A 461373-nucleotide genomic window follows, 5' to 3' on the forward strand; every position below is an offset into this window, starting at 1 on the left:
AACTCAAGAACCACCTCGTCGAGTGGCTCAAGGCCCAGGGCCACGAGGCCGTCGACTGTGGTCCCCACATCTACGATGCCCAGGACGACTATCCGCCGTTCTGCCTGCGGGCCGCCGAGAAGACGGCCGCGGACCCGGACAGCCTCGGCATCGTCATCGGTGGCTCCGGCAACGGCGAGCAGATGGCCGCGAACAAGGTCAAGGGCGTCCGCGCCGCACTCGCCTGGAGCGAGCAGACCGCCGCGCTGGGCCGCGAGCACAACGACGCCAACGTGATCTCCATCGGCGGCCGGATGCACACGGCGGACGAGTGCACCAAGTTCGTCGAGATCTTCCTCACCACCCCCTACTCGGGCGAGGAGCGGCACACCCGCCGCATCGACATGCTCACCGCGTACGAGAACACCGGCGAGCTCCCCCCGATCCCGGCCCACCACCCGCAGCAGGGCTGACCGCCCCCGCACCCCGCCTGTGCCGCCGGCGCGCCCGGCGGCACAGCCATGTCCGCACCCGCATCCCACCCAGGAGAGCCGCAGCCGTGCCCGAGGGACACACGATCCACCGCCTCGCGGAGGACCACCTGGACCGGTTCGCCGGGTGGCCGGTGCGGGTGAGCAGCCCGCAGGGGAAGTTCTCCGACAGTGCCGCGCTGCTCGACGGCCGGGTGCTGAACGGGGTCGACGCCCACGGCAAGCACCTCTTCCTCGACTTCGAGGGCACCGGCTGGATCCACATCCACCTCGGCCTGTTCGGCAAGCTCGGATTCGGTACGGTCCCGGCCCCGCCGCCCACCGACACCGTGCGGCTGCGCCTGCTGAACGACGAGCACCACGCGGATCTGCGCGGCCCCACCACCTGCGCGCTGATCACCGGCGCCGAGAAGCGCGCGATACACGAGCGGCTCGGCCCCGATCCGCTGCGCTCCGACGACGACGGCGAGCGCGCCTGGCAGCGGATCTCCCGCAGCCGGATCACGGTGGCCGCCCTGCTGATGGACCAGAAGGTCGTCGCGGGCGTGGGCAACGTGTACCGGGCGGAGGTGCTGTTCCGGCACGGCATCGACCCGTACCGGCCCGGCAAGGACCTCACCCGCCGCGAGTGGGACGCGATCTGGGCGGACCTGGGCGCGCTGATGCGCGAGGGCGTCCGGAACAACCGCATCGACACGGTGCGCCCCGCGCACCTGCCCGAGGCGATGGGCCGCCCCCCGCGGGTGGACGACCACGGTGGCGAGGTGTACGTCTACCGGCGCGCGCGCCAGGCCTGCCACATCTGCGGCACGGAGATCCGCACCGCGGACCTGGCCGCCCGCAACCTGTTCTGGTGCCCGGGCTGCCAGTCCGCGTAGCGACGGGCGGGCAATCCGGCCCGTCCGGCGCCTGCGGACGGAGGGCCCGAAGGGGCGCTGTGCGACAGCCGCGGCGCCCGGCACGTTCAAGCCTGTCCGGCGCCTGAGGCCAGAGCCGGCCGCCCCCGCTGCCTAGAACCCCCGGGGCAGCCACGGCGCCACGTCGGACAGGAACGCCGACGACACCTCCGCGACCGCCCCCGCCCGCAGCTCCCGCACCCGCCCGGCCAGGGCCAGCGCCCCCAGCGACTCACCGCCCAGATACACGGTCCCCAGCTCCCGCACCGAAAGCGCCAGATCCGCCGGGTCCTCGGTGCGCTTGCACGACGCACCGCCCAACGCGTCGGCCGTCAGCCGCCAACGCCCCGCGTTCCAGGGGCAGAACGCGTCCTCGACCTCGAACACCACGTCCACCGGCGCCCGGTAGGTGCGCGCCTCCAGGGCCGCGCCCACGTCCACCAGCCGCACATGGAGCGAATCCCGGACCCGGACCTCGCACCGCCGCACGTCCGACACCAGATGCAGCACCGCGTCGTCAACCGGCCGGTTCCGCGCCTCCACCGTCGACGTCAGGTCGATCCCGAAGAGGAAGCGCCACAACGCCGCGTACGCCGCCGGATCCAGGGCCGCCAGATCACTCACCGCGACCCGCCCCTTGGGACCGGACGGGTCCCAGGCCGGCTTGATGTGGTAGGTCGTGTAGCCCACGACCTCGCCGTCCCGCTCGGCCAGCACGCACTGCAGCGCCGAACCGCCCTGCCGCGAACTCTCCGGACCCGTCAGCGACTTGCGCTCCCAGCCCGGCCCGTGGGCCGGAGTGCCGGGCCGGCCCGGCACCAGGCGCGCGTACACGCTCTCGCACGCGGCGACCGCCTCGTCCTTCCTCGCGTGCCGCAGCCGGATCGCGGCCGTACCCTCCGGGACGCCCAGCCGCACCCGGTCAGTGTCGATCGTCAGGGACATCTGGCGGGTCGCCGACCCGTACCCGTAACGACCGTAGATCGCGGGCTCCGACGCCGTCAGCACGGCGAGCGGCTCACCCAGTGCCCGTACGTCGTCGAGCTGGCGGCGCATCATCGAGGTCAGCAGGCCACGCCGGCGGTGCGTGGCCGCGACGCTCACCATCGTCACACCCGCGGCCGGCACCAGCGCTCCGCCCGGCACGGCCAGCCGGAAGCTGAACGCCCCTGCCGTGGCGACGACTTCGGTGCCGTCCCAGATTCCCAGCGAGCGCTCGTGCTCGGTCAGTTCCTGATCCAGCTCGCGCTGCTCGGGCGGCTCTGCGACTCCGCCGAAGGCGAGCTCCAGGCACTCGAACCATTCGTTCCATTCGGAGGGCCGCAATACGCGGAGCTCTGTAGTCATATGCCATGCCTACCAGGGGTAGGCCGGACGGGCGACCCGATTTCGAACGCATTGTCACAGGGGTCCCCCTGCACCGGAGGCCGTCGGGTGGATAAGGTCCCCGCAATGGCCCGACGCGCAGGAGCAGAGACATACCCGGCCCGATTGCGGAAATCGGCGCACCGGGTACGCAGCACGCTGCGCAGATCCGGCGTGGACTACTTCCGCGGTGACGGCTCCGACTGGATCGCGCTTGCCGGCCTGCTGCTCACCGTTCCGGCCATCACCAGCGGCACCCTGCTGAACCCGGTGTGGTGCTCCCCGACCGCGCTCGTCCTGCCGATCGTGGCCGGCGGTCTGCTGCTGCGGCCCGCCAGCCTGCTCGGCCTGTACTCGGCGGCCGCCGCGGCCCTGATCGTGGAGTCCGTGTGGCTCGGACCGTATGTGGACGGGACGGTCGGCGTCACCCCCGGCACCGTGCTGACCGTCGCGGCCTGCGGCTTCTTCGGGCTGGTGCTCGCCCAGTTCCGGGCCAGGGTCGGTGTGCCGTGGCGGCGCGGCGGCACCATGCTCTTCGACCTGCGTGAACGCCTCCGCGTGCAGAGCGCCCTGCCCCGGCTGCCGCAGGGCTGGCACCGGGAGATGTCGCTGCGTCCGGCCGGCGGCCAGTCCTTCTCCGGCGACTTCGTCGTCGCGGCCCGCACCAACGGCGGCCGCACCCTGGAGGTCGTGCTCACCGACGTCTCCGGCAAGGGCATGGACGCGGGCTCCCGCGCCCTGCTGCTGTCCGGCGCCTTCGGCGGGCTCCTCGGCTCGCTGCCGCCGCACGGCTTCCTGCCGGCGGCCAACGGCTATCTGCTGCGCCAGGACTGGGACGAGGGCTTCGCCACCTCGATCCATCTGGTCCTGGACCTGGACTCGGGCGACTACGAACTGCTCTCGGCCGGCCATCCGCCCGCCCTCCAACTCCACGCGGGCAGCGGCCAGTGGGAGGAGAAGGCGGCGGAGGGCCCCCTGCTCGGGGTGTACGACGGGGCGCAGTTCGACGCGGTGAAGGGCTCGCTGTCCCCGGGGGACGTCCTGATGTTGTTCACCGACGGTCTGGTGGAGGCGTCGGACCGGGACATGACGGAGGGCATCGACCGGCTGACCGGTGAGGCCGACCGCTATGTCTCGACCGGCTTCGAGGGCGCGGCCTGGCACCTCATCGAGGCGTGTGCCAGGGACGTCAACGACGACCGGGCACTGCTGCTGCTGTCACGGCGTTCCTGAACCGTACGCAACCTGTCCGAACCGGGCGCCCGTCAACGATGACCGGCCCGTCACCGGGACGTGGCGGGTGTCGTGGCCCGCCCGCCCGGCAGGAACCGGGCCAGCCAGTGCGACCGGCCGGCCGCCAGCGGCGCGAGGACCGCGAGGACGAGCACGTATCCCGCGATGAACGGCGCCAGTCGCTCGTCCAGTCCCGCACCCGCCGCCATCGTGGCGAGGATCAGCGCGAACTCGCCCCGCGCCACCAGGGTGGTGGCGATGTTCGCCGTGGCCTGCGCGCCGAACGCGTACACCTTGGCGGCCGCGAGCCCGGCGAGGACGTTCATGGCGAGGGTCACCAGCACGGCGGCCAGCACCGGCCACAGCACGGTGGGCAGGTCGCCGGGGTCGATGGAGAGGCCGAAGGCGAAGAAGAAGATCGCGCCGAACGCGTCGCGCAGCGGGTGGACCAGCTTGAGGATGCGTGGCCCCGAGGTCGTGCTGCCGAGCATCAGGCCCACCATGAAGGCACCGATGGCGTCCGCGACCCCGAACCACTCCGAGACACCGGCCACCAGGACCGCGGCGCCGAGGAAGGAGATGACGAGGAGCTCGTCGTCCCGGGTGTTGATCAGCCTGCCGATGACCTTGGTGCCGAAGCGGGCGGCGAGGGCGAGTACCAGCAGGAAGCCGAACGCCTTGCCGCCGTCGACGGCCGCCGCGGCGAGGCTGTCGGCGCCCGAGAGGATGGGCTGGAGGGCGGCCAGGTACAGCGCGAGGAAGACGTCCTCGACGACGATGATGCCGAGGATCGGCTTGGTCTCGGGATTGCCGATCCGGCCCAGGTCGACCAGCACCTTGCTGACGATGGCCGAGGACGAGATGCCGAGCACTCCCGCCAGGACCAGTGCCTCCGACGTGCCCCAGCCCAGCGCGAAGCCGAATCCGAGCCCGGCGCCGACGTTCAGGGCGAGGTAGGTGCCGCCGGCGAGCGCCATCTTGCGGCCGCCTGCCTTGAGGTCGTCGAGATGGAACTCCAGGCCCAGGTAGAAGAGCAGCAGCACCAGGCCGAGCGCGGAGAGCATCTCCAGGTCGTGCGGGTCGGAGACCAGGACGACACCGGGGGTGTGCGGGCCGAGCAGGATGCCGGCCAGGATGAACAGGGGGATGGTCGGCAGTCCGATGCGGCTGCCGACGCGGGCGAGAACGGCGGCGGCCAGGAAGGCGCCGCCCATGGCGATGAGCGTGTCTGCGTGTCCGATGAGCCCGGTCCTTCGTTTGGTCAAGAGAACGTCAAGGAATCGTCAGTAATTAGTTTACCGAACGATTGACGTCGCAACTGTGCCCACCCGGCGGGGAGCGTACGAAGGAATCGGCGCGGCCGTCCCGGCAGCCGGCCGGCGGCCTGTCCGTAGAGTCGGACCCATGACCGCAGCACGCGCACAACTGACCCTGGCCGAAGTCGAGGACATCGCCCGCGAGGCGCATGCCGGTCAGCGGGACAAGGCGGGCCGACCGTACGCCGAGCATCTCGCCGCCGTCGCCGACGGCGTACGCGCCAGGGGTGGCAGCGACGACCAGATCGCCGCCGCCTGGCTGCACGACGCGGTCGAGGACGACGCGCTGTCAGCGCGCTGGCTGGCCGGGGCCGCACTGCCGCAGCAGGTCAAGGACATGGTCCTCGCCGTCACCAAGCGGCCCGGCGAGGAGCTTGCGGAGTACACCCGGCGGATCCTGGCCACGCCGGGCGCACTGCTGATCAAGGAGTCCGACCTCGCGCACAACGCCGACCCGGACCGCCTCGCGGTGCTGGAACCGGCGACCCGTACCCGGCTGACCGAGAAATATGCGCTGGTACGGAGCCTGCTCGGGCTCACCGCACCGAAATCGCCCGCCGAACGGCAGGATTGAGCCAACACGGCGAAGCCCGGCCTGTCGGGCCGGGCTTCGGTGGATCTCAGACCTTGGCGGCGTCCCGCCGGAAGGCCCAGTTCATGTCCGGCTCGGTCACGCATCGCATGAGACGCCGTACCGGCGGCGTGCACAGCAGCGTCACTCCGGCAGCCGCGACCACGCTCACGACCACCAGGCCCACCGGGGAGGCCAGCCACTCGTTCCGGTCGAAGACCCCGAAGTAGTCGGCGCCCTTCACCAGGAAACCGTGCAGCAGATAGCCGCAGATCGTCCCGGCTCCCAGCACCGTGAACCACATGTGACGGCGCGGCACCCACGACAGGAACCCGATGGTGAGCAGGGTCGCGCAGCCGAACAGCGCGAGGGTCATCACCGCGCCGGACCACCACGGGGCGTGCATGTCCTGGGCGCTGGAGTCGCGCAGGAACCAGCCCAACTGCATCCGGGGCGCGGCCCAGTAGGCGAAGACCGCCGCACCGGCGAACAGCGGCAGGGCGAGCAGTCGCACCTCACGTCGGCGGACCAGCTGGAAGTGCTCGGGCTTCAGCTGGAGCCCGAGCACGAAGAACGGCAGCAACTGCAGGACGCGCGGCAGGTCGAAATCGTCACCCACGCTGGGTGCGAACGAGGCGAGGGCGGCCACGCCGAGGGAGATCGCGAGCGGGTGACGCAGGTTCCGCCAGATCGGTGTGGTCAGTCGCCAGATGAACAGGGCGGCCAGGAACCAGGTGAGGTACCAGGGTTCGAGCAGGCTGATCGCCACATCGGGTGAGTCGTTCGCGTACCGCCGGAACAGCGAGTACGCCACCTCGAACACGATGTACGGCACGGCGACACCGGTGATCAGGCGCTTCACCTTGGCCGGGCTCAGGTCGAACGAACGTGAGAAATAACCCGAGATGATGATGAAGGCCGGCATGTGGAACGTGTACGTCACCATCCACACCGCGCGGGCCGCCCGGCTCCCGTCCATGACCGGCGCCCATGAGTGCGCCACCGCGACCAGCACGATGGCCAGGTACTTGGCGTTGTCGAAGTAGGCGTCACGCTTCTTCGCGGGTGCGGCCGGGGCCGTCTTCGCGGGTGCGGCCGAGGCCGGCCGGTCCGCCACCGCTACCGCAGCCGGGGCCTCCGGGGTCCTCGCAGGCGCCGGGCGTCTGGGCTCCGACTCCCGGGTCCCTGGGGGGAGTGTGGCCCTCTGAAATGCGTTCGGAGCGTGGAACATCTCAAGCACCTTAGACGTCTCGATTGCAATTCGTAAAACCACCCCCGAATATCGCGTGTTCCCGGCCGATCGAAACCCAAACCCATGAATCCTGCCCGATATGGCCGTGTTAATCCTCCTTAAATGGTGCATATCGTCAGGCAGTTGGAGGCGGTGAATTACGTCGCATTCGACCCGGGAAATTGCATGTGAATAAAGTGTGTGGGTACAGAAACGATCACCGTTGCAGATCATTCCGGCCCATTGGGCGGGCGCCGCGGGCGAGTGCCACCCCCGCCGGGCGGCCGCCGGGCCGACGGGCACGACGCGCCGTCGCGCACCGGCGCAAGATGGCGCGATCCCGACCAGTGCTTTCGTCACCTGGCAGCGACCACAGGGGAGTTGGTGGCACGATGGGGGTAACGGAGGAGTGCGCTGCCGCACGCCTCCGGGCCGGCAAGGCGGACCGACCGAGGGTGTGATCAGTCGTGGCCATTTCACTGTCTGTGGTGCTTCTTTTGGCGATCATCCTGGTGGTCCTGATCCGAGGTGGCTCCATCAAGGCCGGACCCGCGGTCGTCGCGGTGCTCTTCGGCTTCTTCCTGGCGTCGACCGGCATGGCGCCGTCGATCCAGAGGTTCATGGACTCGATAGCGGCGAGCATCAACCAGATCAGTTTCTGATCCGGGGGCGCCGCCGCGCCACGGAACGCAAAGGGCCCGGTCCGGGGTCATCCGAAAGGATGTCCACCGGGGCGGGCCCGAGGCATGGAGCGGGCGACGGCGCCGCCAGGGAGCTGCCCGACACCGGCTCGAAGTCCTGTGCGCGCAGCGTCCTCGGTGGCCCTGTTACGGGGCGAACCGCTCGGGGCGGAAGTCCGCAAGCAGCTCGTCCCGCTCTCCGCCGAGAATCTCCGAAGCGAGCAGGCGGCCGATTACCGGCCCGAGTGTGATGCCGCTGTGGGAGACGGCTTCGTAGTAGCCCGGAACGGACGGTACGGCCCCCACCGAGGGGAATCCGTCGGCCGGGATCGGGCGGTTGACCACGCGTGTCTGCGTGATGCGACCGCTGCCGAGGGCCGGAACGACCTGCCGCGCCGCTTCGTGGAGTAGTTCGCCGATCCGCGTGACGATGCCGGGCTCCCGGCGCATCGGCAGTGGACGCGAGACGAGCCCGGCCACGTCGGCAGCATCGGGGCCCGCCGCGTTCACGACGACGCTGACATCGAGACGGCTCCCGTCGGCACCGGTGCGAACGGGAAGATCGGAAACACGTCAGGGCCAGGTGGGAGGATGAACCTCCGGCCTGGCCCTGAGCGATCGGAGCGGGCGACGGGAATCGAACCCGCGTAGCTAGTTTGGAAGACTAGGGCTCTACCATTGAGCTACGCCCGCATGCAGCGCACCGCAGGTCACGGGGACTGCGGCACGAGAAGCATCGTAGCGGGTCGTGAGCGCTGCCCGCACACCTGATTGGCTACCGGGTGTCGCGATGAGCGGCGCCGTACGAAAAGCGGCCGATGCGGTGCCGGTCTGCATGTACCCTACGTGTCGCACCGACGGGGTGTGGCGCAGCTTGGTAGCGCGTCCGCTTTGGGAGCGGAAGGTCGTCGGTTCGAATCCGGCCACCCCGACCACCGGCAAGATCGCATTGTGGGAGTTCTCCCCCTTGCCGTTACTATGCAAAATGCGTGCCCGTGTGTCTGATGTACCGGGCTCGGTCCGCGAAGCCGCCTCCTGTGCGGTGGAGCAGAACCCCAAGAAGTCAGCCACCAAGGAGACCGAACCGTGAAGAGCGCCGTGGAGACCCTGAACCCGACCCGGGTTCGGCTCAGCATTGAGGTGCCCTTCGAGGAGCTCAAGGACAGCCTCGACGCGGCGTACAAGAAGATCAACCAGCAGGTCACGGTGAAGGGGTTCCGCAAGGGCAAGATCCCCAACCGGGTCATCGACCAGCGGTTCGGCCGTGGTGCTGTGCTGGAGGAGGCCGTCAACGACGCCCTCCCGAAGTTCTACACCGAGGCCGTCAACGAGGGAGAGCTCAACGTCCTCGGCCAGCCGGAGGTCGACATCACCGAGCTGAAGGACGGCGAGCTGCTGTCCTTCACCGCGGAGGTTGACGTACGCCCCGAGATCGAGATTCCGGACTACTCCGGCATCGAGGTCACCGTCGACGCCCTTGAGGTCAGCGACGAGGACGTCGAGAAGGCCGTGGAGCAGCTCCGGGAGCGCTTCGCCTCGACCAACCCGGTCGAGCGCGCCGCCGCCGACGGCGACGTCGTGACGATCGACCTGCAGGCCAAGGTCGAGGGCGAGGTCCTGGAGGACGGCGTGGCCGAGGGTGTCTCGTACACCATCGGTTCCGGTGAACTCCTCGAAGGCATCGACGACGCCGTCACCGGCCTGGAGGCGGGTGGCGAGGCCACCTTCACCTCCGCGCTGAAGGGCGGCTCCGCCGAGGGCAAGGACGCCGAGGTCACCGTCAAGGTCACCGCCGTCGCCGCCCGTGAGCTTCCCGAGCTCGACGACGACTTCGCCCAGATGGCGAGCGAGTTCGACACGCTCGACGAGCTGAAGGCGGACAGCCGTAAGCGCCTCGAGAACACCAAGCAGTTCGACCAGGCCACCCAGGCCCAGGAGCGCGTCCTCGAGGAGCTGCTGAAGCTCGCCGAGGTCCCGATCCCCGAGAAGCTGCTCGCGGACGAGGTCCAGACCCGCAAGCACAACCTGGAGCACCACCAGCTCGGCCAGATGGGTCTCGACCTCGAGAAGTACCTGGAGATCCAGGGCAAGACCCTTGAGGAGTTCGAGGCAGAGACCTCCGAGCAGGCCATCAAGGGCATCAAGACCCAGTTCATCCTTGACGAGCTCGTCAACAAGGAGAAGCTGAACGTCAACCAGGAGGAGCTCACCGAGCACCTCATGCGGCGCGCGCAGTCCTCCGGCATGAGCCCGGACCAGTTCGCCCAGGCCGTCGTCGAGGGTGGCCAGGTGCCGATGCTCGTCGGCGAGGTCGCCCGCGGCAAGGCGCTCGCCGTCGTCGTCGAGGCCGCCAAGGTCGTCGACACCAACGGTGAGGTCGTCGAGCTCGAGGACGACGAGGACGTGGCGGAGGAGACCACCGAGGACGCCGAGGTCACCACCGACGCGGCCGAGGAGAAGACCGAGGCCTGAGCCTCGCGCTGAACCCGTACGACGGGCTCCGGACGCAGTAGCGTCCGGAGCCCGTCGTCGTATCGGCAGAGGTGCCCCACAACCCTTGTGCGGACTGCGGACCTTGCGCTCCCAGCGAACAGTTGCGGAAGCGGGATGGCGTTGTCCCACCTGCGCGTTAGGGTCCATGAATAGGAAGGGTCGGGGAGTCCCGGCCCACCCGGTACGAAGACGCTGAGACGGCCGGAGCCGTCAGAGACGAGCAGGTGGATACGTGACGAATCTGATGCCCTACGCCGCCGGAGAGCCGTCCCTCGGTGGAGGCCTCGGTGACCAGGTCTACAGCCGACTGCTCGGCGAGCGCATCATCTTCCTCGGACAGCAGGTCGACGATGACATCGCCAACAAGATCACCGCGCAGCTGCTTCTCCTTGCCGCCGAGCCGGACAAGGACATCTACCTCTACATCAACAGCCCCGGTGGTTCGGTGACAGCCGGCATGGCGGTCTACGACACCATGCAGTACATCCCGAACGACGTCGTCACCATCGGTATGGGCATGGCGGCCTCGATGGGCCAGTTCCTGCTCACCGGCGGCGCCGCCGGCAAGCGCTTCGCGCTCCCGAACACCGACATCCTCATGCACCAGGGCTCGGCCGGTATCGGCGGTACGGCCTCGGACATCAAGATCCAGGCCCAGTACCTGCTGCGCACCAAGCAGCGGATGGCGGAGATCACCGCCCGCCACTCCGGCCAGACCGTGGAGACGATCATCCGCGACGGCGACCGCGACCGCTGGTACACCGCGGACGAGGCCAAGGACTACGGCCTCATCGACGAGATCATCACGGTCGCATCGGGCGTTCCGGGCGGCGGCGGCACCGGCGCCTGATCCGGCTGGCGCCGGATCGCGCCCCACCCGCACCGCTTTTCTCTCGTACACCGAGACATCCAGCCACAGAACGCCACCAGGATGGTGAACACCCACATGAACAACTTCCCCGGCGCCTCTGCGAGCGGCCTCTACACCGGCCCGCAGGTGGACAACCGCTACATCGTCCCGCGCTTCGTGGAGCGCACCTCGCAGGGCGTGCGCGAGTACGACCCGTACGCGAAGCTCTTCGAGGAGCGCGTGATCTTCCTCGGTGTGCAGATCGACGACGCCTCCGCCAACGACGTCATGGCGCAGCTCCTGTGCCTGGAGTCGATGGACCCGGACCGGGACATCTCGATCTACATCAACAGCCCCGGCGGCTCGTTCACCGCGCTCACCGCGATCTACGACACGATGCAGTTCGTGAAGCCGGACATCCAGACGGTCTGCATGGGCCAGGCGGCCTCCGCCGCCGCCGTACTGCTCGCCGCGGGCACGCCGGGCAAGCGGATGGCGCTGCCGAACGCGCGCGTCCTGATCCACCAGCCGTCCTCGCAGACCGGCCGTGAGCAGCTCTCCGACCTGGAGATCGCGGCCAACGAGATCCTGCGGATGCGGAGCCAGCTGGAGGAGATGCTGGCCAAGCACTCGACCACGCCGATCGACAAGATCCGTGACGACATCGAGCGCGACAAGATCCTGACCGCCGAGGACGCCCTGGCGTACGGTCTGGTCGACCAGATCGTCTCGACCCGTAAGAGCGCGGCCGGAGCGGCCGCCTGACGTCGGCCTTTACCCCTTGGTGCGGCAGGGTCACCCGGTCTCGGCCGTGTGAACCGTGCCAAGGGGGCCCGAACGGGGGGCCAGGCAAGGTACCGTCGGACAGAGGCACGAGGAGGCGCTGAACCAGGCGCCTCCCAGGCGAAGGGGAAGCACCTCGTGGCACGCATCGGTGATGGCGGCGACCTGCTCAAGTGCTCGTTCTGCGGAAAGAGCCAGAAGCAGGTGAAGAAGCTCATCGCAGGACCCGGTGTGTACATCTGCGACGAGTGCATTGATCTCTGCAACGAGATCATCGAGGAGGAGCTCGCGGAGACCTCCGAGGTCCGGTGGGAGGAACTCCCCAAGCCCCGCGAGATCTACGAGTTCCTCGAGGGGTACGTCGTCGGGCAGGAGCCCGCGAAGAAGGCCCTCTCGGTCGCTGTGTACAACCACTACAAGCGGGTCCAGGCCGGGGAGAACGGCGGCGGGGCGAATCGTGACGACGCGATCGAGCTCGCCAAGTCGAACATCCTGCTGCTGGGCCCCACGGGTTCGGGCAAGACCCTCCTCGCGCAGACACTGGCCCGCATGCTCAACGTCCCGTTCGCCATCGCGGACGCGACGGCGCTGACGGAGGCCGGCTATGTCGGCGAGGACGTCGAGAACATCCTGCTGAAGCTGATCCAGGCCGCGGACTACGACGTCAAGAAGGCCGAGACCGGGATCATCTACATCGACGAGATCGACAAGGTCGCCCGCAAGAGCGAGAACCCGTCGATCACCCGCGATGTCTCCGGCGAGGGCGTCCAGCAGGCCCTGCTGAAGATCCTGGAAGGGACCACCGCTTCCGTACCGCCGCAGGGCGGACGCAAGCACCCGCACCAGGAGTTCATCCAGATCGACACGACGAACGTGCTGTTCATCGTGGGCGGCGCGTTCTCCGGACTCGAGAAGATCATCGAGTCCCGGGCCGGCGCCAAGGGCATCGGCTTCGGCGCCACGATCCGTTCCAAGCTGGAGATCCAGGCGAGCGACCAGTTCCAGGAGGTCATGCCGGAGGACCTGGTGAAGTTCGGGATGATCCCCGAGTTCATCGGCCGCCTCCCGGTCCTGACCTCGGTCCACAACCTGGACCGCGAGGCCCTGCTCCAGATCCTCATCGAGCCGCGCAACGCCCTGGTCAAGCAGTACCAGCGGCTGTTCGAACTCGACGGTGTGGAGCTGGAGTTCGAGCGCGAGGCACTGGAGGCCATCGCCGACCAGGCGATCCTGCGCCAGACCGGCGCGCGTGGTCTGCGCGCCATCATGGAGGAGGTCCTCCAGTCGGTGATGTACGAGGTGCCGTCCCGCAAGGACGTCGCCCGGGTGGTCATCACGTCTGACGTGGTCCGCAACAACGTCAACCCGACCCTGGTCCCGCGCGAGCCGCGGACGATCGGGAAGAACGACGACGGCGGGCGGCACGAGAAGTCGGCGTAGCCGCGGTTGAGTACGTACGCGAAGGGGCGCCCGGCCAGGTGAACTGGCCGGGCGCCCCTTCGCGTTGCGTGCGGGCTACTTGACCTCGACGCGGACGTCGTTGCGGAGCTTGGCCGCAGTGTTGGCCGCCTCCTCCAGCGAAGCGCCGCCCTTACCGGTCATGAGCGAGCCCATGTCCATGTTGAGAACGAGACTGAGGGTGCTGTGGTCGCCCCAGATGCAGACAGGCATGGTGAATGACTTGGCGCTGCTGCCGGTTCCCTCTTCCGACTTGACCTCCTGGCACTTCAGGACGCCGTTCTCGAATCCGGCGGGGGTGAAGGCCTGCGGGCTGCCGACGAACTCGCTACCGCCCTCCTTGTCCTTGCCCGCCTCCGTCTTGGCGTTGGCGAACATGGCGTCGACGACCTTCTCCGGGTCTTCGATGTCACCGTAGACGCCCTGGAACTGCAGGAGCTTCTGCGAGATCGCCTCGCCGGCCTGGTAGCTGCCGTTGACACTCGTGGGGTTCTTGACTCCCCACTCCTCGGCATCCTTGATGTCGCTCTCCGACATCTCGGTGTCGTCGTTCTTCGCGGCAGACTTCTTGTACGTCCCGTCGATCACAGTCGCCGGCGCCGTCAGCTTGTACGTCTTGCCGTCGTCTGCGACAGAGCCGCTGCCACCGCCCGAGGTCAGGGCGTACACCCCGCCGCCGATGACCAGCAGCGCCACAACGGCGCCCCCGATGATCAGCCCGGTCTTCTTCTTCGGCTGACCCGCCGGGGGGAACGGGGGCTGCTGGCCGTAGACCGGCTGGCCGCCGTACGGGGGAGTGGGGGGCTGCTGGCCGTACGGTCCGGGCTGCTGGGCCTGCGGGTAGCCGTAGCCCGGCTGCGGGGGCTGCTGCTGCGGCGGGACGCCCTGGGGGGCCTGCTGCGGGTACCCGTAGCCGGGCTGCCCCTGCGGCTGGCCCTGCGGCGGCTGGCCGCCGTAGGGGCCCGGCTGCTGGCCGTACGGTCCGGGCTGGCCCTGCGGCTGCTGCCCGCCGTACGGGCCCGGCTGGTTGTAGCTCATCTGCGGTGTCCCCTGTTCGTCATGCTTACGCGTTCCGAACATCCTGACGGAAGGCACACGGACGCGGAGCACCGGGAGTCACACCGTTACTGAACAAACCGGTTTCAGTGCATGACTGTGACGGCCCTAAACTGTGGTGCGTGACCGAGAACGCAGCGCAGCAGCCAGCCAGCAACCCCGAACTTCCGACCCAGTACACGCCGGCGGAGGTAGAGGGGAAGCTGTACGAGCGCTGGGTGGAGCGCGGTTACTTCGAGGCCGACGAGCACAGCGAAAAGCCGCCGTACTCCATCGTCATTCCGCCGCCCAACGTCACCGGCTCCCTGCACCTGGGGCACGCCTTCGAGCACACGCTGATCGACGCCCTCGTCCGCCGCAAGCGGATGCAGGGGTTCGAGGCGCTCTACCAGCCCGGCATGGACCACGCCGGCATCGCCACCCAGAACGTCGTCGAGCGCGAGCTCGGCAAGGAGGGCAAGTCCCGCCACGACCTGGGCCGTGAGGCCTTCGTCGAGCGCGTCTGGCAGTGGAAGAACGAGTCGGGTGGCCAGATCTCCGGCCAGATGCGCCGCCTCGGCGAGGGCGTCGCCTGGTCCCGTGAGCGCTTCACCATGGACGAGGGCCTGTCCAAGGCCGTCCAGACCGTCTTCAAGCGGATGTACGACGACGGGCTGATCTACCGCGCCGAGCGCATCATCAACTGGTGCCCGCGCTGTCTCACCGCGATCTCCGACATCGAGGTCGAGTACCAGGAGGACGACGGCGAGCTCGTCTCCATGCTGTACGGCGAGGGCGACGAGACCATCGTCGTCGCCACCACCCGCGCCGAGACGATGCTGGGTGACACCGCCGTCGCCGTCCACCCCGACGACGAGCGCTACAAGCACCTCGTCGGCAGGCAGATCAAGCTGCCGCTGACCGACCGCACGATTCCGGTCGTCGCCGACCACCACGTCGACCCCGAGTTCGGCACCGGCGCGGTCAAGGTGACCCCGGCGCACGACCCGAACGACTTCGAGATCGGCAAGCGCCACGACCTGCCGTTCCTGACTGTCCTGGACGAGCGCGCCGTCATCACCGTCCCCGGCCCCTTCCAGGGCCTGGACCGGCTGGAGGCCCGCTCCGCCATCGTCGCGGCCCTGCGCGCCGACGGCCGGATCGTCGCCGAGAAGCGTCCCTACGTCCACTCCGTCGGGCACTGCTCGCGCTGCAAGACGACCATCGAGCCGCGCCTCTCCCTCCAGTGGTGGGTCAAGGTCGAACCGCTCGCCAAGGCGGCCGGTGACGCCGTCCGCGAAGGCAAGGTCAAGATCCATCCGCAGGAGATGGAGAAGCGCTACTTCGACTGGGTCGACAACCTCCACGACTGGACGATCTCGCGCCAGCTCTGGTGGGGCCACCGCATCCCCGTCTGGTACGGCCCGAACGGCGAGGTCGTCTGCGTCGGACCGGACGACGAAGCCCGACGGGCGAGGGCTGGACGCAGGACAGCGATGTCCTGGACACCTGGTTCTCCTCGGGCCTGTGGCCGTTCTCCACGCTCGGCTGGCCCGAACAGACCGACAGCCTCGCGAAGTTCTACCCGAACTCCGTCCTGGTCACCGGCTACGACATCCTCTTCTTCTGGGTCGCCCGGATGATGATGTTCGGCCTCTACGTGAATGACGGCGTCCCGCCGTTCGGGACGATCGTCCTGCACGGCATGGTCCGCGACGAGCACGGCAAGAAGATGTCGAAGTCCTTCGGCAACGTGGTCAATCCGCTGGACTGGATGGACAAGTACGGCTCCGACGCGCTCCGTTTCACCCTGGCGCGCGGTGCCAACCCCGGTGTCGACGTCCCGATCGGCGAAGAGTGGGTCCAGGGTTCCGCCAAGTTCTCCAACAAGATCTGGAACGCCACCCGCTTCGCCCTGATGAACGGCGCCACGATCGAGGGCGAGCTGCCGGCCGCCGACGAGATGTCGGTGACCGACCGCTGGATCCTGTCCCGGCTCAACAAGACCGTCGCCGAAGTCGACGCTTACTACGACGACTTCCAGTTCTCCAAGCTCAGCGAGGCGCTCCGGCACTTCGCCTGGGACGAGGTCTTCGACTGGTACCTCGAACTGTCCAAGACCACGTTCTTCGGCGGCGGCCGCGGGGCCGAGGTCTCGGGCCGGGTCCTGGGCGAGGTCCTCGACGTGATGCTGCGCCTGCTGCACCCGGTTGTCCCCTTCGTCACCGAGACCCTGTGGACCGCACTCACCGGCCGCGAGTCCGTCGTCATCGCCGACTGGCCGGCGGACAGCGGCTTCCGTGACGACGCCGCCGAGCGGGAGATCGAGCTCGTCCAGCAGGTCGTCACCGAGGTCCGCCGCTTCCGGTCCGACCAGGGCCTGCAGCCGGGCCAGAAGGTTCCGGCCGAGCTCGCCCTGACCGGTACGCCGCTCGCGCCGCACGAGGCGGCCATCCGCCAGCTGCTGCGCCTGCAGCCCGCCGGCGACGGCTTCCACGCCACCGCGTCGCTGCCGGTCGCGGGCGCCACGGTCGCGCTCGACCTGTCCGGCACCATCGACGTCGAGGCCGAGCGTAAGCGCCTGACGAAGGACCTGGGCGCCGCCGAGAAGGAGAAGGCGCAGGCCAACGGCAAGCTGACAAACGAGGCGTTCCTCGGCAAGGCCCCGGACAACGTGGTCGACAAGATCCGTGGCCGGCTCGCCAAGGCCGAGAGCGACATCGAGCGGATCACTGCCCAGCTGGCGGCACTGCCGAAGGGCTGAGGCGCCGCGGAGCCCCTGTACCCCTCGCGCGAATGGGGGGACAGGGGCTCCGTCGTACCCGCGTCAGCGGGCGCTGCGCGCGATGTCCGTGCCCATCCGTAGACTGGCCCTGTGAGTGAGCCCCGCCCTTCCGACCGGCACGACGCGTCCGACTCCGACGAGACCTTCGCGGAGATCGTCGACGAAGCGACCCAGCGCGACCCCGACCTGGCGGTGATCGAGGCCGGGAGCCGTACGCTGCGCGCGGCCTCCGGGCCGCCCCAGAGCGACGAGGTGCCCGCCCGCCCCGCCGATCCGGAGGTGGACAGGGCGCTGCGCGAGGTGGAGCAGGAGCTCGCCGGGCGCTGGGGCGAGACCAAGCTGGAGCCGTCCGTGGCGCGCATCGCCGCGCTGATGGACGTGCTCGGCGAGCCGCAGCGCGCGTACCCCTCCATCCACATCACCGGTACCAACGGCAAGACGAGTACGGCCCGCATGATCGAGGCCCTGCTGGGCGCCTTCGATCTGCGCACCGGCCGCTACACCTCGCCGCACGTCCAGTCGATCACCGAGCGGATCAGCCTGGACGGCTCCCCGATGGACGCCGAGCGGTTCATCGAGACCTACCAGGACCTCAAGCCGTACGTCGAGATGGTCGACGCGCAGCAGCCCTACCGGCTCTCCTTCTTCGAGGTGCTCACCGGCATGGCGTACGCGGCGTTCGCCGACGCGCCGGTCGATGTCGCCGTCGTCGAGGTCGGCATGGGCGGCAGCTGGGACGCGACCAACGTGATCGACTCCACGGTCGCCGTGGTCACCCCGATTTCCCTGGACCACACCGACCGGCTGGGCTCCACGCCCGGCGAGATCGCGGGGGAGAAGGCCGGGATCATCAAGCAGGGCGCGACCGTCATCCTGGCCCAGCAGCCGGTCGACGCCGCCCAGGTCATGCTGAAGAAGGCCGTCGCGGCGGACGCCACGGTGGCCCGTGAGGGCATGGAGTTCGGCGTCGTCTCCAGGGAGATCGCCGTCGGCGGTCAGCTGCTGACGCTGCGTGGTCTCGGCGGTGAGTACGACAACATCTTCCTGCCGCTCTACGGCGCCCACCAGGCGCACAACGCCGTCGTGGCGCTCTGTGCGGTCGAGGCGTTCTTCGGGATCGGCGCCGAGCAGAGCGGCTCGCTCGACGTGGACATCATCCGCAAGGCCTTCGCCTCGGTGGTGTCGCCCGGCCGCCTCGAAGTCGTCCGCTCCAGCCCGACCGTCGTCCTGGACGCCGCCCACAACCCGGCCGGCGCCCGCGCCACCGCCGACGGCCTGTCCGAGGCATTCGGGTTCTCCCGGCTGATCGGCGTGGTCGGTGCCAGCGGCGACAAGGACGTCCGGGGTCTCCTGGAGGCGTTCGAGCCGATCTTCGCCGAGGTAGTCGTCACCCAGAACTCCAGCGGCCGTGCGATGGACGCCGACGCCCTGGCCACGGTCGCCGTCGAGGTCTTCGGCAACGACCGGGTCCAGGTCGAGCCCCGTCTCGACGACGCGCTGGAGGCGGCGATCACCCTCGCCGAGGAGGAGGACGAGTACGCGGGCGCCGGAGTGCTGGTGACCGGATCTGTGATCACGGTCGGCGAGGCCCGGCTGCTTCTGGGAAGGAGCTGACCCACGTGCGTACGCTCTGTGCTTCGACGCTGATCGGCGAGTTCTTCGTGATCGGGTTCGCCGGGCTCGTCGCGATGAAGTCCGACGACCTGTCGTCCGCCACGGTGTGGACGGTCTGCGGCATCGGCATGCTGCTCTGCGTGCTACTCTGCGGGGTGCTCACCCGCCCGGGCGGCATACAGCTCGGCTGGGCGCTCCAGATCGCGCTGGTCGCCAGCGGTTTCGTGGTGCCGATGATGTTCATTCTCGGCCTGGTCTTCGGCGGTCTGTGGTGGGCCTCGGTGCACTACGGCCGCAAGATCGACGAGGCGAAGGCCCGCTGGGCCGCGCAGGAGGCGGCCGAGGCGCCCGCCGGCGGCTGACCGACGAGCGGCCGTCGCCCGCCCCGGCCCGCGGCGGCCAAACCCGGCCGTCGGCCCCTCACAGCCCCCCTGTAATCTCGCCTGACCGCACCCGTATGCCTGCAAGGAGCCGCACATGACCCAGCGCACCCTCGTTCTTCTCAAGCCCGACGCCGTCCGTCGCGGTCTGGTCGGCGAGATCGTCGGCCGCATCGAGCGCAAGGCCGGCTGGAAGATCACCGCGCTGGAACTGCGTACCCTGGACCGCGCCACGCTGGAGCAGCACTACGCGGAGCACGTCGGCCGGCCGTTCTACGAGCCGCTCGTCGAGTTCATGCAGTCCGGCCCCGTCGTCGCGCTGGTCGCCGAGGGCGAGCGGGTCATCGAGGGCGTCCGTACCCTGACCGGCCCGACCGACCCGATCGCCGCCGCGCCCGGATCCATCCGTGGCGACTTCGGCACGATCACCCGGGAGAACCTCATCCACGCCTCGGACTCCGAGGAGTCCGCAGAGCGAGAACTGAAGCTGTTCTTTCCGGGCCGCTCCTGACCTCTGATCAGCCAAACAGCGCTGATGACCTGGGGCGACCGAAGTAATTCGGTCGCCCTTCGGTATAGGGCCCCCGATCGCGGGAACGCATCCCTCCGACGTAACGTCACCATGAGTGGAACGGCCACCCGTTCCGCTCAGCAAGGCGAAGGACCCTCGCGCTGTGTCGGTGTATCCGGCACTACGATGGAAGCTTCCACGCCCGCAGCGCTCATTTCGCCTACCAAAACAAGCCATCACCGCTTTCACTTGGGAAGGCCCGACGCATCCTCATGGGGAACAAGGGGAACTCAATGTCGTTCATCGGCCGTGACATGGCTATCGACCTCGGGACTGCCAACACGCTGGTGTACGTCAGGGGGCGCGGCATCGTTCTGAACGAGCCGTCCGTCGTGGCCATCAACACCAACACCGGCGGCATCCTGGCGGTCGGCGCCGAGGCCAAGAAGATGATCGGCCGTACACCGGGCAACATCGTTGCCGTACGGCCCCTGAAGGACGGCGTGATCGCCGACTTCGAGATCACGGAGCGGATGCTCCGCTACTTCATCCTGAAGATCCACAAGCGCCGCTACCTGGCCCGCCCGCGGGTCGTCGTCTGTGTGCCCTCCGGCATCACAGGGGTCGAGCGACGCGCCGTCATCGAGGCATCGACGCAGGCCGGCGCGCGTCAGGTGCACATCATCGAGGAGCCCATGGCGGCGGCCATCGGCTCCGGTCTGCCGGTCCACGAGGCCACCGGCAACATGGTCGTCGACATCGGTGGCGGCACCACCGAGGTCGCGGTCATCTCGCTCGGCGGAATCGTCACCGCCCAGTCGATCCGGGTCGCCGGTGACGAACTGGACAACGCGATCATCCAGCACATCAAGAAGGAGTACTCCCTCCTCCTCGGTGAGCGCACCGCCGAACAGATCAAGATCACCATCGGGTCGGCGTTCGAGCTGGAGAAGGACGAACACACCGAGATCCGCGGCCGTGACCTCGTCTCGGGCCTGCCCAAGACCGTGGTCATCTCCGCGACCGAGGTCCGCAAGGCGATCGAGGAGCCGGTCAACGCGATCGTCGACGCGGTCAAGACGACGCTCGACAAGTGCCCGCCGGAGCTCTCCGGCGACGTCATGGACCGGGGCATCGTCCTCACCGGCGGCGGCGCGCTGCTGCGCGGACTGGACGAGCGGCTGCGCCACGAGACGGGCATGCCGATCCACATCGCGGAGGACCCGCTGGACTCCGTCGCGCTCGGATCCGGCAAGTGCGTCGAGGAGTTCGAGGCGCTCCAGCAGGTGCTGGACGCCCAGCCCCGACGCTAGAAATTCCACGGCCCTCCGCGCGGACGCTGCCGCTCCGCGCGGAGGATCGTTGATATACAGGCACGAACATTCCTACGAGGAAGGCACGGCCGCCGCACGTGAGGGACACACGAGAGAGCCGGCTGCTCCTGGTGCTGCTGATCGCCATCGCTTTCGCACTGATCACGGTGGACATCCGCGGCGGCGAGGAGTCACCGGTGGACGGCGCCCGGCAGGCCGCCTCCACGGTCTTCGGACCTGTGGAGAACGGCGTCGCGTCGGCGGTGGACCCGGTGGGCAACGCCATAGGGGCGGTACGCGCCTCCGGCGCCCGCCACGACAAGATCGCCGCGCTGGAGCAGCAGAACGCCGCGCTGAAGGCGAAGCTCGGCAGTGACGACCAGAACCGCAGCCGGGTCCGCGAGCTCGACAAGATGCTCAAGAAGTCGGCCGCCGGCCAGTACGGCATCAAGGCCGCCGAGGTCATCGCCATAGGAGCGGCCCAGGGCTTCTCCTGGACGGTCACCATCGACGCGGGCTCCAAGGACGGTCTCAAGCGGGACATGACCGTTCTCAACGGCGACGGACTCGTGGGCAGGGTGACCACCGTGGGACCGGACACCGCCACGGTGCTCCTCGCCAACGACCCCGACTTCACCGTCGGCACCCGGATGGAGTCCACCGACGAACTCGGCTTCGCCACCGGCCAGGGCTCGCGTCCGCTCGCCGTCCAGTTCCTGAACGGCAAGGCCAAGGTGAAGAAGGGCGACCGCCTGGTCACGTTCGGCTCAAGCAAGGACAAGCCGTTCGTGCCCGGCGTACCGGTCGGCGAGGTGGTCCGCGTCGACCCGTCCGGCGGCGCCCTGACCCGAACGGTCTACGTCCGTCCGTATGTCGGCTTCACCAAGCTCGACATCGTCGGCATCGTCGTCCAGGCCCCGCGCGAGGACCCCCGCGACACGGTCCTGCCGAAGAAGCCGGCCAAGGCCGCCAAGCCGAAGCCCACCCCGACGGTCACCGTCACCATCTCGCCCAACGGCGACCTCGTGGACACCAACGGCAACGTCGTGGGGAACATCCACGAGAGCGCGAACCCCAGCGGCAGCCCGAGCCCGAGCGGGAACGCCACACCGAACGCCGACAACGCGGTAAACGAACAGAGGTAGAGCTGATCCCCATGCGCGTCAACCGGACTCTGCTCTCCATCGCCCTGGTCGTGATCGCCCTCGTCGTCCAGGTCTCCGTACTCGCCCGGCTCCAGCTCCCCGGCGCCGTGCCCGATCTGCTCCTCATGGTCGTGCTCGGGCTGGCCTTCGTCTACGGGCACGTCAGCGGCGCCCTGATCGGCTTCGGGGCGGGGCTCCTCGCCGACCTGGCACCGCCCGCCGACCACGCGGCCGGCCGGTACGCCCTGGTCCTCTGCGTCATCGGCTACCTCGCCGGACTGGCCAGGCCGGAGAACGGCCAGCTCAAGTCGGCCTTCGTGCCGATGGCCGCGGTCGTCGCCGCGGCGATCGGTTCGACCCTGCTGTACGCGGGAGTCGGCGCCCTCGTCGGCGACACGGCCGCCCGCCACGTGGGTCTGGGCAGTCTGCTGTTCACCGCGGCCGTCTACGACCTGCTCCTCGCCCCGTTCACCGTGCCCCTGATCATGGCAATGGCCAGACGCACCGTGAACGACCCGCTCACCGAGTCCTCCTCCGGCGGCAGCGACGCCGCGGCGGGCTGGCTCGCGGCGGGCACCGGGCTGCGGATCGGCAGCCAGCGCGGCGGTCTGCGCATGAAGGCCGCCCGGAACCGGGCAGCACGCGCCGGACGGATCAAGGGAGTCAAGCGACTGTGAGGCTGCATTTCCCGGGAGCCGCCCACCGGGCTCCCAGCCGGGCCAACCCCCGTAACACCTGCCGGACCACCACCGGGGGCGCCCCGTGACCAACATTCCCGAGACCGGCCGGACCCAGCGGGTCCAGATCCGCCTCATCGTCATCCAGGTCCTCGTCTTCTCGCTGCTGCTCACCCTCGGCGGGCGCCTGTGGTACCTCCAGATCCGCAACGGCCAGGAGTACTCCGACGAGGCGAAGAACAACCACGTCCAGCAGGTCGTCCAGCCCGCCGCCCGCGGCTCCATCCTCGACGCGCGCGGCGTGCCCCTCGCCGACAACGAGACCCGCCTCGTCGTCTCCGCCAGCCGCACCGAACTGCTGAAGATGGACGACGACGGCAAGGGCGTCCTGACCCGGCTCGCCGACGTGCTCGACATGAAGCCCAAGGACGTCATCGACAAGGTCCGGCTCTGCGACGCGAAGACCCCGCAGCCCTGCTGGAACGGTTCGCCCTACCAGCCGATCCCGGTCACCGACGAGGCCACCACCCAGCAGGCCCTCCAGATCCGCGAACGCGCCGAGGACTTCCCCGGCATCACGGCCGAGCCCACCGCCGTGCGCCGCTACGCCGCACCCGGCAAGGCCAACACCGCGCAGGTCCTCGGCTACCTCTCGCCCGTCACCGACAGTGAGATCACCAAGGCCCAGGACACCGACTCGCCGTACCTGCGCTCCGACCAGGTCGGCCGCTCGGGCCTGGAGCGCACGTACGACAAGGAGCTGCGCGGCAAGGCCGGCGTCACCCGCTACGAGGTCGACAACCTCGGCCGGGTCATCGGCGAGGCGAAGAACGACGAGGCGGAGCCCGGCGCCAGCGTCGTCACCTCCATCGACGCCCGGGTCCAGGCCGTCGCCGAGTACGAGCTCAACCAGGCCATGAAGACGGCCCGTACCGAGTTCGACACCAACACCGGCGAGAACTACAAGGCGGACTCCGGCGCCGTCGTCGTCATGGAGGCCAAGACCGGCCGGGTCGTCTCGATGGCCTCGCTGCCCAACTACGACCCCAACTCCTGGGTCGGCGGCATCTCCGGCAAGGACTACACCAAGCTCACCGGGAAGAAGTCCAACTTCCCGCTGCTGAACCGGGCCATCCAGGGCCAGGCCGCCCCCGGCTCCATCTTCAAGGTCATCTCCTCGACCGCCGCGGTCAACGCCGGATACCCCTTCGACGGCAGCTACCCCTGCCCGAGCTCGTACTCCATCGGCGGCCAGACCTTCAAGAACTTCGAGTCCCAGGGCTACGGCTCCATCTCCATCGGCCGCGCCCTCGAAGTCTCCTGCGACACCGTGTACTACGGCATCGCGCACAAGGAGTGGCAGAAGGACGGCGGCAACAACCCCAAGAAGAAGCCCAACGACTGGTTCTACAAGACCGCCCACCAGTTCGGCCTCGGCAAGGAGACCGGCATCGACCTCCCCAACGAGGTCACCGGCCGCGTCCCCGACCGGGAGTGGAAGAAGAGCTTCGCCAAGGCCAACCACGACGCCTGGTGCAAGCAGGGCAAGAAGAACGGCACGTACGTCGAGAAGATCTCCTACGAGAACTGCCTCGAAGGCGACAAGATGCGCGCCGGTGACTCCGTCAACTACTCGATCGGCCAGGGTGACACCCTCGTCACCCCGATCCAGATGGCGACCATCTACGCGGCCATCTCCAACGGCGGCACCCTCTACGACCCCACCGTCGGCAAGGCGATCGTCAGCGGTGACGGCAAGTCCGTCGAGGAGATCGACCCCAAGTCGCACGGCAAGCTGCCCTTCACCCGCAAGACCCGCAACGAAATAGACCAAGCCCTCGCGGGTGTCGCGACCCGCGGCTCCGCCGCCTGGCGATTCGGCGGCTGGCCGCAGGACAAGATCCCGATGCACGCCAAGACGGGCACGGCCGAGGTCTACGGCAAGCAGACGACCTCGTGGTTCGCCACGTACACCAAGGACTACTCGATCGTCATGACGATCTCCCAGGGCGGTACGGGCTCCGGCGCGTCCGGGCCCGCCGTGCGCAACATCTACAACGCGCTCTACGGTCTCGACGCCGCGGGCAAGCAGGACCTCAAGAAGGCCCTGCTGCCGACGCCGCAGAAGTCCCTGCCGAAGATCCAGCCGGACGGTTCCATCGACACCCCGGACATCAAGCCGTACGACCCGAACTCGCAGAAGCCGCCGGCCGCGCAGGCGCTCGCCGCGATCGTGGGGAGGCGCGACTGATGGCCGGCTTCTCCGTCCAGCGCTACGCCCCCGAACGGTCCGCCTGGGGCCGGCTCACCGCACGCGACTCCGTGGTCCGCCGGCTCGACTGGCCGCTGCTCGGCTCGGCGATCGCGCTCTCCTTCATCGGCTCGCTGCTGGTCTACTCGGCGACCCGGGGACGCGACTCGCTGACCCACGGCGACCCGTACTACTTCCTCTTCCGGCACGCCCTCAACACCGGCATCGGCTTCGCCCTGATGGTCGGCACGATCTGGCTCGGGCACCGCACCCTGCGCGGAGCGGTGCCGATCCTGTACGGCCTGTCCGTGCTCCTGGTGATGGCGGTCCTCACCCCGCTCGGCACCACCGTCAACGGCGCCCACGCCTGGATCCTCTTCCCCGGCGGCTTCTCCCTTCAGCCCTCCGAGTTCACCAAGATCACGATCATCCTCGGCATGGCGATGCTGCTCGCCGCCCGCGTCGACGCGGGCGACCAGCTGCACCCCGACCACCGGACCGTCGCCAAGGCCCTCGGCCTGGCGGCGCTCCCGATGGCGGTCGTGATGGGGATGCCGGACCTCGGCTCCGTGATGGTCATGGCCGTCATCGTGCTCGGCGTACTGCTGGCCTCCGGCTCCTCGAACCGCTGGGTCTTCGGACTCCTCGGCGCGGGCACCGCCGGCGCCGTGGCCATCTGGCAGCTCGGGCTGCTCGACGACTACCAGATCGCCCGGTTCGCCGCCTTCGCCAACCCGGCCCTCGACCCGGCAGGCGTCGGCTACAACACCAACCAGGCCCGCATCGCGATCGGCTCGGGCGGTCTCTCCGGCACCGGCCTCTTCCAGGGCACCCAGACCACCGGCCAGTTCGTCCCCGAGCAGCAGACCGACTTCGTCTTCACCGTCGCGGGCGAGGAACTCGGCTTCCTCGGCGCCGGACTGATCCTCGTCCTGCTCGGCATCGTCCTGTGGCGCGCCTGCCGCATCGCCCGCGAGACCACCGAGCTGTACGGCACGATCGTCGCCGCCGGAATCATCGCCTGGTTCGCCTTCCAGGCCTTCGAGAACATCGGCATGACGCTCGGGATCATGCCGGTCGCCGGGCTGCCACTGCCGTTCGTCTCGTACGGAGGGTCCTCGATGTTCGCCGTCTGGGTGGCCGTCGGACTGCTCCAGTCGATCAGGGTGCAACGGCCGATAACTGCCTGAGCCGTTGCGGGCACCCTGCCCATCTGCGTACATCCCGTCTAAATTCGATCCATGGCGGACACGAAGCGCGAGATCGAGCGGAAGTACGAAGCCACCGGAACCACCCGGCTGCCCGACCTGAGCCGGGTGGCCGGGGTGTCCGGCGTGGACCACCGCGGCGTCAGCGAACTCGACGCCGTCTACTACGACACCGAGGGCCTCCGGCTCGCCGCCGACTCCCTCACCCTGCGCCGCCGCACCGGCGGGGACGACGCCGGCTGGCATCTCAAGTTCCCGGTCGCCTCCGGCATCCGCGACGAGATCCGGGCCCCGCTCTCCGACACCCTGCCGGCCGAGCTGGCCGAACTGATCCGCTCCCGGGTCAAGGACACGGCCGTCGTCCCCGTGGTCCGGCTCCGCTCCGTCCGCGACGTCCACCACCTGAGCGGCCCCGACGGCGCGCTGCTCGCCGAAGTCAGCGTGGACGCGGTCCGGGCCGAGCGGCTGCCGGGCGGCGGGAGCGCCGCCTGGACCGAGATCGAGGTCGAACTCGCCGACGACGGCGACCCCGCGTTCCTCGACGCCGTCGAGGCGCGGCTGCGCAAGGCCGGCGTGCGGCCCTCCGCGTCGCCCTCCAAGCTGGCCCGCGCCCTGGCCGAGACGGCCCCTAAGGAGAAGCAGGGGACGCGCCCGGGGAAGAAGGGGCGCAGCCACCGGCAGGGCGAGCAGGCCGCCCCGGACACCGCGGGCGACCACGTCCTCGCCTACGTGCGCTGCCAGGCCGAGGCGATCGTCGCCCTCGACCCTGCCGTGCGCCGCGGCCTCCCCGACTCGGTGCACCAGATGCGGGTGGCCACCCGCAGACTGCGCAGCGCCTTCAGGACGTACCGCAGGGTTCTCGACCGGACCGTCACCGAGCCGGTGGCCGAGGAGCTGAAGTGGCTCGCGGCCGAGCTCGGCGTCGACCGTGACCAGGAGGTCCTCGACAAACGCCTGCACAGCCGGCTCGACGGGCTCTCCCGCACCCTGGTCCTCGGCCCGGTCCACGCCAGGCTGCGGATCTGGTCCGTCGCCCGCCGTAGCGGCTCCCGCGACCGCATCGTCGCCGTGCTCGACTCCGGCCGCTACCTGACGCTGCTGCGGACCCTGGACGCACTCCTGGCCGGCCCGCCGCTGCTGCCCGCCGCCGCCCGGCCGCCCCGCAAGGCACTGCCGCGCGCCGTGCACAAGGACCACAAGCGGCTGACGCGCCGCATCGCGCACGCCCTGGAACTGCCACCGGGGCCGGAACGCGATCTCGCCCTGCACGACGCCCGCAAGGCGGCGAAACGCGCACGGTACGCGGCGGAGGCCGCCCGGCCCGCGCTCGGGAAGCCCGCCCGGAAGTCCGCCAAGCGGCTGAAGGCGCTGCAGAGCGTCCTGGGCGACCACCAGGACAGCGTGGTGGCCCGTGACGCCCTGCGCTCCCTCGCCGTACAGGCGCACACCGCGGGCGAGGCGTCGTTCACGTGGGGGCTGCTGTACGGGCACGAGACGGCTGCCGCGGCGGTACGGGAGCGGGAGCTGCCCGCAGTGTGGGCGCGGGCGTCCCGGGCGGATTTCAAGGCGGCGCGGGGACACTGAGCATCGCGGTACGCTGGGTGGTCATCCCTGCCGGCTCTCGAAAGTTCGCGATGTCTGTCGATTCGGTCTTCCCACAGCTCGAAGCTCTGCTCCCGCATGTGCAGAAGCCCATCCAGTACGTCGGCGGTGAGCTGAACTCCACCGTCAAACCGTGGGACGAGTGCGACGTCCGCTGGGCTCTCATGTACCCGGACGCCTACGAGGTCGGGCTCCCGAACCAGGGCGTCATGATCCTCTACGAGGTGCTCAACGAGCGTCAGGGCGTCCTGGCCGAGCGCACCTACAGCGTCTGGCCGGACCTCGAGGAGCTGATGCGCGAGCACAAGGTGCCGCAGTTCACCGTGGACGGCCACCGCCCGGTCAAGGCGTTCGACGTCTTCGGGCTGAGCTTCTCCACCGAGCTCGGCTACACCAACATGCTCACCGCCCTCGACCTGGCCGGCATCCCGCTCGCCGCCAAGGACCGCGGCCTCGACGACCCGATCGTGCTCGCGGGCGGCCACGCCGCCTTCAACCCCGAGCCGATCGCGGAGTTCATCGACTGCGCGGTCATCGGCGACGGCGAGCAGGCCGTCCTGGAGATCACCGAGATCGTCCGAGCCTGGAAGGCCGAGGGCCGCCCCGGCGGCCGCGAGGAGGTGCTCTTCCGGCTCGCCAGGACCGGCGGCGTCTACGTCCCCGGTTTCTACGACGTCGAGTACCTCCCGGACGGCCGCATCGGGCGCGTCGTGCCCAACAGGTCCGGCGTGCCGTGGCGGGTGTCCAAGCACACCGTGATGGACCTCGACGAGTGGCCCTACCCGAAGCAGCCCCTGGTGCCGCTCGCGGAGACCGTCCATGAGCGGATGTCCGTGGAGATCTTCCGCGGCTGCACCCGCGGCTGCCGCTTCTGCCAGGCCGGCATGATCACGCGCCCCGTGCGGGAGCGAAGCATCACCGGCATCGGCGAGATGGTGGAGAAGGGCCTCAAGGCGACCGGCTTCGAGGAGGTCGGTCTGCTCTCGCTGTCCTCGGCGGACCACTCCGAGATCGGCGACATCGCCAAGGGCCTCGCCGACCGCTACACCGAGGACAAGATCGGGCTCTCGCTGCCCTCCACCCGCGTCGACGCGTTCAACGTGGACCTGGCCAACGAGCTGACCCGCAACGGCCGTCGCTCCGGTCTCACCTTCGCCCCCGAGGGCGGCTCCGAGCGCATGCGCAAGGTCATCAACAAGATGGTCTCGGAGGAGGACCTGATCCGGACCGTCTCCACCGCGTACGGCAACGGCTGGCGTCAGGTGAAGCTGTACTTCATGTGCGGCCTGCCCACCGAGACCGACGAGGACGTCCTGCAGATCGGCGACATGGCGGTCAACGTCATCGCCAAGGGCCGTGAGGTCTCCGGGCAGAACGACATCCGCTGCACCGTCTCCATCGGCGGGTTCGTGCCCAAGCCGCACACCCCCTTCCAGTGGGCCCCGCAGCTCGGCGTCGAGGAGACCGACGCCCGGCTGACCAAGCTCCGCGACAAGATCCGCGGCGACAAGAAGTACGGCCGCTCGATCGGCTTCCGCTACCACGACGGCAAGCCCGGCATCGTCGAGGGCCTGCTCTCCCGCGGCGACCGCCGGGTCGGCTCCGTGATCCGCGCTGTCTACGAGGCCGGCGGCCGGTTCGACGGCTGGCGCGAGCACTTCAGCTACGACCTGTGGATGAAGAGCGCCGGACAGACGCTCCCCGGCTTCGGCGTGGACGTCGACTGGTACACCACCCGGGAGCGGACGTACGAGGAGGTCCTGCCCTGGGACCACCTGGACTCCGGCCTCGACAAGGACTGGCTCTGGGAGGACTGGCAGGACTCGCTCGACGAGACCGAGGTCGAGGACTGCCGGTGGACCCCGTGCTTCGACTGCGGGGTGTGCCCCAGCTCGACCTCGACATCCAGATCGGCCCGACGGGCAAGAAGCTCCTCCCGCTGACGGTCGTGAAGTGACGTCGTGAAATGACACCGCCCGGCTCCGGCCGGGTGACAGCTCGGTGACGAAGGCCCGGTCCGGGGAAACCCCGGGCCGGGCCTTCGCGTCCTTGACTGCATGGACTACGGCAAGCACCAGGCGCCCGCGCGGTACGAGAGCGGTGACGGCTGTCTGACCACCCTCGTCAGGATCCCGGTACGGATCGTGGTGCTCGTCGTCGTCCTGCCGGTCCGGATGGTCTGGGACGCCCTCGTCGCGCTTGCCCGCGCCGCCGACCGGATGCTGCTCCGGCCGCTCGGACGCGCGCTCTCCTGGCTGTTCCGGGTCCTCGTGGCGGTCCCGGCCGGCTGGCTGTGGGAGCAGGTGCTGATCCCGTTGGGACGCGGGCTGCGGTGGCTGGCCGCCGCGGTGTTCGTGTGGCCGTGGGTCGGGCTGTGGCGGTACGTGGTGGTGCCCGTGGTGCGGTACGGGATGGTGGCGCCGCTCGCCTGGCTGTACGCGGCGGTCCTCACCCCGTTCGGACACGGGCTGCGGTGGGTGTACCGGGAGCTGCTCGGCCCCGCCGGACGCGGCATCCGCACGGGTATCGGATGGCTGCTCACGGTCGTCCTCGTGCTGCCGCTGGTGGGCGTCTGGCGGTACGTCCTGGTCCCGCTGGGGCTGGCCGCCGCCTGGGCGGTGCGGTACCTGGTCGTGCTCCCGCTGACGTGGGCGGTGCGGTACCTGCTCGTGCTGCCCCTGACGTGGGCGGTGCGGTACCTGGTCATGCTGCCCCTGACCTGGACGTACCGGGAAGTGCTCACCCGCTGGGCCACGGCATCGCCTGGCTGCTCGGCCTGCTGGCCCGCGCGGTAGCCGCCGCGGCCCGGGGACTGTGCGCGGGCTTCGGCCTGTTCGTTGCCGTGCTTCTCGTCACCCCGGTGGTCTGGTTGTACCGGCGGGTCCTGACCCCGGTGGGCCGGGAGATCGCCGCCGCGTTCGTGGTCGGCTGGCGCGTCGCCGGGTTCGTCTCGCGGGCCGTCGGCCGGGCGCTGGCCTGGCTGGCGTGGCATCTGATCGGGGCGCCGGTGGCCTGGGCCTACCGCGCCGTGTGCACCCCCGTCGGGCACTTCGTGCGCGATGCCGTGCTGGCCCCCGCCGGGCGGGCCGCCGTCGCGGCGGGCCGGGCCGCCCGGGAGGCGATGCGCACGGCCCGCGAAACCGTCCGGCAGGCCCGCCGCGACGCATGGCGGGCGCTGGTCGGCGGACCCCCTGTGAACGAGCCCCGGGAACCGGCGGGCCCCCTTGCGCGTACTCTGGGTGATACGCAACAAGCGACGACTGTGCCCAGCGCGGCGCCCGCACCAGAGATCTCCCTGCACGGCGAGAATTCCGTCCAGCAGGGGTGAGCCGGAGCGGACACCCCGGGGCCACCCGTATTTCAGGGCGGCGTGCCACCGCGTCCGCCTCGCACCTAGGAGAAGAACCACTGGGCAAGCGACAGCCCGAAGGCCCGCCGCCCGCACCGGCAGTGCAGCGCATTCGACTGCGCTACACCAAGCGCGGCCGCCTCCGGTTCACCAGTCACCGCGACTTCCAGCGTGCCTTCGAGCGGGCGTTGCGCCGCTCCGAGGTGCCCATGGCCTACTCGGCGGGCTTCACCCCCACCCCAAGGTGTCGTACGCCAATGCCGCCCCCACCGGCACGGGCAGCGAGGCCGAGTTCCTGGAGATCGCCCTCACCGAGACACGCGACCCCGACACCCTGCGCGAGCTGCTCAACGACTCGCTGCCGGACGGCCTCGACATCACCGACGCGGTCGAGGCCCGCACCTCGGGTCTCGCCGACCGGCTGACCGCCTCCATCTGGGAGATGCGGCTGGACGGCGTCACCATTGAGGACGCCGAAAAGGCCGTGACCGCCTTCAACGAGGCCGAGACCGTCGAGGTCCAGCGCCGCACGAAGAACGGCGTGCGCAGCTTCGACGCCCGGTCCGCCGTGGTGGACCTGCAGGCCCTTGATCAACAGCCTGATAGGCCCGGGGTCAAGGCCTGTGCGATACTGCGGCTGGTTGTTCGGCACGTGACACCTGCTGTTCGACCTGACGACGTCCTGTCCGGTCTCCGCGTTGTGGCCGACCTGGCGCCGCCGGTCCCCGCAGCGGTGACCAGGCTGGCGCAGGGGCTCTTCGACGAGGAGTCCGGCACGGTGACCGACCCGCTCGCGCCTGACCGCGAGGCAGCCCCGGCCGCACTACCCACGGCCGCCGGGACCGCCGTCGCGACGGCGCCGGAAGGTGCAGGTTCCGCGTAAGGCGGTCGTTGTAGCGCAGCCCTGGGGCTCGGGAGCCACCTGGGCCGGGCCGCGCGCTGACCCATAAGACTTTCGCCAGGCCCTGCGCACCACGCGTAGGGAACCGGCGAGCCAGACATTCAGCTCCCGTGCGGCGCCCGCGCCCCGGACGGCGGAACCGCGTACAGCACGCGGACCGTGCCGGACCGGAATCAGGCGCGGCGCCCGGGAGCGCGACGGGAGAACCGCCCGCATGCTTGAGCCGACCGAACCCGGCACGACCGGGAACGCAGAAGACAACAACACCCCCGGAGACAAGCTGCCGCCGCGCCGCAGGCGCCGCGCGGCGTCCCGCCCCGCCGGCCCGCCGTCGGGTGAGCAGGGTGCCACCGGCGCCCCGGCCGCACCGGCTGCTGACGCCGCAGAGGCTGACCCCACCCCCGCGGACACCCCGGCCGAGGCCGCGCCGCCCGCTCGTGCGCGTCGTCGCGCGGTCCGTAAGGCGACCGCTCCGGCGGGTGCCCCGCAGGCTGCCGAGGCCGCCGAGATCGTGGAGCCCGTGGTGGCTTCCGTCACCGCGGAGCCGGTGCAGGACGAGCCCGTAGCGGCGGAGCCGCCCGTCGAGGCGCCGCGTGCGCGTCGTCGCGCCTCCCGCAAGGCAACGGCGCCCGCGGGTGCCCCGCAGGCTGCCGAGGTCGCCGAGATCGTGGAGCCCGTGGTGGCTTCCGTCACCGCGGAGCCGGTGCAGGACGAGCCCGTAGCGGCGGAGCCGCCCGTCGAGGCGCCGCGTGCGCGTCGTCGCGCCTCCCGCAAGGCAACGGCGCCCGCGGGCGCCCCGCAGGCCGCCGAGCCCGTCGAGATCGTCGAGGAGACCGCAGCCCCCGCGGAGAGCCCCGAGCCCGCCGCAGCCGCGCCCGTCGCCGCCGAGGCGCCGCGCGGCCGTGCCCGGCGCAGGGCCTCCGCCCCGGCCGGTGCCCCGCAGGCCACCCGGACCGAGCCCGCAGCCGCCGCCGAGCCGGTCGTGGCCGCGGAGCCCGCAGAGACCACTGAACCGGCCGAGCCCGCCGAGGCCCCGCGCGGCCGCCGTCGTGCCTCCCGCAAGGCGACCGCTCCGGCGGGTGCCCCGCAGGTCACCGAAGCCGCCGAGGAGCGCGCCGAGGTCCGGACGGGCGAGAGCCTGCCCGAGGAAGCCGTCGAGGAGCTGGCCGCCGAGCCCGCCGAGGTCGAGGAGGCCGCCCCGCGCGGCCGCCAGCGCCGCCGGGCCACCGCTGCCGCGGGCCGGCCCGAGTTCACCGGAAAGGTCGAGGAGCCCGCGCGCAGGAGCCGTCGCGCCGAGCGCCCTGCCGTGGCCGTGTTCCAGGCGCCGGTCTTCGCCGAGCCGATGTTCCAGACCCCGGAGACGGCAGCCGCGGCCGCCGCGGCCGAGCCCCCGCCTCGCACGAGGAGGAGCCCGAGGACGAGATCGTGGCGGCCGAGGAGCAGACCCCCGCCACCGAGACTCCCGCGCCCGCCGAGGCAGCGCCGCAGGGCGGCTCCCGCCGCCGTCGCCGCCGCCGTGGTGAGGCCGCCGAGGCCGAGCCCGCCGCCGCACCCGCCCCGGCCGCAGCCCCGGCCCAGGAGCAGGCCGAGGAGGAGCACGAGCCTTCGAGCGAGAGCGACACCGAGCACGACGCCGAGGACAACGACGAGTACGGCGACCGGCCCTCGCGCCGCCGCCGTCGCGGTGGCCGTCGCCGCCGCCGTGGCGAGTCCGCCGAGGACGATGCCGCCGAGCAGCACACGGACGACGACGACTCCGGTCACTCCGACGACGAGCACGAGCGCGCCCACGAGTCCGAGGACGAGGGCGACGACGAGCAGGACGACAACGACTCCGGTGCCTCCGGGTCGAGCAGCAGCCGTCGTCGCAGGCGCCGTCGTCGTCGCAGCGGTGACTCCTCGTCCGACGCCGAGAACGGCACGGACGACCCGGAGCGCACGGTCGTCAAGGTCCGTGAGCCCCGTAAGAAGGAAGCCGAGCGCGAGCCCGGCACCGGCTTCGACGAGGTCCAGTCCATCAAGGGCTCGACCCGTATGGAGGCGAAGAAGCAGCGCCGCCGCGAGGGCCGTGAGCAGGGCCGCCGCCGGGTTCCGATCATCACCGAGGCGGAGTTCCTGGCCCGCCGTGAGGCCGTCGAGCGCGTCATGGTCGTCCGCCAGAACGGCGAGCGCACCCAGATCGGCGTTCTTGAGGACAACGTGCTCGTCGAGCACTACGTCAACAAGGAGCAGGCCACCAGCTACGTCGGCAACGTCTACCTGGGCAAGGTCCAGAACGTCCTGCCGTCCATGGAGGCCGCGTTCGTCGACATCGGCAAGGGCCGCAACGCCGTCCTGTACGCCGGTGAGGTCAACTTCGAGGCGCTCGGCATGGCCCACGGGCCGCGCCGCATCGAGACCGCGCTCAAGTCCGGCCAGTCCGTCCTCGTCCAGGTGACGAAGGACCCGATCGGCCACAAGGGCGCCCGCCTCACCAGCCAGGTCTCGCTGCCCGGCCGTTACCTGGTCTACGTGCCCGAGGGCTCGATGACCGGGATCAGCCGCAAGCTGCCCGACACCGAGCGTGCCCGGCTGAAGACGATCCTCAAGAAGATCGTCCCCGAGGACGCGGGCGTCATCGTCCGTACCGCGGCGGAGGGCGCGAGCGAGGACGAGCTGCGCCGCGACGTCGAGCGGCTGCAGGGCCAGTGGGAGGACATCCAGAAGAAGTCGAAGAGCAGCGGCAGCTCCAACGCGCCGACGCTGCTCTACGGCGAGCCGGACATGACCGTCCGGGTCGTCCGCGACATCTTCAACGAGGACTTCTCCAAGGTCATCGTCAGCGGCAACGAGGCGTGGGACACCATCCACGGCTACGTCTCGCACGTGGCGCCCGACCTGACGGACCGGCTGTCGCGGTGGACCTCCGAGGTCGACATCTTCGCGACCTACCGGATCGACGAGCAGCTCATGAAGGCGCTGGACCGCAAGGTCTACCTGCCGAGCGGCGGCTCGCTGGTGATCGACAAGACCGAGGCGATGGTCGTCGTCGACGTCAACACCGGCAAGTTCACCGGCCAGGGCGGCAACCTCGAGGAGACCGTCACCAAGAACAACCTGGAGGCGGCCGAGGAGATCGTGCGCCAGCTGCGGCTGCGCGACCTCGGCGGCATCGTCGTCGTCGACTTCATCGACATGGTGCTGGAGTCCAACCGGGACCTGGTGCTGCGGCGTCTGCTGGAGTGCCTGGGCCGCGACCGTACGAAGCACCAGGTCGCCGAGGTCACCTCGCTCGGCCTGGTCCAGATGACCCGTAAGCGGGTCGGCCAGGGCCTGCTGGAGTCCTTCTCCGAGACCTGCGTCCACTGCAACGGGCGCGGCGTGATCGTGCACATGGAGCAGCCCACCTCGGTGGGTGGCGGCGGCGGCAACGGCAAGCGCGCCAAGAAGCGCCGCGGCGGCTCCGGCCAGGACCACGACCACGACCACGGCCACGAGAACGAGCAGGACCACGAGAGCGACGTCGAGGCCGAGACCGAGGCCGAGGTCGCGGCGGAGGTCGCCGCCCCACTGGCGCTGCCCGAGCCGGAGTTCGTCGCGGACGAGGAGCTGTACAGCAGCGCGGCCGAGGCCGAGGCGGCCGCCACGCGTGGCCGTGGCCGTCGCCGCGCGACCCGTAAGGCATCGGCCCCGGCCGGTGCCCCGAAGTCCACGCCCGCCGCGGCCCCCGTGGCCGAGCCGGTCGTGGAGCCGGAGCCCGTCGTGGAGCCGGAGCCGGTCGTCGAGGCTCCGGTGGCCGAGGTGCCGGCTGCCGAGGCGCCGCAGGGCCGTACGCGCCGTCGGGCGACCCGCAAGGCGACCGCTCCTGCGGGTTCGCCGGCCCCGGCCGAGCCGGTGCAGGCCCCGAGGAGCCGGTGTCCGACGCCGACCCCGTCGCCGCCGAGGACCCGGTGGTCGAGGCGCCGCACGTGGAGGCCCCGGCCGAGGAGCCGGCCGCACCGCCGCGTGCCCGGCGCCGGGCGACCCGCAAGGCCACCGCGCCCGCGGGTTCCCCGACCGGTGCCGACGAGGCCGAGGTCGTCGTGGTGACGGCCGCCGCCGAGCCGGTGTCCGAGACCGAGCCCGACGCCGAACCGGCACCGGCCAAGAAGGCGGCCCGCAAGACCGCCAAGAAGGCCACTGCCAAGAAGGCGGCCACCACGAAGACGACGACGGCCAAGAAGACCGCCGCGAAGAAGACGACGGCCAAGAAGGCGGCAACGAAGAAGACGGTGGCTGCCGAACAGCAGGCGCCGTCCTCCGTGAACGCTTCGGCCGACGAGGTCTGACCTCCTCGCACGGTGCGCCACTACGCAGCCGGACCGGTTCCGTCACAGGAACCGGGTCGGCTGCGTACTGCCGCCCCCGTCTGACCCGCACTCTTCTCAGTGGACACGGAAGTCTCAAGCACATGCGCAAGATCCAGAAGGCAGTCATACCGGCGGCCGGGCTCGGTACGCGGTTCCTCCCGGCGACGAAGGCAACTCCCAAGGAGATGCTGCCGGTGGTCGACAAGCCCGCCATCCAGTACGTCGTGGAGGAGGCCGCCGCCGCGGGGCTGAGCGACGTACTGATGATCACCGGGCGCAACAAGCGCGCTCTGGAGGACCACTTCGACCGGAACTACGAGCTCGAGTCGGCGCTGACCCGCAAGGGCGACGACGAGCGACTGGTGAGGGTCCAGGAGTCCAGTGACCTGGCGACCATGCACTACGTCCGCCAGGGCGACCCGCGGGGCCTCGGCCACGCCGTCCTGTGCGCGGAGCCCCATGTGGGCGACGAGCCGTTCGCGGTCCTCCTCGGCGACGACCTGATCGACCCCCGCGACCCGCTGCTGGCGCGCATGACCGAGATCCAGGAGCGCGAGGGCGGCAGCGTCGTGGCGCTGATGGAGGTCGCGCCCGAGCAGATCCACCTGTACGGATGCGCCGCGGTCGAAGCCACCGCGGAGAGCGACGTCGTCCGGGTCACCGGACTGGTCGAGAAGCCTGAGTCCGGCGACGCACCCAGCAATCTGGCCGTCATCGGCCGCTACGTCCTGGACCCTGCGGTCTTCGGCGTGCTGCGTGAGACGCAGCCGGGCCGGGGCGGCGAGATCCAGCTGACGGACGCGCTGCAGCAGCTGGCCGCCGACGAGAAGCTCGGCGGTCCGGTGCACGGCGTCGTCTTCCGCGGCCGCCGCTACGACACCGGCGACCGCGGCGACTACCTGCGGGCCATCGTCAGACTCGCCTGCGAACGCGAGGACCTGGGCCCGGACTTCCGTGCCTGGCTGCGTGGTTTCGTAGCCTCCGAGCTCTGAACCACCGCGCCCGTACGGCGCACGCACTCCACCCGAGAACACGCACCAAGGACCAAGGAGAACCCTCATGATCGGCATGATTCTGGCGGCCGGCGCCGGCCGCCGTCTGCGCCCCTACACCGACACGCTTCCCAAGGCCCTGGTGCCGGTCGGCCCCGAGGGCGACGAGGAGAGCCTGACCGTCGTCGACCTGACGCTGGGCAACTTCGCCGAGGTCGGCCTGACCGAGGTCGCGATCATCGTGGGCTACCGCAAGGAGGCCCTGTACGAGCGCAAGGCCGCCCTCGAGGCGAAGTACGGCGTCAGCCTCACGCTGATCGACAACGACAAGGCCGAGGAGTGGAACAACGCCTACTCCCTGTGGTGCGGCCGTGACGCCCTCAAGGACGGCGTGATCCTCGCCAACGGCGACACCGTGCACCCCGTCTCCGTCGAGAAGACGCTGCTCGCCGCCCGCGGCGACGGCAAGAAGATCATCCTGGCCCTCGACACGGTGAAGCAGCTCGCCGACGAGGAGATGAAGGTCGTCGCCGATCCTGCCAAGGGCGTTCAGCGGATCACCAAGCTGATGGACCCGGCCGAGGCCACCGGCGAGTACATCGGTGTCACCCTCATCGAGGGCGAGGCCGCCGAGGAGCTCGCGGACGCGCTGAAGACGACGTTCGAGCGCGACCCGGACCTCTACTACGAGGACGGCTACCAGGAGCTCGTCAACCGCGGCTTCAAGGTCGACGTGGAGCCGATCGGCGACGTCAAGTGGGTCGAGATCGACAACCACGAGGACCTGGCCAAGGGGAGGACCATCGCGTGCCAGTACTGACCCGGCTGATACCGGCGCCGGTCGTCGTCGACATCCGCGCGGGCGCTCTGGCCGATCTCGCGGGTGTCCTCGCCGATCAGCGGATCTCCGGGTCGGGCAAGCTGGCGGTCGCGATCAGCGGCGGTTCCGGCCGGGCGCTGCGCGAGCGGCTCTCGGACAGCCTGCCGGGTGCTTCCTGGTTCGAGGTGGGCGGCGGCACGCTGGATGACGCCGTCAAGCTCGCCGAGGCCATGAAGTCCGGCCGGTACGACGCCGTGGTCGGCCTCGGCGGCGGCAAGATCATCGACTGTGCGAAGTTCGCCGCAGCCCGCATCGGGCTGCCGCTGGTCGCCGTGGCGACGAACCTGTCCCACGACGGTCTGTGCTCGCCGGTGGCCACCTTGGACAACGACGCGGGCCGCGGCTCGTACGGTGTTCCGAACCCGATCGCCGTCGTCATCGACCTCGACATCATCCGTGAGGCCCCGGTCCGCTTCGTGCGGTCCGGGATCGGGGACGCGCTCTCCAACATCTCCGCGGTGGCGGACTGGGAGCTCGCCCACCGGGTCAACGGCGAGGACATCGACGGACTGGCCGCCGCGATGGCCCGGCAGGCCGGCGAGGCCGTGCTGCGCCACCCGGGGGCCGTCGGCGACGACAGCTTCCTCCAGGTGCTGGCGGAGGGCCTCGTGCTCACCGGCATCTCGATGTCGGTGGCCGGCGACAGCCGCCCCGCCTCCGGCGCCTGCCACGAGATCAACCACGCCTTCGACCTGCTCTTCCCCAAGCGGGCGGCCAGCCACGGGGAGCAGTGCGGTCTGGGTGCGGCGTTCGCGATGCACCTGCGCGGGGCCCATCAGGAGTCCGTGCGGATGACCGAGACGCTGCGGCGCCACGGTCTGCCCGTCACCGCGCAGGAGATCGGCTTCAGCGCGGACGAATTCGCCTCGGTGGTCGCCTTCGCGCCCCGGACCAGGCCGGGCCGGTTCACCATCCTGGAACATCTGAACCTGTCCGAGGACGGGATCAGGGACGCCTACGCCGACTACGTCAGGGCCGCCGGGGCCTGAGTCGGGGGGCCCGGTTTGACCGGGCTGTCCGAGGCCCCGTAATCTTGACCGTCGGCGTTTGTTTCGCCACACCTCTGAGCAATCACCTCCCGCTCGTACGGGAGAGGCCGCTCGTCCAATCCGGATCATCACGGGTCCCCGGACCCGTGTGAGCGGCTGGCTTCAGAGGTTTCCGCTTCGAGTGAGAGTGAGATCCGCGTGTACGCCATCGTGCGCAGCGGTGGTCGCCAGCACAAGGTTGCTGTCGGCGACATCGTTGAGGTTGACAAGATTTCCACCGCCAAGGTTGGCGACACGGTAGAGCTCTCTACCCTGCTCGTTGTCGACGGCGACGCCGTGACCAGCGACCCGTGGGTGCTTGACGGCATCAAGGTCCAGGCCGAGATCGTGGACCACCACAAGGGCGCGAAGATCGACATCCTTCGCTACAAGAACAAGACCGGCTACCGCCGTCGCCAGGGTCACCGCCAGCAGTACACGGCGATCAAGGTCACCGGTATCCCCGCGGCTGCGAAGTAAGGGACTGAGGAGACATGGCACATAAGAAGGGCGCATCGTCCACTCGGAACGGGCGCGACTCCAATGCTCAGCGGCTCGGCGTGAAGCGCTTCGGCGGTCAGGCCGTCAACGCCGGTGAGATCCTGGTCCGCCAGCGCGGCACCCACTTCCACCCGGGCACGGGCGTCGGCCGTGGCGGCGACGACACGCTGTTCGCCCTCGCCGCCGGTGCGGTCGAGTTCGGCACGCACCGTGGCCGCAAGGTCGTGAACATCGTTCCGATCGCCGGCTGATTTTCGGCGCTCGTCGAGCGGTTTGACGTGGAGGCGGACCTCACTTCCTGTAACGGGAAGTGGGTCCGCCTTTCGCGTGTTGCTCCTACAGGGGCACGAGCGAGACTTTTCTGCACGTATGTAACTGGAGGTTCCAACCATGACCACCTTCGTGGACCGCGTCGAGCTGCATGCCGCCGCGGGTAACGGGGGCCACGGCTGCGCCTCCGTTCACCGTGAGAAGTTCAAGCCGCTCGGCGGCCCGGACGGCGGCAACGGCGGCCGTGGCGGTGATGTGACCCTGATCGTCGACCAGGCCGTCACCACCCTCCTCGACTATCACCACCACCCCACCGCAAGGCCACCAACGGCCAGCCCGGTGCCGGTGACAACCGCACCGGCAAGGAGGGCCAGGACCTGATCCTGCCCGTGCCGGACGGCACCGTCGTGCTCGACACCGACGGCAACGTGCTCGCCGACCTGGTCGGCCAGGGCACCATGTTCGTCGCCGGCCAGGGCGGCCGCGGCGGCCTGGGCAACGGCGCGCTGGCCTCCGCCCGGCGCAAGGCGCCCGGTTTCGCGCTGCTCGGCGAGCCCGGTGAGAGCCGGGACATCGTCCTGGAGCTGAAGACCGTCGCCGACGTAGCCCTGGTGGGCTACCCGAGCGCCGGTAAGTCCTCGCTGATCTCGGTCCTGTCGGCCGCCAAGCCGAAGATCGCCGACTACCCGTTCACGACCCTCGTCCCGAACCTGGGCGTGGTCACCGCGGGCAGCACCGTCTACACCATCGCCGACGTCCCGGGCCTGATCCCGGGCGCCAGCCAGGGCAAGGGCCTCGGCCTGGAGTTCCTGCGCCACGTCGAGCGCTGCTCGGTGCTCGTGCACGTACTGGACACGGCGACGCTCGAGTCCGACCGTGACCCGGTCTCCGACCTCGACATGATCGAGGAGGAGCTGAAGCTGTACGGCGGTCTGGACGACCGGCCCCGCATCGTCGTCCTCAACAAGATCGACATCCCGGACGGCCAGGACCTGGCGGAGATGATCCGTCCGGACCTGGAGGCCCGCGGATACCGCGTCTTCGAGGTCTCCGCCGTGGCCCGTACCGGTCTCAAGGAGCTCTCCTTCGCGCTGGCCGGAGTCATCGCCGAGGCGCGTGCCGCCAAGCCGGTGGAGGAGGCGACCCGTATCGTCATCCGGCCCAAGGCCGTGGACGACGCCGGGTTCACCGTGGTGCTGGAGGACGACGGCATCTACCGGGTGCGCGGCGAGAAGCCCGAACGCTGGGTGCGCCAGACCGACTTCAACAACGACGAGGCCGTCGGATACCTCGCGGACCGGCTGAACCGGCTCGGTGTCGAGGACGCGCTGCGCAAGGCCGGAGCCCGCGCGGGCGACGGAGTGGCCATCGGGGCCGAGGACAACGCCGTCGTCTTCGACTGGGAGCCGACGGTGACGGCCGGTGCGGAGATGCTCGGCCGCCGTGGCGAGGACCACCGGCTCGAGGAGCCGCGTCCGGCCGCTCAGCGCCGTCGTGACCGCGAGGACGAGCGCGACGACGTCAGCAAGGAGTACCAGGAGTTCGACCCGTTCGCGTAACCGCGCGGGAGGACCGCCGACGGTCCCGGTTCCCTTCGGGGAGCCGGGACCGTTCGGTTTTCCGGACGTCCGGTTGTTCCCGGACGTGCGTGGTCAGGAGTGGTCGGCCCGCTCGCGCGCCTCGGCGGGGGAGGGGGCCGGGGTGCGCTCGTCGAGCGGAATCACCGGCAGCAGCGTCTGCTCGCCCAGGAAGACCCTGCGCACGACGCGTTCCGCGGCGCGGCCGTCGTCGTAGTCGCAGTAGCGCTCCCGGAACGCCCTGCGCAGCCCGGCCGACTTCTCGCTCCGCCACTCCTGGGAGCCCAGCACCGAGGTGAGCTGCTCCTGGCTGGTCGCGACGGCACCCGGGGGCTCGGCCATGAGGTCGAAGTAGGTGCCGCGCACGACCCGGTAGGTGTCCCAGTCGTCGGCGTAGATCACGATCGGCCGGTCCAGGTTGGCGTAGTCGAACATCGCCGACGAGTAGTCCGTGACGAGCGCGTCCGCCGCGAGGTAGAGCTGCTCGACGTCGGCGTGCGCGGACACGTCGATGATCCGGCCGCTGGCCTGGAGATCGGCGAGCCGGCCGGTCGGCTTGTAGAAGTAGTGGCCGCGCACCAGCAGGGTGACGTCGGGTCCCAGTTCCTCGGCCAGCTTCGGCAGATCGAGCCGGGGGGCGAAGGACTTCTGGTACTCGCGGTGCGTCGGCGCGTACAGGAACGCCGTCGTGCCGTCCGCCAGGCCGAGCTCGCGCCGGGCCCGCGAGACGTCCGCCGCGGTGGAGTTGAGCAGCACGTCGTTGCGCGGGTAGCCGGTCTCCAGCGAGGTGTACCGGCAGGGGTACACCCGCTCCCACACGGTGGTGGAGAACCGGTTGGCGGACAGGCTGTAGTCCCAGCGGTCGCACCGGCTGAGCAGCTTCTCCATGTCCATGCTGGTGGACGCGGGGAACTGGGCCTGGTCGAGCCCCATCGTCTTCAGCGGGGTGCCGTGGTGGGTCTGCAGATGGATCTGGCCCTCGCGCTTGATCACGGTGTCGCCGAAGTTCACGTTGTTCGTCAGGTACTTGGCGCGGGCCATCACCGCCCAGTACTCGCGGGACCCGACGACCACGCTCTCCACGCCCTTGGGCACCCGGTCGCGGTGCTCGGACCTGACCGCCCAGACGCGGCGCATGCCCGGGGCCAGCCGCCCCAGCTCCGCCTCGATCGCCGCGGGGTTGCAGGAGTAGCCGCGGCCCCAGTACGCGGAGAACACCGCGAGGTTGTCGTCCAGCGGCATCCGCAGCTGGGACTTGTAGAACATGCCGAGGGCGGCGCGCTTGGCCCGGCCGACCCGGGCACGGCTGCCCAGCCGGGCCCGGTTGCGCACGTTGTTGACCCGGGTCACGCCGACCAGCGCCGAATAGGAGTCGACGCCCAGCAGCGCGTACTTGTAGCCTTTGCCGCCCGGCGGCCGCTCGAAGCCCTCCGGGATGCGGCTGCGGTAGTCCTTGGCCGCGCGGTGGAAGAACTCGGCCCGGGCGCTGTGCGGCAGCCGGCCGGGCTTCTCCAGCACGGTCAGGTAGTGGTCGACCATCTTCCTGAACAGGGCCGGCCGCCAGGAGTCGAGGTCCGGCCGCTCGTCCAGGTAGCCGAAGACGCGGTCGTACTGGTCGAAGACGTCGAAGTGCTTGCGGCTGACGGTCCGCAGGATGTTCCCGCCCTCACGCCGCTGCCGGTACAGCACGCAGGAGCGGTCGAGGACGGCGATGCTCTCCGCCGAGATCAGCGAGGTGTACGTCCACGGCGCGTCCTCGTAGTACCCGGGCGGGAAGCGGAACCCGTGGCGGGCGACGAAGTCGCGGCGGTAGGCCTTGTTCCACACGATCTGCAGCAGGTCCAGCAACTGCGGCCGGTCCGCCAGCGTGAAGACGTCCGGACCGCTCTCCTCCAGCAGCTCCGCACGCTTGTTGCGCAGCAGCCGCCCGTCCCAGTAGCTGCGGGTGTAGTCGTAGACCAGGATGTCGGGGTCGTCCGTCACGGCGAGGCGGGCCGCGATGGCCGACAGCGAGCCGGGGGCGAGCGTGTCGTCGCTGTCGAGGAAGAGCACGTAGTCGCCGGTCGCCAGGTCGAGGCCGGCGTTGCGCGCGCGGCCGAGACCCACGTTCTCGGTGAGATGCAGCACACGGACACGGGAGTCACGCTGCGCGTACGTGTCGAGGATCGCGCCGGAACCGTCCGGCGAGCAGTCGTCGACGCCGATGATCTCGAAGTCGGTGAAGTCCTGCTGGAGCACGGAGTCGAGACACTCCCCGATGTACCCCTGCACGTTGTACGCAGGCACGATGAGTGTCAGTCGAGGCATCGTCCACCAGTCCAGAGAGCTGTCCGAAGATTTGTGCGAGGGGCGCGGCGCGCACCGTTGGTCAGCGGGGCGGCGTCCAGCACCCGGACAGCCTAATTGATTGCTGTCAGCCCGCTTTGAGCGGTGAGGCCCGGTCCGTCGATCCGACTTTATGTGCACGTAGAGTGAACCGGACGGCAGGACCTCGGACAGGGAGACGCACGAATGACCTGGATGGTTACGGGCGGGGCGGGATACATCGGCGCACACGTGGTGCGCGCGATGCTCGCGGGCGGTCAGCAGGTCGTCGTGTACGACGACCTGTCGACCGGGAACGCCGAGAAGGTGCCCGCCGGGGTGCCCCTGGTCACCGGCAGCGTCCTCGACCGGCAGGCTCTCGACGCCGCGATCCGCGACCACGGTGTGACCGGTGTGGTGCACATCGCGGGCAAGAAGCAGGTGGGCGAGTCCGTCGAGCGGCCCCTCTACTACTACCGCGAGAACGTGACCGGCCTCGAGGTGCTGCTGGAGAGCATGGTCGACGCGGGCGTCGACCGGCTGGTGTTCTCCTCGTCGGCCGCCGTGTACGGCATGCCCGACGTCGCCCTCGTCACCGAGGACACCCCCTGCGCACCGATGAGTCCGTACGGGGAGACCAAGCTCGTCGGCGAATGGCTGATCCACGCCGCCGCCCGGGCCCACGGCCTGCGCGCCGCCTCGCTCCGCTACTTCAACGTCGCCGGTGCCGCCTCGCCCGAGCTCGCCGACGCGGGGGTGTTCAACCTCATCCCGATGGTCTTCGAGCGCCTTGAGGCAGGTGAGGGCCCGCGGATCTTCGGCGACGACTACGCGACGCCGGACGGCACCTGCATCCGCGACTACATCCACGTCGAGGACATCGCCTCCGCCCACCTCGCGGCCGCGCTCCGGCTCGACGAGGCCGAGCGCGGCACGGATCTCACGCTGAACATCGGCCGCGGTGAGGGCAGCTCCGTACGGGAGATGGTCGAACGGATCCTCAAGGTGACGGACAACGGGGATGTCGCCCCCGAGGTGACCGCCCGCCGCGCCGGTGACCCGGCGCGTGTGGTCGCCGGGGCCGACCGGATCCGCGCGGAGCTGGGCTGGTCGGCCCGGTACGGCGTGGACGAGATGATCGACTCCGCGTGGCAGGGCTGGCGCCACCGCCACCCGTAGCCCGCGCGCCGGTGGACGGCAGAGGCCTGGCACCACCCCTCGGGGCGGTGCCAGGCCTCTGCCGTCGGTCCGGTTACGCCTCGGGCGCCGCCTCCAGCCGGTCGGTGAGGGCTTCCTCCGCCTCCTCCAGCGCTGCCCGCTGTGCCGGGATCGCGGGGAGCAGCCGGTTCGACATCCGTACCCGGTGCTCGTCCGCCCTCTCGCAGAGGCCGAGTACCGCAGCGCCGAAGCGGGCATGCGACGGCGGGTCCGAGGGGCCGAGGAGATGGCGCTTCAGACCGGCGCGGGCCGCGGCCAGCGCGTCCTTGCCGGGGTTGCGCACCGATTCGAGGAGGGCGGGGACGTTCTCCGCGTCCGGCGTCAGGATCGTTGCTGCGCGGACCGTCGGGAACGCGTCGCGGAAGAGTTCCTCGGGCATGTCGCTGGTGTTCGCCACGGCGTACGGCTTCTCGCTCGCCAGGTAGTCCGTGACCACGCTCGACACGTCGCTGATCAGCAGGTCCGCCTCGTTGAAGCAGGCGTACAGCGCGGGCCGCGGGGTCGTGATGATCAGGTGCTCGCCCGGGGGAGGGAGGCCCAGTGGGCCGCTTCCCAGGCCGCCGTCGCCGCGGCGACGGCCTCGGCCCGCCCGGCCTCCGGAGTGCTCTGTACCCGCATGCGCTCCGCGTCGTCCGCGTCGGCGCGGAACGAGGAGGCGGTGAGCCGGTCCAGCTCCGCGGTCCGCCGGGCCAGCTCGGCGGCGGCCTGCGGTCCGGGGCGGGGGCCGGTGCGGCCGCGGTTGGCCTCGTGGATCAGCGCCTGGATGCGCGCGTTGGCGGCGCCGGCCAGCGGGTCGACCGAGCCCGTCATCGGGTGCGGCTTGTAGAGCAGCCGGACCCCGGGGTCGGCGAGCAGCGCCCGGACGATGTTCTCCCCGGCCAGGACGACCGAGGTGTTGCCCGGATTGCCGTCCCAGCCCTCCCACGTGGGGGCGTAGAGCACGGTCGTGTACGCGCCGGTGGGCGGGCCCGCGTACGGGGTGATCGGGGCCAGCTGGGGGCGGCCGACCTCCACCACGTCGTGGTCCTCGATGCCGACGTCGGCCAGCGCGTAGCGCTCGCGCGCCGCCGGCCCGGCGACCCACACCTGGTCGTACGCCTTCGCGTACGGATTGCAGCTGGAGAGCTTGTCGCTCTCGCCGTGATTGACGAAGGCGTGCTTGATCGACGGTATCCGCAGGATCTGCGAGGTCTTGCCGGAGTTCGCGGGGTGGATCAGCAGCTTGAGGGCCGACTGCTCCAGGCGGAGCAGCACGGAGACCTTCGGGATGCAGATGACGGGGATGTCCGTCGCACCGATGCGCTGCATCATGAAGCGCTCGCGCAGCACGATCACCGGACGGCCGCCGAGCCCGGCCAGCGAGTCCAGCCACATGTTGGCCTGGTACGCGGACGAGGTGCCGCCGGAGAAGTACATGCCGACGGTCGGCCGGTAGTCGGCGAGCCAGCCGTCGAACCAGTCCAGCACCTCATCGGACGACGCGGGCCGGCGGCGTACCAGGCACCACACCAGCCCGGCCAGCGAGCCGGCGGCGAGAGCGACCGACAGCGCGATGCCTGCCGCGGCGAACTGGGGCCGGTCACTCGCCGCGGTCACCAGGAGCCCCGCGGTCGCGGGCAGCCCGAACAGCAGCAGGCGCGGCCCGTGGCGGCGCATCAGCAGCGCCGGGGGCGCCGGGGTGATCCGCAGGGCGGAGGCGTCGACGTTGCGGGTGAGCAGCGGCAGTGTCCGCGTGCCGCGCACCCGGATCGCCGCCGCGTGCCCGGCGAAGTGGAGCCCGTAGAAGAGGAGCAGGCCGAGGACGAGCGGGAGATAGACCCATTCCTGGCGGTGGCCGGTCAGCCGGAGCAGGCCCACGATCAGCAGGAAGTCACAGGTCAGCCGGCGGACCATGACATCGGCCCGGACCTTGGCGAGCAGCGAGACATGGCCGGGCCGCCAGCGGTGCAGGGCGGCTTCGGCGAAGAGGCCGGCGGTGGTCGCCGTGACGAGCAGCACGAGGTGGGGGACGACGGCCGCGGCGGCCTGAGCGACGAAGGACACGGCCAGTACGGCGACGGGGAGGAACTTCGCGGCGTACCGCAGGACTGGGGGGAGTGGTTGCACAGGGGGACTCCAAAGAGCGCGAGCTCTCGCGTGCGCGGTGGGGCCGTGCCGACACGACCGACCGGTCGGTCGATCCCTGACCGGGCCACCCGATGGGCATGGGGGTTCAGGGAGCCCACCATATGGAAGTCACTTGGTCCGCTCATGAGACGAACGTGAAGGAAGTGTGAGAATCAAGCACACAGGCGCAACCAAATCCCGGTTCCTGAATTCGCAGGAATTGTCACCGAAAGTGCGGATCATGCGGCGCGGAGGCCACGGGTGTCGGTGCCACGCCCGGCGAGGATCCGCGCGTCCCGCGATTCAGTTCGATGTGCCGCATGTCTGTTTCCCGGCGGCCGCCGGAGCGTGAAAAGCCGCCCCGGCGGTTACGGGCGGGGTCCGCTTTTCGTCCGGATGTGTCGGTAACGGGTTGAGAGGGCTGTTTCATCACAGATGGGACAGCGATTCTCAGTAAGGTCGCCCGATAGGTCGCAGCCGCGACAGACCGCCATCTCATCGTGGGGGCAGAAACAGTGAAGGCTCTCGTACTTTCCGGTGGGGCAGGCACCCGGCTCAGGCCCATCACCCACACCTCGGCCAAACAGCTGGTCCCGGTGGCGAACAAGCCGGTGCTGTTCTACGGCCTGGAGGCCATCGCGGAAGCGGGCATCACCGAGGTCGGCATCATCGTGGGCGACACCGAGGAGGAGATCCGCGCGGCGGTCGGCGACGGCTCCCGGTTCGGCATCGACGTCACCTACATCCCGCAGTCCGAGCCGCTCGGCCTCGCGCACGCGGTCCTGATCGCCCAGCGCTTCCTGGGCGACGAGGACTTCGTCATGTATCTCGGGGACAACTTCATCATCGGCGGGATCGCCGGCCTGGTCGAGGGGTTCCGTGCCGACCGGCCCGACGCCCAGATCCTGCTGACCCAGGTGCCCGACCCGACCTCGTTCGGCGTCGCGGAGCTCGACGGGGACGGCAGGGTGGTGGCCCTGGAGGAGAAGCCCAGGGAGCCCAAGAGCGATCTGGCACTCGTCGGCGTCTACCTCTTCACCCGGGTCATCCACGAGGCCGTCCGAGCCATCCGCCCGTCCTGGCGCGGCGAACTGGAGATCACCCACGCCATCCAGTGGCTGATCGACCAGGAGCGCGACGTCCGGTCCACGATGATCCGCGGGTACTGGAAGGACACCGGCAACGTCACCGACATGCTGGAGGTCAACCGGACCGTCCTGGAGACCATCGAGCCCTGCACCGAGGGCGCGCACGTCGACGACGAGAGCGAGATCATCGGCCGGGTACGGATCGAGCCGGGCGCCCGGGTCACCCGCAGCAGGATCGTCGGCCCCGCCATCATCGGCGCCCGCTCGGTGATCAGCGACGCCTACGTCGGGCCGTTCACCTCGGTCGCCCAGGAGTGCCGGATCGAGGACAGCGAGATCGAGTACTCCATCGTCCTGCGGGGCGCCTCCATCGACGGCGTCCGCCGCGTCGAGGCCTCTCTCATCGGCCACGAGGTCGAGGTGACCCCGCGCCCCGCAGCCCCTCCGCCCACCGTCTCGTCCTCGGCGACCACAGCAAGGTGCAGATCTCCTCATGACGACCCACATCCTGGTGACCGGCGGGGCCGGCTTCATCGGCTCGCACTACGTCCGTACGCTCCTCGGCCCCGACGGGCCGGGCGATGTCGCCGTCACCGTGCTCGACAAGCTCACCTACGCGGGAAATCCGGCCAACCTCGACGAGGTCCGTGACCACCCGGGCTTCTCGTTCGTGCAGGGTGACATCTGCGACGCGGAGCTGGTCGGCGGGCTCATGGCCGGGCACGACCAGGTGGTGCACTTCGCGGCCGAGTCCCACGTGGACCGCTCCATCGACTCAGGTGCCGCCTTCGTCCGCACCAACGTCGTGGGAACCCACACCCTCGTCCACGCCGCGCACCTGGCGGGCGTCAGGACCTTTGTGCACGTCTCCACCGACGAGGTCTACGGATCGATCGACGAGGGCTCCTGGACCGAGAGCGAACCGCTCGCGCCCAACTCGCCGTACTCCGCCTCCAAGGCCTCCAGCGACCTGATCGCGCTCTCCTACCACCGCACCCACGGCCTCAACGTGCGGGTGACCCGCTGCTCCAACAACTACGGCCACCACCACTTCCCCGAGAAGGTCATCCCGCTCTTCGTCACCCACCTGCTGGACGGCCGTCCGGTCCCGTTGTACGGCGACGGTGCCCACGTCCGCGACTGGCTGCACATCGACGACCACGTCCAGGGCATCGAACTCGTCCGCACCAAGGGCGGCGCGGGCGAGGTCTACAACATCGGCGGCGGCACCGAGCTCTCCAACAAGGAACTCACCGGGCTGCTCCTGGAGGCGTGCGGCGCCGACTGGGACACCGGCGTCACCCACGTCGAGGACCGCAAGGGGCACGACCGGCGCTACTCCGTGGACTGCACGAGGATCCGCGAGGAGCTCGGCTACGAGCCCCGCAAGGACTTCCGTACCGGCCTCGCGGAGACCGTGCAGTGGTACCGCGACCACCGCGCCTGGTGGGAGCCGCTCAAGCAGCGGGCCGCGCTGTGAGCCGGGTCTGGCTGGTCACCGGCGCCGCCGGCATGCTCGGACAGGACCTCATGGCCGCGCTCGCCCGCGAGGACGTCACCGTCCTCGCGGCGAACCGCACGGTCCTGGACATCGCCGACCCCGCCCGCGTCCGGGAGATGTTCACCGGCCACCGCCCCGCGGTCGTGGTCAACTGCGCCGCCTGGACCGCCGTCGACGACGCCGAGAGCCAGGAGGAAGCCGCGCTGCGGGTCAACGGCACCGGACCCGCGGTCCTCGCCGAGGCCTGCCGCGAACACGGCGCCGTCCTGCTCCACGTCTCCACCGACTACGTCTTCGCCGGGGACGGCGGGCAGCCGTACGGCGAGGACGCCCCCACCGGCCCGCGCAGCGCCTACGGACGCACCAAACTGGCCGGCGAACGCGCCGTCCTGGAGACCCTCCCCGACACCGGCTACGTCGTGCGCACCGCCTGGCTCTACGGGGCGGGCGGCGGCAACTTCGTCCGGACGATGATCAGGCTGGAGGGCGTCAAGGAGACCCTCGACGTGGTGGACGACCAGCGCGGGCAGCCCACCTGGACCGTCGACCTGGCCGGCCGGCTGGTCCGGCTCGGACAGGCCGCGCTCGACGGCACCGCGCCGGCGGGCGTCTACCACGCCACCAGTGGCGGCGAGACGACCTGGTTCGGCTTCACCCGGGAGATCTTCCGGCTGCTCGGCGCCGACCCGGCCCGGGTCCGCCCGACCACCAGCGGCGCCTTCGTCCGGCCGGCCCCCCGCCCGGCGTTCAGCGTGCTCGCGCAGAGCCGTTTCGCGGCCGCCGGGATCGAACCCATCCAGGACTGGCGCACGGCACTGGGCCAGGCGTTCCCGGCGCTGCTCGCCGCGGAACGCCCCTGATCACCTGCCGGCCGGACTGAGGGGCCGGCCGCCCGTCAGCACCCCCGGGGCCGGCGGACCGGCCGCCCGCAGCCGCGCGTAGTACGCCTCGCACTGGGCGTACGAGGGAAGCAGCCCCTGCTCCTCGGCCTCGGCCAGCGAAGGGGCGGCGGAGTCCTTCCCGGACAGCAGCGGGGCGATGTCGCGCGGCCACTCGATGGCCAGCTCGGCGTCGAGCGGGTCGATGCCGTGCTCACGTCCCGGGTTGTAACCCTCGGAGCAGAGATAGAGGACGGACGCGTCGTCCGTCAGCGCCATGAAGGCGTGGCCGAGCCCCTCCGCGAGATAGACCGCCCGGTGATCCGTGTCGTCGAGGCGGACGCTCTCCCACCGCTTGTACGTGGGTGAGCCGGCCCGGATGTCCACGATCACGTCGAGCACCGCGCCGCGCACACACTTCACGTACTTCGCCTGGCCCGGCGGCACGTCGGCGAAGTGGATCCCGCGCAGCGTGCCCCGGCGGGAGCTGGAGAAATTGGCCTGGGCCAGCCCGAGCGAATGCCCGGCCGCCGCACCGAGATCCGAGGCCCTGAACCACTCGTGGAAGCTGCCGCGGCCGTCCGGGATGACCTCGGGCTCCTGCACCCAGGCCCCTGGGATGGAGAGCTGGCGCATGCGATCACGTCCTGTTCCTGAAGTTCCGCCGAGTCCTGTCGCCGTGGTGCCGACGACTCCGTCAACGAGTCGCGGGGCGGAACGGATACGGAACGGTACGGATCAGGACGAAACGGGGTCCACGGTACGGAACGCGAAGGCGCCGTTTTCCGCGCTCGCGTAGATTGCGGAGTCCAGCGAGGCGAACCACGGGGGATACGCGTGTCAGGGGCAAGGCAGGGCGTCACGGAGGCCCGCAGGATCGTGGTCAAGGTCGGTTCCTCCTCCCTCACCACCGCATCCGGCGGCCTCGACGCGGACCGTGTCGACGCGCTCGTCGACGTGCTCGCCAAGGTGCGCGGCGGCGGTGAGCGCGAGGTCGTACTCGTCTCCAGCGGCGCCATCGCGGCCGGGCTCGCCCCGCTCGGACTGCACCGCAGACCCAAGGACCTGGCCAGGCAGCAGGCCGCTGCCAGCGTCGGCCAGGGACTGCTCGTCGCCCGCTACACCGCCTCCTTCGCCCGCTACGGCGTACGCGTCGGCCAGGTCCTGCTCACCAGCAACGACACCAGCCGCCGCGCCCACTACCGCAACGCCTACCGCACCCTGGACCAGCTCCTGGACATGGGTGCGCTGCCGATCGTCAACGAGAACGACACCGTCGCCACCGACGAGATCCGGTTCGGCGACAACGACCGGCTCGCCGCGCTCGTCGCCCACCTGGTCCGCGCCGATCTGCTGATCCTGCTCTCGGACGTGGACGGCCTCTACGACGGCGACCCGAGCATCCCGGGCACCACCCGCATCGCCGAGATCACCGGCCCCGCGGACCTGGCCGGGGTCAGCATCGGCAGCGCGGGCAAGGCGGGTGTCGGGACCGGTGGCATGGTCACCAAGGTCGAGGCCGCCCGGATCGCCACGGCCGCCGGCGTCCCGGTCGTCCTGACCTCCGCCAGCCACGCGGCGGACGCACTGGCCGGCCGTGACACCGGCACGTACTTCCACCGCACCGGACGCCGCTCCGCCGACCGGCTGCTGTGGCTCGCCCACGCCTCCACCCCGCAGGGCTCACTGACTCTGGACGACGGAGCCGTAGCTGCGGTCGTCGAGCGCCACAGCTCGCTGCTGCCGGCCGGGATCGCCGCGGTCGAGGGCGAGTTCGCCGCGGGTGACCCGGTGGAACTGCGTGATCTGCGGGGCCGGCCGGTGGCCCGAGGGCTCGTCAACTTCGACGCAAAGGAGATCCCGCAGCTCCTCGGCCGCTCCACCCGCGACCTGGCACGCGAACTGGGCCCCGCCTACGAGCGCGAGGTCGTACACAGGGACGATCTCGTCGTCCTGCACACCTGACAGACTTCCGAAACGGCTGAAAGTCCGGCCTTCGGGCAGAGACCTTCATGAAAACCGCCCCAAGCCGGGCCGCGGACTGGTCCACTTTGTAGCAGGGACACTGCGGGGTACACAGCACAGCAACACATTCACAGGAGGCCGCCGGTGAGACGAGCGCGCCCGGGGGCGCCGCCCCGAGGATCGGGTGGCCGCGCCCTGACCAGCGTCGGAGCAGGTGCCGATTTCGGCGGGAGCGGCTCCGCGGACCGGAGGGACGAGCGGACCGCCGGGCCGGAAACGACCGTGGTGAGCCAGGAGCGCACCCAGTCGAAGCTGTGGCACATCACGCTCTGTGTCTCAGGTGCCGAGATTCCGCTGAAGGAGGTCAGACGCGGTCTCGAACAGCTCGCGCACGACCACCCCTTCCTGCTGACCAGCCGGTACGCCAACGACCACGCGGAGATCCGCTACTGGGAAGAGGCCCGCGACCTGCACGACGCGGCAGCGGTCGCCCTGCGCCTGTGGGGCGAGCACCGGTCCAGCGCGGGCCTGCCGCCGTGGGAGATCGTCGGCCTGGAGGTCATCGACCGCGAGACGTACCACCAGCGCATCGCCGAGGGGTACGGACCGCCCCCGGCGGCCCCGGTCGGCGTGCACCCGTACTGACCCGGCTGCCGCCGCGGCGGCTGTCTCGCATCACGGGATACGTGACGGATGCCCGCAGTGTGCGCACTACTCTGCGGGCATGACCACGCTTTCGCCGTACGACAACATGTCCCCGGTCGCCCAGGCCGCCTACCGGGCACGCGCCGCAGCCGCCGACATCGCGCCACTTCCGCGCGCGGCGAAGGACGACGCGCTGCTGGCGATCGCGGACGCGCTCGAAGTACGGACGAGCGACATCATCGCGGCCAACGCCGAGGACGTGGTGCGCGCCCGGGAGGCCGGCACCAGTGAGTCGGTCGTCGACCGGCTCACCCTCACCCCCGAGCGCATCCGGGCCATCGCGGCCGACGTGCGGGACGTGGCGGCGCTGCCCGACCCGGTGGGCGAGGTGGTGCGCGGCTCGACGCTCCCCAACGGCATCGACCTGCGCCAGGTCCGGGTGCCGCTCGGCGTGGTCGGGATCATCTACGAGGCCCGGCCCAACGTGACGGTGGACGCCGCCGCCCTGTGCCTGAAGTCGGGCAACGCCGTCCTGCTGCGTGGTTCGTCCTCCGCGCACGCGTCGAACCGGGCACTGGTGCGGGTACTGCGCGACGCCGTCGGCGGCTCCGGGCTGCCGGCCGACGCGGTGCAGCTGGTGCCGGGCGAGAACCGTGACTCCGTGCGCGAACTCATGCGGGCCCGCGGCCTGGTCGACGTGCTCATCCCGCGCGGCGGCGCCTCGCTGATCCGTACCGTCGTCGAGGAATCCACCGTCCCGGTGATCGAGACCGGCACCGGCAACTGCCATGTGTACGTGGATGCGCAGACCGACCTCGACATGGCCGTCGCGATCCTGGTCAACTCCAAGGCGCAGCGCCCGAGCGTCTGCAACGCCGCCGAGACGCTGCTGGTCCACAAGGACATCGCCGACGCCTTCCTGCCGCGGGCGCTGGACGCGCTCGCCGAGGCCGGCGTGACCGTCCACGGGGACGAACGGGTCCTGGAGTACGCCGAGGGGTCCAAGGCCACCGTGGTGGCGGCGACGCCGGAGGACTGGGAGACCGAATACCTCTCGTACGACATCGCGGCCGCCGTCGTGGAGTCGCTGGACGCGGCCGTGGCGCACATCCGGCTCTGGTCGTCCGGCCACACCGAGGCGATCGTGACCACTTCACAGGCCGCGGCCCGCCGTTTCACCCAGTTGGTGGATTCGACGACGGTGACTGTGAACGCCTCGACGAGGTTCACCGACGGCGGTCAGTTCGGGTTCGGCGCCGAGATCGGTATCTCCACGCAGAAGCTGCACGCCAGGGGCCCGATGGGGCTGCCGGAGCTGACCTCCACGAAGTACATCGTGACCGGCGACGGCCACGTGAGGTGAGCTCGGGATGCGTCGAATGTGCGGTCTCCCTGCCCAAGACGACCCTCCGGGGCTAGGCTGAAGCTGTGCCGGACGACGTGGGGGGCAAGCCGTTTCCGAACGGATGGGAGCCCGACGACGACCGCGGGGGCGCGGATGAGGACTTCGCCTCCGTGGTGTTCGACGAGGACTTCGTGCGGGCAGCGGCGTTCCATGAACCGAGCGCTGTCGAGCGCCTGTTGGCGGCCGCCGAGGCGGAGGCCTTCCGTTCCCGGTCCGGCGGCGGCCCGCTGGACGACGAGCTCTACGACGACGGCTACGGCCCGGGCGGCGCATACGGCCGCGGGAGCGGCTACGACGACCGGCTGGGCCCGGACGACGACGACTACTACGAGAGCGGCCCCTACGGGCGCCACGGCGGTTCCCTGCGCCCCTACCGGGGAGCGGCCCGCTGGCACCGGCCGGTGGCCTGGCTGCTTGCCCTGGTGATGGGCGTGGGCATGGTCGCGCTGGCCTTCAGCGCCGTCTACCGCAATGCCCCGGGCGACCGGCAGGACCAGGTCCCGCCGCCGGCCACGAGCGGCGTGGACAGCGCACCCGTGCCCTCCGCCGTCCCGTCCGCCTCGGCCGGCTACTTCCGCCCGGTGGCCTCCACGGCCCCCGTACGCCCTGACGGCCCGGGAGGCGTGGACAGCGCACCCGTGCCCTCCGCCGTCCCGTCCGCCTCGGCCGGCTACTTCCGCCCGGGTGGCCTCCACGGCCCCCGTACGCCCTGACGGCCCGGGAGGGCCTTGGAGCCGGTGCCGACCGCCCGGGAGCCGGTGCCGACGGCGTGGCGGCCGGTGCCGACCCGCCCGGGAGCCGGTTGCGACGGCTTGGCGGCCGGTGCCTACGGCCCAGAAGCCGGTGTCGGCGGCTTGGCGGCCGGTGCCGACGGCTAGGGAGCCGGTTGGCGGGGCTGCGGGGTCAGGTGCTGGGAGCCGGCGGTGTGGGGCAGCTGCTGGGCCGTTCCGGCTCTGGGCTGCTCTGGGGCTGGTCCGGCGGACCGGCCCCGCCGCTCGCTCGCCTGGCCGAACCCGTTCCTGTCTTGCGCGCCCGCCCCTGCCCTGCCGGTTCGCCCACCGGCCCCCGCCGTGGCGGTTCGCCCGCAGGCCCCCGCCGTGGCGCACGTTTGCCGGTTGCCCCGCCACCGGGCGTGCCTGCCGGACCACCGGCCACCCCGCCCTGCCGCCCGCCTGCCGGAGCACCCGCAGGCCCGCCCCTGTCCCGGCGCCCGCCCTGACGGACCAGCCCCCGGGCTGCTTCTGTTCCGGCGTCGGCCCGGCCGTCCGGGGCGCTCCTGTCCCGTGTGGGCCGGGACCACTACGGCCCAGGCCCCGCGCGGGACGGCGGAACTCCGGGGCACTTCCCGTCCGCCACCGCGTTTACCTTCGTCGTAATCGACCTACTCTGAAGATATGACCCCTCGCCCGCTCGAAGAGGGGGCTTCTCACTTGCCCGCGCATGCCCCCGCATGACGGGCAGACCCTGTCCCGGCCTTCCGGCGGGAGCGGGGCGCACCGCATCGGCCTCCGGCCGGTGATGTGGAGTCGGGAGAAGTCATGGCAGACCACGGAGATCCACCCGAAGGACCGCCGGAGAACGGTGCCGCCGGTGGCGAGGACGAGTACCGCTCGCTCGTTTTCGACGAGTCCTTCGTCCGGGCTGCGCGGCTTCAGGAATTCTCCGCCCAGGAACGCATGGGGGAGCACGCCCGTGCCGTCCGAAGCCTGCCGGGCCGGACCCTCCACAACGGCTCCCGAGCCGCCCTCGTTCTGGTCATCCTGATCGCCCTGGCCTTCGGAACGGCCGTCTTCATGGGCTTCCGCCACCCCTACCAGAGCCCCGTCGCGAGACGGCCCGAGCCGCTGCGGATGACCGTCGTCCCCTTGGCGCCACGCGGCGTCGTACCCGCGGGCACGACGGCCGGCCTCTTCGCGAGCAGCCCCGCCGCGCCGTATCCGAAGGGGGCCGCGGGCATCAACCCTCCGGTGAGCCGGCGGACGGAGAATTTCTCGGACAGCCAGGTGGGTGCCGCCCTGACCACGGTCAAGGACTACCTGGTGGCCTCCTCGCTCGACCCCGACGTGCTCGGCGGCAACACGGTCCGGCCGGTGGAGTCGCTGCTCGACCCGGACCAGATGGCCCAGTTCGACCGGAGCATGGACGAGCCGGACGCCGACGGGCAGCATGCCGCCACCGGCTGGCTCGTGCGCTTCGACCCGGCCGAGGCCGTCGCCGATCCGGAGGTCCGCGTGCGCGGCACCCTGCGGTATGCCGAGGTGGGGACCGACGCCCTGGAGGTGGTGTCGGACCACACCTTCACCTACGCCCTCCGGCCGGCCGTCTCCGGTCCCCAACAGGACCAAGGGGCGTCGCTGTTCACGGTCCGACGGGAGCTGCGGTTCCGGTTCGACCGGGAGGACCTGCGGCTGCACCGGCTGGAGTTGCAGACCAGCTACGTCCAGGCCGGACCGCAGTCCTGCGCGGCCGACACCACCGGTGCGCTGCGGCCACTTCTGGCCGGCCGGCGAGCGGCCTCCCGCGGCCCCGCGGGCACCGACCCGTACGCGACGGGCCGGCCCACCGCGGCGCTGTGCGGAACGCTGGAAGTCAGCTCCCTGCCGTCCCGGGCTCCTGCGCCGGCCCCTCAGGGTCCTCGGGCCTCCGGGACCCCGGCGAGTCGTCCGTAGCATCCCCCTGGCCGGTCCCGGCTCCGGAGCCGTTGGCACCGCTGCCGCCCGCGCCGGTGAACCGGTCCCGGAGCTTGCCGCCCAGATCGCCGGCTCCGCCCGCTATGTCGCCGACCAGCTTCATCAGCGGATCCTTGCTGCTGCGCACCGAACCGGCGTAGTGCGAGGCGGATTCCCTGAAGGCGTCCGTGACCGAGGTGTCCTTGTCCTCGTCGCGACGCGGGTAGTGCCCGTCCATGATCCGCTGGTAGTCGCGGGTCTCGGACCACTTCTTCAGCTCGGCCGCGCGCACCGTGGTGAAGGGGTGCGAGCGGGGCAGCACATTGAGGATCTTGAGGACGGAATCCCGCAGATCGCCGCCCTTCTCGTACTCGTCGGCCTGGGCGAGGAACGCGTCCACGTTCATCTCGTGCAGGTGGTTGCCGCCGGCGATCTTCATCAGTCCGCGCATCGAGGCCTGCAGATCCTGGCCGACCAGCAGCCCGGCCCGGTCGGCCGACAGTTCCGACTTGCGGAACCACTCGCGCAGCGCCGTCACGATCGCCATGATCGCGACGTTGCCGAGCGGGATCCAGGCGACCTTCAGGGCGAGATTGGTGAGGAAGAGCAGGATCGTGCGGTAGACGGCGTGGCCGGAGAGGGCGTGTCCCACCTCGTGGCCGACGACCGCGCGCATCTCCTCCTCGTCGAGCAGCTCCACCAGACCCGTCGTCACGACGATGATCGGCTCGTCGAGACCGATACACATGGCGTTGGGCTGCGGGTCCTGGTTCACGTACATCGGCGGGACCTTCTCCAGGTCCAGGATGTAACAGGCGTCCCGCAGCATGCTGTTCAGATGGCCGAACTGGGCGTCGCTCACCCGGACGGAGTCCGACAGGAAGAGCAGCCGCAGACTGCGCTCGGGCAACAGCCCACTCAGCGCCTTGAACACCGTGTCGAAACCGCTCAGCTTCCGCAGGGCCACCAGGGCCGAACGGTCAGCCGGGTGCTCGTAGGCCCGGGACGAGATTCCCGGGAAACGCCTGCGCTGCCTGCTCGGCACGTTCTCGTGACGCTCGTGGCTGCTTTCGGTCATGAATGGGCCCCCTGTTCATGCGAGACGTCGCTCGCCCCCTGACAAATCCCAGCGTAGGTGCTGGGGCTACGGTGTGCGGGGGGCTGTGGATAACTGAGGAGACGCCCGACATGCCGCACACCGTTGCTCTGTTCGCCGCCGCATCCGAAGAGCAGGGACCGGGCAACACGCTCCGCATCGTGCTGCTCGTCTCGCTCGTCGGAGCCGCGCTGATGGCCTGGTTCCTGCTGCGCGGATACCGCAACGACGACAACAACGACTGAGTCGGCGTGAGCGTGCCCGGAGCGCCCGCATACGATGTCCGCGACGTCTTCCCTCCGCCTCCCGATCGATAGGTCCTGCCGAAGATGAGCCTCACGAGCACCGCACACCAGCTGGTCACCGTCGCCGCCGAGGGCGGCGAGCACGGCGGCAATCACGAAAGCCTCAGCCCGTACCTCACCGGTGGCGGTGCGTTTGTCGCGCTTCTCCTCCTTCTGTGGATCACCACGCGCTTCAACCGCGACCGCTGAGACCGAGGCGTACAGCTGTGCCAGTAGGCTCTGCACGCATGGGAGAGCAGAAAGTGCCTACCGGCCGCGGAAAGCGCCGACTCGGCGTGATGGGCGGGACATTTGACCCGATTCATCATGGACACCTGGTGGCGGCCAGTGAAGTGGCCGCCCAGTTCCACCTCGACGAGGTGGTCTTCGTCCCGACCGGGCAGCCGTGGCAGAAGAGCCACAAGCAGGTCTCCCCGGCCGAGGACCGGTATCTGATGACGGTCATCGCCACGGCGTCCAACCCGCAGTTCTCGGTCAGCCGGAGCGATATCGACCGCAACGGCCCCACGTACACGATCGACACCCTGCGCGACCTGCGCGCGGTCCACGGGGACGCGGACCTCTTCTTCATCACCGGTGCCGACGCGCTCTCCCAGATCCTCACCTGGCGGGACGCCGACGAGCTGTTCTCGCTGTCCCACTTCATCGGTGTGACGCGGCCGGGACATGTGCTCACGGACGCCGGGCTGCCGGAGGGCGGCGTTTCCCTCGTGGAGGTTCCCGCACTGGCGATCTCCTCCACAGACTGCCGTGGGAGGGTCGCCGAGGGAGATCCCGTCTGGTACCTCGTGCCGGACGGCGTGGTCCGCTACATCGACAAGCGCCAGCTGTACCGCGGCGAATGAGCCACGGAGAGGGGCACCGGTGAACGACCGACAGAATCCGTACGACCCGTACTACCAGCAGCCGCAGATCGTCGGCTACGACGAGTACGGGCAGCCGGTGTACCAGCAGCAGCCCGGGCAGCAGCAGTACGACCCGTATGCGCAGCAGCAACAGCAACAGCAACAGGCTCAGCAGCAACAGCAGGCCCAGCAGCAGGCACCCCACGCCGGTGATCAGGGGTACGGCTACGACCCGTACGCCCAGCAGCAGCAACAGCAGCAACAGCAGCAACAGCAGCAACAGCAGCAACAGCAGCAGCAACAGCAGCAGCCGGGCCAGGCCCCGCAGCAGTACGACCCGTACGCCGCCCAGCAGCACCAGCCTCCGCAGCAGGGTTACGGCTACGACGGCTATGGCTACGACACCGGGCAGCAGCCCGCCGTGGTCGACACCACCCAGCAGTGGAACATCCCGCAGCAGGCCCCGCCGCCGGCTCCCACCCCTGCTCCGTCGCCGAGCCCCGGTCCTGAACCGGACGCCGAGCCGGAGGCAGCCGTCCCCGGGCAGCGTCGCGGCGACCGCGACTACCGCACCGAGCAGTTCTCCTTCATCGAGGAGCCCGACGAGGACTCCGAAGACGTCATCGACTGGCTCAAGTTCACCGAGAGCCGCAGCGAGCGACGGGAGGAAGCACGGCGCCGCGGTCACAACCGGATGGTCGCGCTGATCGTCGTGGTGGCCCTGGTCGTGGTCGGCGGTGTCGGCTACCTCTGGTCCGCGGGCAAGATCCCGGCCTGTCGTCCTCGGACAAGGAGGACACCGCGACGACCGGCCCGCAGCGGCGGGACGTCATCGTGGTCCACCTCCACAACACCAAGGGCGGCGGTACGTCCACGGCGCTGCTCGTCGACAACGTCACCACCAAGCAGGGGACCACCGTCCTGCTCCCCAACTCCCTCGCGGTCTCCGACGAGGACGGCACCACGAGCACACTGGGCAAATCGGTCGACGACGACGGCACCAGCGGCACCCGCGAGTCCATCGACACGCTGCTCGGCACCGACATCAGCGGCACCTGGCGGCTCGACACCCCGTACCTGGAGAACCTCGTCGACCTCGTCGGCAACATCGAGGTCGACACCGACACCGCCGTGCCCGACACCAAGAAGGGGTCCCCGCCCCTGGTGAAGAAGGGCAAGGCGCAGACACTCAGCGGCCCGATGGCCGTCGCGTACGCCACCTACCGCGGCCCCGACGAGGCCGAGGCCAAGCAGCTGATGCGGTTCGGGCAGGTCATGCGCGGAGTGCTGCGCAAGATCTCGGACGACCCGAAGGCGGCCACCGTCACGGTGCAGACGCTGGCCCAGATCCTGGACCCGTCGCTGCCCGAGAAGGACCTCGGCGCCTCCCTGGCCAAGCTGGCGGAGCACGCCAAGGTCGGTGACTACAAGACGGCGCTGCTGCCGGTCCAGGACGACGGCACCCTCACCGACGCGGCCACGGAGAGCGTCGTCAAGGACATCCTGGGCGGCACGGTCAAGGCCCCGGCCGCGGACGCGGCGGTACGGGTCGGCATCAAGAACGCCACCGGTGACGACCGTGGCACGGAGTCCGCCCGGATCAAGCTGGTCAACGGGGGGTACGCCTTCGTCAACGGCGGGAAGACCGATGCCGTGGCCTCCTCCCAGGTCGTCTACAAGGCGGCCGCGGACAAGGAGAAGGCCACTCAGGTGGCCAAGACCCTCGATCTGCCGACGAGCGCGGTGAAGCAGGGCAAGCCGGCCGGGAACGCGGACGTGTCCGTCGTCATCGGGCAGAACTACAAGATCGAATAGACCCGCTGGGGGAGCGGCTCCGGGACGGTTCCGGAGCCGTCCCGCAGCGGCCCCCGGGCCGCCGTGCGGCGGTCCGGGCGACCCCTGAACGGTCTTCGGGCAATGGCTGCGTCGGGTGTCGGCGGTCCGTGAGACCCTAGAGGTCGATCTGCCCGCCGACGAAAGCCTGCTTGTGACCGCCACGGACCGCTCCATCGAGCTCATCAACGCTGCCGCTCAGGCGGCCGCCGACCGGCTCGCGCACGACATCATTGCGTACGACGTCAGCGACGTGCTGTCGATCACGGACGCCTTCCTGCTGGCCTCGGCCCCCAACGACCGCCAGGTCAAGTCGATCGTCGACGAGATCGAGGAGCAGCTCCAGAAGGAGCTCGGCGTCAAGCCGGTCCGCCGCGAAGGCGACCGCGACGCCCGCTGGATCCTCCTCGACTACGTCGACATCGTCATCCACGTCCAGCACAGCGAGGAGCGCGTCTTCTACGCGCTGGAGCGGCTCTGGAAGGACTGCCCCGAGATCGCCCTGCCCGAGGACGCCGTCAAGACCCGCGGCAAGGCCGAGGAGCACGCACAGCTCACCGGCGGCACGGAAGGTGACCAGAGCTGAACGGCAGCGGAAGCGGCAGGGGCCGCAGGATCGTCCTCTGGCGACACGGCCAGACGGCCTGGAACCTGGAGCGCCGGTTCCAGGGCTCCACGGACATCGAGCTCACCGAAGCCGGCGTCGGGCAGGCCCGCAGGGCCGCCCGGCTGCTCGCCTCGCTGAAGCCGGACGCGATCGTGGCCTCCGACCTGCAGAGGGCCGCCACCACGGCGGCCGAGCTCGTCGCGGTCACCGGCCTCGGCGTCACACACGACCCCGGCCTGCGCGAAACCTACGCGGGTGCCTGGCAGGGCCTTACCCACGAGGAGATCCTGGGCCGGTTCGGCGAGCAGTACGCGGCCTGGAAGCGCGGCGAGGCGGTGCGACGCGGCGGCGGTGAGCTGGAGACCGAGGTCGCCGACCGTGCGGCTCCCGTCGTGCTCGCACACGCCGACAAGCTGCCCGACGAGGGCACGCTCGTCGTCGTCAGTCACGGCGGCACCATCCGGACCACCATCGGCCGGCTGCTGGGCCTGGAGTCGCATCACTGGGAAGGGCTCGGCGGGCTCTCGAACTGCTGCTGGTCGGTGCTGGGCGAGGGCGCGCGCGGCTGGCGCCTGCTGGAGCACAACGCGGGCACACTGCCCGAACCGGTGCTCGGCGACGACGCCTGACCTGCCGCCTGAACAGCACCTGGAAGGCGCCTTCGGGCGGCAACGGGCGGATTTCACTTTCTGGCTGGTCACAGGCTAAAGTTCTTCTTGTTCGCAGCGCGGAAACGCAGGGAAACACAGCGGACAGCGGGGCTATAGCTCAGTTGGTAGAGCGCCTGCATGGCATGCAGGAGGTCAGGAGTTCAATTCTCCTTAGCTCCACAATCAAGATCCCGCCCCCGTCAGGGGGCGGGATCTTTTGCGACGCGGATCTTTTGCGACGCGGATCTCTTGCGACGCGGAGGGCACGGCAAGGTCGGGCCGACGGCGGCGGGAGGTTCCGCGGTCACACGTCCCGGCGGTCGCGCAGCACCACCATCTGCTGCTCACTCTCCAGGTCGGCCGGCGTGTACGCGACGATCCGGCACTCCGGCAGCCCGTTGACGGACAGCGACACCGACGTCATCCGTATCTCGCCGGACGCCGCCCAGTGCCGGAAGGTCTTCACCCGCGGCCCCGGCGGGGCCACATCTCCGCTGCGCCACAACTGGGCGAAGTACGGGCTGGCGGCGCAGAGCGTCTCGATGAACGCCTCCCAGGCGGGCTCGCCCGTATGGCGCCCGTAGCCGCCCCGCAGGGTCGCCACCATGAGCGGCAGCTCCTGGGTGCGGTGGACGACGGGGCAGTCCTTCTCGGGCACCGTGAACAACGCCCACAGCACATTGCGGACCCCGGTGTCCGCCATCTCCGGTACGCCGAAGAGGTCGCGGTAGGCGGGGTTGGTGGCCAGCACGTCGTACCGGGAGTTGTAGACGACCGCCGGGTGCGGGTCCAGCGCGTCGATGATGCGCTGGATCTCCTGGCCGACCTCGATCGTGTCGGTCTGTCTGCCCGGTATGTATGCCACCTCGGCCAGGTGGTAGAGGTGCTCGCGCTCCGACGCGTCCAGCCGCAGTGTGCGCGCCACCGCGTCCAGGACCTGCGGGGAGGCGTTGATCGGGCGGCCCTGCTCCAGCCAGGTGTACCAGGTGACCCCGACACCGGAGAGCTGGGCGACCTCCTCGCGGCGCAGGCCCGGGGTGCGGCGCCGGAACCCCGGTGCCATGCCCACGTCGGCGGGTGTCACCCGCGCCCGGCGGTTGCGCAGGAACTCGGCGAGCTCGGGCCGCCGGCCCTGCTGCTGTCCGCGCGTGGTCCGTCGCGTCGGGACCTGTCGTGCCGGCTCCTGTCGTGCCGGCTCCAGGTGTGCCGGTTGGCCGTGTCGTTCCTGTGGTGCCCGATGCTGTGCTGTCACCGTCGTCACACCCCCCATCGTCGGTGCTCCTCACCGGTGTTGCCAGGTGCTGCCAGTACCAGCATCAGCGGGCTCTCGTTACCCGTATGAGGCCAGGGCCAGCCTTGAGGCCATGACCACGACCTCCGAGGCAACTCCACGTTCCGTATCCAGTAAAGACCCCACCACCGACAAACACCCCGGGCGGCTGCTCGCTCTCGTGCTGGCGGCCCAGTTCATGGCGCTGCTCGACATCTTCATCGTCAATGTCGCCGCCCCGACGATCCGCACGGAACTCGGCGCGTCCGGGGCCGGGTTGCAGCTCGTGGTGGCCGGATACACCATTTCGTACGCCGTGTTGCTCATCACCGGCACCCGGCTCGGCAGCGTGTTCGGGCACGGCCGCGCCCACCTGGTGGGCCTGGCTGTCTTCACCGTCGCCTCGCTCGCCTGCGGACTGGCGGTGAACACCGGGCAGTTGATCACCTTCAGGGTGATCCAGGGCGTGGGCGCGGCGGTGATGATCCCGCAGGTGCTCAGCCTGATCCAGCAGCACTTCACCGGTGAGGCCAGGGTCCGGGCGCTGGGCGCCTACGCCGCCGTGCTGGCCACCGGGGCCGCGGCCGGGCAGGTGGTCGGCGGGGTGCTGGTCAGCGCCGACCTGTTCGGAACGGGCTGGCGGCCGGTCTTCCTGGTCAATGTGCCGATCGGGCTGGTTCTGCTGGTGCTCGGTGTCCGTGTCCTGCCGGGCGAACTTCGCAGCGCGCGTGCCAGGCAGGAGGCGCGGGCCCGCAGACTGGACCTGGCGGGACTGGTGATGCTCGCCGCGGGGGTCACTCTGTTCACCGTTCCGCTGGTGCTCGGGCAGGAGTTGGGCTGGCCGGCCTGGACGTGGATCTGTCTGCTCGCCTCCATGGTGATCATCGCCGGGTTCGCGGTGTACGAGTCCCGGCTGGCCGCGCGTGGTGGCATACCCCTGATCGCGGTCGGTGTGCTCCGTGTCCCCGGCATCGCACGTGCGGCGCTGCGCATCCTTCTGGTGATGGCCGTCAACGCCGGCTTCCTGTTCGTGATGACGCTGCACATCCAGGGCGGTCTGGGTTACTCGGCGCTGCGCAGCGGGCTGATGTTCGCGCCCACCGCGGTGGTTTTCGGGGCGGTCGGACTCACCTGGCGCCGCTGGCCGGCCCGGCTGCAGGCAATCCTGGTCCCGGTCGGCTTCACCCTCGTGGCTGTCGGTTCGGCTGTCCTCGGTCTGGTGATGCGGGACGGGGGCGACGGCGGCGCGGGACTGTACGTGGCCTTCGTGATCATCGGAGCCGGCCTGGCGCTGGGCTTCAGTCCCACCCTCACGGGTGCCTTGGCGAACGTACGGCCGGAGGACGCCGCGGATGCGAGCGGCCTGCTCGTGACCGTCACCCAGCTCGGCCAGTTGATCGGCGTCGCCGTGTTCGGCACGCTCTACCTCAACCGCCTTGATACACCTGGGGCGCAGGGTTCGGGAGAGGCGCTGTGGGCATGCGCTCTCGCCCTGTCGGGAGCCGCCGTCGTGGGTGTGCTCGCCGGTCTTGTGCGGCGTCGGCGGCCGGTGGGATCTCAGCAGGGCTGACCCCCTTGCGGGGTCATGGCAGAATCGGACCGGCCGGAGGGCGACGGACCGAACGGGAGGGAGTGCGCGATGCCTGCGAGTCGCCACAAGGTCCCGGACCTGCCCCCTGTCCCCAAGGCCCGCGTACGCGTCGGCCGCCCCGCCGGCAGCTCGCCCCCGTGGTCCACCCGCCCGGCGGGACCGGCGGAGTCCTCCCCCTGTGTACGGCCCGCGGCCGCAGCCGGAGCTGATCCATGGGTGCACACAGGAGGAAGTGCGACTGGTGCGGCAGCGGTACGCCCATCGTCAGGGACATGGACCCGGTGAATGCGGACTATCAGTACTGGTGTGAGGAATGTGCGCGGGCGCTGGTCATAAAGGGCGACCCCATCGAGACCTACCGGGAGCTGGAGGGGGAGCCGATCTACGGCCGGCTCCTGGAGGAGCACTGCACGCTGAAGCGCTTCTACTCCTTCGCCACCGCCTGACCGCTCCCCGTCGATCAGGCGGAACCGGGCAGACCGGAAACGATTTGGTGGACGGCCGGGAGGACCGGTAATGTTCTCGATGTCGCCGCGGGAGACCGGGTGGCGCAGCACGGGGCTATAGCTCAGTTGGTAGAGCGCCTGCATGGCATGCAGGAGGTCAGGAGTTCAATTCTCCTTAGCTCCACAGTGAAGATCGAGCAGCGGGCCATCCGATTCGGATGGCCCGCTGCTCGTCTGTGTCCTGTCAACTACGGCCGCTGCCCAGGGCCTTCCGGCCGACCGTCGGCGGCAGCGCGGGCCGTTCGGGAGCCTGCTGTTCGATCCGGAGCGCCAGCGCCGGACACCGCCGCACCGCACGTTGCGCGCGGCCCCGCAGATGCATCGGGACCGTGGCGTCCGCGAGGGCCGGGTAGCCGTCGGGGCCCATTCTGATCAGCTCCGGGACGATGTCCGCACAGAGCCCGTGACCCTGGCAGAGCGTCCAGTCCACGGCAAGCTGCCCGCCGCTCGGAATGGACTCCTCCACGTCCTGGTAGCCGGGCGAGGGGAGGGGGAGGACACCGAGCGTCTCGCGGCCGCAGCCGCCGTCCAGCACATGTGCGGCCAGGTCGTCCGTGAACGTGGACAGCGTGGAGGTCAGGAAGCGCGCGGAGCCGTCCGGGTGTTTGCACGCGCCCCGGCCCTTCACCGCGAGGGTCACCTCGCGCAGGGCCTCCAGGGCGGCGGGCCCGCCGCCGTTCAGCACGTCGGAAAGCCCGCCCGCAGCGGCCGGGAGCCCGAGCTTGCACGGACCGCACTGTCCGGCGGTCTCCGCGGCCAGCCAGTTCGCCACCCGCAGGGACTCGCCGAGCGGACAGGTCTCCGGCCCGATCGGCAGGATCGCGCCCGCCCCCAGCGCACCGCCCGCCGCCGCCAGCGACTCGCGGGAGACGACGGCGTCATGGGTGGCGTTCACGCCGATCCAGTTGCCGTGATACCCGCCGGTCAGCACGCCTTGCGGCAGCGGCGGCGCGCCCGCCAGCTGGAGCACGTACCGCAGCGGCACGCCCGTGGGCACCTCGATGACCATCGGCCGGGCGACCGCCCCTGACAGGGTGAGGAGCACCGTGCCGGGCTCGTCGGGCAGGCCGGTGTGTCCGTAGCGGCGGGCGCCGATCCGGGCGGCGACGGCGAGCTGTGCGTACGTCTCCGCGTTCGACAGCAGGGTCGGGGCGCCGCCGACACCCGACTCGGCGGCGCGTTCACGCCGTCCGGGCGGCAGGGCGGGGCCGCCGGACGCCGCCCGGATGACCGCCGAGGCCTCGCCGGAGACCATCCGCTCCGGCGTGCGCACCACCCGGGCGCGCAGCTGCTGTCCGCGCCGGTCGGACAGGCCCCGTTCGGCCAGGGCGGCGCGCACCGAGATCTCCGTGGAGTTACGGGTGACGGCGACCACCAGAGTGCGGGCGCCGAGCGCCTCGGCGGCCAGCAGCGCGCCGTCCAGGATGAGGTGGGGCGCGCGGTTGAGCAGCACGGTGTCCTTGCGGCAGGCGGGCTCGCCCTCGCTGCCGTTGATCACGACGACGGGGCGCACCCCGCGTCGGATGGATGCCTTTGCGACGGCCCGCAACTTCCTCCCGAACGGGAATCCGGCGCCGCCGCGGCCACGTAGCGAAATGGTCTCCGCCAGCTCGGCCAGGCGCTCGCCGGTCATCGGCTCCAGCGGGCCGTGAACCTTGAGGTGCATGCCGAGGTCGAGCCGCTCCACCAGGTCGAAGCCGCTGGTCAGCTGGGGAGGCCGACGACGCGTACTTCGGGGACGTCGGGGAGGGGGATGTTCACGGTCGTTCTCCTGCGGGTGCGTGCCAGGGTTCTCCGGCAGGGGGTGGGTAGAGCGGCCCCGGCAACGGAGCGGTGTCGCCGACGGCGGACGGGGGAGGTGTCGCCGCTCCCGGGGCGTACGGCGCGCGCGGGGTTTCCTGAGCGGGGGTGTACGCGGCGCCGGTGGCCTGAGCGGGGGTGTATGCCGGGGAGCCGGATGTCTGCGCCGGTATGAAAGGGGTACGGCCGGGCTCGGCGGGTTCGTGCGGCGAGGGCCGCGCCTCCCCCGTCTCGTACGGGGTGTGTGCCGGTTCCGCGGCCTCGGGCGGCCGGCGCAGTGCCTGGGTGGGCGGGGCGGGGGACGGGGCCGGCCAGCGTCCGGCCGGCTGCCGGCCGCCGGCGCGCTCGGCGGCCGGCGAGACAGCGCGGTAGCCGGCGGCGATCCCGGGCCCGGGGCCCGTACGGCCGGCGAACGGCCCCGCGGCCGGGCCGGTCGAGAGGCGGTCGGAGCTGCGCGGCGGGGCCTCGTACAGCGGGGCCTCGTACAAGGGGGCCTCGTACAGCGGCGGGGCCGGTGGCGAGAGGGTGGTGCGCGGGCGCTCGAAGGACGACGGGAGCGGCGTCCCCCGCAACGGGCCCGCCGGCCCCTCCCGGCCGGAGCCGCCCGTTCCGTATGCTCCCCGCCCGTCCCGCGCTTCCCACGGCAGCGCGGTGTCCGCACCGGGCAGCGGGGCCTCGCGGGTCACCGGGTCGGGTTCGGCGGGCAGCGCGCCCGGCTTGACGAGCGCGGTGACCAGGGCGGTGATCCGGCGCTTCGTCGGTGGCGGCAGCATGCGCAGGCACAGGGCGGCCGCCACCGCGACGAGGCACAGGCTGTACATCACGACGACCCAGGTCGCGGGCGCCCGGCCCGCGTACAGACCGTGCACCAGCGCCGCGCACCAGGCCGGGTAGGACAGCGCGTGCAGCGCCCGCCAGCGCCCCGCGACCTTGCCGGGGGAGGCGAAGGCGCTGCGCAGCGCTCCGGTCGCGGCAGCCGTCACCATCAGCAGACCGGCCAGCGCACCGAAGCCGATCAGCCCGGCCGTACCGCTGAATCCGAGGCCGAAGGGTATGAGGGCGCCGAGCAGCGCCACATGTCCCAGCGAGACCTTCACCGTGACGTGGAGCAGCAGGAAACCGAGTGAGGCGGCCGCGGCGGCCCGGTGGATGCCCTGGCCGATCAGCCGCTGTCGGGAGGAGAGGAACAGCCGGTCGGTGGCGAGCAGGCCCCAGCCCACCGCGGCGGTGAGCGACACCAGCGAGAGGACGCCCGTCGTGAAGTCGAGCGTGGCGCGCAGGCCGTCGCTGCCCGCGACGACGAGCAGGGGGATGAGTACCAGTGCGGCGACGGTCAGTCCGCCCTGCACCTGTCGGCTCGGCCCCCGACTGGGGCCGGCCGTTGAGCGGATCTTGCGATGAGGGTTCATGGGGGCAACTCCGAATGGCTCGGCAAAGCGGTCCCGTTGCCGCATGCTAGGTCGCGTCATACCGACCAGTACGAGGTTTGAGTTGTTGCCCCGATAGAGGGCGGTACGCGGAGTAACCGCCGCTTCCCGGACGTTCCGCCGTACGTTTCGCATCCCGCCGCGGGGGCGCGTTCGGCGGCGGCACGGGCCTCCGTGTCCACGGATCGGCGGCGCCCGGATGGCTCCCCGGCCCGTGCGGTACCCTGACGCCATGCGTGCCGTACGCCTTCTGCTTAGCGAGCCGCGCTGATCACTCCCGACCGGTGAGAATGCCTGGTCGGCATCGGCGCGGCGTCCCCTCCTGTGCGAGGGGATTTTTCGTTTCCGTAGACGCGTGTCCGTAGACGTGGGCGCCGGCAGATGACGATCGATGGAGCTTTGAGGATCATGAGCGAGACGAATTCCGCAGCCGACGTTGCTGCGCCGCACCGCTACACGGCAGCGATGGCCGCCGACATCGAGGCACGCTGGCAGGACTTCTGGGACGCCGAGGGCACATACGAGGCACCGAACCCCACCGGCGACCTGGCGGACAATCCGGAGCTGGCCGCCAAGCCGAAGAAATTCATCATGGACATGTTCCCGTACCCCTCGGGTGCGGGCCTGCACGTCGGCCACCCGCTGGGCTACATCGCCACCGATGTCTTCGCCCGCCACCAGCGGATGACCGGCCACAACGTCCTGCACACCCTGGGCTTCGACGCCTTCGGCCTGCCCGCGGAGCAGTACGCCGTACAGACCGGCACGCACCCGCGCATCTCCACCGAGTCCAACATCGAGAACATGACGGCGCAGCTGCGCCGGCTGGGCCTGGGCCACGACAAGCGCCGCTCGTTCGCGACCATCGAGTCGGAGTACTACAAGTGGACCCAGTGGATCTTCCTGCAGATCTTCAACTCCTGGTACGACGCCGACGCGGACCGCGCCCGGCCGATCGCCGAACTGGTCGCCCAGTTCGAGAGCGGTGAGCGCCCCACCCCGGACGGCCGCGACTGGAGCGCGCTGAACGCGGCCGAGCGCGCCGACATCCTGGGCGACCACCGGCTGGCCTACGCCTCCGACGCGCCCGTCAACTGGTCGCCGGGGCTGGGCACCGTCCTGGCCAACGAGGAGGTCACGGCCGACGGCCGCTCCGAGCGCGGCAACTTCCCCGTCTTCAAGGCCAAGCTGCGCCAGTGGAACATGCGCATCACCGCCTACGCCGACCGGCTGCTGAACGACCTGGACGGGCTGGACTGGCCCGAGGCCATCAAGCTGCAGCAGCGCAACTGGATCGGCCGCTCCGAGGGCGCACGGGTCGCCTTCCCGGTCGACGGAGCCGGTGACATCACCGTCTTCACCACCCGCCAGGACACCCTGTTCGGCGCCACCTACATGGTGCTGGCGCCGGAGCACGAGCTGGTGGAGCGGATCATTCCGGCCGCCTGGCCCGAGAGCACCCACCCGGTCTGGACCGGCGGGCACACCTCCCCGGCCGAGGCCGTCACCGCGTACCGCAAGCAGGCCGCCGCCAAGTCCGACGTGGAGCGGCAGGCCGAGGCCAAGGACAAGACCGGGGTCTTCACCGGCGCCTACGCGACCAACCCGGTCAGCGGCGAGCAGGTCCCCGTCTTCATCGCCGACTACGTCCTGATGGGGTACGGCACCGGCGCGATCATGGCCGTGCCGGCGCACGACGCGCGCGACTTCGCCTTCGCGCGCGCCTTCGAGCTGCCGATGCGCTGTGTCGTCCAGCCGTCGGACGACCGCGGTACCGACGCCTCGACGTGGGAGGACGCGTTCGCCTCCTACGAGGCGAAGCTGGTCAACTCCGCCAACGACGAGATCTCGCTGGACGGCCTGGGCGTCGTCGAGGCCAAGGCGAAGATCACCGACTGGCTGAAGGAACACGGCGTCGGCGAGGGCACCGTCAACTTCCGGCTGCGCGACTGGCTGTTCAGCCGCCAGCGCTACTGGGGCGAGCCCTTCCCGATCGTGTACGACGAGGAGGGCATCGCCCACCCGCTGCCCGAGTCGATGCTGCCCCTGGAACTGCCGGAGGTCGACGACTACTCGCCGCGCACCTTCGACCCGGACGACGCCGACACCCAGCCCGAGACCCCGCTGTCCCGCAACGCCGACTGGGTCAACGTCACCCTGGACCTGGGCGACGGGGCCGGTCCGCGGAACTACCGCCGCGAGACCAACACCATGCCCAACTGGGCGGGCTCCTGCTGGTACGAGCTGCGCTACCTGGACCCGAACAACGCCGACAAGCTGGTCGACCCGGCGATCGAGCAGTACTGGATGGGCCCGCGCGAGGGACAGCCGACCGGTGGTGTCGACCTGTACGTGGGCGGCGCCGAGCACGCCGTACTGCACCTGCTGTACGCACGCTTCTGGTCCAAGGTGCTGCACGACCTGGGGCACGTCTCCTCCGCCGAGCCGTTCCACAAGCTGTACAACCAGGGCATGATCCAGGCGTTCGTCTACCGGGACAGCCGCGGCATCGCGGTCCCGGCAGCCGAGGTCGAGGAGCGCGACGGGGCGTACTACCACCAGGGCGAGAAGGTCTCCCGCGTCCTGGGCAAGATGGGCAAGTCCCTGAAGAACGCCGTGACGCCCGACGAGATCTGCGGCGAGTACGGCGCGGACACGCTGCGCCTGTACGAGATGGCGATGGGCCCGCTGGACGTGTCGCGCCCCTGGGACACGCGCGCGGTCGTCGGTCAGTACCGGCTGCTGCAGCGGCTGTGGCGCAACATCGTCGACGAGGAGAGCGGTGAGGTCACCGTCGTCGACGCGGAGCCCGGCGAGGAGACGCTGCGGGCGCTGCACAAGGCGATCGACGGCGTCGGCGGGGACATGGCCGGGATGCGCCTCAACACCGCCATCGCCAAGGTCACCGAGCTGAACAACCACCTGACCAAGGCGGGCGGCCCGCTGCCGCGCTCCGTCGCCGAGTCGCTGGTGCTGCTGGTGGCGCCGCTGGCACCGCACATCGCCGAGGAACTGTGGCGCCGGCTGGGCCACACCGACTCCGTCGTGCACCAGGACTTCCCGGTCGCCGACCCGGCGTACGTCATCGACGAGACCGTGACCTGCGTGGTGCAGATCAAGGGCAAGGTCAGGGCGCGCCTGGAGATCTCCCCGTCGATCACGGACGCGGAGCTGGAGACCCTGGCACTGGCCGACCCGGCCGTCGTCGCCGCGCTGGAGGGGGCGGGCATCCGCAAGGTGATCGTCCGGGCGCCGAAGCTGGTGAACATCGTCCCGGCGTAGCCGCCGGCCGTCGCTGTGACGGGGTGAGGGCTTTCCCCTACGGGCAGGTTGGGGGTTCCGATGGAACCCTCGGCCTGCCCGTTCCGTTTACGGTGGAGGGGCCGGTGAACACGTGTCGGCAGCCGTCACACCATCCGAGGGGCGCTCATGGAAGCCGTGATCCTGATCCTGGTGCTGCTTGTCGTCGCGTGCATGGCGCTGGGCGTCTATGTGAGCGTCAAGGTCATCGGGGCGGCCAAGCGCGGAGTGGACCGTACGATCACGCAGGCGCGCCGCACCGTCGAGGACACCACGCTGCGGGCCAAGAGCTACGGGCAGCTGGGTGTCAGCGGGGAGCTGGCGCAGCTGCGGCTCTCGCTGCGCACCTCGATGCGGGCCACGCAGGAGGCGTTGCAGACGGGCGTCGCCGAGGACGCCTCGCTGTCCGAGTCGGTGGGCCTGTTCCAGCGGCTCAGTGCGCACGGCCGTGAGCTGGACGAGGAGCTGAAGAGGCTGGAGCGCGAGCCCGACAAGACGACCGTGGCCTCCCTGGTGCCCGCCCTGAAGAAGCGCACCGAGCAGATCACCCGCTCTGCGGAATCGCTTCGGTGGGCTGCGCGTGACCGGGCGCGGCAGTTCGCCGACGACGACCTGGCGGCGCTGAACGTGCAGATCGATGTGGAGGCCGGTGCGCTGCGGCACTGGACGACGGAGGAGCCGGTGCCGGCGCAGCAGCCCGAGAGGCCGGCGGAGTACGGTCACGGACCGGCCGACCGGGGCCAGGCGCCGGGCGACCGTGGCCAGGGGACAGGCGACCTGGGCCGGGGGACAGGCGATGACGGGACCGCGCAGGCGCAGGCCATCACGGCCGCGGACCCGCGGCTGCAGACCGGATACCCGTGGCAGAGGTCGGCGCGGCCCGAGACCACGGGGCCCGAGACCACGAACTGAGGCGGCGTCGTAGACCGCGACCGCGAAGCGGGCGGGGCGGGGTACCTGGGCTCGCGATGCGGGCGGGGCGGGGTACCTGGGCTCGCGATGCGGGCCGCGCTGCCGGTGGGCGGGTGCACGGGGTGGGTGTGGTGATGGACGGGTGGACGGGTCCGGTCGATCCGGTGGTGTGGGTGAGGCCGGCGCGGTGGCCAGGCATTGGTCACGCTGATGCGGGCAGGTGCTTCGAGGAGTGAGCGACCGTGGCAGGAAACGGCTCGAAGTGACCGGAACTGATCATTCAGTCGGGGTCGGCCTGCCGCGTCACCGCCCCGGCAGGTAACCTCCCGCTCATGTCCCGCCATGTCGCGATCGTCACCGATTCAACGGCCTACCTGCCGCCTCAGGCGATGGAACGGCATGGCATCACCGCAGTGCCGCTGACCGTCGTCCTCGGCGATCAGGCGCTGGAGGAGGGCACCGAAATCTCGGCCCGCTCCCTCGCGCTGGCGCTCCAGAAGCGCCGTCCCGTGACGACGTCACGGCCCAGCCCCGCGGTGTTCGCCGCCGCCTACCGTGCGGCTGCAGATGCCGGGGCGAGCGGCATCGTCTCGCTGCACCTGTCCGCGGAGTTCTCCGGAACGTACGACGCCGCCCTGCTCGCGGCGAAGGACGCCCCGGTACCGGTACGGGTGGTGGACACCGGGATGGTCGCCATGGCCCTCGGCTTCTGCGCCCTGGCAGCTGCGGAGGCCGCGGAGGCGGGCGGCAGCCTGGACGACGCGGTGGCCGCCGCCGAAAAGCGGGCGGCGGGCACCTCCGCGTACTTCTACGTCGACACCCTTGACTACCTGCGCCGCGGCGGGCGCATCGGTGCCGCGCAGGCGCTGCTCGGCTCGGCGCTCGCCGTGAAGCCGCTGCTCCAGCTGGACGGCGGCCGGATCGAGCTGCTGGAGAAGGTGCGGACCGCCTCGAAGGCCATCGCCCGGCTGGAGGAGATCGTCGCCGAGCGGGCGGGCAGCGGGCGGGTGGACATCGCGGTGCATCACCTGGCAACCCCGGATCGGGCCGAACGCCTGGCCGAGCGGCTGCGTGAGCGGGTTCCCGGGCTCGTGGACCTGCATGTCAGCGAAGTGGGTGCGGTGATCGGCGCGCACACCGGTCCAGGACTGCTCGCAGCAGTGGTTTCGCCGCGCTGACGTCGCTGCCCGGAGTGGTGGAGTTTTCCACAACTGACGGGTTTTCCACCGAAATCGAGGGCGCTCGACGAGATTCGGCGCAAGTGCCTAGCGTCGTGAGGCATGGCTTCCCGATCACATCGTGCAACCAGCGGACCCGGCGGCGGAATCGGCCGTGCCGGCCCCTTCGGCAGGATCGCCGGCGGACCCGGCAGCGGGCCCGGCCGCGGTCCGGCATCGGACGGGCGCGGCCGGAGCAGGACGGGCGTGGGCCCCGGCCGAGGGCGGCATACGCGGGAGCGGGACGCAGCGGCTGCGGCTTCACGCAACCGCGCTGACGCGCTCATGGCGGGCGGGTACGGAGGGCGGGTAGCCCGGCGGGTGGTGGGGATGGCCCCGGGCCTGCCGGAAGCCGCGAGCCTGACCTCGCCCGCGCCTGCGGTCCCGGTGGCTTGGCCGTCCTCGTCCGGGCCTGCGGTCCCGGTGGCTTCGCCGTCCGCGCCTGCGGCCCCGGTGGCTTGGCCGTCCTCCTCCGCGCCGTTGGCATCGGCCTTGTTGGCGCCTCCGGTTGTGTCCGGGGCACGGCTCGCGCCGTCTCCGACACCCGCACCGGCTCCGCGGCCCGCACCGACACCGGCTCCGACGCCCGCGCCGACACCAGCTCCGCGGTCCGCACCGGCTCCACAGCCCGCACCGACACCGGCTCCACAGCCCGCACCGACACCGGCTCCACAGCCCGCACCGACACCAGCTCCACAGCCCGCACCGACACCAGCTCCGCGGCCCGCGCCGGCTCCGCCGACGGCACCGCCTTCGCAACCCGCCTCGTCTCCGCCGACCGACCCGGTCCCTGCGGGGCGGTGGGCGCGGGTTGTTCCCGCGCTGGGGGAGCGGTTGCCGATGTGGCTGCAGCTCAGATGCGGCCTGGAGCCGAAGACCCTGGCCGCACTCGCCGTTGTGCTGGTGGCGGCGGCTGTCTTCGCCGCGATGCACTTCTGGTCCGCCCGTCCCGAAGCCGTATCTGCCCCGGGCAACTCAGCGAGGCCGGTCACACCCCAGGGCCGCAGGACGGTGTGGACCCGGTGGCCGGCGGGGACGAGGCCGGTGTGCCCGAACCGTCCGCCGGGGCGCCACCCGCGGCCGGCCCGGGCGGGCGGATCGTGGTGGACGTGAGCGGGAAGGTGCGGCGGCCCGGGATCCACCGGCTGCCGTCCGGCGCCCGGGTCGCCGACGCGCTGCGCGCGGCGGGTGGAGTCCGGTCCGGCGTGGATCTGGACGGCCTGAACCGGGCCCGGGTGCTCATGGACGGGGAGCAGATCGTGGTGGGCATGCGACCCGCCCCGCCCGCCGCAGGCGGCACGGGAGCAGGCGGCGCGGGGGGAGGCGGCACGGGGGCAGGCGGCGCAGGAGGTTCACCGGCCGCGGGCGGCTCCGCCACCGGGCCGGTGAACCTCAACAGCGCGACCACCGAACAGCTCGACACCTTGCCCGGAGTGGGCCCCGTCCTCGCTCAGCACATCGTCGACTACCGCACCCAGCACGGTGGTTTCCGTTCCGTGGACGAGCTCCGCGAGGTCAACGGCATCGGCGACCGCAGGTTCGCCGATCTTCAGCCACTGGTGCGGCCGTGAGCGCCGGCGACGTCCACACGGCGTCGGGCCGGCGGCTGGGGGCCGCCGACCCGCGGCAGGAGGGGCCGGCCGATCTGCGGCTGGTTCCCCCGGCCCTCGCGGCCTGGGCCGGTGCCGCGCCGGCCGTGGGCGCGCCGGGGCGGTGGACGGCGCTGGGGGTGCTGCTCTGCCTCGGAGCGGCGATGGTCCTGCTGGCCGTCCCGGGTTTCCCCGGTTTACCGGCCGTCCGCGCCGCGCGCGCCGCGACACCTGTCGGCGGCGGGGACAACGCCGGCGCCGGACGACGGCGACTGCACACCACGGCCGCCGCGGCGGCGCTGCTCTGTGCGGCGGCCGGGGCCGCGTCGGCGGGGCTGCACAGCGCGGACGTGCGGCAGGGGCCGGTGCCGGGACTGGCCGGACAGTTCGCGAGTGTCGACGCGGAGATCACCCTCACCTCCGATGCCCGCCAGACCTTCCCCCGGGTGCGCGGGGACCGCAGCACACCCGTCTCTCTTCTCCTGGACGCCGAGATCACGCGGCTGACGAGGCCCGACGGCTCGGTCACCCGGCTGCGTACGCCGGTGCTGGTCATCGTCACCCCCGGCCCCGCCACGGCACAGTGGCAGCGGCTGCTCCCCTCCACCCGGCTGCACATCGGCGGCCGGCTGGCGCCTCCGCTGCACGGCGGGGAGCGTGCCGCCGCAGTTCTGCGCCCCGACGGCAAGGGCCCGCCCCGCATCACGGGCCCGCCCACGCTCCTCCAGCGCACCGCGGGCGGGCTGCGCGCCGGACTGCGCACAGCGACCGAGGGGCTCGGCCCGGATGCGCGGGCCCTCCTGCCCGGACTGGTGGTCGGCGACACCACCCGGGTCACACCGGAACTGCACGACGCGTTCAAGGCGACCGACCTCACCCATCTGATGGCGGTCTCGGGCGCCAACCTGGCGATCCTGCTCGTCCTGCTGATCGGACCGCCAGGCAGCGCGCTGCGCGTCGAACGCCGCGGACTGGCACCCGCGCTGGGGATCTCGCTGCGGGCGACCGCCCTGCTCGGCGGCGGGCTCACGCTCGCTTTCGTCCTCGTCTGCAGGCCCGAACCGAGTGTGCTGCGGGCCGCGGCCTGCGGACTCATCACGCTGCTCGCCATCGGTACCGGACGACGCAGAACGCTGATCCCCGCGCTGGCGGCCGCCGTTCTGCTACTGGTGCTCCACGACCCCTGGCTGGCGCGCAGCTACGGGTTCGTCCTGTCGGTACTGGCCACCGGCGCCCTGCTGACCCTCGCCCCACGATGGAGCGACGCGCTGCAACGGCGCCGGGTGCCGCCCCGGCTCGCCGAGGCGCTGGCTGCCGCGGCCGCGGCGCAGGCGGTGTGCTCGCCCGTCGTGGTGCTGCTCGCCTCCCGGGTCAGTCTGGTGGCGGTTCCGTGCAATCTGCTGGCCGAGTTCGCGGTGGCGCCCGCCACGGTTCTCGGGTTCGCCGCGCTGGCCCTGGCACCCGTGGCCATGCCGGTGGCCGAACTGCTGGCCCGGCTGGCGGGGTGGCCGGCGGGGTGGATCGTCTCCGTGGCCCGGACCGGGGCGGCGCTGCCCGGGGCGGAGATCGACTGGCCGGACGGCCGGCCGGGTGCGCTGCTGCTGGCCGCGCTGACCGGGCTGGTGGTGTTGTTCGCCCGACGGATCGGACGCCACCCCTGGGTGTGTTCGGCCGCGGCGTTGCTGCTGGTGCTCGCGGTGCTCCGCCCGGTGCCGCTGACCCGGGTGCTGACCGGATGGCCGCCGCCCGGCTGGGCGTTCGCCATGTGCGACGTGGGCCAGGGCGATGCTCTGGTGCTCGCGGCGGGGCGCGGCTCGGGGGTGGTGGTCGACACCGGGCCGGATCCGCGGCTCGCCGACCGGTGCCTGCGCGACCTGGGCATCACCCGGGTGCCGTTGCTGCTGCTCACGCACTTCCACGCCGACCATGTGCGGGGCCTGCCAGGTGTGCTGCGGGGCAGGTCCGTCGGTGCGATCCAGACGACGGACCTGGAGGAACCGCCCGAACAGGCCGCGTTCGTCACGAGAACGGCCGCGGCGGCCCGTGTCCCTGTGGTGCGGGCCGTCCCCGGTGAGCGACGACGCATCGGTGCGCTCCGGTGGCAGGTGCTGTGGCCGCCCGGCGGGGCGCCGCCCGGCCGGGCGGCCGGTCCCCTGCCGCAGGAGCCGAACGATGCCAGCGTCACCCTGTTCGTACGGTCCGGCGGGCTCACCCTGTTACTGCCCGGCGACCTCGAACCACCGGCGCAGCAGGCCTTGTTGCGCAGCTACCCGGCCCTCCCGCACGTGGATGTGCTCAAGGTCGCCCACCACGGCTCCGCACATCAGGACGCCGCCCTGCTGCGCAGCGTACGTCCGAGGTTCGCGCTGGTGAGCGTGGGCCGGGACAACCCGTACGGACATCCGGCCGCGCCCACCGTCGACGCGCTCAGGGCCGGCGGCGCGGTGGTGCTCCGCACCGACAGGGACGGTGCGATCGCGGTGACGGGTGCCGGGCGGGAGCTGCGGGCGGTGGGCCGGTCATGAGCGTGCACTCAGTCCAGCCACCGGCCGTCGGCCATCAGCTCACGGCCGGCCAGCTCGTTCTCCTCCCGCCACGCCCTGACCGCGTACGGGGTGAAGCGCAGGTACACCCAGGCGGAGCGGCCCCGCAGGTCCCAGTCGAGCTTCGTGGCGAAGGCGTCGCCCGAATCCTCGGGGAGGTCCGTGCCCTCGATCACCTCGGCCGTCGCCTCGATCAGGACCACATCGCGGGTGTGGCCCACGGCGATCCGGGCCTGCCCGGACGGTGTCACATTGACCGCGGTGGGATTGGTGCGGCGGGTGGCCATCAGCAGCGTTCCGTGGTCCCAGACGAACGACAGCGGCACCAGAGTCGGCACCCCGTCGGCCGATGCGGTCGACACCCAGGCGTCCTCGTCCTTCTCCAGATGATCGAGCACATCCTGCTTGCGCTGTTCCCGGCTGCGCGCCGGCTCGTGAGTCGTCATGCCCCGCAGATTAGTGAGTGCGCGCCGCAACGCACCTCCGCCGCCGGTCCTAGGACCACCGGCTCATGGCGGGCCGCCGTGCTCCGGGACAGACTGCCGGTATGGACCCGCAACTGCCGCAGACCGTCGACTCGTACCTGGCACGCATCGGTGCCGCCAGGCCCGCCCGCCCCGATGCTGCCGCACTGCGTGAGCTGCAGCTGCGCCACCTCACCTCCGTGCCCTTCGAGAACCTCTCGATCCATCTCGGCGAAGACATCGTGCTGGAGGAGGGCGCGCTCCTCGAAAAGATCGTGGCGCGCCGCCGGGGCGGGTTCTGCTACGAACTCAACGGCGCCTTCGCCGTGTTGCTGCGTGAGCTGGGCTTCCACGTCACGCTGCTCCAGGCCAGGGTCCATGGTGGCGACGGACAACTCGGCATTCCCTACGACCATCTGGCGCTCAGGGTGGCGACGGACGACGGCACCGGCCCCTGGCTCGCCGACGTCGGCTTCGGCGACCACGCCCAGCAGCCGCTCGCACTCGACGACCGTACGGACCAGCAGGATCCGCGCGGCACCTTCCGCATCGAGCAGGCCCCAGCGGGCGGCGAGGACTACGGGGAACTCGACGTGCTGCGGGACGGTGCGCCCCAGCTCCGGGTGGATCCGCGGCCCCGGGTGCTCGCGGACTTCCGGGCCGGCTCCTGGTACCACCGGACCTCACCCGACTCCAGCTTCACCCGGGCCCCGGTCTGTTCCCTCTTCACCGCCGCAGGCCGGATCACGCTCAGCGGCCGCAAGCTCGTCACGACGGTCGGCGCCGAGCGCCACGAGACTCCGCTGGAGAGCGACGAGGAGGTGCTCACGGCCTACCGCGAGCACTTCGGCGTGCGCCTCGACCGGCTTCCCGCTCCGCGCGGCGCCGGCGTTTCCGCACCGAATGGGTGACATACGCAAATGGAACGGGCAATTCGGACCTTCGGTAACACCTCCGCCCAAGCTCTGCCGAGGTGCCGTGTTTGCCTCGAACGCCACAAGGGTGATCGAATGCATGATCGTCGGCGGGCCGCGCTGCTCCGACAACGAAGTCCAGTCATCCGGCCCCGAGGTGAACGCGCCCCCTGGAGTACGTGAAGATGTTCGGCCGTTGGCTCGGAGACCGCAGGCCCGGAAACAAGGGAGCGACGGGTGCAGCGCGCGGCAGCGCCTTCGCCGGACTCTCGGTACCGGACTCCGCGGGTGTGCTCAGCTGCCGGGTGCTCGACCCGGTCGGCGAGGCCGTGCGGCAGGCGGAGTTCGTGGTGACGGACAGCGCGGGGCGCAAGGTCGTCGGCGGCGAGACGGACCCGTACGGCAATGTCCTCGCCACGGTGCCGGCGGGGAGTACCGGCTGGCTGTCACGGCCGAGGGCTACACCCCGTTCCACGGATCGGCCTCGGTCACCGGGGGCGACCACGCGGGCCTGGGCGATGTGCCCTCCAGGTCTCCGCGCCCCCGCAGCTGCCCGACCCGGGCGAGTGGGAGATCGAGCCGATGCACTCACAGATCGGCTTCACGGCCCGGCACATCGGGATGGCCCGCATCCACGGCCGGTTCAACACCTTCGCGGGTGCGGTAAGGAGCGCCGACCGCATGGAGAACTCCGTCATGCACGTGATCGTCGACGCCTCGTCGATCGACACGAACGTCCCCATGCGCGACGACCACCTGCGCTCGGCGGACTTCCTCGACGTCGGGCGCTATCCGACCCTGGAGTTCTACAGCGAGCGCTTCATCCACCGGGGCGGCACCCGCTGGGGGGTGAGCGGTGCCCTGACCCTGCACGGCGTGAGCCGGACCGTCACGCTGGACACCCAGTACCTCGGCCTCGGCAACGGCCTGGAGGGCGAGACCCGGGCGGCGTGCCGGGCCACCACCGAGCTGCACCGGGAGGACTTCACCCTCACCTGGCAGACCATGCTGGCCCGTGGGATCGCCGCTGTCGGCTCCAGCATCTCCATCGACATGGACATCCAGATCATCCCGAAGAGCTGAGCCCGGACGGCCTACGGCGCCTCCAGCCACCCCTCGTACTCCGCGGCGAACGCGTCGAGCGCCGCGGAGTCCAGCCGCCGGTCCGGGTCCTCCACGACCACCAGCCACTGCGCGTCCTCGGCATCGTCCTCACCGGCCAGCGCGTCGCGTACGAGCTGAGGCTCCTCGGCGACCCCGAACCGGTCGGCCAGCTCCCCTGCCACTTCCTGCGCCGTGTCGCGGTCCGGCAGCACCAGCACATGTCTCACATCGCTCACCCGGCCATTCTCCGGTACGGGCCACAATGCCAGGACAGCGGCCGGCCGGGCTGTCGGTGGCGCGTGGGATGCTGGACGGCGATGGCCACCAGAAGGAATTCCACCGACGACCCGCTCGCCCCGCTCACGCTCGCCGTGGGCCAGGAGGACCTGCTCCTGGACCGCGCCGTGCAGCAGGTGGTGGCGGCGGCCCGCGCTTCCGACGCCGACACGGACGTCCGTGACCTCACGTCCGACCAGCTCCAGCCGGGCACACTCGCCGAGCTGACGAGTCCGTCGCTCTTCGCCGAGCGCAAGGTGGTGATCGTGCGCAACGCGCAGGATCTCTCCGCCGACACGATCAAGGACGTCAAGAAGTATCTCGACGACCCGGTCGAGGAGATCACCCTTGTGCTGCTGCACGCGGGCGCCGCCAAGGGCAAGGGGCTGCTGGACGCGGCACGCAAGGCGGGGGCCCGGGAGGTGGCCTGCCCGAAGACCACCAAGCCGGCTGAGCGGCTGTCGTTCGTACGGGGCGAGTTCCGGGCCCTGGGCCGCTCGGCGACCCCCGAGGCGTGCCAGTCGCTGGTCGACTCCATCGGCAGCGATCTGCGGGAGCTGGCGAGTGCGGTGTCGCAGCTCGTCGCGGATGTCGAGGGCACGATCGACGAGGCGGTCGTCGGGCGCTACTACACGGGGCGCGCGGAGGCGTCGAGCTTCACGGTCGCCGACCGGGCGGTCGAGGGGCGGGCGGCGGAGGCGCTGGAAGCGCTGCGCTGGTCGCTGTCGACCGGGGTGGCGGCCGTCCTGATCACCAGCGCGCTCGCGCAGGGCGTGCGGGCGATCGGCAAGCTGTCGTCGGCGCGCGGGGGCCGCCCGGCGGACCTCGCCCGCGAGCTCGGCATGCCGCCGTGGAAGATCGACCGGGTACGGCAGCAGATGCGCGGCTGGACGCCGGACGGGGTCGCCACCGCGCTGCGGGCGGTCGCCGAGGCCGACGCCGGGGTCAAGGGCGGCGGGGACGACCCCGAGTACGCGCTGGAGAAGGCGGTCGTCGCCGTCGCCCGCGCGGCGCGCTCGGGGCGCTGACCGCCTCCGCCGCCCCACGGTCGAGGCACCCCTGCCCGCGCGGCCGGCCCCGGCCGGCCCCGTCAGGCCGCCCGCTGCCAGCTCACCGGCTGGCGGTAGGGCTGCCGGCGCCAGGCCGCGAGGGATTCCACCGGTGCGGGCACCGGCGCCGCCGCCGGGAGCGCGGTGTTCAGGGCGAGCAGAACGACGGTCAGGGCCGCCAGCTCCGCATCGGTCGGCACGCCTCGGACCAGACGGAACAGCGGTTCCTTCTTTACGGGTGGTTGCTGCGCCTCGTCCGACCGCGTCGGCAGGTACGCCATGGTTCCTCCTTGCTACGGGGATGTGTGAGCAGTTGCCGGGGGACCTACGCAGGCGGGTCGGCGGCGCTTCGGCGAGGCGCCGCGAACAGCACAGGCCGCCCGCCGTGCCCCGACCCCACTCCGCCGTCTCCCGTTCGCGCTCCCACCCCCTCACGCGTCACTGCGGCGGGTTCCCGTGCTTGCGGGACGGCAGTTCGGCGTGCTTGCCGGCGAGCATCGCGAAGGCGGCGCAGAGCACCGCCCGCGTCTCGGCCGGGTCGATGACGTCGTCCACCAGGCCCCGCTCCGCGGCGTAGTACGGGTGCATCAGCTCCGACCTGTACGCCTCGATCTTCTCCGCCCGGACGGTCTCCGGGCTGTCCGAGGCCGCGATCTCGCGGCGGAAGATGACGTTCGCCGCCCCCTCCGCGCCCATGACCGCGATCTCGTTCGTGGGCCAGGCGTAGGTGAGGTCCGCGCCGATGGACTGGGAGTCCATGACGATGTAGGCGCCGCCGTACGCCTTTCTGAGGATCAGCGAGATGCGCGGCACCGTCGCGTTGCAGTACGCGTACAGCAGCTTCGCGCCGTGCCGGATGATGCCGCCGTGCTCCTGGGACACGCCCGGCAGGAAGCCCGGCACGTCGACCAGCGTGAGCAGTGCGATGTTGAACGCGTCGCAGAGCTGGACGAACCGCGCGGCCTTCTCCGACGCCTCGATGTCCAGCACTCCCGCGAGGAACTGCGGCTGGTTGGCGAGGATCCCCACCACCCGCCCGTCGATCCGGGCCAGGGCGCAGATGATGTTGCGGGCCCAGTGCTCGTGGATCTCCAGCAGGTCGCCGTGGTCGACGATCTCCTCCAGCACCGCGCGCATGTCGTACGGGCGGTTGCCGTCCGACGGGACCAGGTCGAGCAGGACGTCGTTGCGGCGGTCGGCCGGGTCGTCGGGGTGGACGGCCGGGGGCGCCTCCCGGTTGTTCGACGGCAGCATGGAGATCAGGTACCGGACCTCGGCCAGGCAGGTCTCCTCGTCGTCGTGGACGAAGTGGGCCACCCCGGAGACGCCGGCGTGGACGTCCGCGCCGCCGAGGCCGTTCTGGGTGATCTCCTCACCGGTCACCGCCTGGACGACGTCGGGTCCCGTGATGAACATCTGGGAGGTGTCGCGGACCATGAAGACGAAGTCCGTCAGCGCGGGCGAGTACGCGGCCCCGCCCGCGCAGGGGCCCAGCATGACGCTGATCTGCGGGATGACTCCCGAGGCGCGGGTGTTGCGCTGGAAGATCCCGCCGTAGCCGGCGAGCGCGGACACGCCCTCCTGGATACGGGCTCCGGCACCGTCGTTCAGCGAGACGATCGGCGCGCCCGCTGCCGCTGCCATGTCCATGATCTTGTGGATCTTGGTGGCGTGGGCCTCGCCCAGGGCGCCGCCGAAGATCCGGAAGTCGTGCGCGTAGACGAAGACCGTGCGGCCCTCGACCGTGCCCCAGCCGGTGATGACACCGTCGGTGTACGGCCTCTTCGCCTCCAGGCCGAAACCGGTCGCGCGGTGCCGGCGCAGCTGTTCCACCTCCTGGAAGCTGCCGGGGTCCAGGAGCAGACCGATGCGTTCACGCGCGGTGAGCTTGCCCTTGGCGTGCTGGGCCTCGGTCGCCTTCGTGCTGGGGCCGAGCCGGGCCTGCTCGCGCAGGACGTGCAGTTCGGCGACCCGCACGGCCGCGGTCTGCGGCGGCTGGTCAGTCACGGTCATGGTCGGTCCCCTCTTGCCGCGGAAGGTGCGGCCCTGTGGTCGTTGTCGCCCTGGCCCGGATGGCGTCGAGCAGGGCCGCCTGCTCCAGGCACTCCGCGGCGTCCGGTGACTCCGCGGCACCGGAGCGCACCGCGTGTGTGAACGCCCGCACAGTGGCGGCCACTTGGTCGTGCGGCGCCAGGGCCAGTTCACGCGGGCCGTGCGCGTCGGTGATCCACACGGCCGGTTTGTGGTCGGCGGACGGGGTGAACGCGGGCTCCACACGGATGCGGCCCTCGCCGCCCCAGAGCTCGTACGCCGAGCGGTAGGCGTGTTCCATGCCGAACGCCAGCCGGCCGAGCACGCCCGACCGTGAGCGGACGAGTACCGCGCCCGAGGTCTCCACCTCCGAGCCGAAACCTTTCTCCAGAGCCGCGCCGACGATCTCCAGCCCCGGGCCGAGGAAGTACAGCGCGGCCCGCACCGGGTAGTAGCCCACGTCGAGCAGCGCCCCGCCGCCGAGCTCCGGGCGGTGCCTGATGTTGCCGGCCGGCAGTGCGGGGATGGCGAACGAGGCGCTGAACGCCCGGAGCGGGCCGATGCTGCCGCTCGTCACCAGTTCCCGCACGACCGCGTGCTGCGGATGGTGGACGAACATGACGTTCTCCATCAGCACCAGGCTCGACTCGCGGGCCAGGGTCAGGAGCGCCTCGGTGGTGCGCCGGTCGGCGGTGAGCGGCTTCTCCGCGAGCACGTGCTTGCCCGCGCGCAGCGCCCGGCCCACCCACTCGGCGTGCAGGGAGATGGGCAGCGGGACGTAGACGGCGTCCACGTCGTCCCGGTCCAGCACCGCGTCGTAGGACTCGACCGCGGCGCAGCCGAACAGCTCCGCCACCTCCCGCGCACGGCCGCCGTCCCGGCTCGCCACCGCGGCCAGCTCGACGGCCGGGTCGGCCGCCATGGCGGGCAGCACCCGCCGCCGGGCGATGTCGGCGGTGCCCAGGACGGCGATCCGCAGGGGTCTTTCAGTCATCCGTCAGGTGTCCCATGGCGTTGAGGCAGGCGAGGAGAGTCCGGGCCTGCACGTTGACATAGTGTCCGTGCTTGATCAGCGCCGTGAGCTGGCCAACTGTCACCCACTGGTAGCCGGCGGGGGGTTCCACCGGCGCGTCCGCCTCGTCCGCCTCGACGACCAGGTAGCGGTTCTCGGCGTACAGGAACCGGCCGCCCTCCTCCGAGTGGACGGTGTCGTACCGGATGCGCTCGGCCGGAGCGTTCAGTACGAGGTCCAGGAACGGCGGTCGTACGTCGAGCCCCTCGAAGTTGACCGGGGAGCACTGCACGGTGGGGGCGAGTTCGACCGTGTCGAGGAAGCCGCCCTCGATCTTGGCGTTCGCGAGGACGTGCAGCACCCCGTCGAACGAGCGGGCGACGAAGGCGGCGACGCCCTGGCTGCGCGGTTCGATCAGGGGCTGGGTCCAGCTGGTCACCTCGCGGTTGCCTGCCTGCACCTCGACCGCCACCACGTCGAACCAACGGCCGTCCTCCTTGCCGATGCGGGTCTCGTCGCGGGACCAGCCCCGGACGTCGCGGAGCGGGATCCGCTCGGCCCGCACGTCGTAGCGCGAACGTTCCGCGGTGAACCAGGACAGCAGATCGACGTCGCTGAGCAGCGCGCCGGCCTGCGGGCAGCGCGAGCGGGCGAGCGACCGGAAGAACCCCTCGCCCCCGGGCCCCTCGTCCCCGAGCCCTTCGTCCCAGGGCCCCGGGTCCACCCCGTAGGCGGGCAGACAGCCCAGCACCGTGCGGGAGTCCATGTTGACCACGTTGTCCAGGTGCAGCAGCTCGGAGATCTGCCCCAGCGTCAGCCAGCAGAAGTCCTCGTCGAGAGGCACCTCGCCGTCCGCCTCGACGATCATGTTGCGGTTGCTCTTGTGGTAGAACCACGAGCCGTGTTCGGACTGCAGCACGTCGGACAGCACCCGGCCGCGCCGGGCGCCGGTGAAGTACTCGATGTACTTGACGTCCGTGCCCTTGTGGACCTTGGTGTAGTTGCTGCGGGTCGCCTGCACGGTCGGGGAGAGCTGGAGCACGTTGCGGTTGCCCGGCTCCATCTTGGCCTGCATCAGGAAGTGGAGTACGCCGTCGAACTCCTTGACCAGGATGCCGAGGATGCCGACCTCGGGCTGCTTGATGATGGGCTGGTACCACTCCTTGTGCGGGCCGTCGTCGGTGGTGACGTGCAGGCCCTCCACGCTGAAGAACCGTCCGCTGGAGTGCACCAGGTTGCCGGTGTCCGGCTCGAAGGACCAGTTGCGCAGCCGCGAGAACGGGACCCGCTCGACGTTGAACCGGCCCGCCTTCCGCCGCTCGTTGAACCAGTCGTGGAACTCCCATGTACTGAGGAGCCCTTCGGTGGCGCTCGCGGAGGCCGCGATCCGCTCGGCGGCCGACACCGGTTCACGGGGCCGGACGGCCGGCGGGGACGCGGTCAGCTCCGCAGTGGGGGACGACATGGACGCTCACTCCTCTTCGGGAAGCTGTGCGGGAGGGTTGCCGGGGGAGTCACCGGCGGGGGACGGGAGAGCGGGCTGCCGGGTCGGTCACCCAGCAGGGCCGCGAGGGGCGCCGGGGTGGTCACCAGCGGGAGACGAACTCCCGGATCGAGGACGTCATGTAGTCGGTGTGCTCGTCGGTGAGCCCCGGGTAGACGCCGATCCAGAAGGTCTGCTCGGTGATGATGTCGGAGTTGGTGAGGTCGCCGACGATCCGGTGCGGAGCGTCCACGTACGCGGGCTGACGCGTGAGGTTGCCCGCGAAGAGGTTGCGGGTGCCGATCTTCCGCTCCTCCAGGAAGTTCACCAGCGCCTTGCGGGTGAACGGCGCGTCCGGCTCGACGGTGATCACGAAGCCGAACCAGCTGGGCTCGCTGCCGAGGGTGGCCTCGGGCAGGATCAGGTGCGGCACGCCCTCCAGGCCCTCCCGAAGCCGCTTCCAGTTGTGCCGGCGGGCGGTGGTGAAGTCGTCGACCTTGTCGAGCTGGGTCAGTCCGAGCGAGGCCTGCAGGTCGGTGGCCTTGAGGTTGTAACCGACGTGCGAGTAGATGTACTTGTGGTCGTATCCGGCCGGCAGGGTGCCCAGCTGGTACTGGAAGCGCTTGAAGCAGCGGTCGCTCTCGCCCGGCTCGCACCAGCAGTCCCGGCCCCAGTCGCGCAGCGACTCGACGATCCGGGCCAGGGCCAGGTTCGAGGTGAGGACGCAGCCGCCCTCGCCCATCGTCAGGTGGTGCGCCGGGTAGAAGCTGACCGTCGTCAGGTCGCCGAAGGTGCCGGTCAGCTGACCGTTGTAGAGCGAGCCGACCGCGTCGCAGTTGTCCTCGATGAGGAAGAGGTCGTTCTCCTCGGCGATCTGCGCGACCTCCGCCACCTGGAAGGGGTTGCCGAGCGCGTGCGCGACCATGATGGCGCGCGTCTTGGGGCCGACGGCCGCCTTGATGCGCTCGGCCGTGGTGTTGTACGTCTTCAGCTCGACGTCCACGAAGACGGGGACGAGCCCGTTCTGCAGGATCGGGTTCACGGTGGTGGGGAAGCCCGCGGCAACGGTGATGACCTCGTCACCCGGCCTCAGCCGCCGGTCCTCCAGGTGCGGCGAGGTGAGCGCCGCCATGGCCAGCAGGTTCGCGGACGAACCCGAGTTCACCAGGTGCGCCTTGCGCCGCTTCAGGTAACGGGCGAACCGGGACTCGAACTTGCGGGAGCTGGTGCCGGCGGCTATCCGCATGTCCAACGCCGCCTCGACGAGCGCCATCCGGTCCTCCGGCTCCAGCACCGCGCCGGACGGCCAGATCTCACTGGTACCGGGGACGAACTCGCGGGACGGCTCCTTCTCCAGGTGGTACTCCCGCACCTGCTCGAGAATTCGTGCCTTCGTCTCATTCATTCCTGCTGCCTCCATGGTCAGTTCGGCACGAAGCCCTCAGCGGTGACCCGACACGGCCATCGTGGCCGGGGGTACTCGAAAAGCCCTGGACAACGACTCGCGGTCGGCTCCGCCACGGGTGTGGGCGAGCAGGTCACGCAGCGAGTCGTCCAGGGTGCGGCGGGGGCGCCAGCCCAGCAGTGTGTCGGCGAGCGTGATGTCCATGCGCTGCCACTCGGCCTCGGGCGGCCGGCCGCCGGCGCTCGGCACCTCGACGATCTCGGCGGCGGTTCCCGCGAGTTCCGTCAGCCGCGTGACCAGGCTGCTCACCGACACCGCGCGGCCGCCGCCGATGTTCACGACCCGCCCCGACGCCGCGCTGCCGGCCGCGGCGAGCGCCGCGTCGGCGACGTCGCGTACGTCGACGAAGTCGCGGTGGGCGAGCAGCGGGGCGAGCCGCAGCGGTTCGGGTGCGGAGGTGGTGAGGTGGTGCGCCACCTTGCCGAGCAGGCTGGCCCGGTGGGTGCCGGGGCCGGACACGTTCGAGATGCGCAGCACAAGCCCTGCCGCCTCGCCCGCGGCGGCGGCGTCGAGCAGGGCCCTTGCACCGGCCAGCTTGGAGCGGCCGTACGGGGTGATCGGTGCGGTGGGGATGTCCTCGGTGATCCCGGCCCGTGGCACCGGCCCGTACTCGTGCACCGAGCCGAGCTGGATCAGCCGGGGCCGCCGGTCCGCCGACGCCGCCGCCGTGACCAGCCTGCGCACCAGGTCGGCGTTGGCGCGCATCATCTCGTCCTCGGTCACCTTCCACACCGCGCCCGCCGCGTTCACCACCACCTCGGCGCCGCGCTCGTCCAGCACCCGGGCGAGGCGTCCGGGCCCGGCGTGCACCGCGTCGAGCGGGACGATCTCGTACGGGGCCGCCGCCACCGGGGCGGTGCGGGCGATGCCGGTCACCGCCCAGCCCGCGGCGGCGAAGACCTCGCAGGTGTGCCGGCCCACGAACCCCGTGGCGCCGAGCACCACCACCGACCCGGCCGCGCCCCCACCCTTGCCGCCTGTCCTTCGGTTGGTCACCGGCACCGTCCGTACCTCCTGTTTCCGCGGTTTGAACGGAACTGTGAGGTGTCCCGCTCGGGGACCGCTGGACAGGTGGTCACGCGGCGCTACCGGGACTTGAGTAGGGGCGCCTACGGTCCGGGGCATGAGGATCGAAGAGACCGCCGTACCGGACGCGTACCGCATCATGCCGAAGCTGCTGACGGACCCCCGCGGCAGTTTCCACGAGTCGTACAGATACGACCAGCTGGCCGCCGAGACCGGGCACCACTTCGTGCCGCGCCAGGTCAACTACTCCTCCTCGGCCCGCAACACGGTCCGGGGACTGCACGGTGTCGCCATCCCGCCGGGCCAGGCCAAGCTGGTCAGCTGCGTGCGCGGGGTCCTGCTGGACGTCGTCGTCGACGTGCGGGTGGGCTCGCCCACCTTCGGCCGGTACGAGACCACGGTCCTGGACGCCCGCAACGGCCTCGCGGTGTACGTGGCGGAGGGGCTCGCGCACGGGTTCGTCGCGCTCGCCGACGACACCTGCATCAGCTACCTCTGCTCGACCGAGTACCAGCCCGGCACCCAGCTGGACCTGCGGGCCTTCGACCCGGAGCTGGCGCTGCCGTGGGCCAGCTGGCTCACCGGCGACCCGCTGCTGTCCGAGAAGGACGCGGCGGCGCCCACGGTGGCCGAGGCCGCCGCGCGCGGGCTGCTGCCGGCCTACGAGAGGTGCCGCGAGCTGTACGGACGAGTGCCCGAGCGCATCGCCTGAGTACCGGAGCCGACGCCCCACCGCCCCCACGCCCCGCACGTCCCTCCGCTCCTCAGCTTGTTCCACCGCACGTCGAAGGACCCGCCCCGGGATTTCCGGGGCGGGTCCTTCGACGTGAAAGCCCTTATTCAGAAGTTCAGTTGACGGGCTGGACCGCTCGTGACGGGTGAATGCCCAGCGCGGTCAGCGCGTGCGAGGGGGAATCGGATCCGGTGCCCCGGGCGGCGAGATAGCCGTCGGGACGGATCAGCAGCCAGGTGCCGGCCGGGGCGCCCAGCCCTTCGGACAGCAGCCCTGCCGGGTCGGCGAGCGCGCCGGGGCCCTGCGTGTTCACCGTACGGATCCGCACCGACGGCCCGAAGGCGTCCTCGCGGGTCTCTGCGGGAGCTTCCCCGAACGAGAGCAACAGCCACTCCGGGCGCTGGAGTTCGCCCACCAGCTCCTGCCAGGCGGGGCCGGCGGCCAGGCCGGCCGCGGTGACCCGGGCCACCCGCTCGCCGGGGCGCACCCCGGCGGACGGCGGGCTGTCGTGGGCGAGCGGGCCCGCCGCGTAACCCAGTCCGAGCGCCGACATCCCGCCCATGATCTTGCGCTGGATGCGGCCCTTCAGCGGGGGCAGCGAGCGCAGCACGGTGAACGCGGCACGCAGTCCCGCCGCCGCCCTGCGGCTGCGCAGCTGGACCAGCATGGTCGCCATCCGGGTGGTGCGCAGCAACTCCGCTCCCACCGGCACGCGTTCCGCCCCGTAGGTGTCGAGGAGGGAGTCGGCGGCCTCGCCGCGCAGCACCGTCGCGAGCTTCCAGGAGAGGTTGACCGCGTCCTGCACACCGGTGTTCATGCCCTGCCCGGAGGCCGGGCTGTGCACGTGCGCCGCGTCCCCGGCCAGCACGACCCGGCCCACCCGCATCCGGTCGATCATGCGCTGCTGGATCGTGAACACCGAGACCCAGGACGGTGTCCGCACCACGGCGGGCCGGCCCGTCCCGGTGCTGATCTTCGCCGAGAAGCGCCGCGCCACCATGGCGTCGTCGCCCCCGTAGGACGTCTCGGCGGTGTCCAGCAGCCGCCACTTCCCGGGCTCGGGGAACGGCACCATCATCACGGTCCCGGTGGGGGTGCGCATCCAGTGGATGCTGTCCTTCGGCAGGTCGCAGTCGACGGTGGCGTCGGCGATCAGCCAGGTCTCGCTGGACTCGCCCTCCAGCTTCAGTCCGAGCTGCTTGCGGATGACGCTGTGACCGCCGTCCGCCCCGACCAGCCAGTCGGACCGCACGGTCTCGGTACGGCCGTCGGCGTGCACCAGCCGGGACAGCACGCCCTCGCCGCCGAGGTCCTCGAACTCCTCGATGCGCACGCCCCATTCGATCTCGACGCCGTGGCGGGCCGCCGCGTCGCGCAGCACCTCCTCGGTGATGACCTGGTCGACCATGAGCGTGAACGGGAACCGGGTGGGCAGCCGGCTGTAGTCCGTGTCGAAGCGGATCAGCCGGCGGCCGTTCTGGTGCAGCGTGAAGTGCTCCACCCGCTGGCCGCGCGCCAGGAGGTCGTCGAGGACTCCCATCTGGTCGTACGTCTCCAGCGTGCGGGCATGGGTGGCCAGCGCTCGGCTGGTGGTGGCGGGGCCGGCGGCGCCGTCCACGAGCCGGACCCGTACACCGTGCCGGGCCAGCTCATGGGCGGCGCTCAGACCGACCGGGCCGGCGCCCACGACCAGGACCTGCGCCGGGTGCGCCGCTGTGTCGGACGGACTCACTTCTCGTTCTCCTTCGCCGCGTGCTTGACCGCTTTCCACCAGCCGGGGTTGTCGCGGTACCAGGCCGCCGTCTCGGCGAGCCCCTCCTCGAAGGAGATGCGCGGCGCGTAGCCGAGCTCCCGCGCGATCTTCGCCTCGCTGAGCGAGTAGCGCAGGTCGTGGCCCTTGCGGTCGGCGACCCGGACGACCTTGGACCAGTCGTTGCCGGTCAGTTCGAGGAGCCGCTCGGTGATCTGGCGGTTGGTCTGCTCGTTGCCGCCGCCCACGTTGTAGACCTCACCGGCCCGGCCCGAGGTGAGGACCAGCTGGATGGCCCGGCAGTGGTCGTCCACGTGCAGCCACTCGCGGATGTTGGCGCCCTCGCCGTACAGCGGGACGCTCTCGCCCTCCAGCAGGTTGGTGACGAAGCGCGGGATCAGCTTCTCCGGGTGCTGGTAGGGGCCGTAGTTGTTGGAGCAGCGGGTGGTGGAGACGTTCAGTCCGTGGGTGCGCCAGTAGGCGCGGGTGATCAGGTCCGAGCCGGCCTTGGACGCCGCGTAGGGCGAGTTGGGCAGCAGCGGCCACTCCTCGGTCCAGGAGCCCTCGTCGATCGAGCCGTACACCTCGTCGGTGGAGACGTGCACGACCCGTCCGACGCCGGACCGCAGTGCCGCCTCCATGACGTTCTGGGTGCCGCCGACGTTGGTGGTGATGAACTCGGCCGCCGATTCCAGGGACCGGTCCACGTGGGACTCGGCCGCGAAGTGCACCACCGCGTCATGGCCGGGGAAGAGCTCGAGGAGCAGCGGCAGATCGCATATGTCGCCCTGGACGAAGGTCAGCCGGGGGTGCGAGGCGGGCAGGTTCTCCCGGTTGCCCGCATAGGTCAGCTTGTCCAGGACGGTGACCTCCGCGTCCTCGTAACCCTCGTATCCGCCGTCCAGCAAGGTGCGTACGTAGTGGGAGCCGATGAAGCCGGCGCCGCCGGTGACCAGGATTCTGCTCATGCCGCGACCTCCACGCGGGTGTGGTCGCCGACCACCAGGCGGTGGTGGCGGTTGCCGAGTTCGATGCCGGTGACGGCCGCCGACCGCCCGAGCAGGGAGCCGTGCAGGCCCCGCACCGCGGAGATCGTCGAGCCGTCCAGTGCGATCGAGTAGTCCAGGTGGGTGCCGGACAGGACGCAGTCACGGCCGATCGAGGTGTGCGGGCCGATGTGGCTGTCCTCCAGGACCGTGCCGGCGCCGATCACGACGGGGCCCTGCACGAACGAACGGCTGATCCGGGCGCCCGCCTCGACGACGACGGCGCCCAGCAGCACGCTGCGGTCGTCGACCTCGCCGTCGATGCGGCGCTCGATCCCGTCGAGGAGCATCCGGTTGCACTCCAGTACGTCCTCGACCCTGCCGGTGTCCTTCCAGTACCCGGAGTACTCCTGGGCGCGGACGGTGGCGCCGCTGGTCACCAGCCACTGGATGGCGTCGGTGATCTCCAGCTCGCCGCGGGCGCTGGGCACGATCGAGTCGACGGCCCGGTGGATCGCGGGCGTGAAGAAGTAGACGCCGATCAGGGCCAGGTTGGAGCGCGGCACCGGCGGCTTCTCCACGAGGCGCTCCACCACACCGGTCGCGTCGACCTCGGCCACCCGAAGGCGCGCGGGTCCTCGACCTGGGCCACCAGCACCTGGGCGGCGGGCCGCAGCGCGTGGAACTCGGCCGCCGCCTCGACGATGCCCTGCGGGAGCATGTTGTCGCCGAGATACATCACGAAGTCGTCGTCGCCGAGGAAATCCCGGGCGAGCGAGACACACTGGGCGAGCCCCTTGGGGCTCTCCTGCGGGATGTAGGTGAGCGCGACGCCGAGCCGCGACCCGTCGCCGAGCACCTCGGCTATCTCCGCCGCGTGGTTCCCGACGATGATGCCGATCTCGGTGACACCGAGGTCGCGGATGTTCTCCAGCACCCGTTCCAGGACGGGCTTGTTGGCGATCGGGATGAGCTGCTTGGGCATGGAGTAGCTGAACGGGCGCAGACGGCTGCCCGTCCCGCCGCTCAGAACCAGAGCCTTCATGGGGTCCTCTTCAGTCGTGGTCGGCACATCAACAGGCACATCAACAGGCGGATGAACACGCCGGCTTCCTCAGGCGTCGTCCTCAGGCGGCGGAGACGAGCCGGCGGGGCGGGAGGGTGTGGGCGGCGTCGCGCTCCGAGAGGCTCTCCAGCAGCCCGGCGAACCGGTCGGTGGCCTCGTCGAGCAGGCTCGACACGGTCGGCTCCAGGAAGGCGGCACCTCCGGCGCCCTTCCGGATGCCGCCGGCGTGCACGAAGAAGCTCTCCGCCACCGCCCGCGGCTTCATCGACATCAGTACGGGGCGCAGCCCGTAGTCGAGGGCGAGCACATGGGCGAGCGAGCCCCCGGTCGCCAGCGGCAGCACGACCTTCCCCTCCAGCGCGAACTGCGGGAGCACGTCGAGGAAGGACTTGAGCAGCCCCGAGCAGCCCGCCTTGTACACGGGTGTCGCCACCACGACGGCGTCCGCCTCGGCGAACCGGTCGAGGGCGGCGGCGATCTCCGGGTGGGCGGTGTCGGCCGCGAGCAGCGGCGCCGGGGGCAGGGAGCGAACCGCGAGCGTGTCCACCCGGTGCCCGCGCGCGGCGAGCCGCTCGGCTGCGAGGGTGAGCACGTGATGGGTGCTGGAGACCGGCGACGGACTGCCGGAGACGGCGAGGATCGTCGGCATGGGCGACCTCCTTGGTGAAGGAAGGATGGAAGGGAGGGCCGGCGGCACGCACCGGAAGGGGTACGCGGGGGACCGGCGGTGGGAGCGGTGGTGGGGCAGGCGCGGGGTCAGCCGACGGCTGTCGGGACAGGCGCCGGGGCGGCCGGCTTCGCGGCCTCGGCGCGTACGGTCGCCAGGCGTTCCAGCGAGGCGAGCACCAGCTGCGGGTCGGCGACGAAGTCGACCAGGCAGGCGATCTCGTCGACACCGGCGGCACGCACCCGGCGGGCCGTCTGCGCGCACTCCTGGACCGAGCCGATCAGGGAGTTGCCGTCGAGGTAGCGGTTGACGCCGAGCTCGGCGAGCTTGCGCTGGGCACGGACCGCGGAGAGCACGTCACGGCCCTCCTTGTTCCCGCTCATCCGGCCGCCGGCCTCGACCGCGTGGGCCTCCAGGTCGATGGCGGAGAGCAGATAGTCCCTGAGGCTGCCGCCACCCACCCGGCGGGCCTCATCGGCGTCGTCAGTGACGTAGGAGTGCATCATCACGGTGACGGTGCCCGGACCGTCCCAGCCGGCGTCGGCGCGGGCCTCGCGGTAGAGGGCGATCTTGCCGGAGAGCGACGAGACGTCCTGGTTCTCCAGGTGGGTGAGGATGTTGCAGCCGAGCCGGCCCGCCTCGCGGAAGGTGCCCTCGCTGCGGGACGCGGTGACCCACACGGACAGCTCGTCCTGCACCGGGCGCGGGTAGACGGGCAGCGTGACCTCGGCGCCGAGCGGGTTGTGGCCCGTCCAGCGGCCGGTACGCCACGCGGTCCTGATGTCCGTCACGTCCTTGATCATCTGTTCGCGCCGGGTCTCGTACTTCTCGGGCGCGAGCAGGAAGTCGTTGACGTTCCAGCCGGAGCCGACCGAGATGGCGACCCGGCCCCCGGAGATCCCGTCCACCGTCGCGAAGTCCTCCACGATGCGGGCGGCGGGGTGCAGCGGGGTGACGACGCTGCCGGCCCGGATGCCGATCCGGTGGGTCACCGCGGCGACGGCCGCCGAGGTGACGGCCGGGTTGGGGAAGGCGCCCCCGAACCTGTGGAAGTGCCGCTCTGGCGTCGACACGAAGCCGAAGCCCAGCTGGTCGGCGCGGCGGGCCGCGTCCAGCATCAGCGTGTACGTCTCCTGCGCCCGGTCGCCGACCGCGGCGAAGAAGAAGACGCCGAAGTCCAGCGGCTGTTCACCCGAGGGGCCGTGTGCTTCCCGGCCGGTCTGCCGTGCATCCGCGTTCATGTAGCGCTGCCTCCTTCCCCGTCGGACGTCGTCGCGGCGGGGTCGTCACCATGGGGGCTTGCTGCCCGGCGTCACCATGGGGCGGCTCCCTCGCAGCGGACTGGAGTCCTGGGCAGGCGGGACGCGGCCGAGCGGCACCCGAGCGCGGCTCGAGCGCGGCGCGAGTACGCGGGTGTGTGATCGGTCCACCGGAACTCCAGAGGGCATCGAGCACGTCGGCGGACGCTCGTCAGGACCGAATCCCGTTCCTATGACCACGAGGTTGCTGGATGACGACTCAGACGCTGGCTGCCGCGGACACCGGCACCGACACCGTCCACGGACTGCTCTCCGCGGCCGTGGCCGCCCGGCCCGACGCCCCCGCGGTGCGCGACGCCGCAGGCGCGTGGACGTACGCGGAACTGGATGCCTGGTCACGCGCGTACGCCGACTGGCTCACCGCCCAAGGCGTGCGGCACGGGGACCGGGTCCTCGTCCGGACCGGAAACACGAGGGAGTTCACCGCCCTGCTGTTCGGCGCCCTGCGCCGCGGCATCGTCTTCGTGCCGGTCAACCCGGCGATGAAGCGTTTCCACCTGAACACCGTGGTGCCGGACTGCGACCCCGCCCTGGTCATCGCCCAGGACGCCCAGGACGCCGCACTCCTGCGCGAACTGACGGACAGTCCGGTGCGCACGACCGAGGACGTGGCGCACGGCGCCGGCGTGCTCTACGAAGCCGGCACCGGCGCCCCCGAGGAGGGCCCCGTCGCACCGGGCGACACGGGGCTGCTCATCTACACCTCGGGCTCCACTTCGGCGCCCAAGGCCGTGATCAGCACGCACGCCCCCGTCGTCTTCGCCGCCCGCGCCATCCAGGCCCGGCTGCGGTACCGCGAGGACGACGTCGTCCTCGTCGCCGTGCCGGTCTCCTTCGACTACGGCCTCTACCAGATCCTGCTGTCAGTGATCGCGGGCGCCGAGACGGTGCTGACCTCGCCGGACCGGCATGTGGGGCTGCTGGGTGCGATGCGCGAGCACGGCGTGACCGTCGTCCCGCTGGTGCCCTCGCTCGCCGAGATGCTGCTCACGCTGTCCCGCCGCGACCGGCACGAGGCGGCGCCCGTAAGGCTGTTCACCAACACCGGCGCCGCACTCACCGCCCCCGTCATCGCCCGGCTGCGGGAAGCCTTCCCCCGCGCCCAGGTGTCGCCGATGTTCGGCACCACCGAGTGCAAGCGGCTCACGGTCCTCGAACCGGACGGCGACCTCGCGAGGCCGGGATCCGTAGGCCGGGCGCTCGACGGCACCGAGGTGCTGATCCTCGACGACGACGGCCGGCCGCTGCCGCCCGGCACCGTCGGGGAGATCGCCGCTCGCGGCCCGCACGTGATGACCGGCTACTGGCGGGCCCCCGAGCAGACCGCGCTGCGGTTCCGCCCGGACCCGGTCACCGGTGAGGTCACCCTGCACACCGGCGACTACGGGCACCTGGACGAGGACGGCCACCTGTACTTCGAGGGGCGCAGGGACGACCTGTTCAAGCGCAAGGGCGTCCGCATGGGAACCCTGGAGATCGAGACGGCCGCCCTGGACATCCCCGGTGTCACGGCCGCCGCCGCACTCGCCCCCGCCGAGGGCCAGGACCTCACGCTCTACGCCGTCACCGCACTGAGCGCCGAAGAGGTGCTCTCGCAGCTCTCCGACCGGCTGGAGGCCGCCAAGATCCCGGCCGGCTGCCGGCTGCTGCCCGAGCTCCCGCTCACCCCGAACGGCAAGACCGACAAGCAGCGGCTGCGCCGCGAACAGAGCTGACACCGCGTCCCTTTCAGGACCGTGCCCACCGCACCCCCTTCGTGAGGAGATCCGTCATGACCACCGCTGAAGCCCCTGACGCCACTGCCGTCCGGTGGGACGCCGGCTTCGAGGAGCTGCTGACCTCGGTCCTGCCGCGCCTCGTCGGCTCCGGCCCGCTCGACCCCGCGCTCGACCTCAAGCAGGCGGGCCTCGACTCGATGGCCACCATCGAGCTGCTGGTCCGCCTGGAGGACTCCTACGAGGTGGAGTTCCCCGAGCACACCCTCACGGGCGCGACCTTCGCCACGCCGGCAGCGCTGTGGACGGTGCTGCACGCCCAGCGCACGGCGACCGCGGCCTGACCTCCGTACGACCAGGCCCGGCGCCTGACCGCTCCTCTTCGAGCAGCCCCGTCGCCCGGCATCCGTACGAGCACCCCGTCGCCTGACCCCTCGCACCACGGTCCCGGATCCCTCGGGCCGTTCCACCCCCACCCGCACCACAGTCCTCAGGAGGACCCCACCATGAGCCACCTCATCATCGGCGTCTCTGTCACCATCGTCATCTGCCTCATCGCCAAGTTCGGAGGTGACGCGCTGAAGAAGCGCCGCAACTGACCGGCACCGCTGCCTGCGCAGAAGCCCGGCGACCACTTCGGTCGCCGGGCTCCTTCGTGTCCGTGCGAGGACACGGGTGTGGCCCCCGGCATCCGTATCCGCCGGGGGCCACACCCGCTCCTGTCCTTCGCGGACCGGACTACCCGGCCAGCCGCTCCAGGTCCTCCACGACCCGGGCCGGGCTGGGCATCCCCGCCATGTCCGCCCCAGCTCCTGCGCGCACTTCAGGTAGCGCGGGTCGTCGAGCACGTCCCGCACGGCCTCCCGCACCTGGCCCGGATCGTTCTGAGGGGCCGCCTCGCCGAGCACCCTGGCCGCGCCGGCCGAGGCCAGCAGCTCCGCGGACGCGAACTGGTCGACGATCTGCGGAAGCACCACCTGCGGCAGCCCGAACACACATGACGTCATCGTCGTGTTGGCGCCCCCGTGGTGGATCACCGCGTCGCAGTCGCGGAGGAACAGGTTGAGCGGCACGGGCTCGACCACCCGTACGTTCTCCGGCAGTTGCCCGAAGCCCTCGTGGAACGCCGGGTCGGCGGTCACCACCGCCTCGACGTCGGTGAGCCCGTCAAAAGCGGCGATGATCGAGCGGAAGAGCGGGGTGCCGTTCAGGACCAGCGTCTGGCGGCCCAGGCACACCACGACCCGGCGGATCCCCTCCGCCGCCGGCTTCTGCAGCCACTCGGGCACGGTGCCCGCGCCGTTGAACGGCACGTAGCCGATCGGCGCGCCCGGCGCCGCGCTCGGGTGGCGGAGTGCCGGAGGGCACGGGTCGAGCACGAGGTCCGGGTCGGGGAGACCGGCCAGCCCCAGCCGCTCGGCCGTCCCGTACAGGAAGTTGCGGGCCGAGGCGCGGGACGGGCCGCTGAGCGGGTCGACGCCCCAGCGGTGCTGCACCGACGGGATGCCGAGCACGGCGGCCACGATCTGTCCGGTCAGCTCCATCTGCTCCGAGACGATCAGGTCGGGGCGCCAGTCCTGGGCGAACTCCAGGTAGGAGCTGAGCAGATAGCGGGCGTGGGTCTCCCACAGCTTGGTCGTGCCGGCCATCTTCTCCGGCGGTGTCGGGCCCATCAGCTCCAGCGGGCGCACCCCTTCGGGCAGATGCCTCTGCAGGACGTCCAGGCCGTGGAAGCGGTCACCGATCTCGGTGGCGGAGACACCCGCGGCACGCGCCGCGTCCGTCACGTCAGGCTGGGCGGCCACCTTCACCTCGTGCCCCGCCCCCATCAGCGCCCAGGCCAGCGGCACCATCGGTGTGAAGTGTGTGGGAAACGGGGTGCTCAGCATCAGGACGCGCATCTTCTTCGTCATCTTCCTACTCCTGGGACTTCGCCACGTCCGCCGGGGCGGTCACGTCGGCGGCTTCTGCGGGTGAGGGAACGGCGGGCTCCGAGCCGGGGGCTTCCGGGGCCTCTTCCGCGCCCGGGACCAGGTTCACGTCCACGTCCTGCATCAGGAGCGCGGTCAGCAGGGCGAGCAGCAACAGCCCGGCGGCCGTCAGGAACAGCGTGGACGAGGCGTGGGCGAACGCGCTCGTCACCAGGTGGCGGCGGGCGGGGTCGAGTCCGGCGAGGCGGGCCGCCGCCGCATCCGGGTCGCCCACGCCGGACGCCCCGGCGGCCGAGGCGAAGCGGCTGCTCAGCACCGCGCCGAGCACGGTGCCGCCGATGGTGGTGCCCATCATCGTGGCGAACCGGGAGGTGGTGGTGACCACGCCCAACTGGTCCGCGGCGGCGGCCGACTGGGTCATGAACAGCGCGATCTGGGTCACGCCCCCCAGGCCCACCCCGAGCAGCAGCAGGAGCACGTCGAACTGCCAGTCCGGGGCGTCCGTCGCCGCACCGATACCCAGCCCGGCGACCGCCGCGGCGGCGGTGGCCGTCGTGGTGACCAGGACCGCCTTGCACCTGCCGGTACGGGAGATGACCTTGCCCCAGCCGACGAAGACCAGGATCACCCCGGCGGCCAGCGGGATCAGGTGCAGACCGACCGAGTCCAGGTCCACGCCCCGCACGATGTTGAGGTAGTTGATCAGGAACACGGGCAGCGACAGCAGCGCGAACCCGCCGACGAACTGCAGCACCGCGGCGGACCGGAACACCTTGTCCCGGAACAGGCCGAGCGGCATCAGCGGGTCGGCCGCCTTCAGCTGGCGGGCCACGAACGCGCCCGCCATCAGCAGCCCCCCGTACACGTACGGCAGGACGGGGCCCGCGAACGAGTTGTGCTCGCCGTACGCCTTGACGCCGAACAGCAGCGCGCAGGTGGCGCCGGCGACGAGGACGGAACCGAGGACGTCGACCTTCTGCCGGGTGCCCCGCACCGGGAGCCGCAGCGCCCAGGCGATGCCCACGAGCGCGAGCCCGGCCAGCGGCACGTTGATCAGGAAGATCCAGCGCCAGGACAGCTCCTGGCTGAGCGGGCCGCCGATCATCGGGCCGGCGATGATGCCCGCCGCGATGAGTCCGCCGCCCGCGTTGGAGCGCCCGGCACGGGACTTGGGCGGGTAGAGGGTGGCGATGATGATCAGCGTCATGCTCATCAGACCGCCGCCGCCGAGTCCCTGCACCGCGCGGTAGACGATGAGCTGGGTGAGGGTGTGCGCGGTCGCGCACAGGGCCGAGCCCAGCAGGAACGTGGCGATCGCCATCAGGTAGATCCGGCGCGGGCCGTAGCTGTCGCTGAGCCTGCCGTACAGCGGCTGCGCCGCCGTGGCGGCCAGGAGGTAGGCGGTGATCAGCCAGGGGAACCGGTCGATGCCGTGGGCCGGGTCGAGGTCGCGCACGATCGGCAGGACGGCCGACGAGACGATCGAGCCGTCGAGCAGGGCCAGCGTCATGGTGGCCATCGCGGCCACGATGAAGACGAGCACCTGGATGTCGCTCATGCCGAAGGGGTTGGGCTTCTTCTCCGCGGGCTTCTTCTCCGCGGGGCCTTCGTCGCGTTGGCCTGCTCAGCCGGGGCGCCGCCTTTCGGCGCCTTCCGCCCGGCGGCCGCTTCCGCTGACACGTCCGTGCTCATGCCGTCACCTCCTGTGCTGTCGTCAGTCCCGCCAGCAGGGGCACCAGGACCTCCGCACCGGGCATGGCCTCGATCTGTGCACGCACCCGCCCCGCCGCCTTGCGGTACGCGTCGCCGGTCAGCAACGCCGTCACCGCCCGGCCGAGTTCACGGTCGCTGTTCTGGGCGGCGGCCGAGTCGAGCGTGATGCCGGCACCGGCCGCGGCCACCCGGTCGCCGGCGACGAAGGCGTCCCCGAGCTGGGGGAGCACCAGCTGGGGGACACCGAGCGCGGCGGCCCCCAGGGTGGAGCCGGGACCCCCGTGGTGGACCACCAGATCGGCACCCGGGAAGAGCAGCCCGGGCGCGGTCCGCCCGGTGTACGTCAGGCCCGCCGGCAGCGCACCGATCGCGGCCCGGTACGTCTCGGGTGCGCTGACCACCGCCTCCACCCCGCCCGCCGCGCCGAGCGCGTCCGCGATCCGGCGGACCAGCGCGGCGCCGCCCAGCTCCAGGGCGTATCCGCCGAGCGCCACCACCACGCGTCGCCCGGACGGCCCGCTCCAGCGCCACGGCGATCCCTCGCCGGTGTGCGGGACAGGGCGGACGGGCAGGGCGTCGGGCGCGTCCGTGCCCGCCAGCGCGGGGGGCGCCGGATCGAGGACCAGGTCGGGCGCCGGTACGGAGTCCAGGCCCAGCCGTTCGCACAGCGGACCGAGCCACATCCTGGTCTGGCCGAGCATGAACTCACTGGTCGGGGCCGTACCCCAGCGGTGCCAGACGCTCGGTACGCCCAGCACCTTCCCGATCACGGGTCCGGCGTACTCCATGTGCTCGGACAGGATCAGGTCGGCACGCCACTCGCGGGCGAGCTCCAGGTAGTCGTACAGGAAGTACGGGGCGTGGTTGCGCCACATCTGGGCCGCGCCGTCGATCTGCTGGGCCGGCGGCCGGCCGAGCACCTCGATGGGCCGCACGCCCTCGGGCAGCCGGCCGCGCCGCAGGTCGACGGCGTGGAAGGCGTCCCCGAAGGTGGCGGTCTCCAGGCCGGCGTCGCGGGCGGGGCCGGTCACGTCGGGCTGTCCGGCCACGAGGACCTCGTGGCCCGCGGCACCGAGTGCCCGGATCAGCGGCAGCATGGGCAGGAAGTGGGTGGCGACGGGGGTGCTGGTGATCAGTACGCGCATCGGAGGTTCTCCAGGTCACGGACGACGTCGGCGGGGCTGGGCATGGCGGCCATGGAGGTGGCGAGGGACCGGGCGCCCTTCGTGAACCGCTCGTCGGCGAGCAGCGTGCGGACGGCGCCGGCCACCTGGGCGGGGTCGTTCTGCGCGTCGGCGTCCCTCAGCGAGAGCCCGGCGTCGGCCGCGGTCAGCAGGTCGCCGCCCTCGAACTGGTCGACCAGCTGCGGCAGGATCAGCTGCGGGACACCGAAACTCGCCACGGTGAGCAGGGTGTTGGCGCCGCCGTGCGTCACCACCGCGTCCGTGGTGTCGATGAACCCGTTGAGCGGGGTCGGCGGGATGATCGAGACGTTCGACGGCAGGGTGCCCAGCTGGTCCAGGAACTCCTCCTGCACGGTCATCACCGCCTCGGTCTCCGGAAGGTCCCCGAAGGCCCGGATGATGCCGCGGAACATCGGCAGCCCGCCGAGCGCGATGGTCTGGCGCCCCATCGACACGCAGACCCTCGGCCGGTCACCGCGTTCGCGCAGCCGGGCCGGCACCGCGCCGGTCCCGTTGAACGGGATGTGCCGGATGGGCGCCCCGGCCGGGGCGCCGTGGACCAGCAGCTCCGGCGGCGCCGGGTCGAGCAGCAGGTCCGGCTGGGGCAGTCCGCCCTCGATGCCGAGCCGTTCGCACATTCCCCTCAGCAGGTCCTCCGCCGTCGCCCGCATGAGATGGCTCATCGGGTCGACGCCCCAGCGGTGCGAGACCACGGGGATGCCCAGCGCGCCGCCGACGACGCAGCCGCTCCAGTCGAAGATCTCCGAGACCACCAGATCGGGCTTGAACCGCTCGGCGACCTCCAGGTAGCGCGGCGCCATGTAGCGGGAGTGCAGCACCCAGACCCGGGAGCCGATCATGGTCATCTTCGGGGTGAGCGGTCCGACGATCTCGACCGGCCGCTTGTCCGGCGGCAGCGGCGGGGTGAGCAGGTCCTTGCCGAAGAACTGGCGTCCCACGGAGACGGTGTTGAGGCCGGCGGAGCGGGCCATCGGGACGATGTCCGGCTGTCCGGCCACCAGGACCTCGTGCCCGGCGCCCCGCAGGGCCCAGGCCAGCGGCACCATGCAGGTGAAGTGGGTGGACTCGGGACTGCTCAGCATCAGTACGCGCATGGGGTGTCCTCGGGGGTGATGGGGTCGGCTGGGCGTGCGGCCGGTCCGGCCGGTCCGCGGCGCAGTGCGTCGGCGTAGGAGTCCGCCACCTGGTCCGCGACCGTCGGCGGGATCCGGTCGGTGCGCACCGTCGCGGTGATCAGGGCGCCGGCGGTGGTGGTGCGGACGTCGAGCTCCAGCTCGGTGAACATGGTGGGTGAGCCGATCCGGTACAGCTCGGCCGTGCAGCCGGGGAGACGGAGCCGGGGGTCGGGGTCGTCCTGGGTGAGGAAGCTCGGCATCGGCCGCAGCGCGGCGCCCCCGCCGGTCAGGACCACGGTGCGGGCCAGTTGCGCGCCGCCGGTCTCCTGCGCGGCCAGGGCGTCGTCGGTACTGGCCACGGCCCGCTCCAGCAGTCCGCCGTCGCTCTCCTGGTGCGGCGGCCAGAACCGCAGGTAGAGCAGGTTGACCCGGCAGCTGACGGCGGTCGCCAGCACCGCGCTGCCCCGGCGGGCGGCCGGCACCTTGACCGTGATGTCGTCCTGGCCGGTGAGCGCGCGCAGGACGAGGCCGAACTGCGCGGCGAGCACCGCGAACCTCGTGGTGCCCAGGGCGCGTGCCCGCTCGTCCCAGCGGGCGAGCTCGGCGCCGGTCAGGGTCCGGGCGGCCGAGTATCCGGGCCCGGCGTTGCGGTCGTTGTCGTCGCGGCCCGGCAGTTCGAGGGGCTCCAGCAGCTCCAACTGGTCCTCCCAGTAGGCCTCCTGAGCTGCCAGGTCCACCCGGGACAGCACCCTGCGGTGGTCGGCCGACACCTCGGCGACGGTGGCCGCCGGTGCGGCGAACCGCGGGGCGTGGCCTGCGAGCCGGGCGGCGTACGCGAAGGACAGGTCGGCGGCGAGGATCGTCTCGGACGCGCCGTCGAAGGCCACGTGGTGGGCGACCAGCCCGAACAGCACGCGTCCGGTGTCCCGGGCACGCACGGCAGCGCACCGCCACACCTTGCCGTCCCGCACGGACAGCGGGGTGAACGCGGCGGCGAGCCAGGCGGCGGTCGCCGACTCCTCGTCGGGGGCGTCCGGCAGCCGGATCAGCTCGGCGGCGCCCGGGTCGTCGGGCACCACGGCGTAACCGATCGCGTTGTCGCGGATCAGGTACCGCGCGTAGAGGGCCTGGTGGCGTGCGTGGACATCGCCGGCGGCGGCCTCCAGCGCGTCGAGGTCGACCCGGCCGCGCAGCCACCACGTCAGCCGGCACATCCCACCGAGCCCGTCCTTGTCATGGGCGGCCGCGAACAGGAAACCGGCCTGCTCCGGGGGCAGCAGGATCTCGCCCGGGTTCAGGCCAGGCACGGCGTCCGTGGCGGTCGCGTCGGTCCGGGCCGTGGCGTCCAGCCACTCGGCGAGGCGGCGCACGGTCGGGGTGCGGAAGATCTGCGAGGGCTGGACGGCCGCGCCGAGCCGCTCGTCCAGCTGCTGGCACAGCCGGGCCGCGTCCAGCGAACTGCCGCCGAGCTCGAAGAACGAGACGCCGTCCGGCACCCGGGTCACTTCGAGCACCGTCCGGAAGGCGTCGGCGACCTCGGCAGCCGTCCCGGCGAGGACCTCCTCGGGTCCGTGACCGGGGTCCTCGGCGCGGACCGTCGCAGCCAGGGCGCGCCGGTCGATCTTGCCGTTGGCCAGCTGCGGGAACGCACCGGCCTGCTGCACCCGGCGGGGCACCAGATATTCGGGCAGCAGCCCGGCGAGGTGCTCCCGCAGCTCGTCCGGGCCGATGCCGCCGGCGGCGGCGTGGGTGTAGAAGAGCGCGAGGCCGTGGTACGACCCGTCGGCCTTCGGTATCGGCACGACCACGGCGCCGGTCACCGTCGCGACCCGCTCCACGGTGCGCTCCACCTCGCCGGGCTCGATCCGGTGTCCCCGGATCTTGATCTGGCGGTCGGCGCGGCCGGTGTAGTGGAAGACGCCCTCGGCCGACCGGTTGCCCAGGTCGCCCGTGCGGTAGAGGCGCTGCCGCTTCCCCCGGCCTCGGTCATGACGAACGCCGCGTCGGTCTGCGCGGCGCCGCCGAGGTAGCCGCGGGCCAGACCCGGGCCGCCCAGGCACAGTTCGCCGGTCTCGCCCGGGGCGCACGTCCGGGTCCCGTCCAGGACGTACACCTCGGTGTGCGGCAGCACCGTGCCGAGCGGGATGCCCGCAGGGTCGTCGCAGTCCTCCAGGGACATGGTGCGGGTGGTGACCATCGCCCCGCACTCCACCGGCCCGTACACGTTGATCAGGCGGATCCCGGGGTGTGCGGTGAGGAAGCTCCGTACCCGGGTCGGGGCGGCCCGTTCGCCGCCCATGGAAAGCCACTTCAGGCCGGCGAAGGCGCCGACATCGGTGGTGACCAGCATGTTGAACAGCTGCGTCGTCATGAACGCGGCGTTCACACCCTCCTCGGCGATCAGTGCCCGCAGGGTGCGCGGTACGAGGACCGTCTCGTCCAGGAGCACGGTCGTGCCGCCGGTCAGCAGCATGCTCCAGCAGTCGAGGGTGAAGCCGTCCCAGGCCGGGGGAGCGGTCTGCGGCATCACGGTGCCGGGGCCCAGCTCGGCGTAGAAGTCCGTGTCGAAGAGGCGCACCGCGTTCTCGTGGGTGGAGACGACGCCTTTGGGGGTGCCGGTGGAGCCGGAGGTGAAGAAGACCGAGCAGGCGTCGGAGCCGGTCGTCCCGACCGGTGCGGGACGCAGCCCACGGGCGGCGGTGACGGTGAGGTCCTCGGCCGGCGGCGCCCAGGCGGGCACCGGCCAGTCGCCCGGCACCGCCGTCACCAGCAGCGGCGGCGCGAGCTGGCGGATCTGTCCCGTCAGCCGGTCGACGGGCCAGCGGGTGTCGAGGTACGAGTAGCCGGCCCCGCACTTGAACAGGGCGAGCAGCATCGCGATCAGCGGGGCGCCGCGCTCCATGAGCACGGGCACCAGGTCGCCGCGGCGCACGCCCCGCGCCTGGAGCAGCGCCGCGTAACCGTCCGAAGCGGCGTCCAGTTCACGGTAGGTGACGTGAACCCCGCGATGGGCAAGTGCGGTTGCCGACGGGAAGCGGCGGGCCGCGTCCTGGAACAGGCCGTGCATCGTGTCACCCCGGACGAACGGGGATGCGTCCGTGGTGGGTTCGAGCAGTACAGTCATCGTCTTCCCGCCTCCTGATGCGTGGGAACGTCCGTGTGACCGGCTCTCGCGCACTCCTCCAGGAAGCCCACGAGCTGGTCGGGGATGGGCATCGCGTCGATCTCGTCGCGCAGCGACCGCGCCCGCTCCCGGTAGGAGGACCGGGCCAGCAGGTCCCGCACGGCCGCGGCGGCCTCGCCCTCGCCCGCGTCGGCGGGCAGCGCGATGCCGGCTCCGGAGGCGCGGACCAGGTCGGACCAGTGCTCCTGGAAGGCGTTCTGCGGAAGGAGCAGCTGCGGCAGTCCGTGGGTGACGGCGATCAGGCCGCTGCCGACACCGCCGTGGTGCACCAGCGCGTCGCAGTGCGCGAGCAGGACGTCCAGCGGGAAGGACTCCGCCAGCCGCACGCCGTCGGGCAACGGGCCGGTCAACGCGGCCTGTTCGGGAGTGACGGCGAGGACGACCTCGGCGTCCAGGCCGCGCAGTGCCGCGACCACCTGGTCGCGCACCTCGTCCAGCGCACTCGTGGTGACCCCGCCGGTGACGCAGACGAGCGGCCGGCCGGACGCACGGTCCGTGCGCAGCCACTTGGGCAGCGCCGCCGGACCGGCGAACGGGATGAACCGCATGTCGGCCCGGCGCACCCCGTGCGGCGGGCGGAGCCCCGGCGGGCAGGGGTCGATCCACACGGCGGGGCCGACGACCGGATCGAGCCCGAACCGCTCGAACAGCCCGGCGTAGGAGGGGCGCAGCTGCGACTCGTCCTCGCACGTCACCCCGAGGGACACCCCCCAGGTGTGGCCCACCGCGGGGACCTTGACGGCGGCGGCCGCCACGAGCCCCGCCGCGGCTGCGGTGTCGTGCACCACGATGTCCGGGCGCCAGAAGCGGGCGAAGTCCACGAGGTCGTCGGTCAGGGTGTCGGCGACGGCGATCATCTTCTCGACGAGCATCTCGCTCAGGTCGGGGTCGAGGACCGCGGCGGCCTGTGCCGGGGCCCGCAGCCTGCCCGGGCCCAGGCCGAGTTGCCGGGCGGCGGCGGCGCCCGCACGGGCCTCGTCACCGATGGGCACCGCCACCAGACCGGCCCGGACGACCGGCGCCACGCACTGGGGCCGCACCGCCACCCGGACCTCGTGTCCGGCCAGGCGGCACGCCCAGGCGAGGGGGATGATCCAGGGGACATGGGCCGGGCCGTGGCCCACGAACAACACGCGCATTCAGGTGCCTCGCTCCATCGCGTACGGTCAGTGGCAGGGCAAGGATGGGCGTGCCCGCTCGAACGCGGCTCGCGTTCCGTACGAACGCCGAAGTGCCCGCGGGGACCGGTCCCCGCGGGCACGTGCGTGTGGTGGTGCGGCCTTTCGAGCCCTGCTCAGGCCTGCCGGCCGCCTCTGCGGTAGGCGAACGCCGCGAAGGCGGCGAACAGCGCCGTCCACAGGGCGAGCACCCCGAGCGCGGTGCCGCTCGGCGCGGTGTGGGCCGCCGCGTCCCAGGACAGCTGCGCGTAGCGGTAGACCGGCGTCTCGGTGGACAGCGGACGCAGCCACTCGGGCAGCGTGTCCGTCGGCATCATCAGCCCGCCGAGCAGCGTCAGCGTGAGGTAGGAGACGGTGCCGGCGATCTGCGCGAGCTGCGCCTTGAAGAGGTAGCCGATGCCGATGCCGAGCATCGCGAGCGGGGCGATGCCCACCCACAGCAGCAGGAAGATCTCCAGCCAGGTGCCCACGCCGAGTTCGACACCGCGGTAGAACGCGCCGATCAGACCGATCACCAGGATCGGCAGGATGCCGAGGCAGGTGGCGACGGCGCCGCGGGCGACCACCACCTGCACCGGTGAGAGCGGGGTGAGCCGCAGCTGGCGCAGCCAGCCGAGCGAGCGGTCCTCGGCGATCCCGGTGCCGTTGGTGATGACGACACCGAGCGCGCCGAACGCGGCCGCGCCGACCATCGAGCGCACCAGGGACTCCTGGTCGGGGCCGCCGCCCGCGAGGGTGACGTAGAGGCCGACCGGCATGACGAGGCTCATCATGAGGTAGCCGCCGTTGCGGACGAGCCGCAGGATTTCGAGACGGATGTATCCGAGCATCAGCGGGTCTGCCCTTCCGGAGCGGGCGCGTGGCGCGACTGGTGGGTCAGTGCGATGAAGGCCTCCTCCAGGCCGACGCCCGAGACCTCCAGGTCGGTGAAGGCGTCGGCGCGCGACAGGGCGTGCACCGTCGAGTCGGAGTCGTTGGTCCGCAGGTGGACCCGGCCGCCGTGGAACTCCACGGAGCTGACCCCCGGCAGGAGGTCGAGCCCGTCACGGGAGCCCTCGCGCGGGACGAAGCTGACCGTGCGGCCCTCGATCATGGACTTGATCTGCGAGGTGGTGCCGTCGGCGACCACCCGCCCGGCGGCGATCACGACGACCCGGTCGGCGCTGTCGTCGGCCTCCTCCAGGTAGTGGGTCGAGAACAGCACCGTGTTGCCGCGCTCGGCGTAGCGCTGCATGGCGGCCCACAGGTCGCGCCGCGACTCCACGTCCAGCGCGGCCGTCGGCTCGTCCAGCACCACCAGGTCCGGGTCCCCGGCCAGCGCGAGTGCGAACCGGACCCGCTGGGCCTGCCCGCCGGAGAGCCGGTCCACCTTGCGGTCGGCGATCTTCGTGAGCTCGGCAAGCTCCAGGATCTCGGCCAGCGGCAGCGGGTCGCGGTAGGTCTGGCGCACGAAGTTGACGAGCTCGCGCACCGAGACCCGGGGAATCATCTTCCCCTCCTGCAGCATGGCGCCCAGGTGCCCGGCACGCATGGCGAGTTCGGGCTTCTTGCCGAAGACCTCGATGGTGCCGGAGTCCGGCGGGAAGAGACCGAGGAGCATCCCGATCGCGGTGGACTTGCCGGCTCCGTTGGGGCCGAGGAGGGCGACCGTCTCGCCGCGGGCGATCGTCAGATCGATCCCGTCGACGGCACGGACGCTCCCGTAGCTCTTGACGACATCCTTGAAGACGACCGCGGACGGGCCGTGCTGTGCTGCGCGGGGGGTGGCACCTGAGCCCTTTCCTGTGTGAGTGAACGCATGTCAGATCAGCCCTTCCAAAATGGGTACCAGTTCCGTGGGGCCTGGCAGGTCCTCGATCTCCGTGCGGATCTCCCGCGCGGCCTGCGCATGGCGGTCGTCGCCGAGCAGGGCGGCCAGGGCATCCCCGACGGCCCGAGGGTCGTGCTGCTCGGCCTCGTCGGCCAGGCAGAGTCCGGACTTCGACTCCTGCACGAGCCGGCCGGTGGTCCGCAGGAACGGCTTGTCCCCCGGCAGTACCAGCTGCGGCACCGCGGAGGCGAAGGCGGTCATGCTCGTGCCGCTGCCACCGTGGTGGACGACGGCGGACGTGTGGCGCATCAGCGGACCGATCGGGAAACGGTCGACGACCTGGACCGAGGACGGGATCCCGTCGAGTGCCGCGTGGTACTTGGCGTCGATCGGGAAGAGCACGTCGAGGCCCTGCGCGGTGCAGGCGTCCAGGACGTGCCGGAAGCCCAGCGGCAGCTCACCGGTGTCGGCGAGCACCCGGCCGTGCCACATGCCCAGACACATCAGGGCTCTCGGGCGTGCGGGCCGTGTCACCGCCCAGTCCGGCAGCTCGGTGGTGCCGCAGTAGGGCACGTAACGCGACAGCAGGCCGGGGGCGTTGTCGCCGCCGGGCAGCAGGGAGGCGGGGCTCGGGTCGATGAGGAGAGCCGGGTCGGGGAAGCCCTCGGCGCCGTAGCCGGTGCACAGCTCGTGGAGCTGCTCCTTCGCCCGGCTCAGCAGCGGGCTGGTGAAGTCGTCCGGTCCCCAGCGGTGCACGATCCCGGGCACGCCGAGCACACCCGCGACGGCCAGACCGCCGAACTCCACCGGGTCGGTGATGACGAGATCGGGTTCCCAGTCCCGGCCGAGCCGTACCAGGTCGTCGAGGTAGCCGCCGAGCCGGGTGCGCCAGCGCTCGCCGACGGCGTCCCACTCGGAGTCGGCCCGCCGCTCCATCCCTGCCCGGTCGGGCATCGCCACGGCGCCCGGCCGGGTCAGCCGCTGCCGGGTCTCCCCGCCGCCGACCAGCCGGGTGTCCAGACCCGCGGCTGCGGCGAAGCCCACGAGTTCGGCGTCACCGGCGACCAGCACCTGATGGCCGGCCGCCCGCAGTGCCCAGGTCAGCGGCACCATCGGGACCAGGTGGCTGGAGACCAAGGCCGTTACGAGGACGCGCATGTCTCCTCCTTGGCCGCGGTGGCGGCGACGAGTGCTTCGAGATCGGTGACGAGCTGTTCGACGGGCGGGCAGGCGAGGATCTCCCGGCGTACGGCGGCGGCCCGGCGCCGGAACGCCGGCTCGGTGAGCAGCCTGCGCAGCGCCTCGCCGACACTCGCGCCGGTCGCCTCGTCCGCGGGCAGGCCGATGCCGCTGCCCACGGCGGCGCACAGCCCGGCGGAGTGCGGCTGGTCGTCGTACATCGGTGTGACGAGCATCGGGGTGCCGCTGCGCAGTCCCTCGCGGACGCCGCTGTGGCCGCCGTGCGTGAGGAACACGTCGGCGCTCTCCAGCAGCACGTCCTGCGGCACCCACTCGGTGAGCAGCCGCACATGGCCGGGCACCGGGCCGAAGTCCGCGGCGTCGCGGCCCACGCCGACCGAGACCAGGGCCGTGCAGTCGATCCCGGACACCGCCTCGATCACCGCGCGCAGCAGCTCCTCGGACTGCCAGGGCATCGAGGGTGCGATCGTCCCGATGGACGCGTACACCACCGGCCTGTCCTCCGGCAGTTCCGCGAGCCAGGGCAGGGTGCCGTCGTCGCTGCGGTAGGGGGTGGTCTGCCGGTAGTGGCGCAGCGTGCCCGGAGCCAGTTCGCCCCCGGTGCAGCGGGCCGGCAGCCAGCTCACCAGCAGGTGCTTGTACGCGGTGTCGGCGGCCGGGTCGGCGGGCAGCCCGAACGCGGCACGCAGCGCGTTCAGCCGTTCGTGCGTCACCGCGGGCGTCAGCAGGTGGGTGGAGCCTCCGGCCACGGCGACGTGCGGGATGCCGAGCGCCTCGGCGGCCAGGTAGCCGCCCAGTTCCTCGCCCTCGCGGACGACGAGGTCGGGGCGCCAGTGACGGGCGAGGTCGAGGATGTCCCGGGCGGCGGTGAGCGCGGGCGGCCCGAGGCAGCAGTCGACGAGGCCCCTCTCGTAGGCCTCCTGGTCGCCGTCCAGCAGCGGGCCCGCCATCGCCTCGACGCAGAAGGGGTCCGTGGCCCAGTCGACGCCGGCGGGGAAGAACTCCAGCCCGTAGCTGAGGGTCTCCTCCCGCATGGACGCGTCGTCGGCGACGGCGACGGTGTGCCCGGCCCGGACCGCGGCCTGGGCCAGGGGCATCAGCAGACGCAGATGCGACTTGCCGGCATGGGCGGTGAACAGAATGCGCACGTCGGTCTCCGGGTCGGGGCGGGGGCAGCCGGCAGGCAGCCCGGTCGGTCATGGCCCAGAGCGTGACCTCCGCCGCTCGAATCGCGCTGGAGCCGCGGTGGTGCGCGGGTTCCCCGCCCGTACTCAAGTCCGATTCGAGAGCCGGTGGCGACCTTTGGGCGCATGCCGAGTGCCCTGAGAGGGACCGGCCCTTCGAGGAACCGGAACCGCCGAGCAGGGGAGCAGCTGGATGCGTTGGAACGAGATCTATGTCGCCGGTCTGGGCAGCTGGCTGCCCGACCCGGTGCCGGTGGCGGAGGCCGTCGCGGCCGGTGAGTGCGGCCAGGAGTGGATCGACGACTTCGGCTACGAGTCCGTGCGCATCGCCCGGGAGAGCCCCGAGGAGGGCTGGACCGCGCCGCCGGACATGGCCGTCGCCGCCGGTCGCACGGCCCACGAGCGCGCCGGTCTGTCCAAGTCCGCGTACTCCCTGCTGCTGCACGGCAGCACCTGGTTCCAGGGCCTCGACATCTGGCCCGCCGCGTCCTACATCGCCAAGCGGACCGTGGGCGCGACCGTGCCCGGGCTCGACGTGCAGCAGCGCTGCAACATCGGGATCAGCGGCCTCGACCTGGCCGCGGCCCACCTGACGGTCGGCTACGGCAAGGGCAGCGCGGTCATGCTCACCACCGCGGACCGCTTCGGCGGCCCCGGCGCGAACCGCTGGCAGCTGCGGCACGGCAACGCCTACGCCGACGGCGCCACGGCCACCGTCCTGTCCACCGAGGGCGGCTTCGCCCGGCTCGTCGCCACCGCGACCGTCGCGGACAACTCCCTGGAGCCGATGGCCCGCGGCGAGGAGCCCTTCGGCCCGGTCTCCCGGGCGGCAGGCGAGCAGATCGACCTCACCGCCCGCGGCGACGCACAGAAGGCCGTCAGCGACGAGACCCTCACCAACATCCGCTTCGGCAAGGTGATGCAGGAGGCCAAGCAGGCGGTCCTGGACGACGCCGGCCTGGAGATCGACGACATCGCCTACGTCGTCATCCCGTCGACCGGCCGGATCAAGGGCCCCTTCCAGATCCACCACCTGCTCGGCGTCGACGAGTCCGAGACCACCTGGGACTTCGCCCGCCGCAGCGGCCACATAGGCGCCGGCGACTGGGCCGCCGGGCTGGAGAACCTGCTGCTCACCGGCGCGCTGAAGGCCGGCGACCACGTGATGCTCTACGGCGGCGGAGCGGGTTACACCCTCACCGCGGCAATCCTGGAGATCCTCTCCATCCCCGCCTGGGCGGACCGGCCGGCCACCGCCGGCGCTTCCTGAAACGAGCTCACGAGGGTCTTTCGTTCGGATTAGGCCGGATCAGGGACCGGAGCCCGCGAGCCCGGCATGATCCGAACGAGAGGCCCCAGCCCCACAAGAGGAGTTGACCCACCCCATGGAGATTGTCGGCAGGGGCTTTCTGGCCGGACACCTGGCAGGCATCGCCGGCCACCACCCCGATGTGGTGGCGCTGGCTGCCGGAGTCTCGGCCGCCGGTGACATCCCGCCGGAGCAGTACACCCGGGAGTCCGCCCGCCTGTACGAGGTGCTGAGGTACTGCGAGAAACACGGCAAACGCCTGGTGTTCTTCTCGACGGCGTCCGCCGGAATGTACTCGGTGCCCGGCGCCTCACCCGGGCGCGAGGACGGCCCGGTCTATCCTGCGACCCTCTACGGCCGCCACAAGCTCTCCCTCGAAGCGGTCGTGAAGTCCTCCGACGTCGAGTACCTGATCCTGCGCCTGTCGCACGTCGTCGGATTCCACCAGCCCGCACACCAGCTGCTGCCCTCTCTCGTGCGGCAGTTGGTCGAAGGCCGGCTCCAGGTGCACCGCGGGGCGCAGCGCGACCTGATCGACGTCGAGGACGTCATCAAGATCGTGCACACCCTGCTCGTCGACGGCCGCACCCGCGACGTCGTCAACGTCGCGTCGGGCCACGCGCCGCGCATCGAGGACGTCGTCACGCACCTGGAGGGCCTGCTCGGCACCGTCGCCGAGAAGTCCTACGTCCAGGCCTCCGGCGCCCAGCCCGTCTCCATCGACAAGCTGTGCCGCCTCGTGCCGCCGGTCTACGGGCTCGGCTTCGGCCCCGACTACTACCGCGCGGTCCTCGACAAGTACGTGCACGCCTACGCGGACCGGCCGCGTCCGGTGGGCGTGTGACCCCTGTGTCCGAAGCACCTCCGTCCCTGAGCACCACGCACCCGCCCCGCCCAGAACCCCACGCATCCGAAGAAGCGGAAGGACCACCCCATGAACGAGCCGAACACCCCCGTCGTCGCCGTCGCACACTTCGTCCTCAAGGAGAAGCACAAGGCGAAGGGCGCGGAGTTCGAGAAGGCGTACACCAAGTACAAGGAGGCCGTCTCCACCAAGGACGGACTGTTGCGCACCGCGCTGCTGCGGGGCATCAAGGAGCCCGACACCTTCGTCATCCTCACCTGGTGGCGCGACGCCGACGCCCACCGCACGGTGGTCGGCGACTGGCAGTTCTTCACCGCCGTCAGCAGCCGCTTCGTCTACCTCGCCGCGATCACCAGCGTGCACGGCCCGGTGCTGGCCGGCGAGAGCGCGGCGGACGGGCTCGGCGCGCTCGCCGTGCCGGCCGAGGACGCGGCCGTGGCGCTGACCACCTTCACCCTGCGCGAGGGCGCCGACCAGCAGGCCTTCGAGGCCTCCTTCCTCGGCCACCTCTCCTTCGTGAAGTCCCACGAGGGCTTCCTCGGCCACCAGCTGGTGCACTCCGACCGGGAGACCAGCGCCTACGTCAACATCGGCTGGTGGAGCGGCCCCCAGGCATACCTGCCGGTGCTGCGGAGCCCGGAGATGGCCGCGGACTCCAAGACCATGGCGGTGCACGCCGAGGTGAAGGGCGGCCTCTACCGGGCCGTCGTCGACTCGGCCCGCACCGAGACCGCGCACGTCTGACCCACACACGAGGGAGGGGGCCAGGTCCACCGGACCTGGCCCCCTCCCTTTGCGTAAGCGGCCGTGCTCAGGCGGCGAAGAGCTCCTCCGCCACCGTCACCGACGGGTTGCCGAAGGCGATCGTGCGCAGGACCTTGCCGTACAGCGGGGTGTGCCTGACGACACCCGCGAGCTTCGGGCGCACCCGCGTCGCGAAGGTGCCCGTCGACAGCATCGCCTTGCTCTGGAGGCCCTGGATCCGCATCATCGTCGCGATGTCCGGCGACCGCCGCTCCTCGAACCGGGAGAGGAACGCCGCGCTCGCGTCGCCCCGCCCGACCGCCTCGACCAGCAGCGGATGCAGCACGACCGCGTCCTGCACCGCCAGGTTGATGCCCTGCGCACCGATCGGGCTGTGGGTGTGCGCCGCGTCGCCGATCAGCACCAGGCCGTCGTCGGCCCAGCGCTCGGCCCGCCCCGAGAACACGTCGAGCAGGCTCAGGTCGCGCAGCGAGGTGATCTGCTCGTCGATCAGCTCCGCATACGCCGGCACCGCCTTCGCCAGCTGCTCCTTCACATGCCCGAGCCCCTGCGCGACGACGGCCTTGTAGCCCTGGTGCGGCAGCGTCCAGCCGACCTGCACACTGTCGGGCCAGGATCCGTACGAGAGCACCGGGCTGGTGCCCCCGCTCCTGAACACCCGCACGTCGTGGCCGGTGTCCGGGGTGGTCCTGCGCAGCTTGAACCAGAGCACGTCCTGGTCGAACGCCTCCGTGCGGCCCGCTTCGATCCCGGCGAGCCGGCGCACCTTGGAGAACCGGCCGTCGGCCGCCACCACCACCTCGGTGCGGAAGGTGTGCCCGTCGGCGCTCACACCGGTGATCCGGCCCTGCCCGTCCCGCAGCAGCCCGTTCACCCGACAACCCTCCACGTAACGGAAGTGCGGGAACTCTTCGCACTTCAGGAGCAGTTCGGTGAGCAGATGGGCCTGCGGCAGGGACAGGAGATGGTCGTACGGGGCGGGCAGCGCGCGGTAGTCGATGTCGAGCAGCACCCGTTCGCCCTCCACGAGCCGGAAGCGGGAATGCTCGTGGCAGCCGCGTGCCCGGGCGCCTTCGAGGACCCCCAGCCGGTCGAGGATCCTCATGGCCCCGGGCTGGATGATCTCCCCGCGGAACGCCCTCTGCTGGGAGCGGGACCGTTCGACGACGGTGACTCGCACCCCGGACCTCAGCAGCAGCAGGGCCAGCGTCAGCCCGGCCGGGCCGGCCCCCACGACGCACACCTGGGAGCGGTCCTCCCGCACGTCGTTCGGTGCCGGCAGCTCCGCGGCCTCGGCGGTCATCGCTGCCCGGCCGAGGCGAGCGCCGCCCGCACGTCCGCGACGGCCCGTTCGCGCACCAGGCCGTGGCCCTCGGTGGCCACTGCCAGCACGTCCACCGTCACCCGGACCCCGTCCGGTGCCCCGGTGAGCCGCCATCGCCGCCGGTACTGCGTGGCCGGGCCGGGCGGGGTGAGCAGCTTCTGCACCAGCGTGTGACCCCCGTGCTCGATCTGCACGGCCGGGACTCCGTCGGCGGTGCCGAACCAGGCGCTCTCCTCGCCCACGCGGGGCGGCAGCGCGCCCAGCAGCCGGGCGTGCACCTGCGCGACCGTGCCCTCGGCCACCGTGCTGTCCTGCACCCGGACGACGTCCGAGGTCAGCGCCGTCGGGTGCTCGGTCTGCGCCTTGAGGGTGCGCATCTGGAGGCCGCCGTGCCGGTCGAGCTCGCCCGCGGTGTCCGCCGGGTCCGCCTCGGTGGTGAACCAGTGCCCCGACTCCACCCGGCAGCCGCCGCCGGGCAGCGGCACGAAGTCCCAGGTGCCGCCCAGCTCGCTGATCGGGCCCACCGAGCCCTGCTGGGTGAACTCCATGCGCAGGGCGGCCGGGTCGACGGTGCGGGTGGAGGTCCAGATCCGCAGCCCGCCCTCCGGCCCCGGACGCACCGCCCAGAACTTCACGGTGTCGTCCAGGCCCTCCTGGGCGACGACTTCGGTGTGCGCGATCCAGGGATACAGCACCGGCCAGCCGGCCACGTCGGTCAGCGCCCGGTGGACGGACTCGGCCGGGGCGTCGACGTCGATCGCGGCACGGGTGCGGTGGATCTCCCGTTCGGTCGTGGAAGTGCTCACAGAGCTGCCTCTCGGAGTGGGGCGGGGGAGGGGGTGGGAACGGGGCCGGCGGCCCGGGCGCGGAGCATCCGGCTCAGGGTCAGCGCGGGGTCCTGGACCACCACGGGGCCGAGCGCGGCGTCGATCCGGCGCAGCAGCTCGGCGTCGAGGGTCCGTGTGACGGCGGCGGTGTTGCGGGCGATCTGCTCGGGTGCGGACGCGCCGATCACCGCCGTGGCGACCTGTGCGTGGCTCAGCACCCAGGCCAACGCCAGCTGGGGAAGCGGCAGTCCGGCCTCGTCGGCCAGCGCGGCGACCCGGCCGACGGCGGTCAGCACCTCGTCCGACAGGAAGTCGTAGCGCTTGATGGAGGTCTCGCCGCCCTGGGCGGCGACCGCGCGGGACCCGGCCGGCGGCCGGACGCCCGGCCGGTACTTTCCGGTCAGTACCCCGCCGGCCAGCGGGGACCAGACCATCTGGCCGATGCCGAGCCGCTCGCAGGCCGGGACCACCTCGGCCTCGATGACCCGCCACAGCATCGAGTACTGCGGCTGGTTGGAGACCAGCGGGACACCGAGTTCGCGCGCGAGCACGGCCGCGCGGCCGATCTCGTCCGCGGCCCACTCGGAGACCCCCACATGGCGGACCTTGCCCGCCGCGACGGCGTCGGCGAAGGCCCGCATGGTCTCTTCGAGCGGGGTGGCGTCGTCGTACAGATGGGCCTGGTAGAGGTCGATGTGCCCGGTACCGAGGCGCCGCAGCGACCCGTCCAGGCTCTCGGCGATGCGGGCGGCCGACAGCGCACCCGGACCCGGCTTCCCGCCGCCCCGGCCCACTTTGGTGCAGATCACGACGGAGTCGCGGTCCTCCCCGGCCAGGGCCTGGCCGAGGAGTTCCTCGGCCCGGCCCCCGGAGTAGGCGTCCGCGGTGTCGAACGTGGTGATGCCCGCGTCGAGCGCGGCCCGTACACAGGCGGTGGCGGTCCGGTCGTCCAGCTGGTTGCCCGCGGTCAGCGAGTTCCCGAAGGCGACGCGGCTCACCACCGGTCCCGATGAGCCGAGACGGCGGTACTCCATGGTGAATCCCTTCTCTCCCTCACGGCGGAGGGTCGGTGCCGCGCCGCGCAGGCGCCGCTCAGGCGCCGGCCGGTGCGAACGGGGCCCGGTCGCCCGCGAGGTGGGCGGCGGGCACGGTGCGCACCTCGGCGAGTTCCGCGACCGCCGCGTACGCGGGCAGCAGCCGTGCCGCGTCAGCAGCCCCGGCCGAGCGCCAGCGGGTGAGCGCGGTGAACCCGCCGGGGCGGGCGAACAGCGAGGCGGCGAGGTCGGCGGCGACGAAACCCTCCAGCTCCGCGGCGGCCGTCGCGTACGCACGCCAGGCGGCCACGAAGGCGTCGCGGTCGCCGCCCACGGTGAGGAAGTCCACGGACAACGCGTCCCCGCGCCCGCCCGCCGCGCCGTCGAGGCGCATCAGACCCATCGACGGGTCGGCGTCGACGTCGACGATCCGGTGGAACTCCTCGGCGTGCTCCTTGAACGTGTCGCTCGCGAGCACCGCCTGGAAGTCCTCGGGCCGTTCCCACCAGCCGAGGTTGACGTACACCTCGGGACGGTCCGCCGCGCGCACCGCCTGGTGCGCGAGGAACCCGGGCCGGGAGCGCATCCACTCCACGTGGGTGAGGAAGCGGGCCTCGAACGCCTCGGCGTCCGCGGGGTCCTTGAGGGTGAACGTGTTGATGACGGTGAAGGACATACGGAGTACCTCTCCTCGGTCAGCCGGCGACGGACTGGCGGCCGGTCAGTTCGTGGGCAAGCGTGCGGCGCTGGATCTTGCCGTTGCCGGAGCGCGGGATGCGCTCGCGCGTGACGGCCTCGCGGACGTGCTGGTAGTACGGCAGCGCGTCGTTGGCGGTGGCCACCACGTCCGCCAGCGCGTCCTCGGGGGTGGTGTCCGCGAGGACCACCAGCGCGCCGGCGACCGAGCCGTGCGCGGGATCGGGCACCTCGACGATGACGACGTCCGCGACCCGGGGATCACGCCGCAGCACCCGTTCCACGTCGGAGGGAGCGACCAGGAAGTTGTCGCACTTGAAGACGTCACCGAGCCTGTCCACCAGGAACAGCCGGCCGGCCTCGTCGGTCCGGCCGACGTCACCGGTGCTCAGCCAGCCGTCCGCTTCGAGCCCCGTGCCGTCCGGCCCGCCGGCGTATCCCTGCATCACCTGCGGCCCGAAGAGCTGCACCTCGCCGGCCGATCCGGCAGGCAGCACCTGCCGGGTGTCCAGGTCCACGACCCGGCACCGTGTCCCGGCGACCGGGGTGCCCACCGAGCCGTGCACCGGGTGGTCCGGGTCGTCGCTGTGGGTCAGCGGGGAGGTCTCGGCCAGTCCGTAGCCCTGGAACACCGGGATGCCGAACCGCTCGGTCAGCCGGCGGGCGGCCGGGACCGGCAGCCCCGAACCGCCGGACGCGATCCGCCGCACGGTGTTCAGCGTGACGGAGCCGAGGTCCGGGTCGGCCGCGAGCCGGGCGAGCCGCACCGGCAGGCTGTAGAGGACGGTGGCCCGGTGCCGGTTGGCGGCCATGAGCGCGGCGTACGGCTCCGGGGAGGCGCACAGCACCTGGGTGGCACCCGCCGCGATCGCCGAGTTGAGGTGCATCGGGTGGTACGTCGGCAGGTGGTTGAGGGTGACCGTGTCGCCGTCGAGCTTGTGGGCCAGGGCGATCTGCGCCGCGTTGACCGTCACGTTGCGGTGGCTGAGCCGGACCGCCTTCGGCCGGCCCGTCGTACCGCTGGTGAACTGCAGCGCGGCGGTGTCCTGCGGGCCCCGGCCCGACGGGGCCGGCGGGGCGTCGGCGGTGAGCCCGGCGAGCCCGTCGGTGCCGGCGCCGATCAGCACGACGTCGTGCAGCCCCGGCAGTCCGCTCCGCACCTTGTCCAGGCGGGAGTTCAGGATCGGGTCGACGAGCGCGATCTTGGCCCGGCTCAGCGCGAGCACGTGGAGCAGGTCCTCCTCGCGCAACAGCGGGTTGACCACGGCGACCGTGTGTCCGGCCCGCACGGCCGCGTAGTAGGCGACGGCGAAGTCGGGGTGCAGCACCGAACCCACCGCGACGACGGACGGCTCGGGCGCCAACGACTGGAGAGCCGCCGCCACGGTGTCCACCCGGGCGTCGAGCGTCGCGTAGTCCAACTCGGACTCGTCGGTCACCACGGCCCGGCGGGCGGGGTGGGCCGCCGCGGCCCGCGACAGCAGCTGGTCGAGTCGGCCGGGCACGTCGGGCAGGGCGTCAGCCACGGAGCGCCTCCGCGTGCGCGCGGGCCAGCTTTAGGGTGTTGGTGCTGTTGGTGGACAGCGCGCGGTGCACGTACGCGCGGGCGTCGGCGACGGTCCTGCCCTCGCCGAGGATCTTCTCCACGGCGGACGGCTTCAGCGTGACGGTGTGGCGCGAGGTCACGTCGACGCCGTCACCGGACGGGGCGACGGTCCAGCGGCCGGTGTGCGCCGTCATCAGCCCGGGGACGGTGGTCTGCTTGTAGACGATGCGGTCCGGGGCGAAGACCACCCGGACCGACTCGGTGGTGTGCACCGAACCGTCCGCGGTGCTGGTGTCCATGGCCATCACCTGGACACCCGGCTCGTCCTCGGTCAGGTCCAGGCGGGCCACGTGCGGCAGCCGCTGGGGCCACAGGTCCGCGCGGTCGAGGAAGTCGAAGACGTCGCGGCCGTCCGCCTTCATGTGCACGGTGTCGTCGAAGGTGAAGACCAGCTCGTCCAGCCGCTCGTGCTGCTCGGCCAGTTCCTTGATGTTGCTCAGCTCGGTGGCGCTGTTGCGGTCCACCGCAGCCTTGATCCACTCGACGTGCTCAGGGTCGTCGTCGACGGCGGAGAAGTCGTGGTGGAGTTCGAGCAGCGACGTGCCGTCGCCCACGGGGGACACCACCCAGGCGCCGCCCATGGACGCCACCGGCGGCGCCGAGACCTCCTGGCGGAAGTCGACGCGCAGGCCCTCGGCGTCGAAGGTGCGGCGCGACACCCAGTTCTTGACCGCGCCGTTGGCGGTCGCCCAGATCCGGATGCGCTCGGCGGACGCGTCCTGCTCCAGGTGCTCGACATGCACGTTGGGGCCGAAGTACTGCGGCCACTTGGCGACATCGGCGACGATGCCGTACACGACCGCGGCCGGGGCGGCGACGGCGACGGAGTGCAGGGTGTGGTGCTTCGTTCCGGTCACGGACACGGGAGATTCCTTCTCTGCTGGGTGGGGTATGCGGGGGCCGTCGTGCTCAGAAGTTGCCGAGACCGCCGCAGACGTTGAGCGCCTGCGCGGTGATCGAGGCGGCGGTGTCCGTGGCGAGGTAGCCGACGAGACCGGCGACCTCCTCGGGGGTGGAGTAGCGGCCGAGCGGGATCTTCGAGGTGAACTTCGCGAGGATCGCGTCCTCCGAGGTGTCGTACGCCTCGGCGTAGCCCTGCCGCACGCGCTGCGCCATCGGCGTCTCGACGTACCCGGGGCAGACCGCGTTCACGGTGATCCCGGTCGGCGCCAGCTCGTTGCCGAGCGCCTTGGTGAAGCCGACGACACCGTGCTTGGACGCCGAGTAGGGGGCGCCGAGCACCACGCCCTGCTTGCCGGCCGTGGAGGCGATGTTGATGACCCGGCCCCAGCCGCGCTCGCGTATACCGCCCTGGTTGAGCACCTCACGCGTGGTGAGGAAGACACTGTTGAGGTTGGTGGCGATCACGTCCTCCCACAGCTCGTCGGAGACGTCGGCGGTGACGCCGCCACCGCTGCGGCCGGCGTTGTTGACCAGCACGTCGACGCGCCCGTACGTCTCGACGGCGGCGGCCACCAGTGCCTTCACCGACTCCGGGCTGCGCACGTCCGCGGTCGTGCCGGCGGCCTCCAGGCCCTCCTCGCGGAGCTGCTTGACGGTCAGCTCCACGGACTCGGTGCTGCGGGCACAGATGAACACCGCGAGCCCGGCCCCGGCCAGGGCCCGCGCGGACGCCAGGCCGATACCGCTGGTCGCCCCGGTGATGAGCGCGACGCGGCGCTCGCTCGCGTCCTTGGGCTGAGTCATGGAAGTCTCCTCAATGTGTGGGTGTCCGCGCCCCAAAATGCCGAGCCCCACTCGAACGCGTGTCGAGGCGGGCTGGAAGCCGCGTCGCAGCCGCCCGAGCCGCCCACCAGCGGGGATCGAGCGGCGGCGGCCAGCCTTGGGGAGCAGAAGGACCCAGGAGGAGAGGACCCCATGAGCGTCACCGAGCTGCCGCAAGCCGCCCCGACCGCCGCCCTGTACACGGAGATCCAGCAGTTCTACGCGCAGCAGATGCATCTGCTCGACGACGGCCGGGTCCAGGAATGGGCCGGCACCTTCACCCAGCAAGGTGTCTTCGCCGCCAACGCCCAGCCCGTGCCGGCCGTCGGCCGCGAGGCGATCACCAAGGCCGCGCAGGCCGCCACCGACGCGTACGCGAAGGCCGGAGTCCAGCGCCGCCACTGGCTGGGCATGGTCTCCGTGGAGGGCGTCACCGACGGCGCCGTCAGCGCCCGTTGCTACGCGCTGGTCATCGAGACCCCGCGCGGGGGCCGCCCCGAGATCAAGGCCAGCACCCTGTGCCAGGACCGCATCGTGCGGGTGGACGGCGACTGGCAGATCGAGGACCGGCAGATCACCCGGGACGACCTGATCTGACCGTCCCGCCCAGGAACCCGGTGCCCGCACACAATCCCCCGGTGTGCGGGCACCGTTCTGTGCGCCGAGCGGTGACGAGGTCATCGACCGAGGGGAGATCCACCACCCACCACGTACGACGGCCGCCCTCCCCCGACCGGGGAAGGGCGGCCGTCGCGCCGGCGTGGACTACGCGGCCTTCGCCGTCGACGACAGGCAGTCGTTGATGAACTCCAGCAGAATGCGCGGCGTGGAGGCCTCCGCGACAGTGTCGTCCGACAGCTGTATGTGGTAATCGCGCTCGATGACCCCGGTCACCTGGAGGATCGCGAGCGAGTCGTAGCCCAGGTCGTCGAAGGGCACGTCCAGTACGTCGCCGTCGAGGTCGACGCCCTCGCCGACACCGGCGCAGTCGCGCAGCAGGGTGGTCAGTTCCTTGAGATCCATGTGTAGTACGCCTCTCGAAGCCAGTCGGTAAAGGTGTGTCGGGCAACAACTCGGTCCACCACAGGTGGAGTTCAGTGGGCGGCGGTCACCACGGCCGCCGCGTTGAAGCCGCCGGTCCCGCGCGCCAGCACCAGGGCGGTGGCGACGGGGGTGCGGCGGGCCTCGGTGACCAGGTCGAGCGTGTCGGCTGCGACCGGGTCGGTGACGTTCACGGTCGGCGGGATCACCGCGTCCCGGATCGAGAGCAGAGCCGCCGCCAGGTCGAGCGAGGCGCCACCCGCGGAGAGCCGGCCCGTCATGGTCTTCGGAGCGGTGACCGGTACGCCGCGGGGGCCGAACAGTGCGGTCAGCGCCGCCTCCTCCTGACGGTCGAGCTGCGGCACACCGGAGGCGTCCGCGAACACGACATCCACGTCGGTCGCGCTCAACCCGGCTTCTGAGAGTGCGAGTTCGGCCGCCCTGCGCAGTCCGGGCTCGCCGCCCCGGCCGGGCGCCGGGTCGAACGTCGCCGCGTAGCCCGAGAGCTTCCCGTAGATCCGGGCGCCCCGCTCGCGGGCGGCGTCGGCGTCCTCCAGGACGAGGATCGCGCCGCCCTCCCCGGCGACGTAACCGCCGGCCGCCGAGTCGAACGGCAGGAAGGCGCGCTCCGGGTCGGCGGACCCGCTCATCCGGCCGCCGGCGAGCTGCGCGGTCCAGCCCCAGGGGCAGACCGCGCCGTCCACGCCGCCGGTGACGATGAGCTTGCTGCCCTTGCGCAGCTGGCGGCGGGCCTGGGCGACCGCGTCGAGGCCGCCGGCCTGCTCGGTGACGAGCACCCCGCTGGGGCCGCGCAGCCCGTGCCGGATGGAGATCTGGCCGGTGTTGACGGCGTAGAACCACGCGTAGGACTGGTACGCCGAGACGTGGCTGCCGCCCTTGCTCCACAGGGCCTGGAGTTCGCGCTGGCCGAACTCGAAGCCGCCCGCCGACGCGGCGGTCACCGCGCCCGCGGAGTACGGCGGCATCTCGGCCGGGTCGGCGCCGGAGTCCTCCAGGGCCTCCTTCGCGGCGGTCAGGGCGAGGCGGGTCATGTGGTCGGTCTGCGGGAGCAGCCGGCTGGGAATGTGCTCCTGCGGGTCGAACCCGGGAACCTCCCCGGCGAGCGTCGCCGGGTAGCCGGAGGCGTCGAAGCGGGAGACCGGGCGGATGCCGCTCTCACCGGCGACGGTCGCCCGCCACCAGGCCTGCGTACCGAGGCCGTTGGGGGCGGCGACACCGATACCGGTGAACACCGCCTCGCCCGTCCGCTGTGCGGGCCGCTCCAGGAGTTCGCTCGTCATGCCGTCTTCCTCCGCTCGGGCTTGGTGAGCACGATCGCGCTCTGGAATCCGCCGAAGCCACTGCCCACGCTCAGCACCGTGCCGATGTCGCGCGGGCGGGCGTGGACGGGTGTGTAGTCGAGGTCGCACTTGGGGTCGGCCTCGTGCAGGTTCGCCGTGGGCGGCACCATGCCGTGCTCGATGGCGAGTGCGGACGCGGCGATCTCCAGCGAGCCGATGGCGCCCAGCGAGTGCCCGATCATCGACTTGATGGAGGACACCGGTGTCGCGTACGCGTGGTCGCCCAGGCTGCGCTTGAACGCGGCGGTCTCGTGGCGGTCGTTCTGCAGCGTGCCGGAGCCGTGCGCGTTGATGTAGTCGATGTCGGTTCCGGGGATTCCGGCCTCGGCGAGGGCGGCGCCGATCGCCTCGGCCATCTCCGCACCGTCGGCGCGCAGCCCCGTCATGTTGTACGCGTTGGAGCGCGAGGCGAAGCCGGCGATCTCGGCGTAGATGTGCGCGCCCCTGGCCACCGCCTGCTCGTACTCCTCCAGGACGAACACGGCCGAACCCTCGCCGAGGACGAAGCCGTTGCGGGATTTGTCGAAGGGCCGGGAGGCCGTCTCCGGCTCGTCGTTGCGGTTCGACGTGGCCTTGATGGCGTCGAAACAGGCGACCGAGATCGGTGAGATCGGCGCCTCGGTGGCTCCGGCGATCATGACGTCGGCGCTGCCCTCGCGGATCAGCTCGACGGCGTGGCCGACCGAGTCGAGCCCGGAGGTGCAGCCCGTGGAGACCACCGCGGTCGGGCCCTGCGCGCCGAACTCCCAGGCCACCTCGGCCGCGAAGGAGCTGGGCACGAAGTAGTCGTAGAGGTGCGGGACGGCACGCTCGTGGTCGACGAGCCACTCGGCGCCGTTGTTGCTGACCGCCGCGTACTCGTAGTCCAGTCCGGTGGTGGCCCCGACCGCGCTGCCGATCGTCACGCCGGTGCGGAAGGGGTCGATGCCCGTCATGTCCAGGCCACTGTCCGTGACCGCCTCACGGGCGCCCACCAGGGCGAACTGGGCGGCCCGGTCGAGCCGTCCGGCCTGCTCCTCGGTCAGCCCGGAGGCGACCGGGTCGAAGTCGACCTCGGCGGCGATCCGCGAACGGAACGCCGAGGCGTCGAAGAGCGTGACGGCCCTGGTCGCGGTGCGTCCCTCGGTGAGCAGGGACCAGTACTCCTTGACGCCCACACCACCGGGGGCGACCACACCGATTCCGGTCATGACTACGCGTCGGGTCACTGTGCCTCCTCGATGCGAAGGCCGTGGGGGTTCGCCCCGGGAGAATGCAGCACGGCTGCGTCACCTCTCTGATAGATCCGGTGTCGGCAGGAGTCTCGTCCCGCCCTCTTGACGCGCGCTCGACTCGGCCCGGTACTCCTGCTGGACCGTCTCCCGCAGCTCCAGCGCCACCTCGCGCAGCAGCTCGGGCACGACACGTTCACGTACGAAGTAGTGGCCGCCGGCCAGCGTCTGGAGGCGGAAGCGGGACACCGAGTAGTCGGCCCACTCGGCCATCTCGGTCAGCGGCGCGAGCCGGTCCTCCCGACCGGCGAGCGCCAGCAGCGGAGTGCCCACCGCCGCGTCCGCGTTGACCTGGCAGAGCGCCTCGCCCAGGCGCAGGTCGTCCCGGAGCGCCGGGATCACATGGCGCCGCCACAGCGAGCTGTCCCGGCCGGCCGCCTCGGGCGGCGCCGCCTCGAACTCGACCAGCAGGTCGAGCAGTTCGGCGTCGGGAAGGCCGGCTCCCCGCAGCAGGGGGTTGCGCAGGTGCGGCGGCGGGACGGCACCGATCACCAGGCGTACCGGCGGCAGCAGCCCGTCGTCCTCCAGGGTCCGGGTCAGCGCGTGGGCGACCAGGCCGCCGAGGCTGTGCCCGTACAGGAGGTAGGGGCGGTCCAGGAGGGGGGTGATCAGCTCCCGCAGCTCGTTCATCAGCACCGGGACGTCGGTGATCCGGTTCTCCTTGGCGCGCGGCCCGCGGCCGGGGAGCAGCACCGGCACCACCTCGGCCGCGTCGCCGAGCACCTGCTGCCAGCGGGCGAAGGCGGAGATGCCGGCCCCCGCGTGGTGGAAGCAGAACAGCCAGGGTGTCACGGGGCCGGTGCCCGCCCCGCCGGTGCGTCTCATTCGTCGATCAGGGCGACCGCCCGGGTCCAGCCCGCCCCCGCGCCGGCGATCTTCACGGGGAAGCAGGAGACCCGGAAGCCGTGCGTGGGCAGGGTGTCCAGCTGGGTGAGCCGCTCCACCTGGCAGTACTCGCGGCGCCGGCCCGCGAAGTGCGAGGGCCACAGCACCGCACGGTCGCCGGTCTCCTGGAAGGTGCGGATCATGTGCCCGAAGGGGGCGTCCAGGCTCCAGGCGTCGGTGCCGATCACGCGCACCCCCAGGTCCAGGAGGTGGTCGGTGGCCGGGCCGTCGAGCCCCGCGAAGTCGGTGAAGTAGCGCGGGGTGCCCGCGTGCCGGGACGCGCCGGTGTGCAGCATCACGATGTCGAGTGGCTGCGGCACGTAACCGATCGCCGCGATCTGCTTCTCGATCCGCTCCACCCCGATGGTGCCGGTGCCGACGTCGCTCACGTCCAGGACGCAGGCCGGGCGCAGGAACCAGTCGAGCGGCATCTCGTCGATGTGCCGGGGCCGCCCGTACTCGCCCACGGAGCCGTAGTGCGACGGCGCGTCCACATGGGTGCCGGTGTGGCTGGTGAGCGTGAGGGTGTCCAGGGACAGCAGCTCACCGCCCGGCAGGTCGGCCGGGTCGAAGTCCAGGCCGAAGTGCTCCTTCATCTCGGCCGCCATGTGCCGGGCACCCTCGGCCGGCGTCATGATCTCGTGGACGATCGGATCCGGCTCCCAGCCCGACGCGTCAACGGGCGACGAAAGATCGATGACTCGCAAGGTAACCCCCAGGGTCGTTGGCGAAGATCGCAGGACACTGTGCGGTTCTCACCTGGAGGCCGGATGGAGCCCCGCACGCGCCGGACCCCGCCCTGTGGGGAAGGGCGGGGTCCGTACGGGCGGGTGCGCTCGGCTGCTCTGCCTGCGCTCAGGCGGCGAAGAGGTCGAGCACCGGGCGGCGGCCGGCCTGGTGGGAGTCGAGTGCCGGGTCGGCGGCCAGGACCGCGTGGTGCAGGTGCTGCAGCCGCGCGGAGGGGTCGAGCCCGAGCCCGTCGGCGAGCTCGCGCCGCAGGTTCTGGTAGACGTCCAGCGCCTGCCACTGCCGTCCCGACCGGTACAGCGCCACCATGCACTGCGCGTGCAGCCCCTCGTGCATGGGGTGACGGGCCGTCAGGGAGGTGAGTTCGGCCAGTAGCTGCATGTGGCGCCCGAGCCGCAGATCGGAGTCGATCCGCTGCTCCAGCACCCCCAGCCTGCTCTCCTCCAGCCGCACCAGCTCGATCTCCAGCAGCGGGCCGAGCCGCACGTCGACCAGCGCCGGACCGCGCCACATGCCGAGGGCCTCGCGGTACAGCGCGGCCGCCGTCTCGTCGTCGCCGCTCTCGCCGGCGCTGCGGCCGGTGGCGGCCAGGCGGTCGTACTCGTGCACGTCCACCGCGCCGGGAATGACCTCCAGCAGATAGCCGCCGTGCCGCGTGGCCAGCACCTCACGCGCGGTGTACGGGCTGTCCGGCCCGAGCGCATGCGTGATCAGCCGGCGCAGCTGCAGGATGTACGTCTGCAGCGTGGTGAGCGCGCTGCGGGGCATGTCCGCCCCCCAGATCTCCTCCATCAGCGTGGGCACGGGCATGACCTGGTTGGCATAGACGGACAGCAGAGCCAGAATCTGCCGGGGCTTGCCGGCACTCGGGACCACCGACGTGCCGCCCGACTCGGCCACGAGCGGGCCGAGAACCTTGATCTCCATGGGGATTCCTCCGTTGGATACGCCGGACGACCCGATGCTTCGGACCCGGCTTCCATCACCCTCAGAACCTCTCAGCCGCCCCGGAATCACGGCAGTGCCGGGCTACCGAACCCGGCATGGGGCTTTCCCGGTCACAGGTGTGAAAGTTTCATGTGCATCCCGTGACGGCGGCACTGGGGCGGAAACCGCGGACCGGGCAGAGTTCTGGTCATCGGCCCCGACCGGGAGCCGAGCGCCGAAGGTCAACGGCCCATCAGTTCGAAAATCGGGGATGACGATGAACACGAACAGCAGCCTTGCCGCGTCCGGCCACGACGACCTCGTGATCGAGGAGTTCGGCCGCTACCTGGCCACGGCCCAGGCGCCGCAGGTGTGCCTCGGCTCGCACATCGCCCCCGGCCCCTCGCCGCCGCCGACCTCGCCTGATGGGGGACGTCCGTACCGCCCCTCTCCTGGGGTTCAAGCCGCACCTGCGGGTCGAGCAGGTGCCCGGTGAAGCGGTGTACCTGATCTCGGACCAGCGGGTCACCGCCCTGCACGGCGAGCAGATAGCCCACCTCGCCCCCCTCCTCGACGGAACCCGCCACCTGGAGCGCATCGCCCAGGACGCGGCGGCCGTACTCCCCGCCAAGCAGGCCGGCCGGCTCGTGTCCCGGCTGGCCGGGGCCGGGCTGCTGTCCGGCCGGGAGCTGCGGACGACGCCGCAGGAGTCCGCCGCGCAGGCGTACTGGGAAGCGGCCGGTATGGACGGCACCGAAGCGCTCGACTCCGCGGCGCGGCAGACCGTTTCGGCCCTCGTGGTCGGCCGCGGCGACATCGCCGAACTGGCCGGGTGCCTGACCGCCGCCGGGCTCGCCGTGCCCCCGGCCGGTGCGGCGGAGCCGGCGGCGCTCACGGTGGTCCTCTGCGACGACTACCTCGACCCGGCTCTGGCCGGCCTCGACGCCGGATTCCGGGCGGCCGGCCGCCGCTGGCTCCCGGTGAAGACCGAGGGCACCGAGCTGTGGACCGGCCCGTTCCTCGGCGACAGGGACGGACCCTGCTGGTCCTGCCTGACCGAGCGGCTCTGGCGGACCCGGCCGGTGGAGGCACACGTCCAGCGGATGCTCGGCCGCTCCGGCCCGGTGCCGCGGCCCTCCTGCACACTTCCCGCCGCCCGCCTCGCCGGACTCCAGCTGGTGGCTCTGGAAGCAGCCAAGTGGCTCTCCGGATACCGCCACCCGAGCCAGCTGGCGCTGCGCACGGTGGACAGCCTCACCCTGGACGGCGGGCTCCATCCGGTACGCCGCCGCCCCCAGTGCCCCACCTGCGGCGAACCCGGCATGACCGCGGCCCAGGTCGAGGCGCCGGTGGTGCTGCGCTCCAGGATGAAGCGTGACACCGCAGGCAACGGCCACCGGAGCCTCACGCCGGAGCAGCTGCTCGACCGGTACGGCCACCTCGTGGACCCGGTCACCGGCCTGGTCCGCTCGGTCACCCGCTACCCGTGCGGCCCCGAGTTCTTCAACTCCTTCTCCGCAGGCTTCAACCCGGCCGTCGGGGCGCAGGGCATCCGAGAGATACGCGGCGGACTGCGGGCCTCCTGCGGCGGCAAGGGCGCCACCGAGATCCAGGCCAGGGTCAGCGCGCTCGCCGAGGCGCTGGAGCGGCACTCCGGTCACTTCGCGGGCGGCGAGGCCACCGTGCGCGGCAGTTACCGGACGCTGGCCGGCCGGGCGGTCCACCCCGACACCGTGCAGCTCTACGACCCGCGGCAGTTCGCCGGCCGGGACGGATGGAACACCTCGCACGGCCCGTTCCAGCACGTCTGCGACCCCTTCGACGAGGGCGCGGACACCGACTGGACCCCCGTGTGGTCGCTGACCGAGCAGCGCCAGAAGCTGCTGCCCACCGCCCTGATGTACTACGGCGTCGACCAGCCGGCCGGCCGCTGCTCCTGCCTCGCCAGCTCCAACGGCACCGCCGCCGGAGGCACACTGGAGGACGCGGTGCTGCAGGGCTTCCTCGAACTCGTCGAACGCGACGCGCTCGCACTGTGGTGGTACAACCGCACGCGGCACCCCGCGGTGGACCTCGACGCGTTCGACGACCCGTGGATCACCGAACTGCGCCGGGTGCACGCGTCGTTGAACCGTGAGGTCTGGGTGCTCGACCTCACCTCGGACCTCGGCATCCCGGTGATGGCCGCGCTGTCCCGGCGCACCGACGGCGACGCGCAGGACATCATGCTCGGCTTCGGTGCGCACCACGACCCGGCGATCGCACTGCGCCGCGCCCTGACCGAGCTCAACCAGATGATGCCGCACGTGGTGGCGCCGGACGGCGGCGTCAGCCGCGCGGTCGCCGAGGACCCCGACGTACGCGAGTGGCTGCGTACGGCGACGGTCGCCGGGCACCCGTATCTGTTGCCGGCCGACTGCGAGTCGACCGGGCCCGGTACGCATCCCTACACTCCGCACGACGACCTGTACGAGGACATCGATGCGGCCGTGGAGCTCCTGCGGGCCAAGGGGATGGAACTGCTCGTCCTTGACCAGACCCGGCCGGACGTGGGGCTGCCGGTGGTGAAGGTGGTGGTGCCCGGACTCAGACCGCACTGGGCCCGCTACGCCCCCGGACGGCTCTTCGACGTCCCGGTGGAGCTGGGCAGACTGGCCGCGCCGACCCGCTACGAGGACCTCAATCCCGTGCCCCTGTTCCTCTGAACGACAAGGTGGCACGCACACCGAGCCCGGCTCGCGGAAGGACCCATTCATGCGCATCGACCGCCTCGCGGCTCTGGAACTCGGCGAGTTCTGGTCCCTGAGTGAGAACGTCACCGTCCGGGCGGGCAGGACCGTCGTGCTGAGCGCCCCCTGGGGGAACTGGCCCTGGAACAGCCGGGCACGCTCCTTCGGGAAGCGCTGCAGCGGATGCAGCTCGGCGCGGTCTCGCTGGGCAATGTGGTGCCCGGATTCCCCGGCTACGACGTGCCCGAGAGCGAATGGAACGAGGCCTCGCGCGAGCTGATCGGCGCACTCGACGGCTTCCAGCACCTGATCGCACGGCACTTGGCGATCGGCGCCTCGCCGGTGCTGAGCGTGGTGCCCCAGTCGCCGCGCGCCAGGTTCCACCCGCCCGCGGTGCCGCCCGGCGAGGAACTCTGGCTACCGGACCGGGTGATCCGGCACGAGCCGGACGCCGATCCTGTCATCGGCTACGAGGGTTCGCTCCACCGCGTCGAACTGCACGGCCCCGACGCGGCGCGCCTGCTCGCGCACCTGCGGTCCCGGCCCGGAGCCCCCGCGCCGTCGCACGCGGAGCCGTTGCCGGAGCCGGTCGTCAGGGCCGCCCGCGCGTACACGGCCGCCGCCGGAATGTTCACCGCGCCCGATCCGCGGCCGGCGGACGGAAGATAGTCCGCGCAGGAACTACAGATTCGAAAGCGGAGTTACCTATGATCTGCACCGGGGCATGCTCCGACCGGGCATGGTGATCCATGGGGGAATGTTGAAAGGCGAAATAGCCGGCCGTCCGGAAAGTGTTTCCGCGGATGTCGGCAGCCAAGTGCTGCCGCCGAGAAAGGCGATAGCCGTCACGGCGGCCGCGCTGCTCGGGTTCTTCGTCATCGACGGCGCCTTCGTCTGGGCCGAGCAGCCGCCGATGTGGGAACGGGCCGCCGCACTCTTCGTCTTTCTCGCGATCATGGCCCTGCAACTCAGCCACTCCTTCCCGAGGTTCCTTCCCCGTCTGCACCGATACCGCTACGCGACCTGGGCGTTGCAGGCGCTGCTGACCTACGTCCCCATGCTGCTGGTCGGGGACGCCTGGGGCGGGATGCAGTCCTTCCTCGGGGCGTCCGCCGTGCTGGTGTTCCCGGCGGTCCTGGGCTGGCCGCTGTTCGGCGCCGTGATGCTCACCTCGCTGGCGGTGCTCGTGTCCGTGGGGGACGACGCCGTCACGGTGCTCTACAACACCCTCGACGGGGTCCTGATCGCGCTGATCATCGTCGGGCTCTCCCGGATGTCCGACATGATCGTCAAGCTGCACCGCTCGCGCGAGGAACTGTCCCGGCTGGCCGTCGCCGGTGAACGGCTGCGCTTCGCCCGGGACCTGCACGATGTGATCGGGTTCAGCCTTTCCGAGGTCTCCCTCAAGTGCGAACTCGCCTACCGGCTGCTGATGGACAGTCCCGCCAAGGCACACGACGAACTCACCGAAGTGCTGAAGACGTCCCGCAGGGCCCTCGCCGACGTACGGTCGGTCAGCCGCGGATACCGGGAGATGTCACTGTCCGGCGAGGCGAACGCGGCGGTCTCGATGCTCTCCGCCGCGGGCGTGCGCACCCAGCTCGAACTCGGCGACGGCGAACTGCCCTGCGTGGTCGACACCGTCCTGGCCACCGTGCTGCGCGAGGGCCTGACGAACATGCTGCGGCACAGCAAGGCCGAGCAGTGCGAGATCCGGGCCTGGCGCCGGGACGGCCACTGCGTCCTGACCCTCGCCAACGACGGGGTGGGACGCCCGCGGCCGCCCAAGGCCGCCGAGGGCGGCTGCCTCGCCGCGCTCGTCGAACGCGTCGACGAGCTCGGCGGCACCCTCACCCATGGCCCCGACGGGCAGGGCTGGTTCCGCCTCGAAGCCGTCCTCCCGCTGCCCGACCGGGGCGAGCGGGAGGAGGCGACGAGCCCCTCGTCCGCGCCCGGCGCTGAGGACGCCGAGGGGGCGGTGGCACCTCCCGGCGGGCTCGGGCACCGGGACCTGGTGCCCCGGGTGGCCACCGCCATCACGTTCGCGGTGCTGGTGGGCTACTTCCTGGCGTACTCCGTCATCGCCATGTCCTACCCGCTGCCCTCGGCAAGGCGGTGGTGATCGAACTCTGCATGACCGCCACCCTGGTGCTTCAGCTTGTCGTGTCCTTCTCATGGCGGTTCGCCTGGTCGGCCCGCCGTCCGTGGCTGCCGCGCTTCGCCGCACCGGCGGCGATGCTGCTCCTGCAATGCGCCCCCTGGCCCTTCCTGGGCTCGTCCTACCTGGGCCTGCCCGGGTTCGTGGCCGGCACGGCGCTCCTCGTGCTGCCGACAGCCGCGGCCTGGCCGGTGATCGCGGCGGTCACCGTCGCCGGTGACGTGGCCTTCCACGCCGCCGACGGCTCCGGGGTGGACCTCATCTACGAGACGGCGTACACGCTCATCTGCGGTCTGGTGGTCTTCGGCCTCTCCCGCATGGCCAGGCTCGCCTCCGAACTCCACTGGTCCCGCGCCGAGATCGCCCGCCTCGCGGTGATCACCGAACGCCTCCGCTTCGCCCGCGACCTGCACGACCTGCTCGGTTTCAGCCTCTCCGCGATCACCCTCAAGTGCGAGCTGGTGCGCCGTCTCGCGCAGACCAGGCCGGTGCAGGCGCAGGAGGAGCTGACCGAGGTGCTCCAGATCTGCCGCCGGGCACTGGCCGATGTCCGCACGGTGGCGGACGGGCGGCAGCGGATGAGCCTCACCGCGGAGGCGGAGCATGCCACGGCGATGCTCGTCGGGGTCGGCATCCAGGCCAGTATCCGGCTGGACTGCGGTGACCTGCCGGACGACGTCGACACGGTGCTCGCCACCATGCTCAGGGAGGGCCTGACGAACATGCTCAGGCACAGCAGGGCGGAGCACTGCCGGATCACCGCCGACCGGGCGGGCGACGGGGTGCGGCTGTCGCTCGTGAACGACGGGGCCGACGGCATCGACAACCCCGCGCTCGGGATCCAGTTCGGCGGCGGCAGCGGTATCGGGAACCTGGCCACGCGGATCGAGGCGGTGAACGGCCGGCTGTCGGCGGGCCCGCGGGCCGACGGCTGGTTCGAGCTCAAGGCCGAGGTGGAACTGCTCGCCGTCTGAGGCGTGCGGCCGCTGCCTCGCGGAGCCGCCCGTGCGGCGGCGAGGGCGGTGCTCAGACCGAGTGCAGCCACCCCGCGTCACGAGCGATCCGGATGGCATCGACCCGGTTGCGCGCATGGAGCTTGGTGACCGCCGAGGTCAGGTAGTTGCGCACGGTGCCCGACGAGAGGTGCAGCCGGGAGGCGATCTGCCCGGCCTCCATCCCTTCCGAGGCCAGTTGCAGCACCTCCTGCTCACGGTCGGTGAGGGGGGAGGGGCCGGAGTCGAGCGTGGCCAGAGCCAGTTGCGGGTCGATCACCCGCTGGCCCGCGGCGACCTGGCGGATCGCCGTGCAGAGACTGTCCGGATCCGAATCCTTCGGCAGGAATCCCGAGACATGGGCGGCGAGCGCCCGTCTGAGGTTCCCGGGTCTCCCGAGGCTGGTGAGAATCAGGGTGCGGCACTCGGGCACCAGGGTGTGCAATCCGGCCGCTGCGGTGATGCCGTCGGTTCCGGGCAGGTCGATATCGAGGACAGCGACATCCGGCCGCATGGCTATCGCGGTCGGCACGATATCCGTCCCTGACGACAGCTCCGCCACCACCTCCAGGTCCGGCTCCAACTCAATGAGCGATACCAGCGCTTTGCGCAGCATATGCATGTCTTCAGCAATCAGAACTCGTACCATGGTGCCCCCCGTTGTGCCGGATCATGGGTCGTTCGCCTAGCGATTATGCAACAGGCCGTGCCCGTTTCGCTGGCTGAGACCCATCGGGATCAGTCTGGTTCAGGGCTGGTACAACCATTTCCCATTCCATGGGTTTCAGCCAGAAGTCGAGCGGGACTTGAGTGGTCGCTCCCATCATCCCTCCACCCAGGCGCCGACCGGCGGCAGGAGCGAAGGGAAGGTGACGTGACCATGAACGGACACCGCAGCTCGGAAGGTGTTCTCTGACATGGCCGGCCGGGAGGAACCGGGCCGGCGGGAAGCGCGTCGCCCGGGTGACCGCATCCCCGCGCGCACCGGCGGGAGCGCCGCGAAGGACAAGTTGCGCCGCATTCTGGGCCGTTGCCTGCGGCCGGTGGGCCTGGCCCTCATGGTGCACGGCGGCGTCGACATGTATCTGACCGCGGCCGACGGGGGGCGGGCGCGGCTGCACTCGGTCGACAACGGGTTCCGCCTGATGCTGCGCACCGACGCGGACGGCCCGCCGCCGGGCCACCCCGAACGGCTGCGTCCCGATGTCCCGCTCAGCGGTCAGGAGCGGCTGCTTCTGCAGGACCTGCTGAACGGGGAGTCCGGGCGCAGAAGATGAGCGGCCCCGACGCCGCAGCACAGTTGATCTTCAAGTCCCCGTCCAGTGCCGGCGCGGAGAGTAGGAGGACCCCACATCCGTCCGAGTACCAGGAGCAGAGGATGACTTCAGCGAGGAGCTTCACGCATGCGCTGGCGGCCCGGTTCGCCGCCGGCGCCGCGGACACCGCCCTGCTCTGCCCGGACGGCGAAGGAGGCGCCGCGGCCCGTACGTACGCCGAACTCGACACACGGGCCGGGGCCGTCGCGGCCGAACTGCGGCGCCGCGGCAGGGCGGGCGAGCCCGTACTGGTCTCGATGGACGGTGGCCCGCACACCGTCGCCGCACTGCTCGGCTGTCTGTACGCCGGCGCGGTCGCCGTGCCCGTGCCGCCGCCCGACCTCTCCCGTGCGGCGGCCGAACGTACGGCGGCCATCGCCGCCGAGACCGATGCCACCGTGGCGCTCACCGAGTCGGCCCACGCCCCCGAGCTGTCGCGGCGCCTCGCCGCCGCCGGGCACTCGTCGGTGGTCTGCCTGGCCGTCGACCGGCTGCCCGGACGCGGCGGCGGCTGGCAGCCGCCGGAACGCTCGGGCGCCGACACCGCGCTCATCCAGTACACGTCGGGGACCACCGCCGGACCGCGCGGTGTCCTGGTCACCCACACCAACCTCATGGCCACCATGGAGAGTCTGCGCAGCGCACTCGGCACCGACCGGACCTCACGGATCGGCGGCTGGCTGCCCCTCCATCACGACCTCGGCCTGATCGGGCAGTTGCTGCATCCGCTCTGGCTCGGCGCCACTGCCGTACTGATGCCCCAGCGGCTGTTCTCGACCGCCCCGCTGAGCTGGCTGCGCGAAGTGTCCAGGCACGGTGTCACCGTCACCGCCGCCCCGACTCCGCCTACGCCCGCTGCCTCGCCGATGTCACCCCCGACGCTCTCGCGGATCTCGACCTCAGCGCGCTGGACGTCGCCGTCAACGCCTCCGAACCGGTGTCCGCCGTGACCCTGGACGCCTTCGCGCGCCGCTTCGCCCCCGCCGGGCTGCGCCCCGGCACGCTCACCACGGGCTACGGCCTGGCCGAGGCGACCCTCCTGGTCAGCCTGGGCACCGCGGGGCCCCGGCCCCGGTGACGGTGGCCGCCGACCGGCTGGACCGTGGGGAGCTCGGCCCGCCCGTGCCGGGGCTCGCGGTCCGCACCTTGGTGGGCTGCGGTCCCGCGAGCGGCGTCACCGTCCGGATCGTCGACCCGGCCACCTCGGCCGTGCTGCCCGACGGCTCCGTCGGGGAGATCTGGGTGCGCGGCGACGCCGTGGCCGCCGGGTACTGGCGCCGTCCGCTGGAGACCTCGGCCGCCTTCGGGTGCGCCACGAGCGGCGGCGAACACGGCTTCCTGCGCACCGGGGACCTCGGCGCGCTGAGGAACGGCGAGCTGTACCTCACCGGCCGGATCAAGGACGCCCTGCTCGTCGACGGCCGCACCCTGCACCCGCAGGAGGCCGAGCGCCAACTCGTCAGATCAGGATCACCGTTCGGCTCGGCGGTCGTCCTCTCGGCCTCCTCGGCGCAGGAGGAGATCGTCGCGATACAGGAGATCCGGGGTGCCGGCTGGAGCCCGGTCCAGCTCGCCGGCCTCGCCGAGCGGGTCCGCGGCTGCCTGCACCAGGAGTTCGGCGCGGACCTCGCCGGTGTGGTCCTGGTCCGCCCCGGCACGGTACGGCGCACCACCAGCGGCAAGGTCCGCCGCTCCCTGATGCGCGAGCTCTACCTGCGCGGCGAACTCCGCCCGTTGTACGCATCGGCGCCGCCGTACGCCGCAGAAGGAGGCTGATGTGATGCCCGCCACCGTCGTCCGGGCCGCCGAGCCGGACGTGTCCCGGCGCGCCGAGCGGCTCGAGTTCCGCTTCGGCGACCCCTGTGATCCGGCGAACCCGCTCGGCTTCCGCGCCCTGCTCGCCGCGGACGGGGAGCGTGAACTCCTGCCGGCCGCGGAGGACCTCCTCGACCAGGAGGGTTTCGGGGCGGAGCTGGTGCCGGCCGGGCTCGGCGGGCGGCTCGGCGACGCGGGCGGGCTCATGCGGATGCTGCGGCCGGTCTTCCGCCGCGACGTGGCCCTCGCCTTCGGCTACGGCATCACCTCACTGTTCGCGGCGGCCCCGGTGTTCGCCGCCGGATCGCCGCGGCAGCGCGAGACCGTCGCCGGCCTGCTCGCCTCGGGCGGCCGGGCGGCCATCGTGCACCGCTCGCTCGCGCACGGCACCGCGATGCTGCGCGGCGAGCTCACCGCCATGGAGTACCCCGGCGGCAGGCTGCTCGACGGCCGCAAGGACGTCGTGATCAACGCCGAGCGTGCTGGTGCGGTCGTCGCCTACGTACGTACCGACCCGGCACCCGGGTCCCAGTCCCACTCCGTGTTCCTCGTCGAACCGGACCGGATCGCACCGGGCGGCATGCGGGTGCTGCCCCGCAGGTCCACCACCGGAATGCGCGGCTGCCGCTTCGCCGGGTACGAGTTCGACGCCTGCGAACTGCCGGCCGACGTGCTCGTCGGTGAGTCCGGGGCCGGAGTGCGGCTCTCGCTGCGCACCTTCCAGCTCAACCGCACCCTCATCACCGGCGCCATGATCGCCTCGGCCGACACCGTGCTGCGCGCCGCCGTCCGGGCCGCACTCGCGGGAGGAAACCTCGGCAGACGTCAACGAGGCGTGGTCGCCGGGGTGTTCGCCGACCTGCTGGCCTGCGACAGCATGGCCACCACGGTGCTGCGCGCGCTCTCCCTGCTGCCGGGCGCCGCCCATCTGGCCGCCGCCGACCTCAAGTACCTGGTACCCGAGCTGCTCAGGGACGACCTGGAGGAACTCGCCACCGTGCTCGGCGCCGGCGGTTACAGCCGGGAGACCGATCAGGGCATGCTCACCAAGCTGCTCCGCGATCTGCCGGCCGCCGGCCTCGGCCACGCGGGCACCGCGGCCTGCCAGGCCGTGGTCATCCCGCAGCTCCCCCTGCTGGCACGGAGCTCCTGGGGCCGGGAGGAGGAGCCGTCCGCCGCGCTGTTCGGCGCCGGCTCCCCCCTGCCGCACCTGGACATCGGCAGTCTCCAGGTCGCGGGCGGCGGAGACCCGCTGGCCGCCGCCCTCACCGCGTCCGCCGCCCGGCTGGCCGGTTCGGCCGGCCGGGGGCCCTATGACGACGCGCTCCGTACGATGGCCGCCGCCTTCCTCGCCGACCTGTACGAGGTGCGGGACAGCTGCCGGCTCATCGAGCCGGGGGACCGGGCAGCGCTGGTGAGCCCGGCCGCCGCGGCGCTCGCGGACCGCCACGCGGTGCTGTCCGCCGTGGGCGCGGCCCTCGGCATGTGGGAGAGCCACCGGCACGCGGACACCTTCCTCGCCGACCCGGCCTGGCTGGTGCTCGCTCTGCACCGGCACGGACGCCGCCTCGGCCTCCGCTTTCCCGCGCTGCCACCGGACTGCGTCGACCGGGTCGCCGCGGAACTGCTCGCGCGGTTCCGGGCCGGCCGCAGTTTCGATCTTCACGACGTCGCTCTGGCGGAAGCAGGTACGACATGAGGGCGCCCAGCAGGCCGGTCATCGCGGAGCCCCTGCTGATGCCGGGACCGGAGAGCCACTGGAGCCGGGTGCGGCAGTCCATGGCATGGCACGGCCATGTCGTGGTGTACGCGAACCGGTGCGACTGGCTGCCCGCGACCCTCGCGGACCCCCAGCTGCGCCCGCTGCTCGGGGCCACCGACTGGCAGCGGCTCAACACCCTCCAGGACGCCGAGGCCCGCGGCCGGTTCGCGGCCTCCCGGCTGCTGGTCAAATACACCGCGGGCGCGGCCCTGCAGACGCCGCCGGAGACGGTGGAGCTGGCGTCCAAGGCCGGCGGCCGGCCCTTCCTGCGCGGCTGCGACCAGATCGAGGTCAGCCTCAGTCACACGCGTGACCTGCTGGTGGTCGGCCTCAACCGGCGCGGGCGGGTCGGCGTGGACACCGAGCTCGCGGACCGCCGGATCGAGTACTCGGCGGTTCAGCGCCATCTGTGCACCCCGGCCGAGCGCCGCTGGCTCGCCGCCCTCGACCCGCAGGAGCAGCAGCGCGGGCTGGTGCGCACCTGGACGCTGAAGGAGGCGTACACCAAGGCGCTCGGCCAGGGCATGCGGATGGGCTTCAACCAGTTCGGCTTCGATCCGCAGGCCACCGCCCTGCTCACCCCGCAGGGCGAGCCCGCCTCGCACGGCGAGTGGGCGTTCTCCACCTTCGAGCTGGACGGCGGCTACCTGGTCGGTGTCGCCTGTCAGGACAACGGGCTCACGGAGGAGGGCGACACGGCGGTCTCCACCATGCTCGACGAGGGCTTCCTGGGCGATGTCGTCGACCTGGTGGGCCGCGGCCGGCGCTGAGCGCAGGTCCGGCGGCGCGCAGCACGAAGGCCCCGTCACCGTCCTGGGGAGGACGGCGACGGGGCCTTCGCGTGACTTCTGGTTGCGCCGCACCCGCGTGGCGAACGCAGGTTCGGTGTGCGGCGCGGGGTGCCGGTCAGGAGCGGGAGAGAGGGCCCGCTGTGTCCGTTCCGGCGATCACATCGGGAGTGCTCAGCCCTGGAGGGTGGCAACCTTGGTGGCCAGCGCCGACTTCTTGTTGGCGGCGGCGTTCTTGTGGATGACACCCTTCGAGACAGCCTTGTCGAGCGCACGGGAGGCGTCGCGAACGGCCACGTTGGCCTTCTCGGCGTCACCCGCAACGACGGCCTCGCGGGCCTTGCGGATTGCGGTCTTGAGCGACGACTTGACGGCCTTGTTGCGCAGGCGCGCCTTCTCGTTCGTCTTGTTCCGCTTGATCTGGGACTTGATGTTCGCCACGAAAGAGCCTTTTCAGGTTCGTTGGATCTTCGATGTGCGCCTCACGGCCCGAGGGCAAGGAGGCACAGCTGTCCACGGTACCAGCCGCGCTCCGACCGGCCCAAACCGGTCCCCGCTCCGCAGGCGTGGGACGATGGGAGCTACGTACAGATCCGACCGACCCGACATCGACCCGAGACACGGCGTTCGGCGTCTCAAGAATCAGGACCCTGCGTGCCCGCGACTCCTCTCCACGTGCCCGAGCCGAGCCGTACCGACCCGGCGCTGATCCGCAACTTCTGCATCATCGCGCACATCGACCACGGCAAGTCGACCCTTGCCGACCGGATGCTCCAGCTGACCGGTGTGGTCGACCAGCGGCAGATGCGCGCTCAGTACCTCGACCGGATGGACATCGAGCGCGAGCGTGGCATCACCATCAAGTCCCAGGCGGTACGGCTGCCCTGGGCGCCCACCGCCGGTGAGGGCCAGGGCAGCACCCACGTCCTCAACATGATCGACACTCCGGGACACGTCGACTTCACCTACGAGGTGTCCCGGTCGCTCGCCGCCTGCGAGGGCACGGTCCTGCTGGTCGACGCCGCGCAGGGCATCGAGGCCCAGACCCTGGCCAACCTCTACCTGGCGATGGAGAACGACCTCACCATCGTCCCGGTGCTCAACAAGATCGACCTGCCGGCCGCCCAGCCCGAGAAGTTCTCCGAGGAGCTGGCCAACCTCATCGGCTGCCAGCCCGAGGACGTCCTCAAGGTCTCCGCGAAGACCGGTGTCGGCGTGGACGCACTGCTGAACCGGGTGGTCAGGGACGTCCCGGCGCCCGTCGGCAAGGCCGACGCACCGGCCCGCGCGATGATCTTCGACTCGGTCTACGACTCCTACCGCGGCGTCGTGACGTACGTCCGGGTCGTCGACGGGTCGCTGAACAAGCGCGAGCGCATCCGGATGATGTCCACCGGCGCCACCCACGAGCTGCTGGAGATCGGTGTCTCCTCGCCGGAGATGACCCCTCCGACGGCATCGGTGTGGGTGAGGTCGGCTACATCATCACCGGGGTGAAGGACGTCCGGCAGTCCAAGGTCGGTGACACGATCACCTCCCTGAACAAGGGGGCGACCGAGGCGCTGGGCGGCTACAAGGACCCCAAGCCGATGGTGTTCTCGGGTCTGTACCCGCTGGACGGGTCGGACTACCCGGACCTGCGCGAGGCCCTCGACAAGCTCCAGCTCAACGACGCCGCCCTGGTGTACGAGCCGGAGACCTCCGCCGCGCTCGGCTTCGGCTTCCGCGTCGGCTTCCTCGGCCTGCTCCACCTCGACGTGGTCCGTGAGCGGCTGGAGCGTGAGTTCGGTCTCGACCTCATCGCCACCGCGCCGAACGTGGTCTACCGGGTGGAGATGGAGGACGGTACCGAGCACACCGTCACCAACCCGAGTGAATTTCCCGAGGGCAAGATCGACAAGGTGCACGAGCCGGTCGTCCGGGCCACGGTCCTGGCGCCGAGCGAGTTCATCGGGGCGATCATGGAGCTCTGCCAGCAGCGCCGCGGCACCCTCCTCGGGATGGACTACCTCTCCGAGGACCGGGTCGAGATCCGCTACACCCTGCCGCTCGCCGAGATCGTCTTCGACTTCTTCGACCAGCTGAAGTCCAAGACCCGCGGCTACGCGTCCCTCGACTACGAGCCCACCGGCGAGCAGTCCGCCGAGCTCGTCAAGGTCGACATCCTGCTGCACGGCGACAAGGTCGACGCGTTCTCCGCGGTCACGCACAAGGACAAGGCGTACGCGTACGGCGTCCGGCTGGTCGCCAAGCTGCAGAAGCTCATCCCGCGGCAGAACTTCGAGGTGCCGATCCAGGCCGCCATCGGCTCCCGGGTCATCGCCCGTGAGACCGTCCGCGCCATCCGCAAGGACGTCCTCGCCAAGTGCTACGGCGGTGACATCTCCCGTAAGCGGAAGCTGCTGGAGAAGCAGAAGGAAGGCAAGAAGCGGATGAAGATGGTCGGCAACGTGGAGGTGCCGCAGGACGCGTTCATCTCCGTACTGTCGACCGACGAGTCCGCCGGGGAGAGCAAGGCCAAGAAGTAGTCCGTTCCCCGCCTGCCGACCCTACTGATCGGTAGAACGACGGGCCCCCGCATCGCAGAACGCTGCGGCGCGGGGGCCCGTTCGTTATGAAGCGGGGTCCGGTTGCCCCTTACGCGGCGGACGCGGGCGCTCTACCCTGATCACGACTTCGTAGTTACTCGTGAGTTAAACAAGCAGGATCAAGCACCAGACTTACGCGGAGAGCAAGCCGCAACCAGCAGCCGGTCGTGAAGCACTGCCGCAGGCCCGGAGGATGTCGTGAGCGACGCACAGACCATGATCGAGAACCGTCCGCCCTCCGTGGCGACCCTCTTCATCGACCGGGTGGCAGCCACCCCGGACGGGGAGGCATACCGGTACCCCGTCCCGGCGGCGGGCGGCCAGGGCCCCGACGAATGGAAGTCGCTCAGCTGGGCGCAGGCCGCCGAGCGGGTGTACGCCATCGGAGCCGGTCTCATCGCCCTGGGGTGCAGCCGGAGGAGCGCGTCGCGCTCGCCGCCAGTACCCGGGTCGAGTGGATCCTCGTCGACCTCGGCGTCATGTGCGCCGGAGCCGCGACCACCACGATCTACCCCTCGACCAACGTGGAGGAGTCGGCGTTCATCCTCTCCGACTCCGAGAGCCGGGTACTGATCGCCGAGGACGCCGGACAGCTGGCCAAGGCCCGCGAGCGGCGCGCCGAGCTGCCCGCCCTGGCCCATGTCGTCGTCATCGACGCCGAGGGCGCCGGACCCGCCGAGGGTGACCCCGAGGGCTGGGTGCTCACGCTGGCGGACCTGGAGGCGCTGGGCACCGAACACCTGGCGAAGAACCCGGCCGCGATCGGCGAGCGGGTCGACGCGATCACCCCCGAGCAGCTCGCCACCCTCATCTACACCTCGGGCACCACCGGCCGCCCCAAGGGCGTGCGGCTGCCGCACGACAACTGGTCGTACATGGCCAAGGCCACCGTCTCCACCGGGCTGATCACCAAGGACGACGTCCAGTACCTCTGGCTGCCGCTCGCGCACGTCTTCGGCAAGGTCCTCACCTCCGGCCAGATCGAGGTGGGCCACGTCACCGCAGTCGACGGCCGGGTCGACAAGATCATCGAGAACCTGCCGATCGTCCAGCCGACGTACATGGCCGCCGTCCCCCGGATCTTCGAGAAGGTCTACAACGGCGTCGCGGCCAAGGCGCGCGCCGGCGGCGGGGCCAAGTACAAGATCTTCCAGTGGGCGGCCGGGGTCGCCCGCGAGTACGCGAAGGTCTCCCAGGACAACTTCCGGCGCACCGGCACCGCCTCCGTCCCCTTCGCCCTCGGGGCCAAGCACAAGGTCGCCGACACCCTCGTCTTCGCCAAGATCCGCGAGGCCTTCGGCGGGCGGCTGCGTGCCTGTGTCTCGGGCTCCGCGGCGCTCGCACCCGACATCGGCTTCTTCTTCGCGGGCGCCGGGATCCACATCCTGGAGGGCTACGGCCTCACCGAGACCAGCGCCGCCTCCTTCGTCAACCCGGGCGAGGCCTACCGCACCGGCACGGTCGGCAAGCCGCTCCCCGGCACCGAGGTGCGGATCGCGGACGACGGCGAGATCCTGCTGCGCGGCCCCGGCCTGATGCAGGGCTACCAGGGGCTGCCGGAGAAGACCGCCGAGGTGCTGGAGGCCGACGGCTGGTTCCACACCGGCGACATCGGCGAGCTGTCGGTGGACGGCTACCTGCGGATCACCGACCGCAAGAAGGACCTGATCAAGACGTCGGGCGGCAAGTACATCGCGCCGGCCGAGGTCGAGGGCCAGTTCAAGGCCGTGTGCCCGTTCGTCTCCAACATCCTGGTGCACGGAGCGGACCGTAACTTCTGCACCGCGCTGATCGCCCTCGACGAGCCGACCATCCTCGGCTGGGCCGCCGAGAACGGCATGGCGGGCAAGTCGTACGCGGACGTCGTGGCGTCCCCGCGGACCGTCGAGCTCGTCGACGGCTACGTGAAGCGCCTCAACGAGGGGCTGCAGCGCTGGCAGACCATCAAGAAGTTCCGGTTGCTCCCGCGCGACCTCGACATCGAGCACGGCGAGGTGACGCCCAGCCTCAAGCTGAAGCGGCCGGTCGTCGAGCGCGCCTACAAGGACCTGATCGAGGACATGTACGCGGGCTCCCGCGAGGCGTGACGGCGGCCCGCAGGCCGCTGTGACCACCCGGCCCCCGCGCTCCGGCGCGGGGGCCGCGGCGTTCTCCGGGTGCCCGGTTCTCCACTCACTTCGGTAACTAGACGCGTATGGGCTGGGCCGATCTGTCACTCTGTCCGTGTCGTCAGCGGCGCATTGCGAGAACAGGCAGAGCGAGAACAGGTCAGGAGCCGCCCTGTGGGGTCCATTCCCTTGCAGCGGGACATCGTGCAGCGTCCCGGAACCACTGCCGCATCCACGGGCCACGAGCCGGTCGCCCGGACGAGCCTGCCCGGAAACCTGCTCGCGCCCTCCGCGGCCCGGCGGTTCGTCGCGGCCGCGCTCGCCGAGTGGAGCGGGCTGGGGCTGCCCGCGGCCGTGGGATTCAGTGACCGGCTGTCCGACGACGCCGCGGTCGTCGTCAGCGAGCTCGTCACCAACGCCGTCATCCATGCCGGGACCAACGTCGAACTGCTCTTCCGGCTGGAGGAGGCGACCGAGGACGAGGCGTCCGCACTGGTGCTGGAGGTCTCCGACCACCATCCCGCCCGTGCCGTGCGCAGCGAGCGCACCGAAGGCGACGCCGGGCCCGAGAGCCCGGCCGGCCCGGAGCCCGCCGAGTACGGCCGAGGACTGGCGCTCGTCGCCACCCTCGCCGAACGCTGGGGCATCACCTACCGCACCGGCCTCAAGACCGTCTGGGCCCGGCTCCCCGTCGACGACTGGAACCCCTTCGCCGACGCCCGCCCGGAGCCCGGCTTCCAGCAGGGGCTGCGCGCCGCCGAACTCCTGGCCCCCACCGCCAGGCGCGCGCTGCGCGACGACGCGGACTGGGCCGGACGCGGCGCGCTGTCCTTCCTCGCCGAGGCCTCCGACCTGCTGGCCGGCCAGCTCGACGAGGACATCGTGGCCGCGCTCGCCGGACAGTTACTCGTGCCCCGGCTCGCCGACTGGTGCGCGATCTGGCTGGAGCCCGAGAGCGGCGGCCGCGCGGCCGTCCCGCGGCTCGCCAAGGTCTGGCACATCGACGAGACCCGCACCGACCCGCTGCGCACGCTGCTGGAGGGGGACCCGCTCCGGCTGCCCGAGCGGGTCGGCACCGGACCCGTCTCCATCCCGTGGCCCGGGAGCGCGGAGGACGGCGCGGTCCCGGACGGCAGCGATGGCGTCGCGCTCGCGTACCGGATCACCTCCGGCGGCCGCACGCTCGGCGCCGTACTCGTCGGCCGTGAGGGCATCGCCCGCGTCCCCGACGAGGTGACCGCCCTGATCGAGGACTTCGTCCGCCGGGTCGGCCTCGCCGTCGGCGCCGCCCGCGCCTACACCCGGCAGGCCACCATCAGCCGCATCCTGCAGCGCGGGCTGCTGCCCAGCAAGGTCGCCGAGATACCTGGGGTCGCCAGCTCGCTGGTGTACGAACCCAGCGACGACGGCGTGGTCGGCGGTGACTTCTACGACATCTTCCCGTGCCCCGGCGACCGCTGGTGCTTCGTCCTGGGAGACGTCCAGGGCAGCGGCCCCGAGGCCGCCGTCGTGACGGGGCTGGCCCGCCCCTGGCTCCGGCTGCTGGCCCGCGAGGGCTTCCAGGTCGGCGAGGTCCTGGTCCGGCTCAACCGGCTGCTCCTGGACGACGCGATGGAGGCCGCCGAGGCCGCGGCCCTCATGGTCGCCGCCGCGGGCGGGCAGCAGTCGGCGGACAGCGGACCCCGGTTCCTGTCCCTGCTGTACGGGGAGCTCGTCCCGCTGCCCGGCGGCGGCGCGCGCTGCACCCTGGCGAGCGCGGGCCATCCGCTGCCGCTGCTGCTGCGCCCGGACGGCACGGTCCGGGCCGCCGCCGAGCCGCAGCTGCTGCTCGGCGTCGTCGACGACGCCGTGTACGAGAGCCAGAGCTTCGACCTGGCACCCGGCGACAGCCTGCTGTGCGTCACCGACGGGGTGACGGAGCGGCGCTCGGGCCCGGTGATGTTCGACGACGGCGACGGCCTGGCACAGGCGCTGGCAGGCTGCACCGGGCTGAGTGCCGAAGGGATCGCGGAGCGCATCAACCAGGCCGTGCACTCCTTCGCCGAGCGCCCGCCGGACGACGACCTGGCGCTGCTGGTGCTGCAGGCCCAGTAGCGGCCCGTCCCGGGAACAGGGCCGGGCAGGGGGTGGCGTCCGGGTGCCGGGCGGCGCGCGACAATGGACGGTATGCCTTCCGTACTGCCCGATGGTGAGCCCGTGCCCGACGACGGGGCACTGCCCCGCCATGCCCTGGAAGGCGCCGCCGACCGCCCGCTCGGCTTCTACCTGCACGTGCCCTACTGTGCGACCCGCTGCGGCTACTGCGACTTCAACACCTACACCGCGACCGAGCTGCGCGGCTCCGGCGGCGCGCTGGCCTCCCGGGACAACTACGCCTCCCACCTGACCGGCGAGGTGCGCCAGGCCCGCAAGGTGCTCGGCGACGACCCCCGGCAGGTCCGCACGGTCTTCGTCGGCGGCGGTACCCCGACCCTGCTGGCCGCTGCCGATCTCGTCAGCATGCTGGCCGCGATCCGGGAGGAGTTCGGGCTCGCGGACGACGCCGAGATCACCACCGAGGCCAACCCGGAGTCCGTCTCCCCGGCGTACCTGGCCGAGCTGCGCGAGGGCGGCTTCAACCGGATCTCCTTCGGGATGCAGAGCGCCCGGCAGCACGTACTGAAGATCCTGGACCGCACCCATACCCCCGGCCGGCCCGAGGCCTGTGTCGCCGAGGCGCGGGCGGCCGGCTTCGAGCACGTCAACCTCGACCTGATCTACGGCACCCCGGGGGAGTCCGACGACGACTGGCGGGCCTCCCTGGACGCGGCGATCGGCGCCGGGCCCGACCACGTCTCGGCCTACGCCCTGATCGTCGAGGAGGGCACCCAGCTGGCCCGCCGGATCAAGCGCGGCGAGATCCCGATGACGGACGACGACGCGCACGCCGACCGCTACCTGATCGCGGACGAGGCGATGGCCGCCGCGGGCTTCTCCTGGTACGAGGTGTCGAACTGGTCCAGGACCCCCGAAGGCCGCTGCCTGCACAACGAGCTGTACTGGCGCGGGGCCGACTGGTGGGGCGCAGGACCGGGCGCGCACAGCCATGTCGGCGGTGTGCGGTGGTGGAACGTGAAGCACCCGGGGGCGTACGCGCAGGCGCTGGCCGAGGGGCGCTCGCCGGGGGCGGGGCGCGAGATCCTCTCCGCCGAGGACCGCCGGGTCGAACGCATCCTGCTGGAGCTGCGCCTCTCCGACGGCTGCCCGCTGTCCCTCCTCGCCCCGGCCGGGCTCACGGCGGCCCGGCGGGCGGTGGACGACGGCCTGCTGGAGTCCGGGCCCTTCGGGGACGGGATGGCCGTGCTGACACTGTGGGGACGGCTGCTGGCCGACGCGGTGGTACGCGACCTCGTGGACTGAGCGGGGGTCCACGCACGCGTGGGCCCGGTATGCGGGGCCCGAGGACGCGGGGCCCGAGGACGCGGGGCCCGAGGACGCGGGGCCCGCTGATCACCCCACCGGGCACGCGCGCGGTGTGAGCGCGTGGGCACCGGCCGCCCGGCCGCAGATGATCCTGCTGTGGATCCGGCCGTCGGGATAGGTGATCTCGACGACGTCGAGACCGTGCCCGGCCTGGGCCTCGTACGGGATGAAGCCGCGGAAGGTGATCGTGCCGGTGGGCATGGTCTGCAGGTTCACCGCGTACAGGTTCGCCCAGGTCTCGGCGGAGCTGTTGACCGCGTCCCCGTGGCTGGCGGCGTCGTACAGGGCGGCCGTCGCGCTGTAGGAGATGACCGACTGGCCGCTGGCGAACAGGTCGTCCTCGTAGGGCCTGGCGTCCGGCAGCCGCGGCAGGGACCTGCCCGCGGGCAGCAGTTCCTCCAGCGCCCGCCGCGCCTCCGCGTAGAAGCCGTCGGCCCGTCCGCGGCCCATCGGGGCGAGCGCCGTGTGGTAGAGCGTGACGTCCTCGGTGAGGTCCGTGCTGTCGTCGAAACGCGCCTTGGTCAGGTCGTCGCCGGTGAAGACCGTGATGGGCTTCCCCGAGCAGCCCTGCGCCAGCCGGCCCATCAGGTTGTTCACGTCCTCGACCCGGCCGGCGAAGTACAGGGCGTCCGGTGCCGGGTCCGCCTCACAGATCCGCTGCACCGGCTTGTCCAGGTCGGCGCTGCTGCGGCGGCCGAGGCCGTACTCCGCCAGCGGGGCCAGCGCGAACCCGGCCTTCTTCAGCATCGCGCGGCCCACCTTGCGCTGCTCCAGCGTGTACCGGTCCTTGTCGTTGTTCCCGAGCCTGCGGGACAGCACGAGGGCCCGCGGGTGCGGGGACTTCCGGGCCACCTGCCCGGCCACCAGGCCCAGTGCGTCCGCCTGCTCCTCGTCGGTCGCCGCGATGCCGAAGTAGTTCGAGTAGCCCTGCGCCAGATAGCCACCGGAGTTGGTGGTGTCCACCACCGGGAGGCCGGCCTGCTGGAGCAGCTCGGTCGCCCTGGGACTGTCCGTCGTGTCGCGCCCGAGCCCCACCACGCCGACGACCGAGCGGTCCCTTCCGGCCACCTCGATGATCTTCCGCACCGCCGGGATCTGCTGGAGCATGTCCTGCCCGCCGTTGGCGGTCAGCACCCTGAGCTTCACGGAGAAGTCCAGCTTGTTGGTGTGGTGCTGGTACAGATAGACGCCGGTCAGCTCCTCCAGCGCCTTGCGGGTGCGCTCCTTCGACGAGGAAGTGAACGGGCCCGCGTAGATGACGGTGACGTACTTGTCCCCGGGCTCGATGGCGGCGTTCTCCTGTGCCACCGCCCGCTCGATCCGGTCGAAGGTGACTCCCTCGCCGGCGCCGTCCAGCATCAGGTCGTTGCCCGCCGCGAAACGCACCTGCGTGGTCGTCGACACGCCTATGCACTCCTTCGCCCCGCCGTCCGGGCCGGCGAGCTCCACCGAGTCCGTGTTCACGTCGGTGAGCGGACCGTGGCAGTACCGGTTCTCCAGGTGGTTGCTCAGCAGGAAGGTGCCCAGCAGCGCCCCGACGAGGAGGCACGCGAGCGTCGTACGGGACATCACCCACCAGATCCACGTCCGGCGCACCCGCACCGTGACGAGCTGGGCATGGCCGTGCTCGTGGGTCAGCTGCTCGGTCGACAGCGGCAGGCGCAGCACCCAGGCGAGCGTGGCGGCGGCCGAGGGGACTGGCCGACGCTGAGGTGGCTGATCCAGTTCTCGTAACGGGCCCGTGCCGCACCGCTGTGCGTGGGCAGCGGCTCGGCGGGCAGCGGCGGGGTGTGCCGCAGTATCTCGGCCGCGGGCAGCGAGGCCAGCAACAGCAGCGGATCCACCTCGCTGCGCCGGGAACGCACGTTGTTGATGGCGTTGATCAGCTGGATGCCGCCGTTGCTCTGCCCGGCGGTGGGCAGGAAGACCACCGGTGGAACGGTGCGCTTCCCGCGCCGCCAGTCCAGGGTGTGCGGGCGGTAGTTGTTCCGCAGGTCCTCCAGCAGCGCCTGGACCCGTAGCTCCAGATGGAACTGACGGGACCGCTCGTCGCCCGCCGACGCGTCGGCCACCCGCCCCGCGACGACCGCGGCCCGGGCCCGGATCACCCGCCACGACCCGCTGGGCGAGAACCGGGACCAGCCGTCGGACGGGTATCCGGTGCTGGCCGCCGCCAGCGACGAGGTGGTGGCGAACCACCTGCTGGCCCGCCGCAGCCACAGCAGCGGCGGCGCCGACGTCGTCACCAGCCGTACGACGGCGAGCCCGAGCACCGCGCCCACGGCCACCAGGGCGGTGGGCACCCAGCCGATCTCGCCGAGCAGGACGCCGAGCACCGCGATGACGACGGCCCCGAGGAACGTCTCCGGCCGCACCGACTCCCGGAACGCGGTCCACCAGTTCTGCCGGCCGCGCCGGCTGGCCCGCCAGCGCAGCGTGCTCAGCTGCTCCAGGATGCGGTCGTCCCGGTCGTCGGGGGAGCCGCCCTGATCCGGCTGCCGGACCACGGCGGCGGTGGCCTGCTCGATGGCGCCGAGCAGCCGCGAGCGGGGAAAGGTGAAGGGCTTGTACTGCGAGCCGCCCCGGGTCTCCCAGGGCTTCTCGGTCAGCGTGCGGACCATGTCGAGGGCCGCTTCGTACGGTGTCCCGCCGCGGCCGTCGAGCAGCTTCAGCGGGACGCGGCGCAGCTGGTTGGCCCGGTGGATCTGGCGCACGATCTGCCCGACCCTGGCGTCCACGGCCGACGGCACGTCGGCGTCGGCGGCCTGGAGGACGACCAGCGGCATCACCGGCCGGTTGTCCCGGTAGCGGTCGATGAGCTGCTGCACGAAGTGGAAGACGGCGGAGGCCGCCTCGTTCTCCGCACTGTCCCGCCAGACTTCGCGCGCCATCGCCCCCGTGCCTTCCCTCGCGCCCTCGTGAAAAGAGCCAGGCACACTCAATAACCGATGATGCGTGCGAGGCGCAGGCATTCGTCGGGATCAGGCCAGGATTGGCGGGAAGATCCGCCGGACATCAGTCGGGAAGCGTGACGAAATCGATCAATTCCTCTACGCGTCCCAGCAGTTCGGGCTCCAGGTCCCGGTAGGAGCGGACCGTGGAGAGGATCCGCTGCCAGGCCGCGCCGGTGTTCTCCGGCCACCCCAGCGAACGGCACACGCCCGTCTTCCAGTCCTGACCGCGCGGCACCACCGGCCAGCCGGCGATCCCCACGGACGAGGGCTTCACCGCCTCCCACACGTCGATGTACGGATGGCCGACCACCAGCACGTTCCCGTCCGAGATCTGCGCCGCGATGCGGGACTCCTTGGACCCCGGCACCAAATGGTCGACCAGCACACCGAGGCGCGCGTCCGGGCCGGGGGAGAACTCGCGCACGATCGCCGGGAGGTCGTCGATGCCCTCCAGGTACTCCACGACCACACCCTCGATCCGTAGGTCGTCGCCCCAGACCCGCTCGACCAGCTCCGCGTCGTGCCGGCCCTCCACGTAGATCCGCCCCGCCCGCGCCACCCGAGCCCGGGCCCCGGGCACCGCCACCGAGCCGGAAGCCGTACGGGCGGGCCGGACGGGGCCACCGGACGAGGGCCGCACGAGCGTCACCACCCGGCCCTCCAGCAGGAAGCCGCGCGGCTCCATCGGGAAGACCCGGTGCTTGCCGAACCGGTCCTCCAGGGTCACCGTCGGACCGGCGGCCGTCTTCTCGCAGCGGATCACCGCACCGCAGAAGCCGGTGGTGACCTCCTCCACGACCAGATCCGGATCGGCGGGCACCTCGGGGGCGGGGGCGGACTTCTTCCACGGCGGGGTCAGGTCCGGCTGATAGCTGCGCATCGGACGACGATAGGACGGGACGGGCTCACGACACGCCGAACCGGGCCGCCAATGCGTCGCGCTGTGCCCGGACGAAGGCGGCGTCCACCACCGCACCGTGCCCCGGCACGTACAGCGCGTCCTCGCCGCCCAGGGCCAGCAGCCGGTCCAGCGCCGCCGGCCAGCGCGAGGTGACCGCGTCCGATCCGGCCTGCGGCTCGCCCGACTCCTCGACCAGGTCGCCGCACAGGACGACCGCGGGCGATCCGGGCACCAGCACGGCGAGGTCCTGGCCGCTGTGCCCGGGACCCACGTCGGCCAGCAGCACCTCACGGCCGCCGCCCAGGTCGAGCGTCCACTGCCCGCAGACCTGGTGGTGCGGGGCCACCAGCACGTCCACGGCCTCGGCCGCGTCCGGCTCGGACACGCCGTGCCGCACCGCGGAACGGTGCAGGTCCTCCGTTCCGGTCCGCAGCAGGTCCGTCAGGCCGGCCGCCCCGTACACCTGGGCCCCGGCGAAGGCGGCGGTGCCCAGCACGTGGTCGAAGTGCGGATGACTCAGTGCGATATGTGTCACCCTCCGGCCGAGCAGCCCCTGGATCTGGCCGCGCAGTTCGACGCCTTCCCGCAGGGTCGAACCCGTGTCGCAGAGAAGGACCCCGTCCGTTCCGACCACCAGTGCGACCGTCGCGTCCCAACGGGGCAGCCGCCGCCGGCCCACTCCGTCACCCAACCGCTCCCAGCCGAACTCTTCCCAAGTGGCGTCCATACCGCGACGCTATCGGCAACGACCTGCGCAGTCGCGGGGTAGCGTGGCCGGTCGCCCTTGCTAGGGGGCCACCTCGTCGCCGTACACTGACCGGGGGATTACTGGCACTCGTACACACAGAGTGCCAGGAGGAGTCCCGGGAACGGCCCGAGATCGACCGAGGTAGACAGCTGGAGGTGTGCGCGATGCTCAGCGAACGCAGACTCGAAGTGCTGCGCGCCATCGTCCAGGACTATGTCGGCACCGAGGAGCCCGTCGGCTCCAAGGCGCTCACGGAGCGGCACAATCTGGGGGTCTCCCCGGCCACCGTCCGCAACGACATGGCGGTGCTGGAGGACGAGGGCTTCATCGCCCAGCCCCACACCAGCGCGGGGCGCATCCCGACGGACAAGGGCTACCGGCTCTTCGTCGACCGGCTCGCGGGCGTCAAGCCCCTGTCGTCGCCGGAGCGCCGTGCCATTCAGAATTTCCTCGACGGCGCGGTCGACCTCGACGATGTCGTGGGTCGCACCGTACGGCTGCTCGCGCAGCTGACCCGGCAGGTCGCCGTCGTGCAGTACCCCTCGCTGACCCGCTCGACGGTGCGGCACGTGGAGTTGTTGTCACTGGCGCCCGCCCGGCTGATGCTCGTGCTGATCACGGACACCGGCCGGGTCGAACAAAGGCTCGTCGACTGCCAGACGCCGTTCGGCGAGACCTCTCTCGCCGATCTGCGGGCCCGGCTCAACAGCCGGGTCGTGGGACGCCGCTTCGCGGACGTCCCGCAACTGGTGCAGGACCTGCCGGAATCCTTCGAGAGCGAGGACCGGGCGACCGTGTCCACCGTGCTCTCGACCCTGCTCGAAACCCTCGTCGAGGAGACGGAGGAGCGGCTGATCATCGGCGGCACCTCCAACCTCACGCGCTTCGGGCACGACTTCCCTGTGATGATCCGGCCGGTGCTGGAGGCATTGGAGGAGCAGGTCGTGCTGCTGAAGCTGCTCGGCGAGGCCAAGGACTCGGGCATGACCGTACGAATCGGGCACGAGAACGCCCACGAGGGACTCAACTCCACGTCCGTCGTCGCGGTCGGCTACGGTTCGGGCGACGAAGCAGTCGCCAAACTCGGCGTGGTCGGACCGACCCGCATGGACTACCCCGGAACGATGGGAGCGGTACGCGCAGTGGCACGTTACGTCGGACAGATCCTGGCGGAGTCGTAAGTGGCCACGGACTACTACGCCGTACTAGGCGTGCGCCGCGACGCATCTCAGGACGAGATCAAGAAGGCCTTCCGGCGGCTCGCTCGCGAGCTGCACCCGGATGTGAACCCCGATCCGAAGACCCAGGAGCGGTTCAAGGAGATCAACGCCGCTTACGAGGTGTTGTCGGACGCTCAGAAGAAGCAGGTCTACGACCTCGGCGGTGACCCGCTGTCCGCCTCGGGCGGAGGTGGCGCGGGCGGATTCGGACAGGGTGGCTTCGGCAACTTCTCCGACATCATGGACGCGTTCTTCGGCACGGCGTCGCAGCGCGGACCCCGTTCGCGCACCCGGCGCGGCCAGGACGCCATGATCCGTCTGGAGATCGACCTCTCCGAGTCGGCCTTCGGGACGACCAAGGACATCCAGGTCGACACGGCAGTCGTCTGTACGACCTGCAACGGCGAGGGCGCCGCACCCGGCACCTCCGCCCAGACCTGTGACATGTGCCGCGGCCGCGGCGAGGTCTCCCAGGTCACCCGGTCGTTCCTCGGCCAGGTCATGACCTCACGGCCCTGCCCGCAGTGCCAGGGCTTCGGCACGGTCGTGCCGACCCCGTGCCCGGAGTGCGCCGGTGACGGCCGCATCCGCTCACGGCGCACGCTCACCGTGAAGATCCCCGCCGGTGTCGACAACGGCACCCGGATCCAGCTCGCGGGCGAGGGCGAGGTCGGCCCCGGCGGCGGCCCCGCCGGCGACCTCTACGTCGAGATCCACGAGCTGCCGCACGCGGTGTTCCAGCGGCGCGGAGACGACCTGCACTGCACGGTCACCATCCCGATGACCGCGGCGGCCATCGGCACCAAGGTGCCGCTGGAGACGCTCGACGGCCTGGAGGAGGTGGACATCAGGCCGGGCACCCAGTCCGGCCAGTCCGTCCCGCTCCACGGGCGCGGCATCACCCACCTGCGGGGCGGCGGGCGCGGCGACCTGATCGTGCACGTCGAGGTGATGACCCCGACGAAGATGGACCCGGAACAGGAACGCCTCCTGCGGGAGCTGGCGAAGCTGCGCGGCGAGGAGCGGCCCACCGGGCAGTTCCAGCCCGGCCAGCAGGGCCTGTTCTCGCGTCTGAAGGACGCGTTCAACGGCCGGTAGGACCGCGTGACGATGCCGTACGGGCCCGGTTTCCGGGCCCGTACGGCATTGCGGACATAACGCGGCCACGGGGTGCGAAGCACGGGGCAGGAAGGACATGACACGATGCGGTCATGCCCTCCGCGTTGACCGATCTCAGCCGGTATCCGATCGTGCAGGCCCCGATGGCGGGCGGAGTCTCCTGCCCGCAGCTCGTCGCGGCCGTGGCCGAGGCCGGCGGTCTCGGCTTCCTGGCTGCCGGGTACAAGACCGCGGACGGCATGTACGACGAGATCAAGCAGCTGCGCGCACTGACCGGGCAGCCCTTCGGCGTCAACCTCTTCATGCCGCAGCCGACCGTCGCCGACCCGAGCGCCGTCGCCGTCTACCGGCACCAGCTCGCCGGTGAGTCCGCCTGGTACGAGACCCCGCTCGGCGAGAGCGATTCCTGCGGCGACGACGGCTACGAGGCCAAGCTCGCCATCCTGCTGGAGGACCCGGTCCCGGTCGTCTCCTTCACCTTCGGCTGCCCCACCCGCGACACCCTCGACGCGTTCGCCGCGGTGGGCACGTACACCGTCGTGACGGTCACCACGCCCGAGGAGGCCCAGGCCGCGCAGTGGGCGGGCGCCGACGCCGTCTGTGCCCAGGGCGTCGAGGCGGGCGGCCACCAGTCCACCCACCGCGACGACCCGGAGGCCGACGGTCTCGGTACGGGACTGCTCTGCCTGGTGGCCCAGGTGTGCGAGACCGTCCAGATCCCGGTCATCGCCACCGGCGGGCTGATGCGCGGCTCCCAGATCGCCGCGGTGCTCGCCGCGGGTGCCGAGGCGGCGCAGCTCGGCACCGCCTTCGTGATCTGCCCGGAGTCGGGCGCCCCTCTGCTGCACAAGCAGGCCCTGACCAACCCGCTCTTCGTCCGCACGACCCTGACCAGGGCGTTCTCCGGGCGCCCGGCCCGCGGTCTGGTCAACCGCTTCGTACGCGAGCACGGACCGTACGCCCCCGCCGCCTACCCGCAGGTCCACCAGCTGACCGCCGCGCTGCGCGCGGCGGCGGCCAAGGCCGGCGACGCGCAGGGCATGGCGTTGTGGGCGGGCCAGGGGCACCGGATGGCGCGCGAGCTGCCGGCCGGCCGGCTGGTCGGACTGCTCGCCGAGGAACTGGACGCCGCACGGGCGGCAGTGAGCACAAGGAGCACGCAGTGACGGCACCCGTCTTCGTCGTCGATCGGATGCCCCAGGGCCCCGGGTTCGTCCTGGAGGGGCCGGAGGGGCGGCACGCCGTCTCGGTGAAGCGCCTGCGCGCCGGTGAGGACGTCGTCCTGACGGACGGCCTGGGCCACTGGGCGCAGGGCGTCGTGACGGCGGCCGAGGGCAAGGACCGGCTGGTCCTCACCGGCCTGGAGCCCGTGCACGAGGAACCCCGGCCCGACGTCCGCATCACCGTCGTACAGGCCCTGCCCAAGGGCGACCGCGGCGAGGTCGCCGTCGAGACGATGACGGAGACCGGTGTCGACGCGATCGTGCCGTGGCAGGCCGGGCGCTGCATCACCCAGTGGAAGGGCGACCGCGGAATCAAGGCCCTGGCGAAGTGGCGCAGCACGGCCCGCGAGGCCGGCAAGCAGTCGCGCCGGGTGCGGTTCCCCGAGGTGGCGGACGCGATGACGACCAAGCAGGTTGCCGCACTTGTGGCCACGGCCGGCTTCGCGGCCGTGCTGCACGAGGACCGCGGGCATGACAGCGAGCCGCTGGCCACCGTCGCACTGCCCGATGAGGGCGAGATCGTGCTGGTCGTCGGCCCCGAGGGGGGCGTCTCGCCCGACGAACTGGCCGCGTTCGCCGCCGCCGGCGCCCGGACCTGCCGGCTCGGGCGCAGCGTCCTGCGCACCTCGACGGCGGGCACGGCGGCCGCGGCCCTGCTGCTCGGCCGCACCGGCCGCTGGTCCTGATTCCCGCCGTTTCCCGAAGCGGTGGCCAGTTCTGGCTGCAAGCGGTCTACCGCCACGTCAGGAGCGGTGGGAAGCTGCCCGTATGGGGACATCGAGGGCATGGCGCAGCAGAAGGACCCGTCGCTTTCCGGCCGTGATCTGTCTGGCGGGCGCGGTCGTCGCCGGCCTGGCGGCCTGCGACCCCGTCGACGGGCTGAACACCGCGTCCATCGCCGTGACCACGGACCGCACCGGCACCCGCGCCCTGGAGCACGAGGGGGTCGACGTCCAGTGGCTGAGCTGCACGGCCCGCACCGGCGGAGGAGGGGGCGGGGCGTCCGCGTCCCGGTCCGGTTCACCCACCGCCACCCGCCGGGTCGCCGACGTCGACTGCCACGGACGCACCAAGGAGGGCAAGGACATCAGCCTCTCCGGCAAGGTCGACCGGGAGGTCGAAGGCCGTTGCGTACGCGGCGACATGACCGCCCAGGCGGACGGGAGGACCGTCTTCCGCGCCACGATGCTCGGCAACTGCGACGCGGCGCCGTCGACCCCCGCGGCGGGCAACGGCGGGGGAGGTTCCCGGCCGACCGCGACCGTGACCGTCACGGTGACGGCGTACCCGGGCAAGTGAGCGTGCCGGGCAACCGGTACGGGGCGGACTCCGGCCAACTCCGTTCCACGCGACACAGCCGCGCCCTAGGGTGATCGATGTGACGCAGCCTTCCTACCTCCGCTATCCCCATGTCCAGGGCGACTTGGTCGCCTTCACCGCCGAGGACGATGTCTGGCTGGCGCCGCTCGACGGCGGCCGAGCCTGGCGTGTCAGCGCCGACAACAGCCCCGTCACCGAGCCCCGGATCTCTCCCGACGGGGAACTCGTCGCCTGGACCTCCACCCGCGACGGGGCACCCGAGGTGCATCTGGCCCCGGCCGACGGCGGCCCCGCCAGGCGGCTGACCTACTGGGGCGACGCGCGGACAGCCGTACGCGGCTGGACCCCCGAAGGCGAAGTGCTGGTCACCAGTACCCAGGGCCAGGTCTCACTGCGCCGCAGCTGGGCCAGGGCCGTCCCGGTGGACGGCGGCCCGGCACGGACCCTGCCGTACGGGCCGGTCGGATCACTCGCGTACGGGCCCGGCGGACGGGTCCTGCTGCTGTCCATGACCATGGGGCGCGAGGCAGCCAAGTGGAAGCGCTACCGGGGCGGTACGGCCGGCAAGCTCTGGATCGCCGCCGGTGGCGGCGGGACCCCGGGCGACGGGACGCCGGAGGAATTCGTCCGGGTCCACGAGGACCTCGACGGCAACATCGAGTGCCCGATGTGGGTGGGGGAGCACATCGCCTTCCTCTCCGACCACGAAGGCGTCGGAGCGCTCTACTCCTCCCTCCCGACGGCACCGGCCTGCGCCGGCACACCGGCACCGAGGGCTTCTACGCCCGGCACGCCACCACCGACGGCACCCGGGTCGTCTACGCGTCCGCCGGCGAACTGTGGCTCCTGGACAGCCTGGACAGCGACGGACCCCGCCGCCTCGACATCCGGCTCGGCGGCCAGCGCGCAGACCTGCAGCCGCATCCCGTGCACGCCGGCAGCCACCTGCACACCGCGTCCCCGGACCGCACCGGCCGCGGCAGCGCGGTCGGCTCCCGCGGAGCCGTCCACTGGGTCACCCACCGCGAGGGGCCGGCCCGCGCACTCGCCGTGGAACCCGGGGTACGGGCCAGGCTGCCCCACACCTTCCAGGCCGACGGCGAGCAGCACGTCGTCTGGGTGACCGACGCCGAGGGCGACGACGCGCTGGAATGCGCACCCGCCACCGGGACCGCCCCCGACGCCGTACCGCGCCGCCTCGCGGCCGGCCGGATCGGCCGGGTCCTCGACCTGGCACCCGCCCCGACGGCAGCCGGTTCGCCGTCGCGGCCCACGACGGACGGGTACTGATCGTCGAACGGGACAGCGGCGAGGTCCACGAGGTGGACCGCAGCGAGCACGGCGACGCGTCCGGGCTCGTCTTCTCCCCCGACTCCTCCTGGCTCGCCTGGTCCCACCCCGGCCCCGAGCCGCTGAGCCAGCTCCGGCTCGCCCACCTCGCGGACATGACGGTCGCCGAGGCCACACCGCTGCGGTTCCGGGACTTCGCACCCGCCTTCACCGGTGACGGGAAGCACCTGGCCTTCCTCTCCGAGCGGGCCTTCGACCCGGTCTACGACGCGCACGTCTTCGACCTGGCCTTCATCGGCGCGTGCCGCCCGCACCTGCTGACGCTCGCCGCGACCACCCCCTCCCCGTTCGGCCCGCAGCTCCACGGCCGCCCGACCGAGAAGGAGAAGAGCGGCGAGGGCGAGGACAACCCCACCGCGCTCCCGGTGACCCGCATCGACCTGGACGGACTCGCCGACCGCATCGAGCCGCTGCCCGTCGAGGCCGGCGGGTACTCCTCGCTGCGCGCCGCGAAGGACGGCCTGCTCTGGCTGCGCCACCCGGTGACCGGTGTCCTCGGCACGAGCGCCGCCACGCCGGCCGCCCGCCGCCCCGAGACCGTCCTGGAGCGGTACGACCTGGAGAAGCTGCGCTGCGAGGAACTCGCCTCCGACATCAGCCGGTTCGCGGTCAGCGGCGACGGCAAGCGGCTGGTGCTGCACAGCCACGGGAAACTCCGCGTCGTCCCCTCCGACAGCCGCGCCCCGGGAGGCTTCGACGACGACCACGACGGCGAAGGCGCCATCGCCGTCGACCTGTCCCGGATCCGCCGCACCATCGATCCGGCCGCCGAATGGCGGCAGATGTACGCCGAGGCCGGCCGCATCATGCGGGACAACTTCTGGCACCCCGACATGGGCGGCATCGACTGGGACGGCGTCCTGGACCGCTACCGGCCGGTGCTGGAACGCGTCGCCACCCACGACGACCTGATCGACCTGCTGTGGGAGGTGCAGGGCGAACTCGGCACCTCCCACGCCTATGTGACCCCGTCCGGCGGCTGGCGCGACGACTCGGCCCGCCAGGGGCTGCTCGGTGCCGACATCTCCCGTGCGGACGACGGCAGGTGGCGCATCGACCGGATCCTGCCGTCCGAGACCTCCGACCCCGCGGCCCGGGCGCCGCTCGCCGCGCCGGGCGTCGCCGTCCGCGCCGGGGACGCGATCCTGGCCGCCGACGGCCACCCCGTCGACCGCGTCACCGGCCCCGGCCCGCTGCTCACCGGCTCGGCCGGCCACCCGGTCGAGCTGACCGTCCTGCCGGCCGACGGCGGCGACCCGCGCCATGTCGTGGTCGTACCGATCGCCGACGAGGAGGCGCTGCGCTACCACGCGTGGGTCGCCGACCGGCGCGCATACGTCCACGAGCACTCCGGCGCACGCCTCGGCTACATCCACGTCCCCGACATGGCCGGCCCGGGCTGGGCGCAGATCCACCGCGACCTGCGCACCGAGGTCGTCCGCGAGGGGCTGGTGGTGGACATACGGGAGAACCGCGGCGGACACACCTCGCAGCTGGTCGTGGAGAAGCTGGCCCGCCGCATCGTCGGCTGGGACGTGCCCCGCGGCAAGCAGCCGTCCAGCTACCCGGGCGACGCGCCGCGCGGTCCGGTCGTGGCCGTCGCGAACGAGTTCTCCGGCTCGGACGGCGACATCGTGAACGCGGCGATCAAGGCGCTGGGCATCGGCCCGGTGGTCGGCGTGCGCACCTGGGGCGGCGTGGTGGGCATCGACAGCCGGTACCGGCTGGTCGACGGCACGCTGGTCACGCAGCCGAAGTACGCGTTCTGGATGGAGGGGTACGGATGGGGCGTCGAGAACCACGGCGTCGATCCGGACGTCGAGGTCGTCATGGCGCCGCAGGACCATGCGGCGGGGCGTGACCCGCAGCTGGACGAGGCGATCCGGATCGCGCTGGAGTCCCTGGCCCGGACCCCGGCGAGGACGGCCCCGGCGCTGCCGGAGTGATGCCGGAGGGCGGCGGGAGCCCAGCGGCAGGGACAGGCCCCTTCGGCGGCTGGGCAACGGGGTTTCGGGGGCAGCACCCCCGAAACCCCCCGGCCCCGCCCGCTAGGCTGCCCCCGTAACGGATCACCGAGACCAAGGAGCCCCCCATGGCAGGAGAACCGCAGCCCGACTGCCTGTTCTGCAAGATCGTCTCGGGTGACATCCCGGCCACCATCGTCCGGGAGACCGACACCACGGTCGCCTTCCGCGACATCAACCCGCAGGCCCCGACCCACGTGCTGGTCATCCCCCGCGTCCACCACCCGGACGCCGCCTCCCTCGCGGCCGCCGAGCCGCAGGTCCTCGCCGACGTCCTGCGCGAGACCGGGCACGTCGCCGCCGACGAGAAGATCGCCGACAGCGGCTACCGGGTCGTGTTCAACACCGGCGTCGGGGCCGGGCAGACCGTCTTCCACGCGCACGCGCACGTCCTGGGCGGCCGCGGCCTCCAGTGGCCCCCCGGCTAGAGCGGACCGCCGCACACCGTGTCGTCCCGTGAACTCGTCGTCCTCGGCACCGCGAGCCAGGTCCCGACCCGGCACCGCAACCACAACGGCTACCTGCTGCGCTGGGACGGCGAGGGCATCCTCTTCGACCCCGGCGAAGGCACCCAGCGCCAGATGCTGCGGGCCGGCGTCGCCGCGCACGACATCAACCGGATCTGCGTCACGCACTTCCACGGCGACCACTCGCTCGGCCTGGCCGGGGTGATCCAGCGGATCAACCTCGACCAGGTGCCGCACCCCGTCACCGCGCACTACCCGGCGAGCGGACAGCACTTCTTCGACCGGCTGCGGTACGCGACCGCCTACCGCGAGTCGGTCGAGCTGACCGAGGCCCCGGTGGCCGCCGACGGGCCGCTGGCCACCACCGACGCGTACACGCTCAGCAGCCACAAGCTCTCGCACCCCGTCGAGTCGTACGGCTACCGGCTCGTCGAACCCGACGGGCGCCGCATGCTGCCCGCCAGGCTCGCCGAGCACGCCATCGCCGGACCGGACGTCGGCCGGATCCAGCGCGAGGGCGCCGTCCGCGGTGTCACGCTCGAAGACGTCTCCGAGCACAGGCGCGGACAGCGGTTCGCGTTCATCATGGACACGAGGCTCTGCGACGGTGTGTACGCGCTCGCCGAGGGATGCGACATGCTGGTCATCGAGTCGACCTTTCTCGACGAGGACGAACGCCTCGCCACCGACCACGGCCACCTGACCGCCGGCCAGGCGGCCCGGGTGGCGCGGGAAGCAGGAGTACGGCATCTCGTGCTCACCCACTTCTCGCAGCGCTACCCGGACCCGGAAGAATTCGAGACCCAGGCCCGGGCCGCCGGGTTCGAGGGCGAACTGACCGTGGCCCAGGACCTGATCCGGGTCCCGGTCCCCACCCGACACCTCCCACAGCACCACCTGCGTTAGCGAGAAACTGTGCACCTCCCCAAAGCGGAACTCCACCTCCACATCGAAGGAACCCTCGAACCCGAGCTGGCCTTCGCCCTCGCCGCCCGCAACGGCGTGCAGCTCCCGTACGCGGACACCGAAGCGCTGCGCACCGCCTACCTCTTCGACGACCTGCAGACGTTCCTCGACCTGTACTACGCGCTGATGGCCGTGCTGCGGACCGAGAGCGACTTCGCCGATCTCGCCGACGCCTACCTCACCCGCGCCGCCGCCCAGGGCGTGCGCCACGCCGAGATCTTCTTCGACCCGCAGGCCCACACCGCCCGCGGCGTCCCGATCGGCACGGTCATCGAGGGACTCGGCCGGGCGCTGGAGCACAGCGAGGAGAAGCACGGCATCTCCACCCAGCTGATCATGTGCTTCCTGCGCGACCGGTCCGCCGAGTCGGCGCTGGAGACCCTGGAGGCCGCGAAGCCGTACCTGCACCGGATCAGCGCGGTCGGCCTGGACTCGGCCGAGGTCGGCCACCCGCCCGCCAAGTTCCGCGAGGTGTACGCGGCAGCAGGCGCGCTCGGCCTGCGCAAGGTCGCCCACGCGGGCGAGGAGGGCCCGCCCGAGTACATCCGGGAGGCGCTCGACGTACTCGGTGTGGAGCGCATCGACCACGGGCTGCGCTGCCTGGAGGACCCGGACCTGGTGAAGCGGCTGGTCGCCGACCGGGTACCGCTCACCCTCTGCCCGCTGTCCAACGTGCGGCTGCGGGCCGTCGACATCCTGGAGGAGCACCCGCTGCGGGCCATGATGGACGCCGGACTGCTCTGCACGGTGAACTCCGACGACCCCGCCTACTTCGGCGGGTACGTCGGAGACACCTTCCACGCCGTCCACGAGGCACTCGGCCTGGAGCGTGAACAACTGCGCACCCTGGCCCGCAACTCATTCGAGGCGGCCTTCCTCGACCACGACGAGGAGCGCCGGGCGCGCTACCTGGCCGAGGTCGAGGCGTACGCGTTCGACTGACCGGCACCGCCGGCCGGGCCGGCCGTCCGGAACGCACTCCTGACCAGGCGCCTGCGGCGCAGCGCGGGCAGGCTGATCTCCGTGACGGCCTGCTCGGGCGCGCCGAGCCTGGGCACGGCGCCGGGCACCGCACCGGTGGTGACCGCGAGCAGGGCGGCAGGCGCGCCACCCCTGCGGCGCACCGATCCGGGCACCAGCGGACGGCCGCCGATGTGCAGGGCGACGGCCGTCACCGGTGCCGCGACCAGCAGGGTCACGGCGCCCAGGAGCAGCCCCATGACCGGATAGCCGGACTCCTCGGACAGCACGCTGCCCAGCAGCGGCCCGCAGGCCACACCGACGGACGAGGCCGAGCCCGCGAGGACCGCCCAGCGGCCGCGTACGTCCAGGGACGCGGCCAGCCCGATCAGATACGACAGGACCACCGGGTAGAAGGTGTTCCACGCGATCTCGCCGGTCGCGAACGAACCGAGGTCGACCGCCGACGAGCTGAGCACGATGCTCCCCGCGATGATCACGGTGCCGAGACCGATCGGCACGGCACGCCCCAGCCGGGCGCCGAGCACCCCGGCGCCCATCACGCCGAGGAGACCGGCGCCGAGCGCGGCGGCGAAGACCGCGCCGACGGTCACCTCGGAGAGCCCCGCCTGGACCACGCCGATGCGGCTGCTGACCCCCACAGCGCGTTCTGCGCCATCGACCACACGAGCATGCCGCCCGCCAGCAGCAGGCCGGAACGCCGGTGCGGCAGCCGTCCGGAAGCGGGCACGGCGGGCCCGGCGGGTGCCGCCCCGCCCAGACGTGAGGTGGCGGGCCAGACGAGGAGCGCGACCAGGGCGATCGAGGCGAACGGAAGCCGGTGCCCGCCGCCCAGGTGAGGGATCGTCAGGTAGAGGACGCCTGCGGTCGCGGAGACGCTGAGCAGCCCCAGGGACGAGGTCCGGTGCGGATCGCGCTGGGCGGCGATGCCCGCCGCGGCCACCGCGGTCGCGGTGCCGGAGCCGAAGCCGCCGACCACCACGCCCATGACCACCAGCGGCACGGAACCGGCCAGCGCCGCACAGCCGTAGCCCAGAGCGGCCAGGACCAGCCCGATCCGCGCCGGTCTCTGCGGTCCGTACGCCTCGGTGCGGCCGGCCAGGCAGAACCCGGCGGACGCGGAACTCAGCAGCAGGGCGCTGCCGACCAGACCGGCCTGGGCGGCACTGAGACCCAGATAGGTGGAGAGCCGGCCCACGATGGTGGGGAGGAGATATGCGGCGAGGTAACCGGCGGTGAACACGGCAACCAGAGGCCACGCGGCGCGAGGGCGCGAGGACATGGGCGTTCCTGAAAGACATGCCAGAGGAGGCAGAGAAGACAGAGAGGGGGTAAGGCAGAAATACGAGAAAAGAGGGAAACGTGCAGAAGTCGACGCACTCGTAGGTAACTGCCCCCAACGGTGCTCGCGGGCCAATTTGTATCAACTGGCCCCGGCCGACCGAAAGCCGCCCCGCTGTGATCTGGGTCACTTATGCGTTTGCCGTGTTTCTATGCGGGTAGCAGCGCATGTTTATGCAGGTCAGCCTCTGTGTGCGCGGACCCGGCGCGGATCCTCCGGACGGCGGAGTGAATCGGGCACACTGGCTGGGATCTGCCACGACCGGGGAGCTCAAGGTGAACGCTGACATTCCAGGCATCGACCCACTGGACGGGCTGCGCGCGCCGCAGGACCCGGACTGCGACGTCTTCCTCACCGGCACGGTCTTCCTCGACATCATCTTCACCGGCCTGGACAGCGCCCCGGTGCGCGGCACCGAGTCCTGGGCGCGCGGCATGGGCTCCAGCCCGGGCGGGGTCGCCAACATGGCCACCGCACTGGCCCGGCTCGGCCTCCACACCTCACTGGCCGCGGCGTTCGGCGACGACCACTACGGCGAGTACTGCTGGGACGCCCTCGAACAGGGCGAGGGCATCGACCTGTCCATGTCGCACACCGTGCGCGGCTGGCACTCGCCGGTCACCGTCTCGATGGCCTACGAGGGCGAACGGACCATGGTCTCGCACGGCCACGAGGCCCCGGTCCCCACAGCCCCGCCGCCGGCCGGCGCCCCGCAGCGGCCCACCGCCTTCCCGCAGTGCCCGCCGAGAGCCCGCGCCGCCGTCGCCTCGCTCGTCCCCGGCCGCAGCGAGCCCTGGGTGGCCGAGGCGGCCCGCCGCGGCGCCATGGTCTTCGCCGACGTCGGCTGGGACGAGACCGGCCGCTGGGACCTGGCCGGACTGACCGACCTCGCGCACTGCCAGGCCTTCCTCCCCAACGCCGAGGAGGCCATGCGCTACACCCGCACCGACTGCCCCCGCGCCGCCGCACACGCCCTCGCCGAGCACGTGCCGCTCGCCGTCGTCACCCTCGGGGCGGAGGGCGCGTACGCGGTCGACGCGGCCACCGGAACGGCCGCCGAGGTCCCCGCGATCGAGGTCGAGGCACTCGACCCGACCGGCGCCGGAGACGTCTTCGTCGCCGGCTTCGTCACCGGCACCCTGGCCAACTGGCCGCTCGCCGACCGGCTGGCCTTCGCCGGACTCACCGCCGCCCTGTCGGTCCAGGAGTTCGGCGGCTCGCTGTCGGCCCCCGGCTGGGCGGAGATCGCCGCCTGGTGGCAGCAGGTCCGCACCTGCGCCGACCAGGACCCGGCGGCGCTCCAGCGGTACGCCTTCCTCCAGGACCTGCTCCCCGCCGCCGCCCGCTCCTGGCCGCTGCGCCGGGCCGTCCCGACGATCGGCTTCCGCCCCTGAGGGGCTCTTGTTCGGATCATGCCGGATCCAAACGCAAGACCCCAGGCCTCTCCGGCCCCGCGGAGCCCCGCCGGCCGGTGCCGCTGACGAAAACCTCTCGGTGTTGTCAGTACGGAGTCGTAGGCTTGGTACTCCAGAGGCTGTCGAGCAGCGACGGCCGTGCAACGGGAGGTATGTGCAGGCCCGAGGGCCGGCCCATGACTCAGACACCCACACAGCCGCAGGCGCGCGCCCACATCAGCATCCCGGCCGCACACCCCATGGTGATGCTCCTGGGAACGGGCGACTCGTTGCTGCGCGTGATCGAAGCGGCGTTCCCGGCAGCCGACATCCACGTCCGGGGCAATGACATCAGCGCAACGGGGAACGCGGCGGAAATCGCCCTCATCCAGCGCCTGTTCGACGAGATGGTGCTGGTGCTCCGCACCGGTCAGCCGATGACGGAGGACGCTGTGGAACGTTCGATCGCGATGCTCAAGGCCAGTGAGAGCGGCCAGGCGGACGGGACCGAGACCCCGGCCGACGTGCTCACCCAGAACATCCTCTCCAGCCGCGGCCGCACGATCCGCCCCAAGACGCTCAACCAGAAGCGCTACGTCGACGCGATCGACAAGCACACGATCGTCTTCGGCATCGGCCCGGCCGGCACCGGCAAGACCTACCTGGCCATGGCCAAGGCGGTCCAGGCCCTGCAGTCCAAGCAGGTCAGCCGGATCATCCTGACCCGCCCCGCGGTCGAGGCGGGCGAGCGGCTCGGCTTCCTGCCCGGCACGCTCTTCGACAAGATCGACCCGTACCTGCGCCCGCTGTACGACGCCCTGCACGACATGCTCGACCCGGACTCGATCCCGCGGCTGATGGCGGCGGGCACGATCGAGGTGGCACCGCTGGCATACATGCGTGGCCGGACCCTTAATGATGCTTTCATCATCCTGGACGAGGCGCAGAACACCAGCGCCGAGCAGATGAAGATGTTCCTGACCCGGCTCGGCTTCGAATCGAAGATCGTCGTCACCGGTGACGTCACCCAGGTCGACCTGCCGAACGGGACCAAGAGCGGTCTGCGTCAGGTGCAGGACATCCTGGAGGGCCTCGACGACGTGCACTTCTCCCGGCTCACCTCACAGGATGTCGTCCGGCACAAGCTGGTCGGCCGTATCGTCGACGCGTACGAGAAGTACGACAGCCAAGGCGAACAGGACGGCCGGGCCGGCAAGGGCCAGGGCCGCCACAACGGGAAGCAGTAGCAGCGCACCATGTCGATCGACGTCAACAACGAGTCCGGAACCGAGGTCGACGAGCAGGCGATCCTCGACATCGCCCGCTACGCACTCGCCCGGATGCGGATCCACCCGCTCTCCGAGCTCTCGGTGATCGTGGTGGACACCGACGCCATGGAACAGCTCCACATCCAGTGGATGGACCTGACGGGTCCGACGGATGTCATGTCCTTCCCGATGGACGAGCTCCGTCCGCCGGCCAAGGACGACGAGGAGCCCCCGCAGGGGCTCCTCGGTGACATCGTGCTCTGCCCGGAGGTCGCCAAGAAGCAGGGCGAGGATGCCGAGACGGAGCACTCCATGGACGAGGAGCTCCAGCTCCTCACTGTCCACGGGGTGCTGCACCTGCTCGGCTACGACCACGAGGAGCCGGACGAGAAGGCCGAGATGTTCGGGCTGCAGGCGGCGATCGTGGACGGCTGGCGCGGCGAGCGCGGGATGACCGGTCCGTCGCCCGCCCCCACCGTCTCGTGAGCCTGCCTCTCGTCTTCGGTGTCGTCCTGCTGGTCGTCGTCGGCTGGCTCGCGGCCTGCGCGGAGGCCGGCATCGCGCGCACGTCGAGCTTCCGGGCCGCCGAGGCGGTCCGCTCGGGGCGGCGCGGCAGCGACAAGCTGGAACAGGTCGCGGCCGACCCGACGCGCTATCTCAACGTCGCGCTGCTGGTGCGGGTCGCCTGCGAGATGTCGGCCGGGGTGCTGGTCACCTACGCCTGCCTCAAGGAGCTCCCGGAGACCTGGGAGGCGCTGGCCGTCGCGATGGGTGTGATGGTCCTCGTCTCCTACGTCGCCATCGGGGTGTCACCGCGCACCATCGGCCGTCAGCACCCCCTGAACACGGCCACGGCGGCGGCGTACGTCCTGCTGCCGCTGGCCAGGATCATGGGGCCGATCCCGCAGCTGCTGATCCTCATCGGCAACGCGCTGACGCCGGGCAAGGGGTTCCGCAAGGGCCCGTTCGCCAGTGAGGCCGAACTGCGGGCCATGGTCGACCTCGCCGAGCAGGAGTCGCTGATCGAGGACGAGGAGCGCCGCATGGTGCACTCCGTCTTCGAGCTCGGCGACACGCTCGTGCGCGAGGTGATGGTGCCGCGCACCGACCTGGTCTGCATCGAGCGCTACAAGACGATCCGGCAGGCGCTCACACTGGCGCTGCGCTCGGGCTTCTCGCGGATCCCGGTCACCGGGGAGAACGAGGACGACATCGTCGGGATCGTCTACCTCAAGGACCTGGTCCGCAAGACGCACATCAACCGGGAGTCGGAGGCCGACCTGGTCTCCACGGCGATGCGTCCCGCGGCGTTCGTGCCCGACACGAAGAACGCCGGCGACCTGCTGCGCGAGATGCAGCAGGACCGCAGCCATGTCGCGGTCGTCATCGACGAGTACGGCGGTACGGCGGGCATCGTCACCATCGAGGACATCCTGGAGGAGATCGTCGGTGAGATCACCGACGAGTACGACCGCGAACTCCCGCCGGTCCAGGAGCTGGAGGACGGCTGCTTCCGGGTGACCGCCCGGCTGGACATCGGGGACCTCGGCGAGCTGTTCGGCCTCGACGAGTACGACGACGAGGACGTGGAGACGGTCGGCGGGCTGCTCGCGAAGGCGCTGGGCCGGGTCCCGATCGCCGGCGCGTCGTCGGAGGTCGAACTGCCCGACGGGCGAAAGCTGCGGCTGACCGCGGAATCCCCGGCGGGCCGGCGGAACAAGATCGTCACGGTGCTGGTGGAGCCGCTGGCTCCGCAGGAGGAGGCGTCGGAATGAAACCCACGGAGCTGCGGGCGTTCTGCCTGGGGTTCAACGCGAGCGTCGAGGAGTTCCCGTTCGGGCCGGAGGCCTCGGTCTTCAAGGTCCTCGGCAAGATGTTCGCGCTGAGCGCGCTGGAGGCGCGGCCGCTGACGGTGAACCTCAAGTGCGACCCCGACGACGCGGTGCGGCTCCGGGAGGAGTACGAGGCCGTGGCGCCGGGGTGGCACATGAACAAGCGGCACTGGAACACCGTGACGGTGTCCGGGCTGCCGGACGCGCGGCTGCGTGAGCTGATCGAGGACAGTTACGACCTGGTGGTGGCGGGGCTGCCGCGGGCGGAGCGGCTGCGGCTCGACCGGGGGTAGGGCCTGTCCCCCCCGGGGGCTCCGCACCTGCACCCGCACCTCGGTCGCCGGAGGCCCGGTCGCGCCGGGCGCCCGCGTGCCGGGCCGGTGCGCACGCTTCGTATGCTCGGCACATGACTGAGAGCACCGACCTCGGCCCCGAGGACCGCAAGATCGTCACGCTGGCGCGCAGCGCCCGCGCCCGCAACGGTGTGCCGGAGGGCGCGGCCGTGCGGGACGAGACCGGACGTACGTATGTGGCGGGCACCGTGCAGCTGGAGTCGCTGCGGCTCAGCGCGCTGCAGACGGCCGTCGCCATGGCCGTCGCCAGCGGCGCCACTTCGCTGGAAGCGGCCGCGGTCGTCTCCGAGGCGCAGACCCCGTCCGACGAGGACCGGGCCGCGGTCCGGGACCTGGGCGGGGCGGACACGCCCGTGCTGCTCGCCGGGCCGGACGGCGTGCTGCGGCTGAGTGTGACGGCCGGCTGACCTCCGCAGGACCGGCACATCCTGTGTGAACGCCCCGCATCCCACCGGTGCGGGGCGTTCGCACAGGGTGTGGAAAAAGCGTGGATCTTGTCACCATCTGATGGCCCATCAGTCAGCGCATTTCGATCCCATTGACTTCTTTTCGGCCCGAGTCGTCAATGGCCCCTGCCGGCGCGGATGAGCCGCCGTGCCGCATTCCGCAGGAGGGGGCTCCATGAGTCCAGCCATTCGAAGATCCGACAGCCCGGGAATCCGGCGCCGAAGCCGCCAGGACCGAAGCCGCCGCTGGGCCGCCGCGCTGGGCGTGGGCGCGCTCGTCGTCGCCGGGGGAGGGCTGCTCGCCGGGCCCGCCCGGGCCATGGCGACGGCCTCCGTGGCGGTGGACTTCCCGACCCACTGCATCCCGCCGGCCATCGCCGGAATTCCGCCGATCGACGGGACGACGTCGGCCGAGATCACCGTCGACAACGCCGCCCCGAAGGTCGGCGACACGGTCACCGTGACGTACACCGTCGTCAAGCCCGCCGCGAGCAACCCGGTCGACCTGGCGCTGCCCGCCGACATCATGACGCCGACCGGCAAGGTCACCGTCGCCGGTGCGCAGTCCGCCGCCGTCACGGTGGCGGGCCCGAAGAAGAACGCCCCGGTGCCCGGCAAGGGTGCGTTCCCGTCGTTCTCCATGACCGGCACCTTCACGGTCACCGCGCCCGGGGAGATCACGCTCTCGCCCGGCGACTACAACATCCACACCAGCTACATCATGGAGCTGGACACGCCCTGCACGGTCACCGATCCGCCCGCGCCCGTCTCCCAGACGATCATCGCGACGGACGGCGGCGGACAGGTCAACGAGCGCGCCATCCAGCTCTCCGCGGCCTCCGGCGCGGCCGGTGACCAGGTCGCCGTGACCGGGTCGAAGTTCACCGCCGGGGCGGCGGTCACACTCGCCGGACGGGCCGGGGACGCCATGACCGGCGACACCGCGACGGTCATGGCGGACGGGTCCGGCGCCTTCACCGGGCAGCTCACCGTCAGCGACCCCGCGACCACCGGCATCGTCGCCTACGAGGGCGCCGGCTGGGACGCCGCCAAGGGTGCGGGCCCCCAGGCCTACACCGTCACCGGTGGCGGCGGCGAGATCCCCGACGGCAGCCAGAAGCTGACCTCGTCCGTCAAGGCGGGCACGCTCTCCATGACCCAGGCCGGGGACTCCGTCGAACTGTCGGCGGTCGACTTCGGGCAGGGCGGCGCATCCACCGGTGCCCTGCGGACGGTGACGGTCAAGGACTTCCGCGGCGGCCCCGCGGGCTGGTCCCTGACCGGCAGGGTCACTGACTTCAAGGGTCCGGCCGGAGCGAAGATCGGCGCGGCCGCGCTCGGCTGGAGCCCGGCCTGCGCGGCGAAGGCCGGCAGCCCGAGCACCTGCGCGGCCGGTTCCCAGGGATCGGTCGGCAGCGCGGGAGCGACCCTGGCGTCCACCCCGGACGGCGCGTTCACCGGCGGTGAGTTCACCGTCGACGCCCGGCTTTCGCTGGACGTACCGGCGTACTCCGCCCCGGCGCGTACTCCGGAGTGCTCACGCTCACCCTGACGTGAGCGCGTACCACTGATCAGCCGGTGGGCCGGGCGCGCACCCGGCCGGCCCACCCCGCCCGAGCGTGCACCCTGGGGGCCCCGCACCGTGCGAAAGCTGTCCGTACTCCTCCTGACCGGCGCCCTGCTCCTGCTCGGTGCCCCGGCGGCGGGCGCTGCCGACAACGGCAGCTGGTCGGTGTTCCCGGCCACCGCCGACACCGCCACGCGGCCGTACTTCTACCTCTCGGCCGCTCCCGGAGCCACCCTCACCGACAAGGTCACCGTCACCAACAGGACCGGCCGGCCGCTGACCTTCCGGCTGTACGCGGCCGACGCGTACAACACCCCGCGCGACGGCGGGTTCGCCGTCCGCGCGCCGGACGAGAAGCAGCGCTCGGTGGGCGCCTGGGCGAAGGCCGGCCGTGACCGGGTCACGGTGAAGCCGCACGGCTCGGTCACCGTGCCCGTCACGGTGAAGGTCCCCGAGGACGCCGAACCGGGCGATCACCCCGGCGCGCTGGTCGCCCTCGACGAGCGCATCGACCCCGCCGGCGCGGGCGCCGTCGCCGTGGGCGTGCAGAAGGCGGTCGGTGCCCGGATCTACCTGCGGGTCAACGGCCCGACCATGCCCGCGCTCTCCGTGGAGGACGTCCACGTCGAGCACACCCAGCCACTGGTCCCGGGCACCGGGCGGTCCCGGGCCGTCATCTCGTACACGCTCCGCAACCGCGGCAATGTCACCCTCAGCCCGAAGGTCGCCCTCAGGGCCGAGGGGCTGTTCGGCCGCACCCTGCTCGCCCGCGACCTGAAGCGGATCCCGTCCGAGCTGCTGCCCCGCCAGGAGGTCAGGCTGACCGAGGAGTGGGCGGGCGCGCCGCAGCTGGAGTGGGGCGAGATCACGCTGAGCGCCACCGCCCGCGACACCCGGGAGTCCGCCGCAGTCACGTACTTCGCGCTGCCCTGGCTGGTCGCCGTGGTGCTGCTGGTGATTCTTGCCGGGGGCGGGGCGCTGTGGATACGGGCACGTCGGAGCCGTCACCGCACGGCCTGAGACGACGCCCCCGGCGCCTGTGCAGACGGCCGTGGTGCGGCAGTGCTGCCGGGATCGGGGACAATGGGCGCCATGAGCGCTCGACCTAACCCTGAAGCTGCTGCGCAGCAGGCTGAGAACAACGCCCCCCACCGGGCCGGTTTCGCCTGCTTCGTGGGCCGCCCCAACGCGGGCAAGTCCACCCTTACGAACGCTCTGGTCGGCCAGAAGGTGGCGATCACGTCCAACCGGCCACAGACCACCCGGCACACGGTGCGCGGCATCGTGCACCGGTCGGACGCGCAGCTGATCCTGGTCGACACCCCCGGCCTCCACAAGCCGCGCACCCTGCTGGGCGAGCGTCTCAACGACGTCGTACGCACCACCTGGGCCGAGGTCGACGTCATCGGGTTCTGTCTGCCCGCGGACCAGAAGCTCGGCCCCGGCGACAAGTACATCGTCAAGGAACTCGCGGGCATCAAGAAGACGCCCAAGATCGCGATCATCACCAAGTCCGACCTGGTCGAGTCCAAGCAGCTCGCCGAACAGCTGCTGGCCGTCTCCCGCCTCGGCGAGGAGCTCGGCTTCGAGTGGGCGGAGATCATCCCGGTCTCGGCCGTCAAGGACGACCAGGTCGGGCTGCTGGCCGACCTGATCGCCCCGCTGCTCCCGGAGAGCCCGCCGCTCTACCCGGAGGGCGACCTCACCGACGAGCCCGAGATGGTCATGGTCGCGGAGCTGATCCGGGAGGCCGCACTCGAAGGCGTACGGGACGAGCTGCCGCACTCCATCGCGGTCGTCGTCGAGGAGATGCTGCCGCGCGAGGACCGTCCGGCGGACAAGCCGCTGCTCGACATCCACGCCAACGTCTACATCGAGCGGCCCAGCCAGAAGGGCATCATCATCGGCCCCAAGGGCAAGCGGCTCAAGGACGTCGGCACGAAGTCCCGCAAGCACATCGAGGCACTGCTCGGCACGCCGGTCTTCCTGGACCTGCATGTGAAGGTCGCCAAGGACTGGCAGCGGGACCCCAAGCAGCTGCGCAAGCTGGGGTTCTGAGCGAGGCGGAGGGGACGGGTCCCGAAGAGCTTCGCGCATCGGTGTTCCGAGCGAGGCGGACGGGACGGGTCCTGAAGCGGCTGCCGCAGGCCCGCGTTCCGAGAGGTCTCAGCGGTGCGCCGGCCGGCTGCTGCCCGCCGGTCTCACGCGCCCTCCTTCAGGACGCGTGAGACCAGGGCGCGCTGGGCGTCGGTCAGCCGGGGGTCCGCGCAGTGCACGGTCCGGTCGCCGACCGTGATCCGGTAGCCGAAGCCGTCCGGAACGCCCGCCGGTGCAGTGTCCCGGCCACCGGCCAGCGCCGATTCGGCCAGGCTCTCCCATTCGTGGGCGTCGGCCCGTCCAGCGGTGTCGATCTCGCGGTCGCGTGCGATGCCGGCGAAGCCGCCGGTCCTGCTCACCTGGATGCGCATGCGTGTCCTTGTCTCGACGTCGGCGGACGGGCCCTGCGTCACGCGGTCGGTACGCCCACTTCCGACCAGGCCTTCCGCACCGCTTCCAGCTCGTCGCCGTCGCCGAAGCGGCTGCGTGCCGCCGCCACGGTCTGGCGGGCGAAGGCCGCGAAGTCCGCGTCCACCGCCAGTTCACCACCTGTGAGCACATCGAACCAGAGCTGGCCGGCCTTCTCCCACGAGCTGCCGCCGAGCGCGGTCGCCAGCAGGTAGAACGCGCGGTTGGGGATGCCGGAGTTGAGGTGCACACCGCCGTTGTCGTCGCCGGTGTGGATGTAGTCGTCCATGGACGCGGGCTGCGGGTCCTTGCCGAGCACATCGTCGTCGTACGCGGTGCCGGGCGCCTTCATCGAGCGCAGGGCCACCCCCTGGACCCGGGGGCCAGCAGTCCCGCGCCGATCAGCCAGTCGGCCTGCTCGGCGGTCTGGCCCAGCGAGTACTGCTTGACCAGTGAGCCGAACACGTCCGAGACCGACTCGTTGAGCGCGCCGGACTGGCCGTAGTAGCTCAGGTTGGCCGTGTACTGGGTCAGGCCGTGCGCCAGCTCGTGGGCGATGACGTCGATGGCGACGGTGAAGTCCAGGAAGATCTCCCCGTCCCCGTCGCCGAAGACCATCTGCTCGCCGTCGAAGAAGGCGTTGTTGTACTTCTCGTCGTAGTGCACGGAACCGATCAGCGGCAGCCCGTTGCCGTCGATCGAACGCCGCCCGTACGCGCTGAGCAGCAGTTCGAAGGTGGCTCCGAGGCCGGCGTACGCGCGGTTGACGCTGGCGTCACCCGTGGGGCCCTCGCCCTCGGCGCGGACCTTCGTGCCGGGCAGCTCGGTGCCGTGGCGGCAGTCGTAGAGGGTGCGGTCGGGCTTGCCGGTCCTGGCGCCCTCCGGCGCCGGGGTGACGGCGGGCGGGACCAGGGTCGTCACCTGGCGGCGGGTGCGCCGTGCGGCGTCGGCCTCCAGGGTGCGGCGGGCCGGTTCCGCCAGGGCGGGATCGTCGGACTGTGACAGCTTGTCGAGGACGTGGGGCGGCACGATGGTGCAGAAGACGGGGTGGAACCCGTGCTGAGATCGAGGCTGCATGCATTCGACTGTGGCAGCGTGTGATCGCGTTGTCACTGGTTGCCACCAGGATTGACGAAATAGAGTGATCGGTCACTGTTCACCCGTTACCGGTGCCCGGTCCCGCATACTGATACGGCGCCGACATCCCGGGTGTCACTCGGCTAGTCTCTTCGCATCATGCGTTTCGGGCTGCTTCTTCTTAGCTGCCGCGGCGAGGGTCTGTAGTCGTAGGCCGACCCCCTCCCCGCGGAGTCTTGTGTTGCAGCGACACGGTCGGCCGTCCCTTTGCCGGACCCCGAGGAGCCCTACGCCATGACCGCAGTGAATCCCGCCCAGACCCCCGCCGAGAACGCCGTGGGCCGCCCCACGCCGGTCACCAACGCCACGGGGCTGCAGAAGCCGTCCGGGATGCCGATCGGCAAGTACGGCCGCTACGAGGCCGTGGAGATCCCCGACCGCACGTGGCCGGACAAGCGGGTCACCGTCGCACCCCGCTGGCTCTCCACCGACCTGCGTGACGGCAACCAGGCCCTGATCGACCCGATGTCGCCGGCCCGCAAGCGCGAGATGTTCGATCTGCTGGTGCGCATGGGCTACAAGGAGATCGAGGTCGGCTTCCCGTCCTCCGGCGAGACCGACTTCGCGTTCGTCCGCTCCATCATCGAAGAGGGCGCGATCCCCGAGGACGTGACGATCTCCGTCCTGACGCAGGCCCGCGAGGAACTGATCGAGCGGACCGTCGAATCGCTGGTCGGCGCCCGCCGCGCCACCGTGCACCTGTACAACGCGACCGCCCCACCTTCCGCCGCGTGGTCTTCCGCGGCTCGAAGGAGGAGGTCAAGCAGATCGCCGTGGACGGCACCCGGCTGGTCATGGAGTACGCCGAGAAGATCCTGGGTGAGGAGACGATCTTCGGCTACCAGTACAGCCCGGAGATCTTCACCGACACCGAGCTGGACTTCGCCCTGGAGGTCTGCGAGGCCGTCTGTGACGTCTGGCAGCCCGAGGAGGGCCGCGAGATCATCCTCAACCTGCCCGCCACCGTGGAGCGTTCGACGCCGTCCACGCACGCGGACCGGTTCGAGTGGATGTCGCGCAACCTGTCGCGCCGCGAGTTCGTCTGCCTGTCCGTCCACCCGCACAACGACCGCGGTACCGCTGTCGCCGCCGCCGAGCTGGCGCTGATGGCCGGGGCGGACCGGATCGAGGGCTGCCTGTTCGGCCAGGGCGAGCGCACGGGCAACGTCGACCTGGTGACGCTGGGCATGAACCTCTTCTCCCAGGGCGTCGACCCGCAGATCGACTTCTCGCAGATCGACGAGATCCGCCGCACCAGCGAGTACTGCAACCAGATGGAGGTCCACCCGCGCCACCCCTACGCGGGCGACCTGGTCTACACCGCCTTCTCCGGCTCCCACCAGGACGCCATCAAGAAGGGCTTCGACGCCATGGAGGCCGACGCGGCCGCCCAGGGCAAGACGGTCGACGACATCGAGTGGGCGGTGCCGTACCTGCCGATCGACCCGAAGGACGTCGGCCGCAGTTACGAAGCCGTCATCCGGGTCAACTCGCAGTCCGGCAAGGGCGGAATCGCGTACGTCCTGAAGAACGACCACAAGCTGGACCTGCCGCGCCGGATGCAGATCGAGTACTCCCGGATCATTCAGGCCAAGACCGATGCCGAGGGTGGCGAGGTCACGCCGACGCAGATCTGGTCCACGTTCCAGGACGAGTACCTGCCCAACGCCGAGGACGCCGCGGCCCAGTGGGGCCGCGTCCAGCTCCGCTCCGGCCAGACCACGACCGGCACCGACGGACAGGACACGATCACCGTCGAGGCGACCGTGGACGGCGTGGACGCCGTGCTCACCGGCACCGGCAACGGCCCGATCTCGGCGTTCTTCGAAGCGCTGCAGGCCATCGGCATCGATGCCCGGCTGCTGGACTACACCGAGCACACGATGAGCGAGGGTGCGAGCGCGCAGGCCGCCTCCTACATCGAGTGCGCCATCGACGGAAAGGTCCTGTGGGGCATCGGCATCGACGCCAACACCACGAGGGCCTCGCTGAAGGCGGTCGTCTCGGCCGTCAACCGCGCCACCCGCTGACCCGGCGCCCGAAAGGGCATGAAGTCGCACGGTCCGTGACCCCGCCCGCCCGTACCCCGGGGGCGGGGTTCGGCCATCTCCGGGCGGTTGTGACGACCGAGGTGCTGACGCCACCTCATGGATGTGGTTAACATCACGTCAACACGGCAACGTTGCCGAGGGGGCACCTCCCGTGCCCTTCGGGCTACGGGGGAGTAACGGAGGTGTGCGACGTGCGGTCAGCCCTGGGACAACGCGCCATAAAGCTGCGTATCGGCGGCATTCGCACTATGTGGGACATCGCCGGTGACGGCGAGTTCTTCTGCCCCGGCTGCGGGGGCGATCGCAACTACCGCCGCCTCACCGGGCGTCGGCGCCTCACCTTCCTCGGCGTACCGCTGCTGCGCCGCGGCACCGTGGGGCCGGTCGTCGAATGCGCCGCCTGCCACCACCACTTCGACACCGACACGCTCGACCACCCCACCACCACCCGGTTCTCGGCGATGCTCAGGGACGCCGTGCACACCGTGGCGCTCGGTGTCCTGGCGGCCGGCGGCAGCACGTCCCGCACGGTCCTGGCGACCGCGGTAGCCACCGTGCGCGGCGCCGGCTTCGACGACTGCACACAGGAGCAGCTCGCCACCGTCGTCGAGGTCCTCTCCGCCGACATCGGGCACGGCTCCGCGTTCGACCCCGCCGCCGAGGCCTGCGGCGCGGCCCTCGCCATCGAGCTCCACGAGGCGCTGGAGCCGCTGGCCCCGCACCTGGCCCCCGCCGGACGCGAATCGATCCTGCTGCAGGGCGCCAGGATCGCGCTCGCCGACGGCCCCTACAGCCAGGCCGAGCGCGAGGTGCTGACCACGGTGGGCGGGGCGCTGCAGCTCCGGGCCGAGGACACGGCCCGCCTGCTCGCCGCAGCGGCGCGCACGCCCTCCTAGCAGCCCACCGCGGCATCCCCAGGTGCGCACGGCCCTCCCAGGAGGTGCTGAAGCCCTCCTGGGGCCTTCTCGCTGCACCGCACCGGTACTCCCGCGGGAGTACCGGGGGCGCCGTACCCACCCAGGCAGTAGCCGGGAAGTCCGCCCACGGTGCGAGGAAAGAGGCCCGGTCCGACGGGAGTCTGGAGATGACCAGACATCCGGACGGAAGGGGGGCCTGCCATGCGGGCCGCAACGCAGGACAGGGTCAAGGGGCGGCGGCCACGCGGCCGGTGGCGCGTGCTGCCCTGGGCGGTCGTGGCGCTGTGGGTCGCCGCGATCGCGATCGCCGGGCCGCTGGCGGGCAAGCTCGCGGACGTACAGGCCAACCGGGCCGTCGACTACCTGCCGGCGAGCGCCGACTCCACCCAGGTGGCGAAGATCCAGGACGCGCTGCCCGGCGGTGAGTCCACCGACCTGGTCCTCGTCTACCACCGCGACGGCGGACTCACCCCGGCCGACCGGACCGCGGCTGCCCGGCAGACCGCGGCGGTGGCGAGCGGCCACGACCTCACCGCACCCCCGCGAGCCGTCCCCTCCAAGGACGGGACGACCCTGATGTACCCGGTGTCCTCCACCGGGCCGGGCCACGACGACGAGGCCAGGACGGCGTTCGTCGACGAGGTGCGCGGGACGGTGCGGGGCGGCCACGGACTGGACGCCGAGGTCGGCGGCCCCGGTGCGCTGGCCACCGACGCGCAGAAGGTCTACGGCTCGCTCGGCGGCCCGCTGCTCTACACGACGGTCGCCGTCGTCGCGATCCTGCTGATCGTCATCTACCGCAGCCCGCTGCTGTGGCTGGTGCCGCTCGTCGTCGCGGGCGTCGCCGACGCACTGTCGATGGCCGTCGTATACGGGCTCAACCGGGGCTTCGACGTCACCGTCACCGGCCAGAGCTCCGCGGTGATGACCATTCTCGTCTTCGGCGCGGGCACCGACTACGCACTCCTGCTCGTCTCCCGCTACCGCGAGGAACTGACCCGCTTCGCCCGGCCGCACGACGCGATGGCGGCTGCCCTGCGGGGCTGCGGACCCGCTGTCGTCGCCTCCTCCGCGACCGTCGCGGCGGGCCTCCTGTGCCTGCTGGCCGCCGATCTCACCAGCAGCCGGGGCATGGGACCCATCGCGGCCGTCGGCGTGCTGTGCGCCCTCCTGGCGATGACGACACTGCTGCCGGCGCTGCTGGTCCTCCTCGGCCGCCGGGTGTTCTGGCCGCTCGTCCCCACGTACGGCAGCGAACCCGGGCGGCGGCGCTCGCTCTTCGCCGTCATGGGCGGCTCGGCCGGACGCCGGCCCGTAGCCGTGCTCGTCAGCGGCGGAGTGCTGCTGGGCGCACTGTCGCTCGGGGTGTTCAACCTGCCGGGCGACCTCAAGCAGGAGGACTCCTTCACCAGCAAGCCGGACTCGGTCGTGGCCATGGAGACACTCGCCGACGCCTACCCCGGCCGCTCCGCCCAGCCGATCACCGTGCTCGCCCCCACCCGCCGGGCCGCCGCCGCGCTGGCGAAGGCCCGCGCCACCGAGGGCGTCGCCGCCGTCGAACGGGGCCGAAGCGGGGGCGGCTGGACCGAACTGTCCGTCGTTGCCGAGGCCGAGCCCGAGTCAGCGGGGGAGCGCGACACCGTCCGGGCCCTGCGGGACGGTCTGGACGGCAGCCACGTCGGCGGCCCCGGCGCCCAGCAGATGGACCTGGAGGCGGCCAGCTCCCGGGACCTGCGGATCGTCGTCCCGCTCGTCCTGCTCTCCGTCCTGCTGATCCTGATCGCACTGCTGCGCAGCCTCGTCGCCCCGCTGCTGCTCGTCGTCGCCGTCGTCGCCGTCTGGGGTGCCGCGCTCGGCATCGGCGGACTGCTCTTCGAACCGCTCCTCGGGCTCAAGGGCACCGACCCCGGACTGCCCCTGCTGTCCTTCGTCTTCCTGGTGGCGCTCGGCGTCGACTACGGGATCTTCCTGATGCACCGGGTCCGCGAGGAATCCCGGGCCGGCGCCGAACCCACCGCCGCCGCCCTCACCGCACTGCGCACCACCGGCGGGGTGATCGCCTCGGCGGGCCTGGTGCTCGCCGCCACGTTCGCCGTCCTGACGAACATGCCGCTGACCTCCCTGGTCGAAATGGGGTTCGTCATCGCCGTCGGCGTCCTGCTCGACACCTTCCTCGTCCGCACCTATCTGGTGACCTCGGCGAGCGTGGCCCTCCAGCGGAGGATCTGGTGGCCGGGCGCGCTCAGCCGGACCCCGGCCGCACCCGTGCCGCGCGCACCCGAACCGGAACTCCTCAGGGCACCCTGACAGTGCCCGGCCCCGTACCGGAGGATGGCACCGTGCCCCGAACCACGCACCGCCGCGAGCGCATCCTGGCCGTCGTCAACCGAGACCCCATGCACGCGCCGCACCGGACGCGCACCGACGCCCTCATCGCGGTGGGCGCCGGTGCGCTCTCCGCGGCCCTCGCCCTGTTCAGCGACGGCGCCCACGCCCCCGACGCACTCGGCTGGCTGCTGCTGTCGGCCAGCGTCGTCCCGCTCGTCTGGCGACGGCGCGCACCGGTACTCGCACTGGCCGCCATGGTCCCGGCGCTGGCGCTCTACCACGGCCTCGACAACGCCCACACGGCCCCGATGCCGCAGACCTGGATCGCGCTCTACACCGTCGCCGTGACCGGCCGCCCGCTGCGCACCCTGCTCGCCGGCATCGGCGTGATGTCCGTGATGCTGACCGTGGTGCTCGGCATCAGCGCACACGACGGGTTCGAACTGCTGCGGATCTCCGGCTGGATCGTCGCGGTGCTGTTCTGCGGGGTGGACGTCCGCATCTACCGCCAGTACGTCGCCTCGGTGCTGGAGCGTGCCGAACGCGCCGAACGGACCCGCGAGGAGGAGGCCCGGCGGCGGGTCGCCGAGGAACGGCTGCGGATCGCCCGCGACCTGCACGACCTGCTGGCCCACAGCATCACGCTCATCGGCGTGCAGGCCTCGGTGGCCTCGCACATCCTGACCGTCGACCCGGAACGGCTCGACCGGCAGGCGATCGCCGCGTCGCTGGACGACATCGCCGGCACCTGCCGGGAGGCCAGGGCCGAACTGCGCACGACACTGCAGGTCCTGCGCGACCCCGGGCACGAGGGCCGGCCCGACGCGGACGGCCCGCTGCCCGACCTGGCCGCGCTGCCCGGCCTCGTACGGGCCGCGGAGGCGGCCGGGGCGCAGGTCGACCTGCGGGTGCGCGCCCCCGGCGGCCGCCTGGCCCCGGCGACCGGAGCGGCCGCGTACCGGATCGTCCAGGAGTCACTGACCAACGCGGTACGGCACGCCGGGGCCGGCGTCCGCGTCAGCGTCACCGTGGAGCCGACCGGAGCCGGCGCGCTGCGGGTCACGGTCACCGACGACGGCACCGGCCCGGTGGAAGACGGCTCCGCGCCCGGTTTCGGCATCGTCGGGATGCGGGAACGGGCCCGCAGCACCGGTGGCACGCTGGACGCCGGGCCCCGCCCGGGCGGCGGCTTCGAGGTCTCGGCGCTGCTGCCGTTCCAGGAACAGGACCAGGTGCAGGACCAGGTGCAGGGGCAGGGTCAAGGCCACGGACACAGCCACGGCCACGGCCAGGACCAGGCACAGAAACCGGAGACCGTCTCATGATCCGAGTGCTGCTCGCCGACGACCAGACGCTCGTCCGGGCGGCGTTCGCGATGCTCATCGGCTCCGACCCGGACATGGAGGTCGTCGGCGAGGCCGCCACCGGCCTCGAAGCGGTCGCGCTCGCCCGTTCCGCGCGCGCCGACCTCGTGGTGATGGACATCCGGATGCCGGAGCTCGACGGCATCGAGGCGACCCGCCGCATCGCCGCCGACGAGGACCTCGCCGGCGTGAAGGTGCTGGTCCTGACCACGTACGACACCGATGACCACGTGGTGGAGGCGCTGCGCGCCGGCGCATCCGGCTTCCTGGTCAAGGACACCCGGCCCGCCGACCTGCTCGCCGCCATCAAGACGGTGGCCGCGGGCGAGGCCCTGCTCTCACCCGGCCCGACCGCGCGCCTGATCGCCAGGGTCCTCAGCGCCCCCAGTGCTCCGCCAGCCGCCGGGCCCGGCGGCCCCGAGTCGCTCTCCGACCGCGAACGCCAGGTCCTCGGCCTGGTGGCGCGCGGCCTCAACAACACCGAGATCGCCGAGACCCTCGGCCTCAGCCCGCTCACCGCCAAGACCCACGTGAGCCGGATCATGGGCAAGGCCGGCGCCCGTGACCGCGCCCAGCTGGTGATCATCGCGTACGAATCCGGGCTGGTGGTGGCCGCCGGCGGCGGCCCGGCCGGAAACTGAGCGGACCTGGTTGCGGGGGCGGCCCCGGCGGCCGCCCGCGTACCGGACAATGGACCCATGAGCTTGTTCCGGGACGACGGCGTGGTGCTCCGCACACAGAAGCTGGGCGAGGCCGACCGGATCATCACGATCCTGACCCGGGGCCACGGCCGGGTACGGGCCGTCGCGCGCGGGGTGCGGCGCACGAAGTCGAAGTTCGGGGCCCGGCTGGAGCCGTTCTCCCACGTGGACGTGCAGTTCTTCGCACGCGGCAGCGAACTGGTGGGACGCGGCCTGCCGCTCTGCACCCAGAGCGAGACGATCGCCCCGTACGGCGGCGGCATCGTGACCGACTACGGGCGCTACACCGCGGGCACCGCGATGCTGGAGACCGCCGAGCGCTTCACCGACCACGAGGGCGAGCCCGCGGTCCAGCAGTACCTGCTGCTGGTGGGCGGGCTGCGCACACTGGCCCGGGGGAGCACGAGCCGAACCTCATCCTCGACGCCTTCCTGCTGCGCTCCCTCGCCGTCAACGGCTACGCGCCCAGCTTCGACGACTGCGCCCGGTGCGGAATGCCCGGACCGAACCGTTTCTTCTCCGTCGCGGCGGGCGGCGTCATATGCGGCGACTGCCGGGTACCCGGCAGCGTCGTACCCTCGGCTGAGGCCGTCACCCTGCTGAGCGCACTGCTCACCGGTGACTGGGAGACGGCGGACGCGTGCGAGGCGCGTCATGTCAGGGAGGGGAGCGGGCTGGTGTCCGCCTATCTGCACTGGCATCTGGAGCGCGGACTGCGCTCACTGCGGTACGTAGAGAAGTGACACGGGCAGATCAGCCAGAAGGAGCGGGACAGTTCATGGCAGTACGCGGGATTCTCGGCGGCCGTAACCGGCGCGACTACAAGACCCCGGAGCCGCACCCGTCCGGTGCCACGCCGCCGAAGATCCCCGGTGAGCTGGTGCCCAAGCACGTCGCCGTGGTGATGGACGGCAACGGCCGCTGGGCCAAGGAGCGCGGTCTGCCGCGCACCGAGGGCCACAAGGTCGGCGAGGGCGTCGTCATGGACGTGCTCAAGGGCTGCATCGAGATGGGCGTCAAGAACCTCTCGCTGTACGCCTTCTCCACCGAGAACTGGAAGCGGTCCCCGGAGGAGGTGAAGTTCCTGATGAACTTCAACCGGGACGTCATCCGCCGCCGCCGTGACGAGATGGACGCGCTCGGCATCCGGATCCGCTGGGTCGGCCGCATGCCGAAGCTGTGGAAGTCCGTCGTCCAGGAGCTCCAGATCGCTCAGGAGCAGACCAAGGACAACGACAAGATGACGCTGTACTTCTGCGTCAACTACGGCGGCCGGGCCGAGATCGCCGACGCCGCGCAGCGGATCGCGCAGGACGTCGCGGCCGGGAAGCTCGACCCGTCGAAGGTCAACGAGAAGACCTTCGCGAAGTACATCTACTACCCGGACATGCCGGACGTCGACCTCTTCGTCCGCCCCAGCGGCGAGCAGCGCACGTCCAACTACCTGATCTGGCAGAGCGCGTACGCCGAGATGGTCTTCCAGGACGTGCTGTGGCCGGACTTCGACCGCCGCGACCTGTGGCGGGCCTGTCTGGAATTCGCCCAGCGCGACCGGCGGTTCGGCGGCGCGATCGAGGCGGCGGGCGCCAAGGCCGACCCCTCCGCGGGCTGAGGAGCGGGGAGCCGGCCGGCGGGGGCTCCGGAAGCGGAGCCCCCGCGGGTCACTTCTCCGCGCTCGCGCACTCCATGCAGGTGCCGAAGACCTCCACCGTGTGCGCCACGTTCACGAAGCCGTGCTGCGTGGCGATGGTCTCCGCCCACTGCTCCACCGCCGGGCCCTCGACCTCGACCGCCTTGCCGCACATCCGGCACACCAGATGGTGGTGGTGGTCACCGGTCGAGCAGCGCCGGTAGACGGACTCGCCCTCGGTGGTGCGCAGCACGTCGACCTCGCCCGCGTCCGCGAGGGACTGCAGGGTGCGGTAGACCGTGGTCAGCCCGACCGAGTCGCCGCGGTGCTTGAGCACGTCGTGCAGCTCCTGCGCGCTGCGGAACTCGTCCACCTCGTCGAGCGCCGCCGCCACCGCTGTCCGCTGCCGGGTCGACCGGCCGCGTACCGGGGCAGCGTTCGTTCCACTGATCGGCGCCGTCGCCACAGGTGCCTCCTCGTGTCGCCCGTACGTCTGTCGGGCCATTGTGCCAGTCCGGCCCGCCCGCACGGCCGGACCTGGAACATCAGACGTGGACGTCGTCCGCGGGCCGTCGGGTGGCCGGTACCTCCAGGGTGCACCGGTCCGTGGCCGTTTCGCTCCTGCGCGCACGGCTTCTCGCGACAGGGGCGGCGAGCAGCGTCAGCACCACGAAGACGCCGATGGCCAGCAGCACGATCGTCGCGCCGGGCGGTACGTCCTGGTAGTACGAGGTCACGGTGCCGGTCAGTGTCACCGCGACGCCGATGACGACCGAGAGCACGAACGTCACCTTGAAGGACCGGGTGATCTGCTGCGCGGCGGCGACCGGGACCACCATCAGGGCGCTGACCAGCAGCAGCCCGACGACCCGCATCGCCACCGTGACGCTCACCGCGGCGGTGACCGCGACCAGCAGGTTCAGCACGCGCACCGGCAGCCCGGTGACCCGGGCGAACTCCTCGTCCTGGCTGACGGCGAACAGCTGCCGCCGCAGTCCCACCGTCACCAGCAGCACGAACGCCGCCAGCAGGCCGATCGCGGTGATGTCCTCGGAGGAGACGGTGGAGAGCGAGCCGAAGAGGTACGAGGTGAGGTTGGCGTTGGAGCCGGTGTCGGAGAGGTTGATCAGCAGGACACCGCCCGCCATGCCGCCGTAGAACAGCATCGCCAGCGCGATGTCGCCGCGGGTCCGCCCGTACCAGCGGATCAGCTCCATGACGACCGCGCCCACGACGGCGACGGCGGTGGCCATCCAGACCGGGCTGGTGGAGAGCAGGAAGCCGAGGCCGACGCCGGTCATCGCGATGTGGCCGATGCCGTCGCCCATCAGGGCCTGCCGGCGCTGCACCAGGTAGATGCCGACGGCGGGGGCGATGACGCCGACCAGCACGGCGGCGATCAGCGCCCGCTGCATGAAGGGAGGGGTGAGGAATTCCATGATCAGCTCAGCAGTCCCGTCCGGACGGGCTCGGAAGCCGCGTGGGGGTGTGCATGGCAACGGCCGGGGGTGGGGTCTCCCCTGGTCGAACGTAGTTGAGAGCTTGGGGAAGCGTGCTGGCCCAGCGCCTTCGGGGGCGGCCCGTCGTGCATCACGCAGCCGTCGCGCAGCACGACCGCCCTGTCGATCAGCGGCTCGAGCGGGCCCAGCTCGTGCAGGACGAGCAGCACGGTGGTGCCGGCCACGACCTGCTCGCGCAGGGTCGCGGCGAGGATCTCCTGGCTGGCGAGGTCGACGCCTGCCATCGGCTCGTCCATGATCAGCAGCTCGGGTTCGGCGGCGAGCGCGCGGGCGATCAGGACGCGCTGGTGCTGGCCGCCGGAGAGGGCGTTCACCGAGTCCTTGGCGCGGTCGGCGAGGCCGACGAGCTCGATGGCCCGGTCGACAGCGGCGCGGTCGGCCCTGCGGGGCAGGCCCAGCTTCGTCCGGGACAGCCGCCCGGAGGAGACGACCTCGCGGATCGTGGCCGGCACGCCGCCGGCCGCCGTGGTGCGCTGCGGGACGTATCCGACCCGCGCCCAGCTGCGGAAGCGGCGCAGGGGCGTCCCGAAGAGCTCGACGCTGCCGCGGGTGAGCGGGACCTGGCCGATGACGGAGCGTACGGCGGTGGACTTGCCGGAACCGTTGGCACCGAGCAGGGCGACGACCTCGCCGCGGCGCACGGTCAGGTCGACACCGCGCAGCACGGGGCGTGCTCCTAGGGTGGCCGTGGCGTCGCGCAGGACGATCACGGGTTCGGGGTTGCTGCTCTCGGGCTCGGACATGAGCGCCTCCGGTGCTGCTGCGCGGTTCGGGTGGGTCGGCTCGGGCTGGGCGGTCGCGTCGCTCACTTCGCGCCGAGTGCCTTCTGCAGGGCGGCGAGGTTGGACCGCATGACCTCGATGTAGTCATCGCCCTTGGACTTGCCGGTGATTCCCTCCAGCGGGTCCAGGACGTCGGTCCGCAGGCCGGTGTCCCGGGCGACGGTCTTCGCCGTCTTGTCGCTGGCGAGGGTCTCGAAGAAGACGGTGGTGACCTTCTTCTTCTCCGCGACGGAGTGCAGTGCGCTGATCCGGGCGGGGCTGGGCTCGGCCTCGGGATCGATGCCGGCGATGCCCTCCTGGGTGAGGCCGTAGCGCTCGGCCAGGTATCCGAAGGCGGAGTGGGTGGTGATGAACGTGGTGGTGGCGGTGTCCGTCAGGCCCTTTTTGTACGCACTGTCGAGCGCGCCGAGCTCGGTGACCAGGGCGTCGGTGTTCTTGCGGTAGTCCGCGGCGTGGTCCGGGTCGGTCTTCTCCAGGGACTTCCCGACCCCCTTGGCGACCTCGGCGTACTTCACCGGGTCCAGCCAGACGTGCGGGTCGGCGCCGGGCTCGTCGCCCTCGTGCTCGTGGGCGTGCTCCTCGCCCCCGGCCTCGGTGCCGTGGTCCTCCAGCGTGGTGAGCCCCGCCGCGTCCACGGTGTGCTTCGACTCGGACAGCTCCACCGCGTCGTCGACGGCGGGCTGGATGCCCTTCAGGTACACGATCAGGCCGGCGTCGCTGAGTCCGCCGATCTGCCGCGGGCTGAGCTCCAGGTCGTGCGGCTCCTGCCCGGGCTTGGTGAGCGTGGAGACCGAGACGTGGCTGCCGCCGATCCGCTCGGCCAGGAACTGCATCGGATAGAACGACGCCACCACGTCCAGCCTGTCACCGCTCTTGTGGCCGGCGGCGTCGGATGCCGAGCAGGCGGACAGCGCGGTGAGCCCGAGGACGACTGCTCCGGTGACGACGGCGGTGGGTATGAGGCGACGTTCGTTCATGACAGTCATTTTCAACAAAAGTGGAAACGATTGTCAACAAGGCCGATGAGATGCCCTCGGCGGCGGCTGTTCGGCGACTGTGCGGATACCGATTTGATCGAAGGGGCGTGCCCGCCGGTAATCTGGGGCATTCGCCGTTCGTCGCCGTCGTAATGAAGAGAGCACCGTGGCCGCCGACAAGATCGACTCCATCGTCAGCCTGAGCAAGCGCCGTGGCTTCGTTTTCCCCTGTAGCGAGATCTACGGTGGTCAGCGTGCCGCCTGGGACTACGGACCGCTGGGCGTTGAGCTCAAGGAGAACCTCAAGCGTCAGTGGTGGCGCTACATGGTCACTTCGCGCGAGGACGTGGTCGGGCTCGACTCGTCGGTCATCCTGGCCCCCGAGGTGTGGGTGGCCTCTGGCCACGTCGCCACGTTCTCCGACCCGCTGACCGAGTGCACCTCCTGCCACAAGCGCTACCGCGCGGACCACCTGGAGGAGGCGTACGAGGAGAAGCACGGCAAGCCGCCCGTCAACGGCCTGGCCGACCTCAACTGCCCCAACTGCGGCAACAAGGGCACCTTCACCGAGCCCAAGCAGTTCTCCGGCCTGCTCTCCACCCACCTCGGCCCGACCCAGGACTCCGGCTCCGTCGCCTACTTGCGTCCCGAGACCGCGCAGGGCATCTTCACCAACTTCGGCCAGGTGCAGCAGACCTCGCGCAAGAAGCCGCCGTTCGGCATCGCGCAGATGGGCAAGTCCTTCCGGAACGAGATCACTCCGGGCAACTTCATCTTCCGCACCCGCGAGTTCGAGCAGATGGAGATGGAGTTCTTCGTCAAGCCGGGCGAGGACGAGCAGTGGCAGGAATACTGGATGGAGCAGCGCTGGAACTGGTACACCGGCCTCGGCATGCGCGAGGAGAACATGCGGTGGTTCGAGCACCCGGCGGAGAAGCTCTCCCACTACTCCAAGCGCACCGCTGACATCGAGTACCGCTTCCGCTTCGGCGGCAGCGAGTGGGGCGAGCTGGAAGGCGTCGCCAACCGCACGGACTACGACCTGAAGGCCCACTCCAAGGCCTCGGGCACGGACCTGTCCTTCTTCGACCAGGAGGCCGGCGAGCGCTGGACCCCCTACGTCATCGAGCCGGCAGCCGGCGTGGGCCGCTCGGTCCTGGCCTTCCTGCTGGACGCCTACATCGAGGACGAGGCGCCCAACGCCAAGGGCGTCATGGAGAAGCGCACCGTGATGCGCCTCGACCCGCGCCTGGCGCCGGTCAAGGTCGCGGTCCTGCCGCTGTCCCGCAACCCGCAGCTCTCCCCGAAGGCCAAGGGCCTCGCGGCCGACCTGCGGCAGAACTGGAACATCGAGTTCGACGACGCGGGCGCCATCGGCCGCCGTTACCGTCGCCAGGACGAGATCGGTACGCCGTTCTGCGTCACCGTCGACTTCGACACCCTCGACGACAACGCGGTGACGGTGCGCGAGCGCGACACCATGAAGCAGGAGCGCGTCTCGCTGGACCAGATCCAGGCGTACCTCGGCTCCCGACTGCTGGGCTGCTGACCCTTCGCGTCTGCTGAACGAAGCCCCCGGTTCCCCGAACGGAGCCGGGGGCTTCGTGCACACTGGGCACAATCGTCCACAGGAGGCTCGGATGCCGTCCATGACCACGAGCAAGGTCAGCAGATGGGACCAGCACGGCCGTGAACACATAGTCCACGTAAGGAAGTCGGGGATGCAGCGGCAGTTGAGCTGCGACACCTGTGACTGGCGCAAAGGCGTGCAGTTCCTGCCCTGGCTCAAGGCCGAGGAACATCTCGCCGAGGCACACCAGGCGACGGTCGACCCCACCGCGACGTAGCGCGCGTCCCGTCCCGCGGTGGCCTGCCCCACCGGCGGTGGTCCTGCCGGTCGTGGTCGCTCCGGCCGTGTCCCGGCGTCTGTGGGCAGGTCGTGAAGGTGCAGCGTCCTTCAGGCGCGCAGGCCTCGCAGCAGCAGGTCCGAGACGGCGGTGAACTCGGCGACGATGGCGGGCTTCTGCCACTCGGCCGCGTACGCGGGGTCGTGGAAGCGTGCCGTCGCGTCGAACACGGCCTGGGCCGCCGCAGCAGGGTCCTCCACCGCGAACTGCCCCTCTGTCACCCCCTCCTCGATCACCTCGCGCAACTGGCCGACCAGTTCGCGGATGTGCTCCTCGACCACGGTGCTCTCGCCCATCAGCACCTCATAGGTGGCGAACAGCTCGGGGTCGTCACCCGCCTTGTGCCGCTTGGCCTCGAACAGCGTCTCCAGCCACTGCCGCAGCTTCGCCGGGGCAGGCTGGGCCGAGGCCCGCAGGATCTCGGTGAGCGCCAGTTCCGTGCGGGTCAGCCAGCGGCCGGTCACGGCCTCGCGCAGGGCGGCCTTCGTGCGGAAGTGGCGGTAGACGCTGCCGTGGCTGACGCCGAGCGCACGGGCCACGTCGACCACGGTCGCCTTGGCCGGGCCGTAGCGGCGCAGCACGTCCTCGGTGGCTTCGAGGATGCGCTCGGGGGTCAGCGGGTCGGGCGGGGGCGTCATGGTGGGTGTGCTGCCTTTCGGGGGCGTCGTGCGGTTTCCGTCCGGACGCTTCACCGGCGGGCTGTCCGGCAGGTTGCCCGGGTGCCGGGGGCCCGTTTCGCGCCTCGGGTGCGGCACGGGCGCGGTACCGGGAAGGACCCGGGTGCGAGTGCCCGGTGCGGCCGGACCCTGCTGTGACCGTACCCGGAGGTCAGCGCTCGCTGTCCAGGTGGGCCATCTGGCTCTCCGGGTAGCGGGCGCCCGCGGCCGAGCCTGCCGGGACGGCCTCCTCGATCGCGGCGAGATCGGCGGCGTCCAGCCGGACGTCCAGCGCGCCGATGGCCTCGGTCAGCCGGTCGCGGCGGCGCGCGCCGACCAGCGGTACGACGTCCGTGCCCCGGGCCAGGACCCAGGCGATGGCGATCTGAGCGACCGTGACGCCCTTCATCTCGGCGATCTTGCGCAGCGCGTCGACCAGGTCGAGGTTGTGCTGGAGGTTCTTGTCCTGGAAGCGGGGGCTCATGGACCGGAAGTCGCCGGCGGCCAGCTCGCGGTCGCGGGTGAAATGGCCGCTGATGAGGCCGCGGGAGAGCACCCCGTACGCCGTGATGCCGATGCCCAGCTCGCGGCAGACGGGCAGGATCTCCGCCTCGATGGACCGGGAGATCAGTGAGTACTCGATCTGCAGATCGGAGATCGGGGCCACGCCCGCCGCCCGCCGGATCGTGTCCGCGCCGACTTCGGACAGTCCGATGTGGCGGACGTGCCCGGCCTCGACCAGTTCGGCGATGGCGCCGACGGTCTCCTCGATCGGGACGTCCGGGTCGACCCGGGCGATCCGGTAGACGTCGATGTGGTCGGTGCCCAGTCGCTGCAACGAGTAGGCCGCGAAATTCTTGACCGCTGCCGGGCGGCCGTCATAGCCGGTGAAGGCCCCCTCGACGGTCCGCAGCGCGCCGAACTTCACGCTGGTCAGGGCCTGTTCGCGGGCAGCGGTCGGGGCGGTGCGCAGGGCCTCGTTGATCAGCAGCTCGTTGTGACCCATGCCGTAGAAGTCGCCGGTGTCCAGCAGGGTGATGCCGGATTCGAGCGCGGCGTGAATGGTGGCGATCGACTCGGCCCGGTCGGTCTCGCCGTACAGCGCGGACATGCCCATGCAGCCGAGGCCGAGCGCGGAGACCTGCGGGCCGGTGGAGCCGAGAGCGCGGGTGTGGAGGGCGGTCATGAGAACTCCCGGGTGGCGGAGGGGGTGTGGTGAGGGAAAGGGGTGCGGTGGACGACGGGAGGGCGCGGATGGGTGCCGCGCATACCGTCCAGTCGAGCATGGCACTTGTGATGACAGATTTCAATATCTGTCATTCCATGTTCGCCCGGAAGGGCTACGGAGACCGTTCGGCGGGCTGCCCAGACCAGCCCGACGAGCTGTCAGGCGGGGTTGCCCGGCAGAGCCGGCCCACGGGCTCGCTGAAAGGCCGTCGCCCGGGCCGTCCGTCGAAGGCCCGTCCCAGGCCACCCGGCGAGGTGACACGGCGCCCGGAAATCTGGGTGCTGGGGCCACCCGGGCCGGGGTACCGTTTCCGCATGTCTTCGTTCTTCCAGATCTACGAGTGAGAGCGCGGCGGGTCCGACCACCCGCCGCCCGCCGGATCGATCCAGGGTCGCTTCAGACCTCACTTTCACCACGAATGGGAGAACCCCGTGGCCAAGAGCCGTAACAACCTTCTCGGTGTCGGCGGACAGCGCAAGAAGGTGTCCCGCGCCGAGCAGCAGGGTGCCGGTTCCGAGCGCAACGCCGACCGGAAGACGGCCGCCGAGCAGAAGCAGGAGCTGCTGCGCAAGATGCGGGAGCGTTCCGGACACGCCCCGCAGTCCGACGACGCCGCCGAGCAGGACGCCCCGGAGCAGGACGCCCCGGCGCAGAGCTGACCCCCTCTCGGCGAAGAGCACCCCGTAGGACCGTGGGCCCGGAACATCTCAGGCGTTCCGGGCCCACTCCCGTACCGCCGCACTCCCGTACCGCCGCACCACCTCTCCGCCCCGCGAACGCGCCCCGCGAACGCCCCCCCCGCTCACGCGACCGTGCGCGGCAGCCGCAGACTCAGCAGCGTCGTGAGCACCACCGCGGCCAGCTGCACCAGCAGCGTCACGACCAGCGCGTCCCGCATCCCCGACCCCGGTGCCAGCGCCAGGAACAGCGAGCCGAGCGTTGCCACGCCCAGTGCCAGCGCCGCCTGCTGAGTCGTCGTCATGACCCCGCCGCCCACCCCTGCCCGGTCCGGCGGTACGTCGGAGAGCACGATGCGGAACAGAACGGGCAGCTGGAGCCCCTGGCCGAGCCCGGCGACGGCCATCCCCGGCAGCAGCCCCAGCAGTCCCAGGCCGGACCAGTCGCGCCAGACGGTGACCGCCAGCACCACCACCCCGGCCCCCTGGATGATCCCGCCGGCCGTCACGACCCGGCTGCCGTACCGCCGCACCAGCCGCGGACCCGCCAGCGAGGCCGCGAAGAAGGCCGCCGCCATCGGAGCCATCGACAGGCCGGACGCCGCCGGGCCCAGCTTCAGGCCCTGCTGGAGCGCCACCGCGATGACGAACATGAAGCCGCCGAAGCCGACCGAGAACGGCAGCACCAGCGACAGCCCGCGCCGCAGCGAGTCGAGCCGCAGCAGGCTCGGCGGGACCAGCGGGATGCGGCCGCTCCGGTCGGCCCGCCGCTCCACCCGGTAGAAGGCACCGGCGGCGAACGGGAACAGCGCCAGCGAGACCCAGGTCCACAGCGGCCATCCCGCCGCCCGCCCCTCGGTCAGCGGGGCGAGCAGCGCCACCAGTGAGGCGGCCAGCAGCAGCGTGCCCGGTACGTCGACAGGTGCGGGCCGCTCCGAGCGCGTCTCGGGCATCGTGCGGGCCGCCAGCACCAGACCCACCGCCGCCACCGGCACGTTGACCAGGAACACCGACCGCCAGCCCGCGCTCTCGCCGAGCACCGAGGACAGCGGCGCGGCGGCGACCAGCACCCCGCCCAGGATCTGGCCCGCGACCATGGAGAGCCCGGCAGTCGCCCCGTACAGGCTCATCGCCCTGGCCCGCCGGTGCCCCGAGGTGGCCGCCTGGATCGTGGCGAGCACCTGCGGCAGCATCAGCGCCGCCGAAGCGCCCTGGGCCACCCGCGCCCCGACCAGCATCCAGGCGTTCGGTGCCAGGCCGCAGGCCAGTGAGGTGAGCCCGAACGCGGCGATGCCCAGCAGGAAGAGCCGGCGGCGGCCGGCCATGTCGCCGAGCCGGCCGCCGAGCACGAGCAGGACGGCGTAGGCGAGGCCGTAGCCCGCGACCACCAGTTCCAGCAGCGCGGGGCCCGCGGCGAGGTCGTGGTCGATGGTGGGAAGGGCGACGTTGACGATGAAGAAGTCGATCAGTGGCAGGGCCGCGCCCAGCAGCACGGTGAACAGTCCCAGCGCGCCGAGCACCGGCGTGGGGTGGTCGTGCCGCACGACGGGGCGGCGGTGGCGGATGTCTTCGGCCGTACAGAGGATTCACTCACGGCATCGACGATGGCTGTTCACACAGCCTGGTACCAGAGTGTCTTTATCCTGGTACAAGTAGCACCTGGCACCGCGCCGGGCCGTCCAGCAGGCTGGAGGAATGACGACGATGGTGACCGCAGCCCGGACGGGCCCCGCAGCCCCGGCGTATTCCGGCCCCTCGGAGGCCCCGGACGTCCCCGAGACCGAGATCCGGCGGCACGAGCTCGCGGACTTCCTGCGCAGTCGCCGGGAGCGGATCACCCCCGAGCAGGTGGGCCTGGTCCGGGGCCGCCGCAGGCGCACGCCCGGGCTGCGGCGGGAGGAGGTGGCCCAGCTCTCCGCCGTGGGCGTCACCTGGTACACCTGGCTCGAACAGGCCCGTGACATCCAGGTCTCGCCCCAGGTCCTCGACGCACTCGCCCGCGCGCTGCTGCTGGACCGCAGCGAGCGCAGCCACCTCTTCTCCCTCGCCGGGGCCGTCGATCCGGCGCCCGGCACGGAATGCCCGAGCCTCACCCCGGCGCTGCGCGCGATGCTGCGGCAGCTGGAGCCGATCCCCGCGTGCGTCCAGAACAGCCGGTACGACATCCTCGCCCACAACCGGACCTACGCCCGGCTGCTCTGCGACCTGGACGCCGTCGCGATCGAGGACCGCAACATCATGCTGCTGGCCTACACGAACGAGGAGTGGCGGTCCTCCGTCATGGACATCGCCGAGGTGACCCGCCTCATGACCGCGAAATTCCGCGCGTCCATGGCCGAACACCTCGCCGAGCCCTCCTGGAAGGCGCTGCTCAAGCGGCTGGAGGCGGCCTCACCGGAATTCCGGGAGACCTGGGCGCGGCACGAGATCGTCGGACCCGGCGGCCGTTCCAAGGTCTTCCGCAACGCCTACGTGGGGCTGCTGCGGCTGGAGACCACCGACCTCTGGCTGGGCCCGTCCGCCGGGCCGCGCCTGGTCACCTACGCACCGCGCGACAAGGAGACCCGCGAGCGGCTCCAGCGCCTTCAGGACCTCGTGCCCGACGCCGAGGACTGACCGGCGGCGGGCGAGGCCGCACCGGCGGCCGTCTCCTTGGACGCCACCGGGGCCTCCTCCAGCCGTTCGGCGGTCCGGCGGGCCGTACCCCGCGCCCAGCGTCCGCTGCTCAGGGCCCCGACCAGCAGGACACACACCCCGCAGCCGGTGATGATCCACCAGACGGGCCTGCTCGCCGCCACGAAGTCGCCGGCCGGCCCGCTGCCGTACGAGGAACCGGCACCGGACATCCCCGCCGCCAGTACCGCCCCGATCACGGCGACGCCCAGCGTCTGCCCGATCTGGCGGCTGGTCGAGGCGACCGCCGCGGCCACACCCGCCTGGGAACGCGGCATGCCGGAGACGGCGGTGTTGGTGATGGGCGCGTTCACCGAGCCGAAGCCGAGGCCGAACAGCACGTACCCGGTGAACATCAGCACGTTGTCGGTCTCCGCGTCGAACACCGCGAACATCAGCCCGCTGGCCGCCATCGCGATTCCGGCGGCCAGCAGCGGGATGCGCGGTCCGCGGCTGGCGACGAGCCGCCCCGACAACGGCGGCAGGACACAGACCACCGCCGCCATGGGCAGCATGTACAGGCCGGCGTCCAGCGCGCTCAGCCCCCGCACGTCCTGAAGGTAGAGCGTGTTGACGAAGAGGAAGCCGCCGAGAGCGGCGAAGGCGCTGACCGCGATGACGGTGGCTCCGCTGAACGGGGCGCTGCGGAAGAACCGCAGATCGATCAGCGGATCGCTGCGCCGGGGCTCGTACACCAGCAGGCCGGTCAGCGCGGCCGCCGCGAGCGCGGCGAAGAGCAGGATCTCCGCGGAGGTCCACCCCTTCTGCGGCGCCTCGATGATCGCGTACGTCAGCGAGCCGAGCAGCGTGATCACCAGCAGCTGGCCCACCGGGTCGGGGCGGCGGGCCTTCGCGGCACGCGACTCCGGGATGAACCGCCAGGTCAGCAGCAGTGCGGCGATGCCGACCGGCAGGTTGATCCAGAAGATGGACCGCCAGCCCACGGAATCGACCAGCGCGCCGCCGACCAGGGGGCCCGCGGCCATCGAGATGCCCACGACACCGCCCCAGGCGCCGATCGCCCGCGCGCGTTCGCGGGGGTCGGTGAAGGTGTTGGTGATGATCGACATCGCGACCGGGTTGAGCATCGAGCCGCCGACGGCCTGCACCATGCGGAACACGATCAGGGTCTCCAGGCTGGGCGCGATCGAGCAGAGCGCCGAGCCCAGCGTGAAGAGGACGAGGCCGGCCATGAAGACCTTGCGTCTGCCGATCCGGTCGGCGGTGGATCCCGCGAGCATCAGCAGGGAGGCGAGGACGAGCGTGTACGCGTCGATCGTCCATTGCATCCCCGCGACGCTCGCGTCCAGGTCCTTGCGCATGGCGGGGAGGGCGACATTCAGGACGGTGCTGTCGAGGCTGACGATCAGCAGGCTCATGCAGCAGATCGCCAGTACCAGCATCCGTCCCCGGTGGCTGAGCTCGGGCATACATGGATAGTACGGCTAACTAACGACTGCTCGCCGCCAGTACCGGCAGGGCCCCCGCATCCGGCCGCCCGAGCAGTTCCCCGCGTACGCGACAATGGGGGAATGACCACGCTCGCCCCCGCGCCCCAGCTGCTCCGCATCGGCCCGCACACCGTGCAGCCGCCGGTGGTCCTCGCCCCCATGGCCGGCATCACCAACGCGCCCTTCCGCACGCTGTGCCGGGAGTTCTCGGGCGGCAAGGGGCTGTTCGTCAGTGAGATGATCACCACGCGGGCGCTGGTCGAGCGCAACGAGAAGACCATGCAGCTCATCCACTTCGACGCGAGCGAGACCCCGCGCTCCATCCAGCTGTACGGAGTGGACCCGGTCACGGTCGGCAAGGCCGTCCGCATGATCGTCGACGAGAACCTCGCCGACCACATCGACCTGAACTTCGGCTGCCCGGTCCCCAAGGTCACCCGCAAGGGCGGCGGCTCGGCGCTCCCGTACAAGCGGCCGCTGCTGCGCGCGATCCTGAACCAGGCGGTCTCGAACGCCGGTGATCTGCCGGTCACCATCAAGATGCGCAAGGGCATCGACGACGACCACCTGACCTACCTCGACGCCGGCCGGATCGCCGTGGAGGAAGGCGTCACGGCCATGGCCCTGCACGGCAGGACCGCTGCCCAGCACTACGGCGGCACCGCCGACTGGGAGGCGATCGCCCGCCTCAAGGAGCACGTCCCGGAGATCCCCGTGCTCGGCAACGGCGACATCTGGTGCGCGGACGACGCCCTGCGGATGATGCGCGAGACCGGCTGTGACGGCGTCGTCGTGGGCCGCGGCTGCCTGGGCCGCCCCTGGCTCTTCGGTGATCTGGTGAGCGCCTTCGAGGGTGCGCCGACGCGGCAGACGCCCTCCTTGCGCACCGTCGCGGACGTCATGCTGCGCCACGCGACGCTGCTCGGGGAGTGGATCGGCGACGAGACCCGTGGCGTGATCGACTTCCGTAAGCACGTGGCCTGGTACCTCAAGGGCTTCGCGGTCGGTTCCGAGATGCGCAGGAACCTCGCGGTCACCTCCTCGCTGGAGGAGCTGGGCTCCCAGCTGCACGAGCTGCAGCTGGACCAGCCGTGGCCGGACGGTGCGGACGGGCCCCGCGGACGCACCTCGGGCAACAACCGGGTGGTGCTCCCGGACGGCTGGCTGAAGGACCCGTACGACTGCGCGGGCATCGGCGCGGACGCGGAACTGGACACGTCCGGGGGCTGAGAAGCGCCGGGGGTGGAGGGGCACGCGGTGCCTCTCCACCCCCTTTGCTCGTTTGAGCGCGAAATCCGGCCGGAATCGATGAGATGCGGCTCGATTCCGCGCGGGCCGACACTTCTGGCGAACCGAGAGCACTGGATTCCACCCCGGAGTGGCAATCGGTGATCAGAATATCACCCACAGCTTCCCTGGAGGCGTCCGGATGGTGACATCTGAGCGGTGCCCTCGGCGTGATCCTCGCCACCCTTGAGTCTCACTTTGCTCAGATGAGCGCATTTAGCGGGTCTGCACTACTCAAATGATGGCACTGGGTGCCAGGGTGCTGCACTTTGATCGATCGACGCTTCCGCTACGCACCGTCGCTACTTACGGATGTGACGGTTGCGATGCGTGAGGATTCGTTCAAGAGATGAACGCACGCGCTCCGCGGTCTGCTCGGCGGCTCACTTTCGATCTGCTGGCGGACGGGTGGTTACGGCCGCACGACGCGCAAGTGGACGTACCCAGACACCTTCGATCTGGGTATGTTCCTCGCCGTCAGGGCAGCCACCGCGTCCTCGAGGAGTCGAGACCCGTGTCGGAAAACAAAGATCCCCATGTATCCACCCCGGAATCCCGGGAGCCTGCGGGTCAGAAGTTCGTTTATGACTTCACCGAGGGCAACAAGGATCTGAAGGACCTGCTCGGCGGGAAGGGTGCCAACCTCGCCGAGATGACCAACCTCGGGCTCCCCGTCCCTCCGGGCTTCACCATCACCACCCAGGCGTGCAAGGTCTACCTGGACAGCGGTGACGAGCCGGCCGCGCTGCGCGACGAGGTGAGTGCACACCTCGACGCGCTGGAGAAGCGGATGGCCAAGAAGCTCGGCCAGGCCGACGACCCGCTGCTGGTCTCCGTCCGCTCCGGCGCCAAGTTCTCGATGCCCGGCATGATGGACACGGTCCTCAACATCGGGCTCTCCGACGCCTCCGTCGTCGGTCTCGCCGCCCAGGCCGGTGACGAGCGGTTCGCGTGGGACTCCTACCGCCGCCTCATCCAGATGTTCGGCAAGACCGTCCTCGGGGTCGACGGCGACCTCTTCGAGGAGGCGCTGGAGGCCGCGAAGGAGGCCAAGGGCGTCACCGTCGACGTGGACCTCGACGCGGCCGACCTGAAGAAGCTGGTCAAGCAGTTCAAGAAGATCGTCGCGCGGGACGCCGGACGTGACTTCCCGCAGGACCCGCGCGAGCAGATGGACCTGGCCATAAAGGCCGTCTTCGAGTCGTGGAACACCGACCGGGCCAAGCTCTACCGCCGCCAGGAGCGCATCCCCGGCGACCTCGGCACCGCGGTCAACGTCTGCTCCATGGTCTTCGGCAACCTCGGTCCGGACTCGGGTACGGGCGTCGCGTTCACCCGTGACCCGGCCAGCGGCCACGCCGGCGTGTACGGCGACTACCTGCAGAACGCGCAGGGCGAGGACGTCGTCGCCGGTATCCGCAACACCGTGCCGCTCGCCGAGCTGGAGTCCATCGACAAGAAGTCGTACGACCAGCTGATCGCGATCATGGAGACGCTGGAGACCCACTACAAGGATCTCTGCGACATCGAGTTCACCATCGAGCGCGGCCAGCTGTGGATGCTGCAGACCCGGGTCGGCAAGCGCACCGCGGGCGCCGCCTTCCGGATCGCCACCCAGCTCGTCGACCAGGGCCTCATCGACGAGGCCGAGGCACTGCAGCGGGTGAACGGCGCGCAGCTGGCGCAGCTGATGTTCCCGCGCTTCGACGACACGGGAGCGCGGGCCGGCGAGGGGCCGAAGCTGCTCGGCCGCGGCATCGCCGCCTCCCCGGGCGCGGCGGTCGGCAAGGCCGTCTTCGACTCGTACACCGCCGTCAAGTGGTCCCGATCCGGCGAGAAGGTCATCCTGATCCGCCGCGAGACCAACCCGGACGACCTCGACGGCATGATCGCCGCCGAGGGCATCCTGACCTCGCGCGGCGGCAAGACCTCGCACGCCGCCGTCGTCGCCCGTGGCATGGGCAAGACCTGTGTCTGCGGCGCCGAGGAGATCGAGGTCGACACCAAGCGGCGCCGGCTCACGGTCGGCGAGACCGTCGTCGAGGAGGGGACCTCGTCTCCGTCGACGGCTCGACCGGCAAGGTGTACCTCGGCGAGGTCCCCGTGGTGCCGTCGCCGGTCGTCGAGTACTTCGAGGGCCGGATGCACGCGGGCGCCGACGACGCCGACGAGCTGGTCGCCGCCGTGCACCGGATCATGGCGTACGCGGACCGGGTGCGCCGGCTGCGGGTGCGGGCCAACGCGGACAACGCCGAGGACGCCCTGCGGGCCCGTCGCTTCGGTGCCCAGGGCATCGGCCTGTGCCGCACCGAGCACATGTTCCTCGGTGAGCGCCGCGAGATGGTCGAGAAGCTGATCCTCGCCGACACCGACCAGGAGCGCGAGACGGCGCTGGACGCGCTGCTGCCGCTCCAGAAGGCCGACTTCATCGAGCTGTTCGAGGCGATGGACGGACTGCCCGTCACGGTGCGGCTGCTCGACCCGCCGCTGCACGAGTTCCTGCCCGACATCACCGAGCTGTCGGTCCGGGTGGCGCTGGCCGAGTCCCGCAAGGACGCCAACGAGAACGACCTGCGCCTGCTGCAGGCCGTGCACAAGCTGCACGAGCAGAACCCGATGCTCGGGCTGCGCGGGGTCCGGCTCGGCCTCGTCATCCCCGGTCTGTTTGCCATGCAGGTACGGGCGATCGCCGAGGCCGCCGCCGAGCGCAAGAACGCCAAGGGCGACCCGCGTGCCGAGATCATGATCCCGCTCGTCGGCACGGTCCAGGAGCTGGAGATCGTCCGCGAGGAGGCGGACCGGGTCATCGCGGAGGTCCAGGCCGCCACCGGCACGAACCTCAAGCTGAAGATCGGCACCATGATCGAGCTGCCGCGGGCCGCGCTGACCGCCGGTCAGATCGCCGAGGCCGCGGAGTTCTTCTCCTTCGGCACCAACGACCTGACCCAGACGGTGTGGGGCTTCTCCCGCGACGACGTGGAGGCCTCGTTCTTCACCGCGTACCTGGAGAAGGGCATCTTCGGGGTGTCGCCGTTCGAGACGATCGACAAGGACGGCGTCGGCGCCCTGGTGCGCAGCGCCGTCGAGGCCGGCCGGGCCACCCGTCCCGACCTGAAGCTCGGCGTCTGCGGCGAGCACGGTGGCGACCCGGAGTCGGTGCACTTCTTCCACGAGGTGGGCCTGGACTACGTCTCCTGCTCACCGTTCCGCATCCCCGTCGCCCGTCTGGAAGCGGGCCGGGCGGCCGCTGAGTCGCGCGGCAGCGACAGCCGCTGACGCGGCGGCACCACTGATTCCGGAGCTGTCGTCGGCTCACCAGACCCTCACCGACCCGACGGCGGCTGCGGAATTCCCGGAGGCGGCGGCACCCTGTGCGGGGGTGCCGCCGCCTCTTCATGTCCGCGGGACCCGTGGTGATCGGGGCGGGCGAGGGGCCCGGAAGGCCGCAAGCGAGCGCTTTCCATGACCCCGGTTCTCCATTGCTTCGTTTAATGCGCAAAGAGATGGGCCGGGAACGGACCGGGGTGCGGCCCATGGATCCCCACCCATGGGCCGCACCCGGCTTACCCCCGCCGGGCACGGAGCCGCACCATTGCCAACCGCCGCCGAGCGAGCAAAACCCCCCACGGCCTTCACTCGCTCTTCCGGTGGCTCTGGAATCGCACCCGACGTCGTACAGCCTTTCGGGTGACGGTGGGTCGGGGCGAGACGTTTCACCTCTGGCCGAAACCCCGTGGTGACGTGGTGTTACTACTCGCATACACTTACGAAGGGGCAATTGCAGGTGCAAGCTGGTGGGGGTTTCGGTGCTGCGTATCCATGTCTCCGGATGGGATCTCTCCAAGGTGCGGATGGCCACCGGGCCGGACGCATTGTGGGAGACCATTCTCAGTTTTCACCGGCTGAGGGACCGGCGTGCTTCCACGGTGTTCGGGAAATGGCGCTCGGAAACCCGGCCGCGGTTGAATGGTGAAGTACGTCTGCTCTCCGCGGTGGTTCCCCCGCGCGGCTATTTCCCGGATTTCCTGACGCCTCCTCAGGAGGACGCCGAGCCACTGGACTTCACCGCCGGAATGGAGGCTCTGCGCGACACCCCGCCCGAACGGCTGCAGGCCGAACTGGCGCTGCTGGGTGCCGGGGGAGCGGCCGGTGGCCGGGCCGCCGCGGTCCGGCGGGCCGTCCGGCCGGTACGGCTGGACGCGCTCGGGGAAGGGCGCGCCGAGCCCCTGGGCCGCCTCATCGGCGCCCTGCGCGGCTACCACCGCGCCGCGGTCGAACCGTACTGGCCACACATCCAGGCCAGCGTCGAGGCCGACCGTGCCGTCCGCGGCCGCGCGCTGCTGGATGGGGGTGCGGACGAGCTGCTCGCCTCGCTGCCGCCGGTGATCCGCTGGCGCGCGCCGGTGCTGGAGGCGGACTACCCGGTCGACCGCGAACTGCACCTGGACGGGCGTGGACTGCTCCTGCAGCCGTCGTTCTTCTGCCGCGGCGCGCCGGTCGTCTACCGCGACCCGCTGCTGCCGCCGGTGCTCGTCTACCCGGCCACCCATTCCAGTGCCCCGGTCTTCGCCGAACCCGGCCCCTGGCTCGGCCGGCTGCTGGGCCACACCCGGTCGACGGTCCTGCAGACCATCGGCGACGGCTGCACGACCAGCGAGCTCGCCCGCCGGGCCGGGGTGTCCCTCGCGTCGGCGAGCCAGCACGCCTGCGTGCTGCGCGAGGCGGGTCTGGTGCGCACCCTGCGCCACGGCAGCTCGGTCCTGCACACGCTGACCCCGCTGGGCGGCTCGCTGCTGCGTGGCGGGGCGCCCCTCGCCGTGTCCTGACCCGCGTGGAGCCTGCGGGCGGAATTTCTTCGGCCGGCACCGATGAGTTCCCGGCGGCCCGGTCGTCTACCTGTCGTCACGCGTTCGAAGAACACACCGAGAGAGTGAGACGGCAATGCCTCAGATGATCTTCGTGAACCTGCCGGTCAAGGACCTGGAGACGACCAAGGGCTTCTTCGGCAAGCTGGGATTCTCCTTCAACCCGCAGTTCAGCGACGAGCACACCGCCTGTCTCGTCATCAGCGACACGATCTTCGCCATGCTCCTGGAGGAGCCGCGCTTCAAGGACTTCACCAAGAAGGAGATCGCGGACGCCTCGAGATCCACCGAGGTGATCCTTGCGCTGAGCGCCGAGAGCCGCGAGAAGGTGGACGAGCTGGCCGACGCGGCGCTCGCCTCCGGCGGATCGCCCGCCAACGAGCCCCAGGACCTCGGCTTCATGTACGGCCGGTCCTTCCAGGACCCGGACCACCACATCTGGGAGGTCGTGTGGATGGACCCGTCCGCCGTCGAGGGCCAGAGCTGAGCCGGCCGGGCACCCCCTTCAGGCCCCGAGTCCCGCGAAGGTGACCCCGGTCAGCTGCTCGGACGCCACCCACAGCCGCTCGCCCGCGACATCGTCCAGCGTCCAGCGTGCCCGCCAGGACGGGGCCGGAGCACCGCGCCAGCCGAGGAACCGCGGGCCGGTGAAGGAGTCGGGCAGCACGCCGGGCGCGGTGGCCGCGTACAGGGTGGGCAGGGCCCCCGCCGAAGCGGGCTGGGCGATGATCCGGTTTCCGAGCTGGACGACGCGCTCAGCCACCCGGCGGTTCTCCATCCGGACGCCGGCCGTCTGCAGATTGGTCGACGCGTAGCCGGGGTGTGCGGCGGCGGCCACCAGCCCGCTGCCGGCCACGGCGGCGCGCCGGGCCAGTTCGTGGATGAACAGCAGGTTGGCCGTCTTCGAGCGGCCGTAGGCGATCCAGCGGCGGTAGTTGCGCTCACTGTTGAGATCGCCCATGTCGATGTCGGACAGTGCGTGCAGTCCGCTGGAGACGCTCACCACCCTGGCGCCCGGGGTGTCCAGCAGCTTCGGCAGCAGCAGCCCGGTGAGGGCGAAGTGGCCGAGGTGGTTGACGCCGAACTGGGTCTCGAAGCCGTCGGCGGTCCTCCCGTACGGAAGGGCCATCACACCGGCGTTGTTGATCAGCAGATCGAGCCGGTCCGGGGTGTACGCCGCGGCGAACTCCCGTACGGACGAGAGATCGGCCAGATCCAGCGCGGCGAACTCCACGTCCGCGCCCCGCACCGCGCCGCGGATGCGGGACACCGCCGCCTTGCCGCGCTTCTCGTCGCGGCAGGCGAGCAGCACCCGGGCGCCGCGTCGTGCCAGCTCCCGGGCGGTGATCAGCCCGATACCGCTGTTGGCTCCCGTCACCACGGCTGTACGGCCGCTCTGGTCGGGAATGTCGTTCGTGTACCGGCCCTGGGTCATGGATCAAGCCTACGGCCGGACGGCCCGATGGCCGGAAGGGCACCCACGCCAGGGCCCTCCGGCCGTCGGGCCACGGCCAACGGTGGTCAGTCCGCGCGGACTTCGAAGACCGGGACGGAGACCTCGTCGTCGTCCAGGCAGGCGCCCGTCGCCAGGTCGAAGCGCTGCTTGAGCAGCGGGGAGGCGACGAACGGCTGCCCCCGGTCGGATCCGACCAGACCGCGCGAGAGGACGTACGCCCCGGTGAACGGGTCGCGGTTGTCGATCGCGTACGCGCGCCCCGCCCGGTCCACGAAGAGCGCGACCTGCCTGCCGTCCGGGAGCAGTGCCGCGACCCCGCGGCCCGGCGTCAGCAGCGAACGGTCGCAGACCGTGAGCCAGTCGTCCCCGGCGGCGAGCCGGATGACCCGGGTGTCCTGCGCGGTCTCCATCGCCTGGGTCGTCATCAGGAGGCGGTCCCTTCAAGAGTGCGGATGGCGAGAACCGGGCCGGCGAGGATGTCCAGGTCGGGCTTGACCTGGTCGCGTTCCGGGACGAACTTCACCGACGGGTCGGGCGCGTCGGGTGCGTTGACGAAGGTGACGAAGCGACGCAGCCGCTCCGGGTCGTTGATGGTCTCGGCCCACTCGTCGCGGTAGCCGCGGACGTGGTCGGCCATCAGCCGCTCCAGCTCGTCGCAGAGCCCGAGCGAGTCGTGCACGACGACGTCCCGCACGTGCTCCAGGCCGCCCTCGATGCGGTCCAGCCAGGTCGAGGTGCGCTCCAGCCGGTCCGCGGTGCGGATGTAGAACATCAGGAACCGGTCGATCAGCCGCACCAGTTCGGCGTCCGACAGGTCCTGAGCGAGCAGGTCCGCGTGGCGCGGGGTGGCGCCGCCGTTGCCGCCCACGTACAGGTTCCAGCCGCCGGCCGTGGCGATGATCCCGAAGTCCTTGCCGCGGGCCTCCGCGCACTCCCGGGCGCAGCCCGAGACCGCCGACTTCAGCTTGTGCGGGGAGCGCAGGCCCCGGTAGCGCAGCTCCAGGTCGATCGCCATCTTCACCGAGTCCTGCACCCCGTAGCGGCACCAGGTCTGCCCGACGCAGGACTTGACCGTCCGCAGCGACTTCCCGTACGCGTGCCCCGACTCGAAGCCCGCATCGACCAGCCGGGTCCAGATCAGCGGCAGCTGGTCGACGCGGGCGCCGAACAGGTCGATCCGCTGGCCACCGGTGATCTTGGTGTAGAGGCCGAAGTCCCGGGCCACCTCGCCGATCACGATCAGTTTCTCCGGGGTGATCTCGCCGCCGGGGATGCGCGGCACGATCGAGTACGAGCCGTTGCGCTGGAGGTTGGCCAGGAAGTGGTCGTTGGTGTCCTGCAGGGCCGCCTGCTCGCCGTCGAGCACATAGCCGCTCGCGCCGACCGTCGGCGCCAGCGAGGCGATGATCGAGCCGACCGTCGGCTTGCAGACCTCGCAGCCCTCGCCGCCGCGTGCCGGCTCGCGGCCGTGCGAGTCGAGCAGCTCGGCGTACGAGGTGATCTCCAGGGTGCGGACGATCTCGTACAGCTCACTGCGGGTGTACGGGAAGCAGCCGCACAGGCCCTTGTCCTGGCTCTGCGGGAGCAGCTGGCCGATGACCTTGACGCAACTGCCGCAGCCGGTACCGGCCTTGGTGCACTTCTTCACCTCGGGCAGGGTGGTGTGCTCGCAGATCGCGCCCTTGGTGACGTTGTGGCAGGAGCAGATCACCGCTTCGTCGGGCAGTGCGGACGGGCCGAGGGTCACCGGGCCGCCCGCACCGGCCGGCAGCACCAGCTGCTCGGGGGCGACCGGCAGGACCGTTCCCGTCATCGGGCGCAGGGTGCCGTACTGGTCGGCGTCCCCGATGAGCACCCCGCCGAGCAGCGTGCCGTCCTGCCCGATCACCAGCTTCTTGTAGACGCCGGAGCGGGAGTCCGCGTACACGACGTCGAGACAGCCCTCGGAGGTGCCGTGCGCGTCACCGAAGGACGCCACGTCCACCCCGAGGAGCTTCAGCTTCGTCGACATGTCGGCGCCGGTGAACGACGCCTCCTGGCCCGCGATCACCCCGGCGGCCGTCTGCGCCATCTCGTAACCGGGCGCCACCAGGCCGTACACCCGGCCGTCCGAGGCCAGCGCGCACTCGCCGATCGCGAAGACCGCCGGGTCCGAGGTGCGGCACTCCTCGTCGACGATGACGCCGCCGCGCTGGCCGACCGCCAGACCGCAGTCCCGGGCCAGCTGGTCGCGGGGGCGCACACCGGCCGAGAAGACGACCAGGTCCGTGGCGAGCGAGGAACCGTCGGAGAGCGACATCCCGTTCACCGAGCCGTCCTCGCCCGCGGTCACCTCCTGGGTGCCGACGCCGGTGTGGACGGTCAGGCCCATGTTCTCGATGGTGCGCAGCAGCGCCGCGCCGCCGCCCTCGTCGACCTGCACCGGCATCAGCCGGGGGGCGAACTCCACCACGTGGGTGTCGAGTCCGAGGCCCTTCAGGGCGCCCGCCGCCTCCAGACCGAGGAGCCCGCCGCCGACGACCGCGCCGGTCGTCGCCGTCTTCGCGTACTCCTCGATCGCCAGCAGGTCCTCGATGGTGCGGTAGACGAAGCAGCCCTCGGTGTCCTTGCCGGGGACCGGCGGGACGAACGGGTAGGAGCCGGTGGCCAGCACCAGCGTGTCGTAGGTGAAGGTCTCACCGGAGCGTGCGGTGACCGTGCGGGCCTCACGGTCCAGGGACTCGGCCGGGTCACCGAGGCGCAGCTCGAAGCCGTGCCGCTCCATGAAGCCGGGCTCGACCAGCGACAGGTCCTGCGGGGTCTTCCCCGCGAAGTACGAGGTCAGCTGGACCCGGTCGTAGGCGGCGCGGGGCTCCTCGCAGAGCACGACGACCCTGGCGGTGCCGGCCGCGGCGGTCAGCCCGCGGTCGGCGAGGGCCTCCAGGAACCGCTGGCCGACCATCCCGTGCCCGACGACCACGACGGTCGGCAGGGATGCGGCGCTGGAGGTGTGGGCGGTCGGGGAAGTGGACACCGGCATCTCAGAAGCCTCCGTCGTTGGTGAGCAGGTGGAGCAGGGACGTTTCGGCGGGGAGCGGTTCGTCGTCCTGCCAGGTCCGGGCCAGGGTGCCGACCGCGGCGAGATCGCCGAGCAGGACACCGCCCGCCAGCCGGTCGCCGCGCACGACGACCGTGCGGTAGGCGCCGCGGGTCGCGTCGGCCAGCCGGACTACGTCGTCACCGGGCAGCGGCCTGGAGTCGCCGAAGGCGGCGAGATCGAGCGATCCGGCAGCGGGCGCCGGCGCCAGGCCGGCCGTCGTGGCCGCCGGGCCGTTCAGCGTGAGCCGGGTCAGGGCGCGGGTGCCGTCGTACCGGGCGGGCCGGCCGGCCAGCACATCGGCGAGCACATCGGCCTGTTCGAGGGCCGGGCCCGCGAGCCCGTACACGGTGGAGCGGTGCTCGGCGCAGTCGCCGACGGCGTGGATGTACGGATCGGATGTGCGCAGCTCGTCGTCGACGACGACGCCCTTGCGGACCTCCAGGCCCGCTGCCCGGGCCAGCCCGGTCCGGGGGCGCACCCCGCAGGCCAGCACGGTGATCTCGGCCGCCAGCTCATAGCCGTCGGCCAGCTCCACGGCCCGTACCGCGCCGTCGGCGCAGCGCAGCCCGCGGACCCGGCACTCGGTGTGGACCTCGACGCCGAGGGACTCCAGGTGGCGCCGCAGCAGCCCGGCGGACTCCGCGTCCAGCTGCCGCTCCATGAGGTGCTCGCCCTGCTGGGCCAGCACGACCTGGGCGCCGCACTCCGCCAGCGCCCGGGCCGCCGAGACGCCCAGGAGGCCGCCGCCGATGACGACCGCGTTCACTCCCGGCCGCACCGAGGACCGCAGCGCCAGGCAGTCGTTGAGGGTGCGGAAGGCGTGCACCCCGTCCGGCATGGTGTCGCCGAGCCCGCGCAGCGGTGGCAGCACCGGGTTGGAGCCGGTCGCCAGGACCAGCCTCCCGTAGTGCACGACGCTTCCGTCGTCGCAGTGCACCAGGCGGTCGGCCCGGTCGATCCGTACCACCCGCACCCCGCGCCTGACCTCGGCCGGGGGCAGTGCGATGACGTCCGCCGGGTACCGCCCGGCCAGCACCTCGGCCAGCAGTACCCGGTTGTAGGGGGCGTGCGCCTCCTCGCCGATGACGGTGACCTCGGGCACCCGGGCGGCGAGCCGTGCGCCCGCCATCCCGGCACCGATCACCACCACCCGCGCCGTGTTCTCCGCCTGTGTCCTCATGACGGGAAGCGTGTCCGGTGGGTGTTACCCGACCGGATCCCCCCTGTTTCCCGGGAGGAACCTTGCGCTCAGCGCCGGTGGGGAGGGCCTGTGAGGGCCGTGGAGCCTCGGCAGGCTCGGCCAGGGCTCAGATCTTCGGCCTCACGCGAGGAGGCACACGCGAGACGGTTGGACGCGACACGTGCCGTTTCCATAAAGTCGCGATCATGCCTGACATAACCCTGACCACCCTCGTCGTGCTGTGCCTCGCCGCGGGCGCGGCCGGCTGGATCGACGCGGTGGTCGGCGGCGGCGGACTGCTCCTGCTGCCCGCGCTGCTGCTGGGCCTGCCGCACGTCCCGGCCGCGCACGTCCTCGGCACCAACAAGGCGGTCGCCATCGTCGGCACGTCCGGCGCCGCCGTCGCCTACGCGCGCAAGGCGCCGGTGAAGGTCGCCGCGGCACTGCGGATCGGACTGGCGGCCCTGGCCGGGTCCATGACCGGTGCCTTCTTCGCCGCCGGGATCAGCAGCGAGGTGCTGCGGCCGGTGATCATGGTGGTGCTGCTGGCGGTCGCGGCGTTCGTGATGCTGCGGCCCCGGTTCGGCAGGGCGCCCGAGGACGGCACCGCGCCCCGCGTCACCCGGGCCCGTACCGTCACCGCGATCGTCCTGGTGGGCGGCGGCATCGGCCTGTACGACGGGCTGTTCGGGCCCGGCACCGGCACCTTCCTGGTGCTGGCGCTGACCGCGGTGCTCCACCTCGACCTGGTGACGGCCTCCGCCACCGCCAAGATCGTCAACGTCTGCACCAACGGTGGCGCCCTGGCGATGTTCGCCTACCAGGGCAACGTGCTGTGGCAGTTGGCCGCGCTGATGGCCGTGTTCAACCTGGCGGGCGGTCTCATCGGGGCGCGGATGGCGCTGAGCAGGGGCAGCGAGTTCGTCCGCGGGGTGCTGCTGGTCGTGGTGTTCTCGCTGGTCGCCAAGCTCGGCTTCGACCAGTGGAACGCGTGAGCGCCACGCGGTAACCGGTGCGCTGCCGGAGCGCGGATGCGGGGCGCCCGTGCACGGTGAGGTCTCAGCGCACGGAGGTCAGGTGTGCGTAGGCCACCACGTTGCCCTCGTATCCCGTCGACTCGGAGAAGCCGCCGCCGCAGGTGATCAGCCGCAGCGAGGCGTGCTCCGAGGAGCCGTACACCCGCTTGTCGGGGAAGTCCCGGCTGTCGTACACCTCGATCGCGTCGAGGGAGAAGACGGCGGTGCGGCCGTCCTGCCGGTCGACCTCGACGGTGCTGCCCTTCTTCAGGGAGCCCAGGTCGTAGAAGACGGAAGGGCCCTGGGCGTTGTCGACGTGACCGGCGACGATCGCGGTGCCCTTGGCGCCCGGCGGGGTGCCGTCCTTGTACCAGCCGACGATGTCGGTGTTCCCGGCCGGCGGCACATCGAGGCTGCCGTCCGGTCCGAGGCCGAGCCGCATCATCGGCGCGTCGACCCGGATGGCGGGGATGCGGATGCGGACGGGGGCCGAGGGGCGCAGCGGCTCGGCCACCGGCGATCCCGGCAGCAGTCCGGGCCCGGCGGCGAACGCCTCGGCGGAGGCCGGGCCAGGAGGGGTCAGCCGGGTGTCCGCGCCGTTGCGGATCAGCCAGACACCGGCCAGCGCCGCGACGACGAGCAGCCAGCCCTTGGCCTTCTGGGACACGGTCGTCCTCCGGGTGACGAAGGTGGATACGGCCCCCGTCCCGGTGGCGCTGGGCCACCGGGACGGAAACCAGGCGGTACGGAGAGGTGGAAGCCTCCGTCAGCTGTCTTCCTGCGTGCCGCTCGCCCGGCGACGCAGGAGCCAGGCTCCGCCGACGGCGGTCGCGGCGAGAACGCCCGCGCCCGCCGCGATCTGGGTGGTGTCCGGGCCGACGCTGCCGCCGACGCCGGTCCTGACGTGCCCCGTGGGGGCGGTGGGTGCGGCCGAGGTGCGGTGGCCGGAGGGGGTCTCGTGTTCCGAGGCGCTGTCGTACCCGGAGGAGTTCTCGCGCTCCTCGGTGCCCGGACGCTCGGTGGGGGTGCCGCGGCCGGGCACCTCGGGGGAGTCCGGCACGAGGGCGGAACCGGCGGCCTCGGCCTCGTCGAGGCCGGTGGAGTCGAGGTCCGCGGAGCCGTAGAGGTCCGCGGAGGGATCCGTGCCGGCGGGGGAGTCCGCTTCGGAGGCGTCCGCGGCACTGTCCGCCGGGGCGGTGGCGGTGCTGTCCTTGCCCGCGGTGCCGGCGGCCTTCACCTCGATCTCGCCGGTGGCCTCCTTGCCGTTCGCGCAGGACACGTCGATGCTGTACGGCCCCGGCTCGACGTTGCCCGGCACCCGGAACGAACCGGCCAGCACCTCCTTGAGGGTGGCCGGTGCCAGCGTGAAGCGGGAGGCGTCCAGGGAGCTCGCGTCGCCGGTCGCGCCGGTGTCGCTCCCGCAGGCCTTGGTGTTCACGGTGACCGTGGTGCCCGGGGCCGCGCTCGCCGGGGTGATCTCCAGCGGTCCCAGTTCGTCCCCGTACGCGGACGGGGCGGCGGCACAGAGGCCGAGCGCGGCGGCGGCGAGTGCCGCGGCAGCGGTGCCGGTCACGAGGCGAGCAGGACTGCGCATGGGGGGTTCCTCCGAAGCAGGGGGCGCTGGCGGGTGTGTCCTGAGTCCGAGCTAACGGCCGAGCGGCCACCCATGCCTGCTGACACCAAGTCAGCTTTCACCTGATCGGACCGGCGCCGCCTCCTTGCCACCCCACATCCGTGCAGGTCACGTGGGTGATGAAGGGCGGAGTGCGCAGCCCTTCGACGCCCGGTGCCGATCGGGTGACGCCCCCCGAAAGTGATGTGGCGCACGTCACACGCATGACCTCGCGGTTGCCGGGCACACGCACCACACCCCCCACGGGACGGCGTCCCCCCGCCGACCCCGGCCGCCGCCCTCATCCGACCCACCCCCCCTGGGCCCGATGAGGGCGGCTTCCTGGCCGGACGGCTGCGCGCTCACGCCGCGGCGGCGGACCACTCGATGACCGGCGGCCGGACCCGGGCGCAGAGCGGCTGTCCCTTGGCGTCGGAGAGCGGCAGCCGTGCGGTGAGGTGCCCGGAGCGCGCGGCCGCTTCGAGGACGTCCGCCCCGATGTCGGCGAACATCAGCTTGGCCCGCCGGAACATGGAGAAGAGGCCGTTCTCGTCGACCGTGCCCCACGACAGGTAGACGAAGCGTCCGCCGAGCCTGTTCTGCACGTACGGGCCGCCGATCTCCACGCCCTCCGCGGTCGCGACGGCGGTGCAGTCCAGGGTCCAGGAGGCCGAAGGGGCGTCGCCGGGCAGCAGCCCGAACAGTTCGTCCGGCCGGTCCTTGCGCTGCACGCCCACGTGGATGTTCTCGTAGCCGGCGAAGTCGCCGCCGGGCCCGCAGGTGCGGCCGGGGAGGTGTGAGCCCTCGATGTGGATCTGCATGCGCGACTGCGGCCCTGCGGCGGGAATCTCCATGTGCCCCATGGTCCCCTCTCGCAGACCCTGCCCCGACCCGGCCGCCCCGGGGCCGCGGCGTCAGACGGTTTCGCGGGGCGCGTTCCCGTACGCGGTGTCCAGCCGCTTCATCAGGTCCTCGTCGACCGTGAACGGGGTGTCGTCGATCTGCCGGACCGGCGCGATGCCCTGTGAGTTGGTGACGAAAGCCGACCGGAAGGCCCCCAGCCCGTCCAGCGTCACCGGGCGGCGCCGGGACGGCACCCCCGCCCCGGGCAGCTCCTGCTCCAAGAGCGCCATGGTGATGCCGAGCAGGGCCGGAGCCTGTGGCCAGACGACCGAAGTGCCGTCCCAGAAACCGATGTTGGTGATGGAACCCTCGGTCACCGAGCCGTCCGGCAGGGTCAGTACGGCGTCGTCGAAGCCCGCGCGGGCGGCGAGCATCCCGTAGTACGTCTGGCCGAACTCGCCGGGGCGCTTGAGATGCGGCACGGTGCGGGCGTACGGGACGGACATCATGCTCTTCGGTTCGGTGGGCATCCGCGCCGGCCCGCGCACCGTGACCATGACGGTCGTGGCGGTGCCGCCCGGCGGCAGGAACCCGTACACCCGCACCGAGGCGTCCACCACCCCCGCGCTCCGCAGCGCGTGCCGGATCAGCTCGCGCACCCGCCCACCCTCCAGGGGGAGTTCGAACAGCTCCCGGTTCGCGGCGTCCAGCCGGCCGAGATGCAGCTCCAGGCCGCGTACCCCGCCCTCCCTGACCTGCATGGCGGTGAAATGGCCGTAGTTGAAGAAGGCCGCCGTCCGCAGATCGTCCTCGGTGGCCGGATGCCCGTCGAACTCGGCGTACGGGGTGGCTGCGGCTGCTGGAGTGGTCATGCCTTCCACCGTATGCCGACACGCGCGGCGGGCGGGCCGGGGATGCGGCGCTTGACCTCAACCATGGTTGACGTACGAGGCTCTTCCCATGGACCTCACCACAGCTGGAACCACAGCCACCCTCGCGCCCGCCACCGCCCCGCTGAAGGTCGCGGTCATTCTCGCCAGCAACCGCGAGGGCCGCTTCGCCCCCGTCGTCGCGGACTGGTTCCTCTCCCGCACCGACGGCGACCCCGCGGTCGTGACCGACCTGATCGACATCGCCGGTCTCGACCTGCCGACCGCCCTCTCCTACCGCCCCGGACCCGAGGAACAGGCCCGACTGGCCGAGGTGTCGGGCCGGCTGGCGGACGCCGACGCCTTCGTCGTCATCACTCCCGAGTACAACCACTCCTACCCGGCCCCGCTCAAGAACCTCATCGACTGGCACCGCGCCGAATGGCAGGCCAAACCCGTCGGCTTCGTCTCCTACGGCGGGGTCTCCGGCGGGCTGCGGGCGGTAGAGCACCTGCGGCAGGTCTTCGCCGAGCTGCACGTCGTAGGGGTCCGCGACACCGTCTCCTTCCACAACGCCGGTGCGCTGTTCGACGACGAGGGCAGGCACCTGGACCCGGCAGGCCCCGACGCCGCCGCGAAGACGATGCTCGACCAGCTGGTCTGGTGGGGCCGGGCGCTGCGGGACGCGAAGGACGTCCGGCCGTACGGCGGCTGACAGGGCGGCAGCGGGCCGGACGCCCGACAATGGGGGGCAGGACCGCTGCCGACTCCGAGGAGACCGAAGGTGACTTCGCCCGCATGGCTGACCGTGCTGACCACGACGGACAGCGAGGAGAAGGCCAAGCTGCTGGCCCAGGGGGCGGTGGAGGCGCGGCTCGCCGCCTGCGTCCAGATCTCCGCGCCCGTCACCTCGGTCTACCGGTGGCAGAACGCCATCGAGACCACCGAGGAGTGGCAGCTGCTGTTCAAGACGACGGCCGAGCGGTACCCCGAGCTGGAGGAACACCTCCAGGAGGCGCACGACTACGACACCCCGGAGATCATCGCGCTGCCGGTGGTACGGGGCAGCGCCCGCTACCTCGGCTGGGTCTCCGCGGAGACCGCCCCGGTCACGTCGCCCTGAGGCCCCGCGCCCTCCACCCGCACCGCGCACACCTTGAACTCCGGCATCCGCGACACCGGGTCCAGGGCCGGGTTGGTCAGGGTGTTGGCCCGGCCCTCACCCGCCCAGTGGAACGGCATGAACACCGTGTCCTGACGGATCGCCACGGTGATCCGGGCAGGCGCCACCGCCCTCCCGCGCCGTGAGATGACGGCGACCGGATCACCCTCGGCCACCCCGATCCGCTCGGCGAGCCGCGGATGCAGCTCCAGGTACGGACCCGGGGCGGCGGCGTTCAGCTCCGCCACCCGGCGGGTCTGCGCCCCCGACTGGTACTGGGAGACGACCCGCCCGGTGGTCAGCACCACCGGATACTCCGCGTCCGTCTCCTCGGCGGCCGGGCGGTGCGTCACGGGGACGAACCGGGCCCGCCCGTCGTCCGTGGCGAACCGGTCCAGGAACAGCCGCGGCGTACCGGCGTGCGCCGTGTCCGGGCACGGCCAGAACACCCCGTCCTCGGCCACGATCCGCTCGTACGTGATGCCCGCGTAGTCCGCCGGACCGCCCGCCGAGGCCCGCCGCAGCTCGTCGAAGACCTCCTCGGGGTCGGCCGGGAAACCCTTCCCGTGCCCGAGGAGTGCGGCCAGCCCGTGCAGCACCTCAAGATCGCTCCGCACCCCCGGCGGCGCACCGACCGCCCGCTGCCGCAACAGCACCCGCCCCTCCAGGCTGGTGGTGGTGCCGGTCTCCTCCGCCCACTGCGTCACCGGCAGCACGACATCTGCCAGCGCGGCCGTCTCCGACAGCACCACGTCGGCGACCGCGAGGAAGTCCAGCGACCGCAGCCGCTCCTCCACATGCCCGGCGTGCGGCGCGGACACCACCGGGTTGGAACCCATCACCAGCAGCGCCCGCACCTCGGTGCCGAGCGCGTCCAGCAGCTCGTACGCGCTGCGCCCCGGGCCCGGCAGCGCGGCCGGGTCGACGCCCCACACCCCCGCGACATGGCGGCGGGCCGCCGGATCGGTGAGCTTGCGGTAGCCGGGCAACTGGTCGGCCTTCTGGCCGTGTTCACGACCGCCCTGGCCGTTGCCCTGGCCGGTCAGGCAGCCGTAGCCGGACAGCGGCCGGCCCGCCCGCCCGGTGGCCAGCGCGAAGTTGATCCAGGCGCCGACCGTGTCCGTGCCCTTCGACTGCTGCTCGGGTCCGCGCGCCGTCAGCACCATCCCGCTCTCCGCGGCGCAGAACATCTCCACGGCCGCACGCAGCTGCGGCACCGGAACACCGGTCAGCCGCTCCACCAGCTCCGGCCAGTGGGCCATCACCCCGGCCCTGGCCCCGGCCCAGCCGCTGGTGCGCTCCCGTACGAACTCCTCGTCCACCCGCCCCTGCGACACCACCAGATGCAGCATCCCGAGCGCCAGCGCCAGATCGGTGCCGGGCCTGGGGGCCAGATGGAGGTCGGCCTGCTCGGCGGTCCTGGTGCGGCGCGGGTCGATGACGATCAGCCGGCCGCCGTTCTCGCGCAGCTCGGTCAGATAGCGCAGCGCGGGCGGCATCGTCTCCGCGAGGTTCGATCCGACCAGGATCACGCAGCCGGTGCGGGGGATGTCCTCCAGCGGGAACGGCAGCCCGCGGTCGAGGCCGAAGGCCCGCTGGTGTGCGGCGGCCGCCGACGACATGCAGAACCGCCCGTTGTAGTCGATCTGCGAGGTCGCGAGCACCACCCGGGCGAACTTCCCCAGCGCGTACGCCTTCTCGTTGGTCAGCCCACCGCCCCCGAACACCCCCACGGCATCGGCCCCGTACGCCGCCCGCGTCCCCCGCAGCCCCGCCGCGATCCGCCCCAGCGCCTCGTCCCATCCGGCCGGCTCCAGCTCCCCGCTCGCCGCGCTGCGGACCAGCGGCCCGGTCAGCCGCACCGCCGAGGAGAGCACGGCGGGCGCGGTCCGGCCCTTGCCGCAGAGCGCGCCCCGGTTCACCGGGAAGTCGGTGCGTTCCTCCACCTCGACCACCGCGCCACCGGCCACCGGGCGCAGGTTCATCCCGCACTGCAGCGCGCAGTACGGGCAGTGGGTCGCGGTGGCGGCAGTCTCGGTGCTGGTCATCCCCTCAGCCTGCGAGCCGGGTGTTACACGGGCGCCCGCTCCGGGTTACGCCCCCGGTACACGCACCTCAGCCCGCCCGGCGGCCGGCGGTGAGGTGCACCGGATCTCACCGGGCATCCGCCGCCAGGGCCCTCTCGACCCCGGGCTCCCGGGGCCCCAGGAAGTGCGGGTCCGGCTCGAACAGGGCGTCCAGCGCCGCCTTCCCCGCCGCGAACACCTCCCGCGTCCCGCCGTAGTACCAGGTCACATCGTGTACGGCTTCGACCCCGACGCCGTACGCGTCGATCCCCGCCGCCCGGCACAGCGCGATGGCCCGCCGGACATGGAACCCCTGGGTCACCAGCACCGCACGGTCCACCCCGAAGATCTTCTTGGCCCGCACGCACGAGTCCCAGGTGTCGAAGCCCGCGTAGTCGCTGACGATCCTGCTGTCCGGCACCCCGTGCGCGACCAGGAACCTGCGCATCGCGTCCGGCTCGTCGTACTCCACCCGGCTGTTGTCGCCGGTCACCAGCACGACCTTCACCTTCTTGTCCCGGTACAGCCCGGCGGCGGTCCGCAGCCGGTTCGCGAGATACGGCGACGGCTTCCCGTCCCACAGGCCCGCCCCGAACACCACGGCGACCTGCTGCGCGGGCGCGTCCGCCGCCGTCCTGACCCGGGCGTCGGCGACCGAGTGCATCCAGGTGGCTGGTGCCAGGCCCAGCACACAGGCGGCCATCACCCCCTGCACGGCCCGGCGCCGCCCCCGCCGGGTCCGCGGCAGCCTGGGCCGCAGCCGGGCGGCCGCCCTCCTCAGCCGGGCCCCGCCCGCCCCCGCTCCCCATCGCCCCACCCGCATAGAAGCCCCCGTTCCCTTCCGTCCCGTGCCGGCCGTCCCGTATGACTTGACGTCCGGACGGCGAGAAGGGTTCTCCCGGACGGCCGTCGGTAGCATCGGCCGATGCTGCTCCCACGGCTGATCGCCTCAGATCTCGACGGCACCCTGCTGCGCAACGACGGCACACTCTCGCCCCGCACCCTGCGCGCGCTGCGCACGGCCGAGGGCGCCGGAGCGGAGATCGTCATCGTCACGGCCCGCCCGCCCCGGTTCGTCGACCGGCTCGCGGAGGCCACCGGCCTGGTGGGCACGGCGGTGTGCAGCAACGGCGCGCTCGTGTACGACATCGCCACGCGCACCGTCGTCTCCTCCCGCGTCCTGCCCCTGACCACCGCCCAGCGGGTGGCCACGGCACTCGGCGCCGCCGTCCCCGAGGTGGGCTTCGCCCTGGAGACCGGCAACCAGGTGCTGTACGAGCCGGCCTACCGGCTGCGCCTGTCCGAGGACGTCGGCGCCGAACTGCCCGTACCCACCCTCGCCGACCTCTGGCTGACCGAGGCCCCCGTCACCAAGCTGCTCGTCTGGTCGGACCGGCTCGACGCGGACACCCTGCTGGCCGCGGCCAGGCAGGGCGCGGGCGACGAGGTGCAGCTCACGCACTCGGGCGGGCGCGGGCTGCTGGAGATCAGCGCGCCCGGCGTCACCAAGGCCGGCACCCTGTCGATGCTGTGCGCGGGCCGGGGCATCGACGCCGCCGAGGTCATCGCCTTCGGGGACATGCCCAACGACCTGTCCGTACTCGGCTGGGCCGGCACCGGCTACGCCATGGCCAACGCCCACCCGGCCGTGCTGGCCGCCGTGCCGACGCACACCCTCAGCAACGAGGAGGACGGGGTCGCCGAGGTCATCGAGCGGCTGTTCGCCGGCGCGGAACGGACCGGGTCCGCGGTCGCCTGACAGTGCGCCCCGACGCCCGGTGAGGCCGCGGTAAACACCCGTGACCGGGACGCAACGACGCGGCAACCTGCGCCCGGCACCATCGGTCCATGACGGAGCCGGCACCGGAACACACCCAGGAGTCCCTGCCCCTCGACAGCACGGCGCAACTGCTGACCAGCATCACCGCACAGCTCGGCAACCAGCTCAGCCTCGTCTCCCTGAACGGAACCCGACGGCCCATGCACCGCACCCGGCACCAGCCCGCACAGGGCAACGTGAGCCCCCTGACACCCGCCGCCCCCGCCCTGGTCGCCGTCGCGCACGGCAGCCGGGACCCGCGGGCGCTGCGCACGGTCACGGAACTCCTGGGCCGGGTGCGGGAGCTGCGGCCGGGCCTCGACGTCCGGCTCGGACACATCGAGCTGAACGAACCCCTCCTCCCCGACACCCTGGACGCGCTGGGCGACGGCGAGGCGGTCCTGGTGCCGCTGCTGCTGGGCCGCGGCTACCACGTCAAACAGGACATCCCGCAGGCCGTCGCCGGCGCCCCCGCCCTGCGCACCCGGACCGCCGCCCCGCTCGGCCCGCACCCGTTGCTGGTCGAGGCGCTGCACGGGCGGCTCGCCGAGGCGGGCTGGCAGCCCGCGGACGACGGCAACCGCAACAGCGCCGTGGTCCTCGCCGCCGCCGGTTCGCGCGACCCCGAGTCCGCCGCCGACACCCGCCGCACCGCGCAGCTGCTCAGCGAACGGCTCGGCGGGGTGCCCGTCGTGCCCGCGTACGCCTCCGCGGCGACGCCCACCGTGCCGGCCGCCCTGCGCGCCCTGGCCGCACGGGGCCGCCGACGGGTCGCCGTCGCCTCGTACTTCACCGCCCCCGGACGCTTCGCCTCGGCCGCGGCCGAGGCCGCGCCGTGGATCGCCGCCGCCCCGCTCGGCGCCCACCCGGCGATGGCACGGCTGCTGCTGCACCGCTACGACCAGGCACGGGCGACCGGTCCGGCCGTACACGAAACTCTGATGAACACACATTTCCTGGCGTCCGCCTGAGCCCGCATGTCAGCCCGGCCGTTTAATGTCGACCCATGGACGGCACGCACGACACGCACGGCCCGCAGGAATCAGACATGGCACCCTACGGCGCCGCCGACGCCGAGCGCTGGGACACCGAGTCGGACAAACGACCGGGCCGCACCGCTTTCCAGCGGGACCGCGCCCGGGTGCTGCACTCCGCCGCGCTGCGCCGGCTCGCCGGGAAGACCCAGGTGGTCACCCCCGGCACCCGCAGCTACGCCTGGGACGCCAGCCCGCGGACCCGGCTCACCCACTCGCTGGAATGCGCCCAGGTCGGCCGCGAGCTCGGCGCCGCGCTCGGCTGCGACCCGGACCTGGTCGAGACGGCCTGCCTCTCGCACGACATGGGCCACCCGCCCTTCGGCCACAACGGCGAGCAGGCACTCAACGACTTCGCCTCCGACTGCGGCGGGTTCGAGGGCAACGCCCAGTCGCTGCGCCTGCTGACCCGGCTCGAACCGAAGCGGTTCGTGCCCGACACCCGTACCGGTGAACTGGTCAGCGTCGGACTCAACCTGACCCGTGCCGCCCTCGACGCCGCCACCAAGTACCCCTGGCCCCGGGGCGGGCACCCCACCGACCCCGGCTCACCGAAATTCGGGGTGTACGAGGACGACGTGCCGGTCTTCGACTGGTTCCGCAAGGGTGCCCCGCAGGACCGCAAGTGCTTCGAGGCCCAGGTGATGGACTGGTCCGACGACGTGGCGTACTCCGTCCACGACTTCGAGGACGGGCTGCACGCCGGGCACATCGACCCCAACTGCCTGGACGCCGAGCCGGAGCGGCAGGAGATCTGGGCGGTCGCGATCGGACGGTACGTCCCGGCGGACACCGACCCGCAGGAGCTGTCCGAGGCTCTGGACCGGCTCATCGGCCAGGACTGGTGGCCGCACGGCTACGACGGTTCGGCCGTCGCCCAGGCCCGGCTGAAGGACGCCACCAGCCAGCTGATCGGCCGGTTCTGCCTCGCCGCCGAGAGCAGCACCCGCCACGCGTACGGCACCGGCCGCCTCGGCAGGTACGGGGCCGAGCTCGTCGTACCCCGCGAGGCGCACCACGAGTGCGCGGTGCTCAAGGCGGTCGCCGACCGCTACGTCATGCAGCGCGCCGAGCAGGAGGCGATCCGCGCCGACCAGCGGATCATCATCGCCGAACTGGCCGCCGCGCTGACCGCCCGCGCGCCGGAAGGACTGGAGCCGCAGTTGCGGGCGCTGTACGAGGCGGCCCCCGACGACCGCTCCCGCAAGCGCGTCCTGGTCGACCAGATCGCGGCGCTGACCGACGCGTCGGCCCGCACCCTGCACCACTCGCTCACCGCGTCCGGCCGATGAACCCCTCCCGGACCCCTCCCGCGCGGCCCGGCGGGCGAAGACGGTCCCGGCCGGCACCGGTCCCGGCCCCCTCACCGCCCCACTCGTGGGCCGTCCTGCCGGCACCGGCCGGCGGACCGGCCCACGACCACTGGGTGTGACCTGATCGGGTCACACCCCCTTTCGCCATCACGCTGCGTGCGGGACGCTCGCAGTTGGCGCCGCGCAGCAAGCACCGAGGAGGCATCAAGTGGTCGACGCACATCGGACGTTCGTCATTGTCGGCGGAGGACTGGCCGGAGCGAAGGCAGCGGAGACGCTCCGGTCGGAGGGGTTCAGCGGCCGGGTCATCCTGATCGGCGATGAGCGGGACCACCCGTACGAACGCCCGCCGCTCTCCAAGGGCTACCTGGCCGGGAAGGAGGACCGCGACAGCGTCTTCGTCCACGAGACGGCCTGGTACGCGGGGGCCGACGTCGAGCTCCACCTCGGCCAGCCCGTCACCGTGCTGAACCGCGACGCCCGCTCCGTGGAGCTCGGCGACGGCACGGTCATCCACTACGACAAGCTGCTCCTGGCCACCGGCGCCGAGCCGCGCCGCCTCGACATTCCCGGTACCGACCTGGCCGGCGTCCACCACCTGCGCCGCCTCGCCCACGCCGACCGGCTGCGCAACGTGCTGGCCGCGCTCGGCCGTGACAACGGCCACCTGGTGATCGCCGGAGCGGGCTGGATCGGTCTGGAGGTCGCGGCGGCGGCCCGCGGATACGGCGCGGAGGTCACCGTCGTCGAACCCGAGCCGACCCCGCTGCACCGTGTCATCGGCCCCGAGCTCGGCCAGATCTTCACCGATCTGCACAGCGACCACGGCGTCCGCTTCCACTTCGGCGGCCGGCTCACCGAGATCGTCGGCCAGGACGGCATGGTGCTCGCGGTCCGCACCGACGACGGCGAGGAGCACCCCGCCCACGACGTCCTCGCCGCGATCGGGGCCGCCCCGCGAGCCGCCCTCGCCGAAGCCGCCGGCCTGGAGATCGCGCCCCGCGCCCAGGGCGGCGGCATCGCCGTCGACGCCTCGCTGCGCACCAGCGACCCGCACATCTACGCGGCCGGTGACGTCGCCGCCGTGGCCCATCCGCTGCTCGGCACCCGGCTGCGGGTGGAGCACTGGGCCAACGCGCTGAACGGCGGCCCGGCGGCGGCCCGCGCCATGCTCGGGCAGGACGTGCGCTACGACCGGGTGCCGTACTTCTTCTCCGACCAGTACGACCTCGGTCTCGAGTACTCGGGCTGGGCCCCGCCGGGCAGCTACGACCAGGTCGTGATCCGCGGCGACGCGGGCAAGCGCGAGTTCATCGCCTTCTGGCTGAAGGACGGCCGGGTGCTCGCCGGGATGAACGTGAACGTCTGGGACGTCACCGAGACCGTGCAGGAACTGATCAAGGCCGGCCAGCCGGTCGACCCGGACGCGCTGGCCGACCCCTCGGTTCCGCTGGCGTCACTGATCTGAGCAGTCCGGGCCGCCCCCCTGTGCCGGAGCCCCGCAGGCTCCGGCACGGGCGGACCGGGCGGCCGGGCGGCCCGGATCACACCCGCCCGCACCATGACTGTCCTTGCCCACCCGTAGACTTCACTCGTGGCAGGCAGGATCAATGACGACGACGTGAAGGCGGTCCGGGACGCGGTCCCGATCGACGCCGTCGTATCCGAGTACCTCCAGCTGCGCAACGCGGGCGGTGGAAACCTCAAGGGCCTGTGCCCCTTCCACGACGAGAAGTCCCCCTCCTTCCAGGTCAGTCCGAGCAAGGGTCTCTTCCACTGCTTCGGGTGCCAGGAGGGCGGCGACACGATCGCCTTCGTGATGAAGATCGACCACCTGCAGTTCTCCGAGGTGGTCGAGCGGCTCGCCGCCAAGGCGGGCATCACCCTGCGGTACGAGGAGGGCGGGTACAACCCCTCCCACCAGCGTGGTGAGCGGATCCGGCTGGTCGAGGCGCACAAGGCGGCCGCCCAGTTCTACGTCGAGCAGCTGGACGGCCCCGAGGCCGAGATCGGCCGCAAGTTCCTGGCCGAGCGCGGCTTCGACCAGGCCGCGGCCGCCCACTTCGGCGTCGGCTACAGCCCGGCCGGCTGGGACCACCTCACGCGCTACCTGCGCGGCAAGGGCTTCAGCGACAAGGAGCTGATCGCCTCCGGCATCTCCCAGGACGGCAGGCGCGGCCCCATCGACCGCTTCCGCGGCCGGCTGATGTGGCCGATCAGCGACACCTCCGGCGACATCGTCGGCTTCGGCGCCCGCAAGCTGCGCGACGACGACAACGGCCCCAAGTACCTCAACACCCCCGAGACCGCGATCTACAAGAAGTCCCAGGTGCTGTACGGCATCGACCTGGCCAAGAAGGACATCGCGAAGGCCAGCCGGGCCGTCGTCGTCGAGGGCTACACCGACGTGATGGCCTGCCACCTCGCCGGGGTCACCACCGCCATCGCCACGTGCGGCACGGCGTTCGGCGGCGACCACATCAAGATCCTGCGCCGCCTCCTGATGGACAACGGCAGCGCCCGGGTGATCTTCACCTTCGACGGCGACGCGGCGGGCCAGAAGGCCGCCCTGCGCGCCTTCGAGGACGACCAGAAGTTCGCCGCCGAGACCTACATCGCGATCGCCCCGGACAACATGGACCCGTGCGACCTGCGACTGGCCAAGGGCGACGAGTCCGTCCGCGACCTGGTCGAACCCCGCACCCCGCTCTTCGAGTTCGCGCTCCGCCAGATCGTCGGCCGCTACGACCTGGAGACGCCGGCCGGCCGCGCCGCCGCGCTGGACGAGGCCGCCCCCGTCGTCGCCAAGATCAAGACGGGCAGCGTGCAGCGCGAGGTCGCCGTCCAGCTGGCCGGCTTCGTCGGCATCCTGGACCAGGAGTACGTCGTCCACCGGGTCAACCAGCTCGCCCAGTGGGCCCGTGGCCGGGGCGACCAGCGAGGGCCCGCGCGGGCCTCCTCCCGGGCCGGCGCGCAGCACCAGCAGGTCCAGGCCCCCACCGTCCCCGCCGGCCCCGCGCTCAACCTCCGCAGCCCGGCCCACCGCACCGAGCGGGAGCTGCTCAAGCTCGCCCTGCAGAAGCCCGTCCTGGTCTCTCCGGCCTTCGACGCCTACGGGGTGGACGAGTTCACCGCCCCGCCGTACGCGGCGGTCCGCCAGTGCATCGCGGAGGTGGGCGGCGCCGAGCTGGGCGTCGCCGACACTCGCGAATACCTCGTCCAGGTGCTCGACGCGACCCCCAACGACACGGTGCGCAAGCTGGTCACCGAGCTCGCGGTCGAGGTCTTCCACGGCAAGTCCATCGACGAGGCCTACGCGGGCGAGCACCTGGTCAAGGTCCGTCTGCGCGCCGTCGACCGCAGGATCAACGACGTCCAGGGCAGCCTCGCCCGGCTCGGCAGCAATGTCGCCCCGGACCACCTGGCCGCCGCGCAGAACGAGGTCTGGGTCCTCCAGCAGTACGCCCAGTCCCTGCGCAACAGCGGCGCCGACGCGCTCTGACGGCCCCCGGCCGCACCCTGCGGTAACCGACCGGTCACGGAACGGACTCAGAAAGTCCTCGCACGCCCCTCGTGGCGGCTGTGTGTCGTACCCCACACTGGGTGGCGGTGCCTGAGTCATCGGAGCGCGGCCGGCCCACCGAACGGTGGTCCTCCATCCCCGCGGTCCGGCAGCGATCACCTGGAGGTCGCCCCCGTGCAGACCCGGACCGTGACCGAAACCGAGCGCGTCTCGGCAGTCCCCGCGCAGCACCGGGCCGTGCGTCACCCGGAGGCCGCGGCGGATCCGCCGGCCCCCGTGCCCGCACGGCGGAACGAACCCGGAGCGCCACCGGACCCGCACGACCCGCCCGACCCACCCGAGGCAGTCATGGAGGAGCCGGCGGAGCTGCCCGAACCCCCGGCCTCCCGCGGCCGCCCGGACACCGGCGGACCGTCGTCCGATCTGTTCCGGCAGTACCTGCGGGAGATCGGCCGCATCCCGCTGCTCACCGCGGCCGACGAGGTGGAGCTCGCCCGCTGCGTGGAAGCCGGCCTGTTCGCCGAGGAGCGCCTGGCCCGCACCCCGGACCCCGACACCCGGCTGGCCGTCGACCTGGACCGGCTGGTGGTCATGGGCCGGATGGCCAAACGCCGCCTCATCGAGGCCAATCTGCGCCTGGTCGTCTCCGTGGCCAAACGCTACGTCGGCCGCGGACTGACCATGCTCGACCTGGTCCAGGAGGGAAACCTCGGACTGATCCGCGCGGTCGAGAAGTTCGACTACGCCCGCGGCTACAAGTTCTCGACGTACGCGACCTGGTGGATCCGGCAGGCCATGTCCCGCGCCCTCGCCGACCAGGCGCGGACCATACGGGTCCCGGTCCATGTCGTCGAGCTGATCAACCGCGTCGTACGGGTCCAGCGCCGGATGCTCCAGGAGCGCGGCTACGAGCCGACGCCCGAGGAGGTCGCCGCCCAGCTCGACCTGACTCCGGAGCGCGTCGGCGAGGTGCTGCGCCTGGCCCAGGAACCCGTGTCCCTGCACGCCCCGGTCGGCGAGGAGGACGACGTCTCGCTCGGCGACCTGATCGAGGACGGGGACGCCGCGTCCCCCGTCGAGTCCGCCGCCTTCCTGCTGCTGCGCGAACACCTGGACGTGGTGCTCTCCACGCTCAACGAGCGCGAGCGGAAGGTCGTCCAGCTGCGGTACGGACTGGCGGACGGGCGGCCCCGCACGCTTGAGGAGATAGGCCGGATCTTCGGCGTGACCCGCGAACGCATCCGCCAGATCGAGTCCAAGACCCTCAACAAGCTGCGCGACCACGCCTTCGCCGACCAGCTCCGCGGCTACCTCGACTGACGCACGCGCACGCCGTCGGGGCGGCCGGGAGAACCGCTCGTCCGGGTCGGGCCGGGCTCCCTGCCCCGGCCCGACCCGAACGAAGGTGCTAGCGCCTCTCGTTTGGATCATGCCGGGCTCGCGGGGCCTGGTGCCGCACCCTGATCCGGCCTGATCCAAACGAAAGACCCTAGTCGACCTCGGCGACCGCCTGAGCGAACTGCGCGGCGTACAGCCGGGCGTACGCGCCGTGCGCCTCCAGCAGCTCGTCGTGCGTGCCCTGTTCGACAATCGAGCCGTCCTCCATCACCAGGATGACGTCGGCGTCCCGGATGGTGGAGAGCCGGTGCGCGATCACGAAGCTCGTACGGCCGTGCGCCAGCCGCGCCATCGCCTTCTGGATCAGCACCTCGGTACGGGTGTCGACCGAGCTGGTCGCCTCGTCGAGCACCAGTATCACCGGGTCGGACAGGAACGCCCGGGCGATGGTGATCAGCTGCTTCTCGCCCGCGCTGACGCCGGAGCCCTCGTCGTCGATCATCGTGTCGTAGCCGTCCGGCAGCGTGCGGATGAAACGGTCGGCGTGGGCCGCCCGTGCCGCCTCCTCGATCTGCTCCCGGGTGACCTCGCCCGACGCGCCGTACGCGATGTTCTCCGCGATGGTCCCGCCGAACAGCCAGGTGTCCTGGAGGACCATGCCGATCCCCGACCGCAGGTCGTCGCGCGACATCGTCGCGACGTCGACCCCGTCCAGGGCGATCCGGCCGCCCGTCACCTCGTAGAACCGCATCAGCAGATTGACCAGCGTCGTCTTGCCGGCCCCGGTCGGTCCGACGATCGCGACCGTGTGACCGGGTTCGACGCTCAGCGACAGGTCCTCGATGAGCGGCTTGTCGGGGTCGTAGCGGAAGGACACGTGCTCCAGCGAGACGCTGCCGCGCAGCTCCTCCGGGTGCGCGCCCTTGCCGGGAGCGGGATCGGAGTCCTCCTCCTCGGCGTCCAGCAGCTCGAAGATCCGCTCTGCCGACGCGACGCCGGACTGCACCAGGTTCGCCATCGAGGCGACCTGTGTCAGCGGCATGGAGAACTGCCGCGAGTACTGGATGAACGCCTGCACGTCACCGATCGACAGCGCACCGGAGGCGACCCGCAAGCCGCCGACCACGGCGATCAGCACGTAGTTCAGGTTCGACACGAACATCATCAGCGGCTGCATGATCCCGCTGTTGAACTGCGCCTTGAACCCCGCCTCGTACAGCGCGTCGTTCTGCTCGGCGAAGTCCCGCGCGGACTCGTCCTGCCGGCCGAAGACCTTCACCAGGGTGTGGCCGGTGTACATCTCCTCGATGTGGGCGTTGAGCTTGCCCGTCACCTTCCACTGCTGGACGAACTGCGGCTGCGAGCGCTTGCCCACCTTCGTTGCCACCACCACCGACAGCGGCACCGTCACCAGCGCGACGAGCGCCAGCAGCGGGGAGATCCAGAACATCATGATCAGCACGCCGACGATGGTCAGCAGCGAGTTGATGAGCTGGCCCATCGTCTGCTGCATCGTCTGCGAGATGTTGTCGATGTCGTTCGTCGCCCGGCTGAGCACCTCACCGCGCTTCTGCCGGTCGAAGTAGGACAGCGGCAGCCGGGACAGCTTCGTCTGGATGTCCTCGCGCATCTGGAACACGACCCGGTTGATCACCCGGATCGACAGCCGCGTCGACACCAGCATCAGCAGCCCGGCACCGACGTACACGGCCAGCGCGGCCAGCAGCACATGGCCGATGGCGTCGAAGTCCATGCCCTGCCCCGGGGTGAAGTCCACCTTGGAGAGCATGTCGGCCAGGCCGCTGTTGGTCTTGTGCAGGCCCTCGATGGCCTGCTCCTTGCTCGTCCCCTCCGGCATCTGCCGGCCGACCACCCCGGCGAACACCAGGTCGGTGGCCTTGCCGAGGATCTTCGGGCCGACCACCGAGAGCGCCACGCTCAGCGCACCCGCCAGCAGCATCACGTACAGCGTGGTCTTCTCCACGGCGAAGCGCTTCAGCAGCCGCTTCGAGGAGCCCTTGAAGTCCATGGACCGCTCGGTCGGCGCCCCGCCCGCCATCATGCGTCCGCCAGGCCCGGCCATTACGCGGCCTCCGCTTCCGTCAGCTGGGAGAGCACGATCTCCCGGTATGTTTCATTGCCGTCCATCAGCTCGTGATGACTGCCGGAGCCGACGACCCGGCCCTCGTCCAGCACCAGGATGCGGTCGGCGTCGCGGATGGTGGACACCCGCTGCGCGACTATCACCACGGTCGCGGCCGCGGTCTCCCGCAGCAGGGCCGCACGCAGTGCGGCGTCCGTGGCGTAGTCGAGCGCCGAGAACGAGTCGTCGAAGAGGTAGATCTCCGGCTGCTGGACCAGCGTCCGGGCGATCGACAGCCGCTGCCGCTGCCCGCCGGAGACATTGGTGCCGCCCTGCGCGATCGGTGCGTCGAGTCCGTGCTCAAGACCCTCGACGAACTCCTTGGCCTGCGCGACCTCCAGCGCGTGCCACAGCTCCTCGTCGGTCGCGTCCGGATTCCCGTACCGCAGATTCGTCGCGACCGTCCCGGAGAACAGATACGGCTTCTGCGGGACCAGGCTCACGGTCTTCGCGAGCAGTACCGGATCCAGCGTCCGTACGTCCGTGCCGTCGACCAGCACCTGGCCGTCCGTCACGTCGAACAGCCGGGGCACGAGACCGAGCAGCGTCGACTTGCCGCTGCCCGTCGACCCGATGATCGCGGTCGTCTCGCCGGGTCGCGCCACCAGGTCCACCGACCTCAGCACCGACGCCTCGGCACCGGGGTAGCGGAAGTTGGCGCCCCGGACCTCCAGATGCCCGTGGGCACGCAGTTCGCGTACGGGATCGACCGGCGGCACCACGCTGGAGTCGGTCTCCAGCACCTCCTGGATGCGCTCGGCGCACACCTCGGCGCGCGGCACCATCATGAACATGAAGGTGGCCATCATCACCGACATGACGATCTGCATCAGGTAGGAGAGGAAGGCGGTCAGCGCGCCGATCTGCATCCCGCCGCTGTCGATGCGGTGCGCACCGAACCAGACGACGGCGATGGACGACACGTTCACGACCGTCATCACGGTCGGGAACATCAGTGCCATCAGCCGGCCGGTGGACAGTGCCACGTCCGTCAGCTCGGTGTTGGCGCCGCGGAACCGCTTCTCCTCGTAGTCGTCGCGGACGAAGGCGCGGATGACCCGGTTGCCGGTGATCTGCTCGCGCAGCACCCGGTTCACCGTGTCGAGCCGCACCTGCATCGTGCGGAACAGCGGACGCATCCGCTTCACGATGAGGCTCACCGCGATCCCGAGGACCGGCACCACCGCGAGCAGCACCGCGGACAGCGGGACGTCCTGGCCGAGCGCCATGATGATGCCGCCGACACACATGATCGGTGCCGACACCATGAGCGTGAACGTCATCAGGGTCAGCATCTGGACCTGCTGGACGTCATTGGTCGTACGGGTGATCAGCGACGGAGCGCCGAACCGGCCGACCTCACGCGAGGAGAACGACTGGACCCGGTCGAAGATCGACGCCCGGACGTCGCGGCCGAGCGCGGACGCGGTGCGGGCCCCGATGTAGACGGCCCCGATGTTGCAGATCACCTGGGCGACGCTGACGACGACCATGACGCCGCCGTACTGAAGGATGTAGCTCGTGTCCCCCTGTACGACACCGTTGTCAATGATGTCGGCGTTGAGGGTGGGCAGATAGAGGGTGGCGCAGGTCTGCAGCAGCTGGAAGACGACCAGCAGCGCGATCGGCTTCTTGTACGGACGGAGATAGGCCCGCAGGAGTTTTATGAGCACGCGTGTCTCTCGGAGTCGGCATAGGGCGGGAGTCGACCCAGTTTCCGGCACTACTCGCCGGGACCGCGAACGTTTTTATTCAAGTCCAGGTCAAAAAACGGACCGGGTCCATAATTTCGCCGCTCATGCCTCTCCCGGGGCCGCCGCGCGTCACCGAAGGTAGGCGGCTCAGCGCGCGGGGTCGAACGCCCCGGGGTGGATCTGGTCCCGCGTCGCCACGTACTGCTGACGCACCGCCTGGCCGACCGCCAGCTCGTCGCCGGGCTCCAGCACCTGCGCGGCGGCGCCCTCCCAGGCCGGGGGAGTGCGCGGATCGAGCGTCCCCTGCGAGACCCCCAGCGCCCAGGCCGCCTGCCGGGCCGCACCCAGCGCCGCGTACTGGGCCGGCTCCGGCACCACCACCTGCGTCCCCAGCAACGCGGGCGCGAGCGCCTGCACGGCCGGCAGTTCGGCAGCGGCACCCAGCAGGAACACCCGCCGCACCTCGACCCCGCGGTCCCGCAGCACGCCCAGCGCGTCGGCAAGCGAGCAGAGCATCCCCTCGAACGCGGCCCGCGCCAGGTGCTCCGGCTTCATCGACTCGCGCCGCAGCCCGCTCAGCGTCCCGGCGGTGTGCGGCAGGTGCGGGGTGCGCTCACCCTCCAGATACGGCAGGAGCACGAGGCCCGAGGCGCCCGGCGTCGACTTCAGCGCCAGCGCCGACAGCTCCTCCAGGCCCGCCAGGTCCAGCATCTCGGCGGTGCCGCGCAGCGCGCGTACCGCGTTCGACGTGTGGACCACCGGCAGATGCATTCCGGTGGCGTCCGCGAACGAGGTGATCATCCCGGTCGGGTCGGCCAAGGCCTCGTGGTGCACCGCCATCACCGAGCCCGAGGCCCCCAGCGACACCACCGCGTCACCGACCCCGACCCCGAGTCCGAACGCCGCCGCCATCGTCTCGCCGGTGCCCGCCGAGATCAGCAGCCCCTCGGGTGTCGTCCCCGCCGCTTCGGCCGGGCCGAGCACCTCGGGCAGCCCCGCCTGGTGCCCCAGTGCGAGCTCCACCAGATCCGGCCGGTAGGACTCGCTGCCCGCCGACCAGTAACCGGTCCCGGACGCGGCACCCCGGTCGGTGGTCCGCCGGGCCGGGCGGCCCAGCAGCTGCCACACGAGCCAGTCGTGCGGCTGCAGCACGGCGGCGACCCGCTGCGCCATGTCCGGCTCGGTCCGCGCCAGCCAGCGCAGCTTCGACACCGGCTGCGCGGCCTGCGGCACCGCTCCGACCGCCTCGGCCCAGGCCTGCCGGCCACCGAGCCCGTCGATCAGGTCGGCCGCGGCGACCTGCGCCCTCTTGTCGTTGCCGAGCAGCGCCGGACGCACGAGGTTGCCCTGGCGGTCCAGCGGTACGAGCCCGTGCTGCTGCGCGGACACGCCGATGGCCTGCACGCCCTCGAGCAGCCCGCCGGTGGCGGCCTCACCGAGTGAGAGCAGCCATGCCTGCGGGTCGACCTCGGTGGCCTTCGCCTCGACGGGATGTGCGGCGTATCCCTGGCGCAGTACGGCACCCGTGTCCGTATCGCAGACCACGATGTGAGTGAAGGCGGAAGAACTGTCCAAGCCGGCGACTATGCCCATACACAGATTCTGCCGCACCGCCGGAGCTTTCCTGCACCGGCGGTGCGGCAGACGTGGGGACGAGGCGTCAGGTGTTGGTCGTCCCCCAGTCGTCCTCGCCGTTCGGACCGCGCCCGCGCATCGAGCGCACCCGGTCCGTCACCGAGGCAGGCACCTTGTCGCCGACCTTCTCACCGACTACGTGGTACGCCTTGCCGGCGAACTGGCGGCCGCTCTGGGCGGCGGACTCACAGGTGTTGCGCACGGCCGGGTTCTGGGCGAACTGGCGTGCGGACTTCTTCAGCTGCTCGTAGCGCTCCCGGCCTGCCCGCGTGCCGAGCACGTATCCGAGGGCCACTCCGGCGATGAACGTGAGCCGGTACCGCATGGCTGCCACCCTTCCTTCGGTCCGTCTTCGCTCCGTGCGACGTGTGTGTTCGCCTACCCGCAGGCACCGGAGATCACCCCGGGCGATACCGATTGGCAAAGCACCCCCTGCTTGCGCTAATGTATGTGTCGCAGCGAACGTGCGCCGCCCGGCAGCCGCCAGGCAGGTGCGTTCGAGGCAACGCAGCAATCCCCTGTAGCTCAATTGGCAGAGCAGCCGGCTGTTAACCGGCAGGTTACTGGTTCGAGTCCAGTCGGGGGAGCGCGATCCCCTGTAGCTCAATTGGCAGAGCATTCGGCTGTTAACCGGAGGGTTACTGGTTCGAGTCCAGTCGGGGGAGCGGAACGGAAGAGGACCCTGCGGGGTCCTTTTTCGTGTGCCCGGAACCGGTCCGTCGGAGGTCCGCCTCCGTGGTGCGCGTGGGGCTCCCGTGACTCTTTCGCGTCAACTTCGCACGGCCCGGAACCGGGCAGCGAGCAGCGCAGTCTTCATGGTCACGAGTACCCGGGCATCCGAAGCGAGAGATCGTATGACCGGCTATGCTGCGGCAGACGGCGCGCACACATGTACGCGCCACGCCGAAACGGGGCGGTAGCTCAGCCGGTTAGAGCAGCGGACTCATAATCCGTCGGCCGTGGGTTCGAGTCCCACCCGCCCCACCAGTTTCACCCTGCGGAAACGTTCTGACCTGCGGAAACGTGCGCGCCCGCATAACGAAAGATCTCCAGGTGGATGCGCTCCTCCGTTGCCGCTCGACGGAGTGCGGCAACGTACTCGGGCGGTGCGAAACCGTCCGGTCGCGGGGGCATCGAGACGGCGGGCGACCCTAAGTAGTACGTGTGGTGAGGTCCTCGTCCGTGATGGGGCGGACCACACGGCAAGGCGTTCCGAGCGCGACGCTCATCGGGGGAATGCTGCGGCTGACGACGCTGCCGGCGCCGATGACTGACCCGTAGCCGATCCGGACGCCGGGCAGGACCACCACGTTGCTGCCGATCCACACCTTGTCCTCGATCACGATCGGCTCGGAGAACCGTCCGAAGTCGGCTCGGCGCGCGGGATGCACCGGGTGCCCCGTCGTGGTCAGCGTCACGCTGGGCGCGATCATGACTCCGTCGCCTATACGGATGTCCACGTCATCGACGAACGTCAGGTTCACGTTCCCGAAGAAGTCGTCGCCGATGTAGACATTGCTGCCGAACCCGGCGTGGAACGGTGGCAACAGCACCGTGCGTTCGCCGACGGAGCCGAAGATCGCGACGAGCAGCGACCGACGCCTCCCACTTTCGCTCGGGGGCGTTCGGTTGTACTCGAATATCTGGTCCACGCGGCGGCGGGGCGCCTGGAAGGCCGCTTCGGACTCCGTGTAGACGAGCCCCTTGGCGATCCGGTCGAGGGCTTCTTCGTGGTGAGTGTCGGCCACAGCGGGACGTTCCCTTCATCTGATTCTTCGGATCGGCTCTGAAGTTGGCTACTGATTGCGGCTGTTGATCTCGTTACGCTGTCTCGCGAGACCCGAGTGTCTCCGTCAGGTCCCGCACCGACACGCCCTTCCCGGTTGACGAACCCGCTCGCGTGTCTGTCTCCACCCCTGGCCCCAACTCGGCCAGACGCTTGGTGAATTCCTGGACGATCGCGTCGTTCGGGGCGGCGCTCTTCGCCGCCCGGTACGCCTCCGCCGCCTCGCGGGTCCGACCGAGGCGGCCCAGCGCATCCGCGCGGACGGCGGGCAGGGCGTGGTGGCCGGTCAGTTCCTTGGGCGTTCCCAGGGCGTCGACGGCGTCCAGCTGCGCCTGTGGACCGTCGCGCATCCCAAGGGCGACCGCGCGGTTGAGAGCCACGACCGGGTTCACGCGCAGGGTGAGGAGGCGGTCGTACAACGCCACGATGGCCGCCCAGTCGGTCGCGTCGGCGGCCGGGGCGAGGGCGTGCTGCGCGGCGATCGCCGCCTGGAGCGCGTAGGAGCCACCCGACGCGACCGTCTCGCGGGCGAGGCCCACGCCCTCGGATATGAGCGAGCGGTCCCAACAACCGCGGTTCTGGCGCTCCAGCGTGATCAGCCTGCCGTCCGCGTCGAGCCGGGCGGCGCGCCTCGAGTGCTGGAGCAGCAGCAGCGCGAGTAACCCCCGTGCCTCCGGCTCGTCCGGTGCCTCGGTGGCGACGAGCCGGGCGAGCCGGATGGCCTCCTCGGCGAGCGGGTCGCGGACTGTGCTCCCGTCGCTGGGCGCGTAGCCCTCGGTGAACACGAGATAGATGACGGCGAGAACTCCGTCCAGCCGTTCGGCGCGTGCTCCGGGCGGCGGAACCCGGTAAGGGATTCCGGCGGCCGCGATCTTGCGCTTGGCGCGCAGGATCCGCTGCGAAACGGTGTCCTCACTGATCAGGAAGGCGCGGGCGATCTCGCGCGTGGTGAGGCCGCCGACCGCCCGGAGGGTCAGTGCCACCCGGGATTCGAGGGGGAGCGCCGGGTGGCAGCAGGTGAACACCAGTCGCAGCCTCTCGTCTCCGGGCGGTGGCGGTTCGCGGACCGCCTCGACAGCGGCGACCTCGACAAGCTTGCCGCGCTCGGTCGTCCGGCGGCGCAGCACGTCCAGGGCGCGGTGCCGGGCGGCGGTCACCAGCCACGCTCCGGGTCTGCGCGGTACCCCGTCACGCTCCCAGGCCGGCAGGGCGCGGGTGAACGCCTCCTGCGCGCAGTCCTCGGCCAATTCCCAGTCGCCGGTGAGGCGCACGATCGTGCCGAAGACAACGCCCCATTCGCTGCGGCACGCCTCGGCGAGCGCCGCCCGCACCTCCGCCGGCCCGGTTCTCACGAGAAGTCCGTCCAGAACTCGCGCAGCTCGGCGATCCCGGACCGCGCCATGGGACAGCGGGAGAGGTAGTCGAGCGCTTCCTCCCACTCACCGTCGATGAACACGATTCCGGTCACCCACTCCGGCACGTCGGCGTACCCGCCGTCGGTGATCAGCAGTTCCCCTCCGCGGCGCCGCACGAGGGTGGCGTCCTGGAGGGGACGCAGGTGCTCGCCGCCTAGGTATCGGCCGGAGGCGAGGCCCTCGCGGACCCACTCGGCCACCGAGGCGGGATCAGGAGTGAAGGGCGGAGCACTCGGGTCCGCCCGGAGGACCCCGAGAAAGCGTGAGGCGGGCGCGTCGCCCTCGTGTGGGACGTTTTCGGTGCCCGGTCCGAGATCGAGGGGTTCAACCGGCCGGATCTCGATGCGTCCGCCTGTCGCCATCGGGTGCGAGCCGGCGACCTCGATCGCCTCGTCGAGGTCGACGGCCTCGACGAGGTCGTACCCGGCGATCCACTCGGTCGTCTCGGCGAACGGGCCGTCGGTGACCAGCGCCCGCTCTCCGCGGACGCGGACTGTTCTGGTTTCGGTGACCGGCTTGAGCGGCATCCCCTCCACACGGACGCCGCGCTCGCTCCACTTCTCGACCCAGGCCCCCGGGTCCTCGTCGGTCGACTCTCCGGCGGGGTCGGTGGCGACGAACAACACGTACTTCATGACCGTTCTCCTTCCGAACGTTTCATGAGGACGACGAAGGGCCTTTGCCGAATCCGACAGAGCGGCGAGGATTCCGTCGACGATAGCTCTCTGTCGGCTCAGGCGGAGGAACGGGCCTTCAGAGCAGGCCTTGAACGGCTGTGACCCGGGTTTGTGTGGTTCCGCGTCCGGGGGAGGCCATGGAACCTCCCACAGCCCCTGTGCTGGCCGGCGAGACGCTACTGGTCGCCGCGGCGGGCACGCGGTCGTCCCGGACCGCGCGGTCACCCCCGGGACGAGGCTCCACGAGGCGGTGCTCACTCCCCGAGAGCAGCATGGCCGTGCCGATTTCAGCCGGCCGGCCCGCCGGTCGGGCGTCGGCCGCGGCGGCCCGTACGGGCGGCGTCGTCGATGACGGTCAGCACCGCAGTGACGTCGATCTTGGCCTTGGCGTTGTCGAGTCCCGGCCTGTCGTGCAGAGCAAGTGCGCCCAGAGCGCGAGGTAGTCACGCTGGGCCCGGCGGGCAGCCCTTGCGCCCCTTCTCGGACAGCCGGCTGAGCTCCCCGATCAGCAGACCCGACAACTGGCTCTGGTTCAGGGCGAACTCGATGCACGATCGGAGCAGGCGGTCCACGCTCTCGCCTGCCGGCCTGGGCGAGAGACCTTGCCGTGCCGACTCTGCGCCTCTCCCCGCCCCAGACTGCGGCGGCTACGGGCAGATCGGTCTTGGTGGGGAAATGCTTGTAGATGCTGGGACTTGAGGCTCCGGCAGCCTCGCCCGCCGATGTCGTCGGTCCTCACCGACTGGAAGCCCCGTTCGTCGAAAAGCAACCCGGCAACTCCCCGCGTCATGTTCCACTCCGCCTTCGCCTGCATGAACGCAGACCTCGCCTCCGACATCTACTGCGACAAGCTGCGCGAAATTCACACCCAGGCACCCTCCGCCTCGCACGCCCACACGTCGCCGTCCTATTCGCCATTCCTCGAGACAGCACCTTCTACAAGTCCCGCCCGCCCACCATTATTCTCGCCGCATAAACAGGACGAAAAATCTCAAACCGGCAGCACAGACCTGATGGAGAACATAGATGCACCCCGATTGCCAGGACGGTGTGTGGTGGACGATCGCGCACCACGATGATGCCCTCTGGCAGATCGGGTTCAGCCGTCGGAAGCTCAGTGAGGCCATCGCTTCCTTCGTGGGTCCTGCCCTCGTTCCTCGGGAACCGCGGACGCGCTTCTGTCGTATCATTTCCGGATTCGCCACAGGTTGCGCAGCAAGGTAGGAAGCGGGCATCTTCTATGGATTGTAGGGACGTGACCCCAATTGACATCAAGCGTGAACAGGTAATGCTTTCCTGCTGTTCCGTTACCTCGAAGTGATCGCTCCAGGCGGCATTCTGGATCCGGGTGAGGAATCAGCCGACAGCGTGGTGAGGGAAGTGCGGGATGAGGTAGGCGCAGTACCTTGAGTCGGCGTTCCGTTGCCGAGTGAGTAGTAAGGGCCAGCGCCCGCATCATCGACGTAGAGTCGCCGGAAGTGGGCTGGTTCGATTCCGGGAACGGCTTCCCTGTATGGGCGCTGCCTGATTCAGCCCCACCGAGATGGCCTGACAGAAAAGCCTCATCGCAGCACCCTCCGATCCGTCCGGCAGAGAGGCCGCGGACACGGATGACAAGGACAGGACACGTGGCGGGCGGGTGCCTGGTCAGTGACCGCCGAAACGGAAGCCCACCCCACGTACTGTGACGATCCAGCCGTTGTTGCCGAGCTTGCCGCGGACGGCGTTGACGTGCGTGTCGATGGTGCGGCTGCCCTGGCGCCCCGAGAGGTCTGAGGGGCTGGTGCGCTCCCAGACCTCGGCCATCAGCCGTTCACGGGAGAGCACCGTCCCGGGCTGGGAGGCCAGGACGCGCAGGAGATCGAATTCCTTGCGCGTCATGCTGACGAGTTCGCCGCTGAGCCGCACCTCACGCGTTTCTGTGTCAATGCTCAAGGGGCCCCGCGAGATGCGCTGAACGCTGGCCGGCCGGCTGTGGACGCGCCGCATCACGGCCTCGATACGGGCCAGCAGCTCACGGAATCCATAGGGCTTGGCGAGGCAGTCGTCACAGCCTTCCAGCAGGCACAGCACCCGGACCAGCTCCGTACTCCGTTCGGTGAGGGCGATGATCGGCATCTCGCTCGCCCTGCGTACCGCCCGGCAGACCTCCACGCCGTCGATGTCTGAGAGATCGAGATCGAGGAGCAGCAGGTCGTATTGCATAAACATTTCGAGAATGTCTGCCCCTGTTTCGACTGTGTCAACGTCATATCCATGACGTTTCATTTTTTGTCGTAACAAGCTGGCCGTGGCTGTATCAGACTCCGCCAAAAGAACACGCATGGAATCCCCCTGATCCTGTATATGCCTTCGGCGCAGCCGCACTCTCCGCCTATAGCCAGGCAAGGTGGCGGGTGGGGCCGCACCGAAAGAACGCTAACTAGTCAGATCTGGCATAGTCAATCTATTTTCCTTAGCAAATAACTCTCCAGTCGGCTCGACTTGGCTGGATTATGCCGTTGCCGCGCCGCCGTCTTCCGGCGGCTGGGCGGGTTGTTCCGCAGCCCAGCCGTCTCGCGGCACGGCCGGGACTGCGCGGTGTGACGTTCGACACATCTTTCCGCAAATTGACATTCATTTTGCACCCCACTGTGGAATTGACATTCCCTTGACGATCCCTTGCTTGGGGCCCAGTAATCGCCCTTGACTTCATTTGGTCGCTGAAAGAATCTCTCTCCTGGGTCGACCGAACGGCGGTGAGCCCATATCTGCCGATGACCCTGCGGGATACGCTTAAACAGCCAGGAGAGGTTCATGGATACATCGGTAATTGTGGTCGGTGCGGGCCCGGCCGGATTGATGCTGGCCGGGGAGCTAAGGATCGCCGGTGCCGAAGTCATCGTCCTGGAGCGCCTGCCGGAGCGCACCGGTGAATCCCGGGGCCTGGGATTGACCACGCGCACAATGGAGGTTTTCGACCAGCGCGGCCTGCTTTCCCGGCTTGGTGAGGTCGAGACCAGCAATCAAGGCCATTTCGGTGGTCTGGCCGTAGATTTCGGTGTGCTGGAAGGCGCCCACGCCGCCGCGAGGACAGTGCCCCAGTCCCGTACGGAGGAAGCCCTGGAGGAGTGGGCCACGGAGCTCGGCGCCGACATCCGGCGGGGCAGTGAGCTGCTCTCCTTCGAAGAAGGGCAGGACCGCGTCGAGGTGAGCGTCCGCGGACCCGAAGGCATGACGACGTTGAGCGCGGCCTACCTGGTGGGCTGCGACGGCGGGCGCAGTGTGGTGCGCAAGGCCGCGCGCTTCGACTTCCCCGGCACTGCGGCCACCCGGGAATTGTTCCTCGCCGATGTGCGGGGTCTGGACCTGGAGCCGCACATGATCGGCCGGAACGTGCCCGGCGGGATGGTCATTGTCGGCCCCCTCGGTGACGGTATCGACCGCATCATCGTGGGCGAATCCGGTGCTCCACCCCGCAGGCGCACCGGACCTCCGCCCTTCGATGAAGTGGCGGCGGCCTGGCAGCGTCTGATGGGTACGGACATCTCCCACGGCCGGCCGGTGTGGGTGAGTTCCTTCTCCGACGCCGCCCGGCAAGTCACCGAGTACCGACGGGGCCGGGTGTTCCTGGCCGGGGACGCCGCACATGTGCACCTGCCGGCGGGTGGACAAGGCATGAACACCAGCATCCAGGACTCGGTGAACCTGGGCTGGAAGCTCGCCTCGGTGGTACGGGGCACCACCTCCGCGACCCTGCTGGACACGTACCACTCCGAGCGCCATCCTGTCGGCCGGCGGCTGATCACGAACACCCTCGCCCAGGGGCTGCTCATCCTCAACGGCGACGAGGTACAGCCGCTACGCGACGTACTGTCCGAACTCATCGGCTTCGACGAGGTCAGCCGCCATCTCGCGGGCATGGTCAGCGGGCTGGAGATCCGGTACGACGTCGGCCCCGGCCCGCACCCCCTGCTGGGGCAGCGGATGCCCCACCTGGAACTTGTCGGCCCCTCGGGCAAGACGAGCTCCACCCAACTCCTTCGTACCGGCCACGGCATTCTGCTGGACCTCGCCGACGACGCGGCCCTGCGAGGAACCGCAGCCGCCTGGTCGGGCCACGTGGACACGGTCAACGCCCGTCCGCACGCCCTCTCCGCCACCAGCCCGCTGCGGGGCACCGCCGCGGTCCTGGTACGGCCCGACGGACATATCGCGTGGACTCCGGAGAGCGAAGAGAGCCTGCCCACGACCCTGAGCCGCTGGTTCGGCCCCTCCCGCTGACGGGAGCGCGTACGCGCCCGGGCCGGCCGGCGAATCCTCGCCCACCGGAATCACCACAGGACCGATACAGGAGTGGACATGCCCGATCACACCCCCGGGTGGCTCTCGTCACCGGAGCGACCAGCGGGATCGGACTCGCGGTCGCCCGCGCCCTGGGAGCCCAGGGACACCAGGTATTCATCTGCGCGCGTGACGCCGACAACGTGGCCGCCACGGCCAAAGAGCTCCGGGCAGAGGGGCTCGATGTCGACGGAGCCGGCTGCGACGTCCGTTCGGCAGCGGACATCAAGTCGGTCGTCCGGGCCGCCGTCACCCGCTTCGGCTCGATCGACGTACTGGTCAACAACGCCGGGCGCAGCGGAGGCGGGGTCACGGCGAACATCGACGACGAGCTCTGGTTCGACGTCATCAACACCAACCTCAACAGTGTGTTCCTGCTGACGCGCGAGGTGCTGACCCAGGGGGGCATGAACGCCAAGAAACGGGGCCGCATCATCAACATCGCTTCCACGGCGGGCAAGCAGGGCGTCATCCTGGGCGCTCCGTACTCGGCGTCCAAGCACGGTGTCGTCGGCTTCACCAAGGCCCTGGGCAACGAGCTCGCCCCGACCGGCATCACCGTCAACGCAGTCTGCCCCGGATACGTCGAAACGCCCATGGCCCAGCGCGTCAGGCAGGGTTACGCCGCCGCGTACGAGACATCGGAGGAGGCGGTGCTCGACACCTTCCGGGCCAAGATCCCGCTGGGCCGCTACTCCACCCCGGAGGAGGTCGCGGGCCTGGTCGGCTACCTCGCCACCGACACAGCAGCCTCCATCACCGCGCAGGCGCTCAACGTCTGCGGCGGACTCGGGAACTTCTGAGCCACCGGCGGCCCGTACCGGCCGCCGCACCCACGCACGCGGACCCAGAGCAAGGAGAACCATGCCGCACCGGACCGTACGAGAGGTCGAGCACGAGATCACCGTGCTGGCACCCGCCACCGCCATCTATCGTCTGATCGCCGAGGTGGAGAACTGGCCCCAGATCTTTCCTCCCACCGTGCACGTCGAGATCGTGGAGCAGACTGAGGCCGCGGAGCGGATCAGGATATGGGCAACAGCCAACGGTGAGGCGAAAAGCTGGACTTCGCACCGCCGGCTCGACCCGGGCGGGCTCCGGATTGACTTCCGGCAGGAGATACCCACACCGCCTGTCGCCGCTATGGGCGGTGCCTGGGTGATCGAGCCGCTGTCCGGCGAAGAGTCCCGGGTACGGCTGCTGCACCACTACGAAGCCGTCGGCGACGACGCCTCGAACCTGGAGTGGATCGACTCCGCGGTGGACCGCAACAGCACCTCGGAACTGGCCGCGCTCAAGTCCAACGTCGAGTCGGCCCACCGGTCGACGGACGGACCGAACGGACTCCTTCTGTCCTTCGAGGACACCGTGCAGATCGACGGCGAGGCACAGGACGTCTACGACTTCCTCAACGAGGCCCGGCTCTGGCCGGACCGCCTGCCGCACGTCGCCGGGAGCACGCTGACCGAGGAGACTCCGGGGCTGCAGTTCCTGCGCATGGACACACGGACCAAGGACGGGCACACTCACACCACCGAATCTGTCCGGGTGTGCTTCCCGCACGAGCGGATCGTCTACAAGCAGACGACGCTGCCGGCATTGATGCGACTGCACACCGGCAACTGGACTCTCCGGAAGAACGCCGGCGGCGTGAGCGCCACTTCCCAGCACACCGTCATCGTCAACACCGAGACCATCGCCGGGATTCTCGGCGAGGGTTCCGGTGTCGCGCAGGCCAGAAAGCACATCCAGGACGCACTGAGCCACAACAGCCGCACGACCCTGCGCCACGCCAAGCAATTTGCCGAGAAGCACCGCTGAGCGTGGACACCGACGGCATGGACGCTCAGGTCATCGTGGTGGGGCGGGCCCCGTCGGCCTGCTTCTCGCCGGTGAGCTGCGACTGGGCGGCGCACACGTGGTCGTGCTGGAACAGCGGACAGCACCGATCACCGAGTCGAGGGCCTCGACCCTGCACGCCAGGACCATGGAGATCCTCGACCAGCGGGGCCTGCTCGGCCCTCTGGGTATCCCGGCCAGCGAAACGAAGGGCCACTTCGGCGGCATCCCACTCGACTTCGGCTGTCTCGACAGCCGCTATCCGGGCCTGTGGAAGGTTCTTCAGGCTCGCACCGAGGCGCTGCTGTGGCGGTGGGCGGCGGACCTCGGGGCCGATCTCAGACGCGGATACGAGCTGAGCGCCCTGACCGAACACCCCGGCCATGTCGAGGTGGAGGTCCTGGGCCCGGACGGATCCGTGAGCCTGCGGGCGCCGTACATCGTCGGATGCGACGGCGAGGACAGCACGGTAGGGCGGCTGGCCGGGTTCGACTTCCCCGGTGCCGACGCCTCCAGGGAACTGCTGCGTGCGGATGTGGCGGGCATCGACATCCCGAACAGGCGCTTCCAGCGTTTCGCCGCCGGACTGGCCGTCGCGGCCCGGCGGGACGACGGCGTCACGCGGGTCATGGTCCACGAGTTCGCCGGCCGCCCCGCGCTCCGGACCGGCGCCCCGGCGTTCGCGGAGATCGCCGGGGCCTGGGCGCGCGTCACCGGGGAGGACATCAGCGTCGGCACGCCCCTCTGGTCCAATGCCTTCGGCAACACCTGTCGGCAGGCCGACCGGTACCGCGGGAACCGGGTGCTGCTGGCCGGGGACGCCGCGCACCGCCAGATGCCGGTAGGTGGTCAGGCACTCAACCTGGGTCTGCAGGACGCGATGAACCTCGGCTGGAAACTCGCGGCGCACGTGTCGGGGCGGGCGCCCGCCGAACTCCTCGACACGTACCACCACGAGCGGCATCCGGTGGGTGCGCGCACCCTGGCCAACATCGCCGCGCAGGCGGCCATCCTGCTGGGCGGCCCCGAAGTGGACGCCCTGAGAGCCGTCTTCGAGGAACTGATCGCCGTGGACGAGGTGGCCGGCCACCTCACCGGAATGATCAGCGGCCTCGACACCCACTACTCCCACGGCCCGGGCAGCGACCCGTTGCTCGGCGCCCGGCTGCCGCTGTACGACCTGAAGACCGAGCGGGGGCTGCTCAACGCAGCCGTACCGCTGCGCACGGGCAGTGGACTGTTGCTGCATCTCACCGAGGGCGGCCCGCCGGAACCGTGGCCGTCCGCGACGGCAGCCCCCTGGGCCGACCGTGTCCGCACGGTCACGGCGGCACCCGTGCCGGACGGGGTGCTGTCCGGCACGGAGAGCGTCCTGGTCCGGCCGGACGGACACATCGCGTGGGCCGGCGGTGACGCCGACGGTCTGCGGGCCGCGCTGGGACGCTGGTTCGGCGCACCGGCCGGCAGCTGATCACCCTTCACCCCTCAAGAGGAGAGATTCATGGGCAAGCTCATCGGCAGGACCGCGCTGGTCACCGGGTCGAGCCGAGGCATCGGGCGGGCAGTCGCCGAGCGGCTGGCATCCGAGGGCGCCCTCGTCGCCGTGCACTATGCGACCGGCTCGGACGCGGCGCAAGAAGTCATTGCCGGTATCGAGAAGAATGGCGGCCGCGCCTTCGCCGTGCAGGCCGAACTGGGCGTGCCGGGTGACATCGACACGCTCTTCGAAGGCCTGGAGAAGGGGCTCAAGGAGCACACCGGTGACACCACGCTGGACGTCCTGGTGAACAACGCGGGCGTCATGTCCATCCTCCAGCCCGCGGAGGTCACATCCGAACTGTTCGACCGGATGATCGCGGTGAACGCCAAGGCACCGCTGTTCATCGTGCAGCGCGCCCTCTCGCTCATTCCCGACGGCGGACGCATCATCAATATCACCTCCGGTCTCACCCGCGTCGCCAGCCCCGAGCAGGTGACGTACGGAATGACCAAGGCCGCCCTGGAGCAGATCGCCCTGCACTTCTCACGGCACCTCGGCAGTCGGCGTATCACCGTCAACAGCGTGGCGCCGGGCAGCACCGACAACGGCAGCGCCATCTTTCAGGTCCCGGAGATCCGTGCGGCCATGTCGAGCCTGAGCACCTTCGGCGAGGTCGCAGAGCCGGCAGCCATCGCCGATGTCGTGGCCTTCCTCGCCTCGGACGACGCCCGCTGGGTCACGGGGGCATTCATCGACGCCAGCGGCGGCACCCTGCTCGGCTGAGAAGGAGACGCACCATGTTCGGAACACTGTCCGCGACCCTGATCAAGTGTCAGGACTTCGAGGCGATGCGGGCCTTCTACCAGGACCGGCTGAGGCTGGCGACGGTGAAGTCGGGGGACGGCTGGATCGTGCTGGACACCGGGTCGGGCCGGGAACTCGTCCTGGGAGGTGATACCGGGGGCGACACCATCGCGATCGCCTTCACCGGAGCGGAGCTCGAGCCCGCCCGTGAGGCCCTGCGGGACGCCGGCCCGACCGAGATCGAACAGCATTCGACGATGCACAGGTTCTTCGTCAAAGACCCCGACGGCAACACGGTCCTGATCATCGACTGACGTCACATGGAGCCACGTTGAGAATCCTCTTCATCGCGAGTGGCAGCCCGGCGACGGTATTCGCCCTCGCTCCGCTCGCCACCGCCGCGCGCAACGCCGGCCATGAGGTGTTCATGGCCTCGATCGAGGACATGGTCCCCTACATCGCGGGCGCGGGGATCCCCGCGCTCTCCATCGCACCGTCCTCGGTAAGGAGGTTCAGCAGGACGGACCGCGCGGGCAATCCCATCGCGCTGCCGGAGACCCCGGAGCAGGAGCTGGACTTCGCGGGCCGCTGGTTCGGGCGCATGGCTGCCGCCTGCATGGACGCGCTGCTGGAACTGACCGAGGTCTGGCGGCCGGATCTGGTGGTGGGCGGTTCGATGTCCTACGCCGCACCGCTGCTCGCCACCCGCCTCGGCGTCCCCTACGTGCGCCAGGCATGGGACACCGGTGACGCCTGGCGCACCGACCCCTCGGCGAGCGACGAGCTCCAGCCGGAGCTCAAGGAGCTGGGACTGGACCGGCTCCCCGATCCGGACCTCTTCGTCGACATCTGCCCGCCGAGCCTCCGGCCCCACGATGCCCCTCCCGCCCAGATGATGCGCTGGGTCCCGGCCAACGGGCAACGGAAGCTGGAGCCGTGGATGTACACCAGGGGCGCGCGTCCCCGGGTGCTCATCACCTCCGGCAGCCGCCTGGTGTTCGCGAAGGAGACCGGGTTCCTGCGCCGCTTGGTGGCCGACATGGCAGCGCTGAACGCGGAGCCTGTCATCGCGACGCTCGACGAAGTGGCGACAGGACTGCGTGACGAACTGCCCGGTGTACGGGCCGGCTGGGTACCGCTCGACGTCGTGGTGCCCACCTGCGACCTCGTGGTCCACCACGCCGGCGGAGTCACCGCCCTGACGGCGATGAACGCCGGAGTCCCCCAGCTGATCGTGCCGCAGGGCGGCAACTTCATCGAGGCCGGGCAGCGCATCTCCGACTTCGGCGCCGCGATCACCCTGATGCCCGACGACAACACTCCCGAAGCTGTGGAGCAGGCGGGCCGGGCCCTGCTGACCGACCCGTCCTACCGGGAGCGGGCCCGCCTGCTCTCCCGGGAGATCGCCGCCCTTCCGCCGCCGGCGGAGGTCGTGGGCGCGCTCGAACGGTTGGCGGCGACCCGGACCGCCGGCGATGTCCAGCACTGACGATCCCAATGACTTTGGAGGCAAGTGATGAGTGAGGCGACCGCGATCCGTGTGGTGATGGCCAAGCCCGGGCCCGACGGCGGTGGCAGCCCTCCCGTACCGATCGTCGAGGCGTTCGGCAAGGCCGGGTTCGAGACCGTCATCGTCGAACCGGTGCAGAACGCCGAGGGAATCGTCGAAACCGCTCTGCGGGTACGGGCCGACGCGATCTGCGTCTCCAGCCTGCTGGGTGAGCACACTGAACTGTTCGCCGGTGTGACGGAGCTGCTGCGGGAGCGTGGCGGCGAGCACATCACCGTCATCGGCGGCGGCATCATCCCCAGCGCCGACATACCCGCGCTCAAGCAGCAGGGCGTGGCGGAGATCTTCTCCGCGGGGACGCCGACCTGGGCTGTGGTCGAGTGGATACGGGAGCACGTCCGCCAGCACACCGGCGCGTAGCCCGCGCCTCATGCACCGCCCCTGCACCGGGCCGGGCCGGGAGGTCCGCTCCGGCCCGGCCCGGGTTCACCGCCCTCACCGCTCACCGCTCCCACCGCAGCAGGAGACGACTCATGCGCGTCCTGATGATGACCACCCCCGTGTCCACCCACCTCACCCCGCTCGTGCCACTGGCCTGGGCCTTGCGGGCGGCCGGCCACGAGGTGCTGGTGGCCGGCCGCTCGGATGTGCAGGAGGCCGCCCGGTCGGCGGGCCTCAACTCCGTGGAGATCGGCGGCCCGCTCAACATCGACGCCATGCTCCGGCAGCGGATCGGCGGGGTGCGCCCGCTGGAGGCCTGGGGCCGTCCTCCCTTCGACCAGCTGTCGAACTTCGGCCGGCTGTGGATGTCCCAGACCGTCGAGGTACTGCCGGACTACCTCGCTTTCGCCCGCTCGTTCCACCCGGATCTGATCGTCTCCGAGCCGTTGGAGTACATCTCCCTGATCGTGGGGGCCGACCTGGGCGTGCCGGTGGTGCAGCAGCGGTGGGGCGTCGACCCTCTGTCGGGTCCGGCGCTGGAGAACGGCCGGACCTGGTTCAAGGACGCGTACGAGAGGCTCGGCCTGTCCGATCTGCCCCGACCTGCCGTGATACTCGATCCCTGCCCGCCCAGCCTGCAGCTTCCCGGGATCGAACCGGGCACCCCTATGAGATACGTCCCGTTCAACGGCAACGGGCAGCTCCCGCAGTGGCTGCGGGAGGAATGGAGGGCACGGGAGGAGCAGGCCCGCGGGACGACCAGGCGGGTCGCCGTGTCCCTCGGCGGACGCACCCTCGCCTACAACGGTGTTCCGCTCATGCGGCACATTCTGAGTGCCTTCGAAGGGCTGCCCGGCACCGAGGCGGTGGTGACGGTCGAGGAGGAGTTCCGGGAGGCGGTGGGCCCGGTCCCCGCCGGCGTGCGGCTGATAGATCCCGTACCGCTGCATCTGCTGCTCGACTCCTGCGCGGCCGTCGTCCACCACGGCGGCTCGGGCACCGCGATGACCGCGACGTCCTTCGGCCTGCCCCAGCTCGTACTGCCGCAGCTGGCGGACCAGTTCTGGCACGGTGACCGGCTGGCCGAGGCCGGGGCGGCGATCTGCCTGGACGACGCGGCGCGGCAGAACGACCCCGCCGAGCTGACGGCTGCGCTGGAGACGCTGCTCGCCGGCCCCGGATACGCCAAGGCGGCCGGGGAACTGCGGCAGGAGATGGGCGCCATGCCGACCCCCGCCGCCGTGGTCACCGACCTGGAAAACCTCGTCTGATGCGATCCCGAGAAGCCTGACCGAGATTCAAGGAGGACTGACTGTGCTGTCGGACACCGCCGCGCCCATCGCGCTGCTTGATCGAGAAGACCCCGCCGTGGCAGACCGGATCGCCCGGTCCGCGGCCACGACCGAAGGAGCGCGGCTACGGACCGAGGACTTCGGTCCGTGGCTGGCGGAGCGCGGCCGCGCCCATACATTCGAGGTGGAGCGCATCCCGTTCGATCAGCTGGAGGGCTGGTCGTTCGAGGAGGAGACCGGGAATCTGGGCCACCACAGCGGGCGCTTCTTCACCGTCGAGGGACTCAGCGTCACCGGTGGCTCAGAACCCTTCCGCGAGTGGCAGCAGCCGATCATCAAACAGCCGGAAGTCGGCATCCTGGGCATCCTGGTCAAGGAGTTCGACGGCGTTCTGCACTTTCTGATGCAGGCCAAGATGGAACCGGGCAACCGCAAACTGCTTCAGCTCTCGCCGACCGTTCAGGCCACCCGTAGTAACTACACCAAGGTCCATCAGGGCGCCGACGTCAACTACATCGAACACTTCGCACAGCCCGACCGGCACCGTGTGCTGGCGGATGTCCTGCAGTCGGAGCACGGCTCCTGGTTCTTCCGGAAGTCCAACCGCAACATGATCGTCGAGGCGGCCGGCGAGGTCGAACTCCTTCCTGACTTCTGTTGGCTGACGTTAGGTCAGCTGCATGGGCTGATGCATCAGGACAACGTGGTGAACATGGATTCACGCACCGTGCTGTCCTGCGTCCCCTTCGCCGACCCGCACCAGGGCGCCCTGCACTCGGACACCGGGCTGCTGTCCTGGTTCACCGCCGAGCGTTCCCGGCACGAGGTGCGAGCCGAGCGGATACCGCTGAAGAGCGTGCCCGGGTGGCGGCTGGGCGAGTCCGTCATCGAGCGGGAGGACGGCAGGTACTTCAAGGTGGTGGCCGTCTCCGTACGGGCGGGCAGCCGTGAGGTGTCCCGGTGGACCCAGCCTTTGTTCGAACCCCTGGGGCTGGGTGTGACGGCGTTCGTGACCCGGCGCTTCGGCGGGGTGCTGCATGTCCTGGCGCACGCAAGGGTGGAGGGCGGCTTCCTCGACACCGTCGAGCTGGGCCCGACCGTGCAGCACACGCCGGACAACTACGCGCACCTGGAGTCCGACGAGCGCCCGCCTTTCCTCGACCTGGTGCTGGAGGCCGACCCGTCCCGGATCCGCTACGAGGCCCTGCACTCCGAGGAGGGCGGCCGTTTCCTGAACGCCGAAAGCCGCTATCTCCTCGTCGAGGCGGACGAGGAGGAGGCGCCCCGGCAGCCGCCCGCCGGCTACGCATGGGTGACGCCCGGACAGCTGACCGCGCTGGTACGACACGGCCACTACGTCAACGTCCAGGCCCGCACGCTGCTCGCCTGCCTCAACGCCACCAGGGAGTACGCCTGATGGCTCTCCGTGTCGGTGTTCTGGGCTGCGCGGAGATCGCCCGCCGCCGCATGCTTCCCGCGATGGCGGCGGATCCCGGTACCACGGTGACGGCGATCGCCGGCCGCGACGGGGCGAAGGCGGAGCGGATGGCCGCGCCGTACGGCGCGGCCGCCGTCCACGGTTATGCCGGCCTGCTGGAGCGCGACGACGTCGATGCCGTGTACGTACCGCTGCCCGCGGCACTGCACGCCGAATGGGTGGAGAGGGCGCTGGAGGCGGGCAAGCACGTGCTGGCCGAGAAGCCTCTCACCACCGACGCGGTCCGCACCGGGCAGCTGCTGGAACTCGCCCGGGAGCGGGGGCTGGTACTCAGGGAGAACGTCATGTTCGTGCACCACTCCCAGCACGCCGCCGTGGCCGGCCTGGTGCGCCGGGGCGTGATCGGCGGCCTGCGGGCCTGCCAGGCCACGTTCACCATTCCCCGGCTGCCCGGCACCGACATCCGTCACCGGCCCGAACTGGGCGGCGGCGCCCTGTTCGACGTCGGCGTCTATCCGCTGCGGGCCGCCCTGACTCACCTCGGGCAGGATCTGCGGGTACTGGGCGCGCAGCTCACCGGCGGCGCCGGGGACGAGGTGGACACGGGGGGTGCCGCTCTGCTGAGCACGTCCGACGGTGTCATCGCGCAGATCGCCTTCGGCATGGACCACGGATACCGCAGCGGTTACGAACTCCAGGGCAGCCTCGGGCGCATCTCGCTCGACGCCGCCTACACACCGCGCGCCGACCACCGTCCGCGCCTGGTCGTCGAGACCCGGGCGGGCGTCGAGGAGTCACTGCTGGAGGCCGACGACCAGGTGGCGAACACGGTGGCCGCGTTCGCCGAGGCAGTACGGACGGGCAGTCCTCCCCAGGAGATCTGCCGGGTCCAGGCGGACTTGCTGGCATCGGTACGGCAGGCCGCGGGAGGCATCCGCCGTCCCGGGGATCACAGACCCGCCGTGGCTGCCGATTCCAGGGTCTCCAGCGCGGATTCCAGCAGCGCCTGACGCTTCTCCTCGGGGTCGCCCTGTACGGCGTGCAGCGAAACGGCGCCGAAGTGGACGCTCAGCAGGGCATCGGAGATGCGTACCTGGGCCCGGAGCGGGGCGTCGGGCTCGTACATCAGGGCGGACAGCGCGGCCACTCTGTCGTTGAGCGTCCGGCCGATACTCAGTGCCCTGAGCGCCGCCTGGTTCTCCTGCATGATCTGGAAGAGGGGGTGGCCCCCTTGAGCACCTCGCTGTAGCGGCGGAGCAGTTCACGCTTGGTCTCCATCGTGCGGGGCTGCTCGCTACCCCAGGCGATGAGTTCGTCGACCGGGCCCCCCAGCCCGGAGGAGATCGTGATGAGGATGTCCTCCTTCGTCTTGAAGTGGTAGTACAGCGCGGCCTTGGTGATGTGCAGTTCCTCGGCGATCTCGCGCATGGAGGTGTGTTCGTAGCCCCGGTCGACGAAGAGTTTCAGGGCGACGTCCTGGATGTCCTGTCGGGTGTTGCGCTTGTGCAGCTGAGGTCTGGCGGTCATGGATCGCTCCTGTCGTGTCCGACCGGGCGGTTCTTACTTGACGGTCGGTAAGTGGCGTCCTATCTTTATCACCACATCTACTTACCGGGCGGTTAGTCAGTTTCTGGACGTCTCGCCGATCAGGTCGAAGGAGAGCGGAATCATGACTCAGGATCTCACCACGAGCGGAGCGCCGGCAGAAGCTCCGCCGTCTCGTGCCAGGTACGCCGTGATGGCCGCTGTCGTGGTCGCGATGCTGCTCGCCGCGCTCGACAGCCTGATCCTCGGCACCGCCATGCCCACCATCGTCGGCGAACTGGGCGGCCTCGAGCATCTGTCCTGGGTGGCCTCCGCCTACATGCTTGCCACCGCCGTCTCGACGCCGGTATGGGGAAGCTCGGCGACATGTACGGCCGCAAGGGCGTCTTCATCGCCTCGATCGGCATCTTCCTGATCGGCTCGGTGGTGGCCGGCCTGGCCCAGTCCATGGGCCAGCTCATCGGCTTCCGGGTGCTCCAGGGGCTCGGTGGCGGCGGGTTGATGGTGGGCGCCCTGTCGATCATCGGCGAGTTGGTCACCCCGCGCGAACGGGGCAAGTTCCAGGCCATGGCCTCCGCGGTGATGGGTGCGGCCATGGTGGGCGGCCCGCTGGCCGGCGGTTTCCTCACGGACCACTTCAGCTGGCGCGCATGCTTCTACCTGAACGTCCCGCTCGGACTCGCGGCACTCGTGACGACCGTGGTGGCGCTGCACGTACCGAAGAGGCACTCCGAGGCCCGCATCGACTTCCTGGGCGCCGCACTGCTGGCGGCGGTCATCACGTCGCTGGTGCTCATCACCACATGGGGCGGCACCCAGTACGACTGGACCTCCCCCCTCATCATCGGTCTTGCCGTCGTGGCGGTGGCCGGATCCGCCGCGCTGATCCGGGTGGAGCGCAGGGTCGCCGCGCCGATGCTGCCGCTGGGGGTCTTCCGCAACGCGAACTTCTCCTGGGCCAACGCACTGGCCTTTCTCTTCGGCTTCGTGATGGTCGCCTCGATGACCTTCCTGCCGATCTACCAGCAGACCGTGCAGGGCGCTTCGGCGACCAGCGCCGGCGTACTCATGCTGCCGCTGCTGCTCTCGATGGTGGGTGTCAACACGTTCACCGGCCAGCTCATCTCCAAGCAGGGCAACTTCAGGCTCTACGCGGTCATCGGCGGCGTCCTGCTGCTGACCGGCGTCCTGCTGCTTTCTTTCATGGACACCGGAACCAGCCGCCTGACCACCGGGGTGTACATGGCGGTGTTCGGAGCGGGGATCGGCTTCCTGATGCAGGTCACGCTCTCCGTCGCGATGGAGAGCGTCGAGATGAAGGACCTGGGGTGGCGTCGTCCACGATCACCCTCACCCGGACGATCGGCGGTTCCTTCGGAGTCTCCCTGGCCGGCATCCTCTTCTCCCGCGGCGTGACCGAGGGCATGAGCGGCGGCGGCGGGGCCCCGGGCGGAAACACCGGCGGACATGCCCAGCTCAGTGCCAGCGGTCTGACGAAGCTGCCCGAGCCGGTCCGCCGCATGTACGAGCAGGCCGTCAGCGACGGCGTTCACCAGGTGTTCCTGTACACCCTGGGGATCGCCGCCGCCGCCTTCCTGAGCGCCTGGTTCATCAAGCCCAGGCCGCAGCCGGCCGCCGTCGCCGCGTCGGCGGCGGACGACCAGAAGATCGCCGCCGGCTGACCGCGATCCGCCCGAGGCGGACAGACCGAGAGAAGGAGGTGGCGAAGGTGCGGGTTACCGAGACGAAGGTGCCAGGGGCCTATGTCATCGAACCGGACCAGCTCCACGACGACCGGGGCCTGTTCTTCGAGTCCATGCGTACGGACGTGATGGAGAACGTTCTGGGCCACACTTTCGAAGTCCACCAGATCAATTACTCGACCTCCCGTCGCAATACTCTGCGGGGAATTCACAGTGTCACCAATCCGCCGGGACAGGCAAAATACGTCTCGTGCGTGCGGGGTGCGCTGCGGGACTTCGTAGTCGATCTGCGTGTGGGCTCGCCGACCTTCGGCTGCTACGACAGCAACCTGCTGGACGCCGAGTCGGGCCGAGCCGTCTACGTACCCGAAGGCGTGGGGCACGGGTTTCTCACCCTTGCCGAGGACAGCTGCATTTGTTACGTCCTTTCCAGCACGTACGTCCCGGGGACACAAATTGACATCAACCCGCTGGACCCTGAACTCGCACTGCCCTGGGGGTTCACCGAACCCCCGCTGATCTCGGTCAAGGACCGGGCGGCGCCCAGCCTGTCGGACTGCCTGTCCGACGGCGTCCTGGAGCACTGGCCGCAACTCGCCTGAGGCTGCCGAGCCCTGCTCAGCCCCGTCCCGCCTGGCCGTCAAGGCCTCGGTGGGGCGGGGCTTCGCGCTTTCCGGGCACGGGGTGGTTCGCGTTCCGGGCGCGGACGCATGCGGCGCGGACGGGCGTGACCTGCACCACACTTTTCGTTTTCCTTACCCGATTCTTTCATGGCTATTTCAAATTAACGGCGACCTGGCAGGCCTCTTACCGTCCACGAATAGGGCTGCTTGACCGGCCCAGCCGCCGCGAACAAAATGAATTAAGCCTCACCCGCCGGAACTCTTCCTTACCGAAGGAAACCGATGCGCGTTCTCTTTGTCGTCACTCCGATACCTGGTCATCTCTCTCCCCTGACTCCGCTGGCCTGGGCGCTTCGCGGTGCGGGCCACGAGGTTCTGGTGGCCGGCCAGCCGGATGTGATGGCCACCGCCGCCGAGGCGGGGCTTACCGCGGTGAGCGTCGGCGATTCCTTCGGGATGGAGGCGCTGCTGCACGATCTTCTTCCCATCGGCCTACGGCCCATCCAGTGCTGGGTGGACCCCTCGGACGAGGAGCAGTCGGCCGACTTCGCCCGCGCCTGGGCGGCCCACAACGAACTGGTGCTGCCGGGCTATCTTGACGTCGCCCGCGCCTTCGATCCGCACCTGATCGTCTCCGACGTCCTGGAGTACAGCTCGCTGATCACGGGCCTCACGCTGGATGTCCCCGTGGTGCAGCACCGCTGGGGCGTCGACCCGCTTTCCGGGCCCACCAGGGTTCAGGCCCGGCTGCACCACCGTGAGCTCACCGAACGGCTGGGGCTGCCCGGGCTGCCGGATCCGGTCATGCTGCTGGACCCGTGTCCGCCGTCCCTGCAAGTCGCGCGGGCCGAACCGGGAGCGCCGATCCGACACGCGCACGCCCACGGCAACGCTCCCGTGCCGGCCTGGGTACAGGCCGACCGGGCGGCCCGCGCCACCCGCACGGCCGAGGAGCGCCGGCGGGTGGTCGTCTCACTGGGGCGCAGCACTCTGGCACTCAACGGCGGCTATCTGCTGCGCGGAATCATCAGGGCGTTCGAAGAGCTGCCCGAGGCCGAAGCGCTCGTGACAGTCGGCAGCGCGTTCCGGGAGGAGATCGGCTCCGTCCCGGACAACGTCCGGCTGATCGATCCCACCCCCTGCACATGCTGCTCGGCGCCAGTGACGCGGTCCTCCACCACGGCGGCGCGGGTACGACCATGTCCGCCACCTGGTGCGGACTGCCTCAACTCGTCCTTCCCCAGCTGGCCGACCAGTTCGCGCACGCCACTCAGGTGGCCGCCACCGGCGCCGGCCTCGCGCTTCACACGGCGCCGGAGCAGGACGACCCCGAACGAATCACCCTGGCTCTCGCCGAACTGCTGGCGGATCCCGGTTACGCCAAAGCGGCCGGAGAGCTGCGGCGCGAGATGGAAATGATGCCCGCACCCTCACAGGTCGTCAGTGACCTGGAGCGCCTGGTGTGAGGTCACCGGTGCCCACCGGCTCACCGATACGGCTCCGTGCCCGGACGCAATCCACCCACGCGATGAGAGGTTCCTCGATGAAGGCTCTGGTGCTATCAGGCGGGTCCGGCACCCGACTGCGCCCGTTCACCCACTCCATGCCCAAACAGCTGATCCCGATAGCCAACAGGCCCATCCTCCAGCATGTGCTGGAGAACATCGCCGACCTCGGCGTCACCGAGGTGGGCATCATCGTCGGTGACTGGGAACAGCAGATCACCGAGACGCTCGGCGACGGTTCGGCGCTCGGAGTTCACCTCACCTATATCCCGCAGGACTCCCCGCGGGGTCTCGCCCACGCGGTGGTGATCGCTCGGGACTTCCTCGGCGACGACGACTTCGTGATGTATCTCGGCGACAACGTGCTCCCCGGCGGAGTGGCCCAGATCGCCGAAGAGTTCGGCAAAGCCCGTCCCGCCGCCCAGGTCGTCGTGCACAAGGTGACCGACCCGCGCTCCTTCGGTGTCGTCGAACTCGGCCCGGCCGGCCAGGTGGTGCGGCTGGTGGAGAAGCCCGCAGAACCGCGCAGCGACCTGGCCCTGATCGGGGTGTACTTCTTCACCTCCGCCATTCACGAGGCCGTGAACGCCATCGAGCCCAGCGCCCGGGGCGAGTTGGAGATCACCGACGCCATCCAGTGGCTCGTGACCCACGGCGACGAGGTCCGGGCCGGCGAGTACGACGGCTACTGGAAGGACGCCGGGTGCGTCGAGGACGTTCTCGACTGCAATCGCCAACTGCTCGACGGCATGAGGGGATCGATCGCCGGTGAGGTGGACGGGACGAGCGTGCTCAGCGGCCAGGTCGTCGTCGAACCGGGGGCGCGCGTCGTCAGGTCCTGGATCGAGGGTCCGGTGGTCATCGCCGCGGGCACCGTGGTGGAGGACGCCCATCTCGGTCCGTACACCTCGATCGGCCGGGACTGCCTGCTCCGCGACACACACATCGATGACTCCATCGTCTTCAACGGCGCGACGGTCTCCTCCATCGGCCGCCTGAAGGGCTCGATGATCGGCCGGGCCGCACTCGTCGTCAGTACCGGCGACCACAGCCGTGCGGCGGCGAAGGTATGAGACTCCTGGTCACCGGCGCCGCCGGGTTCATCGGCTCCCACTACGTCCGCACCATGCTGGACGGCGGGTTCCCCGGGTACGAGAACGCCCGGATCACGGTCCTGGACAAGCTCACCTACGCGGGGAACCGCAACAACCTGCCGGCCGGTCATCCGCGTCTGACCTTCGTCCAGGGGGACATCCGCGATCTGCCCCTGCTCATGGACGTGCTGCCCGGTCACGACGCCGTCGTCCACTTCGCCGCCGAGTCACACGTGGACCGGTCCATCGAGGCCGCGGCCGACTTCGTCTCCACCAACGTCGGCGGTACCCAGAACCTCCTGGAGGCCTGCCTGCGCACCGGCATCGGCCGGATCGTGCACGTCTCGACCGACGAGGTGTACGGGTCCATCGCTGAGGGCCACTGGACCGAGGACTGGCCGCTGGCGCCCAACACCCCCTACGCCGCTTCGAAGGCCGGTTCGGACCTGGTGGCCCGGTCGTACTGGAAGACCCACGGCCTGAATCTGTCGATCACCCGGTGCTCCAACAACTACGGCCCCTATCAACACCCCGAGAAACTCATCCCGCTCTTCATCACCAACCTCCTGGAGGGGGAGCAGGTCCCGCTCTACGGCGAGGGCCTCAATATCCGGGAGTGGCTGCACGTCGACGACCACTGTCACGGAATCCAGCTCGTCCTGGAGAAAGGGCGGGCCGGAGAGGTCTACAACATCGGTGGCGGCAACGAACGCACCAATGTCGAGATCACCCGGACCCTGCTGGACCTGCTGGGCGGCGACGAGTCGATGATCCGGCACGTCGCCGACCGCAAGGGCCACGACCTGCGCTACTCCATCGACGAGTCGAAGATCCGTACCGAGCTCGGGTACGCGCCGCGGACGACATTCGAGGCAGGGCTCACCGCGACGGTCGCCTGGTACCGGGACAACCCGGGTTGGTGGAAAGCCGTCAAGCACGACGACCGGCAGGCATGAGGGCGGCTGACCGTGACACAGTCAGAACATCGCGCGGCACCTGAGCCGCCCCCCGTCACACCGCCGTGCATCGTCGTTCTCGGCGGCACCGGCTTCCTGGGCCGGCACGTGCGTACGGCATTCCGCTCCGCCGGTGCCGAGGTGGTCAGCGTGTCCCGGCCCGGCCTCGCGGGGCCGGGCCGGGACGACCTGACCGGCGACCGGCAGGTCGCCCTGGACCTGCTGGCCGTCCGGCCCGATGAACTGGCCGAGACCCTCGCCGCCCTCGATCCGGACACGGTCGTCAACGCGTCGGGGCGGTCTGGAACGTCCCCGAGCGGGACATGCGACTGGCCAACACCGAGTTGGTCGCCACCTTGGTGGACGCCGTGCGGAAGCTGCCGCGCCGCCCCAGGCTGATCCAGCTGGGCACCATCCACGAGTACGGGGCGGGAGCCGCCGGGGCCATCGACGAGGAGATGACCCCGGTGCCCGTGAACTTCTACGGCGAGTCGAAGCTGCGCGCCACGCGGCTCGTGCTCGACGCGGCCCGGGCGTCCGAACTGGACGGCGTGGTCCTGCGGGTGGCCAACGTCATCGGCCCCGGTGCACCGGCGGGCAGTCTGCTGGGCGGCATCGCGGCGCGGCTGCGCGAGACGCCTCCCGGCCCGGACACCCCCGAAACGGAACTGGCCGTCGCTCCCCTGGAGGCACTGCGCGACTTCGTGGATCTGAGCGACCTGGCCGATGCCGTGCTCGCCGCGGCGGGCACGGCGCCGGCCGACGTCACGGGCCACGTCATCAACGTCGGCAGCGGACGAGTCGTCCATGTCAGGCAGGTCGTCAGGCGGCTGATCGAACTCAGCGGCCTCCCGGTCCGGCTCGTCGAGGAAGGTGCGGGCGCCGCCTCCCGCACGAAAGTGAATTCCCTGGAGCTCGACATCACCAAGGCCCGGCGACTGCTGCGCTGGGCGCCACGCCGTGACCTCGACGAGTCGCTCTCGGGCTTGCTGGCAGCCGCAGGACCACTCAGAGGAAGAAGGTGAACGTGGAGATGGGCGACCTCAAGGCGTTTGTGCTGGACCAAGTACGCACCTATCACCAGGAGACCGAGGCTCACCGCCCGTTCGAGCCGGGTGTCACGGAGATCTGGCCGTCGGGCGCCGTCCTGGAGGCCGAGGACCGGGTCGCCCTGGTGGAAGCCGCCCTGGACATGCGCATCGCCGCCGGGCGGTCCTCGCGGAAGTTCGAGAGCGCGTTCGCGCGGAAGATGAAGCGGCGTAAGGCTCATCTGACGAACTCGGGTTCCTCGGCGAACCTCCTGGCCGTATCGGCGCTCACGTCGCACCTTCTCGAGGGCCGGCGGCTGCGGCCCGGGGACGAAGTCATCACCGTGGCGGCCGGCTTCCCGACGACGGTCAACCCGATCCTGCAGAACGGGCTGATCCCGGTCTTCGTCGACGTCGACCTGCGTACCTACAACACGACGGCGGACCGGGTGGCGGCAGCCATCGGCCCGAAGACCCGGGCCATCATCATCGCGCACGCGCTCGGCAACCCCTTCGAGGTCACCGAGATCGCCCAACTCGCCGAAGAGAACGATCTGTTCTTCATCGAGGACAACTGTGACGCCGTCGGTTCCACCTACGACGGCAAACTCACCGGCACCTTCGGTGATCTGGCCACGGTCAGCTTCTATCCCGCCCATCACCTCACCATGGGTGAGGGGGGCTGCGTCCTGACGGCCAACCTCGCGCTTGCGCGGATCGTGGAATCCCTGCGTGACTGGGGACGCGACTGCTGGTGCGAGCCGGGCGAGAACGACAAGTGCCTCAAGCGCTTCACGTACCAGATGGGCACCCTGCCCATGGGCTACGACCACAAGTACATTTTCTCGCACGTCGGTTACAACCTGAAGGCGACCGACATCCAGGCCGCTCTCGGCCTGACCCAGCTCGACAAGCTGGACACCTTCGTCGAGGCCAGGCGGCGCAACTGGCGGCGTCTGCGCGAAGGGCTCGACGGCGTCCCAGGGCTGCTGCTGCCGGAGGCGACGCCTCGCTCGGACCCGAGCTGGTTCGGCTTCGCGATCACTGTGGCCCCCGAAGCCCCCTTCAGCCGGGCCGCGTTCGTCGAGTTCCTGGAGAGCCGGAAGATCGGCACCCGTCGTCTCTTCGCCGGCAACCTCACCCGGCATCCGGCCTACACCGACCAGCCGCACCGAATCGTCGGCGACCTCACCAACAGCGACATCATCACCGACCAGACGTTCTGGATCGGCGTCTACCCGGCGCTGACCGACGAAATGCTCGATTACGTCGTCTCCTCGGTCAAGGAGTTCGTCACCGCCGCCTCCTTCTGAGTCGCTCGGCCCTCTTGGATTGGGTATTTCGCATGGAAATCATCGGAAATGGATTTATCGCACGGAGCCTTCGGCCCATCGCTGAAAAACACCCTGACACGGTGGTCCTGGCCGCCGGAGTGTCCTGGGCGAGCGGCGTCGCGGCTGCGGACTTCGAGCGGGAGGCCGAGCTGTTGGACAAGGTGGCCAAGGAATGCGTGGCCACCGGTCGCCGGCTGCTGTTCTTCTCCACGGCCGCCACCGGGATGTACGGCGCGGTCGACGGCCCGGGACGGGAGGACACGCCCATCACGCCCTGCACCCCCTACGGTGCGCACAAGTTCGCCCTGGAAGAGCAACTACACGACTCCGGAGCCGAGTTCGTGGTGCTGAGGCTGGGGCACCTGGTCGGCCCCGAGCAGCCGCCGCACCAGCTCCTGCCGGCCCTGGTCCGACAGATCCGTGAGGGCGCGGTACGGCTGCACCGCGGCGCGGCAAGGGATCTGATAGCGGTCGCGGACGTCGTCACGATCACCGACCGGCTGCTGGAACTCGATCTGCGCAGCGAGACCGTCAATGTGGCCTCGGGCGAGGCGGTGCCCGTGGAGCAGATCGTCGACCGGCTCGAACTCCGTCTGGGGGTCACGGCGCTCCGCGAATACCGGGATTCCGGCACCCACCACGTCATTTCGATCGAGAAGCTGCGGTCCCTGGTCCCCGAAGTGGCGCGGCTGGGGTTCTCCCCGGAATACCACCGAGGAGTCATCGACGCCTTTGTCGGATCGTCCGTCGCCGCTTGAGAACGTAGGAATTCACACCATGCGCGTACTCTTCTCGGTCTTTCCCGCCATCGCACACGTGCACCCGATCGTTCCGCTCGCCTGGGCGCTGCAGAACGCCGGGCACGAGGTCCGTGTGGCCATCCATCCCGACGCGGTGGACCTGGTCACCGAAGCCGGTCTCGCGGCGATACCGGTGGGCGCACGGCACCACCTGGCCGGCGTGGTCGAGTTCAACTCGAACTTCGACAAGCTGGACACACTGGACGACGCCCTGGCTCTGGACCGGTACCACAACCCCCGCTGGGAAACCCAGTGGCAGATGCTGCTGAGCACGCTGTCGATCTCCACTCCGATCCTCCCCGACCTGGTAGACCTCACCCGCCGCTGGAAGCCCGATCTCGTGCTGTGGGACCCCTTCTGCGTCCCGGCCGCCGTCGCCGCTCGTGTCAGTGGTGCGGCTCAGGCCCGCATTCTGTGGGGGCAGGACAACATCGGCTGGCTGCGCGCCGAGTCCAGGCAGCATCTGGAGGCGCGGGGCGCGGCGCCGCACGAGGACCCGGTGCTGGATCTCATGCGGCCGATGCTCGCGCCGTACGACCTGGAGTACGAGGAGGAACTGCTTCTCGGCCAGTGGACCGTCGACCCCATGCCGCTCGGTCTGCGGCTGCCGCTCGACCTGCCGTACACCGCGTTGCGCCGGGTCCCGTACAACGGGACCGCCCCCGTGCCCGACTGGATGATCGACCGGCCCGAGAAGCCGCGGGTGTGTCTCACTCTCGGCGTCGGCGGCCGGGGCCGTCAGCTCTTCCGGGAAAGCGGCGTCTCGTTCGCCTCGGTGCTGGAGGCGGTGGCCGAGCTGGATGTCGAGCTGGTGGCCACCGTGGACGCCGGCCGGCTGGCCGAGGCGGGCACGGTACCGGACAACGTCCGGCTGCTGGAGTACGTCCCGCTCAACCATCTGCTGCCGACCTGCTCGGCGATCATCCATCACGGCGGAGGCGGCACCTTCGCCGCGTCGGTGGCTCACCAGGTGCCACAGCTCATCACGCCGATGCCGTTCTGGGGCGAGTCCGTCACCGCCCAGTACGTGGCCGACCAGGGCGCCGGGCTGCTCATCAGGAACGACCAGCTCACCGCCGCCACCCTGCAGAAGCAGCTCGCCCGGATCCTGGAGGACCCCTCGTTCCTGGAGGGTGCCGCGCTGCTGCACCGAGAGATGTCCGATGCCCCGGCGCCCGGCGATGTGGTGCCGGTGCTGGAAGAGCTGACTGCCCGCCATCGCCGCTGAATCCCGGAAAGGACCCAGGACTGTCATGTCTCGTTCCCCCCGTATTGCGTTCGTCGTCGGAAGCACGCGCACGGGCCGCTTCGGCCAGGTGGTGGCCAACTGGTTCACCGCGCAGGCGCGGGAGCTCGGCCACCCGCACATCGATGTGATCGATCTGGCAGAGGCGGGCCTGCCGGTGGTGATGCCGGGCAGCCCGGACGCCGAACGCCCCGCGGCCGTTCAGGCGGTCGCCCGCCGGCTCGCCGACGCCGAGGCGTTCGTGGTGCTGACGCCGGAGTACAACCACAGCTTCCCCGCGTCACTCAAGAACGCGATCGACTGGTACCAGCAGGAGTGGCAGGCCAAGCCGGTCGCCTTCGTCTCCTACGGCGGGGTCTCCGGGGGACTGCGCGCCGTCGAGCAGCTGCGCCAGGTCTTCGCCGAGCTGCACACCGTGACCGTCCGCGACTCGGTCAGCTTCCACCGCGCCTGGGAGCTGTTCGACGAGAACGGCCTGCCGAAGGACCCGACGGGCTGCAACGGAGCCGCCAAGACCATGCTCGACCAACTCGCCTGGTGGGCCCAAGCGCTCACCGAGGCACGCGTCGCACGCCCGTACACCTCATGAGCCCCGGTCTGGCAGTCGCGGCTGTCGCAGTCGCCCGCGTCGCGGCCGCCGGCGCCACCGGTGCGGACGAGACACGGCGGCTGGATCCCGATGTGGTCAAGTCCCTGGTGGGGGCCGGCTTCGCCCGGCACTTCGTCCCCGCCGGGTACGGCGGCACGGCCGGTTCCTTCGGCGAACTGACGCGCGCGCTGGCCACCGTGGGTGAGGAATGTGCAGCGGCGTCCTGGAGCGCGTCGATCGCCGCGAGCCTGGGCCGGATGGCCGGCTTCCTGCCGGCCGAGGGATGCGCAGAGGTCTGGCAGGAGGGACCCGACGCGCTGATCGTCGGTTCGCTCGCCCCGCTCGGCAAGGCCGTCGCGGCGCCGGGGGGCTGGCTGCTCTCCGGGTCGTGGCCCTCCATCAGCGTGGTCGACTTCTCCGACTGGGCGCTGGTGCGCGCCCCCGTCCCGGGCGGCGACGGCCGTCCCGCGCTCAGGGTCTTCGTGATTCCCCGGTCCTCCTATCGGGTGGAGGACACCTGGTTCAACGTCGGCATGCGGGGGACGGGCAGCAACACGCTCGTGGCCGAGGACGTCTTCGTCCCGCAGGAGCGGACCTTCGCCGACACGGACCTGTTCGCCGGCCGGTCACTCCCGTCGACCGCGCCGTGCCACGCCGTACCGCTCCCGGCGGTCAACGGTCTGTCCTTCGCGGCTCCGGCGCTGGGCGCGGCACGGGGCGCGCTCACCCACTGGTCCGCGTACGCCACCGAGAAGATCCGGACCGCCCCGGCGGCGACGGGAGGTCCGGGGCTGAGCCGTACCCATTACGCCGGCGCACTGGCCCGTTCCGCCGGGGAGATCGACGCCGCTTCCCTGCTCCTGGAGCGGGCCGCCGAGGTGGCGGACCGGGGCGGGGAGGTCACCTCGCTGGAGGCGGCGCGCAACACGCGTGACGCCAGTCTGGCCATGGAACTGCTGGTGACCGCGGTGAACCGGATCTTCGGCGCGGCGGGCACCGGCGGCCAGTCGGTGACCGGACCGCTCCAGCGCTTCTGGCGTGACGTCAACGCCGCTTCGTCCCACGTGGGACTCCAGTTCGAGCCCGCAGCCAGTGCCTACGCGGCACAACTCGCGGAACACCCCGCATGAGCGGTCCGCCGCCGAGGGACGCCCGCCAAGAGAGATCGAGGACACGCATGCACAGCACACTGATCGTGGCCCGGATGAATCCGGAGTCACGTGCCGAGGTGACCAGGCTCTTCGGTGAGTTCGACGCCACCGAGATGCCCGCCCTGATGGGCACCAGGCGCCGCCAGCTCTTCACCTACCAGGGCCTCTACTTCCACCTCCAGGACTTCGACCACGCGCACGGTTCACAGGCCGTCGAAGAGGCCAAGACCGATCCGCGTTTCAAGCAGATCAGCGCCGATCTGCGGCCCTTCATCGACCCTTACGACCCTGCATGGCAGACCCCCTCCGACGCGATGGCCGAGCGCTTCTACACATGGAGTCCGCAGGGGGCTGATTCCCGGTGACCCGACGCGTCGTCATCACCGGCATCGGCGTCCTGGCGCCGGGCGGCACCGGCGCCAAGGACTTCTGGGCGCTGCTGACATCGGGAAGGACCGCCACCAGGACACTGTCGTCCTTCCCCGCCTCCGGGTACCGCTCCCGGGTCGCCGCCGAGATCGACTTCTCCCCGCGGAGCACGGTCTGCTGCCGCAGGAGATCCGCCGTATGGACCGCGCCGCGCAGTTCGCCGTGGTCACGACCCGTGAGGCGCTGCAGGACAGCGGCCTTGAGCTGGACGGCACGGACCCGGCGCGGACCGCCGTGGTCATCGGCAACGCGGTCGGCGCCACGACCAGCCTGGAGGAGGAGTACCGGATCGTCAGCAACGACGGCCGGCTCAACCTCGTGGACCACACCTACGCTCCGCGTCACTTGTACAACCAGCTGGTCCCGAGCTCGTTCGCCACCGAAGTCGCCTGGGCGGCAGGCGCCGAAGGGCCCAGCACGGTCGTCTCCACAGGCTGCACCTCGGGGATCGACGCGGTCGGATACGCGGCGGACCTGATCCGTGAAGGGACCGCCGACGTCGTGATCACCGGGGCGACCGAGGCCCCGATCTCCCCGATCACCGTGGCCTGCTTCGACGCCATCAAGGCGACCTCGACGTACAACGACGATCCCGAGCACGCTTCGCGGCCGTACGACAGGACCCGTAACGGGTTCGTACTCGGCGAGGGTTCGGCGGGATTCGTCCTGGAGGAGCTGGAGAGCGCCCGCCGTCGTGGCGCTCACATCTACGCCGAGATCTGCGGCTATGCCACCCGCAGCAACGCGTACCACATGACTGGTCTGCGCGCCGACGGGGCCGAGATGGCCGAGGCAATCAGGGCGGCGCTGGACGAGGCCCGCCTCGACCCGTCCGCCGTCGACTACGTCAACGCCCACGGATCAGGCACCAAGCAGAACGACCTCCACGAGACGGCGGCCTTCAAGAACAGCCTCGGGGAGCACGCCCACCGGGTCCCGGTCAGCTCCATCAAGTCGATGATCGGCCACTCCCTGGGCGCCATCGGAGCGGTCGAGATCGCCGCTTCGGCCCTGGCGATGGAGCACGCAGTGGTGCCGCCCACGGCGAATCTCCACCGACCTGACCCCGAACTCGACCTGGACTACGTGCCGTTGACGGCGCGGGACTGGCAGACCGACACCGTGCTCACCGTCGGCAGCGGCTTCGGCGGTTTCCAGAGCGCCATGGTGCTCTCCCGGCCGGACAGGAGGGCGGCATGACCGTATCCGTAGTCACCGGACTTGGTGTCACCGCTCCCAACGGACTCGGCACCGCCGCCTACTGGCGGGCCACCCTGGAGGGAACCAGCGGGATCGGACCGGTCAGCCGCTTCGACGCGACCGGGTACCCGGCGCGGCTGGCCGGCGAGGTGCCCGACTTCGTACCGTCTGACCATCTGCCGAGCCGGCTGATCCCGGGGACCGACCACATGACCCGGCTCGCCCTGACCGCCGCCGACTGGGCGCTGGCCGACGCGGGGATCAAATCGGGCGATCTGCCCGACTTCGCCGCCGGGGTGATCACGGCAGCGTCCTCCGGCGGCTTCGAGTTCGGCCAGCGCGAGCTGGAGAACCTGTGGAGCAAGGGCAACAAGTACGTCAGCGCGTACCAGTCGTACGCGTGGTTCTATGCCGTCAACTCCGGTCAGATCTCCATTCGCAACGGCATGCGGGGGCCCAGCGGCGTGGTCGTGAGCGACCAGGCCGGCGGTCTGGACGCCATCGCCCAAGCCAGGCGGCAAATCCGCAAGGGCACCACGCTCGTTGTCTCCGGCGGTGTCGACGGCTCCCTCTGCCCCTGGGGCTGGGTGGCCCAGATGGCCTCCGACCGGATGAGCACCAGTGACGACCCCGCGCGGGCGTATCTGCCCTTCGATCGCGACGCCCGGGGGCATGTGCCGGGCGAGGGCGGGTCCCTGGTGGTTCTGGAGAACGCCGAGCACGCCCGGGAAAGGGGCGCGCACATCTACGGCGAGATAGCCGGTTACGCGGCCACGACCGACCCCCGGCCCGGCAGCGGCCGGCCCGCGGGGCTGAACAGAGCCATCCGGCTGGCGATCGCCGACGCCGGCCTGGAGCCGGAAGACATCGACGTGCTGTTCGCCGACGCCGCGGGTGTGCGCGAGCTGGACGAGGCGGAGGCCGAAGCGATCAACGACGTGTTCGGCGAAGGCGGCGTCCCGGTCTCGGCTCCCAAGACGATGACCGGCCGGCTGTACTCCGGCGCCGCCTCGCTGGATGTGACAGCGGCCCTGCTGTCCATCCGTGACGGTCTGATCCCGCCCACGGTCAACGTCACCGCCGACCCCGCTCACCGGCTCGACCTCGTGACCGGTGCGGCCCGGCCCGCGCGGCTGCGGACCGCGCTCGTCGTCGCGCGCGGATACGGCGGGTTCAACTCGGCGATGGTCGTCCGCGACCCCGGCTGAGACACCGACAACCACCGTCCCTCCATCCCGGAGATCGGCCCGTGCCAACGGACCCGTACGAGAGGAATCCCTATGACAGCCAACCGATTCACCATGGACGACCTGCGGCGCATTCTGCGTGAGGGGGCCGGCGAGGAGGCCGGCCTCGACGGCGACATCGACAGTGTCACCTTCCAGGAGCTCGGTTACGACTCGCTTGCCCTGCTGGAGACCGGCGTGCGCATCGGGCGCGAGTTCGGACTCGAGCTCGAGGACGACCACCTCATCGACGCCGAGACGCCCCGCCAGCTCGTGGACGCGGTCAACGAACTGCTCGTGGCGGTCCGCGCCGCTTGATCGCCGGAGGCCGGTCCACCCGAAGCACAAGGACTCACCAGGCGTCGACGGAGCAGCAGTCGGCACATCGGGCCGCTGCTCCGTCGGCCCCCACAGCGGTACGCGCCGCAGATCCTCGCTCCGCTCACCTCGCTCCGATCGAAAGAGAAGTTCGGCATGGGCAGAACCGCCTTCGTCTTCCCCGGCCAGGGCTCGCAAAGGGTCGGTATGGGGCTCGACCTCGTCAAGAAGTGGCCGTATCTGATCGACGAGTACTACGCGCCCGCCGACGACATACTCGGCATTCCCCTGTCCGCCCTGATCTGGAACGGCCCGGCCGAAGACCTGAGCGACATGCGGATCACACAGCCCGCCATGCTGCTCACGAGCGTGGCCGCCCTGGACGTGCTGCGGGCTCATGGCGCCCATCCGGACGCTGTGGCCGGACACAGTCTGGGCGAGTTCGCCGCGCTGGTCTGCGCGGGTGTCCTGACCTGGACGGATGCCCTGCGGGTCGTGCGGACGCGTGGAGAGCTCATGGCCTCGGTGACCGACAAGGAGCCGGGCAGGATGGCCGCCGTGGTGGGCCTCCGGCTGACAGCTGTGGAAGAACTGTGCCTACAGGCGTCAAGCGAGACCGGCGAGATCGTGGAGATCGCCAACCACAACGACTTCACCCAGGTGGTCGTCTCCGGCCGGCTCGCGGCCGTGGACCGGCTGCTGAAACTCGTCGTCGAGGCGGGGGCCGGCCGGACCGTCATTCTGCGCATCACGGGGCCCGCCCACTGCAGCCTCATGGGAGGTGTCGACGCGGAATATGCCGCAGCCCTGGAGAGCGTCGAATTCCGCGACCCGGTGCTGCCGATCTACTCGGGCAGCGGCGGCGCACGCGTCACGACCGGCGCCGGGGCCAAGGGCTTCCTGCGGGCCCAGCTCACCGGCCGGGTGCTGTGGACGGACGTGGTGGAGCGCATGGCGGCCGACGGGGTCAACCGGTTCGTCGAGGTCGGGCCCGGCAAGACCCTGAGCGGTCTGTGCGGCCGGATCCTGCCGGACGCGATCGTCCACCGCAGCGGTGACACGCAGCAGCTGGAGCAGACCGTGGACGCGGTCGCCCGGGCCCCGAGGGATCCGGTCTGAGGTGCGCGCCCGAGCGGGCCGCCCGCGCCACCACCACCGTCCTCGTCCCGACCGGAGACAGCCATGACCCGTCGCCCCGTCACCCTGCTGCTCCCGGGACAGGGAGCCCAATATGCCCGTATGGCGGCCCCGCTGTACGCACACGAACCGGACTTCAGGGCAGTCGTCGACGAGACACTGGAACTGATGGGAGCGGAGGGGCGGCTGGTCCGCGAGGACTGGCTGAGCAGTAATCCCTCGCTCCCCGTCGACGACGGCCGGCGCGCCCAGCCCCTGCTGTTCACCCTCGGCTACGCCGTCGGCCGGTTGCTGGAACAGCGCGGGATCCGGTTCGGGGCGCTGCTCGGTCACAGCGTGGGCGAGCTGGCCGCGGCTACCCTGGCCGGTGTCTTCGACCTGGCCGGCGCGGCCCGCATCATGGTGGCCCGCTCCCGGGCGCTCGACACGGCGCCGGCCGGCGGGATGCTCGCTGTGGCCGCCGCGCCGGAGAAGGTCGAGCCCTGGATCGAACAGGAGTGGGCGGACCAGGGTGTCGTCGTCGGCGCGGTCAATGGACCGGCCCAGACCGTGCTGTCCGGCCCGGAGACTCCTCTGCTCCGCACCGAGCGGGCTCTGCGCGACGCGGGCCTGGTGACGCGGCGGGTGCGAGCCCGTGAGCCGTTCCACTCCCCGGCACTCGACGAGTCGGCACGCGCCTTCGGGAAAGCGGTCGCCGCCGAGCCGCTGCACCTGCCCGAGGTGCCGATCTGGTCGGCCAGGACGGGCCGCCCCCTCCAGCCGCACGAGGCGCTGGATCCCGTCTTCTGGGCCCGTCAGATGGCCGAACCGGTGCTGTACTGGCCGGCGCTGAAGGCGCTGCTCGACGACAGCGGCCGTGTTCTGGTCGAGGCCGGCCCGGGGAACTCCCTGTCGGCCCCGGCCCGCAAGCACCCTGCCGTAAGGTCCGGCCGCAGCACCGTGGTCTGCCTGCTCCCGACGGAGAGAGGCGACTGCCGGTCCGCCTGGGCGGCGGGCCTGCTGCGCCTGGACGAACTCGGTGCCACGCGGCCCGTTGACGCGCGATGAGTCCCGGAGTTCGATGTCGTACACGCCGGCCGGCCCGAGAGGGAACGGCCGGCTCCCGGGCACCCCAGCGCCTCGACGGTGCGGGCCCGCGGCCCGCGACGAATTGCGGGAGCGGGCTGCGGATGATGCCGGTTCGTCCGCGTCCGGCCCCGACCCCGACCCCGAGCGGTTCGGGGTGCGGCGCATTCGGGGGCCGGGGGAGAGGCCGCCCCTTCTGAAGCCTGGCGAGCTCGCGAGTGCCGTCCGCCATCCGAAGGCCGCGGGCGGACGGCCGCCGGGCACTGCTCCGTACCGCCACGCAGGCCCCCCGACCCACGGCCCCTGCCGCTACGATGGCTGCTCTTTGTCCGCAAGGAGTTGATGATGCCGAGCCGTCGCCCGGAGGGGGCCGCCTCCGACACGTCGTGGAACCAGACGTTCAGCCACTCGATGTGGCGGGCGAACAACTCCGTGCACCGCGCCCTGAACGAACGGCTGCGATCCCTGGACGTCACGATGACGCAGCTGGGGATCATGATGACGCTCGACCAGTACGGGCCACTGTCCGGGGCGGACCTGGCCCGGGGGCAGAACATCACGCCGCAGAGCGTGACGACGGCGCTCGCGCACCTGGAGCGGATCGGGTGGATCGAGCGGCATCCGCACCCCGTGCACGGACGGGTCGTGCTGATCGAGCCGACCGAGGCCGGACTGCGCGGGATGGCCGAGGGGCGGCGGCTCGTCGAAGCGGTCGTCCAGCGGCTCTCCGAGGTGGTCGGCGGCCCCGAGGAGCTGAACCGTCTGACGCTCGGCATGCGTCGCATCGCCATCGCTCTCGACGGGCCCGACTCCCCGGTGGCCCGCATGTGGCCCGACCCGCCCGACACCGCCTGAGGTCTCTCGGCCACGAGGCCACCCGACCGGAAGTGTGACGGCCGCCCAGCGTCCGTGGATGGCGAACCGCGACGAACGACCGCTGCCGCTCTCCGCCGACCGGGCCGGACCCGCGCCCCCGGCTGTCGCCCGCCGGGCAGGCCCCCCCCCGCATTCCCGCCCCCCCCGCATTCCCGACCCCACCGGGCGGTCGCCCGCGCCCCGACGGAGGGGCTCTCCCCGCCGGCCCCGCTGATCTCAGTCATTTGGGACTATGACAGGCAACTGATAACTTGGCCGCCGCGTTCGATCAGGAGGTCCGTCTCACCATGTCCGCGATAACAACCCCCCACCGCCCCGTCGCCCGCCCCGCGCTGACCACCGTGCTGGCGTGTCTCGGGATGTTCGCCGCCTACGTGCCCATCGGCAGCGTCTCGGTGTCCTTGTCGCGCATCCAGCAGGGCCTCGGCGCCTCCACGTCCGACCTGCAATGGGTCTCCGACGCGTTCATCCTGCCGATGGCCGCGCTGATCCTCACCTTCGGCCTGATCGGCGACCTGTACGGCCGCAAGAAGGCCTACCTCGCGGGCATGCTCCTGTTCGCCGCCGGTTCCGTGACCTCCCTGACCGCGCACGGCGTCGAACAGGTCTGGGTGGGCCAGGCCGTCGCAGGCGCCGGTGCCGCGGCCCTCGCCTCCTCCACGCTCGCCCTGATCAGCCACGCCTACCCGGACTTCCGGGCCCGCGCCAAGGCCATCGCCGCCTGGGCCGCGTCCCTGAGCATCGGCATGGCCCTCGGCCCGCTGATCAGCGGCGTCATCCTGGAGCACGCCACCTGGCGCTGGATCTTCCTGCCGGCCGCCGTCATCACCGCCGTCACCGGCCTGGTGGCCGTGCGGATGCTGGAGGACTCGCGTTCCGCGCACGGCCGCGCCATCGACGTCCCCGGCCAGATCGCCGCGATCGTCTTCATCATCGGCCTGATCTACGGCGTGATCGAGGGCGGCGGAGCCGACGGCTGGGCCCAGACCAAGGTCGTCGCCGCGTTCGTCGCCGCCGCGCTCGGCCTGATCGCCTTCGTCGTCGCCGAGCTGCGCTCCGCCTCGCCGATGCTCTCCCTGAAGCTGTTCGCGGTACGCCCCTTCACCGGCGCCGGGGTCGTCAACGCGGTCGTCATGTTCGGGATGATCGGGTCCGTCTTTACCCTCAGCCTCTTCTTCGGCAGCGTCCAGCAGCTCTCCGTCCTCGACATCGCCTGGCGGATGCTGGTCTTCAACGGCGTCTCCGTGCTCACCGGGCCGCTCGTCGGCCGTCTGATGGGCAAGATCGCGCCCGGCCTCCTGCTCTGCGTCGGCCTGCTCGGGGTCGGCGGCGCCATGCTGTGGCTGACCGGACTGGAGACCGACTCCGGGTTCGGCGCGATGGCCGGTCCGCTCGCCCTGTTCGGCCTCGGTATGGGCTTCGTGATGACGCCGATCAGCGCGGTCGCCGTCGGCAGCGTCCCGCACCACCTGGCGGGCATGGCGGGCGCGGGGAACAACACCCTGCGCCAGCTCGGCGGCGCGCTCGGTCCCGCCGTCCTCGGCGCCGTGCTCAGCAGCCGGCTCACCTCCGCGCTGCCTGGCCACCTCGCGGACTCCGGACTGCCCGTCACCGACCAGCAGAAGGTGGGCGAAGCCCTCGCGAAGGGCGGCGTGGGCGCCGCGAGCCACCTCGGTCTCTCCCCCGAGGCGACCGGTCCCGCGCTGGGCGCGATCGGTGCGAGTTTCACCGACGCCGTCCACGTCTGCATGACCGTCGGCGCGGTCGGGATGCTGGTGGCCCTGATCGCCACGGCCACCCTGATCGGCTTCCGCCGCCCGCAGCCGGCCACCCCGGCCCCCGCCCCGTCCCCGGCCCCGCCCCGGACGCAGCCCACGACACGCAGGCGGACCAGGCCGGTCAGGCACCGCTCCCGACCGGCCCCGCCCTGCACGGCCACATCCGCAGCTCCGCCGGCACCGCCCGTCCCACGGTCACCCTGGTCTCCCTGACGGGACGCCAGCTGGCCAGGACCGTGGCCCGTCCGGACGGCCGCTACGAGCTCACCGCACCCGGCGCGGGCACCTACGTGATGGTCGCCGCCGCCGACGGGCACCAGCCGCAGGCCGCCACCGTCGCCGTCGGTGACGAGCCGCTCGCCCACGACCTCGTGCTCCTCGGCGCGCCGGGCCTGAGCGGGGTCGTCAGCGGCGCCGACGGGCTGCCGGTCGCCGCCGCCGTGGTGATCGTGACCGATGCGCGCGGCGAGGTGCTCGGCAGCGGACGGACCGGCACGGACGGGGAGTTCACCTTCGGCGAGCTGCCCGCCGGTGAGCTGACCGTCGCCGTGAACGCGGCAGGGCACCGGCCGGCTGCCGTGCCCGTCACGGTCGGCGAGGGCGGCTCCGGCCGGGTGGAGATCGCACTCACCGCGGGCGCCCGGCTCCAGGGTGCGGTGCGCTCCGGTACCGACCTGCGACCGCTGGCGGACGCCCGCGTCACGCTCGTCGACGCGGCGGGCAACGTCGCCGCGACGGCCACCACCAGCGCGGACGGGGCGTACGCCTTCGCCGACCTGGACGCCGGTGAGTACTCGGTCGTCGCCAGCGGCTACCCGCCCGTCGCCACCCCGCTGAGCGTGACGGGCTCCGGCACCGACGCCCTCGACATCGAGCTGTCCCACCCGGCGTCCTGAGCCCTTCCCGGCCCGCCCCGGCGACGCGTGCGCAGCCGGGGCGGGCGCTCAGGCCGAGGTCGTGAGCGCCGCGCGGGTGACGGGGTGGGCGAACTCCCGGCCGAAGTCGTGGTGGGTGAAGGCGGCGGACTGGATGAACGTCTGGGGCGTCCAGCTGCTGCCGATCGAGCTGATTTGAATAATCCAAGGTCGTGCAGCTGTGTGGCCATGGTTGTTTAGCTCGACTGCCTCATGGGGTCATCGAATCTTTTGTTCTGGAAGTGCATTATTTCCATCATTCGATGAATGGCGCTGCCGAACGAAGCGAGGCGACACGGGCGGGAGCGTCACCGGGGCGAGGCCTGCGTTGCTGTCCGGCACGCGGCGATCCCGCACGCCCGGCCCGCCCGAGGTGCCCCCGGCCCCGAGCGGGCGCATGCTGGCCGGAGAGGTGTGCCCCGGACGCAGTCCCCCTCCCGCCATGGAGACGATCGAAGTGACATCTCCCGGCCGCGACAACCAGGAAACGGGCGCCGGACTGGACGGCGCCGCGACAGCCCTTCTGGACGGCCGGGCCCGCATCTGCTGGTGGTCACGCGCCGCCTCGGAACTCCTCGGCTGGACCGGCGAGCAGGTGACCGGGAAACCCGCACGGCGACTGCTCGCGTCCGGACCGGCCGCCGCGCCGGACGGGGGGACGCGGCGGGTCAGGCTGCGGCACAGTTCCGGACGGCTGATCGAAGCCGACGTCCGGCTCATGGAGCCGCAGGCCCCGGGCGCGACGCTGGTGGTGGCGGTGCCGGTGAGCGCCCCCGGGGGATGGGAGCAGGACTCCGCCCTCGCTCGTTCCGTGCTGGCGCAGGACGACATCGCCGTCGTCGAGTGCGACATGCACCTGCGAGTCGTCCGCAGCAACGCCGCCTCCGATCTGCTGCGTCCCGAAGGTGCCCGCGAGGACTGGCTGGTGGAACTGCCCGGCACCGGAATCCACGGGACGGTCCGGGACTTCATGAGCCGGGTGGCCGACACGGGCGCACCGGTGCTCGCGGCCGAGTATCCGTTCGGTGAGCCCGGATCGGACCGGATGCTGTCCCTCACCTGCATTCGGATCGACGGCCCGACGGGAGTTCCGCTCGGCGTCGCCATGGCCGCGATCGAAGTCACCGAGCGGCACCGGGCCCAGCAGCGGCTGTCGTCGGCGTACCGGAGGGCGTTCGAGATCGGGGGCTCGCTCGACGTGGTCCACAGCGCCCGTGATCTGGCCGCCGTACTGGTCCCCGCCCTCGGCGACCTCGCCTTCGTCGACTTTCCCGACGCTGTACTCCAGGGGCAGGACCCGGAGCTGGGGTACCCGGGTCAGGAGGCTTCCGCCGCGCGCCGTGTCGCCGCCCAGTCCGCCGACGGCATCTGGCCGGCCTCGCTCGTGCAGCTGGGGGAACCCGTTCCGCCGATTCCCGCCCGGCCCGAGACCGCGGTCGTGGCCGTGGGGGACGTGCTCGTCGCGGACGCCGACCTGTCCCGCGAGATCCTCGGCCAGGACCCCGAGCTGATCAGGCGTTTCATGCCGGAGGGCATGCACGGATCGCTCGGCTGCCCGCTCTACCACCGAGGCCGCCTCTTCGGGTACGCCTCGGTCTACCGCACCGACAATCCGTTGCCCTTCGTCGACGCGGACATCAAACTGATGCAGGACCTGTGCGGGCGCACGGCCCAGGCCATCGACCACGCCTTCCGGTTCACCCGCGAACACCGGACCGCCGTCGTCCTCCAGGAGAGCCTGCTGCCGCCGGCGGCCACCGAGAGCGCCGCCGCCGAGACCGCCGGTGCCTATCTGCCGGCGAGCGGCAGCGTCAGTGTCGGCGGTGACTGGTTCGACGCGTTCCCCCTGTCCTCGCTGCGGATCGCGCTGGTCGTCGGCGACGTCATCGGCCACGGACTGCAGGCCACCGCGACCATGGCCAGGCTCCGCACCGCGGTGCAGACCCTCGCCGACCTCGACCTCCCGCCCGACGAGCTCCTCGCCCGCCTCGACGACCTGGTCCAGCGGATGGAGAGTGAGGCCCAGGAGCCCGGCATGGTCGGTGCCTCCTGCCTGTTCGCCGTGTACGACCCCGTCACCGGGCTGTGCCAGATGGCCAGCGCAGGGCACCCGCCCCTGCCCTCGTCCGGCCCGGGGGAGGTGTCGACTACCTCCCCGTGGTCCCCGGGCCGATGCTGGGTGTCGGCGAGAACCCCTTCGAGGTCCTGAGCGTGACGCTGCCGGTCGGCAGCGTCCTCGCCCTCTACACCGACGGTCTCGTCCGCCGGGGCGACGGCGACGGCGACGGCGAGGCCGCGCTGCTCGGCGCACTGGGCCGGCTGGCCGGGGCGGACCGGCCCCTGGACGAGATGGGCGTCGAACTGATGGGCAGCCACCCGGTGCAGGAGTACCGGGACGACGACGTCACGCTGCTGCTCGCCCGCACCCGGACCGTGGCGGAGCAGGACACGGCGACGTGGGAGTACCCCGCAGACCCGGCCGCCGTGCACGAGGCGCGCGCCGACGTCAGCGCCCAACTGGCCGCGTGGGGCCTGGAGGAGCTGATGTTCGCCACCGAACTGATCGTCAGTGAGCTCGTCACCAACGCCATCCGCTACGCGGGCGGACCCGTCGCCCTGCGGCTGATCCGTGACCGGGTCCTGGTGTGCGAGGTCGCCGACCCCAGCAACACCCAGCCCCGTCTGCGCAGGGCGCTCAGTACCGACGAGGGCGGTCGCGGTCTGTTCCTGATCGCCCAGCTCGCCACCCGCTGGGGCTGCCGCTACGGGGCCCGGGGCAAGACCCTGTGGACCGAACAGGCCCTCGTACCCAGCCTCTGACGGAAGGGCGGCGGACGATGCCCGCCCGTCGGAGGTCGGGCCCGCGGCCCTCGGGTGACCGGCCCGTCGCCGCGGCCGGGTGGTCGGCCGGGCCCCGCCCAGCGGTCCGGGTCAGGCCAGTTCGATCCGTACCCGGTGCCGCCCCGTGAGGTCCGCCGGCACGGTGGCGCTGCGGTGTCCGTCGACGGTGGACGACACGACGCGGTGGCCGGCGCCGGTGAGGGTGATGTCGAGCGTCGCCTCGCGGTAGGGCAGGTCGCGCAACGTCACCGGGCCCCAGCCCGGTGGCAGACGCGGGGTGAACCGCAGCCGGTCCCGCTCGTGACCGATGCCGAAAACTCCCCGGTGGATCAGCCGCAGGTAGCCGGTGGCGGACCAGGTCTGGTCCGGCTCCGAACCCCACTGCTGCCCGGTCTGCCAGCCCCCGTCCACCGCGCCGGTGCGGGCGTTGTGGATCTCCCAGAAATGGCCGTCGCGATGCTCCAGGCCGGCGATGTCGGTGACTGCCTGCGCCAGCAGGTCGCTGCGGCCGCCGACCGCGGCCGCATGCCCCCACATGCCGACCGTCATCGGCCACACGATCACGTTGTGCCGGCCCGGATGCGCGTCGTCGAAGCGGGAGAAGTGCGGCCAGACGTTCACGACGCCGTGCGGCTCGTGGTGGGTGCTGTCGAGCACCGCGCGCACCTGCTGTCGCGACGCCACCCCGCACAGCACGGCGAACGCGAGGCCGTTCGCCTCCTGGTACGTCTCCAGCCGGCCGGCGCGCTCACCCGTACCGTGGATGAAGTAGCCGTAGCTGCCGGCGCCGGGCCGCCAGAGGTGGGTGTTGATCGCGGCGCGCAGCCGGGCGGCAGCCACCCGGAAGCCGGCTGCCGCGCGACGGTCACCGGTCTCGTCCGCCATCTCGGCACACGCCAGATACCCGGCGTGGAAGAGGCAGTTGGTGGACAGGCACATCATCCTGTCCGCACCGGGATGGTCGAGCACGAACGACGAGGTGTTGCCGGGGTCGTAGGGAGGGCTGGGATAGCCCGCGATGCCGTCCTGCAGGAACGCCGGCCCCTCGAACAGCCCGTACTTCTCGTTGAAGTGCTGGGACCGGTCGGCGCGTACGGTGTTGGCGGCGGCCTGACAGGCATCCGTGAGGAAATCCCGGTCCCCGGTGGTCAGGTAGTGCTGCCAGGCGGCGACCGCCCACACGATCTGGTCCCACCACTGGTTGTCCTGCTGCACGATCAGCGTGCCGTCGTCCCTCCGCCGGCACACCGCCCACAGCGTGTTGCGGGCGACGTCCGGCGACAGCAGGCTCGCGGCGTTCCACGAGTTGACCGACGCGTCCCGGGTCCACGGCTGCTCGTACCCCCGCCGGCCCGGATGAACGTACCGGGGGAGTCCGTCATCAGGCCGGTCTGGTTGTACTGCGCCGGATCGTAGGGCACGGTGTTGATGTCCAGCAGGTTCTCTAGCGCCGACCGGTACGCACCGCCCAGCAGTGCGTCCTGGCCGCCGCCGAACTCGATGGCGGGCCGCCCGCCCGCTGCGTGCCGCGGGGCCGCGTGGCCGGGTGATCCGGCGGCCGCTCCCGCCGCTGCCAGCCCCGCCACGGTGCCTGCCCGCAACAGCTGCCGTCGCGACAATCCACTGTGCTGCTCGTGCGAACCCATGAAGCCTCCGACGTCGGACAACGTTGTCAACCGTCTTCAAGAGGTGGATGGTTCCCTGCACGGGATGGTGCTGTCAATGACTTGCGTGAACCCTGTTACTCCCGTGAACTCAGCTCTCCGCAGGGCCGCGTGGTGGCGGGGGCCAGGGCGCCCGAACCGGCGGGCCGGCCCGCTGGCTACCATCCGCTGTGACCGAAACGACCGAACCCGATGTATCCCGCACCCGAATATTCGCCGACCTGACCCCGCTGCGGACCTCCCCCGACTACCGGCGGCTCTGGTTCGGCAACACGGTCTCGTGGGTGGGGCAGGGCATGACGGCGCTGGCCGTCTCGCTCCAGGTCTACGACCTCACCGGCTCCGCCTTCTCCGTCGGACTCATCGGGCTCTGCTCGCTCGTGCCCCTGGTCGCCTTCGGGCTGTACGGCGGGGCCGTCGCCGACACCGTCGACCGGCGGAAGCTCGGACTCGCCAGCGCGTTCGGATCGTTCCTGCTCTCCGTCGGCCTGGTGGCGGTCACCGTCGCCGGGGTGGAACAGGTGGGGCTGCTGTACGGGGTCGTCGCACTCCAGGCCGTCTGCTTCGCCCTCAACTCGCCGGCCCGCAGCTCGATGATCGCCAGGCTGCTCCCGGCCGGGCAGCTGCCCGCCGCCAACGCGCTGAACTCCATGACCAGCACCACCGGCGCGCTCGTCGGACCGATGCTCGGCGGGCTCATCGTCGGCTGGTGGGGGTACCGGGCCGCGTACGGCGTCGACGCGGTCACCTTCACGGCCTCGCTCTACGCGATGTGGCGGCTGCCCTCGATGCTGCCCGACCGCGGACCGGGGAACGCTGAGGCCGGCAAGCGGGCGTCGGTCATGGACGGGCTGCGGTTCCTGGGGACCCGGCCCAATCTGCGGATGACGTTCTTCACCGACATGTGCGCCATGGTGCTCGCCCATCCCCGCGCACTGTTCCCCGTCGTCGCCGTCCTCTGGTACGGAGGCGACGCGAAGACCACCGGACTGCTCGTCGCCGCCCCGGCGCTGGGGGCTCTCCTCGGCGGGGTGTTCTCCGGCTGGCTGGGGCGGATCCGGCGGCACGGGCTCGCCGTGCTCCTCGCGGTCGCGAGCTGGGGCGCGGCCGTCGCCGTCTTCGGGCTGACCAGGCAGCTCTGGCTCGGGCTGATCTTCCTGGCGCTCGCCGGGGCCGCCGACACCACGTCCATGGTCTTCCGCAACACCATGCTCCAGGCCGCCGTGCCGGACGAGATGCGGGGGCGGCTGCAGGGCGTGTTCATCGTGGTGGTGGCGGGCGGCCCACGGCTCGGCGACTTCCTGGCCGGGTCCGTCGCCGACCTCGCCTCCCCGGGCCTCGCGGTGACCGGGGGAGGGATCGCGTGCGTCGTCGCGGTGGGACTGCTGGCGCTGCGCTGGCCCGGGTTCGCGCGCTACGACGCACGCGAACCCCAGGCCTGAAGCCGCTCGTCCGGACCGGGCCGGTTCAGGCCGGTTCAGGCCGGACCGGGCCGGATCAGGCCGGGCAGCCGGTCAGGAGACGTCCGAGACATTCGGCATGTCGCCGCCGGTCGTCGTGTTGTCGATCACCGAGAACGGTGCCCCCTGCGGGTCGGTGAGGGAAGCGAACCGGCCGAACGGGATGGTCAGCGGCCCGAACCGGAGCTCCGCCCCGAGCGCCTTCGCCTTCTCCACCGCCGCGTCGCAGTCCGCGACCGTGAAGTACACGTTCAGATACGGCGGCACCTCGGGCGGGAAGTCCTCCGTCATCTTCATCCGGCCGAGCACCGGATCCGCGCCCAGGTCGTAGAGCGTGAAGTCGATCGCGTCGTCCTCCACCCGCTTCACCCCGTACCCGAAGACGGCCGGGAAGAAGCTGTCCGCCTTCTCCGGCTCCCGGGTGAAGACCTCGGCCCAGTTGTAGGCACCGGGCACCGTGCGGGCCTGGAACCCCTCGTGGCTGCCGGCCTGCCACACCCCGAACGCCGTTCCGCCCGGGTCGCGGGCGATCACCATCGTCCCGAACCCGCCCACCTGCATGGGCTCCACCAGTACCTCGCCCCGTGCTCGCGGATCTTCGCGGCGGTGGCGGAGGCATCCGGCGACGCGAGATACAGACACCAGGCGGCGGGCGTCTCCTGTCCGGGCACGGGCGGCATCAGGGCGGCGACCGCCTTGCCGTCCACGTAGGCCTGGGTGTAGTTGCCGAACTCGGGCAGCGACTCGCCGTAGGTCCAGCCCAGCAGCTCACCGTAGAAGCTCTTCGCCCCCTCGATGTCGCCGAAGGTCGCATCGGCCCAGCACGGAGTGCCCTCTGATTCTGCGGCCATGACCCGTTCACTCCTCACTCGATACTCATCACGCGGTGGGTGGTCCTTTTTGTCACGCTAACCACCCCTCGCGCCCCCGGCGCGCCGAACCCTCGTCAGGGCTCCACCGGGTCCGGCCCGACGACGGAGCGGGCGACGCCTAGGTCCACCAGGTCCTGGGGGCGCAGCCGCAGCTGGTCGGCCGTGGCGTGCGCCTGGTCCGGCGGGCGCTTCAGGATCGCCGCGGCGAGCTCCGGGGCGATGACCGAGAAGTAGCTGTCGGCGGTGACGTGGGTGTTGTCCGGTGCGGCCAGCGCCAGTGCGCCGCCCGAGCCGCCCTCGCCGATCACCAGGGTCGTGACGGGGACCCGGGCGGCCGCGATCGCGGCGAAGGCGTCGGCGATGGCCGCACCCGCGCCGGCCCTTTCCGCCTCGGCGTCGTTGGCCGCGCCCGGGGTGTCGACCAGGGTGAGGACCGGGATGCCGAGCCGGTCGGCCAGCCTGATCACCCGGGCCGCGGCGCGGTAACCGGCCGGGCGGGTCGCGGTGCCGCACTGGGCGACGTACGCAACCTGCCGCCCCTCGTGCAGCCCGAACCCGCAGAGCAGCCCGGGGTCCGTGCCCCCGCAGCGGTCCCCGTGCACCGGGAGCCGCAGGGTGAAGTAGGCGTCCAGATACGCCTCGGCGTGCGGCCGGGACGCGGACCTGGCCCGGAGCACCGCGTCCCAGCCGGTCCGGGGCAGTCCGGTGGCGGCGAGGGCGGCCGGGACCGGGGCCGGGCCGGGCACCGCGTCGTGGTGGGCGAGCGCGCGCAGCCACTGGGCCACCGTGGCGGCCAGTTCCTGCGGGGGGACCACCGCGTCGATCTGACCGGCCGCGAGCTGGCCCTCGGCGGTGTACGCGTGCGGGTCCGCGCCGGGCGGCCGTACCCGGGACCCGGCGAACCCGACCTGTGCCCCCGGCAGGGCCAGGATCACATCGGCTCCCGCGCCCAGGGTCGCCCAGCCGCCGCCGGTCGTCGGATCGCGCAGGACCGCGAGCTGCGCCGGCCCGGCCGCCCGCAGCCGGGCCGACGCGCGGGCCACCCGGTGCAGCTGGGTGAGCGCGATCATGCCCTCCTGCATCCGGCTGCCGCCCGTCGCGATCAGCGAGACGAGCGGCAGCCGCCGGGCCACCGCCTCCTCGTACGCCGCCTCCAGCCGGTCCCCGGTGCGCTGCCCGAGCGAGCCGCCGAGGAACCCGAACTCGAACGAGACCAGGACGCACCGCAGGCCGCCGACGGTGGCCAGGCCGTGGACGACGGACTCCTGCTCGCCGGTGCGGGCGGCGGCCCGCGCCCGGGAGTCCGCGTAGCCCGTCCAGCCGAGCGGTCCGTCGGCCGCGGTGTCCTCGCGGGGCGCGGTGGATTCGGTGAAGTCGGCGGTGACGGCGGCGATCGCCGCCCGCGCCGACAGCCGCTCAGCCATGCAGCGACCTCTTCATGATCTTGCCCAGGTCGTTGCGCGGCAGCGCGTCCAGGTAGCGGACGGTGCGCGGCCGCTTGTGCGGGGAGAGCTGGGCCGCGACATGACCGGCGAGCTCGTCCGCCGAGGGCGGGGCGGCGGGGTCGGCCGGCACCACCCAGGCGACGATCCGCTCGCCCAGGTCCGGGTCGGGTTCGCCGGTGACGGCGGCCTCGCGGACGCCGGGGTGGTCCAGGAGCGCGTTCTCGATCTCACCGGCCCCGATCTTGTAACCGCCGCTCTTGATCAGGTCGGTGGCCTTGCGGCCGACGATCCGTACGTACCCGTCGGGGTCCAGGGTGGCCATGTCGCCGGTACGGAACCAGCCGTCGGCGGTCAGCGCGTCGGCGGTGGCGTCGGGCCGGTTGAGGTAGCCCGTGAACAGGTTCGGGCCGCGCACCTGGATCTCGCCGATGGACGCGGGGTCGGCGAGAGGGGTGCCGTCCTCCTCCACCAGGCGCAGTTCGACGTCGCGCAGCGGGGCGCCGACGGTACCGGGGCGCGGTTCGCCGTCGGCGCGCACGCCCGTGTTCATCAGGGTCTCCGTCATGCCGTACCGCTCGATGACCCGGCGGCCGGTCGCCGCGGCGATCCGCTCGTGGTCGTGTACCGGCAGCGCGGCCGATCCGGAGACCAGCAGCCGGGCACCCGCCAGCGCGGCCGCGAGCCCGCCGGACGCCGAGGGGTCGGCAAGCGCTTCCGCGATCCGGTGGTACATCGTCGGTACGCCGAACAGCATCGTGCCGCCCGACTCCAGCTCCCGGGCCACGCCCTCGGTGGAGAAGCGGCCGAGATGGCGCACCGAACCGCCCCGGCGCAGCGGCCCCAGGACGCCGAGGATCAGGCCGTGCACATGGAACAGCGGCAGCGCGTGGACGAGGACGTCGTCGCCGGTCCACTGCCAGGCGTCCTCCAGCGCGTCGAGGGACGCGGCGATCGCCCGGCGCGGCAGGACCGCCCCCTTGGGCGGGCCGGTGGTGCCGGAGGTGTACACGATCAGGGCGGGGGACTCGGGGGAGGGTTCGGCGAAGGGGGAGCCGGCCGGCCCCGCCGCCGCCGTGTCCACGTCCACCCGCTCCAGCGCGGCGAGCGCAGGTGGCAGTACGTCACCGGCCGCGGCCAGCACCGTCGACGGGGCGCTGTCGGCGACGATGTGCGCCAGTTCCCGCTCACCCGTCTTCGGGTTCAGCGGTATGGCCGGCACCCCCGCCCGCAGCGCGGCGACCACCGCGACCACGGTCTCGGGGGTGGCAGTGGCCCAGACCGCGACCCGGCCCCCGCCGGCGATCCGGGCCGCGAGCGGATCGGCTGCCGCGGCCAACTGTGCGTAGGTCAGGGAAAGTCCGCCGAACCTTACGGCTTCGCGAGCGGCCGTCGGACCGGCCGTGTCCTGGAGTGCAGGCAAGAGTGGCATCACCCTGCGAACCCTAGGGCGTCCGGATCAGGCGGGGCTGGATCCGAGTGGAGGACCCGGGGCCGGTGAAGCGCTTCCGGGGCTCGAACGCCTCCCGGCCCGGGCGCGCGGATGGCTGTAAGGGGCATCCGGCGGGGATTTGGATACGACCTTGACAAATTAATTTTGCGTTGCCAGCATGCAAAAAGTTCACTCCGGACGAGCATCTCGACACAGCCAGGAAGAAAAAAACCGGCCGTGTTCTCCTGTCCGCCGGCCGCACACGCACGTCGCAAAGCGCGACAGCGCCTTGCCTGACAACCCCACGCACCGTCAGGAAGGAAAGCGTTCATGCCTCTGTCCCCACCCCTGTGGTCCAGGGTCCTCACGGCCCTCACCCTGGTGGCCTCCGGCGGTCTCGCCGCCGGCACCGCGGCGGCCGCGCCCGCCACCCCCACGGAGATCCACGCGCAGGCCGACATCCCGGCCGCCGACTACCAGCAGGTCCAACTGGCCCTGGGCCCGGACGAACTGGGCGAGGCCATGTCCCTCGCCGTACTGCCGGACAGGTCCGTGCTCCACACCGCACGGGACGGCACGGTCCGGCTGACGGACGCGTCCGGGGCGACGAAGACCGCGGCCGAGCTCGACGTCTACACGCACGACGAGGAAGGGCTGCAAGGGGTCGCGGCCGACCCGGACTTCGCGGACAACCGCTTCGTGTACCTCTATTACTCGCCCGCCCTGAACACCCCCGCCGGAGACGCCCCGGTGACCGGTTCCGCCGCCGACTTCGAGCCGTGGAAGGGTCACCTCAACCTCTCCCGGTTCACGATGAAGGCCGACGGCACCCTCGACACCGCGAGCGAGAAGGTCGTCCTCGAAGTGGCCAACGACCGCGGCCAGTGCTGCCACGTCGGCGGCGACATCGACTTCGACGCGGCAGGCAACCTCTATCTGACCACCGGCGACGACACCAACCCGTTCGAGTCGAGCGGTTACGCGCCGCTCGACGAACGTACCGAACGCAACCCGCAGTTCGACGCCCAGCGCTCGTCCGGGAACACCGACGACCTGCGCGGCAAGCTCCTGCGGATCAAGCCGACGGCGGACGGCGGCTACACCGTCCCGGCGGGCAACCTCTTCGCCCCCGGCACCGACCGGACCCGTCCGGAGATCTACGCGATGGGCTTCCGCAACCCGTTCCGGATGTCCGTCGACAAGCCGACCGGCACCGTGTACATCGGCGACTACGGACCCGACGCCGGCACCACCGACGCGAACCGCGGCCCCGGCGGCCAGGTGGAGTTCGACCGTGTCACCGGCCCCGGCAACTTCGGCTGGCCGTACTGCACGGGCACCAACACCGCCTCGGAGGCGTACAACGAGTACACCTTCCCCAGCGGTCCGTCCGGTGCGAAGTACGACTGCGCGGGCGGCCCGGACAACAACTCCTTCCGCAACTCCGGCCGGCCGAAGCTGCCCGCCGTGCAGCCCGCCTGGATCAGGTACGGGGGTGACGCGGGCACCCCGCCCGAGTTCGGCGGCGGCTCCGAGTCGCCGATGGGGGGTCCGGTCTACCACTACGACGCGGGCCTCGACTCGGCCGTGAAGTTCCCCCAGTCGCTCGACGGCCGCTTCTTCGCCGCCGAGTACGGCCGCAAGTGGATCAAGCCGATCGAGGTGAAGGCTGACGGTTCCCCCGGGACGATCGACGCCTTCCCCTGGACCGGGACCCAGGTCATGGACTCCGCGTTCGGCCCGGACGGCGCGCTCTACGTCCTGGACTACGGCACCGGCTCCGGCAATCAGGCGCTGTACCGCGTCGAGTACCTCGCGGGCAGCAACCGCTCGCCCGTCGCCAAGGCCGCCGCGGACCGCACCTCAGGACCCACCCCGCTCGCCGTCGCCTTCTCGGCGGCCGGCAGCACGGACCCCGAGGGCGGGGCGCTCGGCTACGCCTGGGACTTCGGTGACGGCGCCACCTCCACCGAGGCGGACCCGCACCACACCTACACCACCGCCGGGACCTTCAACCCGACCCTCACGGTCACCGACCCCGACGGGCTCAAGGGCACCGCCAGCCTCGTCGTCACGGCCGGCAACACCGCCCCCACCCTCACCCTGACCACACCCGCCGACGGCGCACTCTTCTCCTTCGGCGACTCCGTGCCCTTCACGGTCACCGTCTCCGACCCCGAGGACGGCACGGTCGACTGCGCGAAGGTGAAGGTCACCTATCTGCTCGGCCACGACAGCCACCGCCACCAGATCACCTCGAAGAACGGCTGCTCCGGCACCATCGACGTACCCGTCGACGGTGAGCACGACAGCGCCGCCAACATCTACGGGGTCTTCGACGCCGAGTACACCGACGCCGGCGGACTGACCGGCCACAGCGACAGCGTCCTCCAGCCCCGCCACCGCCAGGCCGAGCACTTCGCGGCCCAGTCCGGCATCGAGCCCGCCCAGCACGGCGCGGCCGAGGGCGGCGCCACCGTCGGCTTCACCGACGACGGCGACTGGATCTCCTTCGCGCCGTACGCCCTGGCCAACGCCACCGGCATCTCGGCCCGGGTCTCGTCCGCGGGACCCGGCGGCACGATCGAGGTGCGCGCGGGCTCCGCCACCGGCACCCTGCTCTCCACCCTCACCGTCCCGCCCACCGGCGACTGGGAGACCTTCACCGACGTCTCGGCGGACGTGCGCGGCGCACCGGCGGGATCCACCGGACTCTTCCTCGTCTTCAAGGGCCCCACGGGCCAGGGGAATCTGTTCGACATCGACTCCTTCACCTTCGAGACGGAAGGGTGACCGACGGATGAGACGCTCATTCGCCTGGCACGCACGCCATATCGCGTGCGCCGCCGCACTGGCCCTCGGGGCAGCGGTCCTGGCCCCCGCCCCGGCGGGCGCCGCCGCGGCCGCGGACCCGTACGACGTGCTGGTCTTCTCCAAGACCGCCGGCTTCCGGCACGACTCGATCCCCGCCGGCATCACCGCGATCCAGGAGCTCGGCGGGACGGACGGCTTCACCGTCACCGCCACCGAGGACGCCGGCGCGTTCACCACCCAGAACCTCGCCGGGTACGAGGCGGTGGTCTTCCTCAGCACCACCGGCGACGTCCTGGACAGCGCGCAGCAGGACGCGCTCTCGGCGTACGTCGACGGCGGCGGCGGCTTCGTCGGCGTCCACGCGGCCGCCGACACGGAGTACGACTGGCCGGCGTACGAACACCTCGTCGGTGCCTGGTTCAAGAGCCACCCCGCGATCCAGCAGGCGAAGGTCGTCACCGAGGACCACGCCCACCCGGCGACCGCACACCTCGACGACGTCTGGACCCGGACCGACGAGTGGTACAACTACCGCACCGATCCCCGCGACGACGTCCACGTGCTGCAGAGCCTCGACGAGAGCAGCTACACCGGCGGCGAGATGGCCGGCGACCACCCCATCACCTGGTGCCACCCGCAGCAGCAGGGGCGGTCCTTCTACACCGGCCTCGGCCACACCGCCGAGTCCTACAGCGACCCGGACTTCCGGCAGCTGCTGCTCGGCGGCATCCAGTACGCGGCCGGTGCGGTGAGCGCCGACTGCGGCGCCGGGGCCCCCGACCCCGGTGAGGGCACCGTCGAGGCGGAGTCGTACACCTCCTCCTCCGGCGTGCAGAGCGCCGCACACACCGGCGCCGGCGGCGGGGCCACCCTCGGCTACATCGACGACGGCGACTGGGCGGGGTACTCCTCCGTCGACACGGCCGGGGCCACCTCCTTCCGGGCCAGGGTCTCCTCGGCGGGGGCGGGCGGCACCGTCGAGGTCCGGTCCGGGTCGGCCACCGGGCCGCTGCTCGGGTCGGTGGCCGTCGCCCCGACCGGCGGCTGGGAGACGTTCACCGAGGTGACCGGCGCCCTGACCGGCGCCGGTTCCGGCCCGCTGTTCCTCGCGTTCACCGGGGGAGCGGGCTCGCTCTTCGACATCGACAGCTTCACCCTGTCCAAGGAGGCACCGGCCGCGGCGGCGGGCTCCTCGGACGTCCACCTCTTCTACTACCCCTGGTACGGCACCCCCGGCACGTCCGGCAGCTGGCGCCACTGGCAGCAGGGCGGCCACACCCCGCCGGACGACATCGGCGCCGACCTCTACCCGAAGCTCGGCCCGTACGACTCCGGCGACATCGACGGGGCCGTCGAGCAGCACATGAAGTGGATCGAGCAGTCGGGCGCAGGCGTCATCGTCTACAGCTGGTGGGGGCAGGGCGGTTACGAGGACTCCATCGCCGGCCAGGTCCTGGACGCCGCCGCCCGCCACGGGATCAAGGTCGCCTGGCACATCGAGCCGTACGGCGGCAGGACCGCGGCCTCCGTGGTCGACGACATCGGCTACCTCGAAGGCAGGTTCGGCAGCCACCCCGCCTACTACCGGGACGCGGAGCACGGCGACCGCGCCGCGTTCTACATCTTCGAGAGCCTGAGGATCCAGGACTGGTCGGCCCTGGACGCCGTGCGGGACCGCGCGATCGTGCTCGCCCAGACCACCGACACCACCAAGGTCGCGCACTTCGGCGGGATCTACACCTACGACGGGATCGCCGGGGCCACCGCACCCGGCTGGAAGCAGGCAGGGGAGTACGCCAGGGCGAACGGTCTGGTCTGGGCGCCCTCGGTGGCCCCCGGGTACATCGACGACCGCGCCGTGCCCGGCAACACCACACCCACCCTGGGACGCGACGACGGCGCCTCCTACGACCTGGAATGGAGCAACGCGCTCGACCCGGCCATCGGCGGATCACCCTCCTGGGTCTCCGTCACCTCCTTCAACGAATGGCACGAGGGCAGCCCGATCGAACCCGCGTCGAGCACCCCGCCCGCCGGCCACGGCTACCAGACCTACTCCGGGGCGTACGGGAAGACCGGGGCCGCCGCGGAGACGGCCTACCTCGACCGGACGGCCTACTGGGCCGAGCGGTTCGAGCAGCAGCGCGAGGCGGCCCCCGCCCCGCACTGACCCATGAGAGACGGCAGCGTCCCGGCGGGGACGCTGGCGTTCTCGCGGCGGGCCCTCTCAGGCGTCCCGCTGGATGGTCCGCATCCGGCCGTACGCGTACACACAGCCCGCCAGGGCCAGGTCGGACAGCAGCATGAAGCCGATCGAGTAGGAACCCTTCGAGCTGTAGATCGCACCCATCACCAGCGGTGGCACGAAGCCGCCGAGCCCGCCCATCGCGCCGACGATCCCGGTGACGCTGCCCACCTTGGCCTGCGGTGTGACCTGCGAGACCAGGGCGAACACGCTGCCGCTCGCGGTGCCGAGGCCGGCCGCCATGACGAGCAGCGCGATCGTGCCGCCGGGCACCAGCTTCGGGTCGAAGGCCTGGACGATCGCCATCAGGGCGGCCACGCCCAGCGCCGCCGAGGAGACCAGCGCCGGGTGCATCCGGTCCGAGAGCCAGCCGCCGATCGGCCGGAAGACCACCGTGACCATGGCGAACCCGGCCGCCTTCGTACCGGCGTCGGTCGGTGAGAGGTCGTACCAGGTCTTCAGATACGTCGGCAGATAGACGCCGAACGCCACGATGCCGCCGAAGCCGATCGCATACAGCGCCGACAGCTCCCAGGTGACCCGCAGCCGCCCCGCCGCGGCCAGCCGGTGCGCCAGCGTGTCGGTCGGCACCTGCCGGCCGGGCCGGTCGCTGACCAGGAACGCCGCCAGCGCCGCGTACACCACGAGCGCCCCGGCGACCACCAGGAACGGCAGGTTGTCGCCGTGCTCGGCGATCCGCGGGGTGAAGTACCCGGACAGCGCCACACCGCCCATGCCCATGCCGAAAACGCCCAGGGCCAGGCCCCGTTCGGCCGGCGGGAACCACGAGTTGACCAGCGGGATGCCGATCGCGAACGTGGTGCCGCCCAGCCCCAGCAGGAAGCCCACCGCCAGCATCGCGCCGTAGGAGTCCTTCGCCGGGATCAGCAGCAGCACCGGCACGATCGTCAGCGCCGAGACCAGCGGGAACATCAGGCGCGCACCGAACTTGTCGGTGAGGGCGCCCACCGGGATCCGGCCCAGCGAACCGACCAGCACCGGCACGGCGACCAGCAGCGACTGCTGGAACGAGCTCAGACCGAGCCGCTCCTTGTAGGAGTCGGACATGGGTGCGATCAGATTCCAGGCCCAGAAGGTGAGCGCGAAGCCGATCGTGGCCACCACGAGGTTGCGGTAGGCAGCGCCCGAAGGCTTCGCGCCGGCCGGGGCGGGGGAAGGCTTGGCGGCTGTATCCACAGTGCCAGTCAAGGGCGGCAGCCCGCCATGAGCCCGTCGGCCTGCTCCATACGGGGCGTGCGCGGCAGCTACCGGCGCATGCCGCCCGAAGTCGCAATTGTCCGAAAGCTGCGACAATCGCGGTATGGACCGTCTGGACAGGGAAATCCTCGGAGTCCTCCAGGAGGACGCGCGGATCTCGTACCGCGATCTGGGCGCACGGGTCGGGCTCAGCGCCAACGCTGCGGCCGACCGGGTGCGGCGGCTGCGCCGGGACGGCGTCATCCGCGGCTTCACCGTGATCATCGATCCGGCCGCCGACACCCGGACCGGCCTGGTCGTCTTCATCGACGTGACCCTGCGGATGGACACCACCAACGAGGTGTTCGAGCGCGCGGTGCTGACCCTGCCGGGCATCACCGAGGTGGTGCACGTGACGGGCGGCCACGACTACCTCGTACGCGCCACCGCCGCCGACACCACCGCACTGGACGGCCTGCTGCGCAGGCTCAGGCGTGAGGCGGGCGTCGCCCACTCCAACACCAGGGTCGCGCTCAGAGCGGCGCCTGCCAGATGACACCCGGCAGGCGCGAACCGTCCTGTTCCCGTCCGTCGTCGGCGACCGCCAGCCGGACCGCGGCCCGGCCGTCGGGCAGCGCGGCCGTCACATCGACCTCCACCTCGATGGACGACACCCCGGTCCGCCGGTGCGCGGCAGCCAGGGCCCCGCGCAGCGCGGCGAGCAGCCGCCCGCCCACCGGCTCCCGCACGAGCGCGTCCACCGCCCCGGTGAAGTGCACCGACGGCTGGAAACCGAGCACCGCCGCCGCACCCCGGGTCTCCCGCAGCACCTGACCGCGGAAGGTGGTGGGGGCCTCGGCGGGCGGCTGCTGAAGGGCGAAGATGGCCGTCCGCACCTCCTGGATCGTGGAGTCCAGCTCGTCGACGGCCCGGCCGAGCAGCTCGTCCGTCTCCCCGGGGCCGGCCCGGCGGCGGGTCGACTCCAGCATCATCTCGGTGGCGAACAGCCGCTGGACGACGAGATCGTGCAGATCGCGGGCGATCCGGTCCCGGTCCTCGTACACCGCGAGCTGTTCGCGGTCGTGCTGGGCGTCCGCCAGGACCAGTGCGAGCGCGGCCTGCGAGGCGAACTGCGAGGCCAGCAGCCGGTCCGCGGCCGTGTACGGGAGCGCGCCGCGGCGCCGGGGCAGCGCGAGGGTGCCGATGAGCCGCCCGCCGCTCTGCAACGGCAGCATCATGCTGGGGCCGAACCGGGAGCGTACGTGGGTGGTCATCCGCGGATCGGTCGCCGAGTCCTCGATGAACACCGCCTCGCCGCCCAGCAGCTGGACCAGGACGGGGGAGCCGGGTGCGATGGCCGTGCCCACCAGGCCGGCCGGATCGTCGGGCGTGGACGCGGCGACGATCTCCATGCCGCCCTCCGCGTCCGGCTGGAGGATCACCCCGGCCGAGGCGTTGCTGAGGAGCCTGGCCCGCTCGGCCACGGTCGTCAGGGCGTCGGCGGCGCTCTTCCCGGTCAGCAGGGTGTTGGTGACCGCCGCCGCCCCCTCGATCCAGCGCTCCCGCCGGCGGGCCGTCTCGTACAGCCGGGCGTTGCCGATCGCGATGCCGGCCTGCGAGGCGAGGGCCCGGAGCAACGCCATGTCGGTGTCGCTGAAGTGGCCGGTGCGGTTCTCGGTGAGGTAGATGTTCCCGAAGACCTTGCCGTCCACCCGGATCGGGGCGCCGAGGAACGAGTGCATCTCGGGGTGGTGGGGCGGCACCCCGCCGGAGTGCGGGTCGCGGGTCAGGTCGTCGGAGCGCAGCGGCTGCGCCTCCTCGATGAGCGCACCGAGCATGCCCGTGTGCCCGTCCGGGAGGTCGCCGATGGCTTCCCGTCCGGCGCGGCTCAGCCCGGAGACGAACAGCTCACGGATGGTGCCGCGCTCGGGGTCCAGGACCCCGAGAGCCCCGTAGCGCGCGTCGGTCAGCGCGCTCGCGGTGTCGATGATCTGCTGCAGGGTGGCCCGCAGTTCGAGATCGGTGCCGACGCTCAGCACCGCCTCCAGGAGCATCGGCAGCCGGGGCGTCCGGGGATCGACGCCGAACTCCGCGTCGTCCGGTTCTTCTGTCATCCGCCGCAGGACCCGGGGTGCTCAGCAGGCGAGCGGGTTGAGGACCATCGGGCGGATCTTGCCGTCCAGCATGGCGCCCAGCCCCAGCACGGCGCAGACGTCGGGCCGCTCGGCGATGTGCACCGGCATCCCCGTCGCGTTCCGCAGCATCTGGTCCAGGCCGGGCAGCAGCGCACTGCCGCCGACCATCATGATCCCGCAGTCGGCGAGGTCGGCCACCAGGTCGGGCGGGCAGTCCCGCAGCACCTTGCCGAGGCCGTCCAGTACGGCGGTCAGCGGGCGGTGGATCGCCTGCCGCACCGAGGCGGTGTCGACGTGCACCGAACGGGCCAGCCCGGTCGCCACGTCCCGGCCGTGGATCTCGGTCACGGCGGGCCCGTGCGGGGTCAGGCCGTTGCCGCTGAGCGCCAGCTGCAGGGGGCGCACGGACTGGCTCGGCAGCATCAGCTCGTGGTACTGGCGCAGATGCTGGATCACCGCGTGGTCGATGGCGTCGCCGCCGATCGGGAGGCGCACCGCCGTCACGATCGCGCCGAGCGAGAGCACCGCGATCTGGGTGGTCGCTGCCCCGCACACCATGATCATGGTGGCGGTCGGCTGCTCGACCGGCAGTCCGCAGCCGACGGCCGCCGCGATCAGGGTGTCGACCAGCTCGACCCGGCGTGCGCCGAGGCCGACCAGGGTCTCGACGGTGGCGCGCTGGGCCAGCGGATCGCTGTCGTGCGGGGTGCAGGCGGCCGCGCGCAGCCGCGGCTTGCGGCGCAGCTGCCGGCGGAGCTTCTCACCGAGCAGATGGCGCAGCATGCGCTGTGCCATCTCGATGTCGACGACGGTCCCGCCGGAGACCGGGCGGACCACCCGGATGTAGTCGGGGGTGCGGCCCGTCATCTGCTCGGCGAGCGCACCGACGGCGATGAGCGACCCGGTACGGGTGTTCACGGCAGCGACGCTCGGCTCGTCGACGACGAGCCCGAGCCCCTTGACGTACACCCGGGTCCGGGCGGCCCCGAGGTCGACGGCGACATGGCAACGGCGCAACTGCTCAAGGCTGACGGTCACGGCAGGTTCTCCCGAGAGCGCTGAGGGGGACCGACGGGCAGCCGGTTCTCCTTGCATCGTGCGCCGTTCGGGGCGTTGTGCGCGCTGGGATGCGCCGTAGGGGGTACCGAGCTGACGCCTCGTCGGCCGGGGCCGCCGGGCCGGTCAGCGGGGGAGCAGCCGCTGGAGCAGTCCCCAGGTGAACTCGGCGACGTACGGTTCGCCGGTGACCGGCGCGGTGATCGCGAGCGCCCAGCGGGTCGGCGCGCTGCCCTCCATGGGGCGGGCCGGTGCGAAGGCCCGTGCCACCTCGTTCACGGTGCACGACCACGGGCGCAGGTCCTGGACCGTGTGCAGGGCGGGGGCGGCCGCGCCGGGGGCCCGCACCAGCCATTCGTTCCACACCGCCCCGCCAGGTCCGGTCATCACCTCGAACCGCAGGTCCGGCCAGAGGGGCACCGGCCAGAACAGGGCGTTGCACTCCAGGTCCCCGACCTTGCGGCGCAGCGAGGACTCCGGCTCGCCGAGCACCGAGCGGTAGCGGCGCAGCGAGCCCCGCCCCTCGGCGCGCGCACCATGGCCTGCCAGCGGCGGTTGGCCTCGCGCATCTCGGCGAGGGTGGCGCTCAGTTCGTGCCGGGCGTCCTCGACGAGGCCGGGCTGGTGGTCGGCCATCCGGCGCAACAGGACAAGTTGGAACTCACGGGGGCCGAAGGGCGTGGCAGCGGTCATGGAATCAACGCTTCCACACAGGATCCTCACCTGAGCCGCTTTCTCTGGTGTCCGGCGGGCATCTAGTCTGCGGGCGCCATGGATTACTGCCACCCCTGTCAGCGGCATCTCAACGGCGCCCTGGCCTGTGCCGGATGCGGAACCCCCGCGGAGGCGCTGAGCCACTACGCCGTGCCCGCGGCCGTCCGCCACGAACCGGACGGGCCGGACGAGAAGGCCACGTCGTCCCGGTCCGGAGGCCGGCGTCGCCGGGAGCGCGATGCTGCCCGGACGGGCCGTGACGGCGCCCGGGCGGGGCGCGGTGCGCACGGCTCGCGCAGGCAGGACCGGCGGGAGGAGCGCGACTCCCGGCCGCGCCGGGGCCGGCGGGGCCGCAGCCGCCGCGGCCGTACGGCGCTGCTGGCGCTGCTCGGCGTGGTCCTCGCGGCGGGGGCGCTCAGTCTGGCCGAGCTGGCGACCGAGCCGGGCGGCGACGACGGCGCGTCCGACTACGTACGCGAGTCGACCTCCGTCACGACCGGGCCCGCGCCCGAGCCGACGTCGAGCAAGGCGGTCGAACCGCCGGGTCCGGTGGACAGCCCCACGGGCAGCCCGTCCGTCGTCCCGGCGACCGACGCCCACCCCTCGTCCGCCACCCGCACCGCCCGGGAGGCGGACGGGACACGCCCTGCGGAGGCCGGTCCGGCCACCACCGCGCCGGTGTCCGTACCGCCGTCGGCGGCCCCCTCGGTCACCAGCGGCGGACCGTCGGAGCCGGGCGGTGCGCCCGACGGCCCGTCGCAGTCGGCGACCCCGGCGCAGCCCCCTCCCACGCCCACACCCACCCCGACGCCGACCCCGTCGGACACCTGCTGGTTCCCGTGGTTCTGCTGACCCGCTGAGCTCTCCCGCCGCGGCTTCCTACAGGCCTCCGGGCTCCATGCCGAGCATCCGGCGCAGCAGGTCCCGCAGCACCCCGCGCTCCTCGTCGGAAAGGCCGGCCAGCGGCTCACGGGCGAAGTCGAGCGAGTCGCGCAGCTGCCGTGCCGTCCGGGCGCCCTTCTCGGTGGGGGCGGCGAGCTTCACCCGCCGGTCGGCCGGGTCGGGGCGGCGCTCCACCAGACCGCGCGCCTCCAGCCGGTCCACTATCCCGGTCACGTTCGACGGCTCGCACTTCAGCTTCTTGGCGATCCTGCGCATGGGCATCGGCTCAAGGGAGAGGAGCCCGAGTACCCGGGCCTGTGCACCGGTGAGGCTGTGGGCGGCCGCGGCCTGCTCGTACTCCTCGTAGTAGCGCGCCACGACGGTGCCGATGAGCTCGACGACTTCGAGGGTCAGAGGGTCTGCGCGAGGGGTGGCCATGGGACACAGGATAGCCGGTTACTTGACAACATGAAATATCCAGGCGCATGGTTGTTTCACGTCATGAAGCTTTTCCGCTCCGGCTGAACGGCTTCCCGCACCCCAAGACATCGAGGAGACACCGAGCCCATGTCTGCAGCACTTCCCACGTCCAGCCGTGAATGGCACCTCGTAGCCCGTCCGCACGGCTGGCCGAAGGCCGAGGATTTCGCGCTGCGTGAGGCACCGGTCAGCGCTCCCGCCGAGGGCCGCGTCCTCGTCCGCAACCTGCACTTCTCGGTCGACCCGTACATGCGCGGCCGGATGAACGACGTGAAGTCGTACACCCCGCCCTTCAAGCTCGACCACCCCATGGAGGGTGGCGCGGTCGGCGAGGTCGTCGCCTCCAACGCCGAGGGCTTCGCGGTCGGCGACCACGTCCTGCACGGCCTCGGCTGGCGCGAGTACGCCGACGTCCCGGCCAAGCACGCCGTGAAGGTCGACGCCTCCCTCGCCCCGCTCTCCGCCTACCTCGGCGTGCTCGGCATGCCGGGCCTCACCGCCTACGCGGGCCTCTTCGACGTGGCCTCCTTCAAGGAGGGCGACGCGGTCTTCGTCTCCGGCGCGGCCGGCGCGGTCGGCAGCCAGGTCGGCCAGCTGGCCAAGCTCAAGGGCGCCTCGCGGGTCATCGGCTCCGCCGGCTCCGACGAGAAGGTCAAGCTGCTGGTCGAGGAGTACGGCTTCGACGCCGCGTTCAACTACAAGAACGGCCCGGTCGGCGAGCAGCTGCGCGAGGCCGCCCCCGACGGCATCGACGTCTACTTCGACAACGTCGGCGGCGAGCACCTCGAAGCCGCGATCTCCTCGCTCAACGTGCACGGCCGCGCGACCATCTGCGGCATGATCGCGCAGTACAACGCGACCGAGCCGGCCCCCGCCCCGCGCAACCTCGCCCTCGTCATCGGCAAGCGGCTGCGCCTGCAGGGCATGCTCGTCGGCGATCACGCCGACCTGCAGGGGCAGTTCGTCCAGGAGGTGGCCGGCTGGCTGGCCTCGGGCGAGCTGAAGTACCGCGAGACCGCCGTCGAGGGCATCGAGAACGGCTTCGACGCCTTCCTCGGTCTGCTCCGCGGCGAGAACACCGGCAAGATGATCGTTTCCCTCGCCTGACAGGCTTCTCCGCACACCCGTTAGGCTCATCCCAGGCCGTCGCGATCGTGGGCGCGAGTCGCGGCGCATATGCAGGAGGATCCACAAGACATGACCATTCAGGACATCGCAGTTGCGTACACCGCTGTCGCCACCGCCGAGAACGGCCGTGACGGCCGGGTCTCCTCGGACGACGGCAAGCTCGACGTGGTCGTCAACCCGCCGAAGGAGATGGGCGGCAGCGGCGCGGGCACCAACCCGGAGCAGCTCTTCGCGGCCGGCTACAGCGCCTGCTTCCAGGGCGCGCTGGGTGTCGTGGCCCGCCAGGAGAAGGCCGACATCTCCGGTTCCACGGTGACCGCCTCGGTCGGCATCGGCAAGACCGAGGCCGGTGGCTTCGGCCTGGAGGTCGCGATCACCGCGACCATCCCGAACGTCGACAAGGCGACCGCGCAGTCGCTCATCGAGAAGGCCCACCAGGTGTGCCCGTACTCGAACGCGACGCGCGGCAACATCAAGGTCGAGCTGTCGGTCGCCTGACCGCACAGCCCGCTCGCACATAGGCCGAGGGCCGCACCCCACCGGGGTGCGGCCCTCGGCTTTGTTCGGCATCCCGGACATTGTCCGGATTCCTGCGCGACCCATTGACGCGCAAGCGCTTCGATTTTACGGTCCGTTCGAAGTTACGGGCAGTATTCGAAATCTCGAACAGTGAGGGCGGGGCATGGGACGACCTGGCCTGAATCGCAGGCAACTGATCACCGGGCTCGGCGGGGCGGCCGTCGCCGGCAGCTTCGGCTTCGCGGCGCTGGGCAGCGGTGCGGACGCCCTCGCGTCGAGCGCCGCCACCCGGGTCCGCTACTGGAACCTCTTCAGCGGCGGCGACGGCTACAACATGATCGCGATGCTGGACGCCTTCCGGAAGGCCAACCCCGGCATCGAGGTGAAGGACTCGACCCTCCAGTGGGGCAGTCCGTACTACACCAAGCTCGCCATGGCGGCCTCCGGCAGCCGCGCGCCCGACCTCAGCGTCATGCACCTGGGGCGGGTCCCGGGCTTCGCGCCGGGGCGGCTCCTCGACCCCTGGGACATGGAGCTGCTCGCCAAGTACGGCATCCGGCAAGAGGACTTCGACCCGGCGCTGTGGAAACGCGCCGTCGTCGACGGCAGGCTCTACGCGCTGCCCCTGGACATCCACGCCCAACTGTCCTTCTACCGCAAGGACGTCCTCAAGAAGGCCGGCCTGCTCGGTGACGACGGCCGCATCGTCCCGATCACCTCCACCGAGGAGTGGTTCGACGCGCTGAAGGCCGCCAGGAAGGCCACCAGGAAGGGCCTGCAGACCGTCGGCATCCACGCCAACGACCAGAACTTCGCCTGGTGGTTCTTCGTCGCCTTCTACGCCCAGCTCGGCGGCAGCTACTTCAACACACCGATGACGGACGTCGTCTTCGACGAGGACCGGGCCACCGAGGTCCTGGAGTTCCTGCGCAAGCACGTCACCGACGGCTACGCCACCGCCGGCGCGGCCGACGGCGAACAGTTCATGAACGGCTCGCCCTTCGTCTGGGAGGGCAACTGGTCCGTGCCCGTCTACTCCGGCGCGAAGATCGAGTACGGCGCGACCCCGCTGCCCCCCGTCTTCGGCAGGCAGGCCACCCACGCCGAGTCGCACTCCTTCGTCCTGCCGCACCAGGCGGACCGGGGCGGCGCCACGAACGAGGCCGCGCACCGGCTTGCCGCGTACGTCGTCAAGAACGCCCTCGCCTGGGCGGCGGGCGGCCACATACCCGCCTACACGCCGACCCTCGGGTCCGCCGCGTACCGCAAGCTCACCCCGCAGAACGAGTACGTCTCGGCCATGACCCACCAGGCGACCGAGCCGAAGGCCTGGTTCGCGGGCTCCACCGGCACGCTCGCCGCCCGCATCGGGCCCGTCGTCGCCGCCTCCAGCCTCGGCTCCGCGAAGCCGGCCGCGGCCGCCCACCGCATGAAGAACGTGCTGGAACAGCTGCTGGCCATGAAGAACCCGATGGACGGCCGCACCGCCGCGCAGGGAGGTGCCGCATGACGGCGACCGGTACCGCGGCCGCACCCACCCGCGCTCCGCTGCCGATACGTGTCACGGGCGTCGCGGACACGGACGGCGTCCGGGCCCGCGCGGGCCGCAGGCTCCAGCACGGCGGCTGGTTCGTCGCGCCCTTCCTCGTCCTGTTCACCCTGTTCGTCATCTGGCCGGTCCTGCGCGGCGTGTACCTGAGCTTCACCGACGCCAACGTCTCCGGCGTCGGCGCGAGCTTCGTCGGCTGGGACAACTACCGGGAGGCGTTCCACGACCCGCTGGTGTGGGACTCGCTGGGCCACAGCGCGTACTTCACCCTCCTGGTCGTGCCCTGCATCACCGTCATGGCCTTCCTGATGGCGATGCTCGCCCACCACATCGAGCGGGCCAAGTGGCTGTGGCGGCTGTGCTTCTTCGCCCCGTTCCTGCTGCCGTCCACGGTCGCGGGCAACCTGTGGCAGTGGCTGTTCAACCCCGGTACCGGCATGGTCAATCACGTCCTGGGCATCGACACTCCCTGGCTCACCGACAAGTCCACGGCCATGCTCGCCGTCGTCATCACCACCCTGTGGTGGACCGTCGGATTCAGCTTCCTGCTCTACCTCGCGGCGCTCCAGGGCATCCCGGACCACCTGTACGAGGCCGCCGAGCTGGACGGCGCCAACGCCTGGCACCGCATGATCCATCTCACCCTGCCGATGCTCCGCAACATCACCGGGCTGATCATCGCCCTCCAGATCCTCGCCTCGCTCCAGGTCTTCGACCAGGCCGTCGTGATCACCGACTTCGGCCCGGGGCCCGAGGAGTCGACCCGCACCTTCGTCCAGTACACCCTCGAAGAGGGCTTCACCAGCTACCGCGTGGGTTACGCCTCCGCGATCTCCATCATCTTCTTCGTGATCATCGCCGCCGTCGCCCTCGGGCGCATGTGGCTGCTGCGCAAGCGTGAGGAGGGCGTGCGATGACCGCCGCACAAGTACCGGCCGGGCCCGACCGGATGAAGGCAGGCCGGACCCGGAAGCCCTGGACCGTGAGCCAGGCGGTCCTCACCGTGACCGGCGTCGCCGTCAGCGCGGTGTGGACGGCCCCGCTGGCCTGGGCGCTGTTCACCTCCCTCAAGTCGGAGACCGAGACCGTGGAGGTGCCGCCGCACTGGCTCCCGAGGGTGTGGACCGCCCAGGCGTGGAAGGCCGTATTCGAGAACGGCAACATCACCAACTGGTTCGTCAACTCGCTCGTCGTCTCGGTCTGCGTCACGGCAGTCGTGCTGCTGGTCGGCGCACTCGCCGGGTACGGCTTCGCGCGCACCGAGTTCCGCGGCAAGAACGCCCTGCTGGGCCTGGTCATGGCCGGGCTGATGGTCTCGCCCGCGGTGCTGGGCGTACCGCTGTTCAGCACCGTCCAGTCGATGGGCATGGTCGACACCTACTGGGGCATGATCCTGCCGCAGTGCGCGCCGGCCGCGATGGTCTACATCCTCTACAAGTTCTTCCAGGGCATTCCCAGGGAGCTGGAGGAGGCCGCGTTCATCGACGGCGCGGGCCGCTGGCGGGTGTTCTTCACCATCATCGTGCCGCTGTCGCGGCCCTCGCTCTCCGCGGTGGGCATCTTCACCTTCATCGCGTCCTGGAACAACTTCCTGTGGCCGTACATGGTGACCAACAACCCCGACCTGATGACCATGCCGAACGGCATCGCGACCGTCATGAACTCCTACGGCATCCAGTGGGCCCAGCTCATGGCCGGCGGCCTGATGGCCGGGCTGCCGCTGATCATCGTCTTCGTCTTCTTCCAGCGGCAGATCATCAGCGGCGTCGCCCACACCGGCCTGGCCGGGCAGTGAGCGTCCCGGCCGCCCCACAGACCTGCCCGAGCCCCGCCGGTCCCTGACCGGAACACCGATACACAGCGAGGAAGTCATGACCCGCACCGCGCGCTTCACCCTCGACCCGGCGTTCACCGTCGGTGACGTCGACCCCCGCCTCTTCGGCTCGTTCGTGGAACACCTCGGCCGCTGCGTCTACGACGGCATCCACGAGCCCGGCCACCCCTCGGCGGACGAGGCCGGTCTCCGTACCGACGTGCTGGAACTGATCCGCGAACTCGGCGTCACCGCCATCCGCTACCCCGGCGGCAACTTCGTCTCCGGCTACCGCTGGGAGGACAGCGTCGGCCCCGCCGACGAGCGGCCGCGCCGCCTCGATCTCGCCTGGCGCTCCACCGAGACGAACCGCTTCGGGCTCTCCGAGTACATCGCCTTCTGCAAGAAGATCGGCCCGCAGGCCGAGCCCATGATGGCCGTCAACCTCGGCACCCGCGGCGTCCAGGAGGCCATCGAACTCCAGGAGTACGCCAACCACCCTTCCGGCACCGAACTCTCCGACCGCCGGATCGCGCACGGCGACAAGGACCCCTTCGGCATCAGGCTCTGGTGCCTGGGCAACGAGATGGACGGCCCCTGGCAGACCGGCCACAAGACCGCCGAGGAGTACGGCCGCCTCGCGGCCGAGACGGCCCGGGCGATGCGGCAGATCGACCCGACCGTCGAACTCGTCGCCTGCGGCTCCTCGGGCCGCTCGATGCCCACCTTCGCCGCGTGGGAGGCCACGGTCCTCGCCGAGACCTACGACCTCGTCGACTACGTCTCACTGCACGCCTACTACGAGGAACTCGACGGTGACCGCGACTCGTTCCTGGCGTCGGCCGTGGACATGGAGTCCTTCATCGAGAGCGTCGTCGCCACCTGCGACCACGTCGGTGCCCGGCTGAAGTCCACGAAGAGGATCAACCTCTCGTTCGACGAGTGGAACGTCTGGTACATGGCGCGCAGCCAGAAGGACGCCGAGGAGAACCCGCTCGACTGGCCCGAGGCGCCGCGGCTGCTGGAGGACAGCTACTCCGTCACCGACGCCGTCGTCCTCGGCACCCTGCTCATCGCCCTGCTGCGGCACGCCGACCGGGTGACCGTGGCCTGCCTGGCCCAGCTGGTCAACGTGATCGCGCCGATCATGACCGAGCCCGGCGGACCGGCCTGGCGGCAGACCACCTTCTTCCCGTTCGCCCAGGCCGCCCGGTACGGCAGGGGCCAGGTGCTGGACGTACGCGTGGACTCACCCACCTACACGACGGCCAGGCACGGCGAGACTGACCTCCTGCACGCCACGGCGGTGCGCGACCCGGAGACCGGCGCGGTCACCGTCTTCGCGGTCAACCGGAGCCGGTCCGCGGCCCTCCCGCTCGAAGTCGCCCTGCACGGCTTCGAGCTGACGGAGATCGCCGAGCACCAGGTCCTCGCCGACGCGGACCCGGACGCCCGCAACACCCTCGCCGAGCCCGAGCGGGTGGCCCCGCACCCGGCCGAGGGCAGCACGCTCGACACGGGGGTGCTGCGGGCGACGCTGGAGCCGATGTCCTGGAACGTGATCCGGCTCCGCTGACCGCGGCCGCCCGTGGAACGGGAGCGGGCCCGTCCGGCGACCGGGGACAAACCGCCCCGCCGGACGGGCCCGGCCCACTCCCCGGTCAACGCCGCGGACCCGCGCCAGTACGCTGACGCCATGCGTGATGCGGGAGCTGGGCTCGGATACTTGGTCAACGGGCAGCGCTGGGTCGCCCGGCACGGACGGTGGTTCGGCTTCGGCCTGATCCCCGGCCTCATCACCCTGGTGGTGTACGCGGGCGCCCTCGTCGGTCTCGGGTACGGGGCCGACGACCTGGCGTCCTGGGCGACACCCTTCGCCGACGGCTGGTCCTCGCCCTGGCTCGGCCTGCTCCGCACCACCCTGACCGTGCTGATCTTCGCCCTCGGCCTCTTCCTGGCGGTGATCACGTTCACCGCCGTCACGCTGCTGGTCGGGCAGCCCTTCTACGAGTCGCTCTCCGAGGAGGTGGACCGCGCCGAGGGCGGCGAGGTCCCCGAGTCGGGGCTGCCGCTGTGGCGGGAGCTCTGGATCTCCGCCCGCGACAGCGTGCGCATCCTGGTGCGGGTCGCCCTGTACGCCGTACTGCTCTTCGCGCTCGGCTTCATCCCGGTGGCCGGCCAGACCGTCGTCCCGGTGCTCGGCTTCTGTGTCACCGGCTACTTCCTCGCCGAGGAGCTCACCGCGGTCGCGCTCCAGCGCCGCGGCATGGTGCTCAAGGAGCGGCTCGTCCTGCTGCGCAGCCGCCGCCTGCTGATCCTCGGCTTCGGCGTACCGCTGGGCCTGGCCTTCCTGGTCCCCTTCGTCGCCGTGTTCCTGATGCCGGGCGCCGTCGCCGGCGCGACCCTGCTGGCCCGCGACCTGGTCGGGCCGGCCGCCGCCGCCGACGACGACGACGCCGACGACGGGCAGGGCGAGGGTACGGCGCCGTCCCCGTCGCCGTACCGCGTCAACGACTGAGCCCGGCGAGCCCGCCGGCACGGGTCAGCTCGTGTGCACTTCCAGCGCCGTGCGGACTGCCGACTCCAACGCCCCTTCGATCCAGGCGGGCTTGACCGAGGTGTGGCAGCCGGCGAAGTGCAACGGCCCTTCGACGGAGCGCACATCGGCGAGCAGTTCGGTGTGCTGGCCGGGCAGCAGCACGGATGCCTCGCCGTAGGCGTACGGGTCGCGCATCCAGGACTGGGTGGCACCGGCCCCGGTGTAGAAGACCTCGACGCGCTGGCCGTACACGTCCTGCACCCCGCCCAGGGCGTGCGGGTAGCGCTCGTCGTCGTCCAGGGAGTCCCACTTCAGGGCGTCGTCGGCCCAGCTGTAGGAGGCGAGGAGGACACCGCCCCTGCTCCCCTCGACCGGGTGGGAGGGCTGGTACATGAAGCGGTTGGCGTTGTCGGTGACGGACCCGCCTCCGATGACGTGGGCGGCCTCGGGCTGGTTGCGGGCGGTCGCGCGGTACGCCGCGTAGTGCACGCGCTGGTTGGGCGGGATGTGCCCGGACGGTACGGAGGGGTGCGCGCCCAGCAGCGAACCGTCGGCCGGCGCCTTGCCGAGCCGGTACTCGTCGTACAGTCCGGGCCGGACCTTCTCCAGCTCCTCCTTCCAGTCCTTCTCCTCGAACTCCCACCAGCGGCGGCTGAATTCGAGCAGCACCTTGGTGGCCACGTCGTAGTGGACCTCGGTGATCGCACGCCGCTTGCCGTACGAGAGCGCGGGCGTGACCGGGATGTGGCGCAGCCCGGAGAACGGCACGGTGACGATCGCGCGGTCGCCGGTGAACGTCTCCCGCACGACCCTGCCGTCCCGGCCCTCCGACACCGTCTCGACCCGGACGCCGGCCTCCCCGTGGCTGATCCTGGCAGCCCGGCGGTCCAGCCGCACCAGGTCCTTGACCCGCGCGTACATCGCGTCGGCCAGCGTCGCCGTACCGTCGGGCAGCTCGTAGAACGCGGTGTCCGGGCTGATCAGCGACGCCCCGATGAAGCTGTGCACAAAGGCCAGGGGGAGCCGCGAGGTGAGGTTCTCGACCGTGCCGATGAGATCGATGGTGCGCTCGTCGAGCCCGGCCGCCTCGGTCAGGAAGCGGAACATCGACCAGTGTCCGTACCGCTCGATGACCCGGGCCCAGCCCTTGACGAGCTCCGGGCCCTCCTTGCCCTCGAACTCCTTGCGCACGGGGGCGAAGGCCTCGCGCACGATGGTCGAGGCGGTCTTGTCCTCGAACGCCGCCGGAACCCCGAAGGAGCGGTTGACCGCCTGCGGCTTCTTCGCGTAGTCCGCCTTGCGGACCCGGATGCCGTTGACGTGGATCCAGGTGTGGTTGGCGGGGTGTCCCGCGCCGTCGACGTCGACGAGGTGGAAGCGGCGGCGCTTCAGGTCGAAGCTGTCCATGAGCCCGGTGACGAGCGGGTGGCTGTCGGGGATCCGCATCGCCCCGGCCTCGGCGTACTGCTTCGGATCGGCGAACGGCGACTTCGCCTGTTCATGGCCGCCGGTGCGGAAGGTCTTGATCCGGCCGCCGACCCGGTTGCCGTTGGCCTCGATCACGGTGACGGTGTGCCCGGCCTCGCGGAGCAGATGCGCGGCGGTGAGCCCGGCCGGACCCGCGCCGATGATCAGCACCTTCTTGGGGCCCTTGGCGCTGCGCGGCAGGCCCTTGGAGAGCAGGATCTCGCGGTAGTGCGGCACCAGCGGCTCGTCCTGTGCGTCGCGTACGAGGATGGCGCGGGCGACTGACAGGCAGGCGTTCCAGTCGGAGCCGGGGGCGGCTGCGGGGGTGGCGGGCGCTGCGGGGGAGTCGGGTAAGGCGGCGTTCGCCGAGGTCACGGTGGTCGTGGCGAGGGCGGCGACGCCGGCGGCGGCACCGGTGATCATGGTGCGCCTGGAGGGCAGGCCGGAGGCCGTTTCGGCTGGCTGGGAAGTCATGCGGCCAACCCTGGGGGGCGTGGAGCGGGGCGCATTCGCCCGGACGCGCGTAGACCCCTCGGAATCACTCGCAGGTGCCGCTTAACGATCTTGTCGTATCGGCGTTGCCGCAGGTCATCTCACTCGTGGGTGGGGCTGCCGGGTCCGTCGGGCTCATCGGGGGCCGCGGGCCGCAGCAGCCGCAGGAAGTCCTGGAACGCGGCCGGCATGTCCACCGAATCCGGGTCCAGCAGCCACTGGTACTGCAGCCCGTCCAGTACCGCCACGAGCAGCGGCGCCGCACGCTCCGGGGTGAGCCCGCCCGGCAGCCGCTCGCCGAACTCGGCGCGCAGCATCGCCGCCATGCTCGCCCGGACCTGGGTGTAGCGGTGGGTGAAGAACTCCCGCGCCGGGTGCTCCTCCGTCACGCTCTCGCCGAGCAGTGCGGAGAAGGTCTGGACGACGCCGGGGCGCATGGCGTTGTACTCGACGAGTGAGCCGAGCAGTTCGGTCCGCCAGCCGCCGTCGCTGCGGGGCCCGCCGCCGGTGTCCCACTGGTCGCGCTCCTCCAGGACGGAGACGAGCAGCGCCTCCTTGGTGGGGAAGTAGTGCAGCAGGCCCTGCTGACTGAGTCCCACCCGCTCGGCGACCGCGCCCAGTGTGGCGCCGCGATAGCCGCGTTCGGCGATCACTTCGAGCGTGGCGCGGAGAATCTCCGCCCGCCGCTCCGCGCTCCTGGCCCGCGCCATTTCCCGGCCCCCTTCGGTCTGTCGGTCCCTCGTCAGGACCGTACGCCATGACGCCGAAGATTACGTATCCATAACGAACCCTACCGCTTTACAGGTTACGGGTCACTATGGAGACCTCACGCAGAGAATCTCGACGAGAGGTACGGCCGTGGCGGACGCGTCCACATCCATTCACCCCGAGGCGGCCCGCGAAGCCGCCGCCGAAGCGGCACTGGCCGCACTCGGACTCGACGACAAGGCCCGGCTGCTGGCCGGACAGGACATGTGGTCGCTGCCCGCGCTCCCCGCCGTCGGACTGGGCTCGCTGGTCATGTCGGACGGACCCGTCGGGGTGCGCGGCGTCAGCTGGAGCGCCGACGACCCGTCCGTCGCACTGCCCTCGCCCACCGCCCTCGCCGCGACCTGGGACCCGGACCTCGCCCGCCGCGCCGGACACCTGCTGGCACAGGAGGCCCGCCGCAAGGGCGTGCACGTGCTGCTCGCGCCGACCGTGAACCTGCACCGCTCCCCGCTGGGCGGACGGCACTTCGAGGCGTACAGCGAGGACCCGTACCTCACCGGCGAGATCGGCACCGGCTACGTGCGCGGTGTCCAGGACGGCGGGGTCGGCACGACCGTCAAGCACTTCGTCGCCAACGACGCCGAGACCGAACGCTTCACCGTCGACAACATCGTCTCCCCGCGCGCCCTGCGCGAGCTCTACCTCGCCCCCTTCGAGCGGATCGTCGCCAACGCCCACCCCTGGGGCATCATGGCCGCCTACAACCGGGTCAACGGCTCCACCATGACCGAGCACCGCTACCTCCAGAACGAGGTGCTGCGCGGCGAATGGGGCTTCGACGGCTTCGTCGTCTCCGACTGGCTGGCCGCCCGCTCCACCGTCGCGGCCGTCACCGGCGGCCTCGACGTCGCGATGCCCGGCCCGAGGACCGTGTACGGGGCGGCACTCGCCGCCGCGGTGCGGGCCGGTGAGGTCGAGGAGTCCGTCCTCGACACGGCGGTACGCAACGTGCTGCGGCTCGCCGCCCGCGTCGGCGTCCTGGACGGCGCCCCGCCCGCCGTCGCCGAGGCCGACCGCCCGGCCGACGTCGACGGTGACGCGCTGGCCCGCGAGATCGCCCGCCGCTCCTTCGTGCTGCTGCGCAACGAACGCGCGGCGCTGCCCATCGACCCGTCAGCCGTCCGGCGGGTCGCGCTCAGCGGCGCCCTCGCCCGCGACGCCCGGGTCCTCGGCGGCGGCTCCGCGCAGGTCTTCCCGCACCACATCGTCTCCCCGCTCGACGGCCTGCTCGAAGCGCTCCCCGAGGACGTGCTCGACTACCGGCTCGGTGCCGACCCCAACGACGAACTCGTCGCCGCGGACCAGGGGTTCACCCTCAAGGCGGTCTGCTACGACGCCGCCGGCACGGTCATCGGATCGACGCCGCTGCACACCGGCGCCGTGCAGTGGATCGGCGCCGATCTGCCCGCGGGCGTCACCCACGAGGCGCTGCACAGCATCGAGATCACCGGCACCTTCGTGCCGCGCGACAGCGGCGAGCACCTGTTCGGCACCCGCGGGACCGGAGCGCTGACGCTCACCCTCGCGGGCGCGACGCTCTACGACGACGTGCACGGGGCCAGCGGCTCGACCGACCCGGGAGAGCTGTTCTTCGGTGCCCCCCAGGAGCGCGGCCGGGTCCGTCTCACGGCGGGCGAACCCGTCGAGGTCTCGCTCCGGCTGGTCCCCGGGACCGGCGGCGCCGACTCGCCGATCCCCCTCGTCGCGTTCACCCTCTGCCACCTCGGCCCGCGCCGCGACCCGGGCGAACTGATCGCCGAGGCCGTCGAGGCGGCCCGCGCAGCGGACACCGCGATCGTCGTCGTCGGCACCACCGAACGCGTCGAGTCCGAGGGCTTCGACCGCACCGGACTGCGGCTCCCCGGCCACCAGGACGAGCTGGTCCGGGCCGTCGCCGCCGTCAACCCGAACACCGTCGTGGTCGTCAACTCCGGTTCCCCGGTGGAGCTCCCGTGGCGGGACGAGGTCGCCGCCGTGCTGCTCAGCTGGTTCCCGGGACAGGAGGGCGGCGCGGCGCTGGCCGACGTCCTGCTCGGCGCCGCCGAACCGGGCGGAAGGCTGCCCACCACCTGGCCCGTCGTGCTCGCCGACGCGCCCGTCGCCGCCACCACACCCACCGACGGCGAACTCCACTACGACGAGGGCGTCTTCATCGGCTACCGCGCCTGGGAGCGGACCGGCACCGCACCGGCGTACCCCTTCGGCCACGGGCTCGGCTACACCACCTGGACGTACGAGACCCTGACCGCCACCGAGGACACCGCCACCGTCCGCGTGACCAACACCGGCGCCCGGCCGGGGGCCGAGACCGTGCAGCTCTACCTCGCCCCGCAGGCCGACACCGTCGAACGCCCGGTCCGCGTACTGGCCGGATTCGGCCGCGTCGAGGCGGGCCCCGGGCAGAGCGTCGAGGTGACGGTTCCGCTGGAGCGTCGTGGGTACGAGGTGTGGGACGAGGCGGCGTACGGCTGGGCCGTGGTCCCCGGTACCTACGAGGTACAGGCGGCCCACTCCCTCGGCGACGTACGGCTGACCGCGACCGTGGAGATCAAGGAGCAGTAGCCGCCCCCACGTACGGAAGAGCCCCGGAGCGGTCCCTGACCCCGCTGCGGGGCTCTTCTCCTGTGCGGCCTCAGCGCACCGAGAAGCCGTACACCGTCGTCGACACGTACTCCTGGCCCGGCCGCAGCACCGTGCTCGGGAACTCCGGCCGGTTCGGGGAGTCCGGGAAGTGCTGGGTCTCCAGCGCGATGCCGGCGCACGGCCCGAACGGCCGCCCGTCGAAGTGGTCCGCCGTGTAGAGCTGCAGACCCGGCTCCGTGGTCGTGACGGTCAGCACGCGGCCCGACGCCTCGTCGTACAGCTCGGCCGCAGGACCCGCCACACCCTCGTCCAGCACGAAGTTGTGGTCGTAGCCCTTGGCGACCGGCTGCGGCTCCCGGAAGTCGAACCGGGTCCCGTCCACCGGCAGGAACTCACCCGTCGGCAGCGATTCCGCGTCGGCGGGGGTGATCCGCCCGGCCGCGATCCGCAGCCGCTGCCCCAGCGCGCTGCCGCTGTCGGCGCCCGCCAGATTCCAGTACGTGTGGTTCGTCAGGTTCAGCACGGTCGGCGCGTCCGTCGTCGCCCGGTACGCGATCCGCAGCGCCCCGCCCTCGTCGAGCGCGTAGGACACCGAGAGTTCCAGCCGCCCCGGGAACCCCTCCTCCCCGTCGGCCGAGACCAGGGACAGCTCCACCCCGTCCGCGGTCTGCCGGGCGTCCCACACCCGCTTGTCGAAGCCGCGGGCCCCGCCGTGCACGTGGTTGCGCCCCTCGTTGCGCGTGACGCGATGGGTCCGGCCGTCGAGCTCGAAGGCCGCTCCGCCGATGCGATTCGCGTACCGCCCGACCAGCGCGCCGAAGTAGGGCCCGGTGTACATCCGGTAGGAGGCCAGATCCGGCAGCCCGAGCGCCACACCGCTCCGCGCGCCCTGCCGGTCCGGCACCTCGACCGACTGCACGATGGCGCCGTACGTCAGCACGCGCACCCGCGTACCGTCCCGTTCCAGCGTCCAGCGGTGAACGGCGGTGCCGTCCCCGAGGGTGCCGAAGTCTTCCCTGCGCGTCGCCGTGTCCGAACCCGTATCCATGATCACGGACTCTAGACCGGCGGGTCCTCACGCGGGGGGCCGGGCCGCCGTGACGTTGCGGTACGCGATCGCGGCCAGCCGCGCCTGCCCGTTGCGCCCCGGATGGAACCAGTCCCACTGGCTGAGCTGCCTGCCGGTGAACCGGTAGTCGAAGACCGCCCCGCCGTCGTAACGGCAGCGCACGTCCTTGGCGCACACCTCGCGCAGCACCTCGTTGTACGCCACGACGCGCTCCCGCACCGCGGCGCGCCGGGCCACCGCCGACGCGCCCATGTCGTCCGCGTTGCCCAGCATCGACTTGCAGATCCCCAGCTTCCAGATCTCCTTGCCCAGTTGGTTGCCGCGCCCCGTCGACCACAGCCGCATCAGATCGGGCACGCTCGACACGTACACCTGCGCCTTCGGTGCCGCGCCGCGCAGCTGACGCATCGACGCCTCGAACGAGGCGCGGAAGTCGGCCACCGGTGTCATGAGCCGCACCGAGTCGCGGCAGGCGTCGTTGGCGCCGATCATCACCGTCACCAGATCCGGGTCCTCCTTCGCCGCCAGGGCCATCTGCTCCGGCAACTGGGCGATCCGCGCCCCCGTCCGGGCGTGGTTCCAACTGCGCGCTGCCGCACCCGAGGCGCCGAGCAGCCGCACCGCGAGGCTGCGCACCGTTCTGTCCGTGCCGGTCGACCAGGAGACCTCGGGGCAGTCGGCCAGCACCGAGCAGGCATCGAAGCCGCGGGTGATGGAGTCCCCGACCGCCGCGACCGACCCCGGGCTGCGGTCCCAGAGCGGTGCGGCCGGGGAGGGGCGCTGCCCGGCCGCCGCGCCCTTCGTCGTCCGGTCGGGCCCGGAGTCACAACCGGTCAGTGCGGCCGTGCCGAGCAGCGATCCCGCGGCCAGCACGGCCAGTGCGGTGCGCGAGCGGTGCCGTACGGAGCGATCCGGCATTCCCTGGTCCCCTCCTGTCCATGCCCCCGGCAAACCCTCGTGGCACCGGTCGGCGGGCCCGCGCGCCCTGCCGGGTGAATGCTGAGCGAATCATGGGCCCAGGACCGACGGTACGTCACACCTCGGACGCCGCCGCACGATAGCTTTTCCCCGTCGAACCAGTGGCTCTTTCGCTCGCCCGGCTCCACTCGGGTGGCTTCCGAACTTCACATCACGTCACATACTGTCCCTTTTCCGGAGATTAACCCCCGATGCTGTTTACTGATGACAACCTCGGGAGCCGGCCGGGAAAAGGCGGTACGGGCGCGAGGCCGCTGGGGAAGGCGAACCTCGTCCCACACTGGAGGTCCCGGTGACGACACGTGGAGTCCTGTACGTTCACTCCGCACCGCGCGCGCTCTGCCCACATGTCGAATGGGCAGTGGGGGGTGTCCTCGGTGTGCGGGTCCAACTCGACTGGATCAGACAGCCGGCCGCGCCCGGCACCTGGCGGTCCGAGTTCTCCTGGCAGGCCAGACCCGGCACGGCGTCGAAGCTCGCCTCCGCGCTGCGCGGCTGGGACCTGCTGCGCTTCGAGGTGACGGCGGAGCCGTCACCGACCGCGGAGGGCGAACGCTACAGCTCCACGCCCGAGCTGGGCATCTTCCACGCCGTCACCGGCATGCACGGCGACATCCTGGTCCCCGAGGACCGGCTGCGGGCCGCGCTGGCAAGGTCGGTGCGCGGGGAGACGGACCTGGCGGCGGAGATCGCCAAGCTCCTGGGCAAGCCGTGGGACGACGAACTCGAATCCTTCCGCCACGCGGGCGAGGGCGCGCCGGTGCGCTGGCTCCACCAGGTGGTGTGACTCCTCCGGGGCTCAAACGCCGGCGAAATCAAGCCCCTCCGGCGATTGAGGAGCGGGGGTCCGGGGCGGTGCCCCGAGAAAGCCTGAAGCCCGCCTCCCCCAGGGGGAAGCGGGCTTCACGCGTACGGCGGGAAAAGGCTCACACGCTGCGGAACGCCAGCACCACGTTGTGGCCGCCGAACCCGAACGAGTTGTTGATCGCGGCGATCGGACCCTCGGGCAACGGGCGCGGCTCGGCGCGCACGATGTCCGCCTCGACCGCGTCGTCGAGGTTGTCGATGTTGATGGTCGGCGGAGCCATCCGGTGGTGCAGCGCCAGGACCGTCGCCACGGTCTCGATGCCACCCGCGCCACCGAGCAGGTGCCCCGTCATCGACTTCGTCGCGGAGATCGCGACATGGTCGAGGTCGTCGCCGAGGATCTTGCGCAGAGCCTTCAGCTCCGCGACGTCGCCCTGCGGCGTGGACGTCGCGTGCGCGTTGAGGTGCACGACCTCGGACGGCTTGAGGTCCGTCTGGTCCAGCAGGTTCTGCATCGCGGCGGCGATACCGCGACCCGTCGGCTCGGGCTGGGCGATGTGGTGGGCGTCGGCGGACAGCCCCTGGCCCAGCACCTCGCAGTAGACCCGGGCGCCGCGCGCGGCGGCGTGCTCCGCGGACTCCAGGACGACGACGCCGGCGCCCTCGCCGAGGACGAAGCCGTCACGGGCGGTGTCGTAGGGGCGCGAGGCCTTCTGGGGCTCGTCGTTGCTCTTGGACATCGCCATCATGTTGGCGAACGCGGCGATGGGCAGCGGATGGATGGCCGCCTCGGTGCCACCGGCGAGGACCACGTCGGCGCGGCCGGTGCGGATCATCTCGACGGCGTACCCGATCGCCTCGGCACCCGACGCGCAGGCGGAGACCGGGGTGTGGACGCCTGCCTGGGCGTTCACCTCGATACCCACGTTGGCGGCCGGGCCGTTGGGCATGAGCATGGGCACGGTGTGCGGGGAGACGCGGCGTACGCCCTTCTCCTTCAGCACGTCGTACTGGTCGAGCAGGGTGATGACGCCGCCGATGCCGGAGGCGATGACCGACCCCAGCCGCTCGGGCTGGATCTTCTCGTCCTCACCGGCCTTGCCGGTGAAGCCCGCGTCCGCCCACGCCTCCCGGGCCGCGATCAGCGCGAACTGCGCCGAGCGGTCCAGCTTGCGGGCGAGCGGGCGGGGCAGGACGTCGCCGGGGTCGACGGCCGCGAGGGCCGCGATCCGGACAGGCAGTTCGGCGAAACGTTCGCCCTCAAGAGGCTTGACGCCGGAACGGCCGGCCATCAGACCTTCCCAGGTCGATGCGGAATCGCCACCCAGCGGAGTGGTTGCGCCGATACCGGTGACGACCACGGTGCGATTGGTCGAGTTCACTGGAAAATCTTCTCCACGTGTAGAGGGTCGTGAATCAGCGGCGCCACCGCCGGGTGGCGACACACGAACCGGCTGGATCAGGCCTGGTGCTTGAGGATGTAGGAGGCGGCGTCGCCGACCGTCTTGAGGTTCTTGACGTCCTCGTCGGGGATCTTGACGTCGAAGCGCTCCTCGGCGGCGACGACGACCTCGACCATGGACAGCGAGTCGACGTCCAGGTCGTCCGTGAAGGACTTGTCCAGCTGGACGTCCTCGACCGGGATACCGGCGATCTCGTTGACGATCTCGGCGAGACCCTCGATGATCTCTTCCTGCGTGGCGGCCATCTTGGCGCTCCTTCGGTGTATATCTGCTGGGTTCGGGCGTCCGGGCGAAAAGACCCGGTGTGCCTAGGGGAGGGTAACGACCGTCGCGGCGTAGACGAGACCCGCCCCGAAGCCGATGACGAGCGCGGTGTCGCCGCTTTTCGCCTGACCGGTCGCCAGGAGCCGCTCCATTGCGAGCGGGATCGAGGCGGCGGAGGTGTTGCCGGTGGTCTCCACATCACGGGCGACCGTGACGTGCGCCGGCAGCTTCAGGGTCTTCACCATCGAGTCGATGATCCGCATGTTGGCCTGGTGCGGAATGAAGACGTCCAGGTCTTCCGGGGCGATCCCGGCCGCGTCCAGCGCCTGCTGGGCGACCTTCGCCATCTCGAAGACGGCCCAGCGGAAGACCGCCTGGCCCTCCTGCGTGATGGCGGGGAACTTCTCCGGCCGGTCGGCGTGGAAGGTGTCCCACGCCACGGTCTGCTTGATCGTGTCGGACTTGTCGCCCTCGGAGCCCCAGACCGTCGGGCCTATGGCGGGCACCTTGGACGGGCCCACGATGACGGCACCGGCGCCGTCGCCGAACAGGAACGCCGTCGCGCGGTCGCTCAGGTCGGTGAGGTCGCTCAGCCGCTCCACGCCGATGACGAGCACGTACTCGGCGGAGCCCTCGACGATCATGCCCTTGGCGAGGGTCAGGCCGTAGCCGAAGCCCGCGCAGCCGGCCGAGATGTCGAAGGCGGCGGGCTTGCCCGCGCCGACCCGGTGGGCGATCTCGGTGGCGATGGCCGGGGTCTGCTTGAAGTGCGAGACGGTGGAGACGACGACCGCGCCGATCTGCTCCGGGGTGATCCCGGCGTCGGCGATGGCCTTTCCGGACGCCTCGACCGACATCGCGGCCACGGTCTCCTCGTCGGAGGCCCAGTGGCGGGTGGCGATGCCGGACCGGGAGCGGATCCACTCGTCGGAGGAGTCGATCGTCTCGAGGATCACCTCGTTGGGCACGACACGGGTGGGGCGGTAGCCGCCGACACCCATGATCCGTGCGTACGGGGCGCCCTGGCTGGGCTTGATCTTCGACATGCTCTCGGGCTCCTTAGGCGCCTGCGTGCTCAGCGATGAGCGCGCGGGCCGCGTCGAGGTCGTCGGGGGTCTTGAGCGCGAGGGTCTTCACACCGGGCAGCGCACGCTTGGCGAGACCGGTGAGCGTGCCGCCGGGGCAGGCCTCGATCAGTGCCGTGACGCCCAGTTCCTTGAAGGTCTCCATGCACAGGTCCCAGCGGACCGGGTTCGCGACCTGGCCGACCAGCCGGGAGATGATCTCCGCGCCCGTGGCGACGGCCTTCCCGTCGGCGTTCGAGACATATGTCACGGCCGGGTCGGAGACGTCCAGGGCGGTCGCGGCCTGGCGGAGCTGCTCGACCGCGGGAGCCATGTGGTGCGTGTGGAAGGCGCCGGCGACCTTGAGGGCACCACGCGGCGCACACCCTCGGGCATGTCCTCGGTGAGCGCGGTGATCTGCGCGGCGGTGCCGGCGGCGACGATCTGGCCCGCCCCGTTGACGTTCGCCGGGGTCAGACCCAGCTTCTCCAGGTGCGCGACGGTGACCTCGGGGTCGCCGCCGAGCAGCGCCGCCATGCCGGTCTCGGTGACCGCTGCGGCCTCGGCCATGCCGAGCCCGCGGGTACGCACGAAACGGAGGGCGGCCTCCTCGCGGATGACTCCGGCGAGAGCGGCTGCGGTGATTTCGCCAACGCTGTGACCTGCGACGACACCCGGAGAGGCGTCGAGCGCGGCAGCGGACAGCAGACCTGCGGCGACCAGGAGGGGCTGGGCCACCGAGGTGTCGCGGATCTCCTCCGCGTCGGCCTTGGTGCCGTAGTGGGCAAGGTCGAGCCCGATGGCGTCGGACCAGGCCGCGATGCGGTCGGTGGCACCGGGGAGGTCGAGCCAGGGAGTCAGGAAGCCGGGCGTCTGAGCGCCTTGGCCGGGAGCGACGAGTACGAGCACCCTCACACTCTCTCTTGTGAACGGTCCGGAACGCCCGTGGGGACAGGGACGAAGAACCGTATGGGGAATTGTTGATGTCCGACAAAAGTCTAGGACTGGGGATCCCTGTCGGCCAGACGCCCCAGGATCAGGGCGATCCGCAGCGTGAACGCCGACCGCACATCGGAGGGGGACCACCCGGTGACGTCAGTCACACGTCGGAGCCGGTAGCGCACGGTGTTGGGGTGGACGAACAGCATCCGGGCGGCGCCTTCGAGACTGCTCGCCTGTTCGAGATACACACTCAGCGTCTCCAGGAGGGCAGAACCCGCTTCTTCGAGCGGTCTGTAGATCTCCTCCACCAACTGATCCCGCGCGGCCGGGTCACCCGCCATCGCGCGCTCCGGCAGCAGATCGTCCGCGAGTACCGGCCGCGGGGCGTCCTGCCAGGCACTGCCCGCCCTCAGTCCCGCGGCGGCCGCCTGTGCGGACCGGGTCGCCGCCAGCAGGTCGGGCACCACGGGACCGGCGACGACCGGCCCCGCCGCGTACGGGCCGATCAGCGCCTTCGCGACCTGCAGCGGGTTGTCGCTGCCGCCCGCGATGACGACCAGCCGGTTGCCGAGCACGCCGGTCAGGACCTGGAGCTTGGCGTGCCGGGCGGCCCGCCTGATCGCTTCCACGGTCAGTTCGCTGTCGCCGTCGGGGGCCGTGCCGAGCAGCACGCAGACGTGCTCGGGGGAGTTCCAGCCGAGCGCGGCGGCCCGGGACACGGCGCCTTCGTCCGCCTCCCCGGAGAGCACCGCGTTCACCACGAGCGATTCGAGCCTGGCGTCCCAGGCGCCACGCGCCTCGGCGGCCTGGGCGTACACCTGTGCGGTCGCGAAGGCGATCTCGCGCGCGTAGACGAGCAGCGCCTCGCGCAGCACCGACTCGTCGCCGGGCGCGGCGACTTCGTCGATCGCGGCCTCCATGACCTCGATCGTCGTACGGACCATCTCGACGGTCTGCCGCAGCGTGATCGCCCGGGTCAGCTCGCGCGGAGCCGTACCGAAGACATCGGTTGAGATGGCCTGCGGGGTCTCCGGATGCCGGAACCACTCGGTGAAGGCGGCGATGCCGGCCTGGGCGACCAGGCCGATCCAGGACCGGTTCTCCGGTGGCATGGCCCGGTACCAGGGCAGCGACTCGTCCATGCGGGCGATCGCGTTCGCGGCCAGCCGGCCGGAGGACTGCTCCAGCCGCTTCAGGGTCGCGGCATGCAGATGGGCGTCGTTCGCGGCGGGCTGCTCAGGATCGGGTCGGGGCACGGAGACAAGACTGCCCTATCCGGACGGCTGCCCGGAGGGGCGGGGCGGCCCGCGGGTCGTACTGCCGGGTAGCGGTCCGGAGCCGGGGCGCCGGCAGGCCGGTGCGGGCTACCGTGGGCGGGTGATCTCCGTACGTCGCTCGGGCGACCGCTTCAGGGGCGGGGACGAGGCGGCCGGCATCGACTCCCGCCACTCCTTCTCGTTCGGCACCTTCTACGACCCCGACAACCTCCGCTTCGGCCCGGTCCTGGCCTGCAACGAGGAGCGGCTGGCACCAGGCGCGGGCTTCGACGAGCACCCGCACAGCCACACCGAGATCGTCACCTGGGTGGTCGAGGGCGAGCTGACGCACGACGATTCGGCCGGTCACACCACGCGCGTACGGCCCGGGGACGTCCAGCACCTCAGCGCGGCGTCGGGCGTCCGGCACGTCGAACGCAACGACGGGGAGGAGCCGCTGACGTTCCTTCAGATGTGGCTCGCACCGCTGGAGCCGGGCGGCGAGCCCACGTACACGACCGTCCCCGGCATCGCCGACTCCACCCCCTACGCCCTGCCGGAAGCGGGCGCGATGCTCCATGTGCGCCGACTGGCCGCCGGGGAGCGGACGGCGGTGCCCGACGCGCCGAAGGTGTACGTCCACGTGGTGGCCGGACAGGCGCGGATCGGCGACGCGGAACTCGCGCCGGGCGACTCGGCACGGATCACCGCGGAAGTGGGTCTTGAGCTGGTCGGAGGCGCGGGCCCGTCACAGACGCTGATCTGGGAACTGCCGGACTGAGGCGCCGGCCCGAGCCGGTCACCGTCATCGCCGACCGATCGGGCCGGCCGCGGCGACCGGATACCTCGCGCACGGGGAACCGATCCCCGGGGCAGGCGGCCGGTCACCAGTCGAAGCCCTCCAAGTCCTCTTCCGCCGCCTTGCGGTAGCCGACGATCACGTCACCGTCGAACTCCACGAGGTAGAGGTCCTCGTTCTCCAGCCCGCACGGCTTGCACCATTCCGGATAGCCGGGGATCTCGAAGCGGCCCTGTCGCGGGGCCCCCTTGGACCTGTCCGACCACGCGATCGAGTCGCCGACGCGGAACCTGTTCAGCCACACGTCCCCGAAATGGAACTGGATCACCATGTCCGCCTGCGATCCGCACCCGGGGCACGGCGACGGTGCGGCGACGAAGAGCCGGTCGTACACACCCATGTCTCAGGGCCTCCCGTTGGTGACCGGCCCCTGACCGGGTTCCGGTTCCCGCCGCCACATCGACCACATCGGCGGCCCGGCCCGAAACGTCATCTCCTCGTGCACGGCGAAACCGTGCCGTTCGTAGAACGTCAGGTTGCGACGGTTGCTCGACTCCAGGAACACCGGACGCCCGTCCGCGTCCGCCTGCTCCAGCAGCCCGCCCAGCACCTGCGACCCGCGCCCCGTCCCGCGCGCGTCGGCGTGGGTGCCGATGTACTCCACGTACCAGTGCGCGGGACCGGCCGGGTGCCGGTGCTCCAGTGCGAGCAACCGCCCGCCCATCCTGGGCAGCTGACCCCGCCCGGCTCGTAGCAGGGTGCCCGCGTTCCGCAGCAGGTGGCCCGCCGGCAGATTCCACTGTCCGGGCTCGGCCCACACCGCCGCCACCGTGCGGTCCGGGTCGGTCCACACCCGGCCCGCCGGGACCTGCTGGGCGAGGTGTGCGGTGAACAGGAGCCGCAGTCGCCGGTCCCGGTCGCGTGGCATCAGCCAGGACCAGACGGGGTCCTCGGCGTAGGCGCTGGCGAGCACGGCGGCGAGCGCCGGGACGTCGGAGGCGGCGGCACGCGCTATGTCGGTCATGGCCGGGGAGAGTATCGGCCAATCGTGATCTCCGACTACCGGATCGGCCCGCCCTGTTGGCATGTTTGCGTCAGCGAGACCCCCCACCCGGCAGCACGGCGAGAGATCATCTGCCGGTGTCTCAGGAGTACGGCCACGGTTCGCCCGCCGTTCGCCCCGGCGGCCTAGTTTTCGCAGGCACGCGCCGACGTGCGCCCCGGAACCACTCTCCCCCAGAGGTCCCCCTGATGACAGTCACAACCAACGCCGAAACCGCCGCGACCCCCGGCAGCGAACCCCGCATCTCCCGGCGCCTGATGCTCCAGGCAGCCGCCGTCACCCTGGGCGCGATGGCCGCAGGCCCGGTCGCCGAAGCGGTCGCCGGGGCACAGGCCGTCGCGGCCGAATACCACCTGCCCGACGGCTTCAACGGCGACATCTCCGACCTCAAGCACGTGGTGATCCTGATGCAGGAGAACCGGTCCTTCGACCACTACCTCGGTCAGCTGCCAGGTGTGCGCGGACACCACGACAAGCAGGTCCTGAGGTTCCAGGACGGCACCGACGTCTTCCAGCAGCGCGACGCCGCCGGCACCATCGTGACGCCCGCCGTATCGACCGCCACCTGGAGCGACAACCACGCCTTCTACGGTGCCAACGGCGGGCGTTGGGACACCTGGGTAAAGGACAAGGGCGACCACTGCATGTGGTACTACACGCCCGACTACATGCCCTGGATGTACTCGCTCGCCTCCCAGTACACCGTCTGCGACATGAACTTCTGCTCGCTGCACGGGCCGACCATCCCGAACCGCTACTACCTCATGACCGGTTCAGGGGGCGGCGAGGTCACCAACGCCAACCAGAACGACTACAGCCGCGGCTGGACCACGGTCCCCGAGCAGCTCCAGCAGGCCGGCATCGACTGGCGGGTCTACTCCGACAACAGCGGCAACGGTGTCCGCGGCAGCCTCCAGAACGGCTACGTCGGCGAGTACGGCTGCAACGTCACCAACAGCTTCAAGGCCTTCGACCCCCGCACGGCCGCGCCGGGTGACCTCGAACCGGGCACCGGCAAGATCTGGAAGGCCAACTCCTTCGTCTACGCGGGTGCCACCACGCCGAACGACGACTCCGAGGCGAACCTCGACGCGGTCCTCCGCGACCTGATCGCGGCCTGCGAGCCCGGGGCGGAGCACCCGCTGCCCGAGGTCTCCTGGGTGGTGATGCCCGCCGCGTGGAGCGAACACCCGGGCTTCGACACCGTCCACGGTGAGCGCTACATGAACAAGGTGCTGAAGACGCTCCAGAGCAACGAGGACATCTGGAACCACACCCTGGTGATCATCACCTACGACGAGAACGACGGGAAGTTCGACCACGTCCTGCCCCCGCGCCCGGAGCCGGGCACCGCGGGTGAGTTCTCCGGCACCACCCCGTACGGCTTCGGCCCCCGGGTGCCGATGCTGCTCGTCTCGCCGTGGACACGCGGCGGCTACGTCGCCTCGGAGGTGTTCGACCACACCTCGACGGTGAAGTTCCTGGAGACCTGGGCCGCCACCCTGGGCAAACCGTTCACCTGCCCGAACATCACCGAGTGGCGCCGCTCCGTCGCCGGCGACCTGACCAGCGCGATCGACTTCGCGCACCCGCGCCCGGGTCCGGTCGTCATCGCCGACCCGGTCACCGGCACCCCGCCGAGACCGCCGCGGGACCGGATGGAGCCGCGCGGCCTCTCCTTCCACCCGCACGCCACTTTGACCGAGGACCGCGCCGCCGGCACGGTGACCGCGTCCATGACGCTGGCCGGCGGTCCTGCGGGCAAGGCGGTGAGCCTCCAGGTCTTCCCCGACCGGTACCTCGCCTTCGACAACACCCCGTACACGGTGAGCGCGGCGACACCGCGGGCGTACACCTGGGATGCGACGAAGACCGACGGCAAGTACGCCTTCTCCGTCTACGGACCCGACGGTTTCCTGCGCTCCTTCGCCGGACAGCTGACCCCCGAGAGGGAGAGCGAGGGCGGAGGCAGGAAGCGCGTCGGCATCCCGCGCGTCGACGCGGAGCTGATCAGGGGCAGGCATGCCGTGGTCGGGCTGCGGCTGCACAACGACGGGCGCCACCCCGTCCGTTACACCCTGACGGCCAACGACTACGACGGCGGCACCCGCCGGTACACCGTGCACGGCGGCTCCTCCACCGTCGTGCACTGGCCCACCGAGCACGGCTACTACGACGTGGTGCTCACCGCGGACACCGGGACCGGCTGGACGCAGCGGTACGCGGGCCGCGTGGCGACCGTCTGAGGCGACAGAAGGGGGCCGGGACGACGTGGCCGTCCCGGCCCCCTTCCCCGTACGAGCCTCAGAGCCCGGCTACGAAGCCCCGCCAGGCATCGGCCCCGATGACGACGACGGGCCCGGAGGGGTTCTTGCTGTCACGGACGGGGACGGAGGCGGCGCAGCCGGTTGCCACCTCGACGCACTCGCCGCCGTTCGTTCCGCTGTACGACGACTTCCGCCAGCGTGTTTCTGCTGGCTCATGACTGGTTTCCATACTGTTCCTCCATCACACGAGCAATCAGCATCGCCGAGTCCTCGGGGGAGAGGGCTGTAGCTTGAAGTCGAGCGTAGCCGACCGAACGCTCTTTGATCACGGACGGGTTGGCGGTCATATGGCCTTGGTCGTAGCTCTCCACGTAGAAGAGATCCGGGTCGTCCTCGAACCGCAGCAGAGTGAACGACCCCATCATTCCCGTGTGCTGGCCGACTTCGAACGGCAGCACCTGGAGCTGCACCCAGGGGTCGTTCCGGTAGTCCAACAGCCGGCCGAGTTGTTCGCGCATGACATCCCGCCCGCCAACTTCCTGGAGCAAGGCGGCCTCGCTCAGGACGATCCACAGTGCGGGCGGGTTCTCTCGCTCCAGAATCCGCTGCCGGTCCAGCCGCGCGGCCGACATTTCGTCGATCTTGTCCGGGTGGTCGACACCGAGGAGGGCCCGCGCATAGCTCTCCGTCTGTAACAGCCCGTAGACCAACTGCGCCTGGTACGTCGAGATGTACGCGGCCTTCGCCTCCATGTCCGCGTACGGCTGGAACCAGGTCGGCAGTTGGCTGCGCAGGACCAGGCCCATCAGGCGGGAGAACACCCCGTCCGTGCCGAGGGCCGCGTCCACCCGTTCCGAGAAGTCGCGGGTCGGGACCTTCTTCGTCGTCTCGATCTGACCGACCAGCGACCCCGTACAGAAGATGATCTCGCCCAACTGGCCCTGTTTCAGGCCGTGGGCCTCGCGCTGGCGGCGCAGCTCCCAGCCGTAGTAGTCCAGTGGGGAGGCGCTGGGGTCGAGTGACTGGACGTTGGCCACGGCAGGGACCTCCGGTGTGCAACGCCTCGCGGCGTTCGGTTCCGTACGTAGCCGAGCGTAGTCATCCGCTCGCACGATGGTGGCATGAATCACCTCACCGCTCCCGGGCCGAGTCCGAAGAGCCCGTCTACCGCGCCGACTTCGCCATGGGCGAGCACTCGGCCCGGCATCTGCGGCGCATCCTGCGCCTCTACCTCACGGGGTGGCGTCTGGAGGGCGTGGCCGACGCGGCGGAGCTCGCGCTCACCGAGCTGGTCGCCAACGTCGTGCGGCATGTCCCCGGCCGCCGCTGCCAGACGTTCATCTTCCGGCTGCCGGGCGGCGAGGGGGTGCGCGTGGAGGTGGCGGACGGCTGTCCGGCGCTGCCCGTCGTGGGTGAGGGGGGCCTGCTCGACGAGGGCGGCAGGGGGTTGCTGCTGGTGGACGCCGTCACGGACAAGTGGGGCGTGGAGGAGCGGCGGGACGGCGGCGGCAAGACGGTGTGGTTCGAGTGCCTGGCCGCCGCACCGGTCACTGCGCCAGCTCGGCCAGCACCGCGTCCGTGAACGGGGTCCAGGCCTCGGCCGCCCACGGCCCGAAGGCCCGGTCGGTGAGGGCCACGCAGGCGGCTCCCGCCACTGGGTCGATCCACAGGAACGTGCCCGACTGCCCGAAGTGGCCGAAGGTCGCGGGGGAGGAGTTGGCGCCCGTCCAGTGCGGCGACTTGGAGTCGCGGATCTCGAAGCCGAGGCCCCAGTCGTTGGGGTTCTGGTGGCCGTAGCCGGGCAGGACGCCCTTCAGGCCCGGGTGCACGACGGTCTGTGCCGCGAGCACCGTGCGGGGGTCGAGCAGGCGCGGGGCCTGGACCTCGGCCGCGAACCGCACCAGGTCCTCGACGGTCGAGACGCCGTCGCGGGCGGGCGAGCCGTCCAGCGTGGTCGAGGCCATGCCAAGGGGCTCCAGGACCGCCTGGCGCACGTACTCCGGGAACGGGATGTCGGTGGCCTTGGCGATGAGGTCGCCGAGCACCTCGAAGCCCGCGTTGGAGTACAGCCGCCGGGTGCCGGGCGGGGCCGTCACCCGGTGCTCATCGAAGGCGAGGCCGCTGGTGTGGGCGAGCAGGTGCCGGACCGTCGAGCCTTCGGGCCCGGCCGGGTCGTCCAGCTCGACCGCGCCCTCCTCGTACGCCACCAGCGCCGCGTAGGCGGCGATCGGCTTGGTGACGGAGGCGAGCGGGAAGCGGTGCTCGGTCGGACCGTGCCTGCCGAGGACGGTGCCGTCCGCTCGTACGACGGCTGCTGCCGCGGTGGGCACGGGCCAGTTCTCGATGATCGCCAGGCTCTGCATGCGTACGAGACTAGGTTCTGCGAGGCCGGCGCCGAAACCCGCACCCGGTTTCACTTGCCTGGAGTGCACTCGAAGGTTTTAGCGTAGAGGTATGACGGTGATGGAGACCACTTCGACACGGACCGACATCTGCGTATCGGCACCCAAGGCGCACCCGCGCCCCGAGGGGCGGGACCAGTACACGATCAGCGAGGTGGTCGCCTTCACCGGGCTCACCGCCCACACCCTGCGCTGGTACGAGCGGATCGGCCTGATGCCGCACGTGGACCGGTCGCACACCGGTCAGCGGCGCTTCACCAACCGTGACCTGGACTGGCTCGCCTTCGTCGGCAAGCTGCGGCTGACCGGCATGCCGGTCGCCCACATGGTCCGTTACGCGGAACTGCTGCGCGAGGGCGACCACACCTTCGAGGAGCGGCAGGAACTGCTGGAGGCGACCCGCCGCGACGTGAGGACGCGGATAGCGGAGCTCCAGGACACCCTGGCCGTCCTCGACCACAAGATCGATTTTTATGCGGGCGCCCGACGGGCGCCGGAGAGGCCCAGTACCTGATGACTGACAACAAGATCGCCACCGTGGAGCTCGGCAGGGGCGGCCCGCAGGTCGGCGTCCAGGGGCTCGGCTGCATGGGCATGAGCGAGTTCTACGGCGACACCGACGAGGCGGCCGCGCGCGAGACGCTGGAAACGGCACTGGCGGCGGGCGTCACGCTCTTCGACACGGCGGACATCTACGGCAGCGGCGCCAACGAGACGTTCATCGCCCCGTTCGTCGGCGCGCACCGGGACGAGATCACCCTCGCCACGAAGTTCGCCATCGAGCGGCGGGAGGACGACCCGCACTACCGTGCCGTGCGCAACGACCCCGCCTACATCCGCCAGGCCGTCGAGGACAGCCTGCGCCGGCTGAACACCGATGTCATCGACCTGTACTACATGCACCGCCGCGACCCGTCCGTGCCGCTCGCCGAGTCCGTCGGCGCGATGGCCGAGCTGGTACGGCAGGGCAAGGTCAAGCAGCTCGGGCTGAGCGAGGTGACCGGTGCGGAGCTGCGTGAGGCGCACGCCGTGCACCCGATCGCCGCCCTGCAGTCCGAGTGGTCGCTCTTCAGCCGGGACGTCGAGCGCAGCGCGGTGCCCGCAGCCGTGGAGCTCGGGGTGACCTTCGTGCCGTACTCGCCGCTCGGCCGGGGCTTTCTGACCGGGGCGTTCGCGGACGCGGGCAAGGACCTGGCGAAGAACGACTTCCGGCAGTTCCAGCCGCGCTTCACCGGTGACAACGCGAAGACGAACGCCGCGCTGCTGGAGCCGGTGCACAAGATCGCCGCTGCGCACGGGGCCACCGCCGCCCAGGTGGCGCTCGCCTGGGTGCAGCAGCGCGCCCAGGTGCACGGTCTGGCCGTGGTGCCGATCCCGGGCACCCGCAAGAGCAGCCGGCTGCTGGAGAACGTCGGCGCCACCCGGCTCACGCTGACGGCCGAGGAGCTGGCGCTGCTGGAGCCGATCGCCGCCAAGGTCGCGGGGGACCGTTACCCGGACATGAGCTCCACTTCCGCGGCCCGCGAGTAGGGGCTGCTCCGGTCCGGTCCCGAGCCGGACGGGCTGTCCTCACTCGCCGGCCGGGCGCGGGCGTCCTCCCGGGGCGCCCGCGCCGTCGGCGATCGCGGCGAAGGCGGCCAGCGATTCGGTGCCGGGCGCGAAGTAGCCGGTGTGCCCGTGCGCGTCGTCGGCGGGCACCCGGCGGGCGCCGAACTCCGGGGAGGCCGGGTCGGCGCCGTGGCCCAGCCCCGCGAACTCGACGTTCGGCACCCGGTCGATCCAGTCGCTGGGGTCCTTCGCGGCCCACACCCGGGCGCCGGTGTGCAGCGCGCGGACGTTGTCGGCGCGCATCCCGGGCGAGCCGAGGACGACCAGGTCGGTGGCGCGCAGCCGGGGCGCGGCGAGGCCGCAGACCACGGAGCCGTAGCTGTGGCAGAAGACGGCGGGCGCGGGCACGCCGTCGGCGGCCAGCCCGTCGGTGAACCGGGTCAGCCGGTCCGCCCCGGCCTCGGCGAGCGAGCCGGTCGCGGCGTCGATGCCGACGCCGACGGGGGTGGTGTACCCGGCCCAGGCGACCACGGCGCTGCCCCGGCCGGTCCGCGAGTAGAGGGACTTGGCCATGCCGGCCGGGGTGCCGTAGACGTCGTTGCTCCGGTCGAAGGTCCCGGCGTCGATGTCCGAACCCGGCACCACGACGGACACCCGACGCGCTGTGTTCAGGTCCCCGAAGACCTCGGCCACCTGGCCCCGCCCGCGCGGGTCGAACGCGAGGATCTGGCGTTGGCCGTCCGCGGCGAGGTGGGCGTACCGGGGATCGTGACTGCCCTTCAGCGAAAGGGCGTTGGCGCGGTACCGCAGCTCGACCGGTGCGCCGTCGAGGTTGCCGACGACGAGCGGGTGCCGGGCGGCCAGCGTCAGCCGGTCCTGCTCACTCAACCCCCGGAAGAAGCGCCCCACTTGGGCGGGCGTGGCGCGGGCCGGATCGGGCAGTGTCCGCCCGAGCACGTGGTCCGCCCGCCAGGCGGAGGTGCCGGGCGGCGGTCCGGTCAGGGCCTGTTGGGCGTTCCCCGAGGCCCAGCCGGCCGTTCCGGTCACGACGGTGGTCGCCAGAGCGACCGCGACCAGGGTCCTCGCATAGCGGCGCATGCGACCCTCCCTCTCCGGATGACCCGGCTCCCGCACGCCGTTCGGCGCGACGGGAGGAAGGTAGGAAGAGGGTGGGTGCGGGGGCGTCACACCGGGGGGCCAACCGCGGGGTGATACCTGGGTAGGGGGTGTACGGGGCGGCTGATGCCGGGGCTCCGCCCCGGACCCCGGTCCTCAATCGCCGGACGGGCTCGAAAGTTGCCCTCAATCGCCGGGCGGGCTGGGTTAGTGGGCGGGCTCGGAGGGTGACCTTGATCGGCGACGGGGGGCGGGCAGCCCATCCAGCCCGTCCGGCGATTGAGGACGAAGCGGCCGCCGGACGACCCCGGCGATACCGCGCCCTCGCCCCGCGACCCCCGCCACTCACCCCTCGCCCGGTACCACCAGCCCCGCCTCGTACGCGAAGATCACGGCTTGCGCCCGGTCCCGCAGGTCCAGCTTCGACAGCACCCGCCCGATATGCGTCTTCACCGTCTGCTCCGCGAGCACCAGCCGCCCCGCGATCTCCTGGTTCGACAGCCCCCGCGCGATCAGCTCCAGCACCTCCGTCTCGCGCGGAGTCAGCCCGTTCAGCCGCAGCGCGGCCCCGCTGCGTGCCGCGCCGGACGGCCGCTGCCGGGCGAAGTCCGCGATCAGACGCCGCGTCACGGACGGGGCGAGCAAGGCGTCGCCCGACGCCACCACCCGTACCGCCGAGATCAGATCCGCCGGTGGCGCGTCCTTCAGCAGGAAGCCGGAGGCGCCGGCGCGCAGCGCCTCGTACACGTAGTCGTCCACGTCGAACGTGGTGAGCATCAGCACCTTCGGCACGTGTTCCACACCCACCGGCGGGTTCAGCAGTTCGCGCGCCGCCGCCAGGCCGTCCATCTCGGGCATCCGGACGTCCATCAGCACCACATCCGGATGGGCCTGGCGGCTGACGTCGATGCCGCGGCGCCCGTCCGGCGCCTCACCGACCACGTCGATGTCGGCCTGCGCCGCGAGCAGCGCCGCGAACCCCGCCCGCACCATGGCCTGGTCGTCGACGATGATCACACGGATGGTCAAGAGTCCTCCGGATGCGGGGCGGGGCAGCGGCGGCCGAGGCGGGCGGCGCGGCCGGGGGCAGCGGCAGCCGCGCAGCCACCCGGAAGCCGCCGTCCGGCAGCGGTCCGGTGTCCAGCGTGCCGCCGGTCAACCGTACGCGCTCGCGCATTCCGACCAGACCGTGTCCCGTCCCGGTCGTCTCCAGCGGCACGTGCGACGAACCCGTGTGTCGCGGAGGGTCGTTGACGACCAGCACCGTCAGATACGAACCGTCGGAACCGATCGAGACCCGGGTGCGCGCACCCGGTGCGTGCCGGACGACGTTCGCCAGGGACTCCTGCACGATCCGGTACGCGGACAGGTCCACCAGCTGCGGCAGGCCCGTCAGCCCGGTGGGCAGCGACAGTTCGGCCGGGAGCCCGGCCCGTACGGTCGCCTCGACCAGCTGCTGCAGCCGGTCGAGCCCCGGCTGCGGTGTCCGCTCGGCCTCCGTTCCCTCGCTGCGCAGCACGGTGAGCAGCCGTCGCATCTCCGCGAGGGACTCCCGCGCGCTCGCGGCGATCGACCCGAACTCCGCGCGGGCCTCGTCCGGCAGCCCGTCCAGCCGGTAGGGCGCGGAGTCCGCCTGGACCGTGATCACCGACATGTGGTGCGCGACGACGTCGTGCAGTTCGCGGGCGATCCTGGTGCGTTCCTCCAGCAGCGTCCGCTGGGCCCGCTCGGCCTCGCTGATGGTCTCCTGCTCGGCCAACTGCCGCTGAGCGACGCCCCGTTCCCGTACCGCCGCGCCTATCACCAGCACCACCGCACCGAGGATGGCCAGCAACAGCGCGCTGCTGTTGCTGCGTTCGGGGGAGAGCGCGTACATGGCGAGGGACGCCGTGCCGGTCGCCAGCCAGACGGCGACCAGGGTGCGCCGGGTCTCGCGCAGGGCCAGCGCGAGCAGCAGGAAGAGGTAGCCGATCAGGGCGGGCGGTGTCCACGGCCAGTTGTCGTACTTCTGGGCCGGCTGCCCGAGCAGCACGACCGCGCCGAGGATGTCGGCGGGGAAGATGATCCACCAGGCCTGCAGCGGCCGGTGCGCCAGCATCAGCAGGGGCGCGGTCTGCGCGACGGCCAGGAGCCCCGCCACCCCGCCACCCAGCCCGTACTGGTCGCGCAGGACCGTGATCGTGACCGGGACGAAGATCGCGGCGAGAGCGAGGACGGCGGTGTACGGCAGCAGCCGCTGCCACCGTTTCGGGGCGTCGGCCAGCAGCGGCGTCGGGGCGTGGGACGGGTGGGACAGTCCGTGGGCCAGCTCGCGCAGATTGCGGCGGGCGGCGCTCAGCAGACCGTCCGCCGGCGGCGGCGGGGGCGGGGAGGAAGTGGGCATGTCCTGATCAGGTTAGGCAGCGAAGCCGCCCGCCGGCGTCATACCGGGGTTCCGGTTCCGTGGCCGTCCCTGTCGTACGGGAGTATGACCCACCCGTACGACAGGGACGGCCACGAAGCCCTACAGCTCGGCGAGCAGCTGGGCCTTCTTCGCGCTGAACTCGTCGTCCGTCACCAGACCCGCCTGGTGCAGCTCACCGAGGTGGCGGATGCGCTCCGCGATGTCCGCCGGGTCGCGTCGTCCCGCGCCTGCCAGGGCCGCTGCGGCGGCGACGGGCGTGGACTGCTTCCTGCGGACCGATTCCAGGACGGCCGCGGCGAAGGGCAGCGACTCGTGCACCGGGCCGTAGCCGAGGCCGAAGATCACCGCGGCGGGGTCCTCGTCGGCCCGGGTGGGCCGTGCGGCCACCGGCTGCACGCTCTGCGGGGCGCCCGTGCACAGCCCCGCCCCCGGACCGCTGTCCAGGCGGGCTCCCTCGACCGCGGGCGGACCCGCGGCCTCCAGCCCTCGCGGCACCAGCCGCAGATAGCCCTCGAAGGCCTCCGGCGAGCGCCATTCGACCCCGCTCAGTTCGGTGACCGGGAACGTCTGGTCGCCCGCTTTCCACTTCTCCGAGGAGGCGCCCGTCCAGAACCACCGGAAGGAGATCCGGTCCCCGTCGAAGCTGGCCCTGCCGTCGTACGCCTTGAAGCGCATCGGCGCCTCGGGGGCCGCGACCAGGAACCGGTCCGCGGGCTCGGCGGCGTCGGGACCCAGCCGCGCGCGCAGCTCGTCCGCGTAGTACTCGGCGAGCGTCTCGCGCTCGGCGGGGAGCACCAGGCGGTACGGATCGCAGCCGTCGTTCAGCTGCCCGGCCGCGGCCTCCAGCAGCGGATCGGCCCCGGGTCTGGGCACCGCTCGCAGCACCACCGTGCCCCGCTTGCCCGGGGTCAGCGTCACCGACGACAGCGCCGTATGCGGGACGCGGCGCTCACGGAGGCTCTGGAAGAGTCTCGGCGTGCGGATACCCCGTTCGAAGCGGATGAGCACGGAGTCGGTGTCGAACTCCCAGGTGGCTTGAATTCCGGCCAGCACATCACCCATGTGCCTCATCGTATGCGGCACTTGCCCGCACGTCCCCCCTCGGCGTACACCGCAATTCGTGACAGGCCGCGGCTCTCTACGCGCGTCAGACGGTCCCGTCGGCGGAAATTCGGTCGTGGCAGGCGCTGTCGGCCTGCGCACAGGTCACCGAGTCGTAGGTGCCCACACCGATCGCGGCGAAGTTGCCCAGGCTCTCGGTACCCGGCTCGAAATAGCCGCTGTGGCCGACCGCGTCGCCCGCGGAGGCGATCCGCGCCCCGAACCCCGGATCCACCGGATCGGCCCCGTGGCCGAGTCCGCCGACCTCCAGGTTCGGTACGTCCTCGATCCAGTCGTCGCGGTCCCGCATCGCCCACACATTGGCCCGCGTGTGCAGCTGGCCGGCGTTGTCGACGCGCATGCCCGGACTGCCCGCCACCGCGATGTCCGTCACCCGGTCGGACAGTTGGTCCGCGGCGACGCCGCACAGCACGGAGCCGTAGCTGTGGCAGAACAGCGAGACGGGCGCGCTGCCCGGCAGTGCACCGACGAGGGCGTCGAGCCGGACCGCCCCGCGCTCGGCGAGGTTGCCCAGGGCCGCGTCCATGCCGATGCCGGCGGGCGCGGTGTAGTCGGCCCAGGCGATCACGGCGGTCCGCACGCCGGGGCGCGCGGTGTGCTCGGCCGCGTACAGGGACTTGGCCATGCCGACGGGGGCGGCGTTGGTCTTGGCCCCGGTCCGCTCCAGCGTGAGCAGATTGGTGTCGACGCCGGGGACGACCACCGAGACCCGCTCGGCCCGGTCGAGGTCGCCGAACACCTCCGCGGCATGGCCGCGGCCGGACGGGTCGAACGCGAGGAAGTGCCGGCCGTCGGCGAGCATCGACCCGAAGCGGTCCACCCGGCGCAGCGCCTCGGCCCGGCCGTCCGGCGAGAGCCTGCTGTCGTGCACACGCTGCTGCTCGGCCGTGCGCGCCTGAACGAGCGCGTGCCGGTTGGCCCGGTAGCGCAGCGTGACCGGCGCTCCGTTCAGATTCCCCACCACAAGCGGGTACTTGTCGGCCAGCCGGGTGCCCTGCGAGCCCGTGAGCGTGGCGAAGAAGTGCGCCAGCTTGTACGGCGGCGCGTCGGCCGAGGGGAGCGCGTGTCCCGCTATCGAACCCTTGGCCCAGGAGGCGAGTGCGACAGTGCGTGGCTCGTCGGAGCTTTGATGACGCACGGCTGTCCAGCCGGTGGTCGCCAGCATCACGAACACAACCGCGAGGGCGAGCAGGGTGCGCCATGCGGTGAGCGTCGGGGAGGAGTCGAAGGAAGTCACTCCCGCCCACCCTAGGAGACGCGCGCCGGACGTCGTTGAGGGGGTGACGCACATCACCCGACTGTGGGGAAGGGAACGCCGTTTCCCTCACCCTGCGTACGGACTGCCCGTACGCTCCGCCGAGCTTCGCGCCCTCCGCGCGTCGCATCCGGGCGCCGTGGCCCGCTCGTTGTGAGGTCGCTCATACGGCAGGTCTGAGGCGTGCGGCACACCGCGTCAGACGGGTGTGTGCCAGTCCTCGGCCAGGGCCGGTCCCAACTGGTCCAGATACGCCTCGGTCAGTGCCCGCAGCGAGTCCATGCTGCCGTCATGCCCCTGCCCCCACAGCTGACCGGTCACCCGCATCACGCCGGAGAACGCGGCGACGGCGACCCGCGGCCGGGGGTCGCGCCCCATGTCCAGGCCCTCGCGCTCGGCGATCAGCAGGGCGATCTGGTTCTCCAGGTCGATGCTGCGCCGCAGGTGGGCGGCGAGCAGCGAGGGTGTCGACTCGATCATTCGGTACGTGCGCATGTGGAGTTCGACCGGGACGATGGCCTCGATGGCTTCCCCCATACTGTTCCAGGCGCAGAGGACCGCGCGGCGCATGGCCTCGAAAGGGGCTTCCGAGGCGGGGCGTTGACGGAGCTCGGCGACGAAGCGGGACTCCACCATCTCCTGGACGGCGAAGGCGGCTGCCTCCTTGCCGGCGAAGTAGCGGAAGAAGGTGCGCTGCGAGACCTCCACGGCGTCGACGATCTCGTCGACGGTGGTCTCCTCGTACCCCTGGGTGGTGAAGAGGTCGAGGGCGGCATGGAGCAGGGCGTCCCGGGTGCGGCGCTTCTTGCGTTCGCGCAGCCCGGTCGGATACTCGGCGGCTCGTTGCCCCTGGGTCACTGAGCTGGTCCTCTTTTCCCTGCTTTGTCCGGCTCAGCGTACCTGTGAGCTACGTGACAGTTACCGACTTGTGAAATGGTTTGTCAACTGTCAGCGACTGACACTATTCTCCGCGTATGACTAGTCAGACCACCGTCGACAAGGCGTCGCGGGAGCCCCGGGACCCCTTCTCTCCCGCACCGGTCAAGGGGCTGCGCGGCCACCCCTGGCTGACGCTCTTCTCCGTGGCCATCGGCGTGATGATGGTTGCGCTCGACGGCACGATCGTCGCGATCGCCAACCCCGCGATCCAGCAGGACCTGGGCGCCTCGCTCGCGGACGTCCAGTGGATCACCAACGGATACATGCTCGCCCTCGCGGTCTCCCTGATCACCGCGGGCAAGCTCGGTGACCGGTTCGGGCACCGCCAGACCTTCCTCATAGGCGTCGTGGGCTTCGCCGCGGCATCGGGGGCCATCGGCCTCTCCCACAGCGTCGTCCTGGTGATCACGTTCCGGGTGCTGCAGGGCCTCTTCGGCGCCCTGCTGATGCCGGCCGCGCTGGGCCTGCTGCGCGCCACCTTCCCGGCCGAGAAGCTGAACATGGCGATCGGCATCTGGGGCATGGTGATCGGCGCCTCGACCGCGGGCGGCCCGATCCTGGGCGGCGTGCTCGTCGAGCACGTCAGCTGGCAGTCCGTCTTCTTCATCAACGTGCCCGTCGGTGTGCTCGCGCTCGTGCTGGGCGTGCTGATCCTCAAGGACCACCGCGCCGAGAACGCGCCGCGCTCCTTCGACATCGCCGGCATCGTGCTCCTGTCCACCGCGATGTTCTGCCTGATCTGGGCGCTCATCAAGGGCTCGGAGTGGGGCTGGGGCGACCTCAGGACGGTCGGCTTCCTGGTCGCCGCCGTCGTCCTGTTCGTCGCGTTCGCCCTCGTCGAGCAGCGGGTCAGGGAACCCCTGATCCCGCTCGCGATGTTCCGCTCGGTGCCGCTCTCCGCCGGCACGGTCCTCATGGTGCTGATGGCCTTCGCCTTCATGGGCGGGCTGTTCTTCGTCACCTTCTACCTGCAGAACGTGCACGGCATGAAGGCCGTCGACGCGGGCCTGCACCTGCTGCCGCTGACCGCGATGATGATCGTCGCCTCGCCGCTGGCGGGCTTCCTGATCACCAAGTTCGGCCCGCGGGTGCCGCTCGTCGGCGGCATGGTGTGCACCGCCGTCGCCTGCTTCGGCATGTCCCAGCTGACCGTCGGCACCGGCACCTTCACCATGTCGATCTGGTTCGCCCTGCTCGGCCTCGGCCTCGCACCGGTGATGGTCGGCGCCACCGAGGTCATCGTGGGCAACGCGCCGATGGAGCTCTCCGGCGTCGCGGGCGGTCTGCAGCAGGCCGCCATGCAGGTCGGCGGCAGCCTCGGTACGGCGGTGCTGGGCGCGATCATGGCCTCCCGGGTCGACGCCGAGCTCGACGGCAACTGGAAGGAAGCGCAGCTTCCGCCGCTGTCGCCCGAGCAGCTGGACCAGGCGTCCTCGGCCGTCAAGGTCGGCATGCCGCCGATCGCCCCCGGCACCCCGCCGGAGGTCGCCGGCAAGATCGCGGGCGTCGCCCATGACACGTTCGTGTCGGGCATGAGCACGGCATTCATGGTCGCGGGCATCGTCGCGGTGATCGCGGCCCTGGTCGCGACCCTGACCAAGCGCGGCGACAACGCCGAGGCGGGCGCGGGCGTCGGCCACATCTGACCGTCTCCGTCCCGGCCCGGGGCGTCAACACAGCGCGTACAACAGCCCCGCCGGAACGTTCCGGCGGGGCTGTCGCCTATCAGGGTGGTACGGCCGCCGGCCTCTTCCCGTGGAGCCGGCCCGCGGCTCAGGGTGGGTGTGGAAGATCCACATCACCACGGGGGTTGATTCGTATGCGTACGACCGTTGTAGCTGCCGCGCTGGCCGCCACCGCACTGATCCCGCAGGCGGTGGCCCAGGCGGCGCCCGTCCGGCTCGGCACCTGCGGGAGCGGCCAGCTCTGCCTCTGGGCGAAACCGGAGTTCGGCGGGGCGCGCCAGGTCCACGAGCTGTCCACCATCGACATCGAGAGCTGCGTACCGCTGCCGGCGGGCCGCACCGTCCAGGCACTCGCCAACCGCACCGGCCGCCCCGTCACCACCTACCAGTCGGCGGAGTGCAACGAGACCGGCGAGTTCGAGACCTACCCGGGCGGCGGCACCTGGGTGCCGCAGTCGCCGTACCAGGTGCGGGCCTTCAAGGTCTGGGAGAACTGACCCGGAGACGTCCGGGAGGACCGGCCGGCAGAACGCCGCGGGGCGGCGGGACCACTACGGTCCCGCCGCCCCGCCCACGCCACTGCGCCGTCCGCGCCTACGCGTCGCCGCCCGCGGGACCCGGATCGGCCGCGGCCACATCCAGCAGGTCGTAGCGGTCGACCGCCGTCTTCAGCACCGATCGGTCGATCTTGCCGTCCTTCGCGAGCTCGGTGAGCACCGCCAGCACGATCGACTGGGCATCGATGTGGAAGAACCGGCGCGCCGCCCCACGGGTGTCCGCGAAGCCGAAGCCGTCCGCTCCGAGCGACTGGTACGCCCCGGGCACCCAGCGCGCGATCTGGTCCGGCACGGCCCGCATCCAGTCCGAGACCGCCACGAAAGGCCCCTGGGCGCCGGAGAGCTTGCTCGTCACGTACGGGACGCGCTGCTCCTCCTCCGGGTGCAGCAGGTTGTACCGCTCCACGTCCACGGCCTCGCGCCGCAGCTCGTTCCAGGAGGTCGCCGACCAGACGTCCGCCTTCACGTTCCACTCGTCGGCGAGGATCTGCTGCGCCTCGACCGCCCAGGGGACCGCCACACCGGACGCCATGATCTGGGCGGGGATCTCGCCCTTCGTGCCGCTGCTGTAGCGGTACACGCCCTTCAGGATGCCCTCGACGTCCACGTCGGCGGGCTCGGCCGGGTGCTGGATCGGCTCGTTGTACACGGTGAGGTAGTAGAAGACGTCCTCACTGTCCTCGCCGTACATCCTGCGCAGGCCGTCCTTGACGATGTGCCCGATCTCGTACCCGAACGCCGGGTCGTACGCGACGCACCCCGGGTTCGTCGAGGCGAGCAGCTGGGAGTGGCCGTCCGCGTGCTGGAGCCCCTCGCCGGTCAGCGTCGTACGGCCGGCGGTCGCACCCAGCACGAAGCCGCGGGCGAGCTGGTCGGCCATCTGCCAGAACTGGTCACCGGTGCGCTGGAAACCGAACATCGAGTAGAAGACGTACACCGGGATCAGCGGCTCGCCGTGCGTGGCGTACGCCGAGCCGGCCGCGATCAGCGACGCCGTACAGCCCGCCTCGGAGATGCCGTCGTGCAGCATCTGCCCGGTCGGCGACTCCTTGTACGCGAGCAGCAGATCGCGGTCCACCGACTCGTACTGCTGCCCGAGCGGGTTGTAGATCTTCGCGCTCGGGAAGAACGCGTCCATGCCGAAGGTGCGGTACTCATCGGGCGCGATCAGCACGAAACGCTTGCCGATCTCCTTGTCCCGCATGAGGTCCTTCAGGACGCGGACGAACGCCATCGTGGTGGCGATCGACTGCTGGCCCGAGCCCTTCTTCGCGGTCGCGTACGCCTTCTCGTCGGGCAGGGCCAGCGGCTTCGCCCGCACCACACGCGTCGGGACGTACCCGCCCAGACCCTGGCGGCGGTCGTGCATGTACTGGATCTCTTCCGAGTCGCGGCCCGGGTGGTAGTACGGCGGGTTGCCGTCCTCCAGCTGCTTGTCCGCGATCGGGATGTGCAGCCGGTCCCGGAAACGCTTGAGGTCCTCGGCGGTGAGCTTCTTCATCTGGTGGGTCGCGTTGCGGCCCTCGAAGTTCGGCCCCAGCGTCCAGCCCTTGACCGTCTGCGCCAGGATCACCGTCGGCTGGCCCTTGTGGGCCTTGGCCGCCGCGTACGCCGCGTAGACCTTCTTGTGGTCGTGCCCGCCGCGGCCCAGGTGCAGGATCTGCTGGTCGGACATGTCCTTGACCATGTCCCGCAGCCGCGGGTCGTCACCGAAGAAGTGGTCACGGATGTACGCACCCGTTTCGGTGGCGTACGTCTGGAACTGGCCGTCCGGCGTGGTGTTCAGCTTGTTGACCAGGATGCCCGTGCGGTCCTGCGCGAGCAGCGGGTCCCAGGAACGGTCCCAGACCAGCTTGATGACGTTCCACCCGGCGCCGCGGAACTGCGACTCCAGCTCCTGGATGATCTTGCCGTTGCCGCGCACCGGCCCGTCGAGGCGCTGCAGGTTGCAGTTGACGACGAAGGTCAGGTTGTCCAGACCCTCACGGGCGGCGATGGAGAGCTGCCCGAGCGACTCCGGCTCGTCCATCTCGCCGTCGCCGAGATAAGCCCAGACGTGCGACTTCGAGGTGTCGGCGATGCCGCGCGCATCCATGTAGCGGTTCATCCGCGCCTGGTAGATCGCGCCGAGCGGGCCGAGACCCATCGAGACGGTCGGGAACTCCCAGAAGTCCGGCATCAGCCGCGGGTGCGGGTAGCTGGACAGCCCGTTCGGCGCCTTCGACTTCTCCTGGCGGAAGCCGTCGAGCTGCGCCTCGCTCAGCCGGTCCAGCAGGAAGGCGCGGGCGTAGATCCCGGGGGAGGCGTGCCCCTGGAAGAAGATCTGGTCGCCGCCGAGACCGTCGTCCTTGCCGCGGAAGAAGTGGTTGAAACCCACGTCGTACAGCGAGGCGGAGGAGGCGAACGTGGCGATGTGACCGCCGACGCCGATCCCCGGACGCTGTGCCCGCGACACCATCACGGCCGCGTTCCAGCGGGTCGCGTTGAGAACCTTGCGCTCGATCTCCTCGTCGCCGGGGAAGAACGGCTCGTCCTTCGTGGCGATCGTGTTCACGTAGTCCGTGCTGCGCATCTCCGGCACGGCGACGCGCTTCTCGCGCGCACGCTCGATGAGCCGGAGCATGAGGTAGCGGGCCCGCTCACGGCCTCGCTCGTCGACGGCGGCGTCGAGGGAGTCGAGCCATTCCTTGGTCTCTTCGGGATCAAAATCCGGGACCTGACTCGGAAGGCCGCCAATGATGATCGGGTTGCGATCGGATCCGGAAGCCACGCTGTTCCTTCGCTGTTCGGTGCTGCTCTACGGGGCCTGGTTGAGGGAGTCATGCCCCCGGGACGTCTGCACGTACGCCATCCCATCGTGTACCGCGCGGGCGCAAACGTCATCTCTACCGAAAGGTAACCGGCAACTTCCGGGACACCGTGTCCCGAGGGCGGGATGGGCCGCGGCAGAGCGGGTATCGGGGAGGCAGGAGGCGTCGGGCAGGATGGGTCGGGCGAAACCGCAACCATACGCCCAAGGCGTCCAAGCGTTCCCAAACGCTGCTCGACACCGATTGCCGGACCGAAACGGCATAAGCTGTTCAAGGACGTAAAGGGTGTGGACGGCAGCGCCGGTCCCCGCGGGGAGCCCGCCGACAGTGCGGCGACGTGGCACGAAACGTCACCGTTTAGGCGGTCTCGTGCGCTGGGTACTTGCGCGATCCGCCGCTCCCGTGTGGACTACGGCCAGCGCCCCGCGTACGCGCGTGGCTGAAGCATTTTCCGAAACATGATCAGGAGGCAAACCGTGAGCGCGACCGCGGACCACGCGGAGGAGCGGACCAACCCGGCAGCACGCCTGGGGTTCGAGCCCGGACATGTGGTCCAGGAGATCGGCTACGACGACGACGTCGAGCTGGAGCTCCGTGAGGGCATTGAGGCCACTACCGGCCAGGAAATCGTCGATGAGGACTACGACGACGTCGCTGACGTCGTCCTGCTCTGGTTCCGCGACGAGGACGGCGACCTTACGGACGCGCTGGTGGATGCCATTGGTCTGCTCGAGGACGGCGGTACGGTCTGGCTGATGACGCCCAAGACCGGCCGTGACGGATACGTCGAGCCGAGCGACATCAACGAGGCTGCCCAGACAGCCGGTCTCGCCCAGACCAAGAGCATCAGTGCGGGCAAGGACTGGACGGGAAGCCGTCTGGCCACACCGAAGGCGGCCAAGGCCAAGCGCTGAACCGCACTCGCCACTGAAGGCCCCCGACGGCATCACGCCGCCCGGGGGCCTTCGTACATCCGTGGCCCCGTCCACTCCCGCAGGAGGAGCTTGCGCGGGTGCCGCACGGTCGCCAGGGGCCTCTGCGTAGGGTGGGACTCACCCGGACAGCCCAGCCCGGCGAAGGTAGCGAAGGGACGCGTTTTCATGGCGATCGAGGTCGGCACCAAGGCCCCGGATTTCGAGCTGAAGGACAACCACGGCCGGACCGTGAAGCTCTCCGACTTCCACGGGCGCAAGAACGTGGTCGTGCTCTTCTACCCGTTCGCCTTCACCGGTGTCTGCACGGGTGAGCTCTGCGCCCTGCGTGACGAGCTGCCCACGTTCGAGAACGACGACACGCAGCTGCTCGCCGTCTCCAACGACTCCATCCACACCCTGCGCGTCTTCGCCGAGCAGGAGGGCCTGGAGTACCCGCTGCTCTCGGACTTCTGGCCGCACGGCGAGACCTCGCGGGCCTACGGCGTCTTCGACGAGGAGAAGGGCTGCGCGGTGCGCGGCACCTTCATCATCGACAAGGAGGGCGTGGTGCGCTGGACCGTCGTCAACGGCCTGCCCGACGCGCGCGACCTCAACGACTACGTCAAGGCGCTCGGCACGCTCTGACCCGGCCCGCTCCGATCCGCGATCCGGACGATCTCCCGGCGACCCCCGGCCAAAAGCCTGTTTTGGCCGGGAACCGGTCACTAGGATCCACTCGTTGATCCGATGCCAACGCAACGTGGAGGCGCCGGCACCGGCCGGCCCCCAATGAAACCAATGGGAGGACTCGTGGGAGTCAGCCTCAGCAAGGGCGGCAACGTCTCGCTGACCAAGGCCGCGCCCAACCTGACCGCGGTCATCGTGGGTCTGGGCTGGGACGCTCGTACCACCACCGGCGGGGATTTCGACCTCGACGCCAGCGCGCTGCTGACGAACGCCGAGGGCAAGGTCGGCAACGACGGCAATTTCGTGTTCTTCAACAACCTCAAGAGCCCCGACGGCTCGGTCGAGCACACCGGTGACAACCTCACCGGTGAGGGCGAGGGCGACGACGAGGTCATCAAGGTCAACCTCGCCGGTGTCCCGGCCGACGTGGACAAGATCGTCTTCCCGGTCTCGATCTACGAGGCCGAGTCCCGCCAGCAGAGCTTCGGCCAGGTGCGCAACGCGTACATCCGCGTGGTCAACCAGGCCGACAACACCGAGCTCGCGCGCTACGACCTGAGCGAGGACGCCTCGACGGAGACCGCCATGGTCTTCGGCGAGCTGTACCGCAACGGCGCGGAGTGGAAGTTCCGCGCCATCGGTCAGGGCTACGCCTCGGGTCTGCGCGGCATCGCGCAGGACTTCGGCGTCAACGTCTAGACAGTCCATCGGGGCCGTGCCTGCGAAGGCACGGCCCCGGCAGGCAGCAGCACATCCCGTCCGGCGCCGCACTCCGTGCGGCGCCGGACGCGCTCAGCAGACGGATCCATCGGTTCAACAGACGGTTCATCGACTCGGGGAGGACACACACCATGGGCGTCACACTCGCCAAGGGAGGCAATGTCTCCCTCTCCAAGGCCGCACCCAATCTCACCCAGGTGCTGGTCGGGCTCGGCTGGGACGCACGATCCACCACGGGGGCGGACTTCGACCTCGACGCCAGCGCGCTGCTGTGCGAGTCGGGCCGGGTGCTCGGCGACGAATGGTTCGTGTTCTACAACAACCTCACGAGCCCCGACGGCTCCGTGGAGCACACCGGGGACAACCTCACGGGTGAGGGCGAGGGCGACGACGAGTCGGTCATCGTGAACCTCACGCAGGTTCCGGCCCATTGCGACAAGATCGTATTTCCGGTCTCGATCCATGAGGCCGACAATCGCGGGCAGACCTTCGGGCAGGTCAGCAATGCTTTCATCCGGGTGGTGAACCAGGCCGACGGCCAGGAACTCGCGCGGTACGACCTCAGCGAGGACGCCTCGACGGAGACCGCGATGATCTTCGGTGAGCTCTACCGTTACAACGGCGAGTGGAAGTTCCGTGCAGTGGGGCAGGGGTACGCGTCGGGTCTGCGCGGCATCGCTCTAGACTTCGGGGTCAACGTTTCGTAAAGCCGTGCACGGCGCGGGGGAGCCTCGTACACACCGGGGGAGACCCGTTACATAAATGATGGGGTAGCCAGTGCTTCTGAAAACCTTCGGCTGGTCGCTCGCGATTACCGCGATCGGCCTGGTCGCAGCGTGGTTCTACGGGGGTGGGAGGCCTTCGGGGTAGTTGCGATTCTCTCCGTCCTGGAGATCTCGCTGTCCTTCGACAACGCGGTGGTCAACGCCGGAATCCTGAAGAAGATGAGTGCCTTCTGGCAGAAGATCTTCCTCACCGTCGGTGTGCTCATCGCCGTCTTCGGTATGCGGCTGGTGTTCCCCGTCGTGATCGTGGCCATCACCGCCAAGCTGGGACCGATCGAGGCCATCGATCTTTCCTTCAACGACCCGGACCGCTACAAGGAACTGGTCACGGACGCCCACCCGGCCATTGCGGCCTTCGGTGGCATGTTCCTGCTGATGATCTTCCTCGACTTCATTTTCGAGGACCGTGACATCCAGTGGCTGCGCTGGATCGAGCGCCCGCTCGCCAAGCTCGGCAAGGTCGACATGCTGTCGGTCTGCATCGCCCTGATCGTCCTGATGATCACCGCCCTGACGTTCGCGTCCCAGGCGCACCAGCACGGCGGCGGACACGCCGACAAGGCGGAGACGGTCCTGCTCTCGGGCATCGCGGGTCTCATCACGTACCTCGTCGTCAACGGTCTCTCCGGCCACTTCGAGAGCAAGCTCGAAGAGGAGGAGGAACGCGAGCACGAGGCGGAGGAAGAGGCCAAGCGGTCCGGCAAGAAGCTCTCCGCGGCCGTACTCTCCGGCAAGGCCGCGTTCTTCATGTTCCTCTACCTGGAAGTGCTCGACGCCTCCTTCTCGTTCGACGGCGTCATCGGCGCCTTCGCCATCACCAACGAGATCGTGCTGATGGCCCTGGGTCTCGGCATCGGCGCCATGTACGTCCGTTCGCTCACGGTCTACCTGGTCCGCCAGGGCACCCTGGACGACTACGTCTACCTGGAGCACGGCGCGCACTACGCGATCGGCGCGCTGGCCGTCCTCCTGCTCATCACGATCCAGTACGAGATCAACGAGATCATCACCGGTCTCGTCGGCGTCATCCTGATCGCCTGGTCCTTCTGGTCCTCGGTCCGGCGCAACAAGGCGCTGGAGGCCGGCGGCGGCGACAGCGGCGACGGCGGATCTCCATCGGAAGTCTCCGCCGGGGTGTGACCCGGTAGGGAATGAGGAACGCTCTCTGCGGGGCGGCTCGTACGGCGTCGGACCCGGGGTGACACCCCGATCCGGCCAGGAGCCGCCCCGCAGCGGTGCGTGCGTCGCATGTGCCGCGTGCGACGGGTGCGGGGCCGATACGTGTGGGGGTTGGGGATGGCGTTCTGGGACAGCCTGTGGCCGGGGCGGGAAGCACAGTTCGAGTCGGGTAACGCGGCCACCAACTCCATCGTGCTGTCCAAACGGCACGCCACGGTCTCGCTGACCAAGCAAGGGGCGCTGACCGGCAACCTCCGGGTCAACCTCTCCTGGCGGATGCGCACCTCCGACATCGAGGGCCGGTCGCGGCAGAGCGGCCGGCTGCTGCGGCCGTTCAAGCTCTTCCAGCCCGATGTGGTCCAGGCGCACACCCAGGGCGTCGTCAACGTCGACCTGGACCTGGGCTGCATGTACGAGCTGGCGGACGGCACCAAGGGCGTGGTGCAGCCGCTGGGCAACCTGATCGGCGACCTGAACGGGCCGCCGTACATCAGGCTCAGCGGGGACGACCGGTTCGGGGCGCCGTCGGGGGAGACCGTCTACGTCAACCTCGACCAGCGCGACCAGATCAAGCGGCTGCTGTTCTTCGTCTACATCTACGACCAGACGCCGGCCTTCGACCGCACGCACGCGAAGGTGACGCTCTACCCGGGCAACGGGCCGCGCATCGAGATCGAACTGGACGAGCGGGCCCCGCAGGCCCGCTCGTGCGCCGTGTTCACGGTGGAGAACGTCAAGGGTGAACTGATCGTGCGGCGCGAGGTGAAGTTCGTGTACGGCTTCCAGTCGGAGCTGGACCGGCTGTACGGCTACGGCATGCAGTGGGGGCGCGGCTACAAGTCCCGCGCTTAGGGTCCTTCGTTTCCCTCAGGGCGTCCGGTGCGTGGTGTCAGGGCCGTATGAACTGCGGGCCCTGTGGCGGGAGGGCGAAATTCGGGTCCGGGGCGTGTGCTGCCGCCGCCGCGGGCTGCGGATAGCCGTAGGCGGGCTGTGCGGAGGCCGGCTGGGGGTAGCCGTAGGCGGGCTGCGGCGCGGGTGCGGGCGGGGCCGCAGCGGGCTGCGGATAGCCGTACGAGGGCTGCTGGTGCTGCACCGTGGCCTGGGCGTCCGGCCCGGGGGCCGGTGCGGGCGGGAACGCGGGAGCGGGCGGCGTCGGGTCGGGCTCGGCCGCGGCCTCCGCCTCGTCGACCGAGATGCCGAACGCGGTCGCGAGACCCACGAGACCGGTCGGGTAGCCCTGCCCCACGGCCCGGAATTTCCAGCCATCGCCGCGCCGGTAGAGCTCGCCGCAGATGATCGCGGTTTCCTTGCCGGTCTCCGGGCGTACGTCGAAGACCGCGAGGGGCTCACCGCCCGCCGCCGCCGCGTCGAAGAGCATGATGCACAGATCGTGCACCCGTTCGAAGGCGGCGCCGTCGGAGGACGCGGCGATGACCACCTGGTCGACCGAGGGGTCGAGCGCGTTCAGGTCGGCCTCGATGGTGTCCGTCAGCCCCTCGGCGAGGCTCCGCTTCGGCAGCCGTCGTACCAGGCCGGAGGGGTGGCGGGGCTGGTTGTAGAAGACGAAGTCCTCGTCCGAGCGCACGCGGCCGGCGGAACCGAGCAACAGGGCCGAGGCGTCCACGTCGGGGACCCCGGAGCCAGGGGTCCAGCGCAGCACGGCCCGTACGGCCATGGCGTCGATTGGGACGTTCGAACCCTTCACCATCGCGTGCGTCATGGCGGTCATCCTGCCTGCTGGCTGCCCCTGCGGACAACGTGGGGGTCGCAAGCCGTGTCTCGGCGGAATGTCGGAACCACGGCGTCCGCCCTCTTCGGAACCGTCGCGAAATGGACGAGTTACCCGGAATTCATGCGTACAGGGAACTGCCGACACCCGTCCGTACGTACTATTACCGGCCACACGTTGTCCGATCGGTCAGGCAGTACGGGGGGAATCACATGCGTCATTTCGGGCATATCGCGGCCACGGTCAGGGACGACCTGTTCTTCCAGCAGCCGTGCACCTTCGACGCCGACGCCCCGGCCCGTGTCCTCGCGGCCGCCCTGGGCGCCACCCTCTACAGCCCGGCCACCCGGCCGAGACTCGCCGACGACGTCATCAAGCAGGCAGGCCGCGGCGTCGTCTCGATGGTGCTGTGCCTGGAGGACTCGATCGACGACTCCGAGGTGGCGGGCGCCGAGGAGAACCTGGTCGCGCAGTTCGCCGACCTCGACACGCGCGGCGCCGAACTGCCTCTGCTCTTCATCCGGGTGCGTGAACCGCACCAGATCACGGACCTGGTGCGCCGGCTCGGCGATTCCGCCCGATTGTTGTCCGGTTTTGTACTTCCCAAGTTCACGCAAGAGCGTGGCGTGCCCTTCATGGAAGCGCTCACCAAGGCCGAGAGCGCCGGCGGCCGGCGACTCTTCGCCATGCCCGTGCTCGAATCGCCCGAGCTGCTCCATCTGGAGACCCGCCAGGAGGCACTCCGGAAGATCGCCGACACCGTCGACTCGTACCGGGACCGGGTTCTCGCGCTGCGGCTCGGCGTCACCGACTTCTGTTCGGCCTACGGACTGCGCAGGGCGCCCGACATGACGGCGTACGACGTCCGGATCGTCGGCGGCGTCATCGCGGACGTGGTCAACGTGCTGGGCCGGGCCGACGGCACGGGCTTCACGATCACCGGGCCGGTGTGGGAGTACTTCCGGCTCCAGGAACGCATGTTCAAGCCACAGCTGCGCCGCAGCCCCTTCCTGGAGGGCCGGGCCGAGGAACTGCGTACGGCCCTGATCGAGCACGACCTGGACGGGCTGCTGCGCGAGATCGAACTCGACCGGGCCAACGGCCTGCTCGGAAAGACCTGCATCCACCCGTCGCACGTCGCGCCCGTACACGCACTGTCCGTGGTCAGCCACGAGGAATTCAGCGACGCGCAGGACATCCTGCGTCCGGAGCGCGAGGGCGGCGGCGTGCTGCGTTCCGCGTACACGAACAAGATGAACGAAGTGAAGCCGCACCGGGCCTGGGCCGAGCGCACCCTGCAGCGGGCCGAGGTGTTCGGCGTCGCGAAGGAAGACGTCGGCTTCGTGGAGCTGCTGGCCGCGGGCCTCGCGGAATGAGGCCTTCCGTCGAAGGCGTTCGATTGAGTGTGTCCCGATGAGTGCGACCCGATGAGCGGGCGCGCAGCGAAGAAGGAGACGGCGCGTGGTGTGGTCGGGTAGCTGGGTCGCGGAGCGGCTGGGCGTCGGGCTGGTGGGCGACGGGGAGCTCCGGGAACTGCTGGGCCTCGCCCTGCGGCGCAACCCCAAGCGGGCGCATCTGCTCGTCTCCCACGTGCTCGGCAAGCATGTGCCGCAGCGCCCCTCGGTGGTGTACGGCGCCGGATTCGAGCTGGGCCGCCGGGTGCGCGAGCTGCTCGGGGAGGCCGGGACGCGGCGGGCGGTCGTACTCGGCTACGCGGAGACGGCCACCGGCCTCGGCCACGCGGTCGCCGACGGGCTCGGCACCGCGGCCTACCTCCACTCGACGCGCCGCCCCGTCGCGGGCGTGCCGCGGGCGGGCGGCTTCGAGGAGTCGCACTCGCACGCCACCTCCCACCTGCTGCTGCCGGAGGACCCGGACCTGCTGGCGGGCGAGGCGGCGAAGGGCGGTGCAGCAGGCGACGGCACCGGCGGCGGCACGGGCGGCGACACGGGGCAGGCGCGCCCGTCCGACGCGGCTCTGGTCCTGGTGGACGACGAGTTCTCCACCGGTAACACCGTCCTCAACACCATCCGCGCGCTGCACGAGCGCTACCCCCGCAACCACTACGTCATCGTGGCCCTGGTCGACATGCGCTCGGCCGACGACCGCGGCCGGCTGGCCGAGTTCGCCACCGAGATCGGCGCCCGCGTCGACCTGGTGGCGAGGAACACCGGCACGGTCCACCTCCCGGAGGGCGTACTGGAGAAGGGCCAGGCCCTGGTCGCGGCGCAAGAGGCGGCTCAGAACGCGGTGAGTGCGCATGAGGCGGAGAGGGCGTCGGGCAGCGCGGCTCAGGAGACGGCTCCCTCCGGCGACCAGCCACGACGCCCCACTGTCCAGCCCCGCCCCTGCGCCCGGGTGGACCTGCGGTGGCCCGCAGGGGTGCCCGACGGCGGCCGGCACGGCTTCACCCCCGCGCACCGCGCCGTCCTGGAGCCGGCCCTCCCGGCCATGGCGGACCGCATCGCCGCGGCGCTGGACGACGGCGCCCGCCGCGTACTCGTCCTCGGCTTCGAGGAGCTGATGTACGCCCCCCTGCGCCTGGGCACCGCTCTGGAAGGCCGCACCCGCGCCGAGGTCCGGTACTCCACCACGACCCGCTCCCCGGTCCTCGCCGTGGACGACCCGGGCTACGCGATACGCACCCGGCTGGTCTTCCCGGCCCACGACGACCCGGCCGACGGCCCGGGCGACCGCTTCGCGTACAACGTCGCGGGTGCCGGCTTCGACGCCGTCGTGGTCGTCGTCGACTCCACCGCCGACACACCCGAACTGCACGCCCCCGACGGACTGCTGGCGCAGCTCGCCCCGCACACCGCACAGGTGCTGCTCGCGGTCGTCCCCTCGTACGTCCCGTCCACGGCCACGCCTCCCGTGGCCGCACCGCCCGTGGTCTCCGTACAGTCGTACGCCCCCGAACGGCAGGAAGAACCCCGCATGCTGCCCGAGCCCCTCCGCGGCCCCGCCTTCTCCTCCTACGCGCCGGACGAGGTCGGCTGGCTGCTCCAGGACCTCTCGGACACCGAGCTGGAGGCACCCACCGAGGAACGCGAAGAGGCGATACAGAGCGGCGGCGCGCACTACGCCGAGTCGCTGCCCGTCGAATACCAGCCGTCCGACCAGTACCAGGACCTGTTCAAGGCCGCGCTCGACCTGTCGGCCGCCCGCATCGCCCGTGCCGTGGGGACCGTCACCGAGACCGTCCTCGCCGAGCGCGGTCCGCGTGCCGTGCTCGTCTCGCTGGCCCGGGCCGGCACCCCCGTCGGCGTACTGATGCGCCGCTGGGCCCAGCACCGGCACGGCACCGGCCTGCCGCACTACGCCGTCTCGATCGTGCGCGGCCGCGGTATCGACGCCAACGCCCTGCGCTGGCTCGCCGCCCACCACGACCCGGCCGACGTCGTCTTCGTCGACGGCTGGACCGGGAAGGGCGCCATCACCCGCGAACTGGCCTCTGCCATCACCGAGTTCGAGGAGTCGGACGGAACCATCGGCTTCAACCCCGAGATCGCGGTCCTGGCCGATCCCGGCGGCTGCGTCCGCACGTACGGCACCCGCGAGGACTTCCTGATCCCCTCCGCCTGCCTCAACTCCACAGTGTCCGGCCTGATTTCACGTACCGTCCTCCGTTCCGACCTGGTCGGGCCCGATGACTTCCACGGCGCGAAGTTCTACCGGGAACTCGCCGGTTCCGACGTCTCCGGCCACTTCCTCGACACCGTCGCCGACCGGTTCGACGAGGTCACCGACGCCGTCGACGCCGACGTCAAGGAGCTGCTCACCGCCGACCGGGCCCCCACCTGGGAGGGCTGGGCCGCGGTGGAACGCATCAGCGAGGAGTACGGCATCCACGACGTGAACCTGGTCAAGCCGGGCGTCGGTGAGACCACCCGGGTCCTGCTGCGCCGCGTCCCGTGGAAGATCCTCGCCAAGCGTGGCGCCGGCGCCGACCTGGAACACATCAGGCTGCTGGCCCAGCAGCGTGGCGTGCCCGTCGAAGAGGTCGACGAACTGCCCTACACCTGCGTCGGGTTGATCCACCCCAAGTACACGCGTGGGGCGACCGGTGCGGACGGCAAGGCGGTGGAGTCCAAGTGACCTCCCCCGTGACGCTGGTCGCCAGCGACCTCGACCGCACCCTCATCTACTCGGCCGCAGCCCTCCAGCTCGGGATGCCGGACGCGGAGGCACCCCGGCTGCTCTGCGTCGAGGTGTACGACCGCAAGCCGCTCTCGTACGTCACGGAGGCGGCCGCCGCACTGCTCGTCGAGCTGGCCCGCTCCACGGTCTTCGTACCGACCACCACCCGCACCCGTGAGCAGTACCACCGCATACATCTGCCGGGCCCGCGGCCGACTTCGCGATCTGCGCCAACGGCGGACACATCCTCGTGGACGGCGAGTCCGACCCGGACTGGCAGCGGCAGGTGGCCCGCAGGCTGGCCGACGAGTGCGCCTCGCTCGCCGAGGTCCGCGCCCACCTGGTATCCGCCGCCGATCCCGCCTGGCTCCTCAAGGAGCGGGTCGCCGAGGACCTCTTCGCCTACCTCGTCGTCGACCGCGCACTGCTGCCCTCGGACTGGACGAAGGAGCTGGCCGACTGGGCGGAGCCGCGCGGCTGGACCGTCTCCCTGCAGGGCCGCAAGATCTACGCCGTACCGCGGCCGCTCACCAAGAGCGCGGCGATGCACGAGGTCGCCCGCCGCACCGGCGCCACGCTCACCCTCGCCGCCGGCGACTCCCTCCTGGACGCCGACCTGCTGCTCGCTGCCGACCGCGGCTGGCGCCCCGGCCACGGCGAACTCGCCGACGCCCACTGGAGCGCCCCGAACGTGGAGACGACCGCCGAGCGGGGGGTGGCCGCGGGCGAGGAGATCCTGCGGCGGCTCCTGCAGACGTCCGGCCTGCGCCAGGCCGCCTGATGCGTCAGGCGCAACACCCCGCCGCGCATCAGGCGCAACACCCCCGCCGCGCCGCCGAATTCACTCGAACCGGCGGCGTCCGGCGACTACAGTCACCAGGTTCCCGCCCGCCGGGGGAGCGCTCGGCCGATCAGGGAGTTGCGCGATGACCAAGGGAAACGAAACCAAGATCACGGACGAGCTGTACGCGTACATGCTGGCGCACAACCCGCCGCTCGACGCGGTGCAGCGCGAGCTCGTGGAGACCACATACGCTCGGCTGCCGGACCACGCGGGCATGCAGTCGGCCGAGGAACAGGGACCGTTGCTGGCCTTCCTCGTCCGGCTGACCGGGGCCCGGCACATCGTGGAGGTCGGGACCTTCACCGGCTTCTCGGCCCTGTCCATGGCCCAGGCCCTGCCCGCGGACGGGCGGCTGATCGCCTGCGACGTCTCGGAGGAGTGGACCGCCTACGGCCGTGAGGCATGGGCGAAAGCAGGTGTGGCCGACAAGATCGACCTGCGGATCGCCCCCGCCCTCGACACCCTGCGGGCCATGCCCGCGGAGCCGCACATCGACTTCGCCTACCTCGACGCGGACAAGGGCAACTACATCCCGTACTGGGAGGAACTGGTGCCGCGGATGCGCCAGGGCGGCGTCATCACCACGGACAACGTGCTCTTCCACGGCGGCGTGACCGACCCCCGGGCGACCGGCGGAGCGGCGGCCATCAAGGAGTTCAACGACCACGTGTCCGCCGACCGGCGGATGGACAGCGTGCTGCTCACGGTGTCGGACGGCCTGACCCTGTCACGGAAGCGGTAGCCGAGGGCGCGGGAGGCCCGCCCGTATGCGGGCGGGGGTGCCGGATACGGGAAGGGATGCACGGGTGGGCGGAGGCGCGTAGGTGCTACGTCCTGCGGGATACGCGCCCCGGGCCCCCGGCAGGGTCAGCCGCAGCAGCCCCACCGCAGCAACCGCCACCGCCGCCACCACCGGACGGCGCGGGCGCGGAACCTGCGGCGCCACCCACGGCGACGGCGGAGAGCAGCTTGACGGTGTCCTCGTGCCCGGCGGGGCAGGAGGCGGGGGCCGAGGACTCGGCCATCGGGCGGCTGACTTCGAACGTGTCTCCGCAGGAGCGGCAGCGATAATCGTAACGAGGCATGCCCCCAGGCTATCCGCCGCGATCGGGTACCAGGCAGAGGCAGCGGGCAACGGCAGTCCTCGGGCTTACGGGGCCGACTCGGGGCCGGCTCTACTTCCGCTCGACGGACGGCGGCGGGGCAACGGGCATCTCGTCGATCAGCCTTCGCCGCGCGAGGCGTTCCTCATGCGCGGCTTCCTCGGGATGGCGTGCCTGCCAGTACGGGTTGTCGTGGGGGAGCCCACCGCTGACGCGTCCGTACATGCCGAACATCATCAGCAGCAGTCCGACCACGAAGCTGAACAGCACGTTCTGGATCTGGAAGGCGAGGAAGTTGAGCCCGGTGTCCAGCAGCGCGAGATTGACGAAGCCGCTGAGGATGAAGGCGATACCCAGAATCATGTTGAGCATCGAGGCGAGGTTGCCGCCGATCACCATTCCGATGAACAGCAGCAGCCCGACGCAGATGGACAGCACGCTGAGCGCGCCGTTGGTGCTGAGGCCCGCGACGGTGTCTCCGCCGGTGTCGAACAGGCCGATCTTGTCGATCAGCCCGAGAATGCCGAAGGCGAGCAGCACCAATCCCATCAGCCCGGCGCCGATCTGGTAGACGCGGCTGAGCCGATGGTCGACCGGCAGGTGGTCGTCGAACCGGGCGGCCGTGCGACGAGCAGCCGACCGCCGTGCGGGACGCAGTACGTGAGTGGCCATAGAGGTCTCCTTCGCGTACTACCAGGATCGCCCTGCGGGGGACGAGGCGCACTTCAGCGCACGTCAGACCGGCGGGTGCACGTGATCAGCCTGGTCGGTGCACGTCATTCCGGCTGGCGCCCGTGATCAGCCTGGCTGGTGCACGCTCCGCAGGCGGGGGCTCACTCCTCGGGCGCCGGACCCGTGCTCCTCATGCGCCGGCCCGTGAACCTCAGGCGCCGGCGCCGGCGCCGCGCTCCTCGCGGATCTCGGAGACGACCCGCGAGGCGGTCTGCCGCACGCCTTCCGTCACCGTCAGGAAGTGCCAGTAGTCGGGATGGCGTCCCTCGAGCCCGGTGACGGCCTGGTCGAGCCTGGCCACCGCATCGTCCAGCGGGCGGGCGTGGCGCGGCTCGGGCGTGTTGCGCCCGGCCATGGCGAGCCGCTGGGCGTCCCGGATCGCGAACCGGGTCCGCTGGATCTCCTGCTGCGGGTCCTTGGCCACGTCGTCCAGCCGGTGCAGCCGGTCACCGGCCGCGGACACCGCCTCGTCGGTGGCGTTGAGCAGGGCTCGTACCGTACTCAGCCTGGAGGTCGCGTCGGCCCAACGCTGCTCGTCGCGGGCCTTCGAGGCCTCCTTCAGCTTCTCCTCGGCCTGGCGCACATTGACCGCTGCCTGCTCGGGTACCGGCTGGAGGTCTTGCCAGCAGGCGGCCGAGAACCGTCGCCGCAGCTCACTGAGCACGGGCTCGACGGAAGCCGACCGGGTCGTCAGCGCCTGCGCACGCGTACGAAGCGTCACCAGCCGGCGATCGATCTCGGCGGCCCGCTCGGGGAGCTGCGCCGCTTCGGCCCGTACGGCCTCGGCGTCGCGCAGCACCTGATCGGCACGCTGCAGGGTCTCCGCCACGCCGTGCCGGCCGGCGCCCTGGTTGAGCTTGGTCAGCTCCGGGGCGAGGGCGGCCAGCCGCGTGGCGAGATCATCCGCCCGCAGTCCGGACGCCCGCACCGTGTCGAGAGCATTGCTCGCGGACAGGAGCGCTTGTCGCGCTCTTTCCACCGCGGGCGCGAGGCGTGCGAGCTGGGTCTCGGCGCTGCCGAGCAGCGACCCGAGCCCGGCCGTGAACCGGTCCAGCTCGCCCTTGACCCGCACGAGCTCGTCCTTGGCGGCCGTGAGCTGGGTCCTGGCCTGCGCGGCGATCGACGGCTCAAGATCGTCCCGGTCGAGGTCGTGCGCGTCGACGGCCGTGATGTAGGCGCTGCTGGCCTCGTCGATGCGCCGGCCCAGTGCGGCGAAGTCGTCGACGGCCTTGCGCGCGGCCGGAGAGCTGTCCACGGCCGTGATCGTCTCGATCGAGATCTTCAGGTCGCGCTGGGCCGTGTCCAGCTCGTAGAACGCCTCGGCGGCAGCGTCCCTCGCAGCCTGTGCCTCGGCCCGCTGACCCTCCCCGCGCCCGCCGAACCAACGCCTCGTACCGCCACCGGCGAAAGCGGCCGGCAGCGCGCGGACAAGCAGGGGCACCGGCAGCAGCATCAACACGAGCACATCGCGGACGTCTCTGACGGCGGAACTCGCACCCGCTCTCGCCTGCGGCTTCGCCTGTGTCGCCGTCACATCCCTCTCCCGTGCCGATTCGCCCTGCCCGGTTCATTCTCCCACCAGGTAAGGACGAACACACGGGCCGGTTAGTTCGCGCTTCGCACCGTGACTTCGCCGTTGTTGCTCCGTGCCTTCACCACGTGGGCGCTGTCCTCGCTCCGCGGCACCTCCACGGAGGTGTTCCCGTTGTCGGCCTCGGTGCTCACCGCGTACGAGGTGCTGCCGTCCGGCAGCTCAATGGTGACCGCGCCGTTGTCACTGACGGTGTCCACCAGCTCGGGCACAGCGGCGAACCGCAGCCGTACCGAGCCGTTGTTCGACTCGGCCTTCACCGACGAGCCGGAGATCCCTTCGGCGACGATGCCGCCGTTGTTGCTCTCCAGCACCAGCGGCCCACTGGTGTCACGCACGGTCACCTTGCCGTTGCCGGCATGCAGGGAGAGCGCCGTATCGAACCCTGACGCCACCACCTTGCCGTTGTCCCCCCGCACGGTGACCGCCACGCCACGCGGCACCTTCACCTGATGCTCGGAGGCACAGTCACTGATCAGCGCGTCGCACTCCACCTTCAGCGTCAGGGTGCCGTCCTGCATCTTCCACTGCGGCTCGGGCCCGCTCCCGAACACCACCCACCCGTCGACGCGACGGGTCACCTCGACCTCCTTCACGTCGGCGGGCACGAGCTCCAGCGTCGTGTGGCCGGCGTCGATGGTCAGCGTCTTGCCGCTGAGCGGGAACGACTTGTGCTCGGCCGGCGCGTCGTCGGTGTCGGTACTGCCGCAGCCGGTGAGAGCAAGAGCGACGAGTACAGCCCCGCCGGACGCGATGAGTGTGCGGGTGCGGAGTGCCACGGTGATCGTTCCCCCAGGTCGTGCGCCGGCCGGCCCGCTTCTCCGCGTTCCGGTCCTACGTTCCGGCTCACGCTATGTGCACGACGGTTCCCGGGGAATCGGGACGGCTACCGTATGCGGGGTGGGGATATCCCCCGCCTCACCGCCGCAGGGGCCTCGCCTCACACCCGGAGGGGCCCCGCCTCACACCCGGAGGGGCCTGCACCCCATAGCCGCAGGGGCCCCGCCTCACACCCGCAGGGGGCCCGCGTTCAACCGAGGCGGCGCAGCCCCGCCCCGCCCCACTCACAGCTGCCGCTTGCTGCCTCCTGCTGCCTCTGGCCGTCTCCGGCAACCGTTTGTGACCAGGGGGCGTAGTCCATGTACGCTGTTGCCTCATCCACGGGTGCGTAGCTCAGGGGTAGAGCGCTGCTCTTACAAAGCAGATGTCGGCGGTTCGAAACCGTCCGCGCCCACCAGTGCAAAGGCCCCAACCGATCATGGTTGGGGCCTTTGAGGTGAAGGCTCTGACATCACCGACATAGGGTGTGTCGCCTGTCTGGTGATGTGCGGAGCCAGGACGTCCAAGATGGGCTGACGTAACGCGTCGCTCTTGACCTCAAGGTGCCCCGACTTTCGATCGAACCATGCCACCGCTGTGTCATCGGCCGCGTTCACGTATAGCCGGTCCAGTCCGTGACGCTTCCACGTCGACACTCGTAACTCGGTCACGCTGCCCCGCATCCTGTACCCCCGCAGCTCCATGGGATCAGGAGCAGCCTCGGCCCACAAGGGTGCCCAATAGCCAGCGGCCGGTGAGGTGTTACAGGATTCTCTACCTCATCAAGGCACCCGGCTGCGCTCCGCTCCGCCGGGCCCGCTTCCCGGATCTGGCCGCTCCCGCGCTCCTGCCTCCGGCCCGCTCGTCGCTGCCGCCGCCGACGCGCGCCCGCAGTGGCTAGGCCCGAGGGCATGAGTCGAGACCAAAGCCCGCGGCTTCAAGACGATGCCTCCGGCGGGGGCGCAAAGACTCCGGGATGGCGGGGGCGCCGTTCGCGGGTGCCGGCGGATTCGTGGTGAGTGTGGTGGGGTCCCGTCCAGACCACCCCCGACCCAGGCAGAGCCGAGCAGTCACGGCCCAGGGCGTCAAGGTGGAGCGCGCCACTGTACGAACGACCTTGACGCCCTGGGCCGCGACCGCTCCACGGTGTGTGGGTCGGAGGCGGAACGGGATGGGAGCTGGGGCAGGTAGTGGGGGTGTGGGTCCGACGCCGGGGGTACGCGAGTATGTCAGCAGAGCCAAGCTGACAGAGGGGACCCGTGCAGATAGCGGGAGTGGACTTGTACGTCAATCATCCGGTCATGGCCTTGGGGTCTCCCGACTGGATCAGCACTGACCTGGAGCTGGGCGGCGCTCCCGCTGCGTCCACCGACACTCACGTCATCGTCCGCGTACAGCCACAGACGGCTCTGATCAAGGTGCGATTGTTCCAGGACTACGGTGAGGACATCGCCGCTGACCCATCATTCACCACAGTGTTTGATGGGTCCCTCTACTTGGCAGACAGGCGCTTCGTGATCGGTGACGTGATGGGAGAGAGCCGGTTCGTCAAGTACATCGGGGGACCGCAACGCTGGCGAGTGCGGGTCGCGGTGGATAGCCCGAAGGGGTACGCGCGAGCTGCCGACGTGGTTCTTAGCGCCGAGGAGTAGAGCCGCGTGCGCAGTCAAGCCTGCGTGTTGTGGCTGACATCAGCGACTGACACCAACCAACGCGAACAGCAGCGATCGACGTCGATCCTCAGTGGACCGTTGGCCGAGGCGCAGAGCTGGTTGGCCGACGTCGACTGCCCGTCGTGACCGACCTGATAAGGATGAGGCCACAGCCTACAGCCGTCGATAGGCTGCTCCGTGATGAGGTCGTCCGCACGGTAAAGGGCGCGACCCGGGGTGCGGAATGGGTCGCCTACCTCATCCCTCACGCTCGTGCCGTTGCATGCCCGACACGACGGGGAACCACGGGAAAGGGGAGGTCAACAGCCAACTCGAAGGTGACGCCAGATAGCGCATATTCGCAGCTCAAAGGGCATGTTCCACGGTGCTTAACCCGTGATTCCCAAGCTCACGGCTCCGATGGCTGGCAGCTCGTGTCTATCCGCTCGCGATCGACGGCGCTGCCAGGCAGGATGCCGTGATGAACACTCCGTTCCTCAACATCCAAGGGAAGGCCGAGGACGGCCCGCACCCTTGTCCCTGCTGTGGCTCCCTGACGCTCGGCGAGCGCAGCAACTTCGAGATCTGTCCGGTGTGCTTCTGGGAGGACGACGGGCAGGACGACCACGATACGGACCGGGTTCGAGGCGGCCCCAACGGCCGGTTGAGCCTCACGGAAGCGCGGGAGAACTTCCACGCGATGGGTGCTTGCGACGAGAGATGTACCCAGTTCGTACGCGCCCCACTGCCGACTGAACAGCCCACGGTCTGACATCACCAGCTGACATCAACGTCGCCAGACGACAACGGATCACAGCGACTGGAGCTGGACCGCGGACCGCCCAGCGATACGAGTTCAAGCCAGCCGCCCGGATGAGGGATCGGACTTACAAAGCAGATGTCGGTGGTTCGAAACCGTCGGCGCCCACCAGTAGGAAGCACAACAAAGGCCCAGGTCACCGGTACTGAACCGGGTGCCTGGGCCCCCGCCCGCGCCCACCAGTGCAAAGGTCCCCAATCGATCATGGTTGGGGACCTTCGGCGTCTACGTCTGGCATCAGCGGGTGTGGTCATCCACGGGCCGGCCGCTGCCGCTTCAACCTGCGGTCCAGGTGAATCACGGGCTCGCGTTGGGTGACTTCGATGACGTGGGTTGTCAGCCAGATGCCTTGGTGATGATGCGCTCCATCCCCTCTGGGTCGAAGGCCCGCAGGGTCGTGGAACGGACGTTGCCCACCTCGCCGAGTTGCAGGAGGGCTGCCGTGGCAGTTTCGTCGTCGGGTGCCTCGATGATGGCCACGAGGTCGTACGGGCCGACGGTCCAGTAGATGCTCAGCAGCTTCGCCCCGAGCTTCTGTAGCGCTGATCCGAAAGCCTCGGAGCGCCTTGCGGTGTCCTTGTAGTTTCGGACCCCTTGATCGGTCCAGTTCAGCAAGGTGACGTACGTCGGCATGTTCTTTCACCCTCACGAGGAGACACATCGTGAGGCCAAGCCTGGGCATCGGGGATAGAACCTGCACGAGATGCGCACCCGAACGAGCAATACGCGCGACCACAGGCATCGCGGGGCAGGCTGACAGGAACGACAGCGGACGCTGACGGCCGCCGTGGTTCCTCGCGGAGTCGATGCGGCCATACAGCCGTAGCAGCCAGGGACGCTGCTATCGCGGAGCGGACTCAAGACGTCTGAGCCCGCCAGTCAGAACGCCCCCCGTAGCGCGCTGCTGCGGAGGGGGCATTGACGGTAGTAGGTGACGGCAGCCGCTGAGGCGCATCCCGTATCCACCGTGTGTGGGTCGATGGCGGGCGGGATGGCAGCGAGCACGGCCGGCTCGGCCCGCAACCACCCGATGTCGGCGAGGCAGTCGTTGCCCAGCAATCGACCGTGAGAGGGCGCTGCTCGCGTCGCTCGGGTTGCCCGTGGGCCCCGTCCGGGCATCTGTGCGACCCGCCGTCCGGGAGGTGGCCGGCGGGTCGCTGGTGGCCTACGAGCGGGTGGTGGCCGTCTGGTCAGCGTTCGGCGAAGAGCGGTGTCCAGCGACCGGCCGCGCCGTCGTTTCCCTTGCGGAAACCGCTCAGCGGTACGACCTTGTCGCTGCCGATCGTGACGAGCACGAGGCGGTTGTGGAACTCGTTCGAGCCCGGCGTGATGTCCCAGGCGATGAGCCGCTTGTCGTCGACCCAGGAGAGCAGTTGCTGCCCATTCACCTTGGTGACCCGCTTGCCGGTGTAGGGGTCGAGGAGCTCGGATGCGGACTTCTTGTCGGTGCCTGCGTAGCCGCCCGCGACGAGCTTGCCGTCCGGGGACAGCCCCGCGCCGTCGAACCGGTGCACGTACTTCTCGTTCGCGGGTTGGGCGACCTCGTTGCCCGCGAAGTCGTAGTACTGCATGTGGGATTCCGTCGTGATTCCGGAGCAGATCAGCTTGCTGTCGTGGCTGAACGCGAAGTCCTCGCGGGGGTTGAGCGCGTCGCTGGGTTTCGTGACCTCGTTCCAGGAGCCCTTGCCGGAGGTCACGTCGACGACGTAGAAGCCGGTCCGGTTCGACTGACCGAACTGCGGCATCCAGTCGTTGTTCTTTCCGTCGCCGTCGCTGTCGTAGTCCGCTCGGTACCGCAGGTCGGGGTTCTTGCTGTACGTCGTCGCGACCAGCTTGCTGCCGTCGGGCGAGAACTCGACGCCCCCGACGCCGTGGGAAACCGGGATCCAGCGTTCGACCTCGCCGGTGAGGAGGTCGAGCAGGCCGATTCGCTTGGCGGGCAGGTTCTTTTCCAGGACGGCGGCGGTCCGCATGCCGGGAGCGATGTCGATGAAGGACCACCGAGTCGTCTTCACGTACGTGCCGGTCTTCTGGTCGAGGAGCCGGTACGTGCGGTCGCCGACAGCACGGTCGTCCGTCTGCTTGACGTTGCTCGAGGTGTAGTACGCGGCCAGCGCGACGTCCCCCGCCGCGATCAGGTCGCGCGGCGGTGTCTGGCCGGGGTGGGCGATGATGCCGCTCGGGTTCAGCTCGCTCGCGAGGCGCACGTCGTGCTTGCCGGAGTCCAGGAGCGGGACCGCCACCGCGACGGCGACCACGGCGACGGTTGCCGCGGCGGCGGACGCGAGCGCACGGGTCCGACGGCGCCGGCGGACCGTCAGCACCCGCTCGGCGAAGCCCGGCCCCAATGCCGGTTGAGCGGCGGCCTGTTCGCGCAGGGAGTCGCGCACCAGCTCGTCGGCGTTCACGGACGCACCTCCACGGGCGAGAAGTCACGGGACGGCTGCTGCTCGGCGTCCGCGGGGCCGAGTGCGGCCAGTTCGGGGGCGAGGCTCCGCAGCCGGGCGAGGGAGCGGTGCGTGGTGGACCGCACCGTGCCGACTGAACAGCCGAGGAGACGGGCGACGTCGGCCTCGGGCAGGTCCTCGAAGTAGCGCAGGACGAGGACGCTGCGCTGACGGGCGGTGAGCCGGGCCAGTGCGGCCCGCATGACGATGCGCAGGTCGGCCGCACCAGGCCCGTCGTCGGCGCTGTGGTGTGCGGGGCTCTCCGGTGTCTCGGGGACGCTCAGTTCGCGGCGCGGCCACTTCAGCCGCCAGCGGTTCACCTGCTGCCGGTAGAGGATCTGCCGTACGTACGCCTCGGGTTCGTCGATGCGGTGCCAGCGTCCTGCGGCCTTGATCAGTGCGTTCTGCAGCAGGTCCTCGGCCGCGTGCCGGTCGCCGCCGTTGAGCAGGACGGCGGTCCTCAGCAGCGCCGTCGACCTGTTCTCCACGAACTCCCTGAAGTTTTCATGGCCCTCGGCATCCATCGCCACCTTCTCTTGCTTGTTCCGGGATTTCCCTAGGCGGGCTTGCTGCCCTTGATGACGTCTGCGGCGGTCCCTCACTATGCCTGCGTGCACGCAGCGAAAAATGGGCGGTGGGCAAGGCCGGAGCTCTCGACCGGGCAGCAGGCGTCAGCGTTCCTTCCCGACCGTGAATCGCATCGATGGGCAGTCCGGTGGCGGTCGGCCGTCGTGTGCGTTCCTGGGTGGGGGCGCCGTGCGCGCCGACCGGTGTGTGAGTCGCAGGAGGCCGGGGTGGGAACTGGGGTGAGTGGTGAGTTGAAGTTGTCGGTCCTGGCACGTGGCCTCATGCGTCCGTGCTGCCGCTGCGGCCGGCTTCGCGAGGATCGCCGAGCGGGCGAGTCAGCTCGCCGTCGCTCCGTGGTTGCCGCTCGCAGATGAGGTGATCGAGCTCCAGTCGTTCGTAGCACTCGTCGCACCGGTAGGTACCGTCGTCCAAGCCGGATACGTCCTCGCTCGGATACCAACGTTCGCACTCTGCGCATAAGCGTTCCAGAGGTGACGTCATGTGCTCGACTGTCGACCTGCGGTCAAATATTCAAAAAGGTCGCCAATGGGGTCGCACTGGTGCGTTGCGGCAGCGCATCTGCTGACGAGAAGCAGAGGTCTTGCCCGGCCTCCCGCGATCCACGCCCGGCGCGGCAGGGGCGCTTACGGTAGTGCGGTAGTGCTCTGTTCGGCCCTGAAGCCATGATCGCCAGCGCCATTGCCGCTTGGGAAGCCTGCTCGGAGAACGGCAATCAGTCCGATCTTTCAGAAGCGGACCACCTGGACGGGGCCACCTAGAAGGGCCGCCAGTTCACGCGCGGCGAGCGCCGTTCTACGCGTACTCGGCGAGGAACTGGGGCCTGTACTGCTGCTGATACTGGTCCAGCGTCTCTCGGAGCATGGTGGCCCCGCGCGGCACACGGTCGCTGAGGTGGTCCCAGCCTACGAAGCGTAGATGGTCGGGGATCCGGACCAGGCCGGTGATCGCATCCCAGAAGGCGTCCCAGTTCATCCCGTAGAAGTCAGGGAAGTGCAGTGCTTGCCCAAGTACCGCATGCAGGCCTCGTTCGTCGGTCACGGCGCTGACGTCAATGGTGAGCATGCTTGCGATCCTTCCAGGTCTCAGTGAATACGGGCGTGCCGGATCAGTGCGGGTGCGAGAGCTGTCTGAGCCGGTCGAACGAGGGTGGGCAAGGGCTCGACTCCGGCATGCGTCGACCGGCTGAGCCTTCGGAGCGCAGCCTGGACTTGTGCGGGATCCGGCTGTTGATGTCACCAACCGCCGTGGCCGCCGTCCCCGTGGCCGCTGCCGTGGTGGCCGGTGCTGCCTGTGCCTCCCTCGGACCAACTTCCCGCGTCCAGGTTGTGGCTGAGGCCGTGGCCACCCGTGGTGAAGTCGGCGTAGAGGTCGCTCAGTTCGGAGACGAGCCTGCCGGTGAGAGCGTCCGCACCGGCCGTCAGTGCCGCAGCCAGTTCCTCGTCGCTGACCGGGGCCGCTCCGGCGGTTGCGGGGGCGAGGCGGTCGGCCGCGGCGAAGGCGGCCATGCGGCGGCGGTCGAGGGTGCCCCGCAGGCCCGGGTAGGCGGCAGGGGCGAGGCCCGCAGCACGGGCGAGAACGGCGAGGGTCATGTCCCGGTCGGCAGCGGAGGATGTTGCTGAGCCGGCACGGACCACGCGGTCGAGGCGGGCCAGCACTGCCCGGCGGCGGGGTAGATCGACGGAGAGGATGTCGTGGCGGGTACGGCCGCCGGCGTCGCGCCACCGGCGGACCCGGACGGCCTTCTGGTCCTCAAGCCGGGAGAGGTACTCGATGGTCAGGGAGCGCGGTGTACGACGCAGCCAGTCGTTGAGGCCGGGTGGGGGCGCGGTAGTGCCGAGGCGGTGCAGGACGTTGCTCAGGTGGCGGTTCTCCACCCGGCGGGAGTCCGTCACCTCGATCCGCCGGGTGCCGAAGACGATGCGTCCCGCCATGGCCAGATCTGCCAGCTCCGATGCTCGCAGGGCGAATCGGAGTCGTGCCTCGACCTGCTTCTTTATCCGTATCGTTCGCCTGCCCGGAACTATCGCGAGCAGGAGTAGGTCTTCCCCCGTGGTCATGCGCGGCAGAGTACGCGCGGGACCTTGCGCAGGGCAGTCCGTCCGCAGAATCCCGTTCGCAGAATCCCGTTCGCCCAAGACCGTCCGTGGGAGACCGTCCACAGTTCGTTCGTGGACCTTCCTCGTCAGCTTGTCCGGCGTTACCGCCCGGCATACGGCCGCCTACGCCTCGAAGATCGTGCGCGATCCTGACCGGCCGCTGACGGGCAAGGCTCGCAGAATCGTCTGAGAAGCGGGACGTGGCAGGTCACGTCCGTCGCGCAGGCTGTGTCGGCGTTAATTCGAGGCCGGTCACGGGACTCCGAACGGCCTTGGGCCCCCGCCGGGGCGGATGCCCGACGCTTGGGTGCGGACGTTCCGCAGTGGCGTCATGCGCGCTGGGAGCGTCGGGGCAGCCAATGAGGAGCACACTGGGGGTATGGCCCTACCCAAAACGCACAATTGCTCGACCTGCGCGGACGGTGCCGCGCCGGACTCAGTCCTCCACGAAGACCTCGTCGTCGGAGCACCGCTATCCATGGAAGATCTCACCGACGCGCAGCGCCTCGACCGGTTCGCCCACAAGTACGCGCACGACGGATGCCAGGTCAGAGAAGTCCGGCGGGTCCCGCACGACAGTCTGAGCGGCTACGCCTGGTCCGTCCGCTTCATCGAAAGTCCGTGACACCTCGACGGCCGGGCAGGTCGGGCGAACCGCCCCGGAGGAGGACTCCAGGGCGGCGAAGTCGCTTCGCGCCAACCCAGTGCGGGTGTGGCGCCACGCGGCCGAATGACTGACATGTACTGCTGACTCGCGAGGCAGATACCGGTGGTTCGAAGCCACCTGGCCCATCAGCGCGAAGTGCGACGGAGACCCAGGTTGTCGGCGGTCAGCCGGAGCCTGGGTCTTTTGCGTGGTACCGGGGATCGAGGCGAGGCGAGGCGCAGGCAGTCCGGCGCGGTGCCCGGCTCACCTCCGCCGCCGGTACTCAGCTGGTCGTGAACGATGCGATGACGCGGGCCGGAGATCGGAATCCCTCGGGGTCGAAGGCGGAGCGCTCGATCAGAATGCCGGCGCTCGGCTCCGACGTCTGGTACATCACGGCCGGCCCCTTCAGAGCCGGGCCGCACAACCCCTCGGGAAGCTCACTCTCCTGGTCACCGAGCGCGTATTTGCCGCCGTGGTTCTCGTCGATGACGGGCTCCCCCTTCGGGACCAGCCCCACGCGGTACAGGTAGTCCGGCATCTCGTCGCTCAGGAAGGAGACCTGCGCCCTGCCACTTCTGGTGAAGTAGTGGATGTCGGAGGCGTCGGCCGGAATCGACACGCCTGCGACCGAGATCGTCCCTGGCAGCTCGGTGTCGCTGCCCTCGCATGCCCGGGAGTCCCCGAACGGATGGAACAACGCGTCCTGAAACAGCCAGACGAACCCGCCTGCCACCAGGACGAGGAGGGCAGTCACCACGGCCAGACATGACAGCCGTCGCCGGACTCCGGAGCCGCTGTGATCCGCGTCGCCCACACTCTCCGGATACCGCGCCGTCTCGGCCGGCTCGTACACCCCCTCCGGTACGGGACTGCCGCCAGCAGCTCCTGTTTCGTGCATGAACGCCCCCTCGGAATAGCTCAATTGGCCACCCGAAGGGTAGGCGGGCGCGGCTGACCCGGTTCCGTCGGCCTGGGCTGTTTCGTTCAGATCATTGGGCCGTCGGTCTGGTCGTGCCGTGGACGGACGCGCATAGGGGGCGCGGATTGAGCCGGCTGTTGTCGTCGGAGTCGGTTCCGGCCGGTCCCCAGCCGTGCGGCTGCAGCGGGACGGGCGCGTCTCACCGGTGCGGTGGCCTGTGGCCCCGGGGCAGGGGTCAGCCGGCCTGCTGTGGCACGGGTCACTGGAACTCGTCACCCCGGCCGGAGAGGTAGGTGGTGTGAGATGTGATGAACAGGAAGATCGGGAGCGCATGCGCGCACGAATCAGGGCGGGCGACCGCGAGGCGTTCGCCGTGCTCTACGAGGAGTACGCGCGGCGGTCTACAACCACGCCTACCGGCTTACGGGCGATTGGTCGACGGCCGAGGAGGTGCTGTCCGAGACCTTCCTGGCCGCCTGGCGTACCCGTCACGCCGTCGAGCCGGAGGGCGACTCGCTGCGGCCGTGGCTGCTCGGGATCGCCACGAACAAGGCGCGCAACGCCAACCGTGGCATCGGGCGGCGCCTCGCCTTCCTGGCCCGCCGCCCCGCCCCGGAACCGGTCGCGGACATCGCGGATGCCACCGTCGGACGCGTCGACGACACACGACGGCTCGCCGCGGTCCGGCAGGCGCTGGGCGGACTCCGCCGCCAGGAACGCGAGGTGCTGGCCCTCTGCGTCTGGTCCGGGCTGGACTATGCCGAGGCAGCCGAGGCCCTGGGCATCCCGGTGGGCACCGTGAGGTCGCGGCTGTCCCGCGCCCGTAACCGGCTGCGACGGCTCACCGACGAGCAGCTCCGACGGACAGGCGACGGGTCCGCGCGGGAAGCGCGATCAGGAGAAGCGTTCCGATCAGGAGGAGCGGCACGGCCCGGAGAACCGGCACGGCCCGGAGAAGCGGAACGATCCGCAGAAGCGGCCCGATCCGGAGAAGCGGTCCGACCCGGAAGGGAACCCCGCGCCCGCCGCGGAGAGGTAGAGAGCAGGGTCGCGTTCGTGGCCCTGCCCATCCAGGAGGAAGCCCGATGAACGACCGCACCTCCGGCCCGAGCGGGCCGAACACGAGGAACTGGCCCGGCTGCTGCCGGTCCCGGCCGAACGGGACCTGCCCCCGGGCCGTCATCTTCACCACAAGGACACTCTGATGCGTCTGATCGACCAGGACGGCGACCGCGCCACCGCACGCCCCCGACCCCGCCTCCTGCGCCCCGCCGTCCTGCTGCCCGCCGCCGGACTGGCCCTGGGCGGGGTGCTGCTGACCACGCTCGCCGTGACCGGCCAGGACCGTCCTCCGGCGCCGTCCGCCGCGGGCACGGGTTCCCAGGCCACGGCCCCGCATGGTGCGGCCGTGCTGCTCGAACGGGTCGCCTCGGTTGCCGCGAGCAAGGGCGAACAGAAGGTCACCGACGGCCAGTTCGTGTACGTCAGGACGCTGCAGGCCGGGAACGAGGGCGAATTCGGCGGCCCGGTGAAGCTGACCAAGCCTCGCGAGCGTGAGGTCTGGATGGCACAGAAGGCGGGGCCGGTGACCGATGTCGGCCTGATCCACGAGGACGGCTCGTACTTCCCGATCACGGTCGGGGTCCCGGACGGCGAGCCCGCCGTCGGCTACCCGGCGGGCCTCAACCGGCCGACGTACACGTGGCTGGCCTCGCTGCCCACCGACCCGGACGCCCTGCGTCGGCGGCTCACCGCCGAGATCACCCGGGACCAGGACTCGCGCGACACCCCGGCCAAGGAGCGGGACCAGGCCCAGGACACCTTCGACGCCATCGGTGAGCTGCTGCGGGAGACGGTCATGCCACCGAAGACCGCGGCCGCCCTCTACAAGGTCGCGGCGAAGATCCCCGGCGTGACCGTGGACTCCGACGCGGTGGACGCGGCCGGTCGGCACGGCATCGGCGTGGCCCGCGACAACACTCGGGCCGGTTGGCGCACCGCCTGGATCTTCGACTCGACCACCCTGGAGTACCTGGGCGAACGGAGCTACCTCATCAGGGACACCTCCATGGGCAAGAAGGGCACCCTGATCAACAAGTCGGCGGTCCTGGAGCGCGGGGTCGTCGACGCCCTCCGCGAGAAGCCGTCGCCTGAACAGCTTTCGACCGCGAAGTCGTCGAGCGAAAAGCCTTCGACCGAAAAGCCGTCGACGACGACCTGATTCCGGCCGGGCGCTCCCGGGGCGTGGCTGCGCGCCCCGGTCCGTCGCATCGCGGTCTGCGTCCGCCTGGTCCGCCGGGACCGGGACGACCGCCCGGACGCCACGCTTGCGCAGCTGCTCTCGGATCGCGCGGGAGGACGGGCGGAACGGGAGACGGGAGGACGGGCGGAACGGGAGGAGTGTGTGGGGCCGGCCGGCCGGGCTGGGCTCGGGTCAGCGGGGAGGCGTGAGGAAGCCGTCGATCACGCGCCGGGCCTTGCCCGTGGCGTCGTTGTCGCCGAGGCGCAGGGCGATGTTCGCGGCGCTGAGCACCGCGTCGATCTGGAAGGACGCGAGCTCGGCATCCAGCCGGGGAGCCTCCCCGGCGCCGACGGCCTCCCGCAGCTCGCCGGTGAGGGTGTCGAGCCAGTCCCGGTGGTGGCCGAACAGCACGTCACGGACCTTGCCGGGCCGGCTGTCGAAGTCGGCGAGGTTCGCCACCCAGAAACAGCCGCCCGGGAACAGCGGCGTTTCGGCGTAGGTGATCCACTGCTCGGTCAGTGCGCGCAGCCGCGCGGCCCCCCGGGAAGTCTGCAGCGTGGGGCGGACGACCGCGTCGAGAAAGGCCTCGCGCGCAGACTCGGCGGCGGCGACCTGGAGGGCTTCCTTCGTCCCGAACAAGGTCTGTACCCCACTCTTGCTGAGTCCGAGGTCGGTTGCGAGGCGGCCGATGCTGAGTCCGTTGAGCCCTTCCGACGAGGCCACGTCTGCAGCGTGGCGGGCGATGGTCTGCCTGGCCCGTGCGCCACGGATGAGGCGCCGGTCGGATGTCTCCGGGCCCAGACCTGAACCCGAACCCTCGGCCGCGTCGGCCACCGTCTCCGGGTCCGGGCCTGCTCCTGCTCCCGACCCCGCGTGGACCGTCGTCTCCTGGGTCGAGCCCGACCGGGCCATGGGGTCGCTCACGTTGTCCTCCAGCGCACTCACCCGGCCATCCTGTCATGCCCTTGCATTCAACGTACGACCGGTCGTACGTTTAGTTTATGACTGCTGTGGCGATCTCCTTCAGTGAAGAGTCCGATCCCTTCTGCCTCTCCCCGGTGAGTGCCGCGAGGCTCCTCGTGGACGCGCCCTGGCGCCGGTTCGCGGTGATCGGCGACAGCCTCTCGGCAGGGACCGGTGATCCGGCACCGGGGTATGCCGCTCTCGGCTGGGCCGATCGCGTCGCCGATGTCCTTCGCCGCGTACGCCCTGATCTGGCTTACCTGAACATCGGTGAAGTCGGGGCGACGACCGCGCGGACGCTGGCGACGCAGGTGGAGCGGGTGACCGAGTACGGCCCTGACCTGCTCCATGTCCCCTGTGGCGCAAACGACTTGTTCCGACCGGAGCCCGACTTCGCGAAGATCGAGCAGGCGTTGCGGCGCTTGTACGAAGCTGCTGCGGGCACCGGCGCTCAGCTGACGTCCTTCACGCTGGGCAGCGCCTTCGTGGTGCCGAGGTTCGCCGACTGGACGGACCGGGTGCTCAGGCTCAATGCCCTCACGCGTCGACTGGCCGCGGAGCACGGTGCTGTGCTCGTCGACATGTGGGATCACCCGGTGAATTCCCGGCCGGACCTGCTGAGCGCCGATCGCATCCACTTCGCCACCTCCGGGCAGGCCGTCATGGCCACCGAGATGGTCAAGGCGCTCGCAGCCACTCTCGACGGCGACCGAGGCGTCCGGAGCGAGACGAGCAGATGAATCCGGCAGAGCTGCGTCCTCCCGTGTGAACGCGCGGCGTTGGTGTCTCCGGCCGTGCGGCGTTCGTGTCTCCGGCCAGGTTCGGGGACCATGGTCTGCGGCGGGAGAAGCGCATGCTCTGCCGGATCGGGGGCCTCGGTGAACGGCGTGGTGTTGGTGCACGGCCTCTATCACGACCCACGGCACTTCGATCTGGTGGTGGGGGAGTTGACTGCTGCCGGGGTCGAGGTCGCCGTTCCGGAACTGCACCGTGGTTCCCTCCTGGCCGACACCGAGGCCGTACAAGCGGTCGTTGACGCCATGGCGGATGAGCCGCTGGTCATGGGCCACTCCTACGGCGGGTCAGTCATCACCGGCCTTACGGGTGTCGGCCACTTGGTGTACGTGGCGGCCTTTGTGCCCGCCGAGGGGAGAGTGCGGCCCGTCTCGGTGGCACGACGGAGCTCCTCACCTCCTCCGTCGTGCACGACGCGGACGGCGTCACCCACGTGGACCCGACGGCGGCCTTGGACGTGTTCTACGGCGACGCCCCGATCGAGCGGGCGACCTGGGCGGCTTCGTTGCTGCGACGGCAGAAGCCGGGATGCGGCCGAGGCGTACCGGAGCGCCGAGCGTGGCAGAACACGCCTTCCACCTACGTCATCTGCGCTCGGGATCGCGCGATCGACCCCGGTCTGCAGCGGGCGATGAGCAGGCGCTGTTCCAGCACCCTGACCTGGCAGACGGGCCACTCACCCTTCATCAGCGCGCCGGGGGAAGTCGCCTCCGTACTGCGGGACTTGCTTCGGCCCGGAGACGAAAGCCCTCAGTGACCGGACACCGCTACGGGGTTCGGTGACCGGGTTCGGAGACCGGGTTCGGAACCGCTCCGGCTTGTCCACGAGCCACCGGGAAGGACCTGGTGCTGAGGCGCCCGAAAACCGGTGGAGCCGAGCCGCCGGCGCTATTACCGTGCTGCCGAACCGAGTTGTCGAGGCAAGGACGCACCGTTGTACACCCTGTGAGACCCCCCAAGCGATGAATCGTCGCGCGTCGCGCATCCGCGCCGCGCTCCTTTTTGCTGCGGTCTTCTCACTGGAACCGGTGTATCTCTGTGCTCAACAACTGGGTGGTCGCTCCCACCTGCCTGCCGCTCGTTCTCCGCCGTTGCCACGCGTGCGCGTCCGAGCGCTTCCGGGCAAACGGCAAATTTCGCGTCAACGCCAACCACAAGCTCATCGACGTCTGGCTCCTCGCGCTCTGTGCCGGCTGCGGGGAGACCACGAAGCTGACGGTCCTGGAGCGGGTGAACGTGCGCTCCGTACGACCCGAGCTGCTGGGCCGGCTGCATGACAACGACCCTGGCCTGGCAGCTGAGCTGCTCCAGGATCCGGTCGTGCGGCGCCGCAATCGCATCGCGCTCGACTGGGACAACGCCTGGCGCCTCGACACCGGGGGTCGGATCATCTGGACCGCGAGGTGATGGACATACGGGTCCGCTTCACGGCACGGATACCCGTCCGGCCGGTGCGGCTCATCGCCGAAGGCTGCGGTCTTTCGCGGGCCGCGGTCGAGAGGCTGGTCGCGGAGGGGAAGCTGGTCTCGGCAGTCCGGCTGAGCGGCAAGCTCTCCGGCGACTTCACCTTCACGCTCAAGCGCTGAGCTCATTTCGGCCCGGGGGCCTGTCCGGCGAGATCCGCCGGGCAGGCCCCTGGGCCGAGCCGGTCCTTTCGGATCATGCCCCCGCGGCCGTCTCGTACCCGCACCGGCCTCGTGTCCGTGCCCGCACCGCCCTGGTGGTGTGCCCCGTTCGCCCTGCCGCTGCCGCTGCCGCTGCCGCTGCCGCTGCCGCTGCCGCTGCCGCTGCTGCTGCTGCTGCTGCTGCTGCTGCTGCTGCTGCTGCTGCCGCTGCTGCTGCTGCTGCTGCTGCTGCTGCCGCTGCCCGTGCCCCGCGCGTCCCTGCTGCCGCCCCGAGGCGGGATATCTCGTATCGCGGCGGTGGTGGTGCATCTAGCCTGTGGGGCATGCACCACTACCGGAGGCGAGACCGGCGCCCCGTTCCGCGGGCGGGATCGGTGCGAAACCCATCGGTGCGAAACCCATCGGTGCGAAACCCATCGGCGCGGAACCCGTACGAGGGGCCGGCCCTGGTGGTCGCCGGGGCGGATGTCGTGGTCGTCGGATACTTCTCCGCCAGGCAGAAGGACTTCGCCTCGCTCATGGATGTGGCGGTCGCCGACGTGACCGCGCTCGGGGCCCGGGTGGTGGGGCGGATCGTGCAGCGGCGGGGCGTTTCGGGCGGTGGGGTCAGGAAGATGGGGCTGCCCTATTCATCGAGGACGCTCATGAGTTACGGGAAGGTCCGCGAAACGGCTGAGGTCTGTGCGCGGGCCCGCGCCGACGTGGCGGTCTTCCTGACGGTGCCGTCGGTCCTTACCGAGCGGCAGCGCAAGGTGCTGACGGAACTCCTCGGCTGCCCTGTCGTGAGCCTGGGGGAGGTGCTGGCCGGCCGTTGAGCAGCCAGCCGCCGGGCCCGGCCTGCCCGGCGGTGGTGACGCCTCCGGTGGCGCCCGGCCGTCCCAAGAGTGATCGGTGCGCCCCCCCAGGAGGACCATGACCACCACCACCGCCCGGCACGAGCAGGAGTACGGGCCACGTGGCGCGTCCCCTCTTCGGGTACCTGTCTTCCGCCGATTCCTGCTGGCTCACCTGATCTCCGCCACCGGTTCGGCGATGGCGCCCGTAGCGCTGGCCTTCGCTGTGATCGGTAACGGCGGGGGCGCGCAGTCGCTCGGGATCGTGCTCGCGGCGAACACCGTGCCGACCGTGGTCTTCCTTCTCCTGGGCGGCGTACTGGCGGACCGGATGTCCCGAAGCCGGATCCTCTTCCTCGGCAATCTCGGTGCCGGGGCGGCGCAGGCGGCCGTTGCCGTGCTCGTGGCGACGGGTACGGCGTCCACGCTCACCATCAGCGTCTGCGCCTGCTTCTCGGGGGTGTCGGCCGCGTTCATCGCGCCTGCCGCCCAGGGCATCGCGGTCCGGCTGGTACCGAAGGAACAACTGCAGCAGGCCAACGCGCTGGTCCGGGTTCCCGGCAACGCGGTCAAGATCATCGCTCCGGTCGTGGGCGGATTCGGCGTGGCGTTGGCGGGGCCCGCCTGGGTGCTCGCATGGGATGCGGCCACCTTCGTGGTTGCGGCCCTGCTTCTGCTCGGCCTCCGGCTCGGGGGGTCCGTTTCCCCCCGGGGCGGTGTGGTGGGCGATCTCCGGGCCGGCTGGGCCGGGTTTCGCTCGCGGAGCTGGCTGTGGAGCTACACCGTCGCCGGAACGGCGGTCGTGGCCGCCTGGCTGGCCGGCTACCAGTTGCTGGGGCCCCTCGTCGCGGAAGCCAGTTACTCGGGTGCCCGCTCCTGGGGACTCGTACAGGGTGCCTTCGCCGCCGGGCTGTTGGCCGGTACGTTCGTCTGCCTGGTCTGGAAGCCGCGACGGCTGATGCTGGTCTGTGTGCTGGCCGGTTCGGGCATCATGCTGCCGTTGGCCGCTCTGGGGCTTGAGCTGTCCCTCACGTGCGTCCTGGTCGCTGCCGTCATCGCCGGCATCGGACTCGACGTCGCGATCGTCTCCTGGTCGACGGTCATGCAACAGCAAGTGCCTGATGCGGAGTTGGGGCGCCTTGGTGCGTTCAACGCGGTGGGTGAACGCATCGCCATCCCCGTGGCGTATCTGCTGGTCGCGCTGGCCTCGAAGCACTGGACGAGCCAGCACATCCTGTTGTGGTGTGCGGGGATCATCCTCGCCGCCACCCTGGCAAACGCGGCCGTGCGCGACGTGTACCGGATCGAACGGGCTTGAAAGCGCGGCCCGTTCGACTCGATTCCGGCTGTACGGTGACCGGCCGATGCTCGTCCGGGAGTGCCCTGCCCAGCCGCGCCAGCGGGGAGAGGGCCATGAACAGCGGGGACAACGCGAGGGCGACGGCGGTGATCAGCAGGCTGGTGCGCAGGCCCCACACGCTCGCGAGGTAGCCGCCGAGCAGTGAGCCGAGCGGGGTCAGGCCCATGCCGACGAAGTTGATCGTCGCCACGACCCGGCCCTGTATCCCGACGGGGGTGACAGCCTGCCGTACGGCCATCGCCGTGACGTTGACCAGTTGACTGAAGGTACCGAAAACGAAGTTGATCCCCATGAGCAGGGGGAGCGTGACCGCGTGGGATCCGTGCAGCGCCGGTACGAAGAGCATCACGCCGTCCGCCAGCACCGCCGATGACACCAGCACCGTCCCGTAACCGAGCCTCCCCGGCAGTCTCGCCGCCAGCAGCGAACCCACCACCGCACCCGGCCCCATCGCCGCGAGCGCCAGGCCGACGGCCGTACCCGACAGGTGAAGCCCGCGGGGGAGATAGAGCAGGTAGGCGGTCATCAGGGCGGCGAAGGAGAACTGGTAGAGCGCGGAGGCGAGCCCCACCGCCCGCAAGGAGGTGTTGCCGATGACGAAGCGCAGTCCTTCGTGGATCCGCCGCCAGATGCGAGCCGGGCCATCGGGGCGTGCGGGGAGCGGCTCGTGCTTGCGGATCCGGTAGATCGACACGGACGACAGCGCGAAGAAGAACGCGCCGGTGATGATGGCGATCGGCGCCGAGAACAACGTCACGAGCGTGCCGCCGAGCGCGGGGCCGCCGATCTGCGCCGCCGATCTGCTGCCCTCCAGCGCACTGTTGCCCTGCATCAACTGGTCCCGTGCCACCAGCCGTACGAGCGACGCCTGGTAGGCCACGTCGAAGAACACGCTCAGTACGCCGACGAGCAGAGCGGCCACGAGCAGTGCGGGAAGCCCGAGGATGCCGAGCACGTACGCGGTGGGGATCGCTGCCAGGGCCAGTGTCCGGCCGCAGTCCGCCAGCACCATCACCGTGCGGGAGCGTCTGCGGTCCACCCATGCACCGGCGAAGAGCGAGAGCAGCAGGATCGGGGCCTGTTCCACCGCGCGCAGGGCGCCGAGCTGACCTGGACCGGCGTTCAGGGAGACCACGGCGATGAGCGGCAGGACCACCTGACTGGCCTGGGCGCCGAACTGGGACGCGGTCTGGCCGACCCAGAGCCTGCGGAAGTCGGCGTCCCGCCACAGGCCGGGCCGGCTCCGGGGACCGTCGGGAGCGTGGTGGGTGGTATCGGAGGTGCTGTCGGAAGACACGGACGTCACGGGGACCCCTTGAGCTGCTGCGGACAACGCTCGCCGGCCGGTGCACGGAGAAGTGCGCCGGTGGACCGGGCGAGAAAGGCTCGCTGTGCCGCAGATCAGAGGCAGCACGCGATGACGGGTCGATCACGACCTGCTACGTCAGCGCGCGCTCGGGCGACCGGGCATCTCAACTCCTCGGGATTCAGGTGGTGGTGGCAGGCTAGCCGCCGTTCTCCTCCGCAGGCAGCGAATTACGGCCGGAGCCCGGACCCGTACCCCCACCCGCACCGAAGCGGGCGGGGCTCGCGGCTGGACCGGGTGCCGCTCTCACCCGTTCGGCTGCGCCCAAGTAGCCGCCCCGGCACGTGCCGACCAGGGTCGGTCTGACGTGCAGTCCCACCGGCCAAGGAGTTCTCATGGCACAGACCGCGCCCACGCCGGGCAGCTCTTCCCCGCGTCCGTCCGACCCCGGGGGCGTCAACCCCTGGGCGGCCGGCGGGACCATGTTCGCCGGAGTTCTGCTGGTGGTGGACGGCATTCTCGGAGTGATCAAGGGCATCGCCGGGATCGCGACGGACGACGTCTACGCCCGGATCAACAACTACGTCTTCGAGTTCAATGTGACGACCTGGGGATGGATCCACCTCATCCTCGGCATCGTCATCGCGGTCGTCGGCCTGGGCATCCTCCGGGGTGCCGCCTGGGCCCGCTGGGTCGGTGTGGGGCTGGCAGCACTCAACATGATCGCCAACTTCATGTGGCTGCCCTACCAGCCGATCTGGGCCGTCGTCTCCCTCGCCATCGACACCTTCGTGATCTGGGCCCTGTGCACCGATCGCTCGAAGTCGGTCGTTTGACGGGCAACGGCAACGGTGCGGCGGCGGATGCCTGGATCTGGGGGTATCCGCTGCTGTCCTGCCGTTCCAGCCTGCTGTACGCGACCACAAAGGGGAGGCCCTCCGTGTCCGAGGAGAACACCCACCGGCTCGTCGAACTGGCCGCCGAAGCGTACGTCTACGGGTATCCGCTGGTGTTCGACCTGACGATGGTCGAGACGTGTCTGCACAAGGGCTTCGGCTCGATGGCGCCCGCCCCCTTCAACCACTTCACGCACTCCGACCGGCTGGCCGACGCGGGCGCGCACTTCGTCTCCGTCAACAACGACACGGTCTACTCGATCGCCCAGCTGGACCTCTCCGGCGGACCGGTGCGGCTGCACGTCCCGGACACCGTCGGCGCGTACTACGTCATGCAGTTCGTCGACGCCTGGTCCAACAACTTCGCCTACGTCGGCCGCCGGGCCACCGGTACGGAGGCGGGCGACTGGCTCGTCGTGCCGCCCGGCTGGGCGGGCACCGTGCCCGGCGACGTGCGGGGGGTGATCGACGCGCCCACCTCGGTGGTCACGATCGTCGGCCGCAACGCCTGCGACGGCCCGGACGACCTGGCGCAACGGGTCCGCCCGCTTCAGGAGCAGCTCACCCTCACCCACCTGGAACCGGGTGAGCACCGCACCGGTCTGCCCGCACCCGACGCGGGTGTACCCGAGGCGCTCCGCTTCTTCGAGCAGCTCAGGGTGTGGATGGCCGACTTCCCGCCGTCCGCGGCCGACCGGGCCTACCAGGACCGGTTCCAGCCGCTGGGGCTGCTGGAGGAGGGGCCGTCACCCTACGTCCCGGCCGGCGCCGCGCTCGTACGCGCGCTGACCGAGGGGCTGGCGCTGGGCAAGGAGCGCGTGGAGGCGGCGAGCCGGCCCGGGGCGGGGGACGGCACGCCGGGCGGAAGCGGCGGGGGGTGGTCGATGAATCCTCATCTCTTCGACTACAACCTCGACTGGTTCGGGGTGGGGACCCTCGACTCGTCGGAGTGGAAGATCGCGGACCGGGAGGCCTCGTACCTGGCGAGGGCCGTGGCGGCACGCGTCGGGCTGTGGGGGAACCACGGTTACGAGGCGGTGTACGCGCAGACCTTCCAGGATGCCGACGGTGCGCAGCTCAACGGCGCACACCGCTACGAGCTGCGCTTCGAGGAGCCGCCGCCGGTCGAGGCGTTCTGGTCGGTGACCATGTACGACACCCCGGACTACTACCTGGTCGCGAATCCGGCCGGGCGGTACTCGGTCGGGGACCGTACGCCCGGGATCGTGTACGGCGACGACGGGTCGCTGACCGTCCACATCAGCAGGGAGCGGCCCGCGGACCCGGTCGCGGCGGCGAACTGGCTGCCGGCGCCCGAGGGGGACTTCCGGCCCATGCTCAGGCTCTACATGCCGGAGCGGTCCGTGCTCGACGGCCGTTACGGGATTCCCGCCGTCCGCCGGGTCGACGGGTCCGCTCATGGGTGACGCGATCGGGCAGATGCTGGCGTCCGCGGTCGGCATCGCCATCAGCCCGGTGCCGCTGATCGCCGTCATCCTCATGCTCGCCACCCCGCGCGGCCGGTCCAACGGAATCGCGTTCGCCCTCGGCTGGACGGTGTCGCTCGCCGTGCTGGTGACGGTGGTCGTGCTCGCAGGATCGGGCGCCGATGCCTCCGGGGGAGATGAGGGCCCTGCCACCTGGACGCTGTGGCTGAAGCTCGGGCTCGGGGCGCTGTTCGTCCTGTTGGCGGCCAAGCAGTGGAAGGACCGGCCGCGGGCCGGACAGGACGCCGGGCAGCCGGGGTGGATGCGGGCGATCGACGGGTTCACCCCCGGCAAGTCCGTGGGGCTGGCGGCCGCGCTGGCCGTCGCCAACCCGAAGAACCTGGTGCTGGCGGTCGGCGGTGCGGTCTCGATCGCCTCCAGCACGGCGGGCGGCGGCGGCAAGACCGTCGCCGCCGTCCTGATGGTCGTTCTCGCCTCGCTCTGCACCACGCTGCCGCTGGCCGTCTACCTCTTCGGCGGCGCGCGGTCCTCCCAGGTGCTGGGCGAGTGGAAGGAGTGGATGGGGCGGCACAATGCCGCGATCATGGCGACGGTGCTCGTCGTCCTCGGCGCCAAGTACCTCGGGGACGCGATCAGCGGCCTGGCGAATTGAGGAACCGGCTGCTCCGGACCGGCACCGGCGCGAGTGTTCAGGGGTCGCGGGGCCCGGGTGTTCCGCGCCAGGTGCTGCCAGGCGGTGCCGGGAGGTGCCGGCTGCATCCGGTGACCGTCGGCGTCCCGCCGTCACGACGTGGCCAGTGGCGCCGTCCGCATGGAGGTCAGGACGTTGTCAGTGGCGCGGTCCACACTGGAGACATGTGCCGCAGTATCAAGACCCTTCGCCCGCCAGTTCTCCCCGAAGAGGCCACCGAGGAGGACATCCGCGCCGCCGCCCTGCAGTTCGTACGCAAGGTCTCCGGCTTCCGCGCGCCTGCCGCGCACAACAGGGAAGTCTTCGACCGTGCGGTCGACGAGATCGCCGCGTCGACCGCCAGGCTGCTGGACGGTCTGGAAGTGCGGGGAGGTGTCAGGACGTCGTAGGGACCGGGACCGGAGCGGCGGTCGCTGCTGCCGCGGCGGCAGCTGCTGACGCGGGGCGCCGGATCAGCAGTGCGGCGAACGCGCCGGCGACGAACAGGGCGAGGACCGAGATGGCCGTGCCCAGCCAGCTGGCGCCGAGCCACTGTGCGCCGAAGTAGCCGAGGCCCACGCTGTAACCGGCCCAGGCCACGCCCGCCACCGCGGACCACGGCAGGAATTCCGTCGCCTTGCGGTGCGAGGCGCCCGCGCCCAGTGAGACGACCGAGCGGCCGGCCGGGGCGAAGCGCGCGATGACGACGAGGACGCCGCCCCCGCGGCTGAGCGCCGCGCCGAGACGTTCCTGCGCCGAGGTGAGGCGGCGGGAACGGGCGATGGCGCGGTCCAGACGTGCGCCGCCGCGCCAGGCGAGCCGGTACGCCACGAGGTCGCCGAGCACCGAGGCGCTGGCCGCGCAGAGGGTCAGGACCAGGAGCGAGGGGACCTCGGTGACCTGGCGCGCCGCGCCTGCCGCGTCGGCGGCCACGGACGTGGTGCCGGCGGCAGCGGCCGTGGCGGCCGTGATCACCAGGACCCCGCTGGGCAGCACGGGCAGGAAGACGTCCAGAAGCACCGAGAGGGCCACCGCAGCGTAGATCCATGGGCTGCCGGTCAGCGCACCCACACTCTCAAGCACCTTCTACTCCCCGATTCGTGTACAACGCCGCGACGTCGCAGGGGAGCGGCAGGGGCGGCAGGGCCAGCTGTACAGCGTACGCCTGCCGTTCACCTGTAGATCCACATATATGCGTGATGTTGGGCACCCCACGTGTATGTCACGTGCGCCCTGCGTGCTGCTCGAGTGTGCCTCGCGCCCGCCGGGGAGCGGTGTTCCCGGCGGGCGCGAGGCGGTGCGGCGGGCCCGGTCGGTTGCGGGCCCGCCTTGTTGGTGCAGGTCAGACGGCGACCGGGGAGGCCGGTTCGGGTGTGCGGTCCTCGTCGCGCCGAGCGGTGGCGCGGGAGGTGAACAGCCGGTCCAGGGCCAGTGCGCCGGGGCCGGTGAAGACGAGCAGCAGGAACACCCAGCAGTAGACGGCCGAGGGCTCGCCGCCGTTCTGCAGCGGGAAGAGCGCCCCGGGCTGGTGGACCTTGAAGTACGCGTACGCCATGGAGCCGGACGAGACGAGGGCGGCGATGCGGGTGCCGAGGCCCAGCACCACGAGGCTGCCGCCGACGAGCTGGATGACCGCCGCGTACCAGCCGGGCCAGGTGCCGGCGGGTATGGAGCCGCCGCCCATGGCGCCGCCGAGGACGCCGAAGAGCGAGGCGGCGCCGTGGCAGGCGAAGAGCAGGCCTACGACGATGCGGAAGAGCGCCAGGGCATAGGGCTGTGCCCGATTCAGGCGTGTGTACATGGGGGAGGGCTCCTTCGGTCTGGTGGGGACGTGAACCGACTGAGCGCCACAGGTTAGGCAAACCTCACCAATACTTGCAAGTTCAACGTTTGGTTGACTGGCTGAAAGTCGACGCCCCGTCGTCGGTCAGTGAGTGCTCGAAAACCGTCTCCAGCTGGGCCCCTGTCTTCCTCGACTTGGCCTGAACCAATGACAGCGCAGCTTTCCGGCCATGCATGGTGAGGGTCATCAGCTGATTGCCGAACCACGGCCCGTCCGTCTTGCGCCACTGGACCGGCGACGTGTCGACCCGTCCGTGCCGCGCCAGCAGCCCTCCGAGCCGCCGCCCGGCCCGGCTCCAGCCGAAACGGAAGCCGGCCTTGAGCGGTTTGGGGATCGAGTTGTGCACGGGAGAGCAGGTCAGTTGCAGGACGCGGGCGCTCGGGCCGCCGCCGGGAGCCGTCGCGGGCCAGGCCGGCTCCGCGATGTACGCATGGTGCACATCGCCCGACAGCACGCATACCGTCGCGGGCGCGTCCGGACCGCTGCCCACCTCCCGGATCAGCTCCGTCAGGAGCTTGAACGAGTCCGGGAACGCGGCCCAATGCTCCAGGTCGGCGCGCTGGCGCAGATACTCGCCGATGCGCGCCCAGCGGCCCTGCGGCCCGCCCCGCTCGCCCCGGCACAGCGCGGCGCTCCACTGCTCCGCGTCATGTACCAGTGGCGGCAGCAGCCACGGCAGCGAGGTGCCGATCAGCAGGTGGTCGTAGGAACCGGGCGCGGCCAGCGCCTCCTCGCGCAGCCAGCGGGCCTCCTGCGGATGGAGCATCGCCCGCTGCTGCTCGTCGAGCGCCCGGGCCGCGCGGCTGTCCACCATGAGCAGCCGTACTCGGCCGAAAATGCGTCGGTAGCTCCAACGGGTACTGGTCGGGTCCGCATCGGCCTCGGCCGCGAAACGGCGGACCGCCTGGGTCCCGTCCGGGGTGGCGTTCACCGCCGCGTAGAGCGGGTCCGCGGCCAGTTCCTCGGGGGAGAGATTGCCGAGGTGCTGGTAGACCCAGTACGACATCAGCCCGCTGACGATCCGCTCGTGCCACCAGGAGGTGGCGCGGATGTCGGCCTGCCAGACGGCGCTGGTGTTCCAGTCGTCGATGACGTCGTGATCGTCGAAGATCATGCAGCTGGGGACCGTCGAGAGCAGCCAGCGCACCTCGGGGTCGCCCCATGACTCGTCGTACAGGCAGGTGTACTCGTCGTAGTCCGCGACCTCCGCCCCCGGCGGCTCGTCCAGATCGCGCCGCTTGGCGAGCCTGCGCCGGGTCTCCTCCGAGGTCTCGTCCGCGTACACCTGGTCGCCCAGGAGCAGCAGGACATCGGGGCGTGCGGCGTCGGGGTCGGCGGCCAGCCGGGCGGCCAGGGTGTCCAGGGCGTCCGGGCCGACGGGATCTGCCCGCACCGGTGTGTGGCCGCCGCCCGGGGGAGCCGCCCAGCGGCAGGAGCCGAACGCGACCCGGAGCGGCCCGGCGGTCTCGGCGTCCTCGGTCTCGCCGGGTATCGCCGGGGTGGTGATCGTGCTCGCGGGGAAGCGGTGGTCCTCGGGGGGCCACACCCTGCTGTCGTCGAGCAGTACCTCGTACGCCGTGGTGGAGCCGGGTGTCAGGCCGCTCACCACCACCAGGGCGTAGTGGTGGCCGCCCACCGCGAAGGTCCGGGACGAGCCCGAGGCCCCGTCCGCGCACCGGACCTCGGCCGTGCACGGCCGGTCCGACTCGACCCAGACGGTCGCGGTGGAGGCGGTCTCCCAGTCGACGTACCGCAGTAGTGGTCCCAGGCGCAGCCCGGCCATGTGGTGCTCCTCGCATCGTTCCGTACGGACGCTGCGTACGGTACGGGCCGTCCGTTCCGTACGGAACGACGGAGGAGTGTCGGACTGTCCCCGGGGCTGCCGGTCAGCCGGCCGGGTGGTGTCCGGTGATCGGTCAGCAGCCGTTGAGCACGGACTGCAGTGCGCTCTTCTCCGCCGAGTCGACGGTCAGGTCGTAGTAGTGCTTCACGTGCACCCAGGCGCGCGCGTACGTGCACAGGTAGGCGGTGCGCGAGGGGAGCCACTCCGCCGGGTCCTTGTCGCCCTTCGACTGGTTGACGTTGTCGGTGACCGCGATGAGCTGCGGGCGTGTCAGGTCGTTCGCGTACGCCTGGCGCTGGGCGGTGGTCCAGGCGGCGGCGCCGGAGCGCCAGGCCTCGGCCAGCGGGACCATGTGGTCGATGTCGAGATCGCCTGCGGCGGTCCAGCTCACTCCGTCGTACTCGGAGTACCAACTGCCGCTGACGGCGGCGCAGCTGGAGTCCTGTGAGACGTTCGTGCCGTCCCGCTTCAGGACGACCTCGCGGGTGTCGCAGGCGCCCGACTGGGCGATCCAGTGCGGGAACTTGTCCCGGCTGTATCCGCTGGAGGAACCTTCCGCCTGGACGGTCAGTTCGCCCAGATAGGTGCGGGCGGTGGAGGCGGCGACCGGGGTGGGCATGGCCGCCTGGGCGCTGGGGGCGGTGAGAAGTCCGGTGGTTGCGGCGAGGGCGGCGGATGCGGCGAGGACGGCTATGCGACGCGCGTAGACACCTGACATGCGAACTCCCTTGATGTGGGGGGACCTTGGACGGGCCATCCGGAACGGCCCGGCCATCGTGGCGGCGCCAGGTTTCCGTGGGGTGGGCGCCAGGTAACAGAGTGGCGACATGGGCACGTCACATCAAGAGGTCTGACGAAGGGGTTCGGTGTGCGGGGGCGTGACGGAAGTGTGTGCGCGGGCGTACGGAACTGATGAGCAAGCAGTTCCGCGCTGGGGAAGGCGGGTTGGGCGGCGGGTCGGGCGCCCGGTTCGGCAGGGTCGGGGGCCCGGTTCTGCGGCCCGGCGCAGGCGCGGGCGGTCTTAGGGTGGCCGCGTGCTGCTTCCGGTCAACATCACGCTCGGAGTCGTCCTCGCCGTGCTGCTCGCGGCGGCCGCCGGTGTCGCCGCGTTCGCCTCGCTCGGCCGGTCCCGCGAGATCGTCGTCGCCGGACTGCGGGCGGCGGTCCAGCTCGCCGCGGTCTCCTCGCTCATCGGATGGGTGGTGCACGCGCTTGCGCCGACGTTCGCGTTCATCGCGCTGATGTTCGGCGTGGCGGTGTGGACCGCGGGGCGCCGCGTCACCGGCAACCGCACGTGGTGGTGGGTGGCCGTGCCGATCGGGGTGGGGGTCGTGCCGGTGGTCGCGGTGCTCCTGCTCACCGGGCTCGTGCCGGTCCGGGGCATCGTGTTGATCCCGGTGACGGGAATCCTGATAGGGGGCGCGCTGACCGCGACCGTGCAGGGCGGGCGGCGGGCGCTGGACGAACTGGCGACCCGGTACGGGGAGGTGGAAGCGGCGATGGCGCTCGGCTTCCTGGACCGCGACGCACGGCTGGAGATCGCCCGGCCCGCGGCGTCGGACGCGCTGCTGCCGGGGCTCGACCAGACGCGGACGGTGGGGCTCGTCACCCTGCCCGGTGCCTTCGTCGGCATGCTGCTGGGGGGCGCCTCACCGGTGCAGGCGGGGGCCGTGCAGTTGTTCGTCCTGGTGGCGCTGATGGCCGTTCAGGCGGCGGCCGTCGCGACCGTGCTGGAACTGGTGGCACGCGGACGGCTGCACCGCGCCGCGGAGGGTGCGTCCGCCGGCGGGCGCTGATGTACGGCCGCTGACGTGCGGGAGCCGCGCCGGGCCGTGGCCGTCCGTCGGGCCGGCGCTGACGTGCGGGAGCCGGGCCGTGGACGTCGGTCGGTGCTGGTGTGCGGAGTGGCGCCGGGCGCTGGTGTGCCGGAGCCGCGCCGGGCGGTGGGCTAGCGGGCGCTGATGTGCAGCAGGACCGAGCCGTCCGCCGCCGCTTCCACCCGGATCTGCGTCAGGTCCTCGACGTGCGCGTCGGGGGAGAGCGCCGCCGCGCGCGGGCCGACGCCCACGACGCGCATGCCGGCCGCCCGGCCCGCCGCGATGCCCGCCTCGGAGTCCTCGAAGACGATGCAGTCCGCCGGGTCGAAGCCCAGCCCGGCCGCACCCTTGAGGAAGCCCTCCGGGTCCGGCTTGCTGGCACCGACGCTCTCGGCGGTGACGCGGAGATCGGGCATCCGCAGTCCGGCGGCGGTCATCCGGGCCTGGGACAGGGCCCGGTCGGCCGAGGTGACCAGGGCGTGCGGGAGCGCGGCGATCGCGTCCATGAAGGCGGCGGCGCCGCCGATCGGGACGACGCCGTCGGTGTCGGCGGTCTCCTCGGCGAGCATCACCCGGTTGTCCGCGTAGTTCTGCTCCACCGGACGGTCCGGGAGGAGCACCGCCATGGTGGCGTACCCCTGCCGGCCGTGGACCACCTTGAGCGCGGCCTCCGGGTCCAGACCCTGCCGCAGTGCCCAGCGCCGCCAGCAGCGCTCCACGACGGCGTCGGAATTCACCAGGGTGCCGTCCATGTCGAGCAGCAGGGCGCGGGCGGTGAGGACGGTGGCCGGCATGGGCGGGCTCCAGAGCGGGGAAGCGAACTGCGGGAAAGGCGGGCGTCGCGGACGTGCGGGCGACGCGGGAAAGAGAACAAGTGGCCCCCGCCCGCCGGTCAGGGAGTGCGCGCGAAGGCCACTTTGTTCCATCACGATACAAAAACCCGTCCAGGAAAGCGAATCTCGCCGGAACCGGTCCTCCGGCGCGGGTCAGTGGCGCCCCTGACCTGTGGTGACCGCCTCCAGCACCCGCCGGGTGTTCGGTCCGTAGACCCCTGCCGGGTCGCCCTGGATGTACATCGACGACTGGAAGTCGCGCACGGCCTTCTCGACCCGGTCCGTGAAATCGGCGTCGGCGGGATCGCGGAACAGCCAGACCTCCTGCAGCCGCCGCTGCAGCTCGGCCACCTCCGGGCCGTGGTCGCCACGCCGCAGCGTCGTGTCGCTCGGCGACTCGACGGGCGGCGCCACCTGTGCGGGCTTGCTGCTCTCCGCCGTGGCCGCCGGGGACGACGGGCCGGCCGGCCCCGACGCGGAGGCCGACGGTGAGCGGGACGCCGACGCGCTCGCCGACGGTGACGCCGACCCGGAAGCGGACGGCGACGCCGTGGCCGGGCGGGACGGCGACGCGGAGGCGGACGCCGTCCTGGAGGCCGACGGCGCGGCGCTCTCCTCGGGGAGGCTGGTCACGGTGGAGGGCAGGGCCCGGTCCAGGTCGGCGTCCCCGTTGTCGTCGCCGTTGAACAGCCCGCCGATGAAGGCCGCCGTGCCCACCACCGCGAGGACGGCCGCCCCCGCGGCCAGCGCCGCGAAGGGCTTGCGGCGGCGTGGCTGCACGGGGTCGGGGCCGGGCGCGAGGGTGATGCCCGGTTGCCCGGCCGGATCTGCCGGGTCTGCCGGACCCGTGGCACCCGGCAGCGGGCCAGGGCCGGCCGGGCCCGGACCCGCCGGACCCGTGGCGTCCGGCAGATCGGGGCCCGGACCCGCCGGATCCAGGAACAGCGGCATCGTGGTGGCGGCGTCCCCCGTGCGGCCGTCCGGCGGGTGTTCCCTCGACTCCTCGTGGACGGCTGCCGCCTCCTCGCCCCCCAGCGTCACGTACGGCCGGATGCGCAGCGGATCGAAGTCCTCCGCCGCCGCGAAATCGGCCGACCGTCCGGCGTGGTGCTCCTCGACGATCCGGTGCTGCTCGGCGGCCCGCTGCCGCTCGTCGGCGTGCTGCTGCTCCGTGGCCGGCGGCTGTCCGGCACCGCGGTGCGCCGCGCGTTCCGCGCAGGCGCAGCCCGGGCCGGTGCCCGGTCTGCAGTCCGCTCCGCACTCCGGGCATATATGTCCGGTCATTGTGGGTCCCCTCCCCTTGAACTGCCTGCGATTATGCAGCGCGCCGCCAGGAAGCCCAATCATGCGGCCCCTCGGCAGGCCATAACGCTGTGGAACAGCCAGGATGGGGATGAAGCGGACCCGAGGAGATATTTCATGGCCCAGCAGTTGAGCCCTCCGGCCCCGGCCCCCGGCGAAGACCGCTCCACGCGGTCGGTCCTGGTGGCGATCGGCGCGCTGCTCCTCGGCATGCTGCTCGCCGCACTCGACCAGACCATCGTGTCCACCGCACTGCCCACCATCGTCAGCGACCTCGGTGGTCTGGAACACCTGTCGTGGGTGGTCACGGCCTATCTGCTGGCATCGACCGCGGCGACCCCGCTCTGGGGCAAGCTCGGCGACCAGTACGGGCGCAAGCGGCTCTTCCAGATCGCCATCGTCATCTTCCTGATCGGCTCGGCGCTCTGCGGCATCGCCCAGAACATGCCGCAGCTGATCGGGTTCCGCGCACTGCAGGGACTCGGCGGCGGCGGCCTGATCGTGCTGTCGATGGCGATCGTCGGGGACATCGTCGCGCCGCGCGAACGAGGCAAGTACCAGGGCCTGTTCGGTGCGGTGTTCGGCGCCACGAGCGTGCTCGGTCCGCTCCTCGGCGGCTTCTTCACCGAGCACCTCAGCTGGCGCTGGGTCTTCTACATCAACCTCCCCATCGGTGTCGTCGCCCTCGGCGTGATCGCGGCCGTACTGCACATCCCGGTCCGCCGGACGAAGCACACCATCGACTACCTCGGCACCTTCCTCATCGCCTCGGTCGCCACCTGCCTGGTCCTGATCGCGTCGCTCGGCGGCACCACCTGGGCCTGGGGATCGGCGCAGATCATCGGACTCGCCGTGGTCAGCGCGCTGCTGCTGATCGCCTTCGTGTACGTGGAGCGGCGCGCCGCCGAGCCCGTACTGCCGCTGAAGCTGTTCCGGATCAGGACCTTCAGCCTCGTCGCGGTGATCAGTTTCGTCGTCGGCTTCGCGATGTTCGGCGCGATGACCTATCTGCCGACCTTCCTCCAGGTGGTGCACGACATCACGCCGACGATGTCCGGCGTGCACATGCTCCCGATGGTGTTCGGCCTGCTCATCACCTCGACCGCGTCCGGACAGATCGTCAGCCGTACGGGCCGCTGGAAGGTCTTCCCGATCGCCGGCACCGGTATCACCGCGATCGGTCTGCTGCTCCTGCACCGGCTCACCGAGACCAGCAGCACGCTGGAGATGAGCATCTACTTCTTCGTCTTCGGTGCGGGACTCGGCCTGGTGATGCAGGTCCTCGTGCTGGTCGTGCAGAACGCCGTGTCGTACCAGGACCTGGGCGTCGCCACGTCGGGGGCGACCTTCTTCCGCTCCATCGGCGCCTCGTTCGGTGTCGCCATCTTCGGCACCATCTTCACCAACCGGCTGACCGACAAGCTCGGTTCGGCGCTCGCCGACCGGCCGCTGCCGCCCGGCGTCAGCGCCGAGGGCCTGGCCGCCGACCCGCGTGCGATCGGCCAGCTGCCGCCCGCGCTCCAGCAGCCCGTGCTCAACGCGTACTCGACGTCGATCACCGACGTGTTCCTGTACGCGGCGCCCGTCGTCCTGGTCGCCTTCGTCTTCGCCTGGCTGCTCAAGGAGGACAAGCTGCGCGGCTCGGTGACCGCCCCCGAGCCGAGCGAGACCCTGGCGTCGAACCCGGTGGAGCGGTCCTCGTACGACGAGTGCGCCCGCGCGCTCTCGGTGCTCGCCACCAGGGAGGGGCGCCGCGAGGTCTACGTGAAGATCACCGAGCGGGCCGGTTTCGACCTGCTGCCGGCCGCGAGCTGGATGCTGCTGCGCATCAAGCGGCACGGCACCGTGGAACCGGCCCGGCTCGCCGAAGTCGCCCCGGTGCCGCTACGGGTGGTCAGCGAGGCGGCCCGTCAGCTGGAGGAGCGCGGCCTGGCCCGCCGGGTGGGCGTGCAGCTGGTGCTCACCGAACCCGGTGCGGAGGCCGTGATGAAGCTTTCGCACGCCCGTGAGGAGTCGCTGGCGGAGCTGCTGGGCGACTGGTGGGGTCCGGACCGGCCGACCGACCTGGTCGCGCTGGTGTCGGAGCTGACGGCCGAGACGACCGGGTCGAGCAGGGAACGGCCGCACAGCCCGGAGCCGAAGCGCGACCACCACGCCCCCTGAGGGCGGGGCCGGTCAGACGGAGGCCGGGAGTTCCTTGGCGAACCAGTGCTCCGCGTACTGGTTGCGCCGGTGGAACGCCGGGACCTCCCGGTAGCCGTGCTTGGCGTACAGGCCGCGCGCCTCGACCAGGTCGTTACGGGTGTCGAGCCGGACCAGCCGCACGCCGAGTGCGCTGGCCCGGCTCTCGACGGCCGCGAGCAGCAGCCCGCCGCCGCCCGTGCCGCGCGCCTCGGGGCGCACGTACACCCGGGTCAGCTCCGCGGTGTCCGGGGCCGTGAGGACCAGACCGGCGCAGGCCGCCGCCCTGCCGTCGAACCGGCCGACGACGAACTCACCGGTCGGCGGGACCAGTAGCTCGACGCCGTCGTCGGTGAGCCCCTCGTCGATCTCCGCCACGGTCGCGGGCCGCCCCCAGTAGCGGCTGGCGACCTCGTCGTAGTAGTCCCGGCGCAGCAGGGCGGCGTCGGGGGAGTCGAAGCGTTCGGGCGTCACGGTCCACGTCATTGGTTCATTCTGTCTTCCGCACAGCTGTACGGAAAAGCGAATTGGCTGCAGGGGGCATCGGTGACGCGGGCGACAGGATCGACGACAAGGGCCGAGGTGGTTCAACGGCTCGGCGAGAGGTGGCTGCGGGAGCTGGCCGGGCCGGCCGGCGGGAGTTTCGTGTGCTCGCCCGCCGGGCTCTGGCTGGCGCTGGCCGTGGTCGCGGCGGGGGCGCGCGGGGAGACCGCCGAGGAACTGCGGGCGGTGCTCGGGGTGGCGGAGCGGCAGGCCGCCGACGCGGTGACGGCCGGGGTGCGCGAGCTCGCGGCCACCGACGCCCTGGGGGTGGCGACCCGGGTGTGGAGCCGGGTGCCGGTCCACCGGGAGTACCGGGAGGCGCTGGCGGACATCGGGTTCGGTCCGATGGACGCCGCCGGGGTCGACGCGTGGGTGCGGGAGGCCACCGGCGGTCTCATCGAGCGGCTGCCGCTGCAGATCAGTGACGAGATGCTGCTGGTGCTCGTCAACGTGCTGGCGCTGAAGGCGCGCTGGGAGGTGCCGTTCGAGCGCGCGGACACCCGGGACCTGCCGTTCACCGACGCGGCGGGGGTGAGCCGCCCGGTGCCGACGATGCACGGCAGACCCGCGCCCTGGGACGCCTGGACGGTACGCGGCACCCACGTCGTCGAGCTGCGCTGCCGCGCGGAGCGCCCCGGTGCCGCCCCGGCCCGGGTCCGGCTGGTGCTGGGGGAACCGGGTGCGGGGGCGGCGGACGTACTGCCCGCCGCCTGGGCTCCGGCGGAGGCACGCGCCTCGCTGGAGGCGGACGCGCTGAGTATCGCCGTCCCGCGATTCACCCTACGTACGAATGTTCAGGTCACCAGGCACTTGCCGGCGCTCGGGGTGCGGATCGCGACCGGCGCCGACGCCGACTTCTCGGGGCTCTCACCCGAACGGCTCAGGATCTCCCAGGTGGTGCAGGAGGCCGTGGTGAAAGTCGCCGAGGAGGGTGTGCAGGCGGCGGCCGTGACCGTCCTCGCCGCGCCGGGGAGCGCGGCGCCCGCGCCGCCGCGGCGCTTCCTGCACCTCGCCTTCGACCGTCCGTTCGGGATCGTGGTCCTGGACGGCAGCGGCGAGGTCCCGCTCTTCACGGGCTGGCAGGAGGACGCGCCGGTGGCGGGCTGAGCACCTCGGCGCGGCCGCCCGCGCTCACCTCAGCGGCGGCGGCACGGTGACCGGCGGCGGCGGTGCCACCGGCCGCCGCCGCCTCGCCCGAAGGCCCAGCAGCAACGCGGCGGCCACCACCCCCGCTCCAACGAGCAGCGACAGCAGCCAGGCGGGAAAGGGGCCCACGGTCAGCAGTTCGTCCCGGTAGTACGTGGTCCGGTACGGGGTGTCGGCCGCCGTCGCCCGCAACTCGTGGTCGCCGTCGATCAGTTCCGGCCGCGGGAACGACTGGTCGATCGCCGTGACGAACACCGGCTTCCCTCCCGTCAGCGCCCCCAGGGCCGGGTACGCGCCCGTCTCCTGCCCCGCGCCGATGCGCCCCGCGTACGTCACCTCGGGCGGCCGGCCGCCGATCGGCCCGCGCGGCTCCATCCGGTGCGCCGCCAGCACGTAGAGGCCCAGTGACTGCGGCGTCGTGGCGAGCCGGGACAGCCGCATCGGGTAGACCAGCTCGTCGCTGGCGAAGCGCAGCCGCAGCGGGTCGAGCCGGCCGAGCAGCGGACCGCCCTTCTCCTGGGGGGCGAGACGGATCGCGACGTACTCCCACTTCTGCTCGACGTAGGGCCGCAGCGCCGTCGACAGCCGGTCCGGGAGCTCGAAGCCGTTGTCCGTCAGCCAGCCCTCCAGGGCCGCGGGGTCGGTCGCGGTCAGTCGCGCCACGTCGAAGGGGCCGAGCCGCTCGCGGCCGACCACCCCGACCGGTGCGGCATCGCCAGGGGCCGGCGCACCGGCCCCTGACGTGTCGTCCGAACCGCCGAAGGGCCAGTCCTTCGCACGCGGCCAGAAGTAGTGCCGCGTCTCGCGGACCGGTGCGGTGAGCGTCCCGAGCTCGGAGAAGAGGGCGGCGTCACCGAGCCGGACCGTGGCACGGTGCGGCACGGGCATGATCCAGGCCGCCTCCGGCGCGTTCCCGCGGACGGTCAGCTGCATCACGATCTGCTCGGTGCTGCCGTCCCAGCCGACCACGGACGTCTCCCGGTCGACCGTGACCTGGCTGTTCCGGTTGACGACCATCGCCCCGCAGCCGCAGGCGTACGCCGGTGCGATCAGCGAGCCCAGCTGTAGTGACACCAGCATCATGACCAGCGAGAGCGCGCGCACCGCCCACGCACGCGATCCGGCGCGCACCTCATGTCCCGTCCCCGTGCCCCGCATGCCGGTCCCCCCCCTCAAGGGCTGTCCCGCGACCCCTGGCGGGCGGGACAGCTCTCAGCCGTCGATCACGGGCTCAGACGTGGGGGTGGCGCTGCCGGTTCCGGCCGCCCGGCCATGTCCCGAATGCGCGCCCGGACATTCTTTCGGAAAAAGGCGGGATGACAGTCAGGCGAAGAGAGGGTTGATTGGGTCTATCTCATAGCGCAATGCGATGGTTTCACAGCATGCCCGGATCGAGGGCCGGCACTAGACGGTGGGAGGGTCGGCGCAGCGTGGCGAATGCGGAGCACAGTGCGCGCGGAGACGTGACGACAGGAGCGAGGACCGGGGCGGCACGGGCTGTTCTCTGGCTGGTTGTGGCCGCGTTGGCCATCCGTCAGATGGCCGTGGTGCTGCGGCAGCCACCCGGCGAACGGCTGACCGATCTGGAGACCTGGATCGGTGCGAACGGTGTGCTTCATGTGAAGGGCTCGCTGTACGACACCGACGCGTTCACCGGCACCCCCTTCGCCGGGCTGGTGCTGAAGCCGCTGACCCGCACGGCCGAACAGAGCCTCGGCGTCGCCTGGACCTTCGGCTCGCTCCTGCTCGTCGCCGCGCTCGGCGTCATCGCGGCGCGCGCCCTGCCAGGCCCGGTCAGCCGCCGTACGACCCTGCTCGCCGCACCCGTCGCGATCAGCCTGCTGATGCTCTCGCTGCCGGTCCGCAACGCCCTGCACCTGGGCCAGACCAGCATCCTGCCGGTCCTCCTCGTCCTCGTCGGCTGCTTCGTGGTCCGCGGGGAACGGGCCTCCGGCGTCCTGATCGGGATCGCTGCCGCGCTCCAGCCGACCGTGCTGCTGTTCGCCGCGCTGCTCTGGCTGACCGGGAGACGCCGGGCGGCGGTGACCGGCGGCGCCGCGTTCGCCGCCTGCACGGCACTGGCCTGGGCCGCGATGCCGCACGACTCGTGGAGGTACTGGGTGCACCACGTCGCCGGGGCGGGCCTCGGCGACCAGGCGGACAGCCTCGCCAACCAGTCCCTGCACGGTGCGCTGCTCCGCTTCGGCCTGGCGGGGCCGCTGGAGATCGCGCTCTTCCTGGTGCTCGCCGGAGCCGTCTGCTACGTCGGTCTGCGCCGGGCCGCGCGGTACGCCCGCGACGGGCAGCTGCTGCTCGCCGTGGCCGTGACCGGCTGCGTCGCCGTGGCCGTGTCGCCGACCGCCTGGCAGCACCAACTGCTGTGGGTGCTGCTCGCCGTGGTCGGCCGGGTGGGCAGGCGGGCCCGTGACCGGATGGTGTGGCCGGCCGTGGTGGTCCTCGTGATCACGCTGCCCGGCAAGATGCTGCTGCCCAACATCGTGGCGCTCTTCCCGGTGCGTGACAACGTGATGCTGCTCGCCGCGCTCGGGGCCGCGTGCATCGCCCCGTTCCTGCCGCGCACCTCGCCGTACTGGCAGCAGCCGGTCGCCACCGACCACGCGACGCCGGTCCCGGCCCGCTGGAGCAGGGTGCCGCTGCTGCCGTTCTGGCGGCGGGTGCTCAGCCGGCCCAACCTGCTGCTGGAACTCCTGCTGATCAGGGTCGTCTACTCCGCGTACGCGTACGTCAGGCTGGCCGCGAGGGCCGGCCGTGCCACCGCCGAGCAGCACGGCGAGCAGATCCACTCGGCCGAACAGTGGCTGCACATCGACATCGAGCACTGGGCCAATCACGCAGTCGTGCAGGTCACCTGGCTGCGGGACTTCTTCGACTACTACTACTCGACGTTCCACTTCATCGTGCCGCTGACGATCCTCGGTGTGCTCTACGTACGCCGCCCCGCGGACTACCGCTGGGTCCGCAGCTCCATCGGCTTCGCCACGCTCCTGGCCCTGGTCGGCTTCTGGCTCTACCCGCTGGCCCCGCCGCGGCTGATGCCGGATCTCGGCTTCATCGACACGGTGCACGGCGTCCAGGACTTCGCGGAGCCCGACTACGGCACGCTGACCGGGGTGACCAACCAGTACGCGGCGATGCCCTCGCTGCACTTCGGCTGGTCGCTGTGGTGCGGGGTGGTGATCGTGATGCTCGCCCCGAAGGTCTGGATGAAGGCGCTGGGGCTGCTGCATCCGCTGTTCACGGTCTCGACGATCGTGGCGACGGGCAACCACTGGGTGCTCGACGCGGTGGGCGGGGCGACGGTGGTGGCGCTCGGATTCGGTCTTACCTACCTGCTGTCCGGACCGCGTGAGCTGCAGGAGAGCGACGCGAAGGCCACGAAGCCCCCGGCGGCGCGGGGTTCGGACGGGATGGCGGCCCCGGAACGGGTGCCCAAGGTGGGCGGCGAAGCGGTGGCCGGCAAGTCGTGACCGCGCACGGTCCTCGCTGTACGCAGGCCGAAGGGGTGCGTGGACAGGGCAGCGTCCGCGCACCCCTTCGGCGGGTGGATCGTCGCGTACCCAGCATCCGTCCGCCGGGCGGAGCCCGCCACCCGAACGGCTCAGCGGTTCGGCCCCAGCGCCCAGGTGGCGAAGGACAGCGTCACCATCGACACCACCGTGGAAGCCACCACGCCATTGCGGGCGAGACCGGTGTCCAGGCCGTACTCACGGGCGTAGATGAAGGCGTTCTGGGCCGTCGGCAGGGCTGAGCAGAGCACCACGGCCAGCACCTGGTGGTCCGGCAGATGCAGGAGCGGCCCGGCGACGGCATAGGCGATCAGCGGCTGCGCGAGCGTCTTGAGCGCGACCGCGGCGCCGACCTCCGCCCGCCCGGCGACGCGCCCGGTCGCTGCGGCAGGACCGCCGTGCAGGGACATGCCCAGGGTGACCAGGGCCGTCGGCACGGCCGCCGCGCCCAGCAGGTCGCAGGAGTGGGTGAGGGCGGCCGGCAGCCGCAGCCCGGTCACGGAGACGGCCAGGCCCAGCAGCGAGGCCATGATGATGGGGTTGCGGACCGGCATGGTGAGCATCCGCCGCAGCCCGCCGCCGGGACGTTCACCGGCCGCCCCGCCGCCCGGCCGCGTCCCCGAGTCGAGCAGGGTCAGGATCACGGGCGAGACCAGCAGCACCTGGAACAGGATGACCTGCGCGACGAACGAGGCGTCGCCGAGCACCTGCACCGCCACCGGGATGCCCAGGTTGGCCGAATTGACGTAGCCGGACGCCATGCTGCTGATCGCCGCGTCGGCCCTCCCACGGCCGAAGAACCGCCGCGCCACCACGAAGCCCAGGGCGGACACCAGCGCCGTGGCCGCCGCGAACGCCACCATCGACGGATGGGCGAACGCGGACGGATGCGACCCCGACACCATGGTGAACAGGGCTGCGGGCATGGCCACATGGAAGACGAACCGGCCGAGCACCGCTTCCGCCTGCGCCCCGAGCAGGCCGCTGCGGGCGACCGCGTAACCGATGCCGGTCAGGATCCAGATCGGGGCGAAGGCGGAGAGCAGGGCGTGCATGCCCGCCATGATCCCGGTACGCCCGTCCGGCACCCGTACGGGGGTGCGGACGGGCGGCCGCCGCACAGGCGACGAGCCAGGGTCAGGGCGGTCCTCAGCCGCGCGTGGTGCTCACCTGGAGCTGCTTGATGCCGTTGAGCCAGGCCGACCGCAGCCGCCGCGGATCGCCCACCAGCCGCAGGTCCGGCAGCACGTCCGCGATCGCGTTGAAGATCAGGTCGATCTCCATCACGGCAAGGGACTTGCCCAGGCAGAAGTGCGGACCGCCGCCGCCGAAGCCGAGGTGCGGGTTGGGGTCGCGGGAGATGTCGAACCTCTCCGGGCTCTCGAAGACCTCGGGGTCGTTGTTGGCTGAGGAGTAGAACATCCCGACCCGGTCGCCCTTCTTGATCTGCTGCCCGCCCAGTTCGAGGTCCTGGGTGGCGGTCCGCTGGAAGGAGACCACGGGCGTCGCCCAGCGGACGATCTCCTCCGCGGCGGTCTGCGGCCGCTCGCGCTTGTACAGCTCCCACTGCTCGGGGTGGGTCAGGAAGGCGTGCATGCCGTGACTGATGGCGTTGCGGGTGGTCTCGTTCCCGGCCACGGCGAGCAGGATGACGAAGAAGCCGAACTCGTCGGACAGAAGGTTGCCCTCGCCCTCGGCGGCGACCAGCTGCGAGACGATGTCCTTGGCCGGGCACTCCTTGCGCGCCGCCGCCAGGTTCATCGCGTACGAGACGAGCTCCATGGCCGCCTCGGCACCGATCTCCTCGGTGATCGCGTACTCCGGATCGTCGTACGAGGCCATCTTGTTGGACCAGTCGAAGATCCGGGTCCGGTCCTCCTGCGGTACGCCGATGAGCTCGGCGATGGCCTGGAGCGGCAGTTCGACGGCGATGTTGTTGACGAAGTCGAACGAGCCGTCGCCGTCCGCGCCGGCCAGAGCCGTCTCGACGATCGAGCGCGCCCGGTCGCGCAGCGCCTCCTCCAGGGAGCGGATGGCGCGTGGCGTGAATCCGCGCTGGACGATCTGGCGGACGCGGGTGTGTTCGGGCGGGTCCATGTTCAGCATGATGAGTTTCTGGACGTCGATCTGGTCCCGGCTGATCGACTCGTTGAAGCGGATCACCGCGGTGTTGGTGTGGGACGAGAACAGCTCGGGGCGGGTCGAGACGTACTTGACGTCCGCATGCCGGGTGACGACCCAGTAGCCCTCGTCGTCGAAGCCGGAGATGCCGGCGGGCTGGGTGCACCACCAGACCGGCGCGGTCTCCCGCATCCGGGCGAACTCCGGGTGCGGGATGCGGGCTTGGAGCAGATCGGGGTCGGTGAAGTCGAACCCTTCGGGCAGATGGGGGCAGGGCATCGGCAACTCCAGGTCGGTCCGAGAGCCGCCCGATCGATGTCTGACGACCCATCAGAAGTTGCCCGAAAGGTAGTAACGAGTTCTACAACTGACAAGAGGCATGGCCTGATCTGTTGCGTGAAGCATCGGTGAACCTGTCCGGTTCGCGGAGGGTGCTGGCCGTGAAGCATGGGCAAGGTGCATGCAAGACCCTTGCGTACCGGGGGTAAGCCTCATAAGACTGCAGGCAGAACTAGAACGCGTACTAGTTCCTTCCGTGGGCGCCGGGACGCCTCTGCGGAAGTGCGAGGAGAGGACGAGCTCATGGCCGCGGAACCCGTCATCGTCGAAGCCGTACGCACCCCCATCGGCAAGCGCGGAGGCGCGCTCGCCAATCTGCACCCCGCCTATCTGCTGGGTGAGACCTACCGTGAACTTCTCGGCCGGACCGGCATCCATGCCGACTGCGTCGAACAGATCGTCGGCGGCACCGTCACCCATGCCGGCGAACAGTCCATGAACCCCGCGCGCAACGCCTGGCTCACCGTGGGCCTTCCGTACGAGACCGCCGCGACCACCGTGGACTGCCAGTGCGGCTCCTCGCAGCAGGCCTCCCACATGGTCGCGAACATGGTCGCGGCCGGGGTGATCGACGTCGGCATCAGCTGCGGGGTCGAGGCGATGTCACGGGTGCCGCTGGGCAGCGGGTCCAAGCACGGGCCGGGCAAGCCGTGGCCGGACGAGTGGAACGTCGACCTGCCCAACCAGTTCGAGGCCGCCGAGCGCATCGCCCGCAAGCGCGGCCTCACCCGGGAGAACGTCGACTCGCTCGGCCTCATCTCGCAGGAGCGGGCGGCCGTCGCCTGGGCCGAGGAACGCTTCAAACGGGAGACGTACGCGGTCCAGGTGCCCACCACCGAGGCGGAACAGGCCGCGGGCCAGGGCATGTGGCGGCTCGTCGACCGTGACGAGGGGCTGCGCGACACCACGATGGAGGGGCTCGCCGGGCTCAAGCCGGTGATGCCCACCGCCGTCCACACCGCCGGCAACTCCTCGCAGATATCGGACGGCGCCTGCGCGATCATGTGGGCGTCCAAGCGGATGGCGCGGGCGCTCAAGCTCAAACCGCGGGCCCGCATCGTGGCCCAGGCGCTGGTCGGCTCCGACCCGCACTTCCACCTCGACGGGCCCGTCGACGCCACCCGCGCGGTGCTCGGCAAGGCCGGGATGTCCCTCAAGGACATCGACATCGTCGAGATCAACGAGGCATTCGCGTCAGTGGTGTTGAGCTGGGCGCAGGTCTTCGGACAGGACCTGGAGAAGGTCAACGTCAACGGCGGCGCGATCGCCCTCGGCCACCCGGTCGGTGCCACCGGCGCCCGGCTGATCACCACGGCCCTGCACGAACTGGAGCGCAGGGACAAGGAGTTCGCGCTGATCACCATGTGCGCGGGCGGCGCCCTGGCCACCGGCACGATCATCCAGCGGCTCTAGGGCCTCTCGGTCGGACCATGCCCGGCCCGACGGCCCGGACGAGAGGCTCCGGACGGCCCCTGCGGAAGGTATCCCCTGAAGTCCGGTCCGCAGATCGTGCGCTGGTTCGACACGATCGCGGCGCGGCACTGACCGGACGCGCTCACGCCGATGGCCCCGACCGCGGTGCGGTCGGGGTCATCGGTCACTGCCGGGAGAAGTCCGGGCCGGCTCAGTAGTAGTTGTTGGCCTGCCAGAACGACCAGGCGCCGCACGGGCTGCCGTAGCGCTCGTTCATGTAGTCCATGCCCCACTTGATCTGGGTCTTCGGGTTGCTCTGCCAGTCGGAGCCGGCGGAGGCCATCTTCGAACCGGGCAGCGCCTGGACCAGGCCGTAGGCGCCCGAGGAGGCGTTGGTCGCGCTCGGGTTCCAGCCGCTCTCGTGGCTGACGATGTTGCTGAAGCACTGGAACTGCGCGTCGTCACCGATCATCTGCTTCGCCGCGTCCTGCGCACTCGCGCCGGCGGACGTCGGCGCGGCGGACGGAGCCGCCATGGCCGGGGAGACGCCCACGGCCAGGCCGGTGGCGCCCAGCAGCACGGCGGCGCCGGTCATGACGGTCTTGCGGCGGGCGGTGCGGGGCTGGGCGAGAAGGGTGCGGGCGAACGACACATGGAACCTAACGTCGGGAACGGTGGAGTCGCCCGCCGGTCCGCATCCTGCCTGGCCCGGTGCTCGTAGACCGCTGTCCGTTCCGGTGGACGCTGCGGTGCTCGGCGACGTCTCAAGTGTGAGCGGCGGCGTTCGGCCACCGCAACGACCCCCGTTACGAACCCGCTTCGCACCCGGGGCCGAAGGTCCCGAACCACCACAAAGTGCGTCACAGCAGGTCGGAATGGCGGAAACGGGCGTCGGCTGCCGGCCGGAACGGCTCCTATCGCGCCTCGTACAGGACCAAGGTCCTGTGGGTACCCTCACTCCCGCGGGACCTCGAATGTGACCTGGGCCTCGAAGGCGGCGCGGCGGGTGGCCCGGCGCAGCGCCTTCAGCAGCGTGGCCCCGACGGTCAGCGTGAGGACGACGGTGAGCACGGCCCGGCCCAGGTCCCAGCCGAGCGAGGTGGCCGTGCAGTACGCGAGGAAGCGCACCAGGTTGTCGGCCGGCGCGTCACCGGGATGGAAGGAGATGCCCGAGCCGAGGCCCGGCACGATCGTCCACCCGTACAGATTCATGACCGTCCCGTACACGAACGCCGCCACCGCCCCGTACGCCGCGAGCATCAGCAGCTCGGCGCGCCCGCGCAGCCGCTCCGGGGCCGGCAGCAGGCCCGCGCCCATCGTGAACCAGCCCATCGACAGCATCTGGAACGGCATCCACGGGCCGACCCCGCCGGTCAGCAGCGCGGACGCGAACATCGTCACCGAGCCGAGCACGAAGCCGAACCCCGGCCCGAGCACCCGCCCGCTCAGCACCATCAGGAAGAACATCGGTTCGAGCCCCGCGGTGCCCGCCCCCAGCGGCCGCAGCGCGGCGCCGACCGCGGCCAGCACCCCCAGCATCGCCACCGCCTTCGCGTCGAGCCCGGCGTCCGCGATCATCGCGACCACCACCCCGACCAGCAGCGGCAGCAGCGCGGCGAACAGCCACGGCGCATCCGCCGAGTGCGCGAGCCCGGAGTCCGGGCCGGCCAGCAGCGGCCAGCCGAAGGCGGCCACACCGATCGCGCTGATCAGCACCAGCGCGGCGACGGCACGCGGCCCGAGCCGCACCGGACGGGCCCCGCGGCGTGGGGCGGCGGCCGTCCCGCGTTCGCCGGTCATCCGGTGCTCCCCAGCGCGTCGCGCACCTGCGTCACGGTCAGCCACTCCTGCGGGGCCAGAATCTTGGCGATCTGCGGGGCGAACGCCGGCGAGGACACCACCACCTCCGGCGTCGGCCCGTCCGCCACCACCTCCCCGTCGGCGAGGATCACCACCCGGTGCGCCAGCTCGGCGGCCAGCTCCACGTCGTGCGTGGCCAGCACGATCGCGTGCCCCTGGGCAGCCAGCCCGCGCAGCACCCCGACGAGCCGGGCCTTGGCCGCGTAGTCCAGCCCGCGGGTCGGCTCGTCCAGGAGCAGCAGCGGCGGCCGGGCGGTGAGCACGAGCGCCAGCGCCAGGGCGAGCCGCTGCCCCTCGGAGAGATCGCGGGGGTGGGTGTCGTCCGGCACGCCCGGCAGCAGCTCGGACACCAGGGCCCGGCAGCTGCCCGGCGCGGCGCCCGCGTCCGCGTCGGCCGCCGCGCACTCGGCGGCGACCGTGTCCGCGTACAGCAGGTCGCGCGGCTCCTGCGGTACGAGACCGGCCCGGCGCACCATCTCGCGCGGCGGCGTGCGGTGCGGGGTCCGGCCGCCGACCAGGACGGTGCCGGAGGTCGGCTCGACCAGGCCGACGAGGGCGGCCAGCAGGGTGGACTTGCCCGCGCCGTTGCGTCCCATCAGGGCGAGGGTCTCGCCGGGCGCGACGGTGAGGGTGACCTGGCGAAGCGCCTCGACCCGGCCCCGCCGCACACCGAGGCGCTCCACCCGGGTGGTGGTGTCGGTGACGGGTTCGGGGGCGGCGGTCTCCTGCGGTTCCCGGCCGAACAGTCTGGCCAGGGGCCCTCGCCGTGCGGCGGGGCGGGGAGCGGCGGTCACCTCGGCCACCGGGCGTGCAACGGCCCTGCCCGCGACCGGCCCGGGCCGGGTGTCCGCCAGCGCGTCGCGCATCCCCGAGGCCCGCCGCCTGGCGTCCCGTACCGAGAGCGGCAGCGGGTCCCAGCCCGCCAGCCGCCCCAGCGCCACCACCGGCGGATGCACCGGCGAGAGGGCCATGACGTCGGCGGGCGCGCCCATCACCGGGGCGGCGCCGGGCGAGGGCAGCAGGACGACCTGGTCGGCGTACTGCACCACGCGCTCCAGCCGGTGCTCCGCCATCAGGACGGTGGTCCCCAGGTCGTGCACGAGCCGCTGGAGCACCGCGAGAACCTCCTCGGCGGCCGCGGGGTCCAGGGCGGACGTCGGCTCGTCCAGCACCAGGACCCGGGGGTGCGGGGTGAGCACCGACCCGATCGCGACCCGTTGCTGCTGTCCGCCGGAGAGCGTGGCGATCGGCCGGTCGCGCAGCGCGGCGAGGCCCAGCAGGTCGAGGGTCTCCTCGACGCGCCGGCGCATCACGTCCGGGGCCAGGCCGAGCGACTCCATGCCGTACGCCAGCTCGTCCTCGACGGTGTCGGTCACGAAGTGGGAGAGCGGGTCCTGGCCCACCGTGCCGACCAGATCGGCGAGCTCACGGGGCTTGTGGGTGCGGGTGTCGCGCCCGCCGACGGTGACCCGGCCGGTCAGCCGGCCGCCGGTGAAATGCGGCACGAGCCCCGAGACGGCACCCAGCAATGTCGACTTGCCGACCCCCGACGGCCCGATGAGCAGCACCAGCTCACCCTCCGGTACGCACAGGTCCACTCCCGACAGGGTGGGGTGTCCGGCCCCCTCGTACTGCACCGAAACGTCGTCGAACCGGATCACACCTGCTCCTCGATGCCTGTGGGGGAGGGCGGGACGGGCGCGACCAGCGCGGGCAGCAGGCCGATCAGCACCGCGGCGGCGGGCCACAGCGGCAGCACCGGCGCGGTCAGCGGTACGACTCCGGGGTGCAGCGCCGCCGGATCCGCACTGCCCGCCCAGATCATCGCCACCGCGACCGCCGCACCCGAGCCGGCGACCAGCCAGGCCCGCACCCCCACCGGTCGGGCCGGTAGCGGGTGCGCACCGAACGGGCCCCGCCGAGCCGCAGCCCGGCCGTCGCGGCGAGGAGCCCCGCGATCAGCAGCGGCAGCCCGTACACCGCACCCTGCGCGGCCAGCAGCCCGTACGTACCGGCGCAGACACCGAGCAGCCCGCCGAGGGTGAGGGCGTTGGTGGTGTGCCGGACGGCGGCCGGCACCTGGGCACTGCGCCCGTATCCGCGCGCGTCCATCGAGGCCGCCACGGCCACCGACCGCTCCAGCGCTCCCTCCAGGACCGGCAGCCCGATCTGCAGCACGGCCCCGACCCCACCGGTCGGGCGGCCGCGCAGCCGCCGGGCGGTGCGCAGCCGCACCACGTCCGCGACCATGTTCGGCGCGAACGTCATCGCGACGACGACGGCGACCCCGGCCTCGTACAGCGCACCGGGCAGTGACTTCAGCAGCCGGGCCGGGTTGGCGAGGGAGTTGGCCGCGCCGACGCAGATCAGCAGGGTGGCCAGCTTGGCCCCGTCGTACAGCGCGAAGAGCAGCTGCTCGGCGGTGACACGGCCCCCGATCCGGACGCCCTTCGCCCACTCAGGCAGCGGCACCTCGGGGAGGGTGAACACGACGTGCGTGCCCGGGATCGGCGATCCGAGGAACACCGAGAAGAGCAGCCGCACACCGATGACGAACAGTCCGATCTTGATGAACGCCCCGTAGGACCTGGCCCACGGCGCATCCGTGCGGCGCGCGGCCACCACGTAGCCCGCCACGCCCACCAGCAGTCCGAGCAGCAGCGGGTTGGTGGTCCGGGAGGCCGCGGTGGCCAGCCCGAGCGCCCACAGCCACCAGGCCCCGGCGGGCAGCGCGTTGCTCCGGGTGGCGGCGGGCGCGCGCCAGGCGCGCTGAGCCGCCACCGGGCGGGCCTCTGAGCGGGTGGCCTCGCGGTCCGTCGGGCCGCTCATCCGCGGCGGCGGCGGGCCTGCGCGACTGCGGCGATGCCGAGCAGAAGGACGGCGCCGAACCCGACGAGGACACCGGCGGACGGTCCGCCGCCCGAACCACCGTCCCCGTCGCCGGCGGACGCGGAGGTGGTTGCCGTGGCCGTACCGCTCACGTCCCCGTCGCCGTTTCCGGAAACCTGCTCACCGCACCCCGAGGCCGGGTAGTCGGAGATCGCGCAGAGCAGCGCGTCGGAGCCGTAACGCAGCGGCTTGGCCACCGACGCGAGCGCATCCGCACTGCTCGCGTCCTGCGGGACCTGTGCGCACGCGGTACGCGGCGCGGGCGGCGTCTCCCCGTCCGGGGCGTCGGCCGCCGTGCCGGGGTCGATGACGAGCCCGACCCGCTTCGTGCCGCCCTTGGCGGGCGTGCCGGCGCAGATCTTCTTGAAGTCGGGGGAGCGGCGCGGCTTCGCCGCGTCCTGGGAGTCGGCGCTCACCGAGAACCGGAAGCCCTGCACCGCACCGTCGTCCGGCCGGACCAGGGACGGCCCCTGCGTGGCGTACGCCCAGCCGCTTCCGGAGCCTTCCCAGAACGACCAGTAGCGGTAGCCGGCGGCCTGGGCCGTGCCCTGGCCGAGCACGGCCAGGACGGCGCCCAGGACCACCAGCAGCGCGGTGGTCCTTCCGGCGCGCCTCACAGCTGCTGGTTCTTCCGGCGGCCGCTGATCAGGAAGCCGACGCCCGCACCGACGACGAGGCCGATCCCGACGAACCACCAGACACCGCCGATGCCGTCCCCGTCGCCGCTGTCCTTCTTCTCCTCTTCCTCGGTCGCGCTCGCCGTCGGCTTCTTCACGGAGGCGGGCGCGGGCCCGGTCGCGTTCAGCTGGGTGACGAGGTCGGCGCCGCCGAAGTCGTGGACGTCCGCGCCGGTCGCGTGCGCGGCCATGACCAGCTGGGCGTAGGCGGCGGGGCCGTTCTGCTTTGCCCAGCCGGCCGAGTTCTTCGCCAGCCAGTCGACGGACCCGGCGGCCTTGTCCTTGTGCCCGGAGGCGGACAGGGCGACGACCGCGTCGGCGGTGTTGCCGAAGTCCGGCTGCGGGGTGTCGTCGTCGGCACCGGGCATCGGCGGCTGGTCGAGGTGACCGGTCTTCGCGAGGGCGCCCGCGAGGTAGTAGGCGCCGTTCTGGGCCGCCTGCTCGGGCTTGAGGGGGGTGGCCTTGTGGCAGCTGGGGTCCTTGACCGCGGCGTTGTTCCCGACGAGGAGCCCCTTGCCGAGCGAGCCGAGCACCCCCGCCGCGGTGGCGTCCCCGTTGGCGACGAGCTTGCCTGCCTTGTCGGGCTGGTAGGCGAACGCGCCACCGGCCTTGCCGCCGCAGGGGATGGCGAAGGTGAGCAGCGCGTCGTACGGGGTCTTGCCGCCGTCCGTCGTCACGTCGCCGAGCTTCTGTCCGGCGCGGGCGAGGGCGCCGATCACGACCGAGGTGGAGTTCGCGTCACTGGCCCCGCCCGCGGTGTAGCCCCAGCCGCCGTCCTTGTTCTGTACGGACTTCAGCCAGTCGATGCCGGTGGCGACGAGCTCCTTGTGCCCGCCGACCTCGTGCAGCGCCTGCACGGCGGCCGCCGTCGCATTGGTGTCGATCATGGTCTTGTCGTTGCAGGCCACGGTGGAGTCGGGGCGGTAGGCGGGGAAGGCCCCGCTGTCGCACTGCTGGCCGATCAGCCAGTCCACCGACTTCTGGGCGGGCATGACGCCCACGGCCCGCTGCGCGACGAAGGCCAGCGACTGCCGCCACACCCCGTCGTACGTCGGGTCCGTCGTGCCGTAGAGCCCCGACGGCAGCGCCACGGACGGCGAGGGGGAGGGGGACGGCGCGGCGACTGCGGCCGGGGCTGCGGCCGCACAGAGCACGGTGGCGGTGGCGGCGAGCGCAGCTGCGCTGCGGCGTACGGTCATGGCGGGCGGGGCCTCTCCTGCGGGAGACCGGGCACAGGCACACACAGGCACCAGGCTCCGGCTCCGTATACCTCGACGGTGAGCCGGCCACCGGGGTCCCGATGGCACGAGCCGGTCACGACACGGACAGGGCATTCCGACTCCCGCCGACGATGGCGGATCACGGCTGCGTGGTCAGTGCCGGATTCGCACCGGCTTCCCCCTGAACGGGCATGATGACGACTCGCACACTCTACCGGGCGGTCACCACGGGACCCCTGCCCAGGGCGCCGCCGCCGGGGCGGACCGCGCAGGAGGGTGGCCGGCGGGGGAACGGGAACGACGACGGGCCGCGCACCAGGAGCACCGGCATCCCGGAACCGGCGGATACCCGCCTGCCCCGCCCCCGGTGCGCGAGGCCCGTCCCGCCCCGGCGGTCAGGCCCGGCGGCGGAGGTCCAGCATCTGGAAGACCTTGTCGTACCGGGCCTCCCCGACGGCGACGAAGTCCGGCAGCCGGCCGTACTCCGTGAAACCCAGCGACCGGTACAAGGCCAGGGCAGGGGTGTTGTCGCCCCGGGCGTCCAGGGTGAGCACCTCGATGTGCCGCTCCCGGGCGTCGGCGATCAAGGCGGCGGTCAGCGTCCGGCCGACACCACGGCCGTGTGCGGCACCGTCCACCGCGAGCTTCTCCAGGTCGGCGTGCGGCCGGTGGGTAGGCCGGGCGTAGCGGCGCCAGTACCCGAAGCCGGCGAGCTCGCGGCCGAGGAAGAGAGCCCGCAGAGCGGCGTCCCCCGTCCGTGCCGCGCAGACGATGTCGTCCAGGAGTTCCGCCACCTCGCCCCGCGAGGGCGGCTCGACCCAGCCCAGCGCGGCGCCCTTGGCGACGAGGTCCGCCAGGATGCGGTGGGCCGACTCCTCGAACCGGGCCGCCAGTTGCGGGTCGGCGGTCAGCTCCGTGGCGTCCAGGACGACGGGCTCGGCGGTCGCACCGCTGGTCAGGGCCGGATTCATGACGGCAGCCTAAGGGCTGTCCCGTAGTCGCAGCGCCGGCTGGATCACCTGGGGTCCTTCGTTTGGATCAGGCCTGCCAGGGGCGGCGCCCCGGTCCGGTCGGGTGGGTGCCCGTGACGGCCATGACCACCGAGTAGAGGCTGGTCTCCGCGGCGATGAAGAGTCGGTTGCGCTTTGCGCCGCCCCAGGAGATGTTGGCGACGGCCTCGGGCACGACGAGCCGGCCGATCAGCGTGCCGTCGGGGTCGTAGCAGTGCACTCCGTCGTTCATCGCGGCAGCCCAGAGCCGTCCGCCGTCGTCGAAGCGGAGGTTGTCGAAGCGGGCGTTCTCGCGGGCCCCCGCCTCGGCGAAGATCTTCCCCTCCGACAGCGTGCCGTCGTCGTGCACGTCGAAGGCCCGGATGCAGCCGGCCCCGGTGTCGGAGACGAGGAGCTGCTTCTCGTCCGCGGAGAACACCAGTCCGTTCGGTGCTGCGAAGCAGTCCGCCACCAGGCGCACTTCGCCGGTGGCGGGGTCGACGCGGTAGACGTTGTCGGAGCCGATCTCGCTCTCGGCCCGGTAGCCCTCGTAGTCGCTGGTGATGCCGAAGGACGGGTCGGAGAACCAGACGGAGCCGTCGGACTTGACCGCCGCGTCATTCGGGCTGTTCAGCCGCCTGCCCTGCCAGCGGTCGGCCAGCACGGTGACGGTGCCGTCGTGCTCGGTGCGGGACACCCGGCGGTTGCCCTGCTCGCAGGTGATCAGCCGGCCCTCGCGGTCGAGCGTGTTGCCGTTGGTGTGCCCGGCGTCGCGGCGGAACACGTGGACCGCCCCGGTCTCCTCGTCCCACCGCAGCATCCGGTCGTTGGGGATGTCGCTCCAGATCACCTGCCGCCAGGCCGGCAGGTAGACGGGTCCTTCGGCCCATCGGCAGCCGGTGTGCAGGACCTCCAGGGCGGCATCGCCGTTCATGCACCGGCCGGTGCGGAAACGGTCGTCGAACATCTCGTACAGGTCACTGGCCATGACGCTCCCCTGACATAGAACGTGCCGAACTTGATTCGGCACATGACGAAGATTGCAGGATTACGTATGGTGAAGGCAAGACATCAACGAATGGAGAGCTGTGGATCACGTTGATCGCGTCCTGCTGGAGCGGCTTCAGCAGGACGCCACCCAGTCCTACGCCGCGCTGGGCCAGGCGGTCGGCCTCTCGGCGGGCGCGGCTCATGAGCGCGTACGGAAGCTGCGGGCGCGCGGCGTCATCCGCCGCACCACCGTCGAGGTGGATCCGGCGGCGGTGGGCAGCGGCGTACTGGCTTACGTGCTGGTCGACTCGACCGCGTGGATGGGCGACTCGGCGGAGAGCTTCGCCGCGATCCCCGAGATCCTCGAAGCGCACATCACCGCCGGCAGCGCCTCGGTGCTGGTGAAGGTCAGGACCGCGACCACCGAGCAACTGCAGGACGTGCTCCGCCGGATCTACATGATCGGCGGCGTCAGTGGCACACAGGCCACCGTCGTCCTGGAGACCTTCTTCGAACGCCCGGTCTCCCCTACCGTCACCGGCCAGGACTGAGCGCCGAGGCGGCCTGCCGCCGGCTAAAGCGTCCGCACCTCGCCCGATCCAGCAGCAGCTGGCGGCTGAGGGCGGCCCGGTCGAGTTCGCCTGCGGTGATCGTCACGACCCGGATTCTGCCCCCGTCCCGCACCGGCGGCGCCCCGTGTTCCGATGGGCCGCCCGGCAGGGTTCCCCTTCGCTGCCTCACACCGCCACGAAGGTCACCGGCCCGCTCCCGGCAACCGCCTCCGCGCGTCCCAGCTTCACCAGTCGCCGCAGGTGCGACTCGGCTTCCGAGACGGCGATGTTCCTTGAGCCGTACGGGATTTGCTCCCAGGGCCGGTTCCACTCCATCCGTTCGGCCAGCTGCCACGGCGTGAGCGGCTCGGCGAGCAGGGACAGCAGGCCCGTCAGGCGCTCCTCGTGGTGGTCGAGCAGTTCCTGGACGCGGCCCGCCGCGTCCGCGAACGCGTACTGGTGGGCCGGGAGCACCTCGGCCACCCCCAGTGCGCCGATCCGTTCCAGCGAGGCCAGGTAGTCCCCGAGCGGATCGGTGGCGGCGGTGGCGTCGTCCGGGTCCTCGTAGAGGCCGACGTGCGGGCTGATGCCGGGGAGCAGGTGGTCGCCGGAGAAGAGGCGGCCGCGGCCGGGCAGGTTGGCCGGGTGGTCCTCCTCCAGGTGCAGGCAGACATGACCCGGGGTGTGGCCCGGCGTCCAGATCGCGCGGAGCTCGCGGCCCGCCAGGTCGAGGAGTTCGCCCGGCACGATCTCGCGGTCCGGCAGCGCCGCCCGCAGCCCGGGCAGGGTGCGCATGCGGCCGCCCTTCTCGCGGGCCGCCAGCAGGGGCGCTATGTGGTCCTCGGGTGCGCCCACCGTCGCCAGCTTCCGTGCGAGGTAGGACAGCCACGTGCCCGGTTCCGACTCGCGCGTGCGGCGGACGATCGCCGTGTCGGCCGCGTGCATCGCGATCCAGGCGCCCGACACCTCGCGGACCTGTCCGGAGAGGCCGTGGTGGTCGGGGTGGTGGTGGGTGATGACCACGCCGTGGACATCGGCGATGTCCACGCCGACGCTGGTGAGTCCGGCCGTCAGGGTGTCCCAGGCCTCCGGGTCGTCCCAGCCGGTGTCGATCAGGACCGGGCCCCGGCCGGTGTCCAGGAGATGGACCAGCGTGTGGCCCAGCGGGTTGTCCGGGATGGGGACCTTGATGCTGTGGACGCCGCCACCGTGGTTGATCACCTGCGTCATGGACTCCCCATCTCTGCGCGGCCTCGGCGGCGTGCGGGGTACGGCCACGACGCGCCGCGTCCACTGTAACGAGAACTTGTTTCAGTGGTAGCCCCGGTCGACCATCCGGTGAGGCGGTCCGGTCCGGCCGCACGAGACCGCACTCCGCGCCGCGGGCATTGTCCGGTCCTGGCCGTGGACTCCTGGAACTGGAACTGGTATCAGTTCTGACACCAAGTCAGATGCGGTCCGGCTGCGGAAGCCGGACGCAGAGGCCGGATGCAGGACCAGTCAACGAGTCGGATCACGTGCCGCGTCGCGGGAGGCAGCAGCCATGAGCGAGCTTGTCGAACACGGAAAACTGTTCATCGGCGGGGAGTTGGTCGATCCGCTCGGGCGGGATGTCATCGAGGTCATCTCCCCGCACACCGAGCAGGTCATCGGCCGGGTGCCGCATGCCGCCGAAGGGGACGTGGACCGGGCCGTCGCCGCCGCCCGGCGGGCGTTCGACGAAGGGCCCTGGCCGCGGATGACCCTGGACGAGCGGATCGCCGTCGTCACGCGGATCAAGGACGCGTTCGCGGTCCGGTACGAGGAGATCGCCCGGGTCATCAGCTCGGAGAACGGCACCCCGTACAGCTCCAGCGTCATGGTGCAGGCCCTCGCCGCGATGATGGTGTGGGACGCGGCGATCACCGTCGCCCGCACCTTCCCCTACGAGGAACGGCGGGACGGGGCGCTCGGGCCGCTGCTCGTGCGGCGGGAGCCGGTCGGGGTGGTCGCGGCGGTCGTGCCGTGGAACGTGCCGCAGTTCACCGCCGCCGCCAAGCTCGCGCCCGCACTGCTCGCCGGGTGCTCGGCCGTCCTCAAGGTGTCGCCCGAATCGCCTCTGGACGCCTACATCCTGGCCGAGATCGTCGCCGGGGCCGGGCTGCCCGAGGGGGTGCTGTCGATCCTGCCGGCCGACCGCGAGGTGAGTGAGTACCTGGTCGGGCACCCCGGCGTCGACAAGGTCTCCTTCACCGGGTCCGTGGCCGCCGGCCGGCGGGTCATGGAGGTCGCCTCCCGCAACCTCACCCGCGTCACCCTTGAGCTGGGCGGGAAGTCCGCCGCCGTGATCCTCCCCGACGCCGATGCGGCCGCCGCCGTCGCCGGCATCGTGCCCTTCGCCTGGATGATCAACGGACAGGCGTGCGTGGCCCAGACCCGGATCCTCGTGCCGCGCTCCCGGTACGAGGAGATGGCCGAGGCGTTCGCCGCCGCCGCCGGCGCCCTGAAGGTCGGCGATCCGCTGGACCCGGCCACCGAACTCGGACCGCTCGTCGCGCGGCGCCAGCAGCAGCGCTCCCTCGACTACATCCGGATCGGTCAGGAGGAGGGGGCGAAGGTACTGACCGGGGGCGGCCGGCCGGCCTCCCAGGAGCGCGGCTGGTACGTCGAGCCGACACTCTTCGGCGACGTCGACAACTCCATGCGCATCGCCCGCGAGGAGATCTTCGGGCCGGTCATCTGCCTGCTGCCGTACGGCGACGAGGACGAGGCCGTGAAGATCGCCAACGACTCCGAGTACGGGCTCAGCGGGAGCGTCTGGACCGCCGACACCGAGCGCGGCATCGACATCGCCCGCCGGGTCAGGACCGGTACGTACAGCGTGAACACCTTCAGCCTCGACATGCTCGGCCCGTTCGGCGGCTACAAGAACTCCGGCCTGGGACGGGAGTTCGGGCCCGAGGGCTACGGGGAGTACTTCGAGCACAAGATGATCCATCTGCCCGCCGGTTACGGGGGAGGGGCCTGATGGGGGACCGGTGGAGCGTCGAGGTCGACCGGGGGGTCTGCATCGGGTCGGGGATGTGCGTGAACCACGCGCCGGGCGGGTTCCGGCTGGACGCCGCCCGGCAGTCCCACCCCCTCGGCCCGGAGACCGACGCCAACGAGCAGGTCCTCGCCGCGGCCGAGGGGTGCCCGGTCGAGGCGATCACCCTGGCCCTGAGCGACTCGGGTGAGGTGGTGTTCCCTCCGGAGGACTGACGACCTCGTGCCGCCGGGGGCTCGGGTCAGCGTTTCGGGTCGCCGGACAGGAGGTGCAGTCGCAGGGCAAGTTGGAGTTCCAGGGACCGGTCCGGCTCGTTCCAGTCCCGCCCCAGCAGCACCTGGATCCGGTCCAGCCGCTGCACCACCGTGTTGACGTGGACGTGCAGCTCGTCCTTGGCCCGGATCAGGCTGCCACCCGCGCGGAAGTACGCGCCGAGCGTGCGCACCAGGTGGGTGCCGCGCTGGGTGTCGTACTCCAGCAACGGCCCCAGTGTCGCCGACACGAAGCCGTCGACGTCCTGCCCGTTGCCCAGCACCACGCCCAGGAAGCCGAGTTCGTCCACGCACGCGCCCTCGCCCGTACGCCCCAGCACCCGCATCGCCCGCAGGCAGCGCGCCGCCTCGCCGTAGGCGGCGGCCAGCTCCCGGGGGCCCCGTGCGGGGCCGGCCGCGGCCACGGTGACAGGGGCCTGCGCGAGCTGGCCGAGCTGGGCCGCGGCCGAGCGGGCCGCGGGCCCCGCGGCTGTGCCCGCTCCCTCGATCAACAGCACCACCGCGCCCGCGTGTTCGGCGCTCACGCCGTGGATGTCGCCGCCGAACAGATAGCGCATCGCGGCCGGGGCCAGCCGCTCCCGCGCGCCCGACCCGGCCACCAGCAGCAGGTGCGGTCGGTCCAGGTCGATGCCCAGCCGGCGGCCGCGCTCGGCCAGGCCCGCCGGGTCACGGCCGGAGTCCGTCAGCAGATCGGCGATCAGCTCGCCGCGGATGCGGTTCTCCGTCTCGGCCACCGTGCGCCGCAGCAGCAGAAGCAGCCCGGTGACCACCGCCGACCGCTCGAAGAGCCGCCGGTCGGAGTCGTCCAGCTGCCGGTTCCGGTGCAGCACCAGGCCGGCCAGGAGCTCCTGGCCGGCGAGCACCGCGCAGACCACCCGGCCGTCGCGGTGCACGGCGCGGGCGCCGGTCCTGGACTCCTCGGCCGCCTCCGCCAGCCATCCGGCGTCCATGCTGTCGGCGGCGAAGCCCGTGCCGTCCGGGCGGACGGCGGCCAGCGGGCGGCCGGCCGGGTCGTGAATGGTCAAAGGGGAGTCGAGGAGCCCGGCGACGGCGGCAGCCACGTCCTTGACGTCCCGGCCGCGCAGCACCAGGTCCGTCAGCCGGTCGTGCGACTCCTCCGCCCGCTGCATCGCCGCCGAATGCGCCCGCACGGCGGCGTTCGCCTCGGCCAGCTCGGCGTTGGCCGCGGCCAGTTCGGCGAGTGCGGACGTGGTGTCGGCCAGTGCGCGGGCGGTGTCGATGGCGATCGCCGCATGCGCGGCGAGCGAGCACAGCAGCGCCACCTCGTCGGGGCTGAAGACCCGGGGCGCGCGGTCGGCCGCGAAGAGGACCCCGATCACCTTCCCCGTGCCGCCGCGGCTGGAGCCGAGCAGCAGCGGCACGCCCAGAATGGCGACCAGGCCCTCGTCCAGGACCCCGGCGTTGATGTTGCGGGTGTGGCGGAAGCGGTCGTCGGTGCGGTAGTCGGGCGTCGCGTACGGGCTCGCGGTCTGCGCCACGAGACCGCCGAGCCCTTCGCCGAGCTCCAGCCGCAGCCGCTGGAAGAGCACGGAGACCGACCCGTCGGTCACCCGCATGTAGGTGTCCCCCGCCTCCTCGTCGGGGAGCGTGAGGTAGGCCGTGTCCGTCCCCAGCAGCATCCTGGCCCGCCGCACGATCGCCTTCAGCACGTCGTCCAGGTCGCGGGAGGCGGCCAGGTCGCCCGCCGTGTCGAAGAGCGCGGTGAGCTGGAGCTCGCGGCGCCGGTGCTGGCGCAGGGCGCCCCTGATCCGCAGCGCGGTCGCCGTGGCCCGTTCCACCTCGGCCAGCTCCCCGGCGGGCACCCCGTCGGCCCGCGCCGACGAGGAGACCGCGCCCAGCGCCTCCGCGGGGGCGTCCTCGGCCAGCAGGTCGAGCAGGCGTCTGAGGTGGGGCGCGGCGGAGGGGGACGGTTCAGACATGGCGGCCAGCATTCGTAGACGGAGAGGGGGACGGAGACGGACAGGGAGTGTGCGGAAGGGGAGCGGGGAGCGGTCGGTCAGTTCGCGGTCCAGCCGCCGTCCATGGAGAGCGAGGTGCCCGTGATGTGCCCGGTGCGCGGCCCGCACAGCCACAGGACCGCCTCGGCGACGTCCGCCGGTTCGATCAGGCGCTTGATCGCGCTGCGTTCCAGCATCACCCGCCCCACCACGTCCTCCTCCGAGATGCCGTGCGTACGTGCCTGGTCGGCGATCTGGTTCTCGACCAGGGGTGTGCGGACGTATCCGGGGCTGACGCAGTTGCTCGTCACCCCGTGCTCCGCCGCTTCGAGCGCGACCACCTTGCTCAGCCCCTCCAGTGCGTGCTTGGCCGTCACATAGGCCGATTTGTAGGGGCTCGCGCGCAGTCCGTGCACCGACGAGATGTTGACCACGCGCCCCCAGCCGCGTTCGTACATGCCCGGCAGGGTCCGGCGCAAGATGCGGAACGGGGTCTCCACCATGACGCGCTGGATCAGCGCGAAGCGGTCCGGCGGGAATTCGTGGACGGGGGCGACGTGCTGGAGGCCCGCGTTGTTGACCACGACGTCCGCGTCGGACGGCAGCGTGTCGACCACCCCGGGCTCGGACAGGTCCACCACCCAGGCCGTCCCGCCGATCTCCCCGGCCAGTCCCTCGGCGGCCTCACCGGCCATGTCCACGACGTGCACATGGGCGCCGGCCGCGGCGAGCGCCTGCGCGCAGGCCCGCCCGATCCCGCTGGCCGCACCGGTCACCAGCGCGGTGCGCCCGGCCAGGAAGGGTGCTGCGGGCGCCTGCGGGGACGGGGCTGCGGGCTCGTGATCCGGTCTGCGGGAAGTCTCCATGGGCGTCACCGTAGGTACCCGACGGCCCGTGTCACACGGCGCCGGTGCACACACCCTCCTGCCCCCGCATGGTGCGGGCGCACATGGTGCGGTGCGCCGCCGGGCAGCCCTGCCGCCTGGCCCCGGACCCGCACAAGGGACCCGCCGTACACACCGCGCACCCGTAGGTGTCCGCCTGCCACATGGGCGTACGGGGCCGCTGCTCATAGGTTCCGGCAGCAGCCCGTACCCCGCACGTACCGACCAGGGAGGCACCCGTGCGCCCACCGATCCTGAGACGCCTGTTCCGCCGCGTCGCGTCCACGGCCGTCCTCGGCCTGCTCGCGGCGACGCTGAGCACCACCGCCGCCGGCGCACAGCCGGCCGCCGCCGCTGCCGGCCTTCAGCAGGTCACCGGCTTCGGCTCCAACCCCGGAAATCTGCAGATGTACGAGTACGCCCCGGCCGGCCTCCCCGCGAACGCGCCGCTCGTCGTCGCGCTGCACGGCTGCACCCAGACCGCCGACGCGTACTACGCCAACTCCGGCTGGCCGAAGCTCGCCGATCAGTGGGGCTTCGACGTCGTCTTCCCGCAGACCACCTCCGCGAACAACTCGCTCTCCTGCTTCGGCTGGTTCGACCCGGCCGAGGACACCCGGGGCAAGGGTGAGGCCGCGTCGATCGTGCAGATGGTGGAGCACGCGAAGCAGAGTCACGGCTCGGACGCCCGCCGGGTGTACGTCACCGGCCTCTCGGCGGGCGGCGGCATGACCGCGGACCTGCTGGCCGCCTACCCGGACGTGTTCGCGGGCGGCTCGGTGGCCTCGGGCCTGCCCGCGCAGTGCGCGACGAGCCAGGCGGCCGCTTCGGGCTGTCAGACGGGCCCGCAGAAGCTCAGCCCCGCGCAGTGGGGCGACAAGGTCCGCGGCGCCTACCCCGGGTACAGCGGCCCGTGGCCCCGGGTCGCGATCTGGCAGGGCACCTCCGACTACACCGTCTACCCGGCCAACGCCACGGCGCTGCGCGACCAGTGGACGGACGTCTGGGGCATCGGCCAGACCCCGTCGTCCACCGACACCCTCCCCGGGAACACGACGCGCAGCGTCTACAACGACGCCTCCGGGAAGCCGGCCGTGGAGACGTACTCCGTCGCCGGCATGGGCCACGGCCTTCCCGTGAGCCCGGGTACGGGCGCGGAGCAGTGCGGGGCGACGGCCGCCTACTTCCTGAACGCGATCTGCTCGTCGTACTACACGGGCGTCTTCTGGGGCCTGGACGGCGGCAGCCCCGGCGGTGGCGGCGACCAGCTCCCCGCACCCGCGGGCGTGACCGTCACCGGCACCACCGCCGGCACGGTCTCGCTGTCCTGGAGCGCGGTGCAGGGCGCGGCCTCGTACACGGTCCAGCGCAACGGTACGAAGATCGCGTCGCCCGCCACCACGACGTTCACGGACACCGGCCTCACCGCCGGCACCGCCTACCGGTACACGGTGGCGGCGGTCGACGGGTCGGGCAAGGCCGGCCCGGCCTCCGCCCAGGTGACGGCGACCACGACGGGCGGCACCCCCGCCAGGTGCTTCACCGCCACCAACTACGCGCACGTGAGCGCCGGCCGGGCCCACACCTCGGGGGGATACGTCTACGCCAACGGCTCGAACGCGAACATGGGCCTGTACAACGTCTTCGTCACCCACACCCTCAAGGAGTCACCGGCGGGGTACTTCGTGATCGCGGACAGCGGCTGCGCGAGCTGATCCATACAGCCGGGCCGGGCCCGGGGTACGGCGCCGCCGTACCCCGGGCCCGGCCCGGCGCTGTCAGCTCCCCTGGCGCGCGTACGCCACCAGCCGGTCGGCTATCTCCCGGCTGCCCCGCTCGCCGGTGAGCACCGTGTAGTGGTTCACGTCCTTCACCGCCACCGGCTCCACCCGGGTCCCGCCCAGGTCCGCGGCCGCCAGCCGCCGCTCGTCGTACAACCCCTGCTCCTCGTCCATCAGGCCGCGCGCCGCCCACAGCAAGGTCGCCCCGGCGGGCAGCTTGCGTACCGCCGTGAGCACCTCCTCGTCGAAGAGCCCGATGCCGTCGGTGCGTACCGCCTCGATCCGGCACGTCGAGTGCATGGCGGGTTCGTCGCCCGTCAGGTCGCGCTGGATGTACGCGTCCACCTCGTCGGACCAGGCGGCGCCCGCGAACGCCGGGTGCGCCTGCCAGAAGGCGCGGTAGGCGGACCGGTCCGCGAAGGTCATCGACAGGCGGTCCATCGCCGGGCCGATCACCGCCGTCATCAGCTCGTCCGGGGACAGGTGGGTGGGCGCCGGAAAGCCGATGCCGCCGTCCACGAGCAGCAGCGGGCCGAAGCCGGCCGGATGGCGCACCGCGGCCAGCGCGGCCACGAAGGCGCCCATCGAATGGCCCGCCAGCACCACCCGGTCCAGGCCCAGCGCCGCCTGCAGGGCGGCGACGTCGTCCGCGTGCGTGGCGATGCCGTACGGGCCGGGCAGCGCCGAACTCCCCGCCCTGCCGCGCAGATCGGGGGCGACGAGCGTCACCCGGCCGGCCAGCTGCCGGGCCACCGCGCCCCAGGAGAGCGCGTTGGCCGTGATGCCGTGCAGGGCGATCACGGCCGGCGCGTCCGGATCGTCGGCCGGCCAGCGTACGGCCGTCAAGTCGCCCCCACGCACGGGGACTTCGATCTCTTCGTACGGAATCACGGGTTTCCGTTCTCCTTCCGGGGCGGGACCTGTCCGGTGCGTCTGCGGCGCCACGCGGCCGGCCTGGAGGGAAGCCGGGCCAGGCCGCCGGGAAGCAGATGTACCACGGCCACGAACAGCACGCCCAGCAGGAACAGCGGCTGGGAGAGCGGGACGCGGAGCACCGCCGGGAGGCCGGCGACCGCGCCGGAACCGGCCAGGTCGCCGAGCCGGTGGTCCGCCCACGTGTACAGGATGCCGCCGATCATCGGCCCCCAGCGGGTCCCCGATCCGCCGAGCACCACCATCACCAGCAGCGAGAGCGTGAAGTCGGACGTGGTCGTCTGGGGGGTGGAACCGCCGGTCAGGAGCAGGTGCACGATGCCGCCGAGGGCGGCGAGCGCGCCCGCGACGACGAAGGCCGTCAGCTTGAATCCGTACGGCTTCAGGCCCAGCACCTCCACCCGGCGTTCGTTCTCCTTGATGCCCTCCCAGACACGGCCGGTGGGGAGTGGACGGCCCGGTGCACGACGCCCAGGGTGAGGACGAGGTAGGCGAGGGCGATCCAGTAGAGGTTCGCGGTGTTGTCGATGCCGACGAGCCAGGACGGCAGCAGGTCCGCCGGTGCCGCCCGGCCCTCCTCGCCGCCGGTGAAGCCGCCGGGGTTGCGGGAGACCAGGATCGAGCCCGCCTGGGCGAAGGCCAGCGTCACCATGGAGAAGCCGATGCCGGTGACGCGCAGGCTCACCGACCCCAGGACCAGGGCCAGTGCGATCCCGGAGCAGAGGCCGAGGAGTGCGGCGAGCGGGAAGGGCAGGCCCGCCTCCAGCAGGAACATGTTGGTGGCGTAGCTGCCTGCCGCGAAGTACAGGGCGTGCCCGAAGGAGAGCAGGCCGGTGCGGCCGAGCAGCAGGTCGTAGCCCGTGGCCAGGGCGCCGAACAGCAGGCAGGTGGCGAGGAGTTGCAGACTTCCCGCACTGCCGAGGGGGCCGTCGAGCAAGCCCGGAACCGGCATGGCGCTGTAGGGCGCCACGGCCAGGACCAGCAGGACGGCGGCCGGCCACAGGCGCAGCAGCCGGCGGGAGGGGCCGGTGGGTGTTGGCGCGGCCGGAGCTCTGTCGTCGGTGCGCCCGGGTGTCCCGGTGGCGGTGGTCATGCGAGCCTCCCCGTCAGTCCGCGCGGCCGGACGAGCAGCAGCGCGGCGAGCAGGACGACGACCGCCAGGTCGCCGAGGCCCGCTGCGGTGTAGTAGTTGGCGAACTGCTGGACCAGGCCGATGACCACGGACGCCACGGCCGCGCCGGTCACCGAGCCCATGCCGCCGGTGACCACCACGACGAACGCGAAGATCAGCAGCGAGGTGCCCTGGCGGGGGTCGACCGAGCCGAAGTACAGCCCGCCGAGCGCCCCGCCGAGTGCGGCGGCGCAGCCCCCGATCGCGAAGACGAGGGTGAACGCCCGGCGCACGTCGATGCCGAGCGCGGTGACCATCGCCCGGTCCTCGACCCCCGCCCGCACGACGAGGCCGTGCCGGGTCCGGCCGAGGAAGAGCCGCAGCGCCACCAGGACCACGACCGCGGCCGCGACCAGCACCAGCCGGTTGACCGGGACCTGGGCGCCCAGCAGCCCGAAGGTGCCGGACAGTGCCTTCGGGCCCGGGAAGGTCCGGGCGTCCGCGCCCCAGATGCCCGACAGCAGTGCCGGGACGGCGAGCCCCACCCCGACCGTGGCCAGCACCTGCTCGCGCGGCCGGGTGTAGAGCGGGCGGACGACGGCGAGTTCGAGGAGCACGGCGGCCGCGGTGCCCACCGCCGTGCCGAACAGGATCGCGAGGACGAAGCCGGCCCCGCCGGGGCCCGCGCCGGGCAGGTTCCCGGACGCCGCCCACCAGGTGCCGTACGCGCCGACCGAGAGCAGCGCCCCGTGCGCGAAGTTGAGTACGTCCATCAGGCCGAAGATCAGCGAGAGTCCGGACGCGATGAGGAAGTAGAGGGCTCCCAGACCGAGTCCGGTCATGGTGAGCAGCACGATGGTGGACATCAGGAATCCGCCTTCACAGGAGGTTCTTCGGTGACCGGCCCGTGGCCCACGCCGAGCAGCCGGCGGACCGCCGCCGCGTCGCCGAGCAGTTCGTCCGCCGGGCCCCGGTGGGCGGTCCGGCCGTCGGCGAGCACCACGCAGTGCTCGGCCAGGCGGCGTACGACGGCGAGGTTCTGTTCCACGAGGAGCACCGGCACCGCCTCGGCGGCCCGCTCCAGCACCTGGGCCACCTCGGTGACCACCTTCGGTGCCAGGCCCTTGGTGGGTTCGTCCGCGATGATCAGCCGGTTGGTGTTCAGCAGGGTGCGGCCGATGGCGACCATCTGCTGCTGGCCGCCGGACAGCGTCCCGGCCAACTGCCGCGCTCGCTGCTTGAGTTCGGGGAAGAGCTCATGGACCAGGGGGTAGGCGGGCTCGCCCGCACCGCTTCGTTCGGCCAGCCGGAGGTTCTCCGCCACGGTCAGTCCGGCGAAGATGCCGCGGTCCTCGGGGGCGTAACCCACCCCCCGCCGGACCACGGCGTGGGTGGGCAGCGTCACGGTCTCCTCGCCGTCCAGCCGCACACTGCCGCTGCGCGGGACCAGGCCGAGCACGCCCCGGACCGTCGTGGTCTTGCCGGCGCCGTTGCGGCCGAGCAGCGCGGTCACGCCGTGGGCGGCGACGTCCAGGTCGACGCCGTGCAGGATGTGGCGGCCGCCGATCAGGACCCGCAGGTCCCGTACGGCGAGCAGGGTCCGGGCGCTCACAGTCCCTCCCCGAGATAGGCCTGTTGCACGGTCGGATCGGCGGTGACCGCCTCCGGGGTGTCCAGCGCCAGCAGCCGGCCGTGGTGCATCACCGCGAGCCGGTCGGCCAGGCCGAGGAGCACGTCCATGTGGTGCTCGACCATGAGGACCGTGCGCCCCTCGTCCCGGTGCAGGGTGCGGATGAGTTCGGTCAGCGCCGGGACCTCCTCCGCGCTCACCCCGGCCATCGGCTCGTCGAGCAGCATCAGCCGGGGCTCGCCCACCAGCAGCACGGCCAGCTCCAGCTTCCGCTTCTCGCCGTGCGAGAGCTCGGCCGCCGTCGCCCCGGCCCGGTGGCCGAGGCCGGTGCGCTCCAGCACGCCGGCCACCTCGGCGGGGTACGGGTCGGCGCGCCGCCACAGCCGGTACGAGCCGCCCCGGGCGGCCTGCGCGGCCAGCCGGACGTGGTCGGCCACGGTCATCGCGGGCCAGAGGCTGGACGTCTGGAACGTCCGGCCGATCCCGCGCCGGGCCCGCACGTGCGCGGGCCGGCCGGTCACGTCGGCGCCGTCCAGCTCGATCGTGCCCGCGGTCGGCATCGTGAGTCCGCTGATGAGGTTGAACAGGGAGGTCTTTCCGGCACCGTTGGGGCCGATGAAGGCGAGGAACTCGCCCTCACGGACGCCCAGGGTGACGTCCTGGACGATGCTCGCGCCGCCGATGCTCCAGCCGAGCGCGTCCAGCCGGAGCACGGGTGGTGCGCAATCCGCCCGGCCGTCCCGATGTGCGAGGGGGTGCGGTGCGGTCACGGTTCAGCCCGCCGAGGGCTTCACGGGCGGCGCCACGGTGTCCATCGGTTCGGTGTCCAGCAATTCGGGCTCGGCGGCGGCGCCCTTGCCGGTCAGCCGGGCCACGAACATCGGCTGCACCAGTGCGTGGTCCTCGGCCCGGACCTGCTCCTTGCCCTTCACCCCGTCGAAGCTCCAGCCCTCCAGGGCCTTCACCATCGCGGCCGGGTCGGTGGCGCTGCCCCCGGCCACCGCGCGCACGACCATCTGGGCCGCGGTGAAACCGTCCGGGGTGAACAGGTCGGGGGTGCCGCCGGCCTTCGTCACCGAGTCGAGCATGGCCTTCTCCACGGCGTTGCCGCCGCCCGCGCCGGGGAAGTAGTGGGCCAGGAACGACACCTTGGCCCCGGCCGCGCCGAAGACCGGGTACGAGGCCGTGCCGGCCAGCCCGGTGACGACCTTGCCCGCGCCCAGCACCCCCTGCTGGTCGAGCGCGGTCCACAGCGCCGGTGCGGTGGAACCGGCCCAGGCCACGAAGACCAGGTCGGGCCCGCCCGACTTCACCTGCCGGGCGAACGGCGTCAGGTCCGTCGCGCTGGGCGGCGCCAGCACGGAACCCACCTTCGCGCCCTTCGCGCCGAGCACCGCCTTCACCGCGGCGACGTTCGCCTGGCCGAACGTGGAGTCCTGGGCCAGCACCGTGATCTTCTTGCCCTCGGCGTCGCCGAGCATCGCCCCCGCCGTGAGGATGTCCTGGTAGGACTGGCGGCCCGAGCGGAAGGTGTAGTCGTTGATCCCGGTCACCGCGTCGGTGGCCGCCGGGCCGCTGACGTAGAGCACCTTGTTCTGGGCGGCGAGCGGCGCCATCTGCAGGGCGACGCCGGAGTCGGTGGTGCCGGCCAGCACCTTGTAGCCCTTGCCGATCAGGTTCTTCGCCGCGGAGACGGCCTTGCCCGGGTCGCCCGCGTCGTCCTGCTCGGTGACCTCGATGCGGTGGCCGGCGACCTTGCCGGTGCCCTTGGTCGCGTAGTCCAGGCCCGCCATGAAGCCGTCGCGGTACTGCTTGCCGTAGTCCGCGAGCAGCCCGGTCCTGGAGTAGACCAGGCCCACCTTCACGGCCGCGCCGCTGCCCGACTTCCCGCTCTTCGCCTCCTCGCTGCCCGCCTTGCCGGCGGCGGTGCACCCGGTCAGCAGCAGACCGGCGGTGGCCAGTACGGCGAGGGCGGGCAGGGATCTGTGCTGGACGGTGCGGGTTGCTCTGCTGGCTCTGCGACGCATGGTGACCGGCTCCTCGGCGTGTTCCTGTGATGTCGCCGAACCGTATGAACACCGCGCCGTCGTCGATATGGTGCAGGGCACCTCACCTGGCCGGGGGGCCGTGTGGGTGCCGCACATGGGCAGCGGCCCGCGAACTCAGCGGGCCGGGTCCTCGGCCGTCAGGTCGATCAGCCGGCACACCGTCTCGATGTCTATCTTCACCTGCGCGATCGACGCCCGGCCGGACAGCCAGGTGATCAGCGCCGAGTGCCAGGTGTGCTCGATGACCCGAACGGCCGAGAGCTGCTCGGGCGTCGGGTGCTCCAGCCCCATCGAGTCCAGGATGATCGCCGTCGTGAGCCGCGAGACGGTGTCCACCTCGGGGCTCACACTGCGGTCCGCGAAGGTCAGGGCGCGCACCATCGCGTCCGCCAGGTGCGGTTCGCGCTGGAGCGCGCGGAACGCCCGCATCAGGGTGTCGGCCACCCGGTCCGCCGCGTCGTCCCCGGCCGGCGGACGTTTGCGCAGCGTCGCGTGCATGTGCTGGAGCTGGTCCTGCATGGTGGCGACCAGCAGATGGATCTTGGACGGGAAATAGCGGTACAGGGTGCCCAGGGCGACCCCGGCAGCCTCCGCCACCTCACGCATCTGGACGGCCTCGAAACCGCCCCTGCTGGCGAGCTGGGCGCTGGCGTGCAGGATGCGCCGGCGCCGGGCCTCCTGGCGTTCCGTCAGGGGCGGCGATGCCGGTCTGGCTTCCGCTGTCATGTGTCCCATCCCCGTGGCTTCAGTCCGCGACCGCGAGGACGCGGCGGGCGGTCCGGCGGCGCACAGCATGCCAGGGTGTGTGTCGTGGCGCGAATCACCTGATCCGGCCGTTGCACCGACGCTACCTGCCGGTAGATTCGTAGCTCATTGCACGATCCAGTCTGTAACTTGTTCTAGATTAGCGTGAGCGGTTACGCTCCGGCGAACACGCAGTGAGAAGGGGGCCGAGTGTGACCGCTGAGGCCATAGAGTCGGGCCCCCGCACGGGCGTCGGTACGTCGGACACGGAAGCAGACCCGGCCGGTGACCGGCCGTTGCGCATCGCGCTCCTCACCTACAAGGGCAACCCCTTCTGCGGCGGCCAGGGCGTCTACGTGCGCCATCTCGCCCGGGAGCTCGCCCGGCTGGGCCACAGCGTCGAGGTGATCGGCGCCCAGCCCTACCCCGTGCTCGACGAGGGCGTCCCGCTCACCGAGCTGCCGAGCCTGGACCTCTACCGGCACCCCGACCCGTTCCGCACCCCGAAGCCGGGCGAGTACCGGGACTGGATCGACGCCACCGAGGTCGCCACCATGTGGACCGGCGGATTCCCCGAGCCGCTCACCTTCAGCCTGCGCGTCCGGCGCCATCTCGCCGCCAGGCGGGGCGAGTTCGACGTCATCCACGACAACCAGACGCTGGGCTACGGGCTCCTCGCGGACCTCGGTGCCCCGCTGGTCACCACCATCCACCACCCCATCACCGTCGACCGGCAGCTCGACCTGGACGCCGCGCCGACCCGTCGCCGCCGCCTCTCCGTCCGCCGCTGGTACGCCTTCACCCGCATGCAGAAGCGGGTCGCCCGCAGGCTGCCGTCCGTGCTCACCGTCTCCGGCTCCTCCAAGCAGGAGATCGTCGACCACCTCGGTGTGCACCCCGGCCGGGTCCACGTCGTGCACATCGGCGCCGACACCGACCTGTGGTCGCCCGACCCCTCGGTCGCCGAGGTCCCCGGGCGCATCGTCACCACCTCCAGCGCCGACGTCCCGCTCAAGGGCCTCGTCCATCTCGTCGAGGCGCTCGCCAAGCTCCGCGCCGGGAATCCGGCCGCGCACCTGGTGGTCGTCGGCCGACGGGCCGAGGACGGACCGGTCGCGCAGGCCATCGAGCGGCACGGGCTCGGGGACGCCGTCGAATTCGTCAAGGGCATCAGCGACACCGAGCTCGTCGACCTGGTGCGCAGCGCGCAGATCGCCTGTGTCCCCTCCCTGTACGAGGGCTTCTCGCTGCCCGCCGCCGAGGCCATGGCCACCGGCACCCCGCTCGTCGCCACCACCGGCGGTGCGATCCCCGAGGTCGCCGGCCCGGACGGCGAGACCTGCCTGGCCGTCCCGCCCGCCGACGCCGGCGCGCTGGCCGACGCGCTCGGCCGGCTGCTCGGCGACGCCCCGCTGCGCGCCCGGCTCGGTGCCGCGGGCCGGGCACGCGTGCTCGCCCGCTTCACCTGGAAGCAGGCGGCGATCGGTACCGCCGCGCTCTACCGCGAGGCCATCGCCGCCCGAACCGCCACCGGACCCGGCGGCGCTCGGTGACACCGCCCCGCCCGAGCCCCTGACACCGCTCCACCCCCGCCCTCGCTCCCCGAATCTCCCCGAACCCTCGACCGCGAAAGCAGGCATTCGTGCTGACCGTGGACTTCACCCGCTTCCCGCTCGCCGCAGGCGACCGAGTGCTCGACCTGGGCTGCGGCGCCGGACGCCACGCCTTCGAGTGCTACCGGCGCGGCGCCCAGGTGGTGGCTCTCGACCAGAACGGCGAGGAGATCCGCGAGGTCGCGAAGTGGTTCGCCGCGATGAAGGAGGCCGGGGAGGCCCCCGAAGGAGCCACCGCCACCGCGATGGAGGGCGACGCGCTCAACCTGCCGTTCCCCGACGAGTCCTTCGACGTCGTGATCATCTCCGAGGTGATGGAGCACATCCCCGACGACAAGGGCGTGCTCGCCGAGATGGTCCGGGTCCTGAAGCCGGGCGGCCGGATCGCGGTCACCGTGCCGCGCTACGGCCCCGAGAAGGTCTGCTGGACGCTCTCCGACGCCTACCACGAGGTCGAGGGCGGCCACATCCGCATCTACAAGGCCGACGAGCTGCTCGGCCGGATGCGCGGCGCGGGCCTCAAGCCGTACGGCACCCACCACGCGCACGCGCTGCACTCGCCGTACTGGTGGCTGAAGTGCGCCTTCGGCGTCGACAACGACAAGGCGCTGCCGGTGCGGGCGTACCACAAACTGCTGGTCTGGGACATCATGAAGAAGCCGATGGCCACCCGGCTCGCCGAGCAGCTGCTCAACCCGGTCGTCGGCAAGAGCTTCGTGGCCTACGCGACCAAGCCGCACCTGCCCGTCGCCGTGGCCACCGAGGCCCCGCGAAGGCCGACGACTCCGCCAAGGCCGAGGCGTGACCCTTCCCGAGCGGACCGAACACCTTGTGCTGCCCGGAGTCCTCACCGCCGGACAGGCCACGGAAACCGTCAACGCGCTGCTCGCCGTGCAGTGCGAGGACGGCGCGCTGCCCTGGTTCCGGGGCCACCACCTGGACCCGTGGGACCACACCGAGGCCGCCATGGCCCTGGACGCGGCCGGCGAGCACGCCGCCGCGGAACGCGCGTACGAGTGGCTGGCCCGGAACCAGAACGCGGACGGCTCCTGGTACGCCGCCTACCACGACGGTGATCCGCAGCGGCCGACCGACCGCGGGCTGGAGAGCAACTTCTGCGCGTACGTGGCTGTCGGCGTCTGGCACCACTACCTGGCCACCGGCGACGACGCGTTCGTCGACCGGATGTGGCCGACGGTCTTCGCCGCCGTCGAATTCGTCCTGCGGCTCCAGCAGCCCGGCGGGCAGATCGGCTGGAAGCAGGAGGAGGACGGCACCCACGTCCGGGACGCGCTGCTGACCGGCTCGTCGTCCATCCACCAGGCGCTGCGCTGCGCGCTCGCGATCGCGGAACGCCGCGAGGAGCCGCAGCCCGACTGGGAGCTGGCCACCGGCGCACTCGCCCACGCGATCCGCAGCCACCCGGAGCGCTTCCTGGACAAGAGCCACTACTCGATGGACTGGTACTACCCGGTCCTCGGCGGCGCGCTCGACGGCGCGGCGGCCACGGCGCGGATCGAGGAGGGCTGGGAGCGGTTCGTCGTCCCGGACCTCGGAGTGCGCTGCGTGCTGCCCAACCCGTGGGTGACCGGCGGCGAGAGCTGCGAACTCGCCCTGGCGCTCTGGGTCATGGGTGAGTCCGACCGGGCCCTGGAGGTCCTGCAGTCCATCCAGCATCTGCGTGCGGAGGACGGGATGTACTGGACGGGTTACGTCTTCGAGGGCAACCGGGCTTTCTGGCCGGAGGAACGCACGGCGTGGACCGCGGGTTCGCTGCTTCTGGCGGTGGCCGCACTCGGTGGGGACGAGGCGACCACCGCCGTCTTCAGCGGGGAACGGCTGCCGAAGGGGCTGGAGCCGGACTGCTGCGGCTGAGCCGCCCCGGTCCGGCTGCCGGCCTCACCGTTCAGTGGCGGATGCGGCCGGCCACGGCGTGCCCGATGAACAGGTACACGACGGCGGCGAGGCCGTATCCGGCGACGACGTTGGCCCATGCCCTGTCGAACGTGAACAGGTCGTACGACCAGCCGGCGAGCCAGCGTGCCGTGTGCCGTACGAATTCGACCAGGTCGTTGCCCCGGTGGGCGTCGAGCAGATACATCAGGATCCACAGGCCGATGATGAAGGCCATGATGTCGGCTACGACGGCTATGACACGCGCTGCGGTGCTGCTTCCGTTGCCTCTTCTGTACGCCATGGACACCGGATTGCCGCTTTCCGCGGGGTGAAACCCGGACGGCGCTCCCGGGTGGCGGTGAGTCCGCGCGGGCGCGAGCCTTGCGGGGGAGTGCTGCCCCGGCACCCCGTCGTGATGTGCCCGGTCAGGGAGGCCAGTCGTGCCCGCTTCCGTACCGCTCCGCCGGCTGCTCGTGGCGCTGCTGCTGTCCTGCAGCGTGCTGGTGAGCGCCACCGCGTGCAGCAGTGACGACGACAGCAGCGCGAGCAGTTCGGCCTCGCCCACCGGCACGCAGTCCGCCCAGGCGCAGAAGCTCGCCAAGACGCGGTTCGTGGCCAACGCGGGGCTGGCCGCGGGCGCGACGTACCAGTGGGTGGTCAAGCCCTACCGTGCCGGCAAGTTCAAGAAGGGCGCCGACGGGCGGACCTTCGCGCTCGTCAAGGCCGGCCTCGCCGGCACCTTCGCCTACAACCGCCTCAAGGCCGCGTCGAACAACGCCAAGGGCGACCCGCTGCTGTCGAAGGCGGTGGCGCCGCTGGCCGCGAGCATCGCCTCGCTCAAGGGCCTCGCCACGAAGGTCCGCAAGGGCCAGGCGGGCGACGGCGACATCGGTGTCTTCGAGAGCGTCATCAGCAACTTCAAGGCCGCCGGCAAGAGCGCGGGCGCCGAGGTGAAGGACCAGGTGCCGGCCACCTCGCAACTCGGCGGATAGCGGGGAGAGGGCCAGCCCTTAGAGTGCCCGGATGAACCTTCTCCCGCATGAGCGCTACTGCGACGAAATCGTCCTGAGGACAGAGGCGTTGAGGGCCGCGGTCCGCGGTTTCGACCTCGACGCGGTCGTACCGACCTGCCCGGAGTGGACCCTGCGGGATCTCGCGGTCCATGTCGGCGGCGCCCACCGCTGGGTCGGCGAGATCGTGCGCACCAGGGCCGTCGACGAGGTCCCGGACGAGCGGGTGCCGCAGTTCACGCCCGAGGGCGAGGACCCCGCCGTGCTGGACGCCTGGCTGGCCGAGGGAGCGGCGAGCACCGCCGAGGCGCTGCGCGAAGCGGGCCCGGGGGCGAGGGTCTGGTCGTGGTCCTGGGACCGGAGCGCGGGCTTCTGGGCGCGGCGCATGGCGATCGAGACCGTCGTCCACCAGGCGGACGCGGCGCTGACCGCGAAGGTGCCCTACGCGATGGCGCCCGACCTGGCCGCCGACACGATCGACGAGTGGCTGGAGATCGTCGCCTTCGCCCAGGCCGCCGGAGACGACCCCGGAGCAGCGGAACTGCGCGGGGCCGGGCGCTCCCTCCATCTGCACGCCACCGACGCGCCGGGGGCGGAGTGGCTGATCGAGTTCGGCGCGGACGGCTTCACCTGGCGCCGGGCGCACGAGAGGGCGACCGTGGCGCTGCGGGGGCCGCTGACCGATCTGATGCTCGTCTTCAACCGCCGGCTGGCCGCGGACAGCGACCGGGTCGAGGTGCTGGGTGACGCGGCACTGCTGGACTTCTGGCTGGAGCGGTCGTCCTTCGGCTGAGGGGGAAGCGGCCGGGCGGTGACACGGCCGGTGTGCGGGCCGGGCGGCGCTGGGCCAAGCTGGAACGGCAGCCCGTCCCGTCCGGCGAGGAGGTGCCGATGGACCCGGTCCAGGCCCTGGAGCGGATCGCCTTCCTGCTGGAGCGCGGCGGCGCCGTGACCTACCGTGTGCAGGCCTTCCGCACCGCCGCCCGCACCGTCGCGGCGATGGCCGACGGCGAGGCCGTGCGGCGGGTGACGGACGGCTCGCTGGAGCGGGTCAAGGGCATCGGCCCCAGAACCGCCCAGGTCGTCCGCGAGGCGGTGGCCGGTGAGGTGCCCGCGTACCTGGAGCGGCTGGAGGCCGAGACCGAGGCGGCCGGGCCGCTCGCCGAGGGCGGTGAGCGGCTGCTCGCGCTGCTGCGTGGCGACTGCCATCTGCACTCCGACTGGTCGGACGGCGGCAGCCCGATCGAGGAGATGGGCCGTACGGCGGCGGAGCTCGGTCACGACTGGGCGGTGCTCACCGATCACTCGCCCCGGCTGACAGTGGCCAACGGGCTGTCCCCCGAGCGGCTGCGCAGGCAGCTGGCCGAGGTGGCCGAACTCAACGAGCGCTGGGCGCCGTTCCGGCTGCTGACCGGCATCGAGTGCGACATCCACCTCGACGGTTCCCTCGACCAGGAGGACGAACTGCTTGCGCAGCTGGACCTCGTGGTGGTGTCCGTGCACTCCAAGCTGCGGATGGACCCCGGCCCGATGACCCGCCGGCTGGTCGCGGCCGTCCGCCATCCACAGGCGAACGTGCTCGGACACTGCACCGGACGGCTGATCACCGGCCGGGGCCGCCCGGAGTCGACGTTCGACGCGGACGAGGTGTTCGCCGCCTGCGCGGACGTGGGCACGGCGGTGGAGATCAACAGCAGGCCCGAGCGGCTCGACCCGCCCCGGCGGCTGCTGCGCCGCGCCGTCGACGCGGGCACGCTGTTCGCCGTCGACACCGACGCGCACGCCCCCGGACAGCTGGACTGGCAGATCCACGGCTGTGCCCGCGCCGAGGAGTGCGGGGTCCCGGCGGAGCGCGTCGTCACGACGTGGACGGCGGACGAGCTGCTCGGCTGGACCCGCGAGGGCAAGGTCCCGGACCGGGCCCGGCACGGTACCGAGGAGAGCGCTTAGGGTCCTTCGTTTGGATCAGGCCGGATCAGGGTGCGGCGCCGGGGCACGCGAGCCCGGCATGATCCAGACGAGAGGCCCTAGTGACCTGAGTCAGAGATTCTTCGTTAGATCGGCGCCGCGCAATCAGGACCTCCCATCCCCTTCGGACCGCGATCGGCAACGAGAAGCCGGGTCGCTGGCAAGCCGGACGTCGTGCGAGAACTACCGGAAGATCTCTGACTCAGGTGACTGGGCCGTGTCTTTCGGATCATCGCGAAAGACCCGGACTGAGGCTCGGCGCCGTCGGGGCTACCGGGGTCGCAGGGCGTGGAGATCCGGCAGATGGCGTTCGCCGACGTGGGGCAGGGTGGTCTTCCGTCCTTGGCTATCGCACAGACGTACGTGCTGCCTCGGTGGGGACGAGTCCATCTCCACGACGATGTCCTGGTTGTCGGGCCAGACCCACTTCCGAACCCCGGAGTGGCCTACTTGGCGGCCCAGCAGCCCAAAGTGTTCCGGTTCCCCTCCGCCGCCCGGCGCGGCGCGTCCGGCGATCCCAGCAGACCGTACGGCAGATACCCGGACCGGACGCCGAGTTCCCACCCATGGACCTGGACGGCGAGGCAGGCCAGGGCGAGGGTGCCGAGGGGGAGGAGGGACCGAGGCGCGGGATCACCGGCATCGGCCTCGACGCTCTCCCGGTACGCGACCAGCCGGGCGACGAGGGCGTCCTCGAAGGCGTGCTGGGCGTCGTCGAGGAGTACGCGGAGCAGCTGCTGGTCCGCGCTCAGCGCGTCGCCGACCGCGTCGAGCCGCCGGGCAGCCTCCGTGCGCTCCCCGGCGTCCGGCTTGCGCAGCGGAACCGTGGGCCAGTCGCGGGGCAGATGCCCGGCCGCCTCGGTGAGATAGGGGCACAGGGCGTCCATGGCGGCGAGGTCGGCGGGGTCGGAGACGGAGGTGTACCGGTTGTAGGGCACGCCGTCACGGATGGCAGGCGCGTAGTCGCCGCGCAGCAGCAGCCCGGTGACCCGCTCCCAGTCCCACACATGCCCGCTGACGACACATATCTCGAACATGTCGAGCCAGGTCCGCGCGGTGGGCGCCTCCTTGACGACGTCCCGGAAGGTGATGGGCCCGTCCCCGAACTCGTCGTCGTCCGGGTCCGTGCTGATCCGCTCCCCGACGAGGGGAACCGGAGTGCCTGGTCCCCGTTCGGGAAGCACATGATGCTCAACACTCCCTGCACACACTCCGCGGCGGTGATGGCGACCGTGCCGGCCGCAGCGTCGAGCCCCGGCTCCGTCACCGTTCGCGCGGCGACATGGTCCAGCAGTTCGTCCGCCATGGCCCGGATCAGCGTCGGCGAGATGCTGCCGTACCGCAGCGCGTGCCATCGTGTGTAGGCCCGCCCGTCGATGTCGTCGAGCGCCTCGGCCAACCGCTGCTCGCCGACCTGATGGCATGTCACATTGCGCACGTACCCCGTCCCTTCATGAACTCCACGACTGGACGAAGCACGTTATCAACGGGCACTGACAGCACCCGTGACCTGAGTCAGAGATCTTCCGGTAGTTCTCGCACGACGTCCGGCTTGCCAGCGACCCGGCTTCTCGTTGCCGATCGCGGTCCGAAGGGGATGGGAGGTCCTGATTGCGCGGCGCCGATCTAACGAAGAATCTCTGACTCAGGTCACTAGTTGAGCTCCGCCAGCACCCGCAGGGTGTGCGGGTCCGGCGCGGTCACCAGCAGGTCGGTGACCGGCCCCTTGCGCCACAACTCCAGCCGTTCCGCGATCCGTCGGCGGGGGCCGACCAGTGAGATCTCGTCGGCGAACGCATCGGGGACGGCCAGTACGGCCTCCTCCTTGCGGCCTTCCAGGAAGAGCTGCTGGATCCGCCGCGCCTCGTCCTCGAACCCCATCCGCCCCATCAGGTCCGCGTGGAAGTTGCGGGCGGCGGCGCCCATGCCGCCGATGTAGAAGCCGAGCATCGCCTTCACCGGCAACAGCCCTTCCGCGACGTCGTCGCAGACGTGCGCCCGGGCCATCGGCGCGATCATGAACTCCTCGGCGAGATCGCTCAGCGAGGCCTCGTACACGTCGGTGCGCAGCGGTGACCAGTACAGCGGCAGCCAGCCGTCCGCGATCCTGGTGGTCTGGGCGATGTTCCGCGGCCCCTCCGCACCGAGCAGCACCGGCAGCCCGGCCCGCAGCGGATGCGTGATCGGCTTCAGCGCCCTGCCGAGCCCGGTCGCGTCCGGGCCGTTGTACGGATGGGAGTGGAACCGGCCGTCCAGCTCGACGGGCGCCTCGCGGCGCAGTACTTGACGCACCACGTCGACGTATTCGCGGGTCGCGGTCAGCGGGCTGCCGGGGAACGGCCGCCCGTACCAGCCCTCCACGACCTGGGGGCCGGAGAGGCCGAGGCCGAGCATCATCCGGCCACCCGAGAGGTGGTCGAGGGTCAGTGCGTGCATGGCGGTCGCGGTCGGGGTGCGGGCCGCCATCTGCGCGATGGCCGTGCCCAGCCGGATGCGGGAGGTGTGGGCGGCGATCCAGGTCAGCGGGGTGAAGGCGTCGGAGCCCCAGGCCTCCGCCGTCCACACCGACTCGTAGCCCAGGTCCTCGGCCGCGCGGGCGAGGTCCAGATGGGCCGGGTCGGGGCCGCGGCCCCAGTATCCGAGCGCGAGTCCGAGCCGCATTCCGCTGCCTCCCAGCATTTCTGACGATGTATCAGATACAGCCGGAGAGTACGACAGCGGCCCCCCGCCCGGAAGGGGCGGGGGCCGCTGTCGGTGACGCGTGCGCGGGGTGTCAGCCGCGCTGGATGCCCGTGGTGTCCTGGAGCACGCCGCGACGGCCGTCCTGGGTCTGGGCGATGAGGCTCTGGCCCTGCTGCTCGACCGCGAGGTACCAGGTGCCCGGAGCCAGTTCGGCGATCGGGGACGGCGAACCGTCCTCGCCGTACAGCGGACGGGCCACCGGCACCGCGAACCAGAACGGGGTGAAGTCACCGGACGGCGCACCGCCGGCCGCCGGGGCATGCTGGGCCGGGGCGTGGGCCTGCTGCGGCTCGGGCTGACCCGGCTGCTGGGCGCCGTACGGCTGCGGCTGTCCCGGCTGCTGACCGCCGTAGGCCGGCTGCTGGGCACCCGGGTAGCCGTAACCCTGGCCGGGCTGCGGCTGGCCGCCGTACGGCGACTGCACGGCCTGCGGCTTCGGGGCGCCCGCCAGCGGGGCCTTGAGTGCGGGGACCAGCGGGGAGGCGACCGCACCCGCGGCCAGCGCCAGGGAGGCGATCATGCCGAGGATCAGACCGGCGCCGGCGTCGATCTGGCCGAGGTCGATGATCGTCCAGAACAGCTTCCACGCGGTGAAGACGGTGGCGGCGACGCCGAACTGGGCGAGGTCGAGCCCGGCGACCTTGCGGGGCTGCGGCTGCGAGCGGGAGAGCACGATCAGTGCCGCACCGATCACGCCGACCATGTAGACACCGATTGCGTCGCCCAGGGACTCCCAGGAGTTCGACGCGTCAACGCTGGAGCTTCCATAGGAGAAGTAGTCGAGGAAAGAGGCGATGAACAGCACGACCGCTGCTCCGATCACCACGCCATCGCCTCGAGTGAGGGAGCGGATATTCACGTGAAGGTCCTTAGTCGGTCGTCTCGTCGGGGCGGTCGTCGCTGCCACCGGTACGGCGGGTACGGCGCGAAGCTCGGGGGCGGCTCCCCATCGTACGGATGAATCTATCGTCTGCCCGGCCGGGTTGCTCCCCCCGCCCGGACCTTGGTCGGGCATCCTCCCGAATTCATCGCAGAACCACCTCTCTTACTACCCGTTGAGGAAGCTGCTGATGCCGTCGGCGATGCCCTGAGCCGCCTTCTGACGCCAGCCCGCACCGGTGAGCAGGGCGGCATCCTTCGGATCACGCATATTGCCGCATTCGATGAAGACTTTGGGCACGGTCGACAAATTCAGTCCGCCGAGATCCTTGCGGGTGTCCAGTCCGGTATTGCCGCCGATGTAATTGGAAGGCGCACTTCCGGTAGCGCGGACGAAGAGCCCGGCGATACGGGTGCCGAGATCGCGGGACGGGCCGACGATCTTCGAGGTGTCCGCGCCCCCGCCGCGTACCGATGCGGGAAGGATCACATGGAAGCCGCGGTTGCCGGCCGCGGATCCGTCGGCGTGCACGGAGACGACCGCGTCGGCTCCGGCCTTGTTGCCGATCCGGGCCCGCTCGTCGACGCACGGCCCGAACGGCCGGTCGTTGTCGTAGGTCAGCACCACCTTCGCGCCCTGCGCCTGCAGCAGCGTGCGCAGCCGGTGCGACACGTCAAGGGTGAACTCGGCTTCCGCGTAACCGGAGTTGGTGGAGGTGCCGGTGGTGTCGCACTCCTTGTGCGTGGTGCCGATGTCCACCTGCCGGCCGATCTCGGCGGTGTGCAGGTGATTGCGCGGATTGTGGCCGGGGTCGATGACGACCGTCTTCCCCGACAGCGGCCCGGACGAGGTGCCCGGCGCGGAGGCCGAGGGGGAGGCGGGCGCCTTGGACGGGGTCCGGCCGGTGTGCGCCGGAGACGGGGAGGCCGGGCCCGGTGAGGAGGCCGGTGCGGACGCCGGCGAGGAGGCGGCGCTGCCGTCCGGGCCGGGCCCGGACCGCGCGGTGTCGCTCGCGCCGCCGCAGCCCGCGAGGCCCAGACACAGCAGGGTCAGCGTCGCCGCGGCGAGCAGGGCCGGGCGGCGCGGGGCGGGGGGAACGCTCTCGTCGTGACGCACCCGGCGATGCTATCCGGGAGCCCGGCCGGTGTCCGGAGTGCTCAGATCCCCGGCCCCGTGCGCCGCAGGACGCGCAGCGAGTCCGTGACCGAGATCTCGGCGAACGCACCGGAAGCCAGCGCCCGCAGATAGACGCGGTACGGGGCCTGGCCGCCGTGCGCCGGATCGGGGAACACGTCGTGGATCACCAGGAGTCCGCCCTCGGCGACGTGCGGCGCCCAGCCCTCGTAGTCGCCGTTCGCATGCTCGTCGGTGTGGCCGCCGTCGATGAACACCAGGCCGAGCCGGCCGCCCCAGACGGCCGCGACCTGCGGGGAACGCCCCACGAGCGCCACCACGTGCTCCTCCAGACCGGCCGCGTGCAGCGTCCGGCGGAACGTCGGCAGGGTGTCCATCCGCCCGACCTCCGGGTCCACCACCGTCGGGTCGTGGTACTCCCAGCCGGGCTGCTGCTCCTCGCTGCCCCGGTGGTGGTCGACGGTGAGGGCGCTCACCCCGGCGGCCCGGGCGGCGTCGGCGAGCAGGATGGTGGAGCGCCCGCAGTAGGTGCCCACCTCCAGCAGCGGCAGTCCGAGCGCGGCGGCCTCGGCCGCGGCCTCGTACAGCGCCAGTCCCTCCACCACCGGCATGAAGCCCTTGGCGGCCTGGAACGCGGCAAGAATCTCCGGCTTGGGCTCGGCGGCCACGGGGTTCCTCCTGGTGGGACGGGGTAGGCGACGGCGCCCCATCGTGCCGTACGTTCCGGTGCCGGGTGTGCGCGGGGGGTGATGTCGCCCCGCGCGCGACGCCGTACGCCCCCGCCGACGGTGTCGGCGGGGGCGTACGGGAGGGGTGTGGCCCCCGTCGGGGCGGGCCCCCCGGCACAGCTGTGACGGAGGGATCAGCAGCTCTGCCAGAGTCGGGTCATGACGCGGACGCCGAAGCGCAGGCCCTCCAGCGGGACGCGTTCGTCCACGCCGTGGAAGAGCCGGCCGTAGTCCAGGTCGTGCGGAAGCTTCAGGCCCTTGAAGCCGAAGCAGCGGATGCCCAGGTGGGTGAAGGCCTTGGCGTCCGTGCCGCCGGGGTTGCAGTACGGCACGGGGTGTCCGTCCGGGTCCTCGGCGCGTACCGCGTCGCACATGGCGTCGACGAGCGGGCCGTCGAACGTGGTCTCCATCGCGATGTCGTGGTTGACCCACTCGCGGGTGACCGAGGGGAGCAGCAGCTTGTCGATCGTGTCGATCAGCTCCTGCTCGTGGCCGGGCAGGAAACGGCCGTCGACGCGGGCGGTGGCCTTTCCGGGGATGACGTTGGTCTGGTAACCGGCGCTGAACATGGTGGGGTTCGCCGAGTTGCGGAGCACCACCTGCATGAAGTCGGAGACCGGGCCGAGCCTGGCGAGAGTGCCCTCGATGTCGTCCTCGTCGAACTCGACACCGTAGAGCCGGGCGGCCTCTTCGAGCAGCGCGCGGACCGGTTCGATCAGCCGCACCGGGAAGGTCTCGCGGCCGATCCGGGTCAGCGACTCGGCGAGGTCGGTGACCGCGTTCTCGTCGTTGGGGGACGAGCCGTGGCCGGCCCGACCCGTCGCGGTCAGCTCCATCCAGGCCATGCCGCGCTGGGCGTTCTCGATCGGGTAGAGGCGCCGGGTGTCGTCGATGGCGAAGGAGAACCCGCCGCCCTCACCGATCGCCTCGGTGACCCCGGCGAACAGTTCCGGGCGGTGCTCGACCAGCCAGTGGGCGCCGAACTTGCCGCCCGCCTCCTCGTCGGCGAGGAAAGCCAGGACCAGGTCGCGCGAGGGCTGCGTGCCGGTGCGGGCGAAGTGACGGGCGGTGGCCAGCATGACGGCCACCGTGTCCTTCATGTCGATCGCACCGCGGCCCCACAGGTAGCCGTCCCGGATCTCGCCGGAGAACGGCGGCACCTGCCACTCGGAGGCGTCGGCGGGGACCACGTCCAGATGACCGTGGACCAGCAGGGCGCCGCGCTCCGGATCGCGGCCCGCGATCCGGGCGATGACGCTGGCCCGGCCCGGCGCCGACTCGATGAGCTCCGAGGCGATGCCCACCTCGGCGAGGCGGCCCACGACCCAGTCGGCGCTCGCACGCTCGTTGCTGGTGGGGTTGGAGGTGTCGAACCTGATCAGTTCGGCGCAGAGGTCGACCACCTCGGCCTGGGCCTCGTCGGAGGCGGGGACCAGGGGCGCTGCGGGGTCGGGTGCGGTGCTCATGCTGCTCCCACGGAGGTGGTGGTGCGGGCGGCGGGGGCCGAGTCGTCGTCGTGTCCCTCGTCGTCGAGGGTGGAGGTGCCGTACGGCCGCACCCAGCCCAGCAGGCCGAGTACGCAGTACAGGAGGAAGGCGGTGGCCAGCGAGTTCAGGGCCGGGATGCCGCCGTCGTAGAACTTGCCGACGCAGAAGGCCGCGATCCAGATGGCGAGAGACATCGGCACCCAGGTCGGCGAGGAGGACGGGAGGGTCTCGGACTCGCGGGTCTCGTCCAGCGGCTTGCGCATCTTCTTCACGACCCAGTACTCGGCCACGATGATGCCGCCGATCGGCGGGATCGCGACGCCGAGGATCGTCAGGAACTCGGTGAAGTGGGTCATGATCCCGACCGCGGACAGGAGCGTGCCCGCGATACCGAGGGCGATCGTGACCGCGCCGCGGTGGACGCGCTTGCCGAAGACGACCTGGAAGAAGTTGACGACGCCGAGCGAGGAGCCGTACAGGTTCCAGTCGTTGATCTTGGCGGTGGACATCAGGACCACGATCACGCCGAAGGCACCGGAGGTGGAGAGCACGATGTGCGAGACCTCGTTGCTCTTCACCAAGTGGCCCAGGAGCACGCCGGTCAGTCCGACGATGTATTCGGAGAGGATCATCGAGGAGGCGCTCTGCAGGAAGACGTGCGAGCCCTTCCGGTTGTAGCGGGTCATCTCCGGGGAGACGATCGCGCCCGTCATGTAGCCGCCGGCGATGGCGGTCGCGGCGACGGCCAGCGGGATCGTGTCACCCGGCGGCGGCGAGTGGATCAGATCGCTGAACGAGTGGTCGTTCAGCGTGGTGATCACGGACCAGGCGACCATCGCGAAGAAGAGCGGCGTGACGACCTTGGCGAAGTTGGCCATGTACTTGAAGCCGAAGATCACCAGCGCGGTGATGGCGATACCCGCGATCACGCACCACATCCAGGACGGCCCGCCGACCAGCGCCGAGACGCTGTCGCCGAAGATCGTGTTCTGGACGCCGAACCAGCCGACGAGGCTGACCGCGATGACGAAGCTGACCAGCGCGGAGCCGTTGCGGCCGAAGCCCACCCAGCGGGTCAGCATCGGGGTCGCGAGCCCCTCGCGCATCCCGGCCAGGCCGATCGCGAAGATCACGATCTCCAGGATCACCGCGCCGAGCGTGAAGGCGAGGAAGGCGTCGCCGAACGTCATGCCGACACCGATGGTGGCGCCGAGCGTGAACTGCGAGATCGAGCCGGACTGGGCCAGCCACTGGAGCAGCATGGACCAGAAGCCGAACCGCTTGTCGCGCGGGACGCGTGAGAGCGAGTAGTCGTCGCTGCCGATGCTCTTGGCCTCGGGGGCCACGGCCTCGGCCTGCGGGGCGGCTGCCATCAGGACTCCTGGGGTGTACGGCCGAAGGTCTGCAGGTGAGCCAGCGACCCGTAGCGGTTGACGAGGTTGTCGAACTCCACCGCGTCGTGGAAGTCCAGGTGGCCGCCGCCGTAGGCCTTGGCGACCTCCACGGCGTAGCGGGCGGCGGACGCGATGTCGCTCTCGTGACTCGCGCCGGTGCCGCAGCCGGGCACCGCGGCGGCCGAGGTGATGGCCAGGCCGATGACGGGAGCGGCCGTCGCGGTGGAGGGCTGAAGAATCGAATTGATGTGGTGTGCACCGTTACCGTACGGCGTGATGTCCTGTGTGGTCACGGGGTACGTGACCAACGGCTCACCGGTTACCACGGCCAGCAGCTCGCCGAGCTGCTCGCTGACCCGGAGCACCCAGCCCTCCTTGACGGTCGGCGACAGGGCCAGGCCCTTGTGGTTGATGATCCGGTTGCCCTTGGTGGTGTCGATGGAGAGCACGGCCTCCATCCCGTCGGTCACCTCGTGGCGGTTCATGGTGGCGATGTCCACGGGCGAGCCCATGAACGGCACCGGGTCGTGCGGCTCGGTCGGCGCGTCCGGACAGATGTGGGTGGCGACGACCACGTCACCGGGCAGCACATCGCCGCGGCGGCGCATGTCGAGCAGCTTCGCGGCGGTGGCGACGGCCGAGACGGCGCCGTCGGCGTCCGAGACCAGGCCGGTCACCTCGGGCCGGGCGCCGATGCCGCCGAGCCGGCCGATCACGCCGAGGGTGCGGGCGGTGCCGCCGGCCGTGCGTCCCCGGGAGCCGGGGATGCGGACCGTCACGAAGTCCGTCGAGCCCCGCTCGCCGGTGACCGTGGTGACCTCCGCGGACGAGCCCTCGGCCCCCGCGACGGAGTCGAGGTACTCGATGACCGTCTTGCCGTTGGCCCGGGGATCGTCCAGCAGATCGACGATGTCCAGTACGTACTTCAACATGGGGGGCCTTTCTCGCGCATCCGTCACACCCGTCCGGCGCCCGGCAGGGAGTGGGACGCCGGACGGGGTGCTGAGAGCAGATTCGGGATCGGATAGCGTTGAACGCAACTGTTTCCCGTTATTTGCAATTCAGGTCTGAATGGTGAGATGAATGGCGGACTTCGATCTGGACCGGCGCACCCCAGCCGGGGCCCTGCAAACCGTCGACCGGGCGCTCCTCGTGCTGCTCGCGTTCGAGCGGACCCGACCCGACTGGGGCGTCACCGAGGTCGCCGAGGAGTTCGGCTGGGACACCTCGGTGGCCCAGCGGCTGCTCGCCACCCTCGCGGGCCGCGGCTTCCTGGTCTCCGACCCGGCCACCCGCCGCTACCGCATCGGACCCGCCGTGCTGCGGCTGGGCAGGCTCTGGGAGCGCTCGGGTTCGCTGGAGCTGCTGGCCGGGCCGGTCCTGGAGGAGCTGCGCAGGGCCACCGGTGACACCGTGCTGTTCTGCCTGCCGGACAGCTTCCACATGCGGTGCGTGGCCGCCGAGGAGGGCGAGACCGGGCCGCTGCGCTACTACCCGCTGGTCGGTGAGCTCTACCCGGCGCACGCCGGGGCGACCAGCAAGTCTTTCTACGCCTACCTGCCGGACGAGCAGCGCCACCGGCTCTTCCGGGGGCGCCCGATGGCCCGGTTCACCGACCGGACCGTCACCGATCCGGATCTGCTGGAGCAGGAGTTGCTGAAGGTCCGCGCCCAGGGGTACGCGTGGACGGTCGGCGAGTACGACACCGGCGTCGCGACCGTTGCCGTACCGGTCTTCCTCGGACGCGAACCGTACGGAAGTCTCAGTCTGGGCGGCGCGGAGGAACAGTTCCAGGGGGCGCCGGAGAACCGGCTGGACGCGCTGCGGCAGGCGGCCGAACTGCTGGAGAAGCGCCTCACCCACCCGCCCCAGCGCCCGAAGCCCAAGACCCGCCGCACCCGCGCGGCCTGACCCGAAGAGAACCCAAGAGGAACCCCGTGAATCTGCTCCTGCTCTCCAACTCCACCCAGCACGGCTGCGGTTACCTGGAACACGCCCTCGACACGGTCGCGGCGTTCCTGCCCGCCGGCGCCCGGCTGGCGTTCGTCCCCTACGCGCTCGCCGACTACGCCACGTACACCGCGCGCGTCCGGGACGCCCTCGAACCGGCCGGCATCAGCGTCCGAGGCGTTCACGAGAACGCCGACCCGGTCGCCGAACTCGCTTCTGCCGACGCGGTGTTCATCGGCGGCGGCAATTCCTTCCGGCTGCTCGGCGCGCTGTACAGGACCGGTCTGCGCGACGCCGTGATCGGGGCGGTGCGCGACGGACTCCCGTACATGGGAGCCAGCGCGGGGACGAACATGGCGGCGCCCACCCTGCGCACCACCAACGACATGCCCATCGTGCAACCGCCGTCCTTCGAGACGCTCGGCCTGGTCCCGTTCCAGATCAACCCGCACTATCTGGACCCGGACCCGGACAGCACCCACAAGGGCGAGACCCGCGAGGAACGGCTCACCGAGTTCCTGGAGGAGAACGACGTACCGGTGCTCGGCCTGCGCGAGGGGTCATGGCTGCGGGTCAACGGGCGCCAGGCCCGGGTCCAGGGCGCCCGCCCCGCCCGGCTGTTCACCCGCGGCGCGCAGCCGCAGGAGCTCCCGGCGGGGACGGACGTCTCTCATCTGCTCACGACCGCACCGAGGTTCGACGCGCCGGTGCGCTGACCGTCAGCACCAGGTCGGTCTCGGCGGGCCGCCCGCTCGCCGGGTGCGCCGCCGGGTAGGCGCGCGGCGCGTATCCGGCGGCCGATCCGGCCAGCACGAAGCTGCCGCCGGCCGGGGCGGCGAGCGTGTAGCGGCCCGCCGCGTCCGTCGTGGTCAGCCCGGCCTGCCGGCCCTGCCGGTCGATCAGGGTGACGTTGGCGCCGGCCACCGGCGTCCCGTCGGCCTCCAGCACCCGGCCGCGGAAGCCGCCGGAAGCGGGGAGCGGGAGCGGGGCAGGAGTCTCCTGGGCCAGTGCGTCGCCCGCGCTGCTCGCCAGCAGGACCGGTGCGGCCGCGGCCCGCTGCGACGGCAGGAACGCCGCCAGCACCAGACCGACCAGCACCGCAGCCGTCGCGATCATGAACGAGGTCCGGAACCCCTCCATGCTGGGCACCGCGACCGGCCCCATCTGCTTCGAGGTGTTCGCCAGCACCATGCCGATCACCGCGCTCGACACCGAGGTGCCGATCGAGCGCATCAGGGTGTTCAGCCCGTTGGCCGCACCCGTCTCGGAGGCGTCGACCGCCCCGATGATCAGGGCGGGCAGCGAGGAGTACGCGAGTCCGATGCCGGCCCCGAGCAGAACCGCGATCACGATGGTCTGCCAGGCGGCGCTCATCAGGCCGAGCCCGGCCCCGTAGCCGATCGCGATGATCAGCATGCCGAGCATCAGCGAGACCTTGGGGCCGTACCGGGCGGACAGCCGGGCGTACAGCGGGGCGACGAGCATCATGGTCAGGCCCAGCGGCGCCACGCACAGTCCGGCGACCACCATCGACTGGCCGAGGCCGTAGCCGGTGGACGTCGGCAGTTGGAGCAGCTGCGGCAGGACCAGCGAGACGGCGTAGAAGGCGACCCCGACCATGATCGAGGCGAGGTTGGTGAGCAGCACCTCGCGGCGGGCGGTGGTGCGCAGATCGACCAGTGGCGCTTCACTGCGCAGCTCGAACACGCCCCACAGCACCAGCACGACCAGGGCGGCGGCGATCAGTCCGAGCGTGGTGCCCGAGGTCCAGCCCCAGTCGCTGCCCTTGGTGATGGGCAGCAGCAGGAGGACCAGGCCGGCCGAGAGGCCGAGCGCGCCGGTGACGTCGAACCGGCCGGGGGCCCGCAGCGAGGTCTCGGGCACGGCCAGCACGGTCAGCCCCATGGCCAGCACGCCGAGGCCGGCCGAGCCGAAGAAGAGGGTGTGCCAGTCGGTGTGCTGGGCGACCAGCGCGGCGGCGGGCAGCGCGAGTCCGCCGCCCACGCCGATCGAGGAGCTCATCAGGGCCATCGCCGAGCCGAGCTTCTCGCGCGGCAGCTCGTCGCGCATGATGCCGATGCCCAGCGGGATGGCGCCCATGGCGAAGCCCTGGAGCGCGCGGCCGACGATCATGATCACGAGATCGTCGGTGAAGGCGCATATCAGGGAGCCGATCACCATCACGGCGAGGCTGGCCAGCAGCATCTTCCGCTTGCCGTTGAGGTCGCCGAGCCGCCCCATGATCGGGGTGGAGACGGCTCCGGCGAGCAGTGTCGCCGTCATCACCCAGGTGGCGTTGGACGGGTCGGTGTGCAGAAGGGCGGGCAGGTCCTTGATGACGGGGACGAGCAGGGTCTGCATCACCGCCACGGTGATACCCGCGAAGGCGAGGACGGGGACGATCCCCTTGCCCGCCTTCGACATCCGCGGATCAGGGAGCTCCGCGGACTGCTGGTCGTGCGTCGTCTGTGGCATACGTGCGGCCTCCGGGCAGCGGAAGAGGGAGGGGTGGGCGGGGGTGCGGGTCGTGCGGCGGACGGCACTGACCGCCAAGTGTGTGCACGGTGAAACCTTCCGGGTCTCCGAGGTATTCCGCTGAACGGGTGCGAACAGGACACAGTCGCGACCGGGACCGCGGGCCGGTCCGGAAACAGACACCCATCTGACCTTCCGTCAGATTGAAACGTGTTCTACTCTTGCGCCGTTCCAGTGGCTGCGACCGGCGAGGATCCGCATGGGCATCGGAATCACCGAAGAACACAGGGAGCTCGCGCAGGCCGTGCGGGGGTGGTTCTCGCGCGCGGCGCCGACCGGGGAAATACGGAAACTGCTCGACGCGGACGCCCCTGCTGGCACCGGCGCACGCCCTGCCTACTGGGACGGGCTGGCGGAACAGGGGCTGCTCGGCATCCATCTGCCGCAGGAGGACGGGGGCGGGGGCGGCGGCCTGCCCGACCTGGCGGTCGTCCTCGAAGAGGCGGGACGGGCCGCGTTCCCCGGCCCCTACCTGGCGAGCACCCTCGCCGCGGCCGTGCTGCACGCCTCCGGGACGGCGGCCGCCAAGTCACACACGCCGGAGAGGGAAGGGGGCGCGCCGCCCGGTCCGCAGGCGGAGGGGGATGTGCCGCGCACCCGGGGGGCGGCGGCTGAGGTCCCGCGTTCCCCGGGGACGGACGCGCTGGTGCGGGACCTCGCCGCGGGCCGGCGCATCGGCGCCGTCGCCCTCGCCCCCGGCGGCCTCACCGCCGTCGAGGAGGGGGACGGGTACCTGCTCGACGGGGAGCTGCCACCGGTGCTGTCCGCAGCCGGGGCCGACCTGCTGCTGCTCCCCGCCGCCTCGGCCGCCGGCACCCGCTGGTTCGCCGTCGACACCACCACGCCGGGGCTGGCCGTGCGCCCGCACCGCAGCGCCGACCCGACCCGGCCCACCGCCGAGGTCAGGGCCGCGGGTGTCCTGGTCCCCGCCGGGCGCCTGCTGCCCATCGGCTCCGCGCTCGTGAGCGACCTCGCCGCCGTCCTGCTCGCCGCCGAGGCGTGCGGCACCGCGGCCCGATCGCTGGAGACCGCGACCGAACACGCCAAGGTCCGCGAACAGTTCGGCCGCCCCATCGGACAGTTCCAGGGCGTCAAGCACCTCTGCGCCGACATGCTCGTACGCGTCGAACAGGCCCGCGCGCTCGCCTGGGACGCCGCCCGTGCGGCCGGGGAGCCCCCGGAGACACGGGGCATGACCGCGGCCCTCGCCGCGGCGACCGCCCTGGACGCCGCGTACAGCTGCGCCAAGGACGCCATCCAGATCCTCGGCGGCATCGGCTTCACCTGGGAGCACGACGCCCATCTGTATCTGCGCCGGGCCCTGGTGGCGCGGCAGCTGCTGGGGGCCGGGGACGTCCACCGGCTGCGGGCCGTCCGGCTGGCCGGTGCGGGTGCCAGGCGTGAGCTCACCCTGGAGCTCCCGGCCGGGGCGGCCGCCTACCGCACGGCGGCCCGCGAGGCCGTCGCCGCCGCCCGGGGCCTCGAACCGGGGGCGGCCCGCCGCGCCCTCGCGCCCACCGGCTACGCGGCCCCGCATCTGCCCGCACCCTACGGACTGGGCGCGGGCCCCGTACAACAACTGGTCGTACAACAGGAGTTGCGTGAGCAGGGGGTGAAGCTGAGCGACCTCTCCATCGCCACCTGGGTGGTGCCCTCCCTCCTCGCACACGGGACGCCCGAGCAGCAGGACCGCTACCTCCTGCCGACGCTGCGCGGCGAACTCCTGTGGTGCCAGCTGTTCTCCGAACCCGGCGCCGGCTCGGACCTCGCCTCGCTGCGCACCCGGGCCGAGCGGACCCCGGAGGGCTGGCGGATCAGCGGCCAGAAGGTGTGGACGAGCGCCGCCCAGTGGGCCGACCACGGCATCCTCCTCGCCAGGACCGACCCGGACGCCCCCAAGCACCGCGGACTCGGCTACTTCCTCGTGGACATGAAGAACACCGAGGGCATCGACATCCGCCCGCTGAAGGAGATCACCGGCGACTCCCTCTTCAACGAGGTGTACTTCGACGACGTCCTGCTGCCCCACGACGCCCTCGTGGGCGAGCCGGACGGCGGCTGGCAGGTCGCCCGCAACACCCTGGGCAACGAACGCGTCCACATGGCCGACCAGATGGCCTTCGACACCGGCCTGGAGGCCCTGATCGAGCGCGCCGCCGCACTCGACGACGCCTGCCGGGCCCGGATCGGGGCGCTCGCCGCCGAGGCCCACGCGCTGGCCTGCATCGGGCTGCGCACCACGCTGCAGCAGGTCTCCGGACTGGAGCCCGGCGCCGGCGCCTCGGTGCGCAAACTCGTCCAGACCGTCCACCAGCAGAAGGTCGCCGAACTCGCCCTCGAACTCCTCGGCCCCGCCGGTGCGGTGGCCGAGGGCGCCGGGGAACGGGCCGTGCACGGGTTCCTGATGTCGCGCTGCCTCACCATCGCGGGCGGCACCACCCAGGTTCAGCTCAATGTCGTCGCCGAGCGCATCCTCGGCCTGCCGAGGGACTGAGAGGACACCCCACCATGAGGGCAGCGAAGGCCATGAGGTCGTACATCGTCGGCGTCGGGATGACGAAGTTCGAGAAGCCGGAGACCCGCGACTGGCAGTACTGGGACATGGCGAAGGAGGCCGGGACGGCCGCGCTCGCCGATGCCCGCGTCGCGTACCCGGACGTCCAGCAGGCCGCCGTGGGCTACTGCTTCCAGGCCTCCACCGCCGGGCAGCGCGCCGTGTACGGGCTGGGCCTGACCGGGGTGCCCGTCTACAACGTCAACAACAACTGCGCCACCGGCTCCACCGCCCTGATGATGGCCCGGCAGTTCGTCGAGGGCGGCGGCAGCGACTGCGTCCTCGCGCTCGGCTTCGAGAAGATGGCGCGAGGATCACTGGGCGGCGGCGGCTCCGACGGCGGCGCGGGGGACTTCAAGACGTCCCCGGTCGCCCGGCACTACGGGATCATGGCCGCGGCCCACGGCTTCGAGATGACCCCGCCCACCGCCCAGATCTTCGGCAACGCGGCCCGGGAGCACATGGAGCGCTACGGCACCACCGAGGCGCAGCTCGCCGCCGTCGCCGCCAAGAACCACCGCCACTCGGCGGACAACCCGAACGCCCAGTTCCAGGACCCGTACACGGTCGATGAGGTCCTCGCCGCCAAGTCCGTCCACCGCCCGCTGACCAGGCTGCAGTGCTCGCCGACCTCCGACGGGGCCGCCGCGGCCGTCGTCGTGTCGGAGCGCTTCGTCGACCGGCACGGGCTCGGCGGGCAGGCCGTCGAGATCGTCGCCCAGGCCATGACGACCGACACGGAGGACTCCTTCGCCTCCGGCACCTGCATCGACGCGGTGGGACTGCCCATGTCGCGCGCCGCGGCCCAGCAGGTGTACGCGGCCTCCGGACTCTGCGCCGACGATCTCGACGTCATCGAACTCCACGACTGCTTCTCCATCAACGAACTCCTCACCTACGAGGCGCTCGGCCTGTGCGGCGAGGGCGAGTCCGGGGCGCTGGTCGCGTCGGGCGCCACCACGTACGGCGGCCGCTGGGTGGTCAACCCCTCCGGCGGGCTGATCTCCAAGGGGCATCCGCTCGGCGCCACCGGGATCGCCCAGGCCGCCGAACTCACCTGGCAGCTCAGGGGCGAGGCGGGCGCCCGGCAGGTGACCGGGGCCCGCACCGGGCTCGCCCACAACATCGGTCTCGGCGGTGCGGCGGTGGTGACGCTCCTGCGCCGCTGAGGCCCCGGTGGGGCCCCGGTGGGGCGCCGGTGGAGTCCCGGGCCCTACGCCGCTGGACCGAGGCGAGTACGGTCCGGAAACCGATGTACGGGGTGCGGGGCGGCTGCGAGTATGACGCCCATGGTTGACGTCTCGACGCCCGCACGCCGTACCGACCGGCCCCGCACCCGCACCCGCACCTGGGCAGTGGTGCTCGCCGCCTGCGTCGGGCAGTTCCTCGTCGTGCTCGATGTGTCCGTCGTCAACGTGGCGCTCCCCTCCATGCGCACCGACCTCGGGCTGAGCGCCGCCGGACTGCAGTGGGTGCTCAACGCCTACTCGATCGCGTTCGCCGGATTCATGCTGCTCGGCGGGCGGGCGGCCGATCTCTACGGCCGCAAGCGGATGTTCCTCGTCGGCCTCGGGCTGTTCACCGCCGCCTCCCTGGCCGGCGGACTGGCCCAGGAGGGCTGGCAGTTGCTCGCGGCCCGCGCCGCGCAGGGGCTCGGCGCCGCGGTGCTCGCCCCCGCCACCCTCACCCTCCTCACCGCGGTCGTTCCCGAGGGACCCGCCAGGACCAGGGCCATCGGCACCTGGATGGCGGTCGGCGCGGGCGGCGGTGCGACCGGCGGACTGATCGGCGGAGTGCTCACCGACGCGATCTCCTGGCGCTGGGTCCTGCTCATCAACGTGCCGGTCGGTGTGCTCGTGCTGACCGGCGCCGCGCTCTGGCTCGCCGAGGGCCGGGGCGGCGGGCGGAGCCGTCTCGACATCCTGGGCGCGGTGCTCGTCACGTCGGGCCTGGCCTCCGTCGCGTACGGCATCGTGCAGACCGAGGAGTCCGGCTGGGCCGCCGCCTCGACCCTGCTGCCGCTGCTGGGCGGACTGGCGCTGCTCGCCCTGTTCGTCCTGGTGGAGGCCCGTACGGCGCAGCCGTTGATGCCGCTGCGGGTGCTCGGGACACGGGCGGTGGCTTCGGCGAACGCCGCGATGTTCGTGATGGGCTCGGCGACGTTCTCCATGTGGTACTTCATGACCGTGTACGCGCAGAACGTGCTGGACTACACCGCGTTGCAGGCCGGCCTCGCCCTGATGCCCACCTCGGTGGCCATCGTGGTCGGCTCCAAGTGCGCCCCGCGCCTCATGGCCCGCGTCGGTGCGAAGAACCTCGCCCTCATTGGGACAGTGGTCGCCGCCGCGGGCTTCGGCTGGCAGTCCACGATGACGGCCGACGGCTCCTACCTCACCGCGGTCTGCCTGCCCGGCCTGCTGATGATGGCGGGCGCCGGCCTGGCATCCACCCCGCTCGCGGCCCTCGCCACCTCGGGCGCCGCCCCCGGCGAAGCCGGCCTGGTCTCCGGTCTGGTCAACACCTCCCGCACCATGGGCGGCGCCCTCGGTCTTGCGGTGCTCTCCACGGTCGCCGCGGCCCGCACGGACGGCGCAGCGAATCCGGTGGACCTCACGGCCGGCTACGCCCTGGCCTTCCGCACGGCGGGCTCGGTGCTGCTCGCCGGCCTGCTGCTGATGATCCTCTGGCTGCCGCGCCACCGGTCGGTGCAGCGCTGAGGTCCGCGCCGGCCCGGAGGCGGGACCGGCCCGTCCGGCCGCTGCTACGGGGGTGGACTCGCGGCAGTCCTGCTGCCGTGCGGCCAGGGCAGCAGTCCTACTGCCGTGCGGCCGCCCTCCCTCAGAGCCACCCCTGCTGCCGTGCGGCCCGGACCGCCTCCATCCGGTTGCGGGTACCCGTCTTGCCGATCGCCGACGAGAGGTAGTTGCGTACCGTCGACTCCGACAGGTGCAGCTTCCGCGCGATGTCGGCGACCGTCGCCCCGTCCACCGAGGCGACCAGCGCATCACGCTCCCGGGCGGTCAGCGGGCTGGGGCCCGCGCCCAGCGCGGCGGCGGCCAGCGCCGGGTCGACGACGGTCTCACCGGCCAGCACCCGGCGGATCGCCGCCGCCAGCTCCTCGACCGGCCCGTCCTTGACCAGGAACCCGGCCGCTCCCGCCTCCATCGCGCGCCGCAGATAGCCGGGCCGGCCGAAGGTGGTGAGGATCAGCACCCGGCAGTCCGGCACCTCCTCGCGCAGATCGGCGGCGGCGTCCAGCCCGCTGCGCCCCGGGAGCTCGATGTCCAGGAGCGCCACATCGGGCCGGGACGTCATCGCGGCGGCCACGATCTCGTCGCCCGCCCCCACCTGGGCCACCACCTCGATGTCCGGCTCCAGTCCGAGCAGCAGCGCGAGCGCGCCCCGCATCATGCCCTGGTCCTCGGCGAGCAGCACTCGTACGGACTTGACCGGCCGATGATCCTGCGGCATCTCGTTCACGGAGAACAGATTAGGGTCTTTCGTCTGGATCAGGCCGGGTCAGGGAGCGGTGCCGGGGCACGCGAGCCCGGCATGATCCGAACGAAAGACCCCAGGGCGGACGGCCTGTTGAGGAGCGTGTCGACGGCACCCGGCAGCCGACGCGCGGAAGGCGGCCGGCGGCGTACCTCCGGTTGCCCCCTGCCCGGTCCCGTGAGAATCTCGCGAATCCGTGCACCCGGCGGTGTCCCCCGCGCCGCCGCTCGTTCGTTGTGAAGGTGGGAGCTCACCGACTGGGAGCCCACTGACCCCGGAGGCCGCGATGCAGTACGCCCTGATGATCTACACCGCGCCCGACCAGGACGAGGCGCTGTCGGACGTCGAGCGGGAGGCGGCGTACGCCGAGTACCTGGCGCTGGCCGATGATCCGCGGTGCGTCGGGGCCGGGCAGCTGCAGCCTGCCGAGACGGCGACCAGCGTGCGCGTGGCCGGAGGGCGGACGCTGATGACCGACGGCCCGTTCGCGGACACCAAGGAGGTGCTCGGGGGCTTCTGTCTGATCGAGGCCGCCGATCTGGACGAGGCGATCGAGATGGCGGCGCGTATCCCGGCCGCCCGGCTCGGTGGCGCTGTCGAGATCAGGCCGGTGGTGCCGCGCTGAGCGTGCTGGAGGAGGTATTCCGGGACGAGTGGGGCCGGGTGCTGGCCTCGCTCGTCGGGTTCCTCGGTGACTTCGACCGGGCCGAGGACGCCGCGCAGGAGGCGTTCGCGGTCGCGGCGCAGCGCTGGCCCGAGGCGGGAGTGCCGGCCAATCCGGGGGCGTGGCTGGTGACGACGGCCCGCAACCGGGCGATCGACCGGATCCGCCGCGAGCGCACGCTGGCCGGGAAGGTCCACCTGCTGTCGGTACCCGAGACCGTCATGGAGGAGTCCGACGACACCGTGATCAAGGACGAACGGCTGGAGCTGATCTTCACCTGCTGCCACCCGGCGCTGCCGCTGGAGGGGCAGGTGGCGCTCACGCTGCGGGCCCTGGGGGTCTGGGGACCGCCGAGATCGCGCGGGCGTTCCTGGTCTCCGAGGAGACGATGAAGCGACGGCTGTCGCGCGCCAAGAACAAGATCAAGGCGACCGGGATCCCGTTCGCGGTTCCTGGCGCGCACTTGCTGCCCGACCGCCTCGACGCGGTGCTCGCCGTGGTCTACCTGATCTACAACGAGGGCTACCGCGGCCGGGTCGACCTCGGCGCCGAAGCGATCCGCCTGGGGCAGGTGCTCGCCGCGCTCATGCCGGACGAGGCGGAGGTGCACGGGCTGCTGGCGCTGATGATGATCCACCACGCCAGGCGGCTGGCCCGGTTCGACGGCGAGGACCTCGTGCTGCTCGACGACCAGGACCGCTCGCTGTGGGACATGCGCCGGATCGCGGCCGGGCGGGCGGTGCTCGACCGGGCGTACGCGCTGGGCGGGCGCGGGCCCTATGTGGTCCAGGCCGTCATCGCGTCCATGCAGACGCGGGAGCCGATCGACTGGCACAGGGTCGCCGGGCTGTACCGGCGGCTGGTCGAGCTCACCGGCTCCCCGGTGGTCGAACTCAACCGCGCCGTCGCGGTCGCCCAGGCCGGCGATCCCGCCGCGGCGCTGCTCGCCGTCGACCGCCTCGACCTGGACGGCTACCTCTACTTCCACTCGACCCGCGGCGAACTGCTGCGGCGGCTGGGCCGGCCCGCCGAGGCCCGGGCCGCGTACCGGCGGGCGCTCGCGCTGTCCACCACGGCACCCGAGCGGCGCTTTCTGACCCGGCGGCTCGAACATTTCTGAGCGGGGCTGTCCCCATGGCGGGTGCCCGTTCGTCGCTCCGGTGTGAGGGACGGACGTACGTGCCCGGACCGGCCCGTGGCGGTTGCCCGCCGACGGCCGGACCAGGGCGTCGTGCGCGCCGTCCGCACCCGCGCCGGGCCCGTACCGCCGGCCCGGCCGCGTACACCACAGCGATGGAGGAAGCCATGAACCCCACCCCCGCGACCCCCACGATCCCGGGATACCTGGCCGGCACCTGGAAGGCCGACCCGGCGCGCTGCGAGATCACCTTCTCCGTCCGGCAGGTGCTGGTCAGCAAGGTGCGTGGCCGGTTCACCGGCCACGACGTCACGATCGTCACGGGCGAGGACCCGCCGGGCTCGTCGGTCGCCGCGACCATCGACCTCGCGTCCGTCGACACCGGCAACGAACGGCGTGACGCCCACCTCCGCTCCGCCGCCTACTTCGAGGTCGAGGAGTACCCGACGATGAGCTACCGCTCCACCGGCATCCGCCGGACCGGCGAGGGCTGGTTCGTCGACGGTGAGCTGACGTTTCACGGGATCACCCGGCAGGTGCCGCTGGCCGTGGCGGTGAAGGGGTTCGGCCCGGACCCGTCGGGCGGCCGGCGGGCCTCCTTCTCCGCCACCGCCCGCATCAACCGGCGTGACTTCGGCATCGACATCGCGATGGACGGCACCGGCCTCGTGGTCGGCGAGAAGGTGTCGGTCGGCCTTGAGATCGAGGCCGTCCTCCAGGAGTGACCCCCGACGCCGGTCACGCCCCGCCGCCACGAGCGGCGACCTCATCCCGATGTTCCCGTCGAACCTAGGACCTCACATGTCAACAGCCCTGGCAGCAAGCAACAAAGCAACGTTCAGCCGTTTCCACGACGCCGTGAACAGTGGTGACGCGGACCGCATCGCGAGGACGATCGACGAGGTCGTCGACCCGGACGTGCTGTTCCACGCGCCGGTGCCCAGCGGGGTGACGGGGGTGCAGGCACTCAAGAACGTGTGGACGGTGCTCCTTGGCGCCTTCCCCGACCTGCACGTCGCCGTCCAGGACGTGGTCGCCGAGGGGACAAGGTCGTCTACCGGAACACGGTCACCGGGACCCACCGGGGCGAGTACCTGGGACTCCCGCCGACCGGGAGGTCCGTCGCCTACGGCGAGATGTTCGTCGTCCGCTTCGACGGCGGCCGGATCGCCGAGATCTGGGGGTCGTCGACGTCCTGGCGCAGATGCGACAGCTCGGCCTGGTTCCCGCAGGTCCTTCGTGATCCCGCCCGTCCCGCGCACCGGCCCGGGTGCGGGCGCTCACCGGTCCCCGGCGCAGGCCGGGTCCGCGCCGTCGTCCTCGCCCTGCTCGCCGGTCCCGTCCACCGGGAGCTCCGCGATGACCACGAAGCCGCCGGCCGGCCCCGGGCCCGCCTCCAGGGAGCCGCCGACCGCCGCGAGGCGCTCGGTGAGCCCCTTCAGTCCGGTGCCGCCGACGCCCGGGGTGGCCGGCCCGTCCGCGGAGGGGCCGCGGCCGTCGTCGGTGACGGTCAGCCGGACCCGGTCCTGGGTGCCGTCGACCACGAACGCACAGGTGGTGGCGGTGGAGTAGCGCAGGACGTTGGTGACGGCCTCCCGCGCCACCCAGCCCAGCAGCGCCTCCGTCTGCGGCGGGAGCGGCGGGCCCGAGCGCCGGACGGACGGCTCGATGCCGGCGGCGGTCAGCGCGGACCTGGCCCGGTCGAGTTCGGTGGCCAGGCTCTCCTCGCGGTAGCCGGTGACCGCCTCCCGGATCTCGGTGAGCGCCTGCCGGCCGACCGACTCGATGTCGGCGACCTGGAGGAGCGCCGCGTCCATGTCGCGCGGCGCGAGCCTGCGCGCGGCCTCCGACTTGACGACGATCACGGAGAGCGTGTGGCCCAGCAGATCGTGCAGGTCGCGGGAGAAGCGCAGCCGCTCCTTCTCGACGGCGGTGCGGGCCAGCTCCTGCCGGGTGGCGCGCAGTTCCATCACGGTGTCCGACAGGGTGAGGAGCGCGGCCGTCACCGCACCGGAGATGAAGGTGCCGTATCCCAGCGTCCACGGGGTCGACGTGCCGTCCTCGCGCCACACCGCGACGAGGCTCGCGACCACGGCGAGACCGAGCAGTCCCGCCGCCAGCCAGCGGTGCCGCAGGATGGTCCCGCAGGCCAGCGAGAGCAGCGGGAAGAACAGCAGCCAGCTGCCGCCGTACCCGATCGCGAGGGCGAGGGTGACGGCTGCCAGCGCGGCCAGCAGCACGTACGACACCGGGCTCTCGCGCTTGCGCTTGTCGAAGCCCCGGAACACCACCGACACGTAAAGGGAGTTGAAGGCGAGCAGGCCGAGACCGCCGACCCACGGGCTGGAGGTCTCGCCCTGGAAGAGGTTGGAGAAGGCGCCCAGGCCCATCAGCAGCCAGGGCAGCAGGACGTACGGTCCGGGCGGCCCCGGACGCCGCGGCCGCTGCGCCCGGCGGCGGCGCCGGTTGCTCAGCGCCAGTGATCCGATCCTCGACATGTTCGCTCCCGTCACACGGTCCTCGCGGACCGACGGTACGAGATCACGGCGTACGCACCGAACAGCAGGAGCCACCCGGAGAGTACGCAGATGGTCGACGCACCAGGTGCGTGGCCGTCGGTGGTTGCCCAGCCCAGGTCGGCGAACCGGTTGGCCGGGGTGAACCTGCCGAGGGAACCCAGCCACCCGGGAGCAGCTCCAGCGGGAACCACAGCCCGCCGACGACGCCGAAGCCCATCAGGCACGCGACGTTGACGACTCCGGTGCCCTGCGGCGTGAGCCGGTAGCCGTTGCCGAGACCGAGCAGGGTGAAGGGCAGGGCGCCGATCCACAGCAGCAGGGTCAGGACGGTCCACTGCCAGGCCGCCATCCGTACCCCGTTGACCAGTCCGCCGGCCAGCAGCACCGTCAGGATCGTCGGCAGCACGGTCACCGATCCGCTGATCGCACGGCCCACGACCGCGTGCGAAGGCGCGAGCGGGGAGACCCGCAACTGCTGGAGCCAGCCCAGGGACTTGTCGGAGGCGACGCCCGTACCGATCGACATGGCGGAGCCCAGCGCCCCGTACGCGGCCATGCCGACCATGGAGGCGGTCTTCCAGCCGTCGACGCCGTCCCCGCCGCCTATGTTGGTGAAGATCAGGTACATCATCACCGGCATCGCGGTGCCGAAGACGAGGAAGGTCCCGTCACGCAGGGTCCGGCGGATCTCCAGCACGATGTAGCGGAACATCAGACGGTCTCCTTCTGGTCCTGCGGAGCGGCTGTCGGCGAGGTGAGGGACAGGAAGGCGGCCTCCAGCGTGGCCGGGGAGACCTGCAGGCCCTGGACCAGGCCCAGTCGGGCGAGCTCCATGACGGTGGCGTCCGAGTCGTCGGTGTGCAGCAGTGCCCGGTCCCCGGTGACCTCGACGGTGACGACGCCGGGCAGCAGGCCGAGGCCCTCGGTGGGCCGGCCGGCCAGGTCGAAGGAGACCAGGCTGTGGCCCGCCGCGGCCTTGATGGTCCCGCCGCTGCCGTCCGCGACGATCCGGCCCCGGTCGATGACGACGATCCGGTCGGCGTTCCCGTCGGCCTCCTCCAGGTAGTGGGTGGAGAAGAGCACCGTGTTGCCGCGCCGGGCATAGGCCCGCATGGATTCCCAGAAGGCGTGCCGGGCCTCCACGTCCAGGGCCGCGGTCGGCTCGTCCAGCACGACGAGCTCCGGGTTGCCGGCCAGGGCGACGGCGAACCGGACCCGCTGGATCTGGCCGCCGGAGAGCTTGTCGATCCGCCGGTCCGCGTACTGCGCGACACCGGCCAGGGCCAGCGCCTCGGCGACCGGCATCGGCCGCGGGTAGGTGGAGGCGACGAAGGCGATCAGTTCGCGGACGGTCACCCGCTGGATGGGGCGCCCGTCCTGGAGCATCGCGCCGACCAGGCCGGCCCGTACCGCCTGCACGGGGGAGCGGCCCAGCACCCGCACACTGCCCGAGTCCGGCTCGTTCAGTCCCAGCAGCAGGCTGATGGCGGTGGACTTGCCCGCGCCGTTGCGGCCGAGCAGCGCGACGGTCTCGCCCCGCTCGACGGTCAGCCCGATCCCGTCCACGGCCCGCACGCTCCGGCCGGCCCGGCCGAAGGTCTTGACCACCCCGGTGAAGACCACCGCGGCCCCGTTCCCCGTTGTCTGCTTCATGTATCCGAGGCTAGGAGCGCCGGCCGCTCGCGGGCAGGGGCGCATGTACGGACTCGGCGGTGACAAATGTCCTGGCGCGCGGGGACGGCCGGGGGCCGGCAGCCGTATCTGACACGATGTCAGCAGTCTTCACAACTGCTGGGAGCTGCGTTATACATAGGGCCACCGGCTAGAACGCGTTCTAGAACGGACGTGGTCTTCCGGTCCCCGCACGACCTCGGTGCGGCCGACGGTGCGGACGGTCGCGCCGAGGTCTCCCACCGTCGGGGGGCAGCTTGCGTACCGAGGTCCACCGACCGCCAAGGAGCAGCGATCCCATGCCCATCGATGCCGCAGCGGCGGTTGCCGCCGAACCCCGCCCGACCGCGATCAGCTGGGACCACAAGGACGTCCAGCTCTACCACCTGGGCCTCGGGGCGGGGACGGTCCCCGGCCGGCCCGACGCCGCCACCGACCCGGACGAGCTGCGCTACACCCTGGAGTCCCGGCTCCACGTCCTGCCGAGCTTCGCCACCGTCGCGGGCGCAGGCCTCGCGGTGGTCGGCGGGCTCTCGGCGCCCGGGATCGACGTCGATCTGGCCGCCGTGCTGCACGGCGGCCAGTCCGTGCGCCTGCACCGGCCGATTCCGGTGAAGGGAAACGCCGTCTCGACCTCCCGGGTCGCCGCGGTGTACGACAAGGGCAAGGCGGCGGTCCTCGTGCTGCGCACCGAGGCCGCCGACGAGGACGGCCCGCTGTGGACCAACGACTCGCAGATCTTCGTGCGCGGTGAGGGCGGCTTCGGCGGCGAGCGCGGGCCCTCGGAGCGGCTCGCCCTGCCCGACCGTGAGCCGGACCGGGTGGTGGAGCGGCCGGTGCGGGCGGACCAGGCCCTGCTCTACCGGCTCTCCGGGGACTGGAACCCGCTGCACGCCGACCCCGAGTTCGCCAAGCTGGCCGGCTTCGACCGGCCGATCCTGCACGGTCTCTGCACCTACGGCATGACGCTCAAAGCGGTGACCGACACGCTGCTGGACGGCGATGTGGCCCGCATCGGCGCGTACCGCACCCGGTTCACCGGGGTCGTGTTCCCCGGCGAGACCCTCCGCATCCGGATGTGGGCCGGGGACGGCCGCGTCCAGGCCGTGGTGACGGCCGCCGAACGCGACGACGCTCCGGTCCTCGCCGACGCGCTCGTCGAGCACTCCTGATTTCCCGGACTTCCGACGCCAACTCCAAGAGACCACAGGCCCGTGAGGGGAGCCGCACCATGCGCGCAGCCGTACTGCACGAGATAGGCCAGGACAAGCTCGAAGTCCTCGACGACGTCGAGGCGGTGGGGTTCGGCCCCGGCAAGGTCAGGCTCCGGATCCGGGCCACCGGGCTGTGCCACTCCGACGTCTCCGCGATGAGCGGGGTGCTGCCGCAGCCCGCCCCCTTCATCCCCGGCCACGAGGGCGCCGGAGAGGTCGTCGACGTCGGTGACGGGGTGAGCGGGCTGAGCGCGGGGGACCGGGTACTGGTCTGCTGGCTGCCCGCGTGCGGGGAGTGTCCGTCCTGCCGGCGCGGCCAGACCCAGCTCTGCCTGGCCGGATTCATGAACGCGGGCACCCCCAACTTCAAGCGCCCCGGCGGCGATGTCTTCGGCTTCGCGGGCACCGGCACCTTCACCGAGGAGGTCGTCGTCGGCGCGGGCTGCGCGGTGCCGATCCCCGACGACGTGCCGTTCGAGATCGCCGCGCTGATCGGCTGCGGGGTCACCACCGGCCTCGGCGCGGCCATCAACACCGCGAAGGTGGAAGCCGGTTCGTCGGTCGCCGTGATCGGCTGCGGCGGTGTCGGCATCTCCACCATCCAGGGCGCCAGGGTGCAGGGAGCCGCCCAGATCGTCGCCGTGGACCCGGTGGCCTCCCGGCGCGAGGCGGCGCTGCGGTTCGGCGCGACCGAGGCGGTCTCACCCGACGAGTTCACCGACGCCAAGCAGCGGATCACCGCCGGCGAGGGCTTCGACTACGTCTTCGAGGTGGTCGGCAAGTCGGCCACGGCCCGCACGGCGTACGAGCACACCCGGCGCGGCGGCACCCTCTGCATCGTCGGCGCGGGCGCCATGGACGACAACTTCCAGGTCAACATGTTCGAGCTGTTCTTCGACGAGAAGCGGATCCTGCCCTCCATGTACGGGGGAGGGGACGTGCTCCGGTCGTACGAGCGGGCCATCGCGCTCTGGCGGGCCGGCCGCATCGACCTCGAATCGATGATCACCCACCGGGTGCGGCTCGACGGCATCAACGACGCCCTCGACCAGATGCGGACCGGCGAGTCGCTGCGCACCTGCATCGAACTCTGACCCGGCCTGATCCAGACGAAAGACCTTTCCCGAGAGGACCCCGGATCCGATGTCACTTCCCCTGGACGGACTGTCCGCGATCGTCACCGGCGCCGGCCGCGGCCTCGGGCGCGCCGAAGCGCTGGAGCTGGCGCGCCTCGGCGCGGCCGTCGTCGTCAACGACTACGGGCAGCCGGGCCGCGACGGCTCCGGCGAGGCGTCCGCCGCCCCTGCCGAGGAGGTCGCCGAGGAGATCCGGGCGGCCGGGGGGCGGGCCGTCGCGCACCTGGGTGACGTGTCCGACCACGAACAGGCCCGAGCCCTGGTGGAGCTGGCCGTCGAGACGTACGGCCGGCTGGACGTCCTGGTCAACAACGCGGGCATCCTGCGCGACCGGATGGTCTTCTCGATGACCGAGGACGAGTGGGACTCGGTGATACGGGTGCACCTCAAGGGCCACTTCAACACCACGCGCTTCGCCGCCGCCCACTGGCGGTCGAGGTCCAAGGAGGCCGGCGGCCCGGTCTACGGGCGGATCGTCAACACCTCATCGGAGGCGTTCCTGGCAGGTTCGGCGGGCCAGCCCAACTACGCGGCGGCCAAGGGCGGCATCGTCGGCCTGACCACTTCCACCGCACTGGCCCTGGCCAAGTACGGCGTCACCGCCAACGCCATCTGCCCGCGGGCCAGGACCCGGATGACCGAGGACGTCTTCGCCGGCTTCCAGGAGCCGCGGGACGGGCGGCTCGACGCACTCGCGCCCGAGCACGTCTCGCCGCTCGTCGGCTATCTGGCCTCCCCGGCGGCCGCCAAGGTCAACGGGCAGCTGCTCGTGGTGCACGGCGGGATGGTCGCCGTCGTCGAACGCCCCAGGGTGGCGGTGAAGTTCGACTCGTCGAAGGAGACGTTCTCCTTCGACGAGCTGGACGAGCTGATCTCCCCGTACTACGCGGACCGTCCGCCGAACGAGACGTTCGCGGCGGCGGAGGTGCTCGGCCTGAAGCGGGGCTGACCGCACTCCCGTGGCACAGAGGAAGGCCCCCGCAGCCGGCCGGCTGCGGGGGCCCTCCTCTCCCTCGTTGATTTACTGGGCGGTCAGGCCGCCCTGCTGCCCCCCTCGGAGTGGCGGCGGTGGCGGCCCTGCGGCTGAGCTGCCGAGTCGTCCGTCGCCACACCCCCTCGGTGCTTTCCTGAGCCGCCGGCTTCGGCCCGTTCCGCGTCCGCCCCCGGCGGACGCGTCTGGGTCGTGTCGGTTCGGGCTTCAGACATGTGGGAAGTCACCCCGTTGTGATCGCTTACGTTCTGTCTTCGGGGCCCTCACGCCACCGCCACCCGAGAACGGTCACCGTCGGCGACCGCAGCGCGCGCATGTGTGAGCCCCCGGTCCAACTCTAGTCAGGGGCCATGCGCCCCACGAGAGGCGCCTTCCCCAGTGGGACGGGTCTGCACACAGGAGGAGGCGCCACGGCAGCGGACGGTTGCATACCGCTTCCCGGGCAGCCGGGCGTGGCCTGTCCGGCGGCCCGTTCCACGTCGGCCGGTGCCTCCAGGTGCGCCACCGCGCAGGCCGTCTCTCCGTTGGCGTACGGAAGTCCGAGCACGCCGTCGCGGGACCAGAACCCACTGCCGGCCAGCCAGCCCTCGGGCGCGGCGAGGTGGTGCAGCCGGCGGCCCGCGGGACGCCACACCCCCACCCAGCTGCCCGCCGCCGCGTCGATCCGCAGGGCCACCGCGCAGCTCTCCGGCATGAGCATCTGCCCCGGCTGCACGGCGAACGGCGTCACCGCGGCGTCCGGCAGGCGCAGGCACTCAGGGAAGCGCACCGGCAGACAGCTGCCCAGCACCCCCCAGCCGATCCGGTCGTGCCCCGGCGCGTCCGAGCGGATCAGCAGGAGCCCGCTGTCCGGGTCGGCGAGCAGCAGCCGGTCATCGCTGTCCGGCGCGATCTGCAGCAGGGGCGTCATCTCGGCGCCCCTGCCCAGGTCCAGCGCCACCGCCTTCACCGGACCGCCCCCACCGGTTCGCGGTCCAGGGCCAGCAGCCGCCCCGCCCGGTCCAGCCAGACCCCGCCGGAGCAACGCCCCGGCAGATCCGCGATGTGCTCCGGCCCGAACGCGCCGCCCGCCACCAGCCAGAGCGCGGTGGAGTGCGCGCCGACGGACAGGGCGTACGCGCTGACACCGTCCGGCGACGGCGGGAGCAGGGTCAGCTCGGCGCATTCGACCGCGCCCAGCGGCAGTTCACCGGTGCCGGGGCCGGTCGGGTAGAGCAGCGAGAAGGCGTGCCGGTCCGCGACCCGGCGCCGGATCAGCACCCGCCCGTCGGCGAGCGGCAGCACCTGCGAGTCGGCCTCCTCCGGCTGGTCGAGGGGGAGCGGCACGGCGTAGGGCTCGGGTCCGTCCAGCGTCCAGCGCTCCGGGAACCAGGCCGGGCCGCTGTGGGCGCCCGCCTCGCCGGCTGCGGTGCGGGCCGTCGTGAGCCGCGCCGCGTACGCACCGTCCGCCGTCATCGTGAAGGGCGGCAGGACCGTTTCCGCACGGCCCGGCTCCGGCACCTCCACCGCCGTGTCGGGCGCGTCCCCCTCCGGATCCTCGGGCTCCTCGGCCCCGGCCGGCCCGTCCGGTCCGCCGGACCCCGAATCCACCGTCTCGCCGGTTTCGACCGCCTCCGCGGTCCCGTTCTCGATGGCACAGGCAGTCATCGACTCGTCACCTCCGGCAACCGAAGCTAGTTTTCGCACTTCCTGCCGAACAACACGAGACCCGTCACTTCACACATATGGGTGGCGATGCCCGGATTCACCTGAGAGAGCGGGGGTGCCTGTGCTTCGCGAGGAATGCGTGGCTGGGGAAGGCATTGCCAAGTGTTTCCTGTGTGACCCCGACCGGAGCAAGGCATGTACTCCGCGCCGACCTCGTGAAGTAACGATTCATGACCGCCGCCGGTCCGTCCCCATGGGGCGTGGCGGCCATGGTCTGCGGGGCACGGAGGGCAGGTAGCCTTTGCTCCGTGCCCCGTCTGTCTGAAGTCATCGCCGAGCTCGACGCCCTCTGGCCGCCCGAGCGGGCCGAAGGTTGGGACGCGGTCGGCACGGTCTGCGGTGATCCGGACGCCGAGGTGACCCGGGTGCTCTTCGCCGTCGACCCCGTCCAGGGCATCGCCGACGAGGCGCGGGAACTGGGCGCCCAGCTGATCGTCACCCACCACCCGCTCTATCTGCGCGGTACGACGACGGTCGCGGCCGGCACCTTCAAGGGCCGGGTCGTGCATACGCTGATCAAGCACGACATCGCACTGCACGTCGCCCACACCAACGCCGACTCCGCGGACCCCGGCGTCTCCGACGCCCTCGCCGGCGCCCTCGACCTGCGTGTCGAGCGGCCGCTCGTACCGGACCCGACGGACCCTGCGGGCCGCCGCGGCCTCGGCCGGATCTGCACGCTCGACCACCCGCAGACCCTCGGCGAGTTCGCCGCCCGCGCCGCCGCCCGGCTGCCCGCGACCGCGCAGGGCATCCGCCTCGCCGGCGACCCGGAAGCCCTCGTGCGCACCGTCGCGGTGAGCGGCGGATCGGGCGACGGCCTCTTCGACGCGGTGCGTGCCGCGGGCGTCGACGCCTTCCTCACCGCGGACCTGCGCCACCACCCGGCCTCCGAGGCCGTCCAGCACTCGCTGCTCGGCCTGGTCGATGCCGCACACTGGGCCACCGAATGGCCGTGGTGCGAACAGGCTGCGGCACAGCTCGACGCGATTTCCGACCGCCACGGATGGGACCTGCGGGTCCACGTCTCGAAGCAGGTCACCGACCCCTGGACCACCCACCACTCTTCTGGAGCCCCCAACTGAACGCCGCGCCCGCCGACCAGATCCGACTCCTCGACGTCCAGGCACTCGACCAGCGTCTCTCCCAGCTCGCGCACAAGCGCAAGTCCCTTCCCGAGCACGCCGAGATCGAGTCGCTCACGACCGACCTCGCCCAACTCCGCGACCTCCTCGTCGCCTCGACGACCGAGGAGAGCGACACCGCCCGCGAGCAGGTCAAGGCGGAGCAGGACGTCGACCAGGTGCGCCAGCGCGCCACCCGCGACCAGCAGCGGATGGACTCCGGCAGCGTCACCTCGTCCAAGGACCTGGAGAGCCTGCAGCGTGAGATCGTCTCGCTGGCCAAGCGGCAGGGTGACCTGGAGGACGTCGTCCTCGAGGTCATGGAGCGCCGGGAGTCCGCCCAGGAGCGGGTCACCGAGCTGACCGACCGGGTCTCCGCCGTCCAGGCCAAGGTCGACGACGCGACCGCCCGCCGGGACGCCGCGACCGGCGAGCTCGACGAGGAGACCGCGACGCTCACCAAGGAGCGCGACGTCGTCGCCGGTTCCGTCCCCGCCGACCTGCTCAAGCTGTACGACAAGCTCCGCGCCCAGCAGGGCGGGGTGGGCGCGGCCCGCCTCTACCAGCGCCGCTGCGAGGGCTGCCGGCTGGAGCTCAACATCACCGAGGTCAACGACGTGAAGGCAGCCTCCCGCGACACCGTGCTGCGCTGCGAGAACTGCCACCGCATCCTGGTCCGCACCGCGGACTCGGGCCTGTAGTGACGCAGCCGCGCCAGTTCGTCATCGAGGCCGACGGCGGCTCCCGGGGCAACCCGGGGCCCGCCGGGTACGGCGCGGTCGTCATCGACCCGGCGACGGGCGAGACCCTGGCGGAGGCCGCCGAGTACATCGGCGTCGCGACGAACAACGTCGCCGAGTACAAGGGGCTCATCGCGGGTCTGCGGGCGGCGAAGGCACTGGTGCCCGACGCCTCGGCCGGCGGCGGGCCGCGGGTGCACGTCCGGATGGACTCCAAGCTGGTCGTGGAGCAGATGTCGGGCCGCTGGAAGATCAAGCACCCGGACATGAAGCCGCTCGCGGCGGAGGCCGCCCGGATCCTTCCGGCGTCCGCCGTCACCTACGAGTGGATCCCGCGCGAGAAGAACAAGCACGCCGACCGGCTCGCGAACGAGGCGATGGACGCGGGCAAGCGGGGCAAGCAGTGGGAGCCGTCGTCCTCGACGGCCGCCCTCGACACCCCGAAGTCCTCGGTGGCCACCGCCCTGCCGCCGGTCTCCGGCCCGCCCGGTGACGCGGCGGCCGGTGCGGCGAGGGCCAGGGCGGCGCTGAACCGTCCGCAGCCGTCCGCCACGCCGCAGGTCGGCTGGGGCGTCGCCCCCGACCTGGGCGCACCCGCCACCTTCGTCCTGCTGCGGCACGGCGAGACCGCCCTCACCCCCGAGAAGCGTTTCTCCGGGAGCGGCGGCACCGACCCCGAGCTCTCCGCGACCGGCCGCCGGCAGGCCGAGTGCGCCGCCGAGGCCTTCGCCGCCCGCGGGACGGTGCAGGAGATCGTCAGCTCCCCGCTGCGCCGCTGCCGCGAGACGGCAGGCGCGGTGGCGGCCCGGCTGGGCCTGGAGGTCCGGATCGAGGAGGGCCTGCGCGAGACGGACTTCGGTGCCTGGGAGGGGCTGACGTTCGGCGAGGTCAGGGAGCGTCACGGCGCCGATCTGGATGCCTGGCTCGCCTCCGCGAAGGCGACCCCCACCGGCGGCGGCGAATCCTTCGCCGAGGTCGCCCGCCGCGTCGCGGCCACCCGCGACCGGCTCATTTCCCACTACGCCGGCCGCACGGTCCTGGTCGTCACCCACGTCACGCCCATCAAGACCCTGGTCCGGCTGGCGCTGGGCGCACCGCCCGAGTCGCTGTTCCGGATGGAGCTCTCGGCCGCATCCGTGTCGGCAGTGGCCTACTACGCGGACGGCAACGCCTCGGTGCGGCTGCTGAACGACACGTCGCACCTGCGCTAGCCGCGTCCCACCTGCGTCGGCCACGTCCCGCCCGCGTCACCCGCCGGCCGGCTGCGGACAGCAAACGGCCCCATCGGCCGGGGGGAAGTCCGATGGGGCCGTTGCGGTTCCGGCAGGCCGGGGGATTGCCTGCCGGAACCCGGGTCACCCGGAGTGCGGGTCACGTCCTCGAAAGGTCTCGTGCCCCGTCCGCCGGGGAGCATGCACACGAATCCAGACGTTTTTCGCCGCCTGGCCGTGCTCAGTCGCGCAGTGCCGCCGCCTCGGCCGCCAGTCGCTCCACCCGGGCCCAGTCCCCGGCCGCCACCGCGTCGCCGGGCACCATCCAGCTGCCGCCCACGCAGCCGACGTTCGGCAGGGCCAGGTAGGAGGGTGCCGAGGCGAGCGAGATGCCGCCCGTCGGGCAGAACCGCGCCTGGGGGAGCGGCGCGGACAGGGCCTTCAGATAGGCCGTGCCGCCCGCCGCCTCGGCCGGGAAGAACTTCATCTCGGTGACCCCGCGCTCCAGCAGCGCGACCACCTCGGACGTCGTCGAGACGCCCGGCAGGAACGGCACCCCCGACGCCTTCATCGCGTCCAGCAGGGTGTCCGTCCAGCCGGGGCTGACCAGGAACCGGGCTCCCGCGGCCACGGTGTCGGAGACGTTCCGCACGGAGATCACCGTGCCGGCGCCGACCACCGCGTCCGGCACCTCCGCCGCGATGGCCTTGATCGCATCCAGGGCCGCGGCGGTCCGCAGGGTCACCTCGATCGCCGGAAGCCCGCCCGCGACCAGGGCCCGCGCGAGCGGCACCGCGTCGGCCGCGTTCTCCAGCACGACTACGGGCACGACGGGGGCAAGGTCCAGCACGGAGGAGGTCATGCCCTCATCCTGCCGCGAAGACCGCACTCCACGCAACGAGCGTTGCATATGATGCAACGCATCGGGTCATGGTCAGTGATCGCCGGAAGATCTCCCGTGGGTCCCCCGTGATCAGTGGATCTCCGTCACGACAACATCCAGCTCCCACGGCCGTCCGGCGCGGGCGGGCGGCTCGGCCTCCACCACGTACCCGAGGTCCCGCAGGGCCGTCACCAGCTCCGCGGGCCCCTTCGGCCGGGCGTCCGCCTGCAGCAGATCGCGGACGATCCGGCCCTTCGTCGCCTTGTTGAAGTGGCTGACCACCGACCGCTTCTCCACCCCGTCCACCAGCTGGGAGTGCAGCACCCGCACGTTCGCCGTGCGCTCCGCGACCTCACCCTTCGGCCGCCACGCCGCCGCGTACGCGGACGACCGCAGATCCAGCACCGGCCCGTCCCCGGCCGCCTCCGGCATGACCTGCGCCATCGGCGTGCGCCAGAACGCGCCGAGAGCTCCCGTCCCCGGCAGCTTCACCCCCATCGAGCAGCGGTACGAAGGAATCCGGTCGCCCACCCGCACCGCGCCCCACAGCCCGGAGAAGACCAGCAGCGACTTCCCGGCCCGCCGGCGGGCGGCCGTGTCCAGGGACGCGAGATCCAGTGCGTCGTAGAGCACCCCGGTGTAGATCTCCCCGGCCGGACGCGTGCCCGCGGTCCGCAGTTCGACGTTCTTGGCGATCTCGCCGCGCAGCCCTTCGCTCAGCCCCAGCACCACACGGGCCTTCTCCTCGTCCGCCACGGACAGCTCGACGAGCGCGTCCAGCACGGTGGCCCGCGCCTCGGCCAGACCCGGCAGCGACAGCGACTCGGGCTTCAGGGGTGCTCCGCGCCCCGAGGCGGCCTTACCTTCGGAGGGCGGCAACAGCACGAGCACGGCGGTTCTCCTTCGTACGCACGGAAAGGGGCGACCGGTGTTGCGGACCGGTCCACGGAGCCCGGCGGTGTCGCCCGGATCCGTCAAAACCCCTCGCGCCAGCGTACGGGGAAGCGCCGCCCCCGCCCTCCGCCACCCGGGATGCCGCCCGCCCCGCCCGGTCATACGCTCGGTCCATGCCCCGCCGCCATCTGCACCTGACCGACGCAGCCGAGAACCCGCTGCGGGCGGCCCTGCGCGGGCTGCGCACCGCACTCGAACTGCCCGGTGACTTCCCGCCCGACGTGCTCGCCGAAGCGGCCGACGTGGCGAGCAGCCCGGTGGTGTCCGGACACGAGGACGCCACGGATCTGCCGTTCCTCACCATCGACCCGCCCGCCTCGACCGACCTCGACCAGGCGATGCACCTCGAACGCCGGGGCCACGGCTACCGCGTGCACTACGCCATCGCCGACGTGGCCGCATTCGTCCGCCCCGGCGGCGCACTCGACACCGAGGCGCACCGCCGGGTGACGACCCTCTACTTCCCTGACGGCAAGGTGCCGCTGCACCCCACCTCGCTCTCCGAGGGCGCCGCCAGCCTCCTCCCCGGGCAGACCCGGCCCGCGGTGCTGTGGCAGATCGACCTCGACGCCGAGGGCGCCGCCGTCGCCACCCGGGTGCGCCGGGCCCTCGTACGCAGCCGCGCCAAGCTCGACTACGCGGACGTGCAGCACCGGATCGACGCCGGCACCGCCGAGGAGCCCCTGGCGCTGCTCAAGGACATCGGCACGCTCCGCGAGGAGCAGGAGGTCGCCCGCGGCGGCATCTCCCTCAACGTGCCCGAGCAGGAGATCGTCCAGCGCGACGGCGGCTACGGCCTGGAGTACCGCGCCCCGCTGCCCGCCGACAGCTGGAACGCCCAGATCTCCCTGCTCACCGGCACGGCCGCGGCCCGGCTGATGACCGAGGCCGGCACCGGAATCCTGCGCACGCTGCCGGTCGCCCCGGACGGCGCCGTGGCCCGGCTCCGGCTCTCCGCCCAGGCGCTGCACATCGACTGGCCGCACCACGTCCCGTACGCGCAGATCGTGCGCTCCCTCGACCCGGGGAAGACCAACCACGCGGCTTTCCTGCAGGACTGCACCACCCTGCTGCGCGGCGCCGGGTACACCGTCTTCGAGAACGGCGAACTGCCCACCCCCGCCGTCCACGCCGCCGTCGCCGACCTCTACACGCACTGCACCGCTCCGCTGCGCCGCCTCGTCGACCGGTACGCGGCCGAACTGTGCCTCGCCGCCGTCGCGGACCGGGAGCCGCCCGAGTGGGTCCTGGCCGCGCTCCCCGCCCTGCCGAAGGAGATGGCGGACGGCACCCGGCGCGCCAACACGGTGGAGCGCGAGTGTGTGGACCTGGTCGAGGCCGCGCTGCTCAAGGACCGGATCGGCGCGGTCTTCGACGCGTACGTGGTGGACGTGAAGGAGCAGGAACCGACCACCGGCACCATCCACATCGACGACCCGGCGGTCGTCGCCCGGATCGAGGGCGGCTCCACGAGGCTGCCCCTCGGGGAGCGGTTGCGGGTCCGGCTCACCCAGGCAGATCCGGGAACGGCGAAGGTGCTGTTCGCCCCCGCGTGAGCGCGGCGACGACGGCCCCCGGATCATCGGCGTGGAAGCGCACCACCCGCGCCTGCCCGCGCCCCCCGAGCGGCCGCACGAAGCAGAGAGGCGCGGTCAGTTCCACGGCCACCGTTGTCTGGCTGCCCACCGCGAGATCGAGCACCCCGTCCGCGTGCAGCTGGATCAGCCCGCCTTCGGGGAAGCGCCGCTCCACCCGCACGGCGGTGATCGCGGCAGCCGGGACCCGCAGATCGAACAGCGCCCCGTAGCGGATCCGCAGCGACCCGTCCACGCCCACCACATGCGGCCGGGTCACGCACGACGCATGCAGGGCGAGCACCAGAAGCACCCCGTACACATCCAGAACGAGCATGATCCGGTGCACGGCCGGCCAGGGGATCAGCAGCGCCAGCATCACCGTCTCCACCACGGAGACGAAGAGCAGGCCGTACATCATCGCGGTCTGCGGCCCCGTGTACGGGACGGCCAGAGCTCCGCGCGGCACGGCGTGCCGCCGCCGCAGCAGCCACAGCCCCAGGCTGTGCATCGCCCGCACCTCGTGTGCGAGGAGGCGGCGCACCCTCTCCGGCACGACGGCACGCAGCGCGGTACCCAACGACTCCCGCCGTCCCGAACCACCTTGCCGTCCCGCGCGCCAGAGCCGTCCCAGCACGACGGCCTCCAGCACGAACGCGGCCAGGACCGCTCCCTCGGCGCCGATCAGTGCGGCAGCCGGTATCCGCACCCCGGCCAACAGGCATACACCCAAAGCCAGTTCGGCAGGCACCACCCCCGCGGCCACGAGCCGCGCGCCCCGCACTCCCTTCATGACGTCTGCCTCCCGTTCCGCTTCCGTACGGTCAGTGCCGCCATCAGCCGGCGCACCACTTCCGCCTGCGCGGGCGAGTAGGCCGCCAGCAGGGCCTCGCCGAAGCCCGTCATCACCGGGCCCTCTGCCGGAATCGCCGCCAGCACCTCGGCCGGGACCAGACCGGCCATCCGGCCGGCCAGTGCTTCGACCCGCGGGTCGTCCACGGCTGCCGCCGCGAGCTCGTCCAGCTCTTCGTACAGTCCGAGCACGGCCGGATCGCCGACCAGCGGCCGCATCGCGGCGTAGATCTCGCCGGTCCCGCCGCCACCGGCCGTGTCCAGCAGCGTCAGGTGCTCACGGTCCTTGGCGGCGGCCGGGGAATCGGTGACGGGCATGGCGGCCAACAGCTCGGCCAGCGCGGGCGACACCGGCTCCGCCCCGGTCACCGGCCCGTCCACCAGCTTGGCCAGTCGCAGCCGCCGCTCCCGGATCTCCTGCTCCTGCCGGGCCAGATCGGCATCCAGCTCACGCAGTACGTCAGCGAGCCGGCGCCCGGCGTCACCGGCGAGGACGCCCCGCACCTCGTCCAGGCCGAGCCCGAGCTCGGTGAGCCGCCGGATCCTGGCCAGCAGCACGGCGTCACGCACGCTGTAGGAGCGGTAGCCGTTGGCCTTGCGTGCGGGTTCGGCCAGCAGACCGATGTGGTGGTAGTGGCGTACGGCCCGGGGGGTCACCCCGACCAGTGCGGCGATCTCTCCGATGCGCATGACCTCAGTAGAAACCCTGACGCTGCGGCAAGGTCAAACCCGCGCCCGACCCCCTGCTCCTTCGCGCGGGCGCCCGCGTCTCGTACGATCGCGCCCTCGGCTTCGCACCCCGTGCCCCGTACGAAGGAAGGACCGGTGTGAGTGACCTCGCGGCTCCGGCTGCCACCGACCGTGCCCGTCAGATCGTCACCGCCGCCCGCACCCTCCTGGAGCAGGAGGGCCCGGAGGCCCTCACCATGCGCCGTCTCGCCGCGTGTGTGGGCATCACGGCGCCCTCCCTCTACAAGCACTTCCCGGACAAGTCGTCGGTGGTGAACGCCCTCGCCGACGTGATGCTGCGGGAGACCGCCGAGGCCCTGGAAGCGGCCGAGTCCACCGCCCCGGGCTCCTTCCCGGCCTGGCCGACGCCTACCGGACCCACGCCCTCACCCACCCCCACCTCTACCGCCTCACCACCGGCCGCCCCCTGCCGCCGGACCTGGAGGAGCGCGCCGCGGCGCCCCTCTTCCGCGCTCTGGACGACGACGAGGGCCGCGCCCGAGCCGCCTGGGCCTTCGCCCACGGCATGGTGGCGATGGAGCTGAACGGCCGTTTCCCCGCAGGCTCGGACGTGTCGGAGGCCTGGGCGGCCGGCATCGCGGCCTTCGGTGCCGTCCGCCGCTGAGTCGTCGGCCTGTCGGAGAGGCCCGCCCCCGCCGGGTAGCATGGGCGCCACGGCAGACGAGCCGGGCGGACGGCCGCGTGAGGATCTTCGGACCCTCCCGAGGAACGTCCGGGCTCCACAGGGCAGGGTGATGGCTAACGGCCACCCGGGGTGACCCGCGGGACAGTGCCACAGAAAACAGACCGCCTTGGACTTCGGTCCTCGGTAAGGGTGAAACGGTGGTGTAAGAGACCACCAGCGCCTGAGGCGACTCAGGCGGCTAGGTAAACCCCACCCGGAGCAAGGTCAAGAGGGGCCGCCGCAAGTCGGCCCTGCGCGAACGTTCGAGGGCTGCCCGCCCGAGTTCGCGGGTAGACCGCACGAGACCGGCAGCAATGCCGGTCCTAGATGGATGGCCGTCTCCCCGGCCGCCGCGAGGCGACCGGGCGACAGAACCCGGCGTACAGCCCGACTCGTCTGCCGCCACGAGCCTCTGACCAGCGAAAATCCTGGGCAAGGGGGCCTTTTTTCTCGATCGGGAGCTTCGCTGAAATCCGGTGCGTACCGGTACAAACCGGACCGCCCGGCTGTGGGCGTAGCCACGAGGGTGGCCATGAATAGGGCTGGGGACGGCGGGCGGCGCTGCCTGACCCGGCTGATTTCGGAACGGGCGGGGAGCGGAGAACCCTGTGCCACCTGGACGGCGACGAGGACCGCCACGGTGACGATGACGGAACCGCGGGGTCCGTGGACGGCCCCGTGCACGCGGGAAGCGGAGAGGCCGTGGCAGTGGCGAACGGCCCGGCGGGTCCGCGCGTGGAGTTCGTGACGGTGGAAGTCGGCCCGCGCCCTTGAGTCGCCCGTACGAGGAGGTCGACGTCAGCCCGCCGCCAGGTACCCTCGGAGTCATCGTCAACGCGGCCCGACGGGCTTCCTTTCCACTCCGGTGGAGTCTCGAAGGACAAGCCCCCACCCGCACGAGTCTCTTCGTGCTGCCTGGGGGAAGTCCTTGCTGTTCCGCGCGTCCGCGAAAACGGTCGCCGTCATGGCACTCGACGGTTCGCTGTTCCTGCACCTGACCGAGCAGTTCGTCCACATGCACGGGTATCGGCCGGGAACCTCGGAGGCGCGTTCTTGGGAGCGCAGCATTCCGCTTCTGACAGCCGCGCTCAACGACGCCGACCTGGGCGACGTCGAGGTCATGCTGGAGTACGCGCTACCGCTGAACAGCAAGCGCGCCGACGTCGTCCTGGCCGGCGTGCACCCGGTTACGCAGGAGCCGTCCTACGTCGTGGTGGAGCTGAAGCAGTGGAGCCAGGCGGCTCCGCACGAGGACGATCCCACCCTGTGCCATGTCGACGCCTACGCGCACTCTGTGCTCAACCCTATCGAGCAGGTGCGGCGGTACTGCGACTACCTGGTCAACTTCAACGGAGCCCTGGCCGAGCATGGCGAGTGGATTCACGGAGTGGCCTTTCTGCACAACGCCACCGAGTTCGGGGTGACGGGGCTGCGGGAGATCGAGTGCGACGGGCAGGGACTGCTCTTCACGGGGGAACGTCGCGGAGCGTTCCTGGACCACCTCAGGTCGAAGCTGAGTGACAAGCACTCCGGTGCCCCTGCGGCCGACGAACTGCTCGCGGGTGCCACCGCGCCGTCGAAGCAGCTGATGTCCGTGGCAGCCGAGGAAGTGAGGGAGCGGCAGCAGTTCGTCCTCCTCGACGAGCAGCAGGTCGCCTACCGCATGGTGCTCAACGCGGTGGAGAGGGCGAAGCGCGCCGACCACAAGGAAGTCGTCATCGTCACCGGCGGCCCCGGTACCGGGAAGAGCGTGATCGCGCTCCAACTGCTCGGCGAGCTCTACCGGAGGGGTGTGGCCGCGGTCCATGCGACCGGCTCGCAGTCGTTCACCAAGACGATGCGAAAGGTGGCCGGTTCCCGGAAGCGGGAGGTCCAGGATCTCTTCAAGTATTTCAACAGTTTCATGGGCACGGAGAAGAACAGCCTGGGTGCTCTGATCTGTGATGAGGCGCATCGTGTCCGGGAGACGTCCGCCAACCGCTACACGCGCGCGGCGCTGCGGACCGGGAGGGCGCAGATCGACGAACTCATCGACGTCGCCCACGTTCCGGTCTTCTTCCTCGACGAGCACCAGGTGGTGCGGCCCGGTGAGATGGGCACCGTGGAGGACATCCGTCAGGCCGCGGCCAGGCGGGGCATCGACTGCCATGTGGTCCCTCTGGACAGCCAGTTCCGCTGCGGAGGGAGTGACGCCTACCTGCGCTGGGTGGTTCGGCTCCTCAGCCTCGAGCCCGGCGGGCCGGTCGAGTGGGAGCCCGACGGCCGCATGCAGTTGACGGTTGCCGACAGCCCCGAAGAACTGGAGGCCTTCCTCGACGCCCGTCGCGCCGAGAATTACGGTGCCCGGATGTCCGCGGGTTACTGCTGGCGATGGTCCCCCGAGCCGAAACCCGGTGACCCCCTGCCTGCCGACGTCGTCATCGGACGCTGGGCCCGGCCGTGGAACCTGCGTGGAGACCGGTCGGTCTCGGGCGCGCCCCCGTCCGCGCTGTGGGCCACTGACCCCGCGGGCTTCGGGCAGGTCGGCTGCGTCTACACCGCCCAGGGGTTCGAGTACGACTGGTCCGGCGTCATCATCGGCCCGGATCTGGTCTGGCGGAGCGATCGCTGGGTCACCGACCGCACGGCCTCCAAGGACCCGGTCTTCAAGAGGTCGACACCGGACACCGACGTGGACCGCCTCATTCGGAACACGTACAAGGTGCTGCTGACGCGCGGCATGGTCGGCACGATCGTGTACTCGACCGATCCCGAGACCCGGGAGAAGCTTCGGGAACTGGTGGCCGGCAGAGTGGAGTCACGGCCTGTCGCGACCGAGGAGCGTCTGCTGCATCGGTGAGCACGCGATATCCAGCCATGATGTCCGTGCTTCCAGCCGTCCCACGTGTCCTGTGAGTCAGGAGGGAGGCCACGTCCCTAAGATCCCAGGCGTCATTGCGGTCCGACGGGCTTCCCAGGTGGACATGCCCCCATCCGCACGAGTCACTCGTGCCCTGGGGGATCCACCTCGTGTCCATGCTCCTGCTGAAACTGGCAGCTCGGGACCTGCTGAACCTGAACTCGAGACGCCGTATGGTGCCCCACCTCGCCGCGAGGTGGAAGCACTTCCTCAGCACCGACGCTTCGTTGACCGAACGCTCCGCCTGGGCAGAGAGCCTGGTGCATCTCGCTGAGGATCTGGTCGCTGCCGACCGCGGGAACGTCGAGATGGTCGTCGAGTGCGCGGCCACGCTCGACGAGGCCGACCGCGCCGGGGACCCGCGGCTCATCGACGTCGTCCTCGTGGGACATCACCCCGAGGAGAAGGGGCTGTCCGTCCAACTCGTCGAGCTGAAGCGCTGGTCGACGGTGACCCGGGTGGAGCGAGCCACAGCGGAGCTGGTGCATGTCCCCGGCATGGGGGAGAAGAAGCACCCCGCGCTCCAACTGCGGGAATACTACGCGGCGTTCACGAGTGACAGAGGTCCGCTGTACGGCCTGGACTTCGAGTGTGACGGCTTCGCCTATCTGCACAACGCCACCGATGCCTCGGTGCTCCCGCTGGTCGGCGTGGACGCGCCGACCGGCTCCTACGCCCGTGTCTACACGAACGACCGCCGTGGCCAACTGATCTCGGACCTGCGGAGCAGCTTCGCCGCCGATGGTGCCGACTCGGCTGCCGAGGTCTTGTTGCGCAGTATGGGCCTGCGTAACACTCCGTTGCTGGACGCCATGATCCGCTCCAGTGGCGAGGACACCGTCTTCACCCTGCGCGGTCGTCAGAAGAAGGTCGCGGACCAGATCCTCGAAGCCGCCGCCAAAGTGCTCCCCGACCCGCGGCTGCCCGCCCTCGTGCCCGACGAGCGAAGGGTGGTATTCCTCGTCACGGGCGGCGCCGGCACCGGCAAGAGCGCCATCGGTCTCCAGCTCAAGGCGGAACTGGAGGCGGAAGGCCGCACGGTCAAGTACGCGAGCGGCAGCCGGGCCTTCAACGGGGCGCTGCAGGAGCATGTGGGCTACGGCGACCGTGAGTTCAAGGAGACCTTCACCTATTTCAGCAACTTCGTCACCCCGCCCGACCCTCCGCTGGACGTGCTGATCTGCGACGAGGCCCACCGCCTGCGCGACCGCTCCACCAACCGTTTCTGGAAACCCGAGGACTGGGGCACCAAGCCCCAGGTGGACGAACTCCTCGACGCCTCCCGCCTGACGGTGTTCTTTCTCGACGAAGGGCAGTCCGTTCGTCCGCAGGAGGTCGGTACGGCCGCTCTCGTGGAGGACGCCGCGAAACGCTACGGCGCCGTCCTGCTCCGCAGCAACCTGCGGGAACAGTTCCGGTGCGGCGGCAGCGACGCCTACGTACGCTGGGTGCGGGGCGCGCTGGGGGTGGCCGATGCGGAGCCGGAGTTGTGGGCCCCGGACGGACTGATGCACGTCGAGGTCGTGGACAGCCCGGAGGAACTCGAGCGGATCACTCATTCCGAGGCCAAGGCCGGAGCGTCCGCCCGCATGGTCGCCGGTTACTGCTGGCCGTGGACGAAGCCGCTGGGCAAGGAGAAGCGACTCGAGCCCGACGTCCGGATCGGTGACTGGCACCGGCCGTGGAACGCGGACAGTGAATCCTTCTGCGAGAGCAAGACCGTCCCACCCTCCAAGATCTGGTCCGTGCACGAGAACGGCCTCGGCCAGATCGGCTGCGTGTACACCGCGCAGGGCCTGGAGTGGGACTGGTGCGGCGTGATCATGGGCGAAGACATGGTGCGCCGGGGCGACAACTGGGTGTTCCGCCGGGGCAAGGAGAGGGCGGACAAGGAGGCGGGCGTCAAGCGGGTGGCCATGCCCGGTTCGTTCGACCCCAAGGTGAGGCCGAAGAGCGTGGACGACGACGAATTCGCCCGGCTCGTCCGGCACGCCTACCACGTGCTGATGACCCGGGCGAGCCGGGCGACCGTGCTCTACTCCACGGACGAGGAGACCCGGGTGTACCTGAAGCAGCTCGTCGGCGAAGTCCAGATCCACGGTCTTCGGCCCACCTGGGAGAACCTGCCGGAGCAGGCCCGACAGCCACATCTGCCCCGTCCCGCCCGAGGCGGGCGTCGCCGCAGGAAGCGCCAGAGGAAGAGCGCTCCGCCCGGTGAGATGCGTCTTTTCTGAAACGGCGTACCGTCAGGTGGAGTGGCGGGCTCCCCGGCCCGCCACCTGCCTGGTCAG

Annotated in this window: 360 protein-coding genes, 8 tRNA genes, 1 other RNA gene, 48 pseudogenes and 1 riboswitch (2 of these 418 cut by a window edge); of the genes and pseudogenes, 240 read left to right on the forward strand and 177 right to left on the reverse strand. The window is 71.3% G+C overall.

Going from position 1 to position 461373, the window contains the following annotated elements:
• A protein-coding gene (locus LNW71_RS21695) for a ribose-5-phosphate isomerase (RefSeq protein ID WP_250969755.1) crosses the window boundary here: on the forward strand, nucleotides 1-452 show its 3' portion. 37 nt of this gene lie to the left of the window's left edge; only the last 452 of its 489 coding nucleotides appear in the window; its start codon lies beyond the left edge, outside the window; the stop codon is at nucleotides 450-452.
• An 86-nt stretch (nucleotides 453-538) separates the two neighbouring features.
• Complete coding sequence (locus tag LNW71_RS21700) at nucleotides 539-1348, forward strand: DNA-formamidopyrimidine glycosylase family protein (protein WP_250969756.1); 810 nt, start codon at nucleotides 539-541, stop codon at nucleotides 1346-1348.
• A gap of 132 nt (nucleotides 1349-1480) precedes the next feature.
• Here LNW71_RS21700 and LNW71_RS21705 read toward each other — a convergent pair whose 3' ends face one another.
• Nucleotides 1481-2713: a GNAT family N-acetyltransferase gene (locus tag LNW71_RS21705; RefSeq protein ID WP_250969757.1), complete on the reverse strand. Its 1233-nt coding sequence runs from the start codon at nucleotides 2711-2713 to the stop codon at nucleotides 1481-1483.
• 105 nt (nucleotides 2714-2818) lie between these two features.
• On the opposite strand from LNW71_RS21705, the gene LNW71_RS21710 reads away from it, so the two are divergent.
• Nucleotides 2819-3964: a PP2C family protein-serine/threonine phosphatase gene (locus LNW71_RS21710; RefSeq protein WP_250969758.1), complete on the forward strand. Its 1146-nt coding sequence runs from the start codon at nucleotides 2819-2821 to the stop codon at nucleotides 3962-3964.
• A 50-nt stretch (nucleotides 3965-4014) separates the two neighbouring features.
• Here LNW71_RS21710 and LNW71_RS21715 read toward each other — a convergent pair whose 3' ends face one another.
• Nucleotides 4015-5178 carry a cation:proton antiporter gene (locus LNW71_RS21715; protein ID WP_250969759.1) on the reverse strand — a complete coding sequence of 388 codons (1164 nt, stop codon included), beginning with the start codon at nucleotides 5176-5178 and terminating at the stop codon, nucleotides 4015-4017.
• A 190-nt stretch (nucleotides 5179-5368) separates the two neighbouring features.
• Between LNW71_RS21715 and LNW71_RS21720 the strand changes: the two genes are divergently transcribed.
• Nucleotides 5369-5854 carry an HD domain-containing protein gene (locus LNW71_RS21720; RefSeq protein WP_250969760.1) on the forward strand — a complete coding sequence of 162 codons (486 nt, stop codon included), beginning with the start codon at nucleotides 5369-5371 and terminating at the stop codon, nucleotides 5852-5854.
• A 46-nt stretch (nucleotides 5855-5900) separates the two neighbouring features.
• Here the strand turns inward: LNW71_RS21720 and LNW71_RS21725 are convergent, their stop codons facing one another.
• Nucleotides 5901-7082, reverse strand: coding sequence for an acyltransferase family protein (locus LNW71_RS21725; RefSeq protein ID WP_250969761.1), 1182 nt, complete (start codon nucleotides 7080-7082; stop codon nucleotides 5901-5903).
• Nucleotides 7083-7549: 467 nt separating this feature from the next.
• On the opposite strand from LNW71_RS21725, the gene LNW71_RS21730 reads away from it, so the two are divergent.
• A complete protein-coding gene (locus tag LNW71_RS21730) occupies nucleotides 7550-7744 on the forward strand; it encodes a hypothetical protein (protein ID WP_250969762.1) in 195 nt (64 codons plus the stop codon).
• Nucleotides 7745-7909: 165 nt separating this feature from the next.
• Here LNW71_RS21730 and LNW71_RS21735 read toward each other — a convergent pair whose 3' ends face one another.
• Complete coding sequence (locus LNW71_RS21735) at nucleotides 7910-8242, reverse strand: FAD-dependent oxidoreductase (RefSeq protein WP_250969763.1); 333 nt, start codon at nucleotides 8240-8242, stop codon at nucleotides 7910-7912.
• A gap of 142 nt (nucleotides 8243-8384) precedes the next feature.
• A tRNA-Gly gene (locus LNW71_RS21740) sits at nucleotides 8385-8455 on the reverse strand.
• Between the two features lie 165 nt (nucleotides 8456-8620).
• Here LNW71_RS21740 and LNW71_RS21745 point away from each other — a divergent pair.
• The 5 genes from LNW71_RS21745 (at nucleotide 8621) to clpX (ending at nucleotide 13328) form a co-directional block, all read left to right on the forward strand.
• A tRNA-Pro gene (locus LNW71_RS21745) sits at nucleotides 8621-8697 on the forward strand.
• Between the two features lie 151 nt (nucleotides 8698-8848).
• Nucleotides 8849-10234 (forward strand): trigger factor, encoded by a 1386-nt coding sequence (gene tig, locus LNW71_RS21750; protein WP_250969764.1) that lies wholly within the window; start codon nucleotides 8849-8851, stop codon nucleotides 10232-10234.
• A gap of 265 nt (nucleotides 10235-10499) precedes the next feature.
• Nucleotides 10500-11105, forward strand: coding sequence for an ATP-dependent Clp protease proteolytic subunit (locus LNW71_RS21755; RefSeq protein WP_250972096.1), 606 nt, complete (start codon nucleotides 10500-10502; stop codon nucleotides 11103-11105).
• An 81-nt stretch (nucleotides 11106-11186) separates the two neighbouring features.
• Nucleotides 11187-11870 (forward strand): ATP-dependent Clp protease proteolytic subunit, encoded by a 684-nt coding sequence (locus LNW71_RS21760; RefSeq protein WP_285802179.1) that lies wholly within the window; start codon nucleotides 11187-11189, stop codon nucleotides 11868-11870.
• Between the two features lie 156 nt (nucleotides 11871-12026).
• Nucleotides 12027-13328, forward strand: a complete 1302-nt coding sequence (clpX, locus tag LNW71_RS21765) for an ATP-dependent Clp protease ATP-binding subunit ClpX (RefSeq protein WP_250969765.1) — start codon at nucleotides 12027-12029, stop codon at nucleotides 13326-13328.
• A 75-nt stretch (nucleotides 13329-13403) separates the two neighbouring features.
• Here clpX and LNW71_RS21770 read toward each other — a convergent pair whose 3' ends face one another.
• On the reverse strand, nucleotides 13404-14384 hold the full coding sequence (locus tag LNW71_RS21770; RefSeq protein WP_250969766.1) for a hypothetical protein: 981 nt from the start codon (nucleotides 14382-14384) through the stop codon (nucleotides 13404-13406).
• A 140-nt stretch (nucleotides 14385-14524) separates the two neighbouring features.
• Between LNW71_RS21770 and LNW71_RS21775 the strand changes: the two are divergent.
• From LNW71_RS21775 to obgE, 20 genes and pseudogenes are all read left to right on the forward strand, one after another.
• Nucleotides 14525-17145: pseudogene (locus tag LNW71_RS21775) on the forward strand (valine--tRNA ligase).
• A gap of 111 nt (nucleotides 17146-17256) precedes the next feature.
• Nucleotides 17257-18780: a folylpolyglutamate synthase/dihydrofolate synthase family protein gene (locus LNW71_RS21780; protein ID WP_250969767.1), complete on the forward strand. Its 1524-nt coding sequence runs from the start codon at nucleotides 17257-17259 to the stop codon at nucleotides 18778-18780.
• Between the two features lie 5 nt (nucleotides 18781-18785).
• On the forward strand, nucleotides 18786-19142 hold the full coding sequence (locus LNW71_RS21785) for a DUF4233 domain-containing protein (protein ID WP_250969768.1): 357 nt from the start codon (nucleotides 18786-18788) through the stop codon (nucleotides 19140-19142).
• Nucleotides 19143-19257: 115 nt separating this feature from the next.
• Nucleotides 19258-19671, forward strand: coding sequence for a nucleoside-diphosphate kinase (gene ndk, locus LNW71_RS21790; RefSeq protein WP_250969769.1), 414 nt, complete (start codon nucleotides 19258-19260; stop codon nucleotides 19669-19671).
• A 293-nt stretch (nucleotides 19672-19964) separates the two neighbouring features.
• A complete protein-coding gene (locus LNW71_RS21795) occupies nucleotides 19965-20984 on the forward strand; it encodes a rod shape-determining protein (RefSeq protein WP_024492993.1) in 1020 nt (339 codons plus the stop codon).
• Nucleotides 20985-21082: 98 nt separating this feature from the next.
• Nucleotides 21083-22129 (forward strand): rod shape-determining protein MreC, encoded by a 1047-nt coding sequence (gene mreC, locus LNW71_RS21800; protein ID WP_250969770.1) that lies wholly within the window; start codon nucleotides 21083-21085, stop codon nucleotides 22127-22129.
• Nucleotides 22130-22140: 11 nt separating this feature from the next.
• A complete protein-coding gene (mreD, locus tag LNW71_RS21805) occupies nucleotides 22141-22806 on the forward strand; it encodes a rod shape-determining protein MreD (RefSeq protein WP_250969771.1) in 666 nt (221 codons plus the stop codon).
• Between the two features lie 85 nt (nucleotides 22807-22891).
• Complete coding sequence (gene mrdA, locus LNW71_RS21810) at nucleotides 22892-25057, forward strand: penicillin-binding protein 2 (RefSeq protein WP_250969772.1); 2166 nt, start codon at nucleotides 22892-22894, stop codon at nucleotides 25055-25057.
• Entirely contained in the window at nucleotides 25057-26247 is a 1191-nt protein-coding gene (gene rodA, locus LNW71_RS21815; RefSeq protein ID WP_250969773.1) for a rod shape-determining protein RodA, read from the forward strand. The genes mrdA and rodA overlap by 1 nt, the downstream gene beginning before the upstream one ends.
• Before the next feature lie 51 nt (nucleotides 26248-26298).
• On the forward strand, nucleotides 26299-27849 hold the full coding sequence (locus tag LNW71_RS21820; RefSeq protein WP_250969774.1) for a CYTH and CHAD domain-containing protein: 1551 nt from the start codon (nucleotides 26299-26301) through the stop codon (nucleotides 27847-27849).
• A gap of 50 nt (nucleotides 27850-27899) precedes the next feature.
• Nucleotides 27900-29824, forward strand: a pseudogene (locus LNW71_RS21825) (TIGR03960 family B12-binding radical SAM protein).
• Nucleotides 29825-29924: 100 nt separating this feature from the next.
• Nucleotides 29925-31195 (forward strand): annotated as a pseudogene (locus LNW71_RS36525) (hypothetical protein).
• Nucleotides 31196-31317: 122 nt separating this feature from the next.
• Nucleotides 31318-32099: pseudogene (locus LNW71_RS21840) on the forward strand (TIGR03936 family radical SAM-associated protein).
• Between the two features lie 232 nt (nucleotides 32100-32331).
• Nucleotides 32332-36424 (forward strand): annotated as a pseudogene (locus tag LNW71_RS21845) (Rne/Rng family ribonuclease).
• Nucleotides 36425-36546: 122 nt separating this feature from the next.
• Nucleotides 36547-37437, forward strand: a complete 891-nt coding sequence (galU, locus tag LNW71_RS21850) for a UTP--glucose-1-phosphate uridylyltransferase GalU (protein ID WP_250969776.1) — start codon at nucleotides 36547-36549, stop codon at nucleotides 37435-37437.
• A 67-nt stretch (nucleotides 37438-37504) separates the two neighbouring features.
• Nucleotides 37505-38257 (forward strand): phosphocholine cytidylyltransferase family protein, encoded by a 753-nt coding sequence (locus tag LNW71_RS21855; RefSeq protein WP_250969777.1) that lies wholly within the window; start codon nucleotides 37505-37507, stop codon nucleotides 38255-38257.
• Complete coding sequence (locus LNW71_RS21860) at nucleotides 38245-39306, forward strand: iron-containing alcohol dehydrogenase family protein (RefSeq protein WP_250969778.1); 1062 nt, start codon at nucleotides 38245-38247, stop codon at nucleotides 39304-39306. Before LNW71_RS21855 ends, LNW71_RS21860 begins: the two co-directional genes overlap by 13 nt.
• A 198-nt stretch (nucleotides 39307-39504) precedes the next feature.
• Nucleotides 39505-39825, forward strand: a complete 321-nt coding sequence (gene rplU, locus LNW71_RS21865) for a 50S ribosomal protein L21 (RefSeq protein ID WP_015577124.1) — start codon at nucleotides 39505-39507, stop codon at nucleotides 39823-39825.
• Nucleotides 39826-39839: 14 nt separating this feature from the next.
• A complete protein-coding gene (gene rpmA / locus LNW71_RS21870) occupies nucleotides 39840-40097 on the forward strand; it encodes a 50S ribosomal protein L27 (protein WP_018103204.1) in 258 nt (85 codons plus the stop codon).
• 139 nt (nucleotides 40098-40236) lie between these two features.
• Nucleotides 40237-41675, forward strand: a pseudogene (gene obgE, locus LNW71_RS21875) (GTPase ObgE).
• Between the two features lie 93 nt (nucleotides 41676-41768).
• Here obgE and LNW71_RS21880 read toward each other — a convergent pair.
• The gene (locus LNW71_RS21880) at nucleotides 41769-44000 is read right to left on the reverse strand and encodes a bifunctional glycosyltransferase/CDP-glycerol:glycerophosphate glycerophosphotransferase (protein WP_250969779.1); all 2232 of its coding nucleotides are present in this window, start codon (nucleotides 43998-44000) and stop codon (nucleotides 41769-41771) included.
• A 204-nt stretch (nucleotides 44001-44204) separates the two neighbouring features.
• Here LNW71_RS21880 and galE point away from each other — a divergent pair, with 204 nt between their 5' ends.
• Nucleotides 44205-45176 carry a UDP-glucose 4-epimerase GalE gene (gene galE, locus LNW71_RS21885; protein WP_250969780.1) on the forward strand — a complete coding sequence of 324 codons (972 nt, stop codon included), beginning with the start codon at nucleotides 44205-44207 and terminating at the stop codon, nucleotides 45174-45176.
• A 73-nt stretch (nucleotides 45177-45249) separates the two neighbouring features.
• Here galE and LNW71_RS21890 read toward each other — a convergent pair.
• Nucleotides 45250-47321, reverse strand: a pseudogene (locus tag LNW71_RS21890) (hypothetical protein).
• 515 nt (nucleotides 47322-47836) lie between these two features.
• Between LNW71_RS21890 and LNW71_RS21895 the strand changes: the two are divergent.
• From LNW71_RS21895 to rfbD, 3 genes and pseudogenes are all read left to right on the forward strand, one after another.
• Nucleotides 47837-48906: pseudogene (locus tag LNW71_RS21895) on the forward strand (glucose-1-phosphate thymidylyltransferase).
• The gene (rfbB, locus tag LNW71_RS21900) at nucleotides 48903-49889 is read left to right on the forward strand and encodes a dTDP-glucose 4,6-dehydratase (protein ID WP_250969781.1); all 987 of its coding nucleotides are present in this window, start codon (nucleotides 48903-48905) and stop codon (nucleotides 49887-49889) included. Before LNW71_RS21895 ends, rfbB (LNW71_RS21900) begins: the two are co-directional and overlap by 4 nt.
• Nucleotides 49890-49921: 32 nt before the next feature.
• A complete protein-coding gene (rfbD, locus tag LNW71_RS21905) occupies nucleotides 49922-50770 on the forward strand; it encodes a dTDP-4-dehydrorhamnose reductase (RefSeq protein WP_285802891.1) in 849 nt (282 codons plus the stop codon).
• On the opposite strand, the gene LNW71_RS21910 is transcribed toward rfbD, so the two are convergent.
• Entirely contained in the window at nucleotides 50771-51424 is a 654-nt protein-coding gene (locus tag LNW71_RS21910) for a dTDP-4-dehydrorhamnose 3,5-epimerase (protein WP_250969783.1), read from the reverse strand. It abuts the gene before it with no gap.
• A gap of 243 nt (nucleotides 51425-51667) precedes the next feature.
• Here LNW71_RS21910 and proB point away from each other — a divergent pair, with 243 nt between their 5' ends.
• The 5 genes and pseudogenes from proB (at nucleotide 51668) to LNW71_RS21935 (ending at nucleotide 57472) form a co-directional block, all read left to right on the forward strand.
• Nucleotides 51668-52753, forward strand: coding sequence for a glutamate 5-kinase (gene proB / locus LNW71_RS21915; RefSeq protein WP_250972098.1), 1086 nt, complete (start codon nucleotides 51668-51670; stop codon nucleotides 52751-52753).
• Nucleotides 52754-52897: 144 nt separating this feature from the next.
• Nucleotides 52898-53398, forward strand: a complete 501-nt coding sequence (locus LNW71_RS21920; protein ID WP_250969784.1) for a hypothetical protein — start codon at nucleotides 52898-52900, stop codon at nucleotides 53396-53398.
• 79 nt (nucleotides 53399-53477) lie between these two features.
• Nucleotides 53478-54761 carry a glutamate-5-semialdehyde dehydrogenase gene (locus LNW71_RS21925; RefSeq protein ID WP_250969785.1) on the forward strand — a complete coding sequence of 428 codons (1284 nt, stop codon included), beginning with the start codon at nucleotides 53478-53480 and terminating at the stop codon, nucleotides 54759-54761.
• Nucleotides 54762-54826: 65 nt separating this feature from the next.
• Nucleotides 54827-55411: pseudogene (locus LNW71_RS21930) on the forward strand (hypothetical protein); the annotation flags it as partial.
• A 930-nt stretch (nucleotides 55412-56341) separates the two neighbouring features.
• Nucleotides 56342-57472 carry a hypothetical protein gene (locus tag LNW71_RS21935; RefSeq protein WP_250969786.1) on the forward strand — a complete coding sequence of 377 codons (1131 nt, stop codon included), beginning with the start codon at nucleotides 56342-56344 and terminating at the stop codon, nucleotides 57470-57472.
• Here LNW71_RS21935 and LNW71_RS21940 read toward each other — a convergent pair.
• Entirely contained in the window at nucleotides 57393-58550 is a 1158-nt protein-coding gene (locus LNW71_RS21940; RefSeq protein ID WP_250969787.1) for a M48 family metallopeptidase, read from the reverse strand. The genes LNW71_RS21935 and LNW71_RS21940 overlap by 80 nt on opposite strands.
• Before the next feature lie 110 nt (nucleotides 58551-58660).
• Here LNW71_RS21940 and LNW71_RS21945 point away from each other — a divergent pair, with 110 nt between their 5' ends.
• The 7 genes and pseudogenes from LNW71_RS21945 (at nucleotide 58661) to LNW71_RS21975 (ending at nucleotide 62988) form a co-directional block, all read left to right on the forward strand.
• Nucleotides 58661-58813, forward strand: coding sequence for a hypothetical protein (locus LNW71_RS21945; protein ID WP_250969788.1), 153 nt, complete (start codon nucleotides 58661-58663; stop codon nucleotides 58811-58813).
• Between the two features lie 84 nt (nucleotides 58814-58897).
• The gene (locus LNW71_RS21950) at nucleotides 58898-59062 is read left to right on the forward strand and encodes a hypothetical protein (RefSeq protein ID WP_250969789.1); all 165 of its coding nucleotides are present in this window, start codon (nucleotides 58898-58900) and stop codon (nucleotides 59060-59062) included.
• Nucleotides 59063-59100: 38 nt separating this feature from the next.
• Nucleotides 59101-59718 (forward strand): nicotinate-nucleotide adenylyltransferase, encoded by a 618-nt coding sequence (gene nadD, locus LNW71_RS21955; protein ID WP_250969790.1) that lies wholly within the window; start codon nucleotides 59101-59103, stop codon nucleotides 59716-59718.
• 19 nt (nucleotides 59719-59737) lie between these two features.
• A pseudogene (locus tag LNW71_RS21960) lies at nucleotides 59738-61533 on the forward strand (LCP family protein).
• Between the two features lie 172 nt (nucleotides 61534-61705).
• Entirely contained in the window at nucleotides 61706-62137 is a 432-nt protein-coding gene (gene rsfS / locus LNW71_RS21965; protein WP_024494266.1) for a ribosome silencing factor, read from the forward strand.
• The gene (locus tag LNW71_RS21970; protein WP_250972099.1) at nucleotides 62134-62787 is read left to right on the forward strand and encodes a histidine phosphatase family protein; all 654 of its coding nucleotides are present in this window, start codon (nucleotides 62134-62136) and stop codon (nucleotides 62785-62787) included. Before rsfS ends, LNW71_RS21970 begins: the two co-directional genes overlap by 4 nt.
• 128 nt (nucleotides 62788-62915) lie before the next feature.
• Nucleotides 62916-62988: transfer RNA gene (locus LNW71_RS21975), tRNA-Ala, on the forward strand.
• Between the two features lie 124 nt (nucleotides 62989-63112).
• On the opposite strand, the gene LNW71_RS21980 is transcribed toward LNW71_RS21975, so the two are convergent.
• A complete protein-coding gene (locus tag LNW71_RS21980; RefSeq protein WP_250972100.1) occupies nucleotides 63113-63892 on the reverse strand; it encodes a helix-turn-helix transcriptional regulator in 780 nt (259 codons plus the stop codon).
• Between the two features lie 280 nt (nucleotides 63893-64172).
• Here LNW71_RS21980 and LNW71_RS21985 point away from each other — a divergent pair, with 280 nt between their 5' ends.
• The 3 genes from LNW71_RS21985 (at nucleotide 64173) to LNW71_RS21995 (ending at nucleotide 66299) form a co-directional block, all read left to right on the forward strand.
• Complete coding sequence (locus tag LNW71_RS21985) at nucleotides 64173-65648, forward strand: MFS transporter (protein WP_250969791.1); 1476 nt, start codon at nucleotides 64173-64175, stop codon at nucleotides 65646-65648.
• A gap of 233 nt (nucleotides 65649-65881) precedes the next feature.
• Nucleotides 65882-66115, forward strand: coding sequence for a hypothetical protein (locus tag LNW71_RS21990; protein ID WP_111331746.1), 234 nt, complete (start codon nucleotides 65882-65884; stop codon nucleotides 66113-66115).
• Between the two features lie 111 nt (nucleotides 66116-66226).
• Nucleotides 66227-66299 (forward strand) — tRNA-Ala (locus LNW71_RS21995).
• A 60-nt stretch (nucleotides 66300-66359) separates the two neighbouring features.
• Here LNW71_RS21995 and LNW71_RS22000 read toward each other — a convergent pair.
• Together LNW71_RS22000 and LNW71_RS22005 are read right to left on the reverse strand one after the other, a co-directional pair.
• Nucleotides 66360-67936, reverse strand: a pseudogene (locus LNW71_RS22000) (ferredoxin).
• Nucleotides 67933-69384, reverse strand: a complete 1452-nt coding sequence (locus tag LNW71_RS22005) for a hypothetical protein (RefSeq protein ID WP_250969792.1) — start codon at nucleotides 69382-69384, stop codon at nucleotides 67933-67935. Before LNW71_RS22005 ends, LNW71_RS22000 begins: the two are co-directional and overlap by 4 nt.
• A 426-nt stretch (nucleotides 69385-69810) precedes the next feature.
• On the opposite strand from LNW71_RS22005, the gene leuS reads away from it, so the two are divergent.
• The 5 genes from leuS to LNW71_RS22030 all read left to right on the forward strand — a co-directional run bounded on the left by leuS (nucleotide 69811) and on the right by LNW71_RS22030 (nucleotide 78945).
• Nucleotides 69811-72684, forward strand: coding sequence for a leucine--tRNA ligase (leuS, locus tag LNW71_RS22010; protein ID WP_250969793.1), 2874 nt, complete (start codon nucleotides 69811-69813; stop codon nucleotides 72682-72684).
• 147 nt (nucleotides 72685-72831) lie between these two features.
• A complete protein-coding gene (locus tag LNW71_RS22015; RefSeq protein WP_250969794.1) occupies nucleotides 72832-73614 on the forward strand; it encodes a hypothetical protein in 783 nt (260 codons plus the stop codon).
• 332 nt (nucleotides 73615-73946) lie between these two features.
• Nucleotides 73947-74792 (forward strand): DegV family protein, encoded by an 846-nt coding sequence (locus LNW71_RS22020; protein ID WP_250969795.1) that lies wholly within the window; start codon nucleotides 73947-73949, stop codon nucleotides 74790-74792.
• A 1052-nt stretch (nucleotides 74793-75844) separates the two neighbouring features.
• A complete protein-coding gene (locus tag LNW71_RS22025) occupies nucleotides 75845-76402 on the forward strand; it encodes a ComEA family DNA-binding protein (protein ID WP_250969796.1) in 558 nt (185 codons plus the stop codon).
• On the forward strand, nucleotides 76399-78945 hold the full coding sequence (locus LNW71_RS22030) for a ComEC/Rec2 family competence protein (RefSeq protein WP_250969797.1): 2547 nt from the start codon (nucleotides 76399-76401) through the stop codon (nucleotides 78943-78945). Before LNW71_RS22025 ends, LNW71_RS22030 begins: the two co-directional genes overlap by 4 nt.
• An 8-nt stretch (nucleotides 78946-78953) precedes the next feature.
• Here the strand turns inward: LNW71_RS22030 and LNW71_RS22035 are convergent, their stop codons facing one another.
• Nucleotides 78954-79409 (reverse strand): pyridoxamine 5'-phosphate oxidase family protein, encoded by a 456-nt coding sequence (locus LNW71_RS22035; RefSeq protein WP_250969798.1) that lies wholly within the window; start codon nucleotides 79407-79409, stop codon nucleotides 78954-78956.
• 101 nt (nucleotides 79410-79510) lie between these two features.
• On the opposite strand from LNW71_RS22035, the gene LNW71_RS22040 reads away from it, so the two are divergent.
• Together LNW71_RS22040 and LNW71_RS22045 are read left to right on the forward strand one after the other, a co-directional pair.
• On the forward strand, nucleotides 79511-80338 hold the full coding sequence (locus tag LNW71_RS22040; protein WP_250969799.1) for an arylamine N-acetyltransferase: 828 nt from the start codon (nucleotides 79511-79513) through the stop codon (nucleotides 80336-80338).
• 188 nt (nucleotides 80339-80526) lie between these two features.
• Nucleotides 80527-81424 (forward strand): annotated as a pseudogene (locus LNW71_RS22045) (YceI family protein).
• An 11-nt stretch (nucleotides 81425-81435) separates the two neighbouring features.
• On the opposite strand, the gene LNW71_RS22050 reads toward LNW71_RS22045, so the two are convergent.
• The gene (locus LNW71_RS22050; RefSeq protein ID WP_250969800.1) at nucleotides 81436-81681 is read right to left on the reverse strand and encodes a hypothetical protein; all 246 of its coding nucleotides are present in this window, start codon (nucleotides 81679-81681) and stop codon (nucleotides 81436-81438) included.
• Between the two features lie 81 nt (nucleotides 81682-81762).
• Between LNW71_RS22050 and holA the strand changes: the two genes are divergently transcribed.
• Nucleotides 81763-82749 carry a DNA polymerase III subunit delta gene (holA, locus tag LNW71_RS22055; RefSeq protein ID WP_250969801.1) on the forward strand — a complete coding sequence of 329 codons (987 nt, stop codon included), beginning with the start codon at nucleotides 81763-81765 and terminating at the stop codon, nucleotides 82747-82749.
• Nucleotides 82750-82811: 62 nt separating this feature from the next.
• Here the strand turns inward: holA and LNW71_RS22060 are convergent, their stop codons facing one another.
• The 6 genes from LNW71_RS22060 to LNW71_RS22085 form a co-directional block, all read right to left on the reverse strand.
• The gene (locus tag LNW71_RS22060) at nucleotides 82812-83051 is read right to left on the reverse strand and encodes an acyl-CoA carboxylase subunit epsilon (protein WP_250969802.1); all 240 of its coding nucleotides are present in this window, start codon (nucleotides 83049-83051) and stop codon (nucleotides 82812-82814) included.
• 157 nt (nucleotides 83052-83208) lie between these two features.
• Complete coding sequence (locus LNW71_RS22065) at nucleotides 83209-84783, reverse strand: acyl-CoA carboxylase subunit beta (protein ID WP_250969803.1); 1575 nt, start codon at nucleotides 84781-84783, stop codon at nucleotides 83209-83211.
• Nucleotides 84770-85795, reverse strand: a complete 1026-nt coding sequence (locus tag LNW71_RS22070) for a Gfo/Idh/MocA family protein (protein ID WP_250969804.1) — start codon at nucleotides 85793-85795, stop codon at nucleotides 84770-84772. The genes LNW71_RS22065 and LNW71_RS22070 overlap by 14 nt, the downstream gene beginning before the upstream one ends.
• Nucleotides 85788-87278: an NDP-hexose 2,3-dehydratase family protein gene (locus LNW71_RS22075; RefSeq protein WP_250969805.1), complete on the reverse strand. Its 1491-nt coding sequence runs from the start codon at nucleotides 87276-87278 to the stop codon at nucleotides 85788-85790. The genes LNW71_RS22070 and LNW71_RS22075 overlap by 8 nt, the downstream gene beginning before the upstream one ends.
• A 121-nt stretch (nucleotides 87279-87399) precedes the next feature.
• Nucleotides 87400-88701 (reverse strand): lipopolysaccharide biosynthesis protein RfbH, encoded by a 1302-nt coding sequence (gene rfbH, locus LNW71_RS22080; protein WP_250969806.1) that lies wholly within the window; start codon nucleotides 88699-88701, stop codon nucleotides 87400-87402.
• A 36-nt stretch (nucleotides 88702-88737) separates the two neighbouring features.
• On the reverse strand, nucleotides 88738-89757 hold the full coding sequence (locus tag LNW71_RS22085) for an NAD(P)-dependent oxidoreductase (RefSeq protein ID WP_250969807.1): 1020 nt from the start codon (nucleotides 89755-89757) through the stop codon (nucleotides 88738-88740).
• Nucleotides 89758-89884: 127 nt separating this feature from the next.
• Here LNW71_RS22085 and LNW71_RS22090 point away from each other — a divergent pair, with 127 nt between their 5' ends.
• Nucleotides 89885-90499, forward strand: coding sequence for a dTDP-4-dehydrorhamnose 3,5-epimerase family protein (locus LNW71_RS22090; protein ID WP_250969808.1), 615 nt, complete (start codon nucleotides 89885-89887; stop codon nucleotides 90497-90499).
• Between the two features lie 136 nt (nucleotides 90500-90635).
• Here LNW71_RS22090 and LNW71_RS22095 read toward each other — a convergent pair whose 3' ends face one another.
• The 5 genes and pseudogenes from LNW71_RS22095 to LNW71_RS22115 form a co-directional block, all read right to left on the reverse strand.
• The gene (locus LNW71_RS22095; protein WP_250969809.1) at nucleotides 90636-92252 is read right to left on the reverse strand and encodes an FAD-dependent oxidoreductase; all 1617 of its coding nucleotides are present in this window, start codon (nucleotides 92250-92252) and stop codon (nucleotides 90636-90638) included.
• Complete coding sequence (gene rfbB, locus LNW71_RS22100) at nucleotides 92249-93238, reverse strand: dTDP-glucose 4,6-dehydratase (RefSeq protein WP_250969810.1); 990 nt, start codon at nucleotides 93236-93238, stop codon at nucleotides 92249-92251. Before rfbB (LNW71_RS22100) ends, LNW71_RS22095 begins: the two co-directional genes overlap by 4 nt.
• Nucleotides 93235-94301, reverse strand: a pseudogene (locus LNW71_RS22105) (glucose-1-phosphate thymidylyltransferase). Before LNW71_RS22105 ends, rfbB (LNW71_RS22100) begins: the two are co-directional and overlap by 4 nt.
• An 82-nt stretch (nucleotides 94302-94383) precedes the next feature.
• Nucleotides 94384-94971 (reverse strand): NADPH-dependent FMN reductase, encoded by a 588-nt coding sequence (gene ssuE, locus LNW71_RS22110; protein WP_250969811.1) that lies wholly within the window; start codon nucleotides 94969-94971, stop codon nucleotides 94384-94386.
• 107 nt (nucleotides 94972-95078) lie between these two features.
• On the reverse strand, nucleotides 95079-96230 hold the full coding sequence (locus LNW71_RS22115) for a MupA/Atu3671 family FMN-dependent luciferase-like monooxygenase (protein ID WP_250969812.1): 1152 nt from the start codon (nucleotides 96228-96230) through the stop codon (nucleotides 95079-95081).
• Between the two features lie 269 nt (nucleotides 96231-96499).
• Here LNW71_RS22115 and LNW71_RS22120 point away from each other — a divergent pair, with 269 nt between their 5' ends.
• Nucleotides 96500-98023: a class I adenylate-forming enzyme family protein gene (locus LNW71_RS22120; RefSeq protein WP_250969813.1), complete on the forward strand. Its 1524-nt coding sequence runs from the start codon at nucleotides 96500-96502 to the stop codon at nucleotides 98021-98023.
• Between the two features lie 200 nt (nucleotides 98024-98223).
• Complete coding sequence (locus LNW71_RS22125; protein ID WP_250972101.1) at nucleotides 98224-98367, forward strand: hypothetical protein; 144 nt, start codon at nucleotides 98224-98226, stop codon at nucleotides 98365-98367.
• Between the two features lie 489 nt (nucleotides 98368-98856).
• Here the strand turns inward: LNW71_RS22125 and LNW71_RS22130 are convergent.
• The 11 genes and pseudogenes from LNW71_RS22130 to LNW71_RS22180 form a co-directional block, all read right to left on the reverse strand.
• Nucleotides 98857-99936, reverse strand: a pseudogene (locus tag LNW71_RS22130) (nucleotide disphospho-sugar-binding domain-containing protein); the annotation flags it as partial.
• Between the two features lie 4 nt (nucleotides 99937-99940).
• Nucleotides 99941-101512, reverse strand: coding sequence for an MFS transporter (locus LNW71_RS22135; RefSeq protein ID WP_250969814.1), 1572 nt, complete (start codon nucleotides 101510-101512; stop codon nucleotides 99941-99943).
• A 130-nt stretch (nucleotides 101513-101642) separates the two neighbouring features.
• The gene (locus LNW71_RS22140; RefSeq protein WP_250969815.1) at nucleotides 101643-102812 is read right to left on the reverse strand and encodes a nucleotide disphospho-sugar-binding domain-containing protein; all 1170 of its coding nucleotides are present in this window, start codon (nucleotides 102810-102812) and stop codon (nucleotides 101643-101645) included.
• Complete coding sequence (locus LNW71_RS22145; RefSeq protein WP_250969816.1) at nucleotides 102800-103966, reverse strand: nucleotide disphospho-sugar-binding domain-containing protein; 1167 nt, start codon at nucleotides 103964-103966, stop codon at nucleotides 102800-102802. The genes LNW71_RS22140 and LNW71_RS22145 overlap by 13 nt, the downstream gene beginning before the upstream one ends.
• On the reverse strand, nucleotides 103954-105825 hold the full coding sequence (locus tag LNW71_RS22150) for a condensation domain-containing protein (protein WP_250969817.1): 1872 nt from the start codon (nucleotides 105823-105825) through the stop codon (nucleotides 103954-103956). Before LNW71_RS22150 ends, LNW71_RS22145 begins: the two co-directional genes overlap by 13 nt.
• Nucleotides 105804-107111, reverse strand: coding sequence for an AMP-binding protein (locus tag LNW71_RS22155; protein ID WP_250969818.1), 1308 nt, complete (start codon nucleotides 107109-107111; stop codon nucleotides 105804-105806). Before LNW71_RS22155 ends, LNW71_RS22150 begins: the two co-directional genes overlap by 22 nt.
• The gene (locus LNW71_RS22160) at nucleotides 107108-108310 is read right to left on the reverse strand and encodes a nucleotide disphospho-sugar-binding domain-containing protein (RefSeq protein WP_250969819.1); all 1203 of its coding nucleotides are present in this window, start codon (nucleotides 108308-108310) and stop codon (nucleotides 107108-107110) included. The genes LNW71_RS22155 and LNW71_RS22160 overlap by 4 nt, the downstream gene beginning before the upstream one ends.
• A gap of 155 nt (nucleotides 108311-108465) precedes the next feature.
• Nucleotides 108466-109179, reverse strand: a complete 714-nt coding sequence (locus LNW71_RS22165) for an ABC transporter permease (protein WP_250969820.1) — start codon at nucleotides 109177-109179, stop codon at nucleotides 108466-108468.
• Entirely contained in the window at nucleotides 109179-110027 is an 849-nt protein-coding gene (locus LNW71_RS22170) for an ABC transporter ATP-binding protein (RefSeq protein ID WP_250972102.1), read from the reverse strand. Before LNW71_RS22170 ends, LNW71_RS22165 begins: the two co-directional genes overlap by 1 nt.
• A 123-nt stretch (nucleotides 110028-110150) precedes the next feature.
• Nucleotides 110151-111317: a nucleotide disphospho-sugar-binding domain-containing protein gene (locus LNW71_RS22175; protein WP_250969821.1), complete on the reverse strand. Its 1167-nt coding sequence runs from the start codon at nucleotides 111315-111317 to the stop codon at nucleotides 110151-110153.
• Nucleotides 111302-112507, reverse strand: coding sequence for a glycosyltransferase (locus tag LNW71_RS22180; protein ID WP_250969822.1), 1206 nt, complete (start codon nucleotides 112505-112507; stop codon nucleotides 111302-111304). The genes LNW71_RS22175 and LNW71_RS22180 overlap by 16 nt, the downstream gene beginning before the upstream one ends.
• Before the next feature lie 229 nt (nucleotides 112508-112736).
• Here LNW71_RS22180 and LNW71_RS22185 point away from each other — a divergent pair, with 229 nt between their 5' ends.
• The 3 genes from LNW71_RS22185 (at nucleotide 112737) to LNW71_RS22195 (ending at nucleotide 115461) form a co-directional block, all read left to right on the forward strand.
• On the forward strand, nucleotides 112737-113813 hold the full coding sequence (locus LNW71_RS22185; RefSeq protein ID WP_250969823.1) for a ketoacyl-ACP synthase III family protein: 1077 nt from the start codon (nucleotides 112737-112739) through the stop codon (nucleotides 113811-113813).
• 115 nt (nucleotides 113814-113928) lie between these two features.
• Nucleotides 113929-114696, forward strand: a complete 768-nt coding sequence (locus LNW71_RS22190; protein ID WP_250969824.1) for an NAD-dependent epimerase/dehydratase family protein — start codon at nucleotides 113929-113931, stop codon at nucleotides 114694-114696.
• Between the two features lie 90 nt (nucleotides 114697-114786).
• Nucleotides 114787-115461, forward strand: coding sequence for an antibiotic biosynthesis monooxygenase family protein (locus tag LNW71_RS22195; RefSeq protein WP_250969825.1), 675 nt, complete (start codon nucleotides 114787-114789; stop codon nucleotides 115459-115461).
• Nucleotides 115462-115528: 67 nt separating this feature from the next.
• On the opposite strand, the gene LNW71_RS22200 is transcribed toward LNW71_RS22195, so the two are convergent.
• Genes LNW71_RS22200 through LNW71_RS22230 form a run of 7 tightly spaced genes read right to left on the reverse strand, consistent with a single transcriptional unit; the run spans nucleotide 115529 to nucleotide 122676 of the window.
• Nucleotides 115529-116785: an FAD-dependent monooxygenase gene (locus LNW71_RS22200; RefSeq protein WP_250969826.1), complete on the reverse strand. Its 1257-nt coding sequence runs from the start codon at nucleotides 116783-116785 to the stop codon at nucleotides 115529-115531.
• Entirely contained in the window at nucleotides 116782-117612 is an 831-nt protein-coding gene (locus LNW71_RS22205) for an SRPBCC family protein (RefSeq protein ID WP_250969827.1), read from the reverse strand. Before LNW71_RS22205 ends, LNW71_RS22200 begins: the two co-directional genes overlap by 4 nt.
• Nucleotides 117609-118667 (reverse strand): aldo/keto reductase, encoded by a 1059-nt coding sequence (locus LNW71_RS22210; protein ID WP_250969828.1) that lies wholly within the window; start codon nucleotides 118665-118667, stop codon nucleotides 117609-117611. Before LNW71_RS22210 ends, LNW71_RS22205 begins: the two co-directional genes overlap by 4 nt.
• Nucleotides 118668-118725: 58 nt before the next feature.
• Nucleotides 118726-119343, reverse strand: a complete 618-nt coding sequence (locus LNW71_RS22215) for an antibiotic biosynthesis monooxygenase family protein (protein WP_250969829.1) — start codon at nucleotides 119341-119343, stop codon at nucleotides 118726-118728.
• Nucleotides 119344-119362: 19 nt separating this feature from the next.
• A complete protein-coding gene (locus tag LNW71_RS22220; protein WP_250969830.1) occupies nucleotides 119363-120889 on the reverse strand; it encodes a class I adenylate-forming enzyme family protein in 1527 nt (508 codons plus the stop codon).
• The gene (locus tag LNW71_RS22225; protein WP_250969831.1) at nucleotides 120882-121826 is read right to left on the reverse strand and encodes an aromatase/cyclase; all 945 of its coding nucleotides are present in this window, start codon (nucleotides 121824-121826) and stop codon (nucleotides 120882-120884) included. Before LNW71_RS22225 ends, LNW71_RS22220 begins: the two co-directional genes overlap by 8 nt.
• Nucleotides 121827-121878: 52 nt before the next feature.
• Entirely contained in the window at nucleotides 121879-122676 is a 798-nt protein-coding gene (locus LNW71_RS22230) for an SDR family NAD(P)-dependent oxidoreductase (RefSeq protein ID WP_250969832.1), read from the reverse strand.
• A 171-nt stretch (nucleotides 122677-122847) separates the two neighbouring features.
• Between LNW71_RS22230 and LNW71_RS22235 the strand changes: the two genes are divergently transcribed.
• Nucleotides 122848-123291: a nuclear transport factor 2 family protein gene (locus LNW71_RS22235; protein ID WP_250969833.1), complete on the forward strand. Its 444-nt coding sequence runs from the start codon at nucleotides 122848-122850 to the stop codon at nucleotides 123289-123291.
• 168 nt (nucleotides 123292-123459) lie between these two features.
• Here LNW71_RS22235 and LNW71_RS22240 read toward each other — a convergent pair whose 3' ends face one another.
• From LNW71_RS22240 to LNW71_RS22265, 6 genes are all read right to left on the reverse strand, one after another.
• Entirely contained in the window at nucleotides 123460-123717 is a 258-nt protein-coding gene (locus LNW71_RS22240; RefSeq protein WP_250969834.1) for an acyl carrier protein, read from the reverse strand.
• Nucleotides 123718-123788: 71 nt separating this feature from the next.
• Entirely contained in the window at nucleotides 123789-125036 is a 1248-nt protein-coding gene (locus LNW71_RS22245; RefSeq protein WP_250969835.1) for a ketosynthase chain-length factor, read from the reverse strand.
• A complete protein-coding gene (locus tag LNW71_RS22250) occupies nucleotides 125033-126304 on the reverse strand; it encodes a beta-ketoacyl-[acyl-carrier-protein] synthase family protein (RefSeq protein ID WP_308294510.1) in 1272 nt (423 codons plus the stop codon). Before LNW71_RS22250 ends, LNW71_RS22245 begins: the two co-directional genes overlap by 4 nt.
• A 60-nt stretch (nucleotides 126305-126364) precedes the next feature.
• Nucleotides 126365-127192 carry an alpha/beta fold hydrolase gene (locus tag LNW71_RS22255; protein ID WP_250969836.1) on the reverse strand — a complete coding sequence of 276 codons (828 nt, stop codon included), beginning with the start codon at nucleotides 127190-127192 and terminating at the stop codon, nucleotides 126365-126367.
• Entirely contained in the window at nucleotides 127189-127959 is a 771-nt protein-coding gene (locus LNW71_RS22260) for a cyclase family protein (protein WP_250969837.1), read from the reverse strand. The genes LNW71_RS22255 and LNW71_RS22260 overlap by 4 nt, the downstream gene beginning before the upstream one ends.
• A gap of 148 nt (nucleotides 127960-128107) precedes the next feature.
• Nucleotides 128108-128926, reverse strand: coding sequence for an AfsR/SARP family transcriptional regulator (locus LNW71_RS22265; RefSeq protein WP_250969838.1), 819 nt, complete (start codon nucleotides 128924-128926; stop codon nucleotides 128108-128110).
• A gap of 425 nt (nucleotides 128927-129351) precedes the next feature.
• Here LNW71_RS22265 and LNW71_RS22270 point away from each other — a divergent pair, with 425 nt between their 5' ends.
• From LNW71_RS22270 to LNW71_RS22285, 4 genes are all read left to right on the forward strand, one after another.
• On the forward strand, nucleotides 129352-131631 hold the full coding sequence (locus tag LNW71_RS22270; protein ID WP_250969839.1) for a TOMM precursor leader peptide-binding protein: 2280 nt from the start codon (nucleotides 129352-129354) through the stop codon (nucleotides 131629-131631).
• A gap of 207 nt (nucleotides 131632-131838) precedes the next feature.
• A complete protein-coding gene (locus LNW71_RS22275) occupies nucleotides 131839-132324 on the forward strand; it encodes a hypothetical protein (RefSeq protein ID WP_250969840.1) in 486 nt (161 codons plus the stop codon).
• Nucleotides 132325-132472: 148 nt separating this feature from the next.
• Nucleotides 132473-133777, forward strand: a complete 1305-nt coding sequence (locus LNW71_RS22280) for a histidine kinase (RefSeq protein WP_250969841.1) — start codon at nucleotides 132473-132475, stop codon at nucleotides 133775-133777.
• Nucleotides 133778-133788: 11 nt separating this feature from the next.
• Entirely contained in the window at nucleotides 133789-134787 is a 999-nt protein-coding gene (locus LNW71_RS22285; protein ID WP_250969842.1) for a histidine kinase, read from the forward strand.
• A 52-nt stretch (nucleotides 134788-134839) separates the two neighbouring features.
• Here LNW71_RS22285 and LNW71_RS22290 read toward each other — a convergent pair whose 3' ends face one another.
• Nucleotides 134840-135454, reverse strand: a complete 615-nt coding sequence (locus LNW71_RS22290) for a response regulator transcription factor (protein WP_250969843.1) — start codon at nucleotides 135452-135454, stop codon at nucleotides 134840-134842.
• 268 nt (nucleotides 135455-135722) lie between these two features.
• Here LNW71_RS22290 and LNW71_RS22295 point away from each other — a divergent pair, with 268 nt between their 5' ends.
• The 6 genes from LNW71_RS22295 to LNW71_RS22315 all read left to right on the forward strand — a co-directional run bounded on the left by LNW71_RS22295 (nucleotide 135723) and on the right by LNW71_RS22315 (nucleotide 140468).
• Nucleotides 135723-136082 carry a DUF6059 family protein gene (locus LNW71_RS22295; RefSeq protein WP_250969844.1) on the forward strand — a complete coding sequence of 120 codons (360 nt, stop codon included), beginning with the start codon at nucleotides 135723-135725 and terminating at the stop codon, nucleotides 136080-136082.
• A gap of 101 nt (nucleotides 136083-136183) precedes the next feature.
• The gene (locus tag LNW71_RS22300; protein WP_250969845.1) at nucleotides 136184-137071 is read left to right on the forward strand and encodes an AMP-binding protein; all 888 of its coding nucleotides are present in this window, start codon (nucleotides 136184-136186) and stop codon (nucleotides 137069-137071) included.
• Nucleotides 137068-137199 carry a hypothetical protein gene (locus LNW71_RS36190; protein ID WP_285802182.1) on the forward strand — a complete coding sequence of 44 codons (132 nt, stop codon included), beginning with the start codon at nucleotides 137068-137070 and terminating at the stop codon, nucleotides 137197-137199. The genes LNW71_RS22300 and LNW71_RS36190 overlap by 4 nt, the downstream gene beginning before the upstream one ends.
• Entirely contained in the window at nucleotides 137196-137897 is a 702-nt protein-coding gene (locus LNW71_RS22305) for an AMP-binding protein (protein ID WP_250969846.1), read from the forward strand. Before LNW71_RS36190 ends, LNW71_RS22305 begins: the two co-directional genes overlap by 4 nt.
• Nucleotides 137898-137901: 4 nt before the next feature.
• Nucleotides 137902-139635, forward strand: coding sequence for an acyl-CoA dehydrogenase (locus LNW71_RS22310; RefSeq protein WP_250969847.1), 1734 nt, complete (start codon nucleotides 137902-137904; stop codon nucleotides 139633-139635).
• Nucleotides 139632-140468, forward strand: a complete 837-nt coding sequence (locus LNW71_RS22315) for a 4'-phosphopantetheinyl transferase superfamily protein (protein ID WP_250969848.1) — start codon at nucleotides 139632-139634, stop codon at nucleotides 140466-140468. The genes LNW71_RS22310 and LNW71_RS22315 overlap by 4 nt, the downstream gene beginning before the upstream one ends.
• A gap of 192 nt (nucleotides 140469-140660) precedes the next feature.
• Here LNW71_RS22315 and rpsT read toward each other — a convergent pair whose 3' ends face one another.
• A complete protein-coding gene (rpsT, locus tag LNW71_RS22320; RefSeq protein ID WP_123470913.1) occupies nucleotides 140661-140927 on the reverse strand; it encodes a 30S ribosomal protein S20 in 267 nt (88 codons plus the stop codon).
• A 213-nt stretch (nucleotides 140928-141140) separates the two neighbouring features.
• Between rpsT and lepA the strand changes: the two are divergent.
• From lepA to hemW, 4 genes and pseudogenes are all read left to right on the forward strand, one after another.
• Nucleotides 141141-143014 (forward strand): annotated as a pseudogene (lepA, locus tag LNW71_RS22325) (translation elongation factor 4).
• Between the two features lie 258 nt (nucleotides 143015-143272).
• A pseudogene (locus LNW71_RS22330) lies at nucleotides 143273-145161 on the forward strand (long-chain fatty acid--CoA ligase).
• Between the two features lie 210 nt (nucleotides 145162-145371).
• The gene (locus tag LNW71_RS22335) at nucleotides 145372-147276 is read left to right on the forward strand and encodes an ATP-binding SpoIIE family protein phosphatase (RefSeq protein WP_250972104.1); all 1905 of its coding nucleotides are present in this window, start codon (nucleotides 145372-145374) and stop codon (nucleotides 147274-147276) included.
• Nucleotides 147277-147348: 72 nt separating this feature from the next.
• Nucleotides 147349-148581, forward strand: coding sequence for a radical SAM family heme chaperone HemW (hemW, locus tag LNW71_RS22340; protein ID WP_250969849.1), 1233 nt, complete (start codon nucleotides 147349-147351; stop codon nucleotides 148579-148581).
• A 90-nt stretch (nucleotides 148582-148671) separates the two neighbouring features.
• Here hemW and LNW71_RS22345 read toward each other — a convergent pair.
• The 3 genes and pseudogenes from LNW71_RS22345 to LNW71_RS22355 form a co-directional block, all read right to left on the reverse strand.
• Nucleotides 148672-151535: pseudogene (locus tag LNW71_RS22345) on the reverse strand (ABC transporter substrate-binding protein).
• Nucleotides 151536-151659: 124 nt separating this feature from the next.
• Complete coding sequence (locus tag LNW71_RS22350) at nucleotides 151660-152478, reverse strand: DUF3097 domain-containing protein (RefSeq protein WP_250969850.1); 819 nt, start codon at nucleotides 152476-152478, stop codon at nucleotides 151660-151662.
• A gap of 25 nt (nucleotides 152479-152503) precedes the next feature.
• Complete coding sequence (locus tag LNW71_RS22355) at nucleotides 152504-153226, reverse strand: MBL fold metallo-hydrolase (protein WP_250969851.1); 723 nt, start codon at nucleotides 153224-153226, stop codon at nucleotides 152504-152506.
• A gap of 185 nt (nucleotides 153227-153411) precedes the next feature.
• Between LNW71_RS22355 and hrcA the strand changes: the two genes are divergently transcribed.
• The 9 genes and pseudogenes from hrcA to LNW71_RS22400 all read left to right on the forward strand — a co-directional run bounded on the left by hrcA (nucleotide 153412) and on the right by LNW71_RS22400 (nucleotide 163878).
• On the forward strand, nucleotides 153412-154428 hold the full coding sequence (gene hrcA, locus LNW71_RS22360) for a heat-inducible transcriptional repressor HrcA (RefSeq protein ID WP_250969852.1): 1017 nt from the start codon (nucleotides 153412-153414) through the stop codon (nucleotides 154426-154428).
• Nucleotides 154429-155565, forward strand: a complete 1137-nt coding sequence (gene dnaJ / locus LNW71_RS22365; RefSeq protein ID WP_250969853.1) for a molecular chaperone DnaJ — start codon at nucleotides 154429-154431, stop codon at nucleotides 155563-155565. It abuts the gene before it with no gap.
• 113 nt (nucleotides 155566-155678) lie between these two features.
• Nucleotides 155679-156752 (forward strand): nitronate monooxygenase, encoded by a 1074-nt coding sequence (locus LNW71_RS22370; RefSeq protein WP_250969854.1) that lies wholly within the window; start codon nucleotides 155679-155681, stop codon nucleotides 156750-156752.
• Nucleotides 156749-157495 (forward strand): 16S rRNA (uracil(1498)-N(3))-methyltransferase, encoded by a 747-nt coding sequence (locus LNW71_RS22375; RefSeq protein WP_250969855.1) that lies wholly within the window; start codon nucleotides 156749-156751, stop codon nucleotides 157493-157495. The genes LNW71_RS22370 and LNW71_RS22375 overlap by 4 nt, the downstream gene beginning before the upstream one ends.
• A gap of 133 nt (nucleotides 157496-157628) precedes the next feature.
• On the forward strand, nucleotides 157629-158108 hold the full coding sequence (locus LNW71_RS22380) for a hypothetical protein (protein WP_308294511.1): 480 nt from the start codon (nucleotides 157629-157631) through the stop codon (nucleotides 158106-158108).
• A gap of 79 nt (nucleotides 158109-158187) precedes the next feature.
• Nucleotides 158188-161425 (forward strand): annotated as a pseudogene (locus LNW71_RS22385) (S41 family peptidase).
• Between the two features lie 146 nt (nucleotides 161426-161571).
• Nucleotides 161572-161931, forward strand: coding sequence for a histidine triad nucleotide-binding protein (locus tag LNW71_RS22390; protein ID WP_250969856.1), 360 nt, complete (start codon nucleotides 161572-161574; stop codon nucleotides 161929-161931).
• An 18-nt stretch (nucleotides 161932-161949) separates the two neighbouring features.
• Nucleotides 161950-162876, forward strand: coding sequence for a ribonuclease Z (locus LNW71_RS22395; protein ID WP_250969857.1), 927 nt, complete (start codon nucleotides 161950-161952; stop codon nucleotides 162874-162876).
• 9 nt (nucleotides 162877-162885) lie between these two features.
• A complete protein-coding gene (locus LNW71_RS22400) occupies nucleotides 162886-163878 on the forward strand; it encodes an adenosine deaminase (RefSeq protein WP_250969858.1) in 993 nt (330 codons plus the stop codon).
• On the opposite strand, the pseudogene LNW71_RS22405 reads toward LNW71_RS22400, so the two are convergent.
• Nucleotides 163842-165199: pseudogene (locus LNW71_RS22405) on the reverse strand (MFS transporter). The gene LNW71_RS22400 and the pseudogene LNW71_RS22405 sit on opposite strands and share 37 nt — an antisense overlap.
• 335 nt (nucleotides 165200-165534) lie before the next feature.
• Here LNW71_RS22405 and LNW71_RS22410 point away from each other — a divergent pair.
• The 9 genes and pseudogenes from LNW71_RS22410 to era all read left to right on the forward strand — a co-directional run bounded on the left by LNW71_RS22410 (nucleotide 165535) and on the right by era (nucleotide 174177).
• Nucleotides 165535-166653, forward strand: a complete 1119-nt coding sequence (locus LNW71_RS22410; protein ID WP_250969859.1) for a PfkB family carbohydrate kinase — start codon at nucleotides 165535-165537, stop codon at nucleotides 166651-166653.
• A 197-nt stretch (nucleotides 166654-166850) separates the two neighbouring features.
• Entirely contained in the window at nucleotides 166851-167900 is a 1050-nt protein-coding gene (locus tag LNW71_RS22415; protein ID WP_250969860.1) for a PhoH family protein, read from the forward strand.
• 9 nt (nucleotides 167901-167909) lie between these two features.
• Nucleotides 167910-168407, forward strand: a complete 498-nt coding sequence (gene ybeY / locus LNW71_RS22420) for an rRNA maturation RNase YbeY (protein ID WP_250969861.1) — start codon at nucleotides 167910-167912, stop codon at nucleotides 168405-168407.
• Nucleotides 168404-169696 (forward strand): hemolysin family protein, encoded by a 1293-nt coding sequence (locus LNW71_RS22425; RefSeq protein WP_250969862.1) that lies wholly within the window; start codon nucleotides 168404-168406, stop codon nucleotides 169694-169696. Before ybeY ends, LNW71_RS22425 begins: the two co-directional genes overlap by 4 nt.
• Nucleotides 169693-170046 (forward strand): MmcQ/YjbR family DNA-binding protein, encoded by a 354-nt coding sequence (locus LNW71_RS22430; protein ID WP_250969863.1) that lies wholly within the window; start codon nucleotides 169693-169695, stop codon nucleotides 170044-170046. Before LNW71_RS22425 ends, LNW71_RS22430 begins: the two co-directional genes overlap by 4 nt.
• Nucleotides 170047-170159: 113 nt before the next feature.
• Nucleotides 170160-170513, forward strand: coding sequence for a cytidine deaminase (locus LNW71_RS22435; RefSeq protein ID WP_250969864.1), 354 nt, complete (start codon nucleotides 170160-170162; stop codon nucleotides 170511-170513).
• A 214-nt stretch (nucleotides 170514-170727) separates the two neighbouring features.
• Nucleotides 170728-172109 (forward strand): annotated as a pseudogene (locus LNW71_RS22440) (beta-xylosidase).
• Nucleotides 172110-172194: 85 nt separating this feature from the next.
• Complete coding sequence (locus LNW71_RS22445) at nucleotides 172195-173139, forward strand: WxL protein peptidoglycan domain-containing protein (RefSeq protein ID WP_250969865.1); 945 nt, start codon at nucleotides 172195-172197, stop codon at nucleotides 173137-173139.
• Between the two features lie 63 nt (nucleotides 173140-173202).
• Entirely contained in the window at nucleotides 173203-174177 is a 975-nt protein-coding gene (era, locus tag LNW71_RS22450) for a GTPase Era (RefSeq protein WP_250969866.1), read from the forward strand.
• Nucleotides 174178-174320: 143 nt separating this feature from the next.
• Here the strand turns inward: era and LNW71_RS22455 are convergent, their stop codons facing one another.
• Nucleotides 174321-174587, reverse strand: coding sequence for a protealysin inhibitor emfourin (locus LNW71_RS22455; RefSeq protein ID WP_250969867.1), 267 nt, complete (start codon nucleotides 174585-174587; stop codon nucleotides 174321-174323).
• A gap of 38 nt (nucleotides 174588-174625) precedes the next feature.
• Nucleotides 174626-175701 (reverse strand): annotated as a pseudogene (locus LNW71_RS22465) (M4 family metallopeptidase).
• Nucleotides 175702-175995: 294 nt separating this feature from the next.
• On the opposite strand from LNW71_RS22465, the pseudogene leuA reads away from it, so the two are divergent.
• The 7 genes and pseudogenes from leuA (at nucleotide 175996) to LNW71_RS22500 (ending at nucleotide 184734) form a co-directional block, all read left to right on the forward strand.
• Nucleotides 175996-177791 (forward strand): annotated as a pseudogene (gene leuA, locus LNW71_RS22470) (2-isopropylmalate synthase).
• A 212-nt stretch (nucleotides 177792-178003) separates the two neighbouring features.
• Complete coding sequence (locus LNW71_RS22475; RefSeq protein ID WP_250969870.1) at nucleotides 178004-178708, forward strand: TerB family tellurite resistance protein; 705 nt, start codon at nucleotides 178004-178006, stop codon at nucleotides 178706-178708.
• A 222-nt stretch (nucleotides 178709-178930) separates the two neighbouring features.
• Nucleotides 178931-181036 carry an MMPL family transporter gene (locus LNW71_RS22480; RefSeq protein ID WP_250969871.1) on the forward strand — a complete coding sequence of 702 codons (2106 nt, stop codon included), beginning with the start codon at nucleotides 178931-178933 and terminating at the stop codon, nucleotides 181034-181036.
• 89 nt (nucleotides 181037-181125) lie between these two features.
• Nucleotides 181126-182382 carry a histidine kinase gene (locus LNW71_RS22485; protein ID WP_250972106.1) on the forward strand — a complete coding sequence of 419 codons (1257 nt, stop codon included), beginning with the start codon at nucleotides 181126-181128 and terminating at the stop codon, nucleotides 182380-182382.
• Nucleotides 182379-183062, forward strand: coding sequence for a response regulator transcription factor (locus tag LNW71_RS22490; protein WP_250969872.1), 684 nt, complete (start codon nucleotides 182379-182381; stop codon nucleotides 183060-183062). Before LNW71_RS22485 ends, LNW71_RS22490 begins: the two co-directional genes overlap by 4 nt.
• Nucleotides 183063-183119: 57 nt before the next feature.
• A pseudogene (gene recO, locus LNW71_RS22495) lies at nucleotides 183120-183865 on the forward strand (DNA repair protein RecO).
• A gap of 35 nt (nucleotides 183866-183900) precedes the next feature.
• Complete coding sequence (locus tag LNW71_RS22500) at nucleotides 183901-184734, forward strand: isoprenyl transferase (protein ID WP_250969873.1); 834 nt, start codon at nucleotides 183901-183903, stop codon at nucleotides 184732-184734.
• A gap of 49 nt (nucleotides 184735-184783) precedes the next feature.
• On the opposite strand, the gene LNW71_RS22505 is transcribed toward LNW71_RS22500, so the two are convergent.
• From LNW71_RS22505 to LNW71_RS22520, 4 genes are all read right to left on the reverse strand, one after another.
• Nucleotides 184784-185218 carry a Fur family transcriptional regulator gene (locus tag LNW71_RS22505; protein WP_250969874.1) on the reverse strand — a complete coding sequence of 145 codons (435 nt, stop codon included), beginning with the start codon at nucleotides 185216-185218 and terminating at the stop codon, nucleotides 184784-184786.
• Nucleotides 185219-185297: 79 nt separating this feature from the next.
• Entirely contained in the window at nucleotides 185298-186191 is an 894-nt protein-coding gene (locus LNW71_RS22510; RefSeq protein ID WP_250969875.1) for a metal ABC transporter permease, read from the reverse strand.
• Between the two features lie 2 nt (nucleotides 186192-186193).
• Complete coding sequence (locus tag LNW71_RS22515; RefSeq protein WP_250972107.1) at nucleotides 186194-187015, reverse strand: metal ABC transporter ATP-binding protein; 822 nt, start codon at nucleotides 187013-187015, stop codon at nucleotides 186194-186196.
• A 62-nt stretch (nucleotides 187016-187077) separates the two neighbouring features.
• A complete protein-coding gene (locus tag LNW71_RS22520; RefSeq protein ID WP_250969876.1) occupies nucleotides 187078-188031 on the reverse strand; it encodes a metal ABC transporter substrate-binding protein in 954 nt (317 codons plus the stop codon).
• 166 nt (nucleotides 188032-188197) lie between these two features.
• Between LNW71_RS22520 and LNW71_RS22525 the strand changes: the two genes are divergently transcribed.
• Nucleotides 188198-189580: a glycine--tRNA ligase gene (locus LNW71_RS22525; protein WP_250969877.1), complete on the forward strand. Its 1383-nt coding sequence runs from the start codon at nucleotides 188198-188200 to the stop codon at nucleotides 189578-189580.
• Between the two features lie 91 nt (nucleotides 189581-189671).
• On the forward strand, nucleotides 189672-189878 hold the full coding sequence (locus LNW71_RS22530; protein ID WP_123526083.1) for a hypothetical protein: 207 nt from the start codon (nucleotides 189672-189674) through the stop codon (nucleotides 189876-189878).
• A gap of 110 nt (nucleotides 189879-189988) precedes the next feature.
• Here the strand turns inward: LNW71_RS22530 and LNW71_RS22535 are convergent, their stop codons facing one another.
• Both LNW71_RS22535 and LNW71_RS22540 read right to left on the reverse strand, forming a co-directional pair.
• On the reverse strand, nucleotides 189989-190576 hold the full coding sequence (locus LNW71_RS22535; RefSeq protein ID WP_250969878.1) for a TetR family transcriptional regulator: 588 nt from the start codon (nucleotides 190574-190576) through the stop codon (nucleotides 189989-189991).
• 190 nt (nucleotides 190577-190766) lie between these two features.
• Entirely contained in the window at nucleotides 190767-191780 is a 1014-nt protein-coding gene (locus LNW71_RS22540) for an aldo/keto reductase (protein WP_250969879.1), read from the reverse strand.
• 473 nt (nucleotides 191781-192253) lie between these two features.
• On the opposite strand from LNW71_RS22540, the gene LNW71_RS22545 reads away from it, so the two are divergent.
• A complete protein-coding gene (locus LNW71_RS22545) occupies nucleotides 192254-192481 on the forward strand; it encodes a DUF6243 family protein (protein WP_250969880.1) in 228 nt (75 codons plus the stop codon).
• Nucleotides 192482-192624: 143 nt separating this feature from the next.
• On the opposite strand, the gene LNW71_RS22550 is transcribed toward LNW71_RS22545, so the two are convergent.
• Nucleotides 192625-194043 carry an MFS transporter gene (locus LNW71_RS22550; protein ID WP_250969881.1) on the reverse strand — a complete coding sequence of 473 codons (1419 nt, stop codon included), beginning with the start codon at nucleotides 194041-194043 and terminating at the stop codon, nucleotides 192625-192627.
• A gap of 151 nt (nucleotides 194044-194194) precedes the next feature.
• On the opposite strand from LNW71_RS22550, the gene LNW71_RS22555 reads away from it, so the two are divergent.
• Entirely contained in the window at nucleotides 194195-195115 is a 921-nt protein-coding gene (locus tag LNW71_RS22555) for a helix-turn-helix domain-containing protein (RefSeq protein WP_250969882.1), read from the forward strand.
• Here the strand turns inward: LNW71_RS22555 and LNW71_RS22560 are convergent.
• Nucleotides 195085-196602 carry an MFS transporter gene (locus LNW71_RS22560; protein WP_250969883.1) on the reverse strand — a complete coding sequence of 506 codons (1518 nt, stop codon included), beginning with the start codon at nucleotides 196600-196602 and terminating at the stop codon, nucleotides 195085-195087. The genes LNW71_RS22555 and LNW71_RS22560 overlap by 31 nt on opposite strands.
• Before the next feature lie 102 nt (nucleotides 196603-196704).
• Between LNW71_RS22560 and dusB the strand changes: the two genes are divergently transcribed.
• The 4 genes and pseudogenes from dusB (at nucleotide 196705) to LNW71_RS22580 (ending at nucleotide 203262) form a co-directional block, all read left to right on the forward strand.
• On the forward strand, nucleotides 196705-197853 hold the full coding sequence (gene dusB, locus LNW71_RS22565; RefSeq protein WP_250969884.1) for a tRNA dihydrouridine synthase DusB: 1149 nt from the start codon (nucleotides 196705-196707) through the stop codon (nucleotides 197851-197853).
• 571 nt (nucleotides 197854-198424) lie between these two features.
• Nucleotides 198425-201186 (forward strand): annotated as a pseudogene (gene ppdK / locus LNW71_RS22570) (pyruvate, phosphate dikinase).
• Between the two features lie 530 nt (nucleotides 201187-201716).
• Nucleotides 201717-202736, forward strand: a complete 1020-nt coding sequence (locus LNW71_RS22575) for a helix-turn-helix domain-containing protein (protein WP_250972108.1) — start codon at nucleotides 201717-201719, stop codon at nucleotides 202734-202736.
• Nucleotides 202737-202851: 115 nt separating this feature from the next.
• Nucleotides 202852-203262, forward strand: coding sequence for a VOC family protein (locus tag LNW71_RS22580; protein WP_250969885.1), 411 nt, complete (start codon nucleotides 202852-202854; stop codon nucleotides 203260-203262).
• Nucleotides 203263-203280: 18 nt separating this feature from the next.
• Here LNW71_RS22580 and LNW71_RS22585 read toward each other — a convergent pair whose 3' ends face one another.
• From LNW71_RS22585 to LNW71_RS22600, 4 genes are all read right to left on the reverse strand, one after another.
• Complete coding sequence (locus tag LNW71_RS22585; RefSeq protein ID WP_250969886.1) at nucleotides 203281-204210, reverse strand: oxidoreductase; 930 nt, start codon at nucleotides 204208-204210, stop codon at nucleotides 203281-203283.
• Nucleotides 204211-204296: 86 nt separating this feature from the next.
• A complete protein-coding gene (nirD, locus tag LNW71_RS22590) occupies nucleotides 204297-204656 on the reverse strand; it encodes a nitrite reductase small subunit NirD (RefSeq protein WP_250969887.1) in 360 nt (119 codons plus the stop codon).
• Nucleotides 204656-207250 carry a nitrite reductase large subunit NirB gene (gene nirB, locus LNW71_RS22595; protein WP_250969888.1) on the reverse strand — a complete coding sequence of 865 codons (2595 nt, stop codon included), beginning with the start codon at nucleotides 207248-207250 and terminating at the stop codon, nucleotides 204656-204658. Before nirB ends, nirD begins: the two co-directional genes overlap by 1 nt.
• Before the next feature lies 1 nt (nucleotide 207251).
• Nucleotides 207252-208490, reverse strand: coding sequence for an FAD-dependent oxidoreductase (locus tag LNW71_RS22600; protein ID WP_250969889.1), 1239 nt, complete (start codon nucleotides 208488-208490; stop codon nucleotides 207252-207254).
• 206 nt (nucleotides 208491-208696) lie between these two features.
• Between LNW71_RS22600 and LNW71_RS22605 the strand changes: the two genes are divergently transcribed.
• Nucleotides 208697-209485, forward strand: coding sequence for a TSUP family transporter (locus LNW71_RS22605; protein ID WP_250969890.1), 789 nt, complete (start codon nucleotides 208697-208699; stop codon nucleotides 209483-209485).
• A 64-nt stretch (nucleotides 209486-209549) separates the two neighbouring features.
• Here LNW71_RS22605 and LNW71_RS22610 read toward each other — a convergent pair whose 3' ends face one another.
• From LNW71_RS22610 to LNW71_RS22625, 4 genes are all read right to left on the reverse strand, one after another.
• Entirely contained in the window at nucleotides 209550-210173 is a 624-nt protein-coding gene (locus tag LNW71_RS22610) for a class F sortase (RefSeq protein ID WP_250969891.1), read from the reverse strand.
• Nucleotides 210174-210272: 99 nt separating this feature from the next.
• Nucleotides 210273-211100 (reverse strand): hypothetical protein, encoded by an 828-nt coding sequence (locus LNW71_RS22615; protein ID WP_250972264.1) that lies wholly within the window; start codon nucleotides 211098-211100, stop codon nucleotides 210273-210275.
• Between the two features lie 380 nt (nucleotides 211101-211480).
• The gene (locus LNW71_RS22620) at nucleotides 211481-211939 is read right to left on the reverse strand and encodes a DUF5990 family protein (RefSeq protein ID WP_250972109.1); all 459 of its coding nucleotides are present in this window, start codon (nucleotides 211937-211939) and stop codon (nucleotides 211481-211483) included.
• Nucleotides 211940-212032: 93 nt separating this feature from the next.
• The gene (locus LNW71_RS22625) at nucleotides 212033-212833 is read right to left on the reverse strand and encodes an aminotransferase class IV family protein (protein ID WP_250969892.1); all 801 of its coding nucleotides are present in this window, start codon (nucleotides 212831-212833) and stop codon (nucleotides 212033-212035) included.
• Between the two features lie 88 nt (nucleotides 212834-212921).
• On the opposite strand from LNW71_RS22625, the gene LNW71_RS22630 reads away from it, so the two are divergent.
• Nucleotides 212922-213545, forward strand: a complete 624-nt coding sequence (locus LNW71_RS22630; protein WP_250969893.1) for an NAD(P)H-dependent oxidoreductase — start codon at nucleotides 212922-212924, stop codon at nucleotides 213543-213545.
• A 69-nt stretch (nucleotides 213546-213614) separates the two neighbouring features.
• Nucleotides 213615-213953 (forward strand): divalent-cation tolerance protein CutA, encoded by a 339-nt coding sequence (gene cutA, locus LNW71_RS22635; protein WP_250969894.1) that lies wholly within the window; start codon nucleotides 213615-213617, stop codon nucleotides 213951-213953.
• Here cutA and LNW71_RS22640 read toward each other — a convergent pair.
• Both LNW71_RS22640 and LNW71_RS22645 read right to left on the reverse strand, forming a co-directional pair.
• Nucleotides 213905-216040 (reverse strand): molybdopterin oxidoreductase family protein, encoded by a 2136-nt coding sequence (locus LNW71_RS22640; protein ID WP_250969895.1) that lies wholly within the window; start codon nucleotides 216038-216040, stop codon nucleotides 213905-213907. The two genes, cutA and LNW71_RS22640, sit on opposite strands and share 49 nt — an antisense overlap.
• Nucleotides 216041-216146: 106 nt before the next feature.
• Entirely contained in the window at nucleotides 216147-216881 is a 735-nt protein-coding gene (locus LNW71_RS22645; RefSeq protein WP_250969896.1) for a vancomycin high temperature exclusion protein, read from the reverse strand.
• Nucleotides 216882-216998: 117 nt separating this feature from the next.
• Between LNW71_RS22645 and LNW71_RS22650 the strand changes: the two genes are divergently transcribed.
• From LNW71_RS22650 to LNW71_RS22675, 6 genes are all read left to right on the forward strand, one after another.
• The gene (locus LNW71_RS22650; RefSeq protein WP_250972110.1) at nucleotides 216999-217817 is read left to right on the forward strand and encodes a Cof-type HAD-IIB family hydrolase; all 819 of its coding nucleotides are present in this window, start codon (nucleotides 216999-217001) and stop codon (nucleotides 217815-217817) included.
• 89 nt (nucleotides 217818-217906) lie between these two features.
• The gene (locus LNW71_RS22655; protein ID WP_250969897.1) at nucleotides 217907-218848 is read left to right on the forward strand and encodes a sirohydrochlorin chelatase; all 942 of its coding nucleotides are present in this window, start codon (nucleotides 217907-217909) and stop codon (nucleotides 218846-218848) included.
• A gap of 35 nt (nucleotides 218849-218883) precedes the next feature.
• A complete protein-coding gene (locus LNW71_RS22660) occupies nucleotides 218884-220203 on the forward strand; it encodes a deoxyguanosinetriphosphate triphosphohydrolase (protein ID WP_250969898.1) in 1320 nt (439 codons plus the stop codon).
• A gap of 229 nt (nucleotides 220204-220432) precedes the next feature.
• Complete coding sequence (locus LNW71_RS22665) at nucleotides 220433-221692, forward strand: FAD-dependent oxidoreductase (protein ID WP_250969899.1); 1260 nt, start codon at nucleotides 220433-220435, stop codon at nucleotides 221690-221692.
• Between the two features lie 126 nt (nucleotides 221693-221818).
• On the forward strand, nucleotides 221819-223726 hold the full coding sequence (gene dnaG / locus LNW71_RS22670; protein WP_250969900.1) for a DNA primase: 1908 nt from the start codon (nucleotides 221819-221821) through the stop codon (nucleotides 223724-223726).
• 195 nt (nucleotides 223727-223921) lie between these two features.
• Nucleotides 223922-225067, forward strand: coding sequence for an RNA polymerase sigma factor (locus LNW71_RS22675; protein WP_250969901.1), 1146 nt, complete (start codon nucleotides 223922-223924; stop codon nucleotides 225065-225067).
• A 169-nt stretch (nucleotides 225068-225236) separates the two neighbouring features.
• On the opposite strand, the gene LNW71_RS22680 is transcribed toward LNW71_RS22675, so the two are convergent.
• The 4 genes from LNW71_RS22680 to LNW71_RS22695 all read right to left on the reverse strand — a co-directional run bounded on the left by LNW71_RS22680 (nucleotide 225237) and on the right by LNW71_RS22695 (nucleotide 230891).
• The gene (locus LNW71_RS22680) at nucleotides 225237-227168 is read right to left on the reverse strand and encodes an ABC transporter ATP-binding protein (RefSeq protein ID WP_250969902.1); all 1932 of its coding nucleotides are present in this window, start codon (nucleotides 227166-227168) and stop codon (nucleotides 225237-225239) included.
• Complete coding sequence (locus LNW71_RS22685; protein ID WP_250969903.1) at nucleotides 227168-228901, reverse strand: ABC transporter ATP-binding protein; 1734 nt, start codon at nucleotides 228899-228901, stop codon at nucleotides 227168-227170. The genes LNW71_RS22680 and LNW71_RS22685 overlap by 1 nt, the downstream gene beginning before the upstream one ends.
• 168 nt (nucleotides 228902-229069) lie before the next feature.
• Nucleotides 229070-230515 (reverse strand): FGGY family carbohydrate kinase, encoded by a 1446-nt coding sequence (locus tag LNW71_RS22690; protein WP_250969904.1) that lies wholly within the window; start codon nucleotides 230513-230515, stop codon nucleotides 229070-229072.
• A gap of 67 nt (nucleotides 230516-230582) precedes the next feature.
• Nucleotides 230583-230891 (reverse strand): YtxH domain-containing protein, encoded by a 309-nt coding sequence (locus tag LNW71_RS22695; protein ID WP_250969905.1) that lies wholly within the window; start codon nucleotides 230889-230891, stop codon nucleotides 230583-230585.
• 180 nt (nucleotides 230892-231071) lie between these two features.
• Between LNW71_RS22695 and LNW71_RS22700 the strand changes: the two genes are divergently transcribed.
• The 3 genes from LNW71_RS22700 (at nucleotide 231072) to LNW71_RS22710 (ending at nucleotide 231544) form a co-directional block, all read left to right on the forward strand.
• Nucleotides 231072-231144 (forward strand) — tRNA-Asn (locus tag LNW71_RS22700).
• Nucleotides 231145-231149: 5 nt separating this feature from the next.
• Nucleotides 231150-231222 (forward strand) — tRNA-Asn (locus tag LNW71_RS22705).
• Nucleotides 231223-231467: 245 nt separating this feature from the next.
• A tRNA-Ile gene (locus LNW71_RS22710) sits at nucleotides 231468-231544 on the forward strand.
• Between the two features lie 164 nt (nucleotides 231545-231708).
• Here the strand turns inward: LNW71_RS22710 and LNW71_RS36530 are convergent.
• The 4 genes from LNW71_RS36530 to LNW71_RS36205 form a co-directional block, all read right to left on the reverse strand.
• A complete protein-coding gene (locus LNW71_RS36530) occupies nucleotides 231709-232305 on the reverse strand; it encodes a sugar O-acetyltransferase (RefSeq protein ID WP_250969906.1) in 597 nt (198 codons plus the stop codon).
• Nucleotides 232306-232378: 73 nt separating this feature from the next.
• Nucleotides 232379-233695 (reverse strand): sigma-70 family RNA polymerase sigma factor, encoded by a 1317-nt coding sequence (locus LNW71_RS22720; RefSeq protein WP_250969907.1) that lies wholly within the window; start codon nucleotides 233693-233695, stop codon nucleotides 232379-232381.
• Complete coding sequence (locus LNW71_RS22725) at nucleotides 233692-234393, reverse strand: YciI family protein (protein ID WP_250969908.1); 702 nt, start codon at nucleotides 234391-234393, stop codon at nucleotides 233692-233694. The genes LNW71_RS22720 and LNW71_RS22725 overlap by 4 nt, the downstream gene beginning before the upstream one ends.
• Nucleotides 234394-234878: 485 nt before the next feature.
• A complete protein-coding gene (locus LNW71_RS36205) occupies nucleotides 234879-235007 on the reverse strand; it encodes a hypothetical protein (RefSeq protein WP_285802184.1) in 129 nt (42 codons plus the stop codon).
• Nucleotides 235008-235752: 745 nt separating this feature from the next.
• Between LNW71_RS36205 and LNW71_RS37015 the strand changes: the two genes are divergently transcribed.
• Nucleotides 235753-235845 (forward strand): NUDIX domain-containing protein, encoded by a 93-nt coding sequence (locus tag LNW71_RS37015; protein WP_374119438.1) that lies wholly within the window; start codon nucleotides 235753-235755, stop codon nucleotides 235843-235845.
• Nucleotides 235846-236082: 237 nt separating this feature from the next.
• On the opposite strand, the gene LNW71_RS22730 is transcribed toward LNW71_RS37015, so the two are convergent.
• Nucleotides 236083-236760, reverse strand: coding sequence for a response regulator transcription factor (locus LNW71_RS22730; RefSeq protein WP_250969909.1), 678 nt, complete (start codon nucleotides 236758-236760; stop codon nucleotides 236083-236085).
• Nucleotides 236761-237231: 471 nt separating this feature from the next.
• Here LNW71_RS22730 and LNW71_RS22735 point away from each other — a divergent pair, with 471 nt between their 5' ends.
• The 11 genes from LNW71_RS22735 (at nucleotide 237232) to LNW71_RS22785 (ending at nucleotide 248572) form a co-directional block, all read left to right on the forward strand.
• Nucleotides 237232-238698: an FAD-dependent monooxygenase gene (locus LNW71_RS22735; RefSeq protein ID WP_250969910.1), complete on the forward strand. Its 1467-nt coding sequence runs from the start codon at nucleotides 237232-237234 to the stop codon at nucleotides 238696-238698.
• Nucleotides 238699-238796: 98 nt separating this feature from the next.
• Nucleotides 238797-239561, forward strand: a complete 765-nt coding sequence (gene fabG, locus LNW71_RS22740) for a 3-oxoacyl-ACP reductase FabG (protein ID WP_250969911.1) — start codon at nucleotides 238797-238799, stop codon at nucleotides 239559-239561.
• A gap of 61 nt (nucleotides 239562-239622) precedes the next feature.
• Complete coding sequence (locus LNW71_RS22745) at nucleotides 239623-240579, forward strand: aromatase/cyclase (protein ID WP_250969912.1); 957 nt, start codon at nucleotides 239623-239625, stop codon at nucleotides 240577-240579.
• 97 nt (nucleotides 240580-240676) lie between these two features.
• Nucleotides 240677-242068, forward strand: a complete 1392-nt coding sequence (locus LNW71_RS36535) for an FAD-dependent monooxygenase (protein WP_250969913.1) — start codon at nucleotides 240677-240679, stop codon at nucleotides 242066-242068.
• Between the two features lie 30 nt (nucleotides 242069-242098).
• Nucleotides 242099-242860, forward strand: a complete 762-nt coding sequence (locus LNW71_RS36540) for an SDR family oxidoreductase (protein WP_250969914.1) — start codon at nucleotides 242099-242101, stop codon at nucleotides 242858-242860.
• Nucleotides 242861-242874: 14 nt separating this feature from the next.
• Nucleotides 242875-243195, forward strand: coding sequence for a VOC family protein (locus tag LNW71_RS22760; protein ID WP_250969915.1), 321 nt, complete (start codon nucleotides 242875-242877; stop codon nucleotides 243193-243195).
• Nucleotides 243196-243212: 17 nt separating this feature from the next.
• Complete coding sequence (locus LNW71_RS22765; protein ID WP_250969916.1) at nucleotides 243213-244370, forward strand: nucleotide disphospho-sugar-binding domain-containing protein; 1158 nt, start codon at nucleotides 243213-243215, stop codon at nucleotides 244368-244370.
• A 27-nt stretch (nucleotides 244371-244397) separates the two neighbouring features.
• Nucleotides 244398-244811: a cobalamin-dependent protein gene (locus LNW71_RS22770; RefSeq protein WP_250969917.1), complete on the forward strand. Its 414-nt coding sequence runs from the start codon at nucleotides 244398-244400 to the stop codon at nucleotides 244809-244811.
• Nucleotides 244812-244924: 113 nt separating this feature from the next.
• Nucleotides 244925-246103: a nucleotide disphospho-sugar-binding domain-containing protein gene (locus LNW71_RS22775; protein ID WP_250969918.1), complete on the forward strand. Its 1179-nt coding sequence runs from the start codon at nucleotides 244925-244927 to the stop codon at nucleotides 246101-246103.
• A gap of 46 nt (nucleotides 246104-246149) precedes the next feature.
• Nucleotides 246150-247541, forward strand: a complete 1392-nt coding sequence (locus tag LNW71_RS22780; protein ID WP_250972111.1) for an NDP-hexose 2,3-dehydratase family protein — start codon at nucleotides 246150-246152, stop codon at nucleotides 247539-247541.
• The gene (locus LNW71_RS22785) at nucleotides 247541-248572 is read left to right on the forward strand and encodes a Gfo/Idh/MocA family protein (protein ID WP_250969919.1); all 1032 of its coding nucleotides are present in this window, start codon (nucleotides 247541-247543) and stop codon (nucleotides 248570-248572) included. Before LNW71_RS22780 ends, LNW71_RS22785 begins: the two co-directional genes overlap by 1 nt.
• Here the strand turns inward: LNW71_RS22785 and LNW71_RS22790 are convergent.
• Nucleotides 248512-249089: pseudogene (locus LNW71_RS22790) on the reverse strand (TetR/AcrR family transcriptional regulator). The gene LNW71_RS22785 and the pseudogene LNW71_RS22790 sit on opposite strands and share 61 nt — an antisense overlap.
• 142 nt (nucleotides 249090-249231) lie before the next feature.
• Here LNW71_RS22790 and LNW71_RS22800 point away from each other — a divergent pair.
• The 23 genes and pseudogenes from LNW71_RS22800 (at nucleotide 249232) to LNW71_RS22910 (ending at nucleotide 272899) form a co-directional block, all read left to right on the forward strand.
• A pseudogene (locus tag LNW71_RS22800) lies at nucleotides 249232-250789 on the forward strand (MDR family MFS transporter).
• 47 nt (nucleotides 250790-250836) lie between these two features.
• A complete protein-coding gene (locus LNW71_RS22810) occupies nucleotides 250837-251412 on the forward strand; it encodes a dTDP-4-dehydrorhamnose 3,5-epimerase family protein (RefSeq protein WP_250969923.1) in 576 nt (191 codons plus the stop codon).
• 420 nt (nucleotides 251413-251832) lie between these two features.
• Nucleotides 251833-252354, forward strand: a pseudogene (locus LNW71_RS37020) (glycosyl transferase); the annotation flags it as partial.
• Nucleotides 252355-252578: 224 nt separating this feature from the next.
• The gene (locus LNW71_RS22820) at nucleotides 252579-252899 is read left to right on the forward strand and encodes a glycosyltransferase (protein ID WP_374119439.1); all 321 of its coding nucleotides are present in this window, start codon (nucleotides 252579-252581) and stop codon (nucleotides 252897-252899) included.
• 77 nt (nucleotides 252900-252976) lie between these two features.
• Nucleotides 252977-254011, forward strand: a complete 1035-nt coding sequence (locus LNW71_RS22825) for a glucose-1-phosphate thymidylyltransferase (protein WP_250969925.1) — start codon at nucleotides 252977-252979, stop codon at nucleotides 254009-254011.
• Complete coding sequence (rfbB, locus tag LNW71_RS22830; RefSeq protein WP_250969926.1) at nucleotides 254008-254988, forward strand: dTDP-glucose 4,6-dehydratase; 981 nt, start codon at nucleotides 254008-254010, stop codon at nucleotides 254986-254988. Before LNW71_RS22825 ends, rfbB (LNW71_RS22830) begins: the two co-directional genes overlap by 4 nt.
• A gap of 12 nt (nucleotides 254989-255000) precedes the next feature.
• Nucleotides 255001-255387 carry an NAD-dependent epimerase/dehydratase family protein gene (locus tag LNW71_RS37025; protein WP_374119440.1) on the forward strand — a complete coding sequence of 129 codons (387 nt, stop codon included), beginning with the start codon at nucleotides 255001-255003 and terminating at the stop codon, nucleotides 255385-255387.
• Nucleotides 255297-256013: pseudogene (locus tag LNW71_RS22835) on the forward strand (NAD-dependent epimerase/dehydratase family protein); the annotation flags it as partial. The gene LNW71_RS37025 and the pseudogene LNW71_RS22835, both read left to right, overlap by 91 nt.
• An 8-nt stretch (nucleotides 256014-256021) precedes the next feature.
• On the forward strand, nucleotides 256022-257329 hold the full coding sequence (gene rfbH / locus LNW71_RS22840; protein WP_250972112.1) for a lipopolysaccharide biosynthesis protein RfbH: 1308 nt from the start codon (nucleotides 256022-256024) through the stop codon (nucleotides 257327-257329).
• Between the two features lie 32 nt (nucleotides 257330-257361).
• Nucleotides 257362-258108, forward strand: coding sequence for an NAD(P)-dependent oxidoreductase (locus LNW71_RS22845; RefSeq protein ID WP_285802185.1), 747 nt, complete (start codon nucleotides 257362-257364; stop codon nucleotides 258106-258108).
• Nucleotides 258109-258127: 19 nt separating this feature from the next.
• On the forward strand, nucleotides 258128-259378 hold the full coding sequence (locus tag LNW71_RS22850) for an activator-dependent family glycosyltransferase (protein WP_250969929.1): 1251 nt from the start codon (nucleotides 258128-258130) through the stop codon (nucleotides 259376-259378).
• 25 nt (nucleotides 259379-259403) lie between these two features.
• Nucleotides 259404-259985, forward strand: a complete 582-nt coding sequence (locus LNW71_RS22855) for an NAD(P)H-dependent oxidoreductase (RefSeq protein WP_250969930.1) — start codon at nucleotides 259404-259406, stop codon at nucleotides 259983-259985.
• Complete coding sequence (locus LNW71_RS22860; RefSeq protein ID WP_250969931.1) at nucleotides 259982-261115, forward strand: acyl-CoA dehydrogenase family protein; 1134 nt, start codon at nucleotides 259982-259984, stop codon at nucleotides 261113-261115. Before LNW71_RS22855 ends, LNW71_RS22860 begins: the two co-directional genes overlap by 4 nt.
• 47 nt (nucleotides 261116-261162) lie before the next feature.
• Nucleotides 261163-261501, forward strand: a complete 339-nt coding sequence (locus tag LNW71_RS22865) for a TcmI family type II polyketide cyclase (RefSeq protein WP_250969932.1) — start codon at nucleotides 261163-261165, stop codon at nucleotides 261499-261501.
• Nucleotides 261498-262765 (forward strand): annotated as a pseudogene (locus LNW71_RS22870) (beta-ketoacyl synthase). Before LNW71_RS22865 ends, LNW71_RS22870 begins: the two are co-directional and overlap by 4 nt.
• Complete coding sequence (locus tag LNW71_RS22875) at nucleotides 262762-263973, forward strand: ketosynthase chain-length factor (protein WP_250969933.1); 1212 nt, start codon at nucleotides 262762-262764, stop codon at nucleotides 263971-263973. The pseudogene LNW71_RS22870 and the gene LNW71_RS22875 overlap by 4 nt, the downstream one beginning before the upstream one ends.
• 72 nt (nucleotides 263974-264045) lie before the next feature.
• Nucleotides 264046-264309, forward strand: a complete 264-nt coding sequence (locus LNW71_RS22880) for an acyl carrier protein (protein WP_250969934.1) — start codon at nucleotides 264046-264048, stop codon at nucleotides 264307-264309.
• A gap of 156 nt (nucleotides 264310-264465) precedes the next feature.
• A complete protein-coding gene (fabD, locus tag LNW71_RS22885) occupies nucleotides 264466-265428 on the forward strand; it encodes an ACP S-malonyltransferase (protein WP_250969935.1) in 963 nt (320 codons plus the stop codon).
• A gap of 63 nt (nucleotides 265429-265491) precedes the next feature.
• Nucleotides 265492-266493, forward strand: coding sequence for an acyltransferase domain-containing protein (locus LNW71_RS22890; protein WP_250969936.1), 1002 nt, complete (start codon nucleotides 265492-265494; stop codon nucleotides 266491-266493).
• 363 nt (nucleotides 266494-266856) lie between these two features.
• A complete protein-coding gene (locus LNW71_RS22895; RefSeq protein ID WP_250969937.1) occupies nucleotides 266857-267366 on the forward strand; it encodes a MarR family transcriptional regulator in 510 nt (169 codons plus the stop codon).
• Between the two features lie 308 nt (nucleotides 267367-267674).
• Nucleotides 267675-269378 (forward strand): MFS transporter, encoded by a 1704-nt coding sequence (locus LNW71_RS22900; RefSeq protein ID WP_250969938.1) that lies wholly within the window; start codon nucleotides 267675-267677, stop codon nucleotides 269376-269378.
• 23 nt (nucleotides 269379-269401) lie between these two features.
• The gene (locus tag LNW71_RS22905) at nucleotides 269402-270061 is read left to right on the forward strand and encodes a carboxypeptidase-like regulatory domain-containing protein (protein WP_250969939.1); all 660 of its coding nucleotides are present in this window, start codon (nucleotides 269402-269404) and stop codon (nucleotides 270059-270061) included.
• Between the two features lie 798 nt (nucleotides 270062-270859).
• A pseudogene (locus LNW71_RS22910) lies at nucleotides 270860-272899 on the forward strand (SpoIIE family protein phosphatase).
• Between the two features lie 111 nt (nucleotides 272900-273010).
• Here LNW71_RS22910 and LNW71_RS22920 read toward each other — a convergent pair.
• Nucleotides 273011-274627 (reverse strand): hypothetical protein, encoded by a 1617-nt coding sequence (locus LNW71_RS22920; protein WP_374119441.1) that lies wholly within the window; start codon nucleotides 274625-274627, stop codon nucleotides 273011-273013.
• A 127-nt stretch (nucleotides 274628-274754) separates the two neighbouring features.
• On the opposite strand from LNW71_RS22920, the gene LNW71_RS22925 reads away from it, so the two are divergent.
• A complete protein-coding gene (locus tag LNW71_RS22925) occupies nucleotides 274755-276026 on the forward strand; it encodes an MFS transporter (RefSeq protein WP_250969941.1) in 1272 nt (423 codons plus the stop codon).
• A 72-nt stretch (nucleotides 276027-276098) separates the two neighbouring features.
• Here the strand turns inward: LNW71_RS22925 and LNW71_RS22930 are convergent.
• The 3 genes and pseudogenes from LNW71_RS22930 to LNW71_RS22940 all read right to left on the reverse strand — a co-directional run bounded on the left by LNW71_RS22930 (nucleotide 276099) and on the right by LNW71_RS22940 (nucleotide 279790).
• Nucleotides 276099-276895 (reverse strand): annotated as a pseudogene (locus LNW71_RS22930) (VOC family protein).
• 95 nt (nucleotides 276896-276990) lie between these two features.
• Nucleotides 276991-278340, reverse strand: a complete 1350-nt coding sequence (locus tag LNW71_RS22935) for a carboxyl transferase domain-containing protein (RefSeq protein WP_250969942.1) — start codon at nucleotides 278338-278340, stop codon at nucleotides 276991-276993.
• A complete protein-coding gene (locus LNW71_RS22940; protein WP_250969943.1) occupies nucleotides 278333-279790 on the reverse strand; it encodes an acyl-CoA synthetase in 1458 nt (485 codons plus the stop codon). The genes LNW71_RS22935 and LNW71_RS22940 overlap by 8 nt, the downstream gene beginning before the upstream one ends.
• Nucleotides 279791-280120: 330 nt before the next feature.
• Here LNW71_RS22940 and LNW71_RS22945 point away from each other — a divergent pair, with 330 nt between their 5' ends.
• The gene (locus LNW71_RS22945; RefSeq protein WP_250969944.1) at nucleotides 280121-282583 is read left to right on the forward strand and encodes a PQQ-dependent sugar dehydrogenase; all 2463 of its coding nucleotides are present in this window, start codon (nucleotides 280121-280123) and stop codon (nucleotides 282581-282583) included.
• Between the two features lie 7 nt (nucleotides 282584-282590).
• Nucleotides 282591-284774, forward strand: coding sequence for a ThuA domain-containing protein (locus LNW71_RS22950; protein ID WP_250969945.1), 2184 nt, complete (start codon nucleotides 282591-282593; stop codon nucleotides 284772-284774).
• Nucleotides 284775-284831: 57 nt separating this feature from the next.
• On the opposite strand, the gene LNW71_RS22955 is transcribed toward LNW71_RS22950, so the two are convergent.
• On the reverse strand, nucleotides 284832-286046 hold the full coding sequence (locus LNW71_RS22955) for an MFS transporter (RefSeq protein ID WP_250969946.1): 1215 nt from the start codon (nucleotides 286044-286046) through the stop codon (nucleotides 284832-284834).
• A 124-nt stretch (nucleotides 286047-286170) separates the two neighbouring features.
• On the opposite strand from LNW71_RS22955, the gene LNW71_RS22960 reads away from it, so the two are divergent.
• On the forward strand, nucleotides 286171-286602 hold the full coding sequence (locus tag LNW71_RS22960) for an Lrp/AsnC family transcriptional regulator (RefSeq protein WP_250969947.1): 432 nt from the start codon (nucleotides 286171-286173) through the stop codon (nucleotides 286600-286602).
• Here the strand turns inward: LNW71_RS22960 and LNW71_RS22965 are convergent.
• The 3 genes and pseudogenes from LNW71_RS22965 to LNW71_RS22975 form a co-directional block, all read right to left on the reverse strand.
• Nucleotides 286580-288160 (reverse strand): GAF domain-containing protein, encoded by a 1581-nt coding sequence (locus LNW71_RS22965; protein ID WP_250969948.1) that lies wholly within the window; start codon nucleotides 288158-288160, stop codon nucleotides 286580-286582. The two genes, LNW71_RS22960 and LNW71_RS22965, sit on opposite strands and share 23 nt — an antisense overlap.
• A 21-nt stretch (nucleotides 288161-288181) precedes the next feature.
• Nucleotides 288182-289219, reverse strand: coding sequence for a rod shape-determining protein (locus LNW71_RS22970; RefSeq protein ID WP_250969949.1), 1038 nt, complete (start codon nucleotides 289217-289219; stop codon nucleotides 288182-288184).
• A 144-nt stretch (nucleotides 289220-289363) separates the two neighbouring features.
• Nucleotides 289364-289929, reverse strand: a pseudogene (locus LNW71_RS22975) (hypothetical protein).
• Nucleotides 289930-290007: 78 nt separating this feature from the next.
• On the opposite strand from LNW71_RS22975, the gene LNW71_RS22980 reads away from it, so the two are divergent.
• Nucleotides 290008-290802 (forward strand): hypothetical protein, encoded by a 795-nt coding sequence (locus LNW71_RS22980; protein ID WP_250969950.1) that lies wholly within the window; start codon nucleotides 290008-290010, stop codon nucleotides 290800-290802.
• Between the two features lie 27 nt (nucleotides 290803-290829).
• Here LNW71_RS22980 and LNW71_RS22985 read toward each other — a convergent pair whose 3' ends face one another.
• Complete coding sequence (locus LNW71_RS22985) at nucleotides 290830-291270, reverse strand: MarR family transcriptional regulator (protein WP_250969951.1); 441 nt, start codon at nucleotides 291268-291270, stop codon at nucleotides 290830-290832.
• Between the two features lie 129 nt (nucleotides 291271-291399).
• Here LNW71_RS22985 and LNW71_RS22990 point away from each other — a divergent pair, with 129 nt between their 5' ends.
• The 7 genes from LNW71_RS22990 to LNW71_RS23020 all read left to right on the forward strand — a co-directional run bounded on the left by LNW71_RS22990 (nucleotide 291400) and on the right by LNW71_RS23020 (nucleotide 298839).
• A complete protein-coding gene (locus tag LNW71_RS22990) occupies nucleotides 291400-292419 on the forward strand; it encodes an NADP-dependent oxidoreductase (RefSeq protein WP_250969952.1) in 1020 nt (339 codons plus the stop codon).
• A 90-nt stretch (nucleotides 292420-292509) separates the two neighbouring features.
• Nucleotides 292510-292938 (forward strand): organic hydroperoxide resistance protein, encoded by a 429-nt coding sequence (locus LNW71_RS22995; protein ID WP_250969953.1) that lies wholly within the window; start codon nucleotides 292510-292512, stop codon nucleotides 292936-292938.
• Nucleotides 292939-293122: 184 nt separating this feature from the next.
• A complete protein-coding gene (locus tag LNW71_RS23000) occupies nucleotides 293123-294469 on the forward strand; it encodes an extracellular solute-binding protein (RefSeq protein ID WP_250969954.1) in 1347 nt (448 codons plus the stop codon).
• Complete coding sequence (locus tag LNW71_RS23005) at nucleotides 294466-295425, forward strand: carbohydrate ABC transporter permease (protein WP_250969955.1); 960 nt, start codon at nucleotides 294466-294468, stop codon at nucleotides 295423-295425. The genes LNW71_RS23000 and LNW71_RS23005 overlap by 4 nt, the downstream gene beginning before the upstream one ends.
• Nucleotides 295422-296303: a carbohydrate ABC transporter permease gene (locus tag LNW71_RS23010; RefSeq protein WP_250969956.1), complete on the forward strand. Its 882-nt coding sequence runs from the start codon at nucleotides 295422-295424 to the stop codon at nucleotides 296301-296303. The genes LNW71_RS23005 and LNW71_RS23010 overlap by 4 nt, the downstream gene beginning before the upstream one ends.
• A gap of 76 nt (nucleotides 296304-296379) precedes the next feature.
• Nucleotides 296380-297897: an alpha-N-arabinofuranosidase gene (locus tag LNW71_RS23015; RefSeq protein ID WP_250969957.1), complete on the forward strand. Its 1518-nt coding sequence runs from the start codon at nucleotides 296380-296382 to the stop codon at nucleotides 297895-297897.
• Between the two features lie 120 nt (nucleotides 297898-298017).
• Nucleotides 298018-298839, forward strand: a complete 822-nt coding sequence (locus LNW71_RS23020; protein ID WP_250969958.1) for an EI24 domain-containing protein — start codon at nucleotides 298018-298020, stop codon at nucleotides 298837-298839.
• Nucleotides 298840-298863: 24 nt separating this feature from the next.
• On the opposite strand, the gene LNW71_RS23025 is transcribed toward LNW71_RS23020, so the two are convergent.
• Nucleotides 298864-300801: an NAD(P)/FAD-dependent oxidoreductase gene (locus LNW71_RS23025; RefSeq protein ID WP_250969959.1), complete on the reverse strand. Its 1938-nt coding sequence runs from the start codon at nucleotides 300799-300801 to the stop codon at nucleotides 298864-298866.
• A gap of 119 nt (nucleotides 300802-300920) precedes the next feature.
• Nucleotides 300921-301529, reverse strand: coding sequence for a TetR/AcrR family transcriptional regulator (locus LNW71_RS23030; protein WP_250969960.1), 609 nt, complete (start codon nucleotides 301527-301529; stop codon nucleotides 300921-300923).
• Nucleotides 301530-301677: 148 nt separating this feature from the next.
• On the opposite strand from LNW71_RS23030, the gene LNW71_RS23035 reads away from it, so the two are divergent.
• Nucleotides 301678-304152, forward strand: a complete 2475-nt coding sequence (locus LNW71_RS23035) for a glycoside hydrolase family 3 C-terminal domain-containing protein (RefSeq protein ID WP_250969961.1) — start codon at nucleotides 301678-301680, stop codon at nucleotides 304150-304152.
• Between the two features lie 70 nt (nucleotides 304153-304222).
• Here the strand turns inward: LNW71_RS23035 and LNW71_RS23040 are convergent, their stop codons facing one another.
• Both LNW71_RS23040 and LNW71_RS23045 read right to left on the reverse strand, forming a co-directional pair.
• Nucleotides 304223-305221, reverse strand: a complete 999-nt coding sequence (locus LNW71_RS23040; RefSeq protein ID WP_250969962.1) for an aldose epimerase family protein — start codon at nucleotides 305219-305221, stop codon at nucleotides 304223-304225.
• Nucleotides 305222-305248: 27 nt separating this feature from the next.
• Complete coding sequence (locus LNW71_RS23045; RefSeq protein ID WP_250969963.1) at nucleotides 305249-306160, reverse strand: SGNH/GDSL hydrolase family protein; 912 nt, start codon at nucleotides 306158-306160, stop codon at nucleotides 305249-305251.
• 352 nt (nucleotides 306161-306512) lie between these two features.
• Here LNW71_RS23045 and LNW71_RS23050 point away from each other — a divergent pair, with 352 nt between their 5' ends.
• The gene (locus LNW71_RS23050; RefSeq protein WP_250969964.1) at nucleotides 306513-307007 is read left to right on the forward strand and encodes a DUF3145 domain-containing protein; all 495 of its coding nucleotides are present in this window, start codon (nucleotides 306513-306515) and stop codon (nucleotides 307005-307007) included.
• Nucleotides 307008-307146: 139 nt separating this feature from the next.
• Here LNW71_RS23050 and fabF read toward each other — a convergent pair whose 3' ends face one another.
• The 5 genes and pseudogenes from fabF to LNW71_RS23075 form a co-directional block, all read right to left on the reverse strand.
• Entirely contained in the window at nucleotides 307147-308409 is a 1263-nt protein-coding gene (gene fabF, locus LNW71_RS23055; protein ID WP_250969965.1) for a beta-ketoacyl-ACP synthase II, read from the reverse strand.
• A gap of 77 nt (nucleotides 308410-308486) precedes the next feature.
• Nucleotides 308487-308735, reverse strand: coding sequence for an acyl carrier protein (locus tag LNW71_RS23060; RefSeq protein ID WP_250969966.1), 249 nt, complete (start codon nucleotides 308733-308735; stop codon nucleotides 308487-308489).
• 63 nt (nucleotides 308736-308798) lie between these two features.
• Nucleotides 308799-309800 (reverse strand): ketoacyl-ACP synthase III, encoded by a 1002-nt coding sequence (locus tag LNW71_RS23065; RefSeq protein ID WP_250969967.1) that lies wholly within the window; start codon nucleotides 309798-309800, stop codon nucleotides 308799-308801.
• 13 nt (nucleotides 309801-309813) lie between these two features.
• Nucleotides 309814-310727, reverse strand: a pseudogene (locus tag LNW71_RS23070) (ACP S-malonyltransferase).
• An 89-nt stretch (nucleotides 310728-310816) separates the two neighbouring features.
• Entirely contained in the window at nucleotides 310817-312016 is a 1200-nt protein-coding gene (locus tag LNW71_RS23075; protein ID WP_250969968.1) for a helix-turn-helix domain-containing protein, read from the reverse strand.
• A 121-nt stretch (nucleotides 312017-312137) separates the two neighbouring features.
• Here LNW71_RS23075 and LNW71_RS23080 point away from each other — a divergent pair, with 121 nt between their 5' ends.
• Nucleotides 312138-312797 carry a pirin family protein gene (locus LNW71_RS23080; RefSeq protein ID WP_250969969.1) on the forward strand — a complete coding sequence of 220 codons (660 nt, stop codon included), beginning with the start codon at nucleotides 312138-312140 and terminating at the stop codon, nucleotides 312795-312797.
• A gap of 103 nt (nucleotides 312798-312900) precedes the next feature.
• Here LNW71_RS23080 and LNW71_RS23085 read toward each other — a convergent pair whose 3' ends face one another.
• Nucleotides 312901-313215 (reverse strand): hypothetical protein, encoded by a 315-nt coding sequence (locus LNW71_RS23085; RefSeq protein ID WP_250969970.1) that lies wholly within the window; start codon nucleotides 313213-313215, stop codon nucleotides 312901-312903.
• A gap of 3 nt (nucleotides 313216-313218) precedes the next feature.
• Nucleotides 313219-313839, reverse strand: a complete 621-nt coding sequence (locus LNW71_RS23090; protein ID WP_250969971.1) for an N-acetyltransferase — start codon at nucleotides 313837-313839, stop codon at nucleotides 313219-313221.
• A 227-nt stretch (nucleotides 313840-314066) separates the two neighbouring features.
• Here LNW71_RS23090 and LNW71_RS23095 point away from each other — a divergent pair, with 227 nt between their 5' ends.
• The gene (locus LNW71_RS23095; RefSeq protein ID WP_250969972.1) at nucleotides 314067-316124 is read left to right on the forward strand and encodes an alkaline phosphatase family protein; all 2058 of its coding nucleotides are present in this window, start codon (nucleotides 314067-314069) and stop codon (nucleotides 316122-316124) included.
• A 58-nt stretch (nucleotides 316125-316182) separates the two neighbouring features.
• Here LNW71_RS23095 and LNW71_RS23100 read toward each other — a convergent pair whose 3' ends face one another.
• The gene (locus tag LNW71_RS23100; RefSeq protein WP_250969973.1) at nucleotides 316183-316374 is read right to left on the reverse strand and encodes a DUF397 domain-containing protein; all 192 of its coding nucleotides are present in this window, start codon (nucleotides 316372-316374) and stop codon (nucleotides 316183-316185) included.
• Nucleotides 316358-317182, reverse strand: a complete 825-nt coding sequence (locus tag LNW71_RS23105; protein WP_250969974.1) for a helix-turn-helix transcriptional regulator — start codon at nucleotides 317180-317182, stop codon at nucleotides 316358-316360. Before LNW71_RS23105 ends, LNW71_RS23100 begins: the two co-directional genes overlap by 17 nt.
• Nucleotides 317183-317328: 146 nt before the next feature.
• Here LNW71_RS23105 and LNW71_RS23110 point away from each other — a divergent pair, with 146 nt between their 5' ends.
• The gene (locus LNW71_RS23110) at nucleotides 317329-317727 is read left to right on the forward strand and encodes an ATP-binding protein (RefSeq protein ID WP_250969975.1); all 399 of its coding nucleotides are present in this window, start codon (nucleotides 317329-317331) and stop codon (nucleotides 317725-317727) included.
• Here LNW71_RS23110 and LNW71_RS23115 read toward each other — a convergent pair.
• Nucleotides 317693-318508, reverse strand: a complete 816-nt coding sequence (locus tag LNW71_RS23115) for a serine hydrolase domain-containing protein (RefSeq protein WP_250969976.1) — start codon at nucleotides 318506-318508, stop codon at nucleotides 317693-317695. The genes LNW71_RS23110 and LNW71_RS23115 overlap by 35 nt on opposite strands.
• 91 nt (nucleotides 318509-318599) lie before the next feature.
• On the opposite strand from LNW71_RS23115, the gene LNW71_RS23120 reads away from it, so the two are divergent.
• Together LNW71_RS23120 and LNW71_RS23125 are read left to right on the forward strand one after the other, a co-directional pair.
• Nucleotides 318600-319061 (forward strand): MerR family transcriptional regulator, encoded by a 462-nt coding sequence (locus LNW71_RS23120; RefSeq protein ID WP_250969977.1) that lies wholly within the window; start codon nucleotides 318600-318602, stop codon nucleotides 319059-319061.
• Nucleotides 319061-320077 (forward strand): aldo/keto reductase, encoded by a 1017-nt coding sequence (locus LNW71_RS23125; protein WP_250969978.1) that lies wholly within the window; start codon nucleotides 319061-319063, stop codon nucleotides 320075-320077. The genes LNW71_RS23120 and LNW71_RS23125 overlap by 1 nt, the downstream gene beginning before the upstream one ends.
• Before the next feature lie 39 nt (nucleotides 320078-320116).
• Here the strand turns inward: LNW71_RS23125 and LNW71_RS23130 are convergent, their stop codons facing one another.
• From LNW71_RS23130 to LNW71_RS23155, 6 genes are all read right to left on the reverse strand, one after another.
• Nucleotides 320117-321193 carry an alpha/beta hydrolase gene (locus LNW71_RS23130; RefSeq protein ID WP_250969979.1) on the reverse strand — a complete coding sequence of 359 codons (1077 nt, stop codon included), beginning with the start codon at nucleotides 321191-321193 and terminating at the stop codon, nucleotides 320117-320119.
• Between the two features lie 363 nt (nucleotides 321194-321556).
• Nucleotides 321557-322240 carry a response regulator transcription factor gene (locus LNW71_RS23135; RefSeq protein WP_250969980.1) on the reverse strand — a complete coding sequence of 228 codons (684 nt, stop codon included), beginning with the start codon at nucleotides 322238-322240 and terminating at the stop codon, nucleotides 321557-321559.
• Nucleotides 322143-323594 carry a sensor histidine kinase gene (locus LNW71_RS23140; RefSeq protein ID WP_250969981.1) on the reverse strand — a complete coding sequence of 484 codons (1452 nt, stop codon included), beginning with the start codon at nucleotides 323592-323594 and terminating at the stop codon, nucleotides 322143-322145. Before LNW71_RS23140 ends, LNW71_RS23135 begins: the two co-directional genes overlap by 98 nt.
• A 120-nt stretch (nucleotides 323595-323714) precedes the next feature.
• Nucleotides 323715-324677 (reverse strand): DUF4429 domain-containing protein, encoded by a 963-nt coding sequence (locus LNW71_RS23145; RefSeq protein WP_250969982.1) that lies wholly within the window; start codon nucleotides 324675-324677, stop codon nucleotides 323715-323717.
• 85 nt (nucleotides 324678-324762) lie between these two features.
• Nucleotides 324763-325974: an alpha/beta hydrolase gene (locus LNW71_RS23150; RefSeq protein ID WP_250969983.1), complete on the reverse strand. Its 1212-nt coding sequence runs from the start codon at nucleotides 325972-325974 to the stop codon at nucleotides 324763-324765.
• Nucleotides 325975-326190: 216 nt separating this feature from the next.
• On the reverse strand, nucleotides 326191-326850 hold the full coding sequence (locus LNW71_RS23155; protein ID WP_250969984.1) for a TetR family transcriptional regulator: 660 nt from the start codon (nucleotides 326848-326850) through the stop codon (nucleotides 326191-326193).
• Nucleotides 326851-326966: 116 nt separating this feature from the next.
• Between LNW71_RS23155 and LNW71_RS23160 the strand changes: the two genes are divergently transcribed.
• Together LNW71_RS23160 and LNW71_RS23165 are read left to right on the forward strand one after the other, a co-directional pair.
• Nucleotides 326967-328577, forward strand: coding sequence for an MFS transporter (locus LNW71_RS23160; RefSeq protein ID WP_250969985.1), 1611 nt, complete (start codon nucleotides 326967-326969; stop codon nucleotides 328575-328577).
• Between the two features lie 173 nt (nucleotides 328578-328750).
• Entirely contained in the window at nucleotides 328751-329113 is a 363-nt protein-coding gene (locus LNW71_RS23165) for a peptidase inhibitor family I36 protein (protein WP_250969986.1), read from the forward strand.
• Between the two features lie 97 nt (nucleotides 329114-329210).
• On the opposite strand, the gene aceE is transcribed toward LNW71_RS23165, so the two are convergent.
• Nucleotides 329211-331943, reverse strand: a complete 2733-nt coding sequence (gene aceE, locus LNW71_RS23170; protein WP_250969987.1) for a pyruvate dehydrogenase (acetyl-transferring), homodimeric type — start codon at nucleotides 331941-331943, stop codon at nucleotides 329211-329213.
• Nucleotides 331944-332459: 516 nt separating this feature from the next.
• Here aceE and LNW71_RS23175 point away from each other — a divergent pair.
• The 6 genes and pseudogenes from LNW71_RS23175 to LNW71_RS23200 all read left to right on the forward strand — a co-directional run bounded on the left by LNW71_RS23175 (nucleotide 332460) and on the right by LNW71_RS23200 (nucleotide 337120).
• Nucleotides 332460-332897 carry a DUF3052 domain-containing protein gene (locus tag LNW71_RS23175; RefSeq protein ID WP_250969988.1) on the forward strand — a complete coding sequence of 146 codons (438 nt, stop codon included), beginning with the start codon at nucleotides 332460-332462 and terminating at the stop codon, nucleotides 332895-332897.
• Nucleotides 332898-333083: 186 nt separating this feature from the next.
• Entirely contained in the window at nucleotides 333084-333542 is a 459-nt protein-coding gene (locus tag LNW71_RS23180; RefSeq protein WP_250969989.1) for a peroxiredoxin, read from the forward strand.
• A 165-nt stretch (nucleotides 333543-333707) separates the two neighbouring features.
• The gene (locus LNW71_RS23185) at nucleotides 333708-334283 is read left to right on the forward strand and encodes a TerD family protein (RefSeq protein ID WP_219572022.1); all 576 of its coding nucleotides are present in this window, start codon (nucleotides 333708-333710) and stop codon (nucleotides 334281-334283) included.
• Between the two features lie 152 nt (nucleotides 334284-334435).
• Nucleotides 334436-335011, forward strand: coding sequence for a TerD family protein (locus LNW71_RS23190; RefSeq protein WP_250969990.1), 576 nt, complete (start codon nucleotides 334436-334438; stop codon nucleotides 335009-335011).
• Between the two features lie 70 nt (nucleotides 335012-335081).
• Nucleotides 335082-336229 (forward strand): annotated as a pseudogene (locus tag LNW71_RS23195) (DUF475 domain-containing protein).
• A gap of 156 nt (nucleotides 336230-336385) precedes the next feature.
• Nucleotides 336386-337120, forward strand: coding sequence for a Tellurium resistance (locus tag LNW71_RS23200; protein WP_250969991.1), 735 nt, complete (start codon nucleotides 336386-336388; stop codon nucleotides 337118-337120).
• 37 nt (nucleotides 337121-337157) lie between these two features.
• On the opposite strand, the gene LNW71_RS23205 is transcribed toward LNW71_RS23200, so the two are convergent.
• Nucleotides 337158-337988, reverse strand: coding sequence for a TerD family protein (locus LNW71_RS23205; RefSeq protein WP_250969992.1), 831 nt, complete (start codon nucleotides 337986-337988; stop codon nucleotides 337158-337160).
• 221 nt (nucleotides 337989-338209) lie between these two features.
• On the opposite strand from LNW71_RS23205, the gene LNW71_RS23210 reads away from it, so the two are divergent.
• From LNW71_RS23210 to LNW71_RS23225, 4 genes and pseudogenes are all read left to right on the forward strand, one after another.
• Nucleotides 338210-339373: an HpcH/HpaI aldolase/citrate lyase family protein gene (locus LNW71_RS23210; protein ID WP_250969993.1), complete on the forward strand. Its 1164-nt coding sequence runs from the start codon at nucleotides 338210-338212 to the stop codon at nucleotides 339371-339373.
• 85 nt (nucleotides 339374-339458) lie between these two features.
• Complete coding sequence (locus LNW71_RS23215) at nucleotides 339459-342095, forward strand: phosphoribosyltransferase (RefSeq protein WP_250969994.1); 2637 nt, start codon at nucleotides 339459-339461, stop codon at nucleotides 342093-342095.
• 74 nt (nucleotides 342096-342169) lie between these two features.
• Nucleotides 342170-342918: pseudogene (locus LNW71_RS23220) on the forward strand (HAD family hydrolase).
• 145 nt (nucleotides 342919-343063) lie between these two features.
• On the forward strand, nucleotides 343064-343723 hold the full coding sequence (locus LNW71_RS23225) for an O-methyltransferase (RefSeq protein ID WP_250969995.1): 660 nt from the start codon (nucleotides 343064-343066) through the stop codon (nucleotides 343721-343723).
• A gap of 125 nt (nucleotides 343724-343848) precedes the next feature.
• Here the strand turns inward: LNW71_RS23225 and LNW71_RS23230 are convergent.
• The 4 genes and pseudogenes from LNW71_RS23230 to LNW71_RS23245 form a co-directional block, all read right to left on the reverse strand.
• Nucleotides 343849-344066 (reverse strand): annotated as a pseudogene (locus LNW71_RS23230) (zinc ribbon domain-containing protein).
• Nucleotides 344067-344156: 90 nt separating this feature from the next.
• A complete protein-coding gene (locus tag LNW71_RS23235) occupies nucleotides 344157-344756 on the reverse strand; it encodes a DUF4383 domain-containing protein (protein WP_250969997.1) in 600 nt (199 codons plus the stop codon).
• A 211-nt stretch (nucleotides 344757-344967) separates the two neighbouring features.
• The gene (locus tag LNW71_RS23240) at nucleotides 344968-346350 is read right to left on the reverse strand and encodes a hypothetical protein (protein WP_250969998.1); all 1383 of its coding nucleotides are present in this window, start codon (nucleotides 346348-346350) and stop codon (nucleotides 344968-344970) included.
• A gap of 71 nt (nucleotides 346351-346421) precedes the next feature.
• A complete protein-coding gene (locus LNW71_RS23245) occupies nucleotides 346422-347186 on the reverse strand; it encodes a DUF4097 family beta strand repeat-containing protein (protein WP_374119442.1) in 765 nt (254 codons plus the stop codon).
• A 383-nt stretch (nucleotides 347187-347569) separates the two neighbouring features.
• Between LNW71_RS23245 and LNW71_RS23250 the strand changes: the two genes are divergently transcribed.
• The 3 genes from LNW71_RS23250 to LNW71_RS23260 all read left to right on the forward strand — a co-directional run bounded on the left by LNW71_RS23250 (nucleotide 347570) and on the right by LNW71_RS23260 (nucleotide 349650).
• Nucleotides 347570-347644, forward strand: a tRNA-Val gene (locus LNW71_RS23250).
• Nucleotides 347645-348500: 856 nt separating this feature from the next.
• Nucleotides 348501-348878 carry a hypothetical protein gene (locus LNW71_RS23255; RefSeq protein WP_250969999.1) on the forward strand — a complete coding sequence of 126 codons (378 nt, stop codon included), beginning with the start codon at nucleotides 348501-348503 and terminating at the stop codon, nucleotides 348876-348878.
• 481 nt (nucleotides 348879-349359) lie between these two features.
• Nucleotides 349360-349650: a CPCC family cysteine-rich protein gene (locus LNW71_RS23260; RefSeq protein WP_250970000.1), complete on the forward strand. Its 291-nt coding sequence runs from the start codon at nucleotides 349360-349362 to the stop codon at nucleotides 349648-349650.
• Nucleotides 349651-350034: 384 nt separating this feature from the next.
• Here LNW71_RS23260 and LNW71_RS23265 read toward each other — a convergent pair whose 3' ends face one another.
• The 5 genes from LNW71_RS23265 to LNW71_RS23290 form a co-directional block, all read right to left on the reverse strand.
• Nucleotides 350035-350331, reverse strand: coding sequence for a GYD domain-containing protein (locus LNW71_RS23265; protein ID WP_250970001.1), 297 nt, complete (start codon nucleotides 350329-350331; stop codon nucleotides 350035-350037).
• 557 nt (nucleotides 350332-350888) lie between these two features.
• Nucleotides 350889-352106 carry a WD40 repeat domain-containing protein gene (locus tag LNW71_RS23275; RefSeq protein ID WP_250970002.1) on the reverse strand — a complete coding sequence of 406 codons (1218 nt, stop codon included), beginning with the start codon at nucleotides 352104-352106 and terminating at the stop codon, nucleotides 350889-350891.
• Nucleotides 352103-352669 (reverse strand): SigE family RNA polymerase sigma factor, encoded by a 567-nt coding sequence (locus LNW71_RS23280; protein WP_250972115.1) that lies wholly within the window; start codon nucleotides 352667-352669, stop codon nucleotides 352103-352105. The genes LNW71_RS23275 and LNW71_RS23280 overlap by 4 nt, the downstream gene beginning before the upstream one ends.
• An 856-nt stretch (nucleotides 352670-353525) precedes the next feature.
• Entirely contained in the window at nucleotides 353526-353795 is a 270-nt protein-coding gene (locus LNW71_RS23285; RefSeq protein WP_250970003.1) for a barstar family protein, read from the reverse strand.
• A gap of 170 nt (nucleotides 353796-353965) precedes the next feature.
• Nucleotides 353966-354790 (reverse strand): GPP34 family phosphoprotein, encoded by an 825-nt coding sequence (locus LNW71_RS23290; RefSeq protein WP_250970004.1) that lies wholly within the window; start codon nucleotides 354788-354790, stop codon nucleotides 353966-353968.
• 517 nt (nucleotides 354791-355307) lie between these two features.
• Between LNW71_RS23290 and LNW71_RS23295 the strand changes: the two genes are divergently transcribed.
• The gene (locus LNW71_RS23295; RefSeq protein ID WP_250970005.1) at nucleotides 355308-355454 is read left to right on the forward strand and encodes a hypothetical protein; all 147 of its coding nucleotides are present in this window, start codon (nucleotides 355308-355310) and stop codon (nucleotides 355452-355454) included.
• 304 nt (nucleotides 355455-355758) lie between these two features.
• Here the strand turns inward: LNW71_RS23295 and LNW71_RS23300 are convergent, their stop codons facing one another.
• Nucleotides 355759-356376, reverse strand: coding sequence for a hypothetical protein (locus LNW71_RS23300; RefSeq protein ID WP_250970006.1), 618 nt, complete (start codon nucleotides 356374-356376; stop codon nucleotides 355759-355761).
• A 352-nt stretch (nucleotides 356377-356728) separates the two neighbouring features.
• On the opposite strand from LNW71_RS23300, the pseudogene LNW71_RS23305 reads away from it, so the two are divergent.
• Both LNW71_RS23305 and LNW71_RS23310 read left to right on the forward strand, forming a co-directional pair.
• Nucleotides 356729-357486 (forward strand): annotated as a pseudogene (locus tag LNW71_RS23305) (sigma-70 family RNA polymerase sigma factor).
• A pseudogene (locus LNW71_RS23310) lies at nucleotides 357483-358618 on the forward strand (CU044_5270 family protein). Before LNW71_RS23305 ends, LNW71_RS23310 begins: the two co-directional pseudogenes overlap by 4 nt.
• Nucleotides 358619-358831: 213 nt before the next feature.
• Here the strand turns inward: LNW71_RS23310 and LNW71_RS23315 are convergent.
• Nucleotides 358832-359584, reverse strand: a complete 753-nt coding sequence (locus LNW71_RS23315; protein WP_250970007.1) for a TetR family transcriptional regulator C-terminal domain-containing protein — start codon at nucleotides 359582-359584, stop codon at nucleotides 358832-358834.
• 56 nt (nucleotides 359585-359640) lie between these two features.
• Here LNW71_RS23315 and LNW71_RS23320 point away from each other — a divergent pair, with 56 nt between their 5' ends.
• From LNW71_RS23320 to LNW71_RS23340, 5 genes and pseudogenes are all read left to right on the forward strand, one after another.
• Nucleotides 359641-360342, forward strand: a complete 702-nt coding sequence (locus LNW71_RS23320; protein WP_250970008.1) for an SGNH/GDSL hydrolase family protein — start codon at nucleotides 359641-359643, stop codon at nucleotides 360340-360342.
• 90 nt (nucleotides 360343-360432) lie between these two features.
• A pseudogene (locus LNW71_RS37030) lies at nucleotides 360433-361154 on the forward strand (alpha/beta hydrolase).
• Between the two features lie 281 nt (nucleotides 361155-361435).
• Nucleotides 361436-361983 (forward strand): annotated as a pseudogene (locus LNW71_RS23330) (DUF1062 domain-containing protein).
• 443 nt (nucleotides 361984-362426) lie between these two features.
• Nucleotides 362427-362837 (forward strand): hypothetical protein, encoded by a 411-nt coding sequence (locus tag LNW71_RS23335; protein WP_250970009.1) that lies wholly within the window; start codon nucleotides 362427-362429, stop codon nucleotides 362835-362837.
• A gap of 97 nt (nucleotides 362838-362934) precedes the next feature.
• Nucleotides 362935-364173: an MFS transporter gene (locus LNW71_RS23340; RefSeq protein WP_250970010.1), complete on the forward strand. Its 1239-nt coding sequence runs from the start codon at nucleotides 362935-362937 to the stop codon at nucleotides 364171-364173.
• Here the strand turns inward: LNW71_RS23340 and LNW71_RS23345 are convergent.
• Nucleotides 364109-365512, reverse strand: coding sequence for an MFS transporter (locus LNW71_RS23345; RefSeq protein ID WP_374119534.1), 1404 nt, complete (start codon nucleotides 365510-365512; stop codon nucleotides 364109-364111). The genes LNW71_RS23340 and LNW71_RS23345 overlap by 65 nt on opposite strands.
• A 404-nt stretch (nucleotides 365513-365916) precedes the next feature.
• On the opposite strand from LNW71_RS23345, the gene LNW71_RS23350 reads away from it, so the two are divergent.
• From LNW71_RS23350 to LNW71_RS23365, 4 genes are all read left to right on the forward strand, one after another.
• Nucleotides 365917-366357, forward strand: coding sequence for a hypothetical protein (locus tag LNW71_RS23350; protein ID WP_250970011.1), 441 nt, complete (start codon nucleotides 365917-365919; stop codon nucleotides 366355-366357).
• A 104-nt stretch (nucleotides 366358-366461) separates the two neighbouring features.
• Nucleotides 366462-367844, forward strand: coding sequence for a DUF1254 domain-containing protein (locus LNW71_RS23355; RefSeq protein WP_250972117.1), 1383 nt, complete (start codon nucleotides 366462-366464; stop codon nucleotides 367842-367844).
• Nucleotides 367837-368517: a GAP family protein gene (locus LNW71_RS23360; RefSeq protein ID WP_250970012.1), complete on the forward strand. Its 681-nt coding sequence runs from the start codon at nucleotides 367837-367839 to the stop codon at nucleotides 368515-368517. Before LNW71_RS23355 ends, LNW71_RS23360 begins: the two co-directional genes overlap by 8 nt.
• A gap of 203 nt (nucleotides 368518-368720) precedes the next feature.
• Nucleotides 368721-368945: a DUF2277 domain-containing protein gene (locus LNW71_RS23365; RefSeq protein WP_250970013.1), complete on the forward strand. Its 225-nt coding sequence runs from the start codon at nucleotides 368721-368723 to the stop codon at nucleotides 368943-368945.
• Here LNW71_RS23365 and LNW71_RS23370 read toward each other — a convergent pair.
• The 4 genes from LNW71_RS23370 to LNW71_RS23385 all read right to left on the reverse strand — a co-directional run bounded on the left by LNW71_RS23370 (nucleotide 368932) and on the right by LNW71_RS23385 (nucleotide 372939).
• The gene (locus LNW71_RS23370; protein ID WP_250970014.1) at nucleotides 368932-369618 is read right to left on the reverse strand and encodes a VTT domain-containing protein; all 687 of its coding nucleotides are present in this window, start codon (nucleotides 369616-369618) and stop codon (nucleotides 368932-368934) included. The genes LNW71_RS23365 and LNW71_RS23370 overlap by 14 nt on opposite strands.
• A gap of 259 nt (nucleotides 369619-369877) precedes the next feature.
• Nucleotides 369878-370336: a DoxX family protein gene (locus LNW71_RS23375; protein WP_250970015.1), complete on the reverse strand. Its 459-nt coding sequence runs from the start codon at nucleotides 370334-370336 to the stop codon at nucleotides 369878-369880.
• Between the two features lie 82 nt (nucleotides 370337-370418).
• On the reverse strand, nucleotides 370419-372161 hold the full coding sequence (locus tag LNW71_RS23380; RefSeq protein ID WP_250970016.1) for an alkaline phosphatase D family protein: 1743 nt from the start codon (nucleotides 372159-372161) through the stop codon (nucleotides 370419-370421).
• Between the two features lie 133 nt (nucleotides 372162-372294).
• Nucleotides 372295-372939, reverse strand: coding sequence for an HNH endonuclease family protein (locus LNW71_RS23385; RefSeq protein ID WP_250970017.1), 645 nt, complete (start codon nucleotides 372937-372939; stop codon nucleotides 372295-372297).
• A gap of 316 nt (nucleotides 372940-373255) precedes the next feature.
• Between LNW71_RS23385 and LNW71_RS23390 the strand changes: the two genes are divergently transcribed.
• Nucleotides 373256-374017: an ABC transporter permease gene (locus tag LNW71_RS23390; RefSeq protein ID WP_250970018.1), complete on the forward strand. Its 762-nt coding sequence runs from the start codon at nucleotides 373256-373258 to the stop codon at nucleotides 374015-374017.
• A 152-nt stretch (nucleotides 374018-374169) separates the two neighbouring features.
• Here the strand turns inward: LNW71_RS23390 and LNW71_RS23395 are convergent, their stop codons facing one another.
• Together LNW71_RS23395 and LNW71_RS23400 are read right to left on the reverse strand one after the other, a co-directional pair.
• Nucleotides 374170-374832, reverse strand: a complete 663-nt coding sequence (locus LNW71_RS23395) for an HAD-IA family hydrolase (protein WP_250970019.1) — start codon at nucleotides 374830-374832, stop codon at nucleotides 374170-374172.
• A 192-nt stretch (nucleotides 374833-375024) separates the two neighbouring features.
• Nucleotides 375025-376155, reverse strand: a complete 1131-nt coding sequence (locus tag LNW71_RS23400) for a peptidoglycan-binding domain-containing protein (RefSeq protein ID WP_250970020.1) — start codon at nucleotides 376153-376155, stop codon at nucleotides 375025-375027.
• A gap of 135 nt (nucleotides 376156-376290) precedes the next feature.
• Here LNW71_RS23400 and LNW71_RS23405 point away from each other — a divergent pair, with 135 nt between their 5' ends.
• On the forward strand, nucleotides 376291-378336 hold the full coding sequence (locus tag LNW71_RS23405; protein WP_250970021.1) for an MDR family MFS transporter: 2046 nt from the start codon (nucleotides 376291-376293) through the stop codon (nucleotides 378334-378336).
• Nucleotides 378337-378348: 12 nt separating this feature from the next.
• Here the strand turns inward: LNW71_RS23405 and LNW71_RS23410 are convergent, their stop codons facing one another.
• A complete protein-coding gene (locus tag LNW71_RS23410) occupies nucleotides 378349-378840 on the reverse strand; it encodes a GNAT family N-acetyltransferase (RefSeq protein ID WP_250970022.1) in 492 nt (163 codons plus the stop codon).
• A gap of 60 nt (nucleotides 378841-378900) precedes the next feature.
• Here LNW71_RS23410 and LNW71_RS23415 point away from each other — a divergent pair, with 60 nt between their 5' ends.
• A complete protein-coding gene (locus tag LNW71_RS23415; protein ID WP_250970023.1) occupies nucleotides 378901-380004 on the forward strand; it encodes a serpin family protein in 1104 nt (367 codons plus the stop codon).
• A 24-nt stretch (nucleotides 380005-380028) separates the two neighbouring features.
• On the opposite strand, the gene LNW71_RS23420 is transcribed toward LNW71_RS23415, so the two are convergent.
• On the reverse strand, nucleotides 380029-381123 hold the full coding sequence (locus tag LNW71_RS23420; RefSeq protein WP_250972118.1) for a DUF2330 domain-containing protein: 1095 nt from the start codon (nucleotides 381121-381123) through the stop codon (nucleotides 380029-380031).
• A gap of 302 nt (nucleotides 381124-381425) precedes the next feature.
• Here LNW71_RS23420 and LNW71_RS23425 point away from each other — a divergent pair, with 302 nt between their 5' ends.
• The gene (locus tag LNW71_RS23425) at nucleotides 381426-383531 is read left to right on the forward strand and encodes a bifunctional glycosyltransferase 87/phosphatase PAP2 family protein (protein ID WP_250970024.1); all 2106 of its coding nucleotides are present in this window, start codon (nucleotides 381426-381428) and stop codon (nucleotides 383529-383531) included.
• A gap of 131 nt (nucleotides 383532-383662) precedes the next feature.
• Here the strand turns inward: LNW71_RS23425 and LNW71_RS23430 are convergent, their stop codons facing one another.
• Nucleotides 383663-384658, reverse strand: a complete 996-nt coding sequence (locus LNW71_RS23430; protein ID WP_250970025.1) for an AEC family transporter — start codon at nucleotides 384656-384658, stop codon at nucleotides 383663-383665.
• A 61-nt stretch (nucleotides 384659-384719) separates the two neighbouring features.
• Complete coding sequence (locus LNW71_RS23435; protein WP_250970026.1) at nucleotides 384720-385970, reverse strand: cytochrome P450; 1251 nt, start codon at nucleotides 385968-385970, stop codon at nucleotides 384720-384722.
• A 303-nt stretch (nucleotides 385971-386273) separates the two neighbouring features.
• On the opposite strand from LNW71_RS23435, the gene LNW71_RS23440 reads away from it, so the two are divergent.
• The gene (locus tag LNW71_RS23440; RefSeq protein ID WP_250970027.1) at nucleotides 386274-387443 is read left to right on the forward strand and encodes a steroid 3-ketoacyl-CoA thiolase; all 1170 of its coding nucleotides are present in this window, start codon (nucleotides 386274-386276) and stop codon (nucleotides 387441-387443) included.
• Between the two features lie 211 nt (nucleotides 387444-387654).
• Here the strand turns inward: LNW71_RS23440 and LNW71_RS23445 are convergent, their stop codons facing one another.
• The 8 genes and pseudogenes from LNW71_RS23445 to LNW71_RS23480 form a co-directional block, all read right to left on the reverse strand.
• Nucleotides 387655-388095 (reverse strand): transglycosylase SLT domain-containing protein, encoded by a 441-nt coding sequence (locus LNW71_RS23445; protein WP_250970028.1) that lies wholly within the window; start codon nucleotides 388093-388095, stop codon nucleotides 387655-387657.
• A gap of 302 nt (nucleotides 388096-388397) precedes the next feature.
• Entirely contained in the window at nucleotides 388398-389243 is an 846-nt protein-coding gene (locus LNW71_RS23450; RefSeq protein WP_250970029.1) for an ECF transporter S component, read from the reverse strand.
• Nucleotides 389240-390964 (reverse strand): ABC transporter ATP-binding protein, encoded by a 1725-nt coding sequence (locus LNW71_RS23455; RefSeq protein ID WP_250970030.1) that lies wholly within the window; start codon nucleotides 390962-390964, stop codon nucleotides 389240-389242. The genes LNW71_RS23450 and LNW71_RS23455 overlap by 4 nt, the downstream gene beginning before the upstream one ends.
• Nucleotides 390961-392132 (reverse strand): annotated as a pseudogene (locus tag LNW71_RS23460) (energy-coupling factor transporter transmembrane component T). The gene LNW71_RS23455 and the pseudogene LNW71_RS23460 overlap by 4 nt, the downstream one beginning before the upstream one ends.
• Nucleotides 392129-392809, reverse strand: a complete 681-nt coding sequence (locus LNW71_RS23465) for an SCO2322 family protein (protein WP_250970031.1) — start codon at nucleotides 392807-392809, stop codon at nucleotides 392129-392131. Before LNW71_RS23465 ends, LNW71_RS23460 begins: the two are co-directional and overlap by 4 nt.
• Entirely contained in the window at nucleotides 392806-394068 is a 1263-nt protein-coding gene (locus LNW71_RS23470) for a prenyltransferase/squalene oxidase repeat-containing protein (RefSeq protein WP_250970032.1), read from the reverse strand. The genes LNW71_RS23465 and LNW71_RS23470 overlap by 4 nt, the downstream gene beginning before the upstream one ends.
• A gap of 129 nt (nucleotides 394069-394197) precedes the next feature.
• Nucleotides 394198-394272: riboswitch (cobalamin riboswitch) on the reverse strand.
• A gap of 212 nt (nucleotides 394273-394484) precedes the next feature.
• Complete coding sequence (locus tag LNW71_RS23475) at nucleotides 394485-395060, reverse strand: N-acetyltransferase (protein ID WP_250970033.1); 576 nt, start codon at nucleotides 395058-395060, stop codon at nucleotides 394485-394487.
• A gap of 67 nt (nucleotides 395061-395127) precedes the next feature.
• Nucleotides 395128-396066 carry an SMP-30/gluconolactonase/LRE family protein gene (locus LNW71_RS23480; protein ID WP_250970034.1) on the reverse strand — a complete coding sequence of 313 codons (939 nt, stop codon included), beginning with the start codon at nucleotides 396064-396066 and terminating at the stop codon, nucleotides 395128-395130.
• A gap of 100 nt (nucleotides 396067-396166) precedes the next feature.
• Between LNW71_RS23480 and LNW71_RS23485 the strand changes: the two genes are divergently transcribed.
• Entirely contained in the window at nucleotides 396167-396619 is a 453-nt protein-coding gene (locus LNW71_RS23485; protein ID WP_250970035.1) for an Lrp/AsnC family transcriptional regulator, read from the forward strand.
• A 186-nt stretch (nucleotides 396620-396805) separates the two neighbouring features.
• Here LNW71_RS23485 and LNW71_RS23490 read toward each other — a convergent pair whose 3' ends face one another.
• Complete coding sequence (locus LNW71_RS23490) at nucleotides 396806-397849, reverse strand: MBL fold metallo-hydrolase (RefSeq protein ID WP_250970036.1); 1044 nt, start codon at nucleotides 397847-397849, stop codon at nucleotides 396806-396808.
• Nucleotides 397850-398162: 313 nt separating this feature from the next.
• On the opposite strand from LNW71_RS23490, the gene LNW71_RS23495 reads away from it, so the two are divergent.
• Together LNW71_RS23495 and LNW71_RS23500 are read left to right on the forward strand one after the other, a co-directional pair.
• A complete protein-coding gene (locus tag LNW71_RS23495) occupies nucleotides 398163-399626 on the forward strand; it encodes an aldehyde dehydrogenase (RefSeq protein ID WP_250970037.1) in 1464 nt (487 codons plus the stop codon).
• Nucleotides 399626-399859 carry a ferredoxin gene (locus tag LNW71_RS23500; RefSeq protein WP_250970038.1) on the forward strand — a complete coding sequence of 78 codons (234 nt, stop codon included), beginning with the start codon at nucleotides 399626-399628 and terminating at the stop codon, nucleotides 399857-399859. Before LNW71_RS23495 ends, LNW71_RS23500 begins: the two co-directional genes overlap by 1 nt.
• A gap of 26 nt (nucleotides 399860-399885) precedes the next feature.
• Here the strand turns inward: LNW71_RS23500 and LNW71_RS23505 are convergent, their stop codons facing one another.
• Nucleotides 399886-401856 (reverse strand): GAF domain-containing protein, encoded by a 1971-nt coding sequence (locus tag LNW71_RS23505; RefSeq protein ID WP_250970039.1) that lies wholly within the window; start codon nucleotides 401854-401856, stop codon nucleotides 399886-399888.
• A gap of 77 nt (nucleotides 401857-401933) precedes the next feature.
• Entirely contained in the window at nucleotides 401934-402740 is an 807-nt protein-coding gene (locus tag LNW71_RS23510; RefSeq protein ID WP_250970040.1) for a 3-hydroxybutyrate dehydrogenase, read from the reverse strand.
• Nucleotides 402741-402997: 257 nt separating this feature from the next.
• Between LNW71_RS23510 and LNW71_RS23515 the strand changes: the two genes are divergently transcribed.
• The gene (locus LNW71_RS23515; RefSeq protein WP_250970041.1) at nucleotides 402998-404473 is read left to right on the forward strand and encodes a PHB depolymerase family esterase; all 1476 of its coding nucleotides are present in this window, start codon (nucleotides 402998-403000) and stop codon (nucleotides 404471-404473) included.
• A gap of 63 nt (nucleotides 404474-404536) precedes the next feature.
• Here LNW71_RS23515 and LNW71_RS23520 read toward each other — a convergent pair whose 3' ends face one another.
• The 7 genes and pseudogenes from LNW71_RS23520 to LNW71_RS23550 form a co-directional block, all read right to left on the reverse strand.
• Nucleotides 404537-405430, reverse strand: a complete 894-nt coding sequence (locus LNW71_RS23520) for an alpha/beta hydrolase (RefSeq protein WP_250970042.1) — start codon at nucleotides 405428-405430, stop codon at nucleotides 404537-404539.
• Nucleotides 405427-406565, reverse strand: a pseudogene (locus LNW71_RS23525) (branched-chain amino acid ABC transporter permease). Before LNW71_RS23525 ends, LNW71_RS23520 begins: the two are co-directional and overlap by 4 nt.
• On the reverse strand, nucleotides 406562-407449 hold the full coding sequence (locus LNW71_RS23530; RefSeq protein WP_250970043.1) for a branched-chain amino acid ABC transporter permease: 888 nt from the start codon (nucleotides 407447-407449) through the stop codon (nucleotides 406562-406564). Before LNW71_RS23530 ends, LNW71_RS23525 begins: the two are co-directional and overlap by 4 nt.
• Entirely contained in the window at nucleotides 407449-408195 is a 747-nt protein-coding gene (locus LNW71_RS23535) for an ABC transporter ATP-binding protein (RefSeq protein WP_250970044.1), read from the reverse strand. The genes LNW71_RS23530 and LNW71_RS23535 overlap by 1 nt, the downstream gene beginning before the upstream one ends.
• Entirely contained in the window at nucleotides 408192-408983 is a 792-nt protein-coding gene (locus LNW71_RS23540; RefSeq protein WP_250970045.1) for an ABC transporter ATP-binding protein, read from the reverse strand. The genes LNW71_RS23535 and LNW71_RS23540 overlap by 4 nt, the downstream gene beginning before the upstream one ends.
• Before the next feature lie 3 nt (nucleotides 408984-408986).
• Entirely contained in the window at nucleotides 408987-410240 is a 1254-nt protein-coding gene (locus LNW71_RS23545; RefSeq protein ID WP_250970046.1) for a substrate-binding domain-containing protein, read from the reverse strand.
• Between the two features lie 135 nt (nucleotides 410241-410375).
• The gene (locus LNW71_RS23550) at nucleotides 410376-410987 is read right to left on the reverse strand and encodes a TetR family transcriptional regulator (protein ID WP_250970047.1); all 612 of its coding nucleotides are present in this window, start codon (nucleotides 410985-410987) and stop codon (nucleotides 410376-410378) included.
• Between the two features lie 230 nt (nucleotides 410988-411217).
• On the opposite strand from LNW71_RS23550, the gene LNW71_RS23555 reads away from it, so the two are divergent.
• From LNW71_RS23555 to LNW71_RS23565, 3 genes and pseudogenes are all read left to right on the forward strand, one after another.
• On the forward strand, nucleotides 411218-412558 hold the full coding sequence (locus LNW71_RS23555; protein ID WP_250970048.1) for a glycosyltransferase family 4 protein: 1341 nt from the start codon (nucleotides 411218-411220) through the stop codon (nucleotides 412556-412558).
• An 89-nt stretch (nucleotides 412559-412647) separates the two neighbouring features.
• Nucleotides 412648-413376: pseudogene (locus LNW71_RS23560) on the forward strand (class I SAM-dependent methyltransferase); the annotation flags it as partial.
• Between the two features lie 43 nt (nucleotides 413377-413419).
• On the forward strand, nucleotides 413420-414493 hold the full coding sequence (locus LNW71_RS23565) for a prenyltransferase (protein WP_250970049.1): 1074 nt from the start codon (nucleotides 413420-413422) through the stop codon (nucleotides 414491-414493).
• A gap of 31 nt (nucleotides 414494-414524) precedes the next feature.
• On the opposite strand, the gene LNW71_RS23570 is transcribed toward LNW71_RS23565, so the two are convergent.
• Nucleotides 414525-414815 carry a hypothetical protein gene (locus LNW71_RS23570; RefSeq protein WP_250970050.1) on the reverse strand — a complete coding sequence of 97 codons (291 nt, stop codon included), beginning with the start codon at nucleotides 414813-414815 and terminating at the stop codon, nucleotides 414525-414527.
• A 139-nt stretch (nucleotides 414816-414954) separates the two neighbouring features.
• Here LNW71_RS23570 and LNW71_RS23575 point away from each other — a divergent pair, with 139 nt between their 5' ends.
• The 3 genes from LNW71_RS23575 to LNW71_RS23585 all read left to right on the forward strand — a co-directional run bounded on the left by LNW71_RS23575 (nucleotide 414955) and on the right by LNW71_RS23585 (nucleotide 417474).
• Nucleotides 414955-415506: a hypothetical protein gene (locus LNW71_RS23575; RefSeq protein ID WP_250970051.1), complete on the forward strand. Its 552-nt coding sequence runs from the start codon at nucleotides 414955-414957 to the stop codon at nucleotides 415504-415506.
• A gap of 31 nt (nucleotides 415507-415537) precedes the next feature.
• Nucleotides 415538-416317, forward strand: coding sequence for a maleylpyruvate isomerase family mycothiol-dependent enzyme (locus LNW71_RS23580; protein WP_250970052.1), 780 nt, complete (start codon nucleotides 415538-415540; stop codon nucleotides 416315-416317).
• Nucleotides 416318-416415: 98 nt separating this feature from the next.
• Nucleotides 416416-417474 (forward strand): PHP domain-containing protein, encoded by a 1059-nt coding sequence (locus LNW71_RS23585; protein ID WP_250970053.1) that lies wholly within the window; start codon nucleotides 416416-416418, stop codon nucleotides 417472-417474.
• A 464-nt stretch (nucleotides 417475-417938) separates the two neighbouring features.
• Here LNW71_RS23585 and LNW71_RS23590 read toward each other — a convergent pair.
• The 8 genes and pseudogenes from LNW71_RS23590 to LNW71_RS23625 form a co-directional block, all read right to left on the reverse strand.
• Nucleotides 417939-418930 (reverse strand): annotated as a pseudogene (locus LNW71_RS23590) (immunity 49 family protein).
• A gap of 215 nt (nucleotides 418931-419145) precedes the next feature.
• Nucleotides 419146-420153 carry an LLM class F420-dependent oxidoreductase gene (locus LNW71_RS23595; protein WP_250972119.1) on the reverse strand — a complete coding sequence of 336 codons (1008 nt, stop codon included), beginning with the start codon at nucleotides 420151-420153 and terminating at the stop codon, nucleotides 419146-419148.
• Nucleotides 420154-420265: 112 nt separating this feature from the next.
• On the reverse strand, nucleotides 420266-421060 hold the full coding sequence (locus tag LNW71_RS23600) for a DUF5336 domain-containing protein (RefSeq protein WP_250970054.1): 795 nt from the start codon (nucleotides 421058-421060) through the stop codon (nucleotides 420266-420268).
• A gap of 222 nt (nucleotides 421061-421282) precedes the next feature.
• Entirely contained in the window at nucleotides 421283-422230 is a 948-nt protein-coding gene (locus tag LNW71_RS23605; protein WP_250970055.1) for an N-acetylmuramoyl-L-alanine amidase, read from the reverse strand.
• A 41-nt stretch (nucleotides 422231-422271) separates the two neighbouring features.
• Nucleotides 422272-422958 (reverse strand): class I SAM-dependent methyltransferase, encoded by a 687-nt coding sequence (locus tag LNW71_RS23610; protein WP_250970056.1) that lies wholly within the window; start codon nucleotides 422956-422958, stop codon nucleotides 422272-422274.
• 152 nt (nucleotides 422959-423110) lie between these two features.
• On the reverse strand, nucleotides 423111-424442 hold the full coding sequence (locus LNW71_RS23615; RefSeq protein WP_250970057.1) for a M20/M25/M40 family metallo-hydrolase: 1332 nt from the start codon (nucleotides 424440-424442) through the stop codon (nucleotides 423111-423113).
• Nucleotides 424439-425836, reverse strand: a complete 1398-nt coding sequence (locus tag LNW71_RS23620) for a cytosine permease (RefSeq protein WP_250970058.1) — start codon at nucleotides 425834-425836, stop codon at nucleotides 424439-424441. The genes LNW71_RS23615 and LNW71_RS23620 overlap by 4 nt, the downstream gene beginning before the upstream one ends.
• The gene (locus LNW71_RS23625; RefSeq protein WP_250970059.1) at nucleotides 425836-426789 is read right to left on the reverse strand and encodes a DUF1177 domain-containing protein; all 954 of its coding nucleotides are present in this window, start codon (nucleotides 426787-426789) and stop codon (nucleotides 425836-425838) included. Before LNW71_RS23625 ends, LNW71_RS23620 begins: the two co-directional genes overlap by 1 nt.
• Before the next feature lie 151 nt (nucleotides 426790-426940).
• Between LNW71_RS23625 and LNW71_RS23630 the strand changes: the two genes are divergently transcribed.
• Complete coding sequence (locus LNW71_RS23630) at nucleotides 426941-427768, forward strand: IclR family transcriptional regulator (RefSeq protein WP_250970060.1); 828 nt, start codon at nucleotides 426941-426943, stop codon at nucleotides 427766-427768.
• A gap of 26 nt (nucleotides 427769-427794) precedes the next feature.
• Nucleotides 427795-428523 (forward strand): dipeptidase PepE, encoded by a 729-nt coding sequence (gene pepE / locus LNW71_RS23635; RefSeq protein ID WP_250970061.1) that lies wholly within the window; start codon nucleotides 427795-427797, stop codon nucleotides 428521-428523.
• Here pepE and LNW71_RS23640 read toward each other — a convergent pair.
• The gene (locus LNW71_RS23640; RefSeq protein WP_250970062.1) at nucleotides 428486-430282 is read right to left on the reverse strand and encodes an MFS transporter; all 1797 of its coding nucleotides are present in this window, start codon (nucleotides 430280-430282) and stop codon (nucleotides 428486-428488) included. The two genes, pepE and LNW71_RS23640, sit on opposite strands and share 38 nt — an antisense overlap.
• 259 nt (nucleotides 430283-430541) lie before the next feature.
• Between LNW71_RS23640 and LNW71_RS23645 the strand changes: the two genes are divergently transcribed.
• From LNW71_RS23645 to LNW71_RS23655, 3 genes are all read left to right on the forward strand, one after another.
• Complete coding sequence (locus LNW71_RS23645; RefSeq protein WP_250970063.1) at nucleotides 430542-432836, forward strand: acyl-CoA dehydrogenase; 2295 nt, start codon at nucleotides 430542-430544, stop codon at nucleotides 432834-432836.
• A gap of 32 nt (nucleotides 432837-432868) precedes the next feature.
• Nucleotides 432869-434065, forward strand: a complete 1197-nt coding sequence (locus LNW71_RS23650) for a lipid-transfer protein (protein WP_250972120.1) — start codon at nucleotides 432869-432871, stop codon at nucleotides 434063-434065.
• 111 nt (nucleotides 434066-434176) lie between these two features.
• Nucleotides 434177-435613: an MFS transporter gene (locus LNW71_RS23655; RefSeq protein WP_250970064.1), complete on the forward strand. Its 1437-nt coding sequence runs from the start codon at nucleotides 434177-434179 to the stop codon at nucleotides 435611-435613.
• Between the two features lie 121 nt (nucleotides 435614-435734).
• Here LNW71_RS23655 and LNW71_RS23660 read toward each other — a convergent pair whose 3' ends face one another.
• Nucleotides 435735-436367, reverse strand: coding sequence for a response regulator transcription factor (locus LNW71_RS23660; protein ID WP_250972121.1), 633 nt, complete (start codon nucleotides 436365-436367; stop codon nucleotides 435735-435737).
• Between the two features lie 310 nt (nucleotides 436368-436677).
• Between LNW71_RS23660 and LNW71_RS23665 the strand changes: the two genes are divergently transcribed.
• The 5 genes and pseudogenes from LNW71_RS23665 to LNW71_RS23680 all read left to right on the forward strand — a co-directional run.
• On the forward strand, nucleotides 436678-437016 hold the full coding sequence (locus LNW71_RS23665; protein ID WP_250970065.1) for a YciI family protein: 339 nt from the start codon (nucleotides 436678-436680) through the stop codon (nucleotides 437014-437016).
• Nucleotides 437017-437018: 2 nt separating this feature from the next.
• Nucleotides 437019-437447, forward strand: a complete 429-nt coding sequence (locus LNW71_RS36550; RefSeq protein WP_308294513.1) for a sigma factor — start codon at nucleotides 437019-437021, stop codon at nucleotides 437445-437447.
• Entirely contained in the window at nucleotides 437444-438175 is a 732-nt protein-coding gene (locus LNW71_RS36555) for a DUF6596 domain-containing protein (RefSeq protein ID WP_308294514.1), read from the forward strand. Before LNW71_RS36550 ends, LNW71_RS36555 begins: the two co-directional genes overlap by 4 nt.
• Before the next feature lie 185 nt (nucleotides 438176-438360).
• A complete protein-coding gene (locus LNW71_RS23675) occupies nucleotides 438361-438918 on the forward strand; it encodes a YceI family protein (protein ID WP_250970066.1) in 558 nt (185 codons plus the stop codon).
• A gap of 76 nt (nucleotides 438919-438994) precedes the next feature.
• Nucleotides 438995-439317: pseudogene (locus tag LNW71_RS23680) on the forward strand (ester cyclase); the annotation flags it as partial.
• 156 nt (nucleotides 439318-439473) lie between these two features.
• Here the strand turns inward: LNW71_RS23680 and LNW71_RS23685 are convergent.
• The 3 genes and pseudogenes from LNW71_RS23685 to LNW71_RS23695 all read right to left on the reverse strand — a co-directional run bounded on the left by LNW71_RS23685 (nucleotide 439474) and on the right by LNW71_RS23695 (nucleotide 442365).
• Nucleotides 439474-440691: a sensor histidine kinase gene (locus tag LNW71_RS23685; RefSeq protein WP_250970067.1), complete on the reverse strand. Its 1218-nt coding sequence runs from the start codon at nucleotides 440689-440691 to the stop codon at nucleotides 439474-439476.
• A gap of 11 nt (nucleotides 440692-440702) precedes the next feature.
• A pseudogene (locus LNW71_RS23690) lies at nucleotides 440703-441424 on the reverse strand (ABC transporter permease).
• Nucleotides 441424-442365, reverse strand: coding sequence for an ABC transporter ATP-binding protein (locus LNW71_RS23695; RefSeq protein WP_250970068.1), 942 nt, complete (start codon nucleotides 442363-442365; stop codon nucleotides 441424-441426). Before LNW71_RS23695 ends, LNW71_RS23690 begins: the two are co-directional and overlap by 1 nt.
• A 317-nt stretch (nucleotides 442366-442682) precedes the next feature.
• Between LNW71_RS23695 and LNW71_RS23700 the strand changes: the two genes are divergently transcribed.
• The 3 genes from LNW71_RS23700 to LNW71_RS23710 are packed head-to-tail and all read left to right on the forward strand — an operon-like array spanning nucleotide 442683 to nucleotide 445682.
• Nucleotides 442683-443555 (forward strand): MaoC/PaaZ C-terminal domain-containing protein, encoded by an 873-nt coding sequence (locus LNW71_RS23700; protein WP_250970069.1) that lies wholly within the window; start codon nucleotides 442683-442685, stop codon nucleotides 443553-443555.
• A gap of 59 nt (nucleotides 443556-443614) precedes the next feature.
• Entirely contained in the window at nucleotides 443615-444691 is a 1077-nt protein-coding gene (locus LNW71_RS23705) for a Zn-dependent alcohol dehydrogenase (protein WP_250970070.1), read from the forward strand.
• Nucleotides 444692-444740: 49 nt separating this feature from the next.
• Entirely contained in the window at nucleotides 444741-445682 is a 942-nt protein-coding gene (locus LNW71_RS23710) for a 3-oxoacyl-ACP reductase (RefSeq protein WP_250970071.1), read from the forward strand.
• A gap of 379 nt (nucleotides 445683-446061) precedes the next feature.
• Here the strand turns inward: LNW71_RS23710 and LNW71_RS23715 are convergent.
• Nucleotides 446062-447371: pseudogene (locus LNW71_RS23715) on the reverse strand (hypothetical protein).
• A 308-nt stretch (nucleotides 447372-447679) separates the two neighbouring features.
• Here LNW71_RS23715 and LNW71_RS23720 point away from each other — a divergent pair.
• From LNW71_RS23720 to LNW71_RS23730, 3 genes are read left to right on the forward strand one after another with little or no spacing between them, the layout of a single operon-like run.
• Nucleotides 447680-448516: a Nif3-like dinuclear metal center hexameric protein gene (locus LNW71_RS23720; protein WP_250970072.1), complete on the forward strand. Its 837-nt coding sequence runs from the start codon at nucleotides 447680-447682 to the stop codon at nucleotides 448514-448516.
• Nucleotides 448513-449256 carry a zinc ribbon domain-containing protein gene (locus LNW71_RS23725; RefSeq protein WP_250972122.1) on the forward strand — a complete coding sequence of 248 codons (744 nt, stop codon included), beginning with the start codon at nucleotides 448513-448515 and terminating at the stop codon, nucleotides 449254-449256. Before LNW71_RS23720 ends, LNW71_RS23725 begins: the two co-directional genes overlap by 4 nt.
• Nucleotides 449256-450506, forward strand: coding sequence for a bifunctional RNase H/acid phosphatase (locus LNW71_RS23730; protein ID WP_250970073.1), 1251 nt, complete (start codon nucleotides 449256-449258; stop codon nucleotides 450504-450506). Before LNW71_RS23725 ends, LNW71_RS23730 begins: the two co-directional genes overlap by 1 nt.
• Before the next feature lie 241 nt (nucleotides 450507-450747).
• Here LNW71_RS23730 and eda read toward each other — a convergent pair whose 3' ends face one another.
• Nucleotides 450748-451368 (reverse strand): bifunctional 4-hydroxy-2-oxoglutarate aldolase/2-dehydro-3-deoxy-phosphogluconate aldolase, encoded by a 621-nt coding sequence (gene eda / locus LNW71_RS23735; RefSeq protein WP_250970074.1) that lies wholly within the window; start codon nucleotides 451366-451368, stop codon nucleotides 450748-450750.
• A 111-nt stretch (nucleotides 451369-451479) separates the two neighbouring features.
• The gene (gene yaaA / locus LNW71_RS23740; protein WP_250970075.1) at nucleotides 451480-452280 is read right to left on the reverse strand and encodes a peroxide stress protein YaaA; all 801 of its coding nucleotides are present in this window, start codon (nucleotides 452278-452280) and stop codon (nucleotides 451480-451482) included.
• Between the two features lie 176 nt (nucleotides 452281-452456).
• Here yaaA and LNW71_RS23745 point away from each other — a divergent pair, with 176 nt between their 5' ends.
• A complete protein-coding gene (locus LNW71_RS23745; RefSeq protein ID WP_250970076.1) occupies nucleotides 452457-453899 on the forward strand; it encodes an RNB domain-containing ribonuclease in 1443 nt (480 codons plus the stop codon).
• Here LNW71_RS23745 and LNW71_RS23750 read toward each other — a convergent pair.
• Together LNW71_RS23750 and LNW71_RS23755 are read right to left on the reverse strand one after the other, a co-directional pair.
• On the reverse strand, nucleotides 453850-454710 hold the full coding sequence (locus tag LNW71_RS23750) for a hypothetical protein (RefSeq protein ID WP_250970077.1): 861 nt from the start codon (nucleotides 454708-454710) through the stop codon (nucleotides 453850-453852). The genes LNW71_RS23745 and LNW71_RS23750 overlap by 50 nt on opposite strands.
• Nucleotides 454707-455459, reverse strand: a complete 753-nt coding sequence (locus tag LNW71_RS23755; protein WP_250970078.1) for a MerR family transcriptional regulator — start codon at nucleotides 455457-455459, stop codon at nucleotides 454707-454709. Before LNW71_RS23755 ends, LNW71_RS23750 begins: the two co-directional genes overlap by 4 nt.
• A 137-nt stretch (nucleotides 455460-455596) precedes the next feature.
• Between LNW71_RS23755 and LNW71_RS23760 the strand changes: the two are divergent.
• From LNW71_RS23760 to LNW71_RS23775, 4 genes and pseudogenes are all read left to right on the forward strand, one after another.
• Nucleotides 455597-456123 (forward strand): annotated as a pseudogene (locus tag LNW71_RS23760) (TetR/AcrR family transcriptional regulator).
• A 57-nt stretch (nucleotides 456124-456180) separates the two neighbouring features.
• An RNA gene (gene rnpB / locus LNW71_RS23765) (RNase P RNA component class A) lies at nucleotides 456181-456582 on the forward strand.
• A gap of 529 nt (nucleotides 456583-457111) precedes the next feature.
• Nucleotides 457112-459022 (forward strand): DUF2075 domain-containing protein, encoded by a 1911-nt coding sequence (locus tag LNW71_RS23770; protein WP_250970079.1) that lies wholly within the window; start codon nucleotides 457112-457114, stop codon nucleotides 459020-459022.
• A 287-nt stretch (nucleotides 459023-459309) separates the two neighbouring features.
• Nucleotides 459310-461316, forward strand: a complete 2007-nt coding sequence (locus tag LNW71_RS23775; RefSeq protein ID WP_374119443.1) for a DUF2075 domain-containing protein — start codon at nucleotides 459310-459312, stop codon at nucleotides 461314-461316.
• A gap of 53 nt (nucleotides 461317-461369) precedes the next feature.
• Here LNW71_RS23775 and LNW71_RS23780 read toward each other — a convergent pair whose 3' ends face one another.
• Nucleotides 461370-461373: the 3' end of a DUF6408 family protein gene (locus LNW71_RS23780; protein ID WP_250970080.1), read on the reverse strand. 287 nt of this gene lie beyond the right edge of the window; 4 of the gene's 291 nt are visible here — the last part of the coding sequence; its start codon lies beyond the right edge, outside the window; the stop codon is at nucleotides 461370-461372.

Source organism: Streptomyces sp. RKAG290 (genome assembly GCF_023701695.1).
In the GTDB taxonomy this organism is placed as follows: domain Bacteria; phylum Actinomycetota; class Actinomycetes; order Streptomycetales; family Streptomycetaceae; genus Streptomyces.

Excerpts from the sequence above, each read along its gene's own strand:
- LNW71_RS22165 (WP_250969820.1), bottom strand. The coding sequence starts at position 109,179 with ATGCTCGGATACATCCGTCTCGAAATCCTGCGGCTCGTCCGCAACGGC.
- LNW71_RS22140 (WP_250969815.1), bottom strand. The coding sequence starts at position 102,812 with ATGCGCGTACTGATCACCAGCACCCCCGTCGCCACCCACTTCCTGCCC.
- LNW71_RS22585 (WP_250969886.1), bottom strand. The coding sequence starts at position 204,210 with ATGACCCAGGGCCGGTACACGAACGACATTCCCGACCAGAGCGGCCGT.
- LNW71_RS23395 (WP_250970019.1), bottom strand. The coding sequence starts at position 374,832 with ATGCCGGCCACCGTCCTCACCGCCCGCGCCCTGCTGCTCGACATGGAC.
- LNW71_RS22935 (WP_250969942.1), bottom strand. The coding sequence starts at position 278,340 with ATGGCTGAGCGGCTGTCGGCGCGGGCGGCGATCGCCGCCGTCACCGCC.
- LNW71_RS22580 (WP_250969885.1), top strand. The coding sequence starts at position 202,852 with ATGCCTCAGATGATCTTCGTGAACCTGCCGGTCAAGGACCTGGAGACG.
- LNW71_RS22655 (WP_250969897.1), top strand. The coding sequence starts at position 217,907 with ATGACGGAGCCGGCACCGGAACACACCCAGGAGTCCCTGCCCCTCGAC.
- LNW71_RS21940 (WP_250969787.1), bottom strand. The coding sequence starts at position 58,550 with ATGACCGAAAGCAGCCACGAGCGTCACGAGAACGTGCCGAGCAGGCAG.
- LNW71_RS23000 (WP_250969954.1), top strand. The coding sequence starts at position 293,123 with ATGGGACGACCTGGCCTGAATCGCAGGCAACTGATCACCGGGCTCGGC.
- LNW71_RS23450 (WP_250970029.1), bottom strand. The coding sequence starts at position 389,243 with ATGACCGGCGAACGCGGGACGGCCGCCGCCCCACGCCGCGGGGCCCGT.
- LNW71_RS22645 (WP_250969896.1), bottom strand. The coding sequence starts at position 216,881 with ATGCGGGTGGGGCGATGGGGAGCGGGGGCGGGCGGGGCCCGGCTGAGG.
- LNW71_RS23570 (WP_250970050.1), bottom strand. The coding sequence starts at position 414,815 with ATGGCGTACAGAAGAGGCAACGGAAGCAGCACCGCAGCGCGTGTCATA.
- LNW71_RS22190 (WP_250969824.1), top strand. The coding sequence starts at position 113,929 with ATGGAGATTGTCGGCAGGGGCTTTCTGGCCGGACACCTGGCAGGCATC.
- LNW71_RS22185 (WP_250969823.1), top strand. The coding sequence starts at position 112,737 with ATGCGTTGGAACGAGATCTATGTCGCCGGTCTGGGCAGCTGGCTGCCC.
- rodA (WP_250969773.1), top strand. The coding sequence starts at position 25,057 with ATGGCCGGCTTCTCCGTCCAGCGCTACGCCCCCGAACGGTCCGCCTGG.
- LNW71_RS22500 (WP_250969873.1), top strand. The coding sequence starts at position 183,901 with ATGGCAGTACGCGGGATTCTCGGCGGCCGTAACCGGCGCGACTACAAG.
- LNW71_RS23065 (WP_250969967.1), bottom strand. The coding sequence starts at position 309,800 with ATGTCGAAGATCAAGCCCAGCCAGGGCGCCCCGTACGCACGGATCATG.
- LNW71_RS23235 (WP_250969997.1), bottom strand. The coding sequence starts at position 344,756 with ATGGCCACTCACGTACTGCGTCCCGCACGGCGGTCGGCTGCTCGTCGC.
- LNW71_RS23480 (WP_250970034.1), bottom strand. The coding sequence starts at position 396,066 with ATGGCCAGTGACCTGTACGAGATGTTCGACGACCGTTTCCGCACCGGC.
- rfbD (WP_285802891.1), top strand. The coding sequence starts at position 49,922 with ATGCTCGGACAGGACCTCATGGCCGCGCTCGCCCGCGAGGACGTCACC.
- LNW71_RS21855 (WP_250969777.1), top strand. The coding sequence starts at position 37,505 with ATGATCGGCATGATTCTGGCGGCCGGCGCCGGCCGCCGTCTGCGCCCC.
- LNW71_RS23040 (WP_250969962.1), bottom strand. The coding sequence starts at position 305,221 with ATGGATACGGGTTCGGACACGGCGACGCGCAGGGAAGACTTCGGCACC.
- LNW71_RS23300 (WP_250970006.1), bottom strand. The coding sequence starts at position 356,376 with ATGCACGAAACAGGAGCTGCTGGCGGCAGTCCCGTACCGGAGGGGGTG.
- LNW71_RS23225 (WP_250969995.1), top strand. The coding sequence starts at position 343,064 with ATGACCAAGGGAAACGAAACCAAGATCACGGACGAGCTGTACGCGTAC.
- LNW71_RS22295 (WP_250969844.1), top strand. The coding sequence starts at position 135,723 with ATGGCCGGCCGGGAGGAACCGGGCCGGCGGGAAGCGCGTCGCCCGGGT.
- LNW71_RS21710 (WP_250969758.1), top strand. The coding sequence starts at position 2,819 with ATGGCCCGACGCGCAGGAGCAGAGACATACCCGGCCCGATTGCGGAAA.
- LNW71_RS21820 (WP_250969774.1), top strand. The coding sequence starts at position 26,299 with ATGGCGGACACGAAGCGCGAGATCGAGCGGAAGTACGAAGCCACCGGA.
- LNW71_RS23160 (WP_250969985.1), top strand. The coding sequence starts at position 326,967 with ATGACTAGTCAGACCACCGTCGACAAGGCGTCGCGGGAGCCCCGGGAC.
- LNW71_RS23020 (WP_250969958.1), top strand. The coding sequence starts at position 298,018 with ATGCGTGATGCGGGAGCTGGGCTCGGATACTTGGTCAACGGGCAGCGC.
- LNW71_RS23120 (WP_250969977.1), top strand. The coding sequence starts at position 318,600 with ATGACGGTGATGGAGACCACTTCGACACGGACCGACATCTGCGTATCG.
- fabD (WP_250969935.1), top strand. The coding sequence starts at position 264,466 with ATGGGCAGAACCGCCTTCGTCTTCCCCGGCCAGGGCTCGCAAAGGGTC.
- LNW71_RS23110 (WP_250969975.1), top strand. The coding sequence starts at position 317,329 with ATGGGCGAGCACTCGGCCCGGCATCTGCGGCGCATCCTGCGCCTCTAC.
- LNW71_RS21945 (WP_250969788.1), top strand. The coding sequence starts at position 58,661 with ATGCCGCACACCGTTGCTCTGTTCGCCGCCGCATCCGAAGAGCAGGGA.
- LNW71_RS22520 (WP_250969876.1), bottom strand. The coding sequence starts at position 188,031 with ATGAACGAACGTCGCCTCATACCCACCGCCGTCGTCACCGGAGCAGTC.
- LNW71_RS22620 (WP_250972109.1), bottom strand. The coding sequence starts at position 211,939 with ATGCAGATCCACATCGAGGGCTCACACCTCCCCGGCCGCACCTGCGGG.
- LNW71_RS23750 (WP_250970077.1), bottom strand. The coding sequence starts at position 454,710 with ATGAAGGGAGTGCGGGGCGCGCGGCTCGTGGCCGCGGGGGTGGTGCCT.
- LNW71_RS22900 (WP_250969938.1), top strand. The coding sequence starts at position 267,675 with ATGTCCGCGATAACAACCCCCCACCGCCCCGTCGCCCGCCCCGCGCTG.
- LNW71_RS23125 (WP_250969978.1), top strand. The coding sequence starts at position 319,061 with ATGACTGACAACAAGATCGCCACCGTGGAGCTCGGCAGGGGCGGCCCG.
- LNW71_RS22435 (WP_250969864.1), top strand. The coding sequence starts at position 170,160 with ATGACTGAGAGCACCGACCTCGGCCCCGAGGACCGCAAGATCGTCACG.
- LNW71_RS23655 (WP_250970064.1), top strand. The coding sequence starts at position 434,177 with ATGACGCCCATGGTTGACGTCTCGACGCCCGCACGCCGTACCGACCGG.
- LNW71_RS23045 (WP_250969963.1), bottom strand. The coding sequence starts at position 306,160 with ATGCCGGATCGCTCCGTACGGCACCGCTCGCGCACCGCACTGGCCGTG.
- LNW71_RS23500 (WP_250970038.1), top strand. The coding sequence starts at position 399,626 with ATGGGGGACCGGTGGAGCGTCGAGGTCGACCGGGGGGTCTGCATCGGG.
- LNW71_RS21935 (WP_250969786.1), top strand. The coding sequence starts at position 56,342 with ATGGCAGACCACGGAGATCCACCCGAAGGACCGCCGGAGAACGGTGCC.
- LNW71_RS23700 (WP_250970069.1), top strand. The coding sequence starts at position 442,683 with ATGCCCATCGATGCCGCAGCGGCGGTTGCCGCCGAACCCCGCCCGACC.
- LNW71_RS23060 (WP_250969966.1), bottom strand. The coding sequence starts at position 308,735 with ATGGCCGCCACGCAGGAAGAGATCATCGAGGGTCTCGCCGAGATCGTC.
- LNW71_RS22775 (WP_250969918.1), top strand. The coding sequence starts at position 244,925 with ATGCGCGTCCTGATGATGACCACCCCCGTGTCCACCCACCTCACCCCG.
- LNW71_RS23190 (WP_250969990.1), top strand. The coding sequence starts at position 334,436 with ATGGGCGTCACACTCGCCAAGGGAGGCAATGTCTCCCTCTCCAAGGCC.
- nadD (WP_250969790.1), top strand. The coding sequence starts at position 59,101 with ATGGGAGAGCAGAAAGTGCCTACCGGCCGCGGAAAGCGCCGACTCGGC.
- LNW71_RS21725 (WP_250969761.1), bottom strand. The coding sequence starts at position 7,082 with ATGTTCCACGCTCCGAACGCATTTCAGAGGGCCACACTCCCCCCAGGG.
- nirB (WP_250969888.1), bottom strand. The coding sequence starts at position 207,250 with ATGCCGGTGTCCACTTCCCCGACCGCCCACACCTCCAGCGCCGCATCC.
- LNW71_RS23095 (WP_250969972.1), top strand. The coding sequence starts at position 314,067 with ATGACAGTCACAACCAACGCCGAAACCGCCGCGACCCCCGGCAGCGAA.
- LNW71_RS23745 (WP_250970076.1), top strand. The coding sequence starts at position 452,457 with ATGCCCCGCCGCCATCTGCACCTGACCGACGCAGCCGAGAACCCGCTG.
- LNW71_RS23400 (WP_250970020.1), bottom strand. The coding sequence starts at position 376,155 with ATGACCGGACATATATGCCCGGAGTGCGGAGCGGACTGCAGACCGGGC.
- LNW71_RS22270 (WP_250969839.1), top strand. The coding sequence starts at position 129,352 with ATGGGGGACGTCCGTACCGCCCCTCTCCTGGGGTTCAAGCCGCACCTG.
- LNW71_RS22965 (WP_250969948.1), bottom strand. The coding sequence starts at position 288,160 with ATGACAGAAGAACCGGACGACGCGGAGTTCGGCGTCGATCCCCGGACG.
- LNW71_RS23755 (WP_250970078.1), bottom strand. The coding sequence starts at position 455,459 with ATGCGCATCGGAGAGATCGCCGCACTGGTCGGGGTGACCCCCCGGGCC.
- LNW71_RS23205 (WP_250969992.1), bottom strand. The coding sequence starts at position 337,988 with ATGACGCACGCGATGGTGAAGGGTTCGAACGTCCCAATCGACGCCATG.
- rfbB (WP_250969926.1), top strand. The coding sequence starts at position 254,008 with ATGAGACTCCTGGTCACCGGCGCCGCCGGGTTCATCGGCTCCCACTAC.
- LNW71_RS22530 (WP_123526083.1), top strand. The coding sequence starts at position 189,672 with ATGCCGTCCATGACCACGAGCAAGGTCAGCAGATGGGACCAGCACGGC.
- LNW71_RS23625 (WP_250970059.1), bottom strand. The coding sequence starts at position 426,789 with ATGTTGAAGTACGTACTGGACATCGTCGATCTGCTGGACGATCCCCGG.
- LNW71_RS22195 (WP_250969825.1), top strand. The coding sequence starts at position 114,787 with ATGAACGAGCCGAACACCCCCGTCGTCGCCGTCGCACACTTCGTCCTC.
- LNW71_RS22060 (WP_250969802.1), bottom strand. The coding sequence starts at position 83,051 with ATGGCGTACCTGCCGACGCGGTCGGACGAGGCGCAGCAACCACCCGTA.
- LNW71_RS22480 (WP_250969871.1), top strand. The coding sequence starts at position 178,931 with ATGCGGGCCGCAACGCAGGACAGGGTCAAGGGGCGGCGGCCACGCGGC.
- LNW71_RS22515 (WP_250972107.1), bottom strand. The coding sequence starts at position 187,015 with ATGTCCGAGCCCGAGAGCAGCAACCCCGAACCCGTGATCGTCCTGCGC.
- LNW71_RS22235 (WP_250969833.1), top strand. The coding sequence starts at position 122,848 with ATGAGCGTCACCGAGCTGCCGCAAGCCGCCCCGACCGCCGCCCTGTAC.
- LNW71_RS22865 (WP_250969932.1), top strand. The coding sequence starts at position 261,163 with ATGCACAGCACACTGATCGTGGCCCGGATGAATCCGGAGTCACGTGCC.
- LNW71_RS23030 (WP_250969960.1), bottom strand. The coding sequence starts at position 301,529 with ATGGCGCGGGCCAGGAGCGCGGAGCGGCGGGCGGAGATTCTCCGCGCC.
- LNW71_RS23435 (WP_250970026.1), bottom strand. The coding sequence starts at position 385,970 with ATGCCCTGCCCCCATCTGCCCGAAGGGTTCGACTTCACCGACCCCGAT.
- LNW71_RS23675 (WP_250970066.1), top strand. The coding sequence starts at position 438,361 with ATGAACCCCACCCCCGCGACCCCCACGATCCCGGGATACCTGGCCGGC.
- LNW71_RS22200 (WP_250969826.1), bottom strand. The coding sequence starts at position 116,785 with ATGACCGCCGAGGCCGCGGAGCTGCCGGCACCGAACGACGTGCGGGAG.
- LNW71_RS22640 (WP_250969895.1), bottom strand. The coding sequence starts at position 216,040 with ATGACCAGCACCGAGACTGCCGCCACCGCGACCCACTGCCCGTACTGC.
- galU (WP_250969776.1), top strand. The coding sequence starts at position 36,547 with ATGCGCAAGATCCAGAAGGCAGTCATACCGGCGGCCGGGCTCGGTACG.
- LNW71_RS22020 (WP_250969795.1), top strand. The coding sequence starts at position 73,947 with ATGTCCCGCCATGTCGCGATCGTCACCGATTCAACGGCCTACCTGCCG.
- LNW71_RS21925 (WP_250969785.1), top strand. The coding sequence starts at position 53,478 with ATGACCACGCTTTCGCCGTACGACAACATGTCCCCGGTCGCCCAGGCC.
- LNW71_RS23320 (WP_250970008.1), top strand. The coding sequence starts at position 359,641 with ATGACTGCTGTGGCGATCTCCTTCAGTGAAGAGTCCGATCCCTTCTGC.
- LNW71_RS23260 (WP_250970000.1), top strand. The coding sequence starts at position 349,360 with ATGAACACTCCGTTCCTCAACATCCAAGGGAAGGCCGAGGACGGCCCG.
- hemW (WP_250969849.1), top strand. The coding sequence starts at position 147,349 with ATGCCTTCCGTACTGCCCGATGGTGAGCCCGTGCCCGACGACGGGGCA.
- LNW71_RS23550 (WP_250970047.1), bottom strand. The coding sequence starts at position 410,987 with ATGACAGCGGAAGCCAGACCGGCATCGCCGCCCCTGACGGAACGCCAG.
- LNW71_RS22265 (WP_250969838.1), bottom strand. The coding sequence starts at position 128,926 with ATGGAGATCAAGGTTCTCGGCCCGCTCGTGGCCGAGTCGGGCGGCACG.
- LNW71_RS23545 (WP_250970046.1), bottom strand. The coding sequence starts at position 410,240 with ATGCGTCGCAGAGCCAGCAGAGCAACCCGCACCGTCCAGCACAGATCC.
- LNW71_RS22160 (WP_250969819.1), bottom strand. The coding sequence starts at position 108,310 with ATGCGCGTGTTGTTCGTGGGCCACGGCCCGGCCCATGTCCCCTGGATC.
- LNW71_RS22535 (WP_250969878.1), bottom strand. The coding sequence starts at position 190,576 with ATGACGCCCCCGCCCGACCCGCTGACCCCCGAGCGCATCCTCGAAGCC.
- LNW71_RS23620 (WP_250970058.1), bottom strand. The coding sequence starts at position 425,836 with ATGGCAGCCGCCCCGCAGGCCGAGGCCGTGGCCCCCGAGGCCAAGAGC.
- LNW71_RS22985 (WP_250969951.1), bottom strand. The coding sequence starts at position 291,270 with ATGGCCACCCCTCGCGCAGACCCTCTGACCCTCGAAGTCGTCGAGCTC.
- LNW71_RS36540 (WP_250969914.1), top strand. The coding sequence starts at position 242,099 with ATGGGCAAGCTCATCGGCAGGACCGCGCTGGTCACCGGGTCGAGCCGA.
- LNW71_RS23005 (WP_250969955.1), top strand. The coding sequence starts at position 294,466 with ATGACGGCGACCGGTACCGCGGCCGCACCCACCCGCGCTCCGCTGCCG.
- LNW71_RS23295 (WP_250970005.1), top strand. The coding sequence starts at position 355,308 with ATGGAAGATCTCACCGACGCGCAGCGCCTCGACCGGTTCGCCCACAAG.
- ssuE (WP_250969811.1), bottom strand. The coding sequence starts at position 94,971 with ATGCCGACGATCCTCGCCGTCTCCGGCAGTCCGTCGCCGGTCTCCAGC.
- LNW71_RS23115 (WP_250969976.1), bottom strand. The coding sequence starts at position 318,508 with ATGCAGAGCCTGGCGATCATCGAGAACTGGCCCGTGCCCACCGCGGCA.
- LNW71_RS21950 (WP_250969789.1), top strand. The coding sequence starts at position 58,898 with ATGAGCCTCACGAGCACCGCACACCAGCTGGTCACCGTCGCCGCCGAG.
- LNW71_RS22255 (WP_250969836.1), bottom strand. The coding sequence starts at position 127,192 with ATGAGACGCACCGGCGGGGCGGGCACCGGCCCCGTGACACCCTGGCTG.
- LNW71_RS22950 (WP_250969945.1), top strand. The coding sequence starts at position 282,591 with ATGAGACGCTCATTCGCCTGGCACGCACGCCATATCGCGTGCGCCGCC.
- LNW71_RS21755 (WP_250972096.1), top strand. The coding sequence starts at position 10,500 with ATGCCCTACGCCGCCGGAGAGCCGTCCCTCGGTGGAGGCCTCGGTGAC.
- LNW71_RS22115 (WP_250969812.1), bottom strand. The coding sequence starts at position 96,230 with ATGAACGCGGATGCACGGCAGACCGGCCGGGAAGCACACGGCCCCTCG.
- LNW71_RS22825 (WP_250969925.1), top strand. The coding sequence starts at position 252,977 with ATGAAGGCTCTGGTGCTATCAGGCGGGTCCGGCACCCGACTGCGCCCG.
- LNW71_RS22175 (WP_250969821.1), bottom strand. The coding sequence starts at position 111,317 with ATGCGCGTCCTCGTAACGGCCTTGGTCTCCAGCCACCTGGTCCCGATG.
- LNW71_RS23165 (WP_250969986.1), top strand. The coding sequence starts at position 328,751 with ATGCGTACGACCGTTGTAGCTGCCGCGCTGGCCGCCACCGCACTGATC.
- LNW71_RS22860 (WP_250969931.1), top strand. The coding sequence starts at position 259,982 with ATGAGCCCCGGTCTGGCAGTCGCGGCTGTCGCAGTCGCCCGCGTCGCG.
- LNW71_RS21985 (WP_250969791.1), top strand. The coding sequence starts at position 64,173 with ATGACCACGACCTCCGAGGCAACTCCACGTTCCGTATCCAGTAAAGAC.
- LNW71_RS22725 (WP_250969908.1), bottom strand. The coding sequence starts at position 234,393 with ATGAAGTACGTGTTGTTCGTCGCCACCGACCCCGCCGGAGAGTCGACC.
- LNW71_RS22430 (WP_250969863.1), top strand. The coding sequence starts at position 169,693 with ATGAAACCCACGGAGCTGCGGGCGTTCTGCCTGGGGTTCAACGCGAGC.
- LNW71_RS22090 (WP_250969808.1), top strand. The coding sequence starts at position 89,885 with ATGAGGATCGAAGAGACCGCCGTACCGGACGCGTACCGCATCATGCCG.
- LNW71_RS22615 (WP_250972264.1), bottom strand. The coding sequence starts at position 211,100 with ATGCGCAGTCCTGCTCGCCTCGTGACCGGCACCGCTGCCGCGGCACTC.
- LNW71_RS22350 (WP_250969850.1), bottom strand. The coding sequence starts at position 152,478 with ATGCGCAGCTATCAGCCGGACCTGACCCCGCCGTGGAAGAAGTCCGCC.
- era (WP_250969866.1), top strand. The coding sequence starts at position 173,203 with ATGGGCGCCATGAGCGCTCGACCTAACCCTGAAGCTGCTGCGCAGCAG.
- LNW71_RS23530 (WP_250970043.1), bottom strand. The coding sequence starts at position 407,449 with ATGTCCACCATCGTGCTGCTCACCATGACCGGACTCGGTCTGGGAGCC.
- LNW71_RS22735 (WP_250969910.1), top strand. The coding sequence starts at position 237,232 with ATGGATACATCGGTAATTGTGGTCGGTGCGGGCCCGGCCGGATTGATG.
- eda (WP_250970074.1), bottom strand. The coding sequence starts at position 451,368 with ATGACCTCCTCCGTGCTGGACCTTGCCCCCGTCGTGCCCGTAGTCGTG.
- LNW71_RS22960 (WP_250969947.1), top strand. The coding sequence starts at position 286,171 with ATGGACCGTCTGGACAGGGAAATCCTCGGAGTCCTCCAGGAGGACGCG.
- LNW71_RS22145 (WP_250969816.1), bottom strand. The coding sequence starts at position 103,966 with ATGCGCGTACTGATGCTGAGCAGTCCCGAGTCCACCCACTTCACCTGC.
- LNW71_RS22555 (WP_250969882.1), top strand. The coding sequence starts at position 194,195 with ATGACGACGATGGTGACCGCAGCCCGGACGGGCCCCGCAGCCCCGGCG.
- LNW71_RS22390 (WP_250969856.1), top strand. The coding sequence starts at position 161,572 with ATGGCAGGAGAACCGCAGCCCGACTGCCTGTTCTGCAAGATCGTCTCG.
- galE (WP_250969780.1), top strand. The coding sequence starts at position 44,205 with ATGACCTGGATGGTTACGGGCGGGGCGGGATACATCGGCGCACACGTG.
- LNW71_RS21715 (WP_250969759.1), bottom strand. The coding sequence starts at position 5,178 with ATGGGCGGCGCCTTCCTGGCCGCCGCCGTTCTCGCCCGCGTCGGCAGC.
- LNW71_RS23410 (WP_250970022.1), bottom strand. The coding sequence starts at position 378,840 with ATGACGTGGACCGTGACGCCCGAACGCTTCGACTCCCCCGACGCCGCC.
- LNW71_RS23140 (WP_250969981.1), bottom strand. The coding sequence starts at position 323,594 with ATGCCCACTTCCTCCCCGCCCCCGCCGCCGCCGGCGGACGGTCTGCTG.
- LNW71_RS22945 (WP_250969944.1), top strand. The coding sequence starts at position 280,121 with ATGCCTCTGTCCCCACCCCTGTGGTCCAGGGTCCTCACGGCCCTCACC.
- LNW71_RS22770 (WP_250969917.1), top strand. The coding sequence starts at position 244,398 with ATGAGTGAGGCGACCGCGATCCGTGTGGTGATGGCCAAGCCCGGGCCC.
- LNW71_RS22370 (WP_250969854.1), top strand. The coding sequence starts at position 155,679 with ATGCCCTCCGCGTTGACCGATCTCAGCCGGTATCCGATCGTGCAGGCC.
- LNW71_RS23630 (WP_250970060.1), top strand. The coding sequence starts at position 426,941 with ATGGCGGACTTCGATCTGGACCGGCGCACCCCAGCCGGGGCCCTGCAA.
- LNW71_RS22850 (WP_250969929.1), top strand. The coding sequence starts at position 258,128 with ATGCGCGTACTCTTCTCGGTCTTTCCCGCCATCGCACACGTGCACCCG.
- LNW71_RS23090 (WP_250969971.1), bottom strand. The coding sequence starts at position 313,839 with ATGACCGACATAGCGCGTGCCGCCGCCTCCGACGTCCCGGCGCTCGCC.
- LNW71_RS22040 (WP_250969799.1), top strand. The coding sequence starts at position 79,511 with ATGGACCCGCAACTGCCGCAGACCGTCGACTCGTACCTGGCACGCATC.
- LNW71_RS22880 (WP_250969934.1), top strand. The coding sequence starts at position 264,046 with ATGACAGCCAACCGATTCACCATGGACGACCTGCGGCGCATTCTGCGT.
- LNW71_RS23685 (WP_250970067.1), bottom strand. The coding sequence starts at position 440,691 with ATGTCGAGGATCGGATCACTGGCGCTGAGCAACCGGCGCCGCCGCCGG.
- LNW71_RS23580 (WP_250970052.1), top strand. The coding sequence starts at position 415,538 with ATGAACCTTCTCCCGCATGAGCGCTACTGCGACGAAATCGTCCTGAGG.
- LNW71_RS23280 (WP_250972115.1), bottom strand. The coding sequence starts at position 352,669 with ATGGATGCCGAGGGCCATGAAAACTTCAGGGAGTTCGTGGAGAACAGG.
- LNW71_RS23380 (WP_250970016.1), bottom strand. The coding sequence starts at position 372,161 with ATGGCCGGGCTGCGCCTGGGACCACTACTGCGGTACGTCGACTGGGAG.
- LNW71_RS22875 (WP_250969933.1), top strand. The coding sequence starts at position 262,762 with ATGACCGTATCCGTAGTCACCGGACTTGGTGTCACCGCTCCCAACGGA.
- LNW71_RS23145 (WP_250969982.1), bottom strand. The coding sequence starts at position 324,677 with ATGGGTGATGTGCTGGCCGGAATTCAAGCCACCTGGGAGTTCGACACC.
- LNW71_RS22275 (WP_250969840.1), top strand. The coding sequence starts at position 131,839 with ATGCAGCTCGGCGCGGTCTCGCTGGGCAATGTGGTGCCCGGATTCCCC.
- LNW71_RS23665 (WP_250970065.1), top strand. The coding sequence starts at position 436,678 with ATGCAGTACGCCCTGATGATCTACACCGCGCCCGACCAGGACGAGGCG.
- rfbB (WP_250969781.1), top strand. The coding sequence starts at position 48,903 with ATGACGACCCACATCCTGGTGACCGGCGGGGCCGGCTTCATCGGCTCG.
- LNW71_RS23695 (WP_250970068.1), bottom strand. The coding sequence starts at position 442,365 with ATGAAGCAGACAACGGGGAACGGGGCCGCGGTGGTCTTCACCGGGGTG.
- LNW71_RS23180 (WP_250969989.1), top strand. The coding sequence starts at position 333,084 with ATGGCGATCGAGGTCGGCACCAAGGCCCCGGATTTCGAGCTGAAGGAC.
- LNW71_RS23285 (WP_250970003.1), bottom strand. The coding sequence starts at position 353,795 with ATGCTCACCATTGACGTCAGCGCCGTGACCGACGAACGAGGCCTGCAT.
- LNW71_RS23510 (WP_250970040.1), bottom strand. The coding sequence starts at position 402,740 with ATGGAGACTTCCCGCAGACCGGATCACGAGCCCGCAGCCCCGTCCCCG.
- LNW71_RS23440 (WP_250970027.1), top strand. The coding sequence starts at position 386,274 with ATGGCCGCGGAACCCGTCATCGTCGAAGCCGTACGCACCCCCATCGGC.
- LNW71_RS22680 (WP_250969902.1), bottom strand. The coding sequence starts at position 227,168 with ATGGCCGGGCCTGGCGGACGCATGATGGCGGGCGGGGCGCCGACCGAG.
- LNW71_RS21990 (WP_111331746.1), top strand. The coding sequence starts at position 65,882 with ATGGGTGCACACAGGAGGAAGTGCGACTGGTGCGGCAGCGGTACGCCC.
- LNW71_RS23645 (WP_250970063.1), top strand. The coding sequence starts at position 430,542 with ATGGGCATCGGAATCACCGAAGAACACAGGGAGCTCGCGCAGGCCGTG.
- LNW71_RS23420 (WP_250972118.1), bottom strand. The coding sequence starts at position 381,123 with ATGCTGGTGTCACTACAGCTGGGCTCGCTGATCGCACCGGCGTACGCC.
- LNW71_RS21770 (WP_250969766.1), bottom strand. The coding sequence starts at position 14,384 with ATGAGCTACAACCAGCCGGGCCCGTACGGCGGGCAGCAGCCGCAGGGC.
- LNW71_RS23360 (WP_250970012.1), top strand. The coding sequence starts at position 367,837 with ATGGGTGACGCGATCGGGCAGATGCTGGCGTCCGCGGTCGGCATCGCC.
- LNW71_RS23585 (WP_250970053.1), top strand. The coding sequence starts at position 416,416 with ATGGACCCGGTCCAGGCCCTGGAGCGGATCGCCTTCCTGCTGGAGCGC.
- LNW71_RS21880 (WP_250969779.1), bottom strand. The coding sequence starts at position 44,000 with ATGCCTCGACTGACACTCATCGTGCCTGCGTACAACGTGCAGGGGTAC.
- LNW71_RS23015 (WP_250969957.1), top strand. The coding sequence starts at position 296,380 with ATGACCCGCACCGCGCGCTTCACCCTCGACCCGGCGTTCACCGTCGGT.
- LNW71_RS22785 (WP_250969919.1), top strand. The coding sequence starts at position 247,541 with ATGGCTCTCCGTGTCGGTGTTCTGGGCTGCGCGGAGATCGCCCGCCGC.
- LNW71_RS22210 (WP_250969828.1), bottom strand. The coding sequence starts at position 118,667 with ATGGAGTACCGCCGTCTCGGCTCATCGGGACCGGTGGTGAGCCGCGTC.
- LNW71_RS22600 (WP_250969889.1), bottom strand. The coding sequence starts at position 208,490 with ATGAGGACACAGGCGGAGAACACGGCGCGGGTGGTGGTGATCGGTGCC.
- LNW71_RS23375 (WP_250970015.1), bottom strand. The coding sequence starts at position 370,336 with ATGTACACACGCCTGAATCGGGCACAGCCCTATGCCCTGGCGCTCTTC.
- LNW71_RS22015 (WP_250969794.1), top strand. The coding sequence starts at position 72,832 with ATGGAAGCCGTGATCCTGATCCTGGTGCTGCTTGTCGTCGCGTGCATG.
- LNW71_RS22940 (WP_250969943.1), bottom strand. The coding sequence starts at position 279,790 with ATGCCACTCTTGCCTGCACTCCAGGACACGGCCGGTCCGACGGCCGCT.
- LNW71_RS22995 (WP_250969953.1), top strand. The coding sequence starts at position 292,510 with ATGACCATTCAGGACATCGCAGTTGCGTACACCGCTGTCGCCACCGCC.
- leuS (WP_250969793.1), top strand. The coding sequence starts at position 69,811 with ATGAGCGAGACGAATTCCGCAGCCGACGTTGCTGCGCCGCACCGCTAC.
- LNW71_RS23385 (WP_250970017.1), bottom strand. The coding sequence starts at position 372,939 with ATGTCAGGTGTCTACGCGCGTCGCATAGCCGTCCTCGCCGCATCCGCC.
- holA (WP_250969801.1), top strand. The coding sequence starts at position 81,763 with ATGGCCACCAGAAGGAATTCCACCGACGACCCGCTCGCCCCGCTCACG.
- LNW71_RS23350 (WP_250970011.1), top strand. The coding sequence starts at position 365,917 with ATGGCACAGACCGCGCCCACGCCGGGCAGCTCTTCCCCGCGTCCGTCC.
- LNW71_RS22155 (WP_250969818.1), bottom strand. The coding sequence starts at position 107,111 with ATGACTGTACTGCTCGAACCCACCACGGACGCATCCCCGTTCGTCCGG.
- LNW71_RS23615 (WP_250970057.1), bottom strand. The coding sequence starts at position 424,442 with ATGAGCACCGCACCCGACCCCGCAGCGCCCCTGGTCCCCGCCTCCGAC.
- LNW71_RS22855 (WP_250969930.1), top strand. The coding sequence starts at position 259,404 with ATGTCTCGTTCCCCCCGTATTGCGTTCGTCGTCGGAAGCACGCGCACG.
- LNW71_RS23640 (WP_250970062.1), bottom strand. The coding sequence starts at position 430,282 with ATGCCACAGACGACGCACGACCAGCAGTCCGCGGAGCTCCCTGATCCG.
- LNW71_RS23470 (WP_250970032.1), bottom strand. The coding sequence starts at position 394,068 with ATGACCGTACGCCGCAGCGCAGCTGCGCTCGCCGCCACCGCCACCGTG.
- LNW71_RS23660 (WP_250972121.1), bottom strand. The coding sequence starts at position 436,367 with ATGCCGCAGGATCATCGGCCGGTCAAGTCCGTACGAGTGCTGCTCGCC.
- LNW71_RS21705 (WP_250969757.1), bottom strand. The coding sequence starts at position 2,713 with ATGACTACAGAGCTCCGCGTATTGCGGCCCTCCGAATGGAACGAATGG.
- LNW71_RS23025 (WP_250969959.1), bottom strand. The coding sequence starts at position 300,801 with ATGACTTCCCAGCCAGCCGAAACGGCCTCCGGCCTGCCCTCCAGGCGC.
- LNW71_RS21795 (WP_024492993.1), top strand. The coding sequence starts at position 19,965 with ATGTCGTTCATCGGCCGTGACATGGCTATCGACCTCGGGACTGCCAAC.
- LNW71_RS22035 (WP_250969798.1), bottom strand. The coding sequence starts at position 79,409 with ATGACGACTCACGAGCCGGCGCGCAGCCGGGAACAGCGCAAGCAGGAT.
- LNW71_RS21760 (WP_285802179.1), top strand. The coding sequence starts at position 11,187 with ATGGTGAACACCCACATGAACAACTTCCCCGGCGCCTCTGCGAGCGGC.
- LNW71_RS23595 (WP_250972119.1), bottom strand. The coding sequence starts at position 420,153 with ATGCGGCTCGGACTCGCGCTCGGATACTGGGGCCGCGGCCCCGACCCG.
- rfbH (WP_250969806.1), bottom strand. The coding sequence starts at position 88,701 with ATGAATGAGACGAAGGCACGAATTCTCGAGCAGGTGCGGGAGTACCAC.
- LNW71_RS22135 (WP_250969814.1), bottom strand. The coding sequence starts at position 101,512 with ATGAGCGACATCCAGGTGCTCGTCTTCATCGTGGCCGCGATGGCCACC.
- LNW71_RS22820 (WP_374119439.1), top strand. The coding sequence starts at position 252,579 with ATGCTGCTCGGCGCCAGTGACGCGGTCCTCCACCACGGCGGCGCGGGT.
- LNW71_RS22355 (WP_250969851.1), bottom strand. The coding sequence starts at position 153,226 with ATGGACGCCACTTGGGAAGAGTTCGGCTGGGAGCGGTTGGGTGACGGA.
- LNW71_RS22245 (WP_250969835.1), bottom strand. The coding sequence starts at position 125,036 with ATGACGAGCGAACTCCTGGAGCGGCCCGCACAGCGGACGGGCGAGGCG.
- LNW71_RS22890 (WP_250969936.1), top strand. The coding sequence starts at position 265,492 with ATGACCCGTCGCCCCGTCACCCTGCTGCTCCCGGGACAGGGAGCCCAA.
- rpmA (WP_018103204.1), top strand. The coding sequence starts at position 39,840 with ATGGCACATAAGAAGGGCGCATCGTCCACTCGGAACGGGCGCGACTCC.
- LNW71_RS23130 (WP_250969979.1), bottom strand. The coding sequence starts at position 321,193 with ATGCGCCGCTATGCGAGGACCCTGGTCGCGGTCGCTCTGGCGACCACC.
- LNW71_RS22300 (WP_250969845.1), top strand. The coding sequence starts at position 136,184 with ATGACTTCAGCGAGGAGCTTCACGCATGCGCTGGCGGCCCGGTTCGCC.
- LNW71_RS22540 (WP_250969879.1), bottom strand. The coding sequence starts at position 191,780 with ATGACCGCCCTCCACACCCGCGCTCTCGGCTCCACCGGCCCGCAGGTC.
- LNW71_RS23705 (WP_250970070.1), top strand. The coding sequence starts at position 443,615 with ATGCGCGCAGCCGTACTGCACGAGATAGGCCAGGACAAGCTCGAAGTC.
- LNW71_RS22290 (WP_250969843.1), bottom strand. The coding sequence starts at position 135,454 with ATGGTACGAGTTCTGATTGCTGAAGACATGCATATGCTGCGCAAAGCG.
- LNW71_RS22980 (WP_250969950.1), top strand. The coding sequence starts at position 290,008 with ATGGATTACTGCCACCCCTGTCAGCGGCATCTCAACGGCGCCCTGGCC.
- dusB (WP_250969884.1), top strand. The coding sequence starts at position 196,705 with ATGACCACGCTCGCCCCCGCGCCCCAGCTGCTCCGCATCGGCCCGCAC.
- LNW71_RS23505 (WP_250970039.1), bottom strand. The coding sequence starts at position 401,856 with ATGTCTGAACCGTCCCCCTCCGCCGCGCCCCACCTCAGACGCCTGCTC.
- LNW71_RS23200 (WP_250969991.1), top strand. The coding sequence starts at position 336,386 with ATGGCGTTCTGGGACAGCCTGTGGCCGGGGCGGGAAGCACAGTTCGAG.
- LNW71_RS22510 (WP_250969875.1), bottom strand. The coding sequence starts at position 186,191 with ATGGAATTCCTCACCCCTCCCTTCATGCAGCGGGCGCTGATCGCCGCC.
- LNW71_RS22230 (WP_250969832.1), bottom strand. The coding sequence starts at position 122,676 with ATGACTCAGCCCAAGGACGCGAGCGAGCGCCGCGTCGCGCTCATCACC.
- LNW71_RS22730 (WP_250969909.1), bottom strand. The coding sequence starts at position 236,760 with ATGCGTGTTCTTTTGGCGGAGTCTGATACAGCCACGGCCAGCTTGTTA.
- LNW71_RS23490 (WP_250970036.1), bottom strand. The coding sequence starts at position 397,849 with ATGACGCAGGTGATCAACCACGGTGGCGGCGTCCACAGCATCAAGGTC.
- LNW71_RS22240 (WP_250969834.1), bottom strand. The coding sequence starts at position 123,717 with ATGGATCTCAAGGAACTGACCACCCTGCTGCGCGACTGCGCCGGTGTC.
- LNW71_RS22065 (WP_250969803.1), bottom strand. The coding sequence starts at position 84,783 with ATGACCGTGACTGACCAGCCGCCGCAGACCGCGGCCGTGCGGGTCGCC.
- LNW71_RS23495 (WP_250970037.1), top strand. The coding sequence starts at position 398,163 with ATGAGCGAGCTTGTCGAACACGGAAAACTGTTCATCGGCGGGGAGTTG.
- LNW71_RS22075 (WP_250969805.1), bottom strand. The coding sequence starts at position 87,278 with ATGTCGTCCCCCACTGCGGAGCTGACCGCGTCCCCGCCGGCCGTCCGG.
- LNW71_RS23340 (WP_250970010.1), top strand. The coding sequence starts at position 362,935 with ATGACCACCACCACCGCCCGGCACGAGCAGGAGTACGGGCCACGTGGC.
- LNW71_RS22630 (WP_250969893.1), top strand. The coding sequence starts at position 212,922 with ATGGACCTCACCACAGCTGGAACCACAGCCACCCTCGCGCCCGCCACC.
- LNW71_RS22605 (WP_250969890.1), top strand. The coding sequence starts at position 208,697 with ATGCCTGACATAACCCTGACCACCCTCGTCGTGCTGTGCCTCGCCGCG.
- LNW71_RS22895 (WP_250969937.1), top strand. The coding sequence starts at position 266,857 with ATGCCGAGCCGTCGCCCGGAGGGGGCCGCCTCCGACACGTCGTGGAAC.
- LNW71_RS36555 (WP_308294514.1), top strand. The coding sequence starts at position 437,444 with ATGAAGCGACGGCTGTCGCGCGCCAAGAACAAGATCAAGGCGACCGGG.
- LNW71_RS22415 (WP_250969860.1), top strand. The coding sequence starts at position 166,851 with ATGACTCAGACACCCACACAGCCGCAGGCGCGCGCCCACATCAGCATC.
- LNW71_RS22070 (WP_250969804.1), bottom strand. The coding sequence starts at position 85,795 with ATGACTGAAAGACCCCTGCGGATCGCCGTCCTGGGCACCGCCGACATC.
- LNW71_RS22625 (WP_250969892.1), bottom strand. The coding sequence starts at position 212,833 with ATGACCACTCCAGCAGCCGCAGCCACCCCGTACGCCGAGTTCGACGGG.
- hrcA (WP_250969852.1), top strand. The coding sequence starts at position 153,412 with ATGCTCAGCGAACGCAGACTCGAAGTGCTGCGCGCCATCGTCCAGGAC.
- LNW71_RS23100 (WP_250969973.1), bottom strand. The coding sequence starts at position 316,374 with ATGGAAACCAGTCATGAGCCAGCAGAAACACGCTGGCGGAAGTCGTCG.
- LNW71_RS23475 (WP_250970033.1), bottom strand. The coding sequence starts at position 395,060 with ATGAATCCGGCCCTGACCAGCGGTGCGACCGCCGAGCCCGTCGTCCTG.
- LNW71_RS22760 (WP_250969915.1), top strand. The coding sequence starts at position 242,875 with ATGTTCGGAACACTGTCCGCGACCCTGATCAAGTGTCAGGACTTCGAG.
- LNW71_RS22690 (WP_250969904.1), bottom strand. The coding sequence starts at position 230,515 with ATGGGCATAGTCGCCGGCTTGGACAGTTCTTCCGCCTTCACTCACATC.
- LNW71_RS22560 (WP_250969883.1), bottom strand. The coding sequence starts at position 196,602 with ATGCCCGAGCTCAGCCACCGGGGACGGATGCTGGTACTGGCGATCTGC.
- ndk (WP_250969769.1), top strand. The coding sequence starts at position 19,258 with ATGACCCAGCGCACCCTCGTTCTTCTCAAGCCCGACGCCGTCCGTCGC.
- LNW71_RS23010 (WP_250969956.1), top strand. The coding sequence starts at position 295,422 with ATGACCGCCGCACAAGTACCGGCCGGGCCCGACCGGATGAAGGCAGGC.
- LNW71_RS23290 (WP_250970004.1), bottom strand. The coding sequence starts at position 354,790 with ATGACCACGGGGGAAGACCTACTCCTGCTCGCGATAGTTCCGGGCAGG.
- LNW71_RS22315 (WP_250969848.1), top strand. The coding sequence starts at position 139,632 with ATGAGGGCGCCCAGCAGGCCGGTCATCGCGGAGCCCCTGCTGATGCCG.
- rfbH (WP_250972112.1), top strand. The coding sequence starts at position 256,022 with ATGGGCGACCTCAAGGCGTTTGTGCTGGACCAAGTACGCACCTATCAC.
- LNW71_RS23710 (WP_250970071.1), top strand. The coding sequence starts at position 444,741 with ATGTCACTTCCCCTGGACGGACTGTCCGCGATCGTCACCGGCGCCGGC.
- LNW71_RS23405 (WP_250970021.1), top strand. The coding sequence starts at position 376,291 with ATGGCCCAGCAGTTGAGCCCTCCGGCCCCGGCCCCCGGCGAAGACCGC.
- LNW71_RS22005 (WP_250969792.1), bottom strand. The coding sequence starts at position 69,384 with ATGAACCCTCATCGCAAGATCCGCTCAACGGCCGGCCCCAGTCGGGGG.
- LNW71_RS22120 (WP_250969813.1), top strand. The coding sequence starts at position 96,500 with ATGACGACTCAGACGCTGGCTGCCGCGGACACCGGCACCGACACCGTC.
- LNW71_RS23610 (WP_250970056.1), bottom strand. The coding sequence starts at position 422,958 with ATGGGGCGCCGTCGCCTACCCCGTCCCACCAGGAGGAACCCCGTGGCC.
- LNW71_RS22455 (WP_250969867.1), bottom strand. The coding sequence starts at position 174,587 with ATGCGCATCCAGGTGAGCAGGACCGGCGGCTTCGCCGGCATCGCACGC.
- LNW71_RS22285 (WP_250969842.1), top strand. The coding sequence starts at position 133,789 with ATGACCGCCACCCTGGTGCTTCAGCTTGTCGTGTCCTTCTCATGGCGG.
- LNW71_RS23265 (WP_250970001.1), bottom strand. The coding sequence starts at position 350,331 with ATGCCGACGTACGTCACCTTGCTGAACTGGACCGATCAAGGGGTCCGA.
- LNW71_RS22125 (WP_250972101.1), top strand. The coding sequence starts at position 98,224 with ATGGCCACCATCGAGCTGCTGGTCCGCCTGGAGGACTCCTACGAGGTG.
- LNW71_RS21720 (WP_250969760.1), top strand. The coding sequence starts at position 5,369 with ATGACCGCAGCACGCGCACAACTGACCCTGGCCGAAGTCGAGGACATC.
- rfbB (WP_250969810.1), bottom strand. The coding sequence starts at position 93,238 with ATGAGCAGAATCCTGGTCACCGGCGGCGCCGGCTTCATCGGCTCCCAC.
- LNW71_RS22990 (WP_250969952.1), top strand. The coding sequence starts at position 291,400 with ATGTCTGCAGCACTTCCCACGTCCAGCCGTGAATGGCACCTCGTAGCC.
- LNW71_RS21910 (WP_250969783.1), bottom strand. The coding sequence starts at position 51,424 with ATGCGCCAGCTCTCCATCCCAGGGGCCTGGGTGCAGGAGCCCGAGGTC.
- LNW71_RS22845 (WP_285802185.1), top strand. The coding sequence starts at position 257,362 with ATGGAAATCATCGGAAATGGATTTATCGCACGGAGCCTTCGGCCCATC.
- LNW71_RS22485 (WP_250972106.1), top strand. The coding sequence starts at position 181,126 with ATGCACGCGCCGCACCGGACGCGCACCGACGCCCTCATCGCGGTGGGC.
- LNW71_RS22490 (WP_250969872.1), top strand. The coding sequence starts at position 182,379 with ATGATCCGAGTGCTGCTCGCCGACGACCAGACGCTCGTCCGGGCGGCG.
- nirD (WP_250969887.1), bottom strand. The coding sequence starts at position 204,656 with ATGACGACCCAGGCGATGGAGACCGCGCAGGACACCCGGGTCATCCGG.
- LNW71_RS22745 (WP_250969912.1), top strand. The coding sequence starts at position 239,623 with ATGCCGCACCGGACCGTACGAGAGGTCGAGCACGAGATCACCGTGCTG.
- ybeY (WP_250969861.1), top strand. The coding sequence starts at position 167,910 with ATGTCGATCGACGTCAACAACGAGTCCGGAACCGAGGTCGACGAGCAG.
- LNW71_RS23210 (WP_250969993.1), top strand. The coding sequence starts at position 338,210 with ATGCGTCATTTCGGGCATATCGCGGCCACGGTCAGGGACGACCTGTTC.
- mreD (WP_250969771.1), top strand. The coding sequence starts at position 22,141 with ATGCGCGTCAACCGGACTCTGCTCTCCATCGCCCTGGTCGTGATCGCC.
- LNW71_RS23365 (WP_250970013.1), top strand. The coding sequence starts at position 368,721 with ATGTGCCGCAGTATCAAGACCCTTCGCCCGCCAGTTCTCCCCGAAGAG.
- LNW71_RS22310 (WP_250969847.1), top strand. The coding sequence starts at position 137,902 with ATGCCCGCCACCGTCGTCCGGGCCGCCGAGCCGGACGTGTCCCGGCGC.
- LNW71_RS22215 (WP_250969829.1), bottom strand. The coding sequence starts at position 119,343 with ATGTCCTTCACCGTCATCAACACGTTCACCCTCAAGGACCCCGCGGAC.
- LNW71_RS23085 (WP_250969970.1), bottom strand. The coding sequence starts at position 313,215 with ATGGGTGTGTACGACCGGCTCTTCGTCGCCGCACCGTCGCCGTGCCCC.
- LNW71_RS23425 (WP_250970024.1), top strand. The coding sequence starts at position 381,426 with ATGCCCGGATCGAGGGCCGGCACTAGACGGTGGGAGGGTCGGCGCAGC.
- LNW71_RS22660 (WP_250969898.1), top strand. The coding sequence starts at position 218,884 with ATGGACGGCACGCACGACACGCACGGCCCGCAGGAATCAGACATGGCA.
- LNW71_RS23650 (WP_250972120.1), top strand. The coding sequence starts at position 432,869 with ATGAGGTCGTACATCGTCGGCGTCGGGATGACGAAGTTCGAGAAGCCG.